Here is a 386,809-nt window from a genome sequence, read left to right as displayed (position 1 = left end):
TACTGGAGGTCCTCGCTATTCGTCTACGCCTCGACGTTCACAACCTCTGTGGGAATTACAGCTAGCCCAGCGAGCAGGCCGGCAGCGCGAACCACCGGAGGTCGTCGAAGTCGGCCCCCAGGTGGCCGGTGTCGGACCAGTCCGGTGGAGACGCGGCGGCCATGATCGCGCGGCCCTCGTCGAGGTGCTCCCTGAGCACCGAGACGGGGGCCGTCGTCGTGTGCCGGGGGTAGGTCATCGAGCCATCGGAGGCGTAGGCCACGTCGCTGAGGCGCAGCGGCGGCTCGACCGGGCCGGTGCGGTGGTGCCAGAGGCCGGTCATCGGGTCGAAGCGGTAGTCACCGAGCAGGCGCCAGCCCTCGCGCGCCACGAGGCGCACGGCCTCCACGACGTAGGTGAAGACCTCCTCGTCGACGAAGTAGTTGAAGTTGACCCGCACCCAGCCGGGCTTGATGCCCTCGCATCCGGTGGCGATCTGCGCCTCGAAGCGGTGGCTGTGGTCGAGGTCGATGTCGAGCAGGCGGTGGCCGTAGGGGCCGGCGCACGAGCAGCCGCCCCGGGTCTGGATGCCGAAGAGGTCGTTGAGGAGCGCGACGACGAAGTTGTGGTGGAGGTAGGTCCCGTCGGGCGCCTTGACGACGAAGGAGACGATCGAGAGCCGCTGCGAGTCCAGGTTGCCGAGGATCTGGATGCCGGGCTCGGCGACCCACGTCTCGACCGCGCGGCGCAGCAGCTCCTCCTCGTGGGCCTGGATCGTCTTCACGCCGACGGCCTGCTTGAGCTGGAAGACCAGCCCGGCGCGGATCGACTCCACGATCGCCGGGGTGCCGCCCTCCTCGCGGTGGGCCGGATCGTCGAGGTAGCGGTGCTCGGTCGGGTTGACGTACATCACGGTCCCACCGCCCGGCACGACCGGCACCCGGTTAACGAGCAGCTCGCGGCGCACGACCAGGACGCCCGGGGTGCCCGGACCGCCGATGAACTTGTGCGGGCTGATGAAGATCGCGTCCTTGCGGGAGCTGCCGGGGCCGTACATCTCGATGTCGACGTAGGGCGCGCACGCGGCGAAGTCCCAGAAGCTGAGGGCACCGTGCTCGTGGAGCAGGTCGGCGACGCCCTCGGTGTCGGTGACGATGCCGGTGACGTTGGAGGCCGCGGAGAACGAGCCGATCTTGAGCGGCCGGTCGGCGTGGCGCTCGAGCTCCTCGCGGAGGTGGTCGAGGGAGACCCGGCCGTCGGCGTCCTCGTGGATGGTGACGACGTCGGCGATGGTCTCGCGCCAGCTCACCTCGTTGGAGTGGTGCTCGAAGGGGCCGATGAACACGACCGGACGCTGGTCGGCGGGGATCGCGGCGCTGAGGCGGTGGCGGTCCTCGAGCACGCAGGGGATGCGGAGGCCGAGGATGCCGATCATCTTGTCGATCGCCGCGGTGCTGCCGGAGCCGCAGAAGATGACGACCGTCTCGTCGTCGCCGCCCACGGCGTCGCGGATGATCCGTCGGGCGTCCTCGCGCAGGCGGGTCGTCTGCAGCCCGGTGCCGCTCGCCTCGGTGTGGGTGTTGGCGTAGGCCGGGAGCACCTCGTGGCGGACGAAGTCCTCGATGAAGGTCAGGCTGCGCCCCGACGCGGTGTAGTCGGCGTAGGTGACGCGACGGGGACCATAAGGCCCCTCCATCACCTGGTCGTCGCCGATGACGGACGCGCGGATGCGCTCGAGCAGCGCGGTCGAGGTCGCGGTCGAGGTCGCGGTCGGGGCAGCACCGGCGTACGTCACGGGGTGAGCGTACGCCGGTGCAAGGCCCTGCCTGTCACCGTTGCGAGGCGGTCCAGCCCATCACGCCGGCGACCACGTCGGGGTTGTCGCTGAAGATGCCGTCGACACCCGCGTCGAGGAACGCCCGGGCCTCAGCGGCCAGGTCGCCCGGCGCGTTCGGGTCGGTGCCGACCCGGAAGTTGGCGGCCATGAACTGGTTCTCGCGGCGCAGGGTCCACACGTGCACGACGAGGCCCGCGTCGTGTGCGTCGGGCACCACCGAGGACGGCGCCCCGGTCCGGCCGGCGGCGTCGCGCGGCAGCACCAGGTTCTTCGCGGCGCCCAGCCCGTCGGCGTACGTCGCGATCGCGGCCAGACCTGTCGGCGTCACCATCGAGGCGTACGTCGTGCCCGGCAGGTCGGCGGGTCCGCCAGCGGCGTCGACCAGCTGCGCGAGCGGCGCGTCGACCATCGTGTCGAGCTGCTGGAGGTTCGTGACCTCAAAGGACTGGATGATCACCGGGTCGTCGGCGTCGGCCCACCTGCGCTTCTCCAGCGCGGCGACCAGCGGCTCTTCCAACGACAGGCCGATGGAGTCGAAGTAGGTGGGGTGCTTGGTCTCGGGGTAGATGCCGACCCCCTCGCGGCGGGCGAGCTTGATGACCTCGTCGAGGGTCGGGATCCGCTCCTCGCCGTCGTACGCCGTGTTGTCGGGCCGCACCTGCGGGAGCCGCTCCTTGGCGCGCAGCGTGCGCAGCTCCCGGTAGGTGAAGTCCTCGGTGAACCAGCCGGTGACCGGGCGCCCGTCGATCACCTTGGTGGTGCGGCGGTCGGCGAACTCGGCGTGGTCGGCGACGTCGGTGGTGCCGCCGATCTCGTTCTCGTGCCGAGCGACGAGGACGCCGTCCTTGGTCGAGACGAGGTCGGGCTCGATGTAGTCGGCGCCCTGCTCGATGGCGAGCTCGTAGGCGGCGAGCGTGTGCTCGGGGCGGTAGCCCGACGCGCCGCGGTGACCGACGAGCACCGGCTCGACGTGCGAGGGTTCGGCGGCTGGGGCAGCCGGGGCGGTCGCGGTGGCCGTCGGGGTGGTGGCCGCGAGCGGGGTGAGGGAGGTCAGTGCGGCGGCGAGGGCGAGCCCGAGGCCGGCGCGAGTCCGAGGTGTCATGACGGTGAGCCAACCGGCGCGGGACGGCGGCCCGCGGTCAGGGCGGTGAACGCCTCGTGAACCCTCAGCCGACGGTCGTGGCAGCGCGCTCGCGCACCACCGACAGCGCCTCCTCGGGGTGGTCGGTGATCACCCCGTCGACCCCGGCAGCGAGCAGCGCCCGCACCTCCCCCGCCATGTCGCCGGGCGCATCGGGGGCGGAGCCGCGGCGCAGGTTGGTGGGCAGGAAGCGGTTCTCGGCGCGGACGGTCCAGGCATGGACGGTCAGGCCGCGACGGTGGGCGTCGCGGACGAGGGACGACGGCGCGCCGATCGCTCCGTCCCTGTCCCGCGGCAGCACGAGCGACCGGTGCGCGCCGAGCCCGTCGGCGTACTCGTCGATGCGGTCCAGCTCGTCGGGCGTCACGGGGTGCCCGCGGTCGAGCAGCTGCACGACGGGCAGCCGGGTCCGCTCGGCGAGCCGCTGGAGGACGGGGGCCTCGAAGGACATCAGGGCCACCCGTGCCCACGGGTGGTCGAGTCCCTGTCGCGCGAGCTCGCGCAGCAGGGGCACGTCCAGCGGCAGCCCGGCCGCGTCGTGGTGGGCGGCGTGCTTGAGCTCGAGCGCCACCCCCACCGGACGGCCCCTCCGGACCGACTCCGCGCCGACCATCGCCAGCACCTCGGTGAGCGTCGGCACCCCCTCCGCACCGTCGTACGCCGTGTTGCCGGGTCGGGTGCCGGGCATCCGCTCGCGCGCGGCGAGCGTCTTGAGCTCGGGCAGCGTCAGGTCCTGGACGAACCAGCCGTGCTGCTCGACCCCGTCGACGACCCTCGTGCGGCGCAGGTGGGCGAGCCCGGGACGGTCGGCGACGTCCGTGGTCGCGCTGAGCTCGAGGTCGTGGCGTGCCACGAGCACCCCGTCGCGCGTGGCGACGAGGTCGAGCTCGATGTCGTCGACGCCCATCCGGATGGCGGTCCGGTAGGCGTCGAGGGTGTGCTCGGGACGGTGCCCGCTGGCGCCGCGGTGCGCGACCACGGCAGGGGTGGGGACCAACGACGAGGTCCTGTGCACCGCCTCGCGGGTCACCGTCATGGCACCACGCTGCACGAGCACGGGGACCGGACGGTGGTGCCGCGATGACGTGAGGGTGAATGCCGCATGATGACCGCGTGCCGCTCCCGAGCTTCCCCTCCCTGACGTCCCTGCCCGCCACCGAGCACCACGACCTCGTCGCCGCTCCCGTCGCGGCCGCCCTTGCCGCCTGGCCCGGAGCGGCCGAGGTGGCCGTGGTCGGGATCGACCCCGACCTCGCCGACACGGCGGCGATGAGCGAGGCGTACGACATCCCGATGACGGCGAGCGGCAACTGCGTGGTCGTCGCGGGTGCGCGCGCCGGCGACGAGCGGGTCGCCGCGTGCGTGGTCCGCGCCGACACGCGCGCCGACGTCAACACGCTGGTCCGCAAGATGCTCGACGTGCGCAAGGCGTCCTTCCTCCCGATGGAGCGTGCGGTCGCCGAGACCGGCATGGAGCACGGCGGCATCACCCCGCTCGGGCTCCCGGACGGGTGGCGCGTGCTGGTCCACGACGCGCTGCTCGACGAACCCGTCGTCGTGCTCGGCAGCGGCGTACGACGCTCCAAGCTGCTGGTGCCCGGCCGGGTGCTGGCGGACCTGCCGGGCGCCGAGGTGGTGCCCGACCTCGGGCGGTGAGCTGCGCGCGAATGTGACGTCAGCCGGCGGGTACGGATCGGGGCCAGCACCCATTCACCGCGGAGGCTCGATGTCCGGCGCTCGTCTGGTCCCCGTCCGAAGGGGGCGCGACCCGAAGGGGATCGTGCTCGTCCTGCACGGTGGGGCCAGCCGGGGCGACAGGGCGATGGTCAGCGCCGCGCAGCTCTCCGTGCTCCGCATGGTGCCCCTCGCGCAGCGGATCGCCTTCGCGGGCAGGTCGCGCCTGGCGGTCCACCGGCTCCTCAACACCCACCGCGGCTGGGACTCCAGCACCACGCCGGTGATGGACGTCGCGTGGGCGCTCGACCGCGTCACCGACCAGCACGGGAACCTGCCGGTCGCCCTCGTCGGCCACTCGCTGGGAGGTCGGGCGGCGTTGCTCGCCGGGCACGACCCGCAGGTCCGCAGCGTGGTGGCGCTGAACCCGTGGGTGATGCCCACCGACCGCGTCGGGCTGAGCGACACCCCGGTGCTCGTCGTGCACGGCGGCGAGGACCGCATCGCCCTGCCCACGCGCTCGGCCGAGCTGGCCCGGCGCCTGGCGAGCACCACGCCGGTCGGCTACGTCACCATCCCCGGCGGCCGGCACGCGATGGTGCGGCACGCGCGCGCCTTCGAGGCCTACGCCGCGGACTTCGTCACCGCCACCCTCCTCGGCACGACACCCCGCTCCGAGGCCGTGGCCGCGGTGCTCGCCGGGTCGACGTACGTCGAGGGCTGACCTCAGGGGCGGGAGTCGGGACTGGGTCGTCCGCTGTAGGTCGAGGACCAGTGCTGGCGCATGGACGACCGACCGCACGAGGGATGGTCCTGGGCGGCGCCCGCGCGTGGCCGGAGCAGGAAGCACTGGCGGTCCACACCTGGGTCGACCGTGGAGAACCACGGGTCGCCCGCCGGGGGAGGTACGTCCTGCCGCGTGGTCCCACCCGGCGGCAGGGAGCCGTTGGCGGGAAGGACCAGGATGGCGGCGATGGCCGCCGCCCCGACCACGCCGACAGTGACCGATGGCCACCACCAGCGCGGCGAGTCCGCGCCGATCGCGTAGGCGTTCATCAGGGACGTCCGTGGTCCCCGAAGTCGAGCCGCGCAAGGTTGATGTCCCTCGTGGGCTTCGGCTTCGCCGGCAGCGTGGCCTCACCGTCGCCGAAGTCCAGGCGGTTGGCATGGTCACGCACGGGCATCTTGGGAGCCGGGCTCTTGCTCTTCTTCACCGACTTGGTGATGTCGTTGGCCGGGGGCTCCACGTCGCCGCACGCGGCGACGAGGCTGAGCGCAGCGGTGACGGCCACCACGGCGACGGTGTTCCTGAGGTGGTTCATGGGATCTCCTGGTCTGCGGGACCTCGAGCCGTGCGGCTCGAGACGTCCAGTGGCCCAGGAGCTGGTACAGGTCCTGCGCACGCGTGGTACAGGCCGGGTACACGTGCCGTTGACCAGCCTCCCGAGCCCGAGGATTCTGGCGAGGTGGGGATCAACGTCCTTGGTCCGCTGACCGTCGACGGACCGGGCCGTCTCGGCCCCCACGACCGAGTAGTCCTTCAAGCCCTTGCCACGCGGCCGGGGCGGCCCGTGAGCGCGGACGAGCTGATCGACGCGGTGTGGGCCGACCGGCCTCCGGCGTCCGCCGCCAAGAACCTCCAGTCCTGCATCGTCAAGCTGCGCAAGGTGCTCGGCCCGCAGGCGATAGAGACGACGCCCCACGGTTACGTGCTCGCCGTGCCGCCTGACCACGTCGACGCCCGCGACTTCGAGGCACGGGTGACCCGGGCCCGCGCGCTGCTGACGATGGGCGAGAGCGACCGCGTGGCCTTCCTGCTGGAGGAGGCGCTCGCGCAGTGGCGCGGCCCTGCGTTCGCCGACCTGCCCGAGTGGCCGCCCGCGCGACGCGAGGCCGGGCGGCTGGACGAGCTGCGCCTGGACGCTCAGGAGATGCACGTGGACGCGATGCTGCGCAGCGGCCGTCCGCGCGAGGTGCTGGCGCAGGCACACGCACTGGTGCGGGCCGCCCCCCTGCGGGAGAGACGGTGGGAGCTGCTCGTCCTCGCGCAGTACCAGACGGGCGCCCAGGGCGAGGCGCTGCGCTCGCTGCGCCAGCTGCGGTCCATCCTGGCCCGGGAGCTCGGGATCGACCCGTCGCCCGAGATGCTCGCTCTCGAGCAGTCCATCCTCGAGCAGGACCCCCAGCTGCTGGTCCCGCACGCGCAGGCCGGGCGTGCGCAGTGCCCGTGGCAGGGGCTCGCGGCGTACGACGTCGATGACACCGAGCGGTTCTTCGGCCGCGATGCGGACGTCGACGCCTGTCTGGCGATCCTGGCCAGGGGTTCGTTCGCCGCGCTCGTGGGTCCGTCCGGATCGGGCAAGTCGTCGCTCCTGCGCGCCGGCGTGCTGGCCGTGCTGAGTCAACGCGGCCACCGAGTCGTCCTCGTCACGCCGGGGCCCCGCCCGATGCAGTCGCTCACCGCGCTGCCGGAGGACGCGCAGTCCGGCACGGTCCTCGCCGTGGACCAGGGCGAGGAGGTGTTCGCGCTGTGCGACGACCTCGAGGAGAGGCGGACCTTCCTCGAGCGCCTCGCGGGCGAGGCACGACGACGTCCGGTGCTCGTCACCGTGCGGGGTGACTACCTCCAACAGGTCACCGAGCACGCGGGCTTCAGCCGGTTGGTGGAGGGAGGCCTGCATCTCGTCGGCGCTCTCGACGAGGACGGCCTGCGCCAGGCGATCGAGCGCCCCGCCGAGCAGGCGGGCCTGGTCATCGAGCACGGTCTGGTCGACGTCCTCGTGCACGAGGTGCGCGACGACCCTGGCGCCTTGCCCCTGCTCTCGCACGCCCTGCTCGAGACGTGGCAGCGGCGCGAGGGCAACACCCTGACCGTCGACGGCTACCGTGCCTCCGGTGGCATTCACGGCGCGGTCGCCCAGTCCGCCGAGCAGCTGTACGGACGGATCGGGCCCGAGCAGCGTCGGCAGCTGCGCGACCTGGTGCTGCGGCTCGTCTCGCCCGGGACCGAGGGCGAGGCGGTCAGGACACGGGTGCCGCGGCGGCTCGTGGCACCCGTCCACGACGAGCTCGTCGAGGCCTTGGTCGCCGCTCGACTGGTGACCAGCGACGAGGGTGTCCTCGAGATCACCCACGAGGCCCTGACCCGCGCCTGGCCGCGGCTGCGTGGCTGGCTCGACGACGACGTCGAGGGTCAACGGATCCGTCACCACCTCGCCGGAGCGGCCGACTCATGGGACACCCTCGGGCGCCCTCCCAGCGAGCTGTACCGCGGGGTGCGGCTGACCCGGGTGCTGGACTGGCAGTCCCGCACCGAACCCACCCTCACGGACACCGAGCGCGCGTTCCTCCACGCTGCCCGCGAGTCCTCCGACGCCGAGGAACGGAGCGCCGCCGAGCAGGCGAGGGCGCAGGCGAGACTGATCGCACGCCTGCGCGTGGTGCTCGGGGGCGCCGTGGTCCTCCTGGTCCTCGCCCTTGCTGCCGGTGGCGTGGCCGCGGTGCAGTCCGACCGGGCGAGGGACAACGCCGCTCACGCTGAGCAGGCGGCGGTCTCCGCAGACGCTCGGCGCGTCGGGCTCCGGTCGCAGCTCACCGACGACATCAGCCTGTCGCTCCTCCTCGCAGCCGCCGGCACACGGCTGGACGTCTCGCCGGAGACCCGGGTCAACCTGCTGGCCGCGCTGGCCCGACGACCCCTGCTGGTTCGCTCGGCGGCGCCGTCCGGCGGCTTCCTCGAGGTGCTCGAGGTGAGCCCGGACGGCCGCTGGATCGCGTCATCGGACGACCAGAACCGGATGCACCTCTACGACACCTCCACGAACCACCCGGTGCGCAGCTACGACGCGGGTGACCTCCCCGAGGGGGAACTGGCCTTCATGTTCGGGGCGTTCAGCCCCGACAGCTCGCAGCTCGCCGTCGTCCTCGAGAACGTGCAGTCCACCGAACCGGTGCGCCTGCTGGACCCGAGAACCATGCAGCCGACCGCACCTCGCCTCGCGTTTCCGAGCAGCACGCCGCTGTACGGGGCAGCAGCGCAGTTCAGCGCGGACGGTCGCCACCTGGCCGCCACCGTGTTCCCGCCGGGGGTGGAGGGCGTTCCCCCGGGGTCCCAGGACATGCCGGGCACCGCCCTGGTCTGGGACCTCCGCTCCCCGGGCAGCCCTCCGGTGCGGGTGCCGGTGGGCCTTGGCCTCCAGGGGATGGCGCTGAGCCCGAACGCCCGGACCCTCTACACGAGCTGGCCTCTCACGGCGTACGACGTGGCGTCCGGCAGGCGGGTGTGGCGGCGTCCCCACGTGCGCACGTTCGGCCTCGAGCTGAACTCCGAGGGGACCCTGCTCGCCGTCGGGGGCGACGGGGACGGTGATGGTGCGGTCCTCGTCGACGCGGCGGATGGCAGGACGGTCCACACGCTGCGGGGCCACCGCGACGCGGTCTTCGACCTCCGGTTCTCCCCGGACGGCTCGCTGGTGGGGTCGGTCTCCAGAGGCGGCGACCTCATCGTCTGGGACTCCGCCACCGGCCGGTCACTCGAACGGTGGGACACCCTCGACCCGTACGGCGTCGGCTTCGGCCCGGACAACGACCTCGTCCACGCTGGCGGCGCCGACTCGATGCTCCGCAGCTGGGACGTGTCCGGGCAGCAGACCTACCTCCAGCGGACGACCGAGGTGGAGGACGTCCCCGAGTTCGCTCACGCCGACCTCGCACCGGACGGGAGCCGCGTGGCCTTCACCTGGCTCGACGACCAGCGCAAGGGGTGGATCAGGTTCGTCGACCTCGCCACCGGCCGTGCCACGTCGCCGTCCCGAGCGCCGGTGGACGCGTGGGAGGAAGGTTTCGGCTGGCCGAGCGGGACGTGGCATCCGCAGGGGAAGGAGTACGTGGCGTTCTGCAACATCGAGTGCACCTCCGGGCGCGCGTCCACCTGGCTCGACCCTTCCACCGGACGACAGGTCCGGCGCCGCAACATCGGGACGGTCTCGACGCTCGCGTACGTGGACGAGGGACGCAGCCTGCTCGTAGGCGGCTACGCCACGGGCGGCTCCGACAGGAGGACTGCTCTTCTCGACGCCGAGACCCTTCGTCGTCGGGGCGAGCCCCTGCGCGTGGCTGCGGACTGCTGTGCCACTCCTGTCGGTGACGGGAGCGCGGCGATGGTCTACGAGGTCTCCTCCGTGATCGGCGGCGGCATGGACTGGCAGGTGATCGACATGCACACGGGAGACGTGCTCGTCGAGGGGAATCTCGACCAATGGGTGTACGCCTCGGTCCTGTCTCCGGACGGCTCGACCGTCGCGGCGGCGGGGGCCGACGGTGACATCGTCACGATCGACGTCTCGACGGGGGAAGAGCTCGGGAGATCCGCCAGCCTGGGCGCCGCCGTGTATTGGCTCGACTACTCCGGGGACGGCGAGCTGCTGGTCTCGGGCGCGGAGGACGGCGGGGTCAGCCTCTGGGACGCCTCGACCCTTGACCTGCTGGGCACCGCCCACCCACCCCGTCGCGGCAAGCGGGTGCCGTCCGGCGTGCAGTTCATCGGTGACACCCACGACGTGGCGATCGCGTCGTACGACGGCAGGGTCTACCGGTGGGAGACCGACCTCGACCATGCCCTCGACTTCGCCTGCCAGATGGCCGGTCGCGATCTGACCGAGGAGGAGTGGCGTCAGTTCCTGCCCGCCCAGCCCTACCGGTCGGTGTGCCCGGACGGCTGACCGGCGTGAGCACCCTTGCACCGTGACAGTCCCACTGTCACAGTTGAGGCATGCGTCTCGCCACCCTGCTGATGTACGACGGCAACCCGCGCAAGGCGGCCGACGAGGTGGTCGCCCTGGAGCGGGCCGGCCTCGACAGCGTGTGGGTCGCAGAGGCCTACGGCTTCGACGCCCCCACGCTGATGGGCTACCTCGCCGCGAAGACCGAGACCGTGAAGATCGGCTCGGGCATCCTCAACATCTACTCGCGCACCCCGGGCGCCCTGCTCCAGACCGCTGCCGGGCTCGACAACGTCAGCGAGGGCCGGGCGATCCTGGGACTCGGGGTGAGCGGGCCGCAGGTGGTCGAGGGCTTCCACGGCGTGCCCTACCGCAAGCCGATGGCGCGCACCGCCGAGGTCGTCGACATCATCCGCCGGGGCCTCAGGCGCGAGCCGCTGTCGGCCGACGGCGAGTTCCACCTGCCGCTGACCAAGGACGACGGCGCCGTGACCGGCCTCGGCAAGCCGCTCAAGCTGCTCACCCGTCCGGAGCGCGACACCATCCCGATCTGGATCGCCGCACTCGGCCCGAAGAACGTCGAGCAGACGGCCGAGATCGCCGACGGCTGGATCCCGCACCTCTTCCACCCGGAGAAGGCGCACCTCGTCTGGGGTGACGCGCTCGCGGCCGGCAACGCCCGGCGACACGACGCCCTCGGTCCGCTGCAGGTGATGGCCGGCGGCATGGTGGCCATCGGCGAGGGCCCCGACACCAAGTCGCTGCTCGACTTCGCGCGCCCCATCTTCGCCCTCTACGTCGGCGGCATGGGCGCCAAGGGGAAGAACTTCTACAACGACGTCGCGCGGTCCTACGGGTACGAGAAGGAGGCCGAGGAGATCCAGGACCTCTACCTCTCCGGCAAGAAGCGGGAGGCCGAGGCGCTCGTCCCGACCGAGTGGCTGGAGGCGGCCAACCTCGTCGGCCCGGAGTCGTACGTCCGCGAGCGCATCGCCGCCTTCCGGGAGGCCGGGGTCACCGACCTCAACATCACGCCCGTCTCGGAGGATCCGGCCGCCACCGTCGCGCAGGTGAAGGAATGGGTGTCCTGAGCCACGACGTCATGGCGCGACGTTCACCAGGGCCGGTCGAGCAGGCCCGCCCTGCCGCGCTGCTGCTCACCGAGCTGGGCGTCGAGCACCAGCAGCGCGCCGGTGAGGGCCGGCGTCGCCCACTGCAGCCACGCCAGCTTGCCGCGCGCGTCCTCGGCGACCTCGGGCTGCCGGGGGTGGCCGTCCTCCCCGCTCGCGTCGCCGAGGCGCTGCCCGTAGACGTACGCCGCTGCGGACGCGGCCACGGCAGCGCCGGTGAGCGCCGTCTTGGCCACCACGGCCGCGGTCGTCGGCGGGTGCGTCGCGACGCGGTTGCGGTTGTCGGCGAGGATCGCGATCCCGCTCAGCAGGTGCAGCCCGATCGCGGCACCCTGCACGGGACCCCACCGCTCCCAGCCGGTCCCCGAGACCTCGACCCGCTCCCGCTCCGTGTCGGGCTCGCGCGCGGCCTGGTTGAGCCCGACCGCCCCCATGAGCGAGCCGCCGAACCACGCGGCGTTCGTGACGAGGTGGGTGGCGCGCACGGCCGTGCTGATGAGAGTCATGCCGCCAACGTAGGCACGCCGCACCGGCGTCGCCTCACCCCGTCGGGGAGGACCACCAACCCGACCGATCGGAGGAACCATGCCTGACCGCCCCAGCATCCTCGAGCAGGAGCACGAGGACTTCCGCGCCGTGGCCCGCGCCTTCTTCGAGAAGGAGGTGGCGCCCCACCATGCCGCGTGGGAGGAGGCGGGCATCGTCGACCGCGAGGTCTGGCGCAGGGCCGGCGAGCGCGGGTTGCTGTGCTTCGACGTCGACGAGGCCTACGGCGGGCCGGGGATCAAGGACTTCCGCTACAACATGGTGCTCGCCGAGGAGTCGGCGCGGGCCGGAGCCTCCGGACCGGGCTTCGCCGTGCACACCGACATCATCGTCCCCTACATCTCCTCGCTCGGGACCGAGGAGCAGAAGCAGCGGTGGCTGCCCGGCTGCGTCTCCGGCGAGCTCGTCACCGCCATCGCGATGACCGAGCCGGGTGCCGGGTCAGACCTGCAGGGGATCCGTACGACGGCGGTGGACGCCGGCGACCACTACGTGCTCAACGGGTCGAAGACCTTCATCTCCAACGGGATCCTGTCCGACCTCGTCGTCGTGGTCTGCCGGACCGACCCGGACGCCGGGCACCAGGGCATCTCGCTGCTCGTCGTCGAGCGCGGCATGGAGGGCTTCGAGCGCGGCCGCAACCTCGCCAAGATGGGGCTGCACGCCCAGGACACTGCTGAGCTGTCCTTCACCGACGTACGCGTGCCGAAGGACAACCTGCTCGGCGCCGAGGGCTCCGGCTTCGTGTCGCTGATGGAGAACCTGCCCCAGGAGCGCATCTCGATCGGTTGCATCGCCGTCGCCGCGATCGAGCACGTCCTCGACCTGTGCCTGGCGTACGCCAAGGAGCGCGAGGCGTTCGGCAAGCCGATCGGGAAGTTCCAGCACAACCGCTTCGTGCTGGCCGAGATGGCCACCGAGGCGCACATCGCGCGGGTCTTCATCAACGACTGCGTGCTGCGGCTCAACGCCGGCGAGGTCGACACGGCGCTGGCGTCGATGGCGAAGTGGTGGACCACCGAGCTGCAGAAGCGGGTAGTCGACGCCGGCGTCCAGCTGCACGGCGGCTACGGCTACATGGACGAGTACCCCATCTCCAAGGCGTACACCGACTCGCGGATCCAGACCATCTACGGCGGCACGACCGAGATCCAGAAGGAGATCATCGGGCGGATGCTGGGCCTGTAGGCGGTGGGTCCCGATCGTCTACGTTCGGGACATGGACCTTTTCGAGATGGACGAGACCCAGACCATGACCCGCGAGGAGGCCGCTACCCGGCTGCGCGCCCTCGCCGACTCGCTCGCCAAGCACAACTCGGTGGAGTTCTCCCGCGGGGGCAGCCGCGTCACAGTGGCCGTGCCCGACCAGGTGCGGCTCAAGGTCGAGGTCGAGCTCGGCGACGACAACGAGATCGAGATCGAGATCACCTGGTAGCTCGCCTGTAGCGCACCGGGTGGCTCACCGGACCGACAGCACCTCGCGCAAACGCGCGGCGAACTCGTCCGGCTTGCCGGTCTGCCCGTACTCGCCGCCGAGGAACCCGTTGTGCCCGCCGGGGAACACCACCGGCTCGACACCCAGCTCCCGGGCGACGGCGTAGCCGGCGCGCCCGGCGATCTCCCCGTCCGTGGGGCCTCCCGACTCCTCCCCGACGCCGATGACCACGGTCGTCGGCGCGTCCCGGACCGCGGCGAGGTCCGGGACCCGGGTGCACCCCTCGCCGCGCATGTTGGCCATGAGGCCGTCGTTGCGCGAGCCGTCGTCCTCGGCGGGCAGGCCGAACACCGCGGGGTCCGGGACCGGCTTGTCGCCCGTCCACTCGCCGCGGTGCATCACCAGGCTGACGAAGCGGGCCATCCCGGGGCCGATGCCCGACGCGTCGTAGGCAGCCACCAGGTCGTCGCACGCCCGGCCGATGGCGTCGCCGTCCGGCAGCAGCGGCGCCATCGGGGGCTCGTGCGCCACCAGGACGCGTACGTCGTCGGGGTGGGCGGCGACCAGGAAGAGGGCGTTGACGGCGGCGCCGGACGAGGCGAACAGGTCGACCGGACCGACGCCCAGGGCCTCGACGAGGGCGTGCAGGTCCTCCGCGTGCTGCTCCGGCGTCACCGCCGCCGTGTCGTCGTCGCGCGTGCTGCGCCCGGTGTTGCGCGGGTCGGTCAGGACGAGCACACGACCGTCGAGCCGGGCCGCGAGGCTGCCGAACCCGGTGCTGTCCATCGGCGAGCCGGCCAGGACCAGCGGTGGGTTGTCGGGGGTCGCGTCGGCGAGGTCGCCGACGACGTCGAAGGACAGGACGGCACCGGGGACCGCGACGGTCCCGGGGGTGCGGAGGGCAGCGGTCATGCCGTCATCATCGAACCGGTCGCCGATCGTCCGCAACGCCCCCTAGCCTGCCCGCATGACCGACTTCACCCAGCAGGACCTCAGCGGCTCGAGCTTCCAGCAGGTCGATCTCTCGGGCAGCACGTTCCGGGGCGTCGACATGAGCGACCTGGACGTCCGCGAGGTCGACCTGAGCCGCACCCGCGTGCGGGCGGCGTACCTCGACGGCGTCCGGATGACCGGCGTCGAGATCCCCGACATGGAGATCAGCGGCGAGGTGCTGCGACTCGTGGTCAACGGGGTGGACGTCGTCCCGCTGGTGGAGGCCGAGCTCAACCGGCGGATGCCCGAGCGCGCGCTGATGGCACCGACCGACGTCGCCGGCTTCCAGGAGGCGTTCGCCGTCCTCGACCGGCTGTGGGGCGAGACGATGCGTTCCGCCCGATCCGTGCCCGCCGAGCAGCTGCACGAGCAGGTCGACGGCGAGTGGTCCTTCATCGAGACCCTCCGCCACCTCGGCTTCGCGCACGCGTGCTGGGTCGGCGGCGTCGTGCTCGCCGACCCGTCGCCCTGGCACCCCCTCGACCTGCCGTGGGACGAGGCTCCCGTGCACGAGGGAGTGCCGTGGGCGCGGCGGGTGCGGCCGGAGCTGCACGAGGTCATGGCCGTGCGTCGCCAGCGCCGCGCGACCGTCGCGGAGGTGCTCGACGGGCTGACCGACGCCGAGCTGGCCCGACCGGTCTCCTCGGCCACGCCCTTCCTCACCGACGCCACCGGGCTCACCGTCGCCGACTGCCTGCGCGTGGTCCTCAACGAGGAGTGGGAGCACCGGCTCTACGCGGAGCGCGACCTGGCGGTGCTGGCATCCCGCTGATGTGCTCGGGCTTCCGGCCGAGGTGACGCACCCCTCGTGACTCCCTGCTCATAGGCGCCCAGCCCCGCGGGTACTCCGGCCGGATGACCACCGATTCCGCGCGGGTGCGCGAAGCCGCCGAGCGCTGGTTCGGGCACCGCGAGCTGCTGCCCGGGCAGGAGGAGGCCGTGCAGGCGCTCCTCGGCGGGCGCGACGTGCTGCTCGTGGCTCCCACCGGGGCCGGCAAGTCCCTCGCCTACCAGCTCGCCGGCCTGCTGCTCGAGGGCTGCACGGTCGTCGTGTCACCGCTGCTCGCGCTGCAGCAGGACCAGGTCGCCTCGCTGGAGGAGGCCGGGCTCACCGCTGCCCGGCTCAGCTCCGCGGAGTCGGACGAGGAGCGCGGCCGGGTGCTGGCCGCCGCCCGCGACGGCGACCTGAGCTTCCTGCTCCTCTCCCCCGAGCAGCTGGCCAACCCGGAGGTGCTGGCGGAGATCGCCCGGATCGAGCCGACCCTCGTCGCGGTGGACGAGGCGCACTGCGTCTCGTCGTGGGGCCACGACTTCCGTCCGGACTACCTGCGGCTCGGCGAGCTGATCGAGCAGGTCGGGGCGCCCCGCGTGATTGCAATGACCGCGACCGCCGCGCTGCCCACGCAGCAGGACATCGTCGACCGGCTCGCCCTCCGCGACGCCCTCGTCGTGCTGACAGGCTTCGAGCGCGACAACATCGCGCTCACCGTCGAGCGCTTCTCCGACGCCGACGAGCAGCGCGAACGGGTGCTCGCGATCGTCGACGAGCTGTCCCTCGACCACGGCAGCGGTGTCGTCTACTGCCGGACGCGCAAGGGCGCGGAGGCCGTCGTCGAGGCCCTCCTCGAGCGGGGGCACGACGTCGCGGCGTACCACGCCGGGCTGTCCCAGCGGCGACGCGACGAGGTGCACGAGACCTTCATGTCGGGACGCCTGCCGCTGGTCGTGGCGACCTCGGCCTTCGGGATGGGCGTCGACAAGCCCGACATCCGCTTCGTCGTGCACGCCGACGTCCCCGAGTCCCCGGACACCTACTGGCAGGAGGTCGGACGCGCCGGCCGCGACCGCGCCACCGCCACGGCCGTGCTGGCCTACCGGGCCGAGGACCTGTCGCTGGGGCGCTTCTTCACGACCCCGGTGCCCCAGCCCGCGGACGTACGTGCGGTCGTCAGGGCGGCCTCGGAGACCGGCAGCGACGATCCCCGCGAGCTGAGCGAGCACCTCGACTTCGGTCCGCGGAAGGCCGGGCGCCTCGTCAACCTCGTGCGGCTGGCGCGTGAGGCCGACGAGCTGCCCGACGACGCGGGCCTCGAGAGGCTGGTCGACGCCGTCGTGGAGCGGGCCGAGGCGCAGCGCAAGCTGGAGGGCTCGCGCGTGGAGATGATGCGGGCGTACGCCGAGACGGAGCGGTGCCGCAGCGCGTTCATGCTCGGCTACTTCGGCGCCGAGGTCCGCGACCGGTGCGGGATCTGCGACAACTGCGTGGCCGGCCTCGCGCCCGACGAGGTCGCCGACCCGGGCGTGCCGTACGCCGTCCAGAGCACCGTGCGCCACGCGGAGTTCGGCCTCGGCACGGTCACCGACGTCGAGGACGACCGGATCACCGTGCTGTTCGAGGACGAGGGCTACCGCACCCTGGCGCTCGACCTGATCGAGGAGCGGGGACTGCTCGAGGTCACGTGAGCCACGCGGCGAGCGCACGCCCCAGGCGTACGCCGGAGAGCCAGGCGGTCTCGACCTTGGGCGTCTCGCCCCACCCGTCGCCGCACACCCCGACCGGGCGGTCGCCGTCGACGAGGGCGTAGGGCTCCTCGCGCCGACCCGTCGGACGGGCGAAGGTCCAGCGGTGGACGTGCACGTCCTGCGGCTCGCCGGCGTCGAGCAGCCTCCGGACAGCGCTCACCACGGTGGGCGCGGCGCCGGCCGGGTCGTCGAGGTGGCGCGCGGCCAGCTCGGGCGTCGAGTGGGCGACGAGCACCGGGGCGTCGTCGCCGCGGCGCCGGCCGTCGTCGGCGACCCAGGCGACGTCGGGGTCGTCGTTGACGAAGGCACCTTCGAAGCGGTCGGTCGGGCTGACGCCGTCCCAGGTGCGGTCGGACCACCGGGCGGCGACGGCGATGACCGGCTCCCACTCCCGGCGCAGCTCGCCCCCGACCGGGTGGTCGCCCACCAGCCGGCGTGCCTGCGGGTCGGGCATGGCGAGGACGACGGCGTCCGCGTCGAGCTCCGCCAGCGCTCGCACCTCCCGTCGCTCGACGACCAGGTCGGCCGCGAGGTCCTCGACCAGCGACCGCAGCCCGTGCGGCGCTCCCCAGCGCACCGGGCCCTTCTTGCTGTCCGGCGTGTCTCCGCCCAGCGCCGTGAAGGTGTCGGTCCACTCGTGGGCCAGCCTGCGCTCGGCCCAGTCCTCGACGACGGCGAGGAACCCGGGGTCGCTGACGGTGAGGTAGGACGCACCCAGGTCGACGCGACGGCCCCACAGGGTGCGGGCGGCCATCCGGCCGCCCGGGACGCGACCGCGGTCGAGGACGCGGGTGTCGAGACCGGACGCCCGGAGCTCCCGGGCGCAGGCCACGCCCGACAGGCCGGCGCCCACGACCACCACGTCGGCTCTCATGCGGCGACCCTAGGCCAGGGGAGGAAAAGCAGGTGCGTGACCAGCGCGTGGTGCGTAGAACCACAGCATGGACCTGGACGCCGCAACGCGGTCGTGGATCGAGGACGGCTTCGTCGTCCTGCCCGGCTACCTTCCCGCCACCGACCTCGCTCCCGCCGTCGACGAGCTCGGACTGCTGTTCCCGTCCGCAGCCGAGTTCCACGACGGAGCCGACCCCGATCGGAACGCTCGGTTCATCGGTGACGAGTTCGACGGCATCGACGGCTTCCCGTTCGCGAGCCCCGCACTCAACCGGATCCCGGTCTGCGACGCACTCGTAGCGCTCGCCACGACACTGCTCGGGACACCCGACATCCGTCTCTATTCGGCAGAGGCCTGGGCGAAGTACGAAGGCGCCGCCGACTACGAGCAGGACCATCACCGCGACTACCTCAACCACACCGTCCTCGCGCCCTCCACTGCGCCGGCGTTCCGCCAGCTCGAGCTCTTCGTGTTCCTCTCCGATGTGACGGTGGAGCTCGGCGCACCGCGGATGGTTCCCCGGACCGTCGCCACGGACGGACTGCCCGCGAAGCCGAACTTCTTCCCCCGACTGGACACCGACGACACCCAGGCGGGATTCGTGGCATCGACCGGGCGTCCTGACCTGTACCGGGAGGAGGTCCCGGCGACCGGACCGCCCGGGACCGTGGTCGCCTTCCAGCCGCAGACGGTCCATCGCGGATCCGCGATCACCCGGCCCCGGGGCGCGCGGTTCTCGATGCACCTCAACTACCGCCCGGCGGCTGCCGAGTGGGCACAGCGCCATGCCTGGGCCGACCGCAGCCACGATCCGCGCTGGTACGACTTCGTCGAGCAAGCCGGCCCGCGCCAGCTGGAGCTCTTCGGGTTCCCCGTTCCCGGCCACCCCTACTGGACCGCCGAGACCCTCGACGGCGTGGGCCAGCGGTATCCCGGCCTCGACATGGCCCCGTGGCGCTCGAAGGCATGAAGACCGCGGCCGGACAGCGCCGTGCGCGTCGGGGCCGCCCTCGCGGTCTTCCCGGTGGCCTTCCCGGCGGCCCGGGCAGCGTCATACGAGGGGCGACGCATGGGCGCGCATTCGTATGACGTCCGGTCGGTGGTCCCCTGCGTCATACCGATCCGCAGCCATGAGCGCGCATTCGTATGACGTGGACCGGCTCGCGACGTGCGTCAGGACAACGGTGCGGGCCGCCGTGGCGTTCAGTCGCAGGGCGGCTTCTGGCCGACCCGGAGGTCGAGCCGGGCGACGGACATCGCTCCGCGCCGTCGCAGGTGCCGGGCCGGTGACTGCGACGTCGCCCTTGCAGGTGGGCCACCAGCGCTGCGCCGCGGCGGCCACCGACAGCGCTCCCGCAAGGGCGATCGAGGCCGCCACTGCCGCTCGCAAGATCCAGCGCATGAGGCTCCTCCCCCGACGATCGACCCCACGTTCCCTCTCCGAGCGCGTACGCCCACGTGCCCGCCCCGGACGTACTCGACTTCGGGGATCGGAGCGCAAGCGTGACCCGCTCCGGAGACGTGGAGCACCCCCTGGTCGTACCCTCCCGAGATGGACTCCCCGTGGACGACCTCCTGCCGGGCGTTCGGCGATGCCGCGGAGTGGTTCGTCGCCGTCGCGGCGATGGCGGCGGGCCGGTGGACGGAGCCCGGCCTGGGCGAGTGGGACGTGCGCAGCCTGGTCGGCCACACCAGTCGTGCGCTCCTGACGGTCGAGACATACCTCGCCCGCCCGGCGGAGGTGGTCGAGGTGGGGTCGACGGCCGAGTACTACCGCGCGACCCGGGCCGCCGCCGCGGGCCCCGACGTCGCGGCTCGCGGGCGGGCGGCCGGCGAGGCGCTCGGGACGGACCCGGCCGCTGCCGTCGCGGAGATCGCGGCCCGCGTGGTCCCCCTGGTCGCTGCGTGCGAGGGCACCGAGGTGGTCACCACGATCGCCGGCGGGATGCGCCTGGCGGACTACCTGCCGACCCGCACCTTCGAGCTCGTCGTTCACACCGCCGACCTCGCGGCCGCCCTCGGACAGGCGTCCGAGCCGCCCCCGGTCCCTGCCGCGCAGGCCTTCGACCTGGTCGCGCAGCTGGCCGTCACCGACGGTCGTGCCACGGCGCTCCTGCGTGCCGCCACCGGACGGGAGGGACTTCCGCCGGGCTTCTCGGTGCTGTGACGCACCGGCGCCGCGACAGCCCCTCGCCTCAGTTCTCGCCGGTGGACGGTGACAGCTGCTGCCCCAGGGCCTGCCGCGGGGCCGGGAGCGGGCTGCCCCCGGCGGAGCCCGGGAGCAGGGACCGGTAGACGTCGACGTACCCCTGGCACATCCGCTCCGCGTTGAACCGCGCGGCGCCGCGGCGACACGCCTCGGGGTCGATCTCGTCGATCCTGCCGACGGCCTCGACCATCTCGTCCACGTCGTCGCAGATGAAGCCCGTGACGCCGTCCTCGATGACCTCGGGCACCGAGCCGCGTCGGAGGGCGATCACCGGGGTGCCGGCGGCCAACGACTCGATCATCACGAGCCCGAACGGCTCGGGCCAGTCGCTCGGGAACAGGGTGGCGCGAGCACAGGCGTAGAAGGTCGGCTTCTCGTCCTCCGTGATCTCACCGACGAAGCGGACGTGGGAGCCCATCTGGGGCGCCACCTCCTCTTGGTAGTAGGCGACGTCGGTCGGATCGACCTTGGCCGCCAGCCGCAGGGGCACCCCGGTGCGCCGCGAGACCTCGATCGCCGTCAACGGCCCCTTCTCGTGCGCGATCCGGCCCACGAAGCCGAGATAGCCGTCGGAGTCGTGGGGCACGTCGCGGTAGTGCTGGAGGTCGAGGCCGTTGTGGACGGTGGCCGCCCAGGTCAGGTCGAGGTCCGCCACCGCACGTCGCTGGTCGTCGCTGATCGACACGAGCGGCACCGATCCGTAGCGGGGCAGGAGCTGGCGCACGAAGTCGAGGTCGAGGCGCCCGTGGAGGGTCAGCACCGTGGGCGTGGCGATGAGCCGCGTGAACGGCAACGCCAACAGGTCCAGGTGCGAGTGGATCACGTCGAAGTCGCCGGCGCGTGCCGCCAGCTCCGCCATCATCTCCAGGTGCAGGTGTGGCGCCACGCTGGCCATCTCGTGGGCGTCGAAGCGCTCGCGCAGCGGCTTCTCGAAGGCTTCCAGCCGCGCCTCGGTCGAGGAGGTCTCCGGCGCGAAGAGGGTGACGTCGTGCCCCTGCGCGACCAGCCCGTCGCAGAGCGTCGCGACCACGCGCTCCGTCCCGCCGTAGGCGCCGGGCGGGACCGCCTCGTAGAGCGGCGCCACCTGCGCGATGCGTAGTGGCGCCTCGGCACCGGTCCCGTTCGCCCTGGCGGCCGCCGGCACCGATCGTGCGGTGCGCCGTGCGAGCCCCTCCCCGTTCACCGTGCTCGTCTCCATCGTCACGCAGTCCCTCCATCTCGACGGCGCCCGAGCGACCGCATGCTTTCCTTCTCCGGCAACCCCCCGACCCCCGGGTCGTGCCCCGGAGTTGAGGACCGGCGGCGCCGCGGGGGGTAGTCGTGCACGGCGCCGCCGGCGGCTATTCGGTGCGGCCCGCTCCGCGGTAGTCGGCGACGAGGCTGCCCTTCTCCAGGATCCGGCGGACCAGCCGCCCGCCGGCGATCCTGATGTCCTCGTTGACCCTGAACGGTGTGGCGACGCGCATCCGCGACGCCGCGTCGACCGCCGCAGCGAGCGTCACCACGCGCTGCTCGAGCTCCGTCACGCGCGCCTCGAGGTCGCGTGCACGCTGCTGCGCAGCGTCACCGTTCCCCGGGTGTCCGTCCGGACCGTCCACGTGCGCCTCCTCGGTTGTCGTGCCGCGTCTCCGTCCCCATGACCCGCGAGTCGCCGGCGCATGACGCGAGCCCGAAGCCCGGACGGCCTCGATCCACGCTCGCGCGACCTCCATCGGCAGCACGCCCGAAGGGAGGTTCGCGTCATGCGCTCGGCCGAGGACGGTCATAGACTCGTGGAGGTCTACCCGAGGGGCCGCAGCTCCTGCTTCCCGGCGGGAAGGAGGACCCTGTGGCGACCGATGCGGTGCGGGGCGGTGGCGAGCCGCCGTACGACGAGCGCGCCCTGGTCGACCTCATCCCGACGGTCCGCCGGGTCGTCGGCGCGAGGATCAAGGATCCGCACACGCTCGAGGACCTCGTCCAGGAGACGTTGGCCCGGCTGATGTCCTCCTCGTCGCGCATCGATCCCGACAAGCTGTCGCACTACGCGTCGGTCACGGCTCGGCACGTCGTGGCGTCGTACGCCGAGCGGAACGACCGTGCACGCAGCCGCTCCCACCTGCTCGCGGAGCCACCGGACGCGGAGACACCGGACGCGGACACGCCCACCGCGGGCGTCCTGCGGCAGGAGGAGCAGGAGTTCGTCGCCGCCGCGCTCGCCCACCTGTCCGCGGCCGACCGGGACCTCCTGCTGGCCCACGAGGTCGACGGTGACGACACCAGGACGATGGCGGACCAGCTCGGCTCCACCCCCGGGGCGGTCGCGGCGCGGCTGAACCGTGCGCGCGCGGGCCTCCGCGTCGAGTACCTCCTCGCCGCGGAGGGCGTCGAGCCGCCGACCGACCGTTGTCGACCCGTGCTGCGATCGCTGTCCACGGGCGACCGGCGTCGCCAGCGGGAGCTGGACGTCGACGCGCACCTGCTGGAGTGCCGCACGTGCGGCCACCTCGCCGAGGAGCTGTTCGAGCGTCGCGGGCAGCGGACGGACGAGGGCGTCCTCCGGGTGCCGGTGTCGCGGGACGCCGACGTCGTGCTCGCCCGCCAGAAGGGGCGCGAGGTGGCGGCCGCTGCCGGCTTCTCGGCATCGGACCAGACGGCCATCGCGACCGCCATCTCCGAGATCAGCCGCAACATCGTCAAGTTCGCCGAGCGCGGCGACGTGACCATGTCCGTGCTGTCCGAGGACGGGCGCACGGGCATCTCCGTCATCGCCCGCGACGTGGGTCCGGGCATCGTCGACGTGGACCGGGCGATGCAGGACGGCTTCAGCACCTACCGCGGACTCGGGCTCGGCCTGCCCGGTGCGAAGCGGCTGATGGACCGGTTCCACCTGAGCTCGACCCCGGGCGCGGGGACAAGGGTGACGATGGAGAAGTGGTTGCCGTGACGCGACGAGGACCCGACGCAGCACCCGACGAGAAGGACGGCGACGTCATGACCGATCACTCCAGCACCCAGACCGGTGCCGAGCGCGCACACGGCGAGGAGACCCTCCTCCCGGAGCTCGTGGCGCACCTGCGCGACCACCGGACACAGCTGCGGCAGCAGTGGGCCGAGCGGATCACCCAGGCCCACCTGCTGTCCGCGATGACGGCGCAGGAGGTGTTCTCCGAGGCGACCTCGGTGTACGACAACTACGTCGAGGTGCTCGAGACGGGCAGCGTGAAGGCGCTCCAGCACTACGCCCGCGACCTGTCCGAGCGCATCATCCCCCGGGGCGTCGAGACGCACGAGGTCGTCGGGATCGTCCTGCTGCTGCGCGACGTCCTGGCCCGCTCCCTGTTCGAGAAGTACCGCGAGGACTTCGACCTCCTCAACCAGGTGCTCGACGCGTACGAGCCGGCCGCGAACCGCATCGCCAACACGGTGGCCGTCAGCTTCGTCGAGCAGCGCGAACGGGTCATCCGGGAGCAGCAGGACGCGCTGCTGGAGTTGTCGACCCCGGTGCTGCAGGTACGCGAGCGGCTGCTGATCCTGCCGATCATCGGGGTGCTGGACGAGGACCGGGCCCGTCAGCTCACCGAGCAGCTCCTGCACGGGATCCGCGCGCACCGCGCCAAGCTCGTGGTCATCGACGTGACCGGCGTCCCGAACATGGACGAGGGGGTGGCCAACTCGCTCGTGGACACCGTGACGGCCTCCCGCCTCATGGGCGCCGACGTGATCATCACGGGGCTGTCGTCGGAGATCGCCCAGACCCTCGTCACCATCGGCGTCGACCTCAGCAAGATGCACACCGTCGGTGACCTCCAGGGCGGGATCGAGGAGGCGGAACGGCAGCTCGGGTTCCGCGTCTCGAAGGTGCCTGATGCCGACTGACGCCCGAGCACCCAGCGCTCCCCTGCCCGCCTCGATCCTGTCGCAGGGCCCCAACCTGATCGTCTCCATCCACACGGCCCTCGACGACGAGCAGCTGACCAGGCTGCAGCACGACCTGCTCGAGCGCGTGGGCCGCGACCGCTCACGCGGCATCCTCATCGACGTGGCGGCGCTCGACGTGCTCGACTCCTTCGCTGCCAACACGCTGGCCGAGCTCGCCTACATGGCGCAGCTGCGCGGCGCCCGGACGGTCGTGGTCGGGATCAGCCCCGAGGTCGCCATGACACTCGTGCGACTCGGCGTGCGGATCCCGCTGACGCAGACGGCGCTGGACCTCGAGGAGGGCCTCGAGTGGCTGGCGACCTGACGGACCCGCTCGAGCGCCTGCGCCTCGACTACGCGCCGCTGCTGCTGCGCTACCTCACCCAGCGCGACGAGACCGGGCTGCAGGCGGCCTACCAGCTCGGTCGCGACGCGATGCGGGAGTCGATCGGCCTGCTCGACGTCGTACGCGTGCACAACGACGTGTCCCTCGAGGTCCTCGCCACCGCCCGCGACGTCGCGGAGGCCCGCGACCTGGCGGAGGCCGCGTCCACGCTGCTCATCGATCTCGTCGCGGCCTTCGAGGTCGCCCAGCTGGGTTTCATGGATGCCCGGCGCGAGGGCGGGTCGTCGGGCCAGCACCTACTCTGACTCCTACCCTGACTCCATGCCAGCGCCACGCACCCGCCGCGCGAGAGCGGCCCGGAAGCGCCAGCGCCGGATGGCGAGCGTCGAGCACGACCTCAGCCCGGGCGAGTGGACCGCGCTGCAGGAGGCATGGGGCGGGTGCGCCTACTGCGGCGCGACGGGCGGGCCCGTGCAGAAGGACTGCGTGCTCCCGATCTCACGCGGCGGGCGCTACACGCTGCTCAACGTCGTCCCCGCCTGTGCCTCGTGCAACGCGAGCAAGTGCAACGACGAGGTCACCGGCTGGCTGCGCCGCAAGCGGCTCGACGAGCGCGCGTTCCTGGTGCGTCTCGCGACGGTCCACGCCGAGCTCCGGCAGTCGGGGGCTACAGCGGCGTGTCCTCCGGCACCACCCGCAGCACGCTGAGCGTCCCGGCCTCCCGACCCACCACGACCTTCACCCCGTCCAACCGCTCGAGGGCGGCGCGTACGTCGTCGACCTCGAGCCGCGTGTCGACGGCGATGTCGGCGTCGCGGACCGGCACGGTCGTCTCCGGCCAGTCGGACGAGTCGACCTCGAAGGGGTCGAAGTCGGTCTGGGCCGCCGACCACAGCTGCAGCGCGGACTCGGCGACCATGTCGTCGGTGGTGGACTGATCGGGCGTCATGCGTCGAAGGTACCCATCTCCGTGCAGTTGACTGGTGCCATGGCCACCCGACTCCTCATGCTGGCGGACACGCACGTCCCCAAGCGTGCCCGCGACCTCCCGGCAGAGGTGTGGCGGGCCGTGGAGGAGGCGGAGCTCGTCGTCCACGCGGGCGACTGGGTCGACGTACGTCTCCTCGACGAGCTGGAGGAGCGGTCGGCCCGCCTCGTCGCGTGCTGGGGCAACAACGACCACGGCGAGCTGCGCGAGCGGTTGCCCGAGGTCGCGCGCGTCGAGGTCGAGGGCGTCCGTCTCGGCGTGGTCCACGAGACCGGGCAGGCGAAGGGCCGTGAGGAGCGCATGAGCGTCGACCACGCCGACCTCGACGTGCTCGTGTTCGGCCACAGCCACATCCCGTGGGACACCGTCACCGCCACCGGGCTCCGGCTGCTCAACCCCGGCTCCCCCACCGACCGGAGACGGCAGCCGCACTGCACCTACCTGACCGCCACGGCCGAGGACGGTCGGCTCAGGGACGTCGTCCTGCACCGGCTCCCGCCGCGGGCGTAGGAACCCACCCGCGGTCGTCGAGCGAGCGCGACCCCGCCCGCACCATCACCCAGCCCACGGCGACGAGCACCGCACCGAACGCGAGGAAGCCCAGGTCCCAGGCGAGGGGGCCGCCGAGGTCGTCGCGCACGTGGTGCACGCCGAGCAGCTGGTGGTCGACGAGGCCCTCGACGACGTTGAAGCCGCCCCAGCCGGCGAGCAGCCCACCGAGGTGGAGACGCCAGCTCGGCGGCAGCCGCCCCTGCCTCCACTGGGCGAGCGTCACGACCGAGGCGCCCACCACGACCATCCAGGTGACCAGGTGGAAGAAGCCGTCGGCCAACGTGTTGACCTCGAGCCCCGCCACGGTCGTCACGGGGTGGTCACCGGTGGCGCTCACCATGTGGTGCCACTGGAGGATCTGGTGCAGGACGATCCCGTCGACGAAGCCGCCCAGCCCGACGCCGTACATCAGGCTCGCGGCGGCGGACGGAGGTTCTCCCACGGAGCTCGGCCCGGAAGTCGGCACGGAGGTCGGCATGGATCCCCGGTACCCACGCGGCCCGGCGTCAGGCGTCGGGGCCGTCCGGCTCCCGGGTGAGGAAGTCCTCGTTGGTGCACTCGCGCACGTCGACGGTGGGATCGCCGCCACCGACCCTAGCCAGCGGGGCCGCGGCGCACCATGATGTGACCCCCGCCACACCCCCCGCCATCGCCCCCACCATCACCAGGAGCCGAGATGACCGCCACCGAGACCGAGCCCGACGTCCTGGCGGTGCGCGAGGAGTACGAGGCCCGCATCCTCGGGCTGCACATGCCGGCCACCGTGCGGAAGGCCGCGGAGACGTACGGCGACGCACCGGCCTTCTCCGACAAGTTCGACGTGCCCGAGGGCGAGACGTGGTCGACGATCAGCTGGACCGAGACGTGGGACCTGACCCGCCGGGTCGCCGCCGCCCTCGTCGACCTCGGCGTCGAGCCGGGCGACCCCGTGGCGATCATGGCCGCCAACCGCACCGCGCACACGCTGGCCGACTACGGCGCGATGACCGCGGCCGCCGTGCCGATGTCGATCTACAACACCCTCGCCCAGGACCAGGTCGCCTTCATCGCGGGCGAGTCGCGCCCCGTCGTGGTGGTGCTCGAGGACCACGACCGCTACCAGCGGTGGGAGCGGGCCCTGGACGAGGTGGACTCCATCCGCCACCTGGTCATGCTGTCCGACGCCGACCGCGTCGACGACCCGCGGGTCATGACGTGGCCCGACCTCCTGGCCCGCGGCGACGACACCGGCGCCGTCGACGAGCGGATGGAGCGGATCACCCCCGACCTGCCGGCGACGTTCCTCTACACCTCCGGCACCACGGGCAACCCCAAGGGCGTGGTGCTCACCCACCACAACGTCATGTACGAGGCGGTCTCCACCCTCGACGCCGGCGGCCTGCACGGCCCGCAGCGAACGATCAGCTACCTGCCGCTCGCGCACATCGCCGAGCGCATCCTAGCGACGTACGCTCCCCCGTTCCTGGGCAGCCACGTGCACGCGATCCCGGACCCGGCGGGCCTCCTCGGTGCGCTGGGCGAGGTGCACCCGACGGCGTTCTTCGGCGTCCCGCGCGTCTGGGAGAAGATCAAGACCGGCATCTCGGCCAAGCTCGCCGACGACCCCGACCCCGCCAACCAGAAGATGGTCACCGACGCGATGGCTGCGGGTCTCGCGTGGACGCAGGCCCACGAGTACGGCAACGCGATGACGCCGGAGGTCGAGGAGGCCTTCGCCAGGGCCGACGAGGCGATCCTGGCGTTCCTGCGGCTGCTGCTCGGCCTCGACCAGGTGCAGTGGGCCGCGAGCGCCGCCGCCCCGATGCCGCTGGAGGTCGCCAAGTTCATGGGCGGGCTCGGCGTGCCGGTGTACGACGTCTACGGCATGACCGAGACGACCGGGGCCTTCACCTCCAACGGACCCGACGCCTTCAAGCTCGGCACGGTCGGGCGGCCCAACCCCGGCGTCGAGGTGCGGCTCGCCGAGGACGGCGAGATCCTGTGCCGGGGCCCGGTCAACACCCCCGGCTACTACAAGCAGGAGTCCGCGACCCGCAACCTCATCGACGACGACGGCTGGATCCGCACCGGGGACATCGGCACGGTCGACGAGGACGGCTTCTACTCGGTGGTCGACCGCAAGAAGGAGCTGATCATCACCTCGGCGGGCAAGAACATCGCACCCTCCAACATCGAGAACTACCTCAAGGAGTCCCCGATCGTCGGCCACGCGATGGCGCTGGGTGACGACCGCTCCTACGTCGTCGCGATCCTCACCCTCGACGGCGAGATCGCACCGCTCGTCGCGGCCAAGCTGGGCGTCGAGTTCACCGACCTCGCCGATCTGTCCTCCAAGCCGGAGATCCGCGCGATGGCGCAGGCCGCGGTCGACAAGGCCAACGAGCGGCTCTCGCGTCCCGAGCAGGTCAAGGCGTGGGAGCTGCTGCCCGACGAGTGGACCGCGGAGTCCGAGGAGCTGACGCCCACGTTGAAGCTCAAGCGCCGTGTCGTGAAGACCAAGTACGCCGACGTGGTGGAGAAGCTCTACACGTGACCTTCGACGCTCCGCCCCTGCACGTCTTCGACGTCGAGGCCCACCGCGGGGGCGCGGGGCTCTGGCCCGAGAACACCCTCGAGGCCTTCGGCCGGGCCCTCGCGCTCGGGGTCTCCACCCTCGAGCTCGACGTCCACCTGACCGCCGACGACGACGTCGTGGTCCACCACGACCCGACCGTCGCGGACGCGAGGAGGATCCGCGAGCTCGCCCGGGCCGACCTGCCGCCGTCGATGCCGCTGCTCCGGCAGGTCGCCGCGCTCCTCGCCGAGCGCGGCGCCGACCCGGTGCGGGTCAACCTCGAGATCAAGTACGACGCCCTCGACGCCAGCGGCCTCACCACCCGCGAGGCGTTCGTCGCGCGGGTCGTCGACGCGTTGCGCGTCGACGGGCTCGTCGCCCGCACGAGCATCCAGTGCTTCGACTGGGGCGTGCTGGACCGCGTCGGCACGGCCGAGCCGTCCCTCGCCCGCAACCTGCTCGTCTCGCCGAAGTACCTCCGGGGCACCGACGGCGCGCCGTCGCCGTGGTTCGACGGCCTCGCGGTGGACGACGACTTCGTCGTGACCGCCGCCCGACAGGGCTTCACGGCGATCTCGCCGATCCACGGGTCGCCGTTCCGCTCGGGCGTGGACGACCCGGCGTACCAGCCCTTCGCGACGGCGGAGCTGGTCGACGCCGCCCACGCCGCGGGGCTGGCGGTCGTGCCCTACGTCGTCGACGACGCGCCCACCATGCGGCACCTCGTGCGCCTGGGGGTCGACGGCCTGATCACCAACCACCCCGAGCGGCTCCGGGACGTGCTCGCCGACGAGGGCCGCGACCTGCCACCCGCATTTCCCGGCGGCGCAGGCAACCTCCCACCCGTCCGGAGCGTCTCCTCGACATGACCACCTCGTTCCGCGCCGCCTCGCGCGCCGCCCTGGTGGCTGCCGCCACCCTCGCCCTCGCTGCCGGGCTGTCGCCGGCAGGCCCCGCGACCTCCGCCGCCGACACGGGCAGCCGTCGTGCTCCCACGACCGTCCTCGACGTCCGCGGCCTCCAGCAGGGAGCCCCACCGGCGGTCGCCTGGAGCGAGCGGCGGTCCGGCCGGACCGTCATCCACGGGTCCGGCGGCACCCGCACACCCGCGCCCAACCGCCTCGACCAGCTCGCGCCGATGGGCTCCGGCCACGTCATCCAGACCATCGGTGCCGGTGGCGCCAGGACCCGCTGGATCGGTGCCGACGGCACCCCCGGCCCACGCGAGTGGCGCACCGGCTACGGCCTGGCGGTCTCCGCGCAGGGCAGGGCCGTCGCCTTCTCGGGCAGGGCCGGCAAGGTCTGGTCGATCGACGAAGCGGGCGACCGGGTGCTGTCGTTCAACCCGGTGCCGATCTCCGGCAAGGGACAGGCGGTGGCTCTGTTCGGCGAGGACTGCAAGGAGAGCGCGACCAGCACGGGGTGCTCGGTCTACGTCAACGGGCCCCGCCGCGCCTACTACACGACCTCGCACGGCATCGTCGACCGGCCGCCGCACCTGCGACTCGCCTCGACCGGGCGCGGGCGGTGGATCGGCGGGATCACCTCGCTGAGCGACACGGGCTCCTGCAGCGCGATGCTGCGCAGCTGGAAGGTGAGGTGGCGCACCTGCGACAACCAGCTCTCCGACATCTCCCCGGACAACCGCCACGTCCTCGGCACCCCGGCGTACGCCGACGGCTTCGGCCCCACGACGCTCGACCTCCTCACCACCGCCGACGGCACGGTGGTGAGGTCGTTCACCTCGGCCCGCAGCGGCCGCTCGGCGACGTACTTCGACGAGGTCTGGGAGGACGCCGGGCACGTGCTCGTCGTGACCTACCAGGCCGACCGGTGGGCCGTCGTGCGGCTCGGCGTCGACGGCTCGATGGAGTACGCCGTCGCGCCCCGGCGCGGGACGATCGACGTCCGCGCGCCGTTCCAGCTCCAGACCCGCTGAGCGGGGCGTCGGCCCCACCCTGTCTAGACCTCAGGGTAATTACCGATGCACGCACCGGCCCCGGGCTGGTCAACTGAAACACATGCACCGACAGATCGCTGGGATCCTGACCGGCCGCGTGACCAAGTGGATCGTCCTCGTGGCGGTCCTGGTGATCACCGGGATCATGGCCACCTTCTCGGCCAAGCTCACCTCGGTCCAGAACAACGAGGCCTCCTCGTGGCTGCCCGAGTCGGCGGAGTCGACCCAGGTCCTGGAGGAGCTGTCCGAGACCGTCGACCCCAACGACATCCCCACCCTGGTCGTCTACCACCGTGACGGCGGACTGACCGAGGACGACCTCGCCCAGCTCGAGGCGGACGGCCCGGAGATCGCCGAGCTCGACGGCATCACCGACCAGGGCGTGCTGACGCCGGCGGCCGCCGAGGCGGCCGCGGCCGAGGGGGCGCCGGTGCCGACGCTGGTGTCCGACGACGGCGAGGTCGCCTACCTCTACTTCGTGCTCAACTTCGGGACCGACGGCTGGAACGCCATCCCCGACGCCGCCGACGAGATCCGGGACATCGCCACGCTCGACGGCGGAGAGGTCCACCTCGCCGGCTACGGCGGCCAGGCCGCTGACTCCGCCGAGGCGTTCGAGGGCATCGACACCAACCTGATCTTCGCGACGCTCGCCGTCGTCATCGTGATCCTTCTCTTCACCTACCGCAGCCCGATCCTGTGGCTGCTGCCGATCCTGTGTGCCGTCTCGGCCAACTTCATCGCGACCGGCCTGGTGTACCTCCTCGCGAAGTACGCCGACCTCACGGTCAACGGCCAGAGCCAGGCCATCCTCAGCATCCTGGTGATCGGAGCCGGCACCGACTACGCGTTGCTGCTCGTCGCCCGCTACCGGGAAGAGCTCCGTCGTCACGAGGACCGCCACGAGGCGATGGCGTTCGCGCTCCACCGCGCCGCGCCGGCGATCTTCGCCAGCGCCGCGACCGTCGCCGTCGGCATGCTCTGCCTGTCGTTCGCCGACCTCAACTCCACCGCCGGGCTCGGCCCGGTCCTCGCCATCGGCGTCGCCGTCACCATGCTCGTGATGGTGACGCTGCTGCCGGCGCTGCTGGTGATCTGCGGCCGCTGGGTTTTCTGGCCCAAGCGCCCCGCCTACCGCAGCGCCGAGCCCACCGCCGACGGCTTCTGGGCCCGCGTCGGTCGCGCGATCAGCCACCGCCCGCGTCGCGTCTGGGTCACGACCACCGGTCTCCTGCTGCTGGCCTGCCTCGGCCTCTTCCGGCTCGACGCGTCCGGGCTCTCCACCGAGGACACCTACACGAAGGAGTTCGACTCCATCAAGGGCCAGGCGCTGCTCACCGACCACGGTCTGGCCGACAACTCCAACACGATCCAGGTGGTCACCAACGCCGACCAGGCAGCCGATGTCGCGGCGTCGCTGGAGGGCGTCGAGGGCCTCGGCGCCCCGGGCGAGGTCCAGCCGATCTCCGACGACCGGGTGTGGTTCGAGGCGACCGTCAACGCCGACATCTCCTCCAGCACCGCGGCCGACATCGTGGAGTCCAGCCGCGAGGCCGTCGACGGGGTGACGGGTGCCGACGCGGTCGTCGGAGGTGGTGCCGCGTTCTACCTCGACACCAAGATCGCCTCCGAGCGCGACAGCTGGGTCATCATGCCGCTGGTCCTCGCCGTGGTGCTGCTGATCCTGATCGGCCTCCTGCGGGCGCTGGTCGCGCCGTTGATCCTGATCGCGACCGTGGTGCTGTCCTTCGGCGCCGCCCTCGGCATCTCGGCGCTGCTCTTCGAGTACGTCTTCGGCTTCGCCGGGTCCGACCCGGGGTTCCCCTTGTTCGCCTTCGTGTTCCTCGTGGCGCTGGGCATCGACTACAACATCTTCCTGATGACCCGGGTGAGGGAGGAGACCGTCACCTACGGCACCCGCAAGGGATCGCTCATCGGCCTGGCCTCCACCGGAGGCGTGATCACCTCGGCCGGCATCGTCCTCGCCGCCACCTTCCTGGTGCTCGGCTCGCTGCCGCTGGTGTTCCTCGCCGAGCTGGGCGTGGCCGTGGCTCTCGGCGTCATGCTCGACACGCTGGTCGTCCGGTCGGTCCTGGTCACGGCGCTGAACCTCGACCTGGGCGGCAAGATCTGGTGGCCGAGCAAGCTCGACTCAGCCGACACCCCGCTCACCGAGAGCGAGGCTGAGGCCCCGTTGGAGACCGTGCACTAGCGGCGTCAGGCGGAGGTCGCGAGGGTCAGGACCTCCGCACCGTCCTCGGTGATCGCGATGGTGTGCTCGCTGTGCGCGGTCAGGCAGCCGGTGGCGCTGCGCAGCGTCCAGCCGTCGTCGTCGGTGACCAGCTCGTCGGTGTCGGCCATGATCCACGGCTCGAGCGCCAGCAGGAGCCCGGGGCGGAGCTTGTAGCCACGGCCCGGTCGGCCGTCGTTGGACACGTGCGGGTCCTGGTGCATCGTCGTGCCGATGCCGTGGCCGCCGAACTGCATGTTGATCGGGTAGCCCGCGTCGTCCAGGACCGTGCCGATCGCGTGGGACAGGTCGCCGATCCGGGCCCCGGGGCCGGCGGCGGCGATGCCGGCGGCAAGCGCCCGCTGGGTGGTCTCGATCAGCTCGACGCTCCCGGCCGGGCGGCTCTCCCCCACCACGAAGCTGATGGCGGAGTCGGCGGCGACCCCGTCGAGACGGACCGCGAGGTCGAGGGTGAGCAGGTCGCCGTCGGCGAGCCGCTGGTCGCGCGGGCGGCCGTGGAGCACGGCGTCGTTGACCGCCGTGCAGACGTAGTGGCCGAACGGGCCCCGGCCGAAGGACGGGGCGTAGTCGACGTAGCAGGACTCGGCCCCGGCCTCGCGGATCATCTCGGCCGTCCAGCGGTCGAGGTCGAGCAGGTTGGTGCCGACCTCGCTGCGCAAGCGCAACGTCTGCAGGATGTCGGCGACGAGGGCGCCGGTGCGGCGGGCGCGGTCGACCTGGGCCGGGGTGAGGATCTCGATCATCGGGGCACCATCATCTCAGTCCCAGCCTCGCACACTGCTGGCGCGTGTCACCGTGGCAGAGGTCGTCGAGGGTGAGGATCCCTTCGGCCACCAGCACGGAGGTGAGGGTGTCGACGGTGACGTCGCGGTCGCTATAGAGCCACGACTCCACCCCGTCGACGTCCTCGCCGCCCTCCACGGGCTCGTCGGCGAGGTAGGCCACCGCCAGGTCGGCGGCGCGGTCGCTCATCGCTCCCGTCGGCACGTAGGTCATCGTCTTCTCCTCGCCGCGGACGATGTCGCGGGCAGCCTCCACGTCGGAGCCCGTCTGGCGGGGCAGCGAGCCACTCTCGAGGCCGACAAAGCGGTCGGAGCCCGGGACGGGCTCGCCCATCGAGATGACGGGCAGGTCGCCGCCGGTGAGGGTGGCGAGGTCGTCGGGGTCGACCGGCACCACGACCACCACTTCCGCCGAGTCGGCCTCGGCCTGGCGCGCCTGGCTCTTCTGGGTGGTGGCGTCGCCCTCGGCGTCGTACACCCGCACGCGGCACTCGTCGCAGGTCGACTCCACCCGGTCGGTCAGCCGGTCGACGTCCACCGCGCGGGACGAGGAGTCCGCGCCATCGGCCACGAGCACCGCGATGGTCGGCTCGTCACCGACGCAGCCCGACAGCAGTGGGGCGACGACGAGGGCGGCGGCGAGGAGTCGGGCGCGGAACATCCCGAGGAGGTTATCGGCTCACCGGTGCGATCACCGCGCCGGCGGCGCCACTCATCCGGCGAGCCGCGTGCCGACGCCGACGAGCGCCGTGCCGAGGGCGGCCACCGGGTCCACGAACAGGGGCTCGAGGGCGATCTCCGCGGCCCCCAGGAGCGAGGAGTCGGACCCGAGTCCCGGCAGGGTCAACGTCACCGACTCGAGAGGCGCCGGCAACGCGCGGTCGGCGAGCCCGGCCTCGACCTCGGGGCCGACGAGCGCGTAGAGGGAGCGGAAGTAGCCCCCCAGCACCACCTGGCGCGGATTGAAGACGTTGACGATGCTGGCCAGCCCGTGACCCAGCGCGGTCCCGGTGGCGCGGAGCGCCGGTGACGGCTCGCCGAACCCGTCGAGCACCTCGTCGAGCTGCGCCACCTTGTCCGCCGGGCAGTGGATGGCCTCGGCGATGGCGTGCGCCCCGACCTCGGTCTCCCAGCAGCCGCGGTTGCCGCAGTGGCACTCGCGACCCGCCGGGTTGAAGCGGAGGTGGCCGACCTCGCCGGCGTACCCCCCGGCGCCCTCCAGCCGGACGCCCCCGGTGATGACCCCGGCGCCGACGCCGACGTTGCCGGAGACGTAGATGAGGTCGTCCACCCCGACAGCCACGCCGCGGACGTGCTCGGCCAGCGCGCCGAGGTCAGCGTCGTTCGCGATCGACACCGGCACGTCGAGGCCCAGGGCAGCCAGCACGATGCCGCCGAAGGAGACGTCGTGCCACTCGAGGTTGGGGGCGAGACGGATCAGGCCGTCGCTGTTGCGCACGAGTCCGGGGACGCTGATCCCGATGCCGACCAGCTGCGCAGCGTCGGGGACCTCCTCCACGACGCAGCGGATCAGTCCGGCGACGGCGGCGCCCACCTGCCACGCCTCGCCGTCGCTGCGCACCGGCGCCTGCGCCCGCTGCATCACGCGCCCTCCCAGGCCGATGCGAGCCACGATCGCCCGGTCGACGCCGAGGTCCACCGCGATGACGAACGGCCCCTGGTCGGCGATGCGGACGCCGGCCGACGGCCGGCCGGCGCCCTGGCGCGGCGTGCCCTCGGCCGGGAGCACCCGCTCCGTGATGCCGAGTGCCTCCAGCTCGTTGACGAGCGCGGCGATGGTGCTGCGGTTCAGCCCCATGAGGCCGGTCAGCTCGGCGCGCGAGATCTGACCGGCTCCATGGACGTGCCGCAGCACGGTCCCGAGGTTGTGGCGCCGCGCGAGCTCCTGGTTGGTCCCCAGGCCCGGACGCCGGCGGGTGGTCATGTCGGGCCTACACGCCGGCCGAGGAGCGGCGGCGGCGCGAGATGGCGTCGACGCTCGCGGCGAGCAGGAGGACCCCGCCCGTGACGAGGAAGTTGATGTAGCTCGCCTGGTTGAGCAGCCCGAGGCCGTTGGGGATGGTCGCGATCACCAGGCCGCCGATGACCGCGTCGATCGCCCGGCCCCGGCCACCGAAGAGGCTGGTACCGCCGATGACGGCCGCGCCGACGGCGTACAGCAGCTCGTTGCCGCCACCGGAGCCCGGGGAGACCTTGCCGGTGTACGACGCGGCCAGCAGGCCGCTGAGGGCGGCCATCGAGGAGCAGATGATGAAGCCGGCGATCTTCACCCGGTTGACGCTGATGCCGGCCCGGCGAGCGGCCTCGGCGTTGCCGCCGACGGCATAGAGGTGCCGTCCGAAGCGGGTGCGACCGAGCACGAACGTCCAGAACAGCAGGAGCACGACCACGACCGGGAGCACCCACGGGATGCCGCTGATGTTGAACAGCGCCGGGTTGGGCGCGCGGTTGGCGCTGAGCAGCGCGGTGACACCGAGCACGATCGCGCCGAGCACCACGATCCGGATGATCACCAGGCCGAGCGGACGGTGGACCAGGCCCTTGGCGGAGAGGGTGCGGTAGCTCCACAGCGAGAGCGCGGCGTAGCCGACGACGATGAGGATCGCTGCAATCCAGCCGGCGGTCACCGGGACGTTCTTGATCGAGAGGCCGCGCAGCACCTCGTCGTTGAACCGCAGCGACCCGCCCGACCCGATCAGCTTGAGCGGGATCGCCTGCAGGGCGAGGAAGAACGCAAGGGTCACCACGAAGGACGGGATCCCGAGGAAGGCGACCAGGGACCCGATCGCGAGGCCGATCAGTGCTCCGGCGGCGACGCCGGCCAGGGTCGCTGCCCACCACGTCCAGTCGTAGTCGATGAGCATCAAGGCGATGATCGTCGCGCAGGCTCCGCCGGCGACACCGGCCGACAGGTCGATCTCGCCCAGCAGCAGGACGAAGACGATGCCCATGGCGAGCACGATGATCGAGCCGGACTGGATGACCAGGTTGGCCATGTTGTACGTCGTCAGGAAGCGGTCGTTCAGCGAGCTGAAGACGATGAACAGGAAGACGAGGCCGAGGATGGCGGGCAGGGAGCCCATGTCGCCGCCACGCAGGCGGTCGAGGTAGTCACGGGCCGAGTCCTTGATGGTCGCGGCCTGCACGTTGTCGCTGTCGAAGCCGGCCGGGGCTGACGACCCGGTGCCGGAGGGGCCGGCGTCGGTGGCGGTGCCTGAATCGGTCATGGTGAGGTCTCCAGTCCTTCTCAGACGGACGCGGTGGCGGGGTTCTCGGAGATGCCGAGGTCGCCGGAGCGTCCGGCGGTGATGAGCTCGACGACCTGGCTGTGGTTGACGTCCTTCGCGGGGACGTCGGCGGCCACCCGGCCGAGGTAGAGCGCGGTGATCCGGTCGGCGACCTCGAAGACGTCGCCCATGTTGTGCGAGATCAGCACGACGCCGAGGCCGCGGTCCGCGAGGCGGCGGACCAGGTCGAGCACCTGGCGCGTCTGCGCGACGCCGAGGGCTGCGGTGGGCTCGTCGAGGAGGACGACCTTGGAGTTCCAGAGCACGGCCTTGGCGATCGCGACCGTCTGGCGCTGGCCGCCGGAGAGGCTGGCGACGCTCTGGCGCACCGACTTCACGGTGCGCACGGAGAGGGACGCGAGGGTCTCGCGGGCGCGCGACTCCATGGAGATCTCGTCCAGGCCGACGCGCTTCTTCTCCTCGCGGCCGAGGAACATGTTCTGGACGATGTCGAGGTTGTCGCAGAGGGCGAGGTCCTGGTAGACGACCTCGACGCCGAGGCCGGCCACGTCGCGCGGACCGTGCACGTCGACCTTCGTGCCGTCGAAGAAGAAGTCACCGCTGTCGCGGCCGTAGATGCCGGCGATGATCTTGACGAGCGTCGACTTGCCGGCGCCGTTGTCGCCGACCAGCGCGGTGACCTGTCCGGGGTAGACGGCGAAGTCGACGTCGTGCAGCACGTGCACCACGCCGAAGCTCTTGTTGACGCCGCGCAGCTCGAGCAGCGGTTGAACCATGGTCCCACTTCCGATCAGCAGAATTTGTTGTGCGAGAGGACGGAGGACGACGCCCGGGCCGAGAGGTCCGGTCCGGGCGTCGTCGTACCGCTGAGGGTCAGGCTGTCCCGACCGGGATCAGGAGATGCCGGCCTCGGTGCACAGGTCGGCGAACTTGCCGGTGCAGACGTCCTCGGCCTTCTGGCCACCGTCGTCGATCACGTCGCCGACGTTGTCCTTCGTGATGGCCTGCGGCTCGAGCAGGATCGAGGGGACCTCGCTGTCATCGGAGGAGTCGACCGTGGTGCCCGTGGTCTCGGCCTCGTCACCGTTGACCAGCGCGATCGCGGCGTCGGCCAGCGCACCGGCCTCCTGCGTGGCGGACTTGTAGACCGTCATGCACTGGGTGCCGGCGAGCACGTTCTGCAGGCCCTCGACCGTGGCGTCCTGGCCGGTGACCGGGACCTTGCCGGCCTGGCCGTTGCCCTCGAGGATGCTGATCGCGGCACCGCCGAGACCGTCGTTGGCGGCGAGCACGCCGTCGACCTTGCCGTCCGCAGCGGTGTAGAGCTGCTGGAAGATCGTGGCCGCCTCCTCGTTGTCCCAGTCCGGGACCGCCTGCTCACCGACGACGGTGTAGTTGCTCATCTCGTCGAGCACGCTGTGCGCGCCCTCGGCGAAGAGCGTCGCGTTGTTGTCGGTGGGCGAACCGTTGAGGTAGACGATGTTGGCCTTCTTGTCGCCGAGGCAGTCCGCGAGGCCCTGGCCCTGCAGCTCGCCGACGACGGTGTTGTCGAAGGAGACGTAGTACTCCGCCGAGCCGCCGAGGGTCAGACGGTCGTAGTCGATCGTCGCGACGCCCTGGGACTTGGCCTTCTCCTGGATGGCCGCGCCGGACTCGGAGTCGAGGTTGACGATCGCCAGGACGGTGACGCCGTTGCCGATCATCGTGTCGGCGATCTGCGTCATCCGCTCGGCGTCACCCTCGGCGTTCTGGATGTCGTACTCGACGCCCGCCTCGTCGAAGGCCGCCTCGAGGGCCGGACGGTCCGCGCTCTCCCAGCGGACAGAGGACTCGGTGTCGGGCAGGATCACGCCGATCTTGCCGGTGGCCTCCGAGCTGCCGCCGCTGTCGCCGCTACCGCTGTCACTGCCGCTGTCACTGTCGTCGCTGCCGCAGGCAGTCAGTGCCATCGACAGGCCGAGCAGGGGGACGAGGACCAAACTGTGCTTCCGCTTCACGCGAACCGCCTCCTAGCGATCTGTCGTACGTCGGCTGCCGCTCAGCGCGGAGGCGCGTACATATGTTGTCCCACGCAACATATGGAGTGACCACCGTCACGTCCAGATCGCCGACCCGGCTGTTGCCGCTTCGTTACCAAAACGGGCTCGTGGGGCCGCTGTGGACTGGACCACCGGTGCGCGCCGACGGCTAGCGTGACAGCCATGACCGGCCTCGACGTGTCCGCCCCGCCCGTCCCACGGTCCGAGGAGGTGCTCACCTCCGAGGCGCTCGCCTTCGTGGCCGACCTCGACGCCCGCTTCCACGATCGTCGCGACGAGCTGCTCGCGGCGAGACGGACGCGACGGGAGGAGATCGCCCGGACCGGCCGGCTCGACTTCCTGCCCGGGACGGCGGACGTGCGCGACTCCGACTGGACGGTGGCACCCGTGCCTGCGGACCTGCGCGACCGCCGCGTCGAGATCACCGGCCCCACCGACCCGAAGATGGCGATCAACGCCCTCAATTCCGGCGCGCGGGTCTGGCTCGCCGACCTGGAGGACGCGAACACGCCGCACTGGCGCAACGTCGTCGGCGGCCAGCTCACCCTGCGCGACGCCGTCCGCGGACGCCTCGCATTCACCTCGCCCGAGGGCAAGGAGTACGCCGTCGCCGACCCGGCGAGCACCCCGGTGGTGCTCCCCCGCCCCCGCGGCTGGCACTTCGACGAGGCCCACCTCACCGCTGGCGGCCGCCCCGTCGTCGCGGCCCTGGTCGACTTCGGCCTGCACTTCTTCCACAACGCCCGCGAGCTCCTGGCCGCCGGTAGCGGGCCCTACTACTACCTGCCGAAGATGGAGTCGCACCTCGAGGCGCGCCTGTGGGACGACGTCTTCACCCACGCCGAGGCGTCACTCGGGGTGCCGCACGGCTCGGTGCGGGCGACCGTCCTGATCGAGACCATCACCGCGGCCTTCGAGATGGACGAGATCCTCCACGAGCTGCGCGACCACGCGGCCGGGCTCAACGCCGGCCGCTGGGACTACCTGTTCAGCATCATCAAGAACTTCCGCGACGCGGGACCCGGCTTCACCCTCCCCGACCGCAACGCGGTGACGATGGCGGCGCCGATGATGACGGCCTACAGCGACCTCCTCGTCCGGACCTGCCACCGACGCGGAGCCTTCGCGATCGGCGGGATGGCGGCCTTCATCCCGAGCCGGCGCGACCCCGAGGTCAACGAGCGCGCCTTCGCCAAGGTCCGCGAGGACAAGACCCGTGAGGCCCGCGCCGGCTTCGACGGCTCGTGGGTGGCCCACCCGGACCTGGTGCCGCTGTGCGAGGAGGTGTTCGACGCCGTCCTCGACGGGCGGGACAACCAGCTCGACGTGCTCCGTGACGACGTGGCGGTCTCGGCTGCCGACCTGCTGGCGGTCGGCGAGACGCCGGGAGAGCGCACCGAGGCGGGGCTGCGCGGCAACGTGCGGATCGGCATGCAGTACCTCCACGCCTGGCTGTCGGGCAACGGCGCGGCAGGCATCGACAACCTCATGGAGGACGCCGCCACGGCGGAGATCTCCCGCTCGCAGGTGTGGCAGTGGGTCTACAACGAGGCCACGCTCGACACCGGCGAGGTCGTGACGCGCGAGCTCGTCGAGCGGCTGGTCGCCGAGGAGCACGAGGCCCTCGGCGGCGCGGTCGACGACGACGCCCGCCGGCTCTTCGTCGACTGCGCGCTGGGCGAGGACTTCCCCGACTTCCTCACCCTGCAGGCGTACGACGTCCTGCTGGCGCGGGGGGACTGACCGAGCCACTGGCCGAGGGACCGACCGGCCGGACGAACCCACCGGAGGCCACCTGGTCGCCACCGACCCACACGTCGGCGACGTCGGCGTCACCGGCGAGCGCGAACACCTTGCCGAGGGCCTCCTCCGGCGAGCCCGCGTGCCGCAGCCCGATGTCGAGCGCGGTGCCGACTGGCGGCCGCACGCAGATCGCGTCGAACTGCTTGCCCGGGCTCAGGTCTCCGGTCACGTCACCGAGGCCCAGCGCCGCCGCTCCCGCCGCGGTGCTCAGGTGCAGCAGGTGCCCCGCTGCCAGCGGCAGCCCGTCGGCGCCGAGCAGGTGCTGCAGGAAGTAGGCCTGCAGGCCCTCCTTGAAGATCGAGAAGCCGGTGCCCGCACCGACGTCACTGCCGAGCGCGACGCGCACGCCCGCCGCGACGTGGCGACGCAGCGAGAACATCCCCGAGCCGAGGGCGGCGTTGCTCGTCGGGCAGTAGGCCACCGCGGTGCCCCGGGCCGCCAGCACGGCGAGCTCGGCGTCGGTCGGGTGCACGTTGTGCGCCAGCACCGAGCAGCCACCCAGCAGGCCGTGGTGGTCGTAGGTGTCGACGTAGTGGTCCCGGTGCGGGAACTGGTCGGCGACCGTGGCGACCTCGGCGTTGTTCTCGTTGACGTGCGAGGTGAAGCAGGCGCCGTCGACGGCGGCGAGGACGTCGGCGCACGCAGCCAGGATCGCGTCGGAGGCCGAGAGCGCGAAGCGCGGTGTGACGGCGTAGCGGAGCCGGCCGCGGCCGTGCCAGTCCTTCGCCAGCCGGACGGCCTCGTCGCGGGAGCGCTCGGGCGTGGTGAGCAGCGGCTCGGGCAGCACGCGGTCGCTGACCACGAGCCCGCTGGTGATCCGCAGCCCGAACCGCTCGGCCTCGGCGAAGAGGGCGTCGACCGCGGGCGCGAAGTGGGACCCGAAGACCAGCGACGTGGTCGTCCCGGCGGCGACGAGACCTGCCACGAGCTCGCCGGCCACCGTGGCGGCGTACGACGTCGAGGCGAGGCGCTCCTCCTCCGGAAGGGCGCACCGCTCGAGCCACTCGAGCAGCGGCATGCCGAGGGCGCCGATCACCCGCACCTGGGGGAAGTGGACGTGGGTGTCGACGAGGCCCGGCAGCAGCAGGCCGGACCGGAGGTCGATGACGGGCGCGTCGGCGCGGGAGGCGGCCACCGAGGCGAACGGGCCGCGGTCGGTGATCACCCCGTCGTCGGAGACGGCGAGCCCGAGGTCGTCGTCGTAGCGGAAGGCCGCGCCGCTCGTGGTGAACGGATCGTCGGGGGCGTCGTAGGCGCGGGCCCGGTAGACGACCCCCGCACCGCTCATCCGGGGTCCCCGCGGGGTTGTTCGGGGGAGCGAAGCGGAGGAGAAGAACGCCGTGGGGTGGTCTTCATCGGGAGATCCGTGCGTGGTCGGCGGCCAGGAGGTCCATCAGCTCGGCGGCGACCGAGACGGCGATCGCGGCCGGCACCTTGGAGGGGGGAGCGGGCAGCCCGATGGGGCAGCGGATGCGGTCGATCGTCGCGTCGTCGTGCCCCTCCACCGCGAGGCCCGTGCGGAAGCGGGCCCGCTTCGCCGCCGAGCCGATCAGCCCGACCGATCCGAGGTGGGTGCAGCGCAGTGCGGCGTCGCAGAGGGCGAAGTCCTCGGCGTGGTCGTGGGTCATCACCAGGACGTGGGTGCCGGCGGGGACCGCTCCGAGCGCCAGCTCGGGGACCGGCGAGTGGTGGACCCGCACGCGCGCCTCCCCGTCGGCCGGCAGTGCCAGGCGCTCGTCGGCGAGCAGGCCCGGGCGGGAGTCGACGAGGTGGAGCTCGAGGTCGTGGGCCGCCAGGATGCGGGCGAGCTGGAGGCCGACGTGGCCGATCCCGAAGACCGCCACGGAGCCCACCACCGGCAGCGGCTCGAGCAGCAGGGTGACCTCCCCGCCGCAGCACTGCCGGCCGTGGTCGGTGCGGGCCTTGTCGGTGAGGCCGAGGACGAGCTGCTCGGGGGCGTCGGCCCCCTCGTCGAGCATCGCCCGGGCGCGGGCGAGGGCCGTCTCCTCGAGGTTGCCGCCCCCGACGCTGCCCCACGACGCGTCCGCCGAGACGACCATCTTGGCGCCGGCGTCACGAGGGGCGTGCCCGCGGACGTCCGCGACCGTGACCAGCACCCCGGCCCGCCGCTGCTCCCGCAGCCTCTCGACCGCTCCCAGCCAATGCACGTCAGGCCTCCCCCGCCGCGCGGGCGGCCTGCTCGGACCGGGGGTGCAGGGCCGGCGCCTCCGGGTCCGGCCGGTCGGGCACGGCACCGGGCAGGCCCTCGACGACGTGGTCCGGGGCCGCAGCCCGGGCGCGCTCCGCCGCCCAGAAGACCGCTTCGGGCGTGGCCGGTGAGGCGAGCTCGACGCTGGCGCCCTCCGGTCCGAACGCCGCGACCGCCTCGCGCAGCGCCTCGCGCACCGCGAACGCCAGCATGAGGGGCGGCTCACCGACCGCCTTCGAGCCGTAGACCGCGCCGTCCTCGTGCGCGTGCTCGAGCAGGGCGACGTTGAACTCATCCGGCAGCTCGCCCAGGCTCGGCAGCTTGTAGGTGCTGGCGGACTGGGTGGTGAGCCGGCCGCGCCCCGGGCCGTGGGACTCGTCCCAGCGGAGATCCTCCATCGTCAGCCAGCCCACGCCCTGCACGAAGCCGCCCTCGACCTGCCCGAGGTCGACCAGCGGGGACAGGCTGTCGCCGACGTCGTGCACGATGTCGACGCGCCGGGTGCGGTGGGCGCCGGTGAAGCCGTCCACCTCGACCTCCGCCGCCGCGACGCCGTAGGCGAAGTACTTGAAGGGGTGCCCGCTCATCTGCGTGGAGTCCCAGTGGATCCCCTCGGTCCGGTAGAAGCCGGCCGCCCACAGCTGGACGCGGCTGAAGTAGGCCTCGCGGACCAGCTCCTCCCACGCCAGGCCCCGGCCCGCGTCGACCTCGCGCAGGCGGGCCAGGACCTGCTCGCAGGCGTCCTTGACCGCCCCGCCGTTGAGGTCGGTGCTGGAGCTCGCCGCGGTCGCGGAGGTGTTGGGCACCTTGTCGGTCCGGGTCGGCGCCACGCGGATCCTCGCGAGGGGTACGCCGAGGGTCGTGGCCGCCACCTGGAGCATCTTCGTGTGCAGCCCCTGGCCCATCTCGGTGCCGCCGTGGTTGATCAGCACCGACCCGTCCTTGTAGACGTGCACCAGTGCGCCGGCCTGGTTGAAGGCGGTGAAGTTGAAGGAGATGCCGAACTTCACCGGCGTCACCGCGAGGCCGCGCTTGCGGTGGCGGTGGGCGGCGTTGAAGGCCGCCACCTCCGCGCGACGGCGTACGACGTCGCCGCTGGCGAGCACCTGCTCCCACGCGGCGACCAGCCGCTCGGGGTGGCGGACCACCTGCCCGTAGGGCGTGGCCTGGCCGTCGACGTAGAAGTTGCGCCGACGCAGGTCGACCGGGTCGATCCCGAGCAGCGGGGCGCAGCGGCCCAGGATGTCCTCCACCACCAGCATCCCCTGCGGGCCGCCGAAGCCGCGGAACGCGGTCTGCGACGTCTTGTGGGTGCGCGCCACCCGGCCGTGCAGGCGCACGTGCGGGATCCAGTAGGCGTTGTCGACGTGGCACAGCGCCCGCGCCAGCACCGGCTCGCTGAGGTCGAGGCTCCAGCCGCCGTCGGAGGTCAGCGTCGCCTCGAGCGCGGTCAGCCGTCCGTCGTCGTCGAAGCCGACCCGCCACTGCGCGTGGAAGCCGTGGCGCTTGCCGGTCATCGTCATGTCGTGGGTGCGGCTGAGGCGCAGGCGCACCGGTCGGCCGGTAAGGACAGCCCCCAGCGCGGCGACGGCCGCGAAGCCGTGGGGCTGCATCTCCTTGCCACCGAAGCCGCCACCCATCCGCAGGCACTGCACGGTCACGTGGTGGCTGTCGAGGCCGAGCACGTGGGCCACGATCTCCTGCGTCTCGCTCGGGTGCTGCGTGCTGCTCTGCACGAACACCTGGCCGCCCTCGTCGACGAGGGCGAGCGAGGCGTGGGTCTCGAGGTAGAAGTGCTCCTGGCCGGCCATCTCCGTGACGCCGCTGTAGACGTGGCTCGCACCCGCCAGGCCGGCGTCGACGTCACCCCGGGCGATGACGGGCCGACCGCCCTGGAAGTGCTCGGCGTCGATCGCCTCGGTGAGCGACACGATCGCGGGGAGCGGCTCGTAGTCGACCTCGACGGCGGCCGCGCCGACGCGGGCCGCCTCGAGAGTGTCGCCCAGCACCCAGCAGACCGCGTGCCCGACGAACATCACGACGTCGGGGAACAGCGGCTCGTCGTGCTTCACACCGGCGTCGTTGGTGCCGGGCACGTCGTCGGCGGTCAGCACCCGCACCACTCCCGGTACGGCCAGGGCAGGCGCCGGGTCGACGCGGGTGACCCGGGCGTGCGGGTGGGGCGAGCAGACGGGGTGTGCGTGCAGGACGTGGGGCGTGCGGTGCACCAGGTCGTCGGTGTAGAGCGCGTGGCCGGTGACGTGCAGGGCCGCGCTCTCGTGGGGCAGGGCGAGGCCGACGACCGCGTCGTCGGGGCGCTCGGAGAGGTGGCTCACTGCGCACCTCCCTCGTCCCACGCCTCGTCCCACGCCTCGTCCCACCATGCCCTCAGGGCGTTGCCCAGCATCGCCGAGCGGTAGTTGGCGCTGGCCCGCTGGTCGTCGATCGGCGTGCCCTCCCCCGCCAGCACCCGGGAGGCCGCCTCGACCGTCTCCTGCGTCCACGGCCGCCCCTCGAGGGCGGCCTCGGTGTCACGGGCGCGCAGGGGCGTGGCCGCGACGCCGCCGAGGCCGATGCGAGCCCTCACGACCGTGCCGTCGACGACGTCGACGGCGGCCGCGACGGCGACGCTGGAGATGTCGTCGTAGCGCCGCTTGGCGATCTTGCGGAACGTGGTGTGGGCGGCGAGCGGCGTCGGCACCCGCACCGCCCGGACCAGCTCGCCGGACCGCAGCACGGTCTCTCGGTAGCCGGTGAAGAAGTCGGCCAGCGCGACCTCCCGGTCGCCGGTGCCAGAGGCGAGCAGCAGCGTCGCGTCGAGGGCGAGCAGGGCGGGGGCGAGGTCACCGATCGGCGACGCGGTCGCGAGGTTGCCGCCGATGGTGGCGCCGTTGCGGATCAGCGGCGAGGCGAAGACCGGCCAGACCTGCGCGAGCAGTGGCACGGTGTCGCCGAGCGCGGCCTCGACCTCGCTCAGGGTCAGCGCGGCACCGATCTCGACCGGACCGTCCGTCGAGACGCCGCGCAGCTCGGGCAGCCGGTCGACCGCGACGACGTACGACGCCCGGCGGCCGCGCAGGTTGGCCTCCACGCCCCAGTCGGTCGACCCGGCGACCACCACGGCGTCGGGGTGCTCGGCCAGCAGCGCGACGGCCTCGGCGAGGTCGGCGGGACGGGCGAACCCGTCCACCCGGGTCGGCACCACCGCGGGGGCGGGGCCTGCCTGCCGCTCGGCCAGCGGGTCCACGGGCGCGGGACTGCCGAGGGCCCGGGCCGCGTCGCGGATCGGGCGGTAGCCGGTGCAGCGGCAGAGGTTGCCGGCGATGGCGTGCAGGTCGAACCCGTCAGGACCTGTCTCGCGGCCGGGCCGGTAGTACTCCGCCGCCATCGAGCAGGCGAAGCCGGGCGTGCAGTAGCCGCACTGGGAGCCGCCTGCGGCGGCGAGCCCGGCCTGGACCGGGTGCAGCCGGTCGGGCGTGCCGAGCCCCTCAGCGGTGACGACCTCCTGCCCGTCGAGGGCGAGGGCCGGCACGAGGCAGGCGTTGACCGGCGTCCAGCGGCTGCCGGTCCCCTCGGGGCGGGCGACCATCACGGCGCAGGCACCGCACTCGCCCTCCGCGCAGCCCTCCTTGGCGCCGGTGAGACCGAGGCCGCGCAGGAAGTCGAGCGCGTTGGTGTGGGTGGGCGTCCCGGCGAGCGGGCGCGCCTCCCCGTTGACGGTGACCTGCGGATCCGGCACGTGCTCTCCCCTCGGGCAGCGCAGACGTCGCATGGTTCAGGGAGTCACGGGTCGCCGGTTGTCCATGCCGAACGACGACCTGCCACCGCCCATCCTACGTGACCCGGTTCACATCGGCTGTCACATCGGGGCCGACTTCGGGTGCAGTCGCGGGTGCCGGTTGACGTCCTTGTAGAGCAGGTAGCGGAATCGCCCCGGCCCGCCGGCGTAGCAGGCCTGGGGACAGAAGGCGCGCAGCCACATGAAGTCGCCCGCCTCCACCTCGACCCAGTCCTGGTTGAGCAGGTAGACGGCCTTGCCCTCGAGGACGTAGAGGCCGTGCTCCATCACGTGGGTCTCCGGGAACGGGATCGCTCCCCCGGGCTCGAAGCCGACGATGTTGACGTGCATGTCGTGCCGCACGTCGAGCGGGTCGACGAAGCGCTGGGTGCCCCACGCGCCGTCGGTGTCGGGCATCGGCTCGGCCGCGACGTCGTCCTCGTGGACGACGAACGGCTCGGGGACGTCGATGCCGTCGACGCGCTCGTAGGCCTTGCGAATCCAATGGAAGGTGAGCGGCTCGGTGCCGGCCGCGTCGCTGCGCAGCGTCCAGGTCGTCCCCGGCGGCACGAACGCGTAGCTGCCGGGCTCGAGCGCGTGGATGTCGTCGCCGACGGTCAGCGTCGCCCGCCCGCCGACGACGAAGAGCACCGACTCCGCGTCGGGGTCGTCGTCGGGCCGCTCGGACCCGCCGCCGGGCGCCACCTCCACGACGTACCACGAGAACGTCTCGGCGAAGCCGGACAGCGGCCGGGCGATCACCCACAGCCGGGTGTCGTCCCAGTACGGCAGCCGGCTGGCGACGATGTCGGTCATGGTGCCGCGGGGCAGCACGGCGTACGCCTCGGTGAAGACCGCACGCCCGGACCGGCCGGTCGTCAGGTCGGTCTGCGGCGGCAGCCCTCCCCTCGGCACCCAGTAGGTCATGGCCGCTCCCCTCTCCTCAGCAGTCGGCCGCGCGGTGGGCCCGACAGGTCGACCCGTCGCCCCCTCAGCCACGTCGCGCGCACGGTGCCGGTGAGCGTACGCCCGGCGTAGGGCGTCACCGGGTTCTTGTGGTGCAGCGCCGCCGCGTCGACGACCCACTCCTCCTCGGGCGCGAAGACGCAGAGGTCCGCGTCGGCGCCCACGGCGATCTCCCCCTTGCCAGCCAGCCCCACCCGGCGGGCCGGGGCGGTGGCCATCCAGCGCACCACCTCGACGAGGGGTACGCCGCGCTCGCGGGCGCCCGTCCACACGATCGGCAGGCCCAGCTGGAGCGAGGCGATCCCACCCCAGGCATCGGCGAAGTCGCCCGTGTCGCCGTGCTTGAGCTCGGCGGTGCACGGCGAGTGGTCGGTGACGACGAGGTCGATGTCGCCGTCGACGAGCGCCTGCCAGAGGGCGTCGCGGTTGGCGGCACCGCGGATCGGGGGGCAGCACTTGAGCTCCGTGGCGCCGTCGGTGATCGTCGCCGCGTCGAAGTGCAGGTAGTGCGGGCAGGTCTCCACCGACACGTCGACGCCGTCGGACCGGGCGGCTCGCAGCGCCGGCACGGCACCCGAGGCGCTGAGGTGCACGACATGGGCGCGAGCACCCGTGCGCCGGGCCGTGTCGATGACGAGCGCGATCGCCCGCTCCTCCGCGGCGTCCGGCCGGCTGTCCAGGAAGCCGCGGTACGCCGCACCGTGGGGGCACTCGGTGAGCTCGTCGGCGTCCTCGGCGTGCACGACCATGAGCGAGCCGATCCGCGCGACCTCCGCCATCGCGTCGGCCAGCCCGGCCGGCGCGAGGTGGGGGAACTCCTCCACGCCCGAGTCGAGCAGGAAGCACTTGAAGCCGAGGACCCCGGCGTCGTGGAGGGGGGCGAGCTCGGCGACGTTGCCCGGGACCGCGCCGCCCCAGAAGCCGACGTCGACCCACGCCTGGTCGGCGGCGACCGCCCGCTTCGCCTCCAGCGCCGCGACCGTGGTCGTCGGCGGGATGCTGTTGAGCGGCATGTCGACGATCGTCGTGACGCCCCCGGCGGCCGCGGCGCGGGTCGCGCTGGCGAAGCCCTCCCAGTCGGTGCGTCCCGGCTCGTTGACGTGGACGTGGGTGTCGACGAGTCCCGGCAGCAGCACCTCGTCGTCGGCCAGCACGACCACGTCCGCACCGTCGGCGTGGGCGTCGTACGCACCGACGGCGACGACGACCCCGTCGCGGAGACGGACGGAGGCGGGCCGCTCGGCACCGCCGACGACCGCGCGACCGGCCCGCACCAGGGTCTCCGGCGCGGTCTCCTCGGCCATGCTCAGCTCCCCCGGTAGGTCGAGTAGCCGAAGGGGTTGAGCAGCAGCGGCACGTGGTAGTGCTCGTCCTCCCCCACGGTGAACGCCACCACGACCTCGGGGTAGAACGCGGCGACGCCCCGCGCCTCGAACCAGGCGCCCGTGCCGAAGCGGATGCGGTGCTCACCGGGCGGCAGGTCGGCGGCGAGGTCGCCGACCCGGCCGTCGGCGTCGGTCACCCCGGCGGCGAGGAGCGTGCCGTCCGCCGCCTCGAGGCTCACCCGGACCCCCTCGGCCGGCCGGCCCGCCGAGGTGTCGAGGACGTGCGTGCTGAGCGACGCCATCAGGACGCCCCCTCCCCCAGCTGCTCCCGCATCCGCAGGACCGCGATCTGGGTCAGCTGGTCGATCGTCGCGGCGCGCTCGAGCTCGTCGCTGTTGGAGAGGCGCTGCTGCAGGTGCTCGAGGATGTCGGCACCGCTGCGGCCCGCGGCCCGGACGATGAACACCCGGCCGAAGCGGTCCTCGTAGGCCCGGTTGCCCTCCTCGAGGCGACGGGCCAGGTCGGCGTCGTCCCGGTCGACGCCCGACTGCTCGCGCGTGGAGTGGGCGGCGTCGTGCCTGTCCGCGTCGGCGCGCTCGCCGATGCGCGGGTGGCGCGCCAGCGCCTGCTCGAGCTCCTCGTCGGAGATGGCCGCCGACGCCACGACCATGGCGGCCTCGACCTCGCCGACGGTGTCGTACGGCCGGCCGGCCAGCACCCGGTCGGCCCACTGCGGCGCGTCCATGCAGGTGAGCAGCAGCCGGCGGGCGTCCTCGTCGCTGGCCCCGTCGAGGCGTACGACGTTCATGCCGACCCCTCTCGCACGACCTCGGCCTCGATCAGCCCGTAGGGGCGGTCCGCCGCGAAGAAGACCTCGCCCGGGTTGTCCAGCCCGAACGGCTCGAGGTCCACCAGGAAGTGGTGCTTGTTGGGGGCCGCGAAGGCGATCCGGGTGATGTCCTCGTGGGCGGTGAGCACGGCACGACCCATCGCGTAGAGCGTCTCCTGCAGGGCCCTGCTGTAGGTGGTCGCGAAGGTCTCGAGCAGCAGCGCCCGCACCGACTCGTACGTCGTGCTCCAGTCGGGCCGCGCGCCGTCCCGGTGGTGCCACTCCGCGCGGAGCGCGGTCGCGAGGATGCGGTCGTCGGCGTCGGCGAGCGTCGTGTAGTCGTCGCGGAGGAAGCCCTTGAACTCCGAGCCGGTGGACTTCAGGACCACCAGGTCCTTGAGCCCGGTGCTGACCGACGGCCCCGCCGCCGTCACCTCCACCACCGCGGTGCGCACCTCGCCGCCGCGGCGCACGAACGCGTGGTCGTGGCCGAAGCCGTTGACCGGGATCCGGTCCCACGCGTACTCCTCGACCTGCACCACGGCTCCGTCCGCGGCCGGCGTGGCTTCGAGCAGGCGGGTGCCGAGCGCGATCGCGTAGTCCTCGGGCGAGGCCACGCCGTGGCGCTTGGCGAACGCGAACGCCGTGTTCTTCTGGGTGTCGGTCGGCAGCACCTGCGACTGGTCGCCGTCGGTGTGCGCGGCCGCGAAGTCGCCGTACAGCGAGGTCGACACGTTGAGGTCGTGGATCTCGTGGCGCGTCGTGTCGCGCACGATGCGTACGACGCGCGACTCGGCCTTGCCGTAGCGGTTCGGTCCCAGCACGATCCCCGTGCCCTCTCGCGTGCTCATCAGCCCCTGCCTCCTGTCTCCGTGGCGCGGTGCGCCAGCCCGGCGAGCCGGTGTGCGTGCAGCCCGGTCCCCTCGGTCACCTCGGTCTGCGACAGGGCGCCGCAGTCGATCCCACGCAGCAGGAAGTCAGCGAGCGCGCGTGCGGTCGCCGGCTCGTCGAGGATGCCGGAGTCGCGGCGCTCGACGTAGGTGCGCAGCCGGCCCGCCGCGGACGCGAGCCCGTCGCGGTAGAACCCGAAGGTCGCCGCGAAGCGCGTCGGCAGCTGGGCCGGATGGAGGTCCCACCCCTGGTAGTAGCCGCGCGCGAGCGAGCGGCGGACCAGTCGCAGGTGGTTGGCCCACGCCGCACCGACCTGGTCCGGGGTGCCGACCGGCAGCACGTTGGTGGAGCCGTCGGAGAGGCGTACGCCGGTGCCGGCCGCCGCTGCCTGCATGACCGCCTTGGCGTGGTCGGCGACGGGGTGCTCGAGGCTCTGGTGCGCTGCGGCGATGCCGCAGAAGGCCGAGTAGTCGTAGGTGCCGTAGTGCAGGCCGGTGCAGCGACCGCCCGACGCGTGCACCATGCGGGCCACCAGTGCGCTGCCGTCCGGGCCGAGGATCGACTGCGGCGTCTCGACCTGGATCTCGAAGCGCAGGGCGCGGTCGTCGAGACCCAGCTCGCGCTCGAGCCGCGCGGCGACGTGGACGAGCGCCTCCACCTGCTCGACCGCGGTCACCTTGGGCAGCGTGACGACGAAGGTCTGCGGCAGCGGGCCGTCCTCGACGAGGCCGGCCAGGAAGAGCGCGAGGGTGCGCAGGCCGCGGCTGCGGGTGGGCGCCTCGAACCCCTTGAACCGGATGCCGGTGAAGGGGGCGGCGGTCCCGGCGTCGAGTGCGGCGCGCAGGGACGCCGCCGCGCGTCGTACGTCGCCGTCCTCCTCCTCGTCGGACCGGGTGCCGTAGCCGTCCTCGAAGTCGATGCGCAGGTCCTCGACGGGCTCGCGGCCCAGCTTCGCGCGCACCCGCGCCACCAGGCTGCGGTCTCCGTCGACGAGCCCGACCAGTCGGTCCTCGTGCTCGTCGACGGCGAGGAGTGCCGCCGCGCGGTGGTCGCCGACCAGTCCCGGGTGGAAGCGGTCGGCCGGGACGTACACCGTGTGCACGGGCTGGCGTCCCGCGCGCTCGCCGGGGTAGCGCGCCGCGAGCAGCGCATCGACGGCCGCCAGGCGCGTGTCGAGCTCGCTCGTGAGACCACCGACGAGGTGGTCGAGGCTCTCCATGCGGAGACCCTAGACCCGCGTCAGTGTGCCGGGGGGCGCTTCCGCTGCGGCGCCGGGCGGGTCGGGTCGTCGTCCGGCGGTTCGACGTCCGGCGGCACGATGATCGGACGGAGCTTGGCCCAGCCCAGGAAGCCCAGTCCCAGCGCGAGCAGGCAGAGGCCGGTCCAGAGGTTGGCGTTCACGTCGCCCGTCTTCCGCGGCTCGTGCTCGCCGAGGAGGCCGGCCAGCGTGAGGATCACGCCGTAGAGCGCCATCAGGGCGCCGATGATGTTGCGGATGTCGAAGAGGCCGGCCTTCTTGGGCTGGCCGCTCGACCCGTCGGAATCGGTCGTGTGCGACATGGTGGCCCCTCTCAGAAGGCGAAGTTGAGGATGATGACCATCGCGAGCGAGACGCCGGCGAGCGGAAGAGTGCGTCGGTACCACGGCATGGTGGCCTCGTTCGGGTCGGTCCGCTCCTCACGCGGGGTCTCGGAGTAGACCAGGCCCCTGAGCTCGGCGGCCGGCTTGGGCTTCGTGACCAGCGACACGACGATGCTCAGCACGATGTCGACGGTGAAGGCCGCCGACGCCGCGACGAACGCCACTCCTTGCCCCTCCAGCTCGAAGACCCCGGCCGCCGCCGACCGGTCGACCGCGATCGCCGCCAACGTGCCGGCCACCAGTCCCACCCAGCCGGCGGTGGGGGTCATCCGCTTCCAGAACATGCCGAGGATGAACGTCGCGAACAGCGGGGCGTTGAAGAACCCGAACAACGTCTGGAGGTAGTTCATGACGTTGTCGTAGCCGAGCGCGATCTGCGCGGTGAAGATCGCGATCACGGTGGCGCCCACGGTGGCCAGCCGACCGATCCGCAGGTAGTAGTCGTCCGAGTGGTCCTTGCGGATGTAACGCTGCCACAGGTCGTAGGAGAACACGGTGTTGAAGGCCGAGATGTTGGCCGCCATGCCGGCCATGAACGCGGCCAGCAGGCCGGCGATCGCGAGACCGAGCAGCCCGTTGGGCAGGATGTCACGCATGAGCAGCAGCAGCGCGTCGTTGTAGGCGACGCCCTCCCCCGACGCACCCCCCTCGGGACTGCCGCCGTTCTTGAGGTCGATCATCTCCTTGACGAGGACGGCGGAGACCATGCCCGGCACGATGACGATGAACGGCACGAACATCTTCGGGAAGGAGCCGATGATCGGTGTCCTCCGGGCGGCGGACATGGAGTCGGACGCCATCGCCCGCTGGACCTCGACGAAGTTGGTGGTCCAGTAGCCGAAGGACAGCACGAAGCCGAGACCGAAGACGATGCCGATGACCGAGAACAGCGGGGAGTCGAAGCCCGACAGCGCCTGGCCAGGCCAGGCGTTCAGCTGTTGCTCCGCCGGCGGTGCGGCCGACGCGGACGCCGCCCCTTCCGAGGCGGCGGTGATCTTGTCCGTCATCCCGTCCCAGCCGCCGACGCGGTGCAGCCCGATCAGGGTGAGGGGCAGCAGGGAGGCGACGATGACGAAGAACTGCAGCACCTCGTTGTAGATCGCGGCGCTCAGCCCACCCAGGGTGATGTACGACAGCACCACCACGCCCGCGACGATCAGCGAGACCCAGATCGGCCAGCCGAGCAGGGCGCGGACGATCCCCGCCAGGAGCGCCAGGTTGACCCCTGCGATCAGCAGCTGCGCGACCGCGAAGCTGATCGCGTTGACCAGGTGGGCGCCCGTGCCGAAGCGCCGGAACATGAACTCGGGAACCGAGCGCACCTTGGAGCCGTAGTAGAACGGCATCATCACGACGCCGAGGAACAGCATCGCCGGGACCGCGCCGACCCAGAAGTAGTGGAAGGTCGGGAGGCCGAGCTGTGCGCCGTTGGCGGACATCCCCATGATCTCGACGGCGCCGAGGTTGGCCGAGATGAACGCCAGCCCCGTGACCCAGGCCGGCAGGGAGCGGCCGGAGAGGAAGAAGTCGAGGGAGTCCGAGACCGATCGCCTCGCCATCACGCCGATGCCGAGGACGAAGCCGAAGTAGATCGCGACGAGCAGGTAGTCCAGCCAGTTCGCGTCGATCAGGGTGTCGGACACGGTGCCTCCCGAGGGGTCAGCGTTGGTTCAGTTGGGCCACCCAGCAACCTAGACCCCTCGCGTCGCTCCCCGCGACCACCCCGTGGGGGGTCGTTGCCGCCACCGCCCGGGGCCGTCAGTCGCCGACGACGACCTCCACCTCGAAGCCCTCCGAGCTCTCGATGTAGAGCGCGACGTGCTGCTCGCCGCCGGCGTGCGGGTAGCGGTCGGCGTACAGCTCGTGCCAGCCGTGCTCGGTCGACTCGGCACGCAGCCGGTCGAGCTCGGCCCGGGTGTCGACCGTGAGGGCGAGGTGGTTCACGCCCGGACGGAGCCGGTCGTGCGCGCCGTGCTGGTCGGGCGAGTGCTCCATGAAGAGGTAGGTGCCGTCCGGATGCACCCACGACAGCGCCCCCTCGTCGCGCTGCCAGTCGCACGATGCGAGCAGCCACGCCCACTCCCCCTCCGCGGTAGCGAGCTCGGCGACCCAGAGGTCCAGGTGGTGCAGCGCGCGCGGCATGTCGCGACCCTAGACCTCTGACAGGGTGGCGGGGTGGACCCTCGGCCCGTCTCCGCGCCCCTCCTGGCGGCGCTCGTCGTCCTCGGCATCGTGCTGGCCGCGGGTCCCGCGCTCCTCGCCGGCTTCACCATCTGCGGTGTCTCCGGTTGCACCGGCGGCGGCTTCGGCCGCTCGACCGACCCCGACCTGACGCGGCTGCTGCTGCTCGCGACCGGGCTGGTCGCCGGGCTGCCGCTGGCGCTCTGCGCGCTCGTGCGCCGCAGCGGCCGGCTGGCGGCGTACGCCCTCGGCCTCGCCGTGCTGGCGACGCTCGTCACCGGGCTTGTCATCGGCTCCGACCTCCGCGGTTGCCCGCGCGACGTCTCCACCGAGACGTGCCTGGAGGAGTCGGGCTGAGCTCGAGCGGCCGGCTCACTCCCACTCGATGGTGCCCGGGGGCTTCGAGGTGATGTCGAGGGTGACCCGGTTGACCTCGGCCACCTCGTTGGTGATCCGGGTGGAGATGCGCTCCATCACCTCGTAGGGCAGGCGGGCCCAGTCGGCGGTCATCGCGTCCTCGGAGGTCACCGGGCGGATGACGACGGGGTGGCCGTAGGTGCGGCCGTCGCCCTGCACGCCGACGGAGCGGACGTCGGCGAGCAGCACGACCGGCATCTGCCAGATGTCGCGGTCGAGGCCGGCGCGGGTGAGCTCCTGGCGGGCGATCGCGTCGGCGCGGCGCAGGATGTCGAGGCGGTCGGCCGTGACCTCACCGATGATGCGGATGCCGAGACCCGGGCCGGGGAACGGCTGGCGCCACACCATCTCCGCCGGCAGGCCGAGCTGCTCGCCGACGAGGCGGACCTCGTCCTTGAACAGCGTGCGCAGCGGCTCGACGAGCGCGAACTCGAGGTCCTCGGGCAGGCCGCCGACGTTGTGGTGCGACTTGATGTTGGAGGTGCCCGCGCCGCCGCCGGACTCGACGACGTCCGGGTAGAGCGTGCCCTGCACGAGGAAGCCGACCTTGTCGCCGTGCTCGGCCGCCTCGCCGAGCACCTGGACCTCGGCGGCCTCGAACGCGCGGATGAACTCGCGGCCGATGATCTTGCGCTTCTCCTCCGGGTCGGTGACGCCGGCGAGGGCGGCGAGGAAGGTCTCGCGCGCGTCGAAGACGTGGAGGTTGACGCCGGTCGCGGCGACGAAGTCGCGCTCGACCTGCTCGGCCTCGCCCTCGCGCAGGAGGCCGTGGTCGACGAAGACGCAGTGCAGCCGGTCGCCGATGGCGCGCTGCACGATGGCCGCAGCGACGGCCGAGTCGACGCCACCGGACAGGCCGCAGATCGCCAGCCCGCTGTCGCCGATCTGCTCGCGCACGCGCTCGATCTGCTCCTCGGCGATGTTCAGCATGGTCCACGTCTGGCGGGCGCCGGCGATGTGGTGGAGGAAGTGCTCGAGCACCTTCTGGCCGTGCTCGGAGTGCAGCACCTCGGGGTGCCACTGGACGCCGGCGAGACCGCGGCCGACGTCCTCGAAGGCGGCCACCGGGGTGTCCTCGGTGGAGGCGAGCACGGTGAAGCCCTCGGGCGCCCGCGCGACGGAGTCGCCGTGCGACATCCACACCTTGTGCTCGGCCGGGATGCCCTCGAGGAGGGTGCCCGGCTCAGAGACCGAGACCGGCGTGCGCCCGTACTCGCGCGCACCGGTGTGGGCGACCTCGCCGCCGAGGCCCTTGGCCATCAGCTGGAAGCCGTAGCACATCCCGAACACCGGCACCCCGGCCGTGAACACGTGGTCGTCGATGCCCGGGGCACCCTCGGAGTAGACGCTCGACGGGCCGCCGGACAGGATGATCGCCTTGGGCCTGCGCGCCAGCATCTCAGCCACCGGCATCGTGTGCGGGACGATCTCGGAGTAGACCCGGGCCTCGCGCACCCGCCTCGCGATCAGCTGGGCGTACTGCGCCCCGAAGTCGACGACGAGGACCAGGTCGTGCTCTCCAGGCTGCGTCACGCGCCGAGTCTATCGACGTACGCCCCCGGGCTGGGACGGGGCCGGGACCGGGCGGGGACGGGGCCGGGACCGGGCGGGGAACGCCCCAGGACCCGATCGGGGAGGGAGGGTGATCGGGCCCTGGGGCTTGGCTCCCAGCCACTGCGAACAGCTGCCGAGACGAGAGACCCGGCCCTTGGGAGGGAGCATGGCTGCCGGGCCCCTCACCCGGCCCAACGACCCCTGCGAGGGGTGGTTACGGCCCGGCACCGACCAAGTTGCGGAGACGTCCGCCGGATCAGCTGACGCCGACGATCGGCAGCCGCAGCGCCCCCGGCGCGGCCTCCGGCACGGCCGGGTTCTTCGGCTCCACCGCGGCGAGCCGGCGGTACGCCGAGCCCAGTGCCGGGCGCGCGTCGGCCTCGCCCTTGTTGGGCCAGAACGCCATCGCCCGCTCGGCCTGCGCCGTGATGGTGAGCGACGGGTTGACCCCGAGGTTGGCGGAGATCGCCGACCCGTCGACGACGTGCAGTCCCTCGTGGCCGTAGAGCCGCTGCCACGGGTCGACGACGCCCGTCTGCGGGGAGTCGCCGATGGTGCAGCCGCCGATGAAGTGGGCCGTCAGCGGCATCCCGAGGGGCTCGCCGATCGCGCCGTAGGCCTGACGGGCGCCCATGATGCGCGCCAGCCGTCGTACGGCGTCGTAGGCCGGTGCGATGTAGGTCGGGTTGGGGGCGCCGTGGCCCTGGGTCGACGACATGTAGCCGAAGCGGCCGCGCTTCCTCCACACCGTGGTGATCGAGTTGTCGAGCGTCTGCATGACGAGCGCCACCACCGTGCGACGCGACCAGGAGCCGAGCGAGTAGAGGTCGCGCAGTCCGTCGCGCTGGCGCCACAGCTCCTTGCCCCAGGTGCGCCACCGCTTCTCGTCGAGCACCTCGTCGACCAGCACGGTCGCCATCAGGGGCATCACGTTGCGACCGCGGCCGTAGCGGACGGGCTCGACGTGGGTGTGCTCGTCGGGGTGGAAGCTGGACGTGATCGCCACGCCCTCCGACCAGTCGACGGCGTCGTCGTTGGCGGTGGCCCAGAGGATCGCCTCGGAGTTGGTGCGGGTGAGGACGCCGAGACGGTCGGAGATCTGCGGCAGCGAGCCCTCGGCCTTCAGCCGGTGCAGCAGGCGCTGCGTGCCGATCGCAGCCGCGGAGAAGACGACGTGGTCGGCGGTGAACGTCCTGACCGCACGCCGGCGTGACAGCTTGGCCTTGGTCCAGCGGGCGGTGACCTCGTAGCCGCCCCCGGCGCGGGGCCGTACGTCGGTGACGGTGGTCAGCGGGTGCACGACAGCACCGTTCTGCTCGGCGAGGTAGAGGTAGTTCTTGACGAGGGTGTTCTTCGCGTTGTGCCGGCAGCCGGTCATGCACGAGCCGCAGTTGATGCAGGTGGACCGCTCCGGCCCGGCGCCGCCGAAGAAGGGGTCGGCCACCGTCTCGCCCTCCGCCTGCCCGGCGTCGCCGAAGAAGACGCCGACGGGCGTGGGCCGGAACGTGTGGCCGACGCCCATCTCGTCGGCGACCTTCCTCATCGCCACGTCGGCGGGTGTGGTCCGGGCGTACTGGGTGACACCCAGCATCCGCTTCGCCTGGTCGTAGTAGGGCGCGAGCTCGGACTTCCAGTCCGTGATGTGCGACCACTGCGGGTCGCGGTAGAACGGCTCCGGAGGCTCGTAGAGCGTGTTGGCGTAGTTGAGGGACCCGCCGCCCACGCCGGCGCCGGCGAGGATGAGGCAGTCGTGGACGAGGTCGATGCGCTGGATGCCGTAGAGGCCCACCTCGGGCCGGAAGAGGAACTTCCTCACGTCCCCGCCGTTCTCCGGCAAGTCGCCGTCCTCGAAGCGGGCGCCCGCCTCGAGCACACCGACCGCGTAGCCCTTCTCGGTCAGTCGCAGCGCCGAGACCGACCCGCCGAAGCCCGATCCGATGACCAGGACGTCGTAGTGGGTCACGGCAGGCCTAGCTTGTTGAGCAGCCGCAGCGCCCCGGTCATCACCTTCGCGTGGGTCTCCTCCGACATCCCGAGCATCGGCGCGATCGGCACCAGCCGCTGGACGGCGACGGACTGCGCCTCGGTGTAGCGGTGGATGCCCTCGGCGCCCTGCCGACGGCCGAGGCCCGACTCGCGCATGCCGCCCATCGGCGCGCCGAGGGAGCCGAAGGTCGCGCCGTAGGCCTCGTTGACGTTGACCGTGCCGCACGCGATGCGGTGGGCCAGCGCCCGGCCACGCGCGGTGTCGCGGGTCCAGACCGACGCGTTGAGGCCGTACGTGCCGTGGTTGGCGCGTTCCACCGCCTCGTCCTCGCTGTGGAAGCGGTAGAGCGAGACGACCGGGCCGAAGGTCTCCTTGCCGAAGCACTCCATGTCGGCCGCGACGCCCTCGAGGATGGTGGGCTCGAAGACGTACGGCCCGAGGTCGGGCCGGTGCCGACCACCCGTGAGCACGCGGGCGCCCTTCGCCACGGCGTCCTCGACGTGGCGGGTCACCGTGTCGAGCTGCGCCTGCGAGATCAGGGAGCCCATGTCGACCGACCAGTCATGACTGGCGCCGAGGGTCATCGCCTGCGTGCGGGAGACGAAGGCGTCGACGAACCGGTCGTAGACCTGGTCGGCGACGAAGAGGCGCTCCATCGACACGCACAGCTGGCCGGCGTTGGAGAACACGGCGCGGGTCGCGCCCTCGGCGGCCCGGTGCACGTCGGCGTCCCGGAGCACGAGCATCGGGTTCTTGCCGCCGAGCTCGAGCGAGCAGCCGATCAGCCGCTCGGCGCATCCCTGGGCGATGATGCGGCCGGTGGCCGTGGACCCGGTGAAGCAGACGTAGTCGGCGTTCGCGACGATCGCGCCGCCCACCTCGGGACCGGGGCCGGCGACGACCTGCCAGGTCTCGGGCGGGAAGCCGGCCTCCTCGAGCAGCTGGGCGGCGAGCAGCGCGGTGAGCACGGTCTGCGCGTCGGGCTTCGACACCACCGCGTTGCCGGCCAGGAGCGCCGGGATGCCGTCGCAGAGCGCCATCGTGAGCGGGTAGTTCCACGGCGAGATGATGCCGACGACGCCCTTCGGCACGCGGTTGACCTCGGCCCGGGTGAGCACCGGGAACATGCCGCCGACGCGCCGGGTGTCGAGGTGCTCGTGGGCGGTGCGGGCGTAGTAGCGCGCGGTGAGCGCGAGGTGGGCGACCTCGAGGTAGGCGTCCTTGCGGGCCTTGCCCGACTCCCACACGACGAGGTCGATGAGCTCCTCCTGCCGGTCGAGCAGCAGGTCGTGCAGCCGCAACAGCGCCGCCGACCGATCGTCGACGGACGTGGCCGCCCACGACGCCTGCGCGCGACGCGCCCGGGCGAACGCCTCGACCACGTCGGCCGGGCTCGACTGGGGGACGTGCGCGAGCGGCGTGCCGCCGATCGGCGACGCGACGGCGACCGTCCCACCGGTCGTGCTGACGAGGCGCCGCGTCAGGCTGGCGACGTACGAGCGATCGAGGCCGTAGGCGGCGGTGGCGTCGTGCTCGGGGTCGGCGGGCCCGTCGGTGACAGGTCCGGACGCGGGGGTCTGCTCGGTCATCGTTGCAGCGTAGGTCGCCGTCGACCCCGTTGCTACCGGTTGGTCACTTCGTCCCAGCATTCGACATATCGGTCAGTTTTGTCCAACGATTCGCGGCCGCCCGCGGCGTCTAGGCTCGCGCCATGTCGACGCCGCTGCCCACGTCCGCGCCCTTCGCGCTGTCCACCCGCATCCTGGCGGGCTCGCTCATGAGTGCCCTCGTCGTCATCGGCGTCGCGTTGTCGGCGGTGCTGCCCGCACCCGAGTCGGTCCCGCTCGTGACGCTGGCGGTGCAGGTGCTGGCCGGGGTCGCCGCGCACGTGCTGCTCGAGGCCGTCGGCTACCGCACCCCGGCCCTGTCGACTGCGCTCACGGACGAGGACGCAGCCGCGCAGGCCCGCACCCGCTGGCAGACGCTGATGATCATGCGGTTCGCCATCGCCGAGTTCGTCGCCATCGCCTCGGTGGCCGCCGCGTTCGTGCTCCCCGACGGCAGCATCCTCACCTACCTCGGGGGCGCCGTGGTCTCGCTCGCGCTGATGGTCGTGCACGTCTGGCCCGGGGCCCGGCCGGTGGGCAAGGTCGCGGACGCGCTGGAGGCCGACGGCAAGCGGTCCGGCCTGCGCGAGGCCTTCGGCGGGTCGGCGCCGGGTCCGGTCCAGCGCCTCTAGACGATGTCGCGGGCCTTGACCCGTTCCTCGTCGGCCTCCTGGTCGGTGGGCATGAGCTGGCTCTGCCGCTCCGCCTCGACGCGTCGCAGGTAGTGGTCGACCTCGTCCTCGAGCTGCGCGTCGTCCCAGCCCAGCGCCTCGGCCATCAGCTCAGCGGCCGGCCGCGCGGCGGCGATGCCGCGGTCGAAGGTCTCTATCGACACGCGGGTCCGGCGCGCCAGCACGTCGTCGAGGTGGCGCGCGCCCTCGTGGGTGACGGCGTAGAGCACCTCAGCCCGCAGGTAGTGCTCGGCCCCGGGCAGCGGATCAGCGAGCTCGGGGCGCCGATGGATCAGCGCGAGCAGCTCGTCGACGAGCCCGCCGTAGCGGCCGAGCAGATGGTCGATCCTCCCGATCTCGAGGCCCGACGCACGGCTGAGCGCGACCCGCTGGTTGGTGCGGGCCTCGTGGCCCCACGCACCCATCAACGGCACCCGGTCGGTGATCGAGGGCAGCGGGGCGTCGAAGTCGCGGATGGCGTGGTCGACGGCGTCCCTGGCCATGACGCGGTACGTCGTGAGCTTGCCGCCGGCGACCAGCACGAGGCCCGGTACCGGGTTGGCGACCGTGTGCTCGCGGGAGAGCTTGGTGGTCTCCCCACCGTTGCCCTCGCCCTGCTTCGCGACCGCCTTGAGCAGCGGTCGCAGCCCGGCGTACACGCCGACGACGTCACGGTGGTCGAGCGGGTCCTTGAGCAGCCGGTTGACGTGACCCAGGAGGTAGTCGATGTCGGCCTTGCTCGCCGCCGGGTGAGCGAGGTCGAGGTCCCAGGACGTGTCCGTGGTGCCGATGATCCAGAACTGCCCCCACGGGATCACGAACAGCACCGACTTCTCGGTCTTGGTGATGAAGCCGCACTCCGACCTGATCCGGTCCTTCGGTACGACGACGTGGATGCCCTTGCTGGCGTCGACGTCGAGCTGCGCCTTGCCGCCCACCAGGTCCTGCACCTCGTCGGTCCAGACCCCCGCCGCGTTGATGACGACGCGGGCACGGATCTCGAGGTCGCGCTGGCCCTCGAGGTCGCGCGCTCGTACGCCGACGACGCGGTCGCCGTCGCGCAGGAAGCCGGTCACCTGGGTGCGGGTCGCGACGTGGGCGCCGTTGTTGGCGGCGGTGCGGGCGATGGTCATCACCAGCCGGGCGTCGTCGACCTGGCAGTCGTAGTAGCGGATCGCGCCGTGGAGGTTGTCGGTGCGGATGTCCGGCGCCATCCGGGCGAGCTGCTTGCGGAAGACGTGCTTGTGCTTGGGCACGCCCATGTCGTACCTGCCGGTCATCGCCATCGTGTCGTACAGCGCGACGCCGGCGCCGACGTAGGGGCGCTCCCAGGCGTGCTCGAGCGGGTAGAGGAACGGCACCGGCCGGACCAGGTGGGGGGCGAGCCGGGTGAGCAGCAGGCCGCGCTCCTCCAGCGCCTCCTTGACCAGCGCGAAGTCGAACATCTCGAGGTAGCGCAGGCCGCCGTGCACCAGCTTGGACGAGCGCGACGACGTGCCGGAGGCGAGGTCGCGCTGCTCGACCAGTCCGACCTTGAGCCCGCGCGTCACCGCGTCGAGCGCCGCCCCGACGCCGACGATCCCGCCGCCGACGACCAGCACGTCGAGCTCACCGGCCCCGAGCTGCTGGAGCGCGTCGGCGCGCTGATCGGCATCGAGGGCCTTGGCGAGCGTCATGGCGCCAGTGTCGCAGGGGCGGCCGAATCGACATCCCGGAGCCGGGAGGTCACCGGCTGACCTCACGGTTCCGCGATCAGTGTTCACGCGGCCTGCCTCACGGCACAGCCAGGCCCGCAGGCGTACGCCGGCGGCCCACCCCGCTGCACGACCAGGGAGGACAGCTTCGCGGCGGTCTGGCACGACCGCCCGACCACCTGACCCCACGAGAGCCGGACGGTTCCGCGGCCGGACACCGCCGCATCGAGGTCGCGCTCGAGGTCGCGGTCGCGCTGCTCGGCCGTGTCGTGCACGAGCCGACCGTCGAGCTCGATCGGCATGTCCAGGAGCAGCCCGTCCCGGTAGACCACCCCGCTGGCGGTCACCTCCCGCACCTGTCGCATCGCTGTCGGCAGCCCGTGCGGCCGCTCGACCCTGACGAGATAGGCGTGCTCGAGCACCGAGCACGTGCCCGAGGCCACGTCGTCCAGGACGCCCTCCAGGAACCTGCGTCGGGGAGCACGCGACCGCTCGGACAACAGGCCTGCCATGCGAACGGCCGTCGTGTGCTGGCTCTGCACGGCACGGGCGACCGCAGCGATCGCCTCCATCTCGGTGCGCGCCGCGAGCGCGACGTCGAGCGCCGCGTCGTCGTACGCCACCCTGGGCGGGCCGAGGTTCCAGCGTGCGCGGGCGTCGAGCCCGGCGGTCCGTACGACGACGACGCCCGGCACCTGCCGGGGACCACGTCGCCTCCCCGGTGTGCGCGAGGTAGACGCGGGGCAGCACGCGGACCAGGTCGCGTCGTCGCTCGAGGCGGCAGAGGTCGCCGGGGCGCAGGCCGTGCCCGAGCGCCTGGCTGCGCGACACCACCCCGCACTGGGCGTCGAGGAGGCCGGAGAGGCGCAGCAGCGCCGGATCGTCGCGCACCGCTCCAGCCTGCTGGCACCGCCGGAGCGGGACCAGACGCGTCGGCCCATCTGTGGAGGGGCGGCCGGATCGACATCGCGGAGCCGGAAGGTCACCGGATGACCTCACGGCTCCGCGATCAGTGCTGGACGACGACCTCGATGCGCTGGAACTCCTTGAGCTCGGTGTAGCCCGTGGTGGCCATCGCGCGGCGCAGGGCGCCGATGAGGTTCATGGTGCCGTCGGCGACGCGGGAGGGGCCGAACATGATCTCCTCCAGCGACCCGACGGCCTCGAAGCCGACGCGCTCGCCGCGGGGCAGCTGGGCGTGCGTGGCCTCGCTCCCCCAGTGGAAGCCGCGGCCGGGGGCCTCGACGGCCCGCGCGAGGGGCGAGCCGATCATCACCGCGTCGGCGCCGCAGGCGATGGCCTTGGCGATGTCGCCCGAGCTGCCGATGGAGCCGTCGGCGATCACGTGGACGTAGCGGCCGCCGGACTCGTCGAGGTAGTCGCGGCGGGCGGCGGCGACGTCGGCGAGGGCGCTGGCCATCGGGACCGCGACGCCGAGGACCGTGCGGGTCGTGTGGGCGGCCCCGCCGCCGAAGCCGACGAGCACGCCGGCAGCGCCGGTGCGCATGAGGTGGAGCGCGGCCTGGTAGGTCGCGCACCCGCCCACGATGACCGGCACGTCGAGCTCGTAGATGAACTCCTTGAGGTTGAGCGGCTCGGACTGGCTGCTCACGTGCTCGGCGGAGACGGTGGTGCCGCGGATGACGAACATGTCCACGCCGGCGTCGACGACGGCCTTGACGTGGTCCTTCGTGCGCTGCGGCGAGAGCGAGCCGGCGACGGTGACGCCGGCGGCGCGCACCTCCTTGAGCCGCTCGGTGATGAGCTCCGGCTTGATCGGCTCGGTGTAGATCTCCTGCATGCGGCGGGTGGCCTCGTGCCCGGAGAGGCCGGCCACCTCCTCGAGCAGACCGGTCGGGTCGTCGTACCGCGTCCAGAGTCCCTCGAGGTTGAGCACCCCGAGGCCGCCCATCTGACCCAGGGCGATCGCAGTGGACGGTGACATGACCGAGTCCATCGGCGCCGCCAGCACCGGGATGTCGAAGCGGTAGGCGTCGATCTGCCAGGCGGTGCTGACCTCCTCGGGGTCGCGGGTGCGCCGCGAGGGCACGATCGCGATGTCGTCGAAGGAGTACGCGCGGCGACCGCGCTTGGCGCGGCCGATCTCGATCTCGCTCATGCGCGGCAGCCTATCGGCGAGGCGTCGGGAGCCCGGGTCACGGGCGACGGGGTCCGCCGTGTGTGCGTTCGGCAACGGCTCGTGCACAGCTCGGCAAAGCCGGTCATGGGCGCCTGACGCAGTGCCTACCGTCCTGCAGGTGGGGGGACGAGGGAGCAGAAGGTTCGCGCGTGCTGTCGTGGCGACCTGCCTGGCCAGTGGGGTGCTGGGTGTGGGCGCCGCGGCAGCGCACGCGGCCGACGACTATCCGTGGGCATGGCAGGGCCAGTGCCCGATCGTGCCGCAGGCGCCGATCGAGGAGCCGGAGCCCGCACCCGTGCCGGCACCCGAGCCCGGGCAGCCGCCGGCACCGGTCGTCGAGCCCCCGCCGCCCCCGCCGCCGGTCCTCGACCCGGTCTCCGGCCACCTCTACGACCCGCGCGGCCCGCGGCCGACGTGCGCCCGCCACGTGTGGTCGATCAACGGGTCGATCGGTGACTCGTGGGGCTTCGTGCTCCGCAACTGCACGAGCTTCGTCTCCTGGCGCCTCCACGAGCGCAACGGCATGGCGGGCTTCGGCAACCACTTCCGCGGCGAGCACTGGGGCAACGCCGCCAACTGGGACGACGTGGCACGTCGGCTGGGCTACCGGGTCGACTCGGTGCCCGCCATCGGCGCCGTCGCACAGACCGACGCCGGTCGCGTCGGCCACGTCGCATGGGTCAGCGACATCGGTCCGGGGACCGTGACGATCGAGGAGTACAACTACGGCTCCGCCGGTGGCTACGGCACCCGCACGGTCCCGGTGGGCGAGTTCCGCTACCTGCACCTCGCCGACGTCGCCCCCTCCCCGCTCGTCGGCTCGGACCGGCCCGTCGTGTCGGTGCCCGACGGACTCGGCGGCTCGTGGACCGCGCGCGTCGACGACCGCGGGACCCTGCTCCTGACCGCCCCCGGCCGACCGGCCCGGGTGGTCGGTCGACGGGGCGCCTTCACCCCGGTGGTGGCACCCGCACTGAGCCTCGACCACCACGGCCGGCCCTGGGTGGCCGCCACCGCGCGCGACGGGCGGGTCGTGGTCGGTACGACGCACCGCGGGCGCCTGGTCCTGCGCACCGTCGGCACCTCCGCCCCGACCGCGAGCCCGGCGCTCGCCCAGTCCCGCACCCGGCGACCGGTGCTCGCGACAGTCTCCGCGGACGGCACGCTGGTCACCCGGCGCCTCTCCCGCGAGGGACGGTGGACCCGACCGGACCGTGTCGGCGAGCCGACGTCATGGTCGACCCACACCGCACCCGTGCTCGGCAACGACGCCACCGGCAGCACCTGGCTCGTGGCCGTCGGGGCGCGCGGAGCGACCTTCGCGCAGTCCCTCGAGCGCGGCCGCCTCCAGCGACTCAGCGGACCCGCAGCGTCGCTCACCTCGACGCCCGCGCTGACCACCGCCGACGACGGCACCACCCGGCTGCACCAGATCAGCGCGGCGGGCCGGCTCGGCGTACGCACGCTCGACGGTCGCCGGTGGAGCCGTACGACGGCGCTGGCCGGCGAGTGGTCGCCGTACGCCTCTCCCACCGTCGCGGAGGTCGCCGGCGGCCTGCAGGTGGCCGCCACCGACCGCACCGGAGCCGTCGTCGTCACCAGCACCGTGCCCGGGCGACCGTCCCGGCGCGTCGGCGCGGCGCGCGGCCTGACCCGCTCCCCCGGCCTGGTGACCCGCCGCGGTGCCGAGCTCGTCGTCGCGCGCACCGGCTCGCGCCTGCTCGCCCGACCGGCCGCGGCGCGGGTCGAGGACCTCCGACCGGTGCGACCGGGCTTCCGTCCCTGACCGTGCGGGAAGGCTGCTCAGGTGGCGGTCACGCGCCGCTGTAGTTGGGCGCCTCGACCGTCATCTGCACGCCGTGGGGGTGGCTCTCCTTGAGCGAGGCCGACGTGATGCGGACGAACCGACCCTTGTCCTGCAGCTCCGCGATGGTGCGGGCGCCGACGTAGAACATCGACTGGTTGAGACCGCCGACGAGCTGGTGGGCGACCGCGGAGAGCGGCCCGCGGTAGGCGACCTGGCCCTCGATGCCCTCGGGCACGATCTTGTCGTCGCTGGCGACCTCGGCCTGGAAGTAGCGGTCCTTGGAGTAGGACTTCTTGCCGCGGCTGCTCATCGCGGCCAGCGAGCCCATGCCGCGGTAGGACTTGAACTGCTTGCCGTTGACGAAGACGACGTCGCCCGGCGACTCCTCGCAGCCCGCGAGCATCGAGCCCACCATCACCGCGTCGGCGCCCGCGACGAGCGCCTTCGCGATCTCGCCGGAGTGCTTCATGCCGCCGTCGGCGATCAGCGGGACACCGGCGGGCCTGGTGGCCAGGGACGCCTCGTAGACGGCGGTGACCTGCGGCACCCCCACGCCGGTGACGACGCGCGTGGTGCAGATCGAGCCGGGCCCGACGCCGACCTTCACCGCGTCGGCGCCGGCGTCGACGAACGCCTGGGCGCCCTCGCGGGTGGCGACGTTGCCGCCGATGACCTGGACGTGCTTGGTCGCCGGGTCCGACTTGAGGCGACGCACCATGTCGAGGAGGAGGTGGACGTGACCGTGGGCGGTGTCGGCGACGAGCACGTCGACGCCGGCCTCGACCAGGGTCGTGGCCCGCTCCCAGGCGTCGCCGAAGTAGCCGATGGCGGCACCGACCAGCAGCCGGCCGTCGCCGTCGTACGACGCGTGGGGGAACTGCTCGCCCTTGACGAAGTCCTTGACGGTGATGAGGCCGCTCAGCCGGCCCTCGCCGTCGACGAGCGGCAGCCGCTCGCGCTTGTGCGCGCGCAGGAGGGTGGTGGCCTCGTCGCGCGAGATCCCGTCGTGGCCGGTGATGAGGCCCTCGCGGGTCATCACCTCGTCGACCTTGGTGGTCGCCCACTCCGCGACGGGGGTGAAGCGCAGGTCGCGGTTGGTGATGATGCCGAGCAGGTGGTTGTCGAGGTCGACGACCGGGAGGCCGGAGACGCGGTACTCGCCGCACAGGCGGTCGAGCTCCTCGAGCGTCGCGTCGGGGCCGATGGTGACGGGGTTGGAGATGATGCCGGTCTGCGTCCGCTTGACCAGGTCGACCTGGCGGGCCTGGTCCTCGATGGACAGGTTGCGGTGCAGGACGCCGATGCCGCCCTCACGGGCCATCGCGATCGCCATCCGCGCCTCGGTGACGGTGTCCATCGCCGCGCTGATCAGCGGGACCCGGATGGAGATCTCGCGGGTGAGGCGGGTGGTGGTGTCGATGTCGCTGGGCGCGAGGTCGGACTCCCCCGGCAGCAGCAGCACGTCGTCGTAGGTGAGGCCGAGCGCAGCGAACTTCTCCGGGATCTCCACGCCGCCATTCTACGGGCGGTTCGGAGCGCTCTGGGACAGTGTCGGTGTGGGGGCGGGAGCCGGGGGCGGCCGGTCGGGCGCGGGCCGCATGGTCTGGGCGGCGGCGGTCGTGGCCTTCCTCGCGCGCTTCCCGTCCCTGCTGTGGCCGCTGCGGCCCGACGAGGCGGGGTTCCTCATGGTCGCCCGCGCCTGGGAGCCCGAGCCCGACTCGCTGTACGGGCGCTACTGGGTCGACCGGCCGCCGCCGATCATCTGGCTGGTGCAGGCGACCGACCGGATCGGCGGGCCGTACGCGCACCGGATGCTCGGCGCGCTCGCGTGCGCGTTGGTGGTGCTGGCCGCGGCCGCTGCCGCCCGGGAGGTGGCGGTCCGGGCCGGCGTGCTCGACCCCGCCGCGGTGCGCCGCCTGGCCGGCTGGGTGGCGGTGGCGGCGGCCGCGCTGGTCAGCAACGCCCAGATCGACCCGGTCGCCGCCAAGGGCGAGCTCTTCGGCATCCCGCTCGTGATGGGCTCGTGCTGGCTGGCGCTGCGAGCCGTGCGACGGGTGGCGGCCGGCGACGCGTTCCTCGCCGGCCTGCTGGCGATGCTCGCGGTGGGGATGAAGCAGAGCGTCGTCGGCGGTCTGGTCTTCGGCGCCGTCCTGCTCGCCGGGTCGCTGGTCGCGCGGCAGGTGAGCCGGCGCGACGCGCTGCGCTGCGCCGGCGCCGCCGTGGCCGGGGCCGCCGTGCCGGTGATGGTCGTCGTCGCCTGGGCGGTCGGGGCCGGCGTACGCCTGCGGACGCTGTGGTACGCCGTCGTCACCTTCCGCTCCGACGCGAGCCACGTCATCGCGACGCAGGAGTCGGACGGCGCGACGAGCCGGATCTCGGTGCTGCTGCTGATCTTCGTCGGCACCGGCCTGCTCCTCGTCGTCGTCCTGTTCGCGGTCCGGCTCCGCAGCCTCCTGCGGCACGACGCCGTGCCGGTGGTCGCCATCGCCGCGATGCTCGGCCTCGACCTGCTCGGTGTCGCGCTCAGCGGCAGCTTCTGGGCGCCGTACCTTCTCGTGCCGCTCCCCGGAGTCGTGCTGGCCCTCGCCGCGCTCGTGACCCACGACCACCTCGACCGCGTCCGGCACCGGGTCACCCCGATCGCGGTGGGTCTCGTCGTGGTCTCGAGCATCGTCGCGCTCGTCGTCTGGACGGGCGCCTGGGTGGGGGGCCGGGTCCCGGTGGAGGTACGCACCGGGCAGGCGATCGCGGCCGCCGCCTGGCCCGGCGACCGGGTGCTGGTCTACGGCGGTCGCGCCGACATCCAGTGGGCGACCGGGGCCCAGTCGCCGTACCCGCATCTCTGGTCGCTGCCGATGCGCACCCTCGACCCCGGCCTCGACGACCTCGAGGAGGTCCTGACCGGGAGCAACCCGCCGACGTGGTTCGTCGAGGCGACCTTCATCACCACGTGGAGCGAGCTCGGCACCGTCGCGATCCAGAGCTCACTGATCCGGAAGTACGAGTTCGTCCAGACCGCGTGCGGCCGCTACAAGATCTACCACCTCAACACCGTCGACCCGGTCGAGCTCGACGTCGACTGCTCGACGCCGTTCCGCACGATCTGGGGACGCTGACCGCAGGGTCGAAGGACGCCGACGGCCCGGCAGACGTTGCGTCTGCCGGGCCGGCGGGTCGTGCTGGGAGCGAGGTGTCGATCAGTGGCCGTGGCCGTGACCGTGACCGGCGGCGGCCGGCTCCTCCTCCTCGGGCTTGTCCACGACGAGGGTCTCGGTCGTGAGCAGCATGGCGGCGATCGACGTCGCGTTGACCAGCGCGGAGCGGGTCACCTTGACGGGGTCGAGCACGCCCTGGGCGACCAGGTCGCCGTACTCGTCGGTGGCGGCGTTGTAGCCGTTGCCGACGCCGAGCTCGCGGACCTTGGCCGTCACGACGTAGCCGTTGATGCCACCGTTCTCGGCGATCCAGCGCAGCGGCTCGTCGGCCGCCTTGCGGACCACGCGAACGCCGGCGGCCTCGTCACCGGTCAGGCCGAGGTTGTCCTCGAGCACCGACACGGCGTGGATGAGCGCGGAGCCACCCCCGGGGACGATGCCCTCCTCGATCGCGGCGCGCGTCGCGGACACGGCGTCCTCGATGCGGTGCTTCTTCTCCTTCAGCTCCACCTCGGTGGCGGCGCCGACCTTGATCACGCAGACACCGCCCGCGAGCTTGGCGAGGCGCTCCTGGAGCTTCTCGCGGTCCCAGTCGGAGTCGGTGTTCTCGATCTCGGCCTTGATCTGGTTGACGCGGCCGTCGACGGCCGTCTTGTCGCCCGCGCCGTCGACGATCGTGGTGTTGTCCTTGGTGATGACCACACGACGCGCCTGGCCGAGCACCTCGAGGCCGACCTGGTCGAGCTTGAGGCCGACCTCGGGGGCGACGACCTGCGCGCCGGTCAGGATCGCGATGTCCTGCATCATCGCCTTGCGGCGGTCACCGAAGGCCGGAGCCTTCACGGCGGCGACGTTGAAGGTGCCGCGGATCTTGTTGACGACCAGGGTGGAGAGCGCCTCGCCGTCGACGTCCTCGGCGAGGATGAAGAGCGGCTTGCCGGTGCCGATGACCTTCTCGAGCACCGGGAGCAGCTCCTGGATCGAGGAGATCTTGCCTTGGTGGAGAAGGATGTAGGGGTCGTCGAGGACGGTCTCCATCGACTCCGGGTCGGTGACGAAGTAGGCCGAGATGTAGCCCTTGTCGAACTGCATGCCCTCGGTGAACTCGAGCTCGGTGCCCATGGTGTTGGACTCCTCGACCGTGATCACGCCGTCCTTGCCGACCTTGTCGAAGGCCTGGGCGAGGAGGTCACCGATGTGGCTGTCGCGGCTGGAGATCGTGGCGACGGACGCCATGTCCTCACGGGTCTCGACCTCGCGGGCCGCCTCGCGCAGGGCGTCGCCGACGGCCTCGGCCGCCGCGTCCATCCCGCGCTTGAGACCCATCGGGTTGGCGCCGGCCGCGACGGCGCGCAGGCCCTCGTGGACCATGGCCTGGGCCAGCACGGTGGCGGTGGTGGTGCCGTCACCGGCGATGTCGTTGGTCTTGGTGGCCACCTCCTTGGTGAGCTGGGCACCGAGGTTCTCGAACGGGTCGTCGAGCTCGATCTCGCGAGCGACGGTCACCCCGTCGTTGGTGATCGTGGGGGCGCCCCACTTCTTGTCGAGGACGACGTAGCGGCCCTTGGGGCCGAGCGTCACCTTGACGGCGTTGGCGAGGGCGTCGACACCGCGCTCGAGCGCGCGGCGGGCGTTCTCGTCGAACTCCAGGATCTTGGGCATCAGTGAGCTCCTAGGAAGGGATGAAAGGGGTTCGCCCGGACGTCATGGCCGGAGGTCGCAGGAGCGACCGCGACCATGACGTTCCGGGCGAAGGAGGATCAGGAGACGACGGCGAGGATGTCGCGGGCGGACAGGATCAGGTACTCCTGGCCGGAGTACTTGACCTCGGTGCCGCCGTACTTGCTGTAGATGACCTTGTCACCCACGGCGACGTCGAGCGGGACGCGGTTGCCGTTGTCGTCGATGCGACCGGGACCGATCGCCACGACCTCGCCCTCCTGGGGCTTCTCCTTGGCGGTGTCCGGGATGACCAGGCCGGAGGCGGTGGTCTGCTCGGCTTCGAGCGTCTGGACGACGATGCGGTCCTCGAGGGGCTTGATGTTGACCGACACTTCGGATCAACCTCCACTTTCTCAAACAAGAGATCTTCAGGACGTGGGCTCGCGGTCCGGCGGCACGCCGTCGCGGGGGTCGTGCCAGGCTCGCGAGCGTTGGCATTCTCGGGGTGAGAGTGCCAACGCAGACGCTAGCACTCTGCCCGATCGAGTGCTAGCCGGTGCCGCCGCTGACAGGATGACGACATGCAGGTCGAGACGCTGGACTGGCTGCGGACAGCCGAAGGGGCCCGTCTGCTCGTCGACGCCACGTCGGCCTGGACGGAGCACGCGGGTGACCCGGTGCGGGTCGCTGCTGTCGTACGACGTCTCGAGCCCGACGCCGAGAAGGCCGCCGCAGCCACCACGCAGGCCCAGCTGCGCGCGAAGGCCGTGGCGAAGTTCGGCGAGGCGGCGCACCACATGTTCTTCACCCCCGACGCGCTCGAGCAGTCGACGCGGGCGCGCGTCGCCGACCACCGGGCCGCGCGGGTGGCCGCCGCGATCCCCGGCGGCAGCGTCATCGACCTCGGCTGCGGGATCGGCGGCGACCTCCTCGCCTTCGCGCGGGCAGGGCTCGTCGCGGGCGGGGTCGACCTCGATCCCGTGCGAGTGGCGATGGCCCGCGCCAACCTCGAGGCCCTGGGCCTCGCCGGTGCGGTGCAGGTGGGCGATGCCACCACGATCGACCCGGCCTCCTTCGACGTCGCCTTCGCCGACCCGGCTCGCCGCGGCGGCCGGGGCCGGGTGTTCGACGTCGAGGGGTGGACGCCCCCGTGGCCGTGGGTGCTGGACCTGCTGACCCGCCGGTCGCTGGTGAAGGTCGCCCCCGGCATCGACCACGACCTGGTGCCGTCAGGCGTCGAGGCGGAGTGGGTCAGCGACGGCGGCGAGGTCAAGGAGGCCGTGCTCTGGTCGCCGGCACTCGCCACCACCGACCGTCGCGCGACCGTGATCGGCGAGCACGGCCTGGCCACGCTCACCGACGAGGACTCCCCCGCCGACGGGGAGCCCGGGACCGAGGTCCGCTCGGTCGGCGCCTACCTCTACGAGCCCGACGGTGCCGTGATCCGTGCCGGGCTGGTCACCGCGGTCGCCGCCGGCGTCGGTGGCGGGCTGGTCGACCCGCACATCGCCTACGTCACCAGCGACGCCTCGTTCCGTACGCCGTTCGCGCGCGGCTACCGCGTCGTCGAGCACCTGCCCTACCGCGAGAAGCAGCTGCGCGCCGCCCTGCACGAGCGCGGGATCGGCCGGCTCACGATCAAGAAGCGCGGGGTTCAGGTCGTCCCCGACGAGCTCCGCAAGCGGCTGTCCCTGCGCGGGGACCACGAGGCCACGCTGGTGCTCACCCGGGTCGCCGGGCAGGGGACGGCCCTGCTCGTCGAGCCCTTCTGAGCGAGCTCGGTCAGCAGCCGGGTCGCGCGACGCCCGGGACGTCGACCGGCAGCCGGCCCGGCGCCGGCGCCTGACCGGTCAGCACCTCGACCAGCACCTGCATCGCGGCGGGGGTGTCGCCGTAGGTGGCGATCCGCGTCGGGGCCGCCACGCGCCCCAGCACCCATGGACTGTCGGTCGCCACAGCGACCTGGCCGTCGACGGGGGCGTCCCGGTAGCCGGTGAACCCGACCTGCGTGCCGGCTGCGAGTCGGGCGTCCTCAGCGGCGAGCCACGCGTCGAGGCGCCGCTCCCGGCGGGCCTCGGCCTTCTCCCAGGCGCGCACGCGCCGCTGGTAGGCGCGCTTGCGCTCCTTCTTCCTGCGATCGGGCCTCGGCTTCGCGCTGGTGAGGTCGGCCGGCGGCGAGCGGCGCGCCACGACCGCGATCCCGGCGGCCTGAGCCGCGGGGGTGAACGCCGCGACCGCGCTCGGGTCGCCGTAGGCGTGCACGACGTCACCGACCAGTCGGCCCGAGCACGCGCCATCGGTGACCGTCACCGCGGCGGCGGAGAGACGGCGTGACGCGGTCGCGGCCGCACCGGGCGCCGCGCCCGGCTGCTGACCGGCCCCGGCGAGATGGGTGAGCAGGGCGACCTGCCGGGCCGCTGCCTGCTCCAGCCGGCGGCGGGGCAGGCTCCCCCTTCGCACGGCGCGCACGAGCGCTGCCCGGGCCACGGCGGGCGAGGGCGGCATCAGCAGGACGTCGGAGCCGGCGCGGAGGGCCTGCACCGCCGTACGCCCGGGGTCGCGGCCGCGGGTGACGGCGGCCATCTCGAGCGAGTCCGTCACGACGAGGCCCTCGAAGCCGAGCTCGTCGCGCAGCAGCCCGGTGACCACCTTCCGCGACAGCGACGACGGCACCCGGGGGTCCACGGCGCGCACGTCGAGGTGGCCGACCATCACCGCCGGGAGCCCGGCCTCGATGCCGCGGGCGAAGGGCACGAGGTCGGACGCCTCGAGCTGAGCCCTGCTCTTGACCTGCACCGGAAGGGTCAGGTGGCTGTCGGCCGGCACGGACCCGTGGCCGGGGAAGTGCTTGATCACCGGCAGGACGCCGGCCGTGCTGAAGCCGGCGGCTGCCGCCACGACGTGCTCTGCGACGACCCCGGGCCGGGACGACGCGGACCGCGACCCGATCGTCGGGTCGCCGGGACCCGACGTGACGTCGGCGTCGGGGGCGAAGTCGACGGTGAAGCCGAGCCCGCGCAGCTCCGCGGCGCCGGCGGCGTACGCCTCCTGCGTCAGTCCTGCGTCACCAGCGGCGCCCGTGCTCATGAAGGCCGGGAACCGGGTCGCCGCGCCGCGCAGTCGCTCGACCACCCCGCCCTCTTGGTCGACGCCGAGGAAGAGCGGCCACTTCCGGGGGACCTGGCGGGACAGCGCCCGGTTGACGGCCCTGACCTGCTCGGCCGAGGCCACGTTCGCGCTGAAGGCGATCACCCCGCCGAGGTGCAGGTCGCGGACCATCCGCACCGGGGCGTCGGTCCCCTGCCAGTCGGCGACGATGACCTGCCCCGCGAGGTCGGGCAGCTTCATCCGACCGACTCTGCGCGCGGCCCGGTCCAGCTCGGCCCGGGTGGGACCCCAGCCCTCGGCCAGCCCGAGCTCCTCCGACGGCGTCGGCGGGACGGTCGGCGTGCTCCCGGCGCCCGTGCTCTCGGCCGTCCGCTCCTCGTCCCCGCCCGGGCCTTGTCCGTCGCAAGCGGCCAGCGAGGCGACCAGCACGAGGGAGGCTCCGAGGCTCACCAGGCGGGAAGCGGGGCGGGAGCGCATCACGCCATGGTGGCATGGCACCACGGATCGCTCACCGCCCGCGGCGGTCCGGACGCTCCCACGGCCAGTCGGTCTCGAGCCAGGTGGCCACGGCATCTGCCAACGGCTGGTCGAGCCCGGCCCGGTCGGTGCGTACCCACGTCTGCACCTTGACGTCGTGCTCGTCCGACGCGCTCGGGTAGAGGTAGACGCAGCCGATCACCTCGTGGCTGCCGGGCTCGAGCACGGTGAACGTGAATCCGCGTCGGGCCTCGAAGTCAGCCGCATGCCGCGTGAGGTCGGCGAGGTTGTCCTCGAGCGACATGCCGTCGACGGGCGGCCACGACCCGTCCGCATAGCCCGGCGTCCGGCGGATGTGCGCGATGCTCGACGACCACGCGGCGTGGTCGGACTCGTTGTGCTGCGGCCCGAGCGGCTCGAGCACGAAGCCGGCCGTCGCCAGCGACGTCGGTGGCTCGAAGTCCTCGGGAACGAAGTCGGTCGTCATCGGGGGACCGTAGCCCGGCGCCCCGCCCTCCGCCACCGCCTTCCTCCGCACTGGCACCTGAGTCTCCGAGCGACTCAGCCGCGTGTTCGGTCGCCGAGCCCCGGCCACGCTGCGCTGGCACCTGAGTCTCCCCGCGACTCAGGTGCCAGTGGGGGCGTGCCGCGGCTGCGGCTGCGGCCAGCGCTTCACGGCGGGGCTGTGGAGAACGCGTCGCAATTGTCGGTGCCCGCGACTGCACTTGAGGGACGGCGACGGACATTGAGGAGATCGGGGATACGGATGAGGACGATGGACGAGTGGGACCCCACGTGCGGGTGGAGCGCGGAGGAGGTCGAGTGGTACCTGATGGGGCCGTTCGAGGGAGGCGTGCCGGGGCTCGTACGCCGCATCAGACGGGTCCTCGACGTGTCCCAGCGTGGGCTCGCGGCTCTGATCGGGGTGTCCCAGTCGGCCGTCGCGCGGTGGGAGACCGGCCGGACCAGCCCTCGGGTGAGCGTGGTGCAGCACCTGCTCCGGCTCGCCGGGCTCCGAGCCGAGGTGCACGACGCCGAGAACGGCGAGGTGGTCGAGCCCATGCGCGACGACGGAGCGCGCGACCGGGCGGGGCGGCGCTACCCGGCTCACGTCGACCTGGTCGTGACCGGGTGGTACGTCCCGCGCGGCCTGGACTGCACCGCCGAAGCCGGCCTGTGGCGCCGGTGGTCACGCGCACACCAGGACCCGGCGGTGCGGCACCACACGTCCGCCTACCTGCGTTGGCGGCAGCGAGGCGTCTTCGGCACACCCGTCGACCACGCGGCGCTGCTCCAGCTGGTGGCCGAGGCCGAGCACCTCGACGAGGTGCGGGCCGATCGGCTCGAGTGGCGCCGGGCGGCTTGACGCCTCAGTCGGCGAGGCCGCCCTCGCGCTCCGCACCGATCGTGGTGTCGGGGCCGTGGCCGGTGTGCACGACGGTCGCGTCGGGAAGGTCGAAGAGCCGCGAGCGGATGGACTCCTTGATGAGGTCGGCGTCGCTGAAGGAACGCCCCGTGGCACCCGGACCGCCCTCGAACAGGGTGTCGCCGGTGAACACGCAGCCGAGGTCGTGGACATAGAGGCACACCGCGCCCGGCGCGTGGCCCGGGGTGTGGATCACCTTGATCGCAGCACCACCGATCGTGAGCGTCTGGTCGTCGGCCAGGTCGACGTCCCAGAGCTCGGCGCCCTCCTCGTCGCCCCCGTGGGTGAGCTCCCACAGCGGGCGGTCGTCGGGGTGCAGCAGGATCGGCGCACCCGTACGACGACGGAGCTCGGGCGCCACACGGACGTGGTCGTCGTGCGCGTGGGTGCACACGATCGCCTTCACCGTCCGGCCGGCGACGACCTCCAGGATCGCGTCGACGTCGTGGGGCGCGTCGACGACCAGGCACTGCTCGTCGTCACCGATGACCCACAGGTTGTTGTCGACCTGGTGGGTCTCCCCGTCGAGGGAGAAGGTGCCGGAGACGACCGCGTGGTCGATGCGCGCGGTCACAGGACCACCACCGAGCGGAGCACGCTCTGCCCGTCGGGGGCGCCGTGCATCTTGTCGAAGGCGGCCTCGACGTCGCCGATGCCGATCTCCTCGGTCACGAAGGCGTCGAGGTCGAGCCGGCCCTGCTGGTAGAGGTCGACGAGCATCGGGAAGTCGCGCGAGGGCAGGCAGTCGCCGTACCAGGAGGACTTCAGCGACCCGCCGCGCCCGAAGACATCGATGAGCGGGATGTCGGGCACCTTCATGTCCGGGGTCGGCACGCCGACCAGCACGACGGTGCCGGCGAGGTCGCGGGCGTAGAACGCCTGCTTCCACGTCTCCGGTCGACCGACGGCGTCGATCACCACGTCGGCGCCGCCCTCGTGACCGGTGCCGTCCGGAGGCGGCGTGAGGGAGCGGATCGCCTCGACCGCGTCGACCTCGGAGGAGTTCACCGTGTGGGTGGCGCCGAGCTTCTTCGCCGTCTCGAGCTTCGGGTCGTCGATGTCGACGGCGATGATCCTCGAGGCGCCCGCCAGGGCGGCTCCCGCGATCGCGGCTGCGCCGACGCCGCCGCACCCGATGACCGCGACCGTGGAGCCGCGGCCCACGTTGCCGGTGTTGATCGCGGCGCCGAGCCCGGCCATCACGCCGCAGCCCAGCAGCCCCACCGCCGCAGGCCGCGCGGACGGGTCGACCTTCGTGCACTGGCCCGCGGCGACCAGCGTCTTCTCCGCGAACGCGCCGATGCCCAGCGCGGGCGACAGCTCCGTGCCGGCGAGGTCGCCCTCCGCGAGCGTCATCTTCTGGGTGGCGTTGTGGGTGGCGAAGCAGTACCACGGCTCGCCGCGGTCGCACGCGCGGCAGTCACCGCACACGGCGCGCCAGTTGAGGACGACGAAGTCGCCCGGCTCGAGGCCGGTCACGTCCGGGCCGACCGACTCGACCACGCCGGCCGCCTCGTGGCCGAGGAGGAACGGGAAGTCGTCGTTGATCCCGCCCTCGCGGTAGTGCAGGTCGGTGTGGCACACCCCGCAGGCCTGGATCTTCACCACCGCCTCGCCCGGGCCGGGATCGGGGACGTTGATCGTGGTGAGCTGCACCGGCTCGCCCTTCGCGAGCGCGACGACGGCCTGGACCTGCTGCATGGACGTGCCTCCTGTGGGTCGGTCGACGAGAGCCTTGCAACGCAAGCCAAACAGATGCAACCACCTTCCGACGAGTCGCGTCCTCACCCCGACACGCCACACGGAACACACGCGGACGGACAGGAGGTGGACGATGAGCGCGACACTCGTCGACATGGGCGCGCACGACCGGCAGTCCGACAAGGACGCCGACTTCTCGGCGTACATGTCGGCGCGCCAGACGGCGCTCTACCGGACGGCGTACCTCCTCGCCGGCGACCACGCCGGGGCCGAGGACTTGCTCCAGACGGCGTTCGCCAAGCTCTACCTCTCCTGGGACCGCATCCGCGACCGCGAGGCGCTCGACGCCTACGTCCGCCGGATCATGGTCAACGAGAACAACTCGCTGTGGCGGCGGGCGTGGAAGCGCCGCGAGCACGCGACCGACACCATGCCCGAGACCGGCACGGTCGACGTGTACGACGACGGCATGGGCGGGGCGCTGTGGTCGTTCGTCCAGACCCTGCCACCCAAGCAGCGCTCGGTCGTCGTCCTGCGCTACTACGAGCAGCTGAGCGAGGCCGAGATCGCCGACGTGCTCGGGATCTCCGTCGGGACCGTCAAGTCGCAGGCCAGCCGCGCGCTGGCCGCACTGCGCGCCCGTGCCCCGCACTCCCTCAACCCCCACGAGTCCGGAGACGATGCACGATGAGCCCCACTCCCCTCGAGGACCAGGTGCAGGACGCGCTGCACCGGACCGCCGACCCCCTGCAGCGTGCTCCCTTCTCCGTCACCGACGTCCGGACTCGCGCGCGTCGGATCCAGCGCCGCCGCGCCGCGGTGGCGGGCGCCGCGGTCGCCGCTGTCCTGGCGATCGCCATCCCTGTCGGAGCCGGCATCGTCGGGCCGACCCCGCGGAGCGACGTCCCGCCCGCGACCGAGCCGCCCGCACCCCGGATCACCGGGACCGTCCGCATCGACCCGCTCACCGCGCCCGTCGGCGCCGAGCTCGCCGTGCCCCTCATCAACGTCGACGAGCCGAGCCTGACCGTCGACGGGGAGACCGTCCCCCTCCGCCGCCAGTACGACCAGCTGACGCCGTACGCCGACGGTTGGATCGGCATCGCCTTCATCGACCCGATGGACGAGGGCGCGGTGGGCGTGCACGTGCTCGGACCCGACTTCGAGGTGATGGAGGAGACGTCGCGGTCCAGCCACCTGGCCGTGTCGGCCGACGGCTCGCGCATCGCGTGGGCCGAGCACGACGGCGAGCGCTGGACCGTCGTGGAGCGGGACCGGGCCGCAGAGAGCGAGGAGCGACGGACCGCGCTGCCCCCGGGGCCGCAGGACGCACGGGTCCGGCCGGTCGGCTTCCTCCCCGGCGACGCGCTCCTGGTCGGCACGACCGATCCCACAACCGGCCGTGAGTCGGCGTCCGTCATCGGCCCGGACGGGACCACCACGGCGCTGCCCGGCTCCCTGCGGGTGGGCTCGGCGTCGGAGGTCACCGGCCTCGCCTCCGTCCAGACCAGGTTCACCGGCGACGGCTCCTGCTGGCAGGTGCGCGACGCCGGCGCGGGCGGTGCCGAGGTCTGGCAGACGTGCGACTACTCGCTGCTGGGCTTCAGCCCCGACGGCAGGTACCTGCTCGGCTTCACCGACTACCTCACCCCCGACGGGTCGCCGACCATGGCGGTCCTCGACGCCGCCACCGGTGAGCCGATGCTCGACTTCGAGCTGGTCGGCGCCCGCACCGGCGTGGTCGGCATCAACCCCGAGGTGGCCTGGGAGGACGACGACACCATCGTGGCGACGCTCGTGACCGGCGACCGGCAGTACGTCGTCCGCCTCGGGCTCGACGGCACGGTCGAGCGGGTCGGCGGTGAGGCCGTCCAGGTCGAGCCCGGCGACAGGGCACTCACGCTCGCAGCTCCGAGCGTCCTCCAGAGATGAGGAGCTGGACGGCCGGCGCTCAGCCCTGTGGTCCGGAGTAGCTCGCGATCACGGACTGGAACAGCTCCTGCTGCTTGTCCTCGGCGACCTTGCGACCGAACGACACCTCCACCTTGACGACGTGGTTGTCGTCCCACAGCGTGACCGAGTGGATGTCGTCGAACCGGTCGCGCGACGTGTAGTAGCCAGCCCTGACGTCGCCCATGACGATGGGGTCCTGGCGCTGGTAGTTCGGCGGCTTCTCGCCGGGGCTCCAGAAGTAGCGCTCGGCCTGCTGGGGCGTCAGGACCTCCCCACCGAGGGCCGCCACGCTCAGCAACAGGCCGCCGCTCTGGTGGTCGACGCGGCCGAGGGCCGTGTCGACGACGACGGACGAGAACGTCTGCTCCCACCCCTTCGGTGCGTTGACCCGGACACCGCTGACCTCCAGCTCGGGTCCTGACGCCGGCTCGACCGTCGGCTCCGGAGTCTCTGTCGGCGTCTCTGTCGGGGTCTCTGTCGGGGTCCCCGTCGGGTCCTCGGTGGTGGACCCGCTGGACGTCTCGGCGCCCGACGGGTCGTCCCCACCGGCGGCCTCGTCGCTCCCGCAGCCACCGAGCGCCAGCACCGCTGCCATCGAGATCGCCGCCGCCGCGGCTCCGCGTCCGCCCATCGTCGTACCCCCGAGTCGTCGTCGCACGGCCAGACGGTAGCCGACCCGGCGCGCGCGCACGTTTGGCGCCCTGGCCCCCGCATCTGTGAAAATGCCGCACACAAGTGGTTTCGCCGCGCGGGGCGGCGGGAATGGGGGACGCATGCTGACCGCTGCAGACGTAGGACTCGTGACGACCGCGCTGAAGGGCCTCAACGCGGACGAGGACCTCATCGCCGAGATCTTGGCTCTCCTCAACAGCAACTCCGAAGGTCTCGGCGGCACGACGGTGACCGCCGTGGGACCGGACTGGTTCGGGGGGTCGACGACCGGCCACCGCATCGGCGTCAACGCCCAGATGGCGCACCAGGAGGTCGAGCAGGAGTTCCAGAAGCTCGCCGACTCGCTGCGCGCCTACGGCGACGCCATCCGCCAGTGGGCCGACGAGGTCCGCGACGTGGACGCCAGCACCAATGCCGAGATGACCATGCGCGCGACCGCGCTCTCGCAGGTCAACACCACGCTCGAGGAGGCACGCGACCGGTCTGCCAGCAGCACCATGGGCGACGGCCAGTACACCGAGCCCCCGACCACCGAGGAGGGTTCCTGATGACTGACGGCCCCGAGCGCGCACGCCTGCGGTCATACCTCTCCGGCGCCAAGTTCGACGCCACCGACGCGGCCGGGAAGAACTGGCGCCTGTGCGGACAGGTCCTGGAGGAGACGGCGAACGCGCTCCGCAAGGGCGCCACCAAGGTCCGTGAAGGTGACGGCAAGAACGGCGGGCTGTCCGGTGTCACGGCCGACGCTGTCCTGGCCGCGTTCCAGGCCTCTGCCGAGTCGATGCAGGAGAAGGGCACCCGGCTGGTCACGGCCGGCGAGACCCTCCGCGACACCGCACTGGTGATGGGCAACGCCCAGGCGGCGGAGGCCGGCATGGCCGACCTCAACCAGCCGGCGCCCTACACCCCACCCACCCACAACCCCGGGTACACGCCCACGCCGGAGGAGATCCAGGCCGAGGGCAACAAGCGCCAGGCGGCCAACCAGGAGCGCGCGGCCTACAACACCGCCCGGGCCCAGCAGGAGGCCGCGGCCGCGCAGTGGACGCAGAAGCTCGACGCCGCCTTCCTCGGCGCCATCCCGCCGATGAAGGCGATCCACGGTCAGCCCGACCCGACCGAGCCGCCGCCGTCGGTGCCCAGCGGCCCGACGGGTCCCTCCCTGCCACCGACCGGACCGCGGGCCCCCGGCACCCCCGACCCGACGGACCCCACGGTCCCGGCCACGCCCGACCAGACGGACCCGGACAAGCCGGACCGGCCGGACAAGCCGGACAGGCCGGACCCGACCAAGCCCGATCCCACCAAGCCCGAGCCCACCAGGCCCGAGCCGACCAAGCCCCAGCCCACCTGGCCGGAGAAGCCCGACCCGCAGCCCACGCGCGACCCGATCACCTCACCGACCCACCCGACGCACCACGTTCCGGGAGAGACCAGCACGGTCGCGGGCTCGTCGCAGAGCGGCGTCACCTACAACCCCTCGGCGGGCCAGGGTCCGGTCGGCCCGACCACCGGAGGCTCGGCCGGCGGCATGAACGCCGCCGCGATGGGCGCCGCAGGTGCCGCCGGCGGTGCCAGTGGGATGGCGGGCGGCATCCGGGCCGGCGCGACCCCGGCTCCGGCCGGCAGCTCACCCGCCCGTCCGATCGGTGCGACCGGCCGCAGTGGCAGCGCGGGCGCGCTCTCGCGTCCCGCCGGCGCGTCCGGCTCGTCCGCCGCGCGTGCCGGTACGGCCGGCAGCCCCGCCGCCCGAGGTGCTGGCTCGGCAGCCGCCCGAGGTGCCGGCTCGGCCGGAGCCCGTGGTGCCGGCTCGGCCGCCGCCCGAGGTGCCGGCTCGGCCGCCGCCCGAGGTGCCGGCTCGGCCGGAGCCCGTGGTGCCGGCTCGGCAGGCGCCCGCGGCACCGGCTCGGGGTCCGGCACCGGGTCGCGGTCCGGTGGACGCGGATCGACCGGTGCCCGCGGCGCCGCCGGCGGGGCCAGCGGTCGCGCCGGTCGCAAGGGCGAGAACGACCAAGCCGCCGAGCGCGACAGCCTGGTGTACGAGCAGGACTGGCTCGGTGACGACGACGTCGCACCCGGAGTCCTCGACTGAGGCTCGCCTACGTTCGACTGTTCGTGATGCAGGTCCCCGCTCTCGGGCGGGGACCTGCGTCGTCTCCAGGGGCGTCAGGCGACGACGGTCGTGATCGGTTGCGAGGAGTCGGCCGGCAGGTCGAGCAGGGACGGCGTACGACCGCGGGCGACGAGCTCGGCCCCGAGTGCGGCGACCATGGCGCCGTTGTCGGTGCACAGGCCCGGACGAGGCACGCGCACGCGGATGCCCTGGGCGGTCGCCCGCTCCTCGGCCATCGCGCGCAGCCGGCTGTTGGCGGCCACGCCGCCACCGATGAGGATGTCCTCGATCCCGCGGCTGGTGGCCGCGTCGATGGCCTTGCGGGTCAGCACGTCGCACACCGCCTCCTGGAACGAGGCGGCGACGTCAGCCACGTCGATGGTGACGCCCTCGCGTTGCTGGGTCTCGACCCAGCGGGCGACAGCGGTCTTGAGGCCCGAGAAGGAGAAGTCGAAGCGGTGCCGCTCGAGGTCGCGCCGACTCGTGAGCCCGCGCGGGAAGTCGATGGCGACGCTGTTGCCGCTGCGCGCCTGCTTGTCGATGTGGGGCCCGCCCGGGAACGGCAGGCCCAGGAGCCGGGCGACCTTGTCGAAGGCCTCCCCCGCCGCGTCGTCGATGGTCGAGCCCATCGGCTCGACGCCGACGGTGACGTCGGTGACCTCGAGCAGGCTGGAGTGGCCGCCCGAGACGAGCATGGCCAGGCACGGCTCCGGCAGCGGTCCGTGCTCGAGCTGGTCGACCGCCACGTGGGCGGCGAGGTGGTTGACGCCGTAGATGGGCTTGCCCAGGCCGAGCGCCAAGGCCTTGGCGCTGGCCACGCCGACCAGCAGGGCTCCGGCCAGGCCGGGGCCGCTGGTGACGGCCACGGCGTCGATGTCGCTCAGCGCAATGCCGGCCGTCTCCGCGGCGCGCTCGATCGTTGGCACCATCGCCTCGAGGTGGGCGCGGCTGGCGACCTCGGGCACCACGCCGCCGAAGCGGGCGTGCTCCTCGACGCTGCTGGCGACCGTGTCGGCCAGGAGGGTGTGCCCCCGGACGATGCCGACCCCGGTCTCGTCGCAGGAGGTCTCGATCCCGAGGACCAGCGGCTCGTCAGTCATGGGCCGTCGCCGGGTGCGCGCGGGCGGCGCCCGGGAGCCAGCGACACATCACCAGCGCCTCGGACCCGTCGCGGTAGTAGTGGGGGCGGACGTCGATGACGCTGAACTGCCGGGCCACGTAGAAGCCCAGGGCGGGGGCGTTGGTGACGCTCACCTCCAGCAGCATCCGCGAGGCGCCCTCGGTGTCGACGAGGAGCTCGTCGAGCAGGCGCGAGGCGAGGCCCGTGCGGCGCGCGTCGGGGCGTACGCCGATCCGGAGCAGGTCGACGATGTCGCCCGCGGTCATCGTCACGGCGTAGCCGGAGAGGTCGTCGGCGACGACGAAGCGTCGACCCAGGCCGTCGATCTCCTGGCGGATGAGCTCCTCACTCCACGCGTCGGGTCCGAACAGCTCCTGCTCGAGGGCACGGAGCGCCGGCAGGTCGGCGAGGGTGGCGGGACGGATCACGAGACGGGCTTCCTGGGTGCTCCGGCGACCGCGTCGGGGCGGCGCAGGTAGAGGGGCTCGGGGTCCAGCAATTCTACGAGCTCGGACACGACGCCCGCAGCCAACCAGCCGGCGCTCGGCCGGGCGGGGGCGATCGGGTGCGGGAAGGCGTCGGGGTAGAGCTCGGGCCCGGCGCCGGCGACGGGGGCGTCGGTGGCGACCTCGGCCGGACGGGTGACGACCGGTCCCTCGAGGCGTCGTCCTTCGGCGTCGTACGAGGCGAGGTAGACCTCCTTGCGCCGCGCGTCGGTGGCGACGAGGAAGCTGTCGTGGGCGGTCCCGCCGCCGACGACCTCCAGCGCGACGGCGTCGAGGGAGCAGACGCCGTAGACGGGGATGTCGAGGACGAATCCGAGGGTGCGTGCGGTCACGACGCCGACGCGGAGGCCGGTGAACGGGCCGGGCCCGACCCCGACAGCGACGGCGGTGAGGTCCTGACGCACGACGCCCGCCTCCTCCATGCAGCGCGCGATGAGAGGCGCGAGGTGCTCGCCGTGCTTCATCGGCTGCTCGGAGGAGTGCTCGACGACCACGCGCTCGCCGTCGTGGAGGGCGACGGAGACCAGCGGGGTCGCGGTGTCGAAGGCCAGTAGCACGGCGTCGAGGCTACTGCCCGACGATCCACCGCAGCGAAAGCCGGCGGGGGTCGAGCTCGTCGTCCAGCGGCGCGTCAGCGACGGTCCGCTCGATCACGACCTCGAGGCGCGAGTCGGCCAGGCCCTCGGCCAGCCCCGCGCCCCACTCCACGACGGTCACCGCCGAGTCGAGCGAGGCGTCCAGGTCGAGGTCGTCGAGCTCGTCGAGCCCGCCTAGCCGGTAGGCGTCGACGTGGACGAGGTCGGGGCCGTCACCCAGGGCGGGGTGCACGCGGGCGATCACGAACGTCGGGGACGTGACGCCGCCGCGCACGCCGAGTCCCTCGCCGAGCCCCTGCGTGAAGGTCGTCTTGCCGGCCCCCAGCTCACCGGTGAGCACCACCAGGTCGCCGGCGACCAGGCCGGACCCGACGCGCGCACCGAGCTGGCGCATCGTCTCCGCGTCGGGGGCGTCGAAGGTCGTGCCGAGCCACCTCGCGAGCTCGACGTAGGGGCTCGTCCCGCCCGTGACGACGAAGTCGTGCGCCTCCCAGAAGGCGACCGTGCCGGGTAACTCCTCGCGTGCGACGACCCGCACCGCCGAGTGACCCGCCGCCGCCTCCACGGCGGCGTCCACCAGCGCGGAGGCCACTCCCCTGCCCTGGGCGGCGGGCGTCACGCCGAAGCGGCGGAGGACGAGCCCGTCGGGGCCGGGGTCGAGCACGACGCAGCCCACGGGACGGTCGTCGAGGAACGCCAGCAGGCCTCCGCGCCGGGCGAGCAGGCGCTTGACGCTGTCGACGTCCTCGCCGAGCGCGTCGGCCGGCGGATCCAGGGCCGGGCGGGCACCGAAGGCCTCCTGCACGACCGCGAGGACGTCGGCGGCCGCCTCGGGACCGACCCGGCGCACGACGACGCTCACAGCAGGCCCTCCCCCTGGGCGAGGGAGATCAGGTCGTCGAGCTCGGCGGTCACCTGCTTGTGGCGCTCGAGGAGCACCATGTGGCCGGCGCCCTCGCACTCCAGCAGGCTCGAGCCCGGGATCCGGCTGTGCAGCTTCCGGCTGTGGCCGACGGAGGTGATCTTGTCCTCGGTGCCGCAGATGATCGCCGTCGGCACCCGACTCAGGGGCTCGAGGTGGTCGAAGTGGTCGAGGGTCGCGAAGGCGGGGTAGAAGTCGGCGACGACGGCGAACGGCGTCGCGTTGAGCATCGAGAAGACGAACTCGACGTGCGAGGCGGGGACGGGGTCGGTGCCGAAGGCATAGCGGTCGGTCACCACGTCGGCGACCGCGTGCCCCCACGAGCGGGCCAGGTCGACGATCCTGTGGCCGCGATCGAGGGTGCGCACGGCGCGGCCGAGGAAGCGGCCGCCGAGGCCGAGGGGCAGCATCGGGAACAGGATCCGGCCCGGGTCGAGGCCGCCGGCCGTGGTCGACATGAGCGCGGCACCGACGACCGTGTCGCCGAACAGCTCGGGGTAGTGCTCGGCCAGGGAGATGACGCTCATCCCGCCCATCGAGTGGCCGACCACCACGCAGCGTCCGGGGACCGTGTGCTCGATGACGCGGCGCAGGTCATGGCCGAGCTGCTCGAGCGTGCAGTGACTCTCCTCGGAGCGGGCGGACCTGCCGTGGCTGCGCTGGTCGTAGAAGACCGTGCGCAGCTGGCCGCGGTAGGCGGCACGCTGGAAGTGCCACGAGTCGAGGTTGAGCGAGTAGCCGTGGACGAAGACGACGGTCAGGTCGTCATCGGTGGCGGGCACGCCGCCGAAGTCCTCCGGCTCGTCGATCTCGACGTGGAGGTCGACCGCGTCGTCGGCGACGACGACGCGCGGCGGGCTGTGGAGCGCGCCGAACGCCACGTCCTCGCCGGCGGCACGGTTGCCGATGACGCGGTTCTGGCGGGCGATGCCCACGGCACCGGCGGCAGCAGCCAGACCGGCTGCGCCCACGACGGTGCCGAAGATGCGGCCCTTGATGCTCAACGGGTGGTCCTTCCGGAGTCCTCGGTGTCCGCCTCGGAGTCCGCTTCGGAGTCCACGTCCGCGTCCACGTCCGAGTCCACGTGCCTGCGGACCAAGCGGCCCCCGACGCGGGTCACGATCTCGTAGCTGATCGTGTCGACGGCCTCCGCCCAGTCCTGGGCGGTGGGCTCGCCGAGGCCACCGGGACCGAAGAGGACGACCTCGGTCCCGGCCGGCGGCAGCTCGCCGTGCAGGTCGACGACGAGCTGGTCCATGCACACGCGGCCGCGGATCGGTCGCTGGGAGTCGCCGACCCAGACGTGGGCGGTGTTGCCGGCGGCTCGCGGAACCCCCTCGCCGTAGCCGGCCGGCACGACGCCGACGGTGGTGTCCTCCACGGCGTGCCAGGTGTGCCCGTAGGAGACGCCCTCACCGGCGCGGACGACCTTGCTCATCACCAGGCGGGCCCGCACCGTCATCGCGGGCCGGAGGCCGAGCCGCGGGCTGACACCGGGCGCCGGGTCGAGGCCGTAGGTCGCGATGCCGCAGCGGACGAGGTCGAAGTGGGACGACGGTCGCAGGATCGCCGCGGCCGAGTTCGCGAGGTGGGTGACGTCCGGGTCGAGCCCGGCCGCGTCGGCCAGGGCGAGCGCCTCGCGGAAGGCCGCCTCCTGGGCGTCGTTGGCCGGGTGGGCGGGCTCGTCGCTGGCGGCGAAGTGCGACCAGATCCCGGTGACGGTGATCCGCCCCTGCCGCTCGAGGTCGCTCGCGACGGAGAAGAGGTGCTGCCACTCCGGACGGGGAGCTCCACCGCGCGACAGGCCGGTGTCGACCTTGAGCTGCACCCGGGCGGGGCCGGTCGCCGCGATCTCCTCGAGCTCGGCCACCGAGTAGGCGGTGACCTCGACCCCGGCCGCGACCGCGGCGGCGAAGTCGTCGCCGGGAGCGCTGAGCCAGCACAGTAGGTGTCCGTGGTCGCCGGCGGCCCGCAGTGCGAGCGCCTCCTCGATGGTCGCCACGCCGAGCCAGTCGGCGCCGGCGTCGCGGGCGGCCGCGGCCACCTCGACCATGCCGTGGCCGTAGCCGTCGGCCTTGACGACCGCCATCAGCTGCACCGGGCCGTCGACGCTCACCAGGTCCTTGAGGACGCGGACGTTGTGCCGGACGGCAGCGAGGTCCACCACGATCTCGGCGCGCTGCGGCACGGGATCGGTCATGCCGGAGATCATCCCAAACCCTCGAGGACGTCGCGCACCAGCCGTGGGATCTGGACCGCGACCCGGCTCGCGGTCAGCGGTCCCCCGGCAGCCGCCTGCGTCGCGGCGGCTCCGTGCAGCCACGAACCGGCGGACGCGGCGTCGTACGGCTCGAGTCCCGCCGCGAGCAGCGCCCCGACCAGCCCGGCGAGCACGTCGCCGGCACCGGCGGTGGCGAGCCACGGCACGCCGGTGGTGGTCACGCGGACCCGCCCGCCGGGGTCCGCGACGAGCGTGTGGTGCCCCTTGAGCAGCACCACGCAGCCGAAGCGGGTCGCCGCGAGGCGCGCGTGCTCCAGCGGCGAGCTCTCGACCTCCTCGCGCGCGATGCCGAGCATCGCCGCGAGCTCGCCGGCGTGCGGGGTCAGCACGCAGCCGGGCACCGTCCCGTCCACGTGCCGCAGGGCGTCGGCGTCGACGACCACCGGTACGTCGTCGGCGCGCGCCTCGGCGAGCATCGTGCCGGCGCCGTCACCACCGCCGGGGCCCACCACCCAGGCCTGGACCCGGCCGTCGCCGACGACCTCGGGGTGGGCGCTGCGCACGGTGTCGGCGATCGCATCCGGTCCGACGTAGCGGACCATCCCGACCAGCCCCGAGTTCGCGCCGGACACGGCGAGCAGCGCGGCGCCCGGGTAGGTGCCCGAGCCCGCGCGGACGCCGACCACGCCGCGGGTGTACTTGTGCGCGACGTCGTCGGGCCGCGGCAGCAGGTCGCGCACGTCGTCGGGCTGGAGGGCCTCGACCGCCGGCAGACCGAGGTCCGAGGTGTCGAGACCGAGGTCGACGAGGTGGACGGCGCCGCTCGCGAGGGAGGCGGGATCGACGAGGTGGCTGACCTTGTGCGTGCCGAAGGTGACCGTCAGGTCGGCGCGGACGTGCGGCCCGTCGAGGGTGCCGCCGTCGACGTCGACACCGGAGGGCACGTCGACAGCGACGACCGGCACCGCAGGGAAGCGTTGGAGGGCCGCCACCGCGTCCGGGCGCAGACCGGGGCGGCCGCCGATGCCGACGATGCCGTCGACCAGCACGTCGGGCGTCGGGTGGAGGGCGTCGAGGTCCCGGGTCGCCCGGCCGCCGGCCGCCCGCAGGGCCGCTAGCCCCGCGTCGTGCACGCGGTCCGCGAGGAGGAGCGCCTCGACCGCCGCGCCCCGCCCGGCGAGCCGGGCACCGGCCCACAGCGCGTCGCCACCGTTGTCCCCGGGGCCGACCAGCAGGAGCACGCGACGGCCGTAGCCGCCACCGAGGAGGTCGAGGACCGCGGCGGCCAGTCCCGCGGCGGCGCGCTGCATCAGGGCGCCGTCGGGCAGACGGGCCATCGCGGCCGCCTCCGCCCGGCGTACGTCCTCGACGAGGTGGGCGCGCAGCACGGTCAGCTCTCCAGCACCACGACGGCGGAGGCGATGCCGGCGTCGTGGGAGAGCGAGACGTGGACGTGGACGACGCCCATCGCCTCGGCGCGGGCGGCGACGGTGCCGCGGATCTCGAAGCGCGGCCGCCCGGTCTCCTCCGAGACGATCTCGGCGTCGTGCCACGCCATCCCGACGGGCGCGCCGAGCGCCTTGGCGATCGCCTCCTTGGCGGCGAACCGCGCGGCCAGCGAGGCCGCCGGTCGCGACGCCTCGGCGTCGGTGAACAGCCGTGCGCGCAGCGACGGCGTGCGCTCGAGGGACTGCACGAAGCGGTCGATGTCGACCACGTCGATCCCGACGCCGATGACCGGCATGCGTGTGCCCGGCTTCTACTCGACCGTGACGGACTTGGCCAGGTTGCGGGGCTGGTCGACGTCGTGGCCGAGCTGGGTGGCCAGCTCGCACGCGAACAGCTGCAGCGGCACGACGGCGACGAGCGGCTGGAGCAGCACCGGCACCTGGGGCAGCGTGATCAGCACGTCGGCGTACGGCGTGATGGTGGTGTCGCCCTCCTCTGCCAGGCAGAGGGTGCGGGCGCCGCGCGCTCGCACCTCCTGGATGCCGCTGATCATCTTGTCGTGCAGCTGGTCGCGGCCGCGGGGCGGCACGACGCACAGGATCGGCAGGCCCTCCTCGACGAGGGCGATCGGGCCGTGCTTGAGCTCGCCGGCGGCGAAGCCCTCCGCGTGGAGGTAGGCGATCTCCTTGAGCTTGAGCGCTCCCTCGAGGGCCACCGGGTAGCCGGCGTGGCGACCGAGGAAGAGCACCGAGCGGCTGTCGACGTGGTCGCGGGCGAGGGCGTAGACCTCCTCCGCCTTGTCCAGCACGGTCTGGACGTGTGCCGGCATCTGGTCGAGCTGGTCCATGACCTGGGAGATCTCGTCGCCGTACCGGGTGCCCTTCACCTGGGCGAGGTAGAGCGCGAGCAGGTAGCAGGCGACGAGCTGGGTGAGGAAGCCCTTGGTCGACGCGACACCGATCTCGGGTCCGGCGTGGGTGTAGATGACGCCGTCGGACTCGCGCGGGATCGTCGAGCCGTTGGTGTTGCAGATGGCGAGCACCTTCGAGCGCTGCACGCGGGCGTGCCGGATCGCCTGCAGGGTGTCGGCGGTCTCGCCGGACTGGCTGATCGCCACCACGAGCGTGGAGGCGGTGAGGATCGGGTCGCGGTAGCGGAACTCGCTGGCGAGCTCGACCTCCACCGGGATGCGGCACCAGTGCTCGATGGCGTACTTGGCCACCATGCCGGCGTAGAACGACGTACCGGCCGCGATGATGATGATCTTGTCGATGTCGCGCAGGTCCTGGTCGGACAGGCGCATCTCGTCGAGCTGCAGCAGGCCGTCGGTGCCGCGGCGGCCGAGCAGCGAGTCGGCGACCGCGCGCGGCTGCTCGAAGATCTCCTTGCGCATGAACCAGTCGTGGCCGTCCTTCTCGGCGGCCGAGAGGTCCCAGTCGACGTGGTAGCGCGTGCCCTCGGCGGGCGTGCCGTCGAAGCCGGAGACGCTGACGCCCTCGCGGGTGATGGTCACGACCTGGTCCTGGCCGAGCTCCATCGCCTCGCGGGTGTGCTCGATGAACGCCGCGACGTCGGAGCCGAGGAAGTTCTCGCCCTCCCCGATGCCGACCACCAGTGGGCTGTTGCGGCGGGCCGCGACGACCCGGTCGGGGTCCTGGGAGTCGACGGCGACGAGCGTGAAGGCACCCTCGAGGCCGCGGCAGACGTTCTGCATGGCGACCGTCAGGTCGACACCCGTCTCGAGCTGCTCCTCCAGCAGGTGGGCGGCCACCTCGGTGTCGGTGTCGGAGGCCATCTCGACGCCGTCGGACTCGAGGCGCTGGCGCAGCTCGGCGAAGTTCTCGATGATCCCGTTGTGCACGAGCGCGACACGGCGCTCACGCCCGAGGTGCGGGTGGGCGTTGCGGTCGGTCGGCGGGCCGTGCGTGGCCCAGCGGGTGTGGCCGATGCCGGTGGTCACCTGCGGCAGGGGGGCGTCGGCGAGTGCCTTCTCGAGGTTGGCCAGCTTGCCGGCGCGCTTGTCGGAGACGATCGTGCCGCCGTCGACGAGGGCGATCCCGGCCGAGTCGTAGCCCCGGTACTCCAGGCGCCTGAGGCCCTCGATCACGACGCCTTGAGCCGGCTTGGCACCTACGTACCCGACGATTCCACACATGGCCGGTGAGTCTATCTACAGGCCGCTGCGCGGCTGCGCCCCCATGCGGTGCCACAATCGCACCCATGTCCGAGGTCGCACCGCCCTCCAGCGGCAGCGAGACCTCCCCCTACGTCGAGCTCGAGCGCGCGGCGTGGGCGCAGCTGGCCGGCACGGCCGAGACGACGCTGACGCGCGAGGAGGTCGCCCGGCTGCGCGGCCTCGGCGACCAGCTCGACCTGCGTGAGATCGAGCAGGTCTACCTCCCGCTCTCGCGCCTGCTGAGCCTCTACGTCGCGGCGAACTCCCGGCTCCACCGCGAGCAGGAGGAGTTCCTGCACCGCGTGACCCCGCCGCGTACGCCGTTCGTGATCGGGCTGGCGGGCTCCGTGGCGGTCGGCAAGTCGACGACCGCCCGCGTCCTGCAGCAGATGCTCGCTCACTGGCCCGAGCACCCCAACGTCGCGCTGGTGACGACCGACGGCTTCCTGCTGCCCAACGCCGAGCTGGAGCGTCGGAGCATCCTGCACCGCAAGGGCTTCCCCGAGTCCTACGACCGACGGTCGCTGCTCAAGTTCGTCATCGACATCAAGTCCGGCCGCGACGAGGTCGAGGCGCCCATCTACTCCCACCTCGTCTACGACGTCCTCCCCGACGAGAAGGTCGTGGTCAAGCGCCCGGACATCGTCATCATCGAGGGCCTCAACGTCCTGCAGCCGGCGCGGGCGCGCGACGACGGCCGCACCGGACTGGCGGTGAGCGACTTCTTCGACTTCTCCGTCTACGTCGACGCCGCGCTGACCGACATCAAGCGCTGGTACGTCGACCGCTTCCTCCGCCTGCGCGAGACCGCGTTCCGCGACCCGGCATCCTACTTCCGCAAGTACGCCGCCCTCTCCCACGACGAGGCCGTCGACCAGGCCACCCGCATCTGGGACTCGATCAACGAGCCCAACCTCGTCCAGAACGTCGCCCCCACCCGCTCCCGCGCCAACCTCGTCCTCCGCAAGGACGCCGACCACTCCGTCCGCTACGTGCGGCTCCGCAAGCTCTGAGACCTACCGCTTCCCGGGCTTGACCGTGACGGTCACCGAGGCGGTCGACGTGGCGCCGAAGCTGTCCGTCACCCGCACCGTCACCCGCGTGGTCCCCTTCGTGGTGTACGTGCGGCTGACCGTGGCAGCCGTGGCGTCGTCGAGCTGCCCGTCGCCGTCGAGGTCCCAGGCGTAGGCCAGCGCCGCCCCCTCCGGGTCGACCGAGCCGGCCGCCGAGAGCTGGACGGGGAGCGGGGCCTTGCCCGTGGTGGGGGTGGCGGCCGTCACCCGCGCCTGCGGCAGCCCGTTGAACCGCGCGGTGAACGCCTGGTCCACCGTCACGGTCGTCGTCCGGTTGGGCGCCGTCGCACCGTCGACCCAGCCCACGAGCTGGTAGGTGTGCTCGCCCACGACCTGCGGGGAGGGGACCGAGAACGTCTGGGTCGAGCGCTCGATGACGGTCTGCGGCTGCCCCTCCGCGACCGGCGCGCCCCCGACGAAGGCCTGCAACCCGTCGGGCACCGTGTCGACGGTGAGCGTGCGGGTGCGGGGCAGGATCTCGACGGTCTCGGTGTCGCTCAGCCCGCCGGCGTCGGTGACCGTCAGCGTCACGGACAACCGCGAGGGGTAGTCGTGGTCCGGGGCGGAGAACGAGGCGGTGGCTCCCGAGCGGGTCTCGAGCGGGTGGGTGTGGCAGTCGAACGGCGGAGTGGCCGAGCAGTGCACGACGCCCAGGTCCCAGCGGTGCTCGAGCGCGCCCCCCTCGGGGTCGACGCCGGCGCCCTGGAGGGCCACGGTGTCGCCGACCGCCCAGGTGGTCGTCGACGTCGGCGCGTCGATGCGTGCGGTCGGGGCCTGGTTGGCATCGGCCCGGACGTCGATGCCGATGGTCTCCTCGTCGCTCCCGCCGTGACCGTCCTGGACGCGCAGCCGGACGGTGTAGCTCCCGGGAGCGGTGTAGGTGTGGGTGGCCGTGGGCGTGAAGGCGTCGTCGAGCTGGCCGTCGCCGTCCAGGTCCCAGGCGTACTGCAGCGGGGCGCCGTCGGGGTCGCTGGACGCCGTGCCGTCGAACGAGACGGTCAACGGCGCCTGCCCGGACGACGGGTCGGCCACGAACGAGGCCGTCGGCAGCTGGTTGCTCGTCCCGGTGGACGTGATCCGCCGGATGCGTCCGTTGATGTGGTCGAGGGAGAAGATGTCGCCGCCCGGTCCCGCGAACAGACCCACCGACGGCTCCTCGGTCGCGAACCGGTCCACCGTGGACGGGTCGGCGACGCCACCGGCACCGGGGTACATCACCCAGATGCAGGCACGGGAGTAGTCGGTGAAGAACAGCGCGCCGTCGTACTTGCTCGGGTAGGTGCCTCCCGGGTAGATGGCGAGGCCGCTGATCGCGCTGGAGTTGCCCTGGACCTCAGGACAGGCGTCGAGGGCGACGCCGTGGCGGTACTCGTACAGCGGAGCCGTCACCGCGGCGCTGCCCTGGGCGTAGAGGGACTCGCACACCGGAACGTTTGCGGCGTCGTACGACCCCATGCGGGCGGTGCCCTCGTAGCAGGGCCACCCGTAGTTGCGCAGGGACGAGGCGTTCGGGACGTGGTTGATCTCTTCCCACGAGTTCCACCCCACGTCGCCGACGTAGACGTGCCCGTTGGGCGCGATGGCTGTCCGGAAGGGGTTGCGGAAGCCGTTGGCCAGGACGCGGCCGCCTCCCGGGTTGCCCGGCCAGGCGTTCCCCGTGTCGGGGTCGAGGCGCATCAGCGTCCCGTCGAAGCTCAGCGGGTCACCGCTCGTGCGGATGTCCTGGCTGCGCACGGCGCCGCCCTCGGAGGGAGGGTCCTGGCAGGGGTTGGACGGAGTCGGGGTGCCGGCGAGGCTGCCACCGAGCTGCCCGTGGTCGACCGTGTTGAAGGAGGCGCCGTCGCCGGACGTGACGTACAGCGCGCCCTCCGGGCCGAACTCGACGCTCCCCACCGAGTGGGACGGGAACTGCTGGCAGAAGTTGCCGTCGAGCAGCACCTGGGTGGTCCCGGGGCGGTTGGCCGTGTCGACGGGGATGCGGACGAGGCGACCGTCGGCGAGGCAGCCGTCGGTGGTGGCGCCCGGTGGCGTCGGGCACGTGTCGCCCCAGGCGTACCGGTCCCACGTGTAGAGGAGGTAGACGTAGGGGCTGGCCGGGAAGTCGGGGTCGAGCGCCATCCCGAGGAGGCCTCGGTCCCAGAACGAGTGGACGTCCGACCTGATGTCGATCGCGGTGGTCGCGGTCGTGTCGGTCATCGAGTCGAAGACCTTCACGAGTCCCGACTTCTCCGCGACGAAGACCCTGCCGTCCGGCGAGAATCGCGCGACGGTGGGCAGCGTCAGGCCGGAGAAGACCGTCTGCATGCCGAACCCGGTGTCGACCTGGGGCGCCGCCTCGGCGGGCGCCGTGTCGTGGATGGCGGCCGGCACGGCCAGGAGCAGGACGGCGAGGGCCATCCAGAGCACTCGTCTGAGGTCGGTGAGCATGAGCACCCCCACGTCGCGTCCGCGGTGGTTCCGCGTCCTCCAGTGTCGACGCGGACCGCCCGGTGCCGCATACCGTGAATAGGGGCTCTGCCTGCGATGTCCCCCGCCGTTCAGAGCTTCTTCTGCAGCTCCAGGAGCGTCTCGATGGTGCGGTACCCCAGCGCCTCGTTGACGGCGTTCATCCAGGTGTTGACCTCGGCGTTGGAGGTGTCGACGGAGACCAGCCCGGGCCAGCTCGCGACCGCGAGGTCGTGGGTCGCCGTCTTGAGCGCCAGCCCGAGCCGCCTGCCCCGGTGCGCGGGGTCGACGATCGTGATGCCGACCTGGCCGTGCGCCGGGTCGCTGTCGTCGACGCGCACGTCGGAGACGCCGGCCACGGAGCCGTCCGGGGCGATCACCATCGCCGTCAGCACGTGCCGCCCCACCGACACCTGCCGCTGCTCGGCCTCGCGGATGCGCTCCGGGGTCCACTCCGACGCCTGGAGGTCGAGCTCGCCGAGCGGCACCTCCGACATCAGCATGCCCAGCAGGCGCCCGAACGACGCGAGGTGCTCCTCCGGGCACACGGTGTCGAAGGTGACGACGCGGTAGCCCTCCGGGACCGGGGCGGACGAGGTCAGCGCGTCACGGCGGGCGAGGTAGTCGGCGACGGTGAGCTCCTTCATAGACTCCCGGCTCGCCACGTCGTAGCCCATGGCCCGCGCGAAGAGCTCGGGCCCGGTGACGGACCCGCCCGGCGGGAGGTAGGCCTCGCTCTGGATCGTCGTACGCCCGTCGCCCGCGGCGACCACCTCGAGCTCCTCCACCAGCCGGCGGCCGATGCCCTCCCGGGTCCGGTCGGGCCGGACGTAGGCGAAGGCCATGGCGGTGTGCAGGTTCTCCTTCAGCGTGCGGACGACCAGACCCGCACCGACCATCTCGCGGCCGTCGATCGCGGCCACCAGGGTGACGCCGCGCTCGGGGTTCGGGGTGGGCAGCGCGACCCGGCTCTGCTCCCACAGCGGCCACGGCTTGCCGGGCCGGTCGGCGGTGGCGGCGTGCCCGACCTCCCACCACGCGCGCAGCGCCGCCTGGTTGTGCGGGTTGAGCTGCTCGATGTCGACGCCCACGCCGCGACCGTAGCGGCCCGGCCCGTCGGCCTGCACCGGGATAACAGGGTGCGTACGACGTCGCCGCTGCGGCAGGGTCGGGGCATGACCACCGACTCGCCGCTCCGTACCCGGCTGCGCGCGGCCCTGCTCGAGGCCCGCCGGGCCCGGGACGCCGAGACCGTGTCGACCCTGCGGACCGCTCTCGCGGCGCTCGAGAACGCCGAGGCGGTGCCGACCTCCGCCCGCGCCGGCGCGATCGAGCAGGCCCCGGTCGGGGCGGGCGCCGCCGAGGCGGCGCGCCGGGTGCTCAGCGACGCCGACGAGCTCGCGCTCCTCGACGAGGAGGTCGCCTCGCTGCAGGAGGCGGGACAGGTTCTTGCGTCCTCGGCGCCCGAGCGGGCCGAGGCCGCGCGTCGCGCTGCGGCGATGCTCGGCGAGCTGCGGGAGCCCTAGGAGCGAGAGGCCCGCCGTCGGCGTGCCTCGATCCGGTCCGCCTCGATCCGGTCCGCCTCGCGCAGGGCCGACCTCGCCATCACGCGCCCACGCCAGCGCACGAGTGCGCCGATCAGCAGGGCGAAGGCCGGCATGCCGAGCCCGAGCCAGAGCCAGGTGGCGCGCGGCGAGCTCGTCTCCACCGAGGTGCCGTCCGGCGAGACCCAGAGGGTCCACGTGTCGCCGACCTCTCGGCGCGACGGTCCGGATCGACGGAACGTCGCGGTGCGGACGTCGTCGCCGTCGGACCAGCGCAGCTCGTAGGTGGTCACGACCCGGTCGCGCCTGTCGTCCCGGGCGCCCTCGCGGACGCCCACGACGGTCGTCTCCCGGAGGTCGGTGCCGCCCAGCAGGTGGGCGCGTGTGCCGGGTGTCACGACGGCCAGCACGAAGGCGAGCACCAGTCCGATGCCGATGGCGAGGGCGACGTCCCCGGGCGAGAGCCACCTGTGGTGCGGCGGGTCGTGCTCCTCTGGGCCCGGCCGGGGGTCGGTGGTCACGGCAGCGTGAGCTGGGTGCGTACGACGTCGGCGAGCCGCGAGGCGACGCCCTGGGCCTCGTCCTCGGTGGGCGCCTCGACCATCACGCGCACGATCGGCTCGGTGCCCGACGGGCGCAGCAGGATGCGGCCCCGCTCCCCGAGCACGGCCTCCTCCTCAGCGACGGCCGCGGCGAGCACGGCGTCCTCGTCGGCGCGCGACTTGTCGACGCCCGAGACGTTGAGCAGGACCTGCGGGAGCCGCGACATCACCGAGGCCAGGTCGGCCAGCGAGCGACCGGTGGTGGCCATCCGCTCCATGACGTGGAGCGTGGTCAGGATGCCGTCACCGGTGGTGGCGTGGTCGCTGAGGATGACGTGGCCGGACTGCTCGCCGCCGAGGTTGTAGCCGGAGATCTTCATCGCCTCGAGGACGTAGCGGTCGCCGACCTTGGTCTGGCGCACGCCGACACCGCCGGCGCGCATCGCCTGCACGAAGCCGAGGTTGCTCATCACGGTGGCGACGACGGTGTCCTTCGCCAGCCGGCCCTGCTCGAGCAGCGAGAGGGACAGGATCGCGAGGATCTGGTCGCCGTCGACGACGTTGCCCTCGGCGTCGACCGCCAGGCAGCGGTCGGCGTCGCCGTCGAGCGCGAAGCCGGCGTGGGCGCCGTGCTCGACGACGGCCTTCTGCAGGTCGCCGAGGTGCGTGGACCCGCAGTTGTCGTTGATGTTGAGGCCGTCGGGGTCGGCGTGGATCGCGACGACGGTCGCGCCGGCGTCCTCGAGCGCACGCGGACCGGCGGCGTGCGCGGCTCCCTCGGCGCAGTCGAGGACGACCTTGAGTCCCACCAGCGGGTGGCTGATCGTGCTCTCGAGGTGGGCGGCGTACTCCTCGACCGCGGTCTCGTAGGTCCTCACCCGGCCGACGCTGCCACCGGTGGGCCGTTGCCACGGCTCGCCCATCCGCCGCTCGATCGCGATCTCGATCGCGTCGTCGAGCTTGTGCCCGCCGCGGGCGAGGAACTTGATGCCGTTGTCGGGCATGGGGTTGTGGGACGCCGACAGCATCACGCCGAGGCCGGCGCCGAGCCTGTCGGTCATGTAGGCCACACCGGGCGTCGGCAGCACGCCGAGCAGCAGCACGTCGACACCGGCCGACGCGAGGCCCGCGACGACCGCGGCCTCGAGGAACTGGCCGGAGATGCGGGTGTCGCGGCCCACCACCGCGAGGGGTCGGTGCCCCTCGAACTCGCCGCGGTCGGCCAGGACGTGGGCCGCGCAGACCGAGAGGTCGAGGGCGAGCTCCGCCGTCAGGTCGGCGTTGGCCAGGCCCCGGACGCCGTCGGTGCCGAAGAGTCGCGTCATGGCCCGGGAGCCTACGGGTCGTCCGGGTCCGGTGCAGAAACGAGGTCGGACATGCGACGAGGCCCGCACCGTCGGACGACGGTGCGGGCCTCGAGGTGCAGGCTGGGTCAGCGCTTGCTGAACTGCGAGGCCTTGCGGGCCTTCTTGAGACCGGCCTTCTTGCGCTCCACGACGCGGGCGTCGCGGGTCAGCAGACCGGCCTTCTTGAGCGCCGGGCGGTTGGCGTCGGTGTCGATCCCGTTGAGGGAGCGCGCCACGCCGAGTCGCAGGGCGCCGGCCTGGCCGGCGATGCCGCCGCCGTGGATGCGGGCGATCACGTCGAAGCGACCCTCGAGCTGCAGCTCGACGAACGGCTCGTTGGCGATCTGCTGGTGCAGCTTGTTCGGGAAGTAGCTGTCCATCGAGCGACCGTTGATGGTCCACTCGCCGGTGCCGGGCACGATGCGCACGCGGGCGACGGCCTCCTTGCGGCGGCCGGTGGCCGCGCCGGGGGCGATGGTGGCCGGACGGGCCGGGGTGTCGGCCGACACGTCGCTCTCGGACGTGTAGGTCACGCCGTCGGCGCCGGTCTCGAAGGTCTCCTCGACCTCACCGGAGTCCATGGTGTTCTCAGTCATCTGTGCGTCCTCAGTCACTGGGAGATCTGCGAGATCTCGAAGGGAGTGGCCTGCTGGGCCAGGTGCGGGTGGTCGGGGCCGGAGTAGACCTTGAGCTTCTTCAGCACCTGTCGACCGAGCTTGTTCTTCGGGAGCATGCCCCACACGGCGCCCTCGATGGCCTTGCGGGCGTCCTTCTCGAGGAGCTCACCGAAGGGGGTGGCCGAGAGGCCGCCCGGGAAGCCGGAGTGGCGGTAGGCCATCTTGGTGGTCTTCTTGGTGCCCGAGAGCGACACCTTCGAGGCGTTCACGATGATCACGAAGTCGCCCATGTCCATGTGGGGGGCGAAGGTCGGCTTGTGCTTGCCGCGGAGGAGGTTGGCGGTCTGGACGGCGAGGCGGCCCAGGACCACGTCGGTGGCGTCGATGACGTGCCACTCACGCTGGATGTCAGCGGGCTTGGGGCTGTACGTGCGCACGGCGGTATCCCGTTCTGGTTCGTTGGTCCCGGCCCTCGGACGAGGGCCGACTGGTGCTGCTGCGGCTTCTGACGAACACGGCCCGGATCGCTCCCTCCAGATCGAGCTCAGTGGAGGGATGACGTCCGGATCTGCACCCGATCACCTCTCAGGACGAGGGGGAGCGGGCGCGGCAGGAGTCGCGACCAGCAAGGTTACGGCGCGCCGAGCGGGAGGGTCAAAATGACGGAGCGCCACAATGGCGGCGTGCGCAACGGCGGCGTGTCCTTCTGGTGGCAGCAGGTCGGGCTGCCCTCCCCCACCGACCGGCTCCAGGGTGACACGGCCTGCGACGTCGCGATCATCGGTGGCGGGCTCACCGGCCTCTGGACCGCGTACTACCTCGCGGAGGCCGACCCGACCCTCGACGTCCGGGTCGTCGAGGCGGAGTTCGCCGGCTTCGGCGCCTCGGGGCGCAACGGCGGCTGGCTCTCGAGCGAGCTCGCCGGCAGCGCGCGGACGTACGCCGCCGCGGCGGGCGAGGACGGCGTCCAGCGCCTGCGGGACGCGCTGCGCGCCACGGTCGACGAGGTCGTCGGGGTGGCCGCCCGGGAGGGCATCGAGGCCGACATCGTCCGCAGCGGCGTCCTCACCGTCGCCCGCTCGGAGGCCCAGCGGCAGCGGCTCGACGGGGAGCTCACCGCCGCACAGGTGGCCGACCGGGTGCGGGTGGCCGGGGCCGTGTCCGGCCACTTCGACCCCGACTGCGCCCGTGTGCAGCCCGCCAGGCTGGTGTCCGGCGTCGCCCGCGTCGTGCGGGAGCGCGGCGTCCGCATCCACGAGGGGACCCGGGTCACCTCGATCTCCGCGGGGACGGTGGTGACCGACCGCGGCACGGTGCGGGCGCCGGTGGTGCTGCGCTGCCTGGAGGGCTTCACCGCGGGGCTCGCCGGCCACCGTCGCGACTGGCTGCCGATGAACTCCGCGATCGTCGTGACCGCACCGCTCACGGACGCGCAGTGGGGCGAGATCGGCTGGGAGGGCGAGGAGCTGCTCGGCGACGAGGCGCACGCCTACTGCTACGCCCAGCGCACCGCCGACGGCCGCATCGCGATGGGCGGGCGGGGCATCCCCTACCGCTTCGGCTCGCGCACCGACGTCGACGGCCGCACCCAGGACCGGACGGTCGAGTCGCTGCGCTCGACGCTGACGAGCCTGTTCCCGTCGCTGGCCGGGCTCCCGCTCTACCACGCCTGGTGCGGCGTGCTGGGCGTGCCGCGCGACTGGAGCGCCAGCGTCGCGTACGACCCCTCGACGGGCCTCGGGCACGCCGGCGGCTACGTCGGCTCGGGGCTCACGGCCACCAACCTGGCCGGCCGCACGCTGCGCGACCTGGTGCTCGGGCACGGCACCGACCTGACCCGCCTGCCGTGGACCGGGCACCGGGTCCGGAGGTGGGAGCCGGAGCCGTTCCGGTGGGCCGGCGTGCACGCGCTGTACGGCCTCTACCGCGCCGCGGACCGCCGCGAGGACGACGGTCTGCGACGCACCAGCCGCATCGCGCGGGTCGCCCACCGCGTCGCCGGACGCTGACCTCGAGGAGCACCGGCGCCGGTCCCACTGCTGGACACCTGATTCGCGGTCCCCGCGGGCGGCGGACTAGGTTGAGGGGACCCCACAGACGTACAAAGACGTATGAACAGGAGCCGACGTGACCGACGTTGCGGCCAAGGATTCCCTGACTGTCACCGACAACCGGACCGGTCAGCAGTACGACATCGCGATCACCGACAACACGATCGCAGCCAAGGACCTCGGGCAGATCCGCCTCGATGACGAGCAGCCCGGTCTCGCGACCTACGACCCCGGATTCGTCAACACCGCCTCGTGCCGCTCGTCGGTGACCTACATCGACGGCGACAAGGGCATCCTGGAGTACCGCGGCTACCCCATCGAGCAGCTGGCGGAGAAGTCCAACTTCCTCGAGGTGGCCTACCTCCTCATCCACGGCGAGCTGCCCACCAAGGAGCAGTACGACGCCTGGGTGCACGAGATCACCTACCACACGTTCGTGCACGAGAACGTGAAGAACTTCATGCACGGCTTCCGCTACGACGCCCACCCGATGGGCATGCTGATGGCCTCGGTCGGCGCGCTGTCGACGTTCTACCCCGACGCCCGCAACATCAGCGACGCCGACAACCGGCACATGCAGATCGTCCGCATGATCGCCAAGATGCCGACCCTCGGCGCCTGGTCGTTCCGCCACGCGCAGGGCAAGCCCTACGTATACCCGGACAACGACCTCGGCTACACCGCCAACTTCCTGTCCATGCTCTTCAAGATGAGCGAGCAGAAGTTCGAGGCCGACGAGCGCCTGGTCAAGGCCCTCGACGTGCTGTTCATCCTGCACGCCGACCACGAGCAGAACTGCTCGACCAACGCGGTCCGCTCGGTCGGCTCGTCGCAGGTCGACCCCTACTCGGCCGTCTCCGCCGGCATCGGTGCCCTCTACGGCCCGCTGCACGGCGGCGCCAACGAGGCCGTGCTGCGGATGCTCAAGCGCATCGGCAGCAAGGAGAACATCCCCGCCTTCATCGACGGCGTGAAGGACGGCAACGAGCGCCTGATGGGCTTCGGCCACCGGGTCTACAAGAACTACGACCCGCGCGCCAAGATCATCAAGAAGTCCGCCGAGGACGTCTTCGAGGTCACCGGCACCAACCCACTGCTCGACATCGCGCTGGAGCTGGAGAAGATCGCGCTGGAGGACGAGTACTTCGTCAAGCGCAAGCTCTACCCCAACGTGGACTTCTACTCCGGCCTCATCTACGAGGCCTTCCAGTTCCCGCCGGAGATGTTCACCGTGCTGTTCGCCATCGGCCGCACCCCAGGCTGGCTGGCGCAGTGGTCGGAGCTGGTGCAGGACAAGGACCAGAAGATCGCCCGCCCCAAGCAGATCTACACCGGCGACCGCGAGCTGACCTTCACCGCCGCGTCGGAGCGGTGGAGCTGAGCCCCGGCGCCACCGTCGTACGACGAACGCCCTCGCGCCCCACGGCGCGGGGGCGTTCGTGCGTCCCAGCACCTCCCAGCCGAGTCCCGCACCGATCTAGCCCACCACCCTTCGGGTGCTTCATCGCGGCAGCCTCGCTCACTACACTCCCGAGCACTCAGGGAGCAGCGGTCACGGAGGTGACGTGGGGACACGGGGGGACGGCACGCTCGGCTCGGTGCTGCGCGGGCTGCGGGAGGACGCCGGCCTCTCCCAGGAGGAGCTCGCCGAGCGCGCGGGGCTGAGCCCGCACGCAATCAGCGCGCTGGAGCGCGGCACCCGGACCCGGCCCTACCCGCACACGATCCGCTCGCTGGCGACCGCCCTGGACCTGGACGAGGACCAGCGCGCCGCGCTGCTGGCCGCGGTCCCGTCGCGGTCGTCGCGCACCGCCCCGCCGACGTCGGCGGCGGACGGCACCGCCGGCAGGCGCGACCTGCCGGTCCCGGCCACGCCGCTCATCGGTCGCGACGACGACGTCGGCCGCGTGGCCGACCTCCTGCGCACGAGCCGCCTGGTCACCCTCAGCGGCCCCGGCGGCGTGGGCAAGACCCGCCTGTCCCTGGCCGCAGCGGCCGCGGTCCGCGACCGCTACGCCGACGGCGTACGACTGGTCGAGCTCGCGCCGCTCCTGGAGCCGGGCCAGCTCCTGCCGGCGGTCGCCGACGCCGTGGACGCCACCCGTGACCCGACGCGGTCCGTCACCGACGACATCGTCGACCGGCTCCGTGGCCAGCACCTGCTCCTGGTGCTGGACAACGTGGAGCACCTCCTGAAGGCCGCGTCGGACGTCGCCGCGCTCGTGGAGGCCGTGCCTGACCTGTCCGTCCTGGCGACCAGCCGGGCGCCGCTGCGCGTGCGGGGCGAGACGGAGTACGCCGTGGAGCCGCTCGAGGTGGACGACCACCCGGACGGGACGCCCTCCCCCGCGGCGCGGCTGCTGCTCGACCGCGCGCAGCGGGTCAACCCCGGGTGGGGCGCCGACCCGGCCGACGCCGTGGCTGTCGGCGCCACCTGCGAGCGCCTCGCCGGGCTGCCCCTCGCCCTCGAGCTCGCTGCCGCCCGGGCGCGGTTGCTCGACCCCGGGTCGCTGCTGCAGCGGCTCGACACGGCGCTGCAGGCGGGCCCGCGCGACCTGCCGCCCCGCCAGCGCACGATGCGCGCCACCCTGGACTGGAGCCAGGGACTGCTCGACGCACCGGCGCGCCGGCTGCTGCGGCTCATGGGCGTCTTCGTCGGCGGCACCACCTTGGCCGACCTCGAGGCGATCGGTGCCCGCGTCGGGATCGCCGACGACGAGGTCGTCACCAGCCTCGAGGAGCTGGTCGAGCACTCCCTGGTCCTCGTCGAGGGCTCGGGCCGGCTGCGGATGCTGGAGCCGGTCGTCCAGTACGCCCGCGACCTGCTGCGCGAGGCCGACGAGTGGGAGGAGGCCGCGCGGGCCCATGCGGCTCACTACCTCACCGTTGCCGAGACCAACCACTCGAGCTACCGCGACGGCGGCCAGGTCGCGGCGCTCAACCGCATCGACCTCGAGCACGCCAACCTGACCGCGGCCGCCGAGCGCTCGCTGGCGGCCGGTGACATCGAGACACCGGCCCGGATGGCGTGGGAGCTGTGGCTCTACTGGTGGCTGCGCGGCGACCACGACCACGGCCGCCGGTTCGCGGAGACCGCTCTCCACCACGCCGCGGACCTGCCCGACGACGTGCACGCCCGCGCCGCACTCGCGGCCGCCACGATGGCCTTCGCCATGGACGACGTCACCGCGGCCGGCGGGTGGTGGAGACGTTCCCACGAGCGCGCGGGTGACGACCCGGCGATCCTCTCCAACGCCGTGGCCGGCGAGGGCCTGGTGGCGCTCGTCGACGGCGACCTCGCCCTGGCCCGCGACCGGTTCCAGGAGGCCATGCACCACGCCGAGGTCGGCGGCCCCGAGGTCCAGTGGACCTGGGGGTTGGCGCACGTCTGGCTGGGCACCGTCGCGCTCCTCGAGGGTGACGCCGACGAGGCGGTGCGGCTGATCGAGGCCGGCCTGGACTCGGCCAGGAGTCGCGAGGACCGGTTGTCGTCCTACATCGCGCTCTACAACCTCTTCCAGGTCGAGCTCGGGCGTGGCGACCACGTCGCGGCCCGGCGTCACCTCGAGGAGAGCACCCGGCTGTCGCTGGAGACCGGTGACCAGGCCAACCTCGCCTACCTCCTCGACGCGGGGGCGGTGCTCGCCGCCGCCTCGGACCAGCACGCGCGGGTGCCGCTGCTGCTCGGCGCGGCCCAGGCGATCCGCGAGGCGCAGGGAGCGCAGGGCTACGGCTACTACCGGCCCGATCCCGCCGCCATCACCGCGGCCGCCGACGACGCCCGGTCGCACCTCGGTCCCGACCGCTACGACGACGCCCTCGACACCGGGCGCGGCTTCTCGGCCGTCAAGGCCGCCGCGATGCTGCGCGAGCCCGGCGAGGCCGCGGGCTGACCCGGCCGGTCCCCGTACACCGCTCGTACACCTGTGGCTGTCCGTGGTCGCGGACGTCGTCCGGCGTCGAGGGTGGCGGCACGGCACGCACCCGTGCCCCGTCACCTGAGGAGCCGCAGATGAGCACCACGCTCGACCCGTCCACCGCGTCCGGTCCGCACCGCGACGCCGGCACCGGCACCGGCGCACCGACCCGGCCACCCGGCCGTGGGTGGGTGCTGGCCGGCCTCGGCGCCGGTCTCGCCGGGATCGCCTCCGTCGTCGCCAGCAGCATGGTCGACGCCGTCTACGACCCGGCGACCAGCGGGGACGCCGAGGCGATCGCCGAGGCCACCTCGGAGCTGGTGCCGCAGATCCTGACCTTCCACACCGCGACGATGGTCTCGTGCGCGCTGCTCGTGGTGTTCGCAGCGGGCCTGCACCGGCACCTGCAGCGGCGCACCCACCCCGACAGCATCGTTCCCGGCGTGGCCGCGATCGGACTGGTGATGGTCTGCGTCGCCCAGCTGCTGGGCGCCGGCCTGACCACCGAGTTCGCCTTCGCCTTCGCCGCCCCCGACGACGCGTTCGTCCCCGAGACGGTCGCCTTCTTCGGCCACTGGGTCGGCACCATCCCGTGGCTCTGGGGTGGCATCGGGCTCACCGCGCTCGCCATGGCGAGCGCGGCGTTCAGGCAGGGGGCCTTCGCCCGCTGGGTCGGGTGGACCAGCCTCGTGCTCGGCGGCATCACCACGCTGTTCCTCGTCAGCCCCGTCCAGTACATGGCGGGGATGACCGGACCGATCTGGCTCGTCATCGTCTCCGTCGCGCTCCTGCGCTCCGTCCGCCGCCCCTGACATGGCACCGGTCGTGCACGACGTGGCGGGGACCGCGCCCGACTTCGCGTCGTACGTCGCCGCGCGACGGCCCGCGCTGCTCCGCTGGGCGCACGCCGTCGCCGGCGACCCGCACAGCGCGGAGGACCTGCTCCAGGACTCCCTGGTACGGGTCCTCCCCCGCTGGGAGGGCCTGCGCGAACGTGCCGCTGCCGACGCCTACGTCCGGCGCACCATCACCCGCCAGTACGTCAGCTGGCAGCGCCAGCCGTGGCGGCGCGACGAGGTCGCCTCCGACGACCTCCCGCAGACCGTCCCGGACGTCGGTCCGCGTCCGCCCGCGGACCCGGCGGGTCGACTCTGGGACCTGGTCCTGGCGCTCCCGCCCCAGCAGCGCGCCGCCGTCGCCCTCCGCTACTACGAGCAGCTCAGCGTCGCCGAGACCGCCGCGGTCCTGGGCTGCTCGACCGGCACCGTCAAGTCCAACACCAGCCGCGGCATCGCGGCGCTCCGCCGGCTCGCCACCCACGAGGCACCGGCCCGATGACCACCCCGATGACCACCGAGAGGACACCCCGTGTCGTCACCGCCCACCAGCACACCCAGCACACCCACCACACCTGCCACGCCTGGCGGCTCGTCCTGGCTACCCGCCGACTTCCGCCACCCGACCCGGGTCGAGGTCCCGTTCGGGCACCACCTGCGGCCGATCCGCGCCGAGGACACCGACCTCGACATGGTCGCCGTCATGGGCTCGCGCGAGCGGCTCTGGAGCATCTACGGCGAGGCGTGGGGGTGGCCACCCGCCGACATGACGCACGAGGCCGACCGTGCCGACCTGGCCCGCCACGCGGCGGAGATGGAGACGCACGAGTCCTTCAACTACGCGCTCCTCGACACCGACGAGACGGCGCTGCTGGGCTGCGTCTACATCGACCCGCCCGAGAAGCCGGGGGCCGACGCGGAGATCTCGTGGTGGGTGGTGGACGAGTGCGTGGGCACCGAGCTCGAGGCGGCGCTCGACGAGCTCGTCCCGCGCTGGATCGCCACGGACTGGCCGCTGGAGCATCCCCGCTACGTCGGCCGTGACCTCACCTGGGCCGAGTGGCTGGCGCTTCCTGAGCTCACCCGCTGAACCCAGGTTTCTCCACCTTCCCAGCGCGTTCTCAGGCCGTCCACAGGGTACCGACGCATCGTGGAGGACATGAGCGACGGACAGACCCCCCAGCACGGCGGCCAGCAGCCGCGACCCGCCGGCGACAACCCGTACCAGCGCGCGTCCTCCGGGTGGACCGGCACGGACTCGCACCCCACGCAGCCCCTGCAGCCCACCCACCCCGGGCACACCGGGCTCCCGCTCCAGCAGCCCACCCACGCGCCGCCCCGTGAGCGCACGGGGCGGGGCCGGACGGGTCTGGCCGCCGCCGTCGTCGCCGCCTCCCTGCTGGTCGGCGGAGGTGCCGGCATCGGTGGTGCCGCCTGGTGGGACGCCACCCAGGACGGGTCGGGCGGCTCCTCGCAGGCGAGCCCCGTGTCGACGTCGCAGGTGTCGTCCCAGTCGCAGGCCCCGGCGGCCGACGGGTCCGTGGAGTCGGTGGCCCAGAAGGTGCTGCCCAGCGTCGTCAAGATCGACGTCGCCACGGCCCAGGGTGGCGCGTCGGGCTCCGGCATCATCCTCACCGCCGACGGCACGATCCTGACCAACAACCACGTGGTCGAGGGCGCCGAGGCCGGCAGCCTCACCGTGTCCTTCGACGACGGCACGAGCGCCGAGGCCGAGGTCCTCGGCACCGACCCGCTCACCGACACCGCCGTCATCAAGGCCGAGGGGGTCACCGACCTCACCCCGGCCACGATCGGCAAGTCCGCCAACCTCGGTGTCGGCGAGGGCGTCGTCGCCATCGGGTCGCCGTTCGGTCTCGACGCCACCGTCACGAGCGGCATCGTCAGCGCCCTCGACCGTCCGGTCAACGTCGGCTCCGACGACCTCGGCAACTCCACGACGTACCCCGCGATCCAGACCGACGCCGCCATCAACCCCGGCAACTCCGGAGGTCCGCTGGTCGACCTGACCGGCGCGGTGATCGGCATCAACTCCTCGATCCGCACCGCGGCGTCGCAGTCCCCCGACGGCGGCCAGTCCGCCTCGGGCTCGATCGGGCTCGGGTTCGCGATCCCCATCGACGAGGTGATGCCGATCGTGGACCAGATGGCCGCGGGCGAGACGCCGACGCACGCGCGGCTCGGCATCCAGGTCGGTGACGCGGAGACGGGCGACGCCGCGGGGGCCGTGGTGCGCGAGGTGACCGCCGGCTCGACCGCCGAGAAGGCGGGACTGAGCGCGGGCGACGTGATCACCAAGGTCGACGACCACCGCATCACGGGCGCCGACTCCCTCGTCGCCACCATCCGCTCCTACCGCCCGGGTGACTCGGTGAGCGTCACCTGGACGAGCGGCGGCGAGGAGCAGACCGCGGACCTCGTGCTGGACTCCGACGCGACACAGGGCTGAGCCCCGCACCGGTTTGGGCCGGCCGCGCCATGATGGTGCGGCCGGCCCTCTGCCGTGCGCGCCCGGATCCCGACCCGAGGAGTCACATGCAGCTCGAGCTCAGCCCTGCGGACGCGGAGTTCCGGGAGAGGTTGCGGGAGCTCTTCACGACCAAGGTGTCGTCGGAGATCCGTGACACGGTCCTCGAGGGGCGCCACCTCACCCGCGACCAGATCGTCGAGGCCCAGCAGACCCTCAACGCCGAGGGGCTGGCCGTGCCGCACTGGCCCGTCGAGTGGGGCGGCCAGGACTGGACCGATCTCCAGCGGCACCTGTGGCACGAGGAGATGCAGCGCGCCGGCGTGCCGATCCCGTTGGCGTTCAACGCCTCCATGATCGGGCCGGTCATCGCCCACTTCGGCACGCAGGAGCAGAAGGAGCGCTTCCTGCCCGCCACGGCCAACCTCGACATCTGGTGGTCGCAGGGCTTCTCCGAGCCCGACGCCGGCTCCGACCTCGCGTCCCTGCGCACGACCGCGGTGCGCGACGGGGACGACTGGGTGGTCAACGGCCAGAAGACGTGGACCACGCTCGGCCAGCACGGTGACTGGATCTTCACGCTCGTGCGCACCGACCCCGAGGTGAAGAAGCAGGCCGGCATCTCGATGCTGCTCATCGACATGACCACCCCGGGCGTCGAGGTCCGGCCGATCGAGCTCATCGACGGCGGCCACGAGGTCAACGAGGTGTGGTTCACCGACGTGCGGGTGCCGGGGGACCTGCTGGTCGGGGAGCTCAACGGCGGCTGGACCATCGCCAAGTTCCTGCTCGGCAACGAGCGGGTCGGCGTCGCGCCCGTCGGCGCGACCAAGCGGGCGCTGGCTGCCCTGAAGGCGAATGCCGGTCCCCTGATGGACGACCCCCTGGTCCGGGCCCGGGTCGCCGAGCTCGAGAACGACCTGCTCGCCCTCGAGCTCACCGCCCTGCGCGTGGTGGCGCACTCCTCGGACGGCGCTCCGCACCCGGCCTCGTCGGTCCTCAAGCTGCGCGGCACCGAGCTCCAGCAGGCCGTGAGCGAGCTCGCGCTCGACCTCGCCGGACCGGCCTCGCTCGCCGCCCGCGCCGGTGACGACTCGCCGCAGGAGGGCTGGGCGCGGCGGTCCGCGCCCACTTACCTCAACCTGCGCAAGGCCTCGATCTACGGCGGGTCCAACGAGATCCAGCGCCAGATCATCAGCCGCACGATCCTGGGACTCTGAGGGGACTGTCGAGATGGACTTCACCTACGACGACGAGCAGCAGGCCCTGCGCGAGGCGGTCCGCGGCCTGCTCGCGACGGCGTACGCCGACCACGAGGCGCGGCGCCGCACTGTGGCCGACGACCCGGGGTTCGACCGTGCCCTGTGGGGCCGACTGGCCGAGATGGGCGTCCTCGGGCTGCCGTTCAGCGAGGCCGACGGCGGCGTCGGCGCCGGGCCCGTCGAGATCGGGATCGTGTGCCAGGAGCTCGGCCGGGTGCTCGCCCCGGAGCCCTACCTCTCCAGCGTCGTCCACGCCGGCGGCATGGTGGCGGCGGTCGGGACCACCGAGCAGAAGGCCCACCTGCTGGGCCGGCTCAGCGCCGGTGAGATCGTGCTGGCCGCGGCCGACACCTCGCCCGGCGGTCGCTGGGCCTCGCGCGCGGACGGCGTACGCGCCTCGGTGTCCGGCGCCAGCTGGACGCTGGACGGCGTGGCCGACCCCGTCATGGGAGGTGCGTCCGCCGACCACCTCGTCGTCCCCGCCGCCCTTCCCGACGGCGGCACCGGCGTGTTCGTGGTGGACGCCTCCGCGGCGTCGGTCACCGGCTACGTCGCGGCCGACCTCACCCGCGCGGCGAGCGTCCGGTTCGACGCGAGCGCTGCCACGCCGCTCGGCGAGCCCGGTCGTGACCTGTCGCCGAGCATCGCCACCATCAGCGACCTGACGCGCATCATGGGCGCCAACCAGGCGCTCGGGGTGATGCAGAGCCAGGTCCGGGCGACGACCGACTACCTCAAGAGCCGCAAGCAGTTCGGCGTCACGCTCAACACCTTCCAGGCGCTCACCTTCCGTGCCGCCGACATGTACGTCTCGCTCGAGCTCGCCCACAGCACCGTCGACTGGGCGACGATGACGATCGCCGGCGGCGACCGGGAGGTCGTGGCCGACGCAGCCGACCGCGTCGGGCTCCAGGTGTCCCGGGCGGCACGCCACATCGGCCAGGAGGCCATCCAGCTCCACGGCGGCATTGGCATGACCGCGGAGTACGCCGTCGGGGTCGGCACCGCCCACCTCACCGTGCTCGAGCAGTGGCTCGGCAACGCCGGTCACCACCTCACGCGGCTCGCCGCCCGCGTCACCGACCACGCGATGGTCGACGCGGTCTGATGGACCTCTCGCTGACCGAGGAGCAGCAGGCCTTCCGCGACCTCGCCCGCGACTTCCTGGAGCGCGAGGCCGTCCCCCACCGGATGCAGTGGGACCACGACGAGTCGGTCGACCTCGCGATCGTGCCGAAGATGGCCGAGCTGGGGTTCTTCGGGCTCACCATCCCCGAGGAGTACGGCGGCGTCGGGGGCGACTACGTCACCTACTCCCTCGCCATGGAGGAGCTCGGCCGGGCCGACTCCGCGCTGCGCGGCATCGTCTCGGTGAGCAGCGGGCTGGTCGGCAAGTCGGTCCTCGACCACGGGACCGAGGAGCAGAAGCAGGAGTGGCTGCCCCGCCTCGCCTCCGCCACGGCGCTGGGCTGCTTCGGGCTCACCGAGCCCGGCACCGGCTCCGACGCGGGCAACCTCACCTCCCGAGCGGTCCGCGACGGGTCGGACTGGGTGCTCGACGGGCAGAAGCTCTTCATCACCAACGGCACCTGGGCCGACGTGGCGCTGGTCTTCGCCCGCACGAGCGACGACGGCCCGCGCGGCGTGACGGCGTTCCTCGTCCCGACCGACTCCCCCGGCTTCGAGGCGCGCGCGATCACGAACAAGCTCGGGCTGAGGGGCCAGGCGACCGCCGAGCTGTTCCTGTCCGGCGTACGCGTCCCGGACTCGGCCCGCCTCGGCGAGGTGGGCCGCGGGTTCCCGATCGCGATGGGCACCCTCGACAAGGGCCGGCTCGCGGTCGCATCGGGGTGCGTCGGGATCGTGCAGGGCTGCCTCGAGGCGTCGGTGGCGTACGCCCGGGAGCGCACGCAGTTCGGCAAGCCGATCGCGTCGTTCCAGCTCGTGCAGGACCTGATCGCCGGCATCTCGCTCGACGCCGACGCCGCCCGGCTGCTGGCGTGGCGGTGCGCCGACCTCATCGACCGCGGCGAGCCCTTCGGGGTCGCGGCCTCCAAGGCCAAGCTGTTCGCGTCGGAGGCCGCGGTGCGGGCGGCCAACGACGCGATCCAGGTGCACGGCGGGGCGGGCTACGTCGACGACTTCCCGGTCGCGAAGTACCTCAGGGACGCGCGGGTGATGACGCTCTACGAGGGCACGTCGCAGATCCAGAAGCTCATCATCGGCCGCGCCGAGACCGGCATCAGCGCCTTCGGCTGACGTCGTACGCCCCTAGACTCCGGGCGTGCTCCCGGCAGACGCAGTGCCACCCATCGTCGGTGCCGTGGTCGCCGGGATCGTCGTCGTCCTCACCGGGCCGGGCGGCGGCCCGGCACCCGCACCGACGCCCTCGGTGCCGGAGGAGATGGCGGGCTACTCGCACGTGACGGGGTCGGTGTCGTCCTCACCGCCGGGCCCGGTCGTGGCGATGTGGCAGCACGGCTACGGCGTCGAGCTCTTCGACCTCCCGCAGGCGGTCGTCCTGGGCGCGGGTGGCGACACCTACCGCCGCGTGGACGTCGCCGAGGAGCGGGCCGGCTCCGAGACCCAGGGCGACCCGGCACCGATGCTGCTCTCGCCCGACGGCACCCGCGTGGCGGTCGGTGACCACGACACCGAGCGGCCCGACGTGGTCGTCGTCGAGCTGACCACCGGGGGGACGACGTCGTACGAGCTCCCCGCGGGACGCAGCGTCGTGCCGCTGGCGTGGTCCGCCGACGGCGACGGCCTGGCGAGCCTCGTCTCCGACGAGGCCACGAGCCCCTACTCCGGCGGTCGGATCACCGGCGACGTCGCCCTGCTCGACCTCCCCGAGGACTCCGCCGAGGTCCTGGAGCTCGACGGCTCCGCCACCGCAGCAGCCTTCTCCCCCGACGGCGCCGCGCTCGCCATCGAGCAGTCCGGCGGCGTCACGGTCGTGGACCTGCAGAACGGGGGCTCGCGCAGCCTCGAGGTCGACGGTGTGCTCGCCGGCCCCGCGGCCTGGTCGCCCGACGGCCGGCTGCTCGCCGTCACCAGCGTGGAGCCGTCCATCGCGCCGGCCGGCCTCGACGCCCCGGGCACCCCGACCGGACTGACGTTCGTCGACCCGAGCGGGCAGGGGCGCGCGGTGCCCGACCCGGTGCGGCTCCCGCTGACCGGACCGGGCCGCGTGCTGGGCTGGGCAGGGTCCGGCGAGGTCCTCGCCGTGCTCGCGGTGGACGGGACAGACGCCCAGGTCCTCTCCGGGGTGCCGCTCGACGGCAGCCGGCCGCGCGCGCTCATGCGGATGGACGACCTCGGCTCCTACGGCGTCGGCCGCTTCCAGCTCGCCTCGTCGGTCGCCGGCTCCCTCGAGGTCGTCGACCCCGACGGCGTGGACCGCGGCCCCTGGCCCTGGGCGCTCCGCGGCGTGCTGGCGGTCGCGGCAGGCCTCCTGGCCTGGTACGTGGCGCGCGTCGCGGTGCGCCGCCGGCGCTCCTAGACCTGCTCCTGGACCTGCTCCCGGACCGCACGGGTCCGCGGGCCCGCCCGGACGATCCGACGCACCTCGTCGACGTCGAGGTCGTACGGTCCGACGCGGGTCAGCACCCACGACGCCCCGCGGTCCGTCCACACGTCGGGGTCCTGGTCGGGCTGCAGGTCGACGACCACGTCGAAACCGGGCCCCGGACCGTGGGCGGCGAGGTCCGCGGTGACGGTGTCGAGGTCGGCGGGCCCGTCCAGACCGATGACGAAGAAGCCGTCGTACGACGCCGCCCGCCGCAGCGGAGCCCGGTTGCCGTAGCGGCCGGCGAGCCAGAGAGGCACCCGCGGCGCCGGACGGAACCGGACGTCGCGCGCGGCGTGGTGCTCACCCTCGAGGTCCACGGCCTCACCGCTCAGCAGGCCGGTCAGGACCGCGAGTCCCTCGTCCAGCATCCGGCCGCGCACCTTCGGGTCCGCCTCGTCGCCGAAGGCGCTGAACTCGCCCACCCAGTCGTCGCCGAGCCCGAGGCCCAGCACGAAGCGGCCACCGGACAGGACGGCCAGGCTGGCGGCCTGCCGGGCCAGCACCTGCGGTCGGCGGCGCGGCAGCGGGGTGACCATCGGCCCGAACAGCAGCCGCTCGGTGCGCATGGCGACCGCCGCGCAGCAGGTCCAGGGATCGGCGATCGCCGCCACCCGGTCGCCGTACAGCAGGTGGTCCCAGACGAAGAAGCCGTCCCAGCCGGCCGCCTCCGCCTCGGCGGCGAGGTCGCCGATGATCCTCGGGTCGGCCAGGGCGTCGAAGGGCGCGACGAAGAGGCCGCGGTGCGTGGTCATGACGCCATTCGAGCACGCGGCTCGTGGGCGACCGTCAGTCCGCGTGACCCTCCGGGTCCTCCTCGGGCTCGAAGGTGCTGCCCTCGTCGCTCATCCCGACCTCGGCCCCCACGGGTTCCTGCTCGTGGTCCGTGCTGTGGTCCGTGCCGTCCTGGCGTCGTCCGGCGTCGGACTCGTTCGACGGGTTGCTCATGGGTGGGCCTCCTAGCCTCTGCGACGCCGTACCCGCCTCGCGTGCCGTGGATGCGCCCGCCCAGCCGCCGAGCCACGACGCGAGGGTGACGTCCTCGGTCCAGGCATGGAGGGACGTGGCGAGCGACGGTCCCGCGGGAGCCAGGTCGGGGCGACCCCACCGCGCGGCGCGGCGCAGGAGGCGCAGGTCCTGCAGGGCGGCTCGGCCGTCGCCGATCGCACGAGACGCCGCGGAGCCGTCGAGGCCGTCCAGGAGGGCGAGCCAGGCCCCGGCGTCACCGAAGAGGCCCCGGCGCACCTCGAGGTGCAGCCGCGCCGCGGCAGGCAGGTCCGCGTCGGCTGCGACCACCCGCGGGTCGGTGCCCACCAGGTCGCGGTGCCGCGCGGAGAGGCGTACGACGGCTCGCGGCAGCGCGGCCAGCAGCGAGTCGACCGTGACGAGCAGCTCGGCGTCGGCCAGGTCCGGGGCGCAGGTGACGACGACGTCGACCGGACCGCGTGCCAGGCCCCGCCACGTCGTGCTCGGCGCCGACGTGCGATCGGCGACGGCCACGGTCTCGGCCAGTCGTGCGCCCGCGTCGTGCTCCCGCGCGCCCGCGTCGGGGCCGTCGTGCCAGGCGACGGCATCGGGCCGGTGCGCCAGCAGGCCGCCGGCGGTCCACGACCGGTGGGCGAAGTCCCAGTCCTCCCCGCCGTAGGCGCGGAAGGTCTCGTCGAAGCCGCCGACCTCGTCGTACCACCACCGGCTGCAGGCCAGGACCGCGGTGATGACGAAGCGGTGGCTGCTGGCGTCGGCGTCGAGCAGGTCGCGGCTGGCGGCATATGCGTCGCGCAGCCAGGCGGGATCGGTCAGCTCGAGCGGCGGCGCGACCTGCTCGATCGGCTGCTCCGGCGAGGTGCCCGCGAGGTCGGCGTGTCGGCGGCGACCCACGACCAGGGCCTCGGGCAGGGCCTCGGGGAGGGCGACCATGCGCTCCACGAATGCGGGCTCGGGAGCGGTGTCGGCGTCCAGGAGCACCAGCAGCTCGCCGGTGCTGGCGGCAGCGCCGAGGTTGCGCGCGGCAGCCGCCCGGAAGCCCTCGTCGTGCTGCCGCACGAGCCGCACGCCGGCCGGCACCGTGGGCGCGCGTCGCGACCCGTCGTCGGCGACGACGACCTCGTCCGGCGGGCGCGTCTGGCGGCGCAGGGCCGCGAGCGTGCGGTCGAGCTGGTCCTGCTGCTCGAAGTGGGTGACCACCACCGACACCCGCCGGCGGCGGGCGGCGTCGGGCGCGAGGTCCCAGCGGTTGCCCGGCACCGAGGTGCCGTAGGGCGGGGCGGTCAACCGACCGTCGCCCACCACGCCCGGTAGGCGGCTGCCGTGTCCTCGAGCCGCGGCCCGAGGTCGGCGGCGGGTGAGGTCCAGGTCGAGGTCGGTCGGCGCAGCGCGGCGTCGAGGCACGGCACCAGGCTGGCGTCGTCGAAGAGGGTGAGGGTGCCGGGGCGGAGTGCCGCCATCTCCCGGGCGTAGGCGCCGTCGCGCACGAGGGGCCGCCGCCCCGCGGCGATCCACGAGTTGAGGCTCCCGGACGCGGACACGTTGCGGTGCGCCGTCACGCCGACCGCGACGCCGCGCAGGGCGCTGACCAGCTCGTCCTCCGGCACCCGGCCGGTGACCTCCACGGGCACGCCGCGGTCCCGGCTCGTCCGCACCAGCGCCTCGACCTCGTCGGCGTGGCCCGGGGCGGCGTCACCGAGGACGCGGACGGACGCCATCGTCCCGGCGCGGCGCAGCGCGGCCACCGCGCGCACCACCTGCCGGTGGCCCTTGCCGGGGTAGACGAATCCGAAGACGCCGACCACCGGCGCCGTCGCGACGGCTCCGACGGTCGGACGGCCGGACGGACCGGGCTGTCGGTCGAGGCCCGCCGGGACAGGCACCGGCAGCGGGATGACGGTCCCGCGCGCCCCCGACGCGCTCCACCGGTCGACGAGGGCGTGCTCGTGCCACGAGTTGGTCGCCCACGCGTGGCTCGCGCGCACGATCCGGCCGTACGCCGCGGCGCGGGCCGCGAAGACGGGTCCGTCGGTCGGCTGCGGGACGTCGTGCAGCGTGACCGTCAGGCGCACACGCCGGGCGAGCTGCTCGACCGCCGTCGCCGCGTCGACAGGGTCGCGGCCCAGCAGCCGGTCGGTCAGGTGCAGGTGGACCGGTGCTCCCGGCGCCAGCTCGGCGACATCACGGACGACGGGTGCGCGCGCAGCGTCCGCCACCTCGCCGGCGTACCGGGTGACCCCGTGCGTGTCGGGCCCGAGCAGCAGGTGGTGGGGCGCCGTGGGATCGGCGTCGCGGAGGTGGGGGGCCGGCCTGAGCACGCGCTCATCCTGCCGAGGTTGGACAGACCCGACCTCCCCCCTAGGCGTGCAGCTTCTTCTGGAAGTCACCCAGCCGAGCGACCGGCCGGAAGCCGATCGCCTCGTTGACCCCGATCATGTGGCGGTTGACCTCGGCGTTGTACGTCGTCAGCCTGGTGATGTCGGGACGCTCGCGCTGCAGCAGCCGGAGGTTGGCGACCTTGACCGCGACGCCGAGCCGGTGGCCGCGGTGCTCGCGGCGCACGAGCGTGCCCCACTGGTAGGCACGTCCGGGCTCGTGGACCGTCGTGGCGAGGTCGGAGTAGGCCACCACCTCCCCCGACGACGTCAGCGCGACGGTGTTGTACTTCGTCCGCCCCTGCCTGGCGGCGGTGTCCTCGCGCTCGCGGACGGCGGCGGTGCTGGCCGCCTCAGGCTCGAGCTCGAGGTCGCCGGTGGGGGCCTCGGTCGCGAGGACCGAGGTGATCTCGGCCCAGCCCTGCAGCAGGTCGTCGGGCACGCGGCCGCTCCAGGACCGCAGGACGTACGCCGGATGGGCTCGGGCCGCGTCGTCGGCGAGCCGGCCCAGCAGGTCGTCGTCCACCGGCAGCCGGAGCTCGCGCTGCACCTCCGACAGCGCGAGGTCGTAGCCGCGCGCCCGGGCGAACTCGGGCCCCGGGGCTCCCGCACCACCGGTCCCGGCGTCGTACGGCCACGACGAGAGACCGGTCAGCACCCGACGCCCGCGCGAGCGGGCCTCGTCCTCGAGCAGGGCCAGCAACGCCGAGCCGGTGCCGCCGCGGCGGTGCTCGGGCAGGACGTGGACGTCGAGCTCGGCCAGCTCGAGGTTGTCCAGCAGCGGCGTCCGCATCCAGCCCGCTCCGACCGTCACCCCGTCGGCGACGGCCGACCAGGCGCCCGACCAGCTGTGGCTCCCCACGCCCTGCATCGTGACCCGCAGCTCCTCCAGCTGCCACGGCGTCGCCACCTCACCGAGCTCGTGCTTCGTCGAGGTCACGTAGACGTGGTGCCAGGCCGCGAAGGCCGTGTCGTCGCTCGGGTCGACCGGATCGATGCGCAGGCTCATCGGGCTCGCGACACCCGGCCCTCGTCCCAGACCGGGCCGTCGGGCTCGTAGACCTCGCCGTCGGCGCCGTAGACCAGGAAGCGGTCGAAGCCCCGGGCGAACCACCGGTCGTGCGTCACCGCGAGCACCGTGCCGTCGAAGGCCTCGAGCCCGGCCTCCAGCGCCTCCGCGGACTGCACGTCGAGGTTGTCGGTCGGCTCGTCGAGGAGCAGGAGCGTCGCCCCCGACAGCTCGAGGAGCAGGATCTGGAACCGCGCCTGCTGCCCACCGCTGAGGGACTCGAACTTCTGCTCGCCCGCGTGTGCCAGCTCGTAGCGGTCCAGCACCCGGCTGGCCGCCTCGCGTCCCATCCCGTCGCGGTGGTCGTCGCCGCGGTGGAGGATCTCGAGCAGGGTGCGACCGACCAGCTCCGGGTGCTCGTGCGTCTGCACGAACCAGCCCGGCCGGACCCGCGCGCCCAGCTTGGCGCTGCCGGTGTGCGCGACCGGGGCGGGAGGTACGCCGACGGGCTGGTGCTCGACGTCGGGGTCGCTGCCGCCGGCAGCGAGGAGCCGCAGGAAGTGGGACTTGCCGGACCCGTTGGAGCCGAGCACCGCCACCCGTTCGCCGTACCAGACCTCGAGGTCGAACGGCTTCATCAGGTTGGTCAGCTCGAGGTCGGTGCACACGACCGCACGCTTGCCAGTGCGCCCACCCTTGAGGCGCATCTTCACCTGCTGCTCGCGCGGCTGCTCGGTGGGCGGCCCGGCGTCCTCGAACTTCTTCAACCGGGTCTGGGCCGCCTGGTAGCGGCTGGCCATGTCGGAGTTGTAGGCCGCCTTCTGCTTGTACATCAGCATCTGCGCGCGCAGCTTGGCGTATTCCTCGTCCCAGCGGCGGCGCAGCTCCTCGAAGCGCTCGAACCGCTCGGCGCGCGCCTCGTGGTAGCTCGCGAAGCCACCGGGGTGGGTCCACACCAGGTTGCCCGCGCTGCCGAGCTCGACCGTCACGATCCGGGTGGCGGTGTTGTTGAGCAGCTCGCGGTCGTGGCTGATGAAGAGGATCGTCTTGGGCGACTCGCGGATCCGCTCCTCGAGCCAGATCTTGCCCGGCACGTCGAGGTAGTTGTCCGGCTCGTCGAGCAGCAGCACCTGGTCGGGGCCCTGCAGCAGGTACTCCAGCACGAGCCGCTTCTGCTCGCCGCCGGACAGCGTGGTGAGCGCGCGGTAGCGGGCCCGGTCGTAGGGCATCCCCATCGCGGCGGTGGTCACCTTGTCCCAGACCACCTCGAGGTCGTAGCCCCCGACGTCGCCGTAGTGACCCAGCGCCTCGGCGTACGCCATCTGCACCGGCTCGCTGTCGTCGTCCATCAGCCGTAGCTCCTGGGCCGCCACCTCCTCGGACCACCGGCGTACGTCGGCCGGCGCCACCGACAGCAGCAGGTCGGCGACCGTCTCGTCGGCTCCTCCGTGGCCGACGAACTGCCGCATCACGCCCAGGCCGCCCGAGCGGGTCACGACGCCCGCGTGCGGCTTGAGGTCGCCGGTGACGATCCGCAGCAGGGTGGTCTTGCCCGCGCCGTTGGCGCCGACCAGCGCGACCTTCTGCCCGTCGCCGACCCGGAAGCTGACGTCGTCGAGCAGCACCCGCCCGTCCGGCAGCTCGTAGCGCACCCCGGCGACATCCACGTGACCCACGCGAGGATTGTCGCAAGCCACCCCGCGGTTCGTCGCCTGGATAACCGACAGTGCGGTGCTGGTGATGTACCAGGTGCACCAGGATCACCGCACTGGGCTCGTGCCAGGACCCAGCACCTCCCACGCCACTGGTCCAGACCATCGACGTAAGGTGCGTGCCCATGGCGAGTCCCTCGACGACCGAGCAGTCCACCGTCCCCCGCTGGAAGATCGTCGGCCCCGGCCTGGTGGTCGCGGCCACCGGCGTCGGCGCCGCCGACCTGGTGGCGACCCTCATCGCGGGGCAGAAGTTCGGCTACACGCTGCTGTGGTGCGTGGTCGTCGGCTGCATCATGAAGATCGTCCTCGTCGAGGGTGCCGGTCGCTACTCGCTGGCGACCGGGAGGACGATCTTCGAGGGCTGGCGCTCGCTGGGCGCCTGGACGACCTGGTACTTCGCGCCCTACATCGTGGTCTGGGGCTTCGTCTACGGCGCCGCCGCCATGGCCGGCACCGGACTCGCGCTCACCGGCCTCGTCGGCGGCCTGTCCACGACGTGGTGGGGCATCCTGTCCGGCCTCCTCGGGCTGGTGCTCGTCTGGACCGGCCGCTACAGCGTCTTCGAGAAGGTGCTCGCCGCCCTCGTCGGCATCATGTTCGTCACGATGGTCGGCGCCGCACTGCTGACGCTGCCCAACCTCGGCGAGCTGCTCACCGGCCTCGCTCCGCGCATCCCCGAGGACGGACTGGTCAACACGCTCGCCCTGGCCGGCGGCGTCGGCGGCACGATCACCCTGGCGGCGTACGGCTACTGGCTGCGCGAGAAGGGCTGGGACACCCCGCGCTACATGCGCGTCATGCGGATCGACAACTCGGTCGCCTACGTCGTCACCGGCATCTTCGTGCTCGCCACCCTCGTCGTCGGCGCCGAGCTGCTCTACTCCACCAGCGTCGCCATCGAGAGCGGCGACCAGGGCCTCGTCGACCTCGGCGTCGTGCTGCAGGACCGCTACGGCGAGTGGGCCGGCAAGCTCTTCCTCGTCGGCTTCTGGGCCGCCGCGATGTCGTCGCTGGTGGGCGTGTGGAACGGCGTCAGCCTGATGTTCGCCGACTTCATGACCAACGTGACGAAGGGCGACGCGGCAGACGCCCGCGCCGGCGGGAAGTGGTACCGCGTCTACATCCTGTGGCTGACGTTCCCGCCGATGGTGATGATGTTCCTCGGCAAGCCCGTCTGGCTGATCCTCGCCTACGGGGTGCTCGGCGCCTTCTTCATGCCCTTCCTGGCGGTCACCCTGCTGTGGCTGCTCAACACCGACCGCACGCCCGCCGAGTGGCGCAACAAGCTGCACTCGAACGTGCTGATGGCCCTCTGCGCCCTGGCGTTCATCGCCCTGTGCATCAACGAGGTCCGCAAGGCCGTCGACGGAGCATGACGCTCATGACCCGGTGGGGTGCCTGACCCAGACGTTGGGCTCGACGTACGTCGCGGTGCCGTGCTCGGCGTCGCACATCACCGGCGCGAGCGCTCCGGGTACGACGACGGGGCCGGTCGTGTCGAACGGCAGCCCGGTCCACTCGCGCCACTCCCCGACGGTGCCCGGGATGACCATCGAGCGCGGCGCCACCCGGTCGATGCGTCCGCCGGCCCGGACGTGGACGCGCAGCCACGGGTCGACGGGCAGGCCGTCGTCGCGGGTGCGGGCGGCGTAGTCCGCCATCGGCTCGTGCACGTCGGTCTTGCCGTTGGGCCGCACCGGCGCCAGCAGTTCCGAGAAGCCGAGGCGACCCGCGTTGTCGCGCAGCGCCGCGACGATCCGCCCGGACAGGCCGGAGCCCTGCAGGCCCGGCTCGATCGCGATCTCGACGGCGCTGACGGCGTCGGGCTCCTCGCCCCACAGCTCGGTCAGCAGGCCGCTGCGGATGGCGTGGTCCCAACCGGCGTCGGGCAGCTCGCCCTCGGGGAGCTGGAACGGCACCGAGTGCGCCTTGGCGACCATCCGGCCCGACTCGTCGAGGCAGACCAGGACGTACTCGCGGAAGTGCTCGAGCGAGGCGTAGTAGCCGTTGCCGATGGGGTCGTGCTTCATGAACTCCGGCCACGACGTCTCCATGTCCCAGAAGGTGTCCATGAGGTCGGGCCGCTCGGCGAGGGTGAAGAGCTCGAGGTCCATGGCGTCATCCTGACCGAGCCGGACGACGGGCGCCCGCGGTTTTCAGAGGCGCTCGGCGACGCGGCGCGCCGCGATCTGCAGGACCTCCCAAGTGGTCGCGAACGGCGGGGCGTAGGACAGGTCCATCCAGGCGAGGTCGTCGACGGAGCCGCCCGCCCAGAGCACGGCGGCCGCGGTGTCGATCCGCTTGCCGGCGCCGTGCCCGCCGACGACCTGCACGCCGAGGAGCCGCCGCGACCCGCGGTCGGCCATCACCCAGATCGCGATCGGCTCGGCCTCGGGCATGTAGCCGGCGGCGGTCGTGCCGTCGGTGACCAGCGCCACCGGGTCGAGCCCGGCGGCCTCCGCGTCGGCGCGGGACAGGCCCGTGCGGGCGATCTCGAGGTGGACCCCACCCGAGGAGAAGCGGGTGATCGACGTGTCGACCATCCCGTCGAACGAGAGGTCGCCCCCGGCCAGGCTGTCGCCGAGGGCCCGGCCGTGCTTGGCGGCGTGGGTGCCGAGGGGTCGGAAGACCCACTGGTCGTCGATCCGGCGGCGCACCTCGCAGCAGTCCCCTGCGGCCCACACGTGGTCGGCCACCCGGCCGTGCGGGTCGGGCCGCAGTGCGCCGTCGTCGGTCATCTCCAGGCCGCTCCCCGCGAGGAAGTCGGTCGCCGGCCGCACGCCGATCGCCACCACGACCAGGTCGGCCTCCCGCGAGCCACCCTCCCAGCGCACGCCGGTCACCCGGTCGCCGTCGAGCTCGAGACCCGTGACCTCGGCGCCCAGCACCAGCTCGACGCCGGCGTCGACGAGGCCGGTGTTGACCCGCTCGGACATCTCGTCCTCGAGCATCCCCATGCCGCGCGTGCGGGTCAGGACGGTGACGCCGAAGCCCTGGTCGAGCACCGCCTCGGCGACCTCGACGCCCACGTAGCCGGCGCCCACGACCACCACGTGCGCGCCCGGTCCGACGCGGGCGAAGCTGCGCACCCACGCCGCCCCGTCGTCGAGGGTCTTGACCACGCCCACCCCCTCGTACGTCGTCCCGTCGGGGCGCCTGGCCCAGTCGGGCACCACCGCGGGGGCGCCGGTCGCGACCACCAGGTCGTCGTACTCCACCACGTCGCCGGCAGCCGTCGTCACCGTGCGGGCCGTGAGGTCCGCCGCGACGACCTCGGTGTGGAGCCGCAGGTCGATCCCGGCCTTCCGGTGCTCCTCGGCCGTGCGGGCCACGAGGTCGTCGCCGCTGCCCACGTCCCCGGCCATCCAGTACGGGAGCCCGCAGGCGCTGTAGGACGTGTGGCCGCTCGCCTCGAGGGCCGTGACGGACAACGCCTCGCCCCTGCGCGCGGCCGTGCGGAGCGCCTGGTGGGCCGCCCCCATGCCGACGGCGTCCGCGCCGACGACGACGACGCGGCGCCCGGGGCGCTCGCTCACGCCTCGGTCTGCTTCGCCCAGAGGTTCACGCCCGAGTCCACAGCGAACCGGTCGATCTCGGTGAGCTCGGCCTCGGTCAGCGGCGGCGCCTCGAGCGCGTCGAGGTTGGTGTCGAGCTGCTCGACGCTGGACGCGCCGATCACCGCGCTCGTCACCCGGTCGTCGCGGAGCACCCACTGCAGCGCCAGCTGGGCGAGCTTCTGGCCGCGCCCCTCGGCGATGGCGTTGAGGGACCGCACGCGCTCGAGCGTCTCGTCGTCGAACCCCGCGATCGTCGAGTCGTCGCGGGCCGCCCGTGAGTCGGCCGGGACGCCGTCGAGGTAGCGGTCGGTGAGGAGGCCCTGGGCGAGCGCGGTGAAGACGATGCAGCCCATCCCCTGCTCCTCGAGCTCGTCGAGCAGCCCGCCCTCGATCCAGCGGTTGAGCATCGAGTAGGACGGCTGGTGGATCAGCAGCGGCGTGCCGAGCTCGCGCGCGATCGTGGCCGCCTCGTGCGTCCGCTCCGGGGAGTAGGAGGAGATGCCCGCATAGAGCGCGCGACCCGAGCGCACCGCCGTGTCGAGCGCCGTCATCGTCTCCTCGACGGGCGTCTCGGGGTCGAACCGGTGGCTGTAGAAGATGTCGACGTAGTCGAGGCCCATCCGGGCCAGCGACTGGTCGAGCGAGGCGAGCACGTACTTCCGCGAGCCGCCGCCCTGCCCGTAGGGCCCCGGCCACATGTCGTAGCCCGCCTTGGTGGAGATCACCAGCTCGTCGCGGTAGGGCGCGAAGTCGTCGGCGAGGTAGCGGCCGACGTTCTCCTCCGCCCGACCGTAGGGCGGGCCGTAGTTGTTGGCGAGGTCGAAGTGGGTGACGCCGCGGTCGAACGCCCGGCGCAGGATCGCGCGCTGGGTCTCCTCGGGCCGGTCGGTGCCGAAGTTCTGCCACAGGCCGATGGACAGCGCCGGCAGCTTCAATCCGCTGCGGCCGGTCCTCCGGTAGTGCATCCCGGTGGTCTCGTCGTACCTGTCGGGGGCTGCGTCGTAGGCCATGCCGCACATCCTGCCCGGTCCGCGGTCGGGGGCGCCCCCGGGGCAGACCGGGGTTGTACCTGATCGACGGTGATGGTGCAGGTGGGATTCACTGGGCGCATGACCTCCTCGTTGCGCGGCACCGCCTTCAAGCTCGCGCTCTCGACCGCGCGGCGGGTTCCGTACGTGCGCCGGGTGCCGTCGAGCATCCGGTTCCCGCTCCAGCGCGACGGGGTCGACCCCGTCGCCCGGCTCGCCAGGACGCGCGAACGCGGCGAGGTGGTGCGCCTCGCGAGCCTGTTGGGCACCCGCGTCTGGCTGGTCACGGGGTACGACGCCGCGCGGGCCGTGCTGGCCGACTCGGCGTCGTTCGCCAACGACGTGCGCGACATCATCGGCCGTCAGGACCGGGCCCCCGCCGAGCGGATCGGTGGGCTCGGCATGACCGACCAGCCCGACCACGGACGCCTCCGTGGCGTGCTCACGCCCTACTTCACGAGACGCCGGCTGGCCGACCTCCAGGACGACATCGACCGCGTCGTCGAGGCGGCGCTCGACGACATGGCCGCGCACGGACCGGAGGTCGACCTGGCGGCGCGCTTCGGCTTCGCGGTGCCCTTCGGCGTCATCTGCGACCTGCTCGGCATGCCCGAGGTCGACCGCGACGAGTTCCGGCGCCACGGCGCGGCCCGCTTCGACCTGCGGGACGGGGGCGCAGGCCTCTTCGACACCGCCGCCGGCACCCGGCAGTTCCTCATCGACCTGGTCGCCTCGGAGCGCCGCAGTCCGCACCTGCCCGACGGGCTGGTGGCCCGGATGGTCGCCGACCACGGCGCCGACTTCGACGACGTCGAGCTGGGCGGCCTGGCCGACGGCGTCTTCCTCGGCGGCTACGAGACCAGCGCCAGCATGCTCTCCCTCGGCACCTGGGTGCTGCTCCAGCACCCGGCCGCCTGGGACGCGCTGCGTCGCGGCGAGCCCGCAGACGTCGACCGGGTGGTCGAGGAGCTGCTGCGCTTCGTGTGCCCGGTACAGATGGCGTTCCCCCGGATCGCGCGCCACGAGGTCAGCGTCGGCGACCAGGTCGTCCAGCAGGGCGACATCGTCCTCGTCTCGCTGACCGGTGCCGAGCGAGACCCTGCCCACCGCGTCGACCCCGAGCAGTTCGACCCGACCTCCGCCGTCGCCGGCACCCTGGCCTTCGGCCACGGGATGCACCGCTGCGTCGGCGCCGAGCTGGCCCGCATGGAGCTGCGCACCGCGCTCGTCGCCCTCGCCCGCCGCTTCCCGGACCTGGCGCTCGCCTGCGACCCCGCCGACCTGCGGTTCACCGAGCTCGCCGTCGTCCACGGCGTGGAGGCGCTGCCCGTCCGGCTCGGCTGAGGCCCACCACGTCCTGCGTACGGTGGAACGGTGCCAGGACGAGCGGTCGCCCTCCTCGCCGCGGCCGTGGTCGCGGTGGTCTCCGGCTGCTCGGGCGAGGGCAGCCAGCCGTCCGGCGAGGGCTCGACGCAGGCACCGCGCGAGCGGCGTACGACGAGCGTCCCCACCGAGACCCCCACCGAGACCACGAGTCCGCCCGGCCCGAGTGGGTCCGCCTCGCCCACCGAGGAGCCCACCGAGGAGCCCACCGAGGAGCCCGCAGAGGATCCGGTGGCGGTCCCCGAGCCGCGGCGCTCCTTCGTCACGATCCCGGCGATCGGCCTGCGCGACTTCCCGGTCGTGCGCTACCGCGGGACGCCCGACGACGCCCCCGGGACCGCGCTGCAGAACGCCGGCGAGATGGCCTCGCCGCGTGGACCGAGCGGCGGCACCCGACCCGGTGAGGTCGGCAACTACATCGTGACCGGGCACCGGCTGACCGGGACCGCTCCCCTGCGCTACTCGCCGTCGCTGTCGAAGGGGGACCGGATCCAGGTGCGCACGGGCGACACGGTGTTCGTCTACGAGGTCCGGCGCACCCGCTGGACGTCGTTCCGGCAGCCGGCCTCGCTCCGCGCGCAGCGGGCCCCGGTGCCGGGCCGACCGGGCGAGACGGCCACGCAGCCGATGATCACCCTCTCCACCTGCGCGACCCTCGAGGACCATGCCAACGGCAACTACTGGTCCGACGAGTTCGACAACCCCGAGCACCGGATCGACAAGATCGGCGTCCTGGTCGCGACCCGCCCCGCCTGACGAAACCCCGTTGCCCGCAACGGGCGGCCCGGGGTTGGATGCGGGTCATGCCCGACACGTCCCAGCTCAGCGCCAGGTGGCGCGACCCGGCCTTCCTGGCGGCCGCCCGGGCGTGGGTCGACGACCGGCTCGCCGAGCAGGGCCGCTCCGTCGTCGGCACGGTCGAGCAGCCGCACGTGACCGACTGGTCGACCGTCCTGCGGGTGCCGACGGACGAAGGACCGGTCTGGTTCAAGGCCAACGACGACGCGATGCGCCACGAGGCGGCCGTCACCGCACTGGTCGCGCCGCGCTCCGCGGGACGGGTGCCGATGCCGCTCGCCAGCGACCCGCGCACCGGGTGGCTGCTACTCGCGGACGCCGGGCCACGCCTGCGCGACGTGATCGTCGAGGAGCGGAGCCTGGAGCGCTGGCTCGACGTGCTGGAGGCGTACGCCCGGGTCCAGATCGCGTGCGAGGACGAGGTGGACGAGCTGCTCGCCGCCGGGCTGCCCGACCGCCGGCTGCCCACCCTGCCCGGGGCGTACGACGCCCTGCTCGCGCAGCTCGACAGTGCCGACCCGCGGCTGCCGGACGCCGACGCCATCGCCGACCTGTGCGACCGGCTGGCCGCCTTCGGGATCCGCGAGACCGTCCAGCACGACGACCTCCACGACGGGCAGGTCTTCCTCGGCGCGGGCGTGCACCAGGTGCTCGACTGGGGCGACGCGTGCGTCTCGCACCCCTTCTTCACCCTCGCGGTGACGCTGGAGGGCGTGATCGCGTGGGGCGTCGACGACGTGGAGGACTCCGAGGACCTCCGCCCGCACCTCGCGGCCTACCTCGGGCCGTACGCCGTCCACTACGGCACCACCGTCGCCCACCTGCGCGAGGCGGCCGCGATCGCGATGCGCCTGGGCTGGGTGTGCCGCGCGGTCAACGGGGCGCTGCCCCAGGACCCGGGCCAGACGCACACCCGGCTGAAGATGTTCCTCGACGGCAAGCCCTAGGCGGTGGCGCTCGGCCACCTGCGCGTCACTGGATGTTGCAGAACTTCTCGACCTTGGTGGTGGGTCCGGACACGATGAGGTGGTCGTGGCGCTCGACCGAGGTGTCGGGTCGGGCGTAGGCGAAGTCCTCACCGGTGCGCTTGACACCGACGATCGTCACGCCGTACTTGCTGCGCGGGGCGGACTCGGCCAGGGTCCTGCCCCAGGTGAACGACGGGGCGAGGGTACGGGCGATGGAGAACTCGTCGTCGAACTCGATGTAGTCCATCATCTGGCCGGTGAGCATGTGCGCGACGCGTTCACCCATGGAGAACTCGGGGTAGATGACGTGGTGGGCGCCGACCCGTTCGAGGATCGCGCCGTGCTTGCGGGTGATGGCCTTGGCCCAGATGTCGGGCACGCCTGCTTCGGCGAGCGCCAGGACCGTCAGGACGCTGGCCTCGATGTCGGTGCCGATCGCGACGACCGCGCGGTCGAAGTCCCCGACACCGAGCTGGCGCAGCGCCTGGTCGTCGGTGGTGTCGGCCCGCGCGACGTGGGTCAGCTCGTCGGCCCACCGGTCCACCAGCACCTGGTTCTCGTCGATGGCCAGGACCTCCTGGCCCATCCGGACCAGCGACTCGGCCACGGCCGAGCCGAACCGGCCGAGGCCGATGACGACGACGGACGTGGACGCGGGCTTCTTGAACTTAACCAATGACGGGTCGCTCCTCGGGCAGGTGGAACTGGCGGTGCCGGGACTTGAGAGCCAGTGCCGAGGCGACCGTGATGGAGCCGACGCGGCCCACGAACATGAGGACCATCAGCGTGATCTCCGCTGATGGTGGCAGGTGGGGGGTGATCCCGGTGGACAGGCCCACGGTGGCGAACGCGGAGATGGTCTCGAACAGCACCACGTCGAGCGCGTAGTCGGTGGCCAGCAGGATGGCCATGGTCCCGACGGCGATGGCAGCCAGCGCGAGCAGCACGACGGTGAGCGCCTGGCGCAGCGTGGAGCCGCCGATGCTGCGGTGGGCGATGTTGGTGTCGCGCTCACCGCGGACCTCGGACCAGATGACGAAGGCGAGCAGGAAGAACGTGGTGACCTTGATGCCACCAGCGGTACCACCCGAGCCGCCGCCGATGAACATGAGGACGTAGTTGACCGCCATCGTCTCGGGAGTGATGTCGGCGTAGTCGATGCTGTTGAACCCCGCGGTACGGGGCACCACGCCCCCGGTGACGCCACCGACGACCTTCCCCCACGGGGACAGTCCGCCGAGGGTGCCCGCGTTGGACCACTCCAGCAGGAGGAACGCCCCGATCCCCGCCACGAGCAGGATCAGCGAGCCGTGGACGGTCAACCGGGTGTGCACGGTCCACTGGTGCGGGGCACGCCAGCGGCGGCGCAGCTCGAACAGCACGGGAAAGCCGATGCCACCGGCGATGATCGCCGCACAGATCGGGAACATGATCCAGGCGTCGGCGACGAACCCGACGAGGTTGTCGCTGTACAGCGCGAAGCCGGCGTTGCTGAACGCCGAGATCGAGTGGAACACGCCGTGCCACACGGCCTCGCCCCAGGTGTCGTCGTAACGCTGGCGGAACCGGAGCGTCAGGACGGCCGCGAACGCGGCCTCGAAGGCGAGCATCGTCATCGCCACCCGGCGCACCACGTGCCGCACGTCCCCGATGTTCAGGGTGTGCGTCTCCGCCTGGGCGATGAGGGACGACCTGAGGCGCAGCTTCCCGCCGACCAGCATGCCCAACAAGGTCGCCAGCGTCATGATGCCGAACCCGCCGACCTGGATCAGCGCCATGATCACGGTCTGCCCGAACGGCGACCAGTACGTCGCGGTGTCCACTGTGGTCAGTCCCGTCACGCACACCGCCGAGACGGTGGTGAAGGCAGCGGTCAGCACGGGCGGGCGAGCCGGGCCCGGCGTCGAGTACGGCAGGGACAGCAAGGCCGTGCCCACCACGATCGCGGCCAGGAACGCGAGGGGCACGATCCGTGCCGGATGCGCGACCCCGCCCCAGAGACTGCGCACGGACTTCCTCCTCCACGCGGCCGGACGGCCAAGCCATCACACGGTAGCGGCGAGCTAGCCGCGGCGCGTCTCGAGCACGCGGAAGCCCTTGCTGCTGGCCAGGCGCTCCGTGGGCCAGCCCTGCTCGGTCAGCCACCGCTGCAGCGAGTCGCCACCGAGGTTCTTGCCCACGACCATCACCATGCGCCCGCCCGGCGCGAGGCGCGGGAGCCACGTCAGCAGCAGCTCGTGCAGCGCCTCCTTGCCGATGCGGATGGGCGGGTTGGACCAGATCTCGTCGAAGACCTGGTTGCCGGGCACCTGCTCGGGCAGGCAGGCGACGAAGCGCGAGTCGAGGCCGGCGGCGCGGGCGTTGTCGTTGGCGAGCAGCAGCGCGCGCTCGTTGACGTCGACGCCGGTGACGTTGGCCAGTGGCACGGCCTTCGCGATCGCCAGCCCGATGACCCCGTAGCCGCAGCCGAGGTCGAGGAACTGGCCCTGCACGGGCGGCTCGAGCTCCTTGAACAGCACCGCCGTCGCGTGGTCGAGGTGTCCTCGGCTGAACACCCCCGAGCCGGTGTCGATGGTCAGCGTGCTGCCCCACAGCTCGGCGGTGAAGCTCTCCCGCTCGAAGGGCACGCCGGGGTCGGCGGAGAAGTAGTGCTCAGTCATCGATCGCCTCTCGTCGGGCTCGGGCTCGCTCGCCCTGGGCGGCGAGCTCGTCGTCGTCGGGGTAGCCGACCTCCTCCAGCGTGAGGCCGTGGGCGTGCACCACGCGCACGCCCTGGTCGCGCCGGCGGCCGGCCATCACCTCGCCCGGCCACCCGGGGGGCTGCCGGCCCTCGCCGACCGCGAGGAGGCAGCCGACCAGGGCGCGCACCATGTTGTGGCAGAAGGCATCGGCGCGCACCGAGCCGACGACGAGCCCGGCGTCGTCGCGCCGCCAGTCGAGGTCGAGCAGCGTCCGGACGGTGGTCGCCCCCTCCCGCTGCTTGCAGAAGGAGGCGAAGTCGCGCAGGCCCACCAGCGGCGCGGACGCCTCGTTCATCGCGTCGAGGTCGAGCGGGCGCCCCCAGGTCAGCACGTGACCGCGCACGAGCGGGTCGGCGAGCTCCTGGGCGTCGGCGATGCGGTAGGCGTAGCGCCGCCAGACCGCCGAGAAGCGCGCGTCGAAACCGTCGGGCGCCTCGACCACCCGTCGTACCCGCAGGTCGGGCGGCAGGATCCCGTCCACGCGCCGGGCGAGGGACTGCAGCGGCGGCTCGGTCGAGCGTCCGGCGGAGGCCACGACCACCTCGGGATCGACGTCGACGTGCGCCACCTGGCCCCGCGCGTGCACGCCGGCGTCGGTCCGGCCGGCCACCGTCAGCCTCACCTCCGGCACCCGCAGCGCGGTGGCGAGCGCGGCCTCGAGCGTCCCCTGGACCGTACGACGTCCGGGCTGGGTGGCCCACCCGGAGAACTCGGCGCCGTCGTAGGCACAGTCGATCCGCAGGCGCACGCAGCGATCCTAGGACGCCGTCGCTCCCGTCGCGCCCCCGGCCGACTTTGTTCAACCAAATGGTTGACAAGGCGCGAGTCGGCGGCCTACGGTCTATTCAACCAATCAGTTGAAGAAGGTGCTTCGTGACCGACCAGCTCTCCCGTGTCTTCGCCGCACTGGCCGACCCGACCCGTCGGGACATGGTCGCCCGCCTCACCGAGGGCGACCACACGGTCAACGACCTGGCCGCGCCCTACGACGTGAGCCTGCAGGCCGTCTCCAAGCACCTCAAGGTGCTCGAGGACGCCGGCCTGGTGACGCGGACCCGGGAGGCGCAGCGACGTCCGGTGCACCTGGAAGCCGAGGTGTTCGACCTCATGACGAAGTGGATCGAGCGCTACCGCCGGCAGGCCGAGGAGCGCTTCTCGCGCCTCGACGCCGTGCTCGCGCGGATGCAGGACGACGACATCTCCAGCAAGACCACCAACACCGCCATTCCCAGCAAGCAGGAAGGAACCGCATCATGACGACCATGCAGACCCCCGACACGACCACCCGCTTCCCCGAGGCCGCGATCCTCCCCGACAAGCACGTTCCGGCCATCCACATCTGGCGTGACTTCGAGGCCACCCCCGCCCAGCTGTTCCGGGCACACACCGACCCCGAGGTGTTCTCGCGGTGGATCGGGCCGACCGACGTGGGCGCCGACATCACCCACTGGGACGCCCGTGACGGCGGCAGCTGGAGCTACACCGCACGTGGGACCGACGGCCGCGAGGAGTTCGCGACGTCCTTCCGCGGGTGCTTCCACACCGTGCGCGAGGACCGGCTCGTCCAGACCTTCACCTGGGAGGGGATGCCCGACGGCGTAGCGCTCGAGACGATGACCTTCGAGGACCTCGGCGACGGCCGCACCCGGCTGCACGCCGTGAGCCTGTGCGACTCCTTCGAGGACCGCGACGCTTGGCTGCGCAGCGGGATGGAGGTCGGCGTCAACGACGGCTACGCCGCCATCGACCGGCTCCTCACCGAGGGCGCGCTCTGATGGCACTCCCGGACGACCCGGCCGACCGCCACGCGGCGGTCGCCGGGGGGTTCGGCCGGCTGGTCGCGCAGACCCGCGACTGGGCCGCGCCCGCCCCGGTCGACGGCTGGACCGCACGCGACGTGGTGGAGCACCTCGTCGACTGGTTCCCGCGCTTCCTGGCAGGCGGCGGCATCGAGCTGCCGGCCGGCCCGTCGGTCGCCGACGACCCGACCTCGGCCTGGCAGCACCACGCGGACGCCGTGCAGGCGCTGATCGAGGAGCGGGGCGAGGAGTCCTTCACCCACCCCCACGCCGGCAGCCACCGGCTCGCCGACGCGGTCGACCGCTTCTACACGAGCGACGTCTTCATGCACTCGTGGGACCTCGCCCGGGCCGGCGGCCTCGACCCCCGGCTCGACGAGGACTTCGCCCACCAGCTGCTGGAGGGCATGCGGCCCCTCGACCGGGTGCTGCGCGACTCCGGTCAGTACGGCCCCGCTGTCCCCGTGCCGGACGACGCGCCCGTCGTCGACCGGCTGATGGGCTTCGTCGGTCGCGATCCCGCGTGGCGCCCGGAGAGCGTAGGCGCGCCATGAGCACCGTGGTGATGAACAACGTGGTCTCGCTGGACGGCTTCATCGCCGACCTGCACGATGATCCGGGCCCCCTCTTCGAGTGGTACTTCAACGGGGACCGGCCCCTGGCCGCCCAGGACATGGCCGACCCGGCGCCGGGGGGACTGCGCGTGTCGCAGACGTCGTACGACTACGTCCGACCGGTGTGGGACTCGGTCGGCAGCATGGTGATCGGCCGCCACCTGTTCGACATCACCAACGGGTGGGAAGGACGTCCCCCGGCGGGTGACCACGTGGTCGTCGTGTCGCACCGACCGAAGCCCGAGGGCTGGCACCCGGAGGCGTCCTACCACTTCGTCGACGACGTGGGCACCGCGATCGCCACCGCACGCGAGCTGGCCGGCGAAGGCATGGTGTCCGTGGCCGCGGGCGACGTGGGCGGTCAGGCCCTCGGCCTCGGTCTCGTGGACGAGGTGGCCATGGACGTCGTGCCGGTGGTGTTCGGCACCGGCAAGCGCTACTTCGGGTCCCTCGACACCCAGCACCTCCTCGACGACCCGGAGGTCGTCATCCAGGGCGACCGCGTGCTCCACCTCCGGTTCCGCGTGCGCCGTTGACCGGGTGCGGCCGGGCCCGGGTGCCCGGCGCCTGACAGGCCCGGCCTTCCTCGTAGGGTCGAGGACATGAGGTACGTCGTCTACGGCGCCGGCGCCGTCGGTGGAGTCGTCGGCGGCACGCTCGCCCTGGCCGGCCACGCGGTGACGCTCGTGGCCCGGGGGCCGCACCTCGAGGCCATCCGGGCGGGCGGCCTGGTGCTGGACGCCGGGGACGGCCGCCATCGCATCGACGCCCCGGCCACGGACACGGCCGCCGAGGTCGGGTGGACCGACGACACCGTCGTCCTGCTGGCGGTGAAGTCCCACCAGGCAGCCGTCGCCCTCGCCGACCTCCGCGCCCACGCCCCCGCCGACGTACCCGTCGTCTGTGCCACCAACGGCATCGCCACCGAGGCGGCCGCGCTGCGGCTGTTCGCGAGGACGTACGCCGTCTGCGTGATGCTCCCGGCGACCCACCTCGAGCCCGGCGTGGTGGTGGCGTCGTGCCACCCGACGCCGGCCATCCTCGACGTCGGCCGCTTCCCCGGTGGCACGGACGCGACCACCGCCGCGGTGGCCGCCGACCTCCGCGCCGCGGGGATCGAGTCGGAGGAGCGCGCCGACATCATGGCGATGAAGCGCCGCAAGCTCCTGATGAACCTCGGCAACGGAGTTGACGCCTCCTTCGCCCAGGGCGACGCGGCCGACGAGCTCGCCGAGCGGGCCCAGGCCGAGGGCGAGCGGGTGCTGGCCGCGGCCGGCCTCACCGTCGTGTCCGCCGAGGAGGACCGCGAACGGCGCGGCTCGATCCTGCAGCGCCGGACCGACCTCGAGCGTCGCGGCGGCTCCACCTGGCAGAGCCTCACCCGCGGCACCGGCGACTCCGAGATCGACTACCTCGCCGGCGAGGTCGTCCTCCAGGGCCGACTGCACGGCGTGCCCACCCCCGTCAACGACGCCGTGGTCGCGGCCACCCGCCACCTCGCCGCCACCGGCGGCGCCCCCCGCAGCCTCGACGCCGCCGAGGTCCTCGCCCGCCTCTGACTCCGGCGCTCGCGCGGGCGGTGCGTGAGGGGGGTTCCTCACCGTCCGAATCCCCCTGTCGCACCGCTCCCAGGCGTGTCCGCGTACGCCGCGCCGGAGAGCGGTGCCTGAGGAGCATTTCGGACTCTCGGAATGCCCCTCACCCACCGCTCTCCTGTGGCGGAGACGCAGCGAGGCCCGCCACCCCAGCGGGATGACGGGCCTGCGGTGCGTACCTGCGATCAGGCCTTGGACTCGTCCGACTCCTCGTCCGACTCCGCGGCCGGAGCCTCGGTGTCGGCAACCTCGGTGTCGGCGTCCGTGGACTCGACCTCGGCGGCGTCGCCCTGGGCCTGGGCCTCGGCGGTGTCGGTGTCGGCAGCCTCGGTCTCCACGACCTCGGTCTGACCGTCGACGGCCTCCGCCTCGACCTCGGCCGGAGCGGCCGAGGCAGGCGCCGGCGCGGCAGCGGCGTCGGTCTTCTTGGTCGAGGGAGCCTTCGGGCTGTAGGCCTCGGTCACCAGCTCGATGACCGCCATGGGGGCGTTGTCGCCCTTGCGGGGGCCGATCTTGGTGATGCGGGTGTAGCCACCGGGACGCTCGGCGAAGGTCGGCGCGATCTCGGTGAACAGCGTGTGCACGACCGACTTGTCGCGGACGGTCTTGAGGACCTCACGACGGTTGTGCAGGTCGCCGCGCTTGGCCTTGGTGATCAGCTTCTCCGCGACCGGGCGCAGCAGGCGAGCGCGGGTCTCGGTGGTGGTGATCCGGCCGTGCTCGAACAGGGCGGTGGCCAGGTTCGAGAGCATCAGACGCTGGTGGGCGGGGCTACCGCCGAGGCGGGGACCCTTCTTGGGCTTGGGCATGTGGTGCCTTCCTTCTCTCGGGCCGTGTCAGGTACCCGGGTAGACGACCGGCTCAGACGTTCGGCTGAGCCCGGTCGGTTTGGTGGTACGACCCTCGTGGCGAGGGCCGGGAGATCAGAGCTGCTCGTCCTCGATGAACGCGTCGTCGTCGTCGTCGCCGTAGGCGGCGAGGGCGGCGTGCGGGTCGAAGCCGGGCGCGCTGTCCTTGAGCGAGAGGCCCATCTCGACGAGCTTGGCCTTCACCTCGTCGATGGACTTGGCACCGAAGTTGCGGATGTCGAGCAGGTCCTGCTCCGAGCGCGAGATGAGCTCGCCCACGGTGTGGATGCCCTCACGCTTGAGGCAGTTGTAGCTGCGGACCGTGAGCTGCAGGTCCTCGACCGGCAGTGCCAGGTCGGCGGCCAGCTGCTCGTCGACGGGCGACGGGCCGATGTCGATGCCCTCGGCCTCGACGTTGAGCTCACGGGCCAGGCCGAAGAGCTCGACGAGGGTCTTGCCGGCCGAGGCGATCGCGTCGCGGGGACGGATCGACTGCTTGGTCTCGACGTCGATGACGAGCTTGTCGAAGTCGGTGCGCTGCTCGACACGGGTGGCCTCGACCTTGTAGGTCACCTTCATGACCGGGCTGTAGATCGAGTCGACCGGCATGCGGCCGATCTCGTTGTCGGCACCCTTGTTCTGCACGGACGAGACGTAGCCGCGGCCGCGCTCGACGACGAGCTCCATCTCCAGCTTGCCCTTGTCGGACAGCGTGGCGATCTTGAGCTCGGGGTTGTGCACCTCGACACCGGCGGGCGGGGTGATGTCGGCGGCGGTGACGTCGCCGGCACCGGACTTCCGCAGGTACATCACGACGGGCTCGTCGTGCTCGGAGGAGACGACGATGCCCTTGAGGTTGAGGATGATCTCGGTCATGTCCTCGGTGACGCCCTCGATCGTCGAGAACTCGTGGAGGACGGAGTCGACCTTGATGCTGGTGACCGAGGCACCCGGGATGGAGCTGAGGAGCGTACGGCGCAGCGAGTTGCCGAGCGTGTAGCCGAAGCCGGGCTCGAGGGGCTCGATGACGAACCTCGAGCGGAACTCGTCGACGGTCTCTTCCGTGAGGGTGGGGCGCTGAGCGATGAGCACGGAGTTTTTCCTTTCCGGATCCACCCGCTATTTGACGGATCCGAACATGGTGAGGAGTGGCGTGGAAGAGGGGCATCGGTGGCCGCCCGCACGGGCGACCACCGAACGGAGATCACTTCTTGGAGTAGTACTCCACGATGAGCTGCTCCTGGACCGGGACGTCGATCTGCGCCCGGACCGGGACCTGGTGCACGAGGATGCGCATCCGCGACGGGATGACCTCCATCCAGGCGGGGGTGACGCGCTCGCCGTGGGTCTCGCGAGCCACGATCAGCGGGGTCAGCTCGAGCGACTTCTCGCGCACGTCGATGATGTCGTGGTCGGTGACCTGGAAGGACGGGATGTCGACCTTCTTGCCGTTGACCACGAAGTGGCCGTGCGTGACGAGCTGGCGGGCCTGGCGGCGCGTCCGGGCGAAGCCGGCGCGGTAGACCACGTTGTCGAGGCGGCACTCGAGGAGCTGCAGGAGGTTGTCGCCGGTCTTGCCCTGGCGGCGGCTGGCCTCCTTGTAGTAGCGGACGAACTGCTTCTCCATCACGCCGTAGGTGAAGCGAGCCTTCTGCTTCTCGCGGAGCTGCAGCAGGTACTCGGACTCCTTGATGCGACCGCGGCCGTGCTGGCCGGGGGCGTAGGGACGCTTCTCGAAGGCAGCGTCGCCGCCGACGAGGTCGACACCGAGACGGCGCGACTTGCGGGTCATGGGACCGGTGTAGCGGGCCATGTGTCAGTCTCTCTTTCTCAGTCTCGGGTCAGACGCGGCGGCGCTTGGGCGGCCGGCATCCGTTGTGCGGGGTGGGCGTGACGTCCTGGATGGTGCCGACCTCGAGGCCGATGGCACCCAGCGACCGGATGGCGGTCTCACGACCCGAGCCCGGGCCCTTGACGAAGACGTCGATCTTCTTCATGCCGTGGTCCATGGCGCGACGGCCGGCGGCCTCGGCAGCCATCTGGGCGGCGAAGGGGGTGGACTTGCGCGAGCCCTTGAAGCCGACGGTGCCGGCAGAGGCCCACGAGATCACCGCACCGGTCGGGTCGGTGATCGTGACGATGGTGTTGTTGAACGTGCTCTTGATGTGGGCTTCGCCCTGAGCGATGTTCTTCTTCTCCTTGCGGCGCACCTTGGTCGCGCGGCTCTTGGGAGGCATTCAGTAACTCCTGGTGAGGTCTGGTCTGGAAGCGTGCGTAGGGACTGAGGTGATCAGCGCTGAACCCGATGAGGGGCGCAGATCACTTCGCCTTCTTCTTGCCGGCAACGGTGCGCTTGGGGCCCTTGCGGGTGCGCGCGTTGGTCTTGGTGCGCTGGCCGCGGACCGGAAGGCCCATGCGGTGGCGGCGACCCTGGTAGCTGCCGATCTCGATCTTGCGGCGGATGTCCGCCTGGACCTCACGCCGGAGGTCACCCTCGATCTTGAAGTTGGCTTCGATCTCGTCGCGAAGCTTGACCAGCTCCTCGTCACCGAGCGTGTGGACCCGGGCGTTCGGGTCGACACCGGTGGCAGCGAGCAGCTGCTGGGAGCGGGTACGGCCGATGCCGTAGATGTAGGTGAGAGCGATCTCGATGCGCTTGTCGCGCGGGAGGTCGACACCAACGAGGCGTGCCATGTGGCGGTTCCTTGTCTGTTCTCGCATCGGTTTCGGTTCGTGTCGCGTCCCATCCCGCCTCGGGTGGGCTCCGGCCGGTGCTCCGGAGGTGACTTCGGTCAGGCGGTGCCTGGCCTAGCGATCACGTTGTGGTGGTGCTGGTCGTGCTCAGATCGTTCTCGGACGGCGAAGCCGGCCGAGGACGATCACCCCTGCCGCTGCTTGTGGCGCGGGTTCTCGCAGATGACCATGACCCGGCCGTGACGGCGGATGACCTTGCACTTGTCACAGATGGGCTTGACGCTGGGGTTGACCTTCATGTCAACGATTCCTTGCTACTCGGCTGGCAATGTCACTTGTAGCGATAGACGATCCGACCCCGGGTGAGGTCGTACGGCGAGAGCTCCACCACGACCCGGTCCTCGGGGAGGATCCGGATGTAGTGCTGTCGCATCTTGCCGCTGATGTGCGCGAGCACCTTGTGCCCGTTGGCCAGCTCCACGCGGAACATGGCGTTGGGAAGGGCCTCCACGACGGTGCCCTCGATCTCGATCACGCCTTCTTTCTTCGGCATGTCCTCCACAATCTGTCGTCTCGTTGTCTACCGTGGCCCGGGAACCGCCCGGCACCGTGCTACGCAGGTGTCCGGTGGACCTCGTGAGGCGGTCCGGGGAACCTCTTCCCGGGCACGCGCGCAAGCGTCTTGGACGATCACACGAGATTCCGGGCAGCCGCGAGGCGCCACGAAACACAGCCCACGTTGGGCCGACGCACCAGTTTAGTCAGGCGTACGTCGAGAACGCCAATCAGCGAGACGGCGCCGCCGTCGCGCCCCGGCCGGGACACGCCCGGGCGCGGGGGTCGGCTCCGTGTCACCGGCGACCGGCTGCCAGTCCGCGTCCCTCGCCGGCCGGGACGTCGTGCGCCGCAGCGAGCGGAGACTGGTCGCGGCCCGGAAGCGCTGCCAGGGCCCGACCTCCTGCGACATCGCCCGCCGCTCGGCGTCGATCGACTCCCAGTACGTCGCGGCCGCGGCCACCGCGGGCGCGCTCGGACCGAAGACGAAGCTGTCGGCGCGGCGGGCCAGTGTGCCGGCCCCGCCGGACGCGATGCCGGCCGACTGCTCGCGCCGGGTGACCGTCGGTCCCAGCGGCACGGGCTGCCCCAGGTCGCGCGCGTGGTCGACGAGCTCGCGCCAGGCGCCCACGAAACGAGCCGACGCCGACGGTGCGCTGCGGCGCCGGTACCGGCGCCACGCCTTGAGGCCGACCACGGCTGCCAGCAGCAGGGCGGCGACGAGCAGCGGGAGACCGACGTAGGTCACCACCGCCCCGACCCACGACGGGACGCCCGGGATGACGCTGTCCTCGTCCTCGTCGGCCTTCTTCTTGCGGGTGGCCTTGCGTTCCTTGAGGTCGGCGTCGCTCTGCTCCCCCGCGTCGGACGGCGGCGGGATCGGGTTGGGCGGCGGGATGACCGTCCCGGACATCGGCGTGTTGGTCTCCGGCACCTGGTCGGCCGGAGGCGTGTCCGACATGAACGCCTCGGTCGGCAGCGTCCTCCAGGACCCGTCGGCGGCGCGCAGCTCCACCCAGGCCCACACGTCCTTGCCGGTGACCCGCCCGCCCTCCGGGACCACGGCGCCGAGCACGACGCGGGCGGGCACACCGATGTCGTTGGCGATCAGCGCCATGGTCGCGGCGTACTGCTCGTCGTTGCCCACGATCTGCGGCGCGTTGACGAACTCGTCGGACAGCCGCCACGCGCTGTGGCCGGCGACGTAGATGCGCTCGGTGCGGCCGACGCCGTCGGAGTACTTGCCATCCGAGCGCAGGTGCTCGGCGGCGGCCAGCACGCGGTCCATCGGGTCGGTGCCGGCGTCCTCGGTCCACTTCTCGGTCGGACCCTGGATGAACGCCGCGCCCGCCGGCAGGGGTGTCAGGTCGGCCGACCCGACGGTCTCCTCGCCCAGCTCGTCGTCGGGCTGGACCGCCGTGAAGGAGTAGCGGTCGCCGCGCTGCATCCCGGTGGGCACGACGGCGGTGGAGGTGGCGAGGTTGTAGCGGAAGACCTCGGCCTTGGCGCGTGCGTCACCGGTCTGGAACTCCAGGGACCGGAGGGCGCCGACCGTGGGCAGCCACACCCCGCTCCACCCCTCACCGAGGGTGACGGTCGCGTCGACCTCCTTCCCCTCGACCGGGTTGTCGATGGTGGACGACACGCGCTGGAAGGAGTCGTCCGCCGGACCGGGCAGCGCGTCGTCGGTGGCGCCCCACACCATTCCGTCGTAGCGGTCCATCGCCGCGAACCGCACCCGGGTCCCGGCGGGCACCCCGTCGATCTCGAGCAGCGTCTTGTCGTAGACGTTGGCCGGGTTGGGCTCGCCCTTGAGGTCGACGTACTTGCGGAAGCCGGCGAGGGGCGAGGGGTAGCGGCCGATGTCGAAGGGCGGCTCGACCCAGTTGCGGGCCACCGCGCGCTCCGAGTCGTCGCGGACGAAGAGGGCGCTCGCGGGATGGGCGAGGAGCGCCGCGAGGCCCAGCATGACGACGGCTCCCACACCGCGGACGTACGACGTGCTGCCGCCGTGCACGGCCGCACTCGCCCGGCGGGCCCGGATCGCCAGCCAGGCGAGGGCGAGCACGGTGAAGACCGCGCCCTGCACGACCAGCGACTGGGGGTGGCGGACCCCCAGGAGGATCGCTCCCGAGAGGACCACGGTCATCCCGGCCACGGGCAGAAGGGCCGCCAGCCAGGGGCGGCGGACCGGGAGGTCGGCCAGCGTGCTGCCGACGAGCCCGGCGACCATCCCCGCCAGCCACGGCAGCACCAGCAGCGGGCCGTCGCCGTCGACGGGCGGCAGCGTGGTCAGCAGGTCCTTCCAGCCGAAGACCGCCTGGTCCGCGACCCGGGCGAGGGTGCCGGCACCGGGCAGCGTGTAGGTGTCGCCCAGCGAGCGCAGGCACAGTGGTCCGCCGAGCACGAAGAAGAGGACGAGGCAGATGACGACCGCGGAGATCACCGGCCAGCCGGCCGCGCGGGTCAGGTGGGTGACGAGGATCGCGACCACCGTGCCGAGCAGGCCGATCACGAGGTAGGCCGACCCGGTGAACGACGAGCCGAACGCCGTCAGCGCCACCGCGGCCAGCGCGAGGGTGAAGCCCATGTCGACCCACGAGTGGCGGTCAGGCAGCAGCGCGTGCGGCCGTACGCGGGTGCGGGTGCCCGTGGCCGAGGTGTTGCGCGCACTCATCGCACGCTCCAGCGGAGGAGGCCGCCGAGGTCCTCCTTGGCCGCGAGGTGGAGGACGGGCAGGCCACCGGTCTCCGTGACGCGGCTGTTGCCCCGAGGGTCGACCACGATGCCGTAGCGGCGCACCTCGGGCGGGAAGGCCGCCGAGGACCGGAGCAGGTCGGTGAACGGCGACTCGCTGCCGCCGATGAAGAACGCGAGGCTCGTGTCGGGAGCCAGCATGCTGGCCTGCCGCCCGGACTCGACGAGGCCGCGGTCGCCGAGGTCGGCGCGGCAGACGGCGTCGAGCGCGAGGTGGCCGTCGGAGCCGGACGAGGCGTGCGTGCCGCACACGAAGGACACGTCGAACTCGTCGAGCACCGCCCGCACCGCGATCGACGCGGCGACGGCCATCGCGGTCTCGAAGTCCTCCGGGTCGGACCACGAGCCGAGCCGGTCGTCGACGACGATCGTGGCGTGGCTGCGGCGGGTGTCGAGGTACTGGCGCACGAGCAGGGCAGACTCGCCGCTCGAGGCCATCACCTTCGCCGACGACCGCCAGTGGATGTGTCGCAGGTCGTCACCGGGGACGTACTCCCGCAGCGCGTGGAACGCCAGGTCGCTCTGGCTGACCGCGTCGGTCGAGACACCCTCGAGGTCGCGCAGCAGTCCGGCGCCGAGCGACTCCAGGGGCACCAGGTGCGGACGCACGAGCACCTCGCGCACCGGCGTCCAGACCACGTCACGCGAGAAGATGCCCACCGGGTCGCCGCGACGGGTCATCGCCGGTCCGACCGCGATGACGCCGCGCCGCTCGGTGCGGATGGTGAACGACTCCTCGTGGGTCGCTCCAGGAGCGAGCGAGCTGATGCCGTAGCGGTGCACGGCCGACCCCACCGGGACCTCCAGCGTCGTCGGGACCAGGCGCGAGGAGGCGCGGTTGACCACCAGGACGCCGGCAGCCACCGACTCCCCCGCCGCCACCCGCTCGGGCTGGAGCCGCAGGTCGACCGACACGGACGTCCGGCCGAGGAGGAACGGCAGCGCGAGCACCATCAGCAGCAGGCAGCCCGTGCCCAGCACCGCCAGCTCGCGCCACTGCGCGATGACGGCCACCAGGAGAGCACCCAGGCCGAGACCGAGGACCAACCAGCCGATCGGCTTGATGACCTCGAGCGCCTCGTTCAACCGCTGCCTCATCGCCTTGGCCCGCCGATCGACGCCGTCGCGAGCGCCTCCAGACGGGTGTGGCGGCAAGGCGGAGTGCCGAAGACGGGCCGGAGGCCCTTCGAGCGCGCGACAACGCCGCCGACGCGCCCGGATGGCGGCGCGCAGCAGGCGAGAGATCGGCGGACCAAGGCGGTCAGGCCCCCACGCGGTCGGTCGGCGACGCGACGGCGTCGAGCAGGCGCGAGATCACTGTCTGCACGTCGACACCACTGAACTGCGCCTCGGCGTCGAGCAGCATCCGGTGCGAGAGCACCGGCTCGGCCAGGTCCTTGATGTCGTCGGGCACCACGTGGTCGCGACCGTCGGCAGCAGCCCAGGTCTTCGCCACCCGTACGAACGCCAGGCAGCCGCGGGCAGACAGACCGAGCTTCACGTGCGGCTGCCGACGCGACTCCTCGGCGAGCTCAGCGACGTAGCCGACGACGGCCGGGTCCACGTAGACCTCGTCCGCCAGGCCGCTCATCTGCGCGATCGTGGCCGCCGTGATGACGGGGGTGACCAGGGCGGCCCGGTCACGGACCGCCGCGTTGTTGAGCAGCTCGACGGTCGCCTGGCGGTCGGGGTAGCCGACCGAGGTCTTCATCAGGAAGCGGTCGAGCTGGGCCTCGGGCAGCCGGTAGGTGCCCGCCTGCTCGATGGGGTTCTGGGTGGCGATCACCAGGAACGGCCTGCCGACCGGGTGGGCCACGCCGTCGACGGTGACCTGGCCCTCCTCCATCACCTCGAGCAGCGCCGACTGCGTCTTGGGAGAGGCGCGGTTGATCTCGTCGGCCAGCACGATCGTGTGGAAGATCGGGCCGGGGTGGAACTCGAAGGTGCCCTTGTGCTGGTCGTAGACGGTGACGCCGGTGACGTCCGAGGGCAGCAGGTCGGGGGTGAACTGGATGCGTGCGTGGCTGCCCTGCACGGTGTTGGCCAGCGCGCGGGCGAGCATCGTCTTGCCGGTGCCGGGGAAGTCCTCGAGGAGGATGTGCCCCTCCGACAGCAGGCAGGTCAGTGCCAGCCGGACGACGTGACGCTTGCCGAGGACCGCCTTCTCCATGTTGTCGGTGAGCTGGTCGAAGGTCGACTTGAACCACTCGGCCTGTTCGTGGGAGATCGTCAACGGTGCTCCTGTTGTCGGGAAGGGCGATGGATGGGGCGGGGACCGCGGCCGCGGGCTAGGGGAAGGTGTAGACGAAGCGCTGGTCCGCGTAGTTGAACGAGAACCTGCACGTGCCGGCGACGGTCTCGCCGGACTGGTAGTAGGCACCCACCTGCCCGTTGAAGTCACCCGACCCCTGGGCGTCGCGGACGAACGGGAACTTGTCGAACTCGCAGCGCCAGATGGCCTTCTGTGCGTCCGGCGCGAACGAGATGTTGAGGACCGCGAAGGCACACGAGGGGACGTCGCACGGCGTCTCCGGAGGGCCGCTCCAGCAGTTGTTCTCGAGCACCTCGTCGCCGTCGGTGCAGGAGGCCCCCCGCGATATCCCGATGGACGGTGGCGGTGGTGGGGGGGTCCGGTCCGTGCGGACGGAACGATCCTCGCCCCGACCGCCGGGGTCGTCGTCGTACAGACGCACCGAGATGGTGACGTTCTGGTTGTACTCCGCGGCAGTGAAGGTCTTCTCGAAGGCGAAGCGGCCGGGGCCGCCCGGACGGAACACCTCAGTGGCCGCGTCGCCGACCTGCACCTCCACCACGCTCGGGTTGCCGTTGCTCGTGCCGGTGATGGTCCACGTCATCGTCCTGCCGTTGAGGGCCGGCGGACCGACGTCGTCGAGCATGCCGTCCAGGCGACCGTAGGACTGGACGTTGACCACCGCGCTGAGGGTGCACCCGGCCGGAGCCTCCTCGTTGCACACCCGCAGCTGCACGGGGAAGGGCCCTTCGTTGCTGGGCACCTGGATACGCGTGGTGTTGGTGCCGGTCTGCTGCTCGATCGTCCGGTTCACCCCTCCGGCCACCAGGATCTCCACCTTGCTCACCGAGCCGCGCGACTCCGGAACCGTGTACTGGAGCTGGACCTCCTGGCTGGCGCCGGTGGCAACGGCGGAGAAGGCAGCCCACTGGGCCGGACGACCGACCGCCTCGATCGGAGTGCCCGCGCTCGGTTGGGAACGCTTTCCCGGCTGGTCGAGGGGCTGGTTCGCCGCGACCACGGTGTAGGTGTAGGTGAGGCCGTCGTAGGGCACGCCGGCGTGGGTGCAGGTCAGCGACGCGAGCCGCTGGCAGCCGGGGACGCTCCCCGAGGTCACGCCGTTGTCGTAGCTGACCGTGTACACCGTCGGGCCGGGACCCTCCGGCAGCACCGCCTGCCAGGCCACCCGGATGCTGGTCTGCTGCGCGCCGGACTCGAGGTCGGTCACGGCCGGCGCGGCGGGCGCCGGTGGCGTGCCGAGGGGCTGCATCTCCCCCGACGTGCGGGCCAGGGAGTAGCCCACCTGGTTCCGCGCCTTCACCGCGAACGTGTACTGCTGGTTGTTGTCCAGGCCCGTCGCGGTGTACGTCGTCGTGCTGCCGGCGACGACCACGGGGCCACCTCCCGGCCACGTGACGGTGTAGTCGAGGATCCGCGAGGTGTTCGTCGGTGGCTTGTCCCAGGCGATGGCGATCTGCCCGTCGTCGCGGCCGGTCATCCGGATGTCCTGCACCCGGCCGGGCTGCGTGTCGGCGCGGGCCGAACGCGACACGTTGCTCCAGTCGCTGGCGCCCACGCGGTTGAACGCCTGCACGCGGAAGCTGTAGTTGCCGCCGGTCTTCAGCTTGCGGAAGACGCACTCGTTGGTGTCGCACCGCTGCTTGGCGCCGGTCTTCTCCTCGCGCACCATGTAGTGGAGGACCGGGGCTCCTCCGTCGTCGTCGGGCGGCGCCCACCCCATCTTGATGGTGCCGACCTCGTCGGACAGCGGGTAGGGGCGCGGCTCGCCGGGAGGGGAGGGCGTGCCCACGACCGTGAACGCGATCCGGCCCTCGGCGGTGCGCGACGACGGCGGGTCGCTGTCGTCCACGTCGCTCACGACCAGCCGGAAGCTCGCCTCCGCGCCGCGGGTGTCGCGCTCGGCCCTCAGCGTGAGCCTGCTGCCGTCCACGCTGGCCTTCACGCCGGGCGTCCCGGTGTTCTGCACCTGCACGATGTTCGGCTCGGGGTCAGCGACGCCGGCCTGGAGGTAGGCGGCCATGTCGTAGGTCCGGCTCTGGCCGGCCTCCATGGTCTCGACGCGGATCGGCGACAGTCGCGGCGGCGGGGCCTGGGCGAGCCGGAAGCGCACCTCCTCCGGGTTGCTGTCGCCGGCACGCACCGTCAGCACGGCCTCGCCGCCCTCCGTGGCGTCGTCCGAGGCGGTGACGGGGACGACCGAGCCCACGGGGCTCCCGACGTCGACGCCGTCGACGGCCTGGCTCCACTCCGCGGAGAAGTCGAGTCCCTCTGCATCGCGGGGGTCGACGGTGAAGACCGTGCAGTACGAGGCGATGTCGAGGTCGTAGCGCTGGCCCGCCGACATCGGGATGACGCTGGTGGGGCACTGGAGCGACGGGGTGTCGTCCCCGACGACCACCGGGATCGACAAGATGGCGGTGACGCCGTCCTCGGTGGTCGTGGCGTCCTCGTTGCCGCTGGCGTCGGTCGCGGTCGTGACCTCGACGAGGACCGAGCCCGGTCCGCGGAAGCCCTCCGGGGCGGACAGGCTGAAGCGGTTGTCGCCGTCCGGCCCGACGGTGAGCGGCTCAGGCGAGGCGGCGTAGGACCGACGGCCGGAGGCGAGCCGCACCTGACCGCCGTCGGGCGCGGCGATGTAGTCGGAGACCTTGCCCGTCATGCTGTCCCCGGAGTCGAGCTCGATGAGCGACCCTGGCAGGACGTAGGGCAGGCCGTCGCCCGTTGGCGGGATGTAGACCGAGGCGACGGCCGTCGCTCCATCGGCGTCGCGCACCTCGAAGGGCAGCACCTTCGGGGCCGGGCCGCGGTCGGCGCGCACCTGCACTCCGTCGACCACCCGGGCCGACGGGTCACCGGAGACGTCGACGACCTCGAGGTCCTCCGCGGTGCCGTCGGGGTCGTAGGCGCCGTCCAGGACGTCGACGACCACGCTCCCGCTGTCGTCGGCACGGCCGAAGGCGTCGTAGACGATCGGCGGGTTCTCGTAGCCGTCCGCGGTGGTGAGCGTCATCGTCGCCCGGGACTCGTCGATGCCGTTGGTGACGCGGTAGACCAGCACCGTCGGCGGCGCCTTCACAGAATCGGACGCGGGCACGGTCACCAGGTTGGTGTCGGGGTCGAGGCGGGCGCCGTCGGGGCCGTCGAGGATCTCGACCTCCACCGAGTCGCCGGGGGCGATGAAGTCGTTGGCGAGCGGGTCGAAGGTCGCCGTGCGTCCCGGCTCCACCGTGAGCCTGTCCTCGACCGCGAGCGGCGGCTGCGGCTGCCCGGGCCCGACGACGGCGATCCGGACGGTGCCGGTGGCGAAGGCGCCCTGCGAGTCGACGACCGAGTAGGTGAACTCGTCCGTGCCGACGGTGCGCGGATAGGCCTCGTACTCCAGGAAGTTGCCGCCGACGGACGAGATCCGGCCCAGGCGGGGCGCTGACGTGATCCCCGTGACCGTGACGGGGTCACCGTTGCGGTCGACCCCCACGCCCGGCACCCGGACCTTGACGGTGTCCCCGGAGACCACCCGGCCCTCCAGGGTCGGCGGCTCGGGAGCGTCGTTGGGGTCGTCGGCGGGAACCACCGTCACCCTCAGGGTGCCGTCGGCGCGCTTGCCCTCGAGGTTCTGGGCGACGTACGTGATCGAGTAGGTGTCGCGCTCCTCGACCCGCTCGGGGGCGACGTAGCGCACCACGCGCCCGGACACGAAGGCCTTGCCGACGTCGCCGGTGACGTCGATCGGCGCCACCACGGCGAGCTGGCCGGGGGTGTCACTGCTCGACAGGTCGTTGAGCAGCGTCAGGCGGTCACCGGCCGGGGACACGTCGTTGTCGAGCACGGGCGCGGCAACGGATCCCCCGGCCCGCACGACGACCTTGTCGCCAGCCGTGATCGGGACGTTGTCCGCCGGCAGCGCGCGCTGCGTGACCACCACCTCCCCGCGCACACTGGCGCTCGCGCCGTTGCTGATCGTGTAGGAGACGGTCTGGGTCTGGGGGGCCAGGTCCGGCCCGGTCGCGGAGATCCGCAACCAGCGCCCGTCGACGATCGCCACGTCGAGCTGGTCGGCCCGGTCGCCCTCGGCGCGCTGGACGACCAGCAGGCCGCCTCCCGGGTCCAGGTCGTTCGCCAGCACGTCGACGACGCCGGGCGCCTGCCCGTAGACGGTGAGCGTGTCGGGCATGGCGATCGGGTCGGCGGCGCGCTTGGGGCTCGACCTGACGTCGACGCGGATCGTGCTCTGGTCGAGCGGGGCGTTGCCGAAGGCTGCGTCGTAGCTGAGGAAGTAGGTGCCGGCCCGCTCGCCGGTGAAGGTCAGCTGCCCGGCGTCGAGGTCGGTGACGACCTTGGCGTTGGGCTGCTGGGGCACCTTGCCGCCCAGCGACAGCTCGGCGTCGGTGGCGTTGGGGTCGGACCCGGGCAGGTCGTTGAGCAGCGGCCGGATCTTGATCGGCGTGCCGACCTCACCGCGTACGACGTCGGGCTCGGCCTGCGGCGCGTAGGCCTTCTGGTCGTTGGGCGCCTGGACCTGGAAGCCCATCGACCTCGTGACGGGGGCGGAGCGGCCGTCGGTGACGGCGAACTCCACGCGCACGACCTGGGGGCCGTCGGCGGGACCGGACGGAGCAGAGAAGCGGAGCCGGCCGTCGGCGGTGGTGCGGGCAGCGGCTCCGGTCTCCTCCCCGCCCACGGCCTGGGCGGACTCGAGGAGCAAGGTGTCGCCGTCGCGGTCGTCGCGCCAGTCCCCCAGCACCGGGACGGCGAGCTCACCGCCGTGCGGCACCTTGTAGGTCGGCTTCTTCCACCCCTCCCGCGGGGCAGGTGGCTCGTTCTGCTCGGTTCCCCGCACCGCGACGTCGACGGCTGCGTGGGCCGACAGGCCGTCGCGCCCGTCGTCGATGAAGTAGTCGAACCGGGCGGGCCGTGCGTCCTCGGGCATCTCGAGGACGAGCGTCTGGCCGTCGGGGCTGATCTCGACGCGGGCCCCGCCGGACGGCTGGTCCACGTCGACGATGCTCAGCAGGCGACCGTCGGGGGCCGAGTCGTTGTCGAGCGGGTGAAGCACGGTCGTGCGCCCGGCGCGGACGCCGTAGGAGTCGGGCTTGGCCCGCGGCGGTCGGCGGTCGGCGTCGGTCTGGTTCTCGTTCTCCTCGTCGTCGTCCTTGTTCTTCTTCTTCGACGTGAAGGCTTCCCAGTTGTCGATGCGGACCGGCTTGTCCTGCTGCACGTCCCAGACGGTGCCGCTGTTGGCGTCGTTCAGGACGATCTCACCGCGGTTGACCCGGAACGCGAGGCTGGTGGCGTTGCCGCCCAGGTCGTCCTCCATGACCTCCTGCGAGCCGCACTGCACGGCGACAGCGCCGAGGCCGCCGGACCAGGCGCCGTAGACGCACGCCCCGAGGCGGACCGGCTCCACGGCGGAGCCGGACCTGTCGGACACGGTGGTGACGTCGCCGGACTCGAGGTCGACGCTCACCAGCCCGTCGGGCGCGCCGACGAGCACGGCGTCGTAGCCCGGTCCGGGCTGCTGGAGCCTGCTGAGGGGCGTGACGGAGGCGGTCGCACCGCCGACGACGCTCAGGACGCCGGCGTCCGCGTCGAGGGTCACGATGCGGTCACCGACCGTCGTGACGTCGGTGACCTGGCCCGCGTCGCCGGACAGCTCGCGGGTGCGCGGCTTGCCGAAGCCCGCGTCGGTGGGTGCCAGGGTCGTGACGGTGCGCTGCTCGGTGGAGGTCACGACGACCGTGCCGTCCTGGCTGACGGTGAGGGCCGCGCCCTCGCCCGTCTCGGCCAGCGGCTCGGCCTGCCGGTCGACGGCGCTGACGACCGGCTTGCCGAGCTCGTCGTCGTAGCGCACGGCCCAGACCTCGCCGGTCTCGGCGTCCACGGTGGCGAGCGAGCCGCCTGCCATGGCGACGTCACCCGTGACCGGGATCGCGGCGGAGCCGCCGTCCTGGGCCTCAAGACGACTCGTCTCGATCACCTGCCCCCGGCTCGTGCCGGCGTCGAGGGTCACCACGGCGGCGCCGTCCTGGACCACGTCGAGGCGGGCCTTGCCGTTGTCGCCCGGGACCACGCCGTCGAGCTGGTTGATCGGCTTGTTGAGCCGGCCCGACCAGCCCTTCTTGCCGTTGACCACCCAGACGCCACCGTCGTTGAGCTCGGCCTCGTGCGACTTGTAGCCGTCGGCGGACACGGCGTAGACGGCGACCACGGTCGACGCGACGGCCAGCGCCACGCCGGAGGCGATGCCAGCGCGGTGTCGACGCAGAGCAGTCACTCGTGCCACGCCAGCCCCCCTTGGCCCACGGATGAGGTACGCCCGCCGCACACACCCGAGGGGGAGCGTATGTATGTCGCGGAGGTTCGGACAAGTTTCCGACAAATCGTGACCATGTGCGCGGGACTGGGGTGATGGGTGATGATGGCGGCGTGGGCGTGTACGAGGGGAGCCGACGTTGATCGTGGAGGCGCGGTACGCCAGCGGGGCCGGTGTGCTCGTCGGCAGTGGCGCGCACTGGGTGCTGCTCACCGATCCCGGTGACGAGCGGGTGGTCGAGGAGATCTGGGACGCACTGTCGATGACGGCGTCGTCGCGGGCGAGCGTCGCCGAGCGCGTGCTGGCCATCGCCGAGAAGGCGTTCGACGGCGATCCTCCCGGGCTGGCGCTCGTCGACTTCACCTCCGGTGCGTCGACGACGATGTCCCGAGGGGCAGGACACGTGCGCCTCGCCGGGCCGGCGCGCGTGCTGAGCCTCGACGGCGGGGCAGATCCCGATGGGCTCGTGACCACCCGGCGCCTCGTGGGCGGGGTGGTCGCCGCCGACCGCGTGGAGCTGACGCCCGTGTCGGCCCGCACCGCACCCGTGCACCGCGCCGAGGAGAGCCCGGCGCCCGCGGCTGCCGCCCTCATCGACGGCATCCCTGACGCCATCCTCGCCGCCAAGGGTCCCGACGGGCCTCCGCCGCGCACCCGCGTACGCCCTCGGGTCGAGGACACCGGCTCCCTCGTCGACACCTCCGAGCCCGACCCGCTGATGATGCAGCGCATCGAGGAGGGGGCCCACACCACGATCCGGCCCCCCACGACGCCGACGAGCGCCACGGAGCCCGACGACCACGACGGCGCCACGTCCCTGCGTCCCGCCCACCTGACCCACACCACCGCGCCGACGGTGCTCGCGGTGAGCTGCCCGCTGGGGCACCTGACGCCTCCGATCTCCCCGCAGTGCCGCGTGTGCCACCAGCGGGTGTCCCCCCAAGACCCGAGGCGCGTGGACCGGCCGCCCCTGGGCGGCCTCCGCCTCCCCACCGGTGAGGTCGTGCCGCTCGACCGGGGCGTCATCCTGGGGCGGAAGCCGGCCCCGGCCGTGGGCAGCACCGACTGGCCCCACCTCGTGCACCTGCCGGCCGACCACTCGTTCGTCTCCCGACGCCACCTGCAGATCGAGCTCGACGGCTGGGACGTGGTCGCCCGCGACCTCGACAGCCGCGGCGGCACCACGTTCGCGCCCCCGGGGCGCGATCCCGAGCGCATGCGACCCGGCGACGCCTACGTGCTCGAGCCGGGCACGGTCCTCGACATGGCCCACGTCTACAGCGTCCGCTTCGAGTCAGGGGCGGTCGCCCGATGAGTGCACCGGTCATCCCGGGGTTCACGTTCATCGAGCACCTCGGCAGCGGCGGCTTCGCCGACGTCTTCCTCTACGAGCAGCAGTGGCCGCGCCAGCGCGTCGCGGTCAAGGTCGTCCGCCCCGACGTGCCGCTGACCGACCGCGAGAAGTACCTGTTCACCGCCGAGGCCAACGCCATGGCGCGGCTCGCCGACCACCCCTACATCGTCTCGGTCATCACTGCCGGGGTCACGGCCGAGGGTGGCCGGCCGTTCCTCGTGATGCGCTACTGCCCCCCGCCGGACCTCGGCGTGCGGGTGCGCGCCAACCCGATGGCTCCGGTCGACGCGGTGTCCACCGGCATCAAGCTGGCGAGCGCGATCGAGACCGCTCACCGCTCCGGCATCCTGCACCGCGACATCAAGCCGAGCAACGTCCTCGTCACGACGTACCACGAGCCGGCGCTGACCGACTTCGGCATCGCCGGCCACATGGCCGACATCGAGGGTGACAACGACGTCCGGATCTCCTACCCCTGGTCGCCGCCCGAGCTCCTCGACGGCCGTTCCAACGGGTCGGTCGCCTCCGACGTCTACTCGCTCGGCGCGACGATCTGGCACCTGCTCGTCGGCAGGTCGCCGTTCTCCATCCCCTCGGGCGACAACTCCACCCGGGCCCTCAGCGCGCGCATCCTGCACGCCGCTCCCCCGGCCACCCAGCGCCCTGACGTCCCGCCTGCGCTCGACCGGCTCCTCCAGCAGTGCCTGGCCAAGCGCCCGGAGCACCGGCCCGCCAGCGCGCTGGAGCTCGCTCGCGCGCTCCAGCGCATCGAGTCCGCCGCCGGCTGGGCACGGACGTCGGTGGCCGTGGAGGGCGACCGGCCCGACGCGTCGGTCAGCGCCTCCGAGGTGCCGGGCTCGCCCGGCTCGTCCGGCTCGTCCGGCTCGTCCGGGCCATCCGGTCCTTCAGGGCCGGCCGAGGACGCGACGGCGATGAAGCCCGTCACGGTGATCTCGGCGAGCGGCCCGCGGCGCATCGCGGCCCAGGACCCCGCACCTGCGCTGGACGGCGAGGAGGAGCGGGCCGGAGTGCCGGGCCTGGTGTGGGCCGGCGTCGGCGTCGCGGTGCTCGCGCTGCTGGTGGGCTTCCTCGTCCTCGGCGGCAACGACCGCGAGGAGGATCCCGGCGTCGTCGTGCCGACCGAGTCGCAGACGCCGGCCGACGTGATCCCCGACGTCCTCGTGGAGGCGGTGTCGCTCACCGGGAGTCGTACGCCGCGCGGCGTCCTGTTCGAGTGGCGCCCGCCCGTGCCCGTCGAGGCCGGCGACTCGTTCAGCTACCACCGCGACGACACCGACGAGTACGGCAGCACCTCCCGCAGGCGACTGCTGGTGCGTACCGACGAGCCGGTGTGCCTCGACGTGCGGATGACCCGCGGATCGGACAACTCACCCACCGCGAGCCAGTGCGTGTCCTGACCCGCGGGTCCCGACGTCACGCGGCGGTCAGCGGTCCTCCCAGTCGCGGCGCGGGCCGGTGGCCGCGTCCTGCTCCTCCTCGGACATCCGGCTCGAGGCCCACAGCGACAGCACGGCGGTGATCGCCAGCGTGGCGACGATGACCACGAGCGAGAGCCAGATCGGGATCTCCAGCCACGCGTAGTCGAGGGGCTCTCCGCCGTTGATGAACGGCAGCTCGTTCTCGTGCAGCGCGTGGAAGAACAGCTTGACGCCGATGAAGGCCAGCAGGAACGCGAGGCCGTAGGAGAGGTAGATCAGGCGCTGGAGCAGGCCGCCGATGAGGAAGTAGAGCTGGCGCAGGCCCATCAGGGCGAAGATGTTGGCCGTGAGCACCAGGTAGGGCTCCTTGGTGATGCCGAAGATCGCCGGGATCGAGTCGAGGGCGAACAGCAGGTCGGTCGTGCCGAGCGTGAGGATCACGATGAACATCGGCGTGATCATCTTCTTCGCGTTGTCGCCGGTGATCAGCAGCTTCTTGCCGTGCCACTCCGACGTGGCCGGGAAGCGACGCTCGACGAACGCGACGAGTTTGTTCTCCTCGAACTCGTCGTCCTCGTCCTCGGCGCCCTCCTTGGCGAGCTTGATGGCGGTGTAGATGAGGAAGATGCCGAAGAGGTAGAAGACCCAGCTGAACTGCTCGATCGCCGCGGCGCCGACCCCGATGAAGATGGCGCGCATGACCAGCGCCATCACGATGCCGATCATCAGGGCGTACTGCTGCAGCTCCTTGGGCACGGCGAACTTCGCCATGATGATGATGAAGATGAAGAGGTTGTCGATGGACAGGGAGTACTCCACCAACCAGCCGGAGAAGAACTCCAGGCCGTGCTGGTGGTCCCAGACGACCCACACGCCGATGCCGAAGAGGATGGCCAGCCCGACGTAGATCGAGAGGTAGGTCGCACACTCCTTCATGCTCGGCTCGTGCGGCCGCCGGCCGACGATGACCAGGTCGAAGGTGAAGATCACGATCGTGACGGCGAAGGTCGCGATCCAGACCCAGGTGGGGACGTCCACGCTGTTGCTCCTTGGGATGAGGCGAGATCGGTGTCCGCGCAGCGCACGGACGCCAGAGGTCTCTTCCGCTCGCCCTGATGCGGCGAACCAGTGGCACCGGGCCCCGCTCGCGCGGACGCCGTACTGACGACACCACTGTCAGGGAATACTCCCCTCCAACCGCGTCAGTGTGTCACGCGTCGCCGGGTGGGCGTGAAATCGAGGTCAGCGTCCGCCGAATGGGACGCCGAGGGCGTCGAGCCGTGCCCGGCCGCCGTCGACGGCCGTGAGCACCCAGGCGCCCTGCGGGGTCACCGTGAAGGTGTGCTCGAAGTGCGCGGCGTAGGACCCGTCGACGGTCGCGACGGTCCACTCGTCCTCGAGCAGGTCGGTGTGCTTGCTGCCCAGCGTGACCATCGGCTCCACGGCGAGCGCGAGGCCCTCGACGATCGTGGGTCCACGGCCGCGCCGGCCGACGTTGGGCACGTTGGGCGGCATGTGCATCTCGGTGCCGATGCCGTGCCCCGTGTAGTCCTCGAGGATGCCGTAGCGGCCCTGCGAGCGGACGTGGGTCTCCACGGCGTGGCTGATGTCGCTCACCCGCCCTCCGAGGCGGGCGGCCGCCATGCCGCGCCACAGCGACTCCTCGGTCACCCGGAGCAGCTCGACGACGTCGTCGGCGACCTCGCCGACGGGAACCGTGATCGCGGCGTCGCCGTGCCACCCCTCGACGATGGCACCGCAGTCGATCGAGACGACGTCACCCTCGGCGAGCCTGCGGTCGCCCGGGATGCCGTGCACCACCTCGTCGTTGACCGAGGCGCAGATCGTCGCCGGGAACGGCGGGTGGCTGTAGCCCTTGAACGACGGCACGCCCCCGTGGTCGCGGATGTTGGCCTCCGCGAGGGTGTCGAGCTCCAGGGTGCTGACCCCGGGCCGGACGGCGGCGCGGAGCAGCTCGAGGGTCTCCCCCACGAGCAGCCCGGCGACCCGCATCAGGTCGATCTGCTCAGGGGTCTTGATCTCGATCCCGCGGTCCCGGAACCCCATGGCCTGTGCCGGCCGTCAGCTCTGCGGGACGACGTCGAGCGCGTCGAAGATGCGGGTCGTCACCTCGTCGACCTCGCCCATCCCGTCGACCTCGACCAGGATCCCGCGCTCGCGGTAGACCCCGATGAGCGGTTCGGTCTGCTCGGCGTAGACCTCCTGGCGGCGCCGGATGACGTCCTCGGTGTCGTCGGCGCGACCGTCCGTCTGGGCGCGCTGCAGCAGGCGCTGGACCAGCTCCTCCGGATCGACCGTCAGCACGACGACCGCGTCGAGCTGGTGACCGGTGAAGCCGATCATCCCGTCGAGCTCGGTGACCTGGGCCAGGGTGCGGGGGTAGCCGTCGAGCAGGAAGCCCGGCGAAGCGTCGGCCTCGTCGATGCGGTTGCGCACCATCAGGTTGGTGACCTCGTCGGGGACGTACTCCCCGGCGTCCATGAACCGCTTCGCCTCGACACCGAGCGGCGTGCCCTGGGAGACGTTGGCGCGGAAGATGTCACCGGTCGAGATCGCCGGGATGCCGAAGTGCTCCGCCACGAAGCGGGCCTGCGTGCCCTTGCCCGCACCCGGCGGGCCCATGAGGATCAGTCTCATCTACTTCAGGAATCCTTCGTAGTTGCGCTGCTGGAGCTGGCTCTCGATCTGCTTCACGGTGTCCAGTGCCACGCCGACCATGATGAGGATGGACGTGCCGCCGAACGGGAAGTTCTGGTTGGCGTCGATGATCGCGAAGGCGACGAGCGGGACCAACGAGATCGCGCCGAGGTAGAGCGCTCCAGGGAACGTGATGCGGGACAGGACGTAGGACAGGTAGTCCTCGGTCGGCTTGCCCGCCCGGATCCCGGGGATGAAGCCGCCGTACTTCTTCATGTTGTCCGCCACCTCGACAGGGTTGAAGGTGATCGAGACGTAGAAGTACGTGAAGAAGATGATCAGCAGGAAGTACGTCGCCATGTAGAGCGGGTGGTCGCCGCCGACGAGGTAGGTCCCGATGAAGTCGAGCACGCGGTTCTGGCTCTCGGGGTTGAACTGCACCGCCATCGCCGGCAGGTAGAGCAGCGACGAGGCGAAGATGACCGGGATGATGCCGGCCTGGTTGACCTTGAGCGGGATGTAGGTCGAGTTGCCGCCGAACATCTTGCGGCCGACCATGCGGCGGGCGTACTGCACCGGGATGCGGCGCTGGGCCTGCTCGATGAAGATCACGCCGGCCACGAGGAGGAGGCCGATCACCATCACGATGCCGAAGGTGACCCAGCCCTGCGAGGTCTGCACGCTCCACAGCGACGCCGGGAAGGTGGCGACGACCTGCGTGAAGATGAGGATCGACATGCCGTTGCCGATGCCACGGTCGGTGATGAGCTCACCGAGCCACATGATGACCGCGGTGCCCGCCGTCATCGTGATGACCATGACCAGGAACGTCGAGGTGTCGTCGTCGTGCAGCAGGTCGCGCGTGCAGCCCTGCAGCAGGGCGCCGCTGCGCGCGAGGGCGACGATGCCGGTCGCCTGCAGCACGGCCAGGCCCAGGGTCAGGTAGCGCGTGTACTGGGTGATCTTCGTCTGGCCCGCCTGCCCCTCCTTCTTCAGCGCCTCGAGCCGTGGGATGACCACGACGAGCAGCTGCAGGATGATGGAGGCCGTGATGTACGGCATGATCCCCAGCGCGAAGATGGTGAGCTGGAGCAGCGCACCACCCGAGAAGAGGTTGATCAGGCTGTAGAGGCCACCCTCTTCCAGCTGGTTGATGCACGCCTGGACGTTGGCGACGTGCACACCTGGGGTGGGCACCTGGGAGCCGAGCCGGAAGATCGTGATGATCAGCAGGACGAAGAGCAGCTTGCGCCGCAGGTCCGGAGTCCGGAAAGCGTTGGCGAACGCGCCTAGCACTGGTTCCTCTTTCGTATGGGTGCCCTGCCAGGATCGGCGGGCGGACGAGACACCCTCGCCGTCGTACGGCTGAGGGCCCGGGGAAGCCTAACAGTCGGGGTTCGACCCGCTTCCCCGCTCAACGACAAAGGCCCGGCCGACAGTTCCCACTGTGCGGCCAGGCCTTCACCGGATGAGCGAGATCGTGGCCTCAGGCCACGGTCGCGGTGCCGCCGGCGGCCTCGATCTTCTCCTTGGCGGAGGTCGAGAACGCGTTGGCGCTGATCTGGACGGCGACGGAGATGTCGCCCTGCCCCAGGACCTTGACGGGCTGGTTCTTGCGAACGGCGCCCTTGGCCACGAGGTCGTCGACCGTCACGGTGCCGCCCTCGGGGAAGAGCTCGCCGAGGCGGTCGAGGTTGACGACCTGGAACTCCACGCGGAAGGGGTTCTTGAAGCCCTTCAGCTTGGGCAGGCGCATGTGGATCGGCATCTGGCCACCTTCGAAGGCAGCCGGAACCTGGTAGCGCGCCTTGGTGCCCTTGGTGCCACGGCCGGCGGTCTTGCCCTTGGAGCCCTCACCGCGACCCACGCGGGTCTTGGCGGTCTTGGCGCCCGGAGCGGGACGCAAGTGGTGCAGCTTGAGCGTCATGTCACTCCACCTCCTCGAACGTCACCAGGTGACGGACAGTGTTGATCATGCCCCGGATCTCCGGGCGGTCTTCCTTCACGACGACGTCGCCGATCCGCTTGAGACCGAGCGAACGCAGCGTCTCGCGCTGGTTGGCCTTGAGGCCGACCAGTCCACGCTTCTGCTGGACCTTGAGCTGTGCCATCAGGACTGCACCCCCGCGGTCTCGGCCTGACCCTCGGCGCGCGCCTTGAGCAGCGCGGCCGGGGTGACGTCCTCGACGCGCATGCCGCGACGGGCGGCCACGGCCTCGGGCTCCTCGAGCATCCGCAGCGCCTCGACGGTCGCGTGGACGATGTTGATCTGGTTGGACGAGCCGAGCGACTTGCTCAGCACGTCGTGGATACCGGCGCACTCGAGGACCGCACGCACCGGGCCACCGGCGATGACGCCGGTACCGGGAGCGGCGGGACGCAGCAGGACGACGCCTGCGGCCTTCTCGCCCTGCACCGGGTGCGGGATGGTGCCCTGGATGCGGGGGACCTTGAAGAAGTGCTTCTTGGCCTCCTCGACACCCTTGGCGATCGCCGCGGGAACTTCCTTCGCCTTGCCGTAGCCGACGCCGACCATGCCGTCACCGTCGCCGACGATCACGAGGGCGGTGAAGCTGAAGCGACGACCACCCTTGACGACCTTCGCGACACGGTTGATGGCGACGACTCGCTCGATGTAGACAGACTTTTCAGCGCCGCCACCGCGACGGTCGTCACGCTGACGACGGTCGCCCGAGCCACCGCTGCGCTGTCCGCGCTGGGCTCCGCTCATGAGATGTGCTCCATATCTAAGTTCTCTCTCTGGTCGCGTTGAGCGATCAGAAGGACAATCCGCCCTCCCGGGCGGCATCGGCGAGGGCCGCGATGCGGCCGTGGTACTTGTTGCCGGCCCGGTCGAAGACGACGTCCTCGATACCGGCGGCCTTGGCACGCGACGCCACGAGCTCGCCGACCAGCTTGGCCTTGGCGGTCTTGTCGCCCTCGGTGCCGCGGACGTCGGCCTCCATCGTGGAGGCGTAGGCCAGCGTGGCACCCTGCAGGTCGTCGACGACCTGCACCGAGAGGTGCTTGGCCGACTTGGTGACCACCAGGCGCGGACGCTCGGCGGTGCCGTTGATCCGCTTGCGGCCACGCGCCTGCCGGCGCAGGCGCGCCCGGACGCGGTTGGCGGTGTGCTTGTTGTTGCTCAGCGAGATCGCCATGTCACTTACCGGCCTTTCCGACCTTGCGGCGGATGTGCTCGCCGGCGTAGCGCACGCCCTTGCCCTTGTAGGGCTCAGGCTTGCGGAGCTTGCGGATCTTGGCCGCAACCTCGCCGACGAGCTGCTTGTCGATGCCGACGACACCGAGCTTGGTCGGGCCCTCGACGGTGAAGGTGATGCCCTCAGGGGCGTCGAAGATGATCGGGTGCGAGTAGCCGAGCTGGAACTCGAGCTGGGTCGGACCCTTGGGCAGGACGCGGTAACCCACGCCCACGATCTCGAGCTTCTTCTCGTAGCCCTCGGTGACGCCCACCACCATGTTGTTGATGAGCGTGCGGGTCAGGCCGTGGAGCGAGCGGCTGTTGCGCTCGTCGTCGGGGCGCTGCACCTCGAGGACACCGTCCTCGCCCTTGGCGACCGTGATCGGCGTGGCGATGGTGTGCGACAGGGTGCCCTTGGGGCCCTTGACGGTCACCAGCGACTCGTCGATCGCGACGTCGACACCGGACGGGACCGCGATGGGGAGCTTGCCAATGCGCGACATGCTTCTCTCTCTTCCTGGTCTCAGTTGGTCCGGGTCACCAGACGTAGGCGAGGACTTCGCCGCCCACGCCCTTCTGGTTCGCCTGGCGGTCGGTCAGCAGTCCCTGCGACGTCGAGATGATCGCGACGCCGAGGCCACCGAGGACCTTGGGCAGGTTGGTGCTCTTGGCGTAGACGCGCAGGCCGGGCTTGCTGATGCGGCGCACGCCGGCGATCGAGCGCTCCCGGTTGCGGCCGTACTTGAGCGTCACGGTCAGCGTCTTGCCGACCGAGGGCTCGCCCTCGGCGGTGACGTTGTCGGCGACGTCGTAGGAGGTGATGTACCCCTCCTGCTTGAGGATCTCCGCGAGGCCGGCCTTCATCTTGCTGTAGGGCATCGACACCGCGTCGTGGTACGCCTGGTTGGCGTTGCGCAGACGCGTGAGCATGTCTGCGATCGGGTCAGTCATCGTCATGATGTGGTTCTTTCTCGTCGTGGTTTCCCACGGCTCGTAGCCGGGGGACCTTCAACGGGTGTGAGTGATTACCAGGAGGACTTGGTGACGCCGGGGAGCTCGCCGCGGTGGGCCATCTCCCGCAGGCAGATCCGGCACAGGCCGAACTTGCGGTAGACGGCCTTCGGGCGACCGCAGCGCTGGCAGCGGGTGTAGCCCCGGACAGCGAACTTCGGCTTGCGGGCGGCCTTGACCTTGAGAGCAGTCTTCGCCATGTCAGTTCTCCTTGAACGGGAAGCCGAGCTGCTTGAGCAGCGCCCGACCCTCGTCGTCGTTGGTGGCGGTGGTCACGATGGTGATGTCCATCCCGCGCGACCGGTCGATCCTGTCCTGGTTGATCTCGTGGAACATGACCTGCTCGGTGAGACCGAAGGTGTAGTTGCCACGACCGTCGAACTGCTTGGGCGAGAGGCCGCGGAAGTCGCGGATGCGGGGCAGGGCCAGGGACAGCAGGCGGTCCAGGAACTCCCACATGCGGTCGCCGCGCAGGGTGACGTGCGCGCCGATCGGCATGCCCTCGCGCAGCTTGAACTGCGCGATCGACTTGCGGGCCTTGGTCACGGCCGGCTTCTGGCCGGTGATCGCGGTGAGGTCGCGGATCGCGCCCTCGATCAGCTTCGAGTCGCGAGCAGCCTCGCCGACGCCCATGTTGACGACGATCTTGGTCAGACCGGGCACCTGCATGATGTTGGCGATGTCGAACTCGGAGCGCAGGGCGGGGACGATCTCCTCGCGGTAGCGCGCCTTGAGACGGGGAATCTCAGTGGTCTGGGTCTCGGCCATCTCAGATCTCCTTGCCGGACTTGCGGGACACGCGGACGGACCGGGTCGCGGAGTAGGTCGAGCCGTCGGGACGGCGCTTGGTGACCTCGTCGCGGCGGAAGCCGACACGCGTGACGCCGTCACCCTCGACGAGCATCACGTTGGAGACGTGGATGGGCGCCTCGCGGGTGATGATGCCGCCGGTGGTGTTGGTCTGCTGCACGGACTTCGTGTGGCGCTTGATGAGGTTGACACCCTCGACGATCACGCGGTCCTCCTCGCGGAGCACCGAGATGACCTTGCCCTGGGCACCCTTGTCCTTGCCAGCGATCACCTTGACGGTGTCGCCCTTCTTGATGTTCATGTCCTTACCCATCTCTCACAGCACCTCCGGGGCGAGCGAGATGATCTTCATGAAGCGCTTCTCGCGCAGCTCACGGCCGACGGGGCCGAAGATGCGCGTGCCACGGGGCTCACCGTCGTTCTTGAGGATGACGGCGGCGTTCTCGTCGAAGCGGATGTAGGAACCGTCGGCGCGGCGACGCTCCTTGACGGTGCGCACGACCACGGCCTTGACGACGTCGCCCTTCTTGACGTTGCCACCGGGGATCGCGTCCTTGACGGTGGCGACGATGACGTCACCGATGCCGGCGTAGCGACGCCCAGAGCCACCGAGAACACGGATGCAAAGGATCTCCTTCGCACCGGTGTTGTCGGCGACCTTGAGTCGCGACTCCTGCTGGATCATTGATTTCTCCTGGTTGTCGAGCTGGTTCTCGCCCCTCAGCGGGGAGCGAGCCTGGCCGAACTGATATGTGGAAACTTGTGCTCGAGGCCGGTGGGCCTCAGGTCACTTGGCCTTCTCCAGCACCTCGACGAGGCGCCAACGCTTGGTGGCCGACAGCGGGCGGGTCTCCATGATGAGGACCCGGTCGCCGATGCCGCACTGGTTGGTCTCGTCGTGCGCCTTCAGGCGCGACGTCTTGCGCAGGACCTTGCCGTAGAGGGCGTGCTTCACGCGGTCCTCGACGGCGACGACGATGGTCTTGTCCATCTTGTCGCTGACGACGAGACCCTCGCGGACCTTGCGCTGGTTGCGCTCGTCGACCGGCTGGGTCGCAGTGTTCTCGCTCATGCCTTCGCCTCTTCGTTGGTGCCCGGGGTGGTGCGGATGCCGAGCTCGCGCTCGCGGACCACGGTGTAGATGCGGGCGATGTCCTTCTTGACCACGCGCAGGCGGCCGTTGCTCTCCAGCTGGCCGGTGGCGGCCTGGAACCGGAGGTTGAACAGCTCCTCCTTGGCCTCGCGCAGCTTGGCCTCGAGGGCGGATGCGTCGAGCTCGTCGAGCTCGTGGGCGTTCAGCTTGGTAGCCATCAGAATTCACCGGCCTCACGGGAGATGAACCGGCACTTCATCGGGAGCTTGTGCATCGCGCGGCGCATGGCCTCGCGAGCAGTCACCTCGTCCACACCGGAGAGTTCGAACATGACGCGGCCGGGCTTGACGTTGGCAACCCACCACTCGGGGGAGCCCTTGCCGGAACCCATGCGGGTCTCGGCCGGCTTCTTGGTCAGCGGACGGTCCGGGTAGATGTTGATCCAGACCTTGCCGCCACGCTTGATGTGACGGGTCATGGCGATACGGGCCGACTCGATCTGTCGGTTGGTCACGTAGTGACCCTCGACCGCCTGGATGCCGAAGTCACCGAAGGCCAGCGTGGTGCCACCCTTGGCAGCGCCACGACGCTTGGGGTGGTGCTGCTTGCGGTGCTTGACGCGACGGGGCATCAACATGAGGTCAGGCCTCCTGTCCGGTGCTCGGTGCAGCCTCGGCAGCCGGGGCCGCTGAGGTCTCAGCGGTGGCCTCGGTGCGAGGAGCGCGGTCACCGCGCGAGCCACGGCTCGGACGGTCACCGCCACGGGTGTTGGGACGACCGCCGCGGCCGGGGGCACCGGCGCGCGCAGCCTGCTGGGCCTGGCGCTCGGCACGGGTGCCGGCGACCTCGCCCTTGTAGATCCAGACCTTCACGCCGATGCGGCCGAAGGTCGTACGGGCCTCGTAGAAGCCGTAGTCGATGTCGGCGCGGAGGGTGTGCAGGGGCACGCGGCCCTCGCGGTAGAACTCCGTGCGCGACATCTCGGCACCGTTCAGGCGGCCCGAGCACTGGATCCGGATGCCCTTGGCACCCGAACGCATCGAGGTCTGCATCGCCTTGCGCATGGCGCGGCGGAACTGCACACGGCCCGAGAGCTGCTCGGCGACGCCCTGGGCGACCAGCTGCGCGTCGATCTCGGGGTTCTTGACCTCGAGGATGTTGAGCTGCACCTGCTTGCCGGTGAGCTTCTCGAGCTCGCCGCGGATGCGGTCCGCCTCGGCGCCGCGGCGGCCGATGACGATGCCGGGACGCGCGGTGTGGATGTCCACACGGACGCGGTCACGCGTGCGCTCGATCTCGACCTTGGAGATGCCGGCCCGCTCCATGCCCTTGGAGAGCAGCTTGCGGATGGCGACGTCCTCACCGACGTACGACTTGTAGAGCTTGTCGGCGTACCAACGGCTCTTGTGGTCGGTGGAGATGCCCAGTCGGAACCCGTTCGGGTTGATCTTCTGGCCCATCAGGCACCCTTTCCGTTCTTCGAGGCGCGGGCCTTCTTGCCCGGCGCGGTGAGCACGTCAGCCGGCTGCACCGCGAGGGTGATGTGGCTCGTGCGCTTGTTGATGCGGGTCGCCCGACCCTGGGCACGCGGACGCCAACGCTTCATCGTCGGGCCCTCGTCGACCATCGCGACGGAGAGGACCAGGTCGGCCCGGTTGAGGCCCTCGGTCGTCTCGGCGTTGGCGACGGCGCTCTCCAGCACCTTGTAGACGGTCTCGGAGGCGGCCTGCGGCGCGAACTGCAGCAGGGTCAGGGCCTCGTCGACCTGGAGGCCGCGAACCATGTCGACGACACGGCGGGCCTTCATCGGGGTGATCCGCACGTAGCGTGCGCTCGCGTACGCACCCGGCTGGTCGCCGAGCAGCGTGGTGCGGCGCGCACTGGTGCGGCTGCGCTCGGTGGTGCTCATCGACGGCGTCCCTTCCGGTCTTCCTTGACGTGCCCGCGGTAGGTGCGGGTGGGGGCGAACTCCCCGAGCTTGTGGCCGACCATGGAGTCGGTCACGAAGACCGGGACGTGCTTGCGACCGTCGTGCACGGCGATGGTGTGGCCGATCATGTCGGGCACGATCATCGACCGGCGCGACCAGGTCTTGATGACGTTGTGGCTGCCCTTCTCGTTCTCGGCGTCCACCTTCTTCTGAAGGTGGTCGTCGACGAAGGGGCCCTTCTTGAGGCTGCGAGGCATGTCGGTTACTTCCTACCCTTGCCGGACTTGCGACGACGGATGATCTGGGAGTCGCTGGCCTTGCGCTTGCGCGTGCGGCCCTCGGGCTTGCCCCAGGGGGAGACGGGGTGGCGACCACCGGACGTCTTGCCCTCACCACCACCGTGCGGGTGGTCCACCGGGTTCATGACGACACCGCGGACGGTCGGGCGGACGCCCTTCCACCGCATGCGGCCGGCCTTGCCCCAGTTGATGTTGGACTGCTCGGCGTTGCCGACCTCGCCGATCGTGGCGCGGCAGCGCACGTCGACGAAGCGCATCTCGCCCGAGGGCATGCGCAGCGTCGCGCGGCTGCCCTCGCGGGCGACCAGCTGGGCCGAGTTGCCGGCCGAGCGGGCGATCTTCGCGCCGCCGCCCGGACGCAGCTCCACGCAGTGGATGGTCGTACCGACCGGGATGTTGCGCAGCGGCAGGTTGTTGCCGGGCTTGATGTCGGCGTTGGGGCCGGACTCCACCGCGGTGCCCTGGGTCAGACCCTTGGGCGCGACGATGTAGCGCTTCTCGCCGTCGGCGTAGTGCAGCAGCGCGATGCGCGCGGTGCGGTTGGGGTCGTACTCGATGTGAGCGACCTTCGCCGGGACGCCGTCCTTGTCGTAGCGACGGAAGTCGATGATGCGGTAGGCGCGCTTGTGGCCGCCACCCTTGTGCCGCGTGGTGATGCGGCCCTGGTTGTTGCGGCCACCGTTCTTCGGCAGCGGGCGCGTCAGCGACTTCTCGGGCGTGGACCGGGTGATCTCGACGAAGTCGGCCACCGACGAGCCACGACGGCCCGGGGTGGTCGGCTTGTACTTGCGGATAGCCATATCAGTTCCTAGTCAGGAGCCCGGTCAGGAGACCGGACCTCCGAAGATGTCGATGCGGTGACCCTCGGCGAGGCTGACGATCGCGCGCTTGGTGTTGGGACGCTTGCCCATGCCGTAGCGGGTGCGACGGGTCTTGCCCTGGCGGTTGATCGTGTTGACCGAGGTGACCTTGACGTCGAAGACCTTCTCGACCGCGATCTTGATCTCGGTCTTGTTGGCGTCCGGGCGGACGATGAAGGTGTACTTGTTGGCGTCGAGCAGGCCGTAGCTCTTCTCCGACACGACCGGGGCGATCAGGACGTCGCGGTGGTCCTTGTGCAGGGTGCTCACTTGTCGCTCTCCTTCTCGTCGGCGCGGGTCAGGCCGGCAGCCTCGGCGTCCTCGGTGGACTTGAACCAGAAGTCGCCACCGGAGACGTCGTAGGCGGCGTCGCCCTCGACGAGGTAGGTGCCGGACTCCAGGCCCTGGACCTCGTAGCCCTTGGGGTTCTTGCCGCTCTTGAGCGGGGCCTTCGCACCGGCCGGCAGGACCGACTCGTCGGTGGCCTGCTCGGTGGCGGGCTCAGCAGCCGACCCGGTCGTGGCGGGAGCCGCGGAGGCGCCACCCACGAAGACGTCGTAGGCACCCTTGGTGAAGACCACGTCGTCGGCGTTGAGCACGTCGTAGGTGTTGAGCTGGTCGACGGCGACGATGTGGACCTCGGGCGCGTTGCGCAGCGAGAGCCAGGTGATCGCGTCGGAGCGCTCGAGCACCACGAGGTAGCCCACGCGGTCGGTCAGCGAGACCAGCGCGGCCAGCGCGGCCTTGGTGGAGGGCTTGTCGCCCGACACCAGGGCGTCGACCACGTGGACGCGGTCGTTGCGGGCCCGGTCGGAGAGGGCACCGCGCAGGGCGGCGGCCTTCATCTTCTTGGGGGTGCGCTGGTCGTAGCTGCGCGGCTGCGGGCCGTGGACGACGCCACCACCGGCGAACTGCGGGGCGCGGGTCGAGCCCTGACGGGCGCGGCCGGTGCCCTTCTGCTTGTAGGGCTTGCGGCCACCGCCGCGGACCTCGCCGCGGGTCTTGGTGGCGTGCGTGCCCTGGCGCGCAGCAGCCTGCTGGGCCACGACGACCTGGTGGATCAGGGGAATGTTGACCTCGACGTCGAAGATCTCGGCGGGGAGGTCGACCTTGACGGTCTTGACAGCCATGCTCAGGCCTCCTGCGTCTTCTTGGCGGCCGAGCGAAGGACGACGAGACCGTTCTTGGGGCCGGGAACGGCGCCCTTGATCAGGATCAGGCCCTTGTCGGCGTCGACGGCGTGCACCGTCAGGTTCTGGGTGGTCACCGTGTCGTTGCCCATGCGGCCCGCCATGCGGGTGCCCTTGAACACGCGACCCGGGGTGGCGCAGGCGCCGATGGAGCCCGGCTTGCGGTGGTTGCGGTGCGCGCCGTGCGAGGCGGAGACACCGTGGAAGCCGTGACGCTTCATGACACCGGCGAAGCCCTTGCCCTTGCTGGTGCCGGTGACGTCGATCTCCTCGCCGGCGGCGAAGGTCTCGACACCGAGCTCCTGGCCCACGGTGTAGGCGGCAGCGTCAGCGGTGCGGATCTCGACCACGTGGCGGCGGGGGGTGACCCCGGCCTTGGCGAAGTGACCAGCGTCGGGCGAGTTCACCTTGCGGGCCTCGATCTCGCCGAAGCCGACCTGGATGGCGTTGTAGCCGTCCACCTCGGGCTGGCGGACCTGGGTGACCACGTTGGTGCTCGCGGCGATCACGGTCACGGGGACGACCTTGTTGTTCTCGTCCCAGAGCTGGGTCATGCCGAGCTTGGTGCCCAGCAGGCCCTTCACGTTACGTTCGAAAGTCTTAGCCATGTCGCGCCTCAGAGCTTGATCTCGATGTCGACACCGGCAGGCAGGTCGAGACGCATCAGCGAGTCGACGGTCTTCGGCGTCGGGTCGATGATGTCGATCAGACGCTTGTGCGTCCGCATCTCGAAGTGCTCGCGGGAGTCCTTGTACTTGTGGGGCGAACGGATGACGCAGTACACGTTCTTCTCGGTCGGCAGCGGCACAGGGCCGGCGACCTTCGCACCCGTACGGGTGACGGTGTCCACGATCTTCCGCGCCGAGGTGTCGATCACCTCGTGGTCATAGGCCTTGAGCCTGATGCGGATCTTCTGTCCCGCCATAGGTCCCTGTCCTCTTCGATCTCGTACGCCTGGTCTGGTTTCGGCTCCCGGCCCCTGGTGGGCGAGCGCCGCCTGTCTCTCCTCCACCCTCCGACCCCCGCGGTCGGGCGTGTCGCGCTGGTTACTCGTGACACGACCCCGAAGGGAGGCGGTGATGCTCTGGGTGGCACCCGACGGTTGTCGGATCTGGTCGAGTCTCCGATCACCATGTGATCCGGTGCGGTGCACACAGACGACTGGCTCGATCAAGGAGACGCGATTCAGAAGTCAAGGTGTGCCGCACCCCGGCAACCCGCCGGAGCAACCGGAACATCTTGACAGACTGCGCGCGCCCACGCCAAATCGCAAGGCGGTGGTGCCCATGGTCCGCTGCCGACGTCCCGGAAGGAAACCCCAGCCTACGCTCCGGGCGGCGTGGACGGACAATCGGAGCGGCTCGAGCAACCCCCTTGCCCCGCCCTCCGGGCCGACCTACCGTCGGAGGATGGCCGGCCTGGTCGCGCTCGTCCTCTCCACGCTGATGCTCGCTGCCGCGCTGACCCTCGCCCTGTGCCAGCCGGAGATCGGCCGGGCGGTCCGCCGGGTCCGCACGCGCCTCTCCCCTCCCCCGCCCGAGCCGTCGACCCCGGCGATCGAGGAGCTCGCGGCCGCCCTGCGCCGCGTCCGGCGGCAGGTGCTGGACCCGGCCCCCGGGACGCCGATGGCGCGCCGACGCGGGACCGCGGCGGCGTACGACGACCTGCTGGCCCAGGCGGCGCGCGCGCTCAACGTGCCGGACCTGCTCACCGACCTGCGCGAGGGCACCGACCGCGAGGCCGAGCGGCTCCGGCTCGAGCACCTGCTGCGCGAGGCGGGCCTGGTGCTCGATCAGCCTCGCTCGGACCGGTGGTAGCAGAAGTCGACGATGTCACGGCCGACCTCGCGACCCTTGCGCTCGAAGCGGGTCACCGGCCGCTCGTCCCACCGCTCGACGGGACCGCCCTCCAGCGTCGGCTCGGCGTCCAGGACCTCGCGCATCTGCTCGGCGTAGTCCGCCCAGTCGGTAGCCAGCCGCCACGCGCCGCCCGGCACCAGCCGGGACGAGGCGAGCGCGGCGTTGGCCGGGTTGACCAGCCGCCGCTTGCGGTGCTTGGTCTTGCGCCACGGGTCGGGGAAGAAGGTCCACAGCTCGGCGACACCGGCCGGGCCGAGCAGGTTCTCCAGGGTCCAGACGGCGTCGACGGAGCAGAACCGCACGTTGTCGGCCCCCGCCTCGGCGACGCGCCACAGCGAGTCGGCGACGCCGGGGAGCCACACCTCGAGGGCGAGCACGTTGTGGTCCGGGCGCGCGGCAGCCAGCACCGAGGTCGCCTCTCCGACGCCGGGGCCGATCTCGACGATCAGCGGCGCCTCGCGGCCGAACCACTCCGCGAGGTCGAAGCCGGGCCGGTCGACGGCCTCCTCGGGGATCACCCAGTCGGCGTGGTGCGCGGCCCACGACTCCGCCTGTCGCGGCGTGAACCGGTTCCCCCGCCGCGAGTAGGTGAGCACCTCCCGCATCCGGCGCCCGTCCGCGGTCAGCTTGTGGTGCGGGCGGGCGGGCCGTACGACATCGTTCACGGCGCAATTGTCCCCGGCCCACGGGGGCAGATGCACATCGGCGCTGCCCGGATCGCCTGGCGTGCTCAACCCACGCCCTCGGCGCCCGACGTCGTCTGGACTGACGAGCGAGCAAGCGCGACGAGCGCAGCGAGGCAGCTTGGGAGCGAGGAGGGAAGACGACGTCTTCAGGGGCGCCGAGCACGCGCGAGCGGAGCGAGCGCCAACAACACAGCCGGTTACAGATGCTCGAGCGCCCCTGTCAGCACCGAGCGGAGCCGCTGCTCGATGTCGTCGAACTCCGGCTGGCCGATGATGAGCGGCGGGGCGAGCTGGATGACCGGGTCTCCGCGGTCGTCGGCGCGGCAGTAGAGGCCGGCCTCCCAGAGCGCGCCGGAGAGGTAGCCGCGCAGCAGCCGCTCGGACTCGGCGTCGTCGAACGTCTCCTTGGTCTCGCGGTCCTTGACCAGCTCGATGCCGTAGAAGTAGCCGTGGCCGCGCACGTCGCCGACGATCGGGATGTCGAGGAGCTTCTCCAGGGTCGCCCGGAACGCCGGGGCGTTCTGCTGGACGTGGTCGGTGAGGCCCTCGCGCTCGAAGATGTCGAGGTTGGCCATCGCCACCGCCGAGGAGACCGGGTGGCCGCCGAAGGTGTAGCCGTGGGCGTACGCCGTCGTGCCCGACCTGAACGGCTCGAACAACCGGTCGCTGGCGATCATCGCGCCGATCGGCGAGTAGCCCGACGTCATGCCCTTGGCGCAGGTGATGATGTCGGGCTGGTAGCCGAACTCGGCCGCGCCGAACATCTCCCCCACCCGGCCGAAGGCACAGATGACCTCGTCCGAGACGAGCAGGACGTCGTACTGGTCGCAGATCTCGCGGACCCGCTCGAAGTAGCCGGGCGGCGGCGGGAAGCAGCCGCCGGCGTTCTGCACCGGCTCGAGGAAGACGGCGGCGACGGTGTCGGGACCCTCGAACTCGATCGCCTCGGCGATGCGGTCCGCGGCCCACCGGCCGAAGGCCTTCTCGTCGTCGCCGATGAACTCCGGGCGCCGGTAGAAGTTGGTGTTGGGGACCTTGTGGGCGCCCGGCACGAGCGGCTCGAACATCTCCTTCAGCGGCGGGATGCCGGTGATGGACAGCGCCCCCTGCGGAGTGCCGTGGTAGGCCACGGCGCGGGAGATGACCTTGTGCTTGTTGGGCTTGCCGGTCAGCTTGAAGTACTGCTTGGCCAGCTTCCACGCGGACTCCACGGCCTCGCCGCCGCCGGTGGTGAAGAAGACGCGGTTCAGGTCGCCGGGCGCCATCGCGGCGATGCGGTCGGCCAGCTCGACGGCGCGCGGGTGCGCGAAGGACCAGAGCGGGAAGAACGCCAGCTCCTTGGCCTGCTTCGCGGCCGCCTCGGCCAGCTCCTCGCGGCCGTGGCCGACCTGGACGACGAACAGACCGGCGAGCCCGTCGATGTACTCGCGACCGTGGCTGTCCCAGATCCGGTGGCCCTCGCCCTTCACGATGAGCGGCATCTCGCCGCCCTTCTCGTAGGTCGAGTGCCGGGTGAAGTGCAACCAGAGGTGGTCGCGCCCGGCGGCCTGGTAGTCGAAGGACTCGTCGAAGGGCTTGCCCTCGGTGGAGTGGAGGCTCATCTCGTTCCCCAGTTGTAGTGCTGCTTGTTGAGCTTGAGGTAGACGAAGGTCTCCGAGGAGACCACCCCCTTGAGCTCACGGACCTGACGGATGACGTCGAGCAGGTGCGGGTCGTCCTCGCACACCACCTCGACGAGGAGGTCGAAGCTGCCGGCGGTGGTGACCACGTAGTCGACCTCCGGCACCTCGGCCAGCCGGTCGCCGACCTTCATCGGGTCGCCCTCGGTGCGGACGCCGATCATGGCCTGGCGGGTGAAGCCGACCTGCGTGGGGTCGGTGACCGCGACGACCTGCATCACCTCGGAGTCGAGCAGCTTCTGGACCCGTGCCCGGGCGGCCGCCTCCGACAGCCCGACCGCCTTGGCGATCGCGGCGTAGGAGATCCGGCCGTCCTCCTGGAGCAGCTCGATGATGCGCTTGGCGGTCGCGTCGAGGCGGACCTGTGCCTCACCCATGCCCGTGGCCCCTGCGCTCGCTCATGGCGCCATCGTGGACGTGAGACCGCCGGTTCGCAAGTCACTGAGCGCGGAATCCGCATTTCGGGACTGTTAATTCCGCGATTCCCGCACAATCTTCGGCAACAAGTATGGCGATTGTCGTCCGTCCCGTCCTAGTCTCCCCTCACCGCACCCGACCGGGAGGACCCCGTGACCAGCCCACGCACGCTCCGCAACTTCATCGGTGGCACGTACGTCGACGGCAGCGCCGGCGCGACGAGCGACGTCGTCGACCCGACGACCGGCCAGGTGGTCGCCCAGGCGCCCGTCAGCGGGGCGGAGGAGGTGGACGCGGCCTACGAGGCGGCCGACCGGGCCTTCGGCGAGTGGGGGTCTACGACGCCCAGCGAGCGCCAGCAGGCGCTGCTGAAGATCGCCGACGCGATCGAGGCCCACGCCGAGGAGTTGATCTCCCTCGAGTCGGCCAACACGGGCAAGATCAAGGCGCTCACCGCGAGCGAGGAGATCCCGCCGATGGTGGACCAGCTCCGGTTCTTCGCCGGGGCGGCTCGCGTGCTGGAGGGCAAGGCGGCGGGCGAGTACATGGCCGGCCACACGTCGTGGATCCGTCGCGAGCCGATCGGCGTCGTCGGTCAGGTGACGCCGTGGAACTACCCGCTGCTGATGGCGGTGTGGAAGATCGGCCCGGCCCTCGCCGCCGGCAACACGGTCGTCCTCAAGCCCAGCGACACCACCCCCGAGAGCACGCTGCGGCTGGCCGAGCTCGCCTCGGAGTTCCTCCCGGCCGGGACGCTCAACGTCGTCACCGGCGACCGCGAGACCGGCCGCCTCCTCGTCGAGCACCCGACGCCCGGGCTCGTCGCGATCACCGGCTCGGTCCGCGCCGGCGCGGAGGTCGCGGCCAGCGCCGCCCCGCAGGTCAAGCGGGTCCACCTCGAGCTGGGCGGCAAGGCTCCGGTCGTGGTCTTCGACGACGCCGACATCGAGGCCGCGGTGGAGGGCATCGCGATCGCCGGCTACTTCAACGCTGGCCAGGACTGCACGGCTGCCACCCGCGTCCTCGTCGCCCCCGGCATCCACGACGACTTCGTGGCCGCGCTCGCCGACTACGCGAAGGGCTCGGCACCGGTGGGGCTGCCCGACGACGAGGACGCCCTCTTCGGCCCCGTCAACAACGCCACGCAGCTGGCCCGGGTGAGCCGGTTCATCGAGGACCTGCCGTCCCACGCCACCGTGTCGGCGGGCGGCAACCGTCGTACGGACCTCGGCGACGGGTACTTCCTCGAGCCCACCGTCCTGTCCGGCCTGCGACAGGACGACGAGGCGATCCAGAACGAGATCTTCGGCCCCGTCATCACGGTCCAGCGCTTCACCGACGAGGAGGAGGCGCTCCGCTGGGCCAACGGCGTCGACTACGGCCTCGCGTCGTCGGTGTGGACGAAGGACTTCGGCCGGGCGATGCGGATGTCGAAGGCCCTCGACTTCGGCTGCGTGTGGATCAACACGCACATCCCGCTCGTCGCGGAGATGCCGCACGGCGGCTACAAGAAGTCCGGCTACGGCAAGGACCTCTCGATGTACGGCTTCGAGGACTACACGCGCGTCAAGCACGTCATGGCCAACATCGAGGGCTGAGCGGCGCGCGCCCAGATGGCCGGCATCGAAGCCGGCACAGCCACGACCACCACACCTGCACGACTCGGGGACGAAGCGGAGGAGATGCACCGATGAGACCGATCCCGCGCCGACGGCGCCCCCTGTCCACGCCTGCCGCGGCGCTGACCGCGGCTGCCTCCGGCGGGCTCAGCCGCCGGGCGCTGCTCGGCACCGGCGTGGCGGCGGGCGCCGGCCTGGCGCTCACCGGGTGCGCGCCGCCCGAGCCGCCGGCGGCCGGAGGCATCGCCAGCCTCGACCTGCCCACCGACGTCTCCGACAAGGAGAAGGTCCTCAAGTGGGCCAACTGGACGGCGTACCTCGACATGAACGGCAAGGAGACGAGGTCCCCGACCCTCGATGCGTTCAGGGAGCAGAGCGGCATCGACGTCAGCTACTTCGAGGAGATCGACGACAACGACTCCTACTACGCCAAGGTCGGCCCGCAGCTGCGCGCGGGGCAGGACATCGACCGCGACATCATCACCCTGACCGACTGGATGGCGGCCCGGCTCATCCGGGACCAGGTGGTCCAGCCGCTGGAGCTCATCCAGATGCCCAACGTGGTCAACAACCTGCTGCAGCCGCTCAAGGACGCCTCCTTCGACCCCGGTCGACTCCACTCGATCACGTGGCAGAGCGGCTTCGCGGGCATCGGCTACAACAAGGAGAAGGTCGGTCGCGAGCTGAAGTCCCTCGACGACCTGTGGACCGACGACCTCAAGGGCCGCGTCGTCGTGCTCTCGGAGTATCGCGACACGGCCGGCCTGGTGATGCAGTCCCAGGGCGTCGACATCGAGAGCGACTGGGGGCAGGCGGAGTTCGAGAAGGCGCTCGACTTCATCGAGCAGAAGATCGACGAGGGCTACATCCGCAAGGTCAAGGGCAACTCCTACATGGAGGACCTCACCAGCGGCAACGCGGTGGCCGGCATCACGTGGAGCGGCGACATCTTCGTCCTCGCCTACGACACCGAGGACCCCAACTGGACGTTCACCCTGCCGGAGTCCGGCGGCACGCTGTGGTCGGACAACATGATGGTCCCCATCACCTCGACCCACCGCGCGAACGCCCAGCGGCTGATGGACTACTACTACGACCCGGCGGTCGCGGCGCAGGTGGCCGCGTGGGTCAACTACGTGTGTCCCGTCGAGGGGGCCCAGGCCGAGATGGAGAAGATCGACCCCGACCTGGCCGAGAGCCCGTGGATCTTCCCGACCACGGAGTTCATCGCCGACAACAACGTCCAGCAGTTCCGGGTGCTCGACGCGGACGAGGACATCCTGTACGCCGACCTGTGGTCCACGAAGGTGATGGGGAACTGACATGGCCGGATTTCGCGAAGCGAGCGGCGACCTCCGGCTCGAGGGCGTCACGAAGAGGTTCGGGGACTTCACCGCGGTGGACGGCATCGACCTCGTGGTCCCCCGCGGCACCTTCTTCGCCCTGCTCGGCCCGTCGGGCTGCGGCAAGACGACCACGCTGAGGATGATCGCCGGTCTCGAGCAGCCCACCGCGGGACGGGTGATGATCGGGGACACCGACCTCACCGGCTCCCGGCCCTACGAGCGCCCGGTCAACACGGTGTTCCAGTCCTACGCGCTGTTCCCGCACCTGACGATCCGCGACAACGTCGCCTTCGGGCCCAAGCGCCGCAAGGCCGCCGACGCCGCCGCGCGGACCGACGACGCGCTGGAGCTGGTGCAGATGTCGTCCTTCGCCGCGCGCAAGCCGGCCCAGCTCTCCGGCGGGCAGCAGCAGCGCGTGGCCCTGGCGCGGGCCCTGGTCAACCACCCGGAGGTGCTGCTGCTCGACGAGCCGCTCGGCGCGCTGGACCTCAAGCTGCGCCGCGAGATGCAGGTCGAGCTCAAGCGCATCCAGACCGAGGTGGGGCTCACCTTCATCCACGTGACCCACGACCAGGAGGAGGCCATGACCATGGCCGACACGGTCGCGGTGATGAACAGCGGCCACATCGAGCAGCTCGGCGCGCCGGAGGAGCTCTACGACCTGCCACGCACCCGGTTCGTGGCCAACTTCCTCGGGCAGGCCAACACCGGGGTCGGGACCATCAAGGACGTCGACGGCGACCACCTCGTCGTCAACGTCCTCGGCACGCCCGTGAAGATCCTGAGGTCCCGCTCCCAGGTGCACGAGGGCGAGGTGCTGTTCGGCGTCCGCCCGGAGAAGGTGACGGTGTCGCGCACCCAGCCGGAGGGCGCCGGCAACGACGTCAAGGGCGTAGTCCGCGACGTGTCGTTCCTGGGGGTGGCCACCAGCTACCTGGTCGACATGCCGAGCGGTGCGACCTGGAGCTGCTACGAGCAGAACCTCGACGTCGAGCCGCTCGACCTGCGACCCGGCGACGAGGTCTGGCTGACCTGGAACCCCGGCCACGCGTTCGGTGTGCCCTCGGAGAACCCCGTATGAGCGCGCTCGCGCAGGTGGCGGGCGACCCGGACCTGGAGCCGGCGCCCGCGGCGCCCGTGGCCAGGCAGCGGTCCTGGACGGCCTACCTGCTGATGCTGCCGGGCGTGCTGTGGCTCGGCGTCTTCTTCCTGCTGCCGCTGGTGCAGCTGGCGTCGGTGAGCCTGCAGAGCCGCTACCCCGGCTTCCCGGGCTACTACTACCGCGACCTCAACTTCGCCAACTACGCCAGCGCCCTCACCGACTACGCCCCCCACTTCGCCCGGTCGTTCCTCTACGCCGGCCTGGCCACCTTCCTGGCGTTCGCGGTGGCCTACCCGCTGGCGTACGCCATGGCGTTCAAGGCCGGCAGGTGGCGCAACCTGATGATGATCTGCGTCATCGCGCCGTTCTTCACCTCCTTCATCCTCCGCACGTTCGCGTGGTCGCAGATCCTGGCCGACGAGGGGTGGGTGGCGGGCGTGCTCAACTTCCTGAACGTGCTGCCCGACGGGCACATCATCAACACGCCGATCGCAGTGGTCGCAGGCCTCACCTACAACTTCCTGCCGTTCATGGTGCTGCCCATCTACGCCTCGCTCGAACGCGCCGATCCTCGCGTCATCGAGGCGGGCGGCGACCTCTACGCCAACGGGTTCACGACCTTCCGGACCGTCACGCTGCCGATCTCGATGCCGGGGGTCCTGGCCGGGACGCTGCTCACCTTCATCCCGGCGGCCGGCGACTTCGTCAACATGGAGCTCCTCGGCCCGCAGCGCGGCAAGATGATCGGCAACGTCATCAACGACCAGTTCCTCGCCGTCCCCGGCGGCTACCCGGTGGCCGCGGCGCTGTCCTTCACGCTGATGGCTGCGATCCTCGTGCTGGTCTTCCTCTACGTCCGCCGCTTCGGCACCGAGGAGCTGGTGTGAGATGACCACGACGCGCCCGACCGCGCCCGCGACCTCGAGCTCGCCGACGTCCTACCGGCCGTCCGCCGGCAAGCGGGCCCAGGTCTGGCTGGCCAACCACTTCGCGATGATCAGCGCGATCCTGGTGCTCCTCTACCTCTTCCTGCCGGTCGCCTACACGTTCGCCTTCTCGTTCAACGACCACGGCAAGACCAACATCGTGTGGCAGGGCTTCACGTGGGAGCACTGGCAGGACCCGTGCGGCGTCCAGGGCGTGTGCGAGTCGCTCGTCACCTCGCTGGAGGTCGGCGTGATCTCCACGGTGGTGGCCACGGTGCTCGGCACGCTGATGGCGCTGGCGATGGTCCGCTACCGGTTCCGGGGCAAGGCGGCCAGCAACGTGCTGATCTTCGTGCCGATGGCCACGCCGGAGATCGTCATGGGCGCCGCGCTGCTGACGATCTTCGTGCAGGGCTTCGCCAACATCGGGATCAACCTCGGCTTCGGCACCATCGTCTTCTCGCACATCATGTTCTGCGTCAGCTTCGTGGTGGTCACGGTCCGGGCTCGCATCCAGTCCCTCGACCCACGGGTCGAGGAAGCGGCCCAGGACCTCTACGCGAGCCCGATGCAGACCTTCTGGAGGGTGACCTTCCCGCTGATCCTGCCCGGCATCGCGGGTGCGGCGATGCTCGCCTTCTCGCTGTCCTTCGACGACTTCATCATCACCAACTTCGTCTCCGGCAACGAGTCGACGTTCCCCAAGTTCGTCTACGTCGCCTCGCGGCGCGGCATCCCCGCCGAGGCCAACGTCATCGGCTTCTCGATGTTCGTGATCGCCGTCCTGCTCGTCGTGGGCGCGCAGGGCGTGAGCTCGGTGCGGGCCTCGAAGTACAAGAGCTGATCCCCCTTCCCCTCCCGCTAGGAGAGATCGAGTGTCTGGACCCATACGCGTGCTGATGGTCGGTGCCGGCGGCGTCGGCGACGCCGCGGCCCGGATCGCGGTGGAGCGCGACTTCTTCGAGGCCTGGGTGGTCGCCGACCACGACGTCGGGCGGGCCGAACGCACCGTGGCGGCGGCGCGCGGACGTCGTACGGGCGACGAGCGCTTCAGCGCCGCGCAGGTCGACGCCTCCGACGCCGACGCGGTGACCGCGCTCGCCCGCGAGGTCCGTGCCACCCACGTCTTCAACGCCGTGGACCCCCGGTTCGTGATGCCCATCTTCACCGGCGCGCTCGCCGCGGGGGCCGACTACCTCGACATGGCCATGAGCCTGTCCACGCGCCACCCCGACGCCCCCTACGAGAAGGTCGGTGTGAAGCTCGGCGACGAGCAGTTCGCCCGGGCCGCGGAGTGGGAGGCGGCGGGGCGGCTCGCGCTGCTCGGCATCGGCGTGGAGCCGGGCCTGTCCGACGTGTTCGCCCGCTACGCCGCCGACGAGCTCTTCGACCACATCGACGAGCTCGGCACCCGCGACGGCGCCAACCTCGTCATCCGAGACGACCAGGGCAACGAGGTGTTCGCGCCCGGCTTCTCGATGTGGACCATCATCGAGGAGTGCCTCAACCCGCCCGTCGTGTGGGAGCGGGAGCGGGGAGGTGGCGACCTGGAGGCCGGCTTCTTCACCCTGCCGCCCTTCTCCGAGCCCGAGGTGTTCGACTTCCCCGACGGCATCGGGCCCGTCGAGTGCGTGCACGTCGAGCACGAGGAGGTGCTCCTGATGCCTCGCTGGGTCGAGGCCGACCGGGTCACCTTCAAGTACGGGTTGGGCGAGGAGATGATCGGCATGCTCCGCACCCTGCACACGCTCGGCCTCGACTCGACCGAGCCGGTGTCGGTCAAGGGCGTGCAGGTCTCACCCCGCGACGTGGTGGCGGCGTGCCTGCCCGACCCGGCCACGATCGGGCCGCGGATGGAGGGCAAGACCTGCGCCGGGCTCTTCGTCACCGGCACCGGCAAGGACGGCGCGCCCCGGTCGACGTACCTCTTCCACGTCGTCGACAACGCCGACTCGATGCGCGACTACGGCGCGCAGTGCGTGGTCTGGCAGACCGCGATCAACCCCGTCGTCGCGCTGGAGCTCCTGGCCGACGGCACCTGGTCGGGCAGCGGCGTCCTCGGGCCCGAGGCCCTGCCGCCGAAGCCCTTCCTCGACCTGCTCGCCGCACCCAAGCCGGAGGGCTACGGCTCTCCGTGGGGGATGGAGGACCGAACATGAACACCCCGCCCACGCTCACCCAGGAACGCATCCTGGCCACCGAGATCCCCGGGCCGCGCTCGCAGGCGCTCCAGGCACGCAAGGTCGCGGCCGTCTCCGCCGGCATCGGCACGACGCTGCCGGTCTACGTCGAGCAGGCCGGCGGCGGCATCCTGCGCGACGTCGACGGCAACCAGCTGATCGACTTCGGCTCGGGCATCGCCGTCACCACGGTCGGCAACGCCTCCCCGCGGGTGGTCGAGGCGGTGCAGCGCCAGGTCTCCGACTTCACCCACACCTGCTTCATGGTCACGCCCTACGAGGAGTACGTCGCGGTCTGCGAGAAGCTGACCGACCTGACCCCGGGTGACCACGAGAAGCGGTCCGCGCTCTTCAACTCCGGGGCCGAGGCGGTGGAGAACGCCGTCAAGGTCGCGCGCCACCACACCGGCCGCGACGCGATCGTCGTCTTCGACCACGCCTACCACGGGCGGACGAACCTCACGATGGCGCTGACCGCCAAGACGATGCCCTACAAGCACCGCTTCGGCCCGTTCGCCGGCGAGGTCTACCGGGCACCGATGGCCTACCCCTACCGCTGGCCGGGCGGCGCGGAGGCGTGCGCGGAGGAGGCCTTCGACGCGTTCGTCGCGACCGTGCACACGCAGGTGGGCGAGGACAGCTGCGCCGCAGTGCTCATCGAGCCGATCCAGGGCGAGGGCGGCTTCATCGTCCCGCCGCCCGGGTGGCTCGCGCAGGTGGCGGAGTGGTGCCGCGAGCAGGGCATCCTGCTCATCGCCGACGAGATCCAGACCGGCTTCGCGCGCACCGGCGACTGGTTCGCCTGCGACCACGAAGGTGTGGTCCCGGACCTCGTGACCACCGCCAAGGGGATGGCCGGGGGCCTGCCCCTCGCAGCCGTCACGGGTCGCGCGGACGTGATGGACTCCGTCCACGTCGGCGGCCTCGGCGGCACCTACGGCGGCAACCCGGTCGCCTGCGCCGCTGCGCTCGCCGCGATCGAGACCATGGAGGCCGAGGACCTGCCGGCCCGTGCACGGGAGATCGAGGCCGCCTTCCTGCCGCGTCTCCACGCCCTCGCCGAGCGCCACCCCGACCGGGTGGGCGACGTCCGCGGACGCGGCGCCATGCTGGCGGTCGAGCTCGTCAGCGACGGCCCGGGACGTACGCCGGACCCCGCCCTCGCGGCAGCCGTCCACCGGGCCTGCTCGGCTCAGGGCCTGGTGACGTTGACGTGCGGCACCTTCGGCAACGTGTTCCGGTTCCTGCCGCCGCTCGCGATCGGCGACGACCTGCTCGCCGAGGGGCTCGACGTGTTCGGGGCCGCCTTCGAGGAGGCGGTCGGTGGTCCTGGTGGCAGGGTGGGGTGATGGCCGTGACTGACTCCGTGATCGAGACCGTTCCCACCCAGCTCCTCATCGGCGGCGACTGGGTCGACGCCACCGGGGGCGCGACCTTCGAGGTGCACAACCCGGCCGACGCCGGCGTCCTCACGCGCGTCGCCGACGCCAGGCCGGAGGACGGCCAGCGCGCCCTCGCCGCCGCTGCGGAGGCCCAGCAGGAGTGGCGCGCCACCGAGCCGCGCAAGCGCGGCGAGGTGCTGCGCAGCGCGTTCGAGCTGCTCAACGAGCGGGCCGACGACTTCGCGCGGCTGATGACCCTGGAGATGGGCAAGACGCTGGCCGAGGCGAAGGGCGAGGTGACCTACGGCGCCGAGTTCTTCCGGTGGTTCTCCGAGGAGGCCGTCCGCATCCACGGGCGCTACTCCCCCGCACCGACCGGCAGCACGCGGCTTATCACCATGAAGGGGCCTGTCGGCCCGACGCTGATGATCACGCCCTGGAACTTCCCGCTCGCGATGGGGACCCGCAAGATCGGGCCAGCCATCGCCGCCGGCTGCACGATGGTGGTCAAGCCCGCCGCCGAGACCCCCCTCACGATGCTCGCCCTGGCCGCGCTGCTCGAGGAGGTCGGCCTGCCGCCGGGTGTGCTCAACGTCGTCACCACGACGGACTCCGGCGGCGTCTGCGAGCCGATCATCAAGGACCCGAGGCTGCGCAAGCTCACCTTCACCGGGTCGACGGCGGTCGGCAGGAAGCTCGTCGCCCAGGCCTCCGACCAGCTGCTGCGGGTGTCGATGGAGCTCGGCGGGAACGCGCCCTTCCTCGTCTTCGAGGACGCCGATCTCGACGCCGCCGTCGACGGCGCGATGCTGGCCAAGATGCGCAACATCGGCGAGGCCTGCACCTCGGCCAACCGGTTCCTGGTGCACGAGTCGGTCGCCGCGGAGTTCTCCCGCCGGTTCGCCGAGCGCATGGGCGCCCTGAGGGTCGGGGACGGCACCGAGGACGGGGTGGACGTCGGTCCGCTCATCACCGAGAAGGCCCGCGCCGGCGTCCACGAGCTCGTGGAGGACGCCGTCTCCGGCGGTGCGCGAACGCTCGTCGGCGGCACGGTCCCCGACGGAGCCGGACACTTCTACCCGCCCACGGTCCTGGTCGACGTACCCGCCTCGGCACGGGTGTTCCGCGAGGAGATCTTCGGCCCCGTCGCGCCGGTCTCCACCTTCGGCGACGAGGACGAGGCGGTCCGGCGGGCGAACGACACCGAGTACGGACTGGTCGCCTACGTCTTCACCCGCGACCACGCCCGTGTGCTCCGTGTCAGCGAGGCGCTGGACTTCGGCATGGTCGGCGTCAACACCGGCATCGTGTCCAACCCCGCCGCCCCCTTCGGCGGCGTGAAGCACTCGGGCTACGGCCGCGAGGGCGGCTTCGAGGGGATCGAGGAGTACCTCGAGACCAAGTACGTCGGCAGCGCCCTGTGAGGTGCCCGTGACGACGGTCGACCGGTCCCGGCTGGCCGCCCTGCACGCGGAGGAGGAGCAGCGCTTCGTCGACCTGCACCCCACCTCGGCTCGGCTGGCCCGGGAGGCGGGCGCGCACCTGCTGGCGGGCGTGCCGATGCCGTGGATGACCCGCTGGCCGGGCTCCTTCCCGCTGTTCGTCGAGTCGGCGGCGGGAGGCCGCTTCACCGACGTCGACGGCATCAACTTCGTCGACCTGTGCCTCGGCGACACCGGTTCGATGACGGGCCACTGCCTGCCGGCCGTGGCCGAGGCGGTGCGCGAGCGCACCGAGCGTGGCATCACCACGATGCTGCCCTCGACGGACGCCGCCTGGGTCGCCGGCGAGCTCAGCCGCCGCTTCGGACTCCCCCGGTGGCAGATGGCGATGACGGCCACCGACGCCAACCGCTTCGTGCTCCGCTTCGCGCGCCACCTCACCGGCCGGCCGCGGATCGCGGTGATGGACTGGTGCTACCACGGCACGGTCGACGAGACCCTCGGTGTGCTCGAGCACGGTCGTGCGGGCGACCGGGTCGTCGCACGTCCCGGCGCGCTGGGACCGCAGGTCGACGTCGCCGCCACCACCGCGGTGGTGCCGTTCAACGACCTCGACGCCCTCGACGCCCGGCTCGCGGAGGGCGACGTCGCGTGCCTGCTGATGGAGCCGGCGCTCACCAACATCGGCATCGTGCTGCCCGACGACGGCTACCTCGCCGGCGTCCGGGAGGTGACCCGACGCCACGGCGTGCTGCTCGTGAACGACGAGACGCACACGATCTGCGCCAGCCCGGGCGGCGCGACGGCGGCCTGGGACCTCGAGCCGGACCTGGTGGTCATCGGCAAGCCCATCGGCGGTGGGATCCCGGTCGCGGCCTACGGCATGACCGAGGAGGTCGCCTCTCGGCTCGAGGGTCCGATGCTCGGGCACGACATCGACGTCGCCGGCGTCGGCGGCACCCTGTCCGGCTCGGCCCTCGCCATGGCCGCCGTGCGGGCCACCCTCTCCACCGCCCTGCGGCAGGAGGACTTCGACGTGTCGATCCCGCTGGCCGAGCAGTTCACCGACGGGATCCGGGACGTCATCGCCCAGCACGACCTGCCGTGGCACGTCCAGCGGCTCGGCTGCCGGGCGGAGTACTGGTTCTGCCCGCCGCCGCGCACCGGCGCGGAGGCCGCGGCTGCCGTCGACGAGGAGCTCGACGCGTTCTTCCACCTCTGGACCGTCAACCGCGGCGTGCTGCTGGCTCCGTTCCACAACATGTCGCTCTTCTCGCCGTTCCACGACCGGACGGACGTCGACGCGCACACGTCGGCGTTCCGCGGCGCCGTGGAGGCCCTGCTCGGATGACCGCGCCCGCGGCCGGGCCGCGACGGGTCCCCGGCGACGTGCTGGTGCACCTGCGCCGCACGCGCGACCACCTCGACCGGCACTTCGCCGAGCCCTTCGACCTCGACCACCTCGCACGGCTCGCCGGCATGAGCCGGTACCACTTCATCCGGTCGTTCGCGATGACGTACGGCCCGACGCCGGCGGCGTACCTCGCCGAGCGCCGCGTCGAGCGAGCCCAGGACCTGCTTCGCGCCGCCAACCTGACCGTGACCGAGGTGTGCCACGCCGTCGGCTACAGCAGCCTCGGCTCGTTCAGCTCCCGCTTCCGCAAGATCGTCGGTGAGAGTCCCAGCGACTTCCAGCGGCGCTACGCCGCGGCAGGGAACCCGCGCATCCCCGGGTGCTACGTCTTCATGGCCGGCCTCGTCGAGAGGCACGGTGCGGACACCACCGCAACGCAGGAGAAGCAGGACGGCGCCGGTCGTTCCTAGGCTCGTCCCATGATCACCAACATCTCTCTCATGTCCGTCTGGGTGAAGGACATCGACGAGTCCCTCGCCTTCTACACCGAAGTCCTCGGCTTCGAGGTCGGCGACGACCTGCAGCTCGGTCCCGACTTCCGCTGGTGCACGGTCTTCCACCCCGAGCAACCGGAGGTGCACCTCCACCTGACCACTCCGCGCGGCCCCCTTCCCGACTACCTCATCGAGGCCATGAAGCGCGCGCAGGACGAGGGCGGCCTGCCCGGCATCGGGATGAACGTCGACGACTGCCACGCGACCTACCAGCACCTCAAGGCCAAGGGCGTGGAGTTCCTGCAGGAGCCGGAGGAGCGGCCGTACGGCGTCGAGGCGCTGATGCGCGACAACTCCGGCAACTGGATGGTGCTGGTCGAGAAGCGGGACTACGCCCCCGAGGACTTCGAGGGCGTCGACATGGGCTGACGCGCCGAGCGCGGTCGGCGTACCGTGGACGGATGAGGAGCTGGCTCGTCACCGTCGGCGCGCTGCTGACGGTGCTGGTGCTGGTCCGGCTGGCCTGTGCTGCCCTCCGGGGCGACCTCGCCGAGTGGCGCAGTGCCCGAGGAGCTGCACGGCGCGCGGGGCGCGCACGGCGGCGCGGGGCCGACGTGGTCCCCCTCCACCGGCCGGTCGAGAGGGTGGGCGCCGACCTGCGCCGGCTCCACTCCACCTTCCACCGCGGCGGGATGCGCTTCGCGAAGTACGAGGGCTGCCGGCTGGCCTACGACCGCGTCCTCGGCGAGGCCGCCGACATGATGGGGTGCCCCCACCTGCTGGCGATCCTGCCGCCCGGCGACGAGCTCGACCACGAGCGCCGACGGGTGGAGGGGCTGCTCGTCCAGCACGGCCTGCTCCCGCCGCCGTACGCCGTCTGAGGAACGCTCCCTGCCCAGCGGCGTCCGGTCACGGCTCCGGCGTGCTCCCGAGCACCCCCGCAGCGCGGGCCGCCTCGGCGTACGCCCGGGCGAGCGTGGCGACGGTCTCGTGGGCGTTGAGCCCGGACGGGTTCGGCACCACGAACACGCGCGAGGCGCCCCAGCGTCCGGGCTGCTCGCCGACCCTGGCGCGGGGCTCGCCGAACGCCGTCCGGTAGGCGGTGACGCCGGCCACCGCCACGACCTCCGGACGGCGCTCGGCCACGAGTGCCCGGAGCCGCTCCCCGCCCTCCCGGAGCTCGGCAGCCGTGAGCTCGTCGGCGCGCGCCGTCGCGCGCGGCACCACGTTGGTGATGCCGATCCCTTGGCGCAGGAGGACGTCGCGGTCCTCGTCGGTCATGCCTGCTGCCGGGTCGATCGCAGACGTGAGGATCCCGGCGCGCAGCAACGCGGGGTAGAACCGGTTGCCGGGTCGGGCGAAGTGGGACTGCGTGGCCGCGGTCCACAGTCCCGGGTTGATGCCGACGAACAGCAGCCGCAGCGGCTGGCCGGCGGCCGGGAGGAGGTCGGGGACCTCCACGTCGCGGAAGGTCTCGAGCTCGGCCCTGGTGAACCCCATGGCTCCATCCTGCCGCGGGGCTGGCGGGCCCGCGGACGCCGGTGGCCCGGGCCTGCGCGATCCCCGGATATCCGGGGATCGCGTCGACAACGTGGAAGGTCCGAGTCGCCTGGTGACGCGGACCTTCCACGATGTCCATTCGAGCCGAAGCCCCAAACCCCAGCCCCAGCCCCAGGCCGGGCCGGAGTGGGCTGGTCTCCCACCGGCAGGACGAAGGCCCCGGACCAGCAGGTCCGGGGCCTTCGCAGTGGAGCAGGGTGCCGGTCAGCGACCGGCGGTGATCACTTGGTGATCTTGACGACGCGGCCGGCGCCGACCGTGCGGCCACCCTCGCGGATGGCGAAGCGCAGGCCCTCGTCCATCGCGATGGGCTGGATGAGCTCGACCGACATCTCGGTGTTGTCACCCGGCATGACCATCTCGGTGCCCTCGGGCAGGGTCACAACACCGGTCACGTCAGTCGTACGGAAGTAGAACTGGGGACGGTAGTTGTTGAAGAACGGCGTGTGACGGCCGCCCTCGTCCTTGCTGAGGATGTAGACCGAGGCCTCGAAGTTCGTGTGAGGCGTCGTGGTGCCCGGCTTGATGACGACCATGCCGCGCTCGATGTCCTCGCGCTTGGTGCCACGGAGGAGCAGACCGACGTTCTCGCCCGCCTGGCCCTCGTCGAGGAGCTTGCGGAACATCTCGACACCGGTGACGGTCGACTTCTGGGCGGTCTCGCGGATGCCGATGATCTCGACCTCCTCGTTGACCTTGACGATGCCGCGCTCGATGCGACCGGTGATGACGGTGCCACGACCGGTGATCGTGAAGACGTCCTCGACGGGCATGAGGAAGGGCTTGTCGGTCTCGCGCTCGGGCGTCGGGATGGACTCGTCCACCGCCGTCATGAGCTCGACGATCGAGTCGGCCCACTTCTCGTCACCCTGCAGGGCCGGGAAGGCGGCAACGCGCACCACGGGGATGTCGTCGCCCGGGAACTCGTACTCGGAGAGGAGCTCGCGCACCTCCATCTCGACGAGCTCGATGAGCTCCTCGTCGTCGACCATGTCGCACTTGTTGAGCGCCACGACCAGGGCCGGCACGCCGACCTGGCGGGCGAGCAGCACGTGCTCACGCGTCTGCGGCATCGGGCCGTCGGTGGCGGCGACCACGAGGATCGCGCCGTCCATCTGCGCCGCGCCGGTGATCATGTTCTTGATGTAGTCGGCGTGACCGGGGCAGTCGACGTGCGCGTAGTGGCGCGCCTCGGTCTGGTACTCGACGTGCGCGATCGAGATCGTGATGCCGCGCTGGCGCTCCTCGGGAGCCTTGTCGATCTGGTCGAACGCCGAAGCCTCGTTGAGGTTCGGGTACTTGTCGTGCAGCACCTTGGTGATCGCCGCGGTCAGCGTCGTCTTGCCGTGGTCGATGTGACCGATGGTGCCGATGTTGACGTGCGGCTTGGTCCGCTCGAACTTCGCCTTAGCCACTGGGGCTCCTCCTGATTGTTGTTACTTGACTCGTGGGTGTGGGGTGGTGCTGGTGCCGAGGATCCGGGCGAGGTTACTCGCCGCGGACCTTCTTGATGATCTCGTCGGCGATGTTCGTGGGAACCTCGGCGTACGAGTCGAACTCCATCGAGTACGACGCCTGACCGGAGGTCTTGGACCTCAGGTCGCCAACGTACCCGAACATCTCGGACAGGGGCACAAGGGCGTTGACGACCATGTCGCCGTGACGCTCCTCCTGAGCCTGGATCTGGCCACGGCGCGAGTTGATGTCGCCGATCACGGTGCCCAGGAACGTGTCGGGCGTGGTGACCTCTACGGCGAACATCGGCTCGAGCAGGACCGGCTTTGCCTTGCGTGCGGCCTCCTTGAAGGCCTGGTTGCCGGCGATCTTGAACGCGAGCTCGGACGAGTCGACGTCGTGGTAGGCGCCGTCCTCGAGGGAGAACTTCACGTCGACCATGGGGTACCCGGCGAGCACGCCGAACTCCATGGCCTCCTGGCCACCCTGGTCGACCGAAGGGATGTACTCCTTCGGCACGCGACCACCGGACACGTTGTTGACGAACTCGTAGCCCGCGCCCGTGCCGGTCTCCGGATCGATGTTCGGACCGAGGTTGACGACAACCTTGGCGAACTGACCCGAACCACCGGTCTGCTTCTTGTGGGTGTAGGAGTGCTTCTCGACCGTGTTGCGGACGGTCTCGCGGTAAGCCACCTGCGGCTTGCCGACGGTCGCCTCGACGCGGAACTCGCGCTTCATGCGGTCGACCAGGATCTCGAGGTGCAGCTCGCCCATGCCGGCGATGATCGTCTGGCCGGTCTCTTCGTCGGCCTTGACCGTGAAGGTCGGGTCCTCGTCGGAGAGCCGCTGGATGGCGGTGCCGAGCTTCTCCTGGTCGCTCTTGGTCTTGGGCTCGATCGCGACCTCGATCACCGGGGCCGGGAACGTCATCGACTCGAGGACGACCTGGTTGTTCGGGTCGCTGAGCGTGTGACCGGTCTTGGTGTCCTTCAGACCCATCACGGCGACGATCTGCCCGGCGCCGACCGACGCGATCTCCTCACGCTTGTTGGCGTGCATCTGGTAGACCTTGCCGATCCGCTCCTTGCGGCCGTTGACCGAGTTGACCACGGTCGAGCCGGCCTCGAGCTTGCCCGAGTACACGCGGACGTAGATCAGCTTGCCGAGGTGCGGGTCGGAGGCGATCTTGTAGGCCAGGCCGGAGAACGGCTCGTCGTCGGACGGCTGGCGGACGATGATCTCGTTCTCGTCCTTGACCGAGTGGCCCTGGATGCCGTCGATGTCGAGCGGCGACGGGAGGAACTTGACGACCGCGTCGAGCAGGGGCTGGACGCCCTTGTTCTTGAACGCGGTGCCGCACAGGACGGGGTTCAGCTTGTCGGCGAGCGTGGCGCGACGGATCGCGGCCTCGAGCTCGGCGACGGTGAAGTTCTCGTCGCCCTCCTCGAGGTACTTCTCCATGATCTCGTCGTCGGCCTCGGCGAGCGTCTCGATGAACTTCTCGCGGTACTCCGCAGCCTGCTCGGCGAGGTCGGCCGGGATCTCCTCGACCTCGTAGTCCTCGCCCATGGTGGTCTCGCCGCGCCAGGTGAGGGCACGCATGCCGACCAGGTCGACGACACCGAGGAAGTCGGACTCCGCACCGATGGGGAGCTGGAGCACCAGCGGGGTGGAGTTGAGGCGCTCGACCATCATGTCGACGCAGCGGAAGAAGTCCGCTCCGGTGCGGTCGAGCTTGTTGACGAAGCACATGCGGGGGACGGAGTACTTGTTGGCCTGGCGCCACACCGTCATGGTCTGCGGCTCGACACCGGCAACACCGTCGAACACCGCCACGGCGCCGTCGAGGACGCGCAGCGAGCGCTCGACCTCGGCGGTGAAGTCCACGTGGCCGGGCGTGTCGATGATGTTGATCTGGTGGTCCTTCCACCAGCAGGTCGTCGCGGCGGACGTGATGGTGATGCCGCGCTCCTGCTCCTGCTCCATCCAGTCCATCGTGGCGCCACCCTCGTGGACCTCACCGATCTTGTAGGTGATGCCGGTGTAGAAGAGGATGCGCTCGGTGGTGGTGGTCTTGCCGGCGTCGATGTGCGCCATGATGCCGATGTTGCGGACCTTGTTGAGGTCGGTGGTGATGTCGACAGCCACTGTTGTGTCTCAGTCCCTCGGAAGTTGGTGGGAGCTCGTGGGGTGAGGGGCCGTACGACGCGCGGTGCGGGTCGTACGGCCCCCCGCCATCACCAGCGGTAGTGGGCGAAGGCCTTGTTGGACTCGGCCATCTTGTGGGTGTCCTCGCGCTTCTTCACAGCGGCACCGAGGCCGTTGCTCGCGTCGAGGATCTCGTTCATGAGGCGCTCGGACATGGTCTTCTCGCGGCGGTCGGCGGCGTAGCCCACGAGCCAGCGCAGGGCCAGCGTGGTGGAGCGGTTGGCCTTGACCTCGACGGGGACCTGGTAGGTCGCGCCGCCGACGCGGCGGGACTTGACCTCGATGGCCGGCTTGACGTTGTCCATCGCACGCTTGAGCGTGACGACCGGGTCGGTGCCGGTCTTCTCGCGGCAGCCCTCGAGAGCGGTGTAGACGATGCGCTGCGCCACAGCCTTCTTGCCGTCCTGCAGCACCTTGCTCACGAGCTGGGTGACCAGCTGGGAGCCGTAGACCGGGTCGACGACGAGGGGGCGCTTGGGAGCGGGACCCTTGCGAGGCATTACTTCTCCTTCTTCGCGCCGTAGCGGCTGCGGGCCTGCTTGCGGTTCTTGACACCCTGGGTGTCGAGCGAGCCGCGGATGATCTTGTAGCGAACGCCGGGAAGGTCCTTCACACGGCCGCCGCGGACGAGCACGATCGAGTGCTCCTGCAGGTTGTGACCGACACCCGGGATGTAGGCGGTGACCTCGACGCCACTGCTCAGGCGCACGCGGGCGACCTTGCGGAGGGCGGAGTTCGGCTTCTTCGGGGTGGTCGTGTAGACGCGGGTGCAGACGCCACGGCGCTGCGGGGATCCCTTCAGGGCAGGCGTCTTGTTCTTGGACACCTTGTCCTGGCGGCCCTTGCGGACCAGCTGGTTGATGGTGGGCACCTGGTGGTTCCCTCTCTCTGTCATCTGTTCACGGCTCGGCGCGGTGCCGGGCTCGGGTGTCATGCGTTGTTGCGCGTGCCTGTTGCGAATTCCGTGGCCAGCCGGGCGCGGCATGGGACGCCGCGAATTCCGAGCATGGGCATGGGTCTGGACGTGCCAGACACGAGGATTGAGGCTACTCGTGCGCCACGGCAGAATCAAAATGCCGCTGGTGCCGCCTGGACGACCGGTTCGGGCACGTGGCGGTCACGCTCGCGCCGCGCCCGGTCGAGCCTGAGGTAGAGGCCCGCGGAGAGCGCCACGCCGGCGATCGTGAGCAGCCCTCCGCCCAGCAGCGTCCAGCGTGCGCCGTACTCCTGACCGATCCAGCCGATGATGGGCGCGCCGACGGGCGTGCCGCCCATGAAGATCATCAGGTAGAGGGCCATCACCCGGCCGCGGACCCCGGCGTCGGTGTGCAGCTGCATGTAGGTGTTGGCGCTGGTGATGAAGGTGAGCGCGGTGAGGCCGGTGACCGGCGCGAGCAGCGCGAAGGTGAGGTAGGAGGGCATCAGCCCGGCCAGCATCACCGACGTGCCGAAGGCCAGCGCGGAGCCCACGACGAGGCGGTGGCGGACCTGCGTGCGCCGCGCGGCGAGCAGGGCACCGGTCAGCGAGCCGATGGCCAGGAAGGTGCCGAGGAGGCCGAACTCCTCGGGCCCCTTGCCGTACACCTCGGTGGCCATCAGCGCGGAGGTGATCTGGAAGTTGAGGCCGAAGGTGCCGGCGAAGAAGACCAGGCCCAGCACCAGCAGCAGGTCGGGGCGCGCCCGGACGTAGGCCACGCCCTCCCGGATCGCACCGGGCCCGCGGTCGGCCGGCGCCGCGGCGTCGATCCGGCTGGCGTCGAGGTGGCGCAGCGACCAGATCGGGGCGGCGTACGACACCGCGTTGAGCAGGATGACCCACCCGGTCGCGACCGATCCCCCGCCGAAGACGGCGATGAGCAGGCCGGCGAGCCCGGGGCCGACGAGCCGGGCGGCGTTGAAGCTGGCGGAGTTGAGGCCGACGGCGTTGGTCAGGTCGCCCGGCTCGACGAGCTCGGAGACGAACGACTGCCGGGCCGGGCCGTCGAAGGCCGACGCCGAGCCGAGGACGAAGGCGAGCACGTAGACGTGCCAGACCTCGGCCGTCCCGGTGACGGCGAGCAGGCCGAGGACGGCGGCCGGCAACGCCATGCCGAGGTTGGTGAGCTGGAGCAGTCGCTGCTTGGGCATCCGGTCGGCGACGAGGCCGGCGAACGGCGTCAGGAGCAGGACAGGCAGGAACTGCAGCCCGGTCGTGATGCCGAGCGCGGTGGCGCCGGAACCGGCGGCGAGCTCGAGCACCAGCCAGTCCTGGGCGACGCGCTGCATCCAGGTGCCGGTGTTGGACACGACACCGCCGGCGGCGTACCGGCGGTAGTTCGGGTTGGAGAGGGAGCGGAACGTGGGACTCGTGGTGACTCCTCAGTCGGTCATGGGTCAGGTGGTCAGTCGGCGACGGCGAGCCGGGCCAGGATCGGCGCCGCGTCGCGGAGGGTGGCGCGCTCGGCGGGCGTGAGCCCGGCGAGGCGCTGGGACAGCCAGGCGTCGCGGCGCTGGCGGTCGGCCAGCACGGCGGCACGGCCGGCGTCGGTGATCGAGACGACGACCTGGCGTCCGTCGGTCTCGTGGGGGCGGCGCGCGACGTAGCCGTCGCTCTCGAGGCAGTTGACCGTGCGGGTCATCGACGGCGGCTGGACGCGCTCGGCGCGGGCCAGGTCGCCGACGGTCTGCTCGCCGATCCGCACGAGCAGCCCCAGCACGACCATCTGCGGGATGCTCAGGTCGTTGTCGGGGTGGCGCTCGGAGACGAGACGGCGCCGCAGGCGCATGACACCGGCCCGGAGCTCTGAGGCGAGCCCGGCGTCGGTACGGAGGTCGGCGGTCGGCATGTCGTTAGCATAACTCATTACTTAGGCTAACTATTCCGGCGGTGACCAGCCAGCGGTCGCGCCCCTCCTGGTGGGGGAAACCGACTCCTGGAGGGGGTTGCAACGGCCTCCAAGAGTCAGATTCCCCGCTCGAGCGGGGAATCCGCCGCGCAGGAAGCCCGGCGCCCTCAGGCGGTCAGGAGAGCCAGCCGCTGATCGGCGTGTAGGCGAAGTAGATGACGAAGAGGGCCGCGACGATCCACATGATCGGGTGGACCTCGCGGGCCTTGCCGACGACGACCTTGATGAAGACGTACGCCACGAAGCCGGCGCCGATGCCGACCGAGATCGAGTAGGTGAAGGGCATCAGGACGATGGTGAGGAACGCCGGGATGGCCAGCTCGAGGTCGCGCCAGTCGATCTCGGTGACCTGCTGCATCATCAGGAAGCCCACCAGCACCAGCGCCGCGACGGCCGCCTCCGACGGGATGGCCGCGACGAGGGGCGTGAAGAAGGTCGCGAGCAGGAACAGCACCCCGGTGACGACCGAGGCCAGGCCCGTGCGGGCGCCCTCGCCGACGCCCGAGGCGCTCTCGATGTAGGACGTGTTGGACGAGACGCCCGCCGCGCCACCGGCGATCGCGGCGACGGAGTCGACGACCAGGATGCGCTGGGCGTTGGGCGGCGTGCCGTGCTCGTCGTTGAGGCCGGCCTCGGCGCCGATGGCCGTCATCGTCCCCATCGTGTCGAAGAAGTCGGCCAGCAGCAGCGAGAAGACGAGGAGCAGCGCGGCCAGCACGCCGGTGCCGGCGCTGCCGAAGGCGCCGAACAGGTCGACCTCGCCGAGGGTGTCGAAGGACGGCAGGGCGACGACGTCGCCGCTGAGGGTCGGCACGCTGAGCGACCAGCCGGTGGGGTTGTCGGCCGATGCGGCACCCAGCTCGCCGATGGCCTCGACCACCACGGCGACGACGGTGGTGACCAGGATGGAGATGAGGATCGCGCCGCGCACCTTGCGGACCCAGAGGGCGATCATGAGCGCCAGGCCCAGGCAGAACACGAGCACCGGCCAGCCGCCGAGGTGGCCGTCGGAGCCCAGCTGGACCGGGACGGTGGTCTGGAACGCGTCGGGGATGCGGGTCACCACGCGGGCGTCGACGAAGCCGATGAGGGCGATGAACAGGCCGATCCCGACCGAGATCGCGACCTTGAGCTGCTGCGGGACGGCGTGGAAGACGGCCTTGCGGAAGCCGGTGAGCACCAGCAGCAGGATGAGGATGCCCTCCAGCACGACGAGCCCCATCGCCGCCCCCCAGGTGGACTGGCGGGCGATCGTGTTGGCGACGAACGCGTTGAGGCCCAGGCCCGTGGCCAGGGCGAGCGGGAAGTTGGCGAACCCGCCCATGGCGATGGTCAGCAGGCCGGCGACCAGCGCCGTGCCGGCCGCGATGGCCGGGATGCCGCTGCCCGGCTCGGCCCCGCCGCCCAGGAAGGCACCCGTCGAGTCGGGCACGAAGCCGAGGATGAGCGGGTTGAGCACGATGATGTAGGCCATCGTCAGGAAGGTCACGACGCCGCCGCGGACCTCACGGCCGACGGACGAGCCGCGCTCGCTGATCCGGAAGTAGCCGTCGAGGCCGGAGCCCTGCGGTCGCTGTCGCTGTGCCTGCGTCTGGTCGCTCACAGGACCGCAGTGTGTCACGAAGACGCGCCCGCACGGCACCACTGCGCGCGTGTAGCGTGAGCGCGTGGACCTGGGTGACGAGCAGCCGACGCGGCACGAGATCGGTCGGCGCACCTACATCGTGGCGCAGGTCGAGCCGCTCGACGTCGACGGGGTCCGCACGACCGAGGTCGGCACCGCCCTGTGGCTGCTGGGCTTCCTCGGGCTCCTCCCGTTCTGGGGCGCGCTCGAGGACAGCGGCCGCACCTGGTGGTTGTGGACCTGCCTCGCGGGCTTCGGGCTCGGCCTGTGCGGCCTGGAGTACTGCCGCCGCCGGCGCCGGGAGCGGGCCTCCCAGCAGGCGGCCCGATGAGCGCCCCCGCATGAGTCGTACGCCGACGCGCTGGGAGCTCGCGGGCGAGGACAACCGCGGCTACGGCCGCCACTTCGCCGACCTCGTCGCGCAGGGGGCCGACGTCGCCGGCGAGGCCCGGCTGGCCGACGCCCTGGTGCCCCGCGGCGCCCGCATCATCGACATCGGCTCCGGCATGGGCCGCGTGGCGGCCGAGCTGGCGGCCCGAGGCCACGACGTCGTCGCGACCGAGCCCGATCCGGCGCTCCGCGACCAGTCCCGGGCGACGTACGCCGACCTCGACGTCCTCCCCCACGACGCCCTGGCCCTCGACCCGGCCGAGCTGGGCGCGTTCGATCTCGCGGTGCTCGTCGGCAACGTGATGATCTTCCTCGCCGAGGGCAGCGAGCGGAGCGTGCTGCAGCGGGTGTGCGACCTGCTCGCCCCGACCGGACGGGTCCTCGTGGGCTTCCACCTGCAGGGGGTCAAGGCCGGCAGCCGCACCTACCCCGCCGACGAGTTCGTCGCCGACGTGGAGGCCGCCGGGCTGCGGGTGGTGCACCGGTTCGGCAGCTACGAGCTGCACGAGCCCGTCGACGACTACGCCGTGTGGGTGCTGGGCCGCTGAGCCGACGCCCCGGGCGGGACCGAGCGGATCAGAGGGGCTCGAGCTCGTCGTCGAGCAGGGTGTCGTGCACGTGGTCCGGGAGCGGGAGGGGCTGCTGCTTGCGCGCGAGCTTGACCTCGGAGTGCGCGCCACAGCCGTGGTCGAAGGTGACCACGCGGCCGTCGTCGTTGGCGTTGCCGTTGGCGCAGACGCCGAAGCTCATCGACAGCGACCCGTTGAGGCGGACCAGGAAGCCGCAGGACCAGCAGCTCTCCGGCGCGCTCTTCGCCAGTGGCGCGTCCGGACCGCCGGGCCCGGCGTGCCAGCGCTCGGCCGCCATGTCGAGCCCCTCGCGGCTCAGGGTGCGGACGCGGCCCAGCCCGAGGTCCTCGGCCACGCGGCGCACCTGCGCCCGGGCGTCGCCGTCGAGCGGCGTGTCGAGCGGGTCGTCGCCGACGAGGTAGGTCGGGACCAGCCGGGCGTCCTCGTCCTCGACGGGCAGGAGGTCACCGGGCGAGAGGTCGCCGGGCTGGAGGCGTTCCTTGTAGGGGACCCAGTCGGGCGCCACGATGGCCTCGTCGCCGGGCAGCAGGACGACCTCGTTGACGGTCAGGTCCTTGCCACGCTTGGCGCGGGTGATGGTGACCGACCAGTACCAGCCCGGGTAGCCCGGGCGGGTGCACGCGAAGTGGTGGGTGACGACGCGCTCGCCCTCGGCACGGACGCCGAGGTGGTCGCCGAGGTCGGTCGGCTCGGCGACCTCGAGGACGACGCTGCGCGCCAGCTCCACGGCCTTGGCGAGGACCGAGTCGGGCTTGCCGGCACGAGCGGGGAGAGCGATCACCTGCGCATCATGGCAAATGGCTGGTGGTCCTGTCCCGTCGGGGACGCCGGACGCGACCGGACCTGCGGGTGTGGGGCGCGGAGGTGGGGGCCGTAGGCCAAGATGGTGCACGTGACGTCCGACCGCCCCGAACCCGCCGCGGGTCCGCAGTCGGAGCGCTCGGACACCGCGACCGAGGCGCCCCGCGCGGGCGCCGACACACGCGGGGCAGGAGCCGGCGCACCCCGCCCTGGAGCCGTACGACGCTCGTTCGCCGGGGCAGCGCGAGGAGCCCGGGCGGCCGGTCGGGGCGCGGGGACCGCCGGGCAGTTCGCGGTCGCGCAGACGCGGCGGGCCACCCGCGCGGAGGGCGCCGGCGACTCGGGGCTCTCGCGCCTGATCGAGCTCCACGCCTTCAACGCCGCCGGTGACGCTGCCGTCGCCATCTCGCTCGCCGGCACCCTGTTCTTCCAGGTCCCGACCGGGGAGGCGCGCGGCCAGGTCGCGCTGTTCCTGGGCCTGACGATGCTGCCCTTCGCGATCGTCGCGCCACTGATCGGCCCGTTCCTCGACCGCTTCAGCCACGGCCGGCGGTGGGCCGTGGGAGCGACCATGGCGATCCGCTGCTTCCTCTGCTGGGTGCTGGCGACGGCTGTGGTCACCGAGTCCGACTGGCTGTTCCCGGCGGCGCTGGGCTGCCTCGTCGCGTCGAAGGCGTACGGCGTCACGCGCGCCGCCGCGGTCCCCCGGCTGCTGCCGCCCGACCTGACGCTGGTCAAGGCCAACGCCCGGGTGTCGCTCGCGGGTGTGGTGGGCGCGGGCCTGTCCGCGCCCCTCGCGATCCTCGCCTCGACCTTCGGCCCGGAGTGGTCGCTGCGCTACGGCTTCCTGGTCTTCGTGCTCGCGACGATCTGGGCGATCCGGCTGCCGCAGCAGGTCGACGCGAGCCAGGGCGAGGGCGAGATGGTGCTGACCGGCTCGACCGACGAGGTGCGCACCGGCCGCCGACCGCGCACCCGCATTCCCGGGGCGGTGGCGTTCGCGCTGCGGGCCAACTGCGGCCCCCGGTGGCTCTCGGGCTTCCTCACGATGTTCATGGCGTTCCTGCTGCGCGACAACCCGATCGGCGACTGGCGGCCCGAGGTGCTGCTGGGGCTCGTGATCGGCGCGGCGGGCCTCGGCAACACCATCGGCATCACGATCGGGTCGCTGCTCAGACGCCTCAACCCCGCGGTGACGGTCGTGCTCGCCCTGCTGGCCGACGTCGTCGTCGCCACCCTGGCGGCGGTGTTCTACGGGCTCGCCACCCTCGTGCTGCTCGGACTGACGGCGGGCCTCGCGCAGTCGCTCGCCAAGCTGTCGCTCGACTCGACGATCCAGCGCGACATCCCCAGCCGCATCCAGGCCAGCGCCTTCGCCCGCTCCGACACCACCCTGCAGCTGGCGTGGGTCATCGGCGGCTTCGTGGGCATCGCGATGCCGCTGATGCCGCAGCTCGGCCTCGGCATCGCAGCCGGGGTCCTGGGACTGTGGGCGGCGTTCGTGCTGCTCAGCCGCTCGGACCGGGCGTCACGACCGGCGCCCACCTGAGGACGCAGGCCGTCGCGACCGACGTCGCGGTCGATCAGGTGTCGAGCTCGTCGGCGAGGGCGCGCAGCACCTTCGCCGTGCCACGCGCCGCCGCGCGCTCGGGGTGCCGGCCGCGGCGGTAGGTCTCCTCCACGCCCTCGAGCATCTTGATGAGGTCCTCGACGATCGTCACCATCGTCTCCGGCTGCTTGCGCTGGGCGTTGCGCTGGTTGCGCGCGACCGAGGCGGGGGCGTCGAGGACGCGCACCTGCAGTGCCTGGTCGCCGCGGCGGCCCTGGGCGATGCCGAACTCGACCTTCGTGCCGGCCTTGAGCGTGGTCGTGCCTTCGGGCAGCGCCTCGGCGTGGACGTAGACGTCCGGGCCGTCCTCCTGCGACAGGAAGCCGAAGCCCTTCTCAGCGTCGTACCACTTCACCTTGCCACTCGGCACGGTCCACCCCACTCAGCTCAGCACTCGTCCCGCGCGGTTCCACGCGGCCGGGCACAGGATAGGGGGCGCCACCGACCCCCGACCAACGGGTTGTGGTCCCGGTGCCGGGGGACGGCTTTGATTTGGTGACGCCACTGCTGGGACCATGGGAGGCTCGGGGCCCCACCGCTGGGGGCGGAGGGCGACCAGAGCTGCTGAGCGGGAGAGACACGTGCGGACACGACGGACCAGACGGTTGATCGGCTGCGGCCTGCTCGCGCTCGCCCTCGGCCTGTCCGTCCCCGCCGTCGCGACCGCCGACGACGCCCCGCCCCCTGCCACGCCGGGCGACCTCGCCCTCGTGACGATGAACGGTGGCGGCACCGCCGCCGGCCGCGCGGAGGCGCCCGAGCTGGTGGCCGAGCAGGACGCCGTGCTCACCGCCGTCGGCGCCAGCGCACCCGTCTACCGCTGGACCACCGCGCTCAACGGCTTCGCCGTGCGGCTGACCGAGGCCCAGCTGGCCGCCCTCGCCAACCAGCCCGGCGTCGCCTCGGTCGAGGCCGACTCCATCCGACCGATGGCCGGCCGCACCTCGTTCGCCGCCGTCCGTGGCGCCGCGGCCAGCCCGCGCCTGCGCGGCGGGGCCGGCGTGGTGATCGGTGTCGTCGACTCGGGCATCGCGCCGGAGTCGCCCGCGTTCGCGGAGGTCCCGGGCCTCGGCGCCGACCCCGAGGGATTCGCCGGCGCGTGCGCCGAGGGTGACGGCTGGGGGGCCGATGACTGCACCCGCAAGATCGTCGGCGCGCGCTGGTACGTCGACGGGTTCGGCGCGGACCGCGTCAGGTCGTCGGAGTCGCTGTCCCCCCGCGACGCGCTCGGCCACGGAACGCAGGTCTCCTCCGTCGCGGCCGGCAACGCCGGTGTCAGCGTCCGCGTCGACGACCGCGACGCCGGCTTCTTCGGCGGCGTCGCCCCGCAGGCGCGCGTCGCCGCCTACAAGGCCTGCTGGGGAGCACCCGACCCCGCCGACGACGGTTGCTCGACCGCCGACGTCGTGTCCGCGGTCGACGCCGCGGTCGCCGATGGCGTCGACGTCCTCAGCCTCGCCCTCGCCGGGGGCGAGCTCATCGACACCCTGCAGGTGGCCCTGCTCGGCGCCGCCGAGGCCGACGTGGTCGTCATCGGCGCGTCCGGCAACACAGGCGCGTCGGCCTACGCCGCGCACCCGGCGCCGTGGGTCACCACCGTCGGCGCCGCCGTCGGCCGGATGTCCCGAGGCCGGGTCGTGCTGCCCGGCGGCCGGTCGTGGGACGGCGGCGGCCGCCCCGCGACCGTGCGAGGTCGCGCCGTGCTGGCCCAGGACGCGGCCGCACCCGGGGCGTCGCGACGCGCGGCCGCGCAGTGCCGGCTCGGGGCCCTCGACTCGCGCCTGGTCGCCGACCGGGTCGTGGTCTGCCAGCGGGGCACGATCGGGCGCATCGACAAGTCCGAGTCCGTCGCCCAGGCCGGTGGCCGCGCCATGGTGCTCGTCAACCGCCGCCCCGGCTCGGTGACCGCCGACCTCCACTCCGTCCCGACCGTCCACCTGTCCGCGTCGGCGGGTCGGACGTTCAGCCGCTGGGTGTCGCGCCACCCCGGGACGCGGGTGACGGTCTCCCGCGTCGCCGGCGACCCCGGGACGCGACGTACGGCCCGATGGAGTGCCGCCGGCGACCCCCGCGGGACGTCGGTCAAGCCGGACGCCGTGGCCGACGGCGACGCCGTGCTCGGTGCCCTGCCGCAGTCCACCGGCCGGACCTGGGGCGTCTTCAGCGGCAGCTCCGCGGCCACCGCCCACGCGAGCGGGCTCGCGGCGCTCGTCCTCGGCGAGCACCCGGACCGGTCGGCCTCGGTCGTCCGGTCGCTCCTCGCGACGTCGGCGCGCCCGATCCCCGGCTCCTCCGTCCTCGAGCAGGGCGCCGGTGCCCTCCCGAGCCGCGCGCCCACCGCGCACCTCGCGCTCGAGGTCGCTCCCGAGCAGTGGCGCCGTGCGATGCGCCGCCACTCCCTCGCGACCCTCAACACGACGTCGCTCCTGATGCCGGCGCGGCAGCGCCGCGCGGTGCGCACGGTGACCAACATCGGCACCCGACCGGAGTACTTCTCGGTCACCACCCGCGGCTTCACCTCGCACCGCGTGCGGGTGCAGCCCCTCGCCGTACGACTCGCCCCCGGTGAGTCTGCCGACTTCACGATCACGGTCTCCGGCCCCACCGCCCCCGGCCGGCTCGACGACGGCATGCTGGTCTGGCTGGGCGCCCGCGGCGGCGTCACCCGCGTGCCGGTCGCCCTGACCCGCTGACCTCCCCCGTACGCCGACGGGCCGCCGTCCCGGTGGGACGACGGCCCGTGCACGGGCGGGCAGCTCAGTCCTGGAGCACCCGGTCGTGGCGCAGCGAGGTCGCCTTGGTCTCGTGGGCGACCAGCACGGCGATGACGGTGATCACCGACGCGATCGTCATGTACATCGCCACCTTGGGCACGTTGGTGACCCCCTCGCTCGCGTCGCCGAGCAGCTCGATCGCGATGATCGGGGCGAGGGCGCCCGCGAAGATCGAGGCCAGCTGGTAGCCGACGGAGGCACCGGTGTAGCGGACCGAGGTGCCGAAGAGCTCCGAGAAGAACGCCGCCTGCGGGGCGTACATCAGCGCGTGCAGGACGAGGCCGACGACGATCGCGAGGATGATCTTGCCCTCGGAGCGCGAGGCGATCAGGTCGAAGAAGACCCACGACCAGGCCGCCACGCCGACGGCGCCGACGAGGTAGAGGGGTCGACGCCCGACCCGGTCGCTGAGCGCCCCGACCAGCGGGATGGTCACGAAGTGCACCACGGAGCCGATGAGCAGGGCCTTCAGGATCAGGGACTTGTCGTCCGCGGTGCCGGCGTAGATGGTGAGGAACGAGATCGAGATGATCGTGAACAGGTAGTAGGAGATGTTCTCGGCCATCCGCATCCCCATGGCCACCAGGACCTCCTTGGGGTACTTGCGGAAGACCTCGACGAGCGGCAGGTGCGGGGTCTCCTTGGTCGCGAGCTCGGCCTTGGCCTCGGTGAAGACCGGGGACTCCTCGATCGAGAGGCGCACCCACAGGCCGACCGCGACCAGCACGGCGCTCAGCAGGAACGGCACGCGCCAGCCCCAGGACTCGAAGGCGGCGTCGGACTGCACGGCCGCGAGCACCCACAGCACACCGGTGGCGAACAGGTTGCCCAGCGCCACCCCGGCCTGCGGCCACGAGGACCAGAAGCCGCGCTGCGAGTCGTCGCCGTGCTCGGCGGCCATCAGGACGGCACCACCCCACTCCCCGCCGACCGCGAAGCCCTGCAGCAGGCGGCAGGTCAGCAGCAGCAGCGGCGCGGCGACGCCGATGGAGGCGTAGGTCGGCAGCAGGCCGATGGCGAAGGTCGCGAGGCCCATGAGGAAGAGCGACGCGACGAGCATCTTCTTGCGCCCGACCTTGTCGCCGAAGTGCCCGAAGACGATGCCGCCGAGGGGACGGGCGACGAAGCCGAGCGCGTAGGTGCCGAAGGCCAGCAGCGTCGCGGTGGCGGGCTCGCTCTCGGGGAAGAACAGCGTGCCGAAGACGAGCGCCGCAGCGGAGCCGTAGAGGAAGAAGTCGTACCACTCGACGGCAGTGCCGATCAGCGAGGCGAAGACGACCTTGACGATGCTGGTGCGTTCCGGCTCGGTGCCGGACGCCCCGCGTCCGGCGGTGCTGGTGGTGTCGGTGCTCATGACGTGCCTTTCGTGGGGGGAGAAGAGGAGGCGTGGCGGGGTGGGGCTAGGCGGCGGTCCAGCCGCCGTCGAGGGAGAGGGAGGTCCCGGTCATCGAGGTGGCGGCCGGGCTGCACAGGAAGGCCACCGCGTCGGCGACCTCCTCGGGCTCGACGAGCCGCTTGAGCGGGGTGCGGGCGAGCAGGACGGAGTCGAGGACCTCGTCCTCGGCGATGCCGTGGGCGCGCGCCTGGTCGGTGAGCTGGCCCTCGACCAGCGGCGTGCGGACGTAGCCGGGGCAGACGGTGTTGCTGGTGACGCCCTTGTCGGCCGCCTCGAGGGCGATGACCTTGGAGAGTCCCTCGAGGCCGTGCTTGGCGCTGACGTACGCCGACTTGTAGGCCGACGCGCGGTGGCCGTGGACGCTCGAGACGTGGACGAGCCGGCCCCACCCCCGGGCGTACATGCCGGGCAGGACGCGGCGCGCCAGCAGGAACGGCGCGTGCAGCATCAGCGCGTGGATCGCACGGAACCGCTCGGGGTCGAACTCCTCGACCGGGGCGACGTGCTGGATGCCGGCGTTGTTGACGAGGATGTCGACGTCGAGGTCGAGGGCGGCGATCGCCGCCTCGTCGGTGAGGTCGACGACGTGCGGGGTGCCGTGCACCTGGGCGGCGACCTTGGCGACGCCCTCGTCGTCGCGGTCGAGCAGGTGGACCTCGGCGCCGGCCTCGGCGAGCCGGGCCGCGACCGCTGCACCGATGCCGCTGGCGGCGCCCGTCACCAGGGCCCGGCGTCCGGTGAGGGCGGGGGGTGCGACGGGGGTGACGGTGGTCATGGCCCTCACCGTAGGGAGCGGAGTGACGGGGAGCACATGGGATCGGTGGCCACAGTTGAGGGTGGAGCATGTGGGCGAGCCACACCGTCAGCGTGGTCAGCCGTCCTGCAACCGGGCCAGCCGGAGCGCGAGCTGCAGGTCCAGCGCCCGCTCGGGCGCGCGCCATCCTGCGCCGAGGAGCTCCCCGACGCGCTCGAGCCGCTGCGTCACGGTGTTGGGGTGCACGTGCAGCGCGGCCGCGGTGTCCTTGAGGTGGCCCCCGCTCGCGAACCACGCCTCGAGCGTGGCCACCAGACCGGTCCCCCGACGCTCGTCCCACCCCCGCACGGGGCCGATCGTGGCCTCGATGAAGGCGGTGACGTGCCCGGGGTCGTTGTCACCGAGGAGCAGGCGCGCCACGCCGAGGCCCGCCGGGTCGCTCACGGCGCCGCGGCGGCCGAGGCGCACCAGCGTGTCGAGGCAGCGCCGTGCCTCGTCGTGGGCCGTGACCAGCCGGTCGCCGTGGAGCGCGTCGCTCGTGCCGGTGACGCCGACGGTCGCCACTCCCCCGAGCTCGGCCACGGCCGCCTGCAGCTCGGCCCCCACGCGGTGGGGGTCCTCGCTCGGCACCACGACGACCACCGCGCCGCGGTGCTCACCGGCGAGGCCGGAGCTGCGCCGCGCGAGGGCCACGGCGGCACGACTCGCGCGGTGCCGGTCGGCGCCGTCGACGGTGGCGGCGGCGACCACCACGGGGCCGTCGAGGCTGGCGCTGTGCCGTCGTACGCGGTCGCGCAACCGCTCGCGTGACGCGGGGTCGGACTCCAGCAGGTCGGCGAGGAGCTGGCCGCCGAGGCGCTCCTCGGCGTCGGTGACGGAGCGGGCGAAGAGCAGGACCAGCGCGGTGACCAGGGCGCCGCGCTCGAGCGTACGACGACCGGCGAGGTCGAGCGGCTCGTCGCGTCGCAGGACCAGGGTGGCGACGTGCTCGGTGCGGGCGAGCGCGGCGGCGACGAGCCCCGACCCGGTCTCGACCGAGCGGCCCGAGGTCACGGCCTCGGCGACCGCCTCGGGCACCGCGTCCGGCCGCGACGTCGAGGTGTCGTCCCCCGCCAACAGCTCGCCGGTGGGCGTCCACACGGACACCGCGCCGTGGAGGACGCCGGAGAGCACCTCGGCCACCTCGGCCACCCCTCCACCGCCGATGAGCAGGTCGGTGAGCCGGTCGTGGGCCAGCGCGGCGGCGTCGACGGCCTCGGTGTGCCGGGTGAGGGACCGGTTGGCCTCGTCGAGCTCGGCGAACAGGCGAGCGTTCTCCAGCGCCACCACCGCGTGGGCCGCGAAGGAGGTGAGCAGGCTGACCTCCGACTGCGGGAAGCGGCGCACCGACCGGTGCACCGCGAGGAGGGCGCCGATCACCACGCCGTCGAGGACCAGTGGCACGCCGAGGATGGCGCGGATCTGCTCACCGGCCACCGCCTCGTCGATGTAGCCCTGGTGCACGAACCGCTCGTCCGTGGCGTAGTCCTCGGTGAAGTAGGCCGCGCCGGTCTGGGCGACCAGGCCCAGCAGGCCGGTGCCCAGCGGCAGCCGCAGGGTCTGGAACTCGCGCGTCAGCGCTCCGTCGGTGACCTTCATGTAGGAGGCGCCGTCCCCCTCGTCGTTGAGCGAGAGGTAGGTCATGTCGCAGTGCAGCAGCTGGCGCGCGCGGCGCACGATCGCCGCGAGGATGGTGTCGACGTCGCGGATGGCGGTGAGGTCGGAGGCGGTCTCGTAGAGCGCGGACAGCTCGGCCTCCCGGGAGCGCATCCGTCCCATCAGGTCGCGCAGCCGCAACGCGACGTCGTACTCCGAGCGCACCACGGTCGCATCGCCCTCGCCCAGGCGCGCCTCGCACTGCGCGAGGTGCTCGTCGAAGGCGGCCAGCGGCGCCTCGTCGTAGAGCAGGTCCAGGAAGGTCGGCACGTCGCACATCCTGCCCCGTCGGGGACGTGCCGGACCTCAGCCCTCTCGGGAGATGAGCATCTCGCGGTCGCCGTAGACGACCTTGTCACCGTCGACCAGCGCCGCGGGCTTGCCCGGCGCGAGCTGGCGCGAGACGCCCTGGCGCACCAGGACCGTGCCGTTGGTCGAGCCGCGGTCCATCACCACGATCGTCCCGTCAGGCGCGGGGCCGAACTGGGCGTGCGTCTTGGACACCGACATGTCGGCCGAGGCCAGGGGGATCAGGTGGGCCACCTGCTCGCCCGAGCGCGGCTCGGGGCGGCGACCGACCAGCGCGAGGCCGGCGATCACGAAGCTCTCACCGTTGTCGAAGTGCACCCGCCAGCGCGGGGGCGTCATCGGCGCGCCCGGCTGCGGAGCGGACCGCGCGGGCGCCGGCACGCGGTGGGACGGCGGGCCCGGCTGCCGGGCCGCCGGCGGCGACCACTGCGGCGCGGGCACCGGCTGCTGGGCAGGTGCGGGCTGCCGCGGCGCCTGGGCCGGCGCAGGGCGGGCCAGGTCGGCGGGCAGCGCCTGGCGGCGCATGGAGTGCTCCGAGCGCTCGGGCGTCCTCACCTGCTCGACGGGCGGCGCCGGGACGAGCCGCATCGCGGTGAGGTTGACGATGTGGCGCGGGCCGTCGTCGACGGCGGTGTCGGCGACCTCGACGGCAGGGCGTACGTCGACCACGACGGTGTCGGTCAGGTGGTCGTGCCAGCCGCGGCGCTGGCGGCCGCGGTCCTCCACGGCCGTCCAGGCCAGGGTGGCCAGTCCGATGCCGAAAGTGGGCAGTCCCGCGACGCCCAGCACGAGCGAGCGGAGCAGCGCCGGGCCGACCCCGATCGGGGTGCCGGTGCCGTGCTGCACCACGCGCAGGCCGGTCACCGCCTTGCCGGGCGACATGCCGGTGAGGCCGGCCACGACGGCCAGGACCAGCCACAGGAGCACCGTCGCGCCGGCGACCGCGCCGACCACGGTCCACACGTCGTCGGAGACGAGCAGGGCGGTCGCGACGCCCACGCCGGCGACGACGGTCCAGGCGAGGAGGCGGTCGATGGCGAAGGCGGCGAACCGTCGTTCGAGCTGGGCGACGGGGTAGGTCATGGCCTGGGGGTGCTGGGTCACGGCGGGTCTCGGTGGGTGCTGATCAGGGGTTGGTGACCTGGATGGTCACGCCGTCGCCGAGGTCGAGGACGGCGCCGGGGATCAGGCTGACGGCGATGCCGGGCGTGAGGTCCTCGGCGTCGAGACCCGGCTGGGCCAGGACGGTGCCGTTGGTGGAGCCGAGGTCGGTCGCGATGGCCGACCCGTGGTCGGCGCCCGCGCCCGGACGGATCTCGAGGTGGGTCGAGGAGATCTCCTGGTGCGGGCTGGGCACCGTGACGACGTGGGGCTGGTCGTGGGAGGCGAAGCGGCCCGCCTCGGGCGCGCGACCCACCAGGACCGTGCGGTCGACGGCGACCACGTCGCCGGTCGAGAAGACGAGGGACGCGACCGGCTGCGAGACCACGTCGGGCGCGATCTCCTGGCCGGGGATGGGCGGCCGCTCGAAGTCGGCGTGGGGGGTGCCGACCTGTGTCTGGCCGTCGCGGTCGGGCCACTCGTCCTCGACGACCGGGGTCTCCCCGGTCGGCGTCGGGCCCTCGCCGGGCGCGCCGAACTGCATCGGCGCAGCGGGAGGCACGGGCGCCGCCTCGGGCTCAGGGATCGGCTCGGGCTCCCTGGCAGGCTCAGGCTCAGGCTCAGGGTCCGGGGCCGGCTCGGACGCGGCCTCGGACCGAGACCGCGTACCGAACTCCACGACCGACACGCGGGCCAGCCCGACGGTCAGGGGGTGGTCGGCGGGGCCCTCGCCCGTCAGCGTCACCCGGACGCTGGTCACGCCGGTGAGGACCTGCTCGGCCCAGGTGGCGCCGGAGGACGCGCTGAGGATCTCCTCGCCACCGCTCGAGGAGACGGTCGCTGTGGGCGCACCCCGCACGATGAGGTGGGTCGAGTCGTCGTCGTGGGCGACGAGGGCGAAGTGGTCGAGGGAGGACAACCCTCCTGCGAGGAGGGCGTCGAGCAGGGTGTCGGCCGCGGCACCGGAGTCGGCGAGGTCCCACAGCGCGGCCACCCGACCGCGCTGGCTGACCGGCAGCAGGACCGTCGCCCGGTCGCCGACGACGGCGTACCAGTCCCCCGGCGCGAACCTCGCCTCAGTGCTCACGTCGTCCCCCCAGCTTGGATTCGAGACTCTCCTGCTGGCGCCGGGAGTCATAGGTCGCGTCCTTCACCAATCCCACCACATCCACCACCACGGCAGTGGCGTTGTCGCGGCCCCCGGCCGCCACCGCGGCCCGCACGAGCGCGTCGGCAGCGTCGCGGGGATCGGCGACGGACTCGAGGATCTCCTCGATCTCCGAGTCGTCGATCATCCCGGTCACGCCGTCGCTGCACAGCAGCAGGCGCTCGACCGAGCCGAGCGGCAGGAGGAAGAAGTCGGGGCGGATCCCCTCGGGGCTGCCGAGCGCGCGGGTGATGACGTGCCGCTCGGGGTGGACCGACGCCTCCTCGGCGGTGATGCGGCCGGCGTCGATGAGCTCCTGGACGACGGAGTGGTCGACGCTCACCTGCTCCAGCCGACGCTCGACGATGCGGTAGATCCGGGAGTCGCCGAGGTTGGCGAGGAGCCACTTGGTGACGCCGTCGTCGACGACGAGGACCGCGACCACAGCGGTCGTGCCGGCGTGCCAGCCGGGCTGCATCGCACGATGGGCGTCGCCGTAGTCGACGATGCGCGCCTGCGCGCGGGTGAAGGCGTCGGCGACGAGCTCGGCCCCGCGTCGCGGGTCGTAGGACTCGGCGAGCCGCTGGAACTCCTCGACCACCATCTGGCTCGCGACGTCACCGCCGGAATGGCCGCCCATGCCGTCGGCGACGACGAAGACCGGGGGCGCCACGAGGTAGGAGTCCTCGTTGACCTTGCGCACCAGTCCGACGTCCGTCGCCGCGCCGTGGTGCAGATCAACGTCCAGCATGTCGGCCCTCTTCGCCCCGTGTCGAGATGTGGGGCCGCGGTGCCGGCCCGGCGAGTAGCGTAAGAGGGATGTCCAGTTCAGGGCGGACGACACCCGCACGCACCCTCGCCGACCAGCTGCGCGGCTGGCCGGACGACCGGCTCGTGGCGCTGCTCAGGGCCCGTCCAGATCTCGCCACACCCGCCCCTCAGGATTCCTCGCAGCTCGCCTCGCGGGCCGCGACGCGCTCGTCGATCCACCGTGCCCTCGACGGACTGGACCGCCTCGAGCTCTCCGTGCTTGATGCCCTCCTGGTTGCAGGTCAAACCACTTCTGCGGACCTGATCTCGATCGTCCACGCCGACAGGACGCGTACGGCGGCGGCGCTGCAGCGGCTGCTCGACCTCGCACTGGCCTGGGAGGCCCCCGGCGGCGTCCGGGCGCTCACCGGCGTGGCGGACGCGATGCGGGGCATGCCCGGCCTCGTCAGCGGGCTGCGTCCGGCCAGTCCCGAGGCCGCGAGCCCGGACGCGCTGACGGCACGGATCGCCGAGCTGTCCCCGGCCGCGACCGCGCTGCTGCGCCACGTCGACGACCACGGCGGCGAGGGCACGACGGGGTCGGCCAGGCGCACCGTCTCGCCGGCCGAGGCGCGCACGCCGGCCGAGGAGCTGATCAGCCGGCGCCTGCTCGTGCCCCGCGAGGGCGACGCCGTCGTGCTGCCCGGCGAGGTCGGACTGGCGCTCCGCGGCGGCCGGACGACCCGGGAGCCGGTCGACGAGGTGCCGGCCCTGGCGACGTCGGCGCGCGATCCCGCACTGGTCGCCCGGACGGCCGCGGGGGCGGCCTTCGACGTCGTACGCCGCGTGGAGCTGCTGCTCGACCACTGGGGCGTGCAGCCGCCGAGCGTGCTGCGCAGCGGCGGACTCGCGGTGCGCGACCTCAAGGCGGTGGCGCGCGAGCTGCACGTCGACGAGCCGGGGGCGGCCCTGGTCGTGGAGGTGGCACTGACGGCGGGCCTGATCGCCGAGGCGGCCGCCGCCGACGGTACGCCCTCGTGGCTGCCCACCGACGAGTTCGACGTCTGGTCGGGCCTGCCGCTCGCCGAGCGGTGGACCCGCCTGGTGGGCGGGTGGCTCGCCAGCAGCCGGGTGCCGTCACTCGTCGGCTCGCGCGACCCCGCGGGCAAGGCGTGGAACGCGCTCGCCCCCGAGCTCTCCAGCGGGCTCGCCGAGGAGGCCCGTCGGCTGGCGCTGCAGGTGCTGGCCGAGGTGCCCGAGGGCGAGGTGCTCGCGATCGGCACCGGCATCGCCTCGCTGGTGCAGCGCGTCGGGTGGCTGCGTCCGCGCCGACCCACGATCTTCGCCGACCTGGTCACCGCCGCACTGGCGGAGGCAGCGGCGCTGGGGGTCACCGGCGCCGGGGGCCTGCCGCCCAGCGGACTGCACGTGGCAGGCGGCGACCTCCCGGCGGCCGCGGAGGCGATCGCCGGCCACCTCCCCCGACCGGTCGACCACGTCCTCCTGCAGGCCGACCTCACGGCCGTCGCCCCGGGTCCGCTCGAGACGGAGGTGGCCCGCCGCCTGCACCTGCTCGCCGACGTGGAGTCGCGCGGCGGTGCGACGGTCTACCGCTTCACCTCCGGGTCGCTGCGCCGCGGCTTCGACGCGGGGTGGTCCAGCGGCGAGGTCCGTGACTTCCTCACGTCGGTCTCGCAGACCCCGGTCCCCCAGCCCCTGGAGTTCCTCGTCGAGGACGTCGCCCGCACGTTCGGCACCGTGCGGGTCGGGCACGCCGAGGCGTTCCTGCGCGCCGACGACGAGGCCGCGCTCGCCGCCCTGGTGCACGACCCTCGGGGGCGCAGCCTCGGCCTCCGCCTGCTCGCCCCGACGGTCGCGATCGCCACCTCGCCCCTCGACGTCCTGCTTCCCCGGCTCCGCGAGCTGGGGGCCGCCCCGGTCGTCGAGGCCGCCGACGGCACGGTCCGCGTGAGCCGCCCCGACCTGCAGCGCGCCCGCGCCCGCCGCGGCCGCCGCCCCGCCGGCGCCGTCGAGGCGCGTCAGGCGGCGCAGGTCCAGGCGGTGGCGACGGCCATCCGTGCCGGCGACCGCGCCGAGTCCTCACGGCCCGCGAGCGCCGAGGCGACGACGACCCCGTCAGGCGCACTGGCCGCCCTGCGGGAGGCGATCGAGGCGGGCAGCACCGTGGTCATCGGCTACGTCGACGGCCACGGCGCGAACGGCGAGCGAGTGGTCGACCCGCGCCGCCTCGACGGCGGCCGGCTCTCGGCGTACGACCACCGTGCCGACGACGTCCGGGAGTTCGCCGTGCACCGCATCACCGGCGTGCGAACCGCCTGATCACCCCACGACGTTCTCCTCCTCCGCTGCCCCGGACAACGCCGCAGGGACCTCGAACCGCCTGAGCGCCCGCGTGTGCTCCTCCGTAGACTTGGACGATGGACTTCATCCGGTACGCCGAGCGCGCAGCGTCGCTCGTCAACGCCGACCTCGCCGACGAGGAGGCGCTGCGCGAGCACCTCGCCGACCGCTCGTGGCTGCACCGCTCGGTAGTCGCGGGTGACGTGGAGTCGGTGCGGGCCTTCCAGGCCGACCTGCGCCCCGTCTTCGAGGCCTCCGACGTCGACGACGTCGCCCTCGTGGTGAGCTCGCTCAACGACCTGCTCGCCGAGCACCCGGTCACGCCGATGATCTCCGACCACGACCCCGACAACCTCCACATGCACGTGGCCAACGGCGCGGCCTCGGTCGCCGAGCTCCTGATCGGCGAGGCGCTGATGGGGCTGGCCAACCTGGTCTGCGACCTCGGCGCCACCCGGCTCGGGATCTGCTCGGAGCCTCGCTGCGACCACGTCTTCGTCGACACCTCCCCCAACCAGTCGCGCCGCTACTGCTCGGACCGGTGCTCCTCGCGGGCCAACGTCGCGGCGTTCCGTGCCCGGCGTCGTGCCGAGCAGGTGGGCGCCCCGGCCACCCACCGAGCCGCGGCGGCGTCGTCGTGAGGGCCACCGGATGAACGACGGCCCCCTCATCGTCCAGTCCGACAAGACGCTGCTGCTCGAGGTCGACCACCCGGCGGCTGCCGAGGCCCGCAAGGCGATCGCCCCGTTCGCCGAGCTCGAGCGCTCACCCGAGCACATCCACACCTACCGACTCACTCCCCTCGGGCTCTGGAACGCGCGAGCCGCCGGGCACGACGCCGAGCAGGTCGTGGACGCCCTGCTGTCCTGGTCGCGCTACGCCGTGCCGCACGCCCTGCTCGTCGACGTCGCCGAGACGATGGGCCGCTACGGGCGTCTGCGGCTGGAGAAGCACCCCGTCCACGGCCTGGTGCTGTCCTCCACCGACCGCCCGGTGCTCGAGGAGGTGCTGCGCGCGAAGAAGGTCGCCGGGATGCTCGGTGCCCGCCTCGACGACGACACCGTCGCGGTCCACCCGAGTGAGCGCGGCAACCTCAAGCAGGCGCTGCTCAAGCTCGGCTGGCCCGCCGAGGACTTCGCCGGCTACGTCGACGGCGAGGCGCACGACATCGAGCTCGCCGAGGACGGGTGGACGCTGCGCCCGTACCAGCGCGAGGCCGCCGAGTCCTTCTGGGACGGCGGCTCCGGCGTCGTGGTGCTCCCCTGCGGCGCCGGCAAGACGATCGTCGGCGCCGCCTCGATGGCCCACGTCGGCGCGACCACCCTCATCCTGGTGACCAACACCGTCAGCGCCCGCCAGTGGAAGGACGAGCTGGTCGCCCGCACCTCGCTGACTCCGGACGAGATCGGCGAGTACTCCGGCGCCGTCAAGGAGATCCGTCCGGTCACGATCGCGACCTACCAGGTGCTGACGACCAAGCGGAAGGGCGTCTACCCGCACCTCGAGCTGCTCGACGCCCGCGACTGGGGCCTCATCGTCTACGACGAGGTGCACCTGCTGCCGGCACCGATCTTCCGGATGACCGCGGACCTGCAGGCGCGTCGCCGGCTCGGCCTCACCGCCACCCTGGTGCGCGAGGACGGTCGGGAGGGCGAGGTCTTCTCGCTCATCGGCCCCAAGCGCTACGACGCCCCGTGGAAGGACATCGAGGCGCAGGGCTACATCGCGCCCGCCGACTGCGTGGAGGTGCGGGTCAGCCTGCCCGACGGCGAGCGGCTGGCCTACGCGACCAGCGACCCCGACACGCGGTACCGGCTCGCCTCGTGCACGCACGCCAAGATCGACGTCGTACGACGCCTCGTGCAGCAGCACGCCGGCCAGCCGACCCTGGTGATCGGGCAGTACATCGACCAGCTCGACGAGATCGCCGAGATGCTCGACGCCCCCGTGATCAAGGGCGAGACCCCGGTCAAGGAGCGGCAGCGGCTCTTCAACGCGTTCCGCTCCGGCGAGGTCGGCCTGCTCGTGGTCAGCAAGGTCGCCAACTTCTCCATCGACCTGCCGTCGGCCGAGGTCGCGATCCAGGTCAGCGGCTCGTTCGGCTCGCGCCAGGAGGAGGCCCAGCGGCTCGGGCGCCTGCTGCGCCCCAAGACCGAGGGCCGCAGCGCGCACTTCTACACGATCGTCTCGCGCGACACGGTCGACGCTGACTTCGCGCAGAACCGCCAGCGGTTCCTCGCCGAGCAGGGCTACGCCTACCGGATCGTCGACGCTGGCGACCTTCCCGCCGACGCCTGAGTGCGCTGACGCCTCACTCCGGCAGGTGCGGACCGGGACGCCACCGCATTCCACCCCGCCGGAGTGTCGGACGACCACAAGTCCCACCGTGCCCGGTCCTCGAGCGGGGCCCGGCCGCAGCCGGCGGGGTTGTGGTCGTCCGACGCGCCGTGCGGCGGGCGGGCTCAGGCCAGCGTGCTCGCGTCGATCACGAAGCGGTAGCGCACGTCGGAGGCCAGCACCCGCTCGTACGCCTCGTTGACCTGGTCGGCGGCGATCACCTCGACCTCGGCGGCGATGCCGTGCTCGGCGCAGAAGTCGAGCATCTCCTGGGTCTCGGCGATGCCCCCGATCATCGACCCGGCGAAGGAGCGCCGGCCGCCGATGAGCGACATCGCGTTGACCGGCAGCGGCTCCGGCGGGGCGCCGACGTTGACGAGGGTGCCGTCGACGGCCAGCAGTCCGAGGTGGGCGTTGACGTCGATCGAGGCGCTCACGGTGTTCACGATGAGGTCGAAGCGACCGGCCAGGGCCTCGAACGTTGCGGGGTCCGAGGTCGCGAAGTAGTGGTCGGCCCCGAGCCGCAGGCCGTCCTCCTGCTTCTTCAGCGACTGCGAGAGCACCGTGACCTCGGCGCCCATCGCGTGGGCGATCTGCACGGCCATGTGGCCGAGGCCGCCGAGACCGACGACGGCGACACGACGGCCCGGGCCGGCCTTCCAACGACGCAGCGGGGAGTACGTCGTGATGCCGGCGCACAGCAGCGGCGCTGCGGCCGCCGGGTCGAGCCCCTCCGGCACGGACAGCACGAACCCGGCGTCCACGACGACGTGCGTGGAGTACCCACCCTGGGTGGTCGTGCCGTCGACGTCGGTGACGGCGTAGGTGCCGACCATGCCCGTGACGCAGTACTGCTCGTCGCCGTTGCGGCAGTTGACGCACTCGCCGCACGAGTTGACCATGCAGCCGACGCCGACGCGATCGCCGACGCGGTGGCTGGTGACGTCGGCGCCGACCTGCTGGACGGTGCCGACGATCTCGTGGCCGGGCACGACGGGGAAGGGCTGCGGGCCCCAGTCGCCGTTGACGGTGTGGATGTCGGAGTGGCAGATGCCGGCGTACTCGATCGCGATGAGCACGTCGTGGGCGCCGACCTCGCGGCGCTCGATGGTGGTGGGGGCCAGCGGCTCGCCGGCCGAGGGGGCTGCGTAGGCGTTCACGCGCATGTGGGGTGGTCCGTCCTTCTGTCGGGTGTGCTGACCGGGGTGGTCGGTCAGTGGATCGGGTCGTGCGTGACCGCGCGGAGCTCGTCGGCGAGCGCCCGCGCCTGGCCGGAGACCTGCTCGCTGCGCGCCGTGTCACCGTCCTGGACCGCCTGCCAGTAGGCGATCTTGAGGTCCACGTAGCGCTGCCGGAGCACCAGTGCCCTCGCCTCGGTCGCCAGGCGCTGCTGCTGCTCGCGCAGCAGCCGCTCCTGGTCCGCGGCCGCGTCCGTACCGAGCCGGTTGTTGGCCATGTAGAGGCGCATGTCGCCCACCGACATGCCGGTGGCGGCGAGGCACGAGACCCACATGAGCTGGTCGAGGTCCTCGTCGTCGTAGACGCGGTGCCCGCTGCTGGCGCCGCGGCTGATCGGGGCGATGACCCCGATCTGCTCGTAGTAGCGCAGCGTGCTGGCCGGCAGGCCGGTGAGGGCCGCCGCCTCCTTGATGGAGTAGCTGCGGGGCAGGGCGTGGCTGGTCACGTCATCGACGGTAGGAACTTCGAGTACTCGAAGTCAAAGGCGGCGTGCGTCACCCCGGGCCGCTTCGTACCCTTGGCTAGCCTCGACCGCGTGACCCTCCGTGACCGCCTCGGCGCCGAGCTGTTCAGCAAGGTCGCCGGCCCCGACGGCCCGCGCAACCGGCAGCGGGTGCATGGCACGCCCGGCCCACGCTGGTTCGCCCCGGACTCCCCGATCGCCCGGGTGCACGGCGACGCCTCGATGTTCGTGGGCGGGATCCGCGCGGTCATGCTGCAGTCCCTCCACCCGGCCGCGATGCAGGGCGTGGCCGACCACTCCGGCTACCGCGGCGACATGTGGGGACGGCTCGCCCAGGTCTCGACCTACATCGCGATGACCACCTTCGGTGCCGAGAAGGACGCCTTGCAGATGATCCGCGCCGTTCAGCGCGCACACGAGTCGGTGACCGGCACGATGCCCGACGGCACGCCGTACGCCGCCTCCGACCCGCACCTGCTCGGCTGGGTGCACGCCGCCGAGATCGACAGCTTCCTCGTCGCGCACGACCGCTACGGCCACCGGCCGCTCGCCGGGGCGGAGCGGGACGAGTACGTCGCCCAGACCGCCGTCGCCGCCGAGCACCTCGGAGTGGTCGACGCGCCTCGGTCCGAGGAGGACCTGCGCGCCACGCTGGCGGCGTACGCCCCCGAGCTCCGCGGGACCCCGGCCGCCCACGAGGCGATCCGCTTCCTGCTGCTGCACCCCGACCTGCCGGCGGCCGCGCGCCCCGGCTACCTCGCGCTCGCCTCGGCCGCCATCGGGCTGCTGCCGGCCGACGCGCGCCGCGAGCTGCGGCTGCCGCCCGTGCCCCCCGTGACCAACCGGGTGCTCGGCGCCGCGGCCACCCGCACGATCCGGTGGGCGATGGCCTCGGGCCACGCCGAGGCGCGCGAGCTGCAGGAGGCGACCCAAGGGGAGGCGACCCGGCAGGAGGCGACCCAGCGGTGAGCCTCGCCGACCGCTGGCCCCTGCCCGACCACCCCGCGCTCCGCGACGACCTGCTGGCGGCCTGGGACCGGTCCGGCTACCACGACCTGCGCCACCTCGAGGAGGTGCTCGACCGCCTCGACGTGCTCGCCGGAGCGGGCGCACCGTTCGACCGGACCGTCGTCGCCCTCGCGGCGTGGTTCCACGACGCCGTCTACGACGGGGCCGGTGACGACGAGGAGCGCTCCGCTCGGTGGGCCGAGCGCGCGCTGCCGCCGGAGTGGGCCGACGAGGTGGCGCGGCTGGTGCGGATGACCGTCGAGCACCGCCCCGCCGGGGACGACCCGGCAGGAGCCGCGCTCAGCGACGCCGACCTGGGCATCCTGGGCGCGTCCCGAGCACGCTACGACGCCTACGTGGCCGGCGTGCGTGCGGACTTCGCACACGTCGCCGACGACGACTTCCGCGTCGGTCGGGCAGCGGTGCTGCGCGACCTGGTCGCCCGGGCGCACCTGTTCAGCACCCCGCACGCGCGCGAGCTGTGGGAGGACGCCGCGCGGGCGAACCTCCGGCGCGAGCTCGCAGGGCTCGAGGGCCTCAGCGGTCGTTGAGCTGGAGGTAGACCGTGAAGCGGTCGTGCCGGTAGCAGGTGCGCGAGACCTCGACGATGCGGCCGTCGGACACGGCGCGGCGCGCGTGGCGCAGCACCGGGTCGCCCTCGTCGACCTCGAGGACCGCGGCCTCGTCGGCACTGGCTCGGTCGGCGCTGATGGAGTCCTCGACCTCGGTCGGGCGCAGGCCCCTGGCAGCGAGCGCCTCGTAGAGGCTGGTGGGAGTGCCGTGCTGGAGGAAGCCCGGCAGCAGCACCTCGTTGAGGTAGGCGTCCTCGACGCACACGATGGCCTGGTCGGCGCGGCGCAGGCGCCGCCAGTGGAGCACGGGGTCACCGGGCGAGATGTCGAGCGCCCGCGCGACACCGGGGCCGGCCTGCTCCACGCGCGCGAGGAGCGTCTGCGACTCCGGCAGCATCCCGCGGCGACGGATCTCCTCGGTGAACGAGGTGAGCCGGCCCGAGGTCCGGGGTGGCTGGGCGACGAAGGTGCCGCGTCCGGGGATCCGCTCGAGGAGGCCCTCGGCGACGAGGGCGTCGAGCGCCTGGCGCACGGTCATGCGTGCCACGCCGAAACGGGCCACGAGCTCGCGCTCGGACGGGGCCGCCGCGCCCGGCGGCTGGGCGTCGATGAGTCCCCTCACGTGCTCGCGGACCTGCACGTGCTTCAATGCCCGCTGACGCGGGACGACGAGGTCCACGGGTTCCATGACACTCAGGCTAGGACTGGGCTGGACCGGCGGTCTGCAAATTGACCAAGCCTGTGGTAAACCCTTGACAGTTTCTTGATGTTCGAACAGACGTTCGATCCATCGCGTATGATGGCCGCGTGGACTTCCAGACGTCCCTCTTCGCCGACGCCACCGCGGATTCCGCGGTGCTGTCCCCTGAGCGTCGCCAGCTGTCCCACGGAGCGTGGGTCGACGTGCAGCGCAACTGGCTCTGCGACCCCGACGCCGTGTTTTCCGCACTCGTCGATCGCGTGCCCTGGCGGGCCGAGCGGCGCGAGATGTACGACACCGTGGTCGACGTGCCCCGACTGGTGCACACCTACCTCGCCGACGACCCGCTCCCCCATCCCGCGCTCACGCAGGCGCGCAGCGCGCTCACCGACCACTACCTCCCCGAGCTGGGCGAGCCGTTCGTGAGCGCCGGTTGCTGCTACTACCGCGACGGTCGCGACTCGGTCGCGTGGCACGGCGACACGATCGGCCGCGGCCGCTCCGCCGACACCATGGTCGCCATCGTGAGCGTGGGCGACCCCCGCCGGCTGCTGCTGCGCCCCCGGGGCGGCGGTGCATCGATCGCGTTGACCATGGGTCACGGGGACCTCGTCGTGATGGGCGGGTCGTGCCAGCGGACCTGGGAGCACGCCGTGCCCAAGGTCGCCCATGCCGGACCGCGGATGTCGGTCCAGTTCCGCCCCCTCAACGTCTTCTGATCACGACCTCCGCAGCACCCGCCGCAGCAGCAGCAGGACGACGAGGGTGGCGAGTGCCTGCTTCCAGTACGACCTCGCGAGCACCGGGAGCACCGCACCGCCGAGGTCGAGCGCCTCGGGCTCCCGCGGCGGCGGCTTCGGTGGGGAGGGCGGTTCCGGCGGCGTGGGCGGCGTGGGCGGTGGCTGCGCACCACTGTCCGCAGCGGCACCGACCGGGGGCTCGACGGACCCGGCGGCTCCCGCGCCGCTCACCTCGCTGGCACCCACCAGGGACGCGGCGCCCGGCGCCGTGTCGGTGGGGCGGGTCGCGTCGGCAGGCCCCGCGAGCCGCTGCTCGAGGCAGGCGACGAACTGCCCGAGCAGCTTGTCGGAGACGTCCTGCATCACCCCGCGCCCGAACTGCGCCGGCTTGCCGGTGATGGCCAGGTCGGTCTCCACGGACACGTCGGTCGAGCCGCCGGCCTCGGCCATCGAGACCGTGACCTTCGCCCCCGCCGTGCCGTTGCCGCGCTTGTCCTTGCCCTTGGCGTCGACGACGAAGCGGTGCGCCTCGGCGTCCTTCTCCACGAACGTCCCGCTGCCGTTGTACAGCAGCGCGATCGGGCCGAGCTTGACCTTCACCGACCCGGAGAACGACTCCGCGTCGGTCTCCGTCACCTGGGCGCCGGGGAAGCACTCGGCGACCGAGGCGATGTCGTTGAAGTGCGCCCAGGTCTCCTCGACGCCGATCGGCACGGTGAAGCGGTGGCTCAGCTCCATCGGTCATGCCTCCCGGTGCCAGGCCGTCGCGAGCGGCGTTCGGCGCGTGCGATGGCGAGGCGGAGGAGGGAGACATGGCGGAGCCATGGCGACCGACGACAACGACGTCAGCGTACGTGCCGGGCGTCGCGCAGCAGGCATGGGAACGGGAGACATGGCCTACGCGCCCGCCGCCTTGAGCACGGACCGGCCGGTCAGCACGCGCGCGAGGTGCTGGCGGTAGTCCGCGGCGCCGTTGAGGTCCGAGGGCGGGTTGGTCCCCTCGGCCGCGAGCTGCGACGCCGCGCGTACGCCGTCCTCCGTCGCGCTGGCACCGGCGAGGGCCTCCTCGGTGGCGGTCGCCCGCAGCGGCGTGGACCCCATGTTGGTCAGCCCCACGCGCGCCTCGTCGATCGAGCCCTTCACCGTCGCGGCGACCGCGACGATGGGCCACTGGTGGGCCACGCGCACGAACTTCTCGTAGTGCGCACCCCAGCCCGTGTGCTTGGGGATCCGCACCTCGGTGAGGATCTCGTCGTCGCCGATGGCGGTCTCGAAGAGGTCGACGAAGAAGTCCGCCGCCTCGACCGTGCGGGTGCCGCCCGGCCCGGCGATGACGAACTGTGCGCCGAGCGCGAGGGCCGGCGCGCCGAGGTCACCGGCGGGGTCGGCGTGCGCCAGCGCGCCGCCGAAGGTGCCGCGGTGCCGGATCTGCGAGTCCGCGACCTCCGCGGCGGCCTTGGACAGCAGGAGCGCGTGCTCCTTGACCAGGCTGTCGTCGCGCACGTCGTGGTGGGTGGTCATCGCGCCGATCACGAGGGCGTCGCCGTCGTCGCGGATGCCTCGCAGCGAGGAGATGCCGCCGAGGTCGATGACGACCTCGGGGGCGTTGAGCCGCATCCGCAGGACCGGCAGCAGGCTCTGTCCGCCGGCCAAGATCTTCGCGTCGTCGCCGTGCTGGCCGAGCGCGGCGAGCGCCTCCTCGACCGACGTCGGGGCGAGGTAGTCGAACTGCACCGGGATCACTGGCCTGCTCCGTCCGTGCTGTCCTGGTTGAGGGCACCTTCCTGGAAGTGCGGCATCGCGTCCGGGGGTGTCTCCGTCGCTCCGCCGGCCCTGCTGTCCTCGATGGCGCGCCACACGCGCTCGGGGGTGCAGGGCATCTGGATGTCGGAGACGCCGAGGTGGCGTACGGCGTCGACGACCGCGTTGACGACCGCCGGGGTGGACGCGATGGTGCCCGCCTCGCCCACGCCCTTGGTGCCGAGCGAGTTGGTGGTGCAGACACTCGGGTCGTTGACGTGGACGACGTCGAAGGAGATCGTGTCGGCCGACGTCGGCAGGAGGTAGTCGACGAACGACCCGCTGACCAGCGTGCCGGCCTCGTCGTGGACGGCCTCCTCCCACAGCGCCTGGGCGATGCCCTGCACCAGCCCGCCGTGCACCTGGCCGGCGACGATGAGCGGGTTGATGATCGTGCCGATGTCGTCGCAGCAGGTGTACTTGCGCATCTTCACCGCACCGGTCTCGGTGTCGACCTCCATCGCGCACAGGTGCGTGCCGTGGGGGTAGTTGAAGTTCACCGGGTCGTAGGTCGCCTCGGCGTCGATGCTGAGCTCCATGTCATCGGGGTAGTTGTGCCCGGTGAAGGTCGCCGTGGCGAGCTCCTGGATGGCGACGCCCTGGTCGGTGCCGCGGACGGTGAACCGGCCGCCGCTGAAGTCGAGGTCGTCCCGGTTGGCCTCGAGCAGGTGGGAGGCGAGGTGCCTGGCCTTGTCGATGACCTTGTCGACCGCCTTGACCAGGGCCTCGCCGCCGACCACCAGCGACCGCGAGCCGTAGGTGTCCAGTCCCCTGTGCGCGACCTGGGTGTCTCCGTGGAGCACCTCGACGTCCTCGAAGGGCACCCCGAGCCGGTCGGCCACGATCTGGCTGAACGCCGTCTCGTGGCCCTGGCCGTGGGCGCTCGTGCCGGTGACGACCTCGACCTTGCCGGTCGCGAGCATCCGCACGCCCGCGTGCTCCCAGCCGCCGGCGCCGTAGTCGAGGCTGCCCAGGACCCGGCTCGGTGCGAGGCCGCACATCTCGGTGAAGGTCGAGACGCCGATGCCGAGCTGCACCCGGTCCCCGCGCTCGCGGCGCTCCTTCTGCTCGGCGCGCAGGGCGTCGTAGCCGAAGACCTCCTTGGCCTGGGCGGTGGCCTGCTCGTAGTTGCCGGAGTCGTACTCGAGGCCGGCCACCGTGGTGAACGGGAACTCCTCGTGCTTGATCCAGTTGCGTTCGCGGATCTCGAGCGGGTCCACGCCGACCTCGGCGGCGAGCTCGTCCATCATCCGTTCGATCGCGTACGTCGCCTCCGGCCGGCCCGCGCCGCGGTACGCGTCGGTCCAGGTGGTGTTCGTGAGGACCGTCTGGCACTCGAAGCGGTAGGCGGGGAACTTGTAGATGGCGTTGAACATGAACGCACCGAGGACCGGGATGCCTCCGCCGACGAGCGAGATGTAGGCACCGAGGTCGGCGTCGAGGTGCACCTTGAAACCGGTGACGGTGCCGTCCTTCTCGGCCGCCAGGGTGAGGGTCTGGACCTGGTCACGGCCGTGGTGGGCCGACATCAGGCTCTCGCTACGGGTCTCGGTGTACTTCACCGGCTTGCCCGTCCTGCGCGCCACTGCCCAGGCGATGAACTCCTCCGGGGTGGTCTGCAGCTTGCCGCCGAAACCACCACCGACGTCGGGGGCGATGACCCGGATCTTCGACTCGGGTACGCCGGTGGTGGCCGCCAGGGCGAACCTCAGGATGTGCGGGATCTGGGTCGCCGACCACATGGTGATCTGCTCCCCGGTGGGGTCCACCACGACGCTGCGCGGTTCCATGAACGCAGGGATCAGCCGCTGCTGGCGGTACTCACGCTCGATCAGGATCCCGTCGGTGCGGGCCCGCCCGATCGCGTCCTCGACGTCGCTGCCGGTGCCGGCCTCCTGGGAGTCGAAGACCCACAGCGCGGACTTGTTGGTGCCGAGGTCGGGGTGGGCGAGGACTGAGTCCTCGAGCGCCTTCTTGATCCCGATCACGGCGGGCAGCTCGTCGTACTCCACGTCCACGAGCTCGGCGGCGTCGCGCGCCGCGGCGGCGCTGCGCGCCACCACCACCGCGACGACCTCGCCGGCGAAGGCGACCCGGTCAGCCGGCATCGGGGAGTGCGTCGGCGTCTTCTGGTCGGGGGTGATCGGCCAGGCGTTGATGTTGACCCCGAGCTCGTCGCCGAAGTCCTTGCCCGTCAGCACGGTGACCACGTTGCGTGAGGCCTTGGCGGCCTCGACGTCGATCGAGGTGATCGTCGCGTGGGCGAAGGGGCTGCGCACCATCGCGAGGTGGAGCATCCCGGGGAGCGTGATGTTGTCGGTCCACCGGGTGCGCCCGGTGATCAGCCGCTGGTCCTCCTTGCGGCGCCGGTCCTTGCCGATCTCGGCCGCGGGCCGGTCCTGGGTCGCGGTCATGCGCGAGCACCCCCCTCGGCGGCGTGGAGGACGCTCTTGACGATGTTGTGGTAGCCGGTGCAGCGGCAGAGGTTGCCCTCCATGCCGACCCGCACCTCCTCCTCGCTCGGGTGCGGGTTCTCCGCGAGGAGGTCGACGGCCTGCATGATCATCCCCGGCGTGCAGAAGCCGCACTGGAGGCCGTGGCACTCCCGGAACGACTCCTGGACCGGGTGGAGCTCGCCCTCCGCCGCGTCGGCGAGGCCCTCGATGGTGGTGACGGTGCGGCCGTTGGCCTGCACCGCGAGCACGTTGCACGACTTGACGCTCGTGCCGTCGAGGTGGACGGTGCACGCTCCGCAGTTGGAGGTGTCGCACCCGATCACGGTCCCCGTCTTCCCGAGATTCTCCCGCAGGTACTGCACCAGCAGCATCCGGGGCTCGACGTCGTCGGAGACCGACGCCCCGTCGACGGTGAGTTCGATCTTGGTCATCTGGCCGCTCCAGTGTGAGGTGGGTCACTCTGGAGCGAGGCTAGGCCGCGGTGGTTGGCCCGAGGTTGGCGTGCGGGTCCGGACCGGACCGGACCGGACCCGCACGCCTGGCGGCTCAGTAGCGCAGCACGACGCCCTTCGGCTTCTCCGACAGCACCTGCGCACTGACGAAGAGGTCGCCGTCGGCCCACTCGACCGCGGCGGGCATCATCAGCTCGGCGTAGGGCCGGGCGGTGGTGCGGCCGGCCTTGATGCGCGAGACCTGGCCGGCGAAGAGCTGCGCGACGTAGACGTCGCCGTTGTCCGCGACCGCGACGCCCGTCGCGCCGGCGAAGCCGCCGGCGACCTGGCGGACCTTGCCGGTCTTGGCCTTCACCTTGACCAGACGACCCTGCGCACCGGTGCTGCCGTCCTCAGGGCCGCCGGGGAGCAGCGTGACGTAGAGCCAGCCGCCCTTGCCGACCTCGACGTCGGTCGGGACCGGCTCGAAGTTGAAGGTCTTGCCCACGGTGCAGGCCGGGAGCTGGTTGGCCGCAGCCGCCTCCGGGGTGACGACCACCGGCACCGGGGGCAGGACCGCGACGGTCTTGACCTTGCCGTTGGGCTTGACCGACAGGATCGTGTTGCCGGCGGCGTCGGCGACGTACGTCGTGCCCTGGTGCACCGTCGAGCCGTAGGGGTGGGACTCCACGATGCCCGTGTAGGACGCGGGCACCTCCGGCGGCATCTGCGCCGCGCAGGCGGCGTCGAGCCCGCCCACGAAGCCGTACGAGACGTCGGCGTCGGGGTTGCGGTCGGCCTCGTAGGCGGACAGGTCGGCCACCTTCTTCGGCTTGGCGCCCGGGCGCATCGACCAGAGCGCGGTCTTCGTCCCCTTGGTCGTGGCGAAGTGCACGGTCCCACCGTGCTCGGACACCGCGCCGACCTCGGTGCCCTTCTTCGCAGCGAAGACCACCTCCGGCTCGGCGCCGGGAGCGACCGCGGTCAGCAGACCGGCGAAGTTCTGGGCGACGTAGGCGGTGCCGTTGCCGGCGACGACCATGCTGAGCGGCGAGACGAGCTTCTTCGCCACCGTCGTCGGTTCGGGTGCCGTCAAGGCAGTCGCGGTGGGGCTGCCCAGGAGGCTCCCCGTGAGCAGGACGACGGCTCCTGCTGCCATCGCTCGTCGTGTTGCGGCCATGCTTTCTCCCTCGTACGTGGCCGCACCCCCGTGCGGCGCCTCGACGCAGGATCGTGCACCCGTACCCGAGCGGTCCACTACATTTTCTCGATCTACCCGAAATGGGGAGGGGTCACCGCAGGCTGGCGAGCTTGCCCTTCAGCAGCGGCACGACGGGGTGGTGCACCGGCAGCGCGGCCAGGCACGCCTCGACCACGGCGGTGTCGTAGGGGGCCAGCTCGCTGTAGCGCAGCACGGCGTCGGGGTCGGGGTGCGCCAGCAGGGCCTCCCGCACGCTGACGGCAAGGTAGTCGCCCATCTGCACCAGGGCGGGCGAGTCGGTGCCGGGGAGCAGGTCGCCGCCGTAGGCACGCACGGCGGCGCGCACGTCACCGCGGCGCAGCAGCCGCTGCACCTCCTCGACGTCGGTGGCCACGGGCATGGTGAGGCGGTAGGGACGCGACGACAGCTGCCCGGACAGGGCCGCTCGCAGGTGCGAGACCTCGGCCTTGAGCGTCGAGGTCGTCACGGACGCGTCGCCGTAGAGCAGCGCGTGGAGGTGCTCGACCGAGAGCCCCGAGGGATGGAGCGCCAGCAGGGCGAGGATCTCGGTCTGCCGTCGGTTGAGGAGCAGCCGGTGGCCGTCGAGCCACACCTGCGCCGTGCCGAGGAGGGTGAGGGTGAGGCCGGGCTCGGACGGCGCGACGTCGCCTCCCGACGTCGTACGACGATCGGTGGGGAGGGCGCCCTCGATCAGCCGCGCCATCACGCGCGCCGTGGCGAGGCCGATGGGGTGGCTGCGGTCCCAGGTGGTCGACAGGTCGATCACGCCGAGCGAGCGGCCGGTCACCGGGTCGAAGACCGGGGCCGCCCAGCAGACCCAGTTGTGCACCACCTCGGCGTAGTGCTCGGCGCTGAAGACCATCGACGGCGCGCCGGTCCGGCCGGCGATGGCGAGCGCGTTGGTGCCGACGCTCCGCTCGTCCCACCGGCCGCCGGGGACGAAGTTGACCGTCTCGGCCTTGCGGCGCATCACCCGCCCGCCGTAGGTCCAGAGGATCCGGGTCTGCTCGTCCGTGACCGCGACGACGAGGTCGCCGTCCTCGGCCGTGCGCCGGAGCTCGTCCTGCACCCGGGACACCGCGGTCTGCAGGGGCGAGGCCTTCCAGAAGTCGGCCGTGTCGCCCTCGTCGTCGAGCGGCGCCTGGGTGACCCCCGGCGACACGACGCCCGACAGCTCCCAGCTGCTCAGGATCTCGGGCCGGACCGCGTCGGCGTCACCGGCCTCGACGAAGCGCGTCCACGCGCGGACGGCGTCCACGCGTCGGGCGTGCAGGTCCTCGCTGGTCATGGCGGCTCCCGGTCGGTCGCGGCCAACCTAGCCCGAGTGTGACGGGCGCAACAGGGAATCCGTCCGGAGGTCGCTCGCAGGGATCGCCCGGTGGCGAGGCTCAGCCGACGCGAGCGAAGGTGGCGACGATGCCGGGGTGGTCGGTGACCAGATTGCGGTAGGACTCGTAGGAGTCGATGCGGAAGCGCGAGTCGCGCTCGCCCATCACGTAGTCGATCCCCGAGCCGCCCTTACGGCCGCTGTAGTTGGTCTCCAGACGCAGCGGCCCGGTGATCCGTCCCTTCACCAAGTGGTCGGTGGTGTCCCGGTTCTCGGTGACGTTGCAGTCGCACATCGCGACGAACTGGTGCGCCTTCGGAGCGTCCTCCTTGAGGAAGCGGATCCGGCTTGCCATCCGCCACATGGCTTCCACGCCGCGCCGGTTGGCGTAGTTGGGCCCGCCCGTGCGGCGGTTGTGGAGGTGGTTGGGCAGGTGGAAGCTCACGGCCCGGACCGTGTGGCCGGTGCGCCGGTGCCGGAGCACCGCCACCACGCCGTACTGGTCATGGGCGATCTGACCGGTCTGGCGCCGCCACGTGGTGCCGGTCAGCAGGGCGGCCCAGGTCTTCTCGAGCTCCCAGACGTCCTTGTCGAAGGCGATGGGGTTGTCGTCGGTACCGGTCGGGCCCTTCGGCATCAGCAGGGTCCACGACTTCGGCAGGGCCGCGCGCAGCGCCGGGCGGCTGAAGAGCCGCTCCTGGAACCCGATGACCGAGACCTCGCCGTCCAGCACCTGCCCGATGTCGTGGCGCAGGCCCGCCACCCGCATCCCCTTCTTCAGGTTGAGCGTCGCCACGCCGAACTTCTTGCCGGAGAGGAAGGCCGGCGACGTTCGCTCCTGGTCGCGCGCCGATTCGCGGGCCCCGGCGGGCGAGCCGCCGACCGCCAGGCCGGTGAGCAGCAGGACCACCGCGACGAAGGCGGCGGTGGGGCGGGCGAGGACACGGGGCGGCGCGGGGAGCGAAAACATCCCGGAGACCATAAGTGAGGCCCGCGCAACGGGCCAACTCGGGGCCGTGGTAGTGCTGCCCTGAGGTCAGTCGTCGTGGTGGATGCGCCCCTGCGTCGCGGCCAGCCGCTCCCCCGAGCCGCCCCACTGGCGGGCCACGATCTCCGCGGCGATCGACACGGCGGTCTCCTCGGGGGTGCGCGCGCCGAGGTCGAGCCCGATCGGCGAGGACAGCAGGGACAGCTCGCCCTCGCCCAGCCCTGCCTCGACGAGCCGCGCCAGCCGCTCGTCGTGCGTACGACGCGAGCCCATGGCACCGATGTAGCCGGGGCGCACGTCCTCGTCGAGGCGCAGCGCGACCTCGAGCAGCGGCACGTCGAACTTCGGGTCGTGCGTCAGGACCGCCAGGACCGTCCGCCGGTCGATGCGTCCGGCGTCGAGCTCGGCCTGCAGGTAGCGGTGCGGCCAGTCGACGACGACCTCGTCGGCACCCGGGAAGCGTGACGTCGTGGCGAAGACGGGACGGGCGTCGCACACCGTGACGTGGTAGCCCAGGAAGGAGCCCACCTTGGCGACGGCGGCCGCGAAGTCGATGGCCCCGAAGACGAGCATCCGCGGCTTGGGGGCGAAGCCCCAGACGAAGACGCGCATCCCCTCACCGCGCCGCTCGCCGTCCGGGCCGTACGTCAGGGTGGCGTTGGTGCCCGCCGCGAGCAGGCCCAGGGCGTCGTCGTGGACGGCGGCGTCGGCCCGCGGGGAGCCGAGGGTCCCGTCAGCGGCACTGTGCGGCCGCACCACCAGGCGGCGCCCGACCCGTGAGGGGTCCGGGTGCTCGATCACGGTCGCCAGGGCCACCGGCCAGCCTGCCTCGACGTCCGCGGCCACCTCCCCCAGCTGCGGGAACGTCTCGCGCGACACCCGCTCGACGAAGACGTCGAGGATGCCGCCGCACGTCAGTCCGACCGCGAAGGCGTCGTCGTCGGAGACGCCGTAGCGCTCGAGCACCGGCTCGCCCGACACGACCACGGACTGCGCGAGGTCGTAGACCGCGCCCTCGACGCAGCCTCCCGACACCGAGCCCACCGCCGACTCGTCGGGGCCCACCAGCATCGACGCGCCGGCCGGACGGGGGGCGGAGCGGAAGGTCGCCACGACGGTGCCGACGCCGATCGTCTCGCCGGCCTCCCACCACTGCATCAGCTCGGGCAGCACGTCACGCACGCGCGATCACCTCCGTGAGGTCGGCGAAGGTCGCCAGCGAGTGCCCGGCGAGGAAGTCGTCGCAGTGCGGCAGCGCTGCCACCACCCCGCCCTGCAGCGGCTCGTAGCCCGCCTTGCCGCGGTGCGGGTTCACCCAGACGACCCGGTGGGCGACCCGCTGCAACCGCGCCATCTGCGCGCCGAGGAGGCCGGCGTCCCCGCGCTCCCAGCCGTCGCTGAAGACGACGACCACGGCACCGCGCGCCATCCCGCGCTGCCCCCACCGGTCGAGGAAGACCCGCAGGGTCTCGCCGAGCCGGGTGCCGCCGGACCAGTCCGGCACCACCTCGCCGGCGGCGACGATGGCGCGGTCGGCGTCCGGGGTCCCGAAGGCCCGGGTCACGTGGGTCAGCCGGGTGCCGACGGTGAAGGTCTCGACGGTGCCGCCCGACGCCCGGGCGGACCGGGTCAGGCGGTGGGCCAGGCGCAGCAGCGCGTCGGCGTACGGCGTCATGGAGCCACTGACGTCGACCAGCAGCACCACGCGGCGGGGCCGGGTGCCGCGCCGCCGCCAGGCGATCTCGCCGGGCTCGCCGAGGTGGCGCAGCGAGTTGCGCAGGGTGCGCGACGCGTCGAGCTCGCCGCGGTGCCAGCGGCGGTGCCGGGCCGTACGACGCAGCGGCGGGTGCAGCGACAGCCGCACGAACATCGCCGCGAGTCGCCGCTTCTCCGCCGCGTCGAGCGTCGCGACGTCGCGGTGCTGGAGGACATCGGCCTCCGAGGCCATCGCACGGACCACGTCCGCGTCCTCGGTCTCGCCCGTGCCGCCGGCCCCCTCCGCCTCGGGCAGCAGGTGCGCGGTCGAGCGGCGCGAGGCCTCGCGCTGCTGGGCGCGCGGCAACCCGTCGCGCGGGTCGAACCACGCCGCGAAGACCTGGTCGTGGCGGGCGAGGTCGTCGGGCGACCCGCAGAGCGTGGCCCGTCCGGCCCAGTAGGTGGCCTGCCGGTCGTCGGCGCCGACGGCCGCCACCGCTGCCAGGAAGCCGTGGGCGCGGTCCTGGGTGACCGGCACGCCGGCGGCGCGGAGCGCGCGGGTGAAGCCGAGGAGCACCTCGTCGGCCTCGTGGAGGGTGGCGCTCATCGCGAGAGCATCCGGTCGAGCGCGGCCCGCACCCGGTCGGCGTCCTCGCGGTACTTCAGCAGGGCGCCGAGGGTCGTCGCCGCCGCCCCCAGGTCGAGGTCGGCGGTGCCGAGGTAGGTGAGGGCGCGGGCCCAGTCGAGGGTCTCCGCGACGCCGGGCGGCTTGAGCAGGTCGTCGCGCTGCCGGAGCTGCTGCACGACCTCGACGACCTGGCGGGCCAGCGCCTCGCTGACCTCGGGGGCCCGGGAGCGGACGATCTCCACCTCGCGCTCGAGGCCCGGGTGGTCGATCCAGTGGTAGAGGCACCGGCGCTTGAGGGCGTCGTGGAGCTCACGGGTCCGGTTGGACGTCAGCACCACCAACGGCGGCTCCGGGGCGGTGATCGTGCCGAACTCGGGGATGGTCACCTGCCAGGTCGACAGGACCTCGAGCAGGAAGGCCTCGAACTCGTCGTCGGCGCGGTCGACCTCGTCGACGAGCAGCACGGCCGGCGCCTGCCGCAGCGCGGCGAGGACGGGTCGCGCGAGCAGGAAGCGCTCGTCGTACAGGCTCTTCTCGGCCTCGTCCGGGTCGACCTCGCCACCGGCCTCCAGCGCCCGCAGGTGCAGGATCTGGCGCGGGAAGTCCCAGTCGTAGAGGGCTTGGCTGGCATCGATGCCCTCGTAGCACTGCAGCCGGACGAGCGGCACCTCAAGGCTCTGGGCGAGCGCCTCGGCGAGGGCCGTCTTGCCGGTGCCGGGCTCCCCCTCGAGCAGCAGCGGACGCTGCATGCGCGCAGCGAGGAACACGACGGTCGCCAGCTCGTCGTCGGAGAGGTAGCCGGTCGCGCCCAGCCGGGCCGCGACGTCGGCTGCGGAGTCCATCCCGTGCACCATGCGGCACAGGCTACGACCCGCACGTTGGTGGGGCGTTGGGTCAGCGCAGGTCGACGTCGACGCCGGTCGCCAGGTCGCCGCACTCGACCAGGTCGACGTCGTTCGCCGCGAGGTAGTCCCGCGCCCCGCGGTCGCCCGTCGCCGAGGCCACGACCCCCGCCCAGTGGTCGCGGCCGAGGAGGACGGGGTGCCCCGGCACGCCGTCGTACGCCGCCCGCGCGAGGTCGCTGCGTCCGTGCGAGGCGGCGACGAGCCGGGCGACGACCGCGGCGTCGACGTCGGGCAGGTCCACCAGCGAGACGAGCGCCGTGTCGTGGTCGGTGGGGCCGAGTGCCTCGAGCCCGGCCCGGAGCGAGGCACCCATCCCCTCGGCCCAGTCGTCCGCTCGGATGCGCGCGACCGACATCGGGAGCAGCGCGGCGGCGCGCTCGGCCTCGGCGCCGAGGACGACGACGATCTCGGAGCACGGCCGCAGCGCCTGGACGGCCCGCAGCAGCCACGAGGTGCCGTCGTCGTCGCGGGCCAGCGCCTTGGGTCCGCCGAACCGGCGGCCCTCACCGGCGGCGAGCAGCACGCCGACGACAGTGGTCACCCGGGCAGCATCCCCGAGGGGTCCATCATTCTCAACCCGGTCGGTCCAGGCACGGATCGGGACCTTGGGCCCGGGCAGTCGGGCCGTTGGTCCACGGCGCCGACGGTCCTGCTTCTGGAGGCTGGACGTAGACATCGACGACCCACGCGAGGACCGCATGAGCACACGCACGCAGCCGCCGTCACCCTCGGCCCATCACACCGGACGTGGCGCGCCCCGGATCACTGCCACCCGCTATCGCATCGCCCGCTGGGTGGGACTCGGCGTCCTTGTCGTCCTGGTGGTCTCCATCGTCCTGGTCGTCGTCCGCGACTCCTCCACGACGGACACCGCCCCGCAGCCGGCCGGGGGCGTGGCGGCTCCGGGCGGGTTGACCCCGGAGGGGTCGATCGCGATCGGTGACGGGCCGGTGACAGTCACCGTCTACTTCGACTACCTGTGCCCCGCGTGCGGCGCGTTCGAGGACGCCAACGGTGAGGCGCTCGACCAGTTCGTGCGGAACGACGACGTCACGGTGGAGCTGCGGCCCATGGCCTTCCTCGACCGCCTGTCGGCGGGCACCGAGTACTCCACCCGCACCGCCAACGCCCTGGCGACGGTGGTGGACGCCGATCCCGGCCACGCGTGGGCCTTCCACCGGGCGCTGTACGCCGAGCGGCCGCCGGAGGGCGGCCCGGGGCTGACGGACCAGCAGATCGCAGACGTCGCGCGCGGCGTCGGCGTGCCGGACGAGGTGGCAGCCCGGTTCGCCGAGGGCCGCTACGAGGCGTGGGTCGCGCAGCGCACGGAGAAGGCGTTCGCCAACGGCGTCGAGGGGACGCCGACCATCCTCGTGAACGGGAGGCTGTTCGAGGGCGACGCCTACCGGGCCGGTTCCCTCACGGCGGCGGTCGAGCAGGCCGCTTCGTGACCGTCCGGGGGTCGTGGGCGGCGATGCTCCTCTGGTCGGCTGCCAGCCTTACCGCGTCGTTCGTGCTCGCGGTGGAGGCCGTCACCCTGGCCGGCGACCAGGGCGCAGTCTTCTCCTGCGACATCAACGCCGTCGTCAGCTGCGGAACGGTGGGCAGCTCGTGGCAGGCATCGGTCCTCGGCTTCCCCAACGCGTTCCTCGGACTGGTCAGCGAGCCGGTCGTGATCACGCTCGCCCTCGCCGGGCTCGCCGGCGTGCGGTTCCCGCGCTGGATGATGCTCGCCGCGCAGGTGGGTTACACCTTGGGCTCGTCCTGGCGTACTGGCTGCTGTACCAGGCGGTCTTCCACATCGGCGCGGTGTGCCCGTGGTGCCTGCTGGTGACCGTGGCGACCACCTTCGTCTTCGTCGAGATGACCCGCATCAACGTCCTGGAGCACAACCTGCCGCTGCCCCGGGCATCTCGCCGGTTCCTGGAGGAGGTCGTGCGGCACCGGCTCGACGTGCTGGCCGCCGCGGTGTGGCTCTGTGGGGTCTTCCTGCTCCTCGTGGGGCGCTACGGCGACGCGCTGTTCGCCTGACCCACGAGGGCACTCAGGACCGGGTGGCCACTGTCAGCAGCACCACGGCGTCGGTCTCCGCGTGCAGGTCGTGCCTGCGGGGCGGGATGACAACGTAGTCGCCGGCGCTGCCCTCCCAGACCTCGTCGTCGGCCGTGAGTCGCACCGTGCCGACGAGGACCTGGAGGCTCGCGTCGCCCGGCGACTCGTGCTCGCCCAGAGAGCGGCCACCGGCCAGGGCGATGAGGGTCTGGCGCAGGTCGTGCTCCTGTCCGCCGAAGACGGTGACCGAGGCCCGGCCACTGCTCGCCCCCCGGGCCGCGTCGAGCTGTTCGCGAGCCAGGTCGGTCAGGGATGTCGTGTTCATGGCGCTCCTCCTGGAGGTCAGTCGAGGTTCAGGGTCCTGCCGGGATGCGCGCGCTCCCAGGCCGCGATCGCTGCATCCCACTCGGGGCCGCTGAACTCGACGAGGGTGACCGGGAAGATCCCATCCTCCTCCTTGGAGATGTGGATCCGGAGCTCGTCCACCTCGTGCTGGAGGCTGGCCCGGTCCTCGGCCCTGGTCATGTCGAGGCGGGCCAGGACCGCTTCCAGCTCCCGGTGCTCCGCGATCAGCGGGTCGATGTGCTCACGGTAGAGCTCATCGTCCCGCATGAGGGCGAAGACGCCCTCCTCCTCGCCCTGCCAATGGGTCAGGAGCTCGGAGCGCATCTGCGTTACCGTGGCCTGGGCCTGCTGCATCTCACCGCGACCGGTCTCCTCGAGCGCACGCACGCCCAACCACGTCACGAGCTCGTGCTCGGCGATGTAGTCGCGGATCAGGGGGATCTGCCGGCAGCCGCAGTAGTGGCACACGACGTCAGCCCACCCGGTCCCAGCCTCGGCGCGGGGCGGCGCTGCCCAGCGGCCGGTCGTCGCGCGAGCGGTAGACGATGTAGGGACGCGTGAGGTAGCCGAGGGGCGCGGAGAAGACGTGGACGAGCCGGGTGAACGGCCACAGCGCGAAGAGCCCGAACGCGACCAGCGCGTGGAGCTGGAAGCCGATCGGGGCATCGGCCATGAGGTCAGCGTCGGGCTGGAAGGCGAGGAACGAGCGGTACCAGACCGAGACACCCTCCCGGTAGTTGTACTCCCCGCCCAGGCTGAAGATGGACCCGGCGATGGTGTTCCACATGCCCAGCACGATCGCCGCGCCGAGGAAGGCGTACATCACCTTGTCCATCGGCGTGGTGGCGGAGAAGACGGGGCCGACGGTGCGGCGACGGTAGACGAGGATCGACATGCCGACGAGCGCCATCACGCCTGCGACGAGGCCGCCGACGACGGCGACGTAGTGGTAGAGGTGGTCGTCGATCCCGACCGCCTCGGTCCACGATCGTGGGACGAGCAGGCCGATCACGTGCCCGCCGACCACGCCGAGCATGCCGAAGTGGAACAGCGGCGAGCCGAGCCGCAGCAGGCGAGCCTCGTAGAGCTGCGACGACCGCGTGGTCCAGCCGAACTTGTCGTAGCGGTAGCGCCACACGTGCCCGACGACGAACACCGCGAGGCACAGGTAGGGGACGATCACCCAGAGGAAGACGTTCATGTCCGAGGCACTCCTACGGGGATGGTGGCGGACGAGATCAGGGCGGGCCCCGACGCCAGGGCGGGGTCGGCGGCGTAGCCGGCGAGGCCGACCTCCTCGGCCGGTGGGCCCTGCTCCACGAGACGACGTACGGCGTCGGCCTCGGTCCCGGCGAGCTCGGGCAGGGTGTCGCACAGGGCCACCAGCGCCCCGGCCCACGGCGACCCGGTCGTGCCGTCGTCGTTGCGCCACCCGGTGAGCGCGAGGCGCAGCATCTCGACGCCGGCACGGTGCTCGAGGAGGAGCGACCGGGCGATGTCGGGGTCGACGGTGGCGCCGAACTGGAGCACCGCGCAGAGGTGGTCGGGGAGCTCGCCGAGGTCGTCGTCCCACGCGACCCCGCCGCGACGGTAGGCGTCCTTGAAGCGCACGAGCGCCGCTCCTCGCCGGCGGGTGTCCCCGTAGGCGAAGTAGGTCAGGTAGAGCGCGCACTTCCTGGTGTGGTCGAAGGTGGCGACGTAGTCCTGCTGGAGCTGCGCCAGCGGCGTGCGCCGCACGTGGTCGAGGAGCGGCGTGAGGTGCGGGTGATCCGGCACCAGCGCCGCGAGGTCGTCCAGCGAGGCGAGCAGCTGCTCGGTGGGGTAGTCGAGGACCGCCGAGCAGACCGCCCACGTCTGCACGGCCTGTGTGTCGGGACGGCTCGGTCGGCGGCGGAGCCTCACGAGCCCGCTCCCTCGTCGCGCGGCGGGAAGAGCCCGTCGGGCGTCCCCTTGCCGTCCCAGTTGAGGAGGTTGACCCGCGAGGCCTTGTCGTCCGGCGAGGCCAGCGAGTCGGAGGTCTGCCGGTCCTGCAGCATCCGGAAGTTCTCGACGGCGACCGGAGTCGGGTAGCCGGACCCCTCGCCGAACAGGTCGTTCTGGCCACCGCCGTAGTCGGAGACCGGGCAGTCCGTGGCCAGCTCCTCCAGCGCGTGCGCCTGCTCCGCGTGCGCGGTCGGGATGACGTAGCGCTCGGCGTACTTCGCGATCGCGAGCAGGCGGAACATGTCGTACATCTGCTCGCCCGTCATCCCGACCGCCGCGGGGATCGACTCGTCGGGGTCACGGCCCAGGTTGATGTCGCGCATGTAGGACCGCATCGCGGCGAGCTTCCTCAGGACGCGGTCGACGGGCGCGGTGTCGCCGGCGGTGAACAGGTTGGCGAGGTACTCCACCGGGATGCGCAGGGTGTCGATGGCCGCGAAGAGGTTGCCCCGGTCCTCGGCGTCCTCCCCCGTGTCGCGCACGACGTCGACGACCGGCGACAGCGGTGGGATGTACCAGACCATCGGCATCGTGCGGTACTCCGGGTGCAGCGGCAGAGCCACCTCGTAGGTGTTGATCAGCGCCCAGACCGGCGACTTCCTCGCGGCCTCCATCCAGTCACCGGGGATCCCCGCCCGCTCCGCCGCGCGTTGCACGTCGGGGTCGTGGGGGTCGAGGAAGCAAGCGCGCTGGGCGTCGTACAGCGCGTGCTCGTCCTCGATGCTCGCCGCCTCGAGCACCTTGTCGGCGTCGTAGAGCACCAGGCCGATGTAGCGCAGCCGGCCCACGCACGTCTCCGAGCAGACGGTCGGGATGCCGACCTCGACGCGGGGGTAGCAGAACGTGCACTTCTCGGCCTTGCCGGTCTTGTGGTTGAAGTAGACCTTCTTGTAGGGGCAGCCCGAGACGCACATCCGCCAGCCACGGCAGCGATCCTGGTCGACGAGGACGATGCCGTCCTCCTCGCGCTTGTAGATCGCGCCGCTGGGGCACGACGCCGCGCACGACGGGTTCAGGCAGTGCTCGCAGATGCGGGGCAGGTAGAACATGAAGGTCTGCTCGAACTCGAGCCTCACCTTGTCCTCGATGCCCTTGAGCATCACGTCGCGGGCGGCGTGCTCCTGTGACCCGCCGAGGTCGTCGTCCCAGTTGGCCGACCACTCGACGTTCATGTCCTTGCCGGAGATCAGGCTCTTGGGCCGGGCGACCGGGAAGGTGTCGGTCTGCGGCGAGGTGGTCAGCGTCTCGTAGTCGTAGGTCCACGGCTCGTAGTAGTCGTCGATGGAGGGCAGCTTCGGGTTCGAGAAGATGCTCAGCAGCTTCTTGACCCGTCCGCCGGCCCGCAGCGCCAGCCGGCCGTTGGGCTTGCGGACCCAGCCGCCCTGCCACTCGTCCTGGTCCTCGTACGTCCGGGGGTAGCCCAGGCCGGGCCGGGTCTCGACGTTGTTGAACCAGACGTACTCCGTGCCCGTCCGGTTGGTCCAGGCCTGCTTGCAGGTCACCGAGCAGGTGTGGCACCCGATGCACTTGTCGAGGTTCATCACCATGGCCATCTGAGCCATCACGCGCATGTCAGTCTCCTCTTCCGGCTCAGTACTCGACCGGTGCGGTCCGCTTGCGGATCATCGTCACTTCGTCGCGGTTGTTGCCGATCGGTCCGATGTAGTTGAAGAAGTACGCCAGCTGTGCGTAGCCACCCACGATGTGGTTCGGCTTGAGCAGGATGCGGGTGAGGCTGTTGTGGATGCCGCCCCGCTTGCGGTCCCGCTCGGTGAGGGGCACGTCGATGAGCCGGTCCTGGGCGTGGTGCATGTAGACCGTGCCCTCGGGCATCCGGTGGCTCACGATGGCCCGTGCCGCGACGACCCCGTTGCGGTTGACCATCTCGATCCAGTCGTTGTCCGAGATCCCGACCTTCGCCGCGTCGCGGTCGGACATCCAGACGGACTGCCCGCCACGGGACAGCGAGAGCATGAACAGGTTGTCCTGGTACTCCGAGTGGATCGACCACTTGTTGTGCGGGGTGAGGTAGCGGACCGAGACGCCGAGCTCGTTCTGCTCGCCGATCGGCGCCTCGCCGAAGAGCTCGGTCATGTTGAGCGGCGGACGATAGACGGGCAGCATCTCGCCCATCCCCAGGAACCAGTCGTGGTCGACGTAGAACTGCTGGCGACCGGTCAGCGTGTGGAACGGCTTCTTGCGCTCGATGTTGATGGTGAACGGGCTGTAGCGCCGCCCGCCCGACTCCGATCCGGACCACTCCGGTGAGGTGATCACCGGCACCGGCGCCACCTGGGTGTCGGCGAAGGTGATCTGCTTGCCCTCGTGCTCGGCCGCGAGGTCGGCGAGCTGGGTGCCGGTGCGCCTCTCGAGGAAGCGGAAGCCCTGCGTGGCCAGGTGGCCGTTGGAGACGCCCGCGAGGTGGAGCATCGCGTCAGCCATCTGCACGTCGGTCTCGACCTTGGGCTGGCCGTCGCCCGCGCCCCCGTGCACCACGCCGTTGCGCGCGCGGAGGATGTCGACCTCGCGCCTGACGTCGTAGGCGACGCCCTTGGTGAGCATGCCGACCTTCTCCAGGAGCGGGCCGATGGACGTCATCTTCTCGAACACCGCGGTGTAGTCCCGCTCGGCGACCGCGATGACCGGCATCGTCTTCCCCGGCACCGGCTCCACCTCGCCGGTCTTCCAGTCCTTCACCACCCCGTGCTCGCTGGCCATCGCCTCCGGGGTGTCGTGCCACAGCGGCTTGGCGACCACGTCGCGACGGGTGCCGAGATGGTCGACCGCGAGCTCGGAGAACCTCTTCGCGATGACCTTCCAGGCGTCCCAGTCGGACTTGGTCTGCCACGGAGGCGCGATCGCAGGGTTGAAGGAGTGCACGAAGGGGTGCATGTCGGTGGTCGAGAGGTCGTGCTTCTCGTACCAGGTCGCAGCAGGCAGCACCACGTCGCTGAAGATCGTCGACGACGTCATCCGGAAGTCGATCGTCATCAGCAGGTCGAGCCGGCCCTCGGCCGCCTCCTCCGCCCACACGACGTCGCGCGGCCGCTTGTCCGGCGGCGCCTCCACGGCCGTGGCGGCCGAGTCGGTGCCCAGCAGGTGGCGCAGGAAGTACTCGTTGCCCTTCGCCGACGAGCCGAGCAGGTTCGAGCGCCACAGCGACAGCACGCGCGGGTGGTTGTCCTCGTGCTCGGGGTCCTCGACCGCGAACCGCAGCCGGCCCGCCTTCAGCTCCGCGGCGACGTACGCCGGCGCCTCCTCGCCGGCCGCCTCGGCGTCGTCGGCCAGCTGCAGGCTGCTGCGGTCGAAGGTCGGGTACGACGGCGACCACCCGAGCCGCACCGACTGCGCCAGCAGGTCCATCACCGTCCTCCCGGCGAAGACGCCCGTCCCGGAGTCGAGGTCGTCGGCGGTGAAGGTGTCGTAGCGGTACTGCGAGGTGTTCACGTACCAGTACGCCGTCTGGTTCATGTGGCGCGGCGGGCGGTGCCAGTCCAGGGCGAAGGCCATGTGCTGGAAGCCCATGATCGGGCGGATCTTCTCCTGCCCGACGTAGTGCGCCCAGCCCCCGCCGTTGCGGCCCTGCGTGCCGGTGATCGTCGTGAGCAACAGGATGGCGCGATAGATCTGGTCGGAGTGGAACCAGTGGTTGACGCCCGCCCCCAGCAGGATCATGCCCCGGCCCTCGGTGTCGATCGCGTTCTGCGCCCACTCCCGCGCGAGCCTCACGACCTGCGCGGCAGGCACCCCGGTGTGCTGCTCCTGCCACGCGGGCGTCGCCGGCACCTCCGGGTCGTCGTAGCCGCGGACGTCGGACCCACTCGCGCGCGGCCAGCTGCCGGGCAGGCCCTCGCGTGCGACGCCGTACTGGGCGAGCAGCAGGTCCAGCACGGTGGTCACCACACGGTCGCCGACCCGGGCCACCGGTACGCCGCGGCGCTCGTGGACGACCTTGCCGTCGGCGGCGTCGAAGCGCGGCAGCTCGACCTCGACGGCCTCGCGGGTGCCGCCCTGGTGGTCGCGGTACATGCTGAGCGCGGGGTCGATGTCACCGAGCTCGAGGTTCCACCGGCCCACCCCTTCCTCGCCGAAGCGGTCGCCGATCGAGCCGTTCGGGATGCGGACCTCGCCGGTGGCGGCGTCGATGACGGCCGGCTTCCACATGGCGTTCTCGCTCGTCCCGCCCAGGTCGCCCTCGACGAGGAACTTGCCGGGGCGGTGGGCGCCGTCCGCGGCCGGCTCGAGGCACACCAGGTGCGGCAGGTCGGTGAACTGCTTGGTGTAGGTCTCGAAGAACGGCGTGCTGGCGTCGGCGAAGAACTCCTTGAGCACGACGTGGCCCATGGCCATCGCGAGTGCGCCGTCGGTGCCCGGTGCGGGACTCACCCACTCGTCGGCGAACTTCACGCTCTCGGCGTAGTCGGGAGCGACGGCCACGACCTTCTGCCCGCGGTAGCGCGCCTCGGTCATCCAGTGGGCGTCGGGGGTGCGGGTCGTCGGGACGTTGGAGCCCCACATCATCAGGTAGCCGGCGTCCCACCAGTCGCCCGACTCCGGCACGTCGGTCTGGTCGCCGAACATCTGGGGCGACGCGTTCGGCAGGTCGGCGTACCAGTCGTAGAACGACAGCATCGGTGCGCCGATGAGCTCGAGGAAGCGGGCGCCGGAGGCGTACGACACCGGCGACATGGCCGGGATCGGGGAGAAGCCGGCGATCCGGTCCGGGCCCCACCGCTTGACGGTGTAGACGTGCGCTGCGGCGACGATCTCGGCCACCTCGTCCCACGAGGCGCGGACCAGACCGCCTTTGCCGCGCGCCGTCTTGTAGGCCCGTGCCTTCTCCTCGTCCTGCACGATCGAGCCCCACGCCACCACCGGGTCGCCGTGCTGCTGCTTGGCGGCACGGAACATCTCGAGCAGGACGCCCCGGACGTAGGGATAGCGCACCCGGGTGGGGCTGTACGTGTACCAGCTGAACGCCGCGCCGCGCGGGCAGCCACGGGGCTCGTACTCCGGCCGGTCGGGCCCGGCACTCGGGTAGTCGGTCTGCTGCGCCTCCCAGGTGATGATGCCGTCCTTGACGTAGACCTTCCACGAGCACGACCCGGTGCAGTTGACGCCGTGCGTCGAGCGCACCACCTTGTCGTGGCTCCAGCGGTCGCGGTAGAACACGTCGCCCTCGCGCCCGCCGTGCTCGTGCAGCGTGCGGTCGTCGTCGCTGACCTCCGCCTTGGTGAAGAAGCGTCGCCCGCCGATCAGGGCCTTCTGCAGCGGGTTCTCGAGGTCGGTCACGAGGTGGCGCCCTTTCGGTGGGGAGATCGGGTCGGAGGCTGGGTCGGGTCAGGCGGCGACCGTGGCGGTCGAGGCGGCGGCGGTGCGTCGTACGACGACCAGGGTCAGCACGAGCGTGAGTCCGGCGGTGACGGCGAGCAGCCACAGGCCGATGCCGTAGGACTCGGTCTGGCCGTAGAGCCAGCCCATGAGCAGTGGCGGCACGAAGCCACCGAGCCCGCCGGCGGCACCCACCAGTCCCGTCACGCCGCCCACCCGCGCGGGCTCGGTGCTGTGGGCGATCAGCGCAAACGTCGCACCGGACCCGGCTCCCAGGGCCGCGGCCATCACCAGGAACGCCACGGTGCCGAGGGTGAGGTTGCTGCCGTCGGCCGACGTCACCGGCGGGTTCTGCGCGGCGATGGCGGCGCACGCCGTCACGACGGCGAACGACGCGGACAGCACGGGGATCGACCCCAACCGGTCCGACAGCCACCCGCCGACCGGTCGCATCACGACTGCCACCACGACGAACCCGGCCATCCGGTTGGCCGCGTCGGCGGGCTCGAGGCCGTGGGCGGTCTTCAAGTAGGTCGGCAGGAAGACCGAGAACGCGACATAGCCGCCGAAGGCGACCGCGTAGAGCAAGGACGCCTGCCACGTGATCGGCAGGCGCGCGTTGGCGGCGAGGCGGGTGGCGAGACTGGTCGTCGGTGCCACGCGGCCGGGTGCGTCCCGCATCACCAGCCAGGCGACAACGGCATAGACCGCAAGGACCAGCGCGGTGATCAGGAAAGGCGCGGTGCGGCCGAGGTCCTCCGACAGCGGGACGGTGGTCAGGGCGCTGATCGCGGTGCCACCCATGCCTGCACCGAAGATTCCGACCGCGAGGCCGCGCTTCTCGGGCGGGAACCAGGCGTTGACGAAGGGCACACCGACGGCGAAGGCCGTGCCGGCGATGCCGAGGAAGAACCCGCCGAACAGCATGAGCGAGTAGGAGTCGAGCGCGAAGAAGGCCAGGAACAGGACGGGCACGATCGTCGCGGCGGAGACGATCGGGAACATCACCCGGCCGCCGAACCGGTCGGTGAGCGCACCCACGATGATGCGGCCGAGCGAGCCCACCAGCACCGGCACGGCGACCATCAGCGCGACCTCCGACTGGCTGAGGAGGCCGAGCGGGCTGTCCGCGCCCTGCTTGAGGTAGAGGGCGCCCAGCGGGCTGATCAGCGCCCAGGCCCAGAAGTTCACGGCGAACCCCAGCGTGGCCAGGGCGAGCATCAGCCACGGGTTGCCGGCGCGGCGGGGGACGGTCGTCGTGCTCATCGTGTGCTCCTGGTGACCGGAGGAAACAACCCTGCGAACGACTCGAAGTTATTACGATGTACCCGTGAAAAATATCCGCAGCGCGTCCGGGCTCGCAAGGGGTCGGGCCGCGGTCCTGCACGCGCTGCTCGACCAGCCCGACCCGGTCGGCATCGACGCGCTGGCCCAGGCGACAGCGCGCCACCCCAACACCGTGCGCGAGCAGGTCAACTGGCTCGTGTCCCACGACTACGTCACGCGCGTGCGCCAGCCGCACGAGGGCCGGGGCCGGCCGGCCTGGCTCTACCAGGCGCGCGGACCGCGCCCCGGTGACGGCGACTACGTCGAGCTGGCGGCCGCCCTCGCGTGGCGCCTGCAGGATGCCTCCCCCGAAACCCACGCCGAGGCGCTCGCGGCCGGACGGCGCTGGGGGTCGGACCTCGTCGCGCGGAGGGGTGCGGCCGTCGTGCCGTCACCCGCGACCGGGCGGCGATGGACCGTCGAGATGCTCGACGAACTCGGCTACGCGCCCGCGCCGGACGGTGAGGACCGGGAGGTCGTCCTCCACAGGTGCCCGCTGCTGCAGGCGGCCTACCGCTTCCCGGACGTCGTGTGCAGCGTCCACCTCGGCATGGTGCAGAGCGCCCTCGAGGCCAACGGCGCCAGCTCCGAGGGGTCCGAGCTGCGTCCCTTCAGCGCCCCTGGGCAGTGCTTCCTCCGGCTGGGAACCTGACCCGGCGTCCGCCGCTCAGCCCGCGGCGGGGAACGCCTCGGTGTAGAGCGCCTCGAGCTCGGGGGTGGCCTCCGCGGTGAAGCCGCACAGGGTGACGCGGTCGCCGTCGGCGCTCACGAGGTAGGTCTGACCCTCCTGGAAGTCGACCGCGAGCAGGAGGTCCTCGAGAGCCTTGCTCGGTGCTTCCACCGTCACGGTGGACGCGTCGCCGCCGGCGTACCACTGGTCGACCGCGAGTGTGGCCGTGCCGCCGTCGACGGCGGTGACGGTGCCCTCGAAGGCGGTGTCGAACGTCGACAGGACCTCCGCGGACGGCATCGCGCACTTGCCCGCACGGGAGCCGTCGGCGGTCAGGGCGACCGGCTCGTCGGAGGCGGATGCGCTCGGGCTCTCGCTGCTGGTCGGGTCGGTGGTGGCGGCAGGCTCGTCCTCGGACCCGCAGCCGGACAGCACGACGGCGAGGGCCGCCGCAACGACGGGAAGCAGGCGGGCCGTGCGGCGCGGGGTGGTGTGTCGGCTCATGGCGGGCGTCCCTCTCGTGGAAACGGGCGGAGCTGTCCGCTCCCTCATCGGGTCAGACGGGTCAGGGTGCGCTCGGGTTCCCTGCTGTCACCGCGGCGTCTCGATGTCGTCGTCCTCCTCGACGCGCCTCTTCAGCCGGCCGATGCCCGGGATCTTGCCGAGGATCTCGTTGAGCTCGCGGGAGACGTTGAGCAGCTCGTGGAGGTCGGGCGCCACCGAGCCGAGGGTCGTGAGCACCGGGAGCACGTCGCGCTCGACCTGCTCGGTCAGCGCGGGAAGGTGGTCGACGAGCCTCACGAGCGCGGCCACCTCGTCGGGGTGGGTGGTGTCGGCCAACGTCTGGAGGGTCGGCTGGAGGGTCGTCAGGGGTGGCTCGAGCATGTCGAGGAGCGCCGCCGCCCGCTCGGACTGCACGCCGGCGCCGTCGACCACACCGCCCACCCGCCCGATCTGCTCCGACGCACCATCGACGACGCCGCCCACGCGTCCGATCTGCTCCGACGCACCATCGACGACGCCGCCCACCCGTCCGATCTGCTCGGACGCACCGTCGACCACCTCGCCCACGCGTCCGATCTGCTCCGACGCACCATCGACGACGCCGCCCACCCGTCCGATCTGCTCGGACGCACCGTCGACCACCTCGCTGACCCGGCCGATCTCGATCGTCGCTGCGTCGATGACCGCTCCCACGCGGACCACCTCCGACGTCACCCCGTCGACCACGCCCTCGACCCGGTCCACGGCGACGGACACGCGATCGAGCAGTGCCTCGGCCTGGTCGAGGAGCGTCAGCACGCGCGGCACGGCGCCGAGGAGCGCCTCGACCTGCTCGCTCCCCCGCTCGAGGGCCGAGATCACGTCGCGGGGACCGGGCACGGGCAGGCGCATGGTGCATTACTACCAGTGCCCCGGCAGACCTACCGGGCGGCGGCGACCGACTCGTCGGTGCCGGCGAGCTTCTGCGACAGCCAGATCGGGATGATCGACAGCACGATCAGCGCCGCCGCCACCACGTTGACGACCGGCGCCTGGTTGGGCCGGAACAGGTTCTGGTAGATCCAGATCGGCAGCGTCTGGATGCCCTGCCCAGCGGTGAAGGTCGTCACGATGATCTCGTCGAACGAGAGCGCGAAGGACAGCAGCGCGCCTGCCAGCAGGGCCGAGCGCATCATCGGGAGCGTGATCGACCAGAAGGTCCTGAACGTCCCGGCACCGAGGTCCATCGACGCCTCCTCCAGGTTGCCGCCAAGCCGTCGGAGGCGGGCGATGGCGTTGTTGAAGACCGTGACGATGCAGAACGTCGCGTGGGAGACCACCAGGGTCAGCATGCCCAGCTCGATCCCGAACATCGTCAGGAACGCGTTGGCCAGGGCGATGCCCGTCACCACGCCGGGCAGGGCGATGGGCAGGATGATCAGCAGGGAGACCGTGTCGCGGCCGAAGAAGCGGAACCGCTGCAGCGCCAGGGCCGCCATCGTGCCCAGCACGAGCGCGATGGCGGTGGCGACGAGCGCCACCTCGACCGAGACCACGATGGCGTTCCGCGCGCCCTCGCTGTCCCAGGCCGCCACCCACCACTGCGTGGTGTAGCCGGGCGGCGGCCACTCGAAGGTCCTCGAGGTGTTGAAGGAGTTCAGCACGACGAGCGCCAGCGGCACGTGGATGAAGAGCAGCACGAGGCCGGTGAAGGCCAGCAGCACGCCACGGGTCGCCCTCGAGAAGCTCATCGTCCACCTCTTCCGCTCACAGCGAGTCCAGCGCCCCGGTCCGGCGCACCGCTCCCAGGTAGATCACCATCGCCACCACCGGGATGGTCGCGACGGCCGCCGCGAACGGCAGGTTGTTGCCGGTGAGGAACGAGTCGTAGACGACGTTGCCGAGCATCTGGTTCGCCCCACCGACGATCTTGACCGCGATGTAGTCGCCCAGGGTCAGCGAGAAGGTGAAGATCGAGCCGGCGGCCGCTGCCGGGAGGAGCACCGGCAGGACGACGCGGCGCATCGTCGTGCGGGTGGTCGCGCCGAGGTCGGCAGAGGCTTCGATCAGCGAGTTCGGCAACCGCTCGAGACCGGCGTACATGGGCAGGATCATGTAGGGCAGCCACAGGTAGGACAGCGTCACCACCGTGGCGACGAGGCCGTAGCCCGGCGAGAGCCCGAGGTCGTCCAGGGGACCGCCCGTGGCGAACATGCCCCGCCAGGCGTACGCCTTGACGAGGTACGACGCCCACAGCGGGGTCAGCACAGCGATGACGAGGGCGCGCTGGAGCCGGGGCGAAGCAACCTTGGCCATGTAGAGCGCGATCGGAAAAGCCAGCAGCGCGTCGATCACCGTCACGGCCACCGCGATCAGCAGCGTACGCACGGTGATCGTGCGGTAGACGTCGATGGTGAACAGGTCGCGGTAGTTGTCGAGGTTCCAGACCCGCTCGATGTTGCCGCCGAAGGCGTCGACGGTCCACAGGGAGGTGATGAACAGCGCTGCCAGCGATCCGAGGTAGAGCACGCCGAGCCAGAGCATCGGCGGGCCCAGCAGCAGCCCCAGCCGCAGCCGGGGGCGGCGGTGCAGCACTCCCCACCGGGGGGATGCCGCGCCACCTCCCGCCAGCGGCTGCGACGTCACGCCGCGTCAGCCCTTGATCTCGGTCCAGGCCTGGGTCCAGTCCTGGTACGTCGTGCACGTCACGTCCGTGCGGCCGTCCAGGCACTGCTCGATGGGCGTCGTCCAGTAGTGGATCTGCTCGGCGTAGGCCTCGTCGCCCGCGTGGTAGGTCTCGCAGAACCCCTTGCTCGCCAGGTCGCACGCCTTCTCGTTGGCCGGCGCCTCGCCGAACCACTCGGCGACGGACGCGTTGGCCTCGGGGCTGATGATGTGGTCGAGCCAGCCGTACGCGCAGTTCGGGCTCTCGGTCTCCGAGGAGACCATCCACGTGTCCGACCAGCCGGTGGCGCCCTCCTCGGGCAGGATCGCCTCGACCGGGGCCTTCTCGTCCTTGGCCAGGTTCACGATCACCTGCCACGTGGTGCCGACGACCGAGTCGCCGGTCTTGAAGGACTGGATCTCCTTCAGGTAGTCCGACCAGTACTCACCGACGTTCTCGCGCTGCTGCTTGAGCAGGTCGACGGCAGCGGCGAGCTGGTCCTCGTCGAGCGCGTAGGGGTTCTCGATGCCCAGGTCGGGCTGCGTCTCCATGAGGTAGAGGGCGGCGTCGGCGATGTAGATCGGCGAGTCGTAGGCCGTGACCTTGCCCGAGTACGCCGACGCCTCGTCGAAGACCGCGCTCCAGCTCGTCGGCGCCGGGGTGACGACGTCGGTGTTGTACATCAGCAGGTTCGCACCGTAGCCGTGCGGCACGCCGTACATCTGGCCTCCGACGGAGTTCCAGTCGCGGTCCTTGAGGAAGGACCAGACGTCGGCGTAGTTGCCGATCAGGTCGGTGTTGACCGGCGCCACGTCACCGCCGGCGATGAGTCGAAGGGACGCGTCGCCCGAGGCGGACACCACGTCGTACTGGCCCGACTTCATCAGGTTCACGGCCTCGTCGGAGGTGCCGAAGTACTTGACGTCGACCTGGCAGCCCGTCTCCTTCTCGAAGGGGGTCACCCAGTCCACGGACGGGTCCGTGGAGCCGTCCTCCGCGTAGCCGGGCCATGCCAGCACGCTGAGGCTGCCCTCCATGGCCCCGACCTCCGTGGACATCGGGAGGTCCGGAGCGGTGAAGCCGCCCTGCTCCTCCGTCCCGGTGCTGCCGCCGTCGTCGTCGTCACCGGCGGACGTCCCGCACCCGGTGACCGCGAGCACGAACACCGCGAGCGTCGCGGCGACCCTGGTGGTCTGCTTCATGGCATCTCCTTCTTCTGACGCTGCTGCGCCTGCGCTGGATGGTCCGAGAGGTCGATGACGTGCTCGTCGGCCCAGCCGACGGTGACCTGCTGGCCTCGACGGCTCCTGGCCTGGTCCGTGCTGCCCCGGAGGTTCTGCTTCAGCACCGTGAGCGTCGGCCCGGCGTCGAGCTCGACGAGGTAGTGGTTGACCGAGCCGAGGTAGATGACGTCGGCCACGGTCCCCCTGGCAGTCGTGCTGCCGGACTCGACGTCGGCATCGAGGTGGATCTTCTCCGGGCGGATGCTGAACGTGCCCTCCCTCCCGAGCACGGCCGGCGCCGCCTCGCCGGTGAGCAGGTTGGAGGTGCCCACGAAGCCGGCGACGAAGGCAGTGCTGGGGTTCTCGTAGAGCTCGGCGGGGGTCGCGACCTGCTCGATGCGGCCGTCGCTGAAGACGGCGATCCGGTCGCTCATCGTCAGCGCCTCCTCCTGGTCGTGCGTCACGAACACGAAGGTGATGCCGACCTCTCGCTGCAGCTGCTTGAGCTCGAGCTGCATCGCCCGGCGGAGCTTGAGGTCGAGGGCACCGAGTGGCTCGTCGAGCAGGAGCACCTTGGGCCGGTTGACCAGGGCCCGCGCGAGCGCCACGCGCTGGCGCTGGCCGCCCGACAGCTGCGTCGGTCGGCGTCGGGCGAGCTGTCCCAGCTGCACGGACTCGAGGGCCGCCATGGCGCGGTCCCGACGCTGCGAGGCGGGCACCTTCTTCACCCGGAGGCCGTACTCGACGTTGGCGAGGACGTCCATGTGGGGGAAGAGCGCGTAGTCCTGGAACACCGTGTTGACGTCACGGGCGAACGGCGGACGGGCGGTGACGTCCTCGCCGTCGAGCATCACCCTCCCGGCGCTCGGCTGCTCGAACCCGGCGACCATCCGCAGCACGGTGGTCTTGCCGGAGCCGCTCGGCCCCAGCATGGAGAAGAACTCGCCGTCGTCGATGCGCAGGTCGACGTCGTCCACGGCAGTGACGTTGCCGAAGGACTTGGTGAGGCCGACCAGCTCGACGGCCGGAGTGCTCATGCAGCTTCCTCCCCCACGCTCGGGACGACGGAATGCGTTGCGACCTCAGAGTAGGACCTCCGATCCCGCACTGGACATCATCGACGGATCACGATTCGGTGCGGGAAACTGAGGCCGGTGGTCCATACCAGGCCACTCTCCGGCGGCGCCCGGACACGCATCAGGGCCCCCGCCGGAGGCGGGGGCCCTGATGGTGGTGCTGGTGCTGGTGGAGCGGCGACTCCGATCAGGCGATCAGAAGTCCATGCCGCCCATGCCGCCCATGTCGCCGCCGGGCATGGCCGGCGACTTCTCGGGCTTGTCGGCCACGACGGCCTCGGTGGTGAGGAACAGCGCGGCGATCGACGCGGCGTTCTGAAGGGCCGAGCGGGTGACCTTCGCCGGGTCGATGATGCCCTCGGCGATCATGTCGACGTAGTCACCGGTCGCGGCGTTGAGGCCGTGACCGGCCTCCAGGTTGGCGACCTTCTCCGCCACGACGCCGCCCTCGAGGCCGGCGTTGATCGCGATCTGCTTGAGCGGGGCCGAGGTCGCGACGCGCACGATGTTGGCGCCGGTGGCCTCGTCGCCCGACAGGTCGAGCTTGTCGAACGCGGTGGCAGCAGCCTGGACGAGCGCCACGCCGCCGCCGGCGACGATGCCCTCCTCGACCGCAGCCTTGGCGTTGCGGACGGCGTCCTCGATGCGGTGCTTGCGCTCCTTGAGCTCGACCTCGGTGGCCGCGCCGACCTTGATGACGGCCACGCCGCCGGCCAGCTTGGCGAGGCGCTCCTGGAGCTTCTCGCGGTCGTAGTCGGAGTCCGACTTCTCGATCTCGGCGCGGATCTGGTTGACCCGGCCCTCGATCTGGGCCTGGTCGCCGGCACCCTCGACGATGGTGGTCTCGTCCTTGGTGATGACGACCTTGCGGGCCTGGCCGAGCAGCTCGAGACCGGCGGACTCGAGCTTGAGGCCGACCTCCTCGGAGATGACCTGGCCGCCGGTGAGGATCGCGATGTCCTGCAGCATGGCCTTGCGGCGGTCACCGAAGCCCGGCGCCTTGACGGCGACGGAGCGGAAGGTGCCCTTGATCTTGTTGACGACCAGGGTCGACAGCGCCTCGCCGTCGACGTCCTCGGCGATGATCAGCAGCGGCTTGCCGGACTGCATGACCTTCTCCAGCAGCGGGAGCAGGTCCTTGACCGTCGACACCTTGGAGTTGACGATGAGGACGTAGGGGTCCTCCAGCACGGCCTCCATGCGCTCGAGGTCGGTGGCGAAGTAGGCCGAGATGTAGCCCTTGTCGAACCGCATGCCCTCGGTCAGCTCGAGGTCCAGCCCGAAGGTGTTGGACTCCTCGACGGTGATGACGCCTTCCTTGCCGACCTTGTCCATCGCCTCGGCGATGATCTCGCCGACGGTGGTGTCAGCGGCCGAGATCGACGCGGTGGAGGCGATCTGCTCCTTGGTCTCGACGTCCTTGGCCATGGCGAGCAGCTGCTCGGACACGGCGGCGACGGCGGCCTCGATGCCGCGCTTGAGACCCATCGGGTTGGCGCCGGCCGCGACGTTGCGCAGACCCTCGCGGACCATGGCCTGGGCCAGGACAGTGGCCGTCGTCGTGCCGTCACCGGCGACGTCGTCGGTCTTCTTGGCGACCTCCTTGACCAGCTCGGCGCCGATCTTCTCGTAGGGGTCCTCCAGCTCGATCTCCTTGGCGATCGAGACACCGTCGTTGGTGATCGTGGGGGCGCCCCACTTCTTCTCCAGGACGACGTTGCGGCCCTTGGGGCCGAGGGTGACCTTGACCGCGTCGGCGAGGGTGTTCATACCCCGCTCGAGGCCGCGGCGGGCCTCCTCGTTGAAAGCAATCAGCTTGGCCATATCGCGTGCGATTCCTATCGACGTGAGTCTGTGTGTCGACGCCAGGCGGGCTGCCCGCGACGGACGATCCGCTCCACCCGCGATCCATTCCCGCCGGCTTCTGCGGACCTCAGCGTCACCTGGGTCGTTGTCACTCTCGTGAGGAGAGTGCCAACGTCATGTTTAGCACTCGACCCCCGAGAGTGCAAACGTCGGCTGACGCCAGAACGGCGCGCGCCCGTGGGGGGCCACGCGCCGCTCCGGCCCCATGGCCTACGGCAGGTTGATGAGCCTGATGCTCTCGGTCACGGCGATGACCGCGGTGGCGAAGATGGAGCCGAGATCAGAGCCAGTGGCGGCACAGAAGTAGTAGTCGCCGTCCTTGTTCTCGGCCGACACCTCGGCAGCCGTCGAGCAGTCGCTGTCAGCCTTGCTCGGGGCACCCGTGGGACCGGGCGAGGCGGCCTTGGCGAGGTGGTCACGGACCCACGGCGCACGGGGGGTCCTCTTCGAGCCGCCCGACGTGACCGCCTTCTCGCACGGGGCGTCGTTCGCATCGCCGAAGCCGATGACCAGGACCGTGATGCCGGAATCCTTCGCCGCCTGCGCGACGTCGTTGAAGTTGTCGCAGCCCCTCTTCCCGTTGCCGTTGTCGTAGAAGTTGCGGTCCGCACCCACGTCGCCGGAGTCGTCGAGCGAGGTCGACCCGGACTTGACCAGCTCGTCGGGCTGGCCGTCGGTCTCGAAGATGATGACCTTCTTGGCCGTGCCCGGCCGCTTCGGCAGCGACGACAGGTTGTTCGACTGCTTGCCCAGCAAGTAGCGCGCGGCGCCCTTCATGGCCGACGCCAGGTGGGTGCCGTAGCTCCCGGTCGACAACCCCGGAACCTCGCCGCTGGGCAGGCACTTCACTCCCTTGACCAGCTTGCTGGACTCATTGATCGGCGCGTCGCGGGTGGCCCGGTAGTCGTTGCTGAAGGGGATGGGGATCCACGTACCACCCTCGACGCCGTCGTCCTTGGTGGTGGAGGCGGTGGCGCAGCTCGACGTGGCCTTGCTCTTGTGCAGCGCACCGAAGGCGACGTAGTGCAGCGTCGGGTCCATGACCCCGAGGCTCGAGACGATGGCCGCCTGCATGTCCTCGCGATCGTCCTGCGACATGCTGGTCGTGCGGTCCGCCATGATCACGACGTCCATGGGGTTGGGCAGGGTCTCCCCGCACGCACCCTTGCAGGCCGAGGACGCCACCGAGCCCGTCGTGCCCTTCTTCCGCCCGATCACCGGCGCGAAGTCGAAGTCCACGTCCTTGGAGTCGCTGACCCGGATCGTGTTGCACCGGGCGGTGGACGGGCACGGGATGGAGCAGATCTTGGTGTTGCACCGGACCTGAGCGGTGGCATAGGTCCCGGGGTCGCAGGTGGCCGGGATCTGCCCAGCCGCCACCTGCTTGCCGGCACCGGTGGAGGCGACCACGCAGAAGAGCTCCGTGTCGGGCGTCATGGTCGGGTCCTGGGTCTTGGCCATCGTGACGGCCCAGGTCTTCGCGTTGGCTCCGCTCGCCGGCAGCTCGAAGGCGCCGGCGTGCGCGGCCGAGTCGACGTGGTCGTGGAGCTTCTGCCGCTCCATCGCGAGGGAGGAGATGTCCACGGCCAGCGCGGCACAGGCGAAGATGACGATCGCGAGCAGGCCGATGAGGACGACCACCGCCCCGCTCTCGTCCCTCCTCTCCTCCCTCGCCCGCGCCGCCAGCGCGCGCCTCACTCGATCCTCATCTGGCTGGTCTTCGACAGCGTCAGGCTGGACGACACGGCCTTGCCCATCGGGGTCAGCCACGCGTGCTGGTACGTCGCCGTCACCACGGCGACTCCCCCTGACGTGTGGTTCGCGTCCCACGACGCGCAGGTGCCCCCGAGGGGCGTCTTGCACGAGACGGTGACGGTGACCTTTCCCTTGAGGTCGGACAGCGAGTCGTTGACGACCTTGTCGACCTCGCTCTTGCTGGCACTGAGGCTGGCCGCTCGGACACCCTCACGAGCAGCGTTGTTGAGGATCGTGTAGCGGTTGATCGCGAACCCGAGGTCGATGATCGAGAACAGGACCGCCAGCAGGAGTGGCACGACGAGTGCGAACTCCACAGCTGACGCCCCGCGATCCTCGCGTGGGCGTGAAAAGGGCATGACTATTTCCTCCCGCAGGTGCGACGCGAGAACGCTCCCGACGCCGCGAAGGTTGTGACGGTGATCCGGCACGGATGACGGATCACCGGTCCCGCCCGCACCCCCCAGCGCAGGCAAGACAAGGGCAACCTAACTGGAGGGGGGCATGCCCCACCCCCCGAGAAGGACTTGTTTTGCCGTCCTGTCTAGACAGGCGGGTCAGCTGCTGCCGGCGAGCCTCGCGGCGAGCAGGTCGGCGAACGGCTCCGCGTTGGCCGGCGACACGTCGAGGTAGAGGCCCGGCTCGATGAGCTCGAGCTCGCTCACCACCCAGGCGCCGTCCCAGCGCAGCAGGTCGACGCGGAGGTAGTCCATCGGTCGGCCGAAGCGCTCCGCCATCGCGTCGTAAGCGCTCATCACCAGGTCGCCGACGTCGCCCGTCTCGACGGCGCGCACCCGGCCGCCGAACTCCTCGTTGACGCGTACGTCGCCCTCGCCGGGCAGTTTGTCGAAGCGCTGGCCGAGCCGCCCGTCGAGGACGTACACCGACGCCTCGCCGTGGGTGCGGATCGACTCCACGAGCGGCTGGACGACCCACGGCCCGTCGACCTCGGGGTAGTCGACGTGGCTGCGGACGGGCCTGCCCAGGCGCGGGTCGTCGGGGTCGGTCACCACGAGGAGCCCGGCTCCCCCGGCGCCGACGCGCGGCTTGACGACCGCGGTGCCGAAGTGGCGCACCGCGTCGGCCAGGCCGGCCCGGTCCTCGGCGAGCAGCGTCGGCACCGCCGGCAGGTTGCCGAGCTGGGTCAGGTAGCGCTTGTCGTGGTTCCAGGTGAAGACGTCGGCGCCGTTGAGCAGGCGGGCCTGGTCGAGCGACGCCGCCCAGGAGAGGAACTCGTCGTGGCGGGTGACGTAGTCCCAGGTGGAGCGCACCGCGACGAGGTCGGCAGCGGCCCAGTCGACCGACGGGTCGTCCCACCGGGCCCATGCGAAGTCGGTGCCCCGGCCGTGGAGGACGGCGTCGAGGGCGCCCGCGCCGGGCTCCCCCTGCGGCAGGTCACCGCTGGTGGCGAGCAGGACGCTCATGCGTCGGCGGAGCCGTCGGAGTCGTCGGGCAGCTCGGAGGCGCCGTAGAGCTCGTGCGCGACGTTGTCGCGGTTGGTGCCCTCCCGGTTGTCGCCCTTCTCGATGATCACGAGGTTGTGGTAGCAGTGCACGGCCCGCACCCACTGGTCGGTGTAGGTCGGCTCGTAGCCCTCGAGGAGGAACTCCTCGTGGTTGAGGCCGTCGACGAGGTCCTTGACCAGGTCCATCGACGTGCCGGGGGCGCGCGGGTCGAGCTGCCCGCCCCACGCCGGCCAGTAGGAGGTCTGGGTGTCCTCGATGCAGTAGATGGCACCGTCGGGCAGCAGCGGGAAGAGGATCCGGAAGGACTCGCGCACGTGGGCCGGGATGTGGCTGCCGTCGTCGATGACGACCAACGGCGCACCCTGCTCGTCGATGATGCGCGTGAGGACCTCGGGGTCGGTCTGGTCGCCGAGGTAGGTGTGGATGTGGCCCCGCGTCAGCCACGACTTGTCCTCGATGTCGAGCCCGACGATGCGGGCCTTGGGGAAGAACCAGCGCCACATCTTCATCGACGCACCGCTCTTGCGACGCTTCTTGTAGCCGCCGATGCCGAGCTCGAGCAGCGTGAAGGACTCGCCGCGCAGGTGCTGGAGGTGGCGCTCGTAGTGGGGGGTGTACTTGTGGACGCCCCACTTGTCGGTGCGGAACTCGATGGCCAGCTCGGTCAGGTTGCTGGCCAGCAACCGACGGCGGCGCTCGGCCTTCGGGTCGAGCGGCTCCGGCTCGGCCGGCGTGGGCGATGCCTGCATCCGACCGGCCTTCTTGGCAGCCTTCTTGACGGCCTGGCCGGCTCGTCGAGCAGTGGTGCGCACCCGGGAACCCTAGCCTGACCCACCCGCCTCGGGTGCGTGGTGCCCGAACGGCACGTCGGCCACGACGCCGAGGGCCGCGAGCACCGACGGGAGCATCGCCTTCGCCGTGCGCTTGTAGCCGTGCGCGCTCGGGTGGAAGCGGTCGAGGCTGAACATCTCCTCAGGGAGGGTGAAGAAGAACGGGCCGACCACGTGCGCCAGCGAGACCACCCGCGCACCGCGCGCCAGAGCCGCCTCTCGCTGGGCCTCCGCCAGCTGCCGCGATGCACGCGAGCCCAGCGCGCGGAGGGGCTGTGGCACCGGTCGGAGCGCGCCGAGGTCCGGGCAGGTGCCGACGACCACCTCCGTCCCGCGGGCCCGCAGGTCCTCGACCGCCTCGGCCAGGTGGCGTACGGACTCGGCGACCGGCACGCGGTGGGTCACGTCGTTCCCGCCCACCACGATGACGGCCACGTCCGGTCGGTATCCCCGAGGCAGGGACGCGAGCTGGGAGGCGAGCATGCTGCTCTCCGAGCCGACCACCGCTGCCGTCCTCAGCCGCACCGACCGGCCGGCGCTGGAGGCGATGCCGCGCGCCAGTCGGCTGCCGAGGGTGTCCTTGGCCCTGTCCGCGCCCAGGCCCGCGGCGATGGAGTCGCCGAGGACCAGCAGGTCCACCGGCTCACCGTGCTTCTTCTTGTAGTGGCGGTCGGCGTCGGGCGCCCGCTCTCCCAGCGGCTTGCCGATCGCACGCCGGGCCTGCGCCGCCTGTCGGTGCAACAGCTCGCGGGCGCCGTACGCCGTCCCTCCCGCCACGCCGCCGAGGACGGCCAGCGCGACGCCGGCCCGGGTCAGGTGTCTGCTCGCCACCGCACCTGTGAACCAGACCCACCTGAACAGCCGCGCAACCCCGGGCATCGCGGGACCCAACGGCACCCCACGGATGGGTCGATGTACTCAGGACAACGCGGCCGGGGCGCGCCACGGTGGGGGCATGACCGACACCTCCTCACCGGCACCGTCCCTCGCCACCCGCCCGGTGTCCCCGCACCAGCTCGCCTGGCTGCGCACCGAGCTCGCCGACTGGACCGCACACGGCCTCATCGACGACGAGCAGGCGGCCCGGATCGCGACGCGCTACCGCTCCGAGCACCACTCCCGGATCAGCATCGGTCGCGTGCTCCTCTCCCTCGGGGCCGGCTTCGTCGGTGTCGGTCTCATCTGGCTGGTCGCCGCCAACCTCGACGAGCTCTCACCGCTCACCCGCTTCGCCGTCATCGCCGCACTCTGGCTGGCGTTCCTGGCCGGCGGCGAGGTCTTGGCGAGCAGGAATGCGTCGCGCCCGGTGGTCGGCGCCGCACGCCTGCTCGCTGCCATGGGCGTCGGCGCCGTGATCTTCCAGGCGGCGCAGTCGCTGCAGGTCCCCGCCTACGAGCCGCGCCTCGTGGGACTCTGGGCGGCCGGCGCCCTGCTCCACGGCTACCTCACCCGGTCGCGCATGCCGTTCTTCGTCGGCCTCGTGGCCGGCGTGGTCTGGTGGCTGTGGCAACCGATGTGGGACGAGCCCCACGGTCTCACGGTGGTCCTGGTCCTCGGTGCGGGCTCGGTCCTGGGCGCGAGCGTGGGCGTGCTCGACGACGAGGGTCTCGCCACCTACGCCTGGGCGTGGCGGACGGTGGCCGCCGCGATGGCACTGGTGGCCATGTTCGCAGCGGCGATCCCCGGGATCGGCTCCGACGGGATCGTGTGGACGACCTGGCTGGTGGTCGAGATGGTGGTGGCCGGAGTCGTCGCCCTGGCCGCGGTGCTCACCCGTCGCGACCGACGCGCGCTGGAGCCGCTCGGCGCGACGGCCGTCCTCGTGGTCGCCACCCTGATCGCCGTCTGGACCACGGGCACCGACACCTCGTCGGTGGACGCCGCCGACTGGGGCCGCGCGGCGGTCTCGGTGCTCGCCTACGTCGTCCTCGCAGTCGGGCTGGTCGCGCTCGGCACCGTGCGCGACCACCAGGCCCTGACCTGGATGGCGATGGCCGGCCTCGTCGTCTTCACGACCTTCCAGAGCTTCGCCGTCTTCGCCCCGATCGTCACCGGCGCCTGGCTGTTCGTGGTGCTCGGCACCGTCTTCCTCGGCACCGGCTTCCTGTTCGACCGGGCCCGACGCGAGCTCGCGCAGGCACTCGACACCGACTCCCCCGCCGGCACCGAAGGAGCAGCCCGATGAACCGCATCGCCGCCACCGGGATCATCGCCGTCAGCCAGCTCGCACTGGTCGGCATCGCCGTCGCACCGCAGCTCTCCGCCCGGGTCGCCGGGGAGGCCTACCTGGTGCGGGTGGCGCCGGTCGACCCGATCGACCCGTTCCGCGGCGCGTACGTCGCGCTCGACTACCCCGACCTGCGCCACGACGGGTCGCAGTCCTCTGTCGAGCCCGGGCTCGGCTCGATGGAGGACGGGGAGTCCGGCGACGTCTACATCAGGCTCGTCGAGGAGGACGGCGTCTGGATCGGCGAGGAGTGGTCCCGCACGCGGCCGGACGAGGGCCCCTACCTGGCCTGCGACGACCGGTCGTGGCAGGTCCGGTGCGGCATCGAGAGCTGGTTCCTCCCGCAGGACGACGCACAGGAGGCCGAGCACCTGCTGCGCGACGGCGCGGTCGCCGAGCTGCGGGTCGACGACTGCGGCAATGCCACCGTGGTCGACGTACGCGGTCGGTGACCGGCACGGGCACGCGGGGGCTCAGCCCCCGGCGACCGCCGGGATCACCGAGATCTGCACGCCGTCGGGCGTGGCGGTCTGCAGCTCGTCGAGGAACCGCACGTCGTCGTTGCCGACGTAGACGTTGACGAAGCGGCGCAGCTGGCCGGCCTCGTCGAGGATCCGTCCCTTGATGCCCGCGTAGCTGGCGTCGAGGTCGTCGAGGACGGCCGAGAGGGTGTCGCCCTCGGCGCTCACCTCGGACTTACCTCCGGTGTAGGTGCGCAGGATGGTGGGGATCCGGACGGAGACTGACATTCGGACTTCCTTGTGTAAGTGGATGGGTTGAGCGCGCTCTGGTGCGTGCGGCTGCAAGGCGGACGCGCGCAGGCGACCTTTGAGCGAAGCGGGTCGTCAAGCGCGGACAACGCCGCAGACGTTCCACCAGAGTGCGCTCAAAGGACCTTCGACGCCACGAAGGCGTCATAGGTCGGGGCGATGGTGGCGGCCGGACCGACGCGGTCGGACACCGCGTCCAGCGTCTTGAGGCCGTGGCCCGTGTTGATGACGACGGTCTCCAGGGAGGTGTCGAGCTGACCGGTCTCGACGAGCTTCTTCAGCACGCCGACGGTGGTGCCGCCGGCGGTCTCGGTGAAGATCCCCTCGGTGCGAGCCAGGAGCACGATCGCCTCGCGGACCTCGTCGTCGCTGATGTCCTCGACCGCACCCCCGGAGCGACGACAGATGTCGAGGACGTAGATGCCGTCCGCGGGGTTGCCGATCGCCAGGCTCTTGGCGATGGTGTCGGGCTTGACCGGGCGGATCGCGTCGGTCTCGGCCTTGTAGGCCACCGACACCGGCGAGCACCCGGTCGCCTGGGCGCCGAAGACCTTGTAGGGCTTGTCCTCCACCAGGCCGAGCGTGATGAGCTCCTGGAATGCCTTGTCGACCTTGGTCAGCTGCGAGCCGGACGCGACGGGGATGACGATCTGGTCGGGCAGCCGCCAGCCGAGCTGCTCGGCGATCTCGTAGCCCAGCGTCTTGGACCCCTCGGCGTAGAAGGGGCGCACGTTGACGTTGACGAACGCCCAGCCCTCCTCCTCGCCGGCGATCTCCGAGGCGAGCTTGTTGACGTCGTCGTAGTTGCCGTCGACCGCGACGAGGCGGTCGGTGTAGACCGCCGAGTTGACCTGCTTGGGCTGCTCGAGGTTGCTGGGGATGAAGACGACCGTCGTGATCCCGGCGCGGGCTCCGGCGGCAGCGACGGCGTTGGCCAGGTTGCCCGTCGACGGGCACGCGAAGACCTTCGCGTCGAGCTCGCGAGCCGCACTCAGCGCGCAGGCGACCACGCGGTCCTTGAACGAGTTGGTCGGGTTCGTCGAGTCGTCCTTCACCCACAGCTTCTCGAGACCGAGCTCGCAGGCGAGGTTCTTCGCCTCGAGCAGCCGCGTGAAGCCGGGCTCGGTGTTGGGGCTCTGCTCGATGTCGTCGGGCACGGGCAGCAGCGCCTTGTAGCGCCAGATGTTGCGGGGCCCGGCGGCGATCTCCTCGCGGGTGACCGTCGGGAAGTCGTAGGCCACCTCGAGTGGCCCGAAGCACTCCGGACACGCGTAGAACGGGCCGAGGGCGACCTCGTGGCCGCACTCGCGGCAGGCCAGGGCTCGGGCGTTGCCGAAGGCGCCCTCGCGAAGCCCCTTCGACGGCGTGGGGGTGGTGGTCTCGTCCAACAGGGTGCTCATGAAGTCCTCCTTCTCATCTGTCCCCGCGACTCTCGCTGGGGTCGGATTTGGCACCTGCTCCCGCGACTGTCCGCCGTGAGGCGGACAGGAGGCTCGCGGGTGGTTGCCGGGACTTCGTCGGGCCGTTCCCTCAGTCCCTCGTGATGAGCAGGTTCAGCCTAGGGAGCCGTCTCACGATGTGCACATCCAGTCCACGATGTGGTCTGGACGGTGTCCGGGGTGCGGTCAGCCGGGCGCGTTCGACGCCGTGGTCAGCGGCGAGGTCAGCGGGGAGTGGAGAGAGCGGTCAGCAGCTCCACGACGCCCTGTGGTCCGTCGACGACGACGTCGGCGAGCCGGACCAGGTCGGGCTGCTCGGTCGAGGCCGAGCACACGACCAGGCCGGGCAGTCCCTCGGCGCGCAGCGAGCGGACGGCCTCGAACGCCTCCACGTCGCCGAGGTCGTCGCCCCCGAACACCACGCCGGTGGCCTCCTGCTGCGCGACGAAGGCCCGCAGGGCATGGCCCTTGTGCATGTCACCCGAGCGCACCTCGATGACGTTGCGACCCGGCTCGATGGTGAGGTGGTGGCGCTCCGCGAGGGCCGAGATGGGCTTCACCAGCCGCTCGAACGTGCCGGTCGGGTCCTCCATGCGGCGGGTGTGCACCGCGACCGCGAGGCCCTTCTCCTCGACGTACGCCCCGGCGGCGCCGGCGTTGCGCAGGACCGACGGCAGCTCGCGCTCGAAGCTCGCCAGCCCCGCCGGCGGCCGCGGTGACCGGATCCGCTGCTCCGTGGCCGACCAGCGCTCGTTGCCGTACTGGCCGAACACGAAGAGCTCGGCACCGCGGTCGAGCATGGCGTTGCCGAGCGCGTCGAGGTCGCCCATGGCGATGGCCTGGCGCGCCGGTCGACCGGTGATCACCGCGACCGCGCGCACCACCTCGGCGAGCTCGAGCAGCGCGCCCGGGGCCGCGGGGTGCAGGCGTGCCGCCTCGGGGTCGTCGACCACCGGCGACAGCGTGCCGTCGAAGTCCAGGCCCACGACCAGGCCGTCGAGGACATCGCGTACGGCGTCGTAGTGGGCGCGCGCGTCGTCGGAGGTGAACTCCATGGGTCAACCCAACCACGTGCGGCGCACGTGCGCCGACCCTGCCCGAGGTTGCACCGGGGCCGAGGGAGGCCGAGGCGTCAGCGCGGGGCGTCGGCGGTGAGGATGATGGTGAGCCGGTCGCGCTTCATCACGCCGACGGCCGGCGCCGTGCGCTTGATCCCCAGGTCGAGCGCGAGCTGCTTGCCGGCGGCCTTGAGCCGGGGCGGGAAGTAGACGGTGCTGGTGGGGATGAGGCCCTGCCAGTTGTCCTCGCCGACCACGGCCCAGCCGACACCGGTGGCCTTCGCGGCGGTCGCGGCGGCGAGCCCCCGGATGCCGGAGTTGTTGTAGACCTCGACGTAGACCTCGCCCCGCTTGACCTGCGGCTTCGGCTTGGGCTCGGGCTTCGGCGTCTCGGCCGCCGTCGGGCTCGGCTCGGCGCTGGGCGTCTGGTCGGCGCTGGCGATCGTGGCCGTGTCGACGCGGCGCTCGGTCGGCGCCTGGTCGCGGGTGGCGACGAAGGTGATCGAGGCCATCGCGACGGCGAGGACCGACAGCATCACGAGCGGGGACGGGAAGGCCACGCCGCGCTCGTCACGACGACGGGCCGCGGATCGGCCGGGGCTGGGGAAGGAGGCCATGGGGAAGGTGACCAATCGTGAGTGGGCGGTCCGTGGAGGTGAGAGGTGGTGTCAGATCTCGAACCCGAGGCGGCGCGCCGAGCGCTGCCGCTGCCGGGAGGCCCGCAGCCGGCGGAGGCGGCGTACGAGCAGCGGGTCGGCCTCGAGCGCCTCGGGACGGTCGATCAGCGCGTTGAGGACCTGGTAGTAGCGGGTGGAGGACATGTCGAACTTCTCGCGGACGGCCTGCTCCTTGGCGCCGGCGTACTTCCACCAGTGCCGCTCGAACTCGAGGATCTCGCCGTCGCGCTCGCTGAGCCCGGCAGCGGTCTGCTGCTGGTCTGTGATGTGCTCGGCTGCGTCCATCGCCATCTCCTCCTCGACCCCACACCACCCGTGACCGGGTGGACGAGGACGAGTCTAGGCGACGAACGACAACGATGTCATTCGCCTCCGGCGAGTCGTCTGGACAAAACCTGCGGCGGACTCGTGGCGCGCGCCCATGGCCTCGTGGGGCTCCCCTGGACGGAGTGACCGGGACACCGCGGGGTGGTCTGTGCCTCACCGCTCGTCGCTAGGGTTGCGGGCGTGAGTGGAGCTCCGCAGGCAGACCTCGTCATCGTGGCCAACCGGCTGCCCGTGGACCGGGTGCGCCAGCCGGACGGCTCGGTGTCGTGGCGGCCCTCCCCCGGCGGGCTCGTCACCGCGCTCGAGCCGGTGCTCCGGGCCAACGACGGCGCGTGGATCGGCTGGCCGGGCTCGGCCGACGAGGACGACGGTTTCGAGCCGTTCGAGGAGAACGGCCTCTCCCTCATCCCCGTCGCGATGAGCGCCGAGGAGGTCGAGGAGTTCTACGAGGGCTTCTCCAACGGCACCCTCTGGCCGCTCTACCACGACGTCGTCGCCAAGCCGGAGTTCCACCGCGAGTGGTGGGACTCCTACGTCACGGTCAACCAGCGCTTCGCCGACCGGGCTGCCGAGGTGGCGGCCGAGGGCGCGACTGTGTGGGTGCAGGACTACCAGCTCCAGCTGGTGCCGCAGATGCTGCGCGCCCTGCGGCCCGATCTGCGCATCGGCTTCTACCTCCACATCCCCTTCCCGCCGGCCGAGCTCTTCTCCCAGCTGCCGTGGCGCCGCCAGATCCTCGAGGGGCTGCTGGGCGCGGACCTGATCGGATTCCAGCTGCCGGGTGCGGCCGCCAACTTCGTACGCCTCGTGCGCAGCCGGGTGGGCCACAAGACCCACCGCGACACCATCTACCTCCCGGACGGTCGGCCCGTGAAGGCGACGGCGTTCCCGATCTCGATCGACACGGCCGGGTTCGAGGAGCTGGCCCGCTCTGAGGCGGTCGAGGAGCGGGCCGCCGAGATCCGCGAGGCGCTCGGCAATCCGCGGCGGATCTTCCTGGGCGTCGACCGGCTCGACTACACCAAGGGCATCTACTCGCGGCTGCGGGCGTTCGGCGAGCTGGTGCGCGACGGGCACCTCGACGTCGAGGACGCCGTCTTCGTGCAGGTCGCGACGCCGTCGCGTGAGCGCGTGGAGCAGTACCGCATCCTGCGCGACGACATCGAGATGCTCGTCGGGCGGATCAACGGCGACCACGGCAAGATCGGCAACCCGGCCATCCACTACCTCCACAACTCCTACCCCCGCGAGGAGATGGCCGCGTTCTACCGGGCGGCCGACATCATGGTGGTGACGCCGTTCCGCGACGGGATGAACCTCGTCGCCAAGGAGTACGTCGCCTGCCGGTTCGAGGACGACGGCGCACTGGTGCTCTCGGAGTTCGCCGGCGCGGCCCAGGAGCTGCGGCAGGCCTGGCTGGTCAACCCCTACGACATCGACGGCATGAAGTCCGCGCTGCTCGAGGCCTTCGCCGCGGACAGGAAGGAGACCTCCCGGCGGATGCGGGCGATGCGGAGGACCGTCGTCCAGCACGACGTGTCCAAGTGGGCCGCCGACTTCCTGCGCGAGCTCGAGGCACTGCCCGAGCACCACGACAAGACGGTGCGCGAGCCGCGCTCGCGCTGACCGCCTCCCCGCTCGGTTCAGGCGGGGGGGCGTCGTGACGGTGCGGTCTCGCCCTGGGCGACCATGATCGCCTCGATCTCGTCCACGAGGTCCGCGCCCAGACGCGGCCACGTCGGGTCGTAGCCGTAGACCTCCCCGAGACCAACCGCGGACCGCGTGCCGTCGAGGATGTCGATGTCGCGGGGCGCGATCAGGCCGGGGTGGACGACACCGATCGCCTCGGAGACCTTCATCAGGTCTCGTCGCAGCGAGCGGATGTAGTTGGCCGCCCGGACGCTCTTGAGGCCCACGTCGAGGCCGCGCGTGTAGCGGGGATTCTGCGTCGCGATGCCGACCGGGCAGTGGTCGGTGTGGCACTTCTGGGCCTGGATGCAGCCGATCGACATCATCGCCTCGCGGCCGACGTTGACCATGTCGGCGCCGAGCGCGAACGCGACGACGGCGTTCTCCGGGACGCCGAGCTTGCCCGCCCCGATGAACACGACGTCGTCGCTGAGGCCAGCGGCCGCGAACCTGCGCCAGACCTCGCTGAAGCCGATGCGGAACGGGTAGGCCACGGAGTCGGCGAAGATCATCGGCGCCGCACCCGTGCCGCCCTCGCCCCCGTCGATGTTGACGTAGTCGACACCGCGCGTCCCGGACGCCATCTCCTCGACGAGCTCGTCCCACATCGTGACGTTGCCGACCGCCGACTTGATCCCGACCGGCAGACCCGTGGCCTGCGCCACGGACTCGACGAAGTCGAGCATGGAGTCGATGTCGTGGAAGACCGTGTGGCGGCTGGGTGACGCGCAGTCCTTGCCCTCCTCGATGCCCCGGATCTCGGCGATCTCCCGGCTCACCTTCTCGGCGGGGAGCATGCCGCCCAGCCCGGGCTTGGCGCCCTGGCTGAGCTTGACCTCGATCGCGCGCACCGGCGCCGACTGCACCACGTCGACCAGCCGTGCCATGTCGAAGCGGCCGTGCTCGTCGCGGCAGCCGAAGTAGGAGGTGCCGATCTGGAAGACGATGTCGCCGCCCTTGCGGTGGTGGGGCGAGAGCGCGCCCTCGCCGGTGTTCTGGAAGCAGCCGGCCATGGCCGCGCCCTCGTTGAGCGCCTCGATGGCCTTGCCCGACAGGGAGCCGAAGCTCATGCCGGAGATGTTGACGACCGAGGAGGGCCGGAAGGCGTGCGCACGACCGCGCGCGGCGCCCATCACCTTGGCGCAGGGCAGCACGATCTCCTCCTGCGCGTGCGGCATCGTGGCCGCCCCCGGCCCGGTGAAGGTGCGGTGCTTGATGATCGGGTAGCCCTCGACCCGCTCGACGTCGTTGTCGGTGCCGAAGCCGAAGTAGTTGTTCTCCAGCTTGGAGCTGGCGTACACCCAGCGCCGCTGGTCACGACTGAACGGGCGCTCCTCGTCGTTGCTGGTCACGATGTACTGCCGCAGCTCGGGCCCGAACCTCTCCAGGAAGAAGCGGGCGTGCCCGATCACCGGGAAGTTGCGCAGGATCGCGTGCTTCGTCTGGATCAGGTCGTGCACGGTCGTCCCGGCCGCCGCCGCTGCCGTGCCACCGAGGATGGCGTACCTCCACTTCATGATTCGTTCCTAGCCCTCCCGCGACGCGTTGTCGAGGACGGACCGTCCCGATGGAGGGGGTCAGGCGAGCTCGCCGCGCGCGATGCTCACCCCTGAGTGGGTGGGGTCGCCATCGTTCGGCTCGACCGAGATGTCGACGATGCGGTAGCCCTCGTCGATGAGGTCCATCGGCACGGCGAACTCCCCCTCGTCCCCCGAGGCGAGCAGGCCGATCGAGATCATCCGCTTGCCGTCGACGTTGATCAGCCACACCTCGTGGACGCCCGGCTCGTCGCCGAGCTCGCTGGCGCTGACCCGGATGGTGAAGGTGTCGTCGGTCTGAACGGCGCTCGCCTCGCCGCGCTCGGCGTCGCTGTCGAGCGCGGTGAGGGAGGTCGCGGCCACGACGGTCCCGGTGTCCGTCGGGGGGACCGCCTCAGGAGTCTCGTCCGTCCCGGTGCCGAGGCGCCCGAGGCCGACGCCGGCGAGGAGGGCGAGCGCGGCGGCCACCCCGGCCAGCCACAGCGGTACGCCGCGTCGGCGCGCCGGCTCGTCGCGGACGGGCAGCGACACCGGCGGGGCGTCGCCCGACCGGACCTGCGCCAGCACCTGCGCGCGCAGCTCCGCAGGAGGCGGGACCAGGGCGTCGGAGCCGGCGCGGCGGCGTACGCCGGTGAACGCCGCAACCAGGGCCGCGCAGTCCGGGCACGTCTCCGCGTGGTCGCGCACGTCGGCGGGGCCGTCCGTGGGGTCGAGGGCGAGCCCGGCGAGCTGCTCGGGATCAGCGTGACTCATGGCGCACCCCCTCGAGCTGTTGGTGGAGCTTCATCAGGCCACGGCGGACGTGGCTCTTCACGGTACCGAGGGGCAGGCCGACCCTGTCGGCGATCTCGGCGTGGCTGCGCTCCTCCCAGAAGGCGAGGAACAAGATGGTGCGACGGGGGTCGGGCAGGTCCTCGACCGCCTGCCGGACGACGAGCCGCTCGGCGACCTCGTCGTCGGCGGCCTCGAGCGCCTCGTCATGGACGCCGGGGAGCGACACCACCGCAGCGAGCCTGTCGGCGTCGCGCGCCCGGGCGGCTCGTACGTCCGACACCTTGTGCCGTGCGATCCCCACCAGCCAGGCCGGCAGGGCAACGGGACTCGGGGTCAGCGTGTGCCGACTGCGCCACGCAGCGACGAACACCTGCTGGGTGACCTCCTCGGCGTCGTGGGGGTCGCGCAGGGCGCGCAGGGCGTAGGTGTGCACGAGCGCGGACCACCGGTCGTAGATCTCCTCCAGGGCCGCCTCGTCACCTGCGACGAGACGAGCGGCAAGGGCCTGGACGAGGTCGTCCTGCTCGTCCTCGTACGACAACGCCCCGGTCACCACCGGGACACCGTACCGGCGGGGCCCGCGGGCGGGGAACGGGATGATCGTCATCGTCGTTCCCCGCCCGTCAGGCGTCCGGCCGTGCCGCTTCCTCAGAGGTCGATCGGTCGGAGCACCCGGTCGATGCCGTGGGCGACCTGCTTGTTGCCCTTGTTGAGGTCGAGGGCCTTGAGCACGGCCTTCGGGTCCTGGGCGTTCTTGTCACGGTCCTTGAGCGTGACGCTCACGCTCGGCTTGGTCTTGACCTTGACGGTGATCTTGCCGCCCTGGGCGGTGGTCAGCTTGGCGCCGTCGGCCTTGAGCACCTTGTTGCTGGTGAGCGTCTGGCCCGGCACGACGTGGTAGAGCAGGATCGTCTCGATCGTGTCGACACCGGCGAGCTCCACGAGCGCCTCGAAGAGCTTCTTCTCGCCCTTGATGGTCTTGCCGGTCAGGTCCTCGGCCAGCAGGCGGAAGGCCTGGTCGGTGGGCGCGAAGGCGGTGACCCGCTTCGAACCGTCGGCGAGCACGGTCACCGGGGAGCTCGGCTTGGCCTTGGCCACGGCCAGGACCGCCTCGGTGACGATGTCGAAGTCGTTCTTGTTCTTGTCGAACGTGTTGCCGTCGGAGGTGAGGAGGGCCGCGAGGCTGTCCTCACCCGGCGCCATGGCGGCGCTGGCGGCGGGGGCCGTGGCCTGCACCGCGCCCAGTGCGAGGGCGGAGGCGGCGAGGATGGCGGGAACGCGTCGCTTCATGAGGAAGGTCCTTCCGTCTGGGGCGCCCGTTGGCGCCCATCACCCTCTTCTCCGGACGAACCCCCCGACTGGATGCACCTGTCGGGAAACTTTCTCCCCGTAGATTCCCTCCATGGACCTCATCCCCAAGCCCGACCAGGTGGTCGCCGCGGCTGGCAACGTCGCGCACACGCTGCTCTACGGCGGGCTGGCCGACCTGCGGCCGATGCCCCGGACGCTGATCGACGACGGCGAGCTGCGCGAGGTCTACCACTACCGACCGGTCGCGGGCGTCCCCCGGACCGGCGACCCTGTGCTGCTGGTGACGCCGCTCGCTGCGCCCTCGCTGTGCTTCGACCTGCGCCGCGACTGCTCGCTGGTCGAGCACCTCGTCACGCAGGGGCGTCCCACCTACCTGCTGGAGTACGGGCAGGTCTCCTTCAAGAACAGGTCGCTGGGCATGGAGCACTGGGTCGACGAGGTGCTCCCCGAGGCGGTCCGGGTCGTCAGCGAGCACGCGGGCGGCCGCGGGGTGCACCTCGTCGGCTGGAGCCTCGGCGGGATCTTCACCCTCCTCGTCGCCGCCGATCGGCAGGACCTGCCGATCGCCTCGATCACCGTCGTCGGGTCCCCGGTCGACGTGACCAAGGTGCCGCTCGTCGCGCCGGTGCGGCCGCTGCTCAACCTGACCCAGGGCAGGGGCGTCATCACGCGGGCCTACCGGGCCCTGGGCGGCGTACCGACCCCCCTCGTCAACTGGGCCTTCACCGCCGCCTCCGCGCAGAAGGTGCTCACCAAGCCGCTCGCGGTGCTGACCCACCTCGACGACACCGACTACCTCGCCCAGATGGAGGCGGTCAGCCGCTTCATGTCCAACATGACGGCCTACCCGGGCCGCACGTTCGGGCAGCTCTACCACCGCTTCGTCAAGGGCAACGCCCTCGCCACGGGGCACATGGAGATCGGCGACCGGACCGTCGACCTCGCAGCGATCTCGGTGCCCACGCTGGTGTTCGCGGGCAACACCGACGGCATCGCCCCGCTGCCTGCCGTGCGCGCTGTGGTGCCGCTGCTGACCGGCTCGCCCCAGGTGCGTTTCGAGGTGGTGCCCGGCGGCCACCTCGGCATGCTCACCGGGCGCGCCGCCCGGTCGACGACGTGGACCGCGATCGACGAGTGGGTGGACGAGTGGTCGCGCGGCCCGCTGCCGGCGAAGCCGTCGGCGAGCTCGATCGGATCGAACCCCTCGCGTCGCTACGGGTCGGCGAGCTCCCGGTCGCTGGGTGGACGGTGAGCACGTCTGTCGACGCGGGGCGGCTGCCGCTCGGCGTACGCATCGGCTATGGCAGCGGCTCGGTCGCGACCGGAGCGTTCGGCACGGTGCCGGGCCTGATGCTCCTGCCCTACCTCACCGACGAGCTCGGCATCGCCGCGCTGTGGGCCGGCGTGATCGTCTTCCTGCCGAAGGCGTGGGACGTCGTCCTCAACCCGATCGCGGGGCGGGTAAGCGACCGCACGATCGACCCGGCCGGCCCCCGACGCCCGTGGCTGGTCCGCGCCGGGCTGATGCTGGCGGGAGCGTTCGCGCTGATCTTCGCCGCACCCGACCTCGACAGCCGGTGGCTCGAGGCCGGGTGGGTGCTCGTCTTCTTCGTGCTCGCCGCATCGGCGTACGCGTTCTTCCAGGTCCCCTACGTCGCCATGCCGGCCGAGATCACCACGTCCTACGACGAGCGCACACGTCTGATGACCTGGCGGGTCGCGATCCTGGCCTTCACGATCATGCTGGCCGGTGCGACGGCCCCGGTCATCCGCGACGCGATCGGCGGGCGCGACGGCTACCGGGTGATGGGCGTCGTGATGGCCACGGTCATCCTCGTCGGTGCCCTCGCCGCCTGGTGGGGCACCCGGCACGCGCCGATCGGGGCGGTGGGCGCGGGCGCCGGCACGCTGCGCCAGCAGCTGCAGGTGGTCTCCCGGGCGCGCGACTTCCGGGTGCTGCTCACCACCTTCGTCCTGCAGGCTCTCGCGACCGGGTGCATGCTCGCCGGCGTCGCCTACGTCGCCGAGGACCTGCTGGGTCGCTCCTCGGCGGCCACCATCCTGTTCGTCTGCTTCGTCGGGCCGGCGCTGCTGCTGACACCGCTGTGGGCCCGGTGGGGCGAGCGCGTCGGCAAGAAGCAGGGCTACGTCGCCTCGTCGCTGCTCCTCGCCGCCGGCGCCGCCCTCGCCGTGCTGGCGCGGGGCGGCAACGACGTCTGGACGTTCGTGGCGACGGGCCTCGTCGGCGTCGGCTACGCCGGCTGCCAGGTGTTCCCGATGGCAATGCTTCCGGACGTCGCCGCGGTGGACGCCGCCCGGACCGGGGAGAACCGGGCCGGGGTCTACACCGGCGTCTGGACGGCCGGCGAGACGCTCGGTCTCGCCCTGGGCCCCGCGCTCTTCGCGCTGATGCTCGCGCTCGGTGGCTACCTGTCGAGCGAGGGGCGTGACATCAGCCAGCCCGACTCCGCACTCACGACCATCGCCCTGGGTTTCTCCATGGTGCCGGCGGTCCTGACGGTGCTCAGCCTGTGGTGGCTGCGCCAGTACACCCTCGACCCCGCCCGGGTGGCGGCGGCGGAAGGAGCAGTCCCGTGACCGACGCGATCCAGAGGCTCGCCGCCCTGCAGAGCCGGGACCTGCCGGTGCACGGAGGCCGCACGCTGGCCTACGTCTACGACTCCGGCGACCCCGAGGTCGATCGCGTCGCCCGGGAGGCGGTCGCGGCCTACGCCGCCTCCAACGCGCTCGACCCGACGGCGTTCCCGTCGCTGCTGCAGATGGAGAACGAGCTCGTGGGCTTCGCCTGCGGCCTGCTCGACGCTCCGGCGTCAGCGGTCGGGACGGTCACGTCGGGCGGCACGGAGTCGATCCTGCTGGCGGTCCAGGGTGCCCGCGACAGCCGCCCGGACGTCGTACGTCCGCGGATGGTGCTGCCCGCCACCGCGCACGCCGCCTTCCACAAGGCCGCGCACTACTTCGGCGTCGAGGCCGTCCTCGTGCCGGTCGGGCCGGACTTCCGGGCCGACGCCGCGGCGATGGCCGACGCGATCGACGACGACACGGTGCTGGTCGTGGCGAGCGCACCGTCGTACGCGCACGGGGTGGTCGACCCGGTGACCGAGATCGCGGCAGCCGCGGCGGCACGCGGGATCCGGTGCCACGTGGACGCCTGCATCGGCGGGTGGGTGCTGCCGTACGCCGCCCGGTTGGGGCGCCCGGTGGGGCCGTGGACGTTCGCCGTCGAGGGCGTCACCTCGATCTCCGTGGACACCCACAAGTACGCCTACGCGCCGAAGGGCACCTCGCTCCTCCTGCACCGCGACGCGGCGCTGCGCAAGCCGCAGTTCTTCGCCTCCGCGACGTGGCCGGGCTACACGATGCTCAACGCCACGACGCAGTCGACCCGCTCGGGAGGCCCCGTCGCCGGCACGTGGGCCGTCGTCGAGCACATCGGCGACGACGGCTACCTCGCGCTCGCGGAGCGCGCCCTCGCCGCGGTCGACGCCATCGTGGCGTGCATCGAGGGCGAGCCGGCGCTCCGGCTGGTGGTCGCGCCGGACTCCACCCTCGTGACCCTGGCGACCGACGCGTCCTGCGACCCGTTCACCCTGACCGACGAGCTGGTGGCGCGCGGGTGGTACGTCCAGCCCCAGCTGTCCTTCGGGGACGACGGGCCGACCATCCACCTGTCGGTGAGCGCCGGCACGCACGCGCACGTCGAGGAGTTCGCCTCGGCGCTCTCCGACTCCGTGGCGGCGGCGCAGGCGGCCGGCCCGGTGGCCGTCGACCCCGGCGTGGTCGGCTTCATCGAGGCGCTCGACCCGACCGCGCTCGGCGACGACGACTTCGACGGCCTGCTCGCCGCGTCGGGCCTGGTCGGTGAGTCCGCAGACGGCGAGCTCGAGCTGCCGAGCCGGATGGCGGAGGTCAACGCGATGCTCGACGTCGCGTCGCCCGCCATGCGGGAAGCACTGCTGGTGGCGTTCCTCGACCGGCTCCAGCGACCGGTCCGCAGGGCCGATCGATGAGCGCGCTCGCCGGACTGGTCGAGAAGGGGCTGGTGGCCCCCGACTGGGCCGAGGCGCTCGCGCCCGTCGACGACCGGATCGCGGCGATGGGTGGGTTCCTGCGCGAGGAGGTCGCCGCCGGTCGCGGCTACCAGCCCGCGGGCGACCTGGTGCTGCGGGCGTTCCAGCGCCCGCTGGCCGACGTACGCGTCCTGGTCGTGGGGCAGGACCCCTACCCCAACCCCCACCACCCGATCGGCCTGAGCTTCGCCGTCGAGCGGCACGTGTGGCCGCTGCCGCCCAGCCTGCTCAACATCTACGTCGAGCTGCGTGACGACCTCGGGATCGTGCCGCCGCGTCACGGTGACCTGTCGGCGTGGGCCGACCAGGGCGTGATGCTGCTGAACCGCACCCTGACGGTGCGGCCGGGCGACTCCAACAGCCACCAGGGCAAGGGCTGGGAGGCGATCACGGAGCGGGCCATCACCGCGCTCGCCGAGCGCGGCGGGCCGTGCGCCGCCATCCTGTGGGGCCGTCACGCACAGAAGCTCAAGCCGCTGCTCGGCGACATCCCGTCCGTGCAGTCGGCCCATCCCTCGCCGCTCAGTGCCCGACGCGGGTTCTTCGGGTCCAGGCCCTTCAGCACGGTCAACCGGCTGCTCGAGGAGCAGGGTGCGGAGCCGGTCGACTGGACCCTGCCGGCGTACGACGACATCCCGGCGAGGTAGTCGCACCGCCCTCGTCGACCTCTTGCCGGTGGACCATCGAGGGAATATAGTTGAACCAACAACTATTAAGGATGCCATGACCACTCCCATGCCCGCCCTGTACATCGGCCACGGTGCGCCGCCGCTGCTCGACGACCCGATCTGGTCCGGACAGCTCGCGGCGTGGGCGCAGGACCTGCCGCGCCCCAAGGCGATCCTCATCGTCTCGGCGCACTGGGAGTCGGCGCCGGTGAGCCTGACGGCCAGCGGCGCGCCCCTGGTCTACGACTTCGGCGGGTTCGCGCCGAAGTACTACCAGATGACCTACGAGACCCCAGACGCCACGGCGCTGGCCCAGCGGGTCGTGGCGATGATGCCGAGCGGCGAGCCCGTGCACCAGCACGTCTCGCGCGGGCTCGACCACGGCGCGTGGGTGCCGCTGAAGATCATGTACCCCGAGGCCGACATCCCCGTGCTCCAGATGTCGCTCCCCACCGACGACCCGCACCGCCTGATGAGGCTCGGCGAGCGGCTGCGCCCGCTGCGCGAGGAGGGCGTGCTCATCATCGGCTCGGGCTTCCTGACCCACGGCCTGCCCTTCCTCGAGGAGTTCCGCATCGAGGCGGCCGCTCCCGGCTGGTCGGTGGACTTCGACCTCTGGGCCGCCGACGCCCTCGCGCGCGGTGACGTGGACACGCTGTCCGCCTACCGGTCGAAGGCGCCCGGCATGCCGTACGCCCACCCGACCGTCGAGCACTACACGCCGCTGTTCGTGACCCTCGGCGCCGCCACGGCCGCCGACGACCCTGGCATCCAGGTCATTGACGGCTACTGGATGGGTCTGTCGAAGCGGTCCATCCAAGTGGCCTAAGGTCGGGATCGTGCGCGTCCTCTCGATCCAGTCCCACGTCGCCTACGGCCACGTCGGCAACTCCGCAGCCGTCTTCCCGCTTCAGCGCCTGGGCCACGAGGTGTGGCCCGTCCTGACGGTGAACTTCTCGAACCACACGGGCTACGGCGCGTGGCGCGGGCCGCTGATCGCAGCCGAGGACGTGGCTGCGGTGATCACCGGGATCGGCGAGCGGGGCGCGTTCGAGACGTGCGACGCGGTCCTCTCGGGCTACCAGGGCTCGCCGGAGATCGCCGACGTCATCGCCGACGCGGTCGCGCAGGTGAAGGCGGCGAACCCGGACGCGACGTACACCTGCGACCCGGTCATGGGCAACGCCACGTCGGGCTGCTTCGTGAACCCGGCGATCCCGCCGAAGTACCGCTCGACGGTGATCCCCGTCGCCGACGTGCTGACGCCCAACCAGTTCGAGCTCGGCTTCATCACCGACCGTGACGGCCTGAGCGGCCCGTCGTCGCTCGACGACATCCTGTCCGCCGTCGAGGAGGTGCGGGGTCTCGGCCCGTCGACCGTGCTGGTCACCTCGGTCGACCGCGAGGGAGCGGACGACGACGTCATCGAGATGCTCGCGGTCACCGCCGACGGCGCCTGGCTCGTCACCACCCCGCGCCTGCCGATGAAGGCCAACGGCTCCGGCGACATCACCGCAGCGCTGTTCACCGCCCACCTGCGGACGACCGGCTCCCCCGCCGACGCCCTCGCCCGGACCGCGTCCTCGGTCTTCGCCGTCCTCAAGGAGACCCTCGACTCCGGCGAGCGCGAGCTGCGCCTGATCGCCGCCCAGGACGCCATCGCCTCGCCGGCCAACGAGTTCGCGGTGCAGCAGGTCCGCTGACGCTTCACCATGGGATGTCGCGGAGCACGTCTCTTCCCTCGGTCAACCAACATGGGGAAGCGCGCATCGGTCGACATCCCCTGGTGAAACAGCGAGGGCGATGGAGCCGGTGACAGGAGTCGAACCCGCGACATCTTCTTTACAAGAGAAGCGCTCTACCAACTGAGCTACACCGGCGTGCGCCCGAGGGCGCGGCGGCCATCCTAGGTGAGGAAGGATGTGGCCCGTGAGCCTCCTCCACGACCCCCACCACGACGGGTCCCCGCTCTACGTCTCCGACGAGGCACCCGAGCTCGGCGCCACCGTCGCCGTCCGCGTCCGCACGAGCGCAGCCGACCCGGTCGATGCGGTCTGGCTGCGCACGACGTACGACGCCGAGCCGGTCTTCCACCCGATGGAGCCGACCGCCACCGGCGACGTGGTGTGGTGGCAGGGCGAGCTGCCGGTGCACAACCCGGTCACGCACTACCGCTTCCTCCTCGTGCGCGCCGGCTCCGACGGCGAGGGCGAGCAGGAGTGGCTGACCGGCGCCGGGCTGGTGGGCCACGACCTGCCCGACGCCGTCGACTTCCGGCTGGCCGCCCACCCGCCGGCGCCCGACTGGGGTCGTGACGGTGTCGTCTACCAGGTGTTCCCCGACCGGTTCGCGCGCTCGGCTGCCGCCGACGAGCGGGAGGTCCCGGACTGGGCGCTGCCGGCGGAGTGGGACGACGAGGTCGTCTTCGAGGGCAGCGACCCGCGCACGCCGATGCAGCTCTACGGCGGCGACCTCGACGGCATCACCGAGCACCTCGACCACGTCGCCGCGGTCGGGGCCGACGTGCTCTACACGACGCCGGTCTTCCCCGGCGAGAGCAACCACCGCTACAACGCGACCACCTTCACCGAGGTCGACGAGCTGCTCGGCGGCAGCGAGGCGTACGCCCGGCTCAGCGCCGCCGTGCACGAGCGGGGCTGGCGGATCCTGGGCGACCTCACCACCAACCACACGGGCGACACCCACGAGTGGTTCCTGTCGGCCGCCGACGACCCTCGCGACCCGCACCGCTCCTTCTACTACTTCGCCGACGACGGCACCTACGCCGACTGGATGGGCCACGGCACGCTGCCGAAGATCAACCACGCCAACCTCGACGTCCGCCACGCGATGGTCGACGGTCCCGACTCCGTGGTGGGTCGCTGGCTGCAGCCGCCCTACGCCGTCGACGGGTGGCGCATCGACGTCGCCAACATGACCGGCCGGCTCGGTGCCATCGACGTGGCCCACGACGTCGCCCGCACCGTGCGGTCCACCGCGGCTGCACTGCACGACGACCCGTGGGTCATCGGCGAGCACAACCACGACGCGAGCGGCGACGTCGACGGTGACGGCTGGCACGGCACGATGAACTACTCGGGCTTCTCGTGGCCGGTGTGGTCGTGGTTGCGCGATCCCGCGTCGCCGGCACGTCCGTTCGGCCGACCGGTGCCGGTGCCGCGTCGCGGGGGCGGTGCGGTCGTCGAGACGTTCCGGGCCTGGCAGGGTGCGCTCGGCTGGCGCGCCACGGCGTCGAGCTGGAACATCCTCGGCTCCCACGACTCCGCCCGCATCCGCACCCTCGTCGGGGGGGACGCCACCGTCCACCGCGTCGCCGCCGGCCTGCAGTTCACGATGCCCGGCGTCCCGATGATCTTCGCCGGGGACGAGATCGGGCTCGAGGGCGTCAACGGCGAGGACGCCCGCCGTCCCATGCCGTGGCACCGCCGCGAGGAGTGGGACGAGCAGACGCTCACGACGTACGCCGACCTGGCGCGGCTGCGGCGAGAGCATCCGGCCCTGCGGCGTGGCGGGCTGCGCTGGGCCCACGTCGACGCCGACACCATCGCCTACCTGCGCGAGCACCCCGACCAGACCGTGCTCGTCGTCGCCCGCCGCGCTGCGGGCAGCGCGTTCAGGCTCCCCGTCGGAGCCGGCCGGCACCTCTTCGGGTCCGAGCCGGGCCGCGCCGACCTCGTTCCCGGGGCCGACGGCGTGGAGGCTCCGGCGTCGACGGGGCCTCGACTCGACGTCTGGGAGATCACCGCGTAGCCGGCCCGCCCGGCCACCGCACACCTCGCCCTCGCACCTCGTGCGCGGCTAGTGTCGCGACCATGGCCATGCGGATCGTCGCCAGCCGGCCGGACCCGGCCATCCTGCGCCTGCCCTGGCACCTTCCGCTGGAGGAGTGGCCGGACGACGTCGTGGTCCCGCTGCCGCGCGGTCTCTCCCGCCACGTGGTGCGCATCGTGCGACTGGGCGGCAGCGTCTACGCCGTCAAGGAGACCAACGACGACATCGCCTTCCGTGAGTACCGGATGCTGCGCGACCTCCAGCGGATGGGGATGCCGTCGGTCGTCCCGCAGGGCGTCGTCACCGGCCGCGAGGACGGCGACGGCGAGGACCTGCCCGCCGCGCTGATCACCCACCACCTCCGGTTCTCCCTGCCCTACCGCAGCCTCTTCAGCCGGGGGATGGACGCCGAGCACGTGCCGACGCTGATCGACGCGATCGTCGTGCTGCTGGTCCGGCTCCACCTCGCCGGCTTCTACTGGGGCGACGTCTCGCTGTCCAACGTGCTGTTCCGCCGCGACGCCGGGGCGCTGGCCGCCTACCTCGTGGACGCCGAGACCGGCGAGCTGCACGAGTCCGTGGGCGACCGACTGCGGGAGTACGACATCACCGTGGGCTGCGAGAACATCTTCGCCGAGCTCATGGACCTCAGCGCCAGCGGCGCGGTCCAGCGCCCGATCGACGGCTTCGCGATCATCGAGCACCTGCGCTCGCGCTACGAGGCGCTGTGGCGCGAGCTGACCGACCTCGAGGAGTTCGGCGCCGACGAGATGTGGCGCATCGAGCGCCGGGTCGAGCGGCTCAACGACCTCGGCTTCGACGTCGACGAGCTCGACATCGTCACCGACCTGGGCGGCGACACGATCCGCATCCAGCCCAAGGTCGTCGACCTCGGCCACCACACCCGTGAGCTGCGCGACCTCACGGGCATGACCGTCGAGGACAACCAGGCCCGGCGCATCCTCAACGACCTCGCGTCGTTCACCGCCCACTACGACCTCGGCCGCGAGGACCGCCACGTCGTTGCGAGCCGCTGGATGCGCGAGATCTTCGAGCCCATCATGGCGATGATCCCGCCCGACGCCACCGGCAAGCTCGAGCCCGCCGAGGTCTTCCACGAGATCCTGGAGCACCGCTGGTACCTCTCGGAGCAGGCCGGCTACGAGGTCAACATCCACGCGACCGCGCGCGACTACATCGACCGGTTCCTCACGGCCAAGCCCGACGAGGTGATCACGGGGCAGGAGTGACGGGCTCCCACTCGCCGACCTGCCACGAGCCGTTGGTGCGCAGCCGGACCCACTGCAGGCCGACCGGTCGCCCGTCGGCGTACGTGATGAGGCTGACCTCGGCGTCGCGGCGCGGCTTGCTGCCCAGTGCGAAGGCGTACGCCGCCCCGCCGGTCGTGCCGTTGGTCCACGTGTGGCCGGTCGCTCCGTCCTCGCCGTCGACGGCGTCCGGACCGTTCTGGACGTGGGTGTGCCCACCGACCACGAGGTCCACGCATCCCCGGTCGAGCGCCTCGCCGCCGAGGTTGGCGTCGTGGACCAGCATGGTGCTGACCCGCTCGCCGTCCTCCGCGGCGGCGCAGGCGCCGTCCGCCAGCCGGTCCCCCACCTCGGCGAAGCTGAGACCGGACTCGTCGCGCCAGCTGCCGAGCCCGCTGCTGCGCGGGTCGTCGACGCCGAGCAGGGTGCCGCCCCACGACGTCTCGACCACCTCGCCGTCGAGCATGGTCCACCCGAGGTCGGCGAGGTAGGTGCTGACGAACGTGCCGTGGTCGTGGTTGCCGGCGACCCCGAAGCGCTCCCAGTCGTCGAAGGCGGCCTGGAGGGAGTCGAGGCTGAAGGCCTCCCACGGCTGGCCGGTCGAGGTGTCGTCACCGGCGTCCAGCACGACGCTCGCCCCGGCGGCCTCGCCGATGGCACGGGCCACCCTGTCCATCCCGATGTTGTCGTGCCGGTCGCTGACCAGCAGGGCGACGGTCTCGTCCTCCTCGGGCGTGCGGAGACCCTGCTCCGTCAGGTCGGCGGCCGCCTCCGCTGCCGTGGAGTAGAACTCCTTGCTCTTGTCGTAGGTGTCCACCGCGCTCAGCACCAGCCGCTTGCTCTGGGTCGTGACCGGCCCCGTGCGCACCTCGATGTCGCGCACCTCGGCGGGCAGCTCCACGTCGGGGCCTGCCAGCTCCGCGAGCGTCTGCCAGCTGCCCTGGTCGTCCTGCGTCTCCTCGTCGCGCTCCCACGGCTGCCACACCAGCAGCGGGAGCGTCAGCAGCAGGACCAGCGCGAGCAGGCCTTGGCGCGTCCCGAGACCCCGGAACAGCTCGCCGCGCCGGTGACGTCCCAGCACCAGGAAGACCGCGACCGGCAGCAACCCCACCGCCAACCCGCGCAGGGCCGCCGACAGGGCCATGTCGAGGACGACGTCCTGGACCTTGTCGATGGGCGCGGACGGGTCACCCGCGATCAGCGCGTAGCGCTGCACCAGCTCCTCGATCGACCCGACCTCGGTCTTGCCGAGCGTCAGCCTGACGCCGAGGGGGCCGACGTCACGGAAGCGCAGGTCGGGCAGCAGCGGCCCGGTCTCGACCACGGCGTCGCGCGCCAGCGTGGGGCGTACGACGGTGTCGTGGCCGACCAGCACGACGGTCCGGCTGCTGTTGAGGAACAGCGACACCGCCACGGCGAGCCCGAGAGCCACGCTGCCCACCAGCAGCACGGCTCCGACGAGCAGCCGCCGCGGGGTTGAACCCATCGTTACGAGCGGGCCTGCGAGATCGCGTAGAGGGCTACCGAGGCGGCCACGCCGGCGTTGAGCGACTCGAGCTGACCGGCCATCGGGATCGAGACGATCTGGTCGCAGGTCTCCGCGACGAGCCGGCCGAGGCCCTTGCCCTCGGACCCGACGACGACCACCAGCGGGCCCTCCGCGAGGCCGCCGGGCGCGACCAGCTCGGGCAGCGAGATGTCACCGTCGGCAGCCAGGCCGACGACCATGCAGCCAGCGTCCTGGTAGGCCTTGAGCTGTCGGGTCAGGTTGACCGTCTGGGCGATCGGGAGCCGGGCGGCGGCACCCGCGCTGGTCTTCCACGCGGACGCCGTCATGCCGGCGGCCCGGCGCTCCGGGATCAGCACGCCGTGAGCCCCGAACCCGGCCGCGGAGCGGACGACGGCACCGAGGTTGCGCGGGTCGGTGACCGAGTCGAGGGCGACGACCAGCGCCGGCTCCTTGGCCTCGGCCGCCCGCTCGAGCAGGTCGTCGGCGTGGGCGTACTCGTAGGCCGGCAGCCGTGCGGCCAGGCCCTGGTGGACGGCCCCGCCGGTCATCCGGTCCATCTCGTTGCGGGTGACCTCGAGCAGCGTCAGCCCTTGCTCGGCGGCGAGCTTGAACGCCTCGCGCATCCGGCCGTCGCGCTCGGTGCCCTCGGCGACGTAGATCCCCGTCACCGGCACGCCGGCCTGCAGCAGCTCGACGACCGAGTTGCGACCGGCGGCCCACTCGGCCTCGGCGGTCGTCCGCCGCTTGGGCCGCGTGGTCTTGTCGCGCTCCGAACGCTTGGCCGCCTTGTGCGCCTGGTGGTAGGGCCGGTCCTTCGCCTTGGGCGTCGGACCCCTGCCCTCGAGCCCCCGGCGCACGCGTCCGCCCGAGCCGGCGGTCGGGTTGCCCTTGCCCGTCTTCTTGATCGCGCCCTTGCGCTGTGAGTTCCCGGCCATGTCACACGCTCCCCAAAACGACGGTCCACCGTGGGCCGGTCGTGGTGTCTTCGATCTCCAAGCCGGCCGCCTTGATCCGGTCACGGATGGCATCGGCGCGGGCCCAGTCCTTGGCCTCGCGCGCCGCCGTCCTCTCCTCGAGCAGTCCCTTCACCAGCGCGTCGACGACCTCGGTCAACCGGTCGTCGGAGCGGCCGGTCGCCCACGCGGCGTCGGCGGGGTTGAGCCCCAGCACGTCGAGCATCGCGACCACCTCGCCGAACTTCTGGCTGAGCTCGTCGGACGGCCCGTCGGCCAGCAACCGGTTGCCCTCGCGGACCGAGTCGTGGATGACCGCCACCGCGGCGGGCGTGCCGAGGTCGTCGTCCATCGCCTCACGGAAGGCGTCGGGCATCGAGGCGAACCACGAGCCGACGACGGGCGCGGCGCGGTCGAGGAAGTCCTCGAGGCGCCGGAACGCCTTGGCCGACTCCTCGAGCGCCTCGAAGCTGAACTCGACGTGCGAGCGGTAGTGGGCAGCGACGATGTAGTAGCGCAGCTCGATCCCGCGCACGCGCTCGAGCACCGACGGGATGAGCATCGAGTTGCCCAGCGACTTGCTCATCTTCTCGCCGGCGGTGGTGATCCAGGCGTTGTGCAGCCAGTACGACGCGAACGGGCGGCCGGCGGCACGCGACTGGGCCTGCTCGTTCTCGTGGTGGGGGAAGCGCAGGTCGACGCCGCCGCCGTGGATGTCGAAGGCCGGGCCGAGGTACTTGCCGGCCATGGCCGAGCACTCGATGTGCCAGCCGGGGCGACCGGGACCCCACGGGGAGGGCCAGGAGGCGGTCTGCGGCTCCGACTCCTTCTTCCACCCCTTCCAGAGGGCGAAGTCGCGCGGGTCGCGCTTGCCCCGGGGGTCGGCGTCGCCGGCGGGCTCCATGTCCTCCACGCGCTGGCGGGTCAGCTCGCCGTACGACGCCCAGCTGCGCACGTCGAAGTAGACGTCGCCGCTGCCGTCCTCGGCGGCGTAGGCGTGACCTCGGGCGATGAGCTGCTCGATGAGCTCGACGATCTCCGGGACGTGTCCGGTGGCGCCGGGCTCGTAGGTCGGCGGCAGCACGTTGATCGCGGCGAGCGCGGCGTCGAGCTCGCGCTTCATCGCCGAGGCGAGGGCGTACCAGTGCACGCCCTGCTCGGCCGACTTGGCGAGGATCTTGTCGTCGATGTCGGTGACGTTGCGGATGAAGTCGACCTGGTGGCCGGTGACGGCCAGCCAGCGCCGGAGCACGTCGAAGTTGACGGCGGAGCGCACGTGGCCGACGTGCGGCTCGGACTGCACGGTCAGCCCGCACACGTAGATGCCGGCCCGGCCCGGGGTGAGCGGGACGAAGTCGCGGGTCTCGCGCGTCGCGGTGTCGTGGAGCCTCAGGGTCACCGGGCAAGTCTAGGGCGAGCGGTCCGATCCTCGGGCTTCGGCGAGCAGCCCTGTCGACGGGAGGATGTGACTCTTGAGACGTGTGGGACTTTCCGGGTTATCGTCGACCGGTGCTCCGACGTCTCGCGGTCCTCGCCCTTCCCCTGCTGCTGGCCACCTCCCTCGCACCCGCGGCGGGCGCCGCCGAGGAGCCCGCGGCCCGGCAGCGCGCGACGCCCCAGGTCGACCTCACGTCGTGGAGCAGCTACGCCGACCTCAAGGCCGGCCAGCGCACGGGCCTGAAGATGGGCCGTGGCCAGGTCTCCCTCGTGAAGGCCGAGCCCCGCACCGTGGCGGGCAAGTCCTACGAGGCCGGCACCTGGACGTCGCCGTGGGCCACGCCGGGCTTCGCCGCCACCGCGATCATCCCGTCGTGGGAGGCCACCACCCCCGGCCGCACCCTGGTGCGCGTCGAGCTGCGGGCGCAGGACGCCACCGGCCGCACCGGCACCTGGGACACGGTCGCCGACTGGGCGCGCACCGACCGCCCGGTGCCCCGGCGGACCTACTCGGGCCAGACCGACGACCTCGGCCGCGTCAGCGCCGACACCTGGTTCGCGACCACCGCCGTGACGGCGTACCAGGTGCGCGTCAGCCTCATGCGTCCGAAGGGGTCGAGCAAGGCCGTCAGCCTGGAGCGGGTCGGTGCTGTCGCCTCCGCCGACGCCTCGGCGCCGCGTGCGACCTCGCAGCCCGGGCCCGCGGCGGGCACCGTCCTGCCCGTGCCGACGTACTCCCAGATGGTCCACGGCGGCCACTACCCCGCGTGGGGTGGCGGCGGCGAGGCGTGGTGCTCCCCCACGTCGCTGGCGATGGTGCTCGCCTACCACGGCATCGCCCCGACACCCACCGGCATCACGGCCGGTCACGCCGACGCCGTCGTCGACCACACCGCCAAGATGGTCTACGACAACGGCTACCGCGGCACCGGCAACTGGGCCTTCAACACCGCCTACGCCGCCACGCTCGCGGGCGGCGACTCCTACGTCACCCGGATGCGCGACCTGCGCGAGGCCGAGGACCACATCGTCGCGGGAGTGCCGCTCATCGTCTCGGTCGCCTTCGGCCGCAACCAGCTCACCGGCGCACCCATCTCGGCCAGCAACGGCCACCTGCTCGTCGTCGTCGGCTTCGAGGCCGACGGTGACGTCGTCGTCAACGACCCCGCCGGCGCGACCAACGCCGCCGTGCGCCGCGTCTACGACCGCGCCCAGTTCGAGCGGCTCTGGATCGCCGCCTCCGGCGGGACGGCGTACGTCGTCCGCAACAGCTGAGAGAGGGGACCCGGGCCCGCCCTGGTCCGGCCGGCCCCCACGGGTCGTCAGCCGGCGCTGAACTCGACCGCGTGCCAGCCCGTGGCACCGTCCGGGTCCGGGGACCGTACGGCGCTGGTCTGGGTCTCGCCGTCCTTGCCGGTCGCCCGGACCCGGACCTCGTGGTCGCCTTCCGGCACGTCGATCGTCACCGCCCACTGCACCCAGGTGTCCACCGACGGCACCCCGCCGAGCTCGGCACGCGTCCACTCGCCGCCGTCGACCTGCACCTCGACGAAGTCGATGCCGGTGTGCTGGTGCCAGGCGACGCCGCCGAACGACACGGGGCCGGCCGCGACGTCGTCACCGGAGCGCGGGACGTCGATTCGCGAAGCGATCTTGACCGGCCCCTCGGCGGACCAGCCCTTCGTCGTCCAGTAGCCGGTCGACTCGGCGAACGTGCTCACCTCGAGGTCGACGACCCACTTGGTGGCCGAGACGTAACCGTAGAGACCCGGCACGATCGTGCGCACCGGGAAGCCGTGCTCGATGGGCAGCGGGTGACCGTTCATCGCCACCGCGAGCATGGCGTCGCGCTCGTCGGTGAGGGCCTCGAGCGGCGTCGCGCAGGTCCAGCCGTCGTGCGAGGTCTGGAGCACGCAGTCGGCGTCGTCGGAGACGCCGAGGTCGGCGAGCAGGTCGGCGATGCGGATGCCGCTCCAGCGGGCGTTGCCCACCAGGCCGCCGCCGACCTCGTTGCTCACGCAGTTGAGCGTGATCCACGACTGCGTCATCCGGCGGGCGACGAGGTCGGAGTAGCTGAGGGTCAGCTCGCGGTCGACCATGCCGTGGATGCGCAGCGACCACTCCTCGGGCTCGATGGTCGGCTTCGCGATGGTCGTGTCGATCAGGTAGAAGTCCTCGTTGGGCGTCTGCCAGGGCGCGATGCCGGACAGGCCGACGGAGGTGCTCGCGGGCGCCTGGCGCCGGGTGACGCCGGGGATGCGGAGCAGCCGACGGCTGACCTCGACGTGCCGGCGGCCCGCTCCGACCAGCCGCCCGGCGACGGCGATGCCGACCGCGGCGACCGACACGGCACCGGCGACCATGAGGAAGACCCGTCGCTCGCGCGACTCCAGGTCGGGCTGACGCTGCCCCCGGACGAGGGCGTCGGTGAGCGCGGAGTGCAGCGTCACCCAGGTGAGCAGGCCGACGGCGACCGGCAGGGCGTCGACCGCCCCGGCGCCTCGCTGGCTCAGGACGGCGACCAGGCCCACGCCCGCGAGCGGGAACCAGACGAACAACGGGCGGTACCAGCCGCCTCGCGCCAGCACGCCGGCCAGCGCGAAGAGCCCCAGGAGCAGGAGGAGGACGACGCCGACGAGGAACGGCTTGTCGAAATGGCCGAGCACCGAGATGGCCCGCTCGGCGACCGGCCCGGGGGTGAGCCGGATGACCATCTCCGCCACCGCCACCACCGGCGCCTCCCGGATGGTGAGGACCATCGCGGTCGCGTAGCTCGTCGCCAGGCCGGCAACACCGGCCAGCACTCCGGCGAGCACCCAGGGAGCACGGCGAGCGGTCACGCGTCCATTGTGACGGGCGGTCCGGCATGATGCCGACGTGACCTCCCCCTCCCCCACTCCCCGCATCGGCATCGGCACCGACGTGCACCGGCTCGTCGCCGGCGTTCCCATGCACCTCGCCGGCCTGGCGTGGCCGGACGAGCCGGCCGGGCTCGAGGGTCACTCCGACGCCGACGTCGCCGCCCACGCGGCGTGCGACGCGCTCTTCTCCGCCGCCGGGCTCGGTGACCTGGGCAGCAACTTCGGCACCTCCGCCCCCGAGTGGGCCGGGGCGTCGGGCGCGGCCCTGCTGGAGGAGACCGCCCGCCGGGTGCGGGCCGAGGGGTGGGAGATCGGCAACGTCGCCGTGCAGGTCGTCGGCAACGTCCCGCGGCTCGGCCCGCGCCGCGACGAGGCCGTCGCCGCGCTGACCGCCGCCCTCGGCGCCAGCGTCAGCCTGTCCGCCACCACGACCGACGGTCTCGGGCTCACCGGCCGCGGCGAGGGCGTCGCGGCGATCGCCACCGCGCTGCTCACCCGCTGAGGCGTCGCGGTGTCCACTGCTGTCGTCATCCTCGCCGCCGGATCGGGCAGCCGGGTCGGCGCCGAGGTCAACAAGGTCCTGCTGCCACTGCGGGGCGTCCCGGTGCTGGTGTGGTCGGTGCGCGACGCGCTCGCGCTTCCCGACGTACGCCGCCTCGTGCTTGTCGTACGACCGGAGGACCGCTCGGCGGTGGAGTCCGCCGTCGCCCCCCATCTCGACGACCGGGAGGTGCTGGTCGTCGACGGCGGCGCCACGCGGCATGCCTCGGAGTGGGCCGCGCTCCGGTTGCTCGCCCCCGACGTCGAGTCGGGCGAGATCGACGTCGTGGTGGTCCACGACGGCGCCCGGCCACTGGCGGGCCGTCCCCTGTGGGAGGCGGTCGTCGCCGCCGCCCGCGAGGTGGGCGGAGCCATCCCGGTGGTCCCGGTGACCCAGTTGCTGAGCGAGGACCACCGGCTCGTCAGCGAGCGGGTCGGCGGCGTGCAGACACCGCAGGCCTTCCGCGCCCACGAAGTGCTGGCGGCCTACCGGGCGGCGTCTGCCGACGGCTTCGAGGGCACCGACACCTCGGCGTGCGTCGCCGCCTACCGCGACGTCGCCGTCGCGGCCGTCCCCGGCAGCCCGCTCAACCTCAAGGTCACCTTCCCCGAGGACGTCGCGCTGGCCGCCGAGCTCAGCCCGACGGGGCCGTGAGCGCGTCGAGGAGGCGTACGTCGTCGGGCGAGGACACGCGCCGACCCTCCGGGGGTGCCTCGAGGGTCTCGACCGCGTGACCGGCGACCGTCAGGTCGGCGACCGCCCGGGCGAGGTCTGACGACGGCCACCGCTCCAGGGATGCCAGGACGGCGGCCGGGACGGCGAGGGGTGAGGCGACGGCCACCAGGGCGTCACGGTCGAGCGTCGCGCCCACGACCTGCCCGGCGGCGCCGTCGGCGACCAGCTTCACGGTGTCGGTCACCGGGCGGATGCCCACGACGGGACGCCCGGTCGCGCGAGCGTGCTCGAGGCAGGCGGCGAGGAAGGCCGGCGGCGTCATCGGGCACAGGGCGTCGTGGAGGACGAGGTCCTCCCCGGACTCGACGAGCCCCTCCCACGACACGGACGCGTCGAGGAGGTCCACCCCGGACTCGCCCAGCGCCCACGCCGCGCACGCCACCAGCGCCTCGCCGTGGATCAGCGCGTAGGGCAGGGCGCCGCGGTCCTCGTCCAGAACGAGACCGAGGCCCCGGGGAACGTCGTCCCAGGGGCCTCGGTCGGCGTCGTCCACGCTCAGGAGGCGAGCACCTCGTCGAGCATGGCCTCGGCCTTGTCCTCGTTGGTCTTCTCGGCGAGCGCGAGCTCGGAGACCAGGATCTGTCGGGCCTTGGCGAGCATCCGCTTCTCGCCCGCGGAGAGGCCCCGGTCACGCTCGCGGCGCCACAGGTCGCGCACGACCTCCGACACCTTCATCACGTCACCGGAGTGCAGCTTCTCCAGGTTGGCCTTGTAGCGGCGCGACCAGTTGGTCGGCTCCTCGACGTGCGCTGCACGCAGCACGTCGAACACGCGGTCGAGGCCTTCCTTGTCGACGACGTCGCGGACGCCGACCAGATCGAGGTTGCAGGCCGGGACGCGCACGACCAGGTCCTGCTGGGCGACGATCCGGAGGACGAGGTACTGCCGGTCCTCTCCCTTGATCGTCCGCATCTCGATGTCCTCGATGACAGCGGCCCCGTGATTGGGATAGACGACCGTTTCGCCAACGGTGAAAGTCATATGTTCAGTTCCCCTTCCTAGGTGAACATTCTAACACGGGTTCGAGGGACCTCCAGCCGCGTTTGTGCAGGTCAGAGGCCCTATGCGGGCTTGACAAGTCACCCGTTGCTGTGATGCGGGCCCCCCGTCGGCCCGCCGCTGGGCCATACTGCGGCCCGTGCCCCAGGCCCTCGCCACGACTCCGTCGCTGCTCCTCGTCCGGGCGGCCCACCCGCGCCAGGCGCTCGTCACCGCGGCCGCGGTGGGCACCGCCGCCGCCGTCGCCGGACGGCCGCTGCGCGAGGTCGGCCTCGTCGCCGCCACGGTGCTGGTCGGCCAGTCGCTGCTGGGCTGGGCCGACGACCTCACCGACCGGGAGCGCGACGCCCGACGCCGCCCCGACAAGCCGCTCGCCTCGGGCCGGCTCGACCCGGGGACCGTGTGGTTCGCGCTCACCTGCGCGTTCCTGCTCGTCGTCCCCCTCGCCGTGGCCAACGGGCGGCGCGCGGGGGCGACGTACCTCGCGCTGCTGCTGGTCTCCGCGGTCGGCGACCGGCTGCTGCATGCACGGGCGCTGTCGTTCGTGCCGTGGATGGCGAGCTTCGCGCTCTACCCCGCGTTCCTGGCGTACGGCGGCTGGGGCGGGGTCGGCTCCCCGACACCACCCACGCCGGTGATGGTCGCCCTGGCGGCAGCCCTGGGACTCGGCGTCCACGTGCTCCTCGCACTGCCGGGCCTGGTGCACGACCACGAGGAGGGCGAGAAGTCGTTCCCGATGCTGGTGGCGCTGCGCACGGGCACCCCTCGCCTCCTGCTGCTGGCGGGCGCCTGGACGGCCCTCACCGTCGCCGCGATCCTGATCGCAGGGCGGACCGCCGGACTGACCTGAGCCGACGCTAGGCTGTCCGCCATGCGACTCCGATCCCTCGCGACCGCCGCCGCGGTCATCGCGCTCGCCGCTCCGCTGACCTCGTGCGGGTTCGACTACGCCACCGAGCGCACGTACACCCCCGCCGGCGGCGCCAACAACCGCGAGGGCGTGGTCGACGTGCTCTCCGCCGTGGTGGTCTCGGGCGCCGAGGGATCCGGCACCTTCGTCGCCTCGCTGTCCAACAACGACGGCGCCGAGGAGCAGAGCCTCACCGGCATCTCCGGTGGCGAGGGCGCGACCATCGAGGCCGCCGAGTTCGAGGGCGTCACCGTCCCGGCCGCTGGCCTGGTCAACCTGGCCGAGCCGCCCGCCGACATCGTCCTGACCGGCGACTTCACCGCGGGCGACTTCGTGCCGCTCTCCTTCGACTTCGGCAACGGCGAGCGCATCTCGCTCAACGTCCCCGTCGTCGCCGACGACTTCGGCTACTGGGAAGGCATGGACGCCTCATGACGCACACGCTCGTCCTGCTCCGCCACGGCGAGAGCGAGTGGAACGCCAAGAACCTCTTCACCGGCTGGGTCGACGTCGACCTCACCGAGAAGGGCCGTGCCGAGGCGGTCCGCGGCGGCGAGCTGCTGGTCGAGGCCGGACTGCTGCCGGACATCGTGCACACCTCGCTCCAGCGCCGCGCGATCACCACCGCCCACCTGTCGCTCGATGCGGCGGACCGCCACTGGATCCCGGTGAAGCGCTCGTGGCGGCTCAACGAGCGCCACTACGGTGCGCTCCAGGGCAAGGACAAGAAGCAGACGCTCGACGAGTACGGCGAGGAGCAGTTCATGCTCTGGCGCCGCTCGTTCGACACCCCGCCGCCGCCGCTCGACGACTCCTCGGAGTTCTCCCAGGCCGCCGACCCGCGCTACGCCGACCTCGGCGACGAGCTGCCCCGCACCGAGTGCCTCAAGGACGTCATCGCCCGCTTCCTGCCCTACTGGGAGGCGGAGATCGTTCCGGACCTGCGTTCCGGCCGGACCGTCCTCGTGGCCGCCCACGGCAACAGCCTCCGCGCCCTGGTCAAGCACCTCGACGAGATCAGCGACGAGGACATCGCCGGCCTCAACATCCCCACCGGCATGCCGCTGGTCTACCGCCTCGACGACTCGATGAGGCCCACCGTCGCCGGTGGCGAGTACCTCGACCCCGAGGCGGCGGCTGCCGCAGCCGCGGCCGTGGCCAACCAGGGTCGCTGAGCCGGGACCCTCGAACCCCCGGCGGCGGCGTACGTCAGTCGCGCGGGGGCAGGTCGCCGGTGACGACGAAGACGACGCGGTTGGCGACCGAGACGGCGTGGTCGGCGATGCGCTCGTAGTAGCGGCCGAGCAGGGCGATGTCGACCGCGGCCTCGACGCCGTGCTGCCAGTCGGTGGAGAGCAGCTCGGTGAAGCTGCGGCGCCGCAGCTGGTCCATCACCTCGTCGTCGCGGCCGAGCTCGATGGCCGCCTCGACGTCGCGGTCGACGATGATGTCCCGCACCCGGCGCACCATGTCCTCGGCCGTGCGGGCCATCTGCTCCATGGTCGGACGCAGCTCGTCGGGCACCGCCACCGACGGCACGCGCAGGCGGGCGATCTTCGCGACGTGGACGGAGAGGTCGCCCATCCGCTCGAGCTCGCTGACCATGCGCAGCGCGGAGACGATCATCCGCAGGTCGCCGGCCACCGGCTGCTGCAGCGAGAGCAGCGCGAACGCCGTGTCGTCGACCCGTTCGCGGGCCGCGTCGATCGCCCGGTCGTTGCTGATCACCTGGTCCGCGGTGTGCACGTCGCCGCTGAGCAGCGCCTTGGTGGCCTCGCGCACGGCGATCTCGACCTGTCCGCAGATGTCGGACAGGTCGGCGAAGATGCCGTCGAGCTGGTCATGGAAAGCCTCACGCATGTCGGGCACTGTAGGCAGCCCAAGCGAACAGACGTGCGTGCTCGATGAACGAGGGATGAACACTCCGTGCCGCCCGTCCATCCGGTCAGGACCCACGCTCCCGGTGCGTACGATGTGAGCGTGGATCCGACGACGCAGGCTGCCTTGGCGGCGCTCGTCGGGGCGATCGTCGCGGGCGGCGCCCTCCTCGCCTGGCACATCAGCGACCGGCAGCGACACACGGCGCCCGAGGTGGAGCCGCCCGTCGTCCAGGCGGGCGTCGCGGCCGTCCTGAGCATCCTCCGGTCCAGCGCGGTCGTGGTCGACGAGACCGACCACGTCCTCAAGGCCTCCGCACCGGCGTACGCGTTCGGGCTCGTGCGCGGCAACACGGTCCTGCTGCCCGAGCTGCTCGACCTCATCGCGCAGGTGCGACGCGACGGGCAGATCCGCGAGAGCGACATCGACATGCCCGCGCCTGACGCCGGGTTCACCCGCACGCTGACCGCACGGGTCGCGCCGCTCGGGGCCCGACTGGTGCTGGCGCTCGTCGAGGACCGCACCCGCGAGCGCCGCGTGGAGGCCGTGCGCCGCGACTTCGTGGCCAACGTCAGCCACGAGCTCAAGACCCCGGTCGGCGCGATCCGCCTGCTCGCCGAGGCCGTCACCGACGCGTCCGACGACCCGGAGGCCGTGCAGCGCTTCGCCGGGCGGATGCTCACCGAGAGCGACCGGCTCTCCAAGCTCGTGCAGCAGATCATCGAGCTGTCCCGGCTGCAGGGCCACGACCCGCTCGAGCGGCCCGTCATGGTCGACCTCGACGCCGCGGTCTCGACCGCCGTCGACACCAGCGCCATGGAGGCGGCCGCCAAGCAGATCACCGTGGAGTCCCACGGCGAGCCGGGTCTGGAGGTCTTCGGGTCGCAGGAGCAGATCGGCGCCGCGATCAGCAACCTGGTCGCCAACGCGGTCGCCTACTCCAACGAGGGCTCGCGCGTGGTCGTCACCACCCGGTCCGAGGGCGCGAAGGTCCAGATCTCGGTGGTCGACCAGGGCATCGGCATCCCGGCCGGCGACATCGACCGCATCTTCGAGCGCTTCTACCGCGTCGACCCCGCCCGCCACCGCTCGACGGGCGGCACCGGCCTCGGCCTCTCGATCGTCAAGCACGTCGCGGCCACCCACGGCGGCGACATCGCCGTGTGGTCCGTGCAGGGACAGGGCTCGACCTTCACCCTCACGCTCCCCCGCAGCTCGGAGCCCGGCCAGGGCACCGGCAGCGGCACCACCCCGGTCGAGGTCGTCGCCCCCGTGCGGCCCACGACCGGCACCGATCCCGGACCACGCAGAGCACAGCAGGAGACCAAGAGATGAGCACCCCACGATGTTCCTCGCCTCCCCCGCTTCGCTCCTCCGCCGAACAACACCGAGGGGACCCCGCATGACCCGCGTACTCGTCGTCGAGGACGAAGAGAGCTACAGCGACGCCCTCGCCTACATGCTCCGCAAGGAGGGCTACGAGGTGGCGATCGCTGCCGACGGCAACACCGCCCTCACGGAGTTCGACCGCTTCGGGCCCGACATCGTCCTGCTCGACCTGATGCTCCCCGGGATCCCCGGCACGGAGGTCTGCCGCCAGATCCGCCAGACGTCGTCCGTCCCGGTGATCATGGTCAGCGCGAAGGACGACGAGGTCGACAAGGTCGTGGGCCTGGAGCTCGGCGCCGACGACTACGTCACCAAGCCGTACTCGCCGCGCGAGCTGGTCGCCCGCATCCGCGCCGTGCTGCGTCGTGGCCACGAGCCCGACCTGATGCCCGACACCCTCGAGGCGGGACCGGTCCGGATGGACGTCGAGCGCCACGTCGTCACGGTCGACGGGACCGAGCAGCGGCTGCCGCTCAAGGAGTTCGAGCTGCTCGAGATGTTCCTGCGCAACCCCGGTCGCGTGCTCACCCGGGGCCAGCTGATCGACCGCGTGTGGGGCTCCGACTACGTCGGCGACACCAAGACGCTCGACGTGCACGTCAAGCGGCTCCGCTCCAAGCTCGAGCCCGACCCGGGCGAGCCCAAGTACCTCGTGACCGTCCGTGGGCTGGGGTACAAGCTCGACCTCTGAGCCGGGAGCGGCGGGATGTCGGCGTACGGCGTCCGAAAAGCGCTGGCGGTCGGTCATGACCGTACCTAGCCTTGACTTGTGACGACCACGACCCCGACCGCCGCGAGCGAGCCGAGCACGACCTCCCCCGCCCCCTGGCTGCCGGTCGCCGCCGGCGCCGTCACGCTGGTCATGTGGGCGTCGGCGTTCGTCGTGATCCGGCACGTGGCGCACGACGTGAGCCCCGGCGCGCTCGGGTCGGGTCGCCTGCTCGTCGCCGCGCTGGTGGTGCTGCCCCTGGTGCTGCGGCGCGGCTGGGTGCGCCCCACCCGCCGCGAGTGGACCCTGCTGGCGGCCGGCGGCGTCGGCTGGTTCGGCATCTACAACCTGGCCCTCAACGCCGGCGAGCGCGACGTCGACGCCGGCACCGCCGCGATGATCATCCAGATCGGCCCGGTCATCGTCGCCCTGCTCGCGATCCCGCTGTTCGGCGAGCGGATGCACGCGTGGCTGGTCGGCGGGATGCTCGTCGGCTTCGCCGGCGTCGCGGTCATCGCCCGCGGGTCCTCGACCGACGCGGACGCCAGCCTCCTCGGCGTGGGCCTCGTGCTCGTCGCCGCGGTGATGTACGCCGTCGGGGTGCTGACCCAGAAGGTCCTGCTACGCCGGCTGCCGTCCGTGCAGGTCGTGTTCGTCTCGTTCCTGATGGGCGCGCTGATCTGCCTGCCGTTCTCCGGCGACCTCCCGGGCATCGTCGCCGGCGGTGGCGCCGAGCTGTGGTGGATCGTCTACCTGGGCGTGTTCCCCACCGCCGTCGCCTTCACGACGTGGGCCTACGCTCTCACCCACACCGACGCGGGAGCCCTGTCGCTGACGACGTTCCTCGTGCCCGGCATCGCGACGCTCGTGGCGTGGCTGACCATCAACGAGGTCCCGCCGACCCTGAGCTTCGTCGGTGGCGCGCTGGCCATCGTCGGCGTGCTGATGACGCGCCGCAAGCCGCGGGCGCGAGCCGACGGTCCGTCTAGCTGACCGTCGCGCGGACCCAACGGTCCTGGCGGTCGCAGTGCCGGGCGTACCCGCGCGGCGTGCGCGGCCGTTGGGTCCGTTCGGCGGAGCGACCTCGGTAGATCAGGGCGTCGGGTCCGGGTCCGAGCCCGCCTCGAGCCAACCGCGGAAGGCCTCGAGGTTGCGGGTCGACTCGCCGCGGGAGATCCGCCACTCCCACTCCTTGCGGATCGACGTGGCGAACCCCAGCTCGAGGATCGCGTTGAACGACTCGTCGGCGTTGGCAAGCACGGAGCCGAGGATGCGGTCGAGCTCGTCGGCGTCGACCGAGGCCAGCGGCAGCCGCGCCTCGAGGTAGATGTCGCCGTGGCGGTCGACGGCGAACGAGACGGCGTACATCCTGAGGTTGCGCTCGAGCAGCCAGCGGTGCACCCGCGCGTGGTTCTCGTCGGGGTTGCGGCACACGAAGGCGTGCACGCCCAGCGCGTGGGCGCCGACGTCGAGGCGCACGGGCGTCTGGAGCTTCTTCTCCCCCGGCAGCGTGAGCGAGAAGCGCGCTCCCTCGACGCCCTCGCGGGCGCTCTCGTCGTGCTCGATCCCGTTGGCGACGAGGTAGTCGCGGACGACCTCGACGGCCGTCGTGGTGGCAGACGAGGAGGGGGCGCTCATGACGCCATCTCCGTACGCATGCGCCCGCTGGCACGCTCGTACGCGTCCAGCGTGCGGGCGGCGGTGAGCTCCCACGAGAAGTCCTGCGCGTGGGCGACCGCGCCACGGCCGAGCCGCTCGACCAGCTGCGGGTCGTCGATCAGGCGGCGGAGGCTGGCGGCCCAGTCGCGGGGCTCGTGGGTGTCGACGAGGATGCCGCTCACCCCGTCGCGCACGACCGTGGTGAGCCCGCCGACCGCGGCGGCCACCACCGGGGTGCCGGTCGCCTGCGCCTCGACGGCGACGAGGCCGAACGACTCGTTGTACGACGGGACCGCGACCGCGGTGGCGGCCGACGTCCACACGGCCAGCTCGGCCTGGCTGACCGGCGGGACGAACCGCACCACGTCGTTGATGCCGAGGCCTGTGGCCAGGTCGGCCAGGGCGGTGGGGTGCTCGAGCCCGGAGCCGGACGGTCCACCCACCACGGGTACGACGAGCCGGTGCCGCAGGGACGGGTCCTGCTCGAGCAGCACCGCGACCGAGCGGAGCAGCACGTCGGGCGCCTTGAGGGGCTGGATCCGGCCGGCGAACAGGAGCACCGCGGCGTCCTCGGGCAGGCCGAGCTGTCGGCGGGCCGCCGCGCGGCCGCGCGGGGCGAAGACGGAGAGGTCGACGCCGGGGTGGATCACCTCGACGGCGTCGGGGCTGGCGTCGTACAGGTCGATGAGCTGGCGGGCCTCGGTGTCGGTGTTGGCGACGAGGAGGTCGGCGGCCTCCACGACCTGCTCCTCCCCGATGACCCGGGACACGGGCTCCGGGGTGTCGCCGTCGGCCAGTGCCTCGTTCTTGACCTTGGCCATCGTGTGCATCGAGTGCACGAGGGGGACGTTCCACCTGTCACGGGCGAGCGCGCCGACCTGGCCCGAGAGCCAGTAGTGGGAGTGGACCGCGTCGTAGTGCCCCAGGGGCTGCATCGCCTCGGTGCGGAGCACCTCGCGCGCGAAGGTGCACAGCTGACCGGGCAGCTCGCCCTTGGTGAGTCCCTCGAAGGGGCCGGCGGCGACGTGTCGGACGAGCACGCCGTCGGCGGCCTCGACGACCTGCGGGAGGGAGGAGGACGTGGCCCGCGTGAAGACGTCGACCGCGATGCCCTGGGCGGCCAGGCGTCGCGAGAGCTCGATCACGTAGACGTTCATCCCGCCGGCGTCACCCGTCCCGGGCTGGTCCAGCGGTGAGGTGTGCAGGCTGATCATCGCGACCCGCTCGCCCACGTTGCCTCCTCGAGACCTCGACTGCGTGCCCCGGTCAGGGCACCTCAGGCACAACCCCGGGAGGTCCGCTGGGATTCCCGCGTGGATCCCCGGCGGTCAGCGGGCGTGGGCGCCGGCCGGGCGACGGCTGGTCCAGCGGCCCCGGCCACGCACCAGCGCGAGGCCACCGAGGACCAGGGCCACGACCCCCCAGAAGCCGTCGTACCACGAGGTGTCGGCGGGCCGGAACGCCTCGATGGCGGACAGCGCCAGGAGGGCGGACGCCACGCCGACGACGGCGCGCACGGCCACGGCGTCGCCCTTGACAAGCGTGGTGCCGAAGACGGCCGACGCGGCCATGAGGCACGCGAGGCCGATGACGTGGAGGACGTCAAGGACGGAGCCGTCGCCGCCGCCGAGCAGCGCGTGCAGGATCCACAGCACGCCGCCCAGGACAGCGAGCGACGCAGCGAGCTTCGCAGGAGGCATCGGACGAGTGTGCCACGCCCCACCCCTACGGGCGGTCCCGGGGCCGTGGGACGGGAGCTCAGCGCTCGTCGGTCCCCTGGTGGAAGCGCTGCTGCCAGTGCCCGCCGGCGCGCACCCAGAGGCTGCTGCGCAGCGTCGACCGCTCGTCGGCCAGCGCTCGCCACAGGAGCAGGATCGTGTCGCGGTCGACCCGCTCGACCGACACCACGTCGAGGCTCACCGGATCGATTGGGCCGACCTCGGCGAGGAGGTCCGCGCGGGTCCACAACCGGCCCGAGCGTCCGACCTCCTGCCACTGCGGATGGAGCAGGGCCGCGACGGCTGCCCGGTCGCCGCGCACCTCGTCGCTCAGCAGCGCCCGCTCCATGGCGACGACGTGCTCCTCGTCGGTCGGCTCCACCTGCAGGGCCTGGTCGGCGAGGTCGCTGAACAGGTCGGGCTCGTGCTCGACCTGCCCCACCGTTGCGGCGGGGTGGGCGGTGCTGCTGCCCGCGAAGCCCGGCCCGGCATCGGGCTCGACCCCGCGCTGGTAGGCGGACGCGGCCGCGTTGGCGCGCTTGTCGGCCGCCTCGTTGAGCTCGTGGCCGGCGTGGCCCTTGACCCACTCGAAGCGGACCTTGTCGCGCCGGCCCTCCATGGCGGCGTCGAGCGCCTTCATCAGCTCGACGTTGAGCACGGGCTTGCCGTCGCTCTTCTTCCAGCCCTTGCGCTTCCAGCCCGGCATCCACTTCGTGACCGAGTCGATGACGTACTTGCTGTCGCAGAACACGTGCAGCTCGTCGTCGACGTGGGCGGTCTGCTGGAGGAGGTCGAGGACCGCCATCAGCTCACCCATGTTGTTGGTGCCGCGCGGCCAGCCGCCGGACGCCCAGCAGTCGTCGTCGACGTACCACGCCCAGCCGGCCGGGCCGGGGTTGCCGAGTGCCGAACCGTCAGCCGCCGCGAAGATCACCCGCGCATCTTGCCAGCACAGGATCTTGGCAGGATGGGCGCATGACCGAGGACAGCACCCAGCCCCGCACCGCCGTCGTGACCGGTGCCTCCAGCGGCATCGGTGCCGCGACAGCACGCGCCCTCGCGGCGGAGGGCTTCCGCGTCGTGTGCGCCGCCCGCCGCACCGACCGCATCGCGGACCTGGCCGCCGAGATCGGGGGCGAGGCGATCACGTGCGACATCACCGACCAGGCGTCCGTCGACGCCCTCGCCGCGGCCGTGCGCACCTGCCACGTGCTGGTCAACAACGCCGGCGGTGCCGTCGGGGTCGACCGCGTCGACGGCGCCGACCTCGACGCCTGGCGCTGGATGTACGACGTCAACGTCCTCGGCCTCGTCCGGGTGACCAAGGCGCTGCTGCCCGCCCTCCGGGCCAGCGGCGACGCGGTGATCGTCAACGTCGGGTCGACGGCCGGGCGCTGGGCGTACGAGGGCGGCGCGGGCTACACCGCGGCCAAGCACGGCGTGAAGGTCGTGACCGAGACGCTGCGGCTCGAGCTCAACGGGGAGCCGGTGCGCATCAGCGAGGTCGCCCCCGGGATGGTCCGGACCGACGAGTTCTCGCTCGTGCGCTTCGGCGGCGACCAGGAGCGGGCCGAGGCGGTGTACGCCGGCGTCGACCAGCCGCTGCTGGCCGAGGACGTCGCCGACGCCATCGCGTGGGTGGCCACCCGGCCCTCGCACGTCGACATCGACGAGCTGGTGATCAAGCCGCGTGCCCAGGCTGCGGCACACAAGGTGCACCGCACCTGAGGCATGGAAGACTGCCGCGCGTGAAGACCATCGGACTCGTCGGCGGCATGAGCTGGGAGAGCAGCGCGGTCTACTACCGCGACCTCAACCTCGGGATGCGGGAGCGCCTCGGCGGGCTGTCCTCGCCCAGGCTGGCGCTCACGACGGTCGACTTCGCGGAGGTCACCCACCTCGAGGACGACGAGCGCTGGGACCAGGTCGGGGCGCTGCTCGCCGACGCGGCCCGCGGGGTCGAGCGGGCGGGTGCCGACTTCCTGCTCCTGTGCACCACGACGTTCCACAAGGTCGCCGACCAGGTCGAGGACGCGGTGGGCATCCCGCTCCTCCACCTCGGCGACGTCGTGGCGGAGGCGGTCAAGGCCGCGGGCGTCGGGACGGTCGGGCTGATCGGCACCAAGGTCGCGATGTCGGAGTCGTTCTTCGTCGACCGGCTGGAGGGCCACGGGCTGTCGGTCGTGGTGCCCGACGCGTCGCACCACGACTTCCTCAACGACGTGATCTACGAGGAGCTCGTGCACGGTGTCGTGCTGCCCCGCACGCGCAGCCGGGTGGTGTCGATCATCGAGGAGCTGTGGGACGCCGGCGCCGGCGGCGTGCTGCTCGGGTGCACCGAGCTCGAGCTCCTGGTCAAGCAGGCCGACGTCGAGCTGCCGGTCTTCCCCTGCACCACGCTGCACGTCCAGGCCGCGCTCGACGCGGCCCTCGCCGACGGCTAGACCGGCAGGGCGTACGACGTCGCGAGCCAGCGCAGGCCCGTCCACGCCGGCGAGAGCAGGTCGGTCGCGCCGGCCGACGCCGGCAGGCCGACCCGGAGCACCTGCGACCGGGCGCCTTCGGTGCTGACCAGCAGCTCGTCCCCGGCGAGGGCGACGCCCTCGCCCTGGTCCTGGGCGGGCAGCTCCCACGACTCGACGCCCTGCCACGACGGGAACGCCGACAGGTGGGCCGCCGAGTAGGTACGCATGACCACCCCTCCCCCGCCGGGCAGGAAGGTGGCGTCGGTGACGATGCCCGGTGCCTGGCCGACCTCGGTGAGGCGGTTGGGTCGGTCGGCGCGCAACCGCTGCGGGGCGGCGTACACCGTGCCGGCGAAGACACCCTTGGTGATGAGGAACAGCTGGCCGGTCACCGGGTGGCTGACCAGCGCCTCGGCGTCGCGCGGACCGTCGGGGTAGTCGAGCTCGTACACCTCCGGCACGACCTCACGGTCCCCGCGCCCGACCGGCACCCGCAGCACTGACACCGATGCGCGGGCGTGCCGGTTGTCGCCGATGTCGGCGACCCACACGTGGCCGGGGCCGGCAGGAGCCAGCGCCTCCACGTCCTCGGGATCGGTCGGCCACGTCGTCACGCCGACCGTGGTGCCGGTGGCGGGGTCGACGGTGAAGACCCGGCCGGAGTCGCCGGAGTCGTTGGTGGTCACGACCAGGCCGGCGTCGCGCCCTGCGCCCGGCATCACGACGAGTCCGCTCGACTCCACGATCTCGGGGTCCTCGAAGCGGAACGCCGGGTGGTCGGCCGCTCCCGGCGCACCGGCGGCCGCCCCCAGCAGGAAGGGGACGGCGACGAGGGCGCCCAGGGCGACCCGGCGACCGTCAGCCATGCCCGAGCAGCTCACCGAGCCGGGGTCGGACGCCCCAGGCGGCGATCAGGTGGTCGTACTCGCGAGCCGCGTCGGAGCCGTCGGCACCCGTGCGCACGGCCCGCAGCAGCGTGTTGCGCGGGGTGTGGGCGCTCTCGACGAACTCGACGACGTCGACGCGGTAGCCCTCGCGCCGCAGCAGCGCGGCACGCAGCGCGTCGGTGAGGGTGTCGGCGAAGCGCTCGCGCAGGATGCCGTGACGGGTGAGCATCGCGTAGGGCTCCGGCACGTCCGTCGTGCGGAGCTGGGCGGCGATGTCGTGGTGGCAGCACGGAGCGGCGAGGACCAGCGGGGCCTCCCACTCGAGCGCGCGTCCGAGGGCGTCGTCCGTCGCGGTGTCGCACGCGTGCAGGGCGAGCACGACGTCGGGCGCCTGCTCGAGCCGGGCGTCGGCGATCGACCCGACGACGAAGTCGGCCTCGATGCCCAGCTCGACGGCGACGCGCGAGTTGTGGTCTGCGGACTGCTGCTTGACGTCGACGCCGGTGACCCGCACCGGGAGGCGGTCGGAGAGGTAGGCGTGGGCGGCGAACGTGAGGTAGGCGTTGCCGCAGCCGAGGTCGACCACCCGCAACGGGTCGTCGGCGGTCGGGGTGCGCACCCGCCCCTGCGCCACGGCCTCGGTGAGGCTCGCGTCGAGCAGCCGGACGAACTCCTCCACCTGGCGGTACTTCGCCTGCCGGGTCGGCTTGACCCGCCCCTGCGCGTCGCTGATCCCGAGGGCGACGAGCACAGGGTGGTCCTCGGCGAGGAGCCGGTCCTTCGGCCGGTCGTGGCCCCGGGACGGCGCGACCTCGTCGGTGCGCGGCGCGGTGTGCAGCAGGGGCACGCCCTTCTTGGTCACCCGCAGCTGGTGCGTGATGGTGGTGGTGTCGACGTGCCAGTTGGCGAACGGCTCGGCGAGCAGCGCGTCCACCGCCGCCTCGGCCGCCTCGCCCACGAGGTGGTTGGTGGTGTGCGCCTGCGTGTCGTCGTACGACGTCACCTGCAGGTGGCGCCCGGCCCGGAGGTCGACGACCCGCACCTCGACACGACGCACCTCGCGTCCCTCCACGACGGGGACCGGGCGGCCCTTGCGCCGACCGCTCGCGAGCGCGCGCACGAGGTGGTCGGCGTCGAGGACCGCCGAGCGGACGGTGGCGAGCTCAGCCCCGGGGGTGGTGCTCACAGGACGGCGGCGAGGACGACGATGAGGATGAGTGCCCCGAGCGCCACCGGGATCACGAGTCGACGGTGGCGGGGGTTCATGTCCTCATCCTAGTGACCGGCGCGGCGCCGACTCATTCCTCGCTCCGTCGTCCCTGCTGCTTCACCAGTGCTCGAGCGACTCCCGGAACACGGTGGCCAGGTCCTCGGCCCTGACCTCGACGGGTGCGGTGGCGAGCAGGCGCTGCTGCTTGAGCGCACCCTCGACCAGGTCGTCGACGTCGGCCTGCCCGAAGCCGAGCTCGGCCAGGCCGCTCGGCAGGCCCACGTCCCGCATCAGGCGGCGCAGCACGTCGGGGAGCGGCTCGCCGGTGCCGCCGAGGAGCTCGGCCGCACGGCGGTGGCGCTCGGGCGCGGCGTCGTGGAGGAACGCGAAGGCGGCGGGCGCGGTCATCACGACGGCCATCCCGTGCGGGACGATCGGCTCGTCCGCGGGGTAGCCCTCGGGGCGGTAGTCGCGGACCCGGCCGGCGATCGGGTAGGCGCAGGCGTGGGGGACGTGGACGCCGGCGTTGCCGAAGCCCAGCCCGGCGAAGGTGGCGGCGAGCGCCATCTGCTCACGCGCCTCGGCGTCGGAGCCGTCACGGACCGCGCGCCGGAAGGAACCGGCCAGCAGCGACAGGGACTTCTCGGCCCACATGTCGGCGATGGGATTGGCGCCGCAGTAGGGCACCCGCTGCTCGGGCTGCTTGGCGTCGAAGTCGGCGAACCACCGCGCCGTCCAGCTCTCGAGCGCGTGGCAGAGGATGTCCATGCCCGCCGACGCGGTCACCATCGCGGGCTGCGTCATCGTCAGGTCCGGGTCGACGACGGCGAGGGTGGGCCGCAGCCGGGCGTGGGAGATGCCGGTCTTGACCTCGAGCGCCAGGACGTCCAGAACGCAGATGGTGGTCGACTCGGCTCCCGTGCCGGTGGTCGTCGGCACGGCGACGAGCGGCAGGAGCGGGTGCTCCGGCGCCCGACCGCCGCCGACCGGCGCGTTGACGTAGTCCATCAGCTCGCCGGGGTTGGTCAGCATGAGGTCGACCGCCTTGGCGGTGTCGATCGACGAGCCGCCTCCGACCGCCACCACGGCGTGGAAGGGGCCGCTCTCGCGGGCCGCGGCGACGGCTGCCTCGAGCGAGGCATCGGTCGGCTCGACCCGGGCCTCGGCGTAGAGGACCACCTCGAGGCCGCGGGACCGCATGCTGTCGGCGATCCGGTCGGGGTGCCCGGTGGCCGCCACCCCGGGGTCGGTGACGAGCAGCACCCGCCGCGCCGCGTCGCCCGGGACGTCGCGGCACAGCTGCTGGACGTCCCAGCCGATCTCGTCGCTGGCGCCGCGGCCGAACTTCAGCCCGGGTGCGGCATAGGTGAAGATGCGCTCAGTCACGCCGGGCTCCCAACGCGTAGGTGACGACGTCGAGCACGTCGACCTCGCCGGATGCGATCCGTGTCATGGGCACCCACGCGACGGCGTCGGTGGTGCCGTCCACCTCCACCACTCGGGGCTCCCCGTCGGCGACGCTCGCCCGGTAGAGGAGGTGCACGCCGTGGTAGTCCTCGATCCGCCCCGACGGGGCGGTGCCGGAGAAGTGGGTGTCGTGCACCCCGAGCAGCGCGCCGACCTCGCACGGAAGCCCGCACTCCTCCTCGACCTCACGTGCCAGCGCGACCGACGGGTGCTCGCCGTGGTCCACACCCCCGCCGGGCAGCGTCCACTGCCCGGGGTGCGCGGCGCTGGACGAGAGACGGGTGAGCAGCACCTCGTCGCCGCCTGCGGCGCAGCGGCTGACGACGGCGTACGCCGCGACGCGCTGCAGCCGGAAGGGGCGGTGGTCGACGAGGGCCTCGGTCACCACGGACGACACCGGCACGGCACCCGAGGAGACGTCGTCGAGCGCCTTCCAGGCGGCCTCGACCGTGGAGCCGTCGACCTCGACCACCCGCGGGGCGGGCGCGTCCGGTGCCACCCAGCCCTCGTAGACGAGCCGGATGGCGTGGGCGTCGACGAGCTGCCCGTCCCGCGGCGCGCGAGGCATGTGCGCGCTGTAGACGCGGGCCCGGTCACCCACGGTGGCGTCGAGGCCCGCCTCCTCCTGCACCTCGCGGATCAGGGCGTCGCGCGGGTCCTCGCCGTGGTCGACGCCGCCCCCCGGGAGAGTCCACAGCTCGGAGCGGGAGACCCGTGGCGCCAGGCGGCTCAGCAGGATCTCGACCCGACCACCACGCTCGCGGAGGATGACGGCGTACGCCGCCACCCGCTGTCGCCTCGGCAGGGAACCCATGCCTCCAACCTAGTGAAGTACGGTGTGCGCCGTGTCCCCCGCGTCCCGAGATCCGTGGCTCGACAACGTCAAGATGGTCCTGGTCACGCTGGTCGTCGTGGGGCACGCGATCGGGCTCGTCGAGGCCAGCGCGGGCAGCCACTGGGTCTACGACTTCATCTACCTGTGGCACATCCCGGCCTTCGTCTTCATCAGCGGCTACCTCTCGAAGTCCTTCGAGTGGGACCGGCGACGGATGAAGAACCTGGTCTACACGCTCCTGGTCCCCTACCTCCTCTTCGAGCCTGCGCTGTTCTACTACCGCCGGGGGGTGATCGGCGAGGACGTCACCGGCCCGCTGTGGCTCCAGCCCCACTGGACGATGTGGTACCTCATCGTGCTGCTGATGTGGCGGCTGGTGACACCGATCCTGAAGCGGCACTGGCTCTTCCTGCCGCTCTCGGTGATCGTCAGCCTGCTCGGCGGGCTCTGGACGGACGACTCCCTGATGATCCCGCGCTTCCTCGGCCTGCTGCCGTTCTTCGTGCTGGGCCTCCACCTCAAGCCCCGCCACCTCGCGCACCTCGACGACGTGTGGGTCAAGGTGGCCGCCGTGCCGATGCTGGTCGGCATCGGCGTGATGGCGCTCTACACCGACACGTGGGCCGAGACCGCCCTGCTCTGGTACGACACCGGCTACTCCGACCTCCCCATCGACAACGAGATCGCCTTCCAGACCCGGCTCACCGTGATGATGGTCGGGCTCGTCGGCGCCTTCGCCGCGATGTCGCTGGTGCCCCGCCGCAACCTCGGGTGGTTCACCACGATGGGCACCGCGACGATGGTCGTCTACCTCTTCCACGGCTTCGTCATCAAGACGTTCATGGGGCTCGGCTGGCCCGACTTCACCGCGTCCTACCCGACGCTCGGCCTGGTCCTGACCGTCCTCGGTGCAGTCGGCCTCAGCCTGTTCCTCGCGTGCCCGCCCGTGCGGCGGGTGCTCGAGCCGTTCACCAACCCGCTCGGGTGGCTCGAGACGCGCCGCAACCGGGCCAGCTCGGCCCCCACGTCCGTCTGACCGCGGCTCGCGTCACGGCGTCGGGGCGTGCTCCCGGCTCAGGCGAAGGGTGGCCGGGCGTCACGCGTCATCGACCGGCGGCCGGCCCAGCGCCAGACGCGCGCAGCGCGGTCGCGGTCGGCGTCGTCGACGAGGTTGCCCATCCAGCGCAGGGCGAGCGTCATCAGCCAGTCCGAGCGCATCCCGGCCGGGCCGAGCGCCGCGACCACCTTCGGCTGCGTGGCGATCCCGGCGAGGCGGCGGGCGATCGAGAACGCCTCGCCGTAGTGCTCCACCAGCGTCGAGCGCCAGGCCTCACCGAGGCCGACGCCGCTCGCGATGTGCTCGGCGACGAGGCGACCGGTCTCGAGGCCGTAGTCGATGCCCTCGCCGTTGAGCGGGTTGACGCACGCGGCGGCGTCACCGATGAGCGCCCAGTTGGGGCCGGCGACGTTGCTGACCGCGCCACCCATCGGCAGCAGCGCCGACGTCGGCATCCGCAGCTCCCCCGAGAGCCCGAAGTCCGCGCCGATCGTGTCGGCGTAGGTCTGCATCAGGGGCTTGATGGCGACCTCGGCAGGGCGTCGGCTCGTCGCCAGCGTGCCGGCGCCGAGGTTCACGGTGCCGTCGCCGAGCGGGAAGATCCACCCGTAGCCCGTCACCAGCTCGCCCTGCTCGTCGCGGAGCTCGAGGTGCGAGCTGATCCACGGGTCGTCGCTCATCTCCGAGTCGACGTAGGAGCGACCGGCCACCGCGTAGACGGTGTCGCGGTGCCACTCGCGCCCGAGGAGCTTGCCGAGGGGTGAGCGGACGCCGTCGGCCACGACGAGCCACCGGCAGGCGACCTCGTAGGTGCCCTCGGCGTCGCGCAGCTCGACGGCCGCGACCCGCTCCCCCTCGTGGCGTACGCCGACCGCGCGGGCGCCGTCGACGGCACGTGCGCCGCTCTTGATCGCCACCGTGCGCAGGTGGTCGTCGAGCTCGGTGCGAGCGACCGCCGACCCCCAGTCGGGCAGCGAGCCGCCCGGCCACGGGAGCAGGAGGGTCTGGCCGAATCCGTGGGCACGCAGGCCCTCGTTGACGGTGTGGGCACGGAGCCAGTCCTCGAGGCCGAGCTTCTGCATCTCCCCGATCGCGCGGGGGGTCAGCCCGTCACCGCAGGTCTTGTCGCGAGGGAACGTCGCCGCGTCGGCCAGCACGACGTCGAGCCCGGCACGGGCGGCCCACGCCGCGGCGGCGGAGCCGGCGGGTCCGGCGCCGACCACCAGCACGTCGGCGGAGGTCGGGCGCGAGGAGGGGGTCGTCACGGCCAGATCCTCTCAGGCGGGTCAGCATCCGCCGAAATGGCCCGAACCCCGACCTCCCTTGCGGGGGGCCGGGGTTCGGAGGTGACTCGATCAGTTCTGGTAGGAACCGAAGTCGAAGTCGTCGAGTGCGACCGCCTGCGACGACGGACCGAAGTCGTAGTCGTAGGAGTCGTAGCCGGTGACCGAGTAGGCCGCGGCGCGCGCCTCCTCGGTGGGCTCCACCCGGATGTTGCGGTAGCGCTCGAGGCCGGTGCCGGCCGGGATGAGCTTTCCGATGATCACGTTCTCCTTCAGGCCACGGAGGCTGTCGGAGCGGCCGTTGATCGCGGCGTCCGTGAGCACCCGGGTGGTCTCCTGGAAGGAGGCCGCCGAGAGCCACGACTCGGTCGCGAGCGAGGCCTTGGTGATGCCCATGAGGACCGGGCGACCCGAGGCCGGCTTGCCGCCCTCGGAGACCACGCGACGGTTCTCCTCCTCGAACCGCACCCGGTCGACCAGGTCGGACGGGAGCAGGTTGGTGTCACCGGACTCGATGACCGTCACGCGACGCAGCATCTGCCGCACGATGATCTCGATGTGCTTGTCGTGGATCGCCACGCCCTGCGAGCGGTAGACCTCCTGGACCTCGTCCACGAGGTGCTCCTGGGCCTTGCGGACGCCGAGGATGCGCAGGACGTCCTGCGGGTCGGGCGTACCGGAGGTGATGTGGTGACCGACGTTGATGTGGTCGCCGTCCTCGACGTTGAGGCGCGAACGCTTCGACACCGGGATCTCTTGGACCTCGGAGCCGTCGTCGGGGGTGACCACGACGACGCGGGCCTTGTCGGTCTCCTCGATCTTCACGCGACCGGCGGACTCCGAGATCGGCGTACGACCCTTGGGCGAGCGGGCCTCGAAGAGCTCGACCACACGGGGCAGACCCTGCGTGATGTCGTCGGCGGAGGCCACACCACCGGTGTGGAACGTGCGCATGGTCAGCTGCGTGCCGGGCTCCCCGATGGACTGGGCGGCGATGATGCCGACCGCCTCACCGATGTCGACCAGCTTGCCGGTGGCCAGCGAGCGGCCGTAGCACTTGGCACAGGTGCCGGTGCGGGCGTCGCAGGTCAGGACCGAGCGGACCTTGACCTCGGTGACACCGGCGGCCACGAGCTCACCGATCTTGACGTCACCCAGGTCCTCGCCGGCGGTGGCGAGCACCTCACCCGTCTCCGGGTGCAGGATGTCGACCGCCGAGGAGCGGGCGTAGGCCGAGGTCTCCACGTGCTCGTCGTCGATCCGCTTGGGCAGGCCACGCTCGGTACCGCAGTCGTCCTCACGGATGATGACGTCCTGCGACACGTCCACCAGACGACGGGTCAGGTAGCCCGAGTCGGCGGTGCGGAGCGCGGTGTCGGCGAGACCCTTGCGGGCACCGTGGGTGGCGATGAAGTACTCGAGCACCGTCAGGCCCTCGCGGAAGTTGGCCTTGATCGGGCGCGGGATGATCTCGCCCTTCGGGTTGGCCACCAGACCACGCATGGCCGCGACCTGCCGGATCTGGTTCATGTTTCCCGAGGCACCCGAGTCGACCATCATGTAGATCGGGTTCTTGCGGTCGAAGTTGGCCTCCATCGCGCGACCGACCTCGGCAGCAGCCTGGGTCCACAGCTCAATGAGCTCCTGACGACGCTCGTCGTCCGTCATCACACCGCGCTCGTAGTTCTTCTGGACCTTCTCGGCCTGGGCCTCGTAGCGGCCCAGGATCTCGGCCTTGCTGTCGGGCGTGGTGACGTCGTCGATCGAGACGGTCACACCCGAGCGCGTGGCCCAGTGGAAGCCGGCGTCCTTGAGGGCGTCGAGCGAGGCAGCGACCTGCACCTTGGTGTAGCGCTCGGCGAGGTCGTTGACGATCGCGCCGAGACGCTTCTTGCCGACCTCCTCGTTGACGAACGGGTAGTCCGCCGGGAGCGTGTCGTTGAAGTGGACACGGCCGAGGGTGGTGTCGAGCAGGAGAGCGGTCCGCTCCTCCCAGTCGGCGCCGAGCTCGAGGTCGAGCGGCGGCACCACGTCGGTGAGGCGGATCCTGATCTTGCTCTGCAGCGTGATCTCGCCACGGTCGAAGGCCATGATCGCCTCGGCCGGGCTGGAGAAGACGCGACCCTCGCCGGGCTCACCGTCACGGTCGGCGGTCAGCCAGAACAGGCCGATGATCATGTCCTGCGAGGGCATGGTCACCGGACGGCCGTCCGACGGCTTGAGGATGTTGTTGGTCGACAGCATCAGGATGCGGGCCTCGGCCTGCGCCTCCGCGGACAGCGGCAGGTGCACGGCCATCTGGTCACCGTCGAAGTCGGCGTTGAACGCGCCGCAGACGAGCGGGTGGATCTGGATGGCCTTGCCCTCGATCAGCTGCGGCTCGAAGGCCTGGATGCCGAGGCGGTGCAGGGTGGGCGCGCGGTTGAGCAGCACGGGGTGCTCGGTGATGACCTCTTCGAGGACGTCCCACACGACCGGGCGGGCGCGCTCGACCATCCGCTTGGCGGACTTGATGTTCTGCGCGTGCGACAGGTCGACCAGGCGCTTCATGACGAAGGGCTTGAACAACTCGAGCGCCATCTGCTTGGGCAGGCCGCACTGGTGCAGCTTGAGCTGCGGACCCGACACGATGACCGAACGGCCCGAGTAGTCCACGCGCTTGCCGAGCAGGTTCTGGCGGAAGCGACCCTGCTTGCCCTTCAGCATGTCGGAGAGCGACTTCAGCGGCCGGTTGCCCGGGCCGGTGACCGGACGACCGCGACGACCGTTGTCGAAGAGGCTGTCCACGGCCTCCTGCAGCATCCGCTTCTCGTTGTTGACGATGATCTCGGGCGCGCCGAGGTCGAGCAGTCGCTTGAGGCGGTTGTTGCGGTTGATGACGCGGCGGTAGAGGTCGTTCAGGTCGGAGGTGGCGAAGCGGCCACCGTCGAGCTGGACCATCGGACGCAGGTCCGGCGGGATCACCGGGACGGCGTCGAGCACCATGCCGATGGGCTGGTTGCCGGTCTTGCGGAACGCGTCGACGACCTTGAGGCGCTTGAGGGCGCGGACCTTGCGCTGGCCCTTGCCGTTGGCGATCGTGTCGCGCAGCGACTCGACCTCGGCCTCGATGTCGAAGTCCTGGAGGCGCTTCTGGATCGCCGTGGCGCCCATGTGGCCCTCGAAGTACTTGCCGAACCAGTTCTTCATCTCGCGGTAGAGCAGCTCGTCGCCGAGCAGGTCCTGGACCTTGAGGCTCTTGAAGGTGTCCCAGACCTCCTCGAGACGCGCGATCTCACGGTTGGCGCGGTCGCGGAGCTGGTTCATCTCGCGGTCGGCACCGTCGCGCACCTTGCGCTTGGCGTCGGCCTTGGCACCCTCGGCCTCGAGGGTGGCGAGGTCCTCCTCGAGCTTCTTGGCGCGGTCCTCCACGGAGGTGTCGCGGCGCTTCTCGAGGCGCTCGCGCTCCAGGCCGACCTTGTTCTCCAGGGAGTCCATGTCGCGGTGGCGCGCGTCCTCGTCGACCGAGGTGATCATGTAGGCGGCGAAGTAGATGACCTTCTCGAGGTCCTTCGGCGCCAGGTCGAGCAGGTAGCCCAGGCGCGACGGGACGCCCTTGAAGTACCAGATGTGGGTCACGGGAGCGGCGAGCTCGATGTGGCCCATGCGCTCACGGCGCACCTTGGAGCGGGTGACCTCGACGCCGCAGCGCTCGCAGATGATGCCCTTGAAGCGCACGCGCTTGTACTTGCCGCAGTAGCACTCCCAGTCCCGGGTGGGACCGAAGATCTTCTCGCAGAAGAGGCCGTCACGCTCGGGCTTGAGCGTGCGGTAGTTGATGGTCTCCGGCTTCTTGACCTCGCCGTGGCTCCACGTGCGGATGTCGTCCGCGGTGGCCAGGCCGATCTGAAGCTGGTCGAAGAAGTTAACGTCGAGCACGATGGCTGTAGTCCTTCGTTAGTACGTGGAAAGTGGAGCTGGGGACCGAGGGGGCCCGCCCGCTGGTCGTGACGGTCGCGCTGAGCGACCCGCACGAGACCACCGGGCGGGCGTCACCTCAGACTTCTTCGACGGAGCTGGGCTCGCGGCGGGACAGGTCGATGCCAAGCTCCTCGGCCGCCCGGAAGACGTCTTCCTCGGCGTCCTTGAGCGAGATCGCGCTGCCGTCCTGCGACAGCACCTCGACGTTGAGGCAGAGCGACTGCATCTCCTTGACGAGCACCTTGAACGACTCGGGGATGCCGGAGTCGGGGATGTTCTCGCCCTTCACGATCGCCTCGTAGACCTTCACGCGGCCCGGCACGTCGTCGGACTTGATCGTCAGCAGCTCCTGGAGGGCGTAGGCGGCGCCGTAGGCCTCCATCGCCCAGACCTCCATCTCACCGAACCGCTGGCCACCGAACTGGGCCTTACCACCCAGGGGCTGCTGCGTGATCATCGAGTAGGGGCCGGTCGAGCGAGCGTGGATCTTGTCGTCGACGAGGTGGTGCAGCTTGAGGATGTACATGTAGCCGACAGCCACCGGCTCCGGGAACGGCTCACCCGAGCGACCGTCGAAGAGGTTGGCCTTGCCGTCCTCCTTGACCATCCGCTCACCGTCACGGTTGGGCAGCGTGGAGCCGAGCAGACCGGTGATCTCGTCCTCGCGGGCACCGTCGAACACCGGGGTGGCGACCTTGGTGTTGGGGTCGGCCTGGTCGGCGCCGATCGAGATGAGGCGCTTCTTCCAGTCCGACTCGCCCTTCTCGCCGGAGAGGTTGAGGTCCCAGCCCTGCTTGGCGAGCCAGCCGAGGTGCAGCTCGAGGATCTGGCCGATGTTCATACGACGCGGCACACCCAGCGGGTTGAGCACGACGTCGACCGGCGTGCCGTCCTCCATGAACGGCATGTCCTCGATCGGCAGGATCTTGGCGATGACGCCCTTGTTGCCGTGGCGTCCGGCGAGCTTGTCGCCGACCGAGATCTTGCGCTTCTGCGCGACGTAGACGCGCACCAGCTGGTTGACGCCCGGAGGCAGGTCGTCGCCGTCCTCGCGGTCGAAGACGCGCACGCCGATGACCGTGCCCGACTCACCGTGGGGCACCTTCATCGAGGTGTCGCGCACCTCGCGCGCCTTCTCACCGAAGATCGCGCGGAGCAGGCGCTCCTCGGGGGTGAGCTCGGTCTCGCCCTTGGGCGTGACCTTGCCGACCAGGATGTCACCGGTGGTGACCTCGGCGCCGATGCGGATGATGCCGCGCTCGTCGAGGTCGGCCAGGCCCTCCTCGGAGATGTTCGGGATGTCCCGCGTGATCTCCTCGGGGCCGAGCTTGGTGTCGCGGGCGTCGACCTCGTGCTCCTCGATGTGGATCGAGGTGAGGACGTCCTCCTGCACCAGGCGCTGGCTGAGGATGATCGCGTCCTCGTAGTTGTGGCCCTGCCACGGCATGAAGGCGACGAGCAGGTTGGTGCCCAGCGCCATCTCGGCGTCGTCGGTGCAGGGACCGTCGGCGATCGGCGTGCCGACCTCGAGGCGGTCACCGGCCTTCACCAGCGGGCGCTGGTTGATGCAGGTGCCCTGGTTGGAGCGACGGAACTTGGCCAGCTTGTAGGTCTGGTAGGTGCCGTCGTCGTTCATCGTCTCGATGGCGTCGGCGGACACCTCCTTGACCACACCGGCGTTGTCGGCCACGACCACGTCGCCGGCGTCGACGGCGGCGCGGTACTCCATGCCGGTGCCGACGAGCGGGCTGTCGCTGGTGATCAGCGGGACGGCCTGACGCTGCATGTTGGCGCCCATGAGCGCGCGGTTGGCGTCGTCGTGCTCGAGGAACGGGATCAGGGCCGTCGCGACCGACACCATCTGGCGCGGGGAGACGTCCATGTAGTCGACCTCGTCACGCAGGATCGCGTCGACCTCGCCGTTCTTCTGGCGGACCAGGACGCGCTCCTCGGTGAAGCGCATCTTGGCGTCGAGCGGCGCGTTGGCCTGCGCGATGACGTAGCGGTCCTCGTCGTCGGCGGTGAGGTAGTCGATCTGGTCGGTGACCACGCCACCCTCGACCTTGCGGTAGGGGGTCTCGACGAAGCCGAACGGGTTGATCCGGCCGTAGGAGGCCAGCGAGCCGATCAGACCGATGTTCGGGCCTTCAGGGGTCTCGATGGGGCACATGCGGCCGTAGTGCGACGGGTGGACGTCACGGACCTCCATGCCGGCGCGGTCACGGGACAGACCACCGGGACCGAGGGCCGACAGGCGACGCTTGTGCGTCAGGCCGGCGATCGGGTTGGTCTGGTCCATGAACTGCGAGAGCTGCGAGGTGCCGAAGAACTCCTTCAGCGCCGCGACCACGGGACGGATGTTGATCAGGGACTGCGGCGTGATGGCCTCGACGTCCTGGGTCGTCATCCGCTCGCGGACCACGCGCTCCATGCGGGCCAGGCCCGTGCGGAGCTGGTTCTGGATGAGCTCGCCCACCGTGCGCATGCGGCGGTTGCCGAAGTGGTCGATGTCGTCGGCCTGGACCTTGACGGGAGCACCGTCAGGACCCTCGACGACGTTGCCCTCGGCGTCGACCAGGTCGGGCGCGTCGGCCTGGACACCCGCGGCGTGCAGCTGCACGACGTAGCGGATGGCGGCCACGACGTCGTCGATGGTCAGCGTCTGCTGGTCGAACGCCTCGTGGAGGCCGAGCTTCTTGTTGATCTTGTAGCGGCCGACCTTCGCCAGGTCGTAGCGCTTCGGGTTGAAGTAGTAGTTGTTGAGGAGCGTCTGCGCGGCCTCGGCCGTCGGCGGCTCGCCGGGACGGAGCTTGCGGTAGATGTCGAGCAGCGCGAGGCGGGTGACCTCGTCGTTGACCTGCTCGGCGGTCGGGGCCTCGCCCCGCGCCTTCTTCTGCAGCTCCTCGTAGACGACCTCGTAGCGGACGCTGTCCTTCTCGAGGGTCAGCATCATCGACTCGTACTGACCGAACTCCTCGCGGATCTGGTCGGTGGTCCAGCCGAGCGCCTTGAGCAGGACGGTGACGTTCTGCTTGCGCTTGCGGTCCAGACGCACGCCCACCAGGTCGCGCTTGTCGATCTCGAACTCGAGCCAGGCGCCGCGGCTCGGGATGAGCTTGGCGGTGAAGATGTCCTTGTCGGACGTCTTGTCGGGGCTCGACTCGAAGTAGACACCGGGCGAGCGCACGAGCTGCGACACGACGACGCGCTCGGTGCCGTTGATGATGAAGGTGCCCTTCTTGGTCATCATGGGGAAGTCGCCCATGAAGACCGTCTGGCCCTTGATCTCGCCGGTCTCGTGGTTCATGAACTCGGCCGAGACGTAGAGCGGGCGGGAGTAGGTGAAGTCCTTCTCCTTGCACTCCTCCTCGGTGTACTTCTCGTCGAGGAAGACGGGGTTGTCGAAGGAGAGCATCATCGTCTCGGAAAAGTCCTCGATCGGGGAGATCTCCTCGAAGATCTCCTGCAGACCGGTCTTCTCGGAGACGTCCTCACCGGCAGCCCTGCGGGCGGCCACCTCCGCCTCCCAGCGCTCGCCGCCGACCAGCCAGTCGAAGCTGCTCGTCTGGAGCGAGATGAGGGGGGGAACCTCGAGAGGTTCGGTGATCTTTGCGAAAGAGGTGCGACGGTGGTTACCAGCGGAGCTGCGCGCGGCCAAGAGGTGTCCTCACAAATGAGCAAGTGATCGGCGCTTGCCGACCACCACGACGACCGTCCGGAAGGCGTCGGGCATCTGAGGGCAGGCGCAAGGAGACACGATAGCGCAACTCAGGACACGCCACAAACGCGGGGTCGATTTCCCAGAGGGTCAGCTCCACGCGTTGGCCATGACTATGAACGCCACATCGCCCCGGGTCAAGCAGAACGCGCCGATTGCTCCCCGTTCCGCCGGCCCTCCCCCGCCCGCGCACCTACCCCGGGGTGGGCGAGGTGATCAGGTCGTCGACCAGCCAGTCACCGTCCACGCGCTGCATCGAGACGGTGACCTGGTCCTTGTAGACCACCGGCTCGGCGTTGAGCTTGTTGGTCGTGGGGCGGTCCACGAAGACCAGCACCTGAACCCGGTCGTCGCTCGCCCGCACGACACCGGAGGCGACGACCGAGGCGCTGACCTTCGTCTGCGTCTGCGGGGCGTTGTCCTCCAGGACCGTGAAGAGCTTGTCGTACTCCTCGCGGTAGCCGCCGGTCATCAGCGCCTGGGCCTCCCGCTGGTCGGCCTCGAGCGACTCGTGGTCGTAGGACAGCACGGGTACGACGGCGCGCTCGGCGGCGACCTGGGCGGCGCGGGCGGCCGAGTCGTCGCCGGCGGACCCGCCGCGCGTCCACGTCCAGGCGGTCGCCACCACGAGCCCGGCCGCCAGCACGCCGAGCCCAGCGAGGAGCCAGGTCGGGACGCCGGCCGCCGTCACCGTCCCGGTGGACGAGGAACGGCGACGCCGTGGCACGAGACCCGGCTGCTCGTCGACCTCGCTCCCGTGACGGGCCTGGGGCCCCTCCTCGACCAGCGGGGTGGACCCCGGGATGCTCTCGTCGTACGCCTCACGTGCGGGCGGGTCGAGGAGCACCTTCGCGGCCCGGTTGAGCGCGTCGAAGCGGCGGTCGCCCGGCTCGAGGTCGGCGATCCGGTCCCTCCAGGCGGCGCGGACGTCCTCGGTCGGGGCGTCGCGCGGCACGTCGAGGACGTCGTACCAGGTGGGTGCGTCGCTCACGGGGCGCTCCCCTCGTTGGTCCCGTTGCCCACCCCGGGCTCGCCGGGCGCGCTCACGGGGGTGAAGTCGTCGACGAGCCACTCGCCCTCGATCACCACCAGGTCGACGGTGAAGCGGAACGGCAGCGGCTCCTGGTCGACGGTCCGCGCCTGCCCCGATCCTTGCTTGCCCTCACCCTGCGAGTAGCGGTCGGTGAACGCCCCGGCGACCAGCACCCGGGCGGAGTCGTCGTCGACGGACGAGACGGCGGTGGCGAAGACGTCGGCAGTGCGGGTGATGCCGCCCTGGGCGACGAGCTGCTCGACCGTGGCCACCTCCTTGTCGAAGTCGGCGGCGAACTTGGGCGTGATCACCTCCCGCACCTGGTCGCGGTAGTCGGGCATCTGCCCGGAGTCGTCGAGCATGTCGGGGCTGTAGGTGCCGAGCCGCTTCACGAACTGGTCGGTCAGGCTCATCACCTGCTCGCGCTCCTCGGCGTGGTCGAGACCGCCGTCTGCAGCCGCGCGCCCGCCGGCCGTCAGCCACACCAGCAGGGCGAGGCAGGCCACGACGACGAGCGTGAGCGCGACGGCAAGGACGCTCCGCCACCGCGGCGGCCGCTCGGGGTCGCGGGTGGCGGACCCGGTCCCGTCGGACCCGGTCTCGACGGACTCGCCCGGTCGGGCGAGGTCGGTCAGCACGGACATGTTCCCTCCCTGAGCTCCGACCCCTCCTCCAAGGGGTCTGGAGGGTCAACGACCGTCGGCCCCGGACGTCACGCCGTCCCCCAGCAGCGGCTCGAGGTAGAGCCACTTCCAGCTGTCCTCGCCGAGGGTGCGCGGCGCCGCCGCACGCGACCCCGTGAGCCGCTCGATCTCGGCAGGGTCGGACGTCACGGCGCCCGTCTCCGGGTCGTACGCGAAGTCCGCGGCACCCCACCCGGTGGCCGCCCTGGGCGCCTGGATGTTCTGCGCGCCGCGGGCGTTGGACTGCGAGGCGGGTTCGGTGCAGCCGGCGCCCTCGTCCATCGCGGCGTCGCTGCCGTCGAGGGGCGAGCGGCGGTCGGTGCCCTCGTAGCCGCCGAGGCACACGTGCGGGTCCTGGGTCAGCACCATGCCGAAGTGGGCGTCGTACAGGCCGGTGCCGGGCGACCGGGACACGACGGTGTAGCCGCCCTCGACGACGTACGGGTAGATCACCAGCAGCTGCTCGATCCCGTCGAGGTGCTTGACCACGACCTCGCCGGTGGTCACCAGGTTGTTGATGAGGTCGCCGAGCTCCACCTCGTTGTCCTCGAGGAAGACGCGCAGCTCGTTGGCGCCGAGCGAGCCGTCCTCGATCAGCCGGCGCAGGTCGCGGTCGTGGTCGGCCACCGTGGTGGAGAACACCGACAGGTCCCGCGCGAAGCGGCGGAAGGCGCGCTCGGAGTCGATCTGCCCGTTGAGGACGGTGTTGCTGTCGCGGACGAGGTCGACGGTGACGTCGAAGTTCTGCTCGGCGGCGGTGATGAGCTCGCTGCTGCTGTCGAGGATGGTCTGCAGGTCGTCGCCGGCGCCGTTGAACGCGAGGCCGAGCTCCGAGGTCACGGTGCGCAGGTCGTCCTGGTCGACGCTGCGGACCGTCTCGTCGAGGTGCGTCAGCAGGGTGTCGGTCTGGATCGGGGTCGACGTCAGCTCGCGCGCGATCTCCGAGCCGTCCTCCAGGTACGGGCCGTCGTCGCTCTGCGGCTGCAGCTCGACGTACTGCTCGCCGACGGCCGACCGGTTGCCCACCAGGGCGTGCGCGTCGGCCGGGATGTCGTCGTGCTCGTCGTCGATGTCGAGCACGATGTCGACACCGTCGTCGGTGAGGACGAGCTCCTCGACCTCGCCCACGCGCACCCCGCGGTAGGACACCTCCGCTCCCGCGAACGCGCCGCCCGAGTCGGCGAAGTGCGCCACCACGGCGTAGCTCTGGTCCATGACGAGGCGGTCGAGCCGCGCGTAGCGGGCGCCCACGAAGCTGACGCCGACCAGCGTGATGATGGCGAAGACGAGGAGCTGCAGCTTGGTCCGGCGGGTGATCATCGCGTCACCATGGCCGGGACCAGGAGGCTCACGAGCGCGGGGTCGTAGACCTCGGCGAGCTGGGCCATCGTCGGCCCTCGTCTCCTGTCGGGCGGGGCGCTCGTGGGGTACGCCCCGGGCCGGGGCAGGCCGGGAAGGGTGATCGTCGGGATCGACGGGACGGGGACGGTCGGCAGCGTGGGCGTCGGCAGGGGCACGGTCGGGGTGCCCGAGCCCCCGCAGAGGCCGGGGACGGGGAACTGCTGGCACACCACGCTGATGACCGACCCCGGCAGGCCGACGCACGCCGCCACGTCGCCGCGACGCAGACCCTCGAGGCACGTGTTGATGGCGTCGAGCGCGTCCTGGCACAGCGTGCTGGTGTCGGGCAGCGGGCCGTCCTGCGGCAGGGCGTTCAGCGGGATGCACGCCTCGGTCGGCAGCGTCGTCGGGATCGTCGTCGGGATGCTGGTCAGGTCGACGTCGAGGGTGATCGACAGGTTGGTGTAGTCGCCCATGTGCAGGTTGCGCGCCACCTGGGGGTCCCGGCCGACGACCTCGTCGACGAACGGGTAGGTGAGGAAGACGTTGAAGGCGTTGGTGAAGTCGTCACCGGACGCGGCGAGCTGGGTCAGCACCGGGTCGAGGCGCTGGAGCGAGGTGATGGTGGCGCCCTTGGAGCGGGTGATCACGTCCACCGCGACCGACGACAGCCGGTCGAGGGCCGCGAGCATCTCGACCAGGTCGTCGCGCTGGCGGTCGATGGAGTCGAGCGCGCTGGGCAGCTCGTCGAGCGCCTTGTCGATGGTCGGCAGCTGCTTCTCCGCCGCGAGCGCGAGGCGGTTCAGGGACTCGATGGCGTCGACGATGTCGGTCTTGTTCTCGTCGAGCTGGCCGGTGAAGGTGCGGAGGTTGCGCAGCACGGAGCGCGCGGAGTCCTCGCGGCCCTCGAGGGCCAGGTTGAGCTCCTGGGTGATGGTCTTGAGCTGCGCGACGCCGCCCCCGTTGAGCAGCAGGCTCAGGGCGCCCAGCACCTCCTCGACCTCGGGGTTGCGACCGGCCCGCTCGAGGGGGATGACCGCCCCGTCCTCCAACCGGGACGCGATCGCACCCTCGTCGGGGGCGCTGAGCTCGACGAACTTCTCGCCGAGCAGGCTGGTCTGACGCAGCTCGGCGACCGCGTTGCCGGGGAGGTCCACGTCGCGCTGGATCTCGAGCGTGACGAGGGCCTGGTAGCCCTCGAGGTCGATGGCGGACACCTTGCCGACGCTCACGTCATTGACCTTGACCGTCGACTGCGGCACCAGGTCGAGGACGTCGGCGAACTCCACCTTGACGGTCATCGGGTCCTTGCCCACGTCGGGTCCGCCCGGGAGCGGCAGCGAGTAGACGCTGGCCTCGCACGCGGACAGGAACAGCGTGACGAGCACGCCGAGGACCAGCACCTTGAGCCGGGTCACCGCTCCACCTCCGGGTCCGGCGCGACGAGGCCGCCGAGGGTCGGGTCGAAGACGTCCTGCGCGGGCAGCGGCGCTGCCCTGCGGTCGAGGGCACCGGCGCGGGGCCGGGCGAGCAGGTCGGTGATCCGGTCGCACACCTGCCCCGAGCGCTCGACCTGGCCGACGAAGCCGCACAGGAGCGCGGCCGGGTCGATCTCGAGCTGGTCGATGGACTGGCCGAAGTTGGCGCGCGTGTCGAGCGTGCCGGCCTGCGGGTTGTAGGTCAGCGCGAGGTTGTTGAGCGCTCCGGGGGCCACGTGGAGGATCTCGTCGAGGGCCGCGCGCTGGCGCACCAGCACCTTGGCGACCCGGTTGATGCCGGTGATGTTGCGGCTCAGTGACCCCTTGTTCTCCTCCACGAACTCCTTGACGGAGGTGAGCGCCACCGAGAGGTTCCTCGTCGCCGCGACCAGCTCCTGGCGCTCCCCCGCCAGCATGGTGGAGACGTCGGCGAGGGACTGGTTGAACTGGCGCACGGTCTGGTCGTTGGCAGCGAGGGTCTCCATGAAGCCGCCGAGGGCCTCGACCGACCCGAAGAGCTCGTCGGAGCTGCCGGCAAGCGTGGAGCTGAGGCGGGAGTAGTCCTTGATCGTCTGCCGGAAGGTCGTGCCCTGTCCGCCGAAGTTGTCCGCCGTGACGGACAACAGGTCCGAGAGGGCGCCTGACTTGTTGGCGCCGCGGGGCCCGAGGGCGACGTTGAGGCGGTCGAGGCTCTCGTAGATCTGGTCGAGCTCGAGCGGCTGAGCCGTCTCCTCGACGGTGAGCTCGGCGCCGTCGGCGAGGACCTTGCCGGTGCCCGGGTAGGCGGGCGTGAGCTGCACGTAGCGGTCGCCCACCACCGACGGCGCGATGATCACCGCCCGGGCGTCGGCGGGCAGCCTCACCTCGTCCTCGTACGTCATCGTCACGGTCACGTCCGTGCCGGTCGGCTCGACGCGCGTCACCGTCCCGACGGCCACGCCGAGCACGCGCACGTCGCTGCCCTCGTAGACGGAGATGGCGCGAGGGAAGTGGGCGACGAGCGTCTTGGACGTGTCGCCGCCGAGGAAGCTGACGGCCGCCGCGACGACGAAGCCCAGCACGACGAGCGGCACGAGGAAGCGCTTCACGAGGTCCATGGGTCAGCCCACCTGCGGGACGGGCGGGAAGTTGGAGATCCAGGTGTCGAACCACGGACCGGTGCCGAGCGTGTTGGCGAAGACTCGGTAGAACGGCGCCATCAGCCGCAGGCTGCTGTCGAGGTTGTCCTCGTTCTTGTTGAGGACCGCGACGACGTTCTCGAGGTGGGCGAGCGCCGGCTTCAGGTCCTCGCGCGACTGGTCGATGAGCCGGGTGAGCTCCTGGGAGAGCGTCGTGCTGGACACCAGCAGGTCGTGCACGGCCTCGCGACGGGCCACGAGGGCGCGGAACAGCACGTCGCTGTCCTCCATCAGCTTGACGATGTCCTGGTCGCGCTCGTCGAGGACGGTCGAGACGCGCTCGAGGTTGACCAGCAGGGTGTTGAGCTGCTCGTCCTTGGCGGCGATGTTGGACGAGAGCCGGCTCAGGCCGTCGAGCGCGCCCCGGAACTCCTCCGGGGTGTTGCGGGTGAGGTCGGCCAGCGTGGTGAGCGACTCCGCGAGCTGGTCGGTGTCGATCTGCTCGGAGGTCGAGGCGAGGCCCTCGAAGGCCTCGACCACGTCGAACGGCGAGGAGGTGCGCGCCGCGGGGATGGTGGCCCCCTCGTGGAGCCGGCCGCCGCCCGCGGGCTCGAGCGCCAGGAACATCGACCCGAGGATCGTCTTCACCTTGATCGCGGCGCGGGTGTCGCTGCCGAAGTCGGCGGCGTCGTCGACCTTGAAGCTGACCCGCACCTCGTCGCCCGCGAGCTCGATCTCGTCGACCTTGCCCACGCGTACGCCGGCGATGCGGACCTCGTCGTTGACCTTGAGCCCGCCCGCCTCGGTGAACATCGCGTGGTAGGTGTCGCCGCCGCCGATGATCGGCAGGTCGTCGGCACGCAGCGCGGCGACCAACGTCACGGCGAGGACGACGAGGCTGATGGCCCCGACGACGACGGGGTTGCGCTCCCTGAACGGTCTCATCCGAGATCACACCTGTCGGAGCCGGTGTTGTACTTCACCGGGATCGAGACGTCGCGGGGCAGGTTGACGCGCCCCTGGAACTCGCAGAGGTAGAAGTTGAAGAACGAGCCGTAGATCGCGGTGCGTCCGATCTTGTTGAGCTTGATCGGCAGCACCTGGATGGCACGGTCGAGCTCGGCCTTGTTCTTGTCGATGTTGCCGGCCACCGCGCGCAGCTCCTTGATGTCCTTCACGAAGGGCTCGCGGATGCCGTCGATGAGGGAGGCGGTCTCGACCGACAGCGTGGAGACCTCCTCCAGCGAGCCGAGGATCGCGTTGCGGTCCTTCTTCAGCCCGCCGACGAGCGTGCGGAACGACTGGATCAGCCGGGTGAGCTGCTTGTCGCGGTCGGCGACGTGGTCGAGCACCAGCGACAGGTTGTCGATGAGGTCGCCGATGACCTGGTCGCGGTCGGCGAGCGTCGACGTGACCGACGCCGTGTGCGCGAGCATGCCCTCCAGCGTCCCGCCCTCGCCCTGGAACACCTGGACCAGCTCGTAGGACAGCTGGTTGACGTCGTCGGGCGAGAGCGCCTCGAAGAGCGGCTTGAAACCGTTGAAGAGCACGGTGAGGTCCAGCGCGGGCGTGGTCCGCGACACCGGGATCGTCGAGCCGGCCGGCAGCCGCCGGGTGTCGCCCACCTCCTGCGTGAGCGAGACGTAGCGCTGCCCGACGAGGTTGCGGTAGCGGATGGCTGCGTTGGTGCCGCCGTTGACCGAGGTGTCGCGGTCGACCGAGAAGGTGATCAGCGCGCGGGTGCGATCCACGATCTCCACCTCGCTGACCGTGCCGACCCGGACTCCGGCGACGCGGATGTCGTCGCCCTTGTTGACGCCGGTGGCGTCGGTGAACACCGCCTTGTACTCCCGCGACGAGCCGAAGTCGAGGTTGCCGATGGTGACCACCAGGACCGCGGTCGCGAGAGAGGTGACGACGACGAAGACGAGCAGCTTGACCAGGTCGATCGAGGTCCTGGCGTCGAGGATCCGGCTCATCGCAGCGACACCTCCGCCCCGCGCGCCATCGGACCGACCAGGAGGACGCCGAGGTCGGGTACGTCGTCGGTGCTGACGCCCAGACCGGGGGCGAGCAGCGACTTGAGCAGCGCCGACTCGTCGCGCCCACCCACGAAGCCGGCGGCGGTGCCGGACCAGCCGGGGCCGACGCGGCTGGTGCCCTTGCCGGTGGGCTCGTCGACACCGTCGACGAAGTCGGGCTGGGAGGTCAGCGGGTTGCTCTGGGACCACGGCGGGGAGGGAAGCGTGCCGCAGTGGTAGCCGCGCTTGTCGCCGTAGACCGGGGCGTCCTGCGGGCCGTAGCCGCGCGGCTGGTTGGGCAGCGTCTCCAGCACGATGTGCAGGGTGAAGCCGCGGAACGCCTCGGCCTGGAGCCTGCCCGCGCCGACGATGCCGCCGAGCAGGCAGGGGTAGCCGGGGGCGTAGCGCGCGAACACCTCGAGCTGGGCCGCGCCGAGGTCGGCGAGCCGGACCAGGTTGTCGCCGTTGGCGCGGGTGAAGCGCTCGGTGACGGTGGCCAGCTTCGACACGTCGTTGAACAGTGCCTTGAGCCGGTCCTCGCGGTCCTCGAGCGTGGTCGTGGTCGTGATCGTGTTGCGGAGGATCGTGGCGACCTCCGGCAGCACGTCGGCGTACGTGTCGGAGACCCGCGCCGTGAGCCGCAGGTCCTCGATGAGGGCGGGCAGCTCGGGGTTGAAGCGGGTCAGGTAGTCGTCGAGCGTCTCGAGCGTCTCGCCGAGCTGCTCGCCCCGCCCCTCGAGGGCGGTCGCGACCGCGTTGAGCGTGGTGTTGAGGTCGGCCGGCTGCACCGCGCGCAGCAGGGGGTAGAGGTCGCTGAGCACCTGCTCGACCTCGATGGAGAGGTCGGTGCGCTGGATGACGTCACCGTCGGCGATCGGCTCGGCGGACGACCCGCCGTCAGGGACGACCAGGGAGACGAACTTCTCTCCGAAGAGCGTCTTGGGCAGGATCGAGGCGGTGACGTCGCGGGGGACGTCGGTGGTGCGGTCCTGGTAGAGGCCGAGCGTGATGTCGGCACCCTCGGCAGTGGGCTCGTAGTCGAGCACCTCGCCCACGATCACGCCCTTGATCTTGACGTCGGCGCGCTGCGGCAGCTGGAGCCCGATCCTCGACGCCTTGACCGTCACCTCGTCGTAGTCGGTGAACGTGTTGGTGAACACGCCGTACGTCGCCCACACCGCGCCAAGCATGAGCACCAGGAACAGGACGCCCAAGGACTTCGTCTTCAACGCCCGCTCACCCCGCCAGCCGCACGGTGGTCGAGGCGCCCCAGATGGCCATGGACAGCAGCAGGTCGAGCACGTTGATGGCGACGATGCTGGTCCGGACGGCGCGCCCCACCGCGACGCCCACGCCGGCGGGCCCGCCGGAGGCGGTGTAGCCGTGGTAGCAGTGGATGAGGATGACGGTGACCGCGAAGACCAGCACCTTGCCGAAGGACCACAGCACGTCGCCGGGCGGCAGGAACGCGTTGAAATAGTGGTCGTAGGTGCCCGCGGACTGGCCGTAGAACTGGGTCACCACCAGCCGGCTCGCGAAGTAGGACGACAGCAGGCCCACGACGTAGAGCGGGATGATCGCGATCAGCCCGCCCACGACGCGGGTAGCGACGAGGAACGGCATCGACGGGATCGCCATCACCTCGAGGGCGTCGACCTCCTCCGAGATCCGCATGGCGCCCAGCTGGGCGGTGAAGCCGCAACCGACCGTCGCGGCGAGTGCGATCCCGGCGACGAGCGGGGCGATCTCCCGGGTGTTGAAGTAGGCGGAGACGAAGCCCGAGAAGGCAGCGGTGCCGAGCTGGTTGAGCGCCGCGTAGCCCGACAGCCCGACCTGCGCGCCGGTGAAGAAGGTCATGCCGATGATGACGCCGACGGTGCCGCCGATGACGGCGAGCGCACCCGAGCCGAGGGTGACCTCGGCGAGGATCCGCATGATCTCGCGCGGGTAGCGGGTGATTGATCGCGGCACGGCCTTCAGCACCGCGAGGTGGAAGGCCAGCTGGCCGCCCAGGTCGTCGAGGGAGGCGAGGGGCTTGGTGTGGACGTCTCGTCGGGCCATCGCTCATCCGCCCTTCGGGGGCACGACCTGCAGGTAGATCATGCTGAGGACGAAGTTCGCCACGAAGAGCAGCAGGAACGTGATCACCACGGACTCGTTGACGGCGTCGCCGACGCCCTTCGGTCCGCCCTTGGCGTTCATCCCCTTGTAGGACGCCACGACCGCAGCGATCAGGCCGAAGACGAGCGCCTTGATCAGCCCGATCCAGAGGTCCGGCAGCTGGGCGAGCGCGGTGAAGCTGGCGAGGTACGCGCCGGGGGTGCCGTCCTGGAGGATGACGTTGAAGACGTAGCCGCCGCTCACCCCGACGACGCTCACCATGCCGTTGAGGAAGAACGCCACAAGCATGCACGCGAGCACGCGAGGCACGACCAGGCGCTGGATCGGGTCGATGCCCAGCACCATCATCGCGTCGAGCTCCTCGCGGATCTTGCGGGCGCCGAGGTCGGCCGCGATCGCCGAGCCGCCGGCCCCGGCGATCAGCAGCGCGGTGCCGATCGGGGCCGCCTGCTGGATGACCGCGAGCACCGACGCCGAGCCGGTGAACGACTGCGCGCCGAACTGCTTGATCAGGCCACCGACCTGGAGCGCGATGACCGCGCCGAAGGGGATCGCGACGAGGGCGGTCGGGACGATGGTGACCGAGGCGATGAACCACGCCTGCTGGATGAACTCGCGCAGCTGGAAGGGGCGCCGGAAGAGCCCGCGACCGACGTCGAGGGCGAAGGCGAACAGGTTGCCCGCCGCACCGATCGGTGCGAGGGCGCGCGAGGACGTCGACGTGGACATGACGGCCTCAGGCCCCCGGCGCCAGGCCGGCGTTGCTGGACTCGAAGGATCCCGGAGGCGGGGTCACGCCGTTCTCGCGGCACCACTCCCCTGCCGGGCGCTGGCTGCGGCGCGGGATGCCGTTGGACGGGTCGAGCTGGAGCGGGATCGGCGGCAGGGGCGGCAGCTCCTGCCCGGCCTCGGCGGCGAGCTCGTCGGCGTCCTTCTCCTCCGACATGCCGATCGGACCCACCCGCTGGGCGTTGAGGAACTGGCGCACGACCGGCTCCTCGGAGCTGAGCAGCTGCTCGCGCGGGCCGAACATCGCCAGGTGCCGGTGGTAGAGCAGGCCGATGTTGTCGGGCACGGTGCGCGCGGTGTTGATGTCATGGGTGACGATCAGGAAGGTGGCGTCGATCTGCGCGTTGAGGTCGACGATGAGCTGGTTGAGGAAGGCCGTGCGCACCGGGTCGAGGCCGGAGTCCGGCTCGTCGAACAGCACGATCTCCGGGTCGAGGACGAGGGCGCGGGCCAGCCCGGCACGCTTGCGCATGCCGCCGGAGATCTCGCCGGGCAGCTTGTCCTCGGCGCCGAGGAGGCCGACGAGGTCCATCTTCTCCATGACGATGTCGCGCACCTCCGACTCCGACTTCCGCGTGTGCTCGCGCAGCGGGAAGGCGACGTTGTCGTAGAGGTTCATCGAGCCGAACATCGCGCCGTCCTGGAACAGCACGCCGAAGAGCTTGCGGATCTCGTAGAGGTCGCGCTCGGAGCAGCTCGCGATGTCGGTGCCCTCGATGATGATCGAGCCCTTGTCGGGCTTGAGCAGGCCGATCAGCGTCTTGAGGAAGACCGACTTGCCGGTGCCCGAGGGGCCGAGCATGACGCAGATCTCCCCCGCCGGCACGGTGAGCGTGACGTCGCCCCAGATCAGCTGCTTGCCGAAGGACTTGGTGAGGTCGTTGACCTGGATCTCGACACCCATGTGCATCCTCCCTGCCGGCTGGCTCCTGGCTCGAGCGCGGCTCCCGTCCCGCGCTGCTTACGGCGTGCACAACGCGGCAGGGCGCGGGAGGTTACGGCGGTGGATGTTCCCCACAGCGCCGCGAGGAGGGCAGTGCCTGTGGCGACAGCCGTGGGCCGTTGGGCGGGGCGGTCGCGCAACCCGGCTGTCAGCCCTCGGACACCTCGAGCACGAGCTTGCCTCGGCTCTCGCCGGCGACGAGTCGAGCGAATGCTGCGGACGCATCGCGGAGTCGGTACGTGTGGTCGATCCGCGGCGTGACGTCGCCCTGGGCGACGAGGGCGGTCACCGCCTCGAGCTCGGCTCGCGACTGAGGGACGACCAGCACGCCGACTCTCTTCCCGGTCGCGCTTCCCACCAGCGGGCCGGCGACCGCGGTGACCATCAGGATCCTGGCCAGGCCGCCCACCATCGCGTACCTCCCGCCGCGCCGCAGAGCGCGGTGCACGCGGAACGGCGAGCGATCGGCCACGAGGTCCACGATCAGGTCGAAGCTGTCGCGCTCGTCGGCCCAGTCCTCAGTGGCGAAGTCGATCGTGCGGTCGGCCCCGATCTCGTGCAGGAAGTCGCGCTTGTCGGCACTGTCGACCGCCGTCACCTCGGCCCCGGCATGCTTGGCCAAGGCGACGACGAACACACCGCCGGCGCCGCCCGCGCCGTTGACCAGGACCCGATCTCCCGGGCGGACGTCGGCGGTCGCCCTGCGCGCGATACCGCCCGCCTGCGGGATCGTCGAGGCCTCCGCGAACGACAGCCCGCCGGGCTTGCGGGCCAACAGCGTGGGTCGCGTGCAGACGAAGTCGGCAAGCCCGCCGCGGTATCCGGCCAGCTCGCCGAACAGCTCGTCTCCCACGGCGTACTCCGTGACCGCACTGCCGACCGCGGCGACGACGCCCGCGACGTCGGATCCCGGCACCGGGTGCCGCGGACGGCGCAGCCCGTTGGACCACCGCGCGTACGCCGGACTTCCCATCAAGTTCTCACGGTCCGAGCCGTTCAAGGAGACCGCACGCACCCGCAGCAGAACCTCGTCGTCGGCGGGGACGGGCTCCGGGATCTCGCCCAACCGGAGGACGTCCGGATGGCCGTACCGGTCCTGGATGACAGCTCGCAACGGCACCCCTATCGGCGACCGACGCCGCTCGCACGCACCGATGCTACGGGACTGGGGCGGCCGCTCCCCGTAGCCTCGGAATGGCGCGGGACCGGCTTCGCGCCTCGGCGTGGTTGTGGACGACGCGCGCGGATGCGGTGGGACACGTTCAGGTCTGGTCCACCTCGTCGTATCCGCCGACGGAAGCGTACGGTCAAGAGCGGCTCCCGGTCCGTGCGACCGTCGTCAAGGACTTGGCTCTCGACGGCTCGGAGGAGACACCCTCTCGGGTGTTCATCTTCGCCCGCCATCCACAGAGAGAGCACGCCATGGCCAAGTACATGATCAGAGCTTCCTACTCGCCCGACGGCATCAAGGGCGTCATGGCGAAGGGTGGCTCCGCTCGAGCGGAGGCCATCGAGAAGCTGGCCGCCGGCGTGGGCGGCACCGTCGAGAGCGTCTACTTCTCGTTCGGCTCCGATGACCTGTTCGCCGTCGTCGATGCGCCGAGCCATGAGGCGATGGCAGCCATCGCGGGCACGGTCGCGCAGACCGGTGCAGTGAGCAGGTACGAGACGGTCATCCTGTTGACGCCGGCGCAGATCGACGAGGCAGCGAACATGACGATCGACTACGCGCCGCCGGGGAGCTGACTTCCGGGCGGGGTGCGCGAGCGAGTTCACGACACCGCCGCAACGCTACGACTGACCTGGCTGTCTCGAGCCGAGGCCAGAGAGCGTCCCCCTCTGGTGGGGCCTACGTGCGTTGTTAACCTGCGCCGGTGGCGGCGGCGGGAGACGAAGGAGCGCGGGAAGCGTTTCGTCGTGGCCTGAAGCTGGGCGTCCCCTTCGGGGTGGTGGGCTTTCTCCTGAGCGTCTCCTTCGGTGTGCTGGCTCGACAGGCAGGGTTCAGCGTCGTACAGGCCAGCGTCACCGCGATGATCGTCTTCGCCGGCTCGGCGCAGTTCGCCGCGCTGTCCGTGATCACCGTCGGAGGCGGCATCCCGGCGGCCTTGACCGCAGGAAGCCTGATGAATGCGCGCTTCTTGGCCATGGGCATCGCGCTGGCGCCGTCGTTGCCAGGCGGCCCGATGAAGCGGGCTGCGCAGGGGCAGGCCGTCGTCGACTCGTCGTGGGCGCTCGCCAATCGTGGCGACGGCACCTTCGACCGGTGGCTCCTGTTCGGCACGACGCTCCCGCAGTACCTCACCTGGACGCTCGGCTCGGTCGTCGGCGCGATCTTCGGAAACGCTCTCGGTGACACGCACCGGCTGGGCCTCGACGCGATCTACCCCGTGTTCTTCCTGTCGCTCCTGATCGCGGAGCTCCGGGACACGTCCTCCCGCTGGGTGGCGGTCGGCGGCGGCCTCCTCGCGCTCGCTCTGGTGCCGATCAGTCCTCCGGGCGTCCCGATCCTGGCTGCGAGCGCCGTGACGCTCATCGGTCTGGTGCGGAGGGAGAGATGACGCTGACCTACACCCAGGTCTGGATGCTCATCTTCGGCCTTGCCGCACTCACGGCGCTGATCAAGTCGCTGGGTCCGGTACTCCTCGGCGGCCGGGAGCTGCCGCCATGGTTCTCCCGCGTGGTCGTGCTGATGGCGCCCACGCTCCTGAGCGCGCTGGTCGTGACCTCGGTGTTCGCCAGCGGACGCTCATGGTCGGTGGGTGCCCACACCGTCGGCGTTGCAGTAGCCGCGTTGATGCTCTGGCGACGTTGCTCACTGGTGCTGTGCGTCGTCGTGGCAGTCCTCGTCACTGCCGGGCTGCGGGCGATCTGAGACCCCCCATCCGCGTCGTCTCACGTCCCCATCGGTCGCGCTCCATTTGATCGATCCAATACCCGCCCCCAGACTGGAGGTCACAGCCAGGCCACTCGCGATTCCAAGGGGTAGTCCATGACGAACCAGACCCGCCTGACCGACGAGCTCAACGCCCTCTACGCCAACTACGTCGAGTCCATCAACGATGCTGTCGCGGCCGATGACCTCGCCCTCGCTGCCGAGCTCGCTGACTCCTACGACCGGGACGCGATCGTGCTGATGGCCGAGCGAGAGGGGCGCCAGGACCTGCTGCCCCACTTCGGTCTGACGCAGGATGGTGGCCGCCTCAGCGTGCAGCGCGACACGCCGCTGCGCCGTCTCGTGAAGAGCGTCGCTGCACTGCGCTCCGCCTGAGCGACCACGACCGAGCCGCACGGCCTCGACGGCGCTCCCCCGTCGAACGGCCGGGCAGCGGGAGACGTGGGGCTGTTCAGCCGAACAACTCTCCCAGCCAGTGCTCCTTCTTCTTGCCTCGGTATCCGCTCGACCCCTCCGAGCGGCGGTCCCGGTCGTCGTACGCGGGTCGGGTGCGGCTCTGCTCGTCATGGGTGGGCCCGGGAGGGCGAGCGGCAGAACGCGACACCTCAGCCTCCGCGCGTTCGAGGATCTTGTCGAGCTCACCGCGGTCGAGCCACACGCCACGGCACTCCGGGCAGTAGTCGATCTCCACGCCGGCGCGCTCGCTCATGACGAGGGTCGCTGAATCGGTGGGGCACTTCATTGGGGATCCTCCTTGGCACGGGCAACTCCACCCAGCCTAGGTCGGCGCTGCGCGTGCCCACCTGCGCCGCCCGAGAGCGGCGTGGGTGCTGGTAGAACGAGGCATGGCCATCGATGCTCTCGAACCGCACCCGCTCGTCCGCCTGCTCGGCATCCCGGCCGCCGACTTCACCGGCAGCGACCTCGTCCGCGCCGTCGAGCAGCTGGAGCTCCGGCAGGTGAACCTGCGCTACGTCGGGGGCGACGGCAGGCTCAAGACGCTGGCCTTCCCGATCAACTCGCGCGACCACCTGCTCGAGGTGCTGACGCGCGGCGAGCGGGTCGACGGCTCCAGCGTCTTCGCCTCGACCGACACCGACGCCAGCGACGTCTACATCGTGCCGCGCCACCGGACCGCCTTTCTCAACCCCTTCGGCGATCGGCCCTCTCTCGACGTCCTGTGCTCGTTCTACGACAAGGACGGCGAACCGCTGTCCTACGCGCGTGAGCAGATCGTTCGACGTGCAGCCGTCGCGCTGACCGAGGAGACGGGGCTGACCCTCGAGGCCCTCGGCGAGCTGGAGTACTACCTCGTCGACGAGCCCGAGCGGATCTATCCCGTCGAGGAGGAGCGCGGCTACCAGGAGTCGGCGCCCTTCTCGAAGGGCCAGCAGGTCCGCGAGCAGGTGCTCGGGCACCTCACTGCGATGGGCGTTGCCGTGAAGTACGTCCATGGCGAGGTCGGCAACATCCTCGAGGTCGACCGACAGCTCGTGCAGCACGAGATCGAGTTCCAGCCCGCGCCGATCGAGCAGGCCGCCGACAACCTCGTCCTGGCCAAGTGGGTGGTGCGCGAGGTCGCCTACGCGCACGGCCTCGAGGCCACCTTCGCCCCTTCGGTGAGCGGTGCAGGGGCGGGCAACGGCCTGCACATCCACAGCCGTCTGGTGCGCAACGGCGCCAGCGTCATCGTCCGCAAGGACGGCCTCAACGACACCGGACGTCGACTGATCGCCGGATACCTCTCGGCGGCCAAGGCGCTGACGGCCTTCGCGAACACCGTCCCGACGTCGTACTTGCGGTTCACCGACGGCGACGAGTCACCCGAAGGGATCTGCTGGGGCGAGCGCGACCGCAGCGGGCTCGTCCGGGTGCCCCTTGCCTGGCGTGGGAACGTGCTGCCCGCCATGGTCGCCCACGCCAACCCCGGCAGTCCCCGTGCCGCAGAGTCGATCATCGAGCCGGCAACAGACCCGCAGACGATCGAGCTCCGGCTCGGTGACGGCTCCGCCGACGTACACCTGCTCCTGGCCGGGATGGCGGTCGCGGCACGCCGGGGGCTGACCGACCCGGACGCTCTCGACGTGGCCGAGCGGCTGAACACGGCCGACCACGACGACTTCGACCAGCTTCCGACCTCCTGCGCCGAGTCGGCCGACCTGCTCGAGGCCGACCGTGACGTGTTCGAGGCCGACGGCGTGTTCCCCAGCCTGCTGATCGACGGGATCCTCTCGCAGCTGCGCGAGCATGACGACGCGAAGCTCCTCACGACGGTCGCCAAGGACGACGCCGCGCGCGACGAGCTCGTCCGAAAGCACTGGCACGTGGGCTGAGCGCGACGCTCGACCCACGGCTGGGCCGCGTCAGCCGCGGCGGCGGCGGATCTCGGCGTTGACCGCCGGGATGATCTCGTGGAGGTCGCCGATGACGGCATGGGTGGCCTTGGTGACCATCGGGGCGTCCGGGTCGGTGTTGATGGCGAGGATCGTCTTGGCGCTGCTGCACCCGGCCCAGTGCTGGATCGCACCGCTGATGCCGCAGGGGATGTAGAGGTCGGGCGAGATCCGACTGCCCGTCTGGCCCACCTGCTCGTGGTGGGGCCGCCATCCCAGGGAGGTCACCACCCGGGAGACGCCCAGCGGGGCGTCGAGCAGCTCGGCGAGCTCGAGGAGGTCCTCGAAGCCCTCCGCCGACCCGGCGCCGCGACCGGCGCCGACGACGACGCGGGCCGACTTCAAGGTGCCGGAGAGGTCGGGCTCCGGCTCATCCGTGGAGACGACCCGGGCCAGCAGGTCGGCCTCGGCGACGTCGGGCGTCTCCACGACCAGCTCACCGGCACCGGCGGTCGCGGCCGGGGTGGCCTCCACCGCGTGGCCGGCGAGCGTGAAGATCGCCGGCCGCTGGGACAGGCTCATCTCCTCGAGCGCGGCGCCGCCGACGACCTGGCGGGTCACCGTGAAGGGCGACAGGCTGCTGAACGACACCACGTTGGCGGCCATCGGGAGCCCGGACCGCGCGGCGACGTGGGCCAGGACCTCGTTGCCGCGCGAGGTTCCGGCCGCGGTGACGACGACCGCCCCCGCACGCTCGCGCACCGCCATCAGTCCGGCCGCCCACGCGGCGCCGGAGAACGACTCGTACGCCGGACCGGCGAGGGCGTGCACGCGGCGTGCGCCGTACGACGCCAGGGTGCCGACGAGCGCGTCGTCGGTGTGGCCGACGACGACCGCGTCCATCGGCACACCGCCTCCGGCGGCGGCGAGGTCGCGCGCGAAGGTCATCGCCTCGAGCGAGGTCTCCACGACCTCCCCCGCCGGCGTCACCTCGACCAGGACGACGATCATCGCGCGAGCACCCCCAGCTGCTCGAAGAGGTCGACGACCGCGGGTGCGCTCGACGGGCCCTCGCCCAGCACCTGCACGGTCGACGCGGAAGGAGGCGGCAGCACCAGACGGACGCGGGACGGTCCGATCGGGTCCGCCGTGGGCCGACGCTCCTCGATCGGCGCCTTCTTGGCCTTCATCCGGCCCGGCACGCTCGGGTAGCGGGGCTCCACCCCGCCCTCGAGGACGGTGACGACCGCAGGCAGGGGGAGGCGGAAGGTCTCGTGGCCGTCCGGCCCGGACCCGGTGGCCGTGACCTCGCCGTCCGCGACCGTGACCGTGCTGACGCCGTTGACGACGGGCCAGCCCAGCTCGTAGGCGAGGCGGATACCGACCTGGAAGTCGCCGGAGTCGGCCGCGTCGTTGCCGAGCAGCACCAGCTCGTGGGGCGTGCCCGCCGCCTCGTGGTCGCGCACGACGGCGGCGATCTCGCGGGCGACGTCGGCCGGTCCGAACGCCTGCGGGTCGGCCACGACGTGAGTGGCTGCGGTGCAGCCCACCGCGAGCGCGGCGCGGAGCTGCTCCACGGCGTCGTCGTCCCCGAGCGTCATGACGGTCGCCGCGCCACCGTCGGCGGCGATGCGGACGGCGAGCTCGACCGCACACTCCTCGTGGGCGCTCGTCGTGAAGCCGGCGTACCGCCCGTCGACGCCCTGGGCGTCCTCGGTGAGGACGACCTCGCTCGTCGCGTCGACGACGCGCTTGACGCAGACCAGAGGACTGGTCATCGAATTCGCTCGTTGGAGGGGTCGAGGAGCGGGGTGGCGTCGACCGAGCCGACGGTGACCGGGTAGAGCTCCTCCATGTAGGACACGGCGAGCTGGTTGCCGATGACGGCCTGGTCGGGCGGCAGGTAGGCGAGCAGCACGTGCTTGCCGAGTGACGGCGCCGACCCGGCGCTGGTGACGTAGGGGTGGTGCCCGTGGCCGTCGGTGAGCGTGCCGCCGTCGCGCGTCAGGATCGGCTCGCCGCCGAGCATGTAGCGCCGCATGCCGGAGGCGGACGTGTGGTCGTCGACGGTCAGGGTGCACAGCACGGTGCTGGGAGCCGCCTCCCGCTGCGCGAGGTAGGCCTCCTTGCCGACGAAGTCGGCCGCCTTCACCTTGGGCCGCTGCATGCCGGCCTCGATGATGGTGCGCTCGCCGTCGAGCTCGGCGCCGTAGGCCCGGTAGCCCTTCTCGATGCGGCCGGTCGTGCCGTAGACGCCGATGCCGGCGGGCACCGCACCGTGCGGCGCGCCCGCCTCGAGGAGGGCCTCCCAGACTCCGGCGGCGTGCTCCATCGGGACGTAGAGCTCCCAGCCCAGCTCGCCGACGTAGGAGATGCGGGAGGCGAGGACGGAGGTGCCGGCGAGCTCGATCTCCCGGCAGGTGAGGAAGCCGAACCCGGCGTCGGAGACGTCGTCGGACGTCAGCGAGGAGACGATGTCGCGTGCTCGCGGTCCCCAGATGCCGATGGTGGACACGTCGTCGGTGAGGTCGGTGAGCGTCGTGGAACCGGTCTCGGGCAGGTGCCCCGAGAACCAGGCCCGGTCGGCCATGCCGTGCGCGCCGCCGGTGACGACCCGGAAGTGCTCGTCGCCCAGTCGCATCACCGTGAGGTCGGAGCGGAAGCCACCCTTCGCGTCCAGGACCGGCGTGTAGACGACCTTGCCGACCGCGACGTCGCACTGGGCGACGCAGGTCTTCTGCACCACGTCGAGCGCCTCGGGACCGACGATGTCGAAGATGCAGAACGCCGACAGGTCGATCACCGCGGCCGCCTCGCGCATGCGGAGGTGCTCGGCGTTGATGATCGGGCTCCACCAGCGGGAGTCCCACTCGTGCTCGCGCGGCATCACCGCGTCGCCGTACGCCTCGAGCAGGGACGCGTTGGTCTCGTACCAGAACGGGCGCTCCCACCCGGCGGTCTCGAAGAAGACGGCGCCGAGCTTCTCCTGCGAGTCGTGCATCGGGGAGAGGCGCTGGTCGCGGTCGGACTCGTACTGCTCGCCCGGGTGCACGATGCCGTAGGTCTTGATGAAGGACTCCGTGGTGCGCAGCCGGGTGTGCTCGCGGCGCTTCTGGTGCTCGTGGAAGCGCGCGATGTCGCTGTGGTGCAGGTCGATCTCGGAGTGGCCGTCGGTCATCCACTCGGCCACCGCGCGGCCGACGCCCGGGCCCTCCTTGATCCAGACCGCTGCAGCCGTCCAGAGCCCGGCGACCTCGCTCTCGCCCAGGATCGGGTTGCCGTCGCAGGTCAGCGAGAGCAGGCCGTTGATGGCGTAGCGCATCTCCGCACCCTCGGCGCCCAGCAGCTCGGGCATCAGCTCGTAGGCCTGCTCGAGCTGCGGGTCGAAGTCGTCCTCGGTGAACGGCATCTCCGTCGGCGAGAGCTTGGCCTGCTCGATCGAGGGGATGTCCTCCGGCTCGTGGAGGATCGCGCGGTGGGCGTAGGAGCCGACCTCCATGTCGGCGCCGTGCTGGCGCTCGTAGCAGAAGGTGTCCATGTCGCGGACGATCGGGAAGGAGATCTCCCCCTCCTTCTCCGCCAGCTGCGGGCAGGGTCCCACGCTGATCATCTGGTGCACCGCTGGGGTCAGCGGGATGCTGACGCCGGCCATGTCGCCGAGCTTGGGGCTCCACACACCGGCCGCGATCACCACCACGCTGGTCTCGATGTCGCCGCCGGACGTCCGCACCCGGGTGATCCGGCGCCGGCCGTTGGGCCCCTCCTCGGTGTCGAGGCCGGTGACCTCCACCGTGGGTACGACGGTGAGCTCGCCCGTGGCCAGGGCGCGCTCGCGCATGATGGTGCCGGCGCGCAGCGAGTCGACCACGCCCACCCCGGGCGTCCAGAACGCGCCGATGAACTGGTCCTCCTCGATGAAGGGCACCTTCTCCTTCACGAAGGCCGGGCTGACGAGCTCGGCCTCGATCCCCCAGGCCTTCGCGCTGGACATGCGGCGCCGCAGCTCCTCCATGCGCTCCTCGGTGCGAGCGATCTCGAAGCCGCCGGACTGCGTGAAGACCCCCATCTCCTGGTACTGCGCGACCGAGTCGAGCGTCAGGTCGGTGATCTCGCGCGAGTGGTCGACGGTGAAGATGAAGTTGGACGCGTGACCCGTCGACCCGCCGGGGTTGGGCAGTGCGCCCTTGTCGATCTGCACGACGTCGGTCCACCCGAGCCGGGTGAGGTGGTGCACGAGGCTGTTGCCGACGATGCCGGCACCGATCACGACGACACCTGCGGTCGTGGGGACGTCTGCCATGGCGGATCTCCTGGAGGCTGCTACGTCGGCGAGTTGCGCATCACGCAACGGGTTGCGTCATACGCGATTGCTCGAAATGTACGCTGCCGCCCCGGAGCACTGTCAAGGGGTGCTCGGGACGGCAGCGGACGGCGGCCGGGGCGGGCGGCGAGCCCTCAGGCCTTCAGGTCCTCCTCGGGCGGGCCGGTGACCTCCTCAGGGTCCGCGCCGAGCGCGGCCAGGGCCACCGAGTGGTTCTCCACCGAGTCGTACTTCTGGGCGTGCAGCACGGCCTTGCGTACCCGCGACGGGAGCGTCGACTCGTAGGGCTCCTCGCGCAGGGCCTTCATCAGGGACACGCACATCGCGCAGATGATCAGCATGAACGGCCCGGCCACGATGATCACGAGTGTCTGCAGCGCACCGAGCCCGCCGGAGAACAGCAGCACCCCCGCCACCGCCCCCTGGGCGACGCCCCAGAAGATCACCAGCCAGCGCATCGGCTCCTCCTTGCCGTGCTGGCTCAGCATGCCCATGACGATCGAGGCCGAGTCGGCCCCGGTGATGAAGAAGATCGCGACGAGGAACACCGCCAGCACGACCGTGATGCTCGACAGCGGGTACTCCCGCAGCGTGTCGAACAAGGCACCCTCGGTGCCTTCCTCCGCGAGCACCGCGCCCAGGTCCTTCGCACCGGAGAGCTGCAGGTCGAACGCCGAGCCGGCCAGGATCGAGAACCAGACGAACGAGATCAGGCTCGGCGCCAGGATCACGTAGACGACGAACTGCCGGATCGTTCGTCCCTTGGAGATCCGGGCGATGAACATCCCGACGAAGGGCGTCCAGGAGATCCACCACGCCCAGTAGAAGATCGTCCACGCGTCGAGGAACTCGCTGCCGCCGAACGCCCCGGTGCGGAACGCCATGGTCGGCAGGTGCGTGAGGTAGCCGCCGAGGGACTCGGTGAAGGTGCTGAGGATGAAGACCGTCGGGCCGACGACGAAGAGGAAGAAGACCAGCAGCAGGGCCGCGATGGCGTTGGCGTTGGAGAGGAACTGCACACCCTTCTCGATGCCGGTCACGGCGGAGAGCACGAAGCAGGTGGTCAGGACGGCGATCACGGTGACCGTCAGCCACCTGGACTCGCCGGTGGAGAACACGTCGTCGAGGCCTCCGGTGATCTGCAGGGCGCCCAGGCCGAGGGAGGTGGCGGAGCCGAACAGCGTCGCGAAGATGGCGATGACGTCGATGGCCTTGCCGGGGCCCTCCGTCACGCGGCGCCCCAGGAGCGGACCGAACGCGCCCGACACCAGGTTGCCGGTGCCCTTGCGGTAGGCGAAGTACCCGATCGCGAGGCCGATCACGGCGTACATGGACCACGGGTGGAATCCCCAGTGGAAGAACGCGTACTCCATCGCGACCCGGGCGCTGTCGGGGGTCGACGGGTCGCCCCGGCCCGGTGGGATGCTGGAGGGGTCCGTCGCGGTGAGGTAGGTGAGCGGCTCGGCGACTCCCCAGAACATCAGGCCGATGCCCATGCCCGTCGCGAACATCATCGAGACCCACGAGAACGTCGAGAACTCCGGCTCGGAGTCGTCCGGACCGAGCCTGATGTTGCCGTACCGGGTCACCGCGAGGTAGCCGGAGAAGAGCAGGAACGACGCGCTCACCAGGATGAACAGCCAGCCGAACGTGGTCTCCAGCCACCCGAGCAGCTCACTGGTGGTCGTGCCCATCCCCTCCGAGTCGACGATCCCCCAGACGAGGAACGCGATGGCGAGCGCGGCCGCGACGCCGAAGGTCACCTTGTCGAGCGACAGGTCGCGGCCCTCCCTGTGCGGAGGGACCAGGGATTCACCGACAGGTTCCTTGAGCGCCATGCTGCCTACCCGTCCGGTTGCGTCTTGCGCAACCTAGTGCGTGACTTGCAACGAACGTACGATGTCCCGGCCCCGGGCGACTGTCAAGGGCCGCCCGCGGCCGGGACATCGATCAGCAGCCTCAGGGGAGCCAGGCGTCGACCTTGTCCTGGTTGTCCTCGATCCACTTGGCGGCAGCGTCCTCGGGGGACATGCCGTCCGAGGCGATGTAGCCGGCCACGACGTTCTGGTCCTCGTTGGTCCAGGTGAAGTTCTGCACCAGGTCGACGGCCGTGGAGTCGGACGCCGCCCACTCCGTGCCGACGATCTTCTTCAGCTCGGTCTCCGGGTAGTCGCAGGCCACGTCCTGCGGGTCGTCCTGGCAGCCCTCCTCGTACGGCGGCAGCGCCACCTTGACGAGCGGCACCTCGGCCATGAAGTACTGCGGCTCGTAGAAGTAGCCGATCAGGAACTCCTTGTTCTCCTCCGCCTTGCGGAACGCCTCGATGCTCGCGGCCTCCGAGCCGGAGAAGACGACCTTGAAGTCCAGGTCGAGGTTGCTCACGATGGCCTCGTCGAACTGGACGTACGACGGGTCGGCGCCGAGGAACTGGCCCTTGCCGTCGGACTCCGACGTGGCGAAGTCCTGCGCGTAGTCGTTGAGGTTCTCCCAGTCGGTGATGTCGGGGTGCTCCTCCGCGAGCCACGGCGGGACGTACCAGCCGATGATGCCCACGTTGCCCTGCGGGCCCATGTCCATCGCGGTGCCGTCGCCCTCACCCTCGAAGAACTTCTTCTCCAGGTCGGGGTGGCCCCAGTCCTCGATGACGACGTCGACCTCCCCGGTGCCGAAGCCCTGCCAGGAGACGTCCTCCTTGAGCTCCTTGTACTCGACGGTGCAGCCCAGCTGGTCCTGCGCGACGGTGCCCACGACGTACGCGCTGGCCTCGTAGCCCACCCACGGGTTGACGGCCATCTGGAGGTCCCCGCACTCGCCGCCACCCTCCGCGGCCTGCGACTCGTTGGCCTCGGTGGCGTCGTCGACGGATCCGCCTCCACAGGCGGAGACGGCCAAGGTGGCGGCCGCGGCGAGGGCCCCCAGGCGCGCCCCCCGGCTTCTGGCAATCCTCATGATGCTGCTCCTCTGATCTCGTGTTCGGTTCGTGAACTCTGCGGCGGTCACCGGGGCGGCCCGATGGGCAACCGGGTGTTGAAGGCGCGTCGGGGGCCCGGCCCGTCGTCGCGCCGCATGTCGGCGGCCGCCCGGGTGATCCGGTCCAGCATCACGCCGAGCAGGACGATGGTGATCCCGGCGGCGGCGCCCTTGCCCCACGCCTCGCTCCGGGAGAAGCCGTAGACGACGTCGTAGCCGAGTGCGCCGGCGCCCACGAGTCCGCCGATGACGGTCATCGACAGCACGTAGAGCAGCCCCTGGTTGGTGGCGAGCACCAGCGAGCCCCGGGCCATCGGCAGCTGCACCTTGGTGATCTCCTGCCAGGTCGTCTGGCCGGTGGAGCGGCCCGCCTCGATGGTCGTGGGCGAGACGGCCTTGACGCCGTCGGCGACCAGCTTGATGGCGGCCGGCGCGGCGTAGACGATGCCGGCCACGATGGCGGTGAAGCGGGACGGACCGAAGAGGGCGAGCACCGGGATCAGGTAGACGAACGGCGGGATCGTCTGCCCGGCGTCGAGCAGCGGCCTGATGCCGAGGTCCATCCGACGGTCGCGCGCCATCCAGACGCCGAAGACCAGGGCCAGGACCATCACCAGGACGGTGGCGACCAGGGTCATGGTCAGGGTGATCATCGCGTCGTGCCACAGGTCGAAGAACCAGATGCCGGTGAGGCAGACGAGGGTGGAGACCAGAGCGCGCACACCCCCGAACACCATGGCCAGCGCGGCGATGGCGACGAAGGAGACGTACCACGGCGACTCGGCCAGCAACGACTGCATGGGGTTGAGGAGCCAGGTGGTGACGGCGTCCTTGAAGGCTCCGGTGACACCCCCGAACGTGTCGGTGACCCAGTCCATGACCTCGTTGACACCGTCGGCGAGCCGGTCGCCGAGCGTGTAGACCGGGAACTCGGCAAGGCTGAGATAGGTGCGGGAGAGGTAGACCGCCACGAGGGTCGCGACAGCGCCGACCGCGAGGACGATGCGCCGCACGCGTACGTTGCCGCCGCCGCCGCGGGCGACCTTCTCCGCGCGCTCGCTCGCCGCCGTGGTGGTGCGGTCGAGCATCACGGCCATCACCACGATCAGCACGCCCGGCACGAAGGCGGCGCCGACGTCGTTGATGCGCAGGCCGGCGAGGACGGGCTTGCCCAGGCCGGGGCCGTTGACGAACGCCGCCAGGGTGGCCATCGAGAGCGCGGCCAGCGTCGTCTGGTTGAGACCGACGATGATCGTCTTGCGCGCCATCGGGAGCTGCACCTTGCGCAGCCGTTGCCAGGAGGTCTGCCCCGCGGAGTCCGTGGCCTCGATGGTCGTGGTCGACACCTCCCGGATCCCGAACCCGGCGATCCGGACCAGGGGCGGGAGCGCGTAGAAGATCGTGCTCACGACGGCCGCGCTGACACCGATGCCGAAGAACAGCACGACGGGCAGGAGGTAGACGAAGGTCGGCATCGTCTGCAGCAGGTCCAGGACGACGGTGACCACCTTGTTGGCCCGCGGGCTGGTGCCGATCAGGACCGCCAGCGGCATCCCGATGACCACGACGATGACGACCGAGATGCCGGTGACGATCAGCGTGTCGAGCGAGTCCTGCCAGAAGCCGAGGAGGCCGAAGGAGAGGAAGGAGAGGCAGGCCAGCACCGCGATGCGCCAGCTGGCGATCATCAGACCGACGTACGTCGCGATCGCGACCACGCCGAGCCAGCCGATCTCCGGCACCGGTCGCGGCGGGTTGGGCACCACGAACATCCGCTGGAGCCACTCGAAGGCGCTGCGGAGCAGGTCGGCGATGGCGTTGGTGAACTGCATGACCGGGTTGGTGTCACGGCCGGCGAGCAGCGCGTTGTTGATCTCCGTGAGCTCGTCGTGCAGGTCGGTGCGCGCCACACCGGGCAGCGCCAGCGTGTCCGTCCCCTGGGTGAAGAACCAGACCACGATCCACACCGCGACGACGCCGGCCGCCGGGATCCACCGGCTGACCCGGGTGCGTTCGGGCGGCGGCGGCTCGGCCCCGGGCTCGACCGGCTTCGGGGCCGCCGGCGCCGGGGCCGTCGTGGTCACACCGCCTCCTCGGCCACGACGACCCGCATGATGTCCTCCTCGTCGACGACGCCGACGAGGCGGTCACCGTCGAGGACCCGGATCGGTGCGTCGGAGGCGATCGCAGCGCGGGCGGCCTGGCGCACGATGGTCGAGACGGGCAGCGTCGGTCCGTCCATCGACTCCCCCGGACGCGGGTCGCGCATCACCCACTTCAGCGTGAGCACGTGCGCCTTCGGCACCTCGGAGACGAAGTCCTTGACGTAGTCGTCGGCGGGCTGGGCCACCACCTCGTCGGGCGTGCCGATCTGCACGATCGCCCCGTCGCGCAGGATCATGATCCGGTCGCCGAGCTTGAGCGCCTCGGCCAGGTCGTGGGTGATGAAGACCATCGTCTTGCCGAGCTCGCGGTGCAGCCGGATGACCTCGTTCTGCATGTCGCGCCGGATCAGCGGGTCGAGCGCCGAGAACGGCTCGTCGAAGAGCAGCATCTCGGGGTCGCCGGCCAGGGCCCGGGCCAGCCCGACCCGCTGCTGCATGCCGCCGGAGAGCTGGTCGGGGTAGGACATCTCGTATCCCGTCAGCCCGACGAGGTCGACGATCTCGGACGCCCTCTCCCGGCGCTCCTTCTTGGGGACGCCCCGCACCTCGAGGCCGTACGCGACGTTGTCGATCACCTGGCGGTGCGGCAGCAGGCCGAAGTGCTGGAAGACCATCGACACCTGGGTACGACGGACGTCGCGCAGCTGGCTCTCCGAGGCCGAGGTGATGTCCATCCCGTTGAGGCTCACCGTGCCGCTGGTCGGCTCGATCAGCCGCGTCAGCAGCCGGACCAGCGTGGACTTGCCGGAGCCCGACAGCCCCATCACGACGAAGACCTCCCCCGGCGCGACCTCGAAGGAGACGTCACGGACCCCGACCACGTTGCCGGTCTTGGTCTTGAGCTCGGCACGCGACAGCTCGGCGTCGGGGGTGCCGATGACCTTGTCCGAGCGCGGGCCGAAGATCTTCCAGAGACTGTCGACCGACAGGGCTGCCGTCATGACTGCTCCTCCACGAGCTGGTGGGCGGGACCGCCGACGTCGCGGTTGCGGGGATCGCCGGGCGGGTACAGCGGCACACCGTCACGGTGACGGTAGAACGGGACGTCCGCGGGTGGCAGCGGCGTGTTGCCCGCGATCAGGTCGGCCGCCTTCTCGGCGACCATCATCACGGGGGCGTAGATGTTGCCGTTGGTGACGAACGGGAAGACGCTGGCGTCGACGACCCGCAGGCCCTCGGTGCCGTGCACGCGCATGCTGGTGGGGTCGGTGACCGCCAGGTCGTCGGTGCCCATCTTCGCGGTGCACGAGGGGTGGAGCGCGGTCTCGGCGTCCCTGCGCACCCAGTCGAGGATCTCCTCGTCGGTCGACACCCCCTGCCCGGGCGAGAGCTCGCCGCCGTTGAACGGTGCGAAGGCGGGCTGGTTGAGGATGTCGCGCGCCACCCTCACGGCCTCGACCCACTCGCGACGGTCGTTGTCGGTGGACAGGTAGTTGAAGAGCATCCTCGGCTTCTGCCGTGGGTCCGTCGAGGAGATGCGCACCCACCCGCGGGTGTCGGCGTACATCGGGCCGATGTGGACCTGGTAGCCGTGGGCGTACTTGTCCTGCCCGGCCGGCGCCGAGCCGTCGTAGCGGATCGCGATGGGCAGGAAGTGGAACATCAGGTTCGGCCAGTCGACGTCCTCGTTGGACCGGCAGAAGCCCCCGCCCTCGAAGTGGTTGGAGGCCGCGGTGCCGGTGCGCCGGAGCAGCCACTCCAGGCCGATCCGGGGGCGGTTGCGCCACTTGAGGCCCTCCACGATGGAGACGGGCAGGAGCGAGGAGTACTGGATGTAGACCTCGAGGTGGTCCTGCAGGTTCTCCCCCACGCCCGGTAGGTCCTGCACCATCTCGACGCCCAGCGGGCGCAGGTGCTCGGGGTTGCCGATCCCCGAGAGCTGCAGCAGCTGCGGGGAGTTGATGGCGCCGCCGCACAGGATGACCTCGCCGGCCCGGACGTGCTCCTGCCGACGGCCGGCGCGGAGGTAGTCGACGCCGACGGCGCGGCGGCCCTCGAAGCGGATCCGCGTGGCGTGGGCGAAGGTCTCGACGGTGAGGTTCCTGCGCTTCATCACCGGGTGCAGGTAGGCCCGCGCGGCGGACATCCGCACGCCCTTGACGATGTTGCGGTCGAAGCGCCCGAAGCCCTCCTGGCGGTAGCCGTTGACGTCGTCGGTCAGCGGGTACCCGGCCTGCTGGGCGGCCTCGAAGAACGCACTGAAGAGCGGGTTGGTCGCCGGGCTGCGCTCGAGCTTCAGCGGTCCCGACCCGCCGCGCCACGCGTCGGCCCCGACCTGTCCGTCGGGCAGGACGAGCGACTCCATCCGCTTGAAGTAGGGCAGGCAGTGCCGGTAGTCCCACGACTCCATGCCGGGCTCGCCGGCCCATCGCTCGTAGTCCATCGGGTTGCCGCGCTGGAAGATCATCCCGTTGATCGAGGACGAGCCACCGAGCACCTTGCCGCGGGCGTGGTACACCCGGCGACCACCCATCGCCGGCTCCGGCTCGGACTCGTACCTCCAGTCGTAGAGCGGGTTGCCGATCGGGAAGGGCAGGGCCGCCGGGGCGTGGATCAGCGGGTCGAACCGGTCGGTGCGACCCGCCTCCAGCACCAGCACGGAGGTGGAGGGGTCGGCGGAGAGCCGGTTGGCGAGCGCGCAGCCGGCCGAGCCACCTCCCACGATGACGACGTCGTACCGGTCCGCTCCCATGGTCTCGCCTACCCGCCGAACCAGCGCTGCGGCACGGGGCGGATGTTGTGCCACACGTGCTTGGTCTCGCGGTACTCGTCGAGGCCCGCCTGCCCGAGCTCGCGCCCGGTGCCGGACTGCTTGTAGCCGCCCCACTCGGCCTGGGGGACGTACGGGTGGTAGTCGTTGATCCACACCGTCCCCATGCGGAGCCGCCCGGCCACCCGCTGCGCCCGCCCGGCGTCCTGGGTCCAGACGGCTCCGGCCAGGCCGTAGATGGAGTCGTTGGCGACGCGCACCGCCTCGTCCTCGTCGCGGAAGGTCTCGACGGTCAGCACCGGGCCGAAGGACTCGTCCTGGGTGACCGACATGCTGGTCGTGCAGCGGTCGAGGATCGTGGGGAGGTAGTAGAACCCGTCGGCCAGGGCGGGGTCGTCGGGGCGCGCTCCCCCGCACCGCAGCACCGCTCCCTCGGCGAGGCCGCGGGCGACGTACGCCTCCACCTTGTCGCGGTGGGCGGCACTGGTCAGCGGGCCGGTCTCGGCCTTGTCGTCGAAGGGGCCGCCCAGCCGGATCGCGCCCGCGCGCTCGACGAGAGCGTCGACGAAGGAGTCGTGGACCGACTCCTCGAGCAGCAGCCGGGCGCCCGCGGAGCAGACCTGGCCGGAGTGCAGGAAGACCGCGGTCAGGGCGAAGTCGAGGGCGACGTCGAGGTCGGCGTCCGCGAAGACGATGTTGGGGTTCTTGCCACCCAGCTCGAGGGCCACCTTCTTCACCGTCGCCGCGGCGGTCGCCATGATCGCCCGGCCCGTCTCCAGCCCACCGGTGAACGAGACCAGGTCGACGCGCGGGTCCGAGGAGAGGGGGGCGCCCGCGCTCGCGCCGGCTCCGAGCACGAGGTTGCCGACGCCCGCGGGCAGGCCGGCCTCCTCCAGGAGGCGCATCAGGTGGATCGCGGAGTGCGGCGTCAGCTCGCTGGGCTTGAGCACGAAGGTGCTCCCGGCGGCGAGGCACGGAGCGACCTTCCAGGAGACCTGCAGGAGCGGGTAGTTCCACGGAGTGATGAGGCCGCACACCCCGATCGGCTCGTGCACGACGCGGCTGACCACGTCGGGGTTCCCGGTGTCGACGACGCGCCCGGCGTCCTCGCCGGCCACCCGCCCGTAGTGGCGGAACACCGAGACCACGTCGGCGACGTCGTACTGGCTCTCGACGAAGCGCTTGCCGGTGTCGAGCGACTCCATGCGGGCCACCTCGTCGGCGTCGCGCTCGAGCAGGTCGGCCACGCGCAGGAGCAGGTCGCCGCGCTCGCGGCCGGACGTGGTCGGCCAGCCGCTGTGGTGGAAGGCCCGGTGCGCCGCCTCGATCGCAGCGGCCGTGTCCTCGGCCCCGGCCTCGTCGACCTCGGCCACCAGCGAGCCGTCCGCGGGGCACCGGATCTCGCGCCGAGCACCAGCGGCAGCGCTCGTCCACGCTCCGTCGACGTACAGCTCAGGCATCCGGACCACCTCGGCACTTGTTGCGTATGTCGCAACCGGGTGCTCCGAGCGCAACCAGCCACGTTCGCAGGATCCTGCGACGGCCCGTGGTCGTCAAGTGTTCGGCGGCGGACGTGCCGACTATCGATGACCCCAGCCCAGCCGGTGCGACACCTCACCGGCGGCCTTCTCCAGCAGCGCGATGACCTCGTCCATGCGGTCGGGGCCGAGGCGGAACGACGGGCCGGAGACGCTCATCGACGCCACCACGTCGCCATGGGCGTTGCGGACCGGGGCCGCCACGGCCGTCAGCCCGACCTCGAGCTCGTCGATCGCGACGGCGTAGCCCTGGTCCCGGACCCGGGCGAGCTCGTCGCGCAGCTCCGGGAGCCCGGTGATCGTCTGGGCGGTGTACGTCGTCAGCGCGCCGAGCGCGTGCTCGAGCTCCGTCTCGTCGAGGCCGCTCAGGAGCACCTTGCCGTTGCTGGTCGCGTGGAGCGGGATGTGCTGCCCGACCCAGTTGTGGGGCTGCAGCGCCGAGGAGCCGGCCACCTGGTCGAGGTAGAGCGCGGACCCGTCGGCGAGCACCGCGACGTTGACCGTCTCCCCGGTGTCGGCGGCTAGCTGGCGGCAGATCGGACGCGCCTCCTGCACGAGGTCGAGCCGGGCCGTGGTCGCACCGGCCAGGCGGAGGATGCCCACCCCGAGCCGGTAGCGCCCGCGGTCGCCCGTCTGCTCCACCAGCCGGTGGGACTCGAGCGTCGCCATCAGGCGGAACGCCGTGCTCTTGTGGACGCTGAGCTGGCCGGCGATCTCGGTGACCCCGGCCTCGCCGGTGCGCGCGAGCACCTCCAGGATGCTCAGCGCGCGGTCGACGGACTGGACGCCACCGCCTCCGGCGCCGGTCTCGTCGCTGTTGCGCATGGCGCGACACTAGCGCAGCAGGTGTTGCGTATCGCAAACTCTGTTTCGTCAAGCGCAACATCGGAGGGAGGCGACGTGAGCGACTTCGTCCTGACCCTGTCCTGTCCCGACCGTCCGGGGATCGTCCATGCCGTCAGCGGCTACCTGGTCGACCGGGGCGCCAACATCGTCGAGAGCCAGCAGTTCGGCGACCGGCTGACCAGCCGGTTCTTCATGCGCATCGCCTTCACCACCGCCACCCCGACCGACGCCGCTTCCCTCCGCGAGGCGTTCGTTCCGACCGCCGAGGGGTTCGGCATGCACTTCGAGCTGTGGGCGGCGGACGCGCCCTACCGGACGCTCATCATGGTGTCGAAGCACCTGCACTGCCTCAACGACCTGCTCTTCCGCGCCAGCACCGGGGCGGTGCAGATCGACATCCCGGCCGTCGTCTCCAACCACCCCGATGCCGGTCCGCTCGTGCGGTCCTACGGCATCGACTTCCACCACGTCCCCGTGACGTCGGCGACCAAGTCCGACGCCGAGGAGCAGCTCATGGCGATCGTCGACTCCACCGGCAGTCACCTCGTCGTGCTGGCCCGCTACATGCAGGTGCTGTCCGACGACCTGTGCCGCCGGCTCTCCGGACGCGCGATCAACATCCACCACTCGTTCCTGCCGAGCTTCAAGGGTGCCCGGCCCTACCACCAGGCCTTCGACCGCGGGGTCAAGCTGGTGGGCGCGACGGCGCACTACGTCACCGCCGACCTCGACGAGGGACCCATCATCGAGCAGGACGTCCTGCGCGTGGACCACGGCTACGACCAGGACCAGCTCGTCGCGGCAGGACGCGACGTGGAGGCACAGGTCCTGTCCCGCGCCGTGCGCTGGCACGCGCAGTCGCGCGTCCTGCTCAACGGCGACCGCACCGTCGTCTTCCGCTGACGCCTCAGCAACCATCCGAAGGAGCACCATGCAGTCCGACATCGAGATCGCCAACGCCGCCGTCCTGCGGCCCATCCGCGAGATCGCGGACGAGACGCTGGGGATAGCCGAGGAGCACCTGGTGCCCTACGGCCACTACAAGGCGAAGGTCGACATCGGCTACCTCACCTCCCTGGCCGACCGCCCCCTCGGCAAGCTGGTCCTGGTCACGGCGCTGTCCCCGACCCCGCCGGGCGAGGGCAAGACGACCACCACCGTCGGGCTCACCGACGCGCTCCACGGCCTGGGCCACCGCACGGTCGCCTGCCTGCGCGAGCCGTCCATGGGACCCGTCTTCGGCATGAAGGGCGGTGCGGCCGGCGGCGGCTGGAGCCAGGTCGTGCCGATGACCGACATCAACCTGCACTTCACCGGCGACTTCGCCGCGATCGCCGCGGCCAACAACCTGCTCGCGGCCCTCATCGACAACCACGTCCACCACGGCAACGAGCTCGACATCGACGTGCGCAGCGTGACGTGGAAGCGCGTGCTCGACACCAACGACCGCGCCCTGCGCGAGGTCGTCGTCGCCATGGGCGGTCACGCCAACGGCTTCCCCCGCGAGGACGGCTTCGACATCGTGGTCGCCTCCGAGCTGATGGCGATCTTCTGCCTGACCGAGTCGTGGGCCGACCTCAAGAGCCGCATCGGTGACATCGTCATCGGCTACGACCGCTCGACGAAGCCCGTCACCGCGCGCGATCTCGGTGCGCACGGCGCGATGGCGGCCCTGCTCCGCGACGCACTGGCGCCCAACCTCGTGCAGACGCTCGAGGGTGCGCCTGCCTTCGTGCACGGCGGCCCGTTCGCCAACATCGCCCACGGCTGCAGCTCGGTGATGGCTACCCGCGCCGGGCTGCGGCTGGCCGACATCGTCGTGACCGAGGCTGGCTTCGGCGCCGACCTGGGAGCGGAGAAGTTCGTCGACATCAAGTGCCGCAAGTCCGGCCTGCGCCCCGACGCGGCCGTCGTGGTCGCGACGGTGCGTGCCCTGAAGTACCACGGCGGCGTGGCCCTCGCGGACCTCGGCACCGAGGACGTCGCCGCGGTCGAGGCCGGCATGGTCAACCTGCGCCGCCACCTCGCCAACATCCGCGACGTCTACGGCATCCCCGCCGTCGTCGCGGTCAACCGCTTCCCCACCGACACCGACCAGGAGGTGTCGCGGGTCGTCGAGCTGGTCGCCGACGAGGGCGTCCAGGCGTTCCCCGCCACGCACTTCGTCGACGGCGGCAACGGCGCGAAGGGACTCGCCGAAGGCGTGCTCGCCTCGCTCGCGGAGCCGTCGCCGCACGAGTTCTCCTTCACCTACGACGACCAGCTCTCGTTGACGGCCAAGGTGGAGACGATCGCCACCCGGCTCTACGGCGCCGGGCTGGTCACGTGGGACGCCAAGGCCCGCCGCCGGCTGCAGCGCATCGAGCGCGACGGCTACTCCGGGCTCCCGGTCTGCGTCGCCAAGACCCAGTACTCGTTCTCGACCGACCCCCAGTCACTGGGCGCACCGTCGGGTCACGAGCTGCACGTGCGCGAGGTACGCCTCTCCGCCGGCGCCGGGTTCGTCGTCGTGGTCTGCGGCGACATGATGACCATGCCCGGCCTGCCGCGGGACCCGTCGGCCGCCCGCATCGACCTCGCCGACGACGGAACGATCCTCGGCCTCAGCTGACCCCCTCGCTGGTCGAGGAAGGACGAAGTCCTGCACGAGACCCGGGTCCCCTGACGGTCGCTGGGCGACCTCCTCGACCAGCGGGGGCGGTCAGTCGCCGAGCTCGGCGCGCCGGCGGATGACGTAGTCCTCGAGCTCCTCGCGGACCGCGTCGTCGAGCGCGGGCTGCTCGTAGTCCTCCAGCGTCTTCTGGTACGCGACCTGGGCGCGGTCGTTGGCGTCGTGACCACCGTTGCGCATCCACCGCTCGTAGTTCTCCGACGACGAGAGCAGCGGGCGGTAGAAGCAGGTGCGGAAGCGCTCCATCGTGTGCATCGCGCCGAGGAAGTGGCCTCCGTGGCCGACCTCCTCGTGAGCGTCGAAGGCCATCGACGCCTCGTCGATCTCGAGCGGGGTGAACTCGTGGCGGAGCATCTGGAGCAGCTCGATGTCGACGATGAACTTCTCGTAGCCCGCGACCAGGCCGCCCTCGAGCCAGCCGGCCGAGTGCATCACCCAGTTGGCGCCGGCCAGGAACGTCGGGAGGAGCGTCATCAGCGCCTCGTAGCCGGCCTGGGCGTCGGCCACCTGCGAGGAGGTCAGCCCCCCACCGGTGCGGAACGGCAGCCCGAAGTGGCGTGCGATCTGGCCCGTGCAGAGCAGCCCGAGCCCGGACTCCGGGGTGCCGAACGTCGGCGACCCCGACTGCATGTCGATGTTGGACAGGAAGGACCCGAAGATGACCGGCGTCCCGGGACGGATCAGCTGCGACAGCGCGATGCCCGACAGGGCCTCGACGATCTGCTGCACGAGAGCAGCCGGGATCGTCACGGGCGACATCGCGCCCATCAGGATGAACGGGGTCAGCACGACGGGCTGGCCGGCACCGGAGTACTCGAACTGCGCCTCGAGCATCCGGTCGTCCCAGCGCAGGGGCGAGTTGCAGTTGATCAGCGAGATCGTCGCCGGGGTCTCCTCGATGGCGTCCCGCGAGCCGAAGAGGATCGAGGTCATCGCCAAGGTGTCGGCGGCGTTGATCCCGGACACGACGTTGCCCATGTAGACCTTGTCGGTCAGCGTCTGCAGCGTGTAGGTCATGTCGAGGTGACGGCTGTCGAGCGGGGTGTCGTTGGGCTCGCAGATGACGCCGCCGGCCGAGTCGAGCACCGGGAACGACTGCGCCAGCTTGGTGAAGTTCCGGAAGTCGTCCATCGTCGCGTCGCGTCGTACGTCGCCCTGCCGCACGAACGGCGGACCGTAGACCGCGCCGAACGCCATCGAGTCGCCGCCGATGTGGATGTCGTTGTCGTGGTTGCGGGCCTGCACGTCGAACTCGCGCGGCGCCTTGGCGACCTGCTCGAGGACGAAGTCGGGATCGAGGAAGACCGTGTGGTCCTCGACCCGCTGGCCGGCCTTGCGGAACAGCTCGAGCGCGCGGTCATCCATGAACTCGACGCCGATCTCGGTCATCAGCCGCCGCCACCCCTTGTCGAGGGTGGCCATCGCCTCCTGGGACAAAACCTCGTAGCGCGGCATCGCGTTGCGGAACACGGGTCCTCCTGGGTCGCTCACGGCTCGGCGCCACTGACCCCTTGACCTCGGCTCGCGGCGGCTTCTAGCCTCATGATGTGGAACCACGGTTCCACATCATGGAACGCCTGGGAACCCCCCGACCGAAGGAGCCACCCGTGAGCGAGGCCGCCACCGGGACGCGGGCACTGGACCGCGCCGCCGACCTCGTCGCGGCGGTCGTCCACGCCGACGAGCCGATGTCCTTCGCCGAGCTCCAGGACGCGAGCGGTCTGGCGAAGTCGACGACCTCGCGGCTGCTCGCCGCCCTCGAGCGGTCGGGCCTGGTGGAGCGCGTCGGCTCCGGCTCCTACGTCGCCGGCCGGCTGTTCTGGCTCTATGCGGCGCGCCACGACCCGTGGGACGAGCTGGTCCGGCTGGCCCGCCCGGTCATGGAGCGCATCGGCTCCGACACGGGCGAGACGGTCCACCTGAGCGTCGCCCGCGGCGACCGGGTGGTGCAGGTGGCCCAGGTCGACTCGACCTACCTCCTCGGCACCCGCGACTGGACCGAGATCGAGGTCCCCTCCCACTGCTCCGCGCTGGGCAAGGTGCTCCTCGCCTGGGGCGCGCTCGACCTCCCCGAGGGCGAGCTGGAGCGACCCACCCCGGCGACGCTGCCCGACGCCGACGCCGTACGCCGTGACGCCCGGCGCGCCCGCGACCGGGGATGGACCCTCACCGAGGACGAGCTGGAGATCGGGCTGACCGGCATCGCCGTCCCGGTCTTCGGCCTCCGCGGCGACGTGGTCGCCGCCCTCGGGATCTCGGGCCCCACGGCCCGGCTGGCCGATCGCGTCGACGAGCTCGGACGCCAGCTGCTCGACCAGTCCACCGCGCTGTCCACGCTGCTGCGCGGCCCCGCCCGCACCGACCCCGCACACCGAGCCGCTCGCACCCAGGAGGTGGTCGCATGACCCCCGAGGACATCCTCAAAGCCCTCTACGACGAGACGCTCGTGGGCAACGCCCCGCGCGTGCTCGAGCTGACCAACGAGGGGCTCGGCCTCGACATGGAGCCGCAGACGCTCCTCTTCGACGCCCTGATCCCCTCGCTGGAGGAGGTCGGCGCGCGGTTCGAGCGCGGTGACTTCTTCGTCCCCGAGATGCTCATCGCCGGCCGCGCCATGGCCGGGGCGATGGAGCGGCTGCGACCGCTGCTCGCCGAGACGGGCGTGGCGACGATCGGCAAGTTCCTGATGGGGACGGTGAAGGGCGACGTGCACGACATCGGCAAGAACCTCGTCAACATCATGCTCGAGGGCGCCGGCTTCGAGGTGATCGACCTCGGCGTGCAGGTGGCCCCGGAGAAGTTCGTGGCGGCGATCGAGGAGCACCAGCCCGACATCGTCGGCTTCTCGGCGTTCCTCACCACCACCATGCCGATGTTCAAGGCCAACATGAACGCGCTCGAGAAGGCCGGCATCCGCAACGAGGTGATCGTGATGGTCGGAGGCGCACCCGTCACCCAGGAGTACGCCGACGCGGTCGGGGCCGACGGCTACGCCGCCGACGCCTCCCAGACGGTCAAGCGCGCCAAGAGCCTGATCGAGGCCAAGCGCACCAAGGTTCCGGCGTGAGCCCCGCCGAGCCGCTGCACACGGTCCTGCGCTCGGCCACCCGCGAGGTGGTCATCGGGCACGACACGCGCTTCACCCTCATCGGCGAGCGGATCAACCCCACCGGGCGCCGCATCTTCCAGCAGCAGCTCCGCGACGGCGACCTCTCGGCGATCGAGCGCGACGTCAAGGCGCAGGTCGAGGGGGGCGCCGACGTCCTCGACATCAACATGGGCGTGCCGCTGACCGACGAGCCCGAGCTGCTCGCCAAGGCGATCCAGATGGTCCAGGAGCTCACCGACCTCCCGATCTGCATCGACTCCTCGGTCGTCGAGGCGCTCGAGGCCGGCCTCTCCGTCTACCAGGGCCGTGCCCTGGTCAACTCGATCACCGCCGAGGACGACCGCATGGCCGCGATCCTCCCGCTGGTGAAGAAGTACGACGCCGCGATCATCGCCCTACCCAACGACCACGACGAGATCCCGATGGAGGCCGACAAGCGCGTCGAGCTCACCGGCAAGATCGTCCGCGTCGCCACGCAGGAGTACGGCATCGCGCAGGCCGACATCGTCATCGACCCGCTCGCCATGCCCATCGGGGCGGACACCGCCACGAGCCTGGTGACCTTCGAGGTGATGCGACGCATCCGCGACGACTTCGGCGTCAACATGACCTGCGGCGCCTCCAACGTCTCCTTCGGGATGCCGGGCCGGCACACCCTCAACGGCACCTGGCTCCCCATGGCGATGACCTCCGGGCTGACGAGCGCCATCATGGACGCCCGCACGCCCCAGGTGGTCGAGGCGGTCAAGGCGGCCGACCTGTTCCTCGGTCACGACGACTGGGGCATGGCGTGGATCACCGCCCACCGCGCGAAGCAGGAGGCCGAACGAGCGTGAGCCCACCCCCCGACGGGCCCGACTTCTCGCTCGCCGATGTGGCCCGCGAGGGTCTCATCGAGAGGCCCGGCGTCGAGCCCGCCGCCCACGACGGGACCGGCCGTGTCGGCCTCGCGTTCACCGTCATGACCACGGCCGAGGACGGGGCGGAGGTCCCGCCGGCGCTGCGCGACGTACGCGTGCCGCCCGGGGTGACCGTCTTCGACGCCGCGTCGTGGAACGGCATCGCGATCGACTCCACCTGCGGCGGCCACGGCACCTGCCACAAGTGCCGCATCCGGGTCACGTCCGACAGCGCGACCCCGGTCACCCGCCACGACGTGCGCACCTTCACCCCGGCCCAGCTCGCCGAGGGGTGGCGGTTGGGGTGCCTCCTCCACGCGACGCGCGACCTCGCCGTCGAGGTCCCTCCGCTGACCACCCGGCCCAAGGCCGCGACCGTCGGGATCGGGCGTCAGGTGATCCTGCGCCCGGCCCTCCAGAAGCGGTACGTCGAGCTCGACGAGGCCACGCTCGCCGACCAGCGCACCGACCTCGTACGCCTCACCGACGCGATCGACGACCTCGAGCTCAGCGCCGACCTCCACGTGCTGCGGAGGCTGTCGACCGTGCTCCGCGCGGCCGACTTCAAGGTCACCGCGGTCATCCTCGACGAGGCCCTCGTCGACGTCGAGCCCGGCGACACCACGGCTGCGCGCTACGCCATCGCCTTCGACCTCGGCACGACGACGGTGGTCGGCACGCTGCTCGACGTCGGCACCGGCACGCCCCTGGCCGTCGCCTCGACGCTCAACGCCCAGCAGCCCTTCGGCGGCGACGTCATCACCCGGATCAGCGCGACGATGATGGACCCCGAGGCTCTCGGGCGGCTGCAGGAGGCCGCCGGCCGCACCCTGTCCTCCCTCGCGTCCGAGGTGTGCCGGGAGGCCGGGGTGGACCCCGCCCACGTCTACGAGGTGGCCGTCGCCGGCAACGCGACCATGACGGCGCTCGCGCTGGGCATCGACCCCGAGCCGCTCGGCGTCGCCCCCTTCGTGATGTCCGCCGCCCAGCCTCCGTCGGTCCTCGCCGCCGACATCGGCCTCAGCCTGCACCCGCGGGCGCGGGCCTTCTTCTTCCCCGCTCTCGGTGCGTACGTCGGCGGCGACATCGTCGCCGGCATGCTCGCCAGCGGGATGGACCGCGACAAGCGCACCCGGCTCTTCATCGACGTCGGCACCAACTGCGAGATCGTGCTCAGCGACGGGGAGACGATCCTGGCCACCGCCGCGCCCGCCGGCCCGGCGTTCGAGGGCGGGGCCATCCGCTGCGGCATGCGCGCCGCCGACGGCGCCATCGAGGTCGTCAAGGTGGACCCCCACGCCGAGGGCGAGGACACCGCCGTCACGCTGCAGGTCATCGGCGACGTCGAGCCCCGGGGCCTGTGCGGCTCCGGCCTGGTCGACGCGGTCGCCGAGCTCGTCCGCGTCGGCCTCCTCGACGCCTCCGGCCGCCTGGTGCCCGAGGAGGACGCCAAGGGCATCGCCCCTGCGCTCGCCGACCGGATGGCGAGGATCGGCGAGGAGCGGGTGTTCATCCTGCACCGGCCCACACCCGATGCCGAGGCCGCCGAGTGCGTCTACCTCTCCCAGCGCGACGTGCGGGAGCTCCAGTTCGCCAAGGCGGCCATCTCCACCGGCTGGTCCCTGCTCCTCGAGGAGCTCGGCCTCGAGCACCGCGACGTGCAGCAGGTGCTCCTCGCGGGCTCGTTCGGCAGCTATCTCTCCCCCGCATCGGCCGTCCGCATCGGGCTGGTCCCCCGCCTGCCGGTGCTGAGGATCGTCGCCGCGGGCAACGTGGCCGGCGAGGGCGCCAAGATGGCGCTCCTGTCGGTGCGCGAGCGGGCCGGGGCGCGCGCGCTGCTCGAGGAGGTGACCTATGTCGAGCTCTCCGACCGTCCGGGCTTCAACGACGCCTTCGTCGACCAGCTCTCCTTCTCTCCCTGAGGCTCTCGCTGAGGGCCGCGTGGCGCTCATCGCGTGCGGTGCGATCGCCCAGCCGGCGGCCGCGGTCGTCGCGCGACGCGGCTGGCCCGTCGACGTCCATCCCCTTCCCCCGCTCCTGCACAACCACCCGGACCGGATCGCCGACGAGGTGCGCACGCTGGCCGGCCGGCTGGGGCGGTCCTACGCGAAGGTCGTGGTCGGCTACGCCGACTGCGGCACGTACGGCGCCCTCGACAGCGTCTGCGACGACCTCGGGATCCAGCGGCTCCCGGGACTGCACTGCTACGACGTCTACGCCGGGCAGTCGCGCCTCGAGCGGTTCTTCGACGAGCAGCCGGGCACCTACCTCCTGACCGACTTCCTCGTCCGGTCGTTCGACCGCACCGTCATCCAGGAGCTGGGCCTCGACCGTCACCCCGAGCTCCGCGACACCTACTTCGGCCACTACACGCGCGTGGTCTGGTTGGCCCAGGAGCCCGACGAGGAGCTCGGCGTCCAGGCCGCCGACGCAGCGGCGAGCCTCGGCCTGCCGCTCACCGTGGTGGCCACGGGCGACCACGGCCTCGAGCAGGCGCTTGCCGATCTCGTGGGCTAGTCGCCAAGCCGTCGGAGCAGGTCGGTGCGCCAGGCCTCGGTCTCGGCGATCTGGTTGAAGGTGAAGACGTGGAGGCCCTCGACGAGGGCGCCCTCCTCGCCGAGGGCCGGTGCGCACTTCTCCAGGAAGCTCTCGCCGGTGAACCCGCCGGGTGCCGCGAGCCGGGCGAAGAGGCCCTTGTTCTTGGCGAGGAACTTCGTCGACTCCCCCACGCCGATGCGGGTGGCCATGCCGAGCAGCTTGGCGCGCTCGACCGGCCCCGGGATCCCGAGCAGCAGCGGCATGGCCACACCACGGTTGCGGAGCCGGCGGATCCAGTCGCGGACGAGGGTGGGGTCGAAGGTCAGGTTGCTGACGATGTGGGTGGCGTAGTGCCGCTTGTCCCACATCGACTGGACGGTGAGGTCGTCGTTGATCGTCGGGTGGGACTCGGGATAGCCGGTGATCCCGACGTGGGCGAACGGCGACCCGATCTCGCGGAGGTCCTGCAGCAGCGCGAGCGCGTCGGGATAGTCGCCCGCCGGGTCGGCGTCGCCGCCGGGCACGAAGACCCGGCTGATGCCCTTGCCGACGAGGCGGTCCGCGATCTCCTCGAGCTCGGTGCGGCCGGTCACCATCCGGGCGGCGAGGTGGGGCACCACGACGTAGCCGTGGCCGGTGAGGCGCTCGGCGAGGTCGAGGGTCGCCCCGAGGCCCTTGCCCGGTGACGCCGTCACCGTGACCACGCGTTCACGCGGCAGGTGCTCGAGGACCTTGTCCTCGGTGGTGGCTGTCGGCAGGACCTCGTAGCGAGCCTGCTGGAGGAGCCGGATGAGCGTGGCGGCCGATCGCTTGTTGCGCATGGAGCAACTCATCTCGTGATACGCATCAGAAGTGCCCACTGTAGTGGTTCCCGCATCGGAGGAGAAGGGGACGGCGGAGCGCCCCGGACGAGCGGGCATGACGAAGGGCGGCCACCCCGGATCGGGGTGACCGCCCTTCGACGGTGCTGCGGAGCAGCGGGTGCTAGCGGATCGTCACTTGACGGTGACGGTGGCGCCGGCGGCCTCGAGGGCCTCCTTCGCCTTGTCCGCGGCAGCCTTGTCGACGTTCTCGAGGATCGTCTTGGGCGCGGCCTCGACGAGGTCCTTGGCCTCCTTCAGGCCGAGGGAGGTCAGGGCGCGCACCTCCTTGATGACGTTGATCTTCTTGTCGCCGGCGGCCTCGAGGACGACCTCGAAGTCGGTCTTCTCCTCGGCGGCGGCGTCGCCACCAGCGGCACCACCGGCGGCCGGGGCGGCGGCCACGGCGACGGGGGCAGCGGCGGTCACGCCGAAGGTGTCCTCGAACTGCTTCACGAACTCGGAGAGCTCGATGAGGGTCATCTCCTTGAACGCGTCAAGGAGCTCGTCGGTGCTGAGCTTCGCCATGATGGCAAACCTTTCGTCTGTGGCGCGGTCGCGGTGTGCGGCTGCGCCGGGGTTTCAGGTGGTGTACGTCGGCCTGGTCAGGCGTCGGTGGACTCGGCGGCCGGCTCGGCTGCCTCGTCGGTCGCCTCGGGCGCGGCGGCCTCCTCCGAAGAGGGGGCCTCCTCGACCGGGGCGTCCTCGGCAGCCGGAGCAGCCGGCGTACCGGCACCACCTGCGAGGATCGAGGGGTCCTGCTCGGCCTTGGCCTGGAGCGCACCCGCGAGACGGGCGGCCTGGGCGATCGGCGCGTTGAGCAGGTAGACGGCCTGGGAGAGGCTCGCGAGCATGGCGCCCGCCAGCTTGCCCATCAGCACCTCGCGCGACTCGAGGTCGGCCAGCTTGGCCACCTCTGCAGCGCCGAGCGGCTTGCCGTCCAGGACTCCACCCTTGATCACAAGGGCGGGGTTGGCCTTGGCAAAGTCACGCAGACCCTTGGCGGCCTCGACCACGTCTCCATTGATGAAGGCGATGGCGGTGGGGCCGGTCAGCAGGTCGTCGAAGCCGTCGATGCCCACCTCGGTGGCGGCGATCTTGGCCAGCGTGTTCTTGACCACGGCATAGTTGGCGTTCTCGCCGAGGGCACGCCGCAGGTCCTGCAGCTGCTTCACGGTGAGCCCGCGGTACTCGGTCAGTACAGCGCCGGCCGAGTCGTTGAACGAGTCAACGATCTCCGCGACGGCGGCAGTCTTTTCTGCCCGCGCCATGGGTCTCCTTCCGGGGTTGACCACCGGCGTCCGGCCCACGAAGACGAACGCCCTGAGCACAGGCTCAGGGCGTGGGTGCGGCGAAGGCCGCTGCTCTGAAATCCTGCGCCGGCCGTCCGCTGCTGCGAACCTTCGGTCACGGGCGTGGAGCCCGTGACAACCTGCGGTCTCTGGTTTCGAGATGGAACAGTACGCGTCCGGGCGCCGTCCGGACAAATCGGCGGAGCCGGCCGGCAAACCGGCCAATCGTCCTACGCGGGTCGCCCATCACTGGTCCAATGGCCCCGTGGATCACCAGCTCATGACCGTCGGTGCCTCCTTGGCCCGCAGCGACGAACGCATGCTCACCGGACGCAACGCTGCCGGACGCCTCTGGAAGACCGGCTTCGGGGGCCTCGACCCGATGATCGGCGGCGGCATGCGTGCCGGCTCCCTGGTGCTGCTCGCCGGGCCGCAGGGCCTCGGCAAGTCGACGTTCGCACTGCAGGTCGCCCGCAACAACGCCGCCACCGGCCGCCCGGTCCTCTACTTCTCCTACGAGCACGACGCCGAGGACCTCACCCAGAAGCTCATCGCGATGGAGGCCGGCGAGCTCGACGACTCCGACCAGGTGCGGATCACCAGCATCCGGTCGATCTTCGACGACCTCTGGGTGAGCTCGCTCGAGCACCGCCTCGAGTCCGTGCCCGCCGGCGTCGAGGCGCTGACCCGGGTCGCGCAGTACTCCGAGATGCTCTTCGTCCACCGCTCGACCGGCTCCCGCACCGACCTCGCGGCGATCCAGGCCGCCATCGAGGCGGTGCGCGAGCTGTCGGGCTCGACGCCGCTCGTGGTCGTCGACTACCTGCAGAAGGTGAAGTCGAGCCACCCGGACGAGCAGGAGAGCACCACCGAGGTCGTCGAGGGCCTCAAGGACCTCGCCATCGACATCGCAGCCCCTGTCCTCGCGATCGCCGCGGCCGAGAAGGACGCCCTCCGCTCGGGCCGGCGGATGCGCGCCAACGACCTGCGCGGGTCGAGCGCCCTGGCCTACGAGGCCGACGTGGTGCTGGTGCTCAACAACAAGTTCGACATCGTCGCGCGCCACCACCTGACCTACGACCTCGGCAACGCCGAGCGGTTCCGGGAGTACGCCGTCCTGACGGTGGAGAAGAACCGGTTCGGTCGCGACGGGGCCGTGCTGCAGTTCCGCACCCGCTTCGACCAGGGCCGCTTCGAGCCCGAGGGCACGGAGGTCAAGGAGCAGCTGATCGACGAGCGGATCTTCCGGGAGTGACCTCCCGGCCGATCCCCCCGCCATGGCTCACATCCCGGGCTGCTCGGTGACCTCGCTGGTCGGGGGCTCCTCGATCTCGACGTCGGTGCCGAAGTCGGAGTAGGTGCCCTCGGTGGTCGTGGTGGTCGGCTTGCCGCCGCCCGCGGCCGGGATCTCCATGGTCTGGGTGAACTTGCGCGGCAGGTCGTCGGCGTCGACCCACATCTCGGTCACCAGCTCGTCGGGCAGCATGTCGGCCATCGCGGCCGGGAACTCCATGGCCTTGAGGTACTGCGTCGGGTCGAGGGTGATCCGGTAGTGGTTGGTCTCGACACCGTCGACGTCCTCGGTCCCGACGAGCTCGAGCTTCTTCGGCGCCTCCATGGCCTTGAACATCACCTCGGGGTCGGTCGCCTTGCCGATCATCCCGAAGAGCGAGTTCGGGTCGCTCAGGTCGATCTTGAGCCACTTGTCGCCCGTGCCGAGGTCGGGCGACTTCATGTACATCGCCTTGCCGACCAGGATCATCTCCATCGCCTGGGCGCCGGTGCTGGACGCCTTCATCTCGACGCCGTCGTCACCGAAGCGGGCCTCGCCCGTCATGGTCTGGGTCTGGCCGGCAGAGCCCGAGGTGGTCTCGAAGGCGAAGCTCTCCGCCTCGCGCATGGCGGCCATGACCGCCGGGTAGAAGTCGTCGGCGGAGAGCTCGGCGAGCGAGGCCTCGGCCGGCTCCTCGCTCTCGTCGGCGCCGTCGTCGGACGTCGTGCTGTCGTCGGAGCTCTCGTCGGTGGCCGAGCTCGAGGAGTCGGTGGAACCGGAGTCGTCGCTGCACGCGGCGAGCCCGACCCCCATGGTCAGCACCAGGGTGGCGGAGCCGAGACGGCGGGCGAGGGACGGGACGCGCATGTGTGTCTCCTGGGACGAAGTGGTACGACGAGGGTACGACGGTGGGTGCGACAGGTGTGCCACTGACGTTCTACCCGATGGCCCCCCAGCCAAACGGCGGGACGGGACGCAGAACGGCCCGGCCGCCCCGAGGGGGCGACCGGGCCGAGCGGTGCGTGGGTGGATCAGGCCTGGACGGCCTCGTCCTCCGACGCGACGTTCTTCACGCGATTGGGGTCGACCTGGATGCCCGGGCCCATCGTCGTGGAGACGGTGATCTTCTTGATGTAGCGGCCCTTGGAGCTGGCCGGCTTGAGACGCAGCACCTCCTCGAGGGCTGCGGCGTAGTTCTCCGCGAGCTGGGCCTCGGAGAAGGACGCCTTGCCGATGATGAAGTGCAGGTTCGAGTGGCGGTCGACGCGGAACTCGATCTTGCCGCCCTTGATGTCCGTGACGGCCTTGGCGACGTCGGGGGTCACCGTGCCGGTCTTCGGGTTCGGCATGAGCGAGCGCGGGCCGAGGACGCGACCGAGGCGGCCGACCTTGCCCATCATGTCGGGCGTCGCGACGACGGCGTCGAAGTCGAGCCAGCCGCCGGCGACCTTCTCGATCAGCTCGTCGCCACCGACGAACTCCGCGCCGGCCTCACGAGCAGCCTCGGCCTTGTCGGCGTTGGCGAACACGAGGACACGGGCGGTCTTGCCGGTGCCGTGCGGGAGGTTGACGGTGCCGCGGACCATCTGGTCGGCCTTGCGCGGGTCGACACCCAGGCGCATGACGACGTCGAGGGTCTCGTCGAACTTCTTCTTGGAGCCACCCTTGGCGATCTTGATGGCGGCCAGCGGCGCGTAGAGCTCGTCCTTGTCGAACGTCTCGGCGGCCGCGCGGTAGGTCTTGCTGCGCTGCATGATCTTCTCGTTTCTGTGGTGCGAAGGATGTGGTCAGCGAGCCAGCGCGGCTCTCCCACAGGGATTCAGTCGGTCGTGACGCCCATCGAGCGCGCAGTGCCCTCGACGATCTTCATGGCCGCATCGATGTCGTTGGCGTTGAGGTCGGGCAGCTTGGTGGCCGCGATCTCGCGGACCTGGTCCTTGGTCAGCTTGCCGACCTTGTCCTTGTGCGGGACGCCGGAGCCCTTGGACAGACCGGCAGCCTTCTTGATGAGCTCGGCAGCCGGCGGGGTCTTGGTGATGAAGTCGAACGTGCGGTCCTCGTAGATGGTGATCTCGACGGGGATCACGTTGCCGCGCATGGACTCGGTCTGGGCGTTGTAGGCCTTGCAGAAGTCCATGATGTTGACGCCGTGCGGGCCGAGCGCCGTACCGACCGGCGGAGCCGGGGTGGCCGAACCGGCCTGCAGCTGCACCTTGACCAGTGCGGCGATCTTCTTCTTGGGAGGCATAGCCTTCTTCTCTCTCTCGTGTGGTCATGACGAGGGCACCTGCCCCCTGCCACGGGTTGTCGCTACTGCATTGTCGCTTCTGCACGGCCGCTCGTGAAATCGAGCCGTACGGGTGGGTTCCGAGACGCGTCACCCAGTCGCTTGCTTCGCTGCGCGTCTGGGCCGACGCTCCTCAACCTCCGAAAGCTGGCTGACCGGCCGGAGCAAGCTCCGTCCGCTCAGACTTTCTGGATCTGGCTGAAGCTGAGCTCGACCGGCGTCTCGCGGCCGAAGATCTCGACGAGCGCCTTGACGCGCTGCGACTCGGCGTTGATCTCGGTGATCGTCGCGTGGAGCGTGGCGAACGGGCCGTCGACGACCATGACCGAGTCGGAGACGTCGAAGTCGGCGACCTCGACCGGCTTGCGCGGCGTGGTGGCCGCACCCTTCTCGCCCGACGCGGCGGCCTCGGCCTCGGCGACGGCCACGACGGCCGGGGCGAGCATGTCCTCGACCTCGCTCATGCTCAGCGGCACGGGCTGGTGGCTGTGGCCCACGAAGCCGGTGACCGACGGCGTGTGGCGCACGGCGGACCAGGACTCGTCGGTGAGGTCCATGCGGACCAGGACGTAGCCGGGCAGGACGGTGCGGGTGACCATCTTGCGCTGGCCGTTCTTGATCTCCGCGACCTCCTCGGTGGGGACCACGATCTCGTGGATGTAGTCCTCCATGTTGAGGGAGATGATGCGGTTCTCGAGGTTGTGCTTGACCCGCTTCTCCATGCCGGAGTAGGTGTGCACGACGAACCAGTCGCCGGGCTTGGCCCACAGCTCGCGGCGGAACGCCTCGAGCGGGTCGCTCTCCTCGGTCGAGTCGGCGGCCTCGTCGGCCTCGCCGGCCTCGACGTCGTCAGCCTCGTCCGTGACCTCGACCTCGGACTCGTCGTCGACCTCGGTCACGTCCTCGTCGGCCTGCTCGGAGGCCTCGTCGGCCGGGGTGTCCTCGACGACGTCGTCGACGGCGTCCTCCGGGGTCGCCTCGTCGACGGACTCGACCTGGTCGTCGACCTGGTCCACGTCATTGTTCTCAGACACGTCTCACTCCGTTGTTTCGTAGCTGGGGCGGGGAACTGTCTCCCCCGTCGTCACTGGACGCTGCTGTTGCCGGCGAAGACCTCGAAGACCAGCTTTCCGAAAGCCAGGTCGAGGACCGTCACGAGCGCCATCACCACGACGACGAAGACCAGCACGACGAAGAAGTAGGTGATCAGCTGCTGCTGGGTGGGCCACACCACCTTGCGGAGCTCGGCCACCACCTGGCGCAGGAACGTGGCGGGGCTGGTGCGCCCACGGTCGTCGCCGCGCGAGTCGCGCCGGTCCTGAACCGCGTTGCCGTCGGCCACGTCATCCACCTTCTCGTTGTTGCTGTGCAGTCTTCCTCGCAGGGCACGAGGGACTTGAACCCCCAACCTTCGGTTTTGGAGACCGATGCTCTGCCAGTTGAGCTAGTGCCCTCCGGTGGTCCCGTCCCCATCACTGGGGGCATGCCGAAGCATGTGGCGAAACCACCAGTCCGGAAGCATACGTGGCAGTCCCAGTCCCAGTCGAACCGAGGCACCCCGACCGGGCGCTGGACGGACACGGCGTCCCCCTACGATGCGGGCATGGCAGGTGCGGGGGCGGGGCCGGCGGAGGGTGCGGAGTCGCGGCGCGAGGTGTCGCGGCTGCCCAAGGCGCACCTCCACCTCCACTTCACCGGGTCGATGCGCCACGGCACGCTGCTCGAGCTGGCCGAGCGCGACGGCATCGTGCTGCCCGACTCGCTGGTCGAGGACTGGCCGCCGCTCCTCAGCGCCGCCGACGAGAAGGGCTGGTTCCGATTCCAGCGCCTCTACGACGTGGCGCGCTCGGTGCTGCGCACGCCCGACGACGTACGCCGTCTCGTGCTCGAGGCGGCCGAGGACGACGTCCGGGACGGCGGCCGGTGGCTGGAGATCCAAGTCGACCCGAGCGGCTACGCGTCGAGGTTCGGCGGGATCACCGAGTTCACCGACCTGGTCCTCGACTGCGTGCGCGACGCGTCCGAGCGCACCGGGCTCGGCATGGCGGTCGTCGTCGCCGCCAACCGCACCCGACACCCGCTCGACGCCCGTACGCTCGCGCGCCTGGCCGCCCAGTACGCCGGGCGGGGCGTCGTCGGCTTCGGGCTGTCCAACGACGAGCGTCGCGGCCGCACCGAGGACTTCGAGGGCGCCTTCCGGATCGCCGATCGGGCCGGCCTGCTGCTCGTGCCGCACGGCGGCGAGCTGCGCGGACCCGACCACGTCCGGCAGTGCCTCGACCGCCTCGGCGCCCACCGGCTGGGGCACGGCGTCCGCAGCGTGGAGGACCCGGCGCTGCTCGACCGGATCGTCGAGTCCGGCACCGCGCTGGAGGTGTGCCCGGTCTCCAACGTCTCGCTCGGCGTCTACAGCGACCTCACGTCGGTCCCGCTGCCCCAGCTCCTCGCCGCCGGCGCCACGGTCGCCCTCGGTGCCGACGACCCGCTCCTCTTCGGCTCCCGTCTCGCCGGCCAGTACGCCACGATGCGCGCAGCGCACGACCTCGACGACGCCACGCTGGCCCGGCTGGCCGAGATGTCGTTCACCGCCTCGCAGGCGCCGTCCGACGTCGTGGCGGCAGCCAGGCGGGACATCGCCGCCTGGCTCGCCTGATCGCGGGTATCTAGGGACGTTGTGGGCGGCCACGACCCCGGATCGCCTACCCATTCGTCCCTAGATACCCGGGGAGAGGTCAGAGGGAGCAGCCGACCGTCACGGGCTCGTTGACCAGCGTGACGCCGAAGCGCTCGCGCACCCCGTCGCGCACCTCGCGGGCCAGGGCGAGCAGCTCCTCGGTGGTGGCGCCGCCGCGGTTGGTCAGGGCGAGGGTGTGCTTGGTGGACAGGCGCACCCGCTCCCCCGCGGCGGGGCTGGCGTAGCCCTTGCCGTAGCCGGCGTGCTCGATGAGCCACGCGGCGCTCGACTTCACGCTGCCGTCGGGCTGCTCCCACCGCGGGGCGTCGCCGGGAAGGGCCGCCGCCTGCTCGGAGGTCAGGAACGGGTTGGTGAAGAACGACCCGGCGCTCCACGTGTCGTGGTCGTCGGCGTCGAGCACCATCCCCTTGCCGGAGCGCAGCTCCAGGACCGCGTCGCGCACGGCCTTCAGCGGGGCGCGCTCACCGGTCCTGACACCGAGGGTGCGGGCGAGCTCGGCGTACGTCACGGGCTCGGAGAGGTCGCCCTGTCGCAGCTGGAAGGTCACCTCGAGCACGACGTAGCGCCCGGGCTCGGCCTTGAAGCGGCTGTGGCGGTAGCCGAAGCCGCAGTCGGCGGCGGCGAAGGTGCGCTGGGTGCGGTCGACGCGGTCCCACGTGCGGACCCGGGCGATGGTCTGGGAGACGTCCTGCCCGTAAGCGCCGACGTTCTGGATGGGGGTCGAGCCGACGGCACCCGGGATCCCCGAGAGCGCCTCGATGCCGGCCCACCCCTGGTCGACGGCGTGGGCGACGAGCTCGTCCCAGTCCTCACCAGCCGCCACCGTGAGCACGACTCCTCCGCACTGGGCGAGGGCGTCGACGTCGCACGTGTCGGTGTCGGCGTCGACGCCGGTGGTCGCGACCTGCACGACCCGGCCGTCGAAGCCCTCGTCGGCGACGACGAGGTTGGACCCGCCCGCGAGCAGCAGCACGGGGGTGCCGGCGGCGTCGGCGTCCGCCACCGCGGCCACGAGCTCGGCCTCGGTGGTGGCGCGCACCCACTCGCGGCCGGGGCCACCCAGACGCAGGGTGGTGTGGTTGCGCAGGTCAGGCACGGACGGTGGCCTCGCGCACCACGGCCTTGGGCATGCCGAGCACCTTCGTGCCCTCGCACGTCACCTCGAGCGCGAGCGTGACCAGGCCGTCCGCGACCGACTTCACGGTGCCACCGACGACCACCTCGGCGCCGCCCTCGGCGGGTACGACGACGGGGCTGGTGAACTTCGCGCCGAGGTCGACGACCTCGGCGCCTCCGGTCCACTCGGCGACCGCGCGGCCGACGAGCGCGAGGGTGTACATGCCGTGGGCGATCACGCCGGGGAGGCCGACGCTGCGCGCGACGTCCTCGTCCTGGTGGATCGGGTTGTGGTCGCCGCTGGCGTCGGCGTAGGCGACGAGGTCGGCGCGAGTGACCGTGAAGGTCCGGGTCTCCAGGACGTCACCGGCGTTCATGCCGCACCTCCGGACGAGTGGACGAGGGTGGCCTTACCGGTGCAGACGACCGCGCCGGTGGCGTCGGTGATCTCGCTGGTCGTGGCGATGATGTCGGCGCCGCCGATCTGGCGGAGGCCGGTGACCGTCAGCGTCGCGCTGAGCTCGTCGCCGACCGTCAGGGGGCGCACGTACGCGAAGCGCTGCTCACCGTGGACGATGCGGTGCAGGTCGATCGCCTCGGCGTCGAGGAAGGCCTGCATCGCGTCGAACGCCAGCACGATCGGGAAGGTCGGCGGGACCGCCCCATCGTCGGCGCCGGGGTGCCCGACGGAGGCGGCGAAGGCGTTGACCCGCTCGGGGGTCACGGACAGGGGTGCCGGTGCGGGGAACGCGCGTCCCACCAGCGAGGGGTCGACGGGCATGGGTCCGAGCCTACAAACACGACAACCCGTCCGAGTGCTCGGACGGGTCGGGTGTGACGAAGAACGACGTCAGCGGGTCTCGCGGTGGATCGTGTGCCGGCGGTCGCGCGGGCAGAACTTCTTCAGCTCGATCCGGTCCGGGTCGTTGCGACGGTTCTTCTTGGTGATGTAGTTGCGCTCCTTGCACTCCGTGCACGCGAGCGTGATCTTGGGGCGAACGTCAGAGCTCTTGCTGGCCATGAGGAGATCCTTGGGTTGCGGGGTGGTGCGGAGGCTGCTGCGATTTTGGTGGTAGCGGGGGCGGGACTCGAACCCGCGACACCACGATTATGAGCCGTGTGCTCTAACCACCTGAGCTACCCCGCCGCGGAGGAAGGACTCCCCGGAGGGGGTCCGAACCAGAGCCCCTTTACGGAATCGAACCGTAGACCTTCTCCTTACCATGGAGACGCTCTGCCGACTGAGCTAAAGGGGCAACGACGGAGAACGATACACACGGCCCGCCGCCATGAGAAATCGGCTGCCACTCCGCCTGATCCGGCCGTTCAGGATGCCTTTCACGCTGCCTGGATCCGGGGCCATCCGACGGCCTCCTCGAGCTCGTACGACAACCCCAGCAGGCGTGCCTCGCGACCCGCTCCGGCGCCGAGCATCATCCCCTGCGGCAGCCCGGCGGCAGTGGTGGCGAGGGGCAGCGAGACGGCCGGCTCGCCGGTCGCGTTCTGCAGCGGCGTGAACGCCACCCAGTCCATCAGGCGGCTCATGATCTCGTCGTAGTCCTGGTCGGGGCGCAGGTGGCCGACCCGCGGCGTCTCGGTCGCGAGGGTGGGCGTCAGGGTGATGTCGTACGACGCCCGGTGCCGCGCGGCGAGGCGCTGGGAGCCCCTCAGCACGGCGATCGACCAGGGCTGCTTGTGCAGGTTGCGCGCGGCGTGCCGGGCCAGGCCGAGGGTGAGGTTGTCCAGCTTGGTCGGGTCCCAGGTGGGCCCGTGGTCCTTCCTGCCGCGGCGGGCGATGGCCAGCGCGAGCATCGACCAGAAGCGGACGAAGTGCTCGGGGAAGCTGTCCGGCACCGGGTTGTCGACCTCCTCGACGTGGTGGCCGAGCCGTTCGAGGAGCGCGGCGGTGCGCAGCGTCAGGTCACGTACCTCCGGGCTGCACGAGCGGCCGATCCCCTCGGTGACGACAGCGATGCGGAGCCGGGCCCGGCTCGGGCGGGTGACGTCGCCGACGGGCGCGAGGAGCGGGTTGCGCCAGACCTTCTCGGCCTCGCGGTAGAACGCTGCGGTGTCGCGGACGCTGCGGGTCAGGACGCCGTCGGAGACGATCCGCACCGGCATGTTGCTCATCATCCGGTCCTGGGCCAGGCGACCGCGGGTGGGCTTGAGGCCCACCAGCCCGTTGACCGCGGCGGGGATCCGGATCGAGCCGCCGCCGTCGTTGGCGTGCGCGATCGGCACCGCCCCTGCGGCGACGAGGGCGGCGGAGCCCGCGGACGAGGCGCCGGCGTAGTGGTCGGGGCTCCACGGGGAGCGGACCGGCCCGAGGCGGACGTGGTCGGCGGCGCCGGAGAAGCCGAACTCCGAGAGCTGCGTCTTGCCGAGCGGGATGAGCCCGGTGGCGAGGTACATCCGGGCGAAGTCGCCGTCGGCCGCCTGCGGCTGGGCGCTGAACGCGTCGGAGCCGTGCTGGGTCGGCATGCCGGCGACGTCGACGTTGTCCTTGACGAAGGTGGGCACGCCCGCGAACCAGCCGCCGCGCGGGTGCCGGGCCTCCTCCCGGGCGCGGTCGTAGGCGGCGTACGCCACGGCGCCGAGTGCGGCGTCGACCTGCTCGGTCCGGGCGATCGCGGCCTCGACGACCTCCGGCACCGACACGAGGCCGGATCGGAGCGCCTCGACGAGGCCCGTGGCGTCGAGGTCGGTGAGGGCGTCGTCGGCGGTGAAGGCGTGCACGCGCGTCGTCATGTCGCGACACTAGTGCGGCACGAGGCACGAGTGCCGGACGTGTGGCGGGAGGTCGAGTGGCTCCGCGACCGAGCCTGCGAGGTCGCGACGAGGCGTACCGAGACCCGCGATCGGACGTGCGGTGGCACAAATGGGTGGCAGCCTCCGTGGGCCGTGCTTCACCGTGGCCGGCATGACGAGCAGCGACTACTGGGACGCCGAGATCGCGGCGTCGTACGACGAGAGCTCGGCCTTCATGTTCACTCCGGAGGTCCTCGACCCGACGGTCGACTACCTGGCAGCGCTCGCCGGCGACGGTGCCGCGCTCGAGATGGCCATCGGCACCGGACGGGTCGCGATCCCCCTGGCGGAGCGAGGCGTCCGGGTCGCCGGGATCGAGCTGTCGCAGCCGATGACCGACGAGCTCCACCGCAAGCGCGCGGACATCCCCGTCGCGGTGGGCGACATGGCCACGACCCGCGTCGCAGGCGAGTTCGACCTCGTCTACGTCGTCTGGAACAGCATCGGCAACGTGCGCACGCAGGCCGAGCAGGTCGAGTGCTTCCGCAACGCTGCCCGCCACCTCGCACCGGGTGGCCGCTTCGTGGTCGAGCTCTGGGTGCCCGGCATCCGGCGCTTCCCGCCCGGCCAGGCCGCGGTGCCGTTCCACGTCGGACGTCGCCACGTCGGGTTCGACACCTACGACATGACCACGCAGCAGGGCACCTCCCACCACTACCGCCGGCACGACGACGGCACCGTCAGCTACGGGGAGAGCAACTTCCGCTACATCTGGCCCGCCGAGTGCGACCTGATGGCCCAGCTCGCAGGGATGGCGCTGGAGCGACGCGTCGCGGACTGGCACGGGGCGCCCTTCACCACCGACAGCGAGAGCCACGTCTCGGTGTGGCGCAAGCCCGCCTGACTCCGACGTGTCAGCCGGCGCACCCGCGACGGTGGCACCCCTCGAGGTGGTCGTCGACGAGGCCGACGGCCTCCATGAGGGCGTACATCGTCGTCGGGCCCACGAAGGCGAAGCCCGCCTTCTTGAGCGCCTTCGACAGCGCGATCGACTCAGCCGACGTGGCAGGCACGTCGGCGGTGGTGCGCGGCGCCGGCCCCGGCTCGGGCCGGAAGGACCAGATGAACGCCTCCAGCCCGCCCTGCTCGCGCAGCGCGACCGTGGCGCGGGCGTTGATGATCGCGGCGTCGACCTTGCGGCGGTTCCGGACGATGCCGGCGTCGGCCATCAGCCGATCCACGTCGCGGTCGTCGTAGCCGGCCACGGCGTCGGCGTCGAACCCGGCGAACGCGGCGCGGAAGTTCTCCCGCTTGTCGAGGATCGTGCGCCACGACAGGCCCGACTGGAAGGCCTCGAGCGTGAGCCGCTCGAGGTGGGCCGCCTCGCCCTCGACGCGCAGGCCCCACTCGGTGTCGTGGTAGGCGAGGTTGACGGGGTCACCCGCACCCCAGGGGCAGCGCGCGATCCCGTCGGCACCGACGACGGGGCCCGCGCCGGGCGTCTCGTTGGGCGTCTCGATGGGCGTCTCGGTGGGCGTCTCCATGGAGGCATCCTCGCCGACGCCGGGGACAGCGGCGTCCGGTGTCAGCCGACGGCGGCCGTCGCGCGACCGCGTCCGCGACGTCCCAGCATGTAGGGCAGCCCGGCTCCGGCGGCGTACACCGTCCGGGACAGCCGGCCGCGCCAGGTCGGCGCCGGGAGGGCGTCGGCGCCCGGGTCGAGCTCGCGCACGTCGACGTAGAACGCGGTCACCGTGCCGACGCCGTCCACCTCCGGGTCCACCCGTCCCACCGACAGCGGGAGGCCCGCGGACCCCGTGCCGTAGAGGTCCTCCGTCATCAGGACGTACTCGCGCAGCGGGACGTCGTTCTTGAGCAGGCGGTGCAGCAGGATCACGTCGATGCCCACCAGCTTGAGGCGGTCGCGGATGGTCTGCGTGGCGACCACCCCCACGTGGGCGACGAACTTGAGGGTGAGTGCGGCCGCCTCCTTGCAGCCCGCGCACGGGCAGAGGTTGCGGGCGACGTACTCGCGCTCGACGTGGAACGCGCGGTGCATGGCGGCCGCGGACTGCGCGACCTCCTCGACCAGCTCGCCGGGGTCGGACGAGCCGACCTCGCGGTAGAGGAACGCCGCGTCGCCCTCGATCTCCACGAGCTCCAGCCCGGGGACGGCGTCGACGATCACGCCGAGGAGCCGGCCGGTGTTGACCTCGGCGTGCGCCAGGCTCATCCGGTGCGTGCTCATGTAGGTGGTGTAGCCGCCGATGTCGGCGATCAGCAGGAGTCCCTGCGCTGAGGTCATCGCTCTCTCACTTCCTGCTGGTCACCGTCGGAGCCGACGGGACGGGTGGGGGTCTGGTCGGGCTGGCCGGGGTCGTCGGGGTCGTAGCGCTCGAGCAGCCGCCCGATGCCGAGGGCTGCCTCGCGCGCGCTGGGGGTGTAGCCGAGGACGACGGTGAGGAAGCAGTCGGCGTCGAGGCTCCGCAGTCGCACGTCGGTGCGCGCGGCGACCGACGCCGTACGGGCGCTGCGCCGCAGCAGGGCGATCTCGCCGAAACCCTCGCCGGCACCCAGCGTGGCCAGCAGCCGGCCGTCGCCCACGACGTCGACCTGCCCGGACTCCACCACGTAGTAGCGGTCACCGACGTCGCCCTGCTCGAAGACCAGGGCCCCCGCAGGCACCTCCCGGGCCTCGAGACCGCGGACCAGCTGCTCGACCGACGGGAGGGGCAGCGTGCGGAGCATCGGGACGTGCTGCAGCAGGCGTACGTCCTCGTCGTGGACGCCCACGGTGCGGTCGAGCGCACGGAGCCGCCACCACGACGCGGCTGCCAGCACCGGGCAGACCAGGCCGACCGCCACCAGCGCGGTCCGCACGCCCCAGGCGTCCACGGCGAACGACGTCACCAGCGCCCCGACCCCGATCGAGACGGCGACCAGGCTCTCCAGGACGCCGAACACCCGTGCGAGCACCGCGTCGGGTGCCATCCGGCCGAGCAGCGTGAAGCCGGCGACGTCGATGAGCGCGTTGCCCCCGCCGATGAGGGCGAGGAAGAACAGGGCCGCCAGGTCCCGGGGAAGGAGGCCGACGAGCACGAGCGGGAGCCCCCAGAGGGTGACCCCGAGGGCGAACCACGCCCCGAGCCGGCGCGTGCCGACGAGGAGCGACGCTGCGAGCGAGCCCACGACGGCGCCGACGCCCACGGCGGTCATCAGGGTGCCGGCGCCCGGCTCGCCGCGACCGAGCAGCTCGATCGACACCACGACGGAGAACACCGTCAGCGCCCCGCGCGTGAACGACTGCGCGGCGGCGAGGCCCAGGACCAGCGCGAGGTCGCGGTTGCGGACCACCGCGAGCACGCCCTCGACGACCTCGCGACCGAGCCGCCGACCGGCCGCGGGCGGTCGGGGTGGGGCGTCGTAGTCGAGGCGCAGGAGCAGTGCCGCGGACCACAGCGACGCGGCTGCCGCGACCCCGAAGACCACGTCGACGTCCGCGACCTCGAGGATCACGGCGGCGAGCAACGGTCCGACGAGGGTGGCGGTGGAGTCGAGCATGCCGCGCACCACGTTGGCGCTGGCGAGCTCGTGACCGGTGTGGCACAGCGACGGCAGGAGCGCGGAGTGCGCCGGGCGGAAGAGGGTCGCGGCGATCGTCGAGAGGACCGCCAGCGCGTAGATGACGGCGGGCGCGCCGCCCAGGGCGGCGACGACGGCGGCAGCGCCGGTGGCCACCCCGCGGGCCGTGGACACCACCACCAGCACCTTGTCGCGGCGGCCGCGGTCGGCGAACGGCGAGAGCAGCGGCGCGCAGATCGCCGACGGCAGCATGCGGAGCAGCCCGACCAGCCCCACCGCGGCCGCACCACCGTCGCGGTAGGCCACGATGCCGAGCGCCACGGTGAACGCCCACTCGGCGGTCCAGGCGCCCAGGAAGCTCAGCTGGGCGCGACGCAGGTTGGGGTTGCGCGCATTGCTGGTGAAGGCGGACGCCGCGTCGGACAGGCGGTGCGCCCGAACGGTCTCCCCCATCCGGTGACTCTAGGGCCGCCCGGAGGGCCGCGGAAAGGGAACAGGGGCCACTCCGGTCAAGAACGACCGAAGGTTCACCGCAGGATCAGTGTCGTTCCTTGAGCCGCACGTTCGGCAGGATAGGCGGGGGGATGGGCTGCAGGCCGAGGTCGACCATGCCGAACCGGCCCTCGGCGACCTCCCGGCCGTCGGCGACGACGTCGTCCCCGTCGCCCCGATCGTCGCCCAACCGGATCTGGTCCTGCCACTCCTGGCGGTAGGCGGCGATCTCCTCGTGGCTGCGGCCGATGAAGTTCCACCACATCACGATGGGCTCACCGAAGGGCGGGCCGCCGAGGAGCAGGAGCCGGGCCTCCTCCCGGGCCGTCACGGCGATGGTGGACCTCCCGTGGGGGAGGTGGCCGAGGTCGCTGGGCGCGAGCTCCTGGCCGTCGACGTCGATCGCGCCGACGTCGAGGAGCACACCGTGCTCGAACGTCGGGTCGACGTCCACCTCGAGGCTCCTGCCCGGGGCGAGCATGATCTCGGCGCCGAGGAGCGGCGTGTGGACCTGGACGGGCGAGGTGGCGCCGAGCAGCGAGCCGATGAAGACCCGGGCCTCCCACCCCGGTCCCCGGACCGGCGCGGGCGCGAAGTGCTCGAAGCGGGGCTCGACATGGCGGCTGTGGTCGGGCAGCGCGATCCATAGCTGGGCGCCGTGGAGAATGGTGGTGTCGGGCGTGGACACCTCGGTGTGGCTGATCCCGCGACCCGCGGTCATCAGGTTGAGCTCGCCGGGACGCACCGTGGCCAGGCTGCCGACGGAGTCCCGGTGCTCGAGCTCGCCGCCGAAGAGCCAGCTGGCGGTCTGGAGCCCGGTGTGCGGGTGGGCGGGCAGCACCATGCCGCCGGTCGCGTCGACGTCGTCGGGACCGTAGTGGTCGACGAAGCACCAGGCGCCGATCAGCGAGCGGTGACGCTGCGGCAGCGTGCGTCGTACGCGCATGGCCCGCGGACCTCCCAGCGGGACGTCACGCGGGGCGAGCACCTCGACGTCGGTCATCGATCGCCACGGTACCCGCAGGGGTGAATGCGCGCAGGGGGTCGCCCGGCTCCGACCGCCGGCTGGCTGTGACCCGGGTCACCCGTGGGCGAGGTGCCGGAATAGCCCACCGACGGTGCCCGTTGGCGGCAGTCGTGCCCTCCCTCTTCGATCCTCTGTCCCTCGGCGCGGTGCGCGCCGACAACCGCGTCCTGATGGCCCCGCTCACGCGGATGCGCGCCACGGCGCCGGGCGACGTGCCCAACGACCTGATGCGTGAGTACTACGTGCAGCGCGCGGGCGCCGGCCTGCTCATCTCCGAGGGCACGCAGATCAGTCCGGAGGGAAAGGGATACATGGACACCCCCGGCATCCACAGCGACGAGCAGGTCGCGGGCTGGCGCCGGATCACCGACGCCGTGCACGAGGCGGGCGGGCTCATCGCCGCCCAGCTCTGGCACGTCGGGCGGGTCTCGCACGAGTCGTTCCACGGTGGCGACCTGCCCGTGTCGGCCAGCGACGGGCCCTACCGCAACCGCACGACGGTGCGGGGCGAGGACGGCCGCCCGACCAGGGTCAGCTGCCCGGTCCCGCGGCCGCTCGGCCTCGAGGAGGTTCCGCGGCTGCTCGAGGACTACCGGCGCGCGACCGTGAACGCCCGCGAGGCCGGCTTCGACCTCGTCGAGATCCACGGCGCCCACGGCTACCTGCTGCACCAGTTCCTCGCCGCCGACAGCAACCTGCGCAGCGACGAGTACGGCGGCTCGCTGGCCAACCGCGCCCGTCTGATGCTCGAGGTCACCGACGCCGTCGTCGATGCCTGGTCCGCCGACCGCGTCGCCATCCGGATCTCCCCGATCGGCTCGTTCAACGGGACCGAGGACCCGGAGGGCGCCGAGGCGGGGCTGTACGTCGCCCGCGAGCTCGGCCGCCGCGACCTCGCCTTCCTGCACCTCTCCGAGCCGGACTGGGCCGGCGGCCCCGAGCTCGACGACGACTACCGCCGCGCCCTCCGCGCAGCCCACCCCGGCCCCGTCGTCGGGGCCGGCAGCTACGACCTGGCCAAGGCGGAGCGACTGCTCGGCGCCGGCCTCATCGACGCCGCCGCCTTCGGCCGGTCCTTCATCGCCAACCCCGACCTGCCGCGCCGCCTCGCCGAGCGCCTGCCCCTCAACCCGCCGCGGCCCGAGACGTTCTACGGCGGCGACGCCGAGGGCTACACCGACTACCCGGCGTACGGCGCGGCCTGAGCCCCGACGTTTTAACGGTTCGTGCCTGCGCGGCACCGACGCCTAGGGTTCGACTCGAGATGCAGGACTACCCACCTCGGATCGCGACGTTCTACACGGGAACGGACGCCGCACCCACGCCGGACCCCGACACCCGCTCGCCCTTGGCGTTCCTCCGCTGGATCCTCGGGCAGCAGAAGGGCCTGATCGCCCTCTCGTCCCTCGGCTACGCGTTGTGGTTCCTGCCGATGACGCTCGGGCCGTGGATCTTCGGCCGGGCGGTCGACCAGGGCATCGTCGGCGGGTCCGAGGCGGCCCTGGTCGGCTGGGCGGCGCTGCTGCTCCTCGTCGTCGTGATCGGCGGCGTCTTCGGCGTCGTGTCGCACACGCTCGTGGTGCGCAGCTGGCTGGTCGCGCTCTACGGCGCCCTCGAGATGGTCACCCGCAAGGTGGCGCAGATGGGCCACGTGCTGCCCCGCCGGTCGCCGACCGGCGAGGTCCTCAGCGTCGCCTCGAGCGACTCCGACGAGTTCGGTGCGCTCAGCGAGATCCTCGCGCGCGCGCTGGGCCAGCTGGCGTCGTACCTCACCGTCGCCTTCATCGTGCTGACCATGTCGTGGCAGCTCGGGCTGCTGACCCTGGTGGCGGCACCGGTCCTCGTCGGCGCGGCGCTGCCGCTGCTGCGGCCGCTGCACCGCCGCCAGCAGCTCGAGCGCTCCCGCACCTCCGACCTCACCTCGATGGCCACCGACATCGTGGCCGGGCTGCGCATCCTGCGCGGCATCGGCGGCGAGCAGACCTTCGGCACCAACTACGCCCGCCAGTCACAGTCGGCCCGCGAGGCCGGTGTGGCCGCCGGCATCTGGCAGGCCGTGGTCGAGGCCGTCGGCGTGCTGCTCTCCGGCATCTTCCTCGTGGCGCTGGTGTGGCTCGGCACCCGGCAGGTGCAGGACGGCCTGCTCACCGTCGGCCAGCTCATCACCTTCCTCGGCTACGGCCTGTTCATGGTCGGCCCGATCCGGACCTTCTTCGAGTTCGCCCAGAAGGGCATCAGGTCGCTGGTCAGCGCGCGCAGGGCGATCGCGCTCTTCGAGGAGCAGCCTCCGTGGCGCGACCCGGCCGCCCCGGTCTCCCTCGACGGCAGTGCGTCGCTGCACGACGCGGCGAGCGGCCTGACCGTCGAGCCCGGGATCCTCACCGTCGTCGTCAGCGCCGTGCCCGAGCAGAGCGCGGCCCTCGCGGACCGCCTCGGCCGCTACCTGCCCGCCGACACCGAGCCCGTCCCCCTGGTCGAGGAGGACGGCACCAAGGGCCGCGCCGCACGGCGCTCGAGGGCCCAACGGGCGGAGGAACGCGCCCGGATCGCGGCCCTCGACGAGGAGCGGGCACGCCGCGAGTGGGGCGTCACCCTCGGCGGCGTCGACCTGTCCCACGCCCGCCTCGACGACGTACGACGCCAGGTGCTGGTCAGCGACACGTCCAGCCAGCTCTTCGCCGGCACCCTCCAGGACGCCGTCGACCCGCACGCCCGGCTGACCCGTGAGCAGGCCGATGAGGCGTTGCGGATCGCCAGCGCCGAGGACGTCTACGACGCGTTGCCCGAGGGCTGGCAGGGCCAGCTCGACGAGCGCGGCCGCGGCCTCTCCGGCGGTCAGCGCCAGCGGGTGGTGCTGGCCCGTGCCGTGGCCGCCGACGCACCGGTCCTGGTGCTGGTCGAGCCGACCTCCGCGGTCGACGCCCACACCGAGGCCCGCATCGCGGCCCGGGTCGTCGAGGCCCGCCGCGGTCGTACGACCGTGGTCACGACCGTCTCGCCCCTGTGGCTGCACCACGCCGACCGCGTCGCGCTCCTCCACGACGGCACCGTGATCGCCGAGGGAAGCCACGCCGACCTGCTGGCCGACGACGAGGCCTACCGCCGAGTCGTGACCCGCGAGCTCGACGAGGAGGAGCCGGTCCGATGACCACCGACCTCCTGGCCACCTCCGCCGACACGTGGAGCGACCGGTCCACGACCCCGCCGGTCGTCCCGCCCGAGCTGGACCCTCCCGGTCACGTCGGGCTGCGCGAGCGCAACCGCGCGCTGTGGCAGCGCCACGAGCTGCGGCGCCAGCGCGCCGAGGACGTGTACGCCGCCTCCCGCAACCCCGTGCGCGGCTGGCCCGTGTCCGGCAACCGCGCCGTGCTCGCCTTCTTCGGCGACCTGGTGCGCAGCCGCAAGCGCTCCTTCGCGCTGCTGGTCCTCCTCAACGCGCTCGCCGCCGGCTCCGCGCTGGTGGTCCCGCGGCTGCTCGGGTCGCTGGTCAACCGGGTCGACTCCGACGGCGCCGCGGCAGCCGGCCTCGACACGCTCGCCCTCGCCGTGGTCGGGGTGGTGGTCCTGCAGTCGATCTTCACCTTCGGCGCCCAGTGGACCTCCACCCACTTCGGCCAGGACCTCCTCGCCTCCGCGCGCGAGCACGTGGTCAGGACGATCCTGCGGCTTCCGGTCGGCCGCGTCGAGGCAGCGAGCACCGGCGACCTCGTCACCCGCGTCACCCGCGACGTCGGGACGATGGCGCGCTCGGTGCAGTGGGGCGTCCCGCGCCTGCTGATCTCGCTGATGACCGTCCTGCTCTCGATCGTCGCGATGATGCTCAACTCGCTCGTCCTCGCGCTGCCCGCACTCGTCGTCTTCGCGCTGTGCACCCCGGCCGTCCGCACCTACCTGCAGCGGGCGCCGAAGGCGTACATCACCGAGGGCGCGACCTACTCCCGCATCAACACCACGCTCACCGAGACCGTCGAGGGCTCGCGCACCGTCGAGGCGCTCGGGCTCTCGCAGGCGCGGGTGCAGGCGGGCTCCGACGACATCGCCGTCTCCGCGCAGGCCGAGCGCTACGGCATGACCCTGCGCAACGTGCTCTTCGCGGCGCTCAACGGCGCCTTCCAGGTGCCGCAGGTCGTCACGCTGGTCGCGGGTGCCTACGGCTACAGCCAGGGCTGGGTCAACCTCGGCCAGATCACCGCCGCCCTGCTGTACGTCGTCGCCCTGGCCGAGCCGCTCGACGCCGTGATCGGCGAGGTCGACCGCCTGCAGGTCGGCGCGGCCTCGACCAGCCGCCTGCTCGGCATCGCCGAGGTGCCGCCCGACCGGGAGCCCGGCGACCGGCTGCCGGACGGCGTCGAGCTGGTGGCCGACGACCTCCGCTTCGCCTACCGCGAGGGCCATGACGTGCTGCACGGCGTCGACCTGCGCCTGCGCACGGGAGAGCGGCTGGCGGTCGTGGGGCCCAGCGGGTCGGGAAAGTCGACCCTGGGCCGGCTGCTGTCGGGCATCAACCGCCCCCGCACCGGCACGGCCCGCGTGGGCGGCGTCGACCTCGTCGACCTGCCGCTGGAGGTGCTGCGCACCGAGGTCGCGCTCGTCACCCAGGAGCACCACGTCTTCATCGGAACCGTGCGCGACAACGTCGTGCTGGCCCGCGAGGACTCCCCCGACGACGCCGTGCGGGAGGCGCTCGCTGCCGTCGGCGGGCTGTCGTGGGTCGAGCGCCTGCCCGAGGGTCTCGACACGATGATCGGCTCCGGCCGCTTCTTCCTCACCCCTGCCCAGGCGCAGCAGGTGGCGCTGGCCCGCCTGATCATCGCCGACCCCCACACGCTCGTGCTCGACGAGGCGACGTCGCTGATCGACCCGCGCACCGCGCGCACGCTCGAGGGGTCGATGAACAACCTCCTCGAGGGCCGCACCGTGGTGGCGATCGCCCACCGGCTCCACACCGCCCACGACGCCGACCGCATCGCGGTCGTCCTGGACGGCCGCATCGTCGAGCTCGGGAGCCACGACGAGCTGCTCGACCTCGACGGGGAGTACGCCGACCTCTGGCACGCCTGGACGTCCTGAGCCGGCGGGGCTGAGCGGCTCGCTGGAGTCCCCGGATATCCGGTGACCGCCCTTCTTCGAGGTACAGATCTCGGCCGACAAGTCCGGAACTCGGGTGCAAAGTCCGCCCGGCTGCCCGACGACCAGCGAGTGGCGGCACATCGCCTCGGCGGCACGCCCGCCTGCAATCCGCCGCCACCTGCACTCGCCGCCCCACCGAGGTGGCGGCACATCGCGCCGCCGCGGCATCCCCGCCTGCGATCTGCCGCCACCTTCGGCGACGACCGTCAGCCGTCGAGGCTCCGGTCGAGGTTGATCACGGCGCTGATCAGGCTCAGGTGGGTGAAGCCCTGTGGGAAGTTGCCGAGCTGCTCGCCGTTGAGCGCGACCTGCTCGGCGTACTGGCCGAGGTGGTTGGCGTAGGTGAACATCTTCTCCAGCGCGAGGCGGGCCTCGGCGAGCCGACCCGCGCGCGTCAGCGCCTCGACGTACCAGAACGAGCAGAGCGAGAACGTGCCCTCCCCGGCCGGGTGGTCGTCACCGTCCTCGCCGTCGCCCGTGAGCACGCCGTCGCCGAACGCGTGGGGGTCGTAGCGCAGCACGAGGCTGTCGGTGACGAGCCGGTCCTCGATCGCGGCGAGGGTGGAGAGGAACCGCGGGTCGTCGGGGGCGAGCATCTTCACCATCGGCATCAGCAGCGCACCGGCGTCCAGCACGTCGCTGTTCGCGAAGGCGGTGAAGGCCCCGAGCTCGTCGTTCCAGCACTCGGTCATCACGCGCTCGTAGATCTTGTCTCGCGTGGCGGCCAGCTCGGTCAGGTCGCCGGGGAGCCCCCTGCGGCGCGCCACCCGCATCATCCGCTCGACAGCCACCCAGCTCATCACCAGCGACGTCGTGTGCGTGCGGGGGTCGGACCGGATCTCCCACATGCCGGCGTCGGGGCGCTGCCAGTTGTCCATCAGCCACGAGACGATGCCCCGCAGGTCGCTCCACGCGTCGTGGCTGATGCCGCGTCCGTGCTTGTCGAAGAGGTAGACCGAGTCGACGATCTCGCCGTAGACGTCGAGCTGCAGCTGGTCGACCGCGGCGTTGCCGACCCGCACGGGGCGGGAGTCGCGGTAGCCGGCGAGGTGGTCGAGCTCGCGCTCGTGCGGCAGGCCGCCGTCGAGGTCGTAGAGCACGCGCAGCGGACCGAGCTCGTCGTCCGCACCGTCGGCCGCCTCGCCGAGCCGCTCGGACAGGAAGCGGACGAACGCCGCCGCCTCGTCGGTGAAGCCGAGGCGGAGCAGGGCGTAGACGCTGAACGCGGCGTCGCGGACCCACACGTAGCGGTAGTCCCAGTTGCGGCTGCCGCCGATGCGCTCCGGGAGGCTGGTGGTGGGTGCCGCGACGATGCCGCCGGTGGGCTCGTGGCACAGCAGCTTGAGGGTGAGCGCCGAGCGGTCCACCCACTCGCGCCACCGTCCGGTGTACGTCGACTGCGCGAGCCAGCCCCGCCAGAAGGCGGCCGTGGCCTCGAACAGCTCGGAGACGTCCGACTGGGCGCACCCCAGGGCCGGCTCGCCCGGCGCCAGGACCTCGAGCACGAAGAGCGCGGACTCGCCGGCGGCGAGCCCCAGCCGCGCCGTCGCCGCGGTGTCGGCGACGTCGAGGTCGACCGTGCTCGACAGGGCCAGGTGGAGGTCGCCGTCGGCGAAGCGGACGACGCCGTCCTCGACGCTCAGGTCCGGATCGGTGGCGGCGTAGTCGGGCCGGGGCGCCATGTGCATGGTGAGGTCGACCGAGCCCCGCAGGCCGACCACCCGGCGCACCAGCCGCTGCCGGTGGTCCGGGTCGTGGGCGCGCATCACCGGCATGAAGTCCTGCACCTCGGCCACCCCGTGCTCGGTCATGAACCGGGTGACGAGGATGTTGGTCTCGGGGTGGTAGTACTGCTGGCTGCGGGCCTCGGGATCGTCGGGACCGAGCCGCCAGGACCCGCCGTCGGGGTCGAGGATCGAGGCGAACACGCTCGGGGCGTCGAAGCGGCCGGGGCAGAACCAGTCGATCGTGCCGTCCGTGGCGACGAGCGCCGCCGTGCGGAGGTCGCCGATCAGGCCATGGTCAGCGATGGGAGTGACCGGGCCGCGCGCGCCATCACTCGCCATCGGCGTCGCCGCTCCCGAGCCGCCAACCGCCCTCGGGCAGGTCGAGCGCCTCGGCCGGTCCCCACGACTCCTGGTCGTACGGCAGCGGCGCCGGCCGGTCGTCGAGCACGGGCTGGCACACCTCCCACAGCCGCCGGGTCTCGTCGGCGTGGGCGAACAACGTGTGGTCGCCGGCGAGCACGTCGAGGAGCAGGCGCTCGTAGGCCTCCAGCGGCTCGTCGTCGGGCAGCTCCTCACCCAGGTCCAGGCGCATCGTGGCCGGCGCGAGCTCCATCTCCGGTCCGGGTCGCTTGCCGAGGAGGTCGACGTGGATCTGTGCCTCGTCGGTGAGCTCGAGGACCAGCTCGTCGCGCGGCAGCCCGTTGCCGCCGAAGACCGTCGAGTCGGGCGCCCGGAAGCGGAGGGTGACGGTGCGCCGGGTCTCGGCCATCGCCTTGCCGGTGCGCAGGTGGAACGGCACGTCCCTCCACCGGTCGTTGTCGACCCACGCCTCCAGCGCCACGAAGGTCTCGACGTCGGAGTCCTCGTCCACGTCGTCCTCGTCGCGGTAGCCGTCGTACTGCCCGAGCACGACGCGCGCCGGGTCGATCGGACGGACGTCGGCGAAGACCGCGGCCCGCGCGCGTCGTACGGCGTCGGCCGACCACTCCCCCGGGTCCTCGAGGGCGACCGCGCCGAGGATCTGGAACAGGTGCGTGGAGACCATGTCGCGCAGCGCGCCGGTGGACTCGTAGAACGAGCCGCGGCCCTCCATGGCCAGCGTCTCGGGGACGTCGACCTGCACCGAGGCGATGCTGCGGCGGTCCCACGCCGGCTCGAAGAGGGCGTTGGCGAAGCGCAGCGCCAGCAGGTTCTGGACGGCCTCCTTGCCGAGGAAGTGGTCGATGCGGAAGACCTGCTCCTCCTCGAAGACCTCGTGCACGTCCCGGTCGAGCTCCTCGAAGGACGTCAGGTCGAGGCCGAAGGGCTTCTCGATCACCAGGCGGGCCCGCTCGGCCAGCCCCTCGCGCCCGAGCATGCCGACCATCCCGGACATGGCGGTCGGCGGCACCGACAGGTAGACGAGGCGGAGCACGTCGTCGCCGAGGCCCTCCTCGACCTCCCGCACCCGGGCGGCGAGGTCCGCGCCGTCGTCGGCGTCGGAGGCCTGGAACGACACCCGGTCGAGCAGGTCGCGCGCGACGTCCTCGTCGAGGTCGTCGACCGACGCGCGGAGCGCCTCGCGCACCTCGTCGCGGAAGTCGTCGTCCGAGCCCGGCGAGTGCCGCCCGCTGCCGATCACGGCGTAGTCCGCGGGCAGCCGGCCGGCCGCCGCCAGCCGGTAGAGCCCCGGGAACAGCTTGCGCGCCGCGAGGTCGCCACGGGCACCGAACAGCAGGAAGACGTAGGGCGGCAGGTCGGCGGTCGTCATGCTCGCCACGCTAACGACCACCCGAAGGAGGGGTCAGGCGCCTGTGGGGGCCTCAGCTGTTGCTGTAGACCGCCGGCCCACCGTCGTCGCCGGCCGCACCACTCGACGGGCTCGGGCCGCGCCCGGCCCAGGTCCAGGCGTACGCCGGGTCCTCGACGGCGAGGCCGCCCTCGCCCAGCTCGAGCGGGGCGAACGTGTCGAGCATGACGGCCGACTCGTCGAAGTACTGGACCCCCAGGCTGGCCTCGATCGCGCTGGGCTGCGGACCGTGGGCGTGGCCGCCGGGGTGCAGGCTGATCGAGCCGATGCCGATCCCCGAGCCCTTGCGGGCCTCGTAGTCGCCGCCGACGTAGAACATGACCTCGTCGGAGTCGACGTTGGAGTGGTAGTAGGGCACCGGGATGGCGAGGTCGTGGTAGTCGACCTTGCGGGGCAGGAAGTTGCAGATGACGAAGTTCCAGCCCTCGAAGACCTGGTGCACCGGCGGCGGCTGGTGGACCTTGCCGGTGATCGGCATGTAGTCCTCGATGTTGAACGTGTAGGGGTAGAGGCAGCCGTCCCAGCCGACGACGTCGAAGGGGTGTGTCGCATAGGTGAGGCGGCTGCCGACGATGCCGGCACTGGTGCGGTGCTTGACCAGGACCTCGACGTCGGTGCCCTCGGCCTCGAAGGTCTCGGCGGGGCCGTGCAGGTCGCGCTCGCAGTAGGGCGCGTGCTCGAGCAGCTGGCCGAAGCGCGAGAGGTAGCGCTTGGGCGGGTGGATGTGGCTGTTGGCCTCGATGGCGTAGAGCCGCGACGGCTCCGCCGGCACCCAGCGGTGGTCGGTCGCGCGCGGGACGACCACGTAGTCGCCGGCGCGGTACGGCACGACGCCGAAGACGGTCTCGACGACCCCGGTGCCGGACTCGACGAAGATGCACTCGTCGCCGATGGCGTTGCGGTAGAGCGGCGAGGGGTCGGTGCCGGTGACGACGTAGGTGATGCGGACGTCGTTGTTGCCGAGGACCAGCCGACGGCCCTCGACGGGGCACGTCCCGGTCCCGAGGTCGTGGAGCTTGAGGTGACGCGGCTTGAGCGGGTGGTTGGGCGTGCGCGACTGGTCGGGCAGGTCCCACACCCGGCTGTCGGTGATCGCGCTCGGCACGCCCCGACGGTAGAGCAGCGAGGAGTCTGACGAGAAGCCCTCCTCCCCCATCAGCTCCTCGCGGAGGAGGTGGCCGTCGTCGTCGCGGAGCTGGGTGTGGCGCTGGCGGGGCAGCCGGCCGAGTGCGCGGTAGTGGGCCATCGGGGTGCGATCCAATCATCCGACTATCGGACGCGAGCGTCCGCTATCTGGTGGCTATAGCGTATCCCCGTGGTCCCCAGTCCCGCACCTGTCGATCCCGCCCAGCCGGCCTCGGCCTGGCCCGAGGAGTGGCGCGGCCTCGTCGACGACGCCGCGATCTTCCCGCCGGGTGACGTGCCCCTCCACGACGCCACCGCGGCTCACACCGAGCGCCGTGGCGCGTGGTGGGCCGACCTCGTCGGCAGCTTCGTCCTCCGCGACACCGACCTGCCGCTCGTCCGCGGGTTCGGTGCGCCACTGTCGGTGGTCGTCACCGGCGGAGCGGGCCAGCTCGCCGGACCGCTCGGCGTGGCCGACCGGCTCGGGCTGCAGGTGGCGGCCGTCGAGATCGCCGTCCGCGACGTCGACGACCCGGTGGGCAACGTCCGCCGCATCGATGCCGCCCTGCGTGCGGCCGAGGTCGACGTACCCCTCTTCGTCGAGCTGCCCGGACCCGCCACGGCCGCCTGGCTCACCGCCGCCGACGAGGTCGCGGCCTGCGGGCACCGCCTGAAGCTGCGGCTCGGAAACGTCGACCACGACCTGGTCCCCGACTCCGCGACCGTCGCCGGCTGGGTCGACGCTGCGCTCGACCGCGAGACCGGCTTCAAGGCCACGGCCGGGCTGCACCGGGCCGTCCGCCACGACCCCGAGGGCGGTGGCGCCCACGGCTTCCTCAACGTGCTGGCCGCGACGAGGACGCTGTGGGACGGCGGATCGGTCGACGACGCGACCGCGCAGCTCGAGCAGCGCGACGGCGCCGCCCTGGTGGACGGCCTTGCCGACGGCGGCGTCGCCGGCGCGCGCCGCTGGTTCACCTCGTTCGGCTCGTGCTCGGTCACGGAGCCGCTCGACGACCTGATCGCCCTCGGACTCGTGGAGGAGCCCGCATGAACGCCCGCACCAGCTGGGTCGAGGGAGCCGCGGGCTCCGGGTTCGACGTCGACCACCTGCCGTACGGCGTGTTCGCGCGCTCCGGCGAACGGCCGCGCGTCGCGGTGCGGATCGGCGACCAGGTGCTCGACCTGAGCGTCGTCGCGGCGGCCGACATGGTGGACACCCATGAGCTGTTCGACCAGCCCACCCTCAACCCGTTCATGGCGGCAGGGCCGACCGTGTGGGACTCCACCCGGGCATGGGTGACGGGCCTGCTCACCGACCAGACCGAGCGCGACCTCGTCGAGCCCGCGCTCGCGCCGGTGGACTCGGTGACGATGCTGCTGCCGTTCGCGGTCGGCGACTACGTCGACTTCTACGCCTCGGAGCACCACGCCTCCAACGTCGGGCGGATGTTCCGGCCCGACTCCGAGCCCCTGCTGCCCAACTGGAAGAACCTCCCCGTCGGCTACCACGGCCGCTCCGGCACGGTCGTCGTGTCGGGCACCGACGTCGTGCGCCCGTGCGGGCAGCGCAAGGCGCCCACGGACGAGCTGCCGACCTACGGTCCCTCGCAACGCCTCGACATCGAGGCCGAGCTCGGCTTCGTCGTCGGCGTGCCGTCCCCGCTGGGCGAGCGGGTGCCCACCGCGGACTTCGCGCGGCACACCTTCGGCGTCGTCGGCCTCAACGACTGGTCGGCGCGCGACATCCAGGCGTGGGAGTACGTCCCGCTCGGCCCCTTCCTAGGCAAGTCGTTCGCGACCTCGGTCAGCGCGTGGGTCACCCCGCTGGCCGCGCTGGAGGCCGCCTGGATCGACCTGCCCGGCCAGGACGACCCGCCGGTGCTCGACTACCTCCGCGTCGACGGGCCCGCCGGCCTCGACATCGAGGTGGAGGTGGTGCTGGGCGGCGAGGTCGTCGCTCGTCCGCCCTACCGCACCATGTACTGGTCACCGGCCCAGATGCTGGCCCACACCACCGTCAACGGCGCCAGCCTGCGCACCGGCGACCTGTGGGCGTCCGGCACCATCTCGGGCACGGAGCCGGACCAGCGCGGCTCGCTGCTCGAGCTGAGCTGGGGTGGCACGGAGCCGTTCACCGCCGGCGGTCGCGATCGCACGTTCCTCGAGGACGGCGACGAGGTGACCCTGCGCTACTCCGCCCCCGGCACGAGCGGAGGCCGCATCACCCTCGGCGAGGTCACCGGGCGGATCCTGCCCGCGCGCTGACGCACTGCCGGGACTCCCGGGGCGAGCGCCCGGGTCCTAGGCTGCTCACCGTGATGCAGCTCGGCCAGTACGCCGCCCCGCGGCACGTCGTCGCCCACCTCAGCGACCCGCACCTCATCGGAGGCGGCGCCCTCCACTACGGCGTCATCGACAACGACGCCAACCTGCGTCGGACGCTCGACCGGCTGGCGGCCGTGCAGCCGGCACCGCAGGCGATCGTCTTCACGGGCGACCTCGCCGACCGGGCCGAGCCCGACGCCTACGACAGGCTCCGGTCGATCGTCGAGCCCTTCGCCGCCGGGATCGGCGCGACGGTGGTCTGGACGATGGGCAACCACGACGAGCGCGCACCCTTCGCGAAGGCCCTCTTCGACTCCGACGACGCGGGTTGCCAGGACCGGGTGCACGAGGTCGACGGGCTGCGGATCGTCGCGCTGGACACCAGCGTGCCCGGCTACCACCACGGCGAGCTGCTTCCCGAGCAGCTGGCGTGGCTGGCCGACGTGCTCGCCACGCCGGCCGAGCACGGCACGCTGCTGGCGATGCACCATCCACCGCTGCCCCTGCCGATGATCCGCGCCGCCGAGCTCATCGAGCTGCACGACCAGCAGGCGCTGGCCGACGTCATCACCGGCACGGACGTGCGCGGCATCCTGGCCGGGCACCTCCACCTGCCGACGTGGTCGACGTTCGCCGGCGTACCGGTCTCGGTGACCGCGGCCAGCTGCTACACCCTCGACCCGGCGCCGGTCGACCGCTTCGTGTCGGGCGTCGACGGCGGCCAGGGCTTCACGATGGTGCACACCTACGACGACCGCCTCGTGCACACCCAGGTGCTGCTCGAGCGCGGCACCGAGGTGAGCCACATCGGCTCCGACATCGCCGAGGCGCTGGAGGGCGTGCCGCTGGAGCAGGTCCTCGAGCTCGCCTCCAGCAAGACGTCCCCGTTCAACAACTAGCCAGCACCCGCCCGCTCAGAGGACCCTCCTTGCGACTCCTGCTCATGCGCCACGGCCAGACCCACGCCAACGTCTCGGGCGAGCTCGACACCGCCCACCCCGGGCTCGACCTCACCGACCTCGGTCGCGCCCAGGCCGCGGCCGCCGCGAAGGCGATCGCCGGCGAACGGCTCGACGCGATCTACGTATCCAGCCGCGTGCGTACCCACCAGACCGCCGCCCCCACCGCCGAGGACCGCGGCATCGAGCCCGTCCAGCTCGACGGGCTGCAGGAGATCGACGCCGGCGACTTCGAGATGCGCAGCGACCACGACGCGGTCGCCGGCTACATCGGCGCCGTCGCCACCTGGCTCGAGGGCGACCTCGCCCACCGGATGCCGGGCGGCGAGACCGGCGAGGAGTTCCTCGCCCGCTACGACGCCGCAGTGCGCACCATCGTCGAGGCGGGGCACGACGCCGCGCTGGTCGTCAGCCACGGCGCCGCTCTCCGCACCTGGGTCTCGACCCGGATGGCTCCCCACCCCGACGCGCCGCCCGCGACCCAGCCGCTCCACAACACGGCGCTCATCGTGCTCGACGGCGACCACGACTCCGGCTGGGAGATGGTCTCCTGGCAGGGCCACCCCGTCGGCGGCGACTTCCTCGAGGACCCGACCGCCGAGGACCCGACCGGCGACCTCGACCCCGACGGGGACGGCGAGATCGGCTAGACGCCCTCCGTGCCGATCCCCGGGTGGACGAACGGGTGCCCGGCCCGCATCTGCTCGACCGAGCCGGGGTGGACCCGGGCGAGGTGGGCCAGGCCGCGGCGGCGGTAGCGGAGGGTCTGCACGACGCCGAGCGTCCAGAAGAGGTACTGCACGGACATCGCGAGCTTGAAGTCGCCGAGCGTGTACGTCTCCATGCCGCCGGAGGCCGTGAGGTCGAGGACGACGCCGATCAGCGCCATCGTGAGCAGCGACGCGGTGAACCCGCCGATGTTGACGAGCCCGTTGGCCCGGCCGGTCTCGTGCGGGGGCGTGAAGGAGCGGGCGAGGTCGAAGCCGACCATCGACGCCGGCCCACCGCTGGCCGTGGCGAACGCCATGACGACCACCAGCCACGTCGGCGCGACGCCCGGCCACAGCAGCACCGCGGTCCACGGCACCACCATGGTGATCACGACGCCGACCACGATCCACGAGCGGTAGTAGGGCAGCCGACCCACCAGTCGCGCCAGCGCCAGCCCGCTGACGACGGCCCATGCGGTCATCGCCATCAGCAGGGTGCTGGCATCGGCCGAGGACCAGCCGAGTCCCTGCACCAGGAACGGGTAGCCCCACAGCAGCGCGAAGACGGTGACGGCGAACTGCGAGGAGAAGTGCGACCACATCCCGAGCCGGGTGCCGGGGTTGCCCCACACCGTGCGGACGGACTGGGCGAGCGCGCGGAGCTTGATCGCGACGACCTCCTCTCGCCGGTAGGGCGAGTCCTTGACGAGCGCGACGACCGCGACGAGCAGCACGACGCCGACGCTCGAGGTCAGCGCGAACGCGCGCGTCCAGCCCAGCTCGTGGAGGAGGAACGACAGGGGGCCGGCGGCGGCGATGGCCCCGAGCTGCCCGGTCAGCCCGGTGAGCTGGGTGACCATCGGAGCCTGTCGCACCAGGAACCAGATGCTGACGAGCCGGATCACGCTCACGAAGATCATCGCGTCGCCCGCGCCGACGACCGCACGGGCCGCGACGGCGGTGCCGAAGGACGTCGAGAAGGCGAAGCCCAGCTGGCCCGCCGTCATCAGCACGAGGCCGGCGAGCAGCATGGCGCGCGAGCCGTAGCGGTCCAGCAGGACCCCCACCGGCACCTGCATGCCGGCGTACACCACGAGCTGCAGCACCGTGAACGTCGCCAGGCGGGTGGCGCTGATGTCGAACCGCTCGGCCGCGATGATCCCCGCGACGCCGAGCGAGCTGCGGTGGAAGACCGCCAGCGCGTAGACGGCGAGCGAGACAAGCCAGATGACCCAGGCCCGCCGTCTCCCGATGTCGTGGATCTGCTCCGCGCTCACTCCTGCCCGGCTCCGTCGTCCACACCGAGCGCAGCGGAGAGCTCCGCGCGCGTCGGCGGGTCGGCGCCGGGGCGGGAGACGTTGATCGCCGCGCCGACGGCGGCCGTGGTGACGACGTCGAGCAGGTCGCGGTCGGTCAGTGCGCGGAGCGCGTCGGCAGCCCCGGCGCCGTGCACGCCGTGCGCCAGCAGGGCGTCGACCAGCACGCCGCTGAAGGTGTCGCCCGCGCCCACGGTGTCGGCCACGGCGACCGGGACCCCGGGCACGTCGAGCACGGTCCCGCCGGGGCGTACGGCGACCGCGCCGGCGCCGCCGCGCGTCACGACGACCAGAGCGGGGCCGGCCTCGGCCCAGCGGGCGGCGGTCGTGACGGGGTCGTCGTCGGGGTGGAGCCAGTGGAGGTCCTCGTCGCTCACCTTGACGACGTCGGCGAGCGCGACGAGCTCCTCGACCCGGGCGACGGGGCCCGGGCGGTCCGGGGTGATCGCCGGGCGCGCGTTCGGGTCGAGCGAGAGCAGCGCCCGTCCGCGGTGAGTGCGGAACGCCTCGAGCACCGTGTCGGCGCCCGGGTCGAGGACCGTCGCGATCGAGCCCACGTGGAGCACGTCGCACGGCTCGTCCGGCACCGAGTGCAGGTCCCAGTCGAGGTCGAAGTCGTAGGTCGCGGCGCCCGACTCGTCGAGCGTCACCGCCGCGGTCGACGTCCGGCCGGAGCCGGTCGGGCCTGCGAGCACCGTGACGTCGCTCGCCTCCAGCCACGCCCGCACGGCGGCACCGCGCTGGTCGTCGCCGAGCAGCGTCACGAGGCGTACGTCGCGCCCGAGCCGACCCAGGGTGATCGCGACGTTGGCGGGGCTGCCGCCGGGGTGGTCGCGGGTCGTGCCGTCGGGGCCGGGCACCACGTCGACGAGCGCCTCGCCGACGACGAGGATCCGGGGCTGCGCGTCGGTCATGCCCCCATCATGCCGGTGCCCGGAGGCCGCCCGACATCGCCACCGCGCGGGCGAGACTGGGCGCGAGCGGCAGTCGCGGGAGGAGGGTCGCCTGCACCGCGTGGTAGAGGTCGGGCTTGCCCGGCCACACGCTGGCCTGCGGCCGGTTGGCGGGGTCGAGCTCGTGGTGCCACGACCCCCGCTCGCGGTCGACCAGGTGGTCGCGGGCGTAGGCCCACCACTCGGCGTAGCGCCGCGCGTCGTCCTCCTCACCCGTGCGGCGGTGCAGCGCCGCGGCGGCCGCGATCCCCTCCGCGACCACCCAGTGCATCCGCTCGCGCACGACGGGGCGGCCCTCCCAGTCGGTCGTGTAGACGAAGCCCGGCGCGCCGTCGGCGTGCCACCCGTCGGCGACCGCGCGGTCGAAGAGCAGGCGCGAGGTGTCGAGGAGGCCAGCGGGCGCCGCCTCACCCAGGGTGGCCTCGAGCTGGAGCAGCAGCCGCGACCACTCCAGGCCGTGCCCGACGGTCGCGCCGTAGGGCTTGAACGGGTCGCCGGGGCGGTCGCGGTTGAGCTCGAGGTCGACCGACCAGTCCGGGCCGAAGTGCTCGGGCAGCCGTCCGTCGTACGACGGCGCGAGCTCGAGCACCAGGCCGGCCAGCCGGGCCGCCCTGTCGTGCCAGACGCCGTCGCCGGTGACGTCGCCGACCGCGAGCATCGCCTCGAGCGAGTGCATCGTGGAGTTGAGGCCGCGGTAGGGCGCGGGGGTGGTCCAGCCCCGGTCCCACTCGTCGACGACGCGGCCGAGGTCGTCGTCCCAGAAGTGTTCCTCGAACACCTGCGTCGCCTCGGGGAGCAGGTCGTCCGCGCCCGGCAAGCCCGCGACGACGGCGGTCGAGCCGGCGAGCATCACGAACGCGTGGGCGTAGCAGGACTTGACGTCGTCGGGCTCGCCGTCCGGACCGACCGCGCCGAACCAACCGCCGTGCTCGGGGTCGCGGAGCACCCCGCGCAGGCCGTCGAGGGCCCCCGCGGCGATCGAGGCGGCGCCATCGACGCCGAGCACCGCGCCGATCCCGTAGACGTGGACGGTGCGGCTCGTGATCCACGTGTGCACGGGGCGGCCGAGGTCGGGCGCGCCGTCGTCGTCGAGCCACGCGGCACCGCCTCGGGGGTGCACGACGCGCCGGCCGAAGTCGAGCAGGCGCCGGCACTCGGCGTCGAGCCAGGCGTCGTCGGGTGCCGGGTCGTCGGGTGCGGCGTCGTCGAGGGAGGCGTCGTCCATCCGGGCAGTCAAGCAGTCACGACCCACGACGCACGAGACCCCCGCACACCGTGCGGGGGTCTCGCGACTGGACTGCGTCCAGTGGCAGGTAGAGGATTCGAACCTCTGTAGGCAATGCCGGCTGATTTACAGTCAGCTCCCTTTGGCCGCTCGGGCAACCTGCCGGGCCGTGCGGAACAATAGCAAGGCACGGACACCACTACGAATCGCCGGGGCACCGTCAGGAGCCCCACCTAGGAGGCACACGGAATGGCCGACTCGAGCTTCGACATCGTGAGCAAGCTGGACCGTCAGGAGGTCGACAACGCGCTCAGCCAGACGGCCCGCGAGATCGCGAACCGGTTCGACTTCAAGGGCACCGGGGCGTCCATCGAGTGGAAGGGCGAGCAGGCGATCGAGATCACCGCCTCGGCCGACGACCGCGCCAGCGCCGTGCTCAGCGTCTTCCAGGACAAGCTGATCAAGCGCAACCAGAGCCTCAAGATCCTCGACGCGTCCGAGCCGCGCCAGTCTGGCCAGGTCTCCAAGATCGACATCGCGCTCAAGGAGGGCATCACCTCCGAGGACGCCAGGAAGATCTCCAAGCTGATCCGCGACGAGGGCCCCAAGGGCGTCAAGGCGCAGGTGCAGGGCGAGGAGCTGCGGGTCTCGTCGAAGAAGCGCGACGACCTGCAGGCCGTCCAGCAGCTGGTGAAGTCGCAGGACTACGACTTCGCGGTGCAGTTCACCAACTACCGTTGAGCCCGCAGCCGGATGGTTCTGCCGGGAACGTCGAAGATCTCTCGAAGCCGAGGACGCCTCCGGCTGCGCTGCCTACGTTGGTCGTACGCGAGTGGCCGGCAGTCGCACGGGGGGCGACTGCATCGTCGCTGGAGACGAGAGCGCCCCACGACCAGGGGGTTGGTCGTGGGGCGTTCTTCGTGCGGGAGTGACCCCGATCGCTCACGGGGGTTGAGCGACCGGGGTCGTGGACGAGTCTAGGCAGGGCGACCGGGCCCGCCGAAGGCAAAGACCTTGTGACTCGCTTCACAACGCAGTCGGGTCCCCGACGATGGTCTAGGCCGCTCTCACCCTCAGCGGTGGAGTCCTGCATCGCCTCTTACCGGATCCCGACCCCGGGCGTACGGTCGTGGGCAGATGTGGGGATGGGGTCGAGCCCCGTCAGGCCTGGGGGGCTGGCGGGGCTCAGCGCCTCACCAGCGAGTGCTGAGCGTGGTCAGCGCACCGACCAGCACCACGACCGCCCGGACCGGATCGACCGGCAGCGGGCGCGCCCCGATCTCGGCAAGGGTCTGCTCGTCAGCGCCGCGCCCCGCGGCGTACAGCGGGTGGTCGGCGGCGAGCTTGCGCAGGGCCGACGCGTGCGAGGTGAACATCGTCGGTCGCGTCGCCGCGAGCACGACGGCGTCGGCTCGCGAGCCGCGCGCCGCCGTGAGGATGGCCGGCACCGGGGTGTCCGCCCCCAGGAACCGCACCCGCACCCCGCGCTCGCGCAGCATCAACGCCACGCAGAGCAGCACCATGTCGTGCCGCTCCCCCGGCGGGCAGGCGAGGACGACGACCGGCGCGGCCGCCGACGCGTCCGCCAGCACGGGTGCCGGCGGCACGGCGGCCAGAGCAGTCAGCGTGCGGCGGAGCATGTCGCTGACGAAGTGCTCGTGCGCGACCGAGATCGTGCCGGCCTCCCATCGGTCGCCGACCTCCTGCAGGAAGGGCAGCACCACACCGGTCACCGCGCCGGACAGCGGCACGTCCCACAGGAGCCGGGCGATGGCGACCTCGGCGGCCTCGGCGTCGAAGGTCTCGACGGCCGCCCACAGCTCGTCGGCCGTCGTCGCGATGCTCACAGGCGCACGCTAGCGCTCGCCGCAAGGGCGCGTGACGTTCTGGCTGCGCCGGCGGTGGTCAGACGGCCGCAGCCATCCGCGGGACCACTGTCGCCCCAGCCGCAGGGGTGAGCCAGACGGTGCTTCCCTCCTGGAGCCGCTGGGACCGCGCGTGCGCGCGGGTGACGACCACCGACACCTCGTCGCCGTCGACGGTCAGCACGTGGAGGCGCACCTCGAAGCCGATCCGGACCATGCGCGAGATCGTGCCCTCGACGCTTCCCGCGAGCTGGGGCGAGGACTCGAGCTCGATGTCGTGGGGGCGGAGCGAGACGCCACCGAGGTGGGTCACCTCGCCGAGGAACGACATCACGAAGTCGTTGGCCGGCTCGTCGTAGAGCTGGTCGGGGGTGCCGACCTGCTCGACGCGGCCCTCGTTGATCACGACGATCTCGTCGGCGACCTCGAGGGCCTCCTCCTGGTCGTGGGTGACGAACACGGTCGTCACGTGCACGTCGTCGTGCAGGCGGCGCAGCCAGTCGCGCAGCTCCTTGCGGACCTTGGCGTCGAGGGCGCCGAACGGCTCGTCGAGCAGCAGCACGGACGGCTCCACCGCGAGGGCACGAGCGAGCGCCATGCGCTGCCGCTGGCCGCCGGAGAGCTGGGAGGGGAGCCGGTGCGCGAACTGCGAGAGGTGCACGAGCTTGAGCAGCTCCTGGACGCGGTGCTCGATCTCGTCCTTGGGGCGCTTGCGGATCTCGAGCCCGAAGGCGACGTTCTTGGCCACCGTCATGTGCTTGAAGACGGCGTAGTGCTGGAAGACGAAGCCGACGTTGCGCTTCTGCGCGGGCAGGTGGGTGGCCTCGACGCCCTCGATGGTGACCGAGCCGGTGTCGGCCCTCTCCAGGCCCGCGATGATGCGCAGCAGCGTCGACTTGCCGCCGCCGCTGGGCCCGAGCAGGGCGGTGAGCTGGCCGGTCGGGATCGTGACGTTGACGTCGTCGAGCGCCACGAAGTCGCCGAACTTCTTGTTCAGGCCGGTCACTTCGATGCTCATGGTGGTGCCTCTCTGGTCGATCAGGGGTGTGAGGTCAGGGGTGCGGGTGCAGGGGAGGTCAGTGGTTGTTCTTGGGCCGGATGATCCCGACGACGACGATGCAGGCGACGGACACCATGGCGAGCAGGAACGCCGTGGCGTAGGCGCCCTGCTGGTCGAAGTTGAGGTACTTCTCCTCGACCGCCAGGGTCGCCGTGCGGGTCTGGCCGAGCACGTTGCCCGAGACGACCTTGACCGCCCCGAACTCGCCGAGCGAGCGCGCCAGCGTCAGCACGACGCCGTACGTGATGCCCCACTTGATGGAGGGCAGGGTGATCCGCCAGAAGCGCTGGAACCCGCTGGCGCCGAGGCTCTGGGCGGCCTGCTCCTGCTCGATGCCGATCTCCTCGAGGACCGGCACGAGCTCGCGGATCATCAACGGCAGCGCCACGAAGGTCGTCGCCATGATGATCCCGGGCGTCGAGAAGATGACGTCGACTCCCCAGCCGGCGAGCGTCGGGCCGAACCAGCCGTTGCGGCCGCCGTAGACGAGCACCAGCGCGAGGCCGACGACGATCGGCGAGACGGAGAGCGGGATGTCGAGCAGGGAGTTGAGCAGGCGCTTGCCCGGGAACTCGTAGCGGACGAGCAGCAGCGACATGCCGACGCCGAAGACCGTGTTGATGAGCACCGACCAGAACGCGACGTACGCGCTGAGCTGCAGCGCCACGACCATGTCGGGGTCCTCGAGGAGCAGGCGGATCGACTCCCACCCGTTGTCGAAGGTGTGGGTCACGACCAGGGACACCGGCCACGCCACCAGGAAGAACAGGTAGGCGGTGACGATGAACCGGAGCAGGTAGGTGACCGGGGTCTTGCGCACCCGCGGGGGCTTGCGGCGCTCCTCGATGGGAGGCACCTCGGCGGGCGGGCGGATCAGCGTGTCAGCCACGTGCAGCCACCCGCCTCTGGATCAGGTCCAGGACCACGATCACCGCGAGCGAGATGGCCAGCAGCACCGTCGCGACGGCCGCGGCGCCCGCGACGTTGTCGTTCTCGATGCTGCTGAGGATCCGCACGGAGGTGACCTCGGTCTTGAACGGGAGGTTGCCCGAGAGCAGGACCAGCGAGCCGTACTCGCTGACGCCCCGGGCGAAGGACAGGGCCGCGCCGGCGGTGATGGCCGGCGTGAGGCTGGGCAGGATGATGCGGCGGAAGGTGGTGAACCGGCTCGCGCCGAGCGAGGCGGCGGCCTCCTCCACGTCGCGGTCGAGCTCCTCGAGCACCGGCTGGACCATGCGGACCACGAACGGCAGGGTGACGAAGAGGAACGCGAGGAACACGGCCGGGCGCTGGTTGGCGATGTCGATGCCGATCGGGCTGTCGGTGCCGTAGAGCGAGAGCAGCACCAGGCCGGCGACGATGGTCGGCAGCGCGAAGGGGATGTCGATCAGCACCTCGAGCACCGACTTGCCCCAGAAGCGGTCGCGGACCAGGACCCAGGCGATGAGCGGGCCCATCACCACGTTGACGGCCGTGACGCCGGCAGCGGTGAAGACGGTGAGCTTGATGGCGGCGGCGGTCTGGCCGTTGGTGATGGTCGACCAGAAGACGTCCCAGCCGCCGTCGATGGCGGTGACGACGACGGCCGCCAGGGGGATCAGGACCAGCGCGCTGAACCAGATCATGGCGATGCCGAGCCCGAGTCCCGACGACCGCGTGAGCGTGGAGCGCGGCCCCGACCGGCGAGGAGTCCTCGCCGGTCGGACCGCTGCGATCTCAGTTGAGGTCATGACAGAGATGGGGGTGGAGGTGAGTGATCCCGCAGGTCACTCGAGGGAGAGGCCGGCGCCGAGGATGGCTTCGAAGATCAGGCCGTTCTCCTCGTCGAAGAACTTGGTCGAGACCTCGTCCCAGCCGCCGAAGTCCTCGTCGACCGTGAGCAGCGTCCCGACCTCGGGGAACGGGTTGGACGGGTCGGCCGCACCCTCGACCGTGCCGCCGTAGTCGACGTCGTCACGGATCGGGCGGAAGCCGGTGAGGGCGAACTGCTTCTGGCCCTCGTCGGAGAGGACGAAGTCCAGCCAGGCCTGCGAGGGCTCGGACGCGTCCTCGAGGATGGCGCCCGCGTTCTCGATCAGGAGGGAGGTCTCCGGCAGGACGTACTCGAAGCCCTCGTCGTTCTGGGCGGCGAGGATCGCCTCGTTCTCGTAGGCCATGAGGACGTCACCGGTGCCGCCGAGGAAGGCGGTGGTGGCGTCACGACCACTGCTCGGCAGCGACACCACGTTCTTGAAGAACTTGTTGACGTACTCGGTGGCCTCCTTCTCGGTGCCACCGTCGCTGATCACCTGACCGTAGGCGGCGAGGGCGTTCCAGCGCGCAGCGCCGGAGGACGCCGGGTTGGGCGTGACGATCTCCACGCCCGGCTTGACCAGGTCGTCCCAGGTCTTGATGTTCTTGGGGTTGCCGTCGCGGACACCGAACACGACGACCGAGCGCGACACGACGCCCTTGTTGTCACCGGCGTCCCAGTCGTCGGCCACGAGGCCCTCGTCGACGAGACGCGTGACGTCGGTCGGCACCGAGAAGTGGACGTAGTCGGCCTTGAGCCCGGCGGCGACCGCGCGGCTCTGGTCCCCCGAAGGACCGTAGGAGGTCTGGAACTTCACGCCCTCGCCCTCGGGCGTCGTGGTGAACTCCGTGGCGATGTTCTTGTTGGCGGCCTCGGGGACCGCGAAGCCGACGATGTGGATGGTGTTGGCGTCATCCTCGTCGCTGCTGCTGGCGCCACCGGGGGCGCAGGCGGAGAGGGCCAGTCCGGAGAGGGTGGCCCCTACGAGTGCGGCCGCAAGAGCGGCACGTGAACGGATCTGCATGGGGGATGCTCGACTTTCTCGATCGGTGTGCAATGTCGAGAAAGATACATGACTTTATTGATTGCAAGCGGACATTGCTCGCGATTCGGGCGCGTGTCGTGGGTCACGCACGCGGCGGACGGGGTACCGAGGAGGCGTCCATCACGTGGGGAGCGGCGGGATTCCGCCCGAGCCGCGACTATCGTGGGGAGCTGGGAGACGACTCTCGTGACACGTAGGAAGCAGGGCAAGAGGTGACCCAGACCGACAAGCAGGTCAAGCAGCTCGACCGCGTCATCATCCGGTTCGCAGGAGACTCCGGTGACGGCATGCAGCTGACGGGTGACCGGTTCACCCAGGAGACCGCGGCCTTCGGCAACGACCTGGTGACGCTGCCCAACTTCCCCGCGGAGATCCGCGCCCCCCAGGGCACCCTCCCGGGCGTGTCGTCGTTCCAGGTGCACTTCGCCGACCACGACATCCTTACCGCGGGCGACGCCCCCGACGTGCTCGTCGCGATGAACCCGGCGGCCCTGCGCGCCAACCTCGGCGACCTCCACAAGGGCGCGACGATCATCGTGGACACCCACGACTTCACCGCGCGCAACCTGACCAAGGCGGGCTACACCGAGAACCCGCTCGACGGCGACACCCTTGCCGAGTACGCACTCCACACCGTCGACCTGACCGGCATGACGGTCGAGGCGGTCAAGGAGTTCGGCCTCTCGCGCAAGGACGCCTCGCGCGCGAAGAACATGTTCGCGCTCGGCCTGCTGTCCTGGATGTACGGCCGCCCCACCGACCCGACGACGGCGTTCCTCACCAAGCGCTTCGCCAAGGTGCCCGACATCCGCGACGCCAACCTCGCGGCGTTCAAGGCCGGGTGGAACTTCGGCGAGACCACCGAGACCTTCGCGATCCAGTACGAGGTCAAGCCCGCCGTCCTGCCGCCCGGCACCTACCGCAACATCACCGGCAACCTCGCGCTGGCCTACGGGCTCGTCGCCGGCGGCGTCCAGGCCGGGCTCCCCGTCTTCCTCGGCACCTACCCGATCACCCCCGCCTCCGACATCCTCCACGAGCTGTCGAAGCACAAGTCCTTCGGCGTCACCACCTTCCAGGCCGAGGACGAGATCGCCGGCGTCGGTGCCGCGATCGGTGCGTCGTACGTCGGGCACCTCGGCGTGACCTCCACCTCGGGCCCCGGCGTGGCGCTGAAGTCCGAGGCGATCGGTCTCGCCGTGATGACCGAGCTGCCGCTCGTCGTCGTCGACGTGCAGCGCGGCGGACCCTCGACCGGCCTGCCGACCAAGACCGAGCAGGCCGACCTGCTCCAGGCGATGTTCGGCCGCAACGGCGAGGCGCCGGTGCCGATCGTGGCGCCCAAGTCCCCCGGCGACTGCTTCGCCGCGGCCGTGGAGGCCACCCGGATCGCCGTCACCTACCGCACGCCGGTCCTGCTGCTCTCCGACGGCTACCTCGCCAACGGCTCCGAGCCGTGGCGGGTCCCGGCCATCGACGACCTGCCGGTGATCGACCCCGACTTCGCCACCGAGAAGAACCACACGACTGTTGGGCCGGACGAGACAGAGACTTCAGAGTTCTGGCCCTACCTGCGCGACGACAAGACG

General features: G+C 71.7%; 367 protein-coding genes, 5 tRNA genes, 2 pseudogenes and 1 riboswitch (1 of these 375 only partly in view). Of the genes and pseudogenes, 130 read left to right on the top strand and 244 right to left on the bottom strand.

What is annotated here, in order from left to right:
• Positions 1-61 precede the first annotated feature (61 nt).
• The 3 genes from ACFQW6_RS22255 to ACFQW6_RS22245 form a co-directional block, all read right to left on the bottom strand.
• Positions 62-1,774 (bottom strand): aminotransferase class V-fold PLP-dependent enzyme, encoded by a 1,713-nt coding sequence (locus ACFQW6_RS22255; protein ID WP_378550763.1) that lies wholly within the window; start codon positions 1,772-1,774, stop codon positions 62-64.
• A 34-nt stretch (positions 1,775-1,808) separates the two neighbouring features.
• Positions 1,809-2,918 (bottom strand): glycerophosphodiester phosphodiesterase, encoded by a 1,110-nt coding sequence (locus tag ACFQW6_RS22250; protein WP_378550761.1) that lies wholly within the window; start codon positions 2,916-2,918, stop codon positions 1,809-1,811.
• A 64-nt stretch (positions 2,919-2,982) separates the two neighbouring features.
• Positions 2,983-3,993, bottom strand: a complete 1,011-nt coding sequence (locus ACFQW6_RS22245) for a glycerophosphodiester phosphodiesterase family protein (protein ID WP_378550759.1) — start codon at positions 3,991-3,993, stop codon at positions 2,983-2,985.
• A gap of 77 nt (positions 3,994-4,070) precedes the next feature.
• Here ACFQW6_RS22245 and ACFQW6_RS22240 point away from each other — a divergent pair, with 77 nt between their 5' ends.
• Together ACFQW6_RS22240 and ACFQW6_RS22235 are read left to right on the top strand one after the other, a co-directional pair.
• Positions 4,071-4,613, top strand: coding sequence for a YbaK/EbsC family protein (locus ACFQW6_RS22240; RefSeq protein WP_378550757.1), 543 nt, complete (start codon positions 4,071-4,073; stop codon positions 4,611-4,613).
• Positions 4,614-4,683: 70 nt separating this feature from the next.
• Positions 4,684-5,355, top strand: a complete 672-nt coding sequence (locus ACFQW6_RS22235) for an alpha/beta hydrolase (RefSeq protein WP_378550755.1) — start codon at positions 4,684-4,686, stop codon at positions 5,353-5,355.
• Positions 5,356-5,357: 2 nt separating this feature from the next.
• Here the strand turns inward: ACFQW6_RS22235 and ACFQW6_RS22230 are convergent, their stop codons facing one another.
• Both ACFQW6_RS22230 and ACFQW6_RS22225 read right to left on the bottom strand, forming a co-directional pair.
• A complete protein-coding gene (locus ACFQW6_RS22230) occupies positions 5,358-5,687 on the bottom strand; it encodes a hypothetical protein (RefSeq protein WP_378550753.1) in 330 nt (109 codons plus the stop codon).
• Positions 5,687-5,953 (bottom strand): hypothetical protein, encoded by a 267-nt coding sequence (locus tag ACFQW6_RS22225; RefSeq protein WP_378550751.1) that lies wholly within the window; start codon positions 5,951-5,953, stop codon positions 5,687-5,689. Before ACFQW6_RS22225 ends, ACFQW6_RS22230 begins: the two co-directional genes overlap by 1 nt.
• Between ACFQW6_RS22225 and ACFQW6_RS22220 the strand changes: the two genes are divergently transcribed.
• Together ACFQW6_RS22220 and ACFQW6_RS22215 are read left to right on the top strand one after the other, a co-directional pair.
• Entirely contained in the window at positions 5,945-10,351 is a 4,407-nt protein-coding gene (locus ACFQW6_RS22220) for a BTAD domain-containing putative transcriptional regulator (protein ID WP_378550749.1), read from the top strand. The two genes, ACFQW6_RS22225 and ACFQW6_RS22220, sit on opposite strands and share 9 nt — an antisense overlap.
• A 50-nt stretch (positions 10,352-10,401) precedes the next feature.
• Positions 10,402-11,442 carry an LLM class F420-dependent oxidoreductase gene (locus tag ACFQW6_RS22215; RefSeq protein ID WP_378550747.1) on the top strand — a complete coding sequence of 347 codons (1,041 nt, stop codon included), beginning with the start codon at positions 10,402-10,404 and terminating at the stop codon, positions 11,440-11,442.
• Between the two features lie 23 nt (positions 11,443-11,465).
• On the opposite strand, the gene ACFQW6_RS22210 is transcribed toward ACFQW6_RS22215, so the two are convergent.
• On the bottom strand, positions 11,466-11,987 hold the full coding sequence (locus ACFQW6_RS22210) for a hypothetical protein (RefSeq protein WP_378550745.1): 522 nt from the start codon (positions 11,985-11,987) through the stop codon (positions 11,466-11,468).
• A 79-nt stretch (positions 11,988-12,066) separates the two neighbouring features.
• On the opposite strand from ACFQW6_RS22210, the gene ACFQW6_RS22205 reads away from it, so the two are divergent.
• Complete coding sequence (locus ACFQW6_RS22205) at positions 12,067-13,215, top strand: acyl-CoA dehydrogenase family protein (protein ID WP_378550743.1); 1,149 nt, start codon at positions 12,067-12,069, stop codon at positions 13,213-13,215.
• A 31-nt stretch (positions 13,216-13,246) separates the two neighbouring features.
• Positions 13,247-13,462 carry an amphi-Trp domain-containing protein gene (locus ACFQW6_RS22200; RefSeq protein WP_378550741.1) on the top strand — a complete coding sequence of 72 codons (216 nt, stop codon included), beginning with the start codon at positions 13,247-13,249 and terminating at the stop codon, positions 13,460-13,462.
• A 24-nt stretch (positions 13,463-13,486) separates the two neighbouring features.
• Here ACFQW6_RS22200 and ACFQW6_RS22195 read toward each other — a convergent pair whose 3' ends face one another.
• Entirely contained in the window at positions 13,487-14,374 is an 888-nt protein-coding gene (locus tag ACFQW6_RS22195; RefSeq protein WP_378550739.1) for an alpha/beta fold hydrolase, read from the bottom strand.
• Positions 14,375-14,429: 55 nt separating this feature from the next.
• Here ACFQW6_RS22195 and ACFQW6_RS22190 point away from each other — a divergent pair, with 55 nt between their 5' ends.
• Positions 14,430-15,227 carry a DinB family protein gene (locus tag ACFQW6_RS22190; protein ID WP_378550737.1) on the top strand — a complete coding sequence of 266 codons (798 nt, stop codon included), beginning with the start codon at positions 14,430-14,432 and terminating at the stop codon, positions 15,225-15,227.
• An 83-nt stretch (positions 15,228-15,310) separates the two neighbouring features.
• Positions 15,311-16,918, top strand: a complete 1,608-nt coding sequence (locus ACFQW6_RS22185) for a RecQ family ATP-dependent DNA helicase (RefSeq protein WP_378550735.1) — start codon at positions 15,311-15,313, stop codon at positions 16,916-16,918.
• Here ACFQW6_RS22185 and ACFQW6_RS22180 read toward each other — a convergent pair.
• Positions 16,911-17,852 carry an NAD(P)/FAD-dependent oxidoreductase gene (locus ACFQW6_RS22180; RefSeq protein ID WP_378550733.1) on the bottom strand — a complete coding sequence of 314 codons (942 nt, stop codon included), beginning with the start codon at positions 17,850-17,852 and terminating at the stop codon, positions 16,911-16,913. The two genes, ACFQW6_RS22185 and ACFQW6_RS22180, sit on opposite strands and share 8 nt — an antisense overlap.
• 67 nt (positions 17,853-17,919) lie before the next feature.
• Between ACFQW6_RS22180 and ACFQW6_RS22175 the strand changes: the two genes are divergently transcribed.
• Both ACFQW6_RS22175 and ACFQW6_RS22170 read left to right on the top strand, forming a co-directional pair.
• Positions 17,920-18,843 (top strand): phytanoyl-CoA dioxygenase family protein, encoded by a 924-nt coding sequence (locus ACFQW6_RS22175; RefSeq protein ID WP_378550731.1) that lies wholly within the window; start codon positions 17,920-17,922, stop codon positions 18,841-18,843.
• Between the two features lie 582 nt (positions 18,844-19,425).
• Positions 19,426-20,040 carry a maleylpyruvate isomerase N-terminal domain-containing protein gene (locus ACFQW6_RS22170; RefSeq protein ID WP_378550729.1) on the top strand — a complete coding sequence of 205 codons (615 nt, stop codon included), beginning with the start codon at positions 19,426-19,428 and terminating at the stop codon, positions 20,038-20,040.
• Between the two features lie 28 nt (positions 20,041-20,068).
• On the opposite strand, the gene ACFQW6_RS22165 is transcribed toward ACFQW6_RS22170, so the two are convergent.
• Both ACFQW6_RS22165 and ACFQW6_RS22160 read right to left on the bottom strand, forming a co-directional pair.
• On the bottom strand, positions 20,069-21,280 hold the full coding sequence (locus ACFQW6_RS22165) for a glycosyltransferase family 4 protein (RefSeq protein WP_378550776.1): 1,212 nt from the start codon (positions 21,278-21,280) through the stop codon (positions 20,069-20,071).
• A 142-nt stretch (positions 21,281-21,422) separates the two neighbouring features.
• Complete coding sequence (locus ACFQW6_RS22160) at positions 21,423-21,680, bottom strand: hypothetical protein (protein ID WP_378550727.1); 258 nt, start codon at positions 21,678-21,680, stop codon at positions 21,423-21,425.
• A gap of 230 nt (positions 21,681-21,910) precedes the next feature.
• On the opposite strand from ACFQW6_RS22160, the gene ACFQW6_RS22155 reads away from it, so the two are divergent.
• Genes ACFQW6_RS22155 through ACFQW6_RS22135 form a run of 5 tightly spaced genes read left to right on the top strand, consistent with a single transcriptional unit; the run spans position 21,911 to position 25,036 of the window.
• Positions 21,911-23,008: a sigma-70 family RNA polymerase sigma factor gene (locus tag ACFQW6_RS22155; protein ID WP_378550725.1), complete on the top strand. Its 1,098-nt coding sequence runs from the start codon at positions 21,911-21,913 to the stop codon at positions 23,006-23,008.
• Positions 23,005-23,940 (top strand): STAS domain-containing protein, encoded by a 936-nt coding sequence (locus tag ACFQW6_RS22150; RefSeq protein WP_378550723.1) that lies wholly within the window; start codon positions 23,005-23,007, stop codon positions 23,938-23,940. The genes ACFQW6_RS22155 and ACFQW6_RS22150 overlap by 4 nt, the downstream gene beginning before the upstream one ends.
• On the top strand, positions 23,930-24,307 hold the full coding sequence (locus ACFQW6_RS22145) for an STAS domain-containing protein (RefSeq protein WP_378550721.1): 378 nt from the start codon (positions 23,930-23,932) through the stop codon (positions 24,305-24,307). Before ACFQW6_RS22150 ends, ACFQW6_RS22145 begins: the two co-directional genes overlap by 11 nt.
• Positions 24,292-24,633, top strand: a complete 342-nt coding sequence (locus tag ACFQW6_RS22140) for a phosphatase RsbU N-terminal domain-containing protein (protein WP_378550719.1) — start codon at positions 24,292-24,294, stop codon at positions 24,631-24,633. Before ACFQW6_RS22145 ends, ACFQW6_RS22140 begins: the two co-directional genes overlap by 16 nt.
• 16 nt (positions 24,634-24,649) lie before the next feature.
• On the top strand, positions 24,650-25,036 hold the full coding sequence (locus tag ACFQW6_RS22135) for an HNH endonuclease (RefSeq protein ID WP_378550717.1): 387 nt from the start codon (positions 24,650-24,652) through the stop codon (positions 25,034-25,036).
• Here ACFQW6_RS22135 and ACFQW6_RS22130 read toward each other — a convergent pair.
• Positions 24,996-25,277, bottom strand: a complete 282-nt coding sequence (locus ACFQW6_RS22130) for a hypothetical protein (RefSeq protein ID WP_378550715.1) — start codon at positions 25,275-25,277, stop codon at positions 24,996-24,998. The genes ACFQW6_RS22135 and ACFQW6_RS22130 overlap by 41 nt on opposite strands.
• A gap of 39 nt (positions 25,278-25,316) precedes the next feature.
• Between ACFQW6_RS22130 and ACFQW6_RS22125 the strand changes: the two genes are divergently transcribed.
• Positions 25,317-25,826, top strand: coding sequence for a metallophosphoesterase family protein (locus tag ACFQW6_RS22125; RefSeq protein ID WP_378550713.1), 510 nt, complete (start codon positions 25,317-25,319; stop codon positions 25,824-25,826).
• On the opposite strand, the gene ACFQW6_RS22120 is transcribed toward ACFQW6_RS22125, so the two are convergent.
• Entirely contained in the window at positions 25,786-26,346 is a 561-nt protein-coding gene (locus ACFQW6_RS22120) for a DUF2243 domain-containing protein (RefSeq protein ID WP_378550711.1), read from the bottom strand. The two genes, ACFQW6_RS22125 and ACFQW6_RS22120, sit on opposite strands and share 41 nt — an antisense overlap.
• A 198-nt stretch (positions 26,347-26,544) precedes the next feature.
• On the opposite strand from ACFQW6_RS22120, the gene ACFQW6_RS22115 reads away from it, so the two are divergent.
• The 4 genes from ACFQW6_RS22115 to ACFQW6_RS22100 all read left to right on the top strand — a co-directional run bounded on the left by ACFQW6_RS22115 (position 26,545) and on the right by ACFQW6_RS22100 (position 32,594).
• Positions 26,545-28,401: an AMP-dependent synthetase/ligase gene (locus tag ACFQW6_RS22115; protein WP_378550709.1), complete on the top strand. Its 1,857-nt coding sequence runs from the start codon at positions 26,545-26,547 to the stop codon at positions 28,399-28,401.
• Positions 28,398-29,291: a glycerophosphodiester phosphodiesterase family protein gene (locus ACFQW6_RS22110; protein ID WP_378550707.1), complete on the top strand. Its 894-nt coding sequence runs from the start codon at positions 28,398-28,400 to the stop codon at positions 29,289-29,291. The genes ACFQW6_RS22115 and ACFQW6_RS22110 overlap by 4 nt, the downstream gene beginning before the upstream one ends.
• Entirely contained in the window at positions 29,288-30,361 is a 1,074-nt protein-coding gene (locus tag ACFQW6_RS22105; RefSeq protein ID WP_378550705.1) for a hypothetical protein, read from the top strand. The genes ACFQW6_RS22110 and ACFQW6_RS22105 overlap by 4 nt, the downstream gene beginning before the upstream one ends.
• An 82-nt stretch (positions 30,362-30,443) precedes the next feature.
• On the top strand, positions 30,444-32,594 hold the full coding sequence (locus tag ACFQW6_RS22100) for an MMPL family transporter (protein WP_378550703.1): 2,151 nt from the start codon (positions 30,444-30,446) through the stop codon (positions 32,592-32,594).
• 5 nt (positions 32,595-32,599) lie between these two features.
• Here the strand turns inward: ACFQW6_RS22100 and map (ACFQW6_RS22095) are convergent, their stop codons facing one another.
• The 6 genes from map (ACFQW6_RS22095) to ACFQW6_RS22070 form a co-directional block, all read right to left on the bottom strand.
• On the bottom strand, positions 32,600-33,376 hold the full coding sequence (map, locus tag ACFQW6_RS22095; protein WP_378550702.1) for a type I methionyl aminopeptidase: 777 nt from the start codon (positions 33,374-33,376) through the stop codon (positions 32,600-32,602).
• A gap of 10 nt (positions 33,377-33,386) precedes the next feature.
• Entirely contained in the window at positions 33,387-34,076 is a 690-nt protein-coding gene (locus ACFQW6_RS22090) for a hypothetical protein (protein WP_378550700.1), read from the bottom strand.
• Between the two features lie 51 nt (positions 34,077-34,127).
• Positions 34,128-35,360, bottom strand: a complete 1,233-nt coding sequence (locus ACFQW6_RS22085) for an ROK family protein (protein WP_378550698.1) — start codon at positions 35,358-35,360, stop codon at positions 34,128-34,130.
• Between the two features lie 7 nt (positions 35,361-35,367).
• Positions 35,368-36,663, bottom strand: coding sequence for a sugar ABC transporter permease (locus ACFQW6_RS22080; protein WP_378550696.1), 1,296 nt, complete (start codon positions 36,661-36,663; stop codon positions 35,368-35,370).
• A 20-nt stretch (positions 36,664-36,683) separates the two neighbouring features.
• Positions 36,684-37,460: an ATP-binding cassette domain-containing protein gene (locus ACFQW6_RS22075; RefSeq protein ID WP_378550694.1), complete on the bottom strand. Its 777-nt coding sequence runs from the start codon at positions 37,458-37,460 to the stop codon at positions 36,684-36,686.
• Positions 37,461-37,577: 117 nt separating this feature from the next.
• Complete coding sequence (locus tag ACFQW6_RS22070) at positions 37,578-38,681, bottom strand: sugar ABC transporter substrate-binding protein (protein ID WP_378550692.1); 1,104 nt, start codon at positions 38,679-38,681, stop codon at positions 37,578-37,580.
• A gap of 204 nt (positions 38,682-38,885) precedes the next feature.
• On the opposite strand from ACFQW6_RS22070, the gene aceB reads away from it, so the two are divergent.
• Positions 38,886-40,466, top strand: a complete 1,581-nt coding sequence (gene aceB, locus ACFQW6_RS22065; RefSeq protein ID WP_378550690.1) for a malate synthase A — start codon at positions 38,886-38,888, stop codon at positions 40,464-40,466.
• Here aceB and ACFQW6_RS22060 read toward each other — a convergent pair.
• The 13 genes from ACFQW6_RS22060 to ACFQW6_RS22000 form a co-directional block, all read right to left on the bottom strand.
• Entirely contained in the window at positions 40,423-41,814 is a 1,392-nt protein-coding gene (locus ACFQW6_RS22060; protein WP_378550688.1) for a guanine deaminase, read from the bottom strand. The genes aceB and ACFQW6_RS22060 overlap by 44 nt on opposite strands.
• 64 nt (positions 41,815-41,878) lie before the next feature.
• Positions 41,879-42,694 carry a xanthine dehydrogenase accessory protein XdhC gene (gene xdhC, locus ACFQW6_RS22055; RefSeq protein ID WP_378550686.1) on the bottom strand — a complete coding sequence of 272 codons (816 nt, stop codon included), beginning with the start codon at positions 42,692-42,694 and terminating at the stop codon, positions 41,879-41,881.
• A 1-nt stretch (position 42,695) separates the two neighbouring features.
• Positions 42,696-45,071: a xanthine dehydrogenase molybdopterin binding subunit gene (locus tag ACFQW6_RS22050; RefSeq protein ID WP_378550684.1), complete on the bottom strand. Its 2,376-nt coding sequence runs from the start codon at positions 45,069-45,071 to the stop codon at positions 42,696-42,698.
• Positions 45,068-46,474, bottom strand: coding sequence for a xanthine dehydrogenase small subunit (locus ACFQW6_RS22045; protein ID WP_378550682.1), 1,407 nt, complete (start codon positions 46,472-46,474; stop codon positions 45,068-45,070). Before ACFQW6_RS22045 ends, ACFQW6_RS22050 begins: the two co-directional genes overlap by 4 nt.
• A gap of 120 nt (positions 46,475-46,594) precedes the next feature.
• Positions 46,595-47,440 carry a bifunctional allantoicase/(S)-ureidoglycine aminohydrolase gene (locus tag ACFQW6_RS22040; protein WP_378550680.1) on the bottom strand — a complete coding sequence of 282 codons (846 nt, stop codon included), beginning with the start codon at positions 47,438-47,440 and terminating at the stop codon, positions 46,595-46,597.
• Positions 47,437-48,783: an allantoinase AllB gene (gene allB / locus ACFQW6_RS22035; RefSeq protein ID WP_378550678.1), complete on the bottom strand. Its 1,347-nt coding sequence runs from the start codon at positions 48,781-48,783 to the stop codon at positions 47,437-47,439. The genes ACFQW6_RS22040 and allB overlap by 4 nt, the downstream gene beginning before the upstream one ends.
• Before the next feature lie 2 nt (positions 48,784-48,785).
• Positions 48,786-49,106, bottom strand: coding sequence for a hydroxyisourate hydrolase (gene uraH, locus ACFQW6_RS22030; protein WP_378550676.1), 321 nt, complete (start codon positions 49,104-49,106; stop codon positions 48,786-48,788).
• On the bottom strand, positions 49,106-49,612 hold the full coding sequence (gene uraD, locus ACFQW6_RS22025) for a 2-oxo-4-hydroxy-4-carboxy-5-ureidoimidazoline decarboxylase (protein WP_378550674.1): 507 nt from the start codon (positions 49,610-49,612) through the stop codon (positions 49,106-49,108). The genes uraH and uraD overlap by 1 nt, the downstream gene beginning before the upstream one ends.
• Positions 49,609-50,484 carry a factor-independent urate hydroxylase gene (gene pucL / locus ACFQW6_RS22020; protein ID WP_378550672.1) on the bottom strand — a complete coding sequence of 292 codons (876 nt, stop codon included), beginning with the start codon at positions 50,482-50,484 and terminating at the stop codon, positions 49,609-49,611. Before pucL ends, uraD begins: the two co-directional genes overlap by 4 nt.
• The gene (locus ACFQW6_RS22015; RefSeq protein ID WP_378550670.1) at positions 50,484-51,743 is read right to left on the bottom strand and encodes a DUF6986 family protein; all 1,260 of its coding nucleotides are present in this window, start codon (positions 51,741-51,743) and stop codon (positions 50,484-50,486) included. The genes pucL and ACFQW6_RS22015 overlap by 1 nt, the downstream gene beginning before the upstream one ends.
• 20 nt (positions 51,744-51,763) lie before the next feature.
• The gene (locus ACFQW6_RS22010) at positions 51,764-52,084 is read right to left on the bottom strand and encodes a hypothetical protein (protein WP_378550668.1); all 321 of its coding nucleotides are present in this window, start codon (positions 52,082-52,084) and stop codon (positions 51,764-51,766) included.
• Between the two features lie 11 nt (positions 52,085-52,095).
• Positions 52,096-53,808, bottom strand: a complete 1,713-nt coding sequence (locus tag ACFQW6_RS22005; RefSeq protein WP_378550666.1) for a sodium:solute symporter family protein — start codon at positions 53,806-53,808, stop codon at positions 52,096-52,098.
• A 115-nt stretch (positions 53,809-53,923) separates the two neighbouring features.
• The gene (locus ACFQW6_RS22000; protein ID WP_378550664.1) at positions 53,924-54,307 is read right to left on the bottom strand and encodes a glyoxalase; all 384 of its coding nucleotides are present in this window, start codon (positions 54,305-54,307) and stop codon (positions 53,924-53,926) included.
• 33 nt (positions 54,308-54,340) lie between these two features.
• On the opposite strand from ACFQW6_RS22000, the gene ACFQW6_RS21995 reads away from it, so the two are divergent.
• Entirely contained in the window at positions 54,341-54,703 is a 363-nt protein-coding gene (locus ACFQW6_RS21995; protein ID WP_378550662.1) for a hypothetical protein, read from the top strand.
• Positions 54,704-54,718: 15 nt separating this feature from the next.
• On the opposite strand, the gene guaA is transcribed toward ACFQW6_RS21995, so the two are convergent.
• From guaA to ACFQW6_RS21980, 3 genes are all read right to left on the bottom strand, one after another.
• The gene (gene guaA, locus ACFQW6_RS21990; protein ID WP_378550660.1) at positions 54,719-56,296 is read right to left on the bottom strand and encodes a glutamine-hydrolyzing GMP synthase; all 1,578 of its coding nucleotides are present in this window, start codon (positions 56,294-56,296) and stop codon (positions 54,719-54,721) included.
• Between the two features lie 277 nt (positions 56,297-56,573).
• The gene (locus ACFQW6_RS21985) at positions 56,574-58,280 is read right to left on the bottom strand and encodes a GMC oxidoreductase (RefSeq protein ID WP_378550658.1); all 1,707 of its coding nucleotides are present in this window, start codon (positions 58,278-58,280) and stop codon (positions 56,574-56,576) included.
• A complete protein-coding gene (locus ACFQW6_RS21980; protein ID WP_378550656.1) occupies positions 58,277-59,893 on the bottom strand; it encodes a succinic semialdehyde dehydrogenase in 1,617 nt (538 codons plus the stop codon). The genes ACFQW6_RS21985 and ACFQW6_RS21980 overlap by 4 nt, the downstream gene beginning before the upstream one ends.
• A gap of 122 nt (positions 59,894-60,015) precedes the next feature.
• On the opposite strand from ACFQW6_RS21980, the gene ACFQW6_RS21975 reads away from it, so the two are divergent.
• A complete protein-coding gene (locus tag ACFQW6_RS21975; RefSeq protein ID WP_378550654.1) occupies positions 60,016-60,543 on the top strand; it encodes a hypothetical protein in 528 nt (175 codons plus the stop codon).
• On the opposite strand, the gene ACFQW6_RS21970 is transcribed toward ACFQW6_RS21975, so the two are convergent.
• Positions 60,540-62,258: a glycerol-3-phosphate dehydrogenase/oxidase gene (locus tag ACFQW6_RS21970; protein ID WP_378550653.1), complete on the bottom strand. Its 1,719-nt coding sequence runs from the start codon at positions 62,256-62,258 to the stop codon at positions 60,540-60,542. The two genes, ACFQW6_RS21975 and ACFQW6_RS21970, sit on opposite strands and share 4 nt — an antisense overlap.
• Before the next feature lie 83 nt (positions 62,259-62,341).
• Positions 62,342-62,971 carry a hypothetical protein gene (locus tag ACFQW6_RS21965; protein WP_378550652.1) on the bottom strand — a complete coding sequence of 210 codons (630 nt, stop codon included), beginning with the start codon at positions 62,969-62,971 and terminating at the stop codon, positions 62,342-62,344.
• Positions 62,972-62,999: 28 nt separating this feature from the next.
• On the opposite strand from ACFQW6_RS21965, the gene ACFQW6_RS21960 reads away from it, so the two are divergent.
• The gene (locus ACFQW6_RS21960; protein ID WP_378550650.1) at positions 63,000-63,269 is read left to right on the top strand and encodes a hypothetical protein; all 270 of its coding nucleotides are present in this window, start codon (positions 63,000-63,002) and stop codon (positions 63,267-63,269) included.
• Between the two features lie 16 nt (positions 63,270-63,285).
• On the opposite strand, the gene ACFQW6_RS21955 is transcribed toward ACFQW6_RS21960, so the two are convergent.
• The gene (locus ACFQW6_RS21955; RefSeq protein ID WP_378550648.1) at positions 63,286-64,395 is read right to left on the bottom strand and encodes a GuaB3 family IMP dehydrogenase-related protein; all 1,110 of its coding nucleotides are present in this window, start codon (positions 64,393-64,395) and stop codon (positions 63,286-63,288) included.
• 178 nt (positions 64,396-64,573) lie between these two features.
• On the opposite strand from ACFQW6_RS21955, the gene ACFQW6_RS21950 reads away from it, so the two are divergent.
• Positions 64,574-66,202 (top strand): CHAP domain-containing protein, encoded by a 1,629-nt coding sequence (locus ACFQW6_RS21950; protein WP_378550646.1) that lies wholly within the window; start codon positions 64,574-64,576, stop codon positions 66,200-66,202.
• A 28-nt stretch (positions 66,203-66,230) separates the two neighbouring features.
• Here ACFQW6_RS21950 and guaB read toward each other — a convergent pair whose 3' ends face one another.
• Positions 66,231-67,733 (bottom strand): IMP dehydrogenase, encoded by a 1,503-nt coding sequence (gene guaB / locus ACFQW6_RS21945; protein WP_378550644.1) that lies wholly within the window; start codon positions 67,731-67,733, stop codon positions 66,231-66,233.
• 46 nt (positions 67,734-67,779) lie between these two features.
• On the opposite strand from guaB, the gene ACFQW6_RS21940 reads away from it, so the two are divergent.
• Positions 67,780-69,339 (top strand): hypothetical protein, encoded by a 1,560-nt coding sequence (locus ACFQW6_RS21940; RefSeq protein ID WP_378550642.1) that lies wholly within the window; start codon positions 67,780-67,782, stop codon positions 69,337-69,339.
• A gap of 81 nt (positions 69,340-69,420) precedes the next feature.
• On the opposite strand, the gene groL (ACFQW6_RS21935) is transcribed toward ACFQW6_RS21940, so the two are convergent.
• Both groL (ACFQW6_RS21935) and groES read right to left on the bottom strand, forming a co-directional pair.
• The gene (gene groL, locus ACFQW6_RS21935) at positions 69,421-71,040 is read right to left on the bottom strand and encodes a chaperonin GroEL (protein WP_378550640.1); all 1,620 of its coding nucleotides are present in this window, start codon (positions 71,038-71,040) and stop codon (positions 69,421-69,423) included.
• A gap of 98 nt (positions 71,041-71,138) precedes the next feature.
• A complete protein-coding gene (gene groES, locus ACFQW6_RS21930) occupies positions 71,139-71,432 on the bottom strand; it encodes a co-chaperone GroES (RefSeq protein ID WP_129455534.1) in 294 nt (97 codons plus the stop codon).
• A 189-nt stretch (positions 71,433-71,621) separates the two neighbouring features.
• On the opposite strand from groES, the gene ACFQW6_RS21925 reads away from it, so the two are divergent.
• A complete protein-coding gene (locus ACFQW6_RS21925) occupies positions 71,622-72,812 on the top strand; it encodes a methyltransferase domain-containing protein (RefSeq protein WP_378550638.1) in 1,191 nt (396 codons plus the stop codon).
• A gap of 10 nt (positions 72,813-72,822) precedes the next feature.
• On the opposite strand, the gene ACFQW6_RS21920 is transcribed toward ACFQW6_RS21925, so the two are convergent.
• Positions 72,823-74,625 (bottom strand): glycoside hydrolase family 3 N-terminal domain-containing protein, encoded by a 1,803-nt coding sequence (locus ACFQW6_RS21920; RefSeq protein WP_378550636.1) that lies wholly within the window; start codon positions 74,623-74,625, stop codon positions 72,823-72,825.
• 31 nt (positions 74,626-74,656) lie between these two features.
• Positions 74,657-75,112: a hypothetical protein gene (locus ACFQW6_RS21915; protein ID WP_378550634.1), complete on the bottom strand. Its 456-nt coding sequence runs from the start codon at positions 75,110-75,112 to the stop codon at positions 74,657-74,659.
• A gap of 279 nt (positions 75,113-75,391) precedes the next feature.
• Between ACFQW6_RS21915 and ACFQW6_RS21910 the strand changes: the two genes are divergently transcribed.
• Entirely contained in the window at positions 75,392-75,991 is a 600-nt protein-coding gene (locus ACFQW6_RS21910) for a helix-turn-helix domain-containing protein (protein ID WP_378550632.1), read from the top strand.
• 4 nt (positions 75,992-75,995) lie between these two features.
• On the opposite strand, the gene ACFQW6_RS21905 is transcribed toward ACFQW6_RS21910, so the two are convergent.
• On the bottom strand, positions 75,996-76,625 hold the full coding sequence (locus tag ACFQW6_RS21905; protein WP_378550630.1) for an MBL fold metallo-hydrolase: 630 nt from the start codon (positions 76,623-76,625) through the stop codon (positions 75,996-75,998).
• Positions 76,622-77,752 (bottom strand): S-(hydroxymethyl)mycothiol dehydrogenase, encoded by a 1,131-nt coding sequence (locus ACFQW6_RS21900; RefSeq protein ID WP_378550628.1) that lies wholly within the window; start codon positions 77,750-77,752, stop codon positions 76,622-76,624. Before ACFQW6_RS21900 ends, ACFQW6_RS21905 begins: the two co-directional genes overlap by 4 nt.
• Before the next feature lie 133 nt (positions 77,753-77,885).
• On the opposite strand from ACFQW6_RS21900, the gene ACFQW6_RS21895 reads away from it, so the two are divergent.
• Together ACFQW6_RS21895 and ACFQW6_RS21890 are read left to right on the top strand one after the other, a co-directional pair.
• The gene (locus ACFQW6_RS21895; RefSeq protein WP_378550626.1) at positions 77,886-78,443 is read left to right on the top strand and encodes a SigE family RNA polymerase sigma factor; all 558 of its coding nucleotides are present in this window, start codon (positions 77,886-77,888) and stop codon (positions 78,441-78,443) included.
• Positions 78,440-79,684: a hypothetical protein gene (locus ACFQW6_RS21890; RefSeq protein WP_378550624.1), complete on the top strand. Its 1,245-nt coding sequence runs from the start codon at positions 78,440-78,442 to the stop codon at positions 79,682-79,684. The genes ACFQW6_RS21895 and ACFQW6_RS21890 overlap by 4 nt, the downstream gene beginning before the upstream one ends.
• A 19-nt stretch (positions 79,685-79,703) precedes the next feature.
• Here the strand turns inward: ACFQW6_RS21890 and ACFQW6_RS21885 are convergent, their stop codons facing one another.
• A complete protein-coding gene (locus ACFQW6_RS21885) occupies positions 79,704-80,363 on the bottom strand; it encodes a hypothetical protein (protein WP_378550622.1) in 660 nt (219 codons plus the stop codon).
• Positions 80,364-80,478: 115 nt separating this feature from the next.
• Here ACFQW6_RS21885 and ACFQW6_RS21880 point away from each other — a divergent pair, with 115 nt between their 5' ends.
• Both ACFQW6_RS21880 and ACFQW6_RS21875 read left to right on the top strand, forming a co-directional pair.
• Positions 80,479-80,925: a hypothetical protein gene (locus ACFQW6_RS21880; protein WP_378550620.1), complete on the top strand. Its 447-nt coding sequence runs from the start codon at positions 80,479-80,481 to the stop codon at positions 80,923-80,925.
• Entirely contained in the window at positions 80,925-82,469 is a 1,545-nt protein-coding gene (locus tag ACFQW6_RS21875; protein ID WP_378550618.1) for a hypothetical protein, read from the top strand. The genes ACFQW6_RS21880 and ACFQW6_RS21875 overlap by 1 nt, the downstream gene beginning before the upstream one ends.
• Before the next feature lie 74 nt (positions 82,470-82,543).
• On the opposite strand, the gene tsaD is transcribed toward ACFQW6_RS21875, so the two are convergent.
• Genes tsaD through glmS form a run of 9 tightly spaced genes read right to left on the bottom strand, consistent with a single transcriptional unit; the run spans position 82,544 to position 91,459 of the window.
• Positions 82,544-83,590, bottom strand: coding sequence for a tRNA (adenosine(37)-N6)-threonylcarbamoyltransferase complex transferase subunit TsaD (gene tsaD / locus ACFQW6_RS21870; RefSeq protein WP_378550616.1), 1,047 nt, complete (start codon positions 83,588-83,590; stop codon positions 82,544-82,546).
• Positions 83,583-84,038 (bottom strand): GNAT family N-acetyltransferase, encoded by a 456-nt coding sequence (locus tag ACFQW6_RS21865; RefSeq protein WP_378550614.1) that lies wholly within the window; start codon positions 84,036-84,038, stop codon positions 83,583-83,585. The genes tsaD and ACFQW6_RS21865 overlap by 8 nt, the downstream gene beginning before the upstream one ends.
• A complete protein-coding gene (gene tsaB, locus ACFQW6_RS21860) occupies positions 84,035-84,673 on the bottom strand; it encodes a tRNA (adenosine(37)-N6)-threonylcarbamoyltransferase complex dimerization subunit type 1 TsaB (protein ID WP_378550612.1) in 639 nt (212 codons plus the stop codon). Before tsaB ends, ACFQW6_RS21865 begins: the two co-directional genes overlap by 4 nt.
• 10 nt (positions 84,674-84,683) lie before the next feature.
• Positions 84,684-85,574: a tRNA (adenosine(37)-N6)-threonylcarbamoyltransferase complex ATPase subunit type 1 TsaE gene (gene tsaE / locus ACFQW6_RS21855; protein WP_378550610.1), complete on the bottom strand. Its 891-nt coding sequence runs from the start codon at positions 85,572-85,574 to the stop codon at positions 84,684-84,686.
• Positions 85,571-86,638 carry an alpha/beta fold hydrolase gene (locus tag ACFQW6_RS21850; RefSeq protein WP_378550608.1) on the bottom strand — a complete coding sequence of 356 codons (1,068 nt, stop codon included), beginning with the start codon at positions 86,636-86,638 and terminating at the stop codon, positions 85,571-85,573. The genes tsaE and ACFQW6_RS21850 overlap by 4 nt, the downstream gene beginning before the upstream one ends.
• Positions 86,635-87,834, bottom strand: coding sequence for an alanine racemase (gene alr / locus ACFQW6_RS21845; protein WP_378550606.1), 1,200 nt, complete (start codon positions 87,832-87,834; stop codon positions 86,635-86,637). The genes ACFQW6_RS21850 and alr overlap by 4 nt, the downstream gene beginning before the upstream one ends.
• Positions 87,835-87,842: 8 nt before the next feature.
• Positions 87,843-89,243, bottom strand: a complete 1,401-nt coding sequence (locus ACFQW6_RS21840; RefSeq protein ID WP_378550604.1) for an NAD(P)H-hydrate dehydratase — start codon at positions 89,241-89,243, stop codon at positions 87,843-87,845.
• 2 nt (positions 89,244-89,245) lie between these two features.
• Positions 89,246-89,599 carry a holo-ACP synthase gene (locus ACFQW6_RS21835; RefSeq protein ID WP_378550602.1) on the bottom strand — a complete coding sequence of 118 codons (354 nt, stop codon included), beginning with the start codon at positions 89,597-89,599 and terminating at the stop codon, positions 89,246-89,248.
• Between the two features lie 15 nt (positions 89,600-89,614).
• Positions 89,615-91,459: a glutamine--fructose-6-phosphate transaminase (isomerizing) gene (gene glmS / locus ACFQW6_RS21830; protein WP_378550600.1), complete on the bottom strand. Its 1,845-nt coding sequence runs from the start codon at positions 91,457-91,459 to the stop codon at positions 89,615-89,617.
• A gap of 65 nt (positions 91,460-91,524) precedes the next feature.
• Between glmS and coaA the strand changes: the two genes are divergently transcribed.
• Positions 91,525-92,493 (top strand): type I pantothenate kinase, encoded by a 969-nt coding sequence (gene coaA / locus ACFQW6_RS21825; protein WP_378550598.1) that lies wholly within the window; start codon positions 91,525-91,527, stop codon positions 92,491-92,493.
• Positions 92,494-92,496: 3 nt separating this feature from the next.
• Here coaA and ACFQW6_RS21820 read toward each other — a convergent pair whose 3' ends face one another.
• Both ACFQW6_RS21820 and ACFQW6_RS21815 read right to left on the bottom strand, forming a co-directional pair.
• Positions 92,497-94,980 (bottom strand): PKD domain-containing protein, encoded by a 2,484-nt coding sequence (locus ACFQW6_RS21820; protein WP_378550596.1) that lies wholly within the window; start codon positions 94,978-94,980, stop codon positions 92,497-92,499.
• A 110-nt stretch (positions 94,981-95,090) separates the two neighbouring features.
• Positions 95,091-96,089, bottom strand: a complete 999-nt coding sequence (locus ACFQW6_RS21815; protein WP_378550594.1) for a GNAT family N-acetyltransferase — start codon at positions 96,087-96,089, stop codon at positions 95,091-95,093.
• Positions 96,090-96,173: 84 nt separating this feature from the next.
• Here ACFQW6_RS21815 and ACFQW6_RS21810 point away from each other — a divergent pair, with 84 nt between their 5' ends.
• Positions 96,174-96,524: a hypothetical protein gene (locus tag ACFQW6_RS21810; RefSeq protein ID WP_378550592.1), complete on the top strand. Its 351-nt coding sequence runs from the start codon at positions 96,174-96,176 to the stop codon at positions 96,522-96,524.
• On the opposite strand, the gene ACFQW6_RS21805 is transcribed toward ACFQW6_RS21810, so the two are convergent.
• From ACFQW6_RS21805 to rplM, 4 genes are all read right to left on the bottom strand, one after another.
• Entirely contained in the window at positions 96,521-97,063 is a 543-nt protein-coding gene (locus ACFQW6_RS21805) for a hypothetical protein (protein ID WP_378550590.1), read from the bottom strand. The genes ACFQW6_RS21810 and ACFQW6_RS21805 overlap by 4 nt on opposite strands.
• A complete protein-coding gene (gene glmM, locus ACFQW6_RS21800; RefSeq protein WP_378550588.1) occupies positions 97,060-98,409 on the bottom strand; it encodes a phosphoglucosamine mutase in 1,350 nt (449 codons plus the stop codon). The genes ACFQW6_RS21805 and glmM overlap by 4 nt, the downstream gene beginning before the upstream one ends.
• Before the next feature lie 107 nt (positions 98,410-98,516).
• Positions 98,517-99,026 carry a 30S ribosomal protein S9 gene (rpsI, locus tag ACFQW6_RS21795; RefSeq protein WP_378550586.1) on the bottom strand — a complete coding sequence of 170 codons (510 nt, stop codon included), beginning with the start codon at positions 99,024-99,026 and terminating at the stop codon, positions 98,517-98,519.
• Positions 99,027-99,040: 14 nt separating this feature from the next.
• Positions 99,041-99,484 carry a 50S ribosomal protein L13 gene (gene rplM / locus ACFQW6_RS21790; RefSeq protein ID WP_191194680.1) on the bottom strand — a complete coding sequence of 148 codons (444 nt, stop codon included), beginning with the start codon at positions 99,482-99,484 and terminating at the stop codon, positions 99,041-99,043.
• A gap of 222 nt (positions 99,485-99,706) precedes the next feature.
• On the opposite strand from rplM, the gene ACFQW6_RS21785 reads away from it, so the two are divergent.
• The 11 genes from ACFQW6_RS21785 to ACFQW6_RS21735 all read left to right on the top strand — a co-directional run bounded on the left by ACFQW6_RS21785 (position 99,707) and on the right by ACFQW6_RS21735 (position 113,100).
• Positions 99,707-101,056: an NAD(P)/FAD-dependent oxidoreductase gene (locus tag ACFQW6_RS21785; RefSeq protein WP_378550583.1), complete on the top strand. Its 1,350-nt coding sequence runs from the start codon at positions 99,707-99,709 to the stop codon at positions 101,054-101,056.
• Positions 101,057-101,174: 118 nt separating this feature from the next.
• Positions 101,175-102,479, top strand: coding sequence for a citrate synthase (locus tag ACFQW6_RS21780; RefSeq protein WP_378550581.1), 1,305 nt, complete (start codon positions 101,175-101,177; stop codon positions 102,477-102,479).
• A 184-nt stretch (positions 102,480-102,663) separates the two neighbouring features.
• On the top strand, positions 102,664-104,991 hold the full coding sequence (locus tag ACFQW6_RS21775) for an ATP-binding protein (protein ID WP_378550579.1): 2,328 nt from the start codon (positions 102,664-102,666) through the stop codon (positions 104,989-104,991).
• 119 nt (positions 104,992-105,110) lie between these two features.
• Positions 105,111-105,827 (top strand): hypothetical protein, encoded by a 717-nt coding sequence (locus ACFQW6_RS21770; RefSeq protein ID WP_378550577.1) that lies wholly within the window; start codon positions 105,111-105,113, stop codon positions 105,825-105,827.
• 1 nt (position 105,828) lies between these two features.
• Positions 105,829-106,353: a SigE family RNA polymerase sigma factor gene (locus ACFQW6_RS21765; protein WP_378550575.1), complete on the top strand. Its 525-nt coding sequence runs from the start codon at positions 105,829-105,831 to the stop codon at positions 106,351-106,353.
• Between the two features lie 30 nt (positions 106,354-106,383).
• On the top strand, positions 106,384-106,941 hold the full coding sequence (locus tag ACFQW6_RS21760; protein ID WP_378550573.1) for a GNAT family N-acetyltransferase: 558 nt from the start codon (positions 106,384-106,386) through the stop codon (positions 106,939-106,941).
• A 69-nt stretch (positions 106,942-107,010) separates the two neighbouring features.
• Positions 107,011-108,318 carry a S1C family serine protease gene (locus tag ACFQW6_RS21755; RefSeq protein WP_378550571.1) on the top strand — a complete coding sequence of 436 codons (1,308 nt, stop codon included), beginning with the start codon at positions 107,011-107,013 and terminating at the stop codon, positions 108,316-108,318.
• 86 nt (positions 108,319-108,404) lie between these two features.
• Positions 108,405-109,556, top strand: coding sequence for an acyl-CoA dehydrogenase family protein (locus ACFQW6_RS21750; protein ID WP_378550569.1), 1,152 nt, complete (start codon positions 108,405-108,407; stop codon positions 109,554-109,556).
• Positions 109,557-109,569: 13 nt separating this feature from the next.
• Positions 109,570-110,706: an acyl-CoA dehydrogenase family protein gene (locus ACFQW6_RS21745; protein WP_378550567.1), complete on the top strand. Its 1,137-nt coding sequence runs from the start codon at positions 109,570-109,572 to the stop codon at positions 110,704-110,706.
• A complete protein-coding gene (locus ACFQW6_RS21740) occupies positions 110,706-111,857 on the top strand; it encodes an acyl-CoA dehydrogenase family protein (protein ID WP_378550565.1) in 1,152 nt (383 codons plus the stop codon). Before ACFQW6_RS21745 ends, ACFQW6_RS21740 begins: the two co-directional genes overlap by 1 nt.
• A gap of 25 nt (positions 111,858-111,882) precedes the next feature.
• Positions 111,883-113,100 (top strand): WD40 repeat domain-containing protein, encoded by a 1,218-nt coding sequence (locus ACFQW6_RS21735; RefSeq protein WP_378550563.1) that lies wholly within the window; start codon positions 111,883-111,885, stop codon positions 113,098-113,100.
• Here ACFQW6_RS21735 and ACFQW6_RS21730 read toward each other — a convergent pair.
• The 5 genes from ACFQW6_RS21730 to ACFQW6_RS21710 form a co-directional block, all read right to left on the bottom strand.
• Positions 113,097-113,921, bottom strand: coding sequence for an LLM class flavin-dependent oxidoreductase (locus ACFQW6_RS21730; RefSeq protein WP_378550561.1), 825 nt, complete (start codon positions 113,919-113,921; stop codon positions 113,097-113,099). The genes ACFQW6_RS21735 and ACFQW6_RS21730 overlap by 4 nt on opposite strands.
• Positions 113,922-113,955: 34 nt before the next feature.
• Positions 113,956-115,350: a glycosyltransferase gene (locus tag ACFQW6_RS21725; RefSeq protein WP_378550775.1), complete on the bottom strand. Its 1,395-nt coding sequence runs from the start codon at positions 115,348-115,350 to the stop codon at positions 113,956-113,958.
• Positions 115,351-115,433: 83 nt separating this feature from the next.
• Complete coding sequence (locus ACFQW6_RS21720) at positions 115,434-116,468, bottom strand: hypothetical protein (protein WP_378550559.1); 1,035 nt, start codon at positions 116,466-116,468, stop codon at positions 115,434-115,436.
• A 40-nt stretch (positions 116,469-116,508) separates the two neighbouring features.
• Positions 116,509-117,534, bottom strand: coding sequence for a GNAT family N-acetyltransferase (locus ACFQW6_RS21715; RefSeq protein ID WP_378550556.1), 1,026 nt, complete (start codon positions 117,532-117,534; stop codon positions 116,509-116,511).
• The gene (locus tag ACFQW6_RS21710; protein ID WP_378550554.1) at positions 117,531-119,210 is read right to left on the bottom strand and encodes an ABC-F family ATP-binding cassette domain-containing protein; all 1,680 of its coding nucleotides are present in this window, start codon (positions 119,208-119,210) and stop codon (positions 117,531-117,533) included. The genes ACFQW6_RS21715 and ACFQW6_RS21710 overlap by 4 nt, the downstream gene beginning before the upstream one ends.
• A 161-nt stretch (positions 119,211-119,371) precedes the next feature.
• On the opposite strand from ACFQW6_RS21710, the gene ACFQW6_RS21705 reads away from it, so the two are divergent.
• On the top strand, positions 119,372-120,625 hold the full coding sequence (locus ACFQW6_RS21705; RefSeq protein WP_378550552.1) for an Nramp family divalent metal transporter: 1,254 nt from the start codon (positions 119,372-119,374) through the stop codon (positions 120,623-120,625).
• Positions 120,626-120,628: 3 nt separating this feature from the next.
• Here ACFQW6_RS21705 and ACFQW6_RS21700 read toward each other — a convergent pair whose 3' ends face one another.
• The 3 genes from ACFQW6_RS21700 to mgrA are packed head-to-tail and all read right to left on the bottom strand — an operon-like array spanning position 120,629 to position 123,816.
• Positions 120,629-121,363: an N-acetyltransferase gene (locus tag ACFQW6_RS21700; protein WP_378550550.1), complete on the bottom strand. Its 735-nt coding sequence runs from the start codon at positions 121,361-121,363 to the stop codon at positions 120,629-120,631.
• 42 nt (positions 121,364-121,405) lie between these two features.
• Positions 121,406-122,785, bottom strand: a complete 1,380-nt coding sequence (locus tag ACFQW6_RS21695) for an FAD-dependent oxidoreductase (RefSeq protein ID WP_378550548.1) — start codon at positions 122,783-122,785, stop codon at positions 121,406-121,408.
• A complete protein-coding gene (gene mgrA, locus ACFQW6_RS21690; protein ID WP_378550546.1) occupies positions 122,782-123,816 on the bottom strand; it encodes an L-glyceraldehyde 3-phosphate reductase in 1,035 nt (344 codons plus the stop codon). The genes ACFQW6_RS21695 and mgrA overlap by 4 nt, the downstream gene beginning before the upstream one ends.
• A gap of 99 nt (positions 123,817-123,915) precedes the next feature.
• Between mgrA and ACFQW6_RS21685 the strand changes: the two genes are divergently transcribed.
• From ACFQW6_RS21685 to ACFQW6_RS21675, 3 genes are read left to right on the top strand one after another with little or no spacing between them, the layout of a single operon-like run.
• Entirely contained in the window at positions 123,916-125,178 is a 1,263-nt protein-coding gene (locus tag ACFQW6_RS21685; RefSeq protein WP_378550544.1) for a cytochrome P450, read from the top strand.
• A 30-nt stretch (positions 125,179-125,208) separates the two neighbouring features.
• Positions 125,209-125,973 carry a class E sortase gene (locus ACFQW6_RS21680; protein WP_378550542.1) on the top strand — a complete coding sequence of 255 codons (765 nt, stop codon included), beginning with the start codon at positions 125,209-125,211 and terminating at the stop codon, positions 125,971-125,973.
• Between the two features lie 47 nt (positions 125,974-126,020).
• Positions 126,021-126,962 (top strand): phosphotransferase, encoded by a 942-nt coding sequence (locus ACFQW6_RS21675; RefSeq protein ID WP_378550540.1) that lies wholly within the window; start codon positions 126,021-126,023, stop codon positions 126,960-126,962.
• A 25-nt stretch (positions 126,963-126,987) separates the two neighbouring features.
• Here ACFQW6_RS21675 and ACFQW6_RS21670 read toward each other — a convergent pair whose 3' ends face one another.
• Genes ACFQW6_RS21670 through truA form a run of 4 tightly spaced genes read right to left on the bottom strand, consistent with a single transcriptional unit; the run spans position 126,988 to position 130,472 of the window.
• A complete protein-coding gene (locus ACFQW6_RS21670; protein ID WP_378550538.1) occupies positions 126,988-127,659 on the bottom strand; it encodes a potassium channel family protein in 672 nt (223 codons plus the stop codon).
• Positions 127,652-128,992 (bottom strand): TrkH family potassium uptake protein, encoded by a 1,341-nt coding sequence (locus ACFQW6_RS21665; protein WP_378550536.1) that lies wholly within the window; start codon positions 128,990-128,992, stop codon positions 127,652-127,654. The genes ACFQW6_RS21670 and ACFQW6_RS21665 overlap by 8 nt, the downstream gene beginning before the upstream one ends.
• A gap of 54 nt (positions 128,993-129,046) precedes the next feature.
• Positions 129,047-129,643, bottom strand: a complete 597-nt coding sequence (locus ACFQW6_RS21660; protein WP_378550534.1) for a class I SAM-dependent methyltransferase — start codon at positions 129,641-129,643, stop codon at positions 129,047-129,049.
• A complete protein-coding gene (gene truA / locus ACFQW6_RS21655; RefSeq protein ID WP_378550532.1) occupies positions 129,636-130,472 on the bottom strand; it encodes a tRNA pseudouridine(38-40) synthase TruA in 837 nt (278 codons plus the stop codon). The genes ACFQW6_RS21660 and truA overlap by 8 nt, the downstream gene beginning before the upstream one ends.
• A gap of 125 nt (positions 130,473-130,597) precedes the next feature.
• Between truA and ACFQW6_RS21650 the strand changes: the two genes are divergently transcribed.
• The 5 genes from ACFQW6_RS21650 (at position 130,598) to ACFQW6_RS21630 (ending at position 133,696) form a co-directional block, all read left to right on the top strand.
• On the top strand, positions 130,598-130,981 hold the full coding sequence (locus ACFQW6_RS21650; RefSeq protein ID WP_378550530.1) for an ArsR/SmtB family transcription factor: 384 nt from the start codon (positions 130,598-130,600) through the stop codon (positions 130,979-130,981).
• Positions 130,978-131,499, top strand: coding sequence for an SRPBCC domain-containing protein (locus tag ACFQW6_RS21645; protein WP_378550528.1), 522 nt, complete (start codon positions 130,978-130,980; stop codon positions 131,497-131,499). Before ACFQW6_RS21650 ends, ACFQW6_RS21645 begins: the two co-directional genes overlap by 4 nt.
• Positions 131,499-132,077, top strand: coding sequence for a maleylpyruvate isomerase family mycothiol-dependent enzyme (locus ACFQW6_RS21640; RefSeq protein WP_378550526.1), 579 nt, complete (start codon positions 131,499-131,501; stop codon positions 132,075-132,077). Before ACFQW6_RS21645 ends, ACFQW6_RS21640 begins: the two co-directional genes overlap by 1 nt.
• Entirely contained in the window at positions 132,074-132,673 is a 600-nt protein-coding gene (locus ACFQW6_RS21635) for a dihydrofolate reductase family protein (RefSeq protein ID WP_378550524.1), read from the top strand. The genes ACFQW6_RS21640 and ACFQW6_RS21635 overlap by 4 nt, the downstream gene beginning before the upstream one ends.
• A gap of 66 nt (positions 132,674-132,739) precedes the next feature.
• Positions 132,740-133,696: a ketopantoate reductase family protein gene (locus ACFQW6_RS21630; RefSeq protein WP_378550523.1), complete on the top strand. Its 957-nt coding sequence runs from the start codon at positions 132,740-132,742 to the stop codon at positions 133,694-133,696.
• Between the two features lie 221 nt (positions 133,697-133,917).
• On the opposite strand, the gene rplQ is transcribed toward ACFQW6_RS21630, so the two are convergent.
• The 11 genes from rplQ to ACFQW6_RS21575 all read right to left on the bottom strand — a co-directional run bounded on the left by rplQ (position 133,918) and on the right by ACFQW6_RS21575 (position 149,138).
• Complete coding sequence (gene rplQ / locus ACFQW6_RS21625) at positions 133,918-134,541, bottom strand: 50S ribosomal protein L17 (protein ID WP_378550521.1); 624 nt, start codon at positions 134,539-134,541, stop codon at positions 133,918-133,920.
• A 114-nt stretch (positions 134,542-134,655) separates the two neighbouring features.
• On the bottom strand, positions 134,656-135,672 hold the full coding sequence (locus tag ACFQW6_RS21620) for a DNA-directed RNA polymerase subunit alpha (protein WP_129474471.1): 1,017 nt from the start codon (positions 135,670-135,672) through the stop codon (positions 134,656-134,658).
• A 112-nt stretch (positions 135,673-135,784) separates the two neighbouring features.
• Positions 135,785-136,393 (bottom strand): 30S ribosomal protein S4, encoded by a 609-nt coding sequence (rpsD, locus tag ACFQW6_RS21615; protein WP_378550518.1) that lies wholly within the window; start codon positions 136,391-136,393, stop codon positions 135,785-135,787.
• A gap of 28 nt (positions 136,394-136,421) precedes the next feature.
• Entirely contained in the window at positions 136,422-136,817 is a 396-nt protein-coding gene (rpsK, locus tag ACFQW6_RS21610) for a 30S ribosomal protein S11 (protein ID WP_010831742.1), read from the bottom strand.
• An 82-nt stretch (positions 136,818-136,899) separates the two neighbouring features.
• Complete coding sequence (rpsM, locus tag ACFQW6_RS21605) at positions 136,900-137,274, bottom strand: 30S ribosomal protein S13 (protein WP_036490072.1); 375 nt, start codon at positions 137,272-137,274, stop codon at positions 136,900-136,902.
• Between the two features lie 185 nt (positions 137,275-137,459).
• Positions 137,460-137,573 (bottom strand): 50S ribosomal protein L36, encoded by a 114-nt coding sequence (rpmJ, locus tag ACFQW6_RS21600; protein ID WP_004008316.1) that lies wholly within the window; start codon positions 137,571-137,573, stop codon positions 137,460-137,462.
• 32 nt (positions 137,574-137,605) lie between these two features.
• Positions 137,606-137,827 (bottom strand): translation initiation factor IF-1, encoded by a 222-nt coding sequence (gene infA / locus ACFQW6_RS21595; protein WP_056599768.1) that lies wholly within the window; start codon positions 137,825-137,827, stop codon positions 137,606-137,608.
• A 204-nt stretch (positions 137,828-138,031) separates the two neighbouring features.
• Positions 138,032-140,506 (bottom strand): transglutaminase domain-containing protein, encoded by a 2,475-nt coding sequence (locus ACFQW6_RS21590; protein ID WP_378550515.1) that lies wholly within the window; start codon positions 140,504-140,506, stop codon positions 138,032-138,034.
• Complete coding sequence (locus ACFQW6_RS21585; RefSeq protein WP_378550513.1) at positions 140,503-141,684, bottom strand: DUF58 domain-containing protein; 1,182 nt, start codon at positions 141,682-141,684, stop codon at positions 140,503-140,505. Before ACFQW6_RS21585 ends, ACFQW6_RS21590 begins: the two co-directional genes overlap by 4 nt.
• 163 nt (positions 141,685-141,847) lie before the next feature.
• On the bottom strand, positions 141,848-142,819 hold the full coding sequence (locus tag ACFQW6_RS21580; protein ID WP_378550511.1) for an AAA family ATPase: 972 nt from the start codon (positions 142,817-142,819) through the stop codon (positions 141,848-141,850).
• A 55-nt stretch (positions 142,820-142,874) separates the two neighbouring features.
• Positions 142,875-149,138: an Ig-like domain-containing protein gene (locus ACFQW6_RS21575; RefSeq protein WP_378550509.1), complete on the bottom strand. Its 6,264-nt coding sequence runs from the start codon at positions 149,136-149,138 to the stop codon at positions 142,875-142,877.
• 175 nt (positions 149,139-149,313) lie between these two features.
• Between ACFQW6_RS21575 and ACFQW6_RS21570 the strand changes: the two genes are divergently transcribed.
• Positions 149,314-150,483 carry an FHA domain-containing protein gene (locus tag ACFQW6_RS21570; protein WP_378550507.1) on the top strand — a complete coding sequence of 390 codons (1,170 nt, stop codon included), beginning with the start codon at positions 149,314-149,316 and terminating at the stop codon, positions 150,481-150,483.
• Positions 150,480-151,940 (top strand): serine/threonine-protein kinase, encoded by a 1,461-nt coding sequence (locus ACFQW6_RS21565; protein WP_378550505.1) that lies wholly within the window; start codon positions 150,480-150,482, stop codon positions 151,938-151,940. Before ACFQW6_RS21570 ends, ACFQW6_RS21565 begins: the two co-directional genes overlap by 4 nt.
• A 27-nt stretch (positions 151,941-151,967) precedes the next feature.
• Here ACFQW6_RS21565 and ACFQW6_RS21560 read toward each other — a convergent pair whose 3' ends face one another.
• The 25 genes from ACFQW6_RS21560 to rpsJ all read right to left on the bottom strand — a co-directional run bounded on the left by ACFQW6_RS21560 (position 151,968) and on the right by rpsJ (position 165,939).
• Positions 151,968-152,999 carry a TerC family protein gene (locus ACFQW6_RS21560; RefSeq protein WP_378550503.1) on the bottom strand — a complete coding sequence of 344 codons (1,032 nt, stop codon included), beginning with the start codon at positions 152,997-152,999 and terminating at the stop codon, positions 151,968-151,970.
• A gap of 204 nt (positions 153,000-153,203) precedes the next feature.
• The gene (map, locus tag ACFQW6_RS21555) at positions 153,204-154,028 is read right to left on the bottom strand and encodes a type I methionyl aminopeptidase (RefSeq protein ID WP_378550501.1); all 825 of its coding nucleotides are present in this window, start codon (positions 154,026-154,028) and stop codon (positions 153,204-153,206) included.
• Between the two features lie 15 nt (positions 154,029-154,043).
• On the bottom strand, positions 154,044-154,619 hold the full coding sequence (locus tag ACFQW6_RS21550) for an adenylate kinase (RefSeq protein WP_378550499.1): 576 nt from the start codon (positions 154,617-154,619) through the stop codon (positions 154,044-154,046).
• The gene (gene secY / locus ACFQW6_RS21545) at positions 154,620-155,915 is read right to left on the bottom strand and encodes a preprotein translocase subunit SecY (RefSeq protein ID WP_378550497.1); all 1,296 of its coding nucleotides are present in this window, start codon (positions 155,913-155,915) and stop codon (positions 154,620-154,622) included. It lies immediately after the preceding gene.
• Positions 155,916-156,105: 190 nt separating this feature from the next.
• On the bottom strand, positions 156,106-156,546 hold the full coding sequence (gene rplO, locus ACFQW6_RS21540; RefSeq protein ID WP_378550495.1) for a 50S ribosomal protein L15: 441 nt from the start codon (positions 156,544-156,546) through the stop codon (positions 156,106-156,108).
• A 1-nt stretch (position 156,547) separates the two neighbouring features.
• A complete protein-coding gene (rpmD, locus tag ACFQW6_RS21535; protein ID WP_056599717.1) occupies positions 156,548-156,730 on the bottom strand; it encodes a 50S ribosomal protein L30 in 183 nt (60 codons plus the stop codon).
• Positions 156,730-157,350: a 30S ribosomal protein S5 gene (gene rpsE, locus ACFQW6_RS21530; RefSeq protein ID WP_378550492.1), complete on the bottom strand. Its 621-nt coding sequence runs from the start codon at positions 157,348-157,350 to the stop codon at positions 156,730-156,732. Before rpsE ends, rpmD begins: the two co-directional genes overlap by 1 nt.
• 46 nt (positions 157,351-157,396) lie before the next feature.
• A complete protein-coding gene (gene rplR, locus ACFQW6_RS21525) occupies positions 157,397-157,780 on the bottom strand; it encodes a 50S ribosomal protein L18 (protein WP_299922692.1) in 384 nt (127 codons plus the stop codon).
• 1 nt (position 157,781) lies between these two features.
• Complete coding sequence (gene rplF, locus ACFQW6_RS21520) at positions 157,782-158,324, bottom strand: 50S ribosomal protein L6 (protein WP_378550488.1); 543 nt, start codon at positions 158,322-158,324, stop codon at positions 157,782-157,784.
• Positions 158,325-158,358: 34 nt separating this feature from the next.
• The gene (gene rpsH, locus ACFQW6_RS21515) at positions 158,359-158,778 is read right to left on the bottom strand and encodes a 30S ribosomal protein S8 (RefSeq protein WP_300049842.1); all 420 of its coding nucleotides are present in this window, start codon (positions 158,776-158,778) and stop codon (positions 158,359-158,361) included.
• A gap of 68 nt (positions 158,779-158,846) precedes the next feature.
• The gene (locus ACFQW6_RS21510; protein ID WP_011757321.1) at positions 158,847-159,032 is read right to left on the bottom strand and encodes a type Z 30S ribosomal protein S14; all 186 of its coding nucleotides are present in this window, start codon (positions 159,030-159,032) and stop codon (positions 158,847-158,849) included.
• Position 159,033: 1 nt separating this feature from the next.
• Positions 159,034-159,600: a 50S ribosomal protein L5 gene (rplE, locus tag ACFQW6_RS21505; RefSeq protein WP_378550484.1), complete on the bottom strand. Its 567-nt coding sequence runs from the start codon at positions 159,598-159,600 to the stop codon at positions 159,034-159,036.
• Between the two features lies 1 nt (position 159,601).
• Positions 159,602-159,943, bottom strand: a complete 342-nt coding sequence (rplX, locus tag ACFQW6_RS21500) for a 50S ribosomal protein L24 (RefSeq protein WP_378550481.1) — start codon at positions 159,941-159,943, stop codon at positions 159,602-159,604.
• Positions 159,944-159,958: 15 nt separating this feature from the next.
• Positions 159,959-160,327, bottom strand: a complete 369-nt coding sequence (gene rplN / locus ACFQW6_RS21495) for a 50S ribosomal protein L14 (RefSeq protein ID WP_056599693.1) — start codon at positions 160,325-160,327, stop codon at positions 159,959-159,961.
• Positions 160,328-160,429: 102 nt separating this feature from the next.
• Positions 160,430-160,714, bottom strand: coding sequence for a 30S ribosomal protein S17 (gene rpsQ / locus ACFQW6_RS21490; protein WP_378550478.1), 285 nt, complete (start codon positions 160,712-160,714; stop codon positions 160,430-160,432).
• Entirely contained in the window at positions 160,711-160,953 is a 243-nt protein-coding gene (gene rpmC, locus ACFQW6_RS21485) for a 50S ribosomal protein L29 (RefSeq protein WP_378550475.1), read from the bottom strand. Before rpmC ends, rpsQ begins: the two co-directional genes overlap by 4 nt.
• Positions 160,953-161,372: a 50S ribosomal protein L16 gene (rplP, locus tag ACFQW6_RS21480; RefSeq protein ID WP_056599680.1), complete on the bottom strand. Its 420-nt coding sequence runs from the start codon at positions 161,370-161,372 to the stop codon at positions 160,953-160,955. The genes rpmC and rplP overlap by 1 nt, the downstream gene beginning before the upstream one ends.
• Before the next feature lie 4 nt (positions 161,373-161,376).
• Positions 161,377-162,195, bottom strand: a complete 819-nt coding sequence (gene rpsC, locus ACFQW6_RS21475; RefSeq protein WP_378550471.1) for a 30S ribosomal protein S3 — start codon at positions 162,193-162,195, stop codon at positions 161,377-161,379.
• Complete coding sequence (gene rplV / locus ACFQW6_RS21470; RefSeq protein ID WP_191194626.1) at positions 162,195-162,644, bottom strand: 50S ribosomal protein L22; 450 nt, start codon at positions 162,642-162,644, stop codon at positions 162,195-162,197. Before rplV ends, rpsC begins: the two co-directional genes overlap by 1 nt.
• Positions 162,641-162,922: a 30S ribosomal protein S19 gene (gene rpsS, locus ACFQW6_RS21465; RefSeq protein ID WP_090969263.1), complete on the bottom strand. Its 282-nt coding sequence runs from the start codon at positions 162,920-162,922 to the stop codon at positions 162,641-162,643. Before rpsS ends, rplV begins: the two co-directional genes overlap by 4 nt.
• Before the next feature lie 5 nt (positions 162,923-162,927).
• A complete protein-coding gene (rplB, locus tag ACFQW6_RS21460) occupies positions 162,928-163,764 on the bottom strand; it encodes a 50S ribosomal protein L2 (RefSeq protein ID WP_129453376.1) in 837 nt (278 codons plus the stop codon).
• A gap of 24 nt (positions 163,765-163,788) precedes the next feature.
• The gene (rplW, locus tag ACFQW6_RS21455) at positions 163,789-164,094 is read right to left on the bottom strand and encodes a 50S ribosomal protein L23 (protein ID WP_172269873.1); all 306 of its coding nucleotides are present in this window, start codon (positions 164,092-164,094) and stop codon (positions 163,789-163,791) included.
• Positions 164,091-164,954 carry a 50S ribosomal protein L4 gene (gene rplD / locus ACFQW6_RS21450; RefSeq protein ID WP_378550465.1) on the bottom strand — a complete coding sequence of 288 codons (864 nt, stop codon included), beginning with the start codon at positions 164,952-164,954 and terminating at the stop codon, positions 164,091-164,093. Before rplD ends, rplW begins: the two co-directional genes overlap by 4 nt.
• 2 nt (positions 164,955-164,956) lie before the next feature.
• Positions 164,957-165,622 (bottom strand): 50S ribosomal protein L3, encoded by a 666-nt coding sequence (gene rplC / locus ACFQW6_RS21445; RefSeq protein WP_378550462.1) that lies wholly within the window; start codon positions 165,620-165,622, stop codon positions 164,957-164,959.
• 8 nt (positions 165,623-165,630) lie between these two features.
• Complete coding sequence (gene rpsJ, locus ACFQW6_RS21440; RefSeq protein ID WP_008360994.1) at positions 165,631-165,939, bottom strand: 30S ribosomal protein S10; 309 nt, start codon at positions 165,937-165,939, stop codon at positions 165,631-165,633.
• A 484-nt stretch (positions 165,940-166,423) separates the two neighbouring features.
• On the opposite strand from rpsJ, the gene ACFQW6_RS21435 reads away from it, so the two are divergent.
• On the top strand, positions 166,424-166,831 hold the full coding sequence (locus ACFQW6_RS21435; RefSeq protein ID WP_378550459.1) for a hypothetical protein: 408 nt from the start codon (positions 166,424-166,426) through the stop codon (positions 166,829-166,831).
• On the opposite strand, the gene ACFQW6_RS21430 is transcribed toward ACFQW6_RS21435, so the two are convergent.
• From ACFQW6_RS21430 to ACFQW6_RS21420, 3 genes are all read right to left on the bottom strand, one after another.
• Positions 166,807-167,538 (bottom strand): tRNA (guanine(46)-N(7))-methyltransferase TrmB, encoded by a 732-nt coding sequence (locus ACFQW6_RS21430; RefSeq protein WP_378550456.1) that lies wholly within the window; start codon positions 167,536-167,538, stop codon positions 166,807-166,809. The two genes, ACFQW6_RS21435 and ACFQW6_RS21430, sit on opposite strands and share 25 nt — an antisense overlap.
• A 218-nt stretch (positions 167,539-167,756) precedes the next feature.
• Positions 167,757-169,160 (bottom strand): aspartate aminotransferase family protein, encoded by a 1,404-nt coding sequence (locus tag ACFQW6_RS21425; protein ID WP_378550454.1) that lies wholly within the window; start codon positions 169,158-169,160, stop codon positions 167,757-167,759.
• The gene (locus ACFQW6_RS21420; protein WP_378550451.1) at positions 169,157-169,615 is read right to left on the bottom strand and encodes an Lrp/AsnC family transcriptional regulator; all 459 of its coding nucleotides are present in this window, start codon (positions 169,613-169,615) and stop codon (positions 169,157-169,159) included. Before ACFQW6_RS21420 ends, ACFQW6_RS21425 begins: the two co-directional genes overlap by 4 nt.
• 192 nt (positions 169,616-169,807) lie before the next feature.
• On the opposite strand from ACFQW6_RS21420, the gene ACFQW6_RS21415 reads away from it, so the two are divergent.
• The 12 genes from ACFQW6_RS21415 (at position 169,808) to ACFQW6_RS21360 (ending at position 182,381) form a co-directional block, all read left to right on the top strand.
• Positions 169,808-171,253, top strand: coding sequence for a gamma-aminobutyraldehyde dehydrogenase (locus tag ACFQW6_RS21415; protein WP_378550448.1), 1,446 nt, complete (start codon positions 169,808-169,810; stop codon positions 171,251-171,253).
• A 92-nt stretch (positions 171,254-171,345) separates the two neighbouring features.
• Complete coding sequence (locus ACFQW6_RS21410) at positions 171,346-172,596, top strand: PotD/PotF family extracellular solute-binding protein (RefSeq protein ID WP_378550445.1); 1,251 nt, start codon at positions 171,346-171,348, stop codon at positions 172,594-172,596.
• A gap of 1 nt (position 172,597) precedes the next feature.
• On the top strand, positions 172,598-173,701 hold the full coding sequence (locus ACFQW6_RS21405; RefSeq protein ID WP_378550442.1) for an ABC transporter ATP-binding protein: 1,104 nt from the start codon (positions 172,598-172,600) through the stop codon (positions 173,699-173,701).
• On the top strand, positions 173,698-174,609 hold the full coding sequence (locus tag ACFQW6_RS21400; protein ID WP_378550439.1) for an ABC transporter permease: 912 nt from the start codon (positions 173,698-173,700) through the stop codon (positions 174,607-174,609). The genes ACFQW6_RS21405 and ACFQW6_RS21400 overlap by 4 nt, the downstream gene beginning before the upstream one ends.
• 1 nt (position 174,610) lies before the next feature.
• Positions 174,611-175,492 (top strand): ABC transporter permease, encoded by an 882-nt coding sequence (locus tag ACFQW6_RS21395; RefSeq protein ID WP_378550437.1) that lies wholly within the window; start codon positions 174,611-174,613, stop codon positions 175,490-175,492.
• A gap of 31 nt (positions 175,493-175,523) precedes the next feature.
• Positions 175,524-176,807 carry a saccharopine dehydrogenase family protein gene (locus ACFQW6_RS21390; protein WP_378550434.1) on the top strand — a complete coding sequence of 428 codons (1,284 nt, stop codon included), beginning with the start codon at positions 175,524-175,526 and terminating at the stop codon, positions 176,805-176,807.
• On the top strand, positions 176,804-178,177 hold the full coding sequence (gabT, locus tag ACFQW6_RS21385; protein ID WP_378550431.1) for a 4-aminobutyrate--2-oxoglutarate transaminase: 1,374 nt from the start codon (positions 176,804-176,806) through the stop codon (positions 178,175-178,177). The genes ACFQW6_RS21390 and gabT overlap by 4 nt, the downstream gene beginning before the upstream one ends.
• Positions 178,177-179,634 carry an NAD-dependent succinate-semialdehyde dehydrogenase gene (locus ACFQW6_RS21380; protein WP_378550428.1) on the top strand — a complete coding sequence of 486 codons (1,458 nt, stop codon included), beginning with the start codon at positions 178,177-178,179 and terminating at the stop codon, positions 179,632-179,634. Before gabT ends, ACFQW6_RS21380 begins: the two co-directional genes overlap by 1 nt.
• Before the next feature lie 7 nt (positions 179,635-179,641).
• Positions 179,642-181,003: a transaminase gene (locus ACFQW6_RS21375; RefSeq protein ID WP_378550425.1), complete on the top strand. Its 1,362-nt coding sequence runs from the start codon at positions 179,642-179,644 to the stop codon at positions 181,001-181,003.
• Positions 181,000-181,476 carry a helix-turn-helix domain-containing protein gene (locus tag ACFQW6_RS21370; protein WP_378550422.1) on the top strand — a complete coding sequence of 159 codons (477 nt, stop codon included), beginning with the start codon at positions 181,000-181,002 and terminating at the stop codon, positions 181,474-181,476. Before ACFQW6_RS21375 ends, ACFQW6_RS21370 begins: the two co-directional genes overlap by 4 nt.
• A gap of 9 nt (positions 181,477-181,485) precedes the next feature.
• On the top strand, positions 181,486-181,929 hold the full coding sequence (locus ACFQW6_RS21365; protein ID WP_378550419.1) for a VOC family protein: 444 nt from the start codon (positions 181,486-181,488) through the stop codon (positions 181,927-181,929).
• Between the two features lie 32 nt (positions 181,930-181,961).
• Complete coding sequence (locus ACFQW6_RS21360; protein WP_378550416.1) at positions 181,962-182,381, top strand: hypothetical protein; 420 nt, start codon at positions 181,962-181,964, stop codon at positions 182,379-182,381.
• Between the two features lie 28 nt (positions 182,382-182,409).
• Here the strand turns inward: ACFQW6_RS21360 and ACFQW6_RS21355 are convergent, their stop codons facing one another.
• The 8 genes and pseudogenes from ACFQW6_RS21355 to ACFQW6_RS21320 all read right to left on the bottom strand — a co-directional run bounded on the left by ACFQW6_RS21355 (position 182,410) and on the right by ACFQW6_RS21320 (position 191,214).
• Complete coding sequence (locus ACFQW6_RS21355; protein ID WP_378550413.1) at positions 182,410-183,000, bottom strand: mismatch-specific DNA-glycosylase; 591 nt, start codon at positions 182,998-183,000, stop codon at positions 182,410-182,412.
• A gap of 281 nt (positions 183,001-183,281) precedes the next feature.
• Positions 183,282-184,475, bottom strand: coding sequence for an elongation factor Tu (gene tuf, locus ACFQW6_RS21350; protein WP_300049773.1), 1,194 nt, complete (start codon positions 184,473-184,475; stop codon positions 183,282-183,284).
• Between the two features lie 73 nt (positions 184,476-184,548).
• Positions 184,549-186,615, bottom strand: coding sequence for an elongation factor G (gene fusA / locus ACFQW6_RS21345; RefSeq protein WP_378550774.1), 2,067 nt, complete (start codon positions 186,613-186,615; stop codon positions 184,549-184,551).
• A gap of 140 nt (positions 186,616-186,755) precedes the next feature.
• Positions 186,756-187,226, bottom strand: a complete 471-nt coding sequence (rpsG, locus tag ACFQW6_RS21340; RefSeq protein ID WP_186342483.1) for a 30S ribosomal protein S7 — start codon at positions 187,224-187,226, stop codon at positions 186,756-186,758.
• Entirely contained in the window at positions 187,226-187,597 is a 372-nt protein-coding gene (gene rpsL / locus ACFQW6_RS21335) for a 30S ribosomal protein S12 (protein WP_056906817.1), read from the bottom strand. Before rpsL ends, rpsG begins: the two co-directional genes overlap by 1 nt.
• A 197-nt stretch (positions 187,598-187,794) precedes the next feature.
• Positions 187,795-189,051: pseudogene (locus ACFQW6_RS21330) on the bottom strand (MFS transporter); the annotation flags it as partial.
• A 56-nt stretch (positions 189,052-189,107) separates the two neighbouring features.
• The gene (locus ACFQW6_RS21325; protein WP_378550408.1) at positions 189,108-189,551 is read right to left on the bottom strand and encodes a MarR family winged helix-turn-helix transcriptional regulator; all 444 of its coding nucleotides are present in this window, start codon (positions 189,549-189,551) and stop codon (positions 189,108-189,110) included.
• A gap of 175 nt (positions 189,552-189,726) precedes the next feature.
• Positions 189,727-191,214, bottom strand: coding sequence for an NCS2 family permease (locus ACFQW6_RS21320; protein WP_378550405.1), 1,488 nt, complete (start codon positions 191,212-191,214; stop codon positions 189,727-189,729).
• Between the two features lie 64 nt (positions 191,215-191,278).
• Between ACFQW6_RS21320 and ACFQW6_RS21315 the strand changes: the two genes are divergently transcribed.
• Together ACFQW6_RS21315 and ACFQW6_RS21310 are read left to right on the top strand one after the other, a co-directional pair.
• Positions 191,279-191,566 carry a DUF2530 domain-containing protein gene (locus ACFQW6_RS21315; protein ID WP_378550402.1) on the top strand — a complete coding sequence of 96 codons (288 nt, stop codon included), beginning with the start codon at positions 191,279-191,281 and terminating at the stop codon, positions 191,564-191,566.
• Between the two features lie 10 nt (positions 191,567-191,576).
• Positions 191,577-192,173: a class I SAM-dependent methyltransferase gene (locus ACFQW6_RS21310; protein ID WP_378550399.1), complete on the top strand. Its 597-nt coding sequence runs from the start codon at positions 191,577-191,579 to the stop codon at positions 192,171-192,173.
• A gap of 28 nt (positions 192,174-192,201) precedes the next feature.
• Here the strand turns inward: ACFQW6_RS21310 and ACFQW6_RS21305 are convergent, their stop codons facing one another.
• A complete protein-coding gene (locus ACFQW6_RS21305; protein ID WP_378550396.1) occupies positions 192,202-192,996 on the bottom strand; it encodes a DUF3027 domain-containing protein in 795 nt (264 codons plus the stop codon).
• A 111-nt stretch (positions 192,997-193,107) separates the two neighbouring features.
• On the opposite strand from ACFQW6_RS21305, the gene ACFQW6_RS21300 reads away from it, so the two are divergent.
• Entirely contained in the window at positions 193,108-194,565 is a 1,458-nt protein-coding gene (locus ACFQW6_RS21300) for an MFS transporter (RefSeq protein WP_378550393.1), read from the top strand.
• Positions 194,566-194,599: 34 nt separating this feature from the next.
• Here ACFQW6_RS21300 and ACFQW6_RS21295 read toward each other — a convergent pair whose 3' ends face one another.
• Positions 194,600-194,995: a cold-shock protein gene (locus tag ACFQW6_RS21295; protein WP_378550390.1), complete on the bottom strand. Its 396-nt coding sequence runs from the start codon at positions 194,993-194,995 to the stop codon at positions 194,600-194,602.
• A gap of 211 nt (positions 194,996-195,206) precedes the next feature.
• On the opposite strand from ACFQW6_RS21295, the gene ACFQW6_RS21290 reads away from it, so the two are divergent.
• Positions 195,207-197,318 carry a S8 family serine peptidase gene (locus ACFQW6_RS21290; RefSeq protein WP_378550387.1) on the top strand — a complete coding sequence of 704 codons (2,112 nt, stop codon included), beginning with the start codon at positions 195,207-195,209 and terminating at the stop codon, positions 197,316-197,318.
• Positions 197,319-197,382: 64 nt separating this feature from the next.
• On the opposite strand, the gene ACFQW6_RS21285 is transcribed toward ACFQW6_RS21290, so the two are convergent.
• From ACFQW6_RS21285 to ACFQW6_RS21260, 6 genes are all read right to left on the bottom strand, one after another.
• Entirely contained in the window at positions 197,383-198,753 is a 1,371-nt protein-coding gene (locus tag ACFQW6_RS21285) for an MFS transporter (protein WP_378550384.1), read from the bottom strand.
• Between the two features lie 46 nt (positions 198,754-198,799).
• On the bottom strand, positions 198,800-199,570 hold the full coding sequence (locus ACFQW6_RS21280; RefSeq protein ID WP_378550381.1) for a 3-hydroxybutyrate dehydrogenase: 771 nt from the start codon (positions 199,568-199,570) through the stop codon (positions 198,800-198,802).
• Between the two features lie 96 nt (positions 199,571-199,666).
• Positions 199,667-201,514, bottom strand: a complete 1,848-nt coding sequence (locus ACFQW6_RS21275) for a helix-turn-helix domain-containing protein (protein ID WP_378550378.1) — start codon at positions 201,512-201,514, stop codon at positions 199,667-199,669.
• Between the two features lie 36 nt (positions 201,515-201,550).
• Positions 201,551-202,636 (bottom strand): RDD family protein, encoded by a 1,086-nt coding sequence (locus tag ACFQW6_RS21270; RefSeq protein WP_378550375.1) that lies wholly within the window; start codon positions 202,634-202,636, stop codon positions 201,551-201,553.
• Positions 202,637-202,679: 43 nt separating this feature from the next.
• The gene (locus tag ACFQW6_RS21265; RefSeq protein ID WP_378550372.1) at positions 202,680-203,741 is read right to left on the bottom strand and encodes an FHA domain-containing protein; all 1,062 of its coding nucleotides are present in this window, start codon (positions 203,739-203,741) and stop codon (positions 202,680-202,682) included.
• Positions 203,731-204,552, bottom strand: a complete 822-nt coding sequence (locus ACFQW6_RS21260) for a PP2C family protein-serine/threonine phosphatase (protein WP_378550369.1) — start codon at positions 204,550-204,552, stop codon at positions 203,731-203,733. The genes ACFQW6_RS21265 and ACFQW6_RS21260 overlap by 11 nt, the downstream gene beginning before the upstream one ends.
• 68 nt (positions 204,553-204,620) lie before the next feature.
• On the opposite strand from ACFQW6_RS21260, the gene ACFQW6_RS21255 reads away from it, so the two are divergent.
• From ACFQW6_RS21255 to ACFQW6_RS21245, 3 genes are all read left to right on the top strand, one after another.
• The gene (locus ACFQW6_RS21255) at positions 204,621-206,891 is read left to right on the top strand and encodes a helicase-associated domain-containing protein (protein ID WP_378550367.1); all 2,271 of its coding nucleotides are present in this window, start codon (positions 204,621-204,623) and stop codon (positions 206,889-206,891) included.
• A gap of 98 nt (positions 206,892-206,989) precedes the next feature.
• Positions 206,990-207,553, top strand: coding sequence for a CGNR zinc finger domain-containing protein (locus ACFQW6_RS21250; RefSeq protein ID WP_378550365.1), 564 nt, complete (start codon positions 206,990-206,992; stop codon positions 207,551-207,553).
• A gap of 10 nt (positions 207,554-207,563) precedes the next feature.
• Positions 207,564-209,210: a DNA repair helicase XPB gene (locus ACFQW6_RS21245; protein WP_378550362.1), complete on the top strand. Its 1,647-nt coding sequence runs from the start codon at positions 207,564-207,566 to the stop codon at positions 209,208-209,210.
• A 164-nt stretch (positions 209,211-209,374) separates the two neighbouring features.
• Here the strand turns inward: ACFQW6_RS21245 and ACFQW6_RS21240 are convergent, their stop codons facing one another.
• Together ACFQW6_RS21240 and ACFQW6_RS21235 are read right to left on the bottom strand one after the other, a co-directional pair.
• Complete coding sequence (locus ACFQW6_RS21240; RefSeq protein WP_378550359.1) at positions 209,375-210,415, bottom strand: NAD(P)-dependent alcohol dehydrogenase; 1,041 nt, start codon at positions 210,413-210,415, stop codon at positions 209,375-209,377.
• A 47-nt stretch (positions 210,416-210,462) separates the two neighbouring features.
• Positions 210,463-210,933, bottom strand: coding sequence for a MerR family transcriptional regulator (locus tag ACFQW6_RS21235; RefSeq protein ID WP_378550356.1), 471 nt, complete (start codon positions 210,931-210,933; stop codon positions 210,463-210,465).
• Between the two features lie 90 nt (positions 210,934-211,023).
• Between ACFQW6_RS21235 and ACFQW6_RS21230 the strand changes: the two genes are divergently transcribed.
• Together ACFQW6_RS21230 and ACFQW6_RS21225 are read left to right on the top strand one after the other, a co-directional pair.
• On the top strand, positions 211,024-211,920 hold the full coding sequence (locus ACFQW6_RS21230; protein ID WP_378550353.1) for an oxygenase MpaB family protein: 897 nt from the start codon (positions 211,024-211,026) through the stop codon (positions 211,918-211,920).
• Positions 211,917-212,510, top strand: coding sequence for a hypothetical protein (locus ACFQW6_RS21225; protein WP_378550350.1), 594 nt, complete (start codon positions 211,917-211,919; stop codon positions 212,508-212,510). Before ACFQW6_RS21230 ends, ACFQW6_RS21225 begins: the two co-directional genes overlap by 4 nt.
• Here ACFQW6_RS21225 and ACFQW6_RS21220 read toward each other — a convergent pair.
• Positions 212,497-213,219 (bottom strand): GntR family transcriptional regulator, encoded by a 723-nt coding sequence (locus ACFQW6_RS21220; RefSeq protein ID WP_378550347.1) that lies wholly within the window; start codon positions 213,217-213,219, stop codon positions 212,497-212,499. The two genes, ACFQW6_RS21225 and ACFQW6_RS21220, sit on opposite strands and share 14 nt — an antisense overlap.
• 119 nt (positions 213,220-213,338) lie before the next feature.
• On the opposite strand from ACFQW6_RS21220, the gene ACFQW6_RS21215 reads away from it, so the two are divergent.
• Positions 213,339-213,950 carry an alpha-ketoglutarate-dependent dioxygenase AlkB gene (locus ACFQW6_RS21215; protein WP_378550344.1) on the top strand — a complete coding sequence of 204 codons (612 nt, stop codon included), beginning with the start codon at positions 213,339-213,341 and terminating at the stop codon, positions 213,948-213,950.
• Here the strand turns inward: ACFQW6_RS21215 and ACFQW6_RS21210 are convergent, their stop codons facing one another.
• The 11 genes from ACFQW6_RS21210 to ACFQW6_RS21160 all read right to left on the bottom strand — a co-directional run bounded on the left by ACFQW6_RS21210 (position 213,951) and on the right by ACFQW6_RS21160 (position 225,964).
• Positions 213,951-214,709 carry an SRPBCC family protein gene (locus tag ACFQW6_RS21210; RefSeq protein WP_378550341.1) on the bottom strand — a complete coding sequence of 253 codons (759 nt, stop codon included), beginning with the start codon at positions 214,707-214,709 and terminating at the stop codon, positions 213,951-213,953.
• Positions 214,710-214,868: 159 nt separating this feature from the next.
• Positions 214,869-215,714: an FAD binding domain-containing protein gene (locus ACFQW6_RS21205; protein ID WP_378550338.1), complete on the bottom strand. Its 846-nt coding sequence runs from the start codon at positions 215,712-215,714 to the stop codon at positions 214,869-214,871.
• Entirely contained in the window at positions 215,711-218,185 is a 2,475-nt protein-coding gene (locus ACFQW6_RS21200) for a xanthine dehydrogenase family protein molybdopterin-binding subunit (RefSeq protein WP_378550335.1), read from the bottom strand. The genes ACFQW6_RS21205 and ACFQW6_RS21200 overlap by 4 nt, the downstream gene beginning before the upstream one ends.
• A complete protein-coding gene (locus ACFQW6_RS21195; RefSeq protein ID WP_378550332.1) occupies positions 218,182-218,658 on the bottom strand; it encodes a (2Fe-2S)-binding protein in 477 nt (158 codons plus the stop codon). The genes ACFQW6_RS21200 and ACFQW6_RS21195 overlap by 4 nt, the downstream gene beginning before the upstream one ends.
• 115 nt (positions 218,659-218,773) lie before the next feature.
• The gene (locus tag ACFQW6_RS21190; protein WP_378550329.1) at positions 218,774-219,838 is read right to left on the bottom strand and encodes a ScyD/ScyE family protein; all 1,065 of its coding nucleotides are present in this window, start codon (positions 219,836-219,838) and stop codon (positions 218,774-218,776) included.
• Positions 219,839-219,950: 112 nt separating this feature from the next.
• Positions 219,951-221,168 (bottom strand): transcriptional regulator, encoded by a 1,218-nt coding sequence (locus ACFQW6_RS21185; protein ID WP_378550326.1) that lies wholly within the window; start codon positions 221,166-221,168, stop codon positions 219,951-219,953.
• A gap of 100 nt (positions 221,169-221,268) precedes the next feature.
• Positions 221,269-222,177: a hypothetical protein gene (locus tag ACFQW6_RS21180; RefSeq protein ID WP_378550323.1), complete on the bottom strand. Its 909-nt coding sequence runs from the start codon at positions 222,175-222,177 to the stop codon at positions 221,269-221,271.
• Positions 222,178-222,243: 66 nt separating this feature from the next.
• Positions 222,244-223,377 (bottom strand): XdhC family protein, encoded by a 1,134-nt coding sequence (locus tag ACFQW6_RS21175; RefSeq protein ID WP_378550320.1) that lies wholly within the window; start codon positions 223,375-223,377, stop codon positions 222,244-222,246.
• A complete protein-coding gene (locus tag ACFQW6_RS21170; protein ID WP_378550317.1) occupies positions 223,370-224,497 on the bottom strand; it encodes a VWA domain-containing protein in 1,128 nt (375 codons plus the stop codon). The genes ACFQW6_RS21175 and ACFQW6_RS21170 overlap by 8 nt, the downstream gene beginning before the upstream one ends.
• Positions 224,494-225,372 (bottom strand): AAA family ATPase, encoded by an 879-nt coding sequence (locus ACFQW6_RS21165; RefSeq protein ID WP_378550314.1) that lies wholly within the window; start codon positions 225,370-225,372, stop codon positions 224,494-224,496. The genes ACFQW6_RS21170 and ACFQW6_RS21165 overlap by 4 nt, the downstream gene beginning before the upstream one ends.
• A 40-nt stretch (positions 225,373-225,412) precedes the next feature.
• Positions 225,413-225,964, bottom strand: coding sequence for an NTP transferase domain-containing protein (locus ACFQW6_RS21160; RefSeq protein ID WP_378550311.1), 552 nt, complete (start codon positions 225,962-225,964; stop codon positions 225,413-225,415).
• Positions 225,965-226,121: 157 nt separating this feature from the next.
• On the opposite strand from ACFQW6_RS21160, the gene ACFQW6_RS21155 reads away from it, so the two are divergent.
• The 3 genes and pseudogenes from ACFQW6_RS21155 (at position 226,122) to ACFQW6_RS21145 (ending at position 227,454) form a co-directional block, all read left to right on the top strand.
• Entirely contained in the window at positions 226,122-226,874 is a 753-nt protein-coding gene (locus ACFQW6_RS21155) for a DsbA family protein (RefSeq protein WP_378550308.1), read from the top strand.
• Positions 226,875-226,897: 23 nt separating this feature from the next.
• Positions 226,898-227,223: pseudogene (locus tag ACFQW6_RS21150) on the top strand (vitamin K epoxide reductase family protein); the annotation flags it as partial.
• A 30-nt stretch (positions 227,224-227,253) separates the two neighbouring features.
• A complete protein-coding gene (locus tag ACFQW6_RS21145) occupies positions 227,254-227,454 on the top strand; it encodes a hypothetical protein (protein WP_378550777.1) in 201 nt (66 codons plus the stop codon).
• 13 nt (positions 227,455-227,467) lie between these two features.
• On the opposite strand, the gene ACFQW6_RS21140 is transcribed toward ACFQW6_RS21145, so the two are convergent.
• From ACFQW6_RS21140 to ACFQW6_RS21110, 7 genes are read right to left on the bottom strand one after another with little or no spacing between them, the layout of a single operon-like run.
• The gene (locus ACFQW6_RS21140; RefSeq protein ID WP_378550305.1) at positions 227,468-227,800 is read right to left on the bottom strand and encodes a cupin domain-containing protein; all 333 of its coding nucleotides are present in this window, start codon (positions 227,798-227,800) and stop codon (positions 227,468-227,470) included.
• A gap of 17 nt (positions 227,801-227,817) precedes the next feature.
• Positions 227,818-228,288, bottom strand: coding sequence for a hemerythrin domain-containing protein (locus tag ACFQW6_RS21135; RefSeq protein WP_378550302.1), 471 nt, complete (start codon positions 228,286-228,288; stop codon positions 227,818-227,820).
• A 4-nt stretch (positions 228,289-228,292) separates the two neighbouring features.
• Positions 228,293-229,021, bottom strand: coding sequence for a respiratory nitrate reductase subunit gamma (gene narI, locus ACFQW6_RS21130; RefSeq protein WP_378550299.1), 729 nt, complete (start codon positions 229,019-229,021; stop codon positions 228,293-228,295).
• Positions 229,018-229,680 carry a nitrate reductase molybdenum cofactor assembly chaperone gene (gene narJ, locus ACFQW6_RS21125; RefSeq protein ID WP_378550296.1) on the bottom strand — a complete coding sequence of 221 codons (663 nt, stop codon included), beginning with the start codon at positions 229,678-229,680 and terminating at the stop codon, positions 229,018-229,020. Before narJ ends, narI begins: the two co-directional genes overlap by 4 nt.
• A 38-nt stretch (positions 229,681-229,718) precedes the next feature.
• Positions 229,719-231,374: a nitrate reductase subunit beta gene (gene narH, locus ACFQW6_RS21120; protein WP_378550293.1), complete on the bottom strand. Its 1,656-nt coding sequence runs from the start codon at positions 231,372-231,374 to the stop codon at positions 229,719-229,721.
• A 19-nt stretch (positions 231,375-231,393) separates the two neighbouring features.
• The gene (locus tag ACFQW6_RS21115) at positions 231,394-235,095 is read right to left on the bottom strand and encodes a nitrate reductase subunit alpha (protein WP_378550290.1); all 3,702 of its coding nucleotides are present in this window, start codon (positions 235,093-235,095) and stop codon (positions 231,394-231,396) included.
• A gap of 48 nt (positions 235,096-235,143) precedes the next feature.
• The gene (locus ACFQW6_RS21110) at positions 235,144-236,400 is read right to left on the bottom strand and encodes an MFS transporter (RefSeq protein ID WP_378550288.1); all 1,257 of its coding nucleotides are present in this window, start codon (positions 236,398-236,400) and stop codon (positions 235,144-235,146) included.
• Positions 236,401-236,464: 64 nt separating this feature from the next.
• On the opposite strand from ACFQW6_RS21110, the gene ACFQW6_RS21105 reads away from it, so the two are divergent.
• Positions 236,465-237,112 (top strand): helix-turn-helix transcriptional regulator, encoded by a 648-nt coding sequence (locus tag ACFQW6_RS21105; RefSeq protein ID WP_378550285.1) that lies wholly within the window; start codon positions 236,465-236,467, stop codon positions 237,110-237,112.
• A 15-nt stretch (positions 237,113-237,127) separates the two neighbouring features.
• On the opposite strand, the gene ACFQW6_RS21100 is transcribed toward ACFQW6_RS21105, so the two are convergent.
• From ACFQW6_RS21100 to ACFQW6_RS21045, 12 genes are all read right to left on the bottom strand, one after another.
• Positions 237,128-237,634 carry a hypothetical protein gene (locus ACFQW6_RS21100; protein WP_378550282.1) on the bottom strand — a complete coding sequence of 169 codons (507 nt, stop codon included), beginning with the start codon at positions 237,632-237,634 and terminating at the stop codon, positions 237,128-237,130.
• 87 nt (positions 237,635-237,721) lie between these two features.
• Positions 237,722-238,525: a hypothetical protein gene (locus ACFQW6_RS21095; RefSeq protein WP_378550279.1), complete on the bottom strand. Its 804-nt coding sequence runs from the start codon at positions 238,523-238,525 to the stop codon at positions 237,722-237,724.
• Between the two features lie 29 nt (positions 238,526-238,554).
• Entirely contained in the window at positions 238,555-239,364 is an 810-nt protein-coding gene (locus ACFQW6_RS21090; RefSeq protein WP_378550276.1) for an ABC transporter permease, read from the bottom strand.
• A gap of 16 nt (positions 239,365-239,380) precedes the next feature.
• Positions 239,381-240,259 (bottom strand): ABC transporter permease, encoded by an 879-nt coding sequence (locus ACFQW6_RS21085; RefSeq protein ID WP_378550273.1) that lies wholly within the window; start codon positions 240,257-240,259, stop codon positions 239,381-239,383.
• 6 nt (positions 240,260-240,265) lie between these two features.
• Positions 240,266-241,480, bottom strand: coding sequence for an ABC transporter substrate-binding protein (locus ACFQW6_RS21080; RefSeq protein ID WP_378550270.1), 1,215 nt, complete (start codon positions 241,478-241,480; stop codon positions 240,266-240,268).
• Positions 241,477-242,538: an ABC transporter ATP-binding protein gene (locus tag ACFQW6_RS21075; RefSeq protein ID WP_378550267.1), complete on the bottom strand. Its 1,062-nt coding sequence runs from the start codon at positions 242,536-242,538 to the stop codon at positions 241,477-241,479. Before ACFQW6_RS21075 ends, ACFQW6_RS21080 begins: the two co-directional genes overlap by 4 nt.
• A 234-nt stretch (positions 242,539-242,772) precedes the next feature.
• A complete protein-coding gene (gene groL, locus ACFQW6_RS21070; RefSeq protein WP_378550264.1) occupies positions 242,773-244,401 on the bottom strand; it encodes a chaperonin GroEL in 1,629 nt (542 codons plus the stop codon).
• Between the two features lie 252 nt (positions 244,402-244,653).
• Complete coding sequence (locus tag ACFQW6_RS21065; protein ID WP_378550261.1) at positions 244,654-246,141, bottom strand: pilus assembly protein; 1,488 nt, start codon at positions 246,139-246,141, stop codon at positions 244,654-244,656.
• Positions 246,138-246,515, bottom strand: coding sequence for a TadE/TadG family type IV pilus assembly protein (locus ACFQW6_RS21060; RefSeq protein WP_378550258.1), 378 nt, complete (start codon positions 246,513-246,515; stop codon positions 246,138-246,140). The genes ACFQW6_RS21065 and ACFQW6_RS21060 overlap by 4 nt, the downstream gene beginning before the upstream one ends.
• Positions 246,516-246,755: 240 nt before the next feature.
• Positions 246,756-247,622 (bottom strand): RimK family alpha-L-glutamate ligase, encoded by an 867-nt coding sequence (locus tag ACFQW6_RS21055; RefSeq protein WP_378550255.1) that lies wholly within the window; start codon positions 247,620-247,622, stop codon positions 246,756-246,758.
• Positions 247,619-248,476, bottom strand: a complete 858-nt coding sequence (locus tag ACFQW6_RS21050) for a hypothetical protein (protein WP_378550252.1) — start codon at positions 248,474-248,476, stop codon at positions 247,619-247,621. The genes ACFQW6_RS21055 and ACFQW6_RS21050 overlap by 4 nt, the downstream gene beginning before the upstream one ends.
• 9 nt (positions 248,477-248,485) lie before the next feature.
• Positions 248,486-249,325: an SGNH/GDSL hydrolase family protein gene (locus tag ACFQW6_RS21045; protein ID WP_378550249.1), complete on the bottom strand. Its 840-nt coding sequence runs from the start codon at positions 249,323-249,325 to the stop codon at positions 248,486-248,488.
• A gap of 124 nt (positions 249,326-249,449) precedes the next feature.
• On the opposite strand from ACFQW6_RS21045, the gene ACFQW6_RS21040 reads away from it, so the two are divergent.
• Positions 249,450-250,679 (top strand): DUF2157 domain-containing protein, encoded by a 1,230-nt coding sequence (locus ACFQW6_RS21040; RefSeq protein ID WP_378550247.1) that lies wholly within the window; start codon positions 249,450-249,452, stop codon positions 250,677-250,679.
• Positions 250,676-251,173 carry a GDYXXLXY domain-containing protein gene (locus ACFQW6_RS21035; protein ID WP_378550245.1) on the top strand — a complete coding sequence of 166 codons (498 nt, stop codon included), beginning with the start codon at positions 250,676-250,678 and terminating at the stop codon, positions 251,171-251,173. Before ACFQW6_RS21040 ends, ACFQW6_RS21035 begins: the two co-directional genes overlap by 4 nt.
• A gap of 21 nt (positions 251,174-251,194) precedes the next feature.
• On the opposite strand, the gene ACFQW6_RS21030 is transcribed toward ACFQW6_RS21035, so the two are convergent.
• The 5 genes from ACFQW6_RS21030 to ACFQW6_RS21010 all read right to left on the bottom strand — a co-directional run bounded on the left by ACFQW6_RS21030 (position 251,195) and on the right by ACFQW6_RS21010 (position 254,950).
• Positions 251,195-251,470: a MoaD/ThiS family protein gene (locus ACFQW6_RS21030; RefSeq protein WP_378550243.1), complete on the bottom strand. Its 276-nt coding sequence runs from the start codon at positions 251,468-251,470 to the stop codon at positions 251,195-251,197.
• A gap of 137 nt (positions 251,471-251,607) precedes the next feature.
• A complete protein-coding gene (gene thrC / locus ACFQW6_RS21025) occupies positions 251,608-252,891 on the bottom strand; it encodes a threonine synthase (protein ID WP_378550241.1) in 1,284 nt (427 codons plus the stop codon).
• A gap of 10 nt (positions 252,892-252,901) precedes the next feature.
• A riboswitch (SAM riboswitch) is annotated at positions 252,902-253,041 on the bottom strand.
• A 113-nt stretch (positions 253,042-253,154) separates the two neighbouring features.
• Complete coding sequence (gene otsB / locus ACFQW6_RS21020; RefSeq protein ID WP_378550238.1) at positions 253,155-253,985, bottom strand: trehalose-phosphatase; 831 nt, start codon at positions 253,983-253,985, stop codon at positions 253,155-253,157.
• Positions 253,986-254,062: 77 nt separating this feature from the next.
• Complete coding sequence (locus tag ACFQW6_RS21015; RefSeq protein WP_378550235.1) at positions 254,063-254,548, bottom strand: LytR C-terminal domain-containing protein; 486 nt, start codon at positions 254,546-254,548, stop codon at positions 254,063-254,065.
• Positions 254,549-254,656: 108 nt separating this feature from the next.
• The gene (locus tag ACFQW6_RS21010; protein WP_378550232.1) at positions 254,657-254,950 is read right to left on the bottom strand and encodes a DUF3263 domain-containing protein; all 294 of its coding nucleotides are present in this window, start codon (positions 254,948-254,950) and stop codon (positions 254,657-254,659) included.
• A 222-nt stretch (positions 254,951-255,172) separates the two neighbouring features.
• Between ACFQW6_RS21010 and ACFQW6_RS21005 the strand changes: the two genes are divergently transcribed.
• Positions 255,173-256,618, top strand: a complete 1,446-nt coding sequence (locus ACFQW6_RS21005) for a trehalose-6-phosphate synthase (RefSeq protein WP_378550229.1) — start codon at positions 255,173-255,175, stop codon at positions 256,616-256,618.
• A 17-nt stretch (positions 256,619-256,635) separates the two neighbouring features.
• Here ACFQW6_RS21005 and ACFQW6_RS21000 read toward each other — a convergent pair whose 3' ends face one another.
• Genes ACFQW6_RS21000 through ACFQW6_RS20985 form a run of 4 tightly spaced genes read right to left on the bottom strand, consistent with a single transcriptional unit; the run spans position 256,636 to position 260,283 of the window.
• A complete protein-coding gene (locus tag ACFQW6_RS21000; protein WP_378550226.1) occupies positions 256,636-258,198 on the bottom strand; it encodes a glutamate synthase-related protein in 1,563 nt (520 codons plus the stop codon).
• Between the two features lie 60 nt (positions 258,199-258,258).
• Positions 258,259-258,972, bottom strand: coding sequence for an anti-sigma factor domain-containing protein (locus ACFQW6_RS20995; RefSeq protein ID WP_378550223.1), 714 nt, complete (start codon positions 258,970-258,972; stop codon positions 258,259-258,261).
• Positions 258,959-259,600 (bottom strand): RNA polymerase sigma factor, encoded by a 642-nt coding sequence (locus tag ACFQW6_RS20990; RefSeq protein ID WP_378550220.1) that lies wholly within the window; start codon positions 259,598-259,600, stop codon positions 258,959-258,961. The genes ACFQW6_RS20995 and ACFQW6_RS20990 overlap by 14 nt, the downstream gene beginning before the upstream one ends.
• 41 nt (positions 259,601-259,641) lie before the next feature.
• The gene (locus tag ACFQW6_RS20985) at positions 259,642-260,283 is read right to left on the bottom strand and encodes a fasciclin domain-containing protein (RefSeq protein WP_378550217.1); all 642 of its coding nucleotides are present in this window, start codon (positions 260,281-260,283) and stop codon (positions 259,642-259,644) included.
• Between the two features lie 112 nt (positions 260,284-260,395).
• Between ACFQW6_RS20985 and ACFQW6_RS20980 the strand changes: the two genes are divergently transcribed.
• The 6 genes from ACFQW6_RS20980 (at position 260,396) to pdxY (ending at position 266,766) form a co-directional block, all read left to right on the top strand.
• Complete coding sequence (locus tag ACFQW6_RS20980) at positions 260,396-261,556, top strand: alpha/beta fold hydrolase (protein ID WP_378550214.1); 1,161 nt, start codon at positions 260,396-260,398, stop codon at positions 261,554-261,556.
• Positions 261,553-262,902 carry an MFS transporter gene (locus tag ACFQW6_RS20975; RefSeq protein ID WP_378550211.1) on the top strand — a complete coding sequence of 450 codons (1,350 nt, stop codon included), beginning with the start codon at positions 261,553-261,555 and terminating at the stop codon, positions 262,900-262,902. Before ACFQW6_RS20980 ends, ACFQW6_RS20975 begins: the two co-directional genes overlap by 4 nt.
• Positions 262,899-264,335 (top strand): pyridoxal phosphate-dependent decarboxylase family protein, encoded by a 1,437-nt coding sequence (locus tag ACFQW6_RS20970; RefSeq protein ID WP_378550208.1) that lies wholly within the window; start codon positions 262,899-262,901, stop codon positions 264,333-264,335. Before ACFQW6_RS20975 ends, ACFQW6_RS20970 begins: the two co-directional genes overlap by 4 nt.
• On the top strand, positions 264,332-265,042 hold the full coding sequence (locus ACFQW6_RS20965; protein ID WP_378550204.1) for a uracil-DNA glycosylase: 711 nt from the start codon (positions 264,332-264,334) through the stop codon (positions 265,040-265,042). The genes ACFQW6_RS20970 and ACFQW6_RS20965 overlap by 4 nt, the downstream gene beginning before the upstream one ends.
• Before the next feature lie 76 nt (positions 265,043-265,118).
• Positions 265,119-265,892 carry a dioxygenase gene (locus ACFQW6_RS20960; protein WP_378550201.1) on the top strand — a complete coding sequence of 258 codons (774 nt, stop codon included), beginning with the start codon at positions 265,119-265,121 and terminating at the stop codon, positions 265,890-265,892.
• Between the two features lie 10 nt (positions 265,893-265,902).
• Complete coding sequence (pdxY, locus tag ACFQW6_RS20955; RefSeq protein WP_378550198.1) at positions 265,903-266,766, top strand: pyridoxal kinase PdxY; 864 nt, start codon at positions 265,903-265,905, stop codon at positions 266,764-266,766.
• 101 nt (positions 266,767-266,867) lie between these two features.
• Here pdxY and ACFQW6_RS20950 read toward each other — a convergent pair.
• Positions 266,868-266,943, bottom strand: a tRNA-Thr gene (locus ACFQW6_RS20950).
• 49 nt (positions 266,944-266,992) lie between these two features.
• On the opposite strand from ACFQW6_RS20950, the gene ACFQW6_RS20945 reads away from it, so the two are divergent.
• Together ACFQW6_RS20945 and ACFQW6_RS20940 are read left to right on the top strand one after the other, a co-directional pair.
• Positions 266,993-268,834, top strand: coding sequence for a glycoside hydrolase family 13 protein (locus ACFQW6_RS20945; protein ID WP_378550195.1), 1,842 nt, complete (start codon positions 266,993-266,995; stop codon positions 268,832-268,834).
• Between the two features lie 62 nt (positions 268,835-268,896).
• Complete coding sequence (locus ACFQW6_RS20940) at positions 268,897-270,105, top strand: DUF4032 domain-containing protein (RefSeq protein WP_378550192.1); 1,209 nt, start codon at positions 268,897-268,899, stop codon at positions 270,103-270,105.
• On the opposite strand, the gene ACFQW6_RS20935 is transcribed toward ACFQW6_RS20940, so the two are convergent.
• From ACFQW6_RS20935 to cysS, 3 genes are read right to left on the bottom strand one after another with little or no spacing between them, the layout of a single operon-like run.
• The gene (locus ACFQW6_RS20935) at positions 270,089-271,609 is read right to left on the bottom strand and encodes a metallophosphoesterase (protein WP_378550189.1); all 1,521 of its coding nucleotides are present in this window, start codon (positions 271,607-271,609) and stop codon (positions 270,089-270,091) included. The genes ACFQW6_RS20940 and ACFQW6_RS20935 overlap by 17 nt on opposite strands.
• A gap of 2 nt (positions 271,610-271,611) precedes the next feature.
• Complete coding sequence (rlmB, locus tag ACFQW6_RS20930; protein ID WP_378550186.1) at positions 271,612-272,568, bottom strand: 23S rRNA (guanosine(2251)-2'-O)-methyltransferase RlmB; 957 nt, start codon at positions 272,566-272,568, stop codon at positions 271,612-271,614.
• A gap of 1 nt (position 272,569) precedes the next feature.
• Positions 272,570-273,985, bottom strand: a complete 1,416-nt coding sequence (gene cysS / locus ACFQW6_RS20925; RefSeq protein WP_378550183.1) for a cysteine--tRNA ligase — start codon at positions 273,983-273,985, stop codon at positions 272,570-272,572.
• 110 nt (positions 273,986-274,095) lie between these two features.
• Between cysS and ACFQW6_RS20920 the strand changes: the two genes are divergently transcribed.
• Positions 274,096-275,298 (top strand): peptidase C39 family protein, encoded by a 1,203-nt coding sequence (locus tag ACFQW6_RS20920; RefSeq protein ID WP_378550180.1) that lies wholly within the window; start codon positions 274,096-274,098, stop codon positions 275,296-275,298.
• A gap of 47 nt (positions 275,299-275,345) precedes the next feature.
• On the opposite strand, the gene ACFQW6_RS20915 is transcribed toward ACFQW6_RS20920, so the two are convergent.
• Positions 275,346-276,863, bottom strand: a complete 1,518-nt coding sequence (locus ACFQW6_RS20915) for a molybdopterin-dependent oxidoreductase (protein WP_378550177.1) — start codon at positions 276,861-276,863, stop codon at positions 275,346-275,348.
• Positions 276,864-276,900: 37 nt separating this feature from the next.
• Between ACFQW6_RS20915 and ispF the strand changes: the two genes are divergently transcribed.
• Both ispF and ACFQW6_RS20905 read left to right on the top strand, forming a co-directional pair.
• Complete coding sequence (ispF, locus tag ACFQW6_RS20910; protein ID WP_378550174.1) at positions 276,901-277,386, top strand: 2-C-methyl-D-erythritol 2,4-cyclodiphosphate synthase; 486 nt, start codon at positions 276,901-276,903, stop codon at positions 277,384-277,386.
• A gap of 9 nt (positions 277,387-277,395) precedes the next feature.
• Positions 277,396-278,079 (top strand): 2-C-methyl-D-erythritol 4-phosphate cytidylyltransferase, encoded by a 684-nt coding sequence (locus ACFQW6_RS20905; RefSeq protein WP_378550171.1) that lies wholly within the window; start codon positions 277,396-277,398, stop codon positions 278,077-278,079.
• On the opposite strand, the gene ACFQW6_RS20900 is transcribed toward ACFQW6_RS20905, so the two are convergent.
• Together ACFQW6_RS20900 and ACFQW6_RS20895 are read right to left on the bottom strand one after the other, a co-directional pair.
• Positions 278,060-278,653 carry a 2-C-methyl-D-erythritol 4-phosphate cytidylyltransferase gene (locus tag ACFQW6_RS20900; RefSeq protein WP_378550168.1) on the bottom strand — a complete coding sequence of 198 codons (594 nt, stop codon included), beginning with the start codon at positions 278,651-278,653 and terminating at the stop codon, positions 278,060-278,062. The genes ACFQW6_RS20905 and ACFQW6_RS20900 overlap by 20 nt on opposite strands.
• Positions 278,654-278,655: 2 nt before the next feature.
• A complete protein-coding gene (locus ACFQW6_RS20895; RefSeq protein WP_056602200.1) occupies positions 278,656-279,141 on the bottom strand; it encodes a CarD family transcriptional regulator in 486 nt (161 codons plus the stop codon).
• A gap of 157 nt (positions 279,142-279,298) precedes the next feature.
• Here ACFQW6_RS20895 and ACFQW6_RS20890 point away from each other — a divergent pair, with 157 nt between their 5' ends.
• Genes ACFQW6_RS20890 through ACFQW6_RS20880 form a run of 3 tightly spaced genes read left to right on the top strand, consistent with a single transcriptional unit; the run spans position 279,299 to position 281,244 of the window.
• Positions 279,299-280,009, top strand: a complete 711-nt coding sequence (locus tag ACFQW6_RS20890) for a UbiA family prenyltransferase (protein WP_378550164.1) — start codon at positions 279,299-279,301, stop codon at positions 280,007-280,009.
• Positions 280,010-280,030: 21 nt separating this feature from the next.
• A complete protein-coding gene (locus ACFQW6_RS20885; RefSeq protein WP_378550161.1) occupies positions 280,031-280,504 on the top strand; it encodes a hypothetical protein in 474 nt (157 codons plus the stop codon).
• On the top strand, positions 280,501-281,244 hold the full coding sequence (locus tag ACFQW6_RS20880) for a phosphoglyceromutase (protein ID WP_378550158.1): 744 nt from the start codon (positions 280,501-280,503) through the stop codon (positions 281,242-281,244). The genes ACFQW6_RS20885 and ACFQW6_RS20880 overlap by 4 nt, the downstream gene beginning before the upstream one ends.
• A gap of 34 nt (positions 281,245-281,278) precedes the next feature.
• On the opposite strand, the gene phoU is transcribed toward ACFQW6_RS20880, so the two are convergent.
• Complete coding sequence (phoU, locus tag ACFQW6_RS20875) at positions 281,279-281,929, bottom strand: phosphate signaling complex protein PhoU (RefSeq protein ID WP_378550155.1); 651 nt, start codon at positions 281,927-281,929, stop codon at positions 281,279-281,281.
• Positions 281,930-282,049: 120 nt separating this feature from the next.
• Here phoU and ACFQW6_RS20870 point away from each other — a divergent pair, with 120 nt between their 5' ends.
• From ACFQW6_RS20870 to ACFQW6_RS20860, 3 genes are all read left to right on the top strand, one after another.
• On the top strand, positions 282,050-283,282 hold the full coding sequence (locus ACFQW6_RS20870; protein ID WP_378550153.1) for a sensor histidine kinase: 1,233 nt from the start codon (positions 282,050-282,052) through the stop codon (positions 283,280-283,282).
• Between the two features lie 67 nt (positions 283,283-283,349).
• Positions 283,350-284,027, top strand: a complete 678-nt coding sequence (locus ACFQW6_RS20865) for a response regulator (RefSeq protein ID WP_378550150.1) — start codon at positions 283,350-283,352, stop codon at positions 284,025-284,027.
• A gap of 78 nt (positions 284,028-284,105) precedes the next feature.
• Positions 284,106-285,038 carry a DMT family transporter gene (locus ACFQW6_RS20860; protein WP_378550147.1) on the top strand — a complete coding sequence of 311 codons (933 nt, stop codon included), beginning with the start codon at positions 284,106-284,108 and terminating at the stop codon, positions 285,036-285,038.
• A 99-nt stretch (positions 285,039-285,137) separates the two neighbouring features.
• Here ACFQW6_RS20860 and ACFQW6_RS20855 read toward each other — a convergent pair whose 3' ends face one another.
• The 4 genes from ACFQW6_RS20855 to ACFQW6_RS20840 form a co-directional block, all read right to left on the bottom strand.
• On the bottom strand, positions 285,138-285,683 hold the full coding sequence (locus tag ACFQW6_RS20855; RefSeq protein ID WP_378550144.1) for a YbjN domain-containing protein: 546 nt from the start codon (positions 285,681-285,683) through the stop codon (positions 285,138-285,140).
• The gene (gene mshA, locus ACFQW6_RS20850; protein ID WP_378550141.1) at positions 285,680-286,936 is read right to left on the bottom strand and encodes a D-inositol-3-phosphate glycosyltransferase; all 1,257 of its coding nucleotides are present in this window, start codon (positions 286,934-286,936) and stop codon (positions 285,680-285,682) included. The genes ACFQW6_RS20855 and mshA overlap by 4 nt, the downstream gene beginning before the upstream one ends.
• Positions 286,937-287,032: 96 nt before the next feature.
• Positions 287,033-287,404, bottom strand: a complete 372-nt coding sequence (locus tag ACFQW6_RS20845) for a hypothetical protein (protein WP_378550138.1) — start codon at positions 287,402-287,404, stop codon at positions 287,033-287,035.
• Positions 287,405-287,462: 58 nt separating this feature from the next.
• On the bottom strand, positions 287,463-288,356 hold the full coding sequence (locus ACFQW6_RS20840; protein ID WP_378550135.1) for an RNase H family protein: 894 nt from the start codon (positions 288,354-288,356) through the stop codon (positions 287,463-287,465).
• Between the two features lie 41 nt (positions 288,357-288,397).
• Between ACFQW6_RS20840 and ACFQW6_RS20835 the strand changes: the two genes are divergently transcribed.
• Both ACFQW6_RS20835 and ACFQW6_RS20830 read left to right on the top strand, forming a co-directional pair.
• Positions 288,398-289,150 (top strand): SDR family NAD(P)-dependent oxidoreductase, encoded by a 753-nt coding sequence (locus ACFQW6_RS20835; RefSeq protein WP_378550132.1) that lies wholly within the window; start codon positions 288,398-288,400, stop codon positions 289,148-289,150.
• Positions 289,151-289,170: 20 nt separating this feature from the next.
• Positions 289,171-289,866, top strand: a complete 696-nt coding sequence (locus tag ACFQW6_RS20830; RefSeq protein WP_378550129.1) for an aspartate/glutamate racemase family protein — start codon at positions 289,171-289,173, stop codon at positions 289,864-289,866.
• On the opposite strand, the gene ACFQW6_RS20825 is transcribed toward ACFQW6_RS20830, so the two are convergent.
• From ACFQW6_RS20825 to ACFQW6_RS20810, 4 genes are all read right to left on the bottom strand, one after another.
• The gene (locus ACFQW6_RS20825; RefSeq protein ID WP_378550126.1) at positions 289,863-290,753 is read right to left on the bottom strand and encodes a hypothetical protein; all 891 of its coding nucleotides are present in this window, start codon (positions 290,751-290,753) and stop codon (positions 289,863-289,865) included. The genes ACFQW6_RS20830 and ACFQW6_RS20825 overlap by 4 nt on opposite strands.
• Entirely contained in the window at positions 290,746-291,960 is a 1,215-nt protein-coding gene (locus tag ACFQW6_RS20820) for a class I SAM-dependent methyltransferase (RefSeq protein WP_378550123.1), read from the bottom strand. The genes ACFQW6_RS20825 and ACFQW6_RS20820 overlap by 8 nt, the downstream gene beginning before the upstream one ends.
• A 141-nt stretch (positions 291,961-292,101) precedes the next feature.
• Entirely contained in the window at positions 292,102-293,370 is a 1,269-nt protein-coding gene (locus ACFQW6_RS20815; RefSeq protein ID WP_378550120.1) for a hydroxyacid-oxoacid transhydrogenase, read from the bottom strand.
• Complete coding sequence (locus ACFQW6_RS20810) at positions 293,363-294,265, bottom strand: NUDIX domain-containing protein (RefSeq protein ID WP_378550117.1); 903 nt, start codon at positions 294,263-294,265, stop codon at positions 293,363-293,365. Before ACFQW6_RS20810 ends, ACFQW6_RS20815 begins: the two co-directional genes overlap by 8 nt.
• 31 nt (positions 294,266-294,296) lie before the next feature.
• Here ACFQW6_RS20810 and ACFQW6_RS20805 point away from each other — a divergent pair, with 31 nt between their 5' ends.
• Positions 294,297-295,322, top strand: a complete 1,026-nt coding sequence (locus tag ACFQW6_RS20805) for an acyltransferase family protein (RefSeq protein WP_378550114.1) — start codon at positions 294,297-294,299, stop codon at positions 295,320-295,322.
• Positions 295,323-295,360: 38 nt separating this feature from the next.
• Here ACFQW6_RS20805 and ACFQW6_RS20800 read toward each other — a convergent pair whose 3' ends face one another.
• The 15 genes from ACFQW6_RS20800 to ACFQW6_RS20730 form a co-directional block, all read right to left on the bottom strand.
• A complete protein-coding gene (locus ACFQW6_RS20800) occupies positions 295,361-296,608 on the bottom strand; it encodes a geranylgeranyl reductase family protein (protein WP_378550112.1) in 1,248 nt (415 codons plus the stop codon).
• Between the two features lie 90 nt (positions 296,609-296,698).
• The gene (locus ACFQW6_RS20795; RefSeq protein WP_378550109.1) at positions 296,699-300,544 is read right to left on the bottom strand and encodes a DNA-directed RNA polymerase subunit beta'; all 3,846 of its coding nucleotides are present in this window, start codon (positions 300,542-300,544) and stop codon (positions 296,699-296,701) included.
• Between the two features lie 118 nt (positions 300,545-300,662).
• Positions 300,663-304,244: a DNA-directed RNA polymerase subunit beta gene (locus ACFQW6_RS20790; RefSeq protein ID WP_378550106.1), complete on the bottom strand. Its 3,582-nt coding sequence runs from the start codon at positions 304,242-304,244 to the stop codon at positions 300,663-300,665.
• Between the two features lie 253 nt (positions 304,245-304,497).
• A complete protein-coding gene (locus ACFQW6_RS20785) occupies positions 304,498-305,295 on the bottom strand; it encodes a J domain-containing protein (RefSeq protein ID WP_378550103.1) in 798 nt (265 codons plus the stop codon).
• Positions 305,292-305,981 carry a hypothetical protein gene (locus ACFQW6_RS20780; RefSeq protein WP_378550101.1) on the bottom strand — a complete coding sequence of 230 codons (690 nt, stop codon included), beginning with the start codon at positions 305,979-305,981 and terminating at the stop codon, positions 305,292-305,294. The genes ACFQW6_RS20785 and ACFQW6_RS20780 overlap by 4 nt, the downstream gene beginning before the upstream one ends.
• A gap of 45 nt (positions 305,982-306,026) precedes the next feature.
• The gene (locus ACFQW6_RS20775; RefSeq protein WP_378550098.1) at positions 306,027-307,340 is read right to left on the bottom strand and encodes an MCE family protein; all 1,314 of its coding nucleotides are present in this window, start codon (positions 307,338-307,340) and stop codon (positions 306,027-306,029) included.
• Positions 307,337-308,779 carry an MCE family protein gene (locus ACFQW6_RS20770; RefSeq protein ID WP_378550095.1) on the bottom strand — a complete coding sequence of 481 codons (1,443 nt, stop codon included), beginning with the start codon at positions 308,777-308,779 and terminating at the stop codon, positions 307,337-307,339. The genes ACFQW6_RS20775 and ACFQW6_RS20770 overlap by 4 nt, the downstream gene beginning before the upstream one ends.
• Positions 308,776-309,936: an MCE family protein gene (locus ACFQW6_RS20765; protein ID WP_378550092.1), complete on the bottom strand. Its 1,161-nt coding sequence runs from the start codon at positions 309,934-309,936 to the stop codon at positions 308,776-308,778. Before ACFQW6_RS20765 ends, ACFQW6_RS20770 begins: the two co-directional genes overlap by 4 nt.
• A gap of 3 nt (positions 309,937-309,939) precedes the next feature.
• Entirely contained in the window at positions 309,940-310,902 is a 963-nt protein-coding gene (locus tag ACFQW6_RS20760; RefSeq protein ID WP_378550089.1) for an MCE family protein, read from the bottom strand.
• Entirely contained in the window at positions 310,899-311,936 is a 1,038-nt protein-coding gene (locus tag ACFQW6_RS20755; RefSeq protein ID WP_378550087.1) for an MCE family protein, read from the bottom strand. The genes ACFQW6_RS20760 and ACFQW6_RS20755 overlap by 4 nt, the downstream gene beginning before the upstream one ends.
• Positions 311,933-313,192, bottom strand: a complete 1,260-nt coding sequence (locus ACFQW6_RS20750; protein WP_378550084.1) for an MCE family protein — start codon at positions 313,190-313,192, stop codon at positions 311,933-311,935. Before ACFQW6_RS20750 ends, ACFQW6_RS20755 begins: the two co-directional genes overlap by 4 nt.
• 22 nt (positions 313,193-313,214) lie before the next feature.
• Entirely contained in the window at positions 313,215-314,039 is an 825-nt protein-coding gene (locus ACFQW6_RS20745; protein ID WP_378550081.1) for an MlaE family ABC transporter permease, read from the bottom strand.
• Between the two features lie 3 nt (positions 314,040-314,042).
• Positions 314,043-314,828 (bottom strand): MlaE family ABC transporter permease, encoded by a 786-nt coding sequence (locus ACFQW6_RS20740; RefSeq protein WP_378550078.1) that lies wholly within the window; start codon positions 314,826-314,828, stop codon positions 314,043-314,045.
• Positions 314,829-314,835: 7 nt separating this feature from the next.
• A complete protein-coding gene (locus ACFQW6_RS20735) occupies positions 314,836-315,792 on the bottom strand; it encodes an ABC transporter ATP-binding protein (protein ID WP_378550075.1) in 957 nt (318 codons plus the stop codon).
• A gap of 187 nt (positions 315,793-315,979) precedes the next feature.
• On the bottom strand, positions 315,980-316,945 hold the full coding sequence (locus ACFQW6_RS20730) for an NAD(P)-dependent alcohol dehydrogenase (protein ID WP_378550072.1): 966 nt from the start codon (positions 316,943-316,945) through the stop codon (positions 315,980-315,982).
• 80 nt (positions 316,946-317,025) lie between these two features.
• On the opposite strand from ACFQW6_RS20730, the gene ACFQW6_RS20725 reads away from it, so the two are divergent.
• From ACFQW6_RS20725 to ACFQW6_RS20710, 4 genes are all read left to right on the top strand, one after another.
• A complete protein-coding gene (locus ACFQW6_RS20725; protein ID WP_378550069.1) occupies positions 317,026-317,577 on the top strand; it encodes a GYD domain-containing protein in 552 nt (183 codons plus the stop codon).
• 203 nt (positions 317,578-317,780) lie between these two features.
• Positions 317,781-318,389: an AzlC family ABC transporter permease gene (locus tag ACFQW6_RS20720; protein ID WP_378550066.1), complete on the top strand. Its 609-nt coding sequence runs from the start codon at positions 317,781-317,783 to the stop codon at positions 318,387-318,389.
• On the top strand, positions 318,386-318,703 hold the full coding sequence (locus tag ACFQW6_RS20715) for an AzlD domain-containing protein (protein ID WP_378550063.1): 318 nt from the start codon (positions 318,386-318,388) through the stop codon (positions 318,701-318,703). Before ACFQW6_RS20720 ends, ACFQW6_RS20715 begins: the two co-directional genes overlap by 4 nt.
• A 117-nt stretch (positions 318,704-318,820) precedes the next feature.
• On the top strand, positions 318,821-319,099 hold the full coding sequence (locus ACFQW6_RS20710; RefSeq protein ID WP_378550060.1) for a hypothetical protein: 279 nt from the start codon (positions 318,821-318,823) through the stop codon (positions 319,097-319,099).
• 76 nt (positions 319,100-319,175) lie between these two features.
• Here the strand turns inward: ACFQW6_RS20710 and ACFQW6_RS20705 are convergent, their stop codons facing one another.
• Positions 319,176-319,466: a zf-TFIIB domain-containing protein gene (locus tag ACFQW6_RS20705; protein ID WP_378550057.1), complete on the bottom strand. Its 291-nt coding sequence runs from the start codon at positions 319,464-319,466 to the stop codon at positions 319,176-319,178.
• 103 nt (positions 319,467-319,569) lie between these two features.
• Here ACFQW6_RS20705 and ACFQW6_RS20700 point away from each other — a divergent pair, with 103 nt between their 5' ends.
• Positions 319,570-321,057 (top strand): glutamine synthetase beta-grasp domain-containing protein, encoded by a 1,488-nt coding sequence (locus ACFQW6_RS20700; RefSeq protein WP_378550054.1) that lies wholly within the window; start codon positions 319,570-319,572, stop codon positions 321,055-321,057.
• Positions 321,058-321,087: 30 nt separating this feature from the next.
• On the opposite strand, the gene ACFQW6_RS20695 is transcribed toward ACFQW6_RS20700, so the two are convergent.
• From ACFQW6_RS20695 to ACFQW6_RS20650, 10 genes are all read right to left on the bottom strand, one after another.
• Positions 321,088-322,068: an electron transfer flavoprotein subunit alpha/FixB family protein gene (locus ACFQW6_RS20695; RefSeq protein WP_378550052.1), complete on the bottom strand. Its 981-nt coding sequence runs from the start codon at positions 322,066-322,068 to the stop codon at positions 321,088-321,090.
• Positions 322,065-322,835 carry an electron transfer flavoprotein subunit beta/FixA family protein gene (locus ACFQW6_RS20690; protein WP_378550049.1) on the bottom strand — a complete coding sequence of 257 codons (771 nt, stop codon included), beginning with the start codon at positions 322,833-322,835 and terminating at the stop codon, positions 322,065-322,067. The genes ACFQW6_RS20695 and ACFQW6_RS20690 overlap by 4 nt, the downstream gene beginning before the upstream one ends.
• Positions 322,832-325,357, bottom strand: a complete 2,526-nt coding sequence (locus ACFQW6_RS20685) for an FAD-dependent oxidoreductase (protein ID WP_378550046.1) — start codon at positions 325,355-325,357, stop codon at positions 322,832-322,834. The genes ACFQW6_RS20690 and ACFQW6_RS20685 overlap by 4 nt, the downstream gene beginning before the upstream one ends.
• A gap of 155 nt (positions 325,358-325,512) precedes the next feature.
• Positions 325,513-327,216: a BCCT family transporter gene (locus ACFQW6_RS20680; RefSeq protein ID WP_378550044.1), complete on the bottom strand. Its 1,704-nt coding sequence runs from the start codon at positions 327,214-327,216 to the stop codon at positions 325,513-325,515.
• Positions 327,217-327,337: 121 nt separating this feature from the next.
• Complete coding sequence (locus ACFQW6_RS20675) at positions 327,338-328,327, bottom strand: ABC transporter substrate-binding protein (protein ID WP_378550041.1); 990 nt, start codon at positions 328,325-328,327, stop codon at positions 327,338-327,340.
• A gap of 47 nt (positions 328,328-328,374) precedes the next feature.
• The gene (locus tag ACFQW6_RS20670; protein WP_378550037.1) at positions 328,375-330,432 is read right to left on the bottom strand and encodes an ABC transporter permease; all 2,058 of its coding nucleotides are present in this window, start codon (positions 330,430-330,432) and stop codon (positions 328,375-328,377) included.
• Positions 330,429-331,454, bottom strand: coding sequence for a glycine betaine/L-proline ABC transporter ATP-binding protein (locus ACFQW6_RS20665; protein ID WP_378550034.1), 1,026 nt, complete (start codon positions 331,452-331,454; stop codon positions 330,429-330,431). Before ACFQW6_RS20665 ends, ACFQW6_RS20670 begins: the two co-directional genes overlap by 4 nt.
• On the bottom strand, positions 331,451-333,205 hold the full coding sequence (betA, locus tag ACFQW6_RS20660) for a choline dehydrogenase (protein WP_378550031.1): 1,755 nt from the start codon (positions 333,203-333,205) through the stop codon (positions 331,451-331,453). Before betA ends, ACFQW6_RS20665 begins: the two co-directional genes overlap by 4 nt.
• A gap of 8 nt (positions 333,206-333,213) precedes the next feature.
• A complete protein-coding gene (locus ACFQW6_RS20655) occupies positions 333,214-334,683 on the bottom strand; it encodes an aldehyde dehydrogenase family protein (protein WP_378550028.1) in 1,470 nt (489 codons plus the stop codon).
• Between the two features lie 120 nt (positions 334,684-334,803).
• Complete coding sequence (locus ACFQW6_RS20650; RefSeq protein WP_378550025.1) at positions 334,804-335,586, bottom strand: IclR family transcriptional regulator; 783 nt, start codon at positions 335,584-335,586, stop codon at positions 334,804-334,806.
• Positions 335,587-335,661: 75 nt separating this feature from the next.
• On the opposite strand from ACFQW6_RS20650, the gene purU reads away from it, so the two are divergent.
• Both purU and ACFQW6_RS20640 read left to right on the top strand, forming a co-directional pair.
• Positions 335,662-336,510 carry a formyltetrahydrofolate deformylase gene (purU, locus tag ACFQW6_RS20645; RefSeq protein ID WP_378550022.1) on the top strand — a complete coding sequence of 283 codons (849 nt, stop codon included), beginning with the start codon at positions 335,662-335,664 and terminating at the stop codon, positions 336,508-336,510.
• Between the two features lie 28 nt (positions 336,511-336,538).
• Complete coding sequence (locus ACFQW6_RS20640) at positions 336,539-338,218, top strand: formate--tetrahydrofolate ligase (protein WP_378550019.1); 1,680 nt, start codon at positions 336,539-336,541, stop codon at positions 338,216-338,218.
• 90 nt (positions 338,219-338,308) lie between these two features.
• Here ACFQW6_RS20640 and ACFQW6_RS20635 read toward each other — a convergent pair whose 3' ends face one another.
• Positions 338,309-339,835 (bottom strand): trimethylamine methyltransferase family protein, encoded by a 1,527-nt coding sequence (locus ACFQW6_RS20635; RefSeq protein WP_378550016.1) that lies wholly within the window; start codon positions 339,833-339,835, stop codon positions 338,309-338,311.
• A gap of 50 nt (positions 339,836-339,885) precedes the next feature.
• On the opposite strand from ACFQW6_RS20635, the gene ACFQW6_RS20630 reads away from it, so the two are divergent.
• Genes ACFQW6_RS20630 through ACFQW6_RS20610 form a run of 5 tightly spaced genes read left to right on the top strand, consistent with a single transcriptional unit; the run spans position 339,886 to position 344,803 of the window.
• A complete protein-coding gene (locus ACFQW6_RS20630; RefSeq protein WP_378550013.1) occupies positions 339,886-340,683 on the top strand; it encodes an IclR family transcriptional regulator in 798 nt (265 codons plus the stop codon).
• A complete protein-coding gene (locus ACFQW6_RS20625) occupies positions 340,680-341,345 on the top strand; it encodes a corrinoid protein (RefSeq protein WP_378550010.1) in 666 nt (221 codons plus the stop codon). Before ACFQW6_RS20630 ends, ACFQW6_RS20625 begins: the two co-directional genes overlap by 4 nt.
• Positions 341,342-342,223 (top strand): dihydropteroate synthase, encoded by an 882-nt coding sequence (locus ACFQW6_RS20620; protein WP_378550007.1) that lies wholly within the window; start codon positions 341,342-341,344, stop codon positions 342,221-342,223. The genes ACFQW6_RS20625 and ACFQW6_RS20620 overlap by 4 nt, the downstream gene beginning before the upstream one ends.
• Positions 342,220-344,208 carry an ASKHA domain-containing protein gene (locus ACFQW6_RS20615; RefSeq protein ID WP_378550004.1) on the top strand — a complete coding sequence of 663 codons (1,989 nt, stop codon included), beginning with the start codon at positions 342,220-342,222 and terminating at the stop codon, positions 344,206-344,208. Before ACFQW6_RS20620 ends, ACFQW6_RS20615 begins: the two co-directional genes overlap by 4 nt.
• Positions 344,209-344,227: 19 nt before the next feature.
• On the top strand, positions 344,228-344,803 hold the full coding sequence (locus ACFQW6_RS20610; RefSeq protein ID WP_378550001.1) for a DUF1638 domain-containing protein: 576 nt from the start codon (positions 344,228-344,230) through the stop codon (positions 344,801-344,803).
• On the opposite strand, the gene ACFQW6_RS20605 is transcribed toward ACFQW6_RS20610, so the two are convergent.
• The 3 genes from ACFQW6_RS20605 to rplJ all read right to left on the bottom strand — a co-directional run bounded on the left by ACFQW6_RS20605 (position 344,800) and on the right by rplJ (position 346,955).
• Positions 344,800-345,645: a methylenetetrahydrofolate reductase gene (locus ACFQW6_RS20605; protein ID WP_378549998.1), complete on the bottom strand. Its 846-nt coding sequence runs from the start codon at positions 345,643-345,645 to the stop codon at positions 344,800-344,802. The genes ACFQW6_RS20610 and ACFQW6_RS20605 overlap by 4 nt on opposite strands.
• Positions 345,646-345,819: 174 nt before the next feature.
• Entirely contained in the window at positions 345,820-346,212 is a 393-nt protein-coding gene (gene rplL / locus ACFQW6_RS20600) for a 50S ribosomal protein L7/L12 (RefSeq protein ID WP_056907137.1), read from the bottom strand.
• A 77-nt stretch (positions 346,213-346,289) separates the two neighbouring features.
• Complete coding sequence (rplJ, locus tag ACFQW6_RS20595; RefSeq protein WP_378549995.1) at positions 346,290-346,955, bottom strand: 50S ribosomal protein L10; 666 nt, start codon at positions 346,953-346,955, stop codon at positions 346,290-346,292.
• 286 nt (positions 346,956-347,241) lie between these two features.
• Between rplJ and ACFQW6_RS20590 the strand changes: the two genes are divergently transcribed.
• Complete coding sequence (locus ACFQW6_RS20590; protein WP_378549993.1) at positions 347,242-348,231, top strand: DnaB-like helicase C-terminal domain-containing protein; 990 nt, start codon at positions 347,242-347,244, stop codon at positions 348,229-348,231.
• Between the two features lie 27 nt (positions 348,232-348,258).
• Here ACFQW6_RS20590 and ACFQW6_RS20585 read toward each other — a convergent pair whose 3' ends face one another.
• From ACFQW6_RS20585 to ACFQW6_RS20560, 6 genes are all read right to left on the bottom strand, one after another.
• Positions 348,259-349,116 carry a hypothetical protein gene (locus ACFQW6_RS20585; protein WP_378549990.1) on the bottom strand — a complete coding sequence of 286 codons (858 nt, stop codon included), beginning with the start codon at positions 349,114-349,116 and terminating at the stop codon, positions 348,259-348,261.
• A gap of 164 nt (positions 349,117-349,280) precedes the next feature.
• A complete protein-coding gene (rplA, locus tag ACFQW6_RS20580) occupies positions 349,281-350,003 on the bottom strand; it encodes a 50S ribosomal protein L1 (RefSeq protein ID WP_378549987.1) in 723 nt (240 codons plus the stop codon).
• A 65-nt stretch (positions 350,004-350,068) separates the two neighbouring features.
• Positions 350,069-350,497, bottom strand: coding sequence for a 50S ribosomal protein L11 (rplK, locus tag ACFQW6_RS20575; protein WP_378549984.1), 429 nt, complete (start codon positions 350,495-350,497; stop codon positions 350,069-350,071).
• A 218-nt stretch (positions 350,498-350,715) separates the two neighbouring features.
• Positions 350,716-351,570, bottom strand: a complete 855-nt coding sequence (nusG, locus tag ACFQW6_RS20570) for a transcription termination/antitermination protein NusG (RefSeq protein ID WP_378549981.1) — start codon at positions 351,568-351,570, stop codon at positions 350,716-350,718.
• A gap of 50 nt (positions 351,571-351,620) precedes the next feature.
• Positions 351,621-351,878: a preprotein translocase subunit SecE gene (gene secE / locus ACFQW6_RS20565; protein WP_378549978.1), complete on the bottom strand. Its 258-nt coding sequence runs from the start codon at positions 351,876-351,878 to the stop codon at positions 351,621-351,623.
• A 39-nt stretch (positions 351,879-351,917) separates the two neighbouring features.
• Positions 351,918-351,990: transfer RNA gene (locus ACFQW6_RS20560), tRNA-Trp, on the bottom strand.
• Between the two features lie 149 nt (positions 351,991-352,139).
• Here ACFQW6_RS20560 and ACFQW6_RS20555 point away from each other — a divergent pair.
• The gene (locus ACFQW6_RS20555; RefSeq protein WP_378549975.1) at positions 352,140-353,189 is read left to right on the top strand and encodes an adenosine deaminase; all 1,050 of its coding nucleotides are present in this window, start codon (positions 352,140-352,142) and stop codon (positions 353,187-353,189) included.
• Between the two features lie 79 nt (positions 353,190-353,268).
• Here the strand turns inward: ACFQW6_RS20555 and ACFQW6_RS20550 are convergent, their stop codons facing one another.
• The 7 genes from ACFQW6_RS20550 to ACFQW6_RS20520 form a co-directional block, all read right to left on the bottom strand.
• On the bottom strand, positions 353,269-354,327 hold the full coding sequence (locus ACFQW6_RS20550) for a UDP-N-acetylmuramate dehydrogenase (RefSeq protein WP_378549973.1): 1,059 nt from the start codon (positions 354,325-354,327) through the stop codon (positions 353,269-353,271).
• Complete coding sequence (locus ACFQW6_RS20545; protein WP_378549970.1) at positions 354,320-354,724, bottom strand: MaoC/PaaZ C-terminal domain-containing protein; 405 nt, start codon at positions 354,722-354,724, stop codon at positions 354,320-354,322. The genes ACFQW6_RS20550 and ACFQW6_RS20545 overlap by 8 nt, the downstream gene beginning before the upstream one ends.
• On the bottom strand, positions 354,721-355,128 hold the full coding sequence (locus tag ACFQW6_RS20540; RefSeq protein WP_378549967.1) for a MaoC family dehydratase N-terminal domain-containing protein: 408 nt from the start codon (positions 355,126-355,128) through the stop codon (positions 354,721-354,723). Before ACFQW6_RS20540 ends, ACFQW6_RS20545 begins: the two co-directional genes overlap by 4 nt.
• Before the next feature lie 69 nt (positions 355,129-355,197).
• Positions 355,198-355,368 (bottom strand): 50S ribosomal protein L33, encoded by a 171-nt coding sequence (gene rpmG / locus ACFQW6_RS20535; protein WP_056907127.1) that lies wholly within the window; start codon positions 355,366-355,368, stop codon positions 355,198-355,200.
• 49 nt (positions 355,369-355,417) lie between these two features.
• Positions 355,418-355,494: transfer RNA gene (locus ACFQW6_RS20530), tRNA-Met, on the bottom strand.
• Positions 355,495-355,530: 36 nt separating this feature from the next.
• Positions 355,531-355,603, bottom strand: a tRNA-Thr gene (locus tag ACFQW6_RS20525).
• An 82-nt stretch (positions 355,604-355,685) separates the two neighbouring features.
• On the bottom strand, positions 355,686-357,095 hold the full coding sequence (locus tag ACFQW6_RS20520; RefSeq protein WP_378549963.1) for an amidase: 1,410 nt from the start codon (positions 357,093-357,095) through the stop codon (positions 355,686-355,688).
• Between the two features lie 172 nt (positions 357,096-357,267).
• Here ACFQW6_RS20520 and ACFQW6_RS20515 point away from each other — a divergent pair, with 172 nt between their 5' ends.
• Positions 357,268-357,999 (top strand): class I SAM-dependent DNA methyltransferase, encoded by a 732-nt coding sequence (locus tag ACFQW6_RS20515; RefSeq protein WP_378549960.1) that lies wholly within the window; start codon positions 357,268-357,270, stop codon positions 357,997-357,999.
• Positions 358,000-358,009: 10 nt separating this feature from the next.
• Here the strand turns inward: ACFQW6_RS20515 and ACFQW6_RS20510 are convergent, their stop codons facing one another.
• The 4 genes from ACFQW6_RS20510 to ACFQW6_RS20495 all read right to left on the bottom strand — a co-directional run bounded on the left by ACFQW6_RS20510 (position 358,010) and on the right by ACFQW6_RS20495 (position 362,172).
• Positions 358,010-358,639, bottom strand: a complete 630-nt coding sequence (locus ACFQW6_RS20510) for a DNA-3-methyladenine glycosylase I (protein WP_378549957.1) — start codon at positions 358,637-358,639, stop codon at positions 358,010-358,012.
• Between the two features lie 41 nt (positions 358,640-358,680).
• Positions 358,681-359,400, bottom strand: coding sequence for a DUF2652 domain-containing protein (locus ACFQW6_RS20505; RefSeq protein WP_378549954.1), 720 nt, complete (start codon positions 359,398-359,400; stop codon positions 358,681-358,683).
• Complete coding sequence (locus ACFQW6_RS20500; RefSeq protein WP_378549951.1) at positions 359,397-361,130, bottom strand: MFS transporter; 1,734 nt, start codon at positions 361,128-361,130, stop codon at positions 359,397-359,399. Before ACFQW6_RS20500 ends, ACFQW6_RS20505 begins: the two co-directional genes overlap by 4 nt.
• Before the next feature lie 85 nt (positions 361,131-361,215).
• A complete protein-coding gene (locus tag ACFQW6_RS20495; protein WP_378549948.1) occupies positions 361,216-362,172 on the bottom strand; it encodes a pirin family protein in 957 nt (318 codons plus the stop codon).
• Positions 362,173-362,306: 134 nt separating this feature from the next.
• On the opposite strand from ACFQW6_RS20495, the gene nemA reads away from it, so the two are divergent.
• From nemA to ACFQW6_RS20480, 3 genes are read left to right on the top strand one after another with little or no spacing between them, the layout of a single operon-like run.
• The gene (gene nemA / locus ACFQW6_RS20490; RefSeq protein WP_378549945.1) at positions 362,307-363,401 is read left to right on the top strand and encodes an N-ethylmaleimide reductase; all 1,095 of its coding nucleotides are present in this window, start codon (positions 362,307-362,309) and stop codon (positions 363,399-363,401) included.
• 59 nt (positions 363,402-363,460) lie between these two features.
• Positions 363,461-365,344: an ABC transporter ATP-binding protein gene (locus tag ACFQW6_RS20485; protein WP_378549942.1), complete on the top strand. Its 1,884-nt coding sequence runs from the start codon at positions 363,461-363,463 to the stop codon at positions 365,342-365,344.
• The gene (locus ACFQW6_RS20480) at positions 365,341-367,266 is read left to right on the top strand and encodes an ABC transporter ATP-binding protein (protein ID WP_378549939.1); all 1,926 of its coding nucleotides are present in this window, start codon (positions 365,341-365,343) and stop codon (positions 367,264-367,266) included. Before ACFQW6_RS20485 ends, ACFQW6_RS20480 begins: the two co-directional genes overlap by 4 nt.
• Positions 367,267-367,532: 266 nt before the next feature.
• On the opposite strand, the gene ACFQW6_RS20475 is transcribed toward ACFQW6_RS20480, so the two are convergent.
• From ACFQW6_RS20475 to ACFQW6_RS20465, 3 genes are read right to left on the bottom strand one after another with little or no spacing between them, the layout of a single operon-like run.
• Positions 367,533-369,392 (bottom strand): glycoside hydrolase family 15 protein, encoded by a 1,860-nt coding sequence (locus ACFQW6_RS20475; RefSeq protein ID WP_378549936.1) that lies wholly within the window; start codon positions 369,390-369,392, stop codon positions 367,533-367,535.
• Positions 369,382-370,803, bottom strand: coding sequence for a glucose-6-phosphate dehydrogenase (gene zwf, locus ACFQW6_RS20470; protein ID WP_378549933.1), 1,422 nt, complete (start codon positions 370,801-370,803; stop codon positions 369,382-369,384). The genes ACFQW6_RS20475 and zwf overlap by 11 nt, the downstream gene beginning before the upstream one ends.
• Positions 370,804-370,855: 52 nt before the next feature.
• The gene (locus tag ACFQW6_RS20465) at positions 370,856-372,088 is read right to left on the bottom strand and encodes a homogentisate 1,2-dioxygenase (RefSeq protein WP_378550773.1); all 1,233 of its coding nucleotides are present in this window, start codon (positions 372,086-372,088) and stop codon (positions 370,856-370,858) included.
• Between the two features lie 69 nt (positions 372,089-372,157).
• Between ACFQW6_RS20465 and ACFQW6_RS20460 the strand changes: the two genes are divergently transcribed.
• From ACFQW6_RS20460 to ACFQW6_RS20445, 4 genes are read left to right on the top strand one after another with little or no spacing between them, the layout of a single operon-like run.
• Positions 372,158-373,021: a hypothetical protein gene (locus ACFQW6_RS20460; protein ID WP_378549930.1), complete on the top strand. Its 864-nt coding sequence runs from the start codon at positions 372,158-372,160 to the stop codon at positions 373,019-373,021.
• The gene (fahA, locus tag ACFQW6_RS20455) at positions 373,018-374,235 is read left to right on the top strand and encodes a fumarylacetoacetase (protein ID WP_378549927.1); all 1,218 of its coding nucleotides are present in this window, start codon (positions 373,018-373,020) and stop codon (positions 374,233-374,235) included. The genes ACFQW6_RS20460 and fahA overlap by 4 nt, the downstream gene beginning before the upstream one ends.
• 53 nt (positions 374,236-374,288) lie before the next feature.
• Positions 374,289-375,194: a phosphodiesterase gene (locus tag ACFQW6_RS20450; RefSeq protein ID WP_378550772.1), complete on the top strand. Its 906-nt coding sequence runs from the start codon at positions 374,289-374,291 to the stop codon at positions 375,192-375,194.
• Positions 375,195-375,223: 29 nt separating this feature from the next.
• Entirely contained in the window at positions 375,224-375,904 is a 681-nt protein-coding gene (locus ACFQW6_RS20445; RefSeq protein WP_378549924.1) for a histidine phosphatase family protein, read from the top strand.
• On the opposite strand, the gene ACFQW6_RS20440 is transcribed toward ACFQW6_RS20445, so the two are convergent.
• The 4 genes from ACFQW6_RS20440 to ACFQW6_RS20425 all read right to left on the bottom strand — a co-directional run bounded on the left by ACFQW6_RS20440 (position 375,901) and on the right by ACFQW6_RS20425 (position 379,622).
• Positions 375,901-377,241: a nitrate/nitrite transporter gene (locus ACFQW6_RS20440; protein ID WP_378549921.1), complete on the bottom strand. Its 1,341-nt coding sequence runs from the start codon at positions 377,239-377,241 to the stop codon at positions 375,901-375,903. The two genes, ACFQW6_RS20445 and ACFQW6_RS20440, sit on opposite strands and share 4 nt — an antisense overlap.
• Positions 377,238-378,194 carry a carbohydrate kinase gene (locus tag ACFQW6_RS20435; RefSeq protein WP_378549918.1) on the bottom strand — a complete coding sequence of 319 codons (957 nt, stop codon included), beginning with the start codon at positions 378,192-378,194 and terminating at the stop codon, positions 377,238-377,240. Before ACFQW6_RS20435 ends, ACFQW6_RS20440 begins: the two co-directional genes overlap by 4 nt.
• 7 nt (positions 378,195-378,201) lie before the next feature.
• A complete protein-coding gene (locus tag ACFQW6_RS20430; protein WP_378549915.1) occupies positions 378,202-379,458 on the bottom strand; it encodes an AGE family epimerase/isomerase in 1,257 nt (418 codons plus the stop codon).
• 82 nt (positions 379,459-379,540) lie between these two features.
• Positions 379,541-379,622 (bottom strand) — tRNA-Tyr (locus ACFQW6_RS20425).
• An 85-nt stretch (positions 379,623-379,707) separates the two neighbouring features.
• Between ACFQW6_RS20425 and ACFQW6_RS20420 the strand changes: the two genes are divergently transcribed.
• A complete protein-coding gene (locus ACFQW6_RS20420) occupies positions 379,708-380,199 on the top strand; it encodes a YajQ family cyclic di-GMP-binding protein (protein ID WP_378549912.1) in 492 nt (163 codons plus the stop codon).
• 452 nt (positions 380,200-380,651) lie between these two features.
• Here the strand turns inward: ACFQW6_RS20420 and ACFQW6_RS20415 are convergent, their stop codons facing one another.
• From ACFQW6_RS20415 to ACFQW6_RS20395, 5 genes are read right to left on the bottom strand one after another with little or no spacing between them, the layout of a single operon-like run.
• Positions 380,652-381,305 (bottom strand): B12-binding domain-containing protein, encoded by a 654-nt coding sequence (locus tag ACFQW6_RS20415; RefSeq protein WP_378549909.1) that lies wholly within the window; start codon positions 381,303-381,305, stop codon positions 380,652-380,654.
• Positions 381,306-381,363: 58 nt separating this feature from the next.
• Positions 381,364-382,341, bottom strand: coding sequence for a sulfate/molybdate ABC transporter ATP-binding protein (locus ACFQW6_RS20410; RefSeq protein ID WP_378549906.1), 978 nt, complete (start codon positions 382,339-382,341; stop codon positions 381,364-381,366).
• A 58-nt stretch (positions 382,342-382,399) separates the two neighbouring features.
• Positions 382,400-383,272, bottom strand: a complete 873-nt coding sequence (locus ACFQW6_RS20405; RefSeq protein ID WP_378549903.1) for a sulfate ABC transporter permease — start codon at positions 383,270-383,272, stop codon at positions 382,400-382,402.
• Positions 383,265-384,113, bottom strand: coding sequence for a sulfate ABC transporter permease subunit CysT (gene cysT, locus ACFQW6_RS20400; RefSeq protein ID WP_378549900.1), 849 nt, complete (start codon positions 384,111-384,113; stop codon positions 383,265-383,267). Before cysT ends, ACFQW6_RS20405 begins: the two co-directional genes overlap by 8 nt.
• A 36-nt stretch (positions 384,114-384,149) precedes the next feature.
• Positions 384,150-385,199 carry a sulfate ABC transporter substrate-binding protein gene (locus ACFQW6_RS20395; protein ID WP_378549897.1) on the bottom strand — a complete coding sequence of 350 codons (1,050 nt, stop codon included), beginning with the start codon at positions 385,197-385,199 and terminating at the stop codon, positions 384,150-384,152.
• 233 nt (positions 385,200-385,432) lie between these two features.
• Here ACFQW6_RS20395 and ACFQW6_RS20390 point away from each other — a divergent pair, with 233 nt between their 5' ends.
• Positions 385,433-386,809, top strand: the 5' portion of a protein-coding gene (locus tag ACFQW6_RS20390) for a 2-oxoacid:acceptor oxidoreductase subunit alpha (protein ID WP_378549894.1). 564 nt of this gene lie beyond the right edge of the window; 1,377 of the gene's 1,941 nt are visible here — the first part of the coding sequence; the start codon lies at positions 385,433-385,435; its stop codon lies beyond the right edge, outside the window.

Origin of the sequence: Nocardioides sp. GCM10028917 (assembly GCF_042666175.1) — a bacterium.
Lineage (GTDB): Bacteria > Actinomycetota > Actinomycetes > Propionibacteriales > Nocardioidaceae > Nocardioides.
The sequence above is the reverse complement of the archived record's forward strand: the minus strand, read 5'-3'. Positions and strand labels throughout refer to the sequence as shown.

Bases quoted from the DNA above. Each gene is read 5' to 3' on its own strand.
- zwf (WP_378549933.1), bottom strand. From the start codon at position 370,803: ATGACGACCGCCGACCTGCCGCCCTACGTCTTCCTGCTGTTCGGTGCC.
- ACFQW6_RS21210 (WP_378550341.1), bottom strand. From the start codon at position 214,709: ATGGAGCTGAGCCACCGCTTCACCGTGCCGATCGGCGTCGAGGAGACC.
- ACFQW6_RS20545 (WP_378549970.1), bottom strand. From the start codon at position 354,724: ATGAACGCCGGTGACGTCCTGGAGACCCGGACCTTCACGGTCACTCGC.
- ACFQW6_RS21165 (WP_378550314.1), bottom strand. From the start codon at position 225,372: ATGGTGCACGGGATGGACTCCGCAGCCGACGTCGCGGCCCGGCTGGGC.
- ACFQW6_RS20520 (WP_378549963.1), bottom strand. From the start codon at position 357,095: ATGACGACGCGCGTGCACGCCTTCACCGCCGACGACGCCCTCACCGAC.
- gabT (WP_378550431.1), top strand. From the start codon at position 176,804: ATGAACACCCCGCCCACGCTCACCCAGGAACGCATCCTGGCCACCGAG.
- fahA (WP_378549927.1), top strand. From the start codon at position 373,018: ATGAACGCCCGCACCAGCTGGGTCGAGGGAGCCGCGGGCTCCGGGTTC.
- ACFQW6_RS21395 (WP_378550437.1), top strand. From the start codon at position 174,611: ATGACCACGACGCGCCCGACCGCGCCCGCGACCTCGAGCTCGCCGACG.
- map (WP_378550702.1), bottom strand. From the start codon at position 33,376: ATGATCGAGATCCTCACCCCGGCCCAGGTCGACCGCGCCCGCCGCACC.
- ACFQW6_RS20755 (WP_378550087.1), bottom strand. From the start codon at position 311,936: ATGAGCCGGATCCTCGACGCCAGGACCTCGATCGACCTGGTCAAGCTG.
- rplV (WP_191194626.1), bottom strand. From the start codon at position 162,644: ATGAGCACCACCGAGCGCAGCCGCACCAGTGCGCGCCGCACCACGCTG.
- ACFQW6_RS21400 (WP_378550439.1), top strand. From the start codon at position 173,698: ATGAGCGCGCTCGCGCAGGTGGCGGGCGACCCGGACCTGGAGCCGGCG.
- ACFQW6_RS22180 (WP_378550733.1), bottom strand. From the start codon at position 17,852: ATGAGAGCCGACGTGGTGGTCGTGGGCGCCGGCCTGTCGGGCGTGGCC.
- ACFQW6_RS21325 (WP_378550408.1), bottom strand. From the start codon at position 189,551: ATGCCGACCGCCGACCTCCGTACCGACGCCGGGCTCGCCTCAGAGCTC.
- ACFQW6_RS20780 (WP_378550101.1), bottom strand. From the start codon at position 305,981: ATGTCCGTGCTGACCGACCTCGCCCGACCGGGCGAGTCCGTCGAGACC.
- glmS (WP_378550600.1), bottom strand. From the start codon at position 91,459: ATGTGTGGAATCGTCGGGTACGTAGGTGCCAAGCCGGCTCAAGGCGTC.
- ACFQW6_RS21250 (WP_378550365.1), top strand. From the start codon at position 206,990: ATGGACTTCATCCGGTACGCCGAGCGCGCAGCGTCGCTCGTCAACGCC.
- ACFQW6_RS21155 (WP_378550308.1), top strand. From the start codon at position 226,122: ATGAGCACACGCACGCAGCCGCCGTCACCCTCGGCCCATCACACCGGA.
- rlmB (WP_378550186.1), bottom strand. From the start codon at position 272,568: ATGGCCGGGAACTCACAGCGCAAGGGCGCGATCAAGAAGACGGGCAAG.
- ACFQW6_RS22250 (WP_378550761.1), bottom strand. From the start codon at position 2,918: ATGACACCTCGGACTCGCGCCGGCCTCGGGCTCGCCCTCGCCGCCGCA.
- ACFQW6_RS22205 (WP_378550743.1), top strand. From the start codon at position 12,067: ATGCCTGACCGCCCCAGCATCCTCGAGCAGGAGCACGAGGACTTCCGC.
- aceB (WP_378550690.1), top strand. From the start codon at position 38,886: ATGACCGGCCTCGACGTGTCCGCCCCGCCCGTCCCACGGTCCGAGGAG.
- ACFQW6_RS21190 (WP_378550329.1), bottom strand. From the start codon at position 219,838: ATGGCCGCAACACGACGAGCGATGGCAGCAGGAGCCGTCGTCCTGCTC.
- ACFQW6_RS21890 (WP_378550624.1), top strand. From the start codon at position 78,440: ATGAGCCCCACTCCCCTCGAGGACCAGGTGCAGGACGCGCTGCACCGG.
- ACFQW6_RS20810 (WP_378550117.1), bottom strand. From the start codon at position 294,265: ATGGGTTCCCTGCCGAGGCGACAGCGGGTGGCGGCGTACGCCGTCATC.
- ACFQW6_RS22130 (WP_378550715.1), bottom strand. From the start codon at position 25,277: ATGACGCCCGATCAGTCCACCACCGACGACATGGTCGCCGAGTCCGCG.
- ACFQW6_RS22175 (WP_378550731.1), top strand. From the start codon at position 17,920: ATGGACCTGGACGCCGCAACGCGGTCGTGGATCGAGGACGGCTTCGTC.
- ACFQW6_RS20675 (WP_378550041.1), bottom strand. From the start codon at position 328,327: ATGAGGATTGCCAGAAGCCGGGGGGCGCGCCTGGGGGCCCTCGCCGCG.
- cysT (WP_378549900.1), bottom strand. From the start codon at position 384,113: ATGACCTCAACTGAGATCGCAGCGGTCCGACCGGCGAGGACTCCTCGC.
- infA (WP_056599768.1), bottom strand. From the start codon at position 137,827: ATGCCGAAGAAAGAAGGCGTGATCGAGATCGAGGGCACCGTCGTGGAG.
- ACFQW6_RS21365 (WP_378550419.1), top strand. From the start codon at position 181,486: ATGATCACCAACATCTCTCTCATGTCCGTCTGGGTGAAGGACATCGAC.
- ACFQW6_RS21170 (WP_378550317.1), bottom strand. From the start codon at position 224,497: ATGAGCGCCACCCTCCACGAGGCCGACGAGGTGCTCCTCGGCTTCACC.
- ACFQW6_RS21730 (WP_378550561.1), bottom strand. From the start codon at position 113,921: ATGACCACGCACCGCGGCCTCTTCGTCGCGCCCTTCGACGCCCTGGCC.
- ACFQW6_RS20995 (WP_378550223.1), bottom strand. From the start codon at position 258,972: ATGAGTCACGCTGATCCCGAGCAGCTCGCCGGGCTCGCCCTCGACCCC.
- ACFQW6_RS20705 (WP_378550057.1), bottom strand. From the start codon at position 319,466: ATGAAGTGCCCCACCGATTCAGCGACCCTCGTCATGAGCGAGCGCGCC.
- ACFQW6_RS20420 (WP_378549912.1), top strand. From the start codon at position 379,708: ATGGCCGACTCGAGCTTCGACATCGTGAGCAAGCTGGACCGTCAGGAG.
- rpsE (WP_378550492.1), bottom strand. From the start codon at position 157,350: ATGAGCGGAGCCCAGCGCGGACAGCGCAGCGGTGGCTCGGGCGACCGT.
- ACFQW6_RS21380 (WP_378550428.1), top strand. From the start codon at position 178,177: ATGGCCGTGACTGACTCCGTGATCGAGACCGTTCCCACCCAGCTCCTC.
- ACFQW6_RS20680 (WP_378550044.1), bottom strand. From the start codon at position 327,216: ATGGCGCTCAAGGAACCTGTCGGTGAATCCCTGGTCCCTCCGCACAGG.
- ACFQW6_RS21040 (WP_378550247.1), top strand. From the start codon at position 249,450: ATGACCGACACCTCCTCACCGGCACCGTCCCTCGCCACCCGCCCGGTG.
- ACFQW6_RS20515 (WP_378549960.1), top strand. From the start codon at position 357,268: ATGACGAGCAGCGACTACTGGGACGCCGAGATCGCGGCGTCGTACGAC.
- ACFQW6_RS21590 (WP_378550515.1), bottom strand. From the start codon at position 140,506: ATGAGTGCGCGCAACACCTCGGCCACGGGCACCCGCACCCGCGTACGG.
- ACFQW6_RS22185 (WP_378550735.1), top strand. From the start codon at position 15,311: ATGACCACCGATTCCGCGCGGGTGCGCGAAGCCGCCGAGCGCTGGTTC.
- rpsG (WP_186342483.1), bottom strand. From the start codon at position 187,226: ATGCCTCGCAAGGGTCCCGCTCCCAAGCGCCCCCTCGTCGTCGACCCG.
- ACFQW6_RS21640 (WP_378550526.1), top strand. From the start codon at position 131,499: ATGGCACTCCCGGACGACCCGGCCGACCGCCACGCGGCGGTCGCCGGG.
- ACFQW6_RS21245 (WP_378550362.1), top strand. From the start codon at position 207,564: ATGAACGACGGCCCCCTCATCGTCCAGTCCGACAAGACGCTGCTGCTC.
- ACFQW6_RS22075 (WP_378550694.1), bottom strand. From the start codon at position 37,460: ATGGTTCAACCGCTGCTCGAGCTGCGCGGCGTCAACAAGAGCTTCGGC.
- mgrA (WP_378550546.1), bottom strand. From the start codon at position 123,816: ATGGCCTACGACGCAGCCCCCGACAGGTACGACGAGACCACCGGGATG.
- ACFQW6_RS22210 (WP_378550745.1), bottom strand. From the start codon at position 11,987: ATGACTCTCATCAGCACGGCCGTGCGCGCCACCCACCTCGTCACGAAC.
- ACFQW6_RS21185 (WP_378550326.1), bottom strand. From the start codon at position 221,168: ATGACCAGCGAGGACCTGCACGCCCGACGCGTGGACGCCGTCCGCGCG.
- rplE (WP_378550484.1), bottom strand. From the start codon at position 159,600: ATGGCCGAGACCCAGACCACTGAGATTCCCCGTCTCAAGGCGCGCTAC.
- betA (WP_378550031.1), bottom strand. From the start codon at position 333,205: ATGGGAGCGGACCGGTACGACGTCGTCATCGTGGGAGGTGGCTCGGCC.
- ACFQW6_RS22200 (WP_378550741.1), top strand. From the start codon at position 13,247: ATGGACCTTTTCGAGATGGACGAGACCCAGACCATGACCCGCGAGGAG.
- ACFQW6_RS21260 (WP_378550369.1), bottom strand. From the start codon at position 204,552: ATGCTGGACGTTGATCTGCACCACGGCGCGGCGACGGACGTCGGACTG.
- ACFQW6_RS20475 (WP_378549936.1), bottom strand. From the start codon at position 369,392: ATGGCGAGTGATGGCGCGCGCGGCCCGGTCACTCCCATCGCTGACCAT.
- ACFQW6_RS21100 (WP_378550282.1), bottom strand. From the start codon at position 237,634: ATGAGCCGACACACCACCCCGCGCCGCACGGCCCGCCTGCTTCCCGTC.
- ACFQW6_RS21280 (WP_378550381.1), bottom strand. From the start codon at position 199,570: ATGACCACCGTCACCCCCGTCGCACCCCCCGCCCTCACCGGACGCCGG.
- rpsI (WP_378550586.1), bottom strand. From the start codon at position 99,026: ATGACTGAGAACACCATGGACTCCGGTGAGGTCGAGGAGACCTTCGAG.
- ACFQW6_RS22000 (WP_378550664.1), bottom strand. From the start codon at position 54,307: ATGCCGCGCGCGCTGCACCACCTGGACCTCTGGGTCGCCGAGCTCGCT.
- ACFQW6_RS21705 (WP_378550552.1), top strand. From the start codon at position 119,372: ATGGCGAGTCCCTCGACGACCGAGCAGTCCACCGTCCCCCGCTGGAAG.
- ACFQW6_RS21745 (WP_378550567.1), top strand. From the start codon at position 109,570: ATGGACTTCACCTACGACGACGAGCAGCAGGCCCTGCGCGAGGCGGTC.
- ACFQW6_RS21075 (WP_378550267.1), bottom strand. From the start codon at position 242,538: ATGAGCACTCCGGCCGTCGAGCTGGTCGGCCTCACCAAGTCCTTCGGC.
- ACFQW6_RS21285 (WP_378550384.1), bottom strand. From the start codon at position 198,753: ATGAGCACCGACACCACCAGCACCGCCGGACGCGGGGCGTCCGGCACC.
- ACFQW6_RS20700 (WP_378550054.1), top strand. From the start codon at position 319,570: ATGGCCATCGATGCTCTCGAACCGCACCCGCTCGTCCGCCTGCTCGGC.
- ACFQW6_RS21140 (WP_378550305.1), bottom strand. From the start codon at position 227,800: ATGAACACGACATCCCTGACCGACCTGGCTCGCGAACAGCTCGACGCG.
- ACFQW6_RS22195 (WP_378550739.1), bottom strand. From the start codon at position 14,374: ATGACCGCTGCCCTCCGCACCCCCGGGACCGTCGCGGTCCCCGGTGCC.
- ACFQW6_RS20715 (WP_378550063.1), top strand. From the start codon at position 318,386: ATGACGCTGACCTACACCCAGGTCTGGATGCTCATCTTCGGCCTTGCC.
- ACFQW6_RS21875 (WP_378550618.1), top strand. From the start codon at position 80,925: ATGACTGACGGCCCCGAGCGCGCACGCCTGCGGTCATACCTCTCCGGC.
- narI (WP_378550299.1), bottom strand. From the start codon at position 229,021: ATGAACGTCTTCCTCTGGGTGATCGTCCCCTACCTGTGCCTCGCGGTG.
- ACFQW6_RS21510 (WP_011757321.1), bottom strand. From the start codon at position 159,032: ATGGCGAAGACTGCTCTCAAGGTCAAGGCCGCCCGCAAGCCGAAGTTC.
- ACFQW6_RS21200 (WP_378550335.1), bottom strand. From the start codon at position 218,185: ATGACCGCGACCCAGGACCGGCCCGCGGCCGAGATCGGCAAGGACCGG.
- ACFQW6_RS20625 (WP_378550010.1), top strand. From the start codon at position 340,680: ATGACCCCCGAGGACATCCTCAAAGCCCTCTACGACGAGACGCTCGTG.
- ACFQW6_RS20835 (WP_378550132.1), top strand. From the start codon at position 288,398: ATGACCGAGGACAGCACCCAGCCCCGCACCGCCGTCGTGACCGGTGCC.
- rpsC (WP_378550471.1), bottom strand. From the start codon at position 162,195: ATGGGCCAGAAGATCAACCCGAACGGGTTCCGACTGGGCATCTCCACC.
- ACFQW6_RS21355 (WP_378550413.1), bottom strand. From the start codon at position 183,000: ATGGGGTTCACCAGGGCCGAGCTCGAGACCTTCCGCGACGTGGAGGTC.
- ACFQW6_RS21785 (WP_378550583.1), top strand. From the start codon at position 99,707: ATGACGGAGCGCCACAATGGCGGCGTGCGCAACGGCGGCGTGTCCTTC.
- ACFQW6_RS22135 (WP_378550717.1), top strand. From the start codon at position 24,650: ATGCCAGCGCCACGCACCCGCCGCGCGAGAGCGGCCCGGAAGCGCCAG.
- ACFQW6_RS21030 (WP_378550243.1), bottom strand. From the start codon at position 251,470: ATGTCAGTCTCCGTCCGGATCCCCACCATCCTGCGCACCTACACCGGA.
- rpsS (WP_090969263.1), bottom strand. From the start codon at position 162,922: ATGCCTCGCAGCCTCAAGAAGGGCCCCTTCGTCGACGACCACCTTCAG.
- ACFQW6_RS20665 (WP_378550034.1), bottom strand. From the start codon at position 331,454: ATGACGGCAGCCCTGTCGGTCGACAGTCTCTGGAAGATCTTCGGCCCG.
- ACFQW6_RS21010 (WP_378550232.1), bottom strand. From the start codon at position 254,950: ATGGACGCAGCCGAGCACATCACAGACCAGCAGCAGACCGCTGCCGGG.
- ACFQW6_RS20710 (WP_378550060.1), top strand. From the start codon at position 318,821: ATGACGAACCAGACCCGCCTGACCGACGAGCTCAACGCCCTCTACGCC.
- ACFQW6_RS20895 (WP_056602200.1), bottom strand. From the start codon at position 279,141: ATGACTTTCACCGTTGGCGAAACGGTCGTCTATCCCAATCACGGGGCC.
- ACFQW6_RS21435 (WP_378550459.1), top strand. From the start codon at position 166,424: ATGGCCGGCCTGGTCGCGCTCGTCCTCTCCACGCTGATGCTCGCTGCC.
- rpsH (WP_300049842.1), bottom strand. From the start codon at position 158,778: ATGACGATGACTGACCCGATCGCAGACATGCTCACGCGTCTGCGCAAC.
- ACFQW6_RS21895 (WP_378550626.1), top strand. From the start codon at position 77,886: ATGAGCGCGACACTCGTCGACATGGGCGCGCACGACCGGCAGTCCGAC.
- ACFQW6_RS20695 (WP_378550052.1), bottom strand. From the start codon at position 322,068: ATGATCGTCGTCCTGGTCGAGGTGACGCCGGCGGGGGAGGTCGTGGAG.
- rplB (WP_129453376.1), bottom strand. From the start codon at position 163,764: ATGGCTATCCGCAAGTACAAGCCGACCACCCCGGGCCGTCGTGGCTCG.
- ACFQW6_RS22040 (WP_378550680.1), bottom strand. From the start codon at position 47,440: ATGACCTACTGGGTGCCGAGGGGAGGGCTGCCGCCGCAGACCGACCTG.
- ACFQW6_RS21900 (WP_378550628.1), bottom strand. From the start codon at position 77,752: ATGCAGCAGGTCCAGGCCGTCGTCGCGCTCGCGAAGGGCGAGCCGGTG.
- ACFQW6_RS21405 (WP_378550442.1), top strand. From the start codon at position 172,598: ATGGCCGGATTTCGCGAAGCGAGCGGCGACCTCCGGCTCGAGGGCGTC.
- rplA (WP_378549987.1), bottom strand. From the start codon at position 350,003: ATGCAGCGCAGCAAGACCTACCGCGCGGCCGCCGAGACGTTCGACAAG.
- ACFQW6_RS20935 (WP_378550189.1), bottom strand. From the start codon at position 271,609: ATGGGTTCAACCCCGCGGCGGCTGCTCGTCGGAGCCGTGCTGCTGGTG.
- ACFQW6_RS21715 (WP_378550556.1), bottom strand. From the start codon at position 117,534: ATGAGCCTGCGCATCGATCCGGTCGACCCGAGCGACGACACGGCCTTC.
- ACFQW6_RS21835 (WP_378550602.1), bottom strand. From the start codon at position 89,599: ATGCCGGTCATCGGCGTCGGGATCGACGTGGTCGACATCGACCGCTTC.
- narH (WP_378550293.1), bottom strand. From the start codon at position 231,374: ATGCGCGTGATGGCTCAGATGGCCATGGTGATGAACCTCGACAAGTGC.
- ACFQW6_RS22085 (WP_378550698.1), bottom strand. From the start codon at position 35,360: ATGACCACCCGCCGGCGTCCGGGCCTGGGGACCAACCAGGAGCTCGCG.
- ACFQW6_RS21675 (WP_378550540.1), top strand. From the start codon at position 126,021: ATGCCCGACACGTCCCAGCTCAGCGCCAGGTGGCGCGACCCGGCCTTC.
- ACFQW6_RS20745 (WP_378550081.1), bottom strand. From the start codon at position 314,039: ATGGCCCGACGAGACGTCCACACCAAGCCCCTCGCCTCCCTCGACGAC.
- ACFQW6_RS21645 (WP_378550528.1), top strand. From the start codon at position 130,978: ATGACGACCATGCAGACCCCCGACACGACCACCCGCTTCCCCGAGGCC.
- ACFQW6_RS22015 (WP_378550670.1), bottom strand. From the start codon at position 51,743: ATGGAGAGCCTCGACCACCTCGTCGGTGGTCTCACGAGCGAGCTCGAC.
- ACFQW6_RS20430 (WP_378549915.1), bottom strand. From the start codon at position 379,458: ATGGACGACGCCTCCCTCGACGACGCCGCACCCGACGACCCGGCACCC.
- rplL (WP_056907137.1), bottom strand. From the start codon at position 346,212: ATGGCGAAGCTCAGCACCGACGAGCTCCTTGACGCGTTCAAGGAGATG.
- ACFQW6_RS21310 (WP_378550399.1), top strand. From the start codon at position 191,577: ATGAGTCGTACGCCGACGCGCTGGGAGCTCGCGGGCGAGGACAACCGC.
- ACFQW6_RS21035 (WP_378550245.1), top strand. From the start codon at position 250,676: ATGAACCGCATCGCCGCCACCGGGATCATCGCCGTCAGCCAGCTCGCA.
- fusA (WP_378550774.1), bottom strand. From the start codon at position 186,615: ATGGCGCACATCGACGCCGGCAAGACCACCACCACCGAGCGCATCCTC.
- ACFQW6_RS21630 (WP_378550523.1), top strand. From the start codon at position 132,740: ATGAGGTACGTCGTCTACGGCGCCGGCGCCGTCGGTGGAGTCGTCGGC.
- ACFQW6_RS22230 (WP_378550753.1), bottom strand. From the start codon at position 5,687: ATGAACGCCTACGCGATCGGCGCGGACTCGCCGCGCTGGTGGTGGCCA.
- ACFQW6_RS21550 (WP_378550499.1), bottom strand. From the start codon at position 154,619: ATGAGACTGATCCTCATGGGCCCGCCGGGTGCGGGCAAGGGCACGCAG.
- rplJ (WP_378549995.1), bottom strand. From the start codon at position 346,955: ATGGCGCGGGCAGAAAAGACTGCCGCCGTCGCGGAGATCGTTGACTCG.
- ACFQW6_RS22115 (WP_378550709.1), top strand. From the start codon at position 26,545: ATGACCGCCACCGAGACCGAGCCCGACGTCCTGGCGGTGCGCGAGGAG.
- ACFQW6_RS21910 (WP_378550632.1), top strand. From the start codon at position 75,392: ATGAGGACGATGGACGAGTGGGACCCCACGTGCGGGTGGAGCGCGGAG.
- ACFQW6_RS20505 (WP_378549954.1), bottom strand. From the start codon at position 359,400: ATGACCTCAGCGCAGGGACTCCTGCTGATCGCCGACATCGGCGGCTAC.
- ACFQW6_RS20605 (WP_378549998.1), bottom strand. From the start codon at position 345,645: ATGCGCAACAAGCGATCGGCCGCCACGCTCATCCGGCTCCTCCAGCAG.
- ACFQW6_RS20435 (WP_378549918.1), bottom strand. From the start codon at position 378,194: ATGACCGACGCGCAGCCCCGGATCCTCGTCGTCGGCGAGGCGCTCGTC.
- rpsJ (WP_008360994.1), bottom strand. From the start codon at position 165,939: ATGGCGGGACAGAAGATCCGCATCAGGCTCAAGGCCTATGACCACGAG.
- ACFQW6_RS22225 (WP_378550751.1), bottom strand. From the start codon at position 5,953: ATGAACCACCTCAGGAACACCGTCGCCGTGGTGGCCGTCACCGCTGCG.
- rpmD (WP_056599717.1), bottom strand. From the start codon at position 156,730: ATGGCACAGCTCAAGGTCCAGCAGAAGCGTGGACTGGTCGGCCTCAAG.
- ACFQW6_RS21880 (WP_378550620.1), top strand. From the start codon at position 80,479: ATGCTGACCGCTGCAGACGTAGGACTCGTGACGACCGCGCTGAAGGGC.
- ACFQW6_RS21685 (WP_378550544.1), top strand. From the start codon at position 123,916: ATGACCTCCTCGTTGCGCGGCACCGCCTTCAAGCTCGCGCTCTCGACC.
- ACFQW6_RS20980 (WP_378550214.1), top strand. From the start codon at position 260,396: ATGGACCTCATCCCCAAGCCCGACCAGGTGGTCGCCGCGGCTGGCAAC.
- ACFQW6_RS21740 (WP_378550565.1), top strand. From the start codon at position 110,706: ATGGACCTCTCGCTGACCGAGGAGCAGCAGGCCTTCCGCGACCTCGCC.
- ACFQW6_RS21420 (WP_378550451.1), bottom strand. From the start codon at position 169,615: ATGGGTGAGGCACAGGTCCGCCTCGACGCGACCGCCAAGCGCATCATC.
- rpmJ (WP_004008316.1), bottom strand. From the start codon at position 137,573: ATGAAGGTCAACCCCAGCGTCAAGCCCATCTGTGACAAGTGCAAGGTC.
- ACFQW6_RS22235 (WP_378550755.1), top strand. From the start codon at position 4,684: ATGTCCGGCGCTCGTCTGGTCCCCGTCCGAAGGGGGCGCGACCCGAAG.
- ACFQW6_RS20485 (WP_378549942.1), top strand. From the start codon at position 363,461: ATGCAGGACTACCCACCTCGGATCGCGACGTTCTACACGGGAACGGAC.
- ACFQW6_RS20690 (WP_378550049.1), bottom strand. From the start codon at position 322,835: ATGACCAGTCCTCTGGTCTGCGTCAAGCGCGTCGTCGACGCGACGAGC.
- ACFQW6_RS20880 (WP_378550158.1), top strand. From the start codon at position 280,501: ATGACGCACACGCTCGTCCTGCTCCGCCACGGCGAGAGCGAGTGGAAC.
- ACFQW6_RS20410 (WP_378549906.1), bottom strand. From the start codon at position 382,341: ATGAGCATCGAAGTGACCGGCCTGAACAAGAAGTTCGGCGACTTCGTG.
- ACFQW6_RS22215 (WP_378550747.1), top strand. From the start codon at position 10,402: ATGCGTCTCGCCACCCTGCTGATGTACGACGGCAACCCGCGCAAGGCG.
- rpmC (WP_378550475.1), bottom strand. From the start codon at position 160,953: ATGGCTACCAAGCTGAACGCCCACGAGCTCGACGAGCTCGACGCATCC.
- ACFQW6_RS20990 (WP_378550220.1), bottom strand. From the start codon at position 259,600: ATGACGATCATCCCGTTCCCCGCCCGCGGGCCCCGCCGGTACGGTGTC.
- ACFQW6_RS20655 (WP_378550028.1), bottom strand. From the start codon at position 334,683: ATGCCTGAGCTGTACGTCGACGGAGCGTGGACGAGCGCTGCCGCTGGT.
- ACFQW6_RS22080 (WP_378550696.1), bottom strand. From the start codon at position 36,663: ATGACCGATTCAGGCACCGCCACCGACGCCGGCCCCTCCGGCACCGGG.
- ACFQW6_RS20500 (WP_378549951.1), bottom strand. From the start codon at position 361,130: ATGGGGGAGACCGTTCGGGCGCACCGCCTGTCCGACGCGGCGTCCGCC.
- groL (WP_378550264.1), bottom strand. From the start codon at position 244,401: ATGGCCAAGCTGATTGCTTTCAACGAGGAGGCCCGCCGCGGCCTCGAG.
- ACFQW6_RS22125 (WP_378550713.1), top strand. From the start codon at position 25,317: ATGGCCACCCGACTCCTCATGCTGGCGGACACGCACGTCCCCAAGCGT.
- rplC (WP_378550462.1), bottom strand. From the start codon at position 165,622: ATGGCTAAGACTTTCGAACGTAACGTGAAGGGCCTGCTGGGCACCAAG.
- thrC (WP_378550241.1), bottom strand. From the start codon at position 252,891: ATGAGCACCCTGTTGGACGAGACCACCACCCCCACGCCGTCGAAGGGG.
- ACFQW6_RS20540 (WP_378549967.1), bottom strand. From the start codon at position 355,128: ATGCCCGTCGACCCCTCGCTGGTGGGACGCGCGTTCCCCGCACCGGCA.
- ACFQW6_RS22170 (WP_378550729.1), top strand. From the start codon at position 19,426: ATGGACTCCCCGTGGACGACCTCCTGCCGGGCGTTCGGCGATGCCGCG.
- rplF (WP_378550488.1), bottom strand. From the start codon at position 158,324: ATGTCGCGCATTGGCAAGCTCCCCATCGCGGTCCCGTCCGGTGTCGAC.
- ACFQW6_RS21270 (WP_378550375.1), bottom strand. From the start codon at position 202,636: ATGACCTACCCCGTCGCCCAGCTCGAACGACGGTTCGCCGCCTTCGCC.
- phoU (WP_378550155.1), bottom strand. From the start codon at position 281,929: ATGCGTGAGGCTTTCCATGACCAGCTCGACGGCATCTTCGCCGACCTG.
- groL (WP_378550640.1), bottom strand. From the start codon at position 71,040: ATGCCCAAGATCCTGGAGTTCGACGAGAACGCCCGCCGCGCGCTCGAG.
- rplR (WP_299922692.1), bottom strand. From the start codon at position 157,780: ATGGCGATCTCGCTGAGCAACAACAAGCACACCGCCAACCGCGTCCGG.
- rplX (WP_378550481.1), bottom strand. From the start codon at position 159,943: ATGAACATCAAGAAGGGCGACACCGTCAAGGTGATCGCTGGCAAGGAC.
- ACFQW6_RS21925 (WP_378550638.1), top strand. From the start codon at position 71,622: ATGCAGGTCGAGACGCTGGACTGGCTGCGGACAGCCGAAGGGGCCCGT.
- pucL (WP_378550672.1), bottom strand. From the start codon at position 50,484: ATGAGCACGCGAGAGGGCACGGGGATCGTGCTGGGACCGAACCGCTAC.
- ACFQW6_RS21095 (WP_378550279.1), bottom strand. From the start codon at position 238,525: ATGCGCCTGCCCGTGCCCGGTCCCCGCGACGTGATCTCGGCCCTCGAG.
- ACFQW6_RS21660 (WP_378550534.1), bottom strand. From the start codon at position 129,643: ATGACTGAGCACTACTTCTCCGCCGACCCCGGCGTGCCCTTCGAGCGG.
- ACFQW6_RS20985 (WP_378550217.1), bottom strand. From the start codon at position 260,283: ATGAAGCGACGCGTTCCCGCCATCCTCGCCGCCTCCGCCCTCGCACTG.
- ACFQW6_RS21700 (WP_378550550.1), bottom strand. From the start codon at position 121,363: ATGGACCTCGAGCTCTTCACCCTCGCCGAGCGGCCCGACCTCATGGAC.
- ACFQW6_RS21750 (WP_378550569.1), top strand. From the start codon at position 108,405: ATGCAGCTCGAGCTCAGCCCTGCGGACGCGGAGTTCCGGGAGAGGTTG.
- ACFQW6_RS22190 (WP_378550737.1), top strand. From the start codon at position 14,430: ATGACCGACTTCACCCAGCAGGACCTCAGCGGCTCGAGCTTCCAGCAG.
- ACFQW6_RS22245 (WP_378550759.1), bottom strand. From the start codon at position 3,993: ATGACGGTGACCCGCGAGGCGGTGCACAGGACCTCGTCGTTGGTCCCC.
- rpsK (WP_010831742.1), bottom strand. From the start codon at position 136,817: ATGCCTCCCAAGAGCCGCGCGACCAAGGTGCGCCGCAAGGAGAAGAAG.
- glmM (WP_378550588.1), bottom strand. From the start codon at position 98,409: ATGACGCGACTCTTCGGCACCGACGGCGTCCGGGGCCTGGCCAACGCC.
- ACFQW6_RS22105 (WP_378550705.1), top strand. From the start codon at position 29,288: ATGACCACCTCGTTCCGCGCCGCCTCGCGCGCCGCCCTGGTGGCTGCC.
- rpsM (WP_036490072.1), bottom strand. From the start codon at position 137,274: ATGGCACGCCTCGTTGGTGTCGACCTCCCGCGCGACAAGCGCATCGAG.
- ACFQW6_RS21770 (WP_378550577.1), top strand. From the start codon at position 105,111: ATGAGCACCACGCTCGACCCGTCCACCGCGTCCGGTCCGCACCGCGAC.
- ACFQW6_RS20650 (WP_378550025.1), bottom strand. From the start codon at position 335,586: ATGCGCAACAGCGACGAGACCGGCGCCGGAGGCGGTGGCGTCCAGTCC.
- ACFQW6_RS20855 (WP_378550144.1), bottom strand. From the start codon at position 285,683: ATGAGCGCCCCCTCCTCGTCTGCCACCACGACGGCCGTCGAGGTCGTC.
- ACFQW6_RS21090 (WP_378550276.1), bottom strand. From the start codon at position 239,364: ATGAGCTTCTCGAGGGCGACCCGTGGCGTGCTGCTGGCCTTCACCGGC.
- ACFQW6_RS20480 (WP_378549939.1), top strand. From the start codon at position 365,341: ATGACCACCGACCTCCTGGCCACCTCCGCCGACACGTGGAGCGACCGG.
- ACFQW6_RS20845 (WP_378550138.1), bottom strand. From the start codon at position 287,404: ATGCCTCCTGCGAAGCTCGCTGCGTCGCTCGCTGTCCTGGGCGGCGTG.
- ACFQW6_RS22165 (WP_378550776.1), bottom strand. From the start codon at position 21,280: ATGGAGACGAGCACGGTGAACGGGGAGGGGCTCGCACGGCGCACCGCA.
- ACFQW6_RS21920 (WP_378550636.1), bottom strand. From the start codon at position 74,625: ATGCGCTCCCGCCCCGCTTCCCGCCTGGTGAGCCTCGGAGCCTCCCTC.
- ACFQW6_RS21180 (WP_378550323.1), bottom strand. From the start codon at position 222,177: ATGTTTTCGCTCCCCGCGCCGCCCCGTGTCCTCGCCCGCCCCACCGCC.
- ACFQW6_RS20965 (WP_378550204.1), top strand. From the start codon at position 264,332: ATGAGCGCGCTCGCCGGACTGGTCGAGAAGGGGCTGGTGGCCCCCGAC.
- rplP (WP_056599680.1), bottom strand. From the start codon at position 161,372: ATGTTGATGCCCCGTCGCGTCAAGCACCGCAAGCAGCACCACCCCAAG.
- rpsQ (WP_378550478.1), bottom strand. From the start codon at position 160,714: ATGAGCGAGAACACTGCGACCCAGCCGGTCGACGAGCGCAACCAGCGC.
- ACFQW6_RS20775 (WP_378550098.1), bottom strand. From the start codon at position 307,340: ATGATCACCCGCCGGACCAAGCTGCAGCTCCTCGTCTTCGCCATCATC.
- ACFQW6_RS22060 (WP_378550688.1), bottom strand. From the start codon at position 41,814: ATGAGCGGTGCGGGGGTCGTCTACCGGGCCCGCGCCTACGACGCCCCC.
- ACFQW6_RS20735 (WP_378550075.1), bottom strand. From the start codon at position 315,792: ATGGGTGTCGAGATCCAGGTCAACGACCTCACCAAGTCCTTCGGCAAG.
- ACFQW6_RS20685 (WP_378550046.1), bottom strand. From the start codon at position 325,357: ATGGCAGACGTCCCCACGACCGCAGGTGTCGTCGTGATCGGTGCCGGC.
- ACFQW6_RS21255 (WP_378550367.1), top strand. From the start codon at position 204,621: ATGTCCAGTTCAGGGCGGACGACACCCGCACGCACCCTCGCCGACCAG.
- ACFQW6_RS21970 (WP_378550653.1), bottom strand. From the start codon at position 62,258: ATGACGCTCGCCAAGGCCCTCGATGCCGATCAGCGCGCCGACGCGCTC.
- ACFQW6_RS20495 (WP_378549948.1), bottom strand. From the start codon at position 362,172: ATGACCGACGTCGAGGTGCTCGCCCCGCGTGACGTCCCGCTGGGAGGT.
- ACFQW6_RS20465 (WP_378550773.1), bottom strand. From the start codon at position 372,088: ATGGCCCACTACCGCGCACTCGGCCGGCTGCCCCGCCAGCGCCACACC.
- ACFQW6_RS21000 (WP_378550226.1), bottom strand. From the start codon at position 258,198: ATGAAGTGGAGGTACGCCATCCTCGGTGGCACGGCAGCGGCGGCGGCC.
- otsB (WP_378550238.1), bottom strand. From the start codon at position 253,985: ATGGAGTTCACCTCCGACGACGCGCGCGCCCACTACGACGCCGTACGC.
- ACFQW6_RS21955 (WP_378550648.1), bottom strand. From the start codon at position 64,395: ATGAGCGAGATCGAGATCGGCCGCGCCAAGCGCGGTCGCCGCGCGTAC.
- allB (WP_378550678.1), bottom strand. From the start codon at position 48,783: ATGGCCGAGGAGACCGCGCCGGAGACCCTGGTGCGGGCCGGTCGCGCG.
- ACFQW6_RS20510 (WP_378549957.1), bottom strand. From the start codon at position 358,639: ATGGAGACGCCCACCGAGACGCCCATCGAGACGCCCAACGAGACGCCC.
- uraH (WP_378550676.1), bottom strand. From the start codon at position 49,106: ATGGCGTCGCTCAGCACGCACGTCCTCGACACCTCGGCGGGCCGGCCG.
- rpsD (WP_378550518.1), bottom strand. From the start codon at position 136,393: ATGGCCCGCTACACCGGTCCCATGACCCGCAAGTCGCGCCGTCTCGGT.
- ACFQW6_RS22145 (WP_378550721.1), top strand. From the start codon at position 23,930: ATGCCGACTGACGCCCGAGCACCCAGCGCTCCCCTGCCCGCCTCGATC.
- ACFQW6_RS22100 (WP_378550703.1), top strand. From the start codon at position 30,444: ATGCACCGACAGATCGCTGGGATCCTGACCGGCCGCGTGACCAAGTGG.
- rplN (WP_056599693.1), bottom strand. From the start codon at position 160,327: ATGATCCAGCAGGAGTCGCGACTCAAGGTCGCCGACAACACCGGTGCG.
- ACFQW6_RS21055 (WP_378550255.1), bottom strand. From the start codon at position 247,622: ATGAGCGTCCTGCTCGCCACCAGCGGTGACCTGCCGCAGGGGGAGCCC.
- rplK (WP_378549984.1), bottom strand. From the start codon at position 350,497: ATGCCTCCCAAGAAGAAGATCGCCGCACTGGTCAAGGTGCAGCTGCAG.
- ACFQW6_RS20960 (WP_378550201.1), top strand. From the start codon at position 265,119: ATGACCACTCCCATGCCCGCCCTGTACATCGGCCACGGTGCGCCGCCG.
- ACFQW6_RS22120 (WP_378550711.1), bottom strand. From the start codon at position 26,346: ATGCCGACCTCCGTGCCGACTTCCGGGCCGAGCTCCGTGGGAGAACCT.
- alr (WP_378550606.1), bottom strand. From the start codon at position 87,834: ATGACCGATCCCGTGCCGCAGCGCGCCGAGATCGTGGTGGACCTCGCT.
- ACFQW6_RS21585 (WP_378550513.1), bottom strand. From the start codon at position 141,684: ATGAGGCAGCGGTTGAACGAGGCGCTCGAGGTCATCAAGCCGATCGGC.
- ACFQW6_RS21110 (WP_378550288.1), bottom strand. From the start codon at position 236,400: ATGAGCACGACGACCGTCCCCCGCCGCGCCGGCAACCCGTGGCTGATG.
- rpmG (WP_056907127.1), bottom strand. From the start codon at position 355,368: ATGGCCAGCAAGAGCTCTGACGTTCGCCCCAAGATCACGCTCGCGTGC.
- ACFQW6_RS21915 (WP_378550634.1), bottom strand. From the start codon at position 75,112: ATGACGACCGACTTCGTTCCCGAGGACTTCGAGCCACCGACGTCGCTG.
- ACFQW6_RS20395 (WP_378549897.1), bottom strand. From the start codon at position 385,199: ATGCAGATCCGTTCACGTGCCGCTCTTGCGGCCGCACTCGTAGGGGCC.
- ACFQW6_RS20940 (WP_378550192.1), top strand. From the start codon at position 268,897: ATGGCCATGCGGATCGTCGCCAGCCGGCCGGACCCGGCCATCCTGCGC.
- ACFQW6_RS20640 (WP_378550019.1), top strand. From the start codon at position 336,539: ATGCAGTCCGACATCGAGATCGCCAACGCCGCCGTCCTGCGGCCCATC.
- ACFQW6_RS21635 (WP_378550524.1), top strand. From the start codon at position 132,074: ATGAGCACCGTGGTGATGAACAACGTGGTCTCGCTGGACGGCTTCATC.
- ACFQW6_RS20585 (WP_378549990.1), bottom strand. From the start codon at position 349,116: ATGCGCGTCCCGTCCCTCGCCCGCCGTCTCGGCTCCGCCACCCTGGTG.
- ACFQW6_RS21410 (WP_378550445.1), top strand. From the start codon at position 171,346: ATGAGACCGATCCCGCGCCGACGGCGCCCCCTGTCCACGCCTGCCGCG.
- ACFQW6_RS21980 (WP_378550656.1), bottom strand. From the start codon at position 59,893: ATGACCGAGCAGACCCCCGCGTCCGGACCTGTCACCGACGGGCCCGCC.
- ACFQW6_RS21975 (WP_378550654.1), top strand. From the start codon at position 60,016: ATGTCGACGCCGCTGCCCACGTCCGCGCCCTTCGCGCTGTCCACCCGC.
- ACFQW6_RS21565 (WP_378550505.1), top strand. From the start codon at position 150,480: ATGAGTGCACCGGTCATCCCGGGGTTCACGTTCATCGAGCACCTCGGC.
- ACFQW6_RS20555 (WP_378549975.1), top strand. From the start codon at position 352,140: ATGGCAGGTGCGGGGGCGGGGCCGGCGGAGGGTGCGGAGTCGCGGCGC.
- ACFQW6_RS21755 (WP_378550571.1), top strand. From the start codon at position 107,011: ATGAGCGACGGACAGACCCCCCAGCACGGCGGCCAGCAGCCGCGACCC.
- coaA (WP_378550598.1), top strand. From the start codon at position 91,525: ATGTCCGAGGTCGCACCGCCCTCCAGCGGCAGCGAGACCTCCCCCTAC.
- tsaD (WP_378550616.1), bottom strand. From the start codon at position 83,590: ATGACTGACGAGCCGCTGGTCCTCGGGATCGAGACCTCCTGCGACGAG.
- uraD (WP_378550674.1), bottom strand. From the start codon at position 49,612: ATGAACGTCGTACGCCTCGACGGGGCCAGCGACGAGGACGCCCGCCGG.
- ACFQW6_RS22090 (WP_378550700.1), bottom strand. From the start codon at position 34,076: ATGTTCCGCGCCCGACTCCTCGCCGCCGCCCTCGTCGTCGCCCCACTG.
- ACFQW6_RS21080 (WP_378550270.1), bottom strand. From the start codon at position 241,480: ATGAAGCAGACCACCAGGGTCGCCGCGACGCTCGCGGTGTTCGTGCTC.
- rplD (WP_378550465.1), bottom strand. From the start codon at position 164,954: ATGGCTGTCAAGACCGTCAAGGTCGACCTCCCCGCCGAGATCTTCGAC.
- ACFQW6_RS22010 (WP_378550668.1), bottom strand. From the start codon at position 52,084: ATGTCGCACACGACCGATTCCGACGGGTCGAGCGGCCAGCCCAAGAAG.
- ACFQW6_RS20885 (WP_378550161.1), top strand. From the start codon at position 280,031: ATGCGACTCCGATCCCTCGCGACCGCCGCCGCGGTCATCGCGCTCGCC.
- rplO (WP_378550495.1), bottom strand. From the start codon at position 156,546: ATGACGCTCAAGCTGCACCACTTGCGTCCCGCTCCGGGCGCCAAGACC.
- ACFQW6_RS20450 (WP_378550772.1), top strand. From the start codon at position 374,289: ATGCAGCTCGGCCAGTACGCCGCCCCGCGGCACGTCGTCGCCCACCTC.
- ACFQW6_RS21220 (WP_378550347.1), bottom strand. From the start codon at position 213,219: ATGGAACCCGTGGACCTCGTCGTCCCGCGTCAGCGGGCATTGAAGCAC.
- ACFQW6_RS21425 (WP_378550454.1), bottom strand. From the start codon at position 169,160: ATGAGCCTCCACTCCACCGAGGGCAAGCCCTTCGACGAGTCCTTCGAC.
- ACFQW6_RS21195 (WP_378550332.1), bottom strand. From the start codon at position 218,658: ATGACCAAGATCGAACTCACCGTCGACGGGGCGTCGGTCTCCGACGAC.
- ACFQW6_RS21820 (WP_378550596.1), bottom strand. From the start codon at position 94,980: ATGCTCACCGACCTCAGACGAGTGCTCTGGATGGCCCTCGCCGTCCTG.
- ACFQW6_RS20865 (WP_378550150.1), top strand. From the start codon at position 283,350: ATGACCCGCGTACTCGTCGTCGAGGACGAAGAGAGCTACAGCGACGCC.
- map (WP_378550501.1), bottom strand. From the start codon at position 154,028: ATGGGGTTCCGGGACCGCGGGATCGAGATCAAGACCCCTGAGCAGATC.
- ACFQW6_RS20725 (WP_378550069.1), top strand. From the start codon at position 317,026: ATGGCGCGGGACCGGCTTCGCGCCTCGGCGTGGTTGTGGACGACGCGC.
- ACFQW6_RS21810 (WP_378550592.1), top strand. From the start codon at position 96,174: ATGACCACCGACTCGCCGCTCCGTACCCGGCTGCGCGCGGCCCTGCTC.
- ACFQW6_RS20740 (WP_378550078.1), bottom strand. From the start codon at position 314,828: ATGTCCACGTCGACGTCCTCGCGCGCCCTCGCACCGATCGGTGCGGCG.
- ACFQW6_RS21370 (WP_378550422.1), top strand. From the start codon at position 181,000: ATGACCGCGCCCGCGGCCGGGCCGCGACGGGTCCCCGGCGACGTGCTG.
- ACFQW6_RS20765 (WP_378550092.1), bottom strand. From the start codon at position 309,936: ATGGACCTCGTGAAGCGCTTCCTCGTGCCGCTCGTCGTGCTGGGCTTC.
- ACFQW6_RS21765 (WP_378550575.1), top strand. From the start codon at position 105,829: ATGGCACCGGTCGTGCACGACGTGGCGGGGACCGCGCCCGACTTCGCG.
- ACFQW6_RS21240 (WP_378550359.1), bottom strand. From the start codon at position 210,415: ATGCGCGTGAACGCCTACGCAGCCCCCTCGGCCGGCGAGCCGCTGGCC.
- rplQ (WP_378550521.1), bottom strand. From the start codon at position 134,541: ATGCCCAAGCCCAAGAAGGGTCCCCGCCTCGGCGGTAGCCCCGCCCAC.
- ACFQW6_RS20825 (WP_378550126.1), bottom strand. From the start codon at position 290,753: ATGGCTGACGGTCGCCGGGTCGCCCTGGGCGCCCTCGTCGCCGTCCCC.
- ACFQW6_RS20760 (WP_378550089.1), bottom strand. From the start codon at position 310,902: ATGAGACCGTTCAGGGAGCGCAACCCCGTCGTCGTCGGGGCCATCAGC.
- ACFQW6_RS21360 (WP_378550416.1), top strand. From the start codon at position 181,962: ATGAGGAGCTGGCTCGTCACCGTCGGCGCGCTGCTGACGGTGCTGGTG.